This is a genomic window from Bdellovibrio bacteriovorus HD100 (genome assembly GCF_000196175.1).
GTDB lineage: Bacteria > Bdellovibrionota > Bdellovibrionia > Bdellovibrionales > Bdellovibrionaceae > Bdellovibrio > Bdellovibrio bacteriovorus.
Map to the genome: position 1 here is coordinate 3,392,508 of NC_005363.1, position 390,443 is coordinate 3,782,950.

403 protein-coding genes, 2 tRNA genes, 3 other RNA genes and 1 riboswitch (1 of these 409 only partly in view) are annotated in these 390,443 nt (G+C 50.1%); of the genes, 197 read left to right on the forward strand and 211 right to left on the reverse strand.

Translation table 11 applies throughout. The features are described from left to right. Both BD_RS15915 and BD_RS15920 read left to right on the forward strand, forming a co-directional pair. Positions 1-63: the 3' portion of a S1 family peptidase gene (locus tag BD_RS15915; RefSeq protein WP_226988067.1), read on the forward strand. The gene continues 762 nt to the left of window position 1, outside the view; the window shows 63 of its 825 coding nt (coding positions 763-825); its start codon lies beyond the left edge, outside the window; the stop codon is at positions 61-63. An 11-nt stretch (positions 64-74) separates the two neighbouring features. Beyond that, positions 75-914 (forward strand): S1 family peptidase, encoded by an 840-nt coding sequence (locus BD_RS15920; protein ID WP_011165812.1) that lies wholly within the window; start codon positions 75-77, stop codon positions 912-914. Here the strand turns inward: BD_RS15920 and BD_RS15925 are convergent. The 3 genes from BD_RS15925 to BD_RS15935 are packed head-to-tail and all read right to left on the reverse strand — an operon-like array spanning position 897 to position 4,041. After that, entirely contained in the window at positions 897-1,667 is a 771-nt protein-coding gene (locus BD_RS15925; protein ID WP_226988068.1) for an alpha/beta fold hydrolase, read from the reverse strand. The genes BD_RS15920 and BD_RS15925 overlap by 18 nt on opposite strands. Further along, positions 1,655-3,226: a 2-succinyl-5-enolpyruvyl-6-hydroxy-3-cyclohexene-1-carboxylic-acid synthase gene (gene menD, locus BD_RS15930; protein ID WP_226988069.1), complete on the reverse strand. Its 1,572-nt coding sequence runs from the start codon at positions 3,224-3,226 to the stop codon at positions 1,655-1,657. The genes BD_RS15925 and menD overlap by 13 nt, the downstream gene beginning before the upstream one ends. Positions 3,227-3,231: 5 nt before the next feature. Beyond that, positions 3,232-4,041, reverse strand: coding sequence for a chorismate-binding protein (locus BD_RS15935; protein ID WP_157865730.1), 810 nt, complete (start codon positions 4,039-4,041; stop codon positions 3,232-3,234). Between the two features lie 316 nt (positions 4,042-4,357). Between BD_RS15935 and aroF the strand changes: the two genes are divergently transcribed. From aroF to BD_RS15950, 3 genes are read left to right on the forward strand one after another with little or no spacing between them, the layout of a single operon-like run. After that, positions 4,358-5,230, forward strand: a complete 873-nt coding sequence (aroF, locus tag BD_RS15940) for a 3-deoxy-7-phosphoheptulonate synthase (protein WP_226988071.1) — start codon at positions 4,358-4,360, stop codon at positions 5,228-5,230. Next, positions 5,223-5,930 (forward strand): bifunctional demethylmenaquinone methyltransferase/2-methoxy-6-polyprenyl-1,4-benzoquinol methylase UbiE, encoded by a 708-nt coding sequence (gene ubiE / locus BD_RS15945; RefSeq protein ID WP_011165817.1) that lies wholly within the window; start codon positions 5,223-5,225, stop codon positions 5,928-5,930. The genes aroF and ubiE overlap by 8 nt, the downstream gene beginning before the upstream one ends. Before the next feature lie 3 nt (positions 5,931-5,933). Continuing rightward, positions 5,934-6,989, forward strand: a complete 1,056-nt coding sequence (locus BD_RS15950) for a trypsin-like serine peptidase (protein WP_011165818.1) — start codon at positions 5,934-5,936, stop codon at positions 6,987-6,989. On the opposite strand, the gene BD_RS15955 is transcribed toward BD_RS15950, so the two are convergent. Together BD_RS15955 and BD_RS15960 are read right to left on the reverse strand one after the other, a co-directional pair. Next, the gene (locus BD_RS15955) at positions 6,986-7,198 is read right to left on the reverse strand and encodes a hypothetical protein (protein WP_038448577.1); all 213 of its coding nucleotides are present in this window, start codon (positions 7,196-7,198) and stop codon (positions 6,986-6,988) included. The genes BD_RS15950 and BD_RS15955 overlap by 4 nt on opposite strands. Positions 7,199-7,350: 152 nt before the next feature. Beyond that, entirely contained in the window at positions 7,351-8,223 is an 873-nt protein-coding gene (locus BD_RS15960; RefSeq protein WP_041583636.1) for a hypothetical protein, read from the reverse strand. 165 nt (positions 8,224-8,388) lie between these two features. On the opposite strand from BD_RS15960, the gene BD_RS15965 reads away from it, so the two are divergent. Continuing rightward, complete coding sequence (locus BD_RS15965; protein ID WP_011165820.1) at positions 8,389-9,051, forward strand: response regulator transcription factor; 663 nt, start codon at positions 8,389-8,391, stop codon at positions 9,049-9,051. Next, positions 9,041-10,201 (forward strand): sensor histidine kinase, encoded by a 1,161-nt coding sequence (locus BD_RS15970; RefSeq protein WP_011165821.1) that lies wholly within the window; start codon positions 9,041-9,043, stop codon positions 10,199-10,201. Before BD_RS15965 ends, BD_RS15970 begins: the two co-directional genes overlap by 11 nt. On the opposite strand, the gene BD_RS15975 is transcribed toward BD_RS15970, so the two are convergent. The 9 genes from BD_RS15975 to ung form a co-directional block, all read right to left on the reverse strand. After that, positions 10,179-11,078: a 1,4-dihydroxy-2-naphthoyl-CoA synthase gene (locus BD_RS15975; RefSeq protein ID WP_011165822.1), complete on the reverse strand. Its 900-nt coding sequence runs from the start codon at positions 11,076-11,078 to the stop codon at positions 10,179-10,181. The two genes, BD_RS15970 and BD_RS15975, sit on opposite strands and share 23 nt — an antisense overlap. Before the next feature lie 18 nt (positions 11,079-11,096). Beyond that, positions 11,097-12,122 (reverse strand): chorismate synthase, encoded by a 1,026-nt coding sequence (gene aroC, locus BD_RS15980; protein WP_011165823.1) that lies wholly within the window; start codon positions 12,120-12,122, stop codon positions 11,097-11,099. Further along, complete coding sequence (locus BD_RS15985) at positions 12,119-13,945, reverse strand: shikimate kinase (protein ID WP_011165824.1); 1,827 nt, start codon at positions 13,943-13,945, stop codon at positions 12,119-12,121. The genes aroC and BD_RS15985 overlap by 4 nt, the downstream gene beginning before the upstream one ends. After that, positions 13,942-15,117 carry a 3-phosphoshikimate 1-carboxyvinyltransferase gene (locus BD_RS15990; RefSeq protein WP_144313799.1) on the reverse strand — a complete coding sequence of 392 codons (1,176 nt, stop codon included), beginning with the start codon at positions 15,115-15,117 and terminating at the stop codon, positions 13,942-13,944. The genes BD_RS15985 and BD_RS15990 overlap by 4 nt, the downstream gene beginning before the upstream one ends. Next, positions 15,110-15,622 (reverse strand): 3-dehydroquinate synthase family protein, encoded by a 513-nt coding sequence (locus BD_RS18440; protein WP_011165826.1) that lies wholly within the window; start codon positions 15,620-15,622, stop codon positions 15,110-15,112. Before BD_RS18440 ends, BD_RS15990 begins: the two co-directional genes overlap by 8 nt. Next, positions 15,592-16,161: a dehydroquinate synthase/iron-containing alcohol dehydrogenase family protein gene (locus BD_RS18445; RefSeq protein WP_011165827.1), complete on the reverse strand. Its 570-nt coding sequence runs from the start codon at positions 16,159-16,161 to the stop codon at positions 15,592-15,594. Before BD_RS18445 ends, BD_RS18440 begins: the two co-directional genes overlap by 31 nt. Next, complete coding sequence (locus BD_RS16005; protein ID WP_011165828.1) at positions 16,161-16,577, reverse strand: sll1863 family stress response protein; 417 nt, start codon at positions 16,575-16,577, stop codon at positions 16,161-16,163. The genes BD_RS18445 and BD_RS16005 overlap by 1 nt, the downstream gene beginning before the upstream one ends. Before the next feature lie 41 nt (positions 16,578-16,618). After that, positions 16,619-16,930 carry a hypothetical protein gene (locus BD_RS16010; RefSeq protein ID WP_011165829.1) on the reverse strand — a complete coding sequence of 104 codons (312 nt, stop codon included), beginning with the start codon at positions 16,928-16,930 and terminating at the stop codon, positions 16,619-16,621. 132 nt (positions 16,931-17,062) lie between these two features. Beyond that, positions 17,063-17,752, reverse strand: a complete 690-nt coding sequence (ung, locus tag BD_RS16015) for a uracil-DNA glycosylase (protein ID WP_041583779.1) — start codon at positions 17,750-17,752, stop codon at positions 17,063-17,065. Between the two features lie 148 nt (positions 17,753-17,900). On the opposite strand from ung, the gene BD_RS16020 reads away from it, so the two are divergent. The 4 genes from BD_RS16020 to BD_RS16035 all read left to right on the forward strand — a co-directional run bounded on the left by BD_RS16020 (position 17,901) and on the right by BD_RS16035 (position 20,623). Beyond that, the gene (locus BD_RS16020) at positions 17,901-18,302 is read left to right on the forward strand and encodes a hypothetical protein (protein ID WP_011165831.1); all 402 of its coding nucleotides are present in this window, start codon (positions 17,901-17,903) and stop codon (positions 18,300-18,302) included. A 29-nt stretch (positions 18,303-18,331) separates the two neighbouring features. After that, entirely contained in the window at positions 18,332-19,288 is a 957-nt protein-coding gene (locus tag BD_RS16025; RefSeq protein WP_011165832.1) for an aldo/keto reductase family protein, read from the forward strand. Between the two features lie 94 nt (positions 19,289-19,382). Next, positions 19,383-20,219 carry a metallophosphoesterase gene (locus BD_RS16030; RefSeq protein WP_011165833.1) on the forward strand — a complete coding sequence of 279 codons (837 nt, stop codon included), beginning with the start codon at positions 19,383-19,385 and terminating at the stop codon, positions 20,217-20,219. A gap of 38 nt (positions 20,220-20,257) precedes the next feature. Next, a complete protein-coding gene (locus tag BD_RS16035) occupies positions 20,258-20,623 on the forward strand; it encodes an AgmX/PglI C-terminal domain-containing protein (protein WP_157865731.1) in 366 nt (121 codons plus the stop codon). A 228-nt stretch (positions 20,624-20,851) separates the two neighbouring features. Here BD_RS16035 and BD_RS16040 read toward each other — a convergent pair whose 3' ends face one another. Next, a complete protein-coding gene (locus tag BD_RS16040; RefSeq protein ID WP_226988072.1) occupies positions 20,852-21,253 on the reverse strand; it encodes a hypothetical protein in 402 nt (133 codons plus the stop codon). Positions 21,254-21,432: 179 nt separating this feature from the next. Here BD_RS16040 and BD_RS16045 point away from each other — a divergent pair, with 179 nt between their 5' ends. Together BD_RS16045 and BD_RS16050 are read left to right on the forward strand one after the other, a co-directional pair. Beyond that, entirely contained in the window at positions 21,433-21,963 is a 531-nt protein-coding gene (locus BD_RS16045; RefSeq protein WP_011165836.1) for a hypothetical protein, read from the forward strand. A 134-nt stretch (positions 21,964-22,097) separates the two neighbouring features. Continuing rightward, positions 22,098-22,195: riboswitch (purine riboswitch) on the forward strand. Continuing rightward, positions 22,188-23,057 (forward strand): endonuclease I family protein, encoded by an 870-nt coding sequence (locus BD_RS16050; RefSeq protein WP_011165837.1) that lies wholly within the window; start codon positions 22,188-22,190, stop codon positions 23,055-23,057. It overlaps the preceding riboswitch by 8 nt. A gap of 12 nt (positions 23,058-23,069) precedes the next feature. Here the strand turns inward: BD_RS16050 and BD_RS16055 are convergent, their stop codons facing one another. Continuing rightward, the gene (locus tag BD_RS16055) at positions 23,070-23,960 is read right to left on the reverse strand and encodes a M14 family zinc carboxypeptidase (RefSeq protein WP_038448594.1); all 891 of its coding nucleotides are present in this window, start codon (positions 23,958-23,960) and stop codon (positions 23,070-23,072) included. 172 nt (positions 23,961-24,132) lie between these two features. On the opposite strand from BD_RS16055, the gene BD_RS16060 reads away from it, so the two are divergent. The 5 genes from BD_RS16060 (at position 24,133) to BD_RS16080 (ending at position 26,904) form a co-directional block, all read left to right on the forward strand. Then, positions 24,133-24,354 (forward strand): hypothetical protein, encoded by a 222-nt coding sequence (locus BD_RS16060; RefSeq protein WP_144313801.1) that lies wholly within the window; start codon positions 24,133-24,135, stop codon positions 24,352-24,354. Positions 24,355-24,457: 103 nt separating this feature from the next. After that, a complete protein-coding gene (locus BD_RS16065; protein WP_011165839.1) occupies positions 24,458-24,799 on the forward strand; it encodes a hypothetical protein in 342 nt (113 codons plus the stop codon). 57 nt (positions 24,800-24,856) lie between these two features. Then, positions 24,857-25,525 carry a type II secretion system protein D gene (locus BD_RS16070; protein WP_011165840.1) on the forward strand — a complete coding sequence of 223 codons (669 nt, stop codon included), beginning with the start codon at positions 24,857-24,859 and terminating at the stop codon, positions 25,523-25,525. Positions 25,526-25,647: 122 nt separating this feature from the next. Next, positions 25,648-26,364 (forward strand): transcriptional repressor LexA, encoded by a 717-nt coding sequence (gene lexA / locus BD_RS16075; protein WP_226988073.1) that lies wholly within the window; start codon positions 25,648-25,650, stop codon positions 26,362-26,364. 153 nt (positions 26,365-26,517) lie between these two features. Beyond that, positions 26,518-26,904, forward strand: coding sequence for a hypothetical protein (locus BD_RS16080; RefSeq protein WP_011165842.1), 387 nt, complete (start codon positions 26,518-26,520; stop codon positions 26,902-26,904). Positions 26,905-26,922: 18 nt separating this feature from the next. Here the strand turns inward: BD_RS16080 and BD_RS18215 are convergent, their stop codons facing one another. Then, on the reverse strand, positions 26,923-27,060 hold the full coding sequence (locus BD_RS18215; RefSeq protein ID WP_157865732.1) for a hypothetical protein: 138 nt from the start codon (positions 27,058-27,060) through the stop codon (positions 26,923-26,925). A 53-nt stretch (positions 27,061-27,113) separates the two neighbouring features. Beyond that, positions 27,114-27,812 carry a pirin family protein gene (locus BD_RS16085; RefSeq protein ID WP_011165844.1) on the reverse strand — a complete coding sequence of 233 codons (699 nt, stop codon included), beginning with the start codon at positions 27,810-27,812 and terminating at the stop codon, positions 27,114-27,116. Between the two features lie 124 nt (positions 27,813-27,936). On the opposite strand from BD_RS16085, the gene BD_RS16090 reads away from it, so the two are divergent. Both BD_RS16090 and BD_RS16095 read left to right on the forward strand, forming a co-directional pair. Beyond that, complete coding sequence (locus tag BD_RS16090; protein WP_011165845.1) at positions 27,937-28,821, forward strand: LysR family transcriptional regulator; 885 nt, start codon at positions 27,937-27,939, stop codon at positions 28,819-28,821. 2 nt (positions 28,822-28,823) lie between these two features. Next, positions 28,824-29,321, forward strand: coding sequence for a GAF domain-containing protein (locus tag BD_RS16095; protein ID WP_011165846.1), 498 nt, complete (start codon positions 28,824-28,826; stop codon positions 29,319-29,321). An 89-nt stretch (positions 29,322-29,410) separates the two neighbouring features. Here BD_RS16095 and BD_RS16100 read toward each other — a convergent pair whose 3' ends face one another. From BD_RS16100 to BD_RS16115, 4 genes are all read right to left on the reverse strand, one after another. Then, on the reverse strand, positions 29,411-29,854 hold the full coding sequence (locus BD_RS16100; protein ID WP_011165847.1) for a hypothetical protein: 444 nt from the start codon (positions 29,852-29,854) through the stop codon (positions 29,411-29,413). 312 nt (positions 29,855-30,166) lie between these two features. Then, positions 30,167-30,538: a TraR/DksA family transcriptional regulator gene (locus tag BD_RS16105; RefSeq protein ID WP_048349799.1), complete on the reverse strand. Its 372-nt coding sequence runs from the start codon at positions 30,536-30,538 to the stop codon at positions 30,167-30,169. A gap of 465 nt (positions 30,539-31,003) precedes the next feature. Then, positions 31,004-31,348 carry a hypothetical protein gene (locus tag BD_RS16110; RefSeq protein ID WP_011165849.1) on the reverse strand — a complete coding sequence of 115 codons (345 nt, stop codon included), beginning with the start codon at positions 31,346-31,348 and terminating at the stop codon, positions 31,004-31,006. Between the two features lie 89 nt (positions 31,349-31,437). Further along, on the reverse strand, positions 31,438-32,046 hold the full coding sequence (locus tag BD_RS16115; protein WP_011165850.1) for a TetR/AcrR family transcriptional regulator: 609 nt from the start codon (positions 32,044-32,046) through the stop codon (positions 31,438-31,440). Positions 32,047-32,182: 136 nt separating this feature from the next. Between BD_RS16115 and BD_RS16120 the strand changes: the two genes are divergently transcribed. Beyond that, the gene (locus tag BD_RS16120) at positions 32,183-33,475 is read left to right on the forward strand and encodes a penicillin-binding transpeptidase domain-containing protein (protein WP_038448607.1); all 1,293 of its coding nucleotides are present in this window, start codon (positions 32,183-32,185) and stop codon (positions 33,473-33,475) included. A gap of 469 nt (positions 33,476-33,944) precedes the next feature. Here the strand turns inward: BD_RS16120 and BD_RS16125 are convergent, their stop codons facing one another. After that, positions 33,945-34,526, reverse strand: a complete 582-nt coding sequence (locus tag BD_RS16125) for an FxsA family protein (protein ID WP_011165852.1) — start codon at positions 34,524-34,526, stop codon at positions 33,945-33,947. 16 nt (positions 34,527-34,542) lie between these two features. Beyond that, complete coding sequence (locus tag BD_RS16130) at positions 34,543-35,310, reverse strand: exodeoxyribonuclease III (protein ID WP_038451710.1); 768 nt, start codon at positions 35,308-35,310, stop codon at positions 34,543-34,545. A gap of 60 nt (positions 35,311-35,370) precedes the next feature. Between BD_RS16130 and BD_RS16135 the strand changes: the two genes are divergently transcribed. Continuing rightward, entirely contained in the window at positions 35,371-35,898 is a 528-nt protein-coding gene (locus BD_RS16135) for a peroxiredoxin (RefSeq protein ID WP_011165854.1), read from the forward strand. Positions 35,899-35,900: 2 nt separating this feature from the next. After that, complete coding sequence (locus tag BD_RS16140; protein ID WP_011165855.1) at positions 35,901-37,064, forward strand: hypothetical protein; 1,164 nt, start codon at positions 35,901-35,903, stop codon at positions 37,062-37,064. Here BD_RS16140 and BD_RS16145 read toward each other — a convergent pair. Together BD_RS16145 and BD_RS16150 are read right to left on the reverse strand one after the other, a co-directional pair. After that, positions 37,061-37,750, reverse strand: a complete 690-nt coding sequence (locus BD_RS16145; RefSeq protein ID WP_011165856.1) for a response regulator — start codon at positions 37,748-37,750, stop codon at positions 37,061-37,063. The two genes, BD_RS16140 and BD_RS16145, sit on opposite strands and share 4 nt — an antisense overlap. 1 nt (position 37,751) lies before the next feature. Further along, positions 37,752-40,268: an ATP-binding protein gene (locus BD_RS16150; RefSeq protein ID WP_011165857.1), complete on the reverse strand. Its 2,517-nt coding sequence runs from the start codon at positions 40,266-40,268 to the stop codon at positions 37,752-37,754. A gap of 135 nt (positions 40,269-40,403) precedes the next feature. On the opposite strand from BD_RS16150, the gene BD_RS16155 reads away from it, so the two are divergent. After that, positions 40,404-40,940: a putative glycolipid-binding domain-containing protein gene (locus BD_RS16155; RefSeq protein WP_011165858.1), complete on the forward strand. Its 537-nt coding sequence runs from the start codon at positions 40,404-40,406 to the stop codon at positions 40,938-40,940. A 22-nt stretch (positions 40,941-40,962) separates the two neighbouring features. Here BD_RS16155 and BD_RS16160 read toward each other — a convergent pair whose 3' ends face one another. Further along, positions 40,963-41,589 carry a hypothetical protein gene (locus tag BD_RS16160; protein ID WP_011165859.1) on the reverse strand — a complete coding sequence of 209 codons (627 nt, stop codon included), beginning with the start codon at positions 41,587-41,589 and terminating at the stop codon, positions 40,963-40,965. A 124-nt stretch (positions 41,590-41,713) separates the two neighbouring features. On the opposite strand from BD_RS16160, the gene BD_RS16165 reads away from it, so the two are divergent. After that, positions 41,714-43,570, forward strand: coding sequence for a protein adenylyltransferase SelO family protein (locus tag BD_RS16165; RefSeq protein WP_011165860.1), 1,857 nt, complete (start codon positions 41,714-41,716; stop codon positions 43,568-43,570). Positions 43,571-43,611: 41 nt separating this feature from the next. Here BD_RS16165 and BD_RS16170 read toward each other — a convergent pair whose 3' ends face one another. From BD_RS16170 to BD_RS16180, 3 genes are all read right to left on the reverse strand, one after another. Then, positions 43,612-44,022 carry a bacteriohemerythrin gene (locus BD_RS16170; protein WP_011165861.1) on the reverse strand — a complete coding sequence of 137 codons (411 nt, stop codon included), beginning with the start codon at positions 44,020-44,022 and terminating at the stop codon, positions 43,612-43,614. A gap of 120 nt (positions 44,023-44,142) precedes the next feature. Beyond that, entirely contained in the window at positions 44,143-44,787 is a 645-nt protein-coding gene (locus BD_RS16175) for an alpha/beta hydrolase (protein WP_011165862.1), read from the reverse strand. Then, entirely contained in the window at positions 44,784-46,304 is a 1,521-nt protein-coding gene (locus tag BD_RS16180; RefSeq protein ID WP_050792933.1) for a S41 family peptidase, read from the reverse strand. Before BD_RS16180 ends, BD_RS16175 begins: the two co-directional genes overlap by 4 nt. Before the next feature lie 212 nt (positions 46,305-46,516). Here BD_RS16180 and rfaD point away from each other — a divergent pair, with 212 nt between their 5' ends. The 4 genes from rfaD to BD_RS16200 all read left to right on the forward strand — a co-directional run bounded on the left by rfaD (position 46,517) and on the right by BD_RS16200 (position 51,419). Next, positions 46,517-47,485 carry an ADP-glyceromanno-heptose 6-epimerase gene (gene rfaD / locus BD_RS16185; protein ID WP_011165865.1) on the forward strand — a complete coding sequence of 323 codons (969 nt, stop codon included), beginning with the start codon at positions 46,517-46,519 and terminating at the stop codon, positions 47,483-47,485. A 14-nt stretch (positions 47,486-47,499) separates the two neighbouring features. After that, positions 47,500-49,242, forward strand: a complete 1,743-nt coding sequence (locus BD_RS16190) for an aromatic amino acid hydroxylase (protein ID WP_011165866.1) — start codon at positions 47,500-47,502, stop codon at positions 49,240-49,242. A gap of 1 nt (position 49,243) precedes the next feature. Beyond that, complete coding sequence (locus BD_RS16195) at positions 49,244-50,029, forward strand: RNA methyltransferase (RefSeq protein WP_011165867.1); 786 nt, start codon at positions 49,244-49,246, stop codon at positions 50,027-50,029. Positions 50,030-50,102: 73 nt separating this feature from the next. Beyond that, complete coding sequence (locus BD_RS16200) at positions 50,103-51,419, forward strand: alkaline phosphatase D family protein (protein WP_231839212.1); 1,317 nt, start codon at positions 50,103-50,105, stop codon at positions 51,417-51,419. Between the two features lie 9 nt (positions 51,420-51,428). On the opposite strand, the gene BD_RS16205 is transcribed toward BD_RS16200, so the two are convergent. The 7 genes from BD_RS16205 to pif1 form a co-directional block, all read right to left on the reverse strand. Next, complete coding sequence (locus BD_RS16205; protein ID WP_011165869.1) at positions 51,429-51,674, reverse strand: hypothetical protein; 246 nt, start codon at positions 51,672-51,674, stop codon at positions 51,429-51,431. Next, positions 51,674-52,093 (reverse strand): hypothetical protein, encoded by a 420-nt coding sequence (locus BD_RS16210; protein ID WP_011165870.1) that lies wholly within the window; start codon positions 52,091-52,093, stop codon positions 51,674-51,676. The genes BD_RS16205 and BD_RS16210 overlap by 1 nt, the downstream gene beginning before the upstream one ends. A 5-nt stretch (positions 52,094-52,098) precedes the next feature. Continuing rightward, positions 52,099-52,515, reverse strand: a complete 417-nt coding sequence (locus BD_RS18290) for a PspC domain-containing protein (RefSeq protein ID WP_038448630.1) — start codon at positions 52,513-52,515, stop codon at positions 52,099-52,101. Between the two features lie 74 nt (positions 52,516-52,589). Next, positions 52,590-53,774: a bifunctional diaminohydroxyphosphoribosylaminopyrimidine deaminase/5-amino-6-(5-phosphoribosylamino)uracil reductase RibD gene (gene ribD, locus BD_RS16220; RefSeq protein WP_011165871.1), complete on the reverse strand. Its 1,185-nt coding sequence runs from the start codon at positions 53,772-53,774 to the stop codon at positions 52,590-52,592. A gap of 8 nt (positions 53,775-53,782) precedes the next feature. Then, complete coding sequence (gene hppD / locus BD_RS16225; RefSeq protein ID WP_011165872.1) at positions 53,783-54,841, reverse strand: 4-hydroxyphenylpyruvate dioxygenase; 1,059 nt, start codon at positions 54,839-54,841, stop codon at positions 53,783-53,785. A 345-nt stretch (positions 54,842-55,186) separates the two neighbouring features. Next, positions 55,187-56,329: a hypothetical protein gene (locus BD_RS16230; protein WP_011165874.1), complete on the reverse strand. Its 1,143-nt coding sequence runs from the start codon at positions 56,327-56,329 to the stop codon at positions 55,187-55,189. Then, positions 56,329-57,648 (reverse strand): ATP-dependent DNA helicase Pif1, encoded by a 1,320-nt coding sequence (gene pif1 / locus BD_RS16235; protein WP_011165875.1) that lies wholly within the window; start codon positions 57,646-57,648, stop codon positions 56,329-56,331. The genes BD_RS16230 and pif1 overlap by 1 nt, the downstream gene beginning before the upstream one ends. An 18-nt stretch (positions 57,649-57,666) precedes the next feature. Here pif1 and BD_RS16240 point away from each other — a divergent pair, with 18 nt between their 5' ends. The 7 genes from BD_RS16240 to BD_RS16270 all read left to right on the forward strand — a co-directional run bounded on the left by BD_RS16240 (position 57,667) and on the right by BD_RS16270 (position 65,591). Then, the gene (locus tag BD_RS16240; RefSeq protein ID WP_011165876.1) at positions 57,667-59,655 is read left to right on the forward strand and encodes a M13 family metallopeptidase; all 1,989 of its coding nucleotides are present in this window, start codon (positions 57,667-57,669) and stop codon (positions 59,653-59,655) included. A 120-nt stretch (positions 59,656-59,775) separates the two neighbouring features. Beyond that, on the forward strand, positions 59,776-60,732 hold the full coding sequence (locus BD_RS16245) for a formylglycine-generating enzyme family protein (protein WP_041583781.1): 957 nt from the start codon (positions 59,776-59,778) through the stop codon (positions 60,730-60,732). An 84-nt stretch (positions 60,733-60,816) separates the two neighbouring features. Beyond that, positions 60,817-61,218: a rhodanese-like domain-containing protein gene (locus BD_RS16250; RefSeq protein ID WP_226988075.1), complete on the forward strand. Its 402-nt coding sequence runs from the start codon at positions 60,817-60,819 to the stop codon at positions 61,216-61,218. Between the two features lie 11 nt (positions 61,219-61,229). Next, complete coding sequence (locus tag BD_RS16255; RefSeq protein ID WP_011165879.1) at positions 61,230-62,603, forward strand: HAD-IG family 5'-nucleotidase; 1,374 nt, start codon at positions 61,230-61,232, stop codon at positions 62,601-62,603. 101 nt (positions 62,604-62,704) lie between these two features. Continuing rightward, positions 62,705-63,643 carry a hypothetical protein gene (locus BD_RS16260; RefSeq protein WP_011165881.1) on the forward strand — a complete coding sequence of 313 codons (939 nt, stop codon included), beginning with the start codon at positions 62,705-62,707 and terminating at the stop codon, positions 63,641-63,643. A 9-nt stretch (positions 63,644-63,652) separates the two neighbouring features. Beyond that, positions 63,653-64,738, forward strand: a complete 1,086-nt coding sequence (locus BD_RS16265) for a hypothetical protein (protein WP_011165882.1) — start codon at positions 63,653-63,655, stop codon at positions 64,736-64,738. Positions 64,739-64,820: 82 nt separating this feature from the next. Next, a complete protein-coding gene (locus BD_RS16270) occupies positions 64,821-65,591 on the forward strand; it encodes a transporter substrate-binding domain-containing protein (protein WP_011165883.1) in 771 nt (256 codons plus the stop codon). Here BD_RS16270 and BD_RS16275 read toward each other — a convergent pair whose 3' ends face one another. Genes BD_RS16275 through BD_RS16285 form a run of 3 tightly spaced genes read right to left on the reverse strand, consistent with a single transcriptional unit; the run spans position 65,592 to position 67,666 of the window. Continuing rightward, on the reverse strand, positions 65,592-66,302 hold the full coding sequence (locus BD_RS16275) for an SDR family NAD(P)-dependent oxidoreductase (RefSeq protein WP_011165884.1): 711 nt from the start codon (positions 66,300-66,302) through the stop codon (positions 65,592-65,594). A 12-nt stretch (positions 66,303-66,314) separates the two neighbouring features. Further along, positions 66,315-66,875 (reverse strand): hypothetical protein, encoded by a 561-nt coding sequence (locus tag BD_RS16280; RefSeq protein ID WP_011165885.1) that lies wholly within the window; start codon positions 66,873-66,875, stop codon positions 66,315-66,317. A gap of 56 nt (positions 66,876-66,931) precedes the next feature. Beyond that, entirely contained in the window at positions 66,932-67,666 is a 735-nt protein-coding gene (locus tag BD_RS16285; RefSeq protein WP_011165886.1) for a hypothetical protein, read from the reverse strand. Positions 67,667-67,814: 148 nt separating this feature from the next. Here BD_RS16285 and BD_RS16290 point away from each other — a divergent pair, with 148 nt between their 5' ends. The 8 genes from BD_RS16290 (at position 67,815) to BD_RS16325 (ending at position 75,254) form a co-directional block, all read left to right on the forward strand. Beyond that, positions 67,815-68,534 (forward strand): DUF2520 domain-containing protein, encoded by a 720-nt coding sequence (locus tag BD_RS16290; protein WP_041583638.1) that lies wholly within the window; start codon positions 67,815-67,817, stop codon positions 68,532-68,534. A gap of 7 nt (positions 68,535-68,541) precedes the next feature. Then, a complete protein-coding gene (gene panB / locus BD_RS16295) occupies positions 68,542-69,333 on the forward strand; it encodes a 3-methyl-2-oxobutanoate hydroxymethyltransferase (RefSeq protein ID WP_011165887.1) in 792 nt (263 codons plus the stop codon). After that, positions 69,330-70,085: a pantoate--beta-alanine ligase gene (gene panC / locus BD_RS16300; RefSeq protein ID WP_011165888.1), complete on the forward strand. Its 756-nt coding sequence runs from the start codon at positions 69,330-69,332 to the stop codon at positions 70,083-70,085. Before panB ends, panC begins: the two co-directional genes overlap by 4 nt. Before the next feature lie 10 nt (positions 70,086-70,095). Beyond that, positions 70,096-71,343 carry a bifunctional phosphopantothenoylcysteine decarboxylase/phosphopantothenate--cysteine ligase CoaBC gene (coaBC, locus tag BD_RS16305; protein ID WP_011165889.1) on the forward strand — a complete coding sequence of 416 codons (1,248 nt, stop codon included), beginning with the start codon at positions 70,096-70,098 and terminating at the stop codon, positions 71,341-71,343. After that, positions 71,340-72,110: a type III pantothenate kinase gene (locus BD_RS16310; protein ID WP_011165890.1), complete on the forward strand. Its 771-nt coding sequence runs from the start codon at positions 71,340-71,342 to the stop codon at positions 72,108-72,110. The genes coaBC and BD_RS16310 overlap by 4 nt, the downstream gene beginning before the upstream one ends. 10 nt (positions 72,111-72,120) lie before the next feature. Then, positions 72,121-72,495: an aspartate 1-decarboxylase gene (gene panD / locus BD_RS16315; RefSeq protein ID WP_011165891.1), complete on the forward strand. Its 375-nt coding sequence runs from the start codon at positions 72,121-72,123 to the stop codon at positions 72,493-72,495. A gap of 108 nt (positions 72,496-72,603) precedes the next feature. After that, positions 72,604-74,436 (forward strand): ABC-F family ATP-binding cassette domain-containing protein, encoded by a 1,833-nt coding sequence (locus BD_RS16320; RefSeq protein ID WP_041583640.1) that lies wholly within the window; start codon positions 72,604-72,606, stop codon positions 74,434-74,436. Continuing rightward, complete coding sequence (locus BD_RS16325; protein WP_011165893.1) at positions 74,436-75,254, forward strand: DUF2799 domain-containing protein; 819 nt, start codon at positions 74,436-74,438, stop codon at positions 75,252-75,254. Before BD_RS16320 ends, BD_RS16325 begins: the two co-directional genes overlap by 1 nt. On the opposite strand, the gene BD_RS16330 is transcribed toward BD_RS16325, so the two are convergent. Next, on the reverse strand, positions 75,251-76,735 hold the full coding sequence (locus BD_RS16330) for a hypothetical protein (protein WP_144313803.1): 1,485 nt from the start codon (positions 76,733-76,735) through the stop codon (positions 75,251-75,253). The two genes, BD_RS16325 and BD_RS16330, sit on opposite strands and share 4 nt — an antisense overlap. 115 nt (positions 76,736-76,850) lie before the next feature. Beyond that, positions 76,851-78,380, reverse strand: a complete 1,530-nt coding sequence (locus BD_RS16335) for an ATP-binding cassette domain-containing protein (protein ID WP_041583641.1) — start codon at positions 78,378-78,380, stop codon at positions 76,851-76,853. 188 nt (positions 78,381-78,568) lie between these two features. Between BD_RS16335 and BD_RS16340 the strand changes: the two genes are divergently transcribed. The 3 genes from BD_RS16340 (at position 78,569) to BD_RS16350 (ending at position 82,306) form a co-directional block, all read left to right on the forward strand. After that, positions 78,569-79,180, forward strand: coding sequence for an energy transducer TonB (locus BD_RS16340; protein ID WP_231839213.1), 612 nt, complete (start codon positions 78,569-78,571; stop codon positions 79,178-79,180). 28 nt (positions 79,181-79,208) lie between these two features. After that, the gene (locus tag BD_RS16345) at positions 79,209-81,041 is read left to right on the forward strand and encodes a TonB-dependent receptor plug domain-containing protein (protein ID WP_011165897.1); all 1,833 of its coding nucleotides are present in this window, start codon (positions 79,209-79,211) and stop codon (positions 81,039-81,041) included. Positions 81,042-81,160: 119 nt separating this feature from the next. Continuing rightward, positions 81,161-82,306, forward strand: a complete 1,146-nt coding sequence (locus BD_RS16350) for a hypothetical protein (protein ID WP_011165898.1) — start codon at positions 81,161-81,163, stop codon at positions 82,304-82,306. Position 82,307: 1 nt separating this feature from the next. On the opposite strand, the gene BD_RS16355 is transcribed toward BD_RS16350, so the two are convergent. Continuing rightward, complete coding sequence (locus BD_RS16355; protein WP_011165899.1) at positions 82,308-83,105, reverse strand: substrate-binding periplasmic protein; 798 nt, start codon at positions 83,103-83,105, stop codon at positions 82,308-82,310. Positions 83,106-83,260: 155 nt separating this feature from the next. On the opposite strand from BD_RS16355, the gene BD_RS16360 reads away from it, so the two are divergent. Further along, positions 83,261-84,853: a lytic transglycosylase domain-containing protein gene (locus BD_RS16360; protein ID WP_231839214.1), complete on the forward strand. Its 1,593-nt coding sequence runs from the start codon at positions 83,261-83,263 to the stop codon at positions 84,851-84,853. A 13-nt stretch (positions 84,854-84,866) separates the two neighbouring features. On the opposite strand, the gene BD_RS16365 is transcribed toward BD_RS16360, so the two are convergent. Genes BD_RS16365 through BD_RS16390 form a run of 6 tightly spaced genes read right to left on the reverse strand, consistent with a single transcriptional unit; the run spans position 84,867 to position 90,675 of the window. Further along, a complete protein-coding gene (locus BD_RS16365) occupies positions 84,867-85,802 on the reverse strand; it encodes a hydroxymethylglutaryl-CoA lyase (RefSeq protein WP_011165901.1) in 936 nt (311 codons plus the stop codon). 5 nt (positions 85,803-85,807) lie between these two features. After that, positions 85,808-86,188, reverse strand: coding sequence for an acetyl-CoA carboxylase biotin carboxyl carrier protein subunit (locus tag BD_RS16370; RefSeq protein ID WP_011165902.1), 381 nt, complete (start codon positions 86,186-86,188; stop codon positions 85,808-85,810). Continuing rightward, positions 86,188-87,666, reverse strand: a complete 1,479-nt coding sequence (locus BD_RS16375) for an acetyl-CoA carboxylase biotin carboxylase subunit (RefSeq protein ID WP_011165903.1) — start codon at positions 87,664-87,666, stop codon at positions 86,188-86,190. Before BD_RS16375 ends, BD_RS16370 begins: the two co-directional genes overlap by 1 nt. Beyond that, a complete protein-coding gene (locus BD_RS16380; RefSeq protein ID WP_011165904.1) occupies positions 87,666-88,445 on the reverse strand; it encodes an enoyl-CoA hydratase-related protein in 780 nt (259 codons plus the stop codon). Before BD_RS16380 ends, BD_RS16375 begins: the two co-directional genes overlap by 1 nt. 2 nt (positions 88,446-88,447) lie before the next feature. Continuing rightward, positions 88,448-90,055, reverse strand: a complete 1,608-nt coding sequence (locus BD_RS16385) for a carboxyl transferase domain-containing protein (RefSeq protein ID WP_011165905.1) — start codon at positions 90,053-90,055, stop codon at positions 88,448-88,450. Positions 90,056-90,066: 11 nt separating this feature from the next. Beyond that, positions 90,067-90,675 carry a YiiD C-terminal domain-containing protein gene (locus BD_RS16390; RefSeq protein ID WP_157866036.1) on the reverse strand — a complete coding sequence of 203 codons (609 nt, stop codon included), beginning with the start codon at positions 90,673-90,675 and terminating at the stop codon, positions 90,067-90,069. A 128-nt stretch (positions 90,676-90,803) separates the two neighbouring features. Between BD_RS16390 and BD_RS16395 the strand changes: the two genes are divergently transcribed. The 10 genes from BD_RS16395 (at position 90,804) to BD_RS16440 (ending at position 98,217) form a co-directional block, all read left to right on the forward strand. Next, complete coding sequence (locus tag BD_RS16395) at positions 90,804-91,304, forward strand: hypothetical protein (RefSeq protein ID WP_011165907.1); 501 nt, start codon at positions 90,804-90,806, stop codon at positions 91,302-91,304. Further along, positions 91,304-92,341, forward strand: a complete 1,038-nt coding sequence (locus BD_RS16400; RefSeq protein ID WP_011165908.1) for a class I SAM-dependent methyltransferase — start codon at positions 91,304-91,306, stop codon at positions 92,339-92,341. Before BD_RS16395 ends, BD_RS16400 begins: the two co-directional genes overlap by 1 nt. 87 nt (positions 92,342-92,428) lie before the next feature. Continuing rightward, entirely contained in the window at positions 92,429-92,953 is a 525-nt protein-coding gene (locus tag BD_RS16405; protein ID WP_011165909.1) for a GNAT family N-acetyltransferase, read from the forward strand. A 49-nt stretch (positions 92,954-93,002) separates the two neighbouring features. Next, entirely contained in the window at positions 93,003-93,809 is an 807-nt protein-coding gene (locus BD_RS16410) for an endonuclease/exonuclease/phosphatase family protein (RefSeq protein ID WP_011165910.1), read from the forward strand. Positions 93,810-93,936: 127 nt separating this feature from the next. Further along, positions 93,937-94,467 (forward strand): hypothetical protein, encoded by a 531-nt coding sequence (locus BD_RS16415; RefSeq protein WP_011165911.1) that lies wholly within the window; start codon positions 93,937-93,939, stop codon positions 94,465-94,467. A gap of 22 nt (positions 94,468-94,489) precedes the next feature. Continuing rightward, entirely contained in the window at positions 94,490-95,320 is an 831-nt protein-coding gene (locus BD_RS16420; protein ID WP_011165912.1) for an ABC transporter ATP-binding protein, read from the forward strand. Further along, positions 95,277-96,089: an ABC transporter permease gene (locus tag BD_RS16425; protein WP_011165913.1), complete on the forward strand. Its 813-nt coding sequence runs from the start codon at positions 95,277-95,279 to the stop codon at positions 96,087-96,089. Before BD_RS16420 ends, BD_RS16425 begins: the two co-directional genes overlap by 44 nt. After that, the gene (locus BD_RS16430) at positions 96,090-96,887 is read left to right on the forward strand and encodes an ABC transporter permease (protein ID WP_011165914.1); all 798 of its coding nucleotides are present in this window, start codon (positions 96,090-96,092) and stop codon (positions 96,885-96,887) included. 12 nt (positions 96,888-96,899) lie between these two features. Beyond that, the gene (locus tag BD_RS16435) at positions 96,900-97,526 is read left to right on the forward strand and encodes a glutathione S-transferase family protein (RefSeq protein WP_011165915.1); all 627 of its coding nucleotides are present in this window, start codon (positions 96,900-96,902) and stop codon (positions 97,524-97,526) included. Between the two features lie 124 nt (positions 97,527-97,650). Beyond that, complete coding sequence (locus BD_RS16440; RefSeq protein ID WP_041583642.1) at positions 97,651-98,217, forward strand: GNAT family N-acetyltransferase; 567 nt, start codon at positions 97,651-97,653, stop codon at positions 98,215-98,217. Positions 98,218-98,237: 20 nt separating this feature from the next. Here BD_RS16440 and BD_RS16445 read toward each other — a convergent pair whose 3' ends face one another. Further along, complete coding sequence (locus BD_RS16445; protein ID WP_038448693.1) at positions 98,238-98,927, reverse strand: hypothetical protein; 690 nt, start codon at positions 98,925-98,927, stop codon at positions 98,238-98,240. A 358-nt stretch (positions 98,928-99,285) separates the two neighbouring features. On the opposite strand from BD_RS16445, the gene BD_RS16450 reads away from it, so the two are divergent. Genes BD_RS16450 through BD_RS16465 form a run of 4 tightly spaced genes read left to right on the forward strand, consistent with a single transcriptional unit; the run spans position 99,286 to position 102,571 of the window. Continuing rightward, complete coding sequence (locus tag BD_RS16450) at positions 99,286-100,083, forward strand: outer membrane beta-barrel domain-containing protein (protein ID WP_157865733.1); 798 nt, start codon at positions 99,286-99,288, stop codon at positions 100,081-100,083. A gap of 41 nt (positions 100,084-100,124) precedes the next feature. Next, positions 100,125-101,621, forward strand: a complete 1,497-nt coding sequence (locus BD_RS16455; RefSeq protein ID WP_157865734.1) for a tetratricopeptide repeat protein — start codon at positions 100,125-100,127, stop codon at positions 101,619-101,621. Beyond that, complete coding sequence (locus tag BD_RS16460; RefSeq protein WP_038448700.1) at positions 101,608-101,871, forward strand: hypothetical protein; 264 nt, start codon at positions 101,608-101,610, stop codon at positions 101,869-101,871. Before BD_RS16455 ends, BD_RS16460 begins: the two co-directional genes overlap by 14 nt. Next, positions 101,852-102,571, forward strand: a complete 720-nt coding sequence (locus BD_RS16465) for an outer membrane beta-barrel domain-containing protein (RefSeq protein ID WP_011165922.1) — start codon at positions 101,852-101,854, stop codon at positions 102,569-102,571. Before BD_RS16460 ends, BD_RS16465 begins: the two co-directional genes overlap by 20 nt. A 14-nt stretch (positions 102,572-102,585) precedes the next feature. Here the strand turns inward: BD_RS16465 and BD_RS16470 are convergent, their stop codons facing one another. Genes BD_RS16470 through BD_RS16485 form a run of 4 tightly spaced genes read right to left on the reverse strand, consistent with a single transcriptional unit; the run spans position 102,586 to position 109,292 of the window. Further along, positions 102,586-104,379 carry a M3 family oligoendopeptidase gene (locus tag BD_RS16470; protein ID WP_041583643.1) on the reverse strand — a complete coding sequence of 598 codons (1,794 nt, stop codon included), beginning with the start codon at positions 104,377-104,379 and terminating at the stop codon, positions 102,586-102,588. A 60-nt stretch (positions 104,380-104,439) separates the two neighbouring features. Beyond that, on the reverse strand, positions 104,440-106,494 hold the full coding sequence (locus BD_RS16475) for a phospholipase D-like domain-containing protein (protein WP_011165924.1): 2,055 nt from the start codon (positions 106,492-106,494) through the stop codon (positions 104,440-104,442). Continuing rightward, a complete protein-coding gene (locus BD_RS16480) occupies positions 106,491-107,699 on the reverse strand; it encodes a hypothetical protein (protein ID WP_011165925.1) in 1,209 nt (402 codons plus the stop codon). The genes BD_RS16475 and BD_RS16480 overlap by 4 nt, the downstream gene beginning before the upstream one ends. 9 nt (positions 107,700-107,708) lie before the next feature. Beyond that, on the reverse strand, positions 107,709-109,292 hold the full coding sequence (locus tag BD_RS16485) for a YiiX/YebB-like N1pC/P60 family cysteine hydrolase (protein WP_011165926.1): 1,584 nt from the start codon (positions 109,290-109,292) through the stop codon (positions 107,709-107,711). Between the two features lie 178 nt (positions 109,293-109,470). Between BD_RS16485 and BD_RS16490 the strand changes: the two genes are divergently transcribed. Both BD_RS16490 and BD_RS16495 read left to right on the forward strand, forming a co-directional pair. Further along, complete coding sequence (locus BD_RS16490) at positions 109,471-110,649, forward strand: BamA/TamA family outer membrane protein (RefSeq protein ID WP_011165927.1); 1,179 nt, start codon at positions 109,471-109,473, stop codon at positions 110,647-110,649. 90 nt (positions 110,650-110,739) lie between these two features. Then, positions 110,740-111,537 (forward strand): hypothetical protein, encoded by a 798-nt coding sequence (locus tag BD_RS16495; RefSeq protein WP_011165928.1) that lies wholly within the window; start codon positions 110,740-110,742, stop codon positions 111,535-111,537. A gap of 78 nt (positions 111,538-111,615) precedes the next feature. Here the strand turns inward: BD_RS16495 and BD_RS16500 are convergent, their stop codons facing one another. From BD_RS16500 to rnpB, 3 genes are all read right to left on the reverse strand, one after another. Further along, positions 111,616-112,983, reverse strand: coding sequence for a DUF1214 domain-containing protein (locus BD_RS16500; protein WP_011165929.1), 1,368 nt, complete (start codon positions 112,981-112,983; stop codon positions 111,616-111,618). Positions 112,984-113,087: 104 nt separating this feature from the next. Further along, on the reverse strand, positions 113,088-114,422 hold the full coding sequence (locus BD_RS16505) for an alpha/beta fold hydrolase (protein ID WP_011165930.1): 1,335 nt from the start codon (positions 114,420-114,422) through the stop codon (positions 113,088-113,090). Positions 114,423-114,511: 89 nt separating this feature from the next. Continuing rightward, an RNA gene (rnpB, locus tag BD_RS18015) (RNase P RNA component class A) lies at positions 114,512-114,895 on the reverse strand. 97 nt (positions 114,896-114,992) lie between these two features. Between rnpB and BD_RS16510 the strand changes: the two genes are divergently transcribed. From BD_RS16510 to BD_RS16520, 3 genes are all read left to right on the forward strand, one after another. Then, on the forward strand, positions 114,993-115,469 hold the full coding sequence (locus tag BD_RS16510; protein ID WP_011165931.1) for a fibronectin type III domain-containing protein: 477 nt from the start codon (positions 114,993-114,995) through the stop codon (positions 115,467-115,469). Positions 115,470-115,616: 147 nt separating this feature from the next. Further along, positions 115,617-116,039, forward strand: coding sequence for a cysteine rich repeat-containing protein (locus BD_RS16515; RefSeq protein WP_011165932.1), 423 nt, complete (start codon positions 115,617-115,619; stop codon positions 116,037-116,039). A gap of 174 nt (positions 116,040-116,213) precedes the next feature. Then, a complete protein-coding gene (locus BD_RS16520; protein ID WP_011165933.1) occupies positions 116,214-117,803 on the forward strand; it encodes a PAS domain-containing hybrid sensor histidine kinase/response regulator in 1,590 nt (529 codons plus the stop codon). Here the strand turns inward: BD_RS16520 and BD_RS16525 are convergent. Beyond that, the gene (locus BD_RS16525; protein WP_231839215.1) at positions 117,793-118,560 is read right to left on the reverse strand and encodes a Bd3614 family nucleic acid deaminase; all 768 of its coding nucleotides are present in this window, start codon (positions 118,558-118,560) and stop codon (positions 117,793-117,795) included. The two genes, BD_RS16520 and BD_RS16525, sit on opposite strands and share 11 nt — an antisense overlap. Positions 118,561-118,666: 106 nt before the next feature. Between BD_RS16525 and BD_RS16530 the strand changes: the two genes are divergently transcribed. The 3 genes from BD_RS16530 to BD_RS16540 all read left to right on the forward strand — a co-directional run bounded on the left by BD_RS16530 (position 118,667) and on the right by BD_RS16540 (position 121,682). Then, a complete protein-coding gene (locus BD_RS16530) occupies positions 118,667-119,584 on the forward strand; it encodes a class I SAM-dependent methyltransferase (protein WP_011165935.1) in 918 nt (305 codons plus the stop codon). A gap of 125 nt (positions 119,585-119,709) precedes the next feature. After that, positions 119,710-120,996 carry a polyamine aminopropyltransferase gene (gene speE, locus BD_RS16535; RefSeq protein ID WP_011165936.1) on the forward strand — a complete coding sequence of 429 codons (1,287 nt, stop codon included), beginning with the start codon at positions 119,710-119,712 and terminating at the stop codon, positions 120,994-120,996. Positions 120,997-121,061: 65 nt separating this feature from the next. Continuing rightward, positions 121,062-121,682 (forward strand): superoxide dismutase, encoded by a 621-nt coding sequence (locus BD_RS16540; protein WP_011165937.1) that lies wholly within the window; start codon positions 121,062-121,064, stop codon positions 121,680-121,682. A gap of 157 nt (positions 121,683-121,839) precedes the next feature. Here BD_RS16540 and BD_RS16545 read toward each other — a convergent pair whose 3' ends face one another. The 4 genes from BD_RS16545 to BD_RS16560 all read right to left on the reverse strand — a co-directional run bounded on the left by BD_RS16545 (position 121,840) and on the right by BD_RS16560 (position 124,441). Beyond that, complete coding sequence (locus tag BD_RS16545) at positions 121,840-122,613, reverse strand: hypothetical protein (RefSeq protein ID WP_011165938.1); 774 nt, start codon at positions 122,611-122,613, stop codon at positions 121,840-121,842. A gap of 123 nt (positions 122,614-122,736) precedes the next feature. Then, positions 122,737-123,306, reverse strand: a complete 570-nt coding sequence (locus BD_RS16550; RefSeq protein ID WP_011165939.1) for a flavodoxin family protein — start codon at positions 123,304-123,306, stop codon at positions 122,737-122,739. 160 nt (positions 123,307-123,466) lie between these two features. Beyond that, the gene (locus tag BD_RS16555) at positions 123,467-124,024 is read right to left on the reverse strand and encodes a BON domain-containing protein (RefSeq protein ID WP_011165940.1); all 558 of its coding nucleotides are present in this window, start codon (positions 124,022-124,024) and stop codon (positions 123,467-123,469) included. A 39-nt stretch (positions 124,025-124,063) separates the two neighbouring features. Then, the gene (locus BD_RS16560; RefSeq protein WP_038448735.1) at positions 124,064-124,441 is read right to left on the reverse strand and encodes an HPF/RaiA family ribosome-associated protein; all 378 of its coding nucleotides are present in this window, start codon (positions 124,439-124,441) and stop codon (positions 124,064-124,066) included. A gap of 206 nt (positions 124,442-124,647) precedes the next feature. Here BD_RS16560 and BD_RS16565 point away from each other — a divergent pair, with 206 nt between their 5' ends. Next, a complete protein-coding gene (locus tag BD_RS16565; RefSeq protein ID WP_011165941.1) occupies positions 124,648-125,568 on the forward strand; it encodes a LysR family transcriptional regulator in 921 nt (306 codons plus the stop codon). Between the two features lie 51 nt (positions 125,569-125,619). Here BD_RS16565 and BD_RS16570 read toward each other — a convergent pair whose 3' ends face one another. Continuing rightward, positions 125,620-126,855 carry a M20/M25/M40 family metallo-hydrolase gene (locus BD_RS16570; RefSeq protein ID WP_041583646.1) on the reverse strand — a complete coding sequence of 412 codons (1,236 nt, stop codon included), beginning with the start codon at positions 126,853-126,855 and terminating at the stop codon, positions 125,620-125,622. A gap of 109 nt (positions 126,856-126,964) precedes the next feature. Here BD_RS16570 and BD_RS16575 point away from each other — a divergent pair, with 109 nt between their 5' ends. Continuing rightward, the gene (locus BD_RS16575) at positions 126,965-128,536 is read left to right on the forward strand and encodes a B12-binding domain-containing radical SAM protein (RefSeq protein WP_011165943.1); all 1,572 of its coding nucleotides are present in this window, start codon (positions 126,965-126,967) and stop codon (positions 128,534-128,536) included. Here the strand turns inward: BD_RS16575 and BD_RS16580 are convergent. Both BD_RS16580 and ubiG read right to left on the reverse strand, forming a co-directional pair. Next, positions 128,487-128,996, reverse strand: coding sequence for a DUF1772 domain-containing protein (locus BD_RS16580; protein WP_050792934.1), 510 nt, complete (start codon positions 128,994-128,996; stop codon positions 128,487-128,489). The genes BD_RS16575 and BD_RS16580 overlap by 50 nt on opposite strands. A 51-nt stretch (positions 128,997-129,047) precedes the next feature. Then, on the reverse strand, positions 129,048-129,815 hold the full coding sequence (gene ubiG, locus BD_RS16585) for a bifunctional 2-polyprenyl-6-hydroxyphenol methylase/3-demethylubiquinol 3-O-methyltransferase UbiG (protein ID WP_038451722.1): 768 nt from the start codon (positions 129,813-129,815) through the stop codon (positions 129,048-129,050). Positions 129,816-129,888: 73 nt separating this feature from the next. On the opposite strand from ubiG, the gene BD_RS16590 reads away from it, so the two are divergent. Together BD_RS16590 and BD_RS16595 are read left to right on the forward strand one after the other, a co-directional pair. Next, the gene (locus tag BD_RS16590; protein ID WP_011165946.1) at positions 129,889-130,326 is read left to right on the forward strand and encodes a hypothetical protein; all 438 of its coding nucleotides are present in this window, start codon (positions 129,889-129,891) and stop codon (positions 130,324-130,326) included. Positions 130,327-130,378: 52 nt separating this feature from the next. Continuing rightward, entirely contained in the window at positions 130,379-132,193 is a 1,815-nt protein-coding gene (locus tag BD_RS16595; RefSeq protein ID WP_011165947.1) for a glycosyltransferase family 39 protein, read from the forward strand. On the opposite strand, the gene BD_RS18095 is transcribed toward BD_RS16595, so the two are convergent. Then, positions 132,086-132,481, reverse strand: coding sequence for an NINE protein (locus BD_RS18095; protein WP_011165948.1), 396 nt, complete (start codon positions 132,479-132,481; stop codon positions 132,086-132,088). The two genes, BD_RS16595 and BD_RS18095, sit on opposite strands and share 108 nt — an antisense overlap. A gap of 22 nt (positions 132,482-132,503) precedes the next feature. After that, entirely contained in the window at positions 132,504-133,874 is a 1,371-nt protein-coding gene (locus BD_RS16605) for an NAD(P)H-binding protein (protein ID WP_157865736.1), read from the reverse strand. A 349-nt stretch (positions 133,875-134,223) separates the two neighbouring features. Between BD_RS16605 and BD_RS16610 the strand changes: the two genes are divergently transcribed. Together BD_RS16610 and BD_RS16615 are read left to right on the forward strand one after the other, a co-directional pair. After that, complete coding sequence (locus BD_RS16610) at positions 134,224-134,715, forward strand: Hsp20/alpha crystallin family protein (protein ID WP_011165950.1); 492 nt, start codon at positions 134,224-134,226, stop codon at positions 134,713-134,715. 118 nt (positions 134,716-134,833) lie between these two features. Beyond that, complete coding sequence (locus BD_RS16615; RefSeq protein WP_011165951.1) at positions 134,834-135,313, forward strand: GreA/GreB family elongation factor; 480 nt, start codon at positions 134,834-134,836, stop codon at positions 135,311-135,313. A 12-nt stretch (positions 135,314-135,325) separates the two neighbouring features. On the opposite strand, the gene BD_RS16620 is transcribed toward BD_RS16615, so the two are convergent. Next, positions 135,326-135,751, reverse strand: a complete 426-nt coding sequence (locus tag BD_RS16620; protein ID WP_038448752.1) for a VOC family protein — start codon at positions 135,749-135,751, stop codon at positions 135,326-135,328. A gap of 105 nt (positions 135,752-135,856) precedes the next feature. Between BD_RS16620 and BD_RS16625 the strand changes: the two genes are divergently transcribed. Continuing rightward, positions 135,857-136,375: an asparaginase domain-containing protein gene (locus BD_RS16625; protein ID WP_011165953.1), complete on the forward strand. Its 519-nt coding sequence runs from the start codon at positions 135,857-135,859 to the stop codon at positions 136,373-136,375. A 115-nt stretch (positions 136,376-136,490) separates the two neighbouring features. Continuing rightward, positions 136,491-138,245, forward strand: coding sequence for a hypothetical protein (locus tag BD_RS16630; protein WP_011165954.1), 1,755 nt, complete (start codon positions 136,491-136,493; stop codon positions 138,243-138,245). Here the strand turns inward: BD_RS16630 and BD_RS16635 are convergent. Together BD_RS16635 and BD_RS16640 are read right to left on the reverse strand one after the other, a co-directional pair. Beyond that, a complete protein-coding gene (locus BD_RS16635; protein WP_011165955.1) occupies positions 138,242-138,904 on the reverse strand; it encodes an SRPBCC domain-containing protein in 663 nt (220 codons plus the stop codon). The genes BD_RS16630 and BD_RS16635 overlap by 4 nt on opposite strands. A 6-nt stretch (positions 138,905-138,910) precedes the next feature. Then, on the reverse strand, positions 138,911-139,633 hold the full coding sequence (locus BD_RS16640) for a DUF4097 family beta strand repeat-containing protein (protein ID WP_144313804.1): 723 nt from the start codon (positions 139,631-139,633) through the stop codon (positions 138,911-138,913). A gap of 180 nt (positions 139,634-139,813) precedes the next feature. Here BD_RS16640 and BD_RS16645 point away from each other — a divergent pair, with 180 nt between their 5' ends. Then, positions 139,814-141,412 (forward strand): ABC-F family ATP-binding cassette domain-containing protein, encoded by a 1,599-nt coding sequence (locus BD_RS16645; protein WP_041583783.1) that lies wholly within the window; start codon positions 139,814-139,816, stop codon positions 141,410-141,412. Here BD_RS16645 and BD_RS16650 read toward each other — a convergent pair. After that, the gene (locus BD_RS16650) at positions 141,409-142,137 is read right to left on the reverse strand and encodes a tRNA-uridine aminocarboxypropyltransferase (RefSeq protein WP_011165958.1); all 729 of its coding nucleotides are present in this window, start codon (positions 142,135-142,137) and stop codon (positions 141,409-141,411) included. The two genes, BD_RS16645 and BD_RS16650, sit on opposite strands and share 4 nt — an antisense overlap. A gap of 237 nt (positions 142,138-142,374) precedes the next feature. Between BD_RS16650 and BD_RS16655 the strand changes: the two genes are divergently transcribed. Next, positions 142,375-143,022 (forward strand): L,D-transpeptidase, encoded by a 648-nt coding sequence (locus tag BD_RS16655; protein ID WP_011165959.1) that lies wholly within the window; start codon positions 142,375-142,377, stop codon positions 143,020-143,022. Between the two features lie 65 nt (positions 143,023-143,087). On the opposite strand, the gene BD_RS16660 is transcribed toward BD_RS16655, so the two are convergent. The 4 genes from BD_RS16660 to BD_RS16675 all read right to left on the reverse strand — a co-directional run bounded on the left by BD_RS16660 (position 143,088) and on the right by BD_RS16675 (position 145,364). After that, positions 143,088-143,567, reverse strand: a complete 480-nt coding sequence (locus BD_RS16660; protein WP_011165960.1) for a hypothetical protein — start codon at positions 143,565-143,567, stop codon at positions 143,088-143,090. Between the two features lie 41 nt (positions 143,568-143,608). Then, positions 143,609-144,043 (reverse strand): hypothetical protein, encoded by a 435-nt coding sequence (locus BD_RS16665; RefSeq protein WP_011165961.1) that lies wholly within the window; start codon positions 144,041-144,043, stop codon positions 143,609-143,611. Between the two features lie 3 nt (positions 144,044-144,046). After that, a complete protein-coding gene (locus tag BD_RS16670; protein ID WP_011165962.1) occupies positions 144,047-144,862 on the reverse strand; it encodes a hypothetical protein in 816 nt (271 codons plus the stop codon). Between the two features lie 142 nt (positions 144,863-145,004). Next, a complete protein-coding gene (locus BD_RS16675) occupies positions 145,005-145,364 on the reverse strand; it encodes an MGMT family protein (RefSeq protein ID WP_011165963.1) in 360 nt (119 codons plus the stop codon). Positions 145,365-145,443: 79 nt separating this feature from the next. Here BD_RS16675 and BD_RS16680 point away from each other — a divergent pair, with 79 nt between their 5' ends. Then, positions 145,444-146,988 carry an AbgT family transporter gene (locus tag BD_RS16680; protein WP_011165964.1) on the forward strand — a complete coding sequence of 515 codons (1,545 nt, stop codon included), beginning with the start codon at positions 145,444-145,446 and terminating at the stop codon, positions 146,986-146,988. 37 nt (positions 146,989-147,025) lie between these two features. Here BD_RS16680 and BD_RS16685 read toward each other — a convergent pair whose 3' ends face one another. Continuing rightward, positions 147,026-147,949 (reverse strand): hypothetical protein, encoded by a 924-nt coding sequence (locus BD_RS16685; RefSeq protein ID WP_011165965.1) that lies wholly within the window; start codon positions 147,947-147,949, stop codon positions 147,026-147,028. Positions 147,950-148,168: 219 nt separating this feature from the next. Between BD_RS16685 and BD_RS16690 the strand changes: the two genes are divergently transcribed. Genes BD_RS16690 through BD_RS16700 form a run of 3 tightly spaced genes read left to right on the forward strand, consistent with a single transcriptional unit; the run spans position 148,169 to position 151,829 of the window. Continuing rightward, positions 148,169-149,302, forward strand: a complete 1,134-nt coding sequence (locus BD_RS16690) for a sensor histidine kinase (protein WP_011165966.1) — start codon at positions 148,169-148,171, stop codon at positions 149,300-149,302. Next, positions 149,286-149,750 carry a response regulator gene (locus BD_RS16695; protein WP_038450189.1) on the forward strand — a complete coding sequence of 155 codons (465 nt, stop codon included), beginning with the start codon at positions 149,286-149,288 and terminating at the stop codon, positions 149,748-149,750. The genes BD_RS16690 and BD_RS16695 overlap by 17 nt, the downstream gene beginning before the upstream one ends. 12 nt (positions 149,751-149,762) lie before the next feature. Further along, positions 149,763-151,829, forward strand: coding sequence for a hybrid sensor histidine kinase/response regulator (locus tag BD_RS16700; protein ID WP_011165968.1), 2,067 nt, complete (start codon positions 149,763-149,765; stop codon positions 151,827-151,829). On the opposite strand, the gene BD_RS16705 is transcribed toward BD_RS16700, so the two are convergent. Genes BD_RS16705 through BD_RS16715 form a run of 3 tightly spaced genes read right to left on the reverse strand, consistent with a single transcriptional unit; the run spans position 151,805 to position 153,125 of the window. Beyond that, positions 151,805-152,194, reverse strand: coding sequence for a DoxX family membrane protein (locus BD_RS16705; RefSeq protein WP_011165969.1), 390 nt, complete (start codon positions 152,192-152,194; stop codon positions 151,805-151,807). The genes BD_RS16700 and BD_RS16705 overlap by 25 nt on opposite strands. 10 nt (positions 152,195-152,204) lie before the next feature. Continuing rightward, positions 152,205-152,750, reverse strand: a complete 546-nt coding sequence (locus BD_RS16710) for an SRPBCC family protein (RefSeq protein ID WP_011165970.1) — start codon at positions 152,748-152,750, stop codon at positions 152,205-152,207. Between the two features lie 15 nt (positions 152,751-152,765). Then, positions 152,766-153,125 (reverse strand): DUF1428 domain-containing protein, encoded by a 360-nt coding sequence (locus BD_RS16715; protein ID WP_011165971.1) that lies wholly within the window; start codon positions 153,123-153,125, stop codon positions 152,766-152,768. A gap of 108 nt (positions 153,126-153,233) precedes the next feature. On the opposite strand from BD_RS16715, the gene BD_RS16720 reads away from it, so the two are divergent. The 3 genes from BD_RS16720 (at position 153,234) to BD_RS16730 (ending at position 155,395) form a co-directional block, all read left to right on the forward strand. Beyond that, positions 153,234-153,638 carry a VOC family protein gene (locus BD_RS16720; protein WP_011165972.1) on the forward strand — a complete coding sequence of 135 codons (405 nt, stop codon included), beginning with the start codon at positions 153,234-153,236 and terminating at the stop codon, positions 153,636-153,638. Positions 153,639-153,646: 8 nt separating this feature from the next. Beyond that, complete coding sequence (locus BD_RS16725; protein ID WP_011165973.1) at positions 153,647-154,123, forward strand: SRPBCC family protein; 477 nt, start codon at positions 153,647-153,649, stop codon at positions 154,121-154,123. Between the two features lie 81 nt (positions 154,124-154,204). After that, a complete protein-coding gene (locus tag BD_RS16730; RefSeq protein ID WP_041583648.1) occupies positions 154,205-155,395 on the forward strand; it encodes an MFS transporter in 1,191 nt (396 codons plus the stop codon). On the opposite strand, the gene BD_RS16735 is transcribed toward BD_RS16730, so the two are convergent. Then, positions 155,392-155,664, reverse strand: a complete 273-nt coding sequence (locus BD_RS16735) for a TFIIB-type zinc ribbon-containing protein (protein ID WP_041583649.1) — start codon at positions 155,662-155,664, stop codon at positions 155,392-155,394. The two genes, BD_RS16730 and BD_RS16735, sit on opposite strands and share 4 nt — an antisense overlap. Positions 155,665-155,855: 191 nt before the next feature. Between BD_RS16735 and BD_RS16740 the strand changes: the two genes are divergently transcribed. After that, on the forward strand, positions 155,856-156,266 hold the full coding sequence (locus tag BD_RS16740; protein ID WP_011165976.1) for a CoA-binding protein: 411 nt from the start codon (positions 155,856-155,858) through the stop codon (positions 156,264-156,266). Between the two features lie 2 nt (positions 156,267-156,268). On the opposite strand, the gene BD_RS16745 is transcribed toward BD_RS16740, so the two are convergent. From BD_RS16745 to BD_RS16765, 5 genes are all read right to left on the reverse strand, one after another. Continuing rightward, complete coding sequence (locus BD_RS16745; protein WP_011165977.1) at positions 156,269-157,159, reverse strand: DUF6635 family protein; 891 nt, start codon at positions 157,157-157,159, stop codon at positions 156,269-156,271. A gap of 150 nt (positions 157,160-157,309) precedes the next feature. Next, the gene (locus BD_RS16750; protein ID WP_011165978.1) at positions 157,310-157,807 is read right to left on the reverse strand and encodes a hypothetical protein; all 498 of its coding nucleotides are present in this window, start codon (positions 157,805-157,807) and stop codon (positions 157,310-157,312) included. A gap of 20 nt (positions 157,808-157,827) precedes the next feature. Then, positions 157,828-158,640 carry a metallophosphoesterase family protein gene (locus BD_RS16755; protein ID WP_080559013.1) on the reverse strand — a complete coding sequence of 271 codons (813 nt, stop codon included), beginning with the start codon at positions 158,638-158,640 and terminating at the stop codon, positions 157,828-157,830. Continuing rightward, positions 158,637-159,572: a hypothetical protein gene (locus tag BD_RS16760; RefSeq protein WP_038450202.1), complete on the reverse strand. Its 936-nt coding sequence runs from the start codon at positions 159,570-159,572 to the stop codon at positions 158,637-158,639. Before BD_RS16760 ends, BD_RS16755 begins: the two co-directional genes overlap by 4 nt. 81 nt (positions 159,573-159,653) lie before the next feature. Further along, positions 159,654-161,009, reverse strand: coding sequence for an MBL fold metallo-hydrolase (locus BD_RS16765; RefSeq protein ID WP_011165981.1), 1,356 nt, complete (start codon positions 161,007-161,009; stop codon positions 159,654-159,656). Positions 161,010-161,158: 149 nt separating this feature from the next. On the opposite strand from BD_RS16765, the gene BD_RS16770 reads away from it, so the two are divergent. Beyond that, a complete protein-coding gene (locus tag BD_RS16770; RefSeq protein WP_011165982.1) occupies positions 161,159-161,524 on the forward strand; it encodes an ArsR/SmtB family transcription factor in 366 nt (121 codons plus the stop codon). Beyond that, on the forward strand, positions 161,508-162,461 hold the full coding sequence (locus tag BD_RS16775) for an SRPBCC family protein (RefSeq protein WP_011165983.1): 954 nt from the start codon (positions 161,508-161,510) through the stop codon (positions 162,459-162,461). The genes BD_RS16770 and BD_RS16775 overlap by 17 nt, the downstream gene beginning before the upstream one ends. 33 nt (positions 162,462-162,494) lie before the next feature. Here the strand turns inward: BD_RS16775 and BD_RS16780 are convergent, their stop codons facing one another. Continuing rightward, a complete protein-coding gene (locus BD_RS16780; RefSeq protein WP_011165984.1) occupies positions 162,495-163,493 on the reverse strand; it encodes a VOC family protein in 999 nt (332 codons plus the stop codon). Positions 163,494-163,600: 107 nt separating this feature from the next. On the opposite strand from BD_RS16780, the gene BD_RS16785 reads away from it, so the two are divergent. Then, complete coding sequence (locus BD_RS16785) at positions 163,601-164,374, forward strand: exodeoxyribonuclease III (protein ID WP_011165985.1); 774 nt, start codon at positions 163,601-163,603, stop codon at positions 164,372-164,374. A gap of 35 nt (positions 164,375-164,409) precedes the next feature. Here BD_RS16785 and BD_RS16790 read toward each other — a convergent pair whose 3' ends face one another. From BD_RS16790 to BD_RS16800, 3 genes are read right to left on the reverse strand one after another with little or no spacing between them, the layout of a single operon-like run. Further along, positions 164,410-164,892 (reverse strand): SRPBCC family protein, encoded by a 483-nt coding sequence (locus BD_RS16790; protein ID WP_011165986.1) that lies wholly within the window; start codon positions 164,890-164,892, stop codon positions 164,410-164,412. A 9-nt stretch (positions 164,893-164,901) separates the two neighbouring features. Beyond that, positions 164,902-165,315 carry a VOC family protein gene (locus tag BD_RS16795; RefSeq protein ID WP_011165987.1) on the reverse strand — a complete coding sequence of 138 codons (414 nt, stop codon included), beginning with the start codon at positions 165,313-165,315 and terminating at the stop codon, positions 164,902-164,904. A 10-nt stretch (positions 165,316-165,325) separates the two neighbouring features. Continuing rightward, entirely contained in the window at positions 165,326-165,856 is a 531-nt protein-coding gene (locus BD_RS16800) for an SRPBCC family protein (RefSeq protein WP_011165988.1), read from the reverse strand. Between the two features lie 78 nt (positions 165,857-165,934). On the opposite strand from BD_RS16800, the gene BD_RS16805 reads away from it, so the two are divergent. Continuing rightward, positions 165,935-166,570 (forward strand): TetR/AcrR family transcriptional regulator, encoded by a 636-nt coding sequence (locus BD_RS16805; RefSeq protein WP_011165989.1) that lies wholly within the window; start codon positions 165,935-165,937, stop codon positions 166,568-166,570. Here the strand turns inward: BD_RS16805 and BD_RS16810 are convergent. The 5 genes from BD_RS16810 to BD_RS16830 form a co-directional block, all read right to left on the reverse strand. Continuing rightward, complete coding sequence (locus BD_RS16810) at positions 166,567-167,067, reverse strand: FBP domain-containing protein (protein ID WP_011165990.1); 501 nt, start codon at positions 167,065-167,067, stop codon at positions 166,567-166,569. The genes BD_RS16805 and BD_RS16810 overlap by 4 nt on opposite strands. After that, entirely contained in the window at positions 167,060-167,707 is a 648-nt protein-coding gene (locus BD_RS16815) for an FMN-binding negative transcriptional regulator (RefSeq protein ID WP_011165991.1), read from the reverse strand. The genes BD_RS16810 and BD_RS16815 overlap by 8 nt, the downstream gene beginning before the upstream one ends. An 8-nt stretch (positions 167,708-167,715) precedes the next feature. Next, positions 167,716-168,318, reverse strand: coding sequence for a type 1 glutamine amidotransferase family protein (locus tag BD_RS16820; RefSeq protein ID WP_011165992.1), 603 nt, complete (start codon positions 168,316-168,318; stop codon positions 167,716-167,718). Between the two features lie 19 nt (positions 168,319-168,337). Beyond that, on the reverse strand, positions 168,338-169,318 hold the full coding sequence (locus tag BD_RS16825) for a PAS domain-containing protein (protein WP_011165993.1): 981 nt from the start codon (positions 169,316-169,318) through the stop codon (positions 168,338-168,340). A gap of 73 nt (positions 169,319-169,391) precedes the next feature. Then, complete coding sequence (locus BD_RS16830) at positions 169,392-169,586, reverse strand: hypothetical protein (protein WP_231839216.1); 195 nt, start codon at positions 169,584-169,586, stop codon at positions 169,392-169,394. Positions 169,587-169,697: 111 nt separating this feature from the next. On the opposite strand from BD_RS16830, the gene BD_RS16835 reads away from it, so the two are divergent. After that, positions 169,698-171,440, forward strand: a complete 1,743-nt coding sequence (locus tag BD_RS16835; RefSeq protein ID WP_011165995.1) for a DEAD/DEAH box helicase — start codon at positions 169,698-169,700, stop codon at positions 171,438-171,440. A gap of 43 nt (positions 171,441-171,483) precedes the next feature. Beyond that, positions 171,484-172,410 carry a JmjC domain-containing protein gene (locus tag BD_RS16840; protein ID WP_011165996.1) on the forward strand — a complete coding sequence of 309 codons (927 nt, stop codon included), beginning with the start codon at positions 171,484-171,486 and terminating at the stop codon, positions 172,408-172,410. On the opposite strand, the gene BD_RS16845 is transcribed toward BD_RS16840, so the two are convergent. Further along, positions 172,407-172,727 (reverse strand): winged helix-turn-helix transcriptional regulator, encoded by a 321-nt coding sequence (locus BD_RS16845; RefSeq protein ID WP_011165997.1) that lies wholly within the window; start codon positions 172,725-172,727, stop codon positions 172,407-172,409. The genes BD_RS16840 and BD_RS16845 overlap by 4 nt on opposite strands. 86 nt (positions 172,728-172,813) lie before the next feature. Between BD_RS16845 and BD_RS16850 the strand changes: the two genes are divergently transcribed. Then, the gene (locus BD_RS16850) at positions 172,814-173,503 is read left to right on the forward strand and encodes a pirin family protein (protein ID WP_011165998.1); all 690 of its coding nucleotides are present in this window, start codon (positions 172,814-172,816) and stop codon (positions 173,501-173,503) included. A 42-nt stretch (positions 173,504-173,545) separates the two neighbouring features. Here BD_RS16850 and BD_RS16855 read toward each other — a convergent pair whose 3' ends face one another. After that, positions 173,546-173,764, reverse strand: a complete 219-nt coding sequence (locus BD_RS16855) for a tautomerase family protein (RefSeq protein WP_269147471.1) — start codon at positions 173,762-173,764, stop codon at positions 173,546-173,548. Positions 173,765-173,860: 96 nt separating this feature from the next. On the opposite strand from BD_RS16855, the gene BD_RS16860 reads away from it, so the two are divergent. Continuing rightward, the gene (locus BD_RS16860) at positions 173,861-174,403 is read left to right on the forward strand and encodes a flavin reductase family protein (RefSeq protein ID WP_041583650.1); all 543 of its coding nucleotides are present in this window, start codon (positions 173,861-173,863) and stop codon (positions 174,401-174,403) included. A 29-nt stretch (positions 174,404-174,432) separates the two neighbouring features. Here BD_RS16860 and BD_RS16865 read toward each other — a convergent pair whose 3' ends face one another. After that, a complete protein-coding gene (locus BD_RS16865) occupies positions 174,433-175,047 on the reverse strand; it encodes a DUF938 domain-containing protein (RefSeq protein WP_011166001.1) in 615 nt (204 codons plus the stop codon). Between the two features lie 56 nt (positions 175,048-175,103). Continuing rightward, complete coding sequence (locus BD_RS16870; protein ID WP_011166002.1) at positions 175,104-176,006, reverse strand: LysR family transcriptional regulator; 903 nt, start codon at positions 176,004-176,006, stop codon at positions 175,104-175,106. 106 nt (positions 176,007-176,112) lie between these two features. On the opposite strand from BD_RS16870, the gene BD_RS16875 reads away from it, so the two are divergent. From BD_RS16875 to BD_RS16885, 3 genes are read left to right on the forward strand one after another with little or no spacing between them, the layout of a single operon-like run. Next, the gene (locus BD_RS16875) at positions 176,113-177,162 is read left to right on the forward strand and encodes an alpha/beta hydrolase (RefSeq protein WP_011166003.1); all 1,050 of its coding nucleotides are present in this window, start codon (positions 176,113-176,115) and stop codon (positions 177,160-177,162) included. A 9-nt stretch (positions 177,163-177,171) separates the two neighbouring features. Continuing rightward, a complete protein-coding gene (locus BD_RS16880) occupies positions 177,172-178,365 on the forward strand; it encodes an MFS transporter (protein WP_011166004.1) in 1,194 nt (397 codons plus the stop codon). Continuing rightward, positions 178,350-178,760: a cyclophilin-like fold protein gene (locus BD_RS16885; protein WP_050792935.1), complete on the forward strand. Its 411-nt coding sequence runs from the start codon at positions 178,350-178,352 to the stop codon at positions 178,758-178,760. The genes BD_RS16880 and BD_RS16885 overlap by 16 nt, the downstream gene beginning before the upstream one ends. On the opposite strand, the gene BD_RS18510 is transcribed toward BD_RS16885, so the two are convergent. The 12 genes from BD_RS18510 to BD_RS16935 all read right to left on the reverse strand — a co-directional run bounded on the left by BD_RS18510 (position 178,678) and on the right by BD_RS16935 (position 193,173). Continuing rightward, positions 178,678-178,923 carry a GIY-YIG nuclease family protein gene (locus tag BD_RS18510; protein WP_197534998.1) on the reverse strand — a complete coding sequence of 82 codons (246 nt, stop codon included), beginning with the start codon at positions 178,921-178,923 and terminating at the stop codon, positions 178,678-178,680. The two genes, BD_RS16885 and BD_RS18510, sit on opposite strands and share 83 nt — an antisense overlap. A 360-nt stretch (positions 178,924-179,283) precedes the next feature. Next, the gene (locus tag BD_RS16890; RefSeq protein WP_011166006.1) at positions 179,284-180,273 is read right to left on the reverse strand and encodes a hypothetical protein; all 990 of its coding nucleotides are present in this window, start codon (positions 180,271-180,273) and stop codon (positions 179,284-179,286) included. After that, entirely contained in the window at positions 180,248-180,955 is a 708-nt protein-coding gene (locus BD_RS18005; RefSeq protein WP_050792936.1) for a M48 family metallopeptidase, read from the reverse strand. Before BD_RS18005 ends, BD_RS16890 begins: the two co-directional genes overlap by 26 nt. Then, positions 180,955-184,182, reverse strand: a complete 3,228-nt coding sequence (locus tag BD_RS16900) for a type I restriction endonuclease subunit R (RefSeq protein ID WP_011166007.1) — start codon at positions 184,180-184,182, stop codon at positions 180,955-180,957. Before BD_RS16900 ends, BD_RS18005 begins: the two co-directional genes overlap by 1 nt. 14 nt (positions 184,183-184,196) lie before the next feature. Then, positions 184,197-185,450, reverse strand: coding sequence for a restriction endonuclease subunit S (locus tag BD_RS16905; protein WP_011166008.1), 1,254 nt, complete (start codon positions 185,448-185,450; stop codon positions 184,197-184,199). Further along, positions 185,443-187,200 carry a type I restriction-modification system subunit M gene (locus tag BD_RS16910; RefSeq protein WP_011166009.1) on the reverse strand — a complete coding sequence of 586 codons (1,758 nt, stop codon included), beginning with the start codon at positions 187,198-187,200 and terminating at the stop codon, positions 185,443-185,445. Before BD_RS16910 ends, BD_RS16905 begins: the two co-directional genes overlap by 8 nt. Next, positions 187,197-188,291, reverse strand: coding sequence for an SIR2 family NAD-dependent protein deacylase (locus BD_RS16915; protein WP_041583651.1), 1,095 nt, complete (start codon positions 188,289-188,291; stop codon positions 187,197-187,199). The genes BD_RS16910 and BD_RS16915 overlap by 4 nt, the downstream gene beginning before the upstream one ends. Beyond that, positions 188,284-188,466, reverse strand: coding sequence for a helix-turn-helix domain-containing protein (locus BD_RS16920; RefSeq protein WP_231839217.1), 183 nt, complete (start codon positions 188,464-188,466; stop codon positions 188,284-188,286). Before BD_RS16920 ends, BD_RS16915 begins: the two co-directional genes overlap by 8 nt. Positions 188,467-188,770: 304 nt before the next feature. Then, positions 188,771-189,116, reverse strand: a transfer-messenger RNA (tmRNA) gene (gene ssrA / locus BD_RS18105). Positions 189,117-189,449: 333 nt separating this feature from the next. Beyond that, positions 189,450-190,592: a DUF4423 domain-containing protein gene (locus BD_RS16925; RefSeq protein ID WP_041583653.1), complete on the reverse strand. Its 1,143-nt coding sequence runs from the start codon at positions 190,590-190,592 to the stop codon at positions 189,450-189,452. A gap of 158 nt (positions 190,593-190,750) precedes the next feature. Continuing rightward, a complete protein-coding gene (locus BD_RS16930) occupies positions 190,751-191,647 on the reverse strand; it encodes a hypothetical protein (protein ID WP_041583654.1) in 897 nt (298 codons plus the stop codon). Positions 191,648-191,814: 167 nt separating this feature from the next. Continuing rightward, the gene (locus BD_RS16935) at positions 191,815-193,173 is read right to left on the reverse strand and encodes a hypothetical protein (RefSeq protein ID WP_231839218.1); all 1,359 of its coding nucleotides are present in this window, start codon (positions 193,171-193,173) and stop codon (positions 191,815-191,817) included. Positions 193,174-193,311: 138 nt separating this feature from the next. Here BD_RS16935 and BD_RS16940 point away from each other — a divergent pair, with 138 nt between their 5' ends. Further along, a complete protein-coding gene (locus tag BD_RS16940; RefSeq protein WP_011166015.1) occupies positions 193,312-194,004 on the forward strand; it encodes a phosphatase PAP2 family protein in 693 nt (230 codons plus the stop codon). Here BD_RS16940 and BD_RS16945 read toward each other — a convergent pair whose 3' ends face one another. Beyond that, entirely contained in the window at positions 194,005-194,712 is a 708-nt protein-coding gene (locus tag BD_RS16945; RefSeq protein ID WP_041583789.1) for a YgjP family zinc-dependent metalloprotease, read from the reverse strand. Between the two features lie 90 nt (positions 194,713-194,802). Here BD_RS16945 and BD_RS16950 point away from each other — a divergent pair, with 90 nt between their 5' ends. Further along, positions 194,803-195,777, forward strand: coding sequence for a serine/threonine protein kinase (locus BD_RS16950; RefSeq protein WP_011166017.1), 975 nt, complete (start codon positions 194,803-194,805; stop codon positions 195,775-195,777). Positions 195,778-195,800: 23 nt separating this feature from the next. On the opposite strand, the gene BD_RS16955 is transcribed toward BD_RS16950, so the two are convergent. From BD_RS16955 to BD_RS16975, 5 genes are all read right to left on the reverse strand, one after another. Then, the gene (locus BD_RS16955) at positions 195,801-196,121 is read right to left on the reverse strand and encodes a hypothetical protein (RefSeq protein ID WP_041583655.1); all 321 of its coding nucleotides are present in this window, start codon (positions 196,119-196,121) and stop codon (positions 195,801-195,803) included. A gap of 139 nt (positions 196,122-196,260) precedes the next feature. Next, a complete protein-coding gene (locus BD_RS16960; RefSeq protein WP_011166019.1) occupies positions 196,261-197,049 on the reverse strand; it encodes a hypothetical protein in 789 nt (262 codons plus the stop codon). A gap of 135 nt (positions 197,050-197,184) precedes the next feature. After that, positions 197,185-197,703 (reverse strand): hypothetical protein, encoded by a 519-nt coding sequence (locus tag BD_RS16965; RefSeq protein WP_011166020.1) that lies wholly within the window; start codon positions 197,701-197,703, stop codon positions 197,185-197,187. 218 nt (positions 197,704-197,921) lie between these two features. Further along, entirely contained in the window at positions 197,922-198,737 is an 816-nt protein-coding gene (locus BD_RS16970) for an extracellular medium-chain-length polyhydroxyalkanoate depolymerase (protein WP_011166021.1), read from the reverse strand. Positions 198,738-198,908: 171 nt separating this feature from the next. Further along, entirely contained in the window at positions 198,909-199,403 is a 495-nt protein-coding gene (locus BD_RS16975) for a hypothetical protein (protein ID WP_011166022.1), read from the reverse strand. Positions 199,404-199,489: 86 nt separating this feature from the next. Here BD_RS16975 and BD_RS16980 point away from each other — a divergent pair, with 86 nt between their 5' ends. Next, positions 199,490-200,362: a LysR family transcriptional regulator gene (locus BD_RS16980; protein ID WP_011166023.1), complete on the forward strand. Its 873-nt coding sequence runs from the start codon at positions 199,490-199,492 to the stop codon at positions 200,360-200,362. Between the two features lie 424 nt (positions 200,363-200,786). Further along, positions 200,787-201,089, forward strand: a complete 303-nt coding sequence (locus BD_RS16985) for a hypothetical protein (protein ID WP_011166024.1) — start codon at positions 200,787-200,789, stop codon at positions 201,087-201,089. A gap of 15 nt (positions 201,090-201,104) precedes the next feature. Here the strand turns inward: BD_RS16985 and BD_RS16990 are convergent, their stop codons facing one another. Next, positions 201,105-201,683 (reverse strand): NAD(P)H-dependent oxidoreductase, encoded by a 579-nt coding sequence (locus tag BD_RS16990; protein WP_011166025.1) that lies wholly within the window; start codon positions 201,681-201,683, stop codon positions 201,105-201,107. Then, positions 201,680-202,126, reverse strand: a complete 447-nt coding sequence (locus tag BD_RS16995; RefSeq protein ID WP_011166026.1) for a DoxX family protein — start codon at positions 202,124-202,126, stop codon at positions 201,680-201,682. Before BD_RS16995 ends, BD_RS16990 begins: the two co-directional genes overlap by 4 nt. Before the next feature lie 64 nt (positions 202,127-202,190). Between BD_RS16995 and BD_RS17000 the strand changes: the two genes are divergently transcribed. After that, the gene (locus tag BD_RS17000) at positions 202,191-202,793 is read left to right on the forward strand and encodes a TetR/AcrR family transcriptional regulator (protein WP_038450251.1); all 603 of its coding nucleotides are present in this window, start codon (positions 202,191-202,193) and stop codon (positions 202,791-202,793) included. A 29-nt stretch (positions 202,794-202,822) separates the two neighbouring features. Here BD_RS17000 and BD_RS17005 read toward each other — a convergent pair whose 3' ends face one another. From BD_RS17005 to BD_RS17015, 3 genes are read right to left on the reverse strand one after another with little or no spacing between them, the layout of a single operon-like run. Then, on the reverse strand, positions 202,823-203,665 hold the full coding sequence (locus tag BD_RS17005; RefSeq protein ID WP_011166028.1) for a hypothetical protein: 843 nt from the start codon (positions 203,663-203,665) through the stop codon (positions 202,823-202,825). Positions 203,666-203,669: 4 nt separating this feature from the next. Next, positions 203,670-204,536 (reverse strand): DUF4423 domain-containing protein, encoded by an 867-nt coding sequence (locus BD_RS17010; protein ID WP_011166029.1) that lies wholly within the window; start codon positions 204,534-204,536, stop codon positions 203,670-203,672. A 17-nt stretch (positions 204,537-204,553) separates the two neighbouring features. Beyond that, positions 204,554-205,408 carry a DUF4382 domain-containing protein gene (locus BD_RS17015; RefSeq protein ID WP_011166030.1) on the reverse strand — a complete coding sequence of 285 codons (855 nt, stop codon included), beginning with the start codon at positions 205,406-205,408 and terminating at the stop codon, positions 204,554-204,556. 361 nt (positions 205,409-205,769) lie between these two features. Between BD_RS17015 and BD_RS17020 the strand changes: the two genes are divergently transcribed. Continuing rightward, a complete protein-coding gene (locus BD_RS17020; RefSeq protein WP_011166031.1) occupies positions 205,770-206,999 on the forward strand; it encodes an NADP-dependent isocitrate dehydrogenase in 1,230 nt (409 codons plus the stop codon). Positions 207,000-207,054: 55 nt separating this feature from the next. Here BD_RS17020 and BD_RS17025 read toward each other — a convergent pair whose 3' ends face one another. From BD_RS17025 to BD_RS17035, 3 genes are all read right to left on the reverse strand, one after another. Then, entirely contained in the window at positions 207,055-209,796 is a 2,742-nt protein-coding gene (locus BD_RS17025) for a hypothetical protein (protein ID WP_011166032.1), read from the reverse strand. Further along, the gene (locus tag BD_RS17030; protein ID WP_231839219.1) at positions 209,793-211,010 is read right to left on the reverse strand and encodes a hypothetical protein; all 1,218 of its coding nucleotides are present in this window, start codon (positions 211,008-211,010) and stop codon (positions 209,793-209,795) included. Before BD_RS17030 ends, BD_RS17025 begins: the two co-directional genes overlap by 4 nt. Positions 211,011-211,158: 148 nt before the next feature. Beyond that, a complete protein-coding gene (locus BD_RS17035) occupies positions 211,159-211,914 on the reverse strand; it encodes a hypothetical protein (protein WP_041583657.1) in 756 nt (251 codons plus the stop codon). A gap of 229 nt (positions 211,915-212,143) precedes the next feature. Here BD_RS17035 and BD_RS17040 point away from each other — a divergent pair, with 229 nt between their 5' ends. Next, complete coding sequence (locus BD_RS17040; protein ID WP_011166035.1) at positions 212,144-212,713, forward strand: lipocalin family protein; 570 nt, start codon at positions 212,144-212,146, stop codon at positions 212,711-212,713. Here BD_RS17040 and BD_RS17045 read toward each other — a convergent pair. Together BD_RS17045 and BD_RS17050 are read right to left on the reverse strand one after the other, a co-directional pair. Further along, a complete protein-coding gene (locus BD_RS17045; protein ID WP_041583658.1) occupies positions 212,682-213,617 on the reverse strand; it encodes a hypothetical protein in 936 nt (311 codons plus the stop codon). The two genes, BD_RS17040 and BD_RS17045, sit on opposite strands and share 32 nt — an antisense overlap. A gap of 56 nt (positions 213,618-213,673) precedes the next feature. Continuing rightward, positions 213,674-214,039 (reverse strand): hypothetical protein, encoded by a 366-nt coding sequence (locus BD_RS17050; protein ID WP_157865737.1) that lies wholly within the window; start codon positions 214,037-214,039, stop codon positions 213,674-213,676. 470 nt (positions 214,040-214,509) lie between these two features. Here BD_RS17050 and ffs point away from each other — a divergent pair. The 10 genes from ffs to BD_RS17095 all read left to right on the forward strand — a co-directional run bounded on the left by ffs (position 214,510) and on the right by BD_RS17095 (position 221,616). Further along, positions 214,510-214,608, forward strand: an RNA gene (ffs, locus tag BD_RS18110) — signal recognition particle sRNA small type. A 35-nt stretch (positions 214,609-214,643) separates the two neighbouring features. Beyond that, on the forward strand, positions 214,644-216,461 hold the full coding sequence (gene dnaX / locus BD_RS17055) for a DNA polymerase III subunit gamma/tau (RefSeq protein WP_038452018.1): 1,818 nt from the start codon (positions 214,644-214,646) through the stop codon (positions 216,459-216,461). A gap of 13 nt (positions 216,462-216,474) precedes the next feature. Continuing rightward, positions 216,475-216,798, forward strand: coding sequence for a YbaB/EbfC family nucleoid-associated protein (locus BD_RS17060; protein WP_011166039.1), 324 nt, complete (start codon positions 216,475-216,477; stop codon positions 216,796-216,798). Positions 216,799-216,856: 58 nt separating this feature from the next. Further along, entirely contained in the window at positions 216,857-217,471 is a 615-nt protein-coding gene (recR, locus tag BD_RS17065; RefSeq protein ID WP_011166040.1) for a recombination mediator RecR, read from the forward strand. Further along, a complete protein-coding gene (gene mglA, locus BD_RS17070) occupies positions 217,471-218,064 on the forward strand; it encodes a GTPase MglA (protein WP_011166041.1) in 594 nt (197 codons plus the stop codon). Before recR ends, mglA begins: the two co-directional genes overlap by 1 nt. Before the next feature lie 105 nt (positions 218,065-218,169). Then, on the forward strand, positions 218,170-219,135 hold the full coding sequence (nadA, locus tag BD_RS17075; RefSeq protein WP_011166042.1) for a quinolinate synthase NadA: 966 nt from the start codon (positions 218,170-218,172) through the stop codon (positions 219,133-219,135). Between the two features lie 7 nt (positions 219,136-219,142). Further along, on the forward strand, positions 219,143-219,679 hold the full coding sequence (locus tag BD_RS17080) for a 4'-phosphopantetheinyl transferase superfamily protein (RefSeq protein WP_011166043.1): 537 nt from the start codon (positions 219,143-219,145) through the stop codon (positions 219,677-219,679). Positions 219,680-219,749: 70 nt separating this feature from the next. Further along, a complete protein-coding gene (locus BD_RS17085) occupies positions 219,750-220,142 on the forward strand; it encodes a hypothetical protein (RefSeq protein WP_011166044.1) in 393 nt (130 codons plus the stop codon). A 118-nt stretch (positions 220,143-220,260) separates the two neighbouring features. Next, positions 220,261-221,010 (forward strand): M48 family metalloprotease, encoded by a 750-nt coding sequence (locus BD_RS17090; RefSeq protein ID WP_011166045.1) that lies wholly within the window; start codon positions 220,261-220,263, stop codon positions 221,008-221,010. Between the two features lie 117 nt (positions 221,011-221,127). Continuing rightward, complete coding sequence (locus BD_RS17095; protein WP_011166046.1) at positions 221,128-221,616, forward strand: hypothetical protein; 489 nt, start codon at positions 221,128-221,130, stop codon at positions 221,614-221,616. Between the two features lie 74 nt (positions 221,617-221,690). Here the strand turns inward: BD_RS17095 and BD_RS17100 are convergent, their stop codons facing one another. The 6 genes from BD_RS17100 to BD_RS17125 all read right to left on the reverse strand — a co-directional run bounded on the left by BD_RS17100 (position 221,691) and on the right by BD_RS17125 (position 225,713). Next, positions 221,691-222,326, reverse strand: coding sequence for a hypothetical protein (locus BD_RS17100; protein ID WP_038450270.1), 636 nt, complete (start codon positions 222,324-222,326; stop codon positions 221,691-221,693). A 119-nt stretch (positions 222,327-222,445) separates the two neighbouring features. Continuing rightward, positions 222,446-223,186, reverse strand: a complete 741-nt coding sequence (locus tag BD_RS17105) for a L,D-transpeptidase (RefSeq protein WP_226987844.1) — start codon at positions 223,184-223,186, stop codon at positions 222,446-222,448. A gap of 230 nt (positions 223,187-223,416) precedes the next feature. Continuing rightward, a tRNA-Val gene (locus BD_RS17110) sits at positions 223,417-223,492 on the reverse strand. Positions 223,493-223,559: 67 nt separating this feature from the next. Next, positions 223,560-224,129, reverse strand: a complete 570-nt coding sequence (locus tag BD_RS17115) for a hypothetical protein (RefSeq protein ID WP_011166049.1) — start codon at positions 224,127-224,129, stop codon at positions 223,560-223,562. 9 nt (positions 224,130-224,138) lie between these two features. Continuing rightward, positions 224,139-225,242 carry a winged helix-turn-helix domain-containing protein gene (locus BD_RS17120; RefSeq protein ID WP_011166050.1) on the reverse strand — a complete coding sequence of 368 codons (1,104 nt, stop codon included), beginning with the start codon at positions 225,240-225,242 and terminating at the stop codon, positions 224,139-224,141. 207 nt (positions 225,243-225,449) lie between these two features. Beyond that, complete coding sequence (locus BD_RS17125) at positions 225,450-225,713, reverse strand: YheU family protein (protein ID WP_011166051.1); 264 nt, start codon at positions 225,711-225,713, stop codon at positions 225,450-225,452. A 163-nt stretch (positions 225,714-225,876) separates the two neighbouring features. Between BD_RS17125 and BD_RS18220 the strand changes: the two genes are divergently transcribed. Both BD_RS18220 and BD_RS17140 read left to right on the forward strand, forming a co-directional pair. Beyond that, complete coding sequence (locus tag BD_RS18220) at positions 225,877-227,232, forward strand: SUMF1/EgtB/PvdO family nonheme iron enzyme (protein ID WP_011166052.1); 1,356 nt, start codon at positions 225,877-225,879, stop codon at positions 227,230-227,232. 143 nt (positions 227,233-227,375) lie between these two features. Beyond that, entirely contained in the window at positions 227,376-228,185 is an 810-nt protein-coding gene (locus BD_RS17140) for a hypothetical protein (protein WP_011166053.1), read from the forward strand. A 73-nt stretch (positions 228,186-228,258) separates the two neighbouring features. On the opposite strand, the gene lon (BD_RS17145) is transcribed toward BD_RS17140, so the two are convergent. Next, on the reverse strand, positions 228,259-230,754 hold the full coding sequence (gene lon, locus BD_RS17145; protein WP_011166054.1) for an endopeptidase La: 2,496 nt from the start codon (positions 230,752-230,754) through the stop codon (positions 228,259-228,261). A 457-nt stretch (positions 230,755-231,211) separates the two neighbouring features. Here lon (BD_RS17145) and BD_RS17150 point away from each other — a divergent pair, with 457 nt between their 5' ends. Continuing rightward, the gene (locus tag BD_RS17150) at positions 231,212-232,621 is read left to right on the forward strand and encodes a sensor histidine kinase (RefSeq protein WP_144313877.1); all 1,410 of its coding nucleotides are present in this window, start codon (positions 231,212-231,214) and stop codon (positions 232,619-232,621) included. Further along, positions 232,618-233,016: a response regulator gene (locus tag BD_RS17155; RefSeq protein ID WP_011166056.1), complete on the forward strand. Its 399-nt coding sequence runs from the start codon at positions 232,618-232,620 to the stop codon at positions 233,014-233,016. The genes BD_RS17150 and BD_RS17155 overlap by 4 nt, the downstream gene beginning before the upstream one ends. On the opposite strand, the gene BD_RS17160 is transcribed toward BD_RS17155, so the two are convergent. From BD_RS17160 to BD_RS17170, 3 genes are all read right to left on the reverse strand, one after another. Further along, positions 233,005-233,862, reverse strand: coding sequence for a hypothetical protein (locus BD_RS17160; protein WP_162145209.1), 858 nt, complete (start codon positions 233,860-233,862; stop codon positions 233,005-233,007). The genes BD_RS17155 and BD_RS17160 overlap by 12 nt on opposite strands. Positions 233,863-233,939: 77 nt before the next feature. Further along, positions 233,940-235,235: an ATP-dependent Clp protease ATP-binding subunit ClpX gene (gene clpX, locus BD_RS17165; protein WP_011166058.1), complete on the reverse strand. Its 1,296-nt coding sequence runs from the start codon at positions 235,233-235,235 to the stop codon at positions 233,940-233,942. Between the two features lie 6 nt (positions 235,236-235,241). Beyond that, the gene (locus BD_RS17170; protein WP_011166059.1) at positions 235,242-235,880 is read right to left on the reverse strand and encodes an ATP-dependent Clp protease proteolytic subunit; all 639 of its coding nucleotides are present in this window, start codon (positions 235,878-235,880) and stop codon (positions 235,242-235,244) included. Between the two features lie 117 nt (positions 235,881-235,997). Between BD_RS17170 and BD_RS17175 the strand changes: the two genes are divergently transcribed. Together BD_RS17175 and BD_RS17180 are read left to right on the forward strand one after the other, a co-directional pair. Further along, positions 235,998-237,500 (forward strand): leucyl aminopeptidase, encoded by a 1,503-nt coding sequence (locus BD_RS17175; RefSeq protein ID WP_011166060.1) that lies wholly within the window; start codon positions 235,998-236,000, stop codon positions 237,498-237,500. 229 nt (positions 237,501-237,729) lie between these two features. Beyond that, positions 237,730-238,365 carry a hypothetical protein gene (locus BD_RS17180; protein WP_011166061.1) on the forward strand — a complete coding sequence of 212 codons (636 nt, stop codon included), beginning with the start codon at positions 237,730-237,732 and terminating at the stop codon, positions 238,363-238,365. A gap of 27 nt (positions 238,366-238,392) precedes the next feature. Here the strand turns inward: BD_RS17180 and BD_RS17185 are convergent, their stop codons facing one another. Next, complete coding sequence (locus BD_RS17185) at positions 238,393-239,025, reverse strand: hypothetical protein (protein WP_226987845.1); 633 nt, start codon at positions 239,023-239,025, stop codon at positions 238,393-238,395. Positions 239,026-239,295: 270 nt separating this feature from the next. Here BD_RS17185 and BD_RS17190 point away from each other — a divergent pair, with 270 nt between their 5' ends. Together BD_RS17190 and BD_RS17195 are read left to right on the forward strand one after the other, a co-directional pair. Next, on the forward strand, positions 239,296-240,045 hold the full coding sequence (locus BD_RS17190; protein WP_011166063.1) for a TIGR02147 family protein: 750 nt from the start codon (positions 239,296-239,298) through the stop codon (positions 240,043-240,045). Beyond that, the gene (locus BD_RS17195; protein ID WP_011166064.1) at positions 240,042-241,289 is read left to right on the forward strand and encodes a hypothetical protein; all 1,248 of its coding nucleotides are present in this window, start codon (positions 240,042-240,044) and stop codon (positions 241,287-241,289) included. Before BD_RS17190 ends, BD_RS17195 begins: the two co-directional genes overlap by 4 nt. Before the next feature lie 59 nt (positions 241,290-241,348). Here BD_RS17195 and gshA read toward each other — a convergent pair whose 3' ends face one another. Genes gshA through BD_RS17215 form a run of 4 tightly spaced genes read right to left on the reverse strand, consistent with a single transcriptional unit; the run spans position 241,349 to position 245,736 of the window. Beyond that, positions 241,349-242,605, reverse strand: coding sequence for a glutamate--cysteine ligase (gene gshA / locus BD_RS17200; protein ID WP_011166065.1), 1,257 nt, complete (start codon positions 242,603-242,605; stop codon positions 241,349-241,351). 31 nt (positions 242,606-242,636) lie between these two features. After that, complete coding sequence (locus tag BD_RS17205; protein ID WP_011166066.1) at positions 242,637-243,749, reverse strand: tetratricopeptide repeat protein; 1,113 nt, start codon at positions 243,747-243,749, stop codon at positions 242,637-242,639. Then, positions 243,746-244,819, reverse strand: coding sequence for an ArsA family ATPase (locus BD_RS17210; protein ID WP_011166067.1), 1,074 nt, complete (start codon positions 244,817-244,819; stop codon positions 243,746-243,748). Before BD_RS17210 ends, BD_RS17205 begins: the two co-directional genes overlap by 4 nt. After that, positions 244,816-245,736: an ArsA family ATPase gene (locus BD_RS17215; protein ID WP_011166068.1), complete on the reverse strand. Its 921-nt coding sequence runs from the start codon at positions 245,734-245,736 to the stop codon at positions 244,816-244,818. Before BD_RS17215 ends, BD_RS17210 begins: the two co-directional genes overlap by 4 nt. 77 nt (positions 245,737-245,813) lie before the next feature. Between BD_RS17215 and tig the strand changes: the two genes are divergently transcribed. Beyond that, positions 245,814-247,127, forward strand: a complete 1,314-nt coding sequence (gene tig / locus BD_RS17220) for a trigger factor (RefSeq protein ID WP_011166069.1) — start codon at positions 245,814-245,816, stop codon at positions 247,125-247,127. Between the two features lie 130 nt (positions 247,128-247,257). After that, on the forward strand, positions 247,258-249,120 hold the full coding sequence (locus BD_RS17225) for a tetratricopeptide repeat-containing diguanylate cyclase (RefSeq protein ID WP_041583660.1): 1,863 nt from the start codon (positions 247,258-247,260) through the stop codon (positions 249,118-249,120). 136 nt (positions 249,121-249,256) lie between these two features. On the opposite strand, the gene BD_RS17230 is transcribed toward BD_RS17225, so the two are convergent. Then, a complete protein-coding gene (locus BD_RS17230; protein WP_041583661.1) occupies positions 249,257-249,559 on the reverse strand; it encodes a hypothetical protein in 303 nt (100 codons plus the stop codon). Positions 249,560-249,735: 176 nt separating this feature from the next. Between BD_RS17230 and BD_RS17235 the strand changes: the two genes are divergently transcribed. Continuing rightward, entirely contained in the window at positions 249,736-251,103 is a 1,368-nt protein-coding gene (locus tag BD_RS17235; RefSeq protein WP_050792937.1) for an energy transducer TonB, read from the forward strand. A gap of 137 nt (positions 251,104-251,240) precedes the next feature. Here the strand turns inward: BD_RS17235 and BD_RS18450 are convergent, their stop codons facing one another. Together BD_RS18450 and BD_RS17240 are read right to left on the reverse strand one after the other, a co-directional pair. Then, positions 251,241-251,369, reverse strand: a complete 129-nt coding sequence (locus BD_RS18450; RefSeq protein WP_011166074.1) for a hypothetical protein — start codon at positions 251,367-251,369, stop codon at positions 251,241-251,243. A gap of 36 nt (positions 251,370-251,405) precedes the next feature. Beyond that, the gene (locus BD_RS17240; RefSeq protein ID WP_231839221.1) at positions 251,406-252,170 is read right to left on the reverse strand and encodes a PorV/PorQ family protein; all 765 of its coding nucleotides are present in this window, start codon (positions 252,168-252,170) and stop codon (positions 251,406-251,408) included. 85 nt (positions 252,171-252,255) lie between these two features. Here BD_RS17240 and BD_RS17245 point away from each other — a divergent pair, with 85 nt between their 5' ends. Beyond that, a complete protein-coding gene (locus tag BD_RS17245) occupies positions 252,256-253,338 on the forward strand; it encodes a M23 family metallopeptidase (RefSeq protein ID WP_157866057.1) in 1,083 nt (360 codons plus the stop codon). On the opposite strand, the gene BD_RS17250 is transcribed toward BD_RS17245, so the two are convergent. Next, positions 253,335-254,588, reverse strand: coding sequence for a hypothetical protein (locus tag BD_RS17250; protein WP_041583662.1), 1,254 nt, complete (start codon positions 254,586-254,588; stop codon positions 253,335-253,337). The genes BD_RS17245 and BD_RS17250 overlap by 4 nt on opposite strands. 131 nt (positions 254,589-254,719) lie before the next feature. On the opposite strand from BD_RS17250, the gene galU reads away from it, so the two are divergent. From galU to BD_RS17275, 5 genes are all read left to right on the forward strand, one after another. Next, the gene (galU, locus tag BD_RS17255) at positions 254,720-255,604 is read left to right on the forward strand and encodes a UTP--glucose-1-phosphate uridylyltransferase GalU (RefSeq protein ID WP_011166078.1); all 885 of its coding nucleotides are present in this window, start codon (positions 254,720-254,722) and stop codon (positions 255,602-255,604) included. Between the two features lie 10 nt (positions 255,605-255,614). Continuing rightward, positions 255,615-256,472 carry a hypothetical protein gene (locus BD_RS17260; protein ID WP_011166079.1) on the forward strand — a complete coding sequence of 286 codons (858 nt, stop codon included), beginning with the start codon at positions 255,615-255,617 and terminating at the stop codon, positions 256,470-256,472. Next, positions 256,469-258,514, forward strand: coding sequence for a replication restart helicase PriA (gene priA, locus BD_RS17265; protein ID WP_011166080.1), 2,046 nt, complete (start codon positions 256,469-256,471; stop codon positions 258,512-258,514). Before BD_RS17260 ends, priA begins: the two co-directional genes overlap by 4 nt. A gap of 71 nt (positions 258,515-258,585) precedes the next feature. Further along, positions 258,586-259,395, forward strand: coding sequence for a CFI-box-CTERM domain-containing protein (locus tag BD_RS17270; protein ID WP_144313881.1), 810 nt, complete (start codon positions 258,586-258,588; stop codon positions 259,393-259,395). A gap of 52 nt (positions 259,396-259,447) precedes the next feature. Then, the gene (locus tag BD_RS17275) at positions 259,448-260,593 is read left to right on the forward strand and encodes an NAD(P)-binding protein (protein WP_011166082.1); all 1,146 of its coding nucleotides are present in this window, start codon (positions 259,448-259,450) and stop codon (positions 260,591-260,593) included. On the opposite strand, the gene BD_RS17280 is transcribed toward BD_RS17275, so the two are convergent. Beyond that, positions 260,590-261,939, reverse strand: a complete 1,350-nt coding sequence (locus tag BD_RS17280; RefSeq protein WP_011166083.1) for a sensor histidine kinase — start codon at positions 261,937-261,939, stop codon at positions 260,590-260,592. The two genes, BD_RS17275 and BD_RS17280, sit on opposite strands and share 4 nt — an antisense overlap. A gap of 308 nt (positions 261,940-262,247) precedes the next feature. Between BD_RS17280 and rpsB the strand changes: the two genes are divergently transcribed. The 14 genes from rpsB (at position 262,248) to trhA (ending at position 274,121) form a co-directional block, all read left to right on the forward strand. After that, the gene (gene rpsB / locus BD_RS17285) at positions 262,248-263,174 is read left to right on the forward strand and encodes a 30S ribosomal protein S2 (protein ID WP_269147472.1); all 927 of its coding nucleotides are present in this window, start codon (positions 262,248-262,250) and stop codon (positions 263,172-263,174) included. A 121-nt stretch (positions 263,175-263,295) separates the two neighbouring features. Then, entirely contained in the window at positions 263,296-264,222 is a 927-nt protein-coding gene (gene tsf / locus BD_RS17290) for a translation elongation factor Ts (protein WP_011166085.1), read from the forward strand. Position 264,223: 1 nt separating this feature from the next. Beyond that, the gene (gene pyrH / locus BD_RS17295; protein ID WP_011166086.1) at positions 264,224-264,937 is read left to right on the forward strand and encodes a UMP kinase; all 714 of its coding nucleotides are present in this window, start codon (positions 264,224-264,226) and stop codon (positions 264,935-264,937) included. A 13-nt stretch (positions 264,938-264,950) separates the two neighbouring features. After that, positions 264,951-265,511 carry a ribosome recycling factor gene (gene frr, locus BD_RS17300; RefSeq protein WP_011166087.1) on the forward strand — a complete coding sequence of 187 codons (561 nt, stop codon included), beginning with the start codon at positions 264,951-264,953 and terminating at the stop codon, positions 265,509-265,511. Between the two features lie 20 nt (positions 265,512-265,531). Continuing rightward, positions 265,532-266,266: an isoprenyl transferase gene (locus BD_RS17305; protein WP_011166088.1), complete on the forward strand. Its 735-nt coding sequence runs from the start codon at positions 265,532-265,534 to the stop codon at positions 266,264-266,266. Beyond that, a complete protein-coding gene (locus tag BD_RS17310) occupies positions 266,247-267,071 on the forward strand; it encodes a phosphatidate cytidylyltransferase (protein ID WP_157865739.1) in 825 nt (274 codons plus the stop codon). The genes BD_RS17305 and BD_RS17310 overlap by 20 nt, the downstream gene beginning before the upstream one ends. A gap of 76 nt (positions 267,072-267,147) precedes the next feature. Next, complete coding sequence (gene rseP / locus BD_RS17315) at positions 267,148-268,821, forward strand: RIP metalloprotease RseP (RefSeq protein WP_011166090.1); 1,674 nt, start codon at positions 267,148-267,150, stop codon at positions 268,819-268,821. Between the two features lie 11 nt (positions 268,822-268,832). Beyond that, positions 268,833-269,522: a tRNA (adenosine(37)-N6)-threonylcarbamoyltransferase complex dimerization subunit type 1 TsaB gene (gene tsaB, locus BD_RS17320; RefSeq protein WP_157866059.1), complete on the forward strand. Its 690-nt coding sequence runs from the start codon at positions 268,833-268,835 to the stop codon at positions 269,520-269,522. Between the two features lie 15 nt (positions 269,523-269,537). Then, positions 269,538-270,491: a P-loop NTPase gene (locus BD_RS17325; protein ID WP_011166092.1), complete on the forward strand. Its 954-nt coding sequence runs from the start codon at positions 269,538-269,540 to the stop codon at positions 270,489-270,491. 8 nt (positions 270,492-270,499) lie between these two features. Continuing rightward, positions 270,500-271,126, forward strand: a complete 627-nt coding sequence (locus BD_RS17330; protein WP_011166093.1) for a helix-turn-helix domain-containing protein — start codon at positions 270,500-270,502, stop codon at positions 271,124-271,126. Further along, positions 271,116-272,123: an RluA family pseudouridine synthase gene (locus BD_RS17335; protein WP_157865740.1), complete on the forward strand. Its 1,008-nt coding sequence runs from the start codon at positions 271,116-271,118 to the stop codon at positions 272,121-272,123. The genes BD_RS17330 and BD_RS17335 overlap by 11 nt, the downstream gene beginning before the upstream one ends. Then, positions 272,120-272,818: a peptidoglycan editing factor PgeF gene (gene pgeF / locus BD_RS17340; protein ID WP_011166095.1), complete on the forward strand. Its 699-nt coding sequence runs from the start codon at positions 272,120-272,122 to the stop codon at positions 272,816-272,818. The genes BD_RS17335 and pgeF overlap by 4 nt, the downstream gene beginning before the upstream one ends. Beyond that, complete coding sequence (locus BD_RS17345) at positions 272,815-273,393, forward strand: DNA-3-methyladenine glycosylase (RefSeq protein ID WP_011166096.1); 579 nt, start codon at positions 272,815-272,817, stop codon at positions 273,391-273,393. Before pgeF ends, BD_RS17345 begins: the two co-directional genes overlap by 4 nt. 101 nt (positions 273,394-273,494) lie before the next feature. Further along, positions 273,495-274,121: a PAQR family membrane homeostasis protein TrhA gene (trhA, locus tag BD_RS17350; protein WP_011166097.1), complete on the forward strand. Its 627-nt coding sequence runs from the start codon at positions 273,495-273,497 to the stop codon at positions 274,119-274,121. 80 nt (positions 274,122-274,201) lie between these two features. Here trhA and BD_RS17355 read toward each other — a convergent pair. From BD_RS17355 to BD_RS18225, 6 genes are all read right to left on the reverse strand, one after another. Then, a tRNA-Phe gene (locus BD_RS17355) sits at positions 274,202-274,277 on the reverse strand. A gap of 62 nt (positions 274,278-274,339) precedes the next feature. Further along, entirely contained in the window at positions 274,340-275,503 is a 1,164-nt protein-coding gene (locus tag BD_RS17360; RefSeq protein ID WP_011166098.1) for a cystathionine gamma-synthase, read from the reverse strand. Positions 275,504-275,511: 8 nt separating this feature from the next. After that, positions 275,512-276,558, reverse strand: a complete 1,047-nt coding sequence (locus tag BD_RS17365) for a PLP-dependent cysteine synthase family protein (protein ID WP_011166099.1) — start codon at positions 276,556-276,558, stop codon at positions 275,512-275,514. A gap of 4 nt (positions 276,559-276,562) precedes the next feature. Then, a complete protein-coding gene (locus BD_RS17370; RefSeq protein WP_011166100.1) occupies positions 276,563-276,772 on the reverse strand; it encodes a hypothetical protein in 210 nt (69 codons plus the stop codon). A gap of 27 nt (positions 276,773-276,799) precedes the next feature. Beyond that, the gene (locus BD_RS17375; protein WP_011166101.1) at positions 276,800-277,237 is read right to left on the reverse strand and encodes a hypothetical protein; all 438 of its coding nucleotides are present in this window, start codon (positions 277,235-277,237) and stop codon (positions 276,800-276,802) included. Beyond that, the gene (locus BD_RS18225; protein ID WP_157865741.1) at positions 277,225-277,962 is read right to left on the reverse strand and encodes a hypothetical protein; all 738 of its coding nucleotides are present in this window, start codon (positions 277,960-277,962) and stop codon (positions 277,225-277,227) included. The genes BD_RS17375 and BD_RS18225 overlap by 13 nt, the downstream gene beginning before the upstream one ends. Positions 277,963-278,109: 147 nt before the next feature. Here BD_RS18225 and BD_RS18455 point away from each other — a divergent pair, with 147 nt between their 5' ends. Then, positions 278,110-278,241 (forward strand): hypothetical protein, encoded by a 132-nt coding sequence (locus BD_RS18455; RefSeq protein ID WP_011166103.1) that lies wholly within the window; start codon positions 278,110-278,112, stop codon positions 278,239-278,241. A gap of 354 nt (positions 278,242-278,595) precedes the next feature. Here the strand turns inward: BD_RS18455 and BD_RS17395 are convergent, their stop codons facing one another. From BD_RS17395 to BD_RS17420, 6 genes are read right to left on the reverse strand one after another with little or no spacing between them, the layout of a single operon-like run. Further along, positions 278,596-279,246, reverse strand: a complete 651-nt coding sequence (locus BD_RS17395) for a hypothetical protein (RefSeq protein ID WP_011166105.1) — start codon at positions 279,244-279,246, stop codon at positions 278,596-278,598. Positions 279,247-279,274: 28 nt separating this feature from the next. Next, the gene (locus BD_RS17400; protein ID WP_011166106.1) at positions 279,275-280,051 is read right to left on the reverse strand and encodes an MlaD family protein; all 777 of its coding nucleotides are present in this window, start codon (positions 280,049-280,051) and stop codon (positions 279,275-279,277) included. Positions 280,052-280,059: 8 nt separating this feature from the next. Continuing rightward, a complete protein-coding gene (locus BD_RS17405) occupies positions 280,060-280,779 on the reverse strand; it encodes an MlaE family ABC transporter permease (RefSeq protein WP_011166107.1) in 720 nt (239 codons plus the stop codon). Then, entirely contained in the window at positions 280,776-281,549 is a 774-nt protein-coding gene (locus BD_RS17410) for an MlaE family ABC transporter permease (protein ID WP_226987851.1), read from the reverse strand. Before BD_RS17410 ends, BD_RS17405 begins: the two co-directional genes overlap by 4 nt. Positions 281,550-281,551: 2 nt before the next feature. Continuing rightward, positions 281,552-282,283 (reverse strand): ABC transporter ATP-binding protein, encoded by a 732-nt coding sequence (locus BD_RS17415; protein WP_011166109.1) that lies wholly within the window; start codon positions 282,281-282,283, stop codon positions 281,552-281,554. Positions 282,284-282,329: 46 nt separating this feature from the next. Then, positions 282,330-283,088: an ABC transporter ATP-binding protein gene (locus tag BD_RS17420; RefSeq protein WP_011166110.1), complete on the reverse strand. Its 759-nt coding sequence runs from the start codon at positions 283,086-283,088 to the stop codon at positions 282,330-282,332. A gap of 195 nt (positions 283,089-283,283) precedes the next feature. Here BD_RS17420 and sucC point away from each other — a divergent pair, with 195 nt between their 5' ends. The 10 genes from sucC (at position 283,284) to BD_RS17470 (ending at position 295,470) form a co-directional block, all read left to right on the forward strand. Further along, positions 283,284-284,447, forward strand: a complete 1,164-nt coding sequence (sucC, locus tag BD_RS17425; protein WP_011166111.1) for an ADP-forming succinate--CoA ligase subunit beta — start codon at positions 283,284-283,286, stop codon at positions 284,445-284,447. A 6-nt stretch (positions 284,448-284,453) separates the two neighbouring features. Continuing rightward, positions 284,454-285,326, forward strand: a complete 873-nt coding sequence (gene sucD, locus BD_RS17430) for a succinate--CoA ligase subunit alpha (protein WP_011166112.1) — start codon at positions 284,454-284,456, stop codon at positions 285,324-285,326. Between the two features lie 200 nt (positions 285,327-285,526). After that, entirely contained in the window at positions 285,527-287,296 is a 1,770-nt protein-coding gene (locus tag BD_RS17435; protein WP_011166113.1) for a beta-sandwich domain-containing protein, read from the forward strand. A 166-nt stretch (positions 287,297-287,462) separates the two neighbouring features. Continuing rightward, entirely contained in the window at positions 287,463-288,392 is a 930-nt protein-coding gene (locus tag BD_RS17440; protein ID WP_158332728.1) for a universal stress protein, read from the forward strand. Next, a complete protein-coding gene (locus BD_RS17445; protein WP_011166115.1) occupies positions 288,392-289,144 on the forward strand; it encodes an SDR family oxidoreductase in 753 nt (250 codons plus the stop codon). The genes BD_RS17440 and BD_RS17445 overlap by 1 nt, the downstream gene beginning before the upstream one ends. A gap of 28 nt (positions 289,145-289,172) precedes the next feature. Next, positions 289,173-290,498, forward strand: coding sequence for a phosphoribosyltransferase (locus BD_RS17450; RefSeq protein ID WP_011166116.1), 1,326 nt, complete (start codon positions 289,173-289,175; stop codon positions 290,496-290,498). Further along, positions 290,495-291,208, forward strand: a complete 714-nt coding sequence (locus BD_RS17455) for an ABC transporter ATP-binding protein (RefSeq protein WP_011166117.1) — start codon at positions 290,495-290,497, stop codon at positions 291,206-291,208. Before BD_RS17450 ends, BD_RS17455 begins: the two co-directional genes overlap by 4 nt. Continuing rightward, a complete protein-coding gene (locus BD_RS17460; protein ID WP_157865742.1) occupies positions 291,205-293,562 on the forward strand; it encodes an ABC transporter permease in 2,358 nt (785 codons plus the stop codon). The genes BD_RS17455 and BD_RS17460 overlap by 4 nt, the downstream gene beginning before the upstream one ends. Positions 293,563-293,566: 4 nt before the next feature. After that, positions 293,567-294,460, forward strand: a complete 894-nt coding sequence (locus tag BD_RS17465) for an efflux RND transporter periplasmic adaptor subunit (RefSeq protein ID WP_011166119.1) — start codon at positions 293,567-293,569, stop codon at positions 294,458-294,460. 83 nt (positions 294,461-294,543) lie between these two features. Next, positions 294,544-295,470: a universal stress protein gene (locus BD_RS17470; protein ID WP_011166120.1), complete on the forward strand. Its 927-nt coding sequence runs from the start codon at positions 294,544-294,546 to the stop codon at positions 295,468-295,470. Between the two features lie 19 nt (positions 295,471-295,489). Here BD_RS17470 and BD_RS17475 read toward each other — a convergent pair whose 3' ends face one another. Further along, positions 295,490-295,846 carry a KH domain-containing protein gene (locus BD_RS17475; protein WP_011166121.1) on the reverse strand — a complete coding sequence of 119 codons (357 nt, stop codon included), beginning with the start codon at positions 295,844-295,846 and terminating at the stop codon, positions 295,490-295,492. 204 nt (positions 295,847-296,050) lie between these two features. Here BD_RS17475 and BD_RS17480 point away from each other — a divergent pair, with 204 nt between their 5' ends. The 4 genes from BD_RS17480 (at position 296,051) to BD_RS17495 (ending at position 301,216) form a co-directional block, all read left to right on the forward strand. Beyond that, entirely contained in the window at positions 296,051-297,724 is a 1,674-nt protein-coding gene (locus tag BD_RS17480) for a c-type cytochrome (protein WP_011166122.1), read from the forward strand. Between the two features lie 211 nt (positions 297,725-297,935). Then, a complete protein-coding gene (locus BD_RS17485; RefSeq protein ID WP_011166123.1) occupies positions 297,936-298,274 on the forward strand; it encodes a DUF2388 domain-containing protein in 339 nt (112 codons plus the stop codon). Positions 298,275-298,456: 182 nt separating this feature from the next. Then, positions 298,457-300,391 carry a DUF7844 domain-containing protein gene (locus BD_RS17490; protein WP_011166124.1) on the forward strand — a complete coding sequence of 645 codons (1,935 nt, stop codon included), beginning with the start codon at positions 298,457-298,459 and terminating at the stop codon, positions 300,389-300,391. A gap of 24 nt (positions 300,392-300,415) precedes the next feature. Next, the gene (locus tag BD_RS17495) at positions 300,416-301,216 is read left to right on the forward strand and encodes a hypothetical protein (protein ID WP_231839222.1); all 801 of its coding nucleotides are present in this window, start codon (positions 300,416-300,418) and stop codon (positions 301,214-301,216) included. Here BD_RS17495 and BD_RS17500 read toward each other — a convergent pair. Continuing rightward, positions 301,213-302,094, reverse strand: coding sequence for a hypothetical protein (locus BD_RS17500; protein WP_011166126.1), 882 nt, complete (start codon positions 302,092-302,094; stop codon positions 301,213-301,215). The genes BD_RS17495 and BD_RS17500 overlap by 4 nt on opposite strands. A gap of 120 nt (positions 302,095-302,214) precedes the next feature. On the opposite strand from BD_RS17500, the gene BD_RS17505 reads away from it, so the two are divergent. From BD_RS17505 to BD_RS17535, 7 genes are read left to right on the forward strand one after another with little or no spacing between them, the layout of a single operon-like run. Beyond that, positions 302,215-302,514, forward strand: coding sequence for a hypothetical protein (locus BD_RS17505; RefSeq protein ID WP_011166127.1), 300 nt, complete (start codon positions 302,215-302,217; stop codon positions 302,512-302,514). Positions 302,515-302,530: 16 nt separating this feature from the next. Further along, positions 302,531-302,956 (forward strand): nucleoside-diphosphate kinase, encoded by a 426-nt coding sequence (gene ndk, locus BD_RS17510; protein ID WP_011166128.1) that lies wholly within the window; start codon positions 302,531-302,533, stop codon positions 302,954-302,956. 37 nt (positions 302,957-302,993) lie between these two features. Further along, on the forward strand, positions 302,994-304,175 hold the full coding sequence (locus BD_RS17515) for a class I SAM-dependent RNA methyltransferase (protein WP_011166129.1): 1,182 nt from the start codon (positions 302,994-302,996) through the stop codon (positions 304,173-304,175). Between the two features lie 23 nt (positions 304,176-304,198). Next, the gene (locus BD_RS17520; RefSeq protein ID WP_011166130.1) at positions 304,199-304,954 is read left to right on the forward strand and encodes a tetratricopeptide repeat protein; all 756 of its coding nucleotides are present in this window, start codon (positions 304,199-304,201) and stop codon (positions 304,952-304,954) included. Then, positions 304,954-306,078 carry a helix-turn-helix domain-containing protein gene (locus BD_RS17525; protein WP_011166131.1) on the forward strand — a complete coding sequence of 375 codons (1,125 nt, stop codon included), beginning with the start codon at positions 304,954-304,956 and terminating at the stop codon, positions 306,076-306,078. Before BD_RS17520 ends, BD_RS17525 begins: the two co-directional genes overlap by 1 nt. Before the next feature lie 2 nt (positions 306,079-306,080). Continuing rightward, on the forward strand, positions 306,081-307,397 hold the full coding sequence (locus BD_RS17530; protein WP_080559016.1) for an ArnT family glycosyltransferase: 1,317 nt from the start codon (positions 306,081-306,083) through the stop codon (positions 307,395-307,397). Beyond that, complete coding sequence (locus BD_RS17535; protein ID WP_011166133.1) at positions 307,394-308,605, forward strand: CehA/McbA family metallohydrolase domain-containing protein; 1,212 nt, start codon at positions 307,394-307,396, stop codon at positions 308,603-308,605. The genes BD_RS17530 and BD_RS17535 overlap by 4 nt, the downstream gene beginning before the upstream one ends. Here BD_RS17535 and BD_RS17540 read toward each other — a convergent pair. After that, a complete protein-coding gene (locus BD_RS17540) occupies positions 308,602-308,961 on the reverse strand; it encodes a 2Fe-2S iron-sulfur cluster-binding protein (RefSeq protein ID WP_226987855.1) in 360 nt (119 codons plus the stop codon). The two genes, BD_RS17535 and BD_RS17540, sit on opposite strands and share 4 nt — an antisense overlap. A 21-nt stretch (positions 308,962-308,982) precedes the next feature. Between BD_RS17540 and BD_RS17545 the strand changes: the two genes are divergently transcribed. Together BD_RS17545 and BD_RS17550 are read left to right on the forward strand one after the other, a co-directional pair. Then, the gene (locus tag BD_RS17545) at positions 308,983-309,600 is read left to right on the forward strand and encodes a 3'-5' exonuclease (protein ID WP_048349893.1); all 618 of its coding nucleotides are present in this window, start codon (positions 308,983-308,985) and stop codon (positions 309,598-309,600) included. 51 nt (positions 309,601-309,651) lie between these two features. Next, on the forward strand, positions 309,652-309,963 hold the full coding sequence (locus tag BD_RS17550; protein WP_011166136.1) for a hypothetical protein: 312 nt from the start codon (positions 309,652-309,654) through the stop codon (positions 309,961-309,963). Positions 309,964-309,994: 31 nt separating this feature from the next. On the opposite strand, the gene BD_RS17555 is transcribed toward BD_RS17550, so the two are convergent. The 3 genes from BD_RS17555 to BD_RS17565 all read right to left on the reverse strand — a co-directional run bounded on the left by BD_RS17555 (position 309,995) and on the right by BD_RS17565 (position 312,902). Then, positions 309,995-311,617, reverse strand: a complete 1,623-nt coding sequence (locus BD_RS17555; RefSeq protein WP_011166137.1) for an NAD+ synthase — start codon at positions 311,615-311,617, stop codon at positions 309,995-309,997. Then, the gene (locus tag BD_RS17560) at positions 311,614-311,967 is read right to left on the reverse strand and encodes a DUF2203 domain-containing protein (protein WP_226988197.1); all 354 of its coding nucleotides are present in this window, start codon (positions 311,965-311,967) and stop codon (positions 311,614-311,616) included. The genes BD_RS17555 and BD_RS17560 overlap by 4 nt, the downstream gene beginning before the upstream one ends. A gap of 131 nt (positions 311,968-312,098) precedes the next feature. Next, positions 312,099-312,902 carry a hypothetical protein gene (locus BD_RS17565; protein WP_231839223.1) on the reverse strand — a complete coding sequence of 268 codons (804 nt, stop codon included), beginning with the start codon at positions 312,900-312,902 and terminating at the stop codon, positions 312,099-312,101. Between the two features lie 100 nt (positions 312,903-313,002). On the opposite strand from BD_RS17565, the gene BD_RS17570 reads away from it, so the two are divergent. After that, the gene (locus BD_RS17570; protein WP_011166140.1) at positions 313,003-314,334 is read left to right on the forward strand and encodes a tetratricopeptide repeat protein; all 1,332 of its coding nucleotides are present in this window, start codon (positions 313,003-313,005) and stop codon (positions 314,332-314,334) included. Here the strand turns inward: BD_RS17570 and rimO are convergent. From rimO to BD_RS17585, 3 genes are read right to left on the reverse strand one after another with little or no spacing between them, the layout of a single operon-like run. Beyond that, complete coding sequence (rimO, locus tag BD_RS17575) at positions 314,331-315,704, reverse strand: 30S ribosomal protein S12 methylthiotransferase RimO (RefSeq protein ID WP_011166141.1); 1,374 nt, start codon at positions 315,702-315,704, stop codon at positions 314,331-314,333. The genes BD_RS17570 and rimO overlap by 4 nt on opposite strands. Continuing rightward, positions 315,701-316,351: a LolA family protein gene (locus tag BD_RS17580; protein WP_011166142.1), complete on the reverse strand. Its 651-nt coding sequence runs from the start codon at positions 316,349-316,351 to the stop codon at positions 315,701-315,703. The genes rimO and BD_RS17580 overlap by 4 nt, the downstream gene beginning before the upstream one ends. Then, on the reverse strand, positions 316,344-316,937 hold the full coding sequence (locus BD_RS17585; protein WP_144313885.1) for a ComF family protein: 594 nt from the start codon (positions 316,935-316,937) through the stop codon (positions 316,344-316,346). Before BD_RS17585 ends, BD_RS17580 begins: the two co-directional genes overlap by 8 nt. Before the next feature lie 151 nt (positions 316,938-317,088). Between BD_RS17585 and BD_RS17590 the strand changes: the two genes are divergently transcribed. Further along, entirely contained in the window at positions 317,089-317,847 is a 759-nt protein-coding gene (locus BD_RS17590) for a protein-glutamine glutaminase family protein (protein ID WP_011166144.1), read from the forward strand. Here the strand turns inward: BD_RS17590 and BD_RS17595 are convergent. From BD_RS17595 to BD_RS17625, 7 genes are all read right to left on the reverse strand, one after another. Beyond that, positions 317,844-318,314 carry a 23S rRNA (pseudouridine(1915)-N(3))-methyltransferase RlmH gene (locus BD_RS17595; RefSeq protein WP_011166145.1) on the reverse strand — a complete coding sequence of 157 codons (471 nt, stop codon included), beginning with the start codon at positions 318,312-318,314 and terminating at the stop codon, positions 317,844-317,846. The two genes, BD_RS17590 and BD_RS17595, sit on opposite strands and share 4 nt — an antisense overlap. Positions 318,315-318,316: 2 nt before the next feature. Then, positions 318,317-319,345 carry a nicotinate (nicotinamide) nucleotide adenylyltransferase gene (gene nadD / locus BD_RS17600; RefSeq protein ID WP_011166146.1) on the reverse strand — a complete coding sequence of 343 codons (1,029 nt, stop codon included), beginning with the start codon at positions 319,343-319,345 and terminating at the stop codon, positions 318,317-318,319. After that, positions 319,345-320,376, reverse strand: coding sequence for a GTPase ObgE (gene obgE / locus BD_RS17605; protein ID WP_011166147.1), 1,032 nt, complete (start codon positions 320,374-320,376; stop codon positions 319,345-319,347). The genes nadD and obgE overlap by 1 nt, the downstream gene beginning before the upstream one ends. 87 nt (positions 320,377-320,463) lie before the next feature. Beyond that, entirely contained in the window at positions 320,464-320,724 is a 261-nt protein-coding gene (rpmA, locus tag BD_RS17610) for a 50S ribosomal protein L27 (protein WP_011166148.1), read from the reverse strand. A gap of 29 nt (positions 320,725-320,753) precedes the next feature. Further along, complete coding sequence (rplU, locus tag BD_RS17615; RefSeq protein WP_038450368.1) at positions 320,754-321,317, reverse strand: 50S ribosomal protein L21; 564 nt, start codon at positions 321,315-321,317, stop codon at positions 320,754-320,756. 207 nt (positions 321,318-321,524) lie between these two features. Continuing rightward, entirely contained in the window at positions 321,525-323,126 is a 1,602-nt protein-coding gene (locus tag BD_RS17620) for a hypothetical protein (RefSeq protein WP_144313886.1), read from the reverse strand. A 77-nt stretch (positions 323,127-323,203) separates the two neighbouring features. Further along, a complete protein-coding gene (locus tag BD_RS17625) occupies positions 323,204-324,721 on the reverse strand; it encodes an Rne/Rng family ribonuclease (protein WP_011166151.1) in 1,518 nt (505 codons plus the stop codon). 147 nt (positions 324,722-324,868) lie between these two features. Between BD_RS17625 and BD_RS17630 the strand changes: the two genes are divergently transcribed. Further along, positions 324,869-325,972: a type IV pilus twitching motility protein PilT gene (locus BD_RS17630; RefSeq protein WP_011166152.1), complete on the forward strand. Its 1,104-nt coding sequence runs from the start codon at positions 324,869-324,871 to the stop codon at positions 325,970-325,972. Position 325,973: 1 nt separating this feature from the next. Here the strand turns inward: BD_RS17630 and BD_RS17635 are convergent, their stop codons facing one another. Then, positions 325,974-326,351, reverse strand: coding sequence for a hypothetical protein (locus tag BD_RS17635; RefSeq protein WP_226987857.1), 378 nt, complete (start codon positions 326,349-326,351; stop codon positions 325,974-325,976). A gap of 59 nt (positions 326,352-326,410) precedes the next feature. On the opposite strand from BD_RS17635, the gene deoC reads away from it, so the two are divergent. The 7 genes from deoC to BD_RS17670 all read left to right on the forward strand — a co-directional run bounded on the left by deoC (position 326,411) and on the right by BD_RS17670 (position 334,356). After that, positions 326,411-327,073, forward strand: coding sequence for a deoxyribose-phosphate aldolase (gene deoC, locus BD_RS17640; protein ID WP_011166154.1), 663 nt, complete (start codon positions 326,411-326,413; stop codon positions 327,071-327,073). Beyond that, on the forward strand, positions 327,073-328,392 hold the full coding sequence (locus BD_RS17645) for a thymidine phosphorylase (RefSeq protein ID WP_011166155.1): 1,320 nt from the start codon (positions 327,073-327,075) through the stop codon (positions 328,390-328,392). Before deoC ends, BD_RS17645 begins: the two co-directional genes overlap by 1 nt. Further along, a complete protein-coding gene (locus tag BD_RS17650) occupies positions 328,392-329,234 on the forward strand; it encodes a purine-nucleoside phosphorylase (protein WP_011166156.1) in 843 nt (280 codons plus the stop codon). The genes BD_RS17645 and BD_RS17650 overlap by 1 nt, the downstream gene beginning before the upstream one ends. 144 nt (positions 329,235-329,378) lie before the next feature. After that, complete coding sequence (locus BD_RS17655; RefSeq protein WP_011166157.1) at positions 329,379-330,608, forward strand: S8 family peptidase; 1,230 nt, start codon at positions 329,379-329,381, stop codon at positions 330,606-330,608. Positions 330,609-330,746: 138 nt separating this feature from the next. Next, complete coding sequence (locus BD_RS17660; RefSeq protein ID WP_011166158.1) at positions 330,747-332,315, forward strand: acyl-CoA carboxylase subunit beta; 1,569 nt, start codon at positions 330,747-330,749, stop codon at positions 332,313-332,315. Positions 332,316-332,329: 14 nt separating this feature from the next. Beyond that, positions 332,330-333,826, forward strand: coding sequence for an acetyl-CoA carboxylase biotin carboxylase subunit (gene accC, locus BD_RS17665; RefSeq protein ID WP_374028400.1), 1,497 nt, complete (start codon positions 332,330-332,332; stop codon positions 333,824-333,826). 2 nt (positions 333,827-333,828) lie between these two features. Next, complete coding sequence (locus tag BD_RS17670; protein WP_011166160.1) at positions 333,829-334,356, forward strand: acetyl-CoA carboxylase biotin carboxyl carrier protein subunit; 528 nt, start codon at positions 333,829-333,831, stop codon at positions 334,354-334,356. Between the two features lie 62 nt (positions 334,357-334,418). Here BD_RS17670 and BD_RS18230 read toward each other — a convergent pair whose 3' ends face one another. The 5 genes from BD_RS18230 to BD_RS17690 all read right to left on the reverse strand — a co-directional run bounded on the left by BD_RS18230 (position 334,419) and on the right by BD_RS17690 (position 337,318). Then, positions 334,419-334,580 carry a hypothetical protein gene (locus tag BD_RS18230; protein WP_011166161.1) on the reverse strand — a complete coding sequence of 54 codons (162 nt, stop codon included), beginning with the start codon at positions 334,578-334,580 and terminating at the stop codon, positions 334,419-334,421. Further along, positions 334,577-335,434, reverse strand: a complete 858-nt coding sequence (locus BD_RS17675; protein ID WP_157865746.1) for a hypothetical protein — start codon at positions 335,432-335,434, stop codon at positions 334,577-334,579. Before BD_RS17675 ends, BD_RS18230 begins: the two co-directional genes overlap by 4 nt. Positions 335,435-335,549: 115 nt before the next feature. After that, entirely contained in the window at positions 335,550-336,311 is a 762-nt protein-coding gene (gene tatC, locus BD_RS17680) for a twin-arginine translocase subunit TatC (RefSeq protein ID WP_011166163.1), read from the reverse strand. After that, positions 336,308-336,664: a Sec-independent protein translocase subunit TatA/TatB gene (locus tag BD_RS17685; protein WP_011166164.1), complete on the reverse strand. Its 357-nt coding sequence runs from the start codon at positions 336,662-336,664 to the stop codon at positions 336,308-336,310. The genes tatC and BD_RS17685 overlap by 4 nt, the downstream gene beginning before the upstream one ends. A gap of 18 nt (positions 336,665-336,682) precedes the next feature. Then, a complete protein-coding gene (locus BD_RS17690; RefSeq protein WP_011166165.1) occupies positions 336,683-337,318 on the reverse strand; it encodes a hypothetical protein in 636 nt (211 codons plus the stop codon). Positions 337,319-337,459: 141 nt separating this feature from the next. On the opposite strand from BD_RS17690, the gene BD_RS17695 reads away from it, so the two are divergent. Then, positions 337,460-338,518, forward strand: coding sequence for a hypothetical protein (locus BD_RS17695; protein WP_011166166.1), 1,059 nt, complete (start codon positions 337,460-337,462; stop codon positions 338,516-338,518). Here BD_RS17695 and BD_RS17700 read toward each other — a convergent pair. Then, complete coding sequence (locus tag BD_RS17700; RefSeq protein ID WP_011166167.1) at positions 338,515-341,121, reverse strand: M16 family metallopeptidase; 2,607 nt, start codon at positions 341,119-341,121, stop codon at positions 338,515-338,517. The two genes, BD_RS17695 and BD_RS17700, sit on opposite strands and share 4 nt — an antisense overlap. Before the next feature lie 16 nt (positions 341,122-341,137). On the opposite strand from BD_RS17700, the gene hemW reads away from it, so the two are divergent. From hemW to BD_RS17755, 11 genes are all read left to right on the forward strand, one after another. Next, positions 341,138-342,310: a radical SAM family heme chaperone HemW gene (gene hemW, locus BD_RS17705; protein ID WP_011166168.1), complete on the forward strand. Its 1,173-nt coding sequence runs from the start codon at positions 341,138-341,140 to the stop codon at positions 342,308-342,310. An 84-nt stretch (positions 342,311-342,394) separates the two neighbouring features. Further along, positions 342,395-342,913, forward strand: a complete 519-nt coding sequence (gene grpE, locus BD_RS17710; RefSeq protein ID WP_011166169.1) for a nucleotide exchange factor GrpE — start codon at positions 342,395-342,397, stop codon at positions 342,911-342,913. Positions 342,914-342,924: 11 nt separating this feature from the next. After that, the gene (locus BD_RS17715; protein WP_011166170.1) at positions 342,925-343,932 is read left to right on the forward strand and encodes a DnaJ C-terminal domain-containing protein; all 1,008 of its coding nucleotides are present in this window, start codon (positions 342,925-342,927) and stop codon (positions 343,930-343,932) included. After that, positions 343,929-345,599 carry a penicillin-binding protein activator gene (locus BD_RS17720; protein ID WP_011166171.1) on the forward strand — a complete coding sequence of 557 codons (1,671 nt, stop codon included), beginning with the start codon at positions 343,929-343,931 and terminating at the stop codon, positions 345,597-345,599. The genes BD_RS17715 and BD_RS17720 overlap by 4 nt, the downstream gene beginning before the upstream one ends. 107 nt (positions 345,600-345,706) lie before the next feature. Beyond that, positions 345,707-346,078 (forward strand): TraR/DksA family transcriptional regulator, encoded by a 372-nt coding sequence (locus tag BD_RS17725; protein WP_011166172.1) that lies wholly within the window; start codon positions 345,707-345,709, stop codon positions 346,076-346,078. 92 nt (positions 346,079-346,170) lie between these two features. Next, a complete protein-coding gene (locus BD_RS17730; RefSeq protein WP_011166173.1) occupies positions 346,171-346,551 on the forward strand; it encodes a TraR/DksA family transcriptional regulator in 381 nt (126 codons plus the stop codon). A gap of 153 nt (positions 346,552-346,704) precedes the next feature. After that, a complete protein-coding gene (gene lon / locus BD_RS17735; protein ID WP_011166174.1) occupies positions 346,705-349,110 on the forward strand; it encodes an endopeptidase La in 2,406 nt (801 codons plus the stop codon). A gap of 187 nt (positions 349,111-349,297) precedes the next feature. Then, positions 349,298-351,841 carry a hypothetical protein gene (locus BD_RS17740; RefSeq protein ID WP_011166175.1) on the forward strand — a complete coding sequence of 848 codons (2,544 nt, stop codon included), beginning with the start codon at positions 349,298-349,300 and terminating at the stop codon, positions 351,839-351,841. After that, positions 351,842-352,345 carry a type II secretion system protein gene (locus BD_RS17745; RefSeq protein ID WP_011166176.1) on the forward strand — a complete coding sequence of 168 codons (504 nt, stop codon included), beginning with the start codon at positions 351,842-351,844 and terminating at the stop codon, positions 352,343-352,345. It abuts the gene before it with no gap. After that, on the forward strand, positions 352,342-353,421 hold the full coding sequence (locus BD_RS17750) for a PulJ/GspJ family protein (protein WP_011166177.1): 1,080 nt from the start codon (positions 352,342-352,344) through the stop codon (positions 353,419-353,421). Before BD_RS17745 ends, BD_RS17750 begins: the two co-directional genes overlap by 4 nt. Before the next feature lie 115 nt (positions 353,422-353,536). Next, positions 353,537-354,910, forward strand: coding sequence for an HD domain-containing phosphohydrolase (locus BD_RS17755; RefSeq protein WP_011166178.1), 1,374 nt, complete (start codon positions 353,537-353,539; stop codon positions 354,908-354,910). Between the two features lie 32 nt (positions 354,911-354,942). On the opposite strand, the gene BD_RS17760 is transcribed toward BD_RS17755, so the two are convergent. Then, complete coding sequence (locus BD_RS17760) at positions 354,943-355,428, reverse strand: hypothetical protein (protein ID WP_011166179.1); 486 nt, start codon at positions 355,426-355,428, stop codon at positions 354,943-354,945. 294 nt (positions 355,429-355,722) lie between these two features. Between BD_RS17760 and BD_RS17765 the strand changes: the two genes are divergently transcribed. Further along, a complete protein-coding gene (locus BD_RS17765; RefSeq protein ID WP_011166180.1) occupies positions 355,723-356,922 on the forward strand; it encodes a patatin-like phospholipase family protein in 1,200 nt (399 codons plus the stop codon). Here BD_RS17765 and BD_RS17770 read toward each other — a convergent pair. The 10 genes from BD_RS17770 to BD_RS17815 all read right to left on the reverse strand — a co-directional run bounded on the left by BD_RS17770 (position 356,919) and on the right by BD_RS17815 (position 368,015). Then, the gene (locus BD_RS17770) at positions 356,919-358,853 is read right to left on the reverse strand and encodes a transglutaminase TgpA family protein (protein WP_011166181.1); all 1,935 of its coding nucleotides are present in this window, start codon (positions 358,851-358,853) and stop codon (positions 356,919-356,921) included. The two genes, BD_RS17765 and BD_RS17770, sit on opposite strands and share 4 nt — an antisense overlap. Beyond that, a complete protein-coding gene (locus BD_RS17775; protein WP_231839225.1) occupies positions 358,850-359,794 on the reverse strand; it encodes a DUF58 domain-containing protein in 945 nt (314 codons plus the stop codon). The genes BD_RS17770 and BD_RS17775 overlap by 4 nt, the downstream gene beginning before the upstream one ends. After that, positions 359,730-360,644 (reverse strand): AAA family ATPase, encoded by a 915-nt coding sequence (locus BD_RS17780; protein ID WP_041583667.1) that lies wholly within the window; start codon positions 360,642-360,644, stop codon positions 359,730-359,732. Before BD_RS17780 ends, BD_RS17775 begins: the two co-directional genes overlap by 65 nt. Before the next feature lie 128 nt (positions 360,645-360,772). Next, complete coding sequence (locus tag BD_RS17785; protein ID WP_011166184.1) at positions 360,773-362,233, reverse strand: NADH-quinone oxidoreductase subunit N; 1,461 nt, start codon at positions 362,231-362,233, stop codon at positions 360,773-360,775. Then, complete coding sequence (locus BD_RS17790; protein WP_011166185.1) at positions 362,233-363,786, reverse strand: complex I subunit 4 family protein; 1,554 nt, start codon at positions 363,784-363,786, stop codon at positions 362,233-362,235. The genes BD_RS17785 and BD_RS17790 overlap by 1 nt, the downstream gene beginning before the upstream one ends. 3 nt (positions 363,787-363,789) lie before the next feature. Then, entirely contained in the window at positions 363,790-365,703 is a 1,914-nt protein-coding gene (nuoL, locus tag BD_RS17795; RefSeq protein WP_041583668.1) for an NADH-quinone oxidoreductase subunit L, read from the reverse strand. A 28-nt stretch (positions 365,704-365,731) separates the two neighbouring features. Then, on the reverse strand, positions 365,732-366,055 hold the full coding sequence (nuoK, locus tag BD_RS17800; RefSeq protein ID WP_011166187.1) for an NADH-quinone oxidoreductase subunit NuoK: 324 nt from the start codon (positions 366,053-366,055) through the stop codon (positions 365,732-365,734). Continuing rightward, on the reverse strand, positions 366,045-366,581 hold the full coding sequence (locus tag BD_RS17805; RefSeq protein WP_011166188.1) for an NADH-quinone oxidoreductase subunit J: 537 nt from the start codon (positions 366,579-366,581) through the stop codon (positions 366,045-366,047). Before BD_RS17805 ends, nuoK begins: the two co-directional genes overlap by 11 nt. A gap of 9 nt (positions 366,582-366,590) precedes the next feature. After that, entirely contained in the window at positions 366,591-367,742 is a 1,152-nt protein-coding gene (locus BD_RS17810) for a complex I subunit 1/NuoH family protein (protein WP_226987860.1), read from the reverse strand. Positions 367,743-367,751: 9 nt separating this feature from the next. After that, the gene (locus tag BD_RS17815; protein ID WP_231839226.1) at positions 367,752-368,015 is read right to left on the reverse strand and encodes an NADH-quinone oxidoreductase subunit A; all 264 of its coding nucleotides are present in this window, start codon (positions 368,013-368,015) and stop codon (positions 367,752-367,754) included. Between the two features lie 228 nt (positions 368,016-368,243). On the opposite strand from BD_RS17815, the gene mfd reads away from it, so the two are divergent. After that, positions 368,244-371,762, forward strand: a complete 3,519-nt coding sequence (gene mfd / locus BD_RS17820; RefSeq protein ID WP_011166191.1) for a transcription-repair coupling factor — start codon at positions 368,244-368,246, stop codon at positions 371,760-371,762. Here the strand turns inward: mfd and BD_RS17825 are convergent. Next, positions 371,759-372,736 (reverse strand): hypothetical protein, encoded by a 978-nt coding sequence (locus tag BD_RS17825; protein WP_041583669.1) that lies wholly within the window; start codon positions 372,734-372,736, stop codon positions 371,759-371,761. The two genes, mfd and BD_RS17825, sit on opposite strands and share 4 nt — an antisense overlap. Before the next feature lie 189 nt (positions 372,737-372,925). On the opposite strand from BD_RS17825, the gene BD_RS17830 reads away from it, so the two are divergent. Then, a complete protein-coding gene (locus tag BD_RS17830; RefSeq protein WP_226987861.1) occupies positions 372,926-374,467 on the forward strand; it encodes a glycoside hydrolase family 3 protein in 1,542 nt (513 codons plus the stop codon). A 60-nt stretch (positions 374,468-374,527) separates the two neighbouring features. On the opposite strand, the gene atpC is transcribed toward BD_RS17830, so the two are convergent. From atpC to BD_RS17880, 10 genes are all read right to left on the reverse strand, one after another. Continuing rightward, positions 374,528-374,944 carry an ATP synthase F1 subunit epsilon gene (gene atpC, locus BD_RS17835; protein WP_226987862.1) on the reverse strand — a complete coding sequence of 139 codons (417 nt, stop codon included), beginning with the start codon at positions 374,942-374,944 and terminating at the stop codon, positions 374,528-374,530. A 26-nt stretch (positions 374,945-374,970) separates the two neighbouring features. After that, positions 374,971-376,377, reverse strand: a complete 1,407-nt coding sequence (atpD, locus tag BD_RS17840) for a F0F1 ATP synthase subunit beta (protein ID WP_011166195.1) — start codon at positions 376,375-376,377, stop codon at positions 374,971-374,973. Between the two features lie 11 nt (positions 376,378-376,388). After that, positions 376,389-377,276 carry an ATP synthase F1 subunit gamma gene (atpG, locus tag BD_RS17845; RefSeq protein WP_011166196.1) on the reverse strand — a complete coding sequence of 296 codons (888 nt, stop codon included), beginning with the start codon at positions 377,274-377,276 and terminating at the stop codon, positions 376,389-376,391. 12 nt (positions 377,277-377,288) lie between these two features. Then, a complete protein-coding gene (atpA, locus tag BD_RS17850) occupies positions 377,289-378,812 on the reverse strand; it encodes a F0F1 ATP synthase subunit alpha (protein ID WP_011166197.1) in 1,524 nt (507 codons plus the stop codon). 2 nt (positions 378,813-378,814) lie between these two features. Continuing rightward, positions 378,815-379,363 carry an ATP synthase F1 subunit delta gene (gene atpH / locus BD_RS17855; protein WP_011166198.1) on the reverse strand — a complete coding sequence of 183 codons (549 nt, stop codon included), beginning with the start codon at positions 379,361-379,363 and terminating at the stop codon, positions 378,815-378,817. Positions 379,364-379,367: 4 nt separating this feature from the next. Then, on the reverse strand, positions 379,368-379,922 hold the full coding sequence (locus BD_RS17860; protein ID WP_226987863.1) for an ATP synthase F0 subunit B: 555 nt from the start codon (positions 379,920-379,922) through the stop codon (positions 379,368-379,370). Positions 379,923-379,935: 13 nt separating this feature from the next. Continuing rightward, a complete protein-coding gene (locus BD_RS17865; RefSeq protein WP_011166200.1) occupies positions 379,936-380,370 on the reverse strand; it encodes an ATP synthase F0 subunit B in 435 nt (144 codons plus the stop codon). Positions 380,371-380,464: 94 nt separating this feature from the next. Further along, positions 380,465-380,779: a bactofilin family protein gene (locus BD_RS17870; protein ID WP_015092837.1), complete on the reverse strand. Its 315-nt coding sequence runs from the start codon at positions 380,777-380,779 to the stop codon at positions 380,465-380,467. A gap of 41 nt (positions 380,780-380,820) precedes the next feature. Further along, positions 380,821-381,834 (reverse strand): ParB/RepB/Spo0J family partition protein, encoded by a 1,014-nt coding sequence (locus BD_RS17875; RefSeq protein WP_011166202.1) that lies wholly within the window; start codon positions 381,832-381,834, stop codon positions 380,821-380,823. Positions 381,835-381,848: 14 nt separating this feature from the next. Then, the gene (locus BD_RS17880; protein ID WP_038450418.1) at positions 381,849-382,661 is read right to left on the reverse strand and encodes a ParA family protein; all 813 of its coding nucleotides are present in this window, start codon (positions 382,659-382,661) and stop codon (positions 381,849-381,851) included. A gap of 127 nt (positions 382,662-382,788) precedes the next feature. Between BD_RS17880 and BD_RS17885 the strand changes: the two genes are divergently transcribed. Beyond that, positions 382,789-383,280: a hypothetical protein gene (locus BD_RS17885; RefSeq protein WP_226987864.1), complete on the forward strand. Its 492-nt coding sequence runs from the start codon at positions 382,789-382,791 to the stop codon at positions 383,278-383,280. Positions 383,281-383,311: 31 nt separating this feature from the next. Here BD_RS17885 and rsmG read toward each other — a convergent pair whose 3' ends face one another. Genes rsmG through rpmH form a run of 8 tightly spaced genes read right to left on the reverse strand, consistent with a single transcriptional unit; the run spans position 383,312 to position 390,260 of the window. After that, positions 383,312-383,977: a 16S rRNA (guanine(527)-N(7))-methyltransferase RsmG gene (gene rsmG / locus BD_RS17890; RefSeq protein ID WP_011166205.1), complete on the reverse strand. Its 666-nt coding sequence runs from the start codon at positions 383,975-383,977 to the stop codon at positions 383,312-383,314. Further along, the gene (mnmG, locus tag BD_RS17895; RefSeq protein WP_011166206.1) at positions 383,928-385,856 is read right to left on the reverse strand and encodes a tRNA uridine-5-carboxymethylaminomethyl(34) synthesis enzyme MnmG; all 1,929 of its coding nucleotides are present in this window, start codon (positions 385,854-385,856) and stop codon (positions 383,928-383,930) included. The genes rsmG and mnmG overlap by 50 nt, the downstream gene beginning before the upstream one ends. 2 nt (positions 385,857-385,858) lie before the next feature. Beyond that, positions 385,859-387,289, reverse strand: a complete 1,431-nt coding sequence (gene mnmE, locus BD_RS17900; RefSeq protein WP_231839227.1) for a tRNA uridine-5-carboxymethylaminomethyl(34) synthesis GTPase MnmE — start codon at positions 387,287-387,289, stop codon at positions 385,859-385,861. Between the two features lie 19 nt (positions 387,290-387,308). Further along, the gene (locus BD_RS17905) at positions 387,309-387,869 is read right to left on the reverse strand and encodes a Jag family protein (protein ID WP_011166208.1); all 561 of its coding nucleotides are present in this window, start codon (positions 387,867-387,869) and stop codon (positions 387,309-387,311) included. 51 nt (positions 387,870-387,920) lie between these two features. Further along, entirely contained in the window at positions 387,921-389,540 is a 1,620-nt protein-coding gene (yidC, locus tag BD_RS17910) for a membrane protein insertase YidC (RefSeq protein WP_011166209.1), read from the reverse strand. Next, positions 389,524-389,820 (reverse strand): membrane protein insertion efficiency factor YidD, encoded by a 297-nt coding sequence (gene yidD, locus BD_RS18515; protein WP_080559017.1) that lies wholly within the window; start codon positions 389,818-389,820, stop codon positions 389,524-389,526. Before yidD ends, yidC begins: the two co-directional genes overlap by 17 nt. Then, entirely contained in the window at positions 389,762-390,121 is a 360-nt protein-coding gene (gene rnpA / locus BD_RS18010) for a ribonuclease P protein component (RefSeq protein ID WP_011166210.1), read from the reverse strand. Before rnpA ends, yidD begins: the two co-directional genes overlap by 59 nt. Beyond that, positions 390,111-390,260 (reverse strand): 50S ribosomal protein L34, encoded by a 150-nt coding sequence (gene rpmH / locus BD_RS18120; RefSeq protein ID WP_011166211.1) that lies wholly within the window; start codon positions 390,258-390,260, stop codon positions 390,111-390,113. Before rpmH ends, rnpA begins: the two co-directional genes overlap by 11 nt. Positions 390,261-390,443 lie beyond the last annotated feature (183 nt).

The window sequence follows — 390,443 nt, forward strand, 5'->3', positions numbered from 1 at the left end:
AACCGCATGGTGACCAGACTTTCCAGTTCTCTGGTTGACCCCAACCAATTGATGACAAAATAGTCCGAAGAATTATGAAAACGAAGTTGTACGTAAGCTCTTTGATCGTTTTGATTCTGTCCGCCTGCGGAGGCTATGAAGCCTCCTACTCCCCGGTTCCGGACGATACAGCCATTGTCGGCGGCACGGTGACGGCCAAGGACAATATCATTTCCCAATATGTGGTGCTGATCTATGACAACCCGACAAAAACCTACTGCACGGGTGCCTTGATTTCAAAGCGCCTGATTCTGACAGCCGCTCACTGTGTAGGTAAAGGCGCCGAGGGTCTGACTTTGGCTTTCGGCCTGAACCCGCTGGCCGGTCAATACGTCATGAAAAAGGCCCACAAGGTGGCCACTCACGACAAATACAAAAAGTTAAACTCTACAGAGCGCAATGACATCGCTTTGATCTCGATGAAAGAGGATGCGCCGGCATTCTATCGTCCATTGACCCTGCCGGATTCCAAATTCCCAATCAGCAAAGACCTGATCTTCACGGCGGCTGGTTACGGGCGCATCTCGGGCAAAAAAACTTCGGCGGATGACACACAAGGTTCCGGCAAACTGCGCCACGTGGATCTGACCATCAGTCATTTCAGCAGCGACGAAACTCAGTTTTATATCAATCAGGAAGACGGCAAAGGCATTTGCAATGGGGATTCCGGTGGTCCGGCCCTGATGCGCTATTCAGGCAAAGATTACGTCGTGGGTGTGGCATCGGCGATTTCCTGGACGGTGCCTGGCGAAGTCAAAGCCAGCCAGAAAAGCCAGTACATCGACAACAAAGACCTTTGCAAAGACAAATCCATCTACATGAATGTGATTAAATATCGCCAGTGGATTGATGATAATTCAAAGAAGCTTCTGTAAAAGCTGACGAATTCTTTCGCCCAGTTCTTTCGGGCTGTCGAACAAAACCCGGTGACTGGAAGAGGGCACTGTTTCAAAGTGGAACCCCGGAACCTCTTCCGTCAGACGACGGGACATCTCCAGGAACTTTTCATCACGCTCCCCGACCATCCAGATCAGCTTCTGGGTTTGTTTTTCCAGCAGACCACGCATGTTTTTCTGCTGCGCCAAAGACCACTGTGTCAGCGCCAGGCTCAACGTTTCGCGCGAGTATTCTTTTTCGGACCGCGATGGTTCAGCCTCGGCCCCGCCAAACACCGGCTGGGCGTTCCAGTTGCGCAAAACCATGTCCCACGGAGCCTTTAAAAATTCCTCAGCCCAATAGGAGTCATTCATCCAGCGCTGACGCCGTTCTTCAGAAATAGGATCAAAGGAATCGTGCATGTCGTTGAAGCCGGGATTGGTGGACACCAACATGACTTTGTAAAACAGAGCGGGCTTTTTTTCGAGCGCATGCAGCGCCAGACGACCACCCAAAGAATATCCGACCAAAACATTGCGGGCGGCACTGCCACCACCGTGAATTTCAACCCATCTGACAAAGTTTTCCGCCCAGGTCTCGAACGAATGTGTCGGCCCCAAGGAAAGCTCTTTGAAATAGTCTGGTGTAAAGATGCGCAGTCCTTCAGTTTGCGGAAGGTGCGCCTTTACAAGCGCCCAGTCCGTCGGTCTTCCGAGGAAGCCATGAAGGAAAAAGAGATTCACTCTTTCCACAATAAGTCGTACTCCTTCCAGAATTCCTGAGTGTGTTCCCAGTTAGGACTCAGCTCAATGATCTGATGGTCCGCCAGGTTCAACTCTTTGTTGTCTTCTGGAATAGTATGCCATTTGTCGTAGGACCAGTTCCACATCTTTGCCCACGATTCGAAAGAAATCTGGTGTTTGTTTATGAAAATCTCTTTCTTAAACATGCGGTGGAAAATCTGCCCTCCACCGTTGTTAATCACAACAACGCGGAATTTTTTCGCATCCAGTTGGGAAGTTACCCAAAGTGACGATAAATCATACAGTGCTGTTAAATCTCCAACAAGACACCAGTTTTCCAGCTCGGGGTGCGCCCAACCCAGGAATGTGGAGATTTGTCCGTCGATACCGTTGGCGCCACGATTGGCCGCCACACGCGCCGGAGGGAAGTCATGCGAAGAGCTGGAATCCCATTCACGGATCGGCAGCGAGTTTCCAAGATAAACCGACGAGCCCTTCATGCGTTTTGAAATCGCATAGATCATGCCCTGCTCAGAATCAGGGTATTTATCCAGCAGCTGGCGAATCTGCGTCGCACGGGCCGCGTCCTCGATGTTCACCTTCACGTTTTCGTGATGTGGGTACGAGAACTCCACCTGGCTGAGCAAATCCAAAGAATTGCAGTGCTGAACCGGACGGCTCAGACCTGTGAAGTGATTGAAGCTGACAGAGAAAACCGGAAGCTCTTTGTATTTGTCTTCCAGATCACGCCACACTCGTGCCGTCGGAATACCACCGATGCGCAAGATGGAATCACAAACGCCCATCTCCAAAACACGATGAATCATCTTTTCGCCGGATCTGATTTCAACATCCTTCAAATCAGGATGTCCACGCAGACTGGAAATACCTTCACAATAAACCGGCGCTTTGTACTGCTTCAGGAAATCCAAAACAGTGCCGTAAGCTTTTTCCGGCAGAATCCCCACCATCACCAAAGGTTTGTGGGTGTTGACGAAGGTTTCCATTTCTTTCAGCGTGCCCAGTGGAATTTGCACTGGCAGCTTCGTGCGCTCGGAAACGCTTGGAATATGAATTTGCGGAACCGGACCGTCGATCAGCGGTTCTTCAAAGCTGACGTTGACGTGAATGGGTTTTTTCCAGGACAGGGACTTGAATGACAGGTGCGAGTTTTCGCTGTCCAGATCCAAAGCCACTTCGTTGTAGTAAGAGAAAATACCAACCTGTTCAATCGTCTGCGGAGCCCCGGAACCACGATAGTGCTTCGGACGATCCGCCGTCACCATGATCAGAGGCAAAGAGGAATACGTGCCTTCAACGGCGGCTGGCAAAAGTTCCGCCACGGCAGTGCCAGACGTGGTGATCACCGCCACCGGGCGACGGGTGCTGGCAATACGACCCAGGGCAAAAAAGCCTGCGGCGCGCTCTTCAAAGAAAGAATACACTTTCAGATTCTTGCACTCATCCAGAATGTGAACCATCGGGCTGTTGCGGGCCCCGGCACAAAGAATAAATTCTCTGACCCCGGTGTGCACCAGTTCCTGAATGACTTTTGCTGCAAGTTCCATGTTTGTCATACTTCAAGCCCCAATATCTTTTTCACGGACAGGCGTTTTTGGAAAAGCTCCCGCCATTCCCTGTCCAGTTCACTGGCCGCGACCACGCCGCAACCGGAACCAATCATCGCAGAGTCTTGACTCCACTGCAAATTGCGAATGCCGACAAGACACAGAGCCTCCTCAGCTCCGATAAAAGCAAAAGGACCTCCGAACCAGCGTCGCCCCTGCTGCCCAGGCAGCGCCTTCATCCACGTGTACCCGGCGGAACGTGGCGCCACCCCCAGGGCCGGCGTCGGATGCAGGGCCTTGACCAGCTCCACAAAGTTCGGCTGGTTCTGGCAAACCACGCTGATGTCGGTTTTCAGATGATACAGGGTTGGAAGTTCCAAAATGTAAGGCGCAGACGCCTGCACGGTGCCCCACGCTGACAGGCGTTCTTTCAGATCCTCCACCACCAGGCGGTGCTCAAGCATTTCTTTTTCGTCACTCAAAAGCGACTCACGCTCGGTGCTTTCGCTTTTCGGGCAGGTGCCCGCCAAAGCCATGGTTTTCAAAACACCTTTGGAAAAATCAAAAAGTGTTTCCGGCGTGGCCCCCAGCACACCCTCACCGTCTTTCCAGAATCCATAAGCAAACAACGTCGCTGGAGCCTGGGATAATTTTAGCAGCATTTGCGCACGATCCTGCGCCGTCACCGTCTGATTGGTGCGGGCGAAAACCGCAGGAACGGCCTTCTGAATTTCATTTTTTTCAATGCGGGACTGGATCACGGAAAGGGCCTCGGCAAAGTCCTCCAGGCGCGGTTCTTCCCAGCGCGCGGTCATTAAGGGCTCCGCAGTACGGGGCTCTTGAGCCAAGTAGACCTCACAAATGCGACGCAATTCCTCTGTTGAGAGGGTATAGCGGGCCTTCCCGAACCAGCGGGCCGGGGCCGTCAGATCATAGAAATCGGGGCAAAATACTGAAATTTCGACACTATTTGGGGTCGGTTGTGCTGTGAATGGCCCCTCAATGAGAATCCATTGGCTTCCATGTCGCAAGAGGGCCCCTGCCTGCAAAAAGTTTGTAATGCCTTCGAGCGTTATGCTATTCTGCCGATCCACAAAAGGACCCTCTTTTTTCAACTTAATAGTTGTGAAAATGTTAAAACAAGGGCGAGAAGAAGTTCGTATTATGGAAACGCAAACTATGCAAACAAGTCCCTCAACCCAAATTGTCAATGTCGGCGGTTTTGATATCGGGGGACCTAATTTCACCGTGATCGCCGGCCCTTGTTCTATCGAAAGCCAGGCGCAGTTCATGGAAACCGCTTCCGGCGTAAAAGCCGCTGGCGCACACCTGCTTCGTGGTGGCATTTGGAAAATGCGCACCTCGCCGACCGCTTTCCAGGGTCTGGGCGCAAACTCTTTCGACATGGTTCGCACTGTTTGCAAAGAACTGAACATGAGCCTTGTGTCCGAAGTGACTGACGTTCGTCAAATCGAAGAAGTCTACGATATCGTGGAATGCTTCCAGGTCGGATCCCGCAGCATGCAAAACTATGAGCTGCTGAAAGAACTGGGCCGCCAGAAAAAGCCTGTTTTGTTGAAACGCGGTCTGGCTGCTTACATCGACGAATGGATCAAAGCCTCTGAATACGTCACCAAAATGGGCAACCAGAATGTGATCCTGTGTGAACGTGGTATCCGCACTTTCGAAACTGCGACCCGCAACACTTTGGATCTGAATGCCGTGGCTTACGCGAAAAAGAACACACACCTTCCGGTGATCGTGGATCCTTCTCACGCGGTGGGCATCCGTGCTTTGGTTCCGGATCTGGCTTACGCAGCAGCGGCTGTGGGCGCCGATGGTATCATCGTTGAAGTTCACCCTCGTCCGGCAGAAGCTCTGTCCGACGGTATGCAGGCACTGACCCTGAATGACTTCTCTGTGATGATGAAGAAGCTTGATAGAATCCTGACGGCTATCGACCGTCCACTGCACAAAGCGCACAAGGCGGAAGTTTATGTCTAATCACTCTCCAAATCCTGAAATCATCAGAAACATGTTCTCTAAAGTGGCGGCGAACTATGACAAGGGCAACAACGTCCTTTCCATGGGCATCCATCACCTGTGGAGAAAAAAACTGGTGAAGTACAGCGGCGCCAAAGCCGGTGATCAGGTTTTGGATTGTGCCACCGGCACAGGCGACCTGGCGATTGAGTTCAAAAAAACTGTCGGCACGGGTGCTGTGACTGGAACTGACTTCTGCGCAGAAATGCTGATCCCGGCTCCGGGTAAGGCCAAAGAGCGCGGTTTGGACATCACTTTCGAGCAAGCCGATGTGACCCAGCTTCAATACGCAGACAACAGCTTTGATGTTTGCAGCATCTCTTTCGGTATCCGCAACGTCGGTGACCCGGTGAAAGCGCTGAAAGAAATGGCGCGTGTCACTCGCCCAGGCGGCAAAGTGATGGTTCTTGAGTTTGGTCAGGTGAACATTCCGGTGTTCGGTGCTTTGTATAACTTCTATTCCCAGAACATCCTGCCTAAAATCGGCGGCATCGTAACGGGTCAGAAAGAAGCTTACGAATACCTGCAAAAATCATCTGCGGCGTTCCCTTGCCGTGAAGGTTTCCTGGATCTGATGAAAGAAAGCGGCGCTTATTCCAAAATGGAATACATCACCCTGACCGGTGGTATCGCTTACATCTATAAAGGCACCGTAAAATAATTTATGAAATTCCTGCTGGGCGTTTTTCTGATGGCAGTGGCTCTTCCCGCAACTGCCGCGGACACCGTATGGTCTGCGGTCTTTGATAAAGCGCGTCCCGCAGTCCCGGTGATCCGCTCTAAAGGCGGCGTTTGTTCCGGCGCCCTGATTTCCCCGACTGAGATTTTGACGGCCCGTCACTGTGTTTTTGATCTTCGTCCCATCACAGTTCAATGGCTTGAAAACGACAAGGTCGTGACCCAGCAAACCGCCACGATCAGCCGCTGGGATAAAGACAATGACATTGCAATTCTGACCCTGGATGCTCCGGCGAAAGCCACACCCCTTAAGTTTGCCAACCTTGCTTCCATTAAAGTGGGCCAGGAGTGCGCCACGATCGGACACCCTTTCGGCACCAAGCTTGATTTCGATACGAACCTGAACAGCGATATGCTGTTTAACTTCACCAAAGGCATGGTCACGAAAATCAATTCGGACAAAAACTTTCTGACCGACATGTCCGTGTCCCCGGGGAATTCCGGCGGTGCGGTTCTGAATGATCAGGGTGAAATCATCGGCGTCGTTTCGGCGAAGTACGTGCGTAAAGCGGCGGGCAGCATTGGGCGCATGATTCATCCGGCGAAACTGGCGATGCTGAAAGACCAGCCGTCGCGCACGTTCACCTCTCTGGATGCCAAAGCCAGCATTGACTTGAACGTGAAAGAAACCTTCGTCAGCCTTCACCACAACGGCAAAGAAATCAAAGACAATGCCCTGGCTTTGGATTTGAGCATCTGGATGCGTGATCGTTATCTGGTCAGTGTTGAACGTTCCGTATCTTCATCCAAAGAAGACATCGAATATCGTGGTTTGGCTGTGGCCTATCGCTGGTACTTTGAAACTGCCAACTTCCTGCCGTTCTATGCCGGTGTTGGCTACAAACGCCTGACGTTTAAAGAATACAACGAACGCCACTATGCCATGCTCTATCTTTCCGGCATGGGCTTTAACATTGAAGCCGGCATGAGCCCGCAGGATTCTTCCGAAACCTTCCTCTCTGTGGGAATCAGTATTTTCTAATTATTCATGGCCAGCATTCGCCGCTGGTCCTGACGAGGTCCCACCCAAGGGGCCTGCCCGTGTTGTCTTAATACTTCATCATAACGCATGGATTGAATCTGCACTTCAGGCTGTGGTGGAGTTGGATCAGGGATATACTTCCTCGTCGGGCATCCCCAGAATGCCAGTCCTACGAACGCCAGCAGTACGAAGAAGATAGCAGGTTTCATGACCCTATTGTCCCCCTGCCGCCCGAACAATTACAGCTGTATTCAGGCACTGGAACTAGATAGAGGTTTTCCCGCCTTTGGATGGGGCTGTTGCAGAGGAAACTCGCATCAGCTGCGCGGGGACGAGCCCCGCGACCGAAAAAAAGTGAAAGTTAAGGCGTCGGCGCGCTGTTAAAGCAGATATCTTTAGGCACTGCTGCTGACGCCGCCGTGCCATCGGCGTATTTCAAGGTGATTTCTCCACCCGTCACACATTGTGTGTTCAAGTTCATCGTGTATCCCGTGGAATGCACGGACACCGTCACCAAGCCCTTGCCTTCCGCATACACCTGAACATAACCAGTGATCGCAACATTGGACTCTTCATCCGCTTCAAAGTTCAGCCAGTACGCAACATAGCGATTTGGCAAAGGCGTTGCCGCGATTTTATCGTACCCGCCTTCCTTGAAAGACAAGGTCAGACCCTTGGACATATCCAGATTGGCCTTGAACGACTCGTACTCATAGATGTCCGTAGAGCCGTTCTTTTTCATAGAGTAGTCCTCTGAATATGAAAGAGAAGCATTCGCCCAGAACGTACTGTCATCGGAATCAGTGGAAGTGATGCTTTCGTTGTAAACCCCTTCGTGATCCGGCAGCTCTTCATCGGTGATTGCGCAGTTGGAGATTTTGAAATTCAAACTCGCAAAGAACATATCGTTATCCGCATCGGTCCAGTCGGCCGTCGGCTCTGAGCAATCATACCCACCACGCCCCTGGCGCACAGGTCCCCCGCCCAAAGAAATCATCGAGAAGCTGTTGATAAAGTTCACCACTTGCGCTTGAGTTCCCGCCGCATCTTCATCCAGAATGGTTCCCAACTCGGCAGCGGTTCCTTTTGCTGCGGTCGGTGGGGACGTAATGGTCGGGGTTGGATTGGCCACATCACCGTTGTTGGAGCCGCCGCCTCCACCTCCGCCACCCCCAGAGCAGGCCGCCAAAGCTAACAAAGACGTCGTCACCATTAATTTAGAAATCAGTTTCATCACTACTCCCCTTGGTTTTGTTAAGCATCACAACCATGCTAAGGGAAGAGTCCCAATTCAAAAATTCAAGAATATTTCAAACAAAGACTGGTCGGGGAAGAAATCCTATTTTTCACCTCCTATAGTCTTGCAATTGTTTATGGAGCTACATAACGTAATCAGGACATGCTCGACAATCTGAACGTACTCGCCATTGATGATGATTTAAATTATCTGCGCAGCCTGAAAACGGCTTTGAGTGGGCAATACAACGTGCTGACGGCAAACGGGCTTGCTTCGGCGCAAGACGTGTTAAACACTTCTCCGGTATTTGCGATCTTGCTGGACTTGGATTTGGGAACGGAAACGGGGACATCATTGCTGCGAGTCCTTAACGAAAATCCCTCGCGCGCTCCTGTGATTGTGATTTCCGGCCACGTCAATATCGCCAATGCCGTGGAACTTTTGAATCTGCAGATTTTTGGTTTTCTGGAAAAACCCGCTCGCCTGGCGGACATTCTGTCGATTCTTGAAAAGTGCCGCAAGCAACGCATCCAAAGCGAGGTGCTGCGTGAGCCTCAATTCACTTTGCACATCTCCAAGCGACTGGTTGAATACAACGACGAACAACTGACCCTGACTCAGACTCAGACCGACATCGTGTGCCTGTTTCTGAATAAAAAAGGCCTGCCTATCCAGCGCGAAGAGCTGATTAAGAGCATCTGGGGTGATCGTCACGTCAGTCGCAATGCCTTGGACACTCACTTGCTGAATATTAAAAACAAACTGCCGCCATTCCGCGATGGCTTGAAGCTGATTCACGGCATGGGTTATTGTTATGAAGGCTAGGTCCCATCTGTACCCTTCAGTGCCGATTCTTTTGTTGGCGCTTGTCTGTCTGTTGACCATCTATCCGGAAGTTTTAAGACTGCCAGAAGAACTGCAGCCGACCTATGTGGCTCTGAAAGTCGGATACGCCCTGCTGGCCGGCGCTTTTTCCTTCTATTTCCTCCGGATCCGAACACAGCCAGATGACTTCCCGACGCTGATCTTGTTCCTGCTCTGTGCATCCTATTGCCTGATCATGATTTGGTTTTTACCGCTGTATGAATTTGCCTACATCCAGTGTGCCTTGGGCTGTGCCTTCGTCAAAACCCGTCGTACTTGGATGTTTCCGACGACCTTTGGTCTGACAGCCTTGGGATACATCATCACCTACCAGATTCAGGATCAACTGCAGTGGCAGATTCCGCCCGCCACCCGCAAAGACTGGGTCCTGACGGTGTTAGTGTGTTTTGCACTTGCCTGGGTGATCCAGCGCTATGCTGTCAGCGCCAATCGCCGCGACAAGGAAAGACTTTTGCGTCTCAGTCGCATCGGACACGATAGTCACCGACTGCTCCACGATGTAAAGGGAATGATCTCATCTCCCCTGATGATTTTTGAGTCCTTAAGTTCGACTCATCAGCGGTGGACGGCCGAGGACTATAAGAAGCAAATCGGCCAGTTGGCAGAAGAAATGCGCCACGTCCGTGACGTCCTGAAATCCATCAATCAGATTTCCAGATCCTCCAAAGACCCAAGCCCCCTGTGCATTCGCGCGGCCTTTGCCAGCAACTATCAGATTCTGGAACGCCGTTTGCGCCGGGCCCGGGTTCAACTGCCTGAGGCCCGCACAGTGCTGTCGGACGAAGGCATTCTGCGCTCGGCCTTCTTTAATCTGTTGCTAAACACAGTGGAAGCTTTTGAAAGAAATCAGACACAGAACCCATACATCGACATTCAGTGGGATCAGGACACTTTGATTTATAAGGATAACGCCGGGGCCGCTGACACTGGCACCGATCAGAATGGAAATTCAGGATTGGGACTGGAAGTTTTGCGCGCAGACCTTGAAAGCCTGGGCATCGTTCACCGGATCAACATTAAAACCTCAGGGACCACTGTGACCCTGAGGTTTCCGGACTCTGCAGCGACTAGTAATGCCAAGGGAACTTAGAGAAGTCCTTCGGACGCTTTTCCACGAAGGAACCGCGGCCTTCAACAGCCTCTTCGGTTCCATAAGCCAGACGGGTCGCTTCACCCGCAAAGAGCTGCTGACCCACAAGACCGTCATCAATCATGTTGAAGCCGAACTTCAGCATGCGCATGGCTGTCGGGCTTTTTGAGTTCATTTCCTTGGCCCATTCCAAAGCCACCTTTTCAAGATCCTTGTGCGGAACCACGGCGTTGACCATGCCCATATCAAAGGCCTCTTGCGCTGAATAGTTGCGCCCCAGGAAGAAGATTTCCCGAGCCCGCTTCTGACCCACCATGCGAGCCAGGTACGCTGAACCGTAACCAGAATCGAAGCTGGCCACATCCGGATCCGTCTGCTTGAAGATCGCATGCTCTTGGCTTGCAATCGTCAAATCACACACCACGTGCAAAGAATGACCGCCGCCCACGGACCAGCCGGGAACAACTGCCATCACCACTTTGGGCATGAAACGAATCAAACGCTGAACTTCCAGAATGTGCAATCGGCCCAGACGAGCCAGATCCATTTTGCCCTGAGCTTCTTTTTCTTCGTACTTGTAGCCGTCTTTACCGCGAATGCGCTGATCACCACCAGAACAGAACGCCCAGCCACCGTCTTTCGGGGAAGGACCGTTGCCAGTGATCAAAACCACACCGACGTCTGCGGTGATGCGGGCGTGCTCCAAAGCTGTGTAAAGCTCATCCACCGTTTGTGGGCGGAAGGCATTGCGCACCTCAGGACGATTGAAAGCAATACGAACCGTGCCCTGATCTTTGGCGCGATGATAAGTAATATCCTTGAAATCAAAGCCAGGAACTTCTGTCCACCACTCCGGATTGAAAATATCAGAAACCATTTTTACTCCCAGTAAAGCCTATATTCTGTCAGTTTTAGACCACAAATAGTGATCTGCCAACACCAGCCATGTCATCGCCTCAAGAACCGGGATGGCCCGGGTCACAATGCACGGATCATGACGGCCCTTTTTTGCCACATCCAGAATGGAGCTTGTGGGCTTGAAAGAAACCCGCAGCAGAATACTTTCCCCGGTGGAAATCCCCCCACGGATGCCGCCATAAGCGTCCTGCGGCCCCTGATGGAATTGTGTGCCTTTGACTTCGGCGGCTTCAAACCCCAATCCCAATTCAAAGCCATTGGTGGCGCCCACACTTAAGAAGGCCATGGCCAGATCGGATTTCAATTTATGAAACACCGGTTGCCCCAGATGTGCTGGTGGATTCTGAATCAGAATCTCGGCAACGCCGCCGTGGCTTTCGCCGTTGTCCTGGGCTTTCTTTAAAAGGTCAGCCACTTCCTGATCGCGGCTGGAGGGAAATCTTGCCTGGAAGGAATCAATGTCCTTTTTGCTGACTTCCGCGCGTTCTGCGTCGGTCAAGGTCATCGGACCGATCTGCGAGGCATAACCAATCACCTTGGTTGGCGCACTGACGTGTTTCATCATCATCTGAGCCACGGAACCCGCCATCACGCGGGAAACCGTCTCACGACCGGAAGACCGACCACCCCCGCGATGATCGCTGTGACCGAATTTATTCCTCCACATGTCATCGGCATGACCCGCACGCGGGGAATTCTTGATAACAGAATAATCCTGAGATCTTGCATCCTGATTGCGCACGATGATCGCCATCGGCGTGCCCAGGGTTTTGCCATCGAAAACGCCGCTCAGAACTTCCGGAGCATCCGTTTCCTGACGGCCGGATACAATCTGACCCGAGCCATGATGACCGGGACGACGGCGCTCCAGTTCTTTTTTCAGAAGTCCTTCATCAAAATTCACTCCGGCTGGACAGCCGTCAATCACCACGCCCAAAGCGGTCCCATGACTTTCACCGAAAGTCGTGATCACAAAACGGGAACCGAACTGACTTGCACTCATGCGTTCTCCTCGGACTTGCGCCAGAACATTCTTTGTCCTTGCGCCTGGGCTGTGAACATCACAAGCCCGGACTGATAATTCGCGCCACAGCGCTGGGCATATTCACGGCCCATGGAATCTTCTTTGTAATTTAAATCAAACACCATCGCTGGATTCCAGTGCGCAGGTGGCATCTGGGTTTCCGGTCCGCGCGGTGCCGCCCAGATCACAATCTTGGGCAAAAGGGTTTCGGCATCTTCAGATCCTGCGCGGGGCTTCCCCGTGCGCGAAGAAATGAAGCTTGCGTGCGGCAGGGCTTTTTCAATCATCTCCAGTACGCCACCCCCGCCCCAGACAAAAATTTCTTTTTGCAGTGGCGCGATCATACCGACACCTTCGATCAGCTCCATAAAGCCCTGATCGTCGGTGGACGTCCCCTGCCATGATTTGGTCTTTTCATTCCAGAAAAGAGTGTTCACGGCCTTTAGATTTTCATGCTTGCAGACTTTGGCGGCGTTTTCTTTGTGAGGAGACGTGACCGCCGCATAACGAAGCCCCATGCCTTGCACCACCGGGAAGGCCTGATCCCATTCATCACGGGAAATAGCGACAGCAAAGACCGGCAGGCTTTTTTTATGGAAGAAATCAGAATGCTCTAGCGGAGTAAAGCTGTGACGAACAGGGTCGCCCAAAACGGCAGCGAAACCTTTCACCACTTCCGGGGTCATCATCCAGGCCCAGAGCGAAGGCTGATCCCCCGCTGTGCCATCCCCTTCGCGCCAGAAATTGATCAGTTGATGACCTTTTTGCAAACGGCGATACCATTCCCAGCGACCATCCGGGGACCGCGGCAGGAAACTGCGGCGAGAAGGTTCGCCTTGCTGCCATTCATGGCCCTTCTTCAGATCACTGAAGGTATCGACCATCGGCGCATATTTCAAATGTGCGGCTTGCTTTTCAAACTGCTGCCACAATTCTTTGCGGGACTCATCGTGCAAAGACAAAATCAATTTATCAGATGAAATCACCCGCAGAAGATCTTCGGGCGATCCCAGCTCCACCGGCCAGTCAATCCAGGCCACACGGCTTAAAACTGCAATCAAAGGCTCCTGCATAAGGGCCTCGGCGTTTTCAGGCTTTGTGCGGAAAGAATAAAGCAGACGCTCGCTGGCCATTTCCTGCACCACGCGCTGAATCTGCTCAAAAGTCAGCAGATCATCGCGCAGCTCAAACAAACCCACACCTCGGTTCAGGAAGCGGGCTTTGAAAAGCTCCCAGCGTTTCTCAGTCCCAAAGACTTCAGCTGGGATCGTCACCGCGCCACCGATGTCATGCAGATTGTGAGTCAGAAGAGCTTTTTCAACGGCCATGGCGTGATGGCGATTTTCAAAAAGACCTTCCGGCATCAGATAGACTTCATCGGCTCGTTCACGATAACGGGCTTCGCGCACAACGGCGCGCTTGTGGAATTCTTCCAGCGGGGACAATTCCGGGTTCAGGCGTGGGCGGTTTAAGAAGATTCTGCCATCAAGATCGGTGTTACGACGAACCCACAGCACGCGCACGTTTTCTGGGATCACAGACAGATCAAAGCCCGCCCCCAGCACCAGGAACATCTGCGTGTGGGGCTTTTGCAAAGTCTCAAGGAAAAGCTGGCGCTCCAACTCGCGGAAATAGGCCTCGCCGTGCTCTAAGAAAAGTTCGGGGATGGTTTTTCCGATTTTTTCTTCGATGGATTCATCCAGGTCAATGATCTCCGCGGATTCGTCTCGCAGGTATATCTGCAGACGCTTCATCATTTCAGTTTTTCCGGTTCCGCGGTGGCCAACGACGACTGTAATCATGCCTTGATACCTATCATGTCCCAGAACTCTGGAAAACTCTTATTGATGGCCTCGGGGTTTTCAATGGTGATGTCATGGCCTTTTAGCTTCATCAAAGTGGCCGCCATCACCATGCGGTGATCCTGATCGGAATCAAAAGTGATGCCTTTTTTAAGGCTTTGCTGGGGATTGCCATGAATGATCATGCCATCCGGCAAGACTTCATGGGAAATGCCCAGGCGTTCAAACAAATCAGCAATCTTGGCAATGCGATTGCTTTCTTTCGCCGCCAAATGAGGCGCATTGTAAAGCTTGGAGCTGCCGTTGGCCCAACTGCAAAGTACCGCCAGCACCGGGAACAGATCCGGGGACTGATAAAGATCCCAATTCACCGCACGCAAGCCTGCGCAAGGCTTCACACACAAAGCGCCTTCGACCATTTCTGTTTCGATGTTCATTTGTTTGAAGATCTCGACAAAGATACCGTCCGGCTGGGAGCTTTTCACCGGATAGTTCAAAAGTTTGGCTCCGCCCACCAAGGCGCCAGCAGACGCCATGGTGAAGGCCGAACTCAGATCGGATTCCACACGGTATTCAAGCTTGCTGATACGCTGGCCGGCCGGGATCAGGTACTTGTTGCCCTGAACCTGCATGCGCATGCCCAGCTCTTTCAGCATCTGCACGGTCAACTGGAAGTACGATTCAGAAACCTTGTCGCCGACCAGCTCAAATTCCAGATCAAAATCCAAAAGCCAGCAGTTCAGAATTAATGCCGAAGCATACTGACTGGATTCAGAGGTGTTTACTTTCAATGGAGTGCGCGGACGCTTCCACCCTTCAGACACCACGAACATTTCGCGATTCTTGATTTGGGTTTGCACACCCAACTGAGACAACAGATCCAGTAAACCTTTTTGCGGTCTTTGCAACAGACGAGGTGTGGCCTCTAAAGTATGGACCCCGCGCATGCGGGACGCCCGAAGCGCCATAAAGCGGAACGTGGTGCCGCCTTCGCCGCAATCAATGCGGCTGCGTTCGCGGATCTCTTTAAGACCTTCACGCATGTGAACGACGTCGTCACAATCGGAATGCCCTTGCAGATCCAACACGGGAAAATAGCTTTTTACGATCAAAGCGCGATTGAAAATGGATTTAGAACCAGGAATCTCGCCCTGAAATCGGAAATCAGCCATTGAGTTCATCTTCTTTCTGGCGGCAGACTTCCACCAGGATGTCATCCACACTGACTTCACGCACGACACACTGGCCGGGCTTTTTTAGGAAAACAAAGCGCAGAACTTCAGACGACGTCTTTTTCTTGTCACTCAGAAGCTGCTTTCTGAATTCACGCAGAACCGATTCTTTGGTCTGCAGCAATTCATCCCGCACCGGCGACAGCAGATAGCCCATCACAGGCGACAGCATCAGCTTTTCGTATTCAGCAGGTGTGATGATCTTTTTGTGCAAGCTGAAGCGCAAAGCAAACTCCAGCCCGTAATTGATCGCCACCCCGTGTGGCAGTTCGTACTGGGTTTCCAGCACATGGCCCAAGGTGTGACCCAAGTTCAAAATATGACGATGACCGGATTTTTCCTCCGGGTCTTTGGCGACAACCTTGTATTTGGCATCAATGGCACTGGAAAGGTATTTCCACAGCACCGCCACATTCACTTCGTATCTTTCGACAGATCCCGCCACAGCGGTCCCCCGGCAATCAAAGCGATCTTAAGAAGTTCGCCAAAACCTTCAAAGGCTCGGGCATTCGGCTGAGCCATCAGCAACGAACGAGACAAAACAATCTTGTCAGCGGGATAGAAAGTGCCAATCTGGTTTTTCGCTGATCCCACATTCAAAGCGGTCTTGCCACCATGAGCAGAATCAATCGCCGAAAGCCAGGTGCTGGGCATATGCACCAGACGAACGCCACGCTTCAGGATGCTGGCAACAAAGCCGCCAAAATCCCCGACACTGCCGCCCCCGGCGACCACCACCGTCAAACGCCGGCTGGAAGCGCCTTCACACAGCTTCACGATTTTGGTGATGTGTTCGGGAAAGTTCTGAACGGACTTAAGAGATTCCCCGGCCTTCACCGGATAACGCAGTGGAAACTGCGCCATCCATTTTTTGAAGGTCTTGGATTTACGAGGCAAGATCTCGTCGTGGATCAACAACAGCTCTTCCCCCAGGTCTGCGGGACGAGGCAATTCGGTGGTGAAGAGCAGTGAGCTTTTTTTCATTATTTTTCTTCTGACAGGTGGGCTTTGGCTTTACCGTAGGAATCAGAGATCGCATCCCACGCTTTGCTCATGCCATTTTTCATTTCGCCCCAGGCTTTGCCTGAGCTTTTCTTCATCTTCGCCAGATCTTTCTTCATTTCTTCCTGCTTTTTTTCCAAAGCTTTGATCTGATCGTTGTACTCAGTTTTTGCTTCGCCGGTTTTCTTGGAGGCAGCTTCTTTCATCTCGGCGATTTCTTTTTTCATTTTCGCCAGATTTTCTTCCATGTCTTTTTGGAACTGCTCTTTTTGTTCTTTGGTGTAATCAGCCGCAGCAGTGGCTGCTTCAGCGGTTTTGGTTTTCACTTCTTCAGCGGAAGTGGCAAAGGATTGGGAAGCCAGGGACAACACTACAAAAGCAGCAGCAATATGACGCATAAAAGGTCTCCTTACGACGGAGACCAGTTTACAACGGGGCCTTATTTTACTTCAACAATATTGAGCTGATGCTGCTCGGCCTTGACGCTGACAGGCTTCTGATTTTTCAGACTTTCTTCCAGCCTTCTGCGGTAGGTCTCAAAGTTGATGACATCACGATCCAGATAATAGGTTCCGGCTGTTTTCGTAAAGACCACCAGCAGCCCGTTGCCATCAGCACGGATGCTTTTAACGGTGTCTGCGGTGATGGTGGAGTGTTCACTTGCGACCAAACGGATCGACGGACCCGCCTGTGCCGGATTCAAGCCTGTAAAGACGGGTGCCACGAAAGCCACCATAACAAGCCATCTCATAAATCCTCCCGGTGAATAATTGAGACCTTCTTATATCTTAGCCAAGGTCCCCAGCGAAGACTAGAGCTTTTACCCTTGCAGGCTTGATATAAAACACCGGGATGGATCTATTTTGGACGCCCCCCGAAGGAGTTAAACCAGGTTCCAGTTGATTTCGCCAATACCCTTGGATTTCAGATAGGCATTGGTTTTGGAGAAGGGCTTGGTCCCAAAGAATCCGCGGTGAGCGGACAGCGGTGATGGATGCACGGCCTCAAGCACCAGGTGTTTTTTGCGATCCACGAAGGACGCTTTTTTCTGTGCGTAAGAACCCCACAGAATGAACACAAGATTTTCTTTTTCTTCGTTCAGCACGTGGATGATCTTATCGGTGAACTCTTCCCAGCCCTTGCCTTGATGGGCAGCGGCTTTTCCGTCCTCGACTGTCAGCACGGCATTTAGCAACAACACACCTTCTTGAGCCCACTTGGTCAAGGAGCCACTTTGTGGAATGGTCGCGCCCACGTCGTCGTGAAGCTCTTTAAAGATGTTTCTAAGAGACGGAGGAAAACGAACGCCGTCTTGCACAGAAAAACAAAGTCCGTGCGCCTGACCAGGGCCATGATAAGGATCCTGCCCGACGATCACCACTTTCACTTTGTCAAAAGGAGTCAGATTCATCGCCGCGAAGTAGTCATCGCCATGGGGATAAATTGTTTTACCCGCTTTGTATTCAGCAGATAAAAATTTATTCAGCTTCTGCATGCGCTCGGTTTCAAATTCGAGATGCAGATGCTGCTTCCAAGATGAGTCTAATTTGATTTCTGAGTTAATATTTTCCATCTCAATCTGACACAGGTCCATGGTCCAGGTTCGGGATTCTAATGCAAACCTATTCGATTTCAAATTATTTTTTCGGTGCCAGTCTTCTTGACCAGACAAAATTCGACCCCATTGTTACACTATAACTACGAGGAAAAGGAGGCCGCCTATGACGACCCTTCTCAACCCCACCATTGAGCTTATTGAGCAAAATCCTGAGGTTAAGTCCTTTATCTACCAGCAGATCGCAGAGTTTGAACACTTTGTGACTCCACAGACTGTGGTTGCGGTAGTAGCCCGGGATCCCCGAAAACTTGCGCTCCAGTATGAAACAGACGGGCGCGAATTCACCCGCGAGGGTCTGAAGAAACTGTATCGTATTGCCATCGTCTTAAACGAGGGCGGCGCGAAGGCAGAGGCTGAAGGCGTCCACGAGGATATCTTCGAAGCCATTAGGCTTGCTAAAGACAATCTGATGCAAAAGCTGGTGGCGATTCAGGATTCCGTGGTCAGTCAGCAAGACCGAATCATCGAAATCAATCATTACTTGCAACATCCGGTTCTTCATTAAGATAATGGGGCTTCTGCAAGGAGGCCCCGATGTTCAATCCCAATATGCCTTACCGCAGCGTTGGCCGTTGCGGTCTTAAAATCGGCACCTATTCTCTGGGTGGATGGACCACCTTTGGTGGCACCGTCAAAGACTTCACTTCCGTCCGCAGCATTCTGCGCCTGGCTTATGAAGCCGGAATCAATTTCTTCGACATCGCCGACATCTACGCCAAAGGCGAATCCGAACGCATCATGGGCGGCGCTTTAAAAGATTTCCCCCGCCACGAGCTGGTGATTTCATCAAAAGTCTTCTGGCCGATGAGTGAAGACATCAACGACAAGGGTCTTTCCCGCAAACACATTCTGGAATCCGTGAACAAGTCTTTGCAACGAATCGGCACGGACTATCTGGATATTTATTTCTGCCATCGTTATGACCCCGAAACCCCGGTGGAAGAAACCGTGCGCATCATGGATGACCTCATTCATCACGGAAAGATTCTGTACTGGGGAACCAGCGAATGGACCGCAGAACAGATTCAGGAAGCCATGGATATCTGTGACAAGGGTGGTTACTACAAACCGCAAGTCGAACAGCCCCAATACAACCTGCTTGTACGCGACAAGTTTGAAACCAATGTGCAACCCAAAGCCCAACAACACGGCATGGGCCTGGTCACTTGGTCTCCGTTAGCGTCTGGCATGCTGACCGGAAAATACGACAAAGGCGTCAGCGAAGGACGCCTGTCGCGCATCGACTGGCTGAAGGACACCTTCTATACCGAAAAGAACAGTCAGCGCGTGTGGGAACTTAAAGGCATCGCCGACAAACTAGAATGCAGCCGCACGCAGTTGGCACTGGCATGGACCGCCGCCCAACCGGGCGTCAGCAGCGTGATCCTTGGTGCCACCAGCATCGAACAACTGCAGGAAAATCTGGGCGCCCTGAAGGTTGAAATCACACCCGAGATCGACAAAGACATTAAAAAGATTTTCGCTTACTAATGAGACACACCGAAAGGCTGCTGCCCCCCCGCAGCCTTTTCCCTTCACTGCTATTTGACTGTACCCGCCGCACTCAATCTTTCAGAATAGATCAATGATCAAGCGACTTAAAGCATTCTTAATGTACATCTTGGTATTTGTAGGCGGAATCTTGGCAGCTTGGGCCTTTTGGTTAGAACCAAGCTCTCTCACCACCCAAAGATATAGCCTTACAATGGCTCACAAAAACAACTTCAGTCCTCTTCGGATTGGAATCGTTTCTGATATTCATATTGGAAGATTTTTTGGTGATGAGAAAAGACTCGAACGAATTGTAGGAACCTTAAATGACGAAAAACCAGATATAATCGTCTTTCTCGGTGACTTCGTTGCCCAAAGAAGCGCCGAAGCATTTGTTAAATCAGCTCATCAGCTAAAGAAACTTGAAGCACCATTGGGTGTCTACGCAGTCCTTGGGAATCACGACTGGTGGTCAGGCAAAACAGACGTAGTGCAAGCCTTAACTACAAACAATGTCCAACTAATAGACAATCAGCACATTGATCTTAAATGGAAAGGTGCGCAGCTTCGACTGATTGGCCTTGGCGACTACTGGGAGGATGAACATCTGTGGGACTATATAGCCGCACACAAAGCTTCTGAAATTCCGTCTATCGCAATTACACATAATCCCGACGTTTTCCCCCGCATTCCTTCTGATATTTCTTTAGTGCTTGCAGGCCATACTCATGGGGGACAGGTCAACTTTCCCATCATCAACTCACCGATTGTCCCTTCGCAGTTTCAAGATAGGTATCGCTACGGCCTAATTCATGAGGATGGCCACCACCTTCTAGTAACAAGTGGCACGGGTAACAGTATCTTACCTGTACGCTTCCGCGTCCCCCCAGAGGTAGTCATCGCTGAAGTCGCCTTTACGTCAGCCAATTAATGAAACAAGGTTATACACTCAATCTCAAGGAGTATCGATTGAAGGAAGTAACTCTCTTTGCCCTGATAACACTGATTCTTTCTTCTTGTTCGAATGTACCTACGCGCGAAGAACGATTGGACGCGACGGAAAAAGCGACCAATCGCACGCTCGATCAGAACCAGGATGCTTTCAAGTCCTGCATTCAAGATGCATTAAAGAGATCGCCTGGCCTGGATGGAAGGGCAACGCTTGTTTGGATTCAAAATGAAGATGGCTTTGTAAAGAATCCGCGCATTCGCGACATGAACTTCAAAGACCCAGCATTTGAAGACTGCATTATCTCCAAAATCAAGGTGATGAAGTTTCCACCTTCCGCCGAAGACTCCCGAGCCAAGGTCAGCTTAGAGCTGCTAGTCAAATAATCTAAGGCAGGAACAGGAGTTAAGACGAATCATGACGTCCAGAGATTTTATTTCATAAGGCTCGTTTACGAAATCGAGAGCTGGAAACACGAATAATGAAAAGAACGATAACTCTGATTGCAAAAATACTTGGTATACTTCTTATTGCTGCGCTACTTACTTCTCAGATATGGTCCTGCATGGATCGCAAGAATCCTTGGACGATCGCAAATTATTTGCAATAGAAAACTACCACCCCATCGCGGGAATCTTACGATACCCCGACGGAATCTCCGAGTTCTCGGTCTTGATAATGATCTCATCCCCTTCGGTCTCGAACTCATCCGGGCCGAGGGTCAGGCTTAGGCGGAAGTCGCCTTTGTATTCCAGATTCAGCGGCAGGAAACCTTTTGGTTTGTCGTCGATTTCCAGTTGCCCTTCAGACACGTAGCCCACAGGTGGCACGCGGTTCAGGCGGGGATTTTTGATGGTGATTTTAGTGGTGACACTGCTGTTGGCTCTTTCCAGAACGTCGGTGGTTTCATCCACCACACTCAGAATGCACTCCAGATCCAGCACCAGGCTGTTGTTGTCATGCACAGCCTTCATAAGCTGAGACTTTTCAATCTCCATCATCAAATACTTAACCAAGGAACCCCTCCAGAAACATCGGCAGTATTCCACATCGCTTTGACAGCGACAAGATTCACCGCGAAAGCCGTAGTCCCCTGTCTGAACCTTAAGCAGTTCGGAAAGTTTTTCAGGCGCACGGCCCGTGATCTGGAAGGCCCACAGGCTTTACGGTATAACCAGCGCTTTCAGGAGTACTCATGAACCGCCTGCTTGTACTTGCCATGCTTTTATTCCCTGCTCTGTCCTGGGCCCATAACTGCCAAGAGTTTCTGACATCCGACTGGCCCGCTGACGAAGGTTACGCCTGCGAAGTCACGAAGCCGGACCTGGCCAAACTTCAAATGCACAAGGTGGAAGTCTGCATCGGTTCGGTGCCTTACCGCGATGGTCAGCGCTATGCCAAGGCCGAGCTGAAACACATCCCGTTGTCACAGTATGAAAACATCTATAATCGGGCCGAGGGTCTTCACACGAAGTTCCTGAGCTCCACCTACATCCACGCCTGGGCCGGTGAAGAAATGCAGGAATCCCCGGAGTTCCTGAAAGTGAATGCCCTGGAAGAGGGCTCCACCCTGACCTACACTCCGGATATCTGGAATCAACTGCAGTTGGATAAAAAGTCCCTGCAAGCCCGCCTTGTGACTCAGTCCCGCGAAGCGGCTTTGATATTCCAGAATGAGTGGCAAAAAATCTGGGACCTGCGCCTGAAATGTCAGAGAGTTTTCTGAAAAAATCTTAAAAAGCAGGGCTAAAAACCGCCCTGTTTCCGATAATTTGTCGAATATGACACCTCCGCGCCGCGCAAATTTGTTTGTAAACGGTTGGTTTTCATTAAGTTGTTGCAACCACAGAATCTTTTGGAAATAACTTCATAGTGTTTCCCCGTATATGTTGCGAATAGGGCGCAGCGTTTCTACCAGGCACCTCAAATGCCTGACTATGGAGGTTCTTTGTGAAGTTGACCGCACTTTCTCTGCTGATGCTTGTGTCCACGCTATGTTGCACCTTGGTTCAAGCAGCTCCTTCTTCCGGCGATGTTCCTTATTATGGTGAAAAATTCCACCACGATCTGGCTTCTGGAATTTCCAACGACGATCTGAAAAAGAATATTCAATTTGTCCTTCGCAGCTTCCACCTTCGTGTGAACGGCAGCTACGATCAGATCGTAAACGGCTGCAGCGGCGACAACTGCTATCAGCATGTTTCTTTGGGCTACGACGGTGCTCGTACCTTCCTTCTGGGTTCTTTCTATTTGGTTGATGAAGGTCACGGCGACTATGCAGTGAAAGACGTTTACTGCGACTCTATCCGTGGCTCTGATGACTTCCGCGGCGGCAACGCGCCGGCTCCGGGCAGAATCCCGGATGGCAACATCGTGAACACCGAACACACCTGGCCACAAAGCCGTTTCTCGGGTCGTCACAACAAGAACATGCAGAAAGCGGACATGCATCACTTGTACCCGACCGACAACGAAATGAACTCTATCCGCGGCAACAACCCTTTCGGTGAAGTTGTTCAGGACAGAAAAATCCTGAAATGCAAAGTGTCCCGCTTCGGTCGCGCTTCCCAAGGTGGAGCTGATGTGTTCATGCCGCCGGCAAATCACCGCGGCAACGTGGCTCGCGCTTTGTTCTATTTCTCTGTCAGATATGACCTGCCAATTGATTCCCGTCAGGAAGCGACTTTGCGCAAGTGGGCCAAAGAAGATCCACTCGATGACGAAGAAATCAGCCGCAACGACGCGATCCACAAGATGCAAGGGAACAGAAACCCGTTCATCGACTTCCCGGGTCTTGAAGATTCTATCAGTGATTTCTAAAAAGCCCTGGAACTAGTGTTCCAAGGCGACAGGTAAAAAGCTTGTTGGAGAGGAGGCTGTGGAAGTCTCCTCTTTTTTTTGCTCTGCAGAGGTCTCGTACTTCACCAGCGTCCCGATGATATCCTGAAGCTGTTCAAACGGCGTCAGGTTCGGCGGCAGGTTGTCTTTCAGCTCCATCGTCAGCACCGGTGTTGAACGCTCCACCCACATGTAGCGCCCCAGGCTTCCCGGATAGTTCCCCAGAGATTTCCAAGGCAGATAATCAAACTTTGGCGGTGCTTTCACTTTCGGTCCGTCGTAATCCAAAACTTTGAGCGGCGTGTGGACAGACACGATAAAGTCCGGCTGGAAGTCACCAAGGTGCTTCATCGCGCACTTGGTTTCAGGCTCGCTGCCACCTTCTTTACCCGGAAAACGGCGCGGATTGGAGCCCGTAGAGCGTCTCCACGCAGTCAAAGCCCCCGCATCCCAATCTTTGGTTGGGAAATTGCGATTGATATCAATCTTGTTCGCGTTGTAGCGGGTTTTGTATTTCACACCATCCGGGTTCAGCACCGGAATCACACGCCAGGAATTGCGCGGGTCGATGCCTTCCAAACGCTCCATCCAGTAACGGCCCACGGTGCCTGCCGGCGTTTCATCCCCGTGAATCATACTGAACACCAGAACCTTTTTGGCTCCTGGTGTGGAAGAGATCTTTTCGTAGTGATAGATAGGACGACCTTCAGCGCTCACGCACTGAGTATCGATTTGCACTCTGGCACAGGCCTGTTGCAAAAGCTTGTCGTCCCAAGCTCCTGGAAATTTTTTGAGCTCATTGATACAGTCTTGCTGAAGATCAGGGAAGTTCGCCTTCGCCCCAACAACTGTCATAAGGATCGCGCTAAAAATTAATGCTTTCATAGTCCTCTTAACCACTCAGCAATCATTATCGCTGTGTCTGCGAATTCTCTCAAGATGAGAAAACGCCTTTTTTTGAATCAAGCTGAGAATCCTTACAAATTGACTAAAGTCTTGCAGGCTTTCGTCCGTAAAAGAAAGGGTGTGACCATTAGGACTCAGTGTGGAGGCAAGTATGTTGAATAGAGGTAGTTTTAGTTTCGTAGCGATGCTGGTAATCAATCCCGTCGTGATACTGTTTTATCAAAACTGCTCGATGGCGCCGGTAAGCCACGCCAAAAACTCCACACCAATCCCTGTGATCACCCGCCAAGTGGCTTCCGAGTCACAGCCGGTGGTTGCCGATATCAAACCGGTCTGCCACGACGAAAAGAAAGAATGCCCACGTAAGGAATAATATTCTTTACGTGCATATCTGAATTCTTTCTATACCTTTTACCTATGACGTCCTGCTTGTTAAAACTAGCTATTGAAGCATAGCTAGAAACAAGGAGGCTTCTATGAAAACTATCACTCTTACACTTGCCGCAATCATGGCTTTGGCAGCAACTCCTGCCCAGGCCTTTTTGTCGTCTCAGGACGAGACCACGCTGCTGGCGACCCTGAATCAGGAAAACATCACCCCGGGCGTTCATTACAACGACATCCGCTGTTCCGTGCGCAATAAAAAGTGCCTGGTTAAAATGGAAATCAAAACTCAGAAGGCCGGTTGCCTGATTGAGCATATGAACGACGTCAGTGACCTTTATACGGAATCCACCACCCGCGACAACCAAGTCCGCATGATTCTGTCCCCTTACGCTGAACAGGCTCTGGCAGCTTGCGTGGCGGGTCTGCTGTAAAGCTGGACTTGCCCGCCTTTGGAAGGTCTCCTAGCCTAAACAGCGCTAGGAGGATGCATGCTTAAGTACGTTATCTCAAGTTTGTTTGTTTCCGTTCTTTCCGTGTCTCAGGCGTCCGCTGCCGACAAAATCAAAATGTATTTCAATAATGAAGAACTGACCAAGGTGATCGAGATCTACTCGAAGGCCACGGGGCAGAAGTTCATTATTGATCCGGGCGTGCGCGGGAAAATCTCGATCTACAATCAAGAGGCTCTTGAGCCAACAGAAGCCTTCAATCACCTGTCGATTGCCCTTGCCACCAACGGCTTTGCTATCAGCAAACAAAACGACGTGATGGTAGTGAAATCCGCGCGCAATGTGCAGCGTGATTTGATCGAGGTCAGCTCGGAAGTGCCTGCGATTTCACCTCAGCGTATGTACACCTGGGTGGCGACACTGAAGCATGTTTCTGTTTTGGATCTGAATCGTGATCTGCGCATCCTGCCTTCCCGTGATGGCGAGATGAATGTGAATGCGGCGGCCAACCAGATCATCTTCACCGATTGGGCAACGAACCTGAACCGTATCGCTGAAATCCTGAAGGCCGTCGATAAACCGGTGGACCCTGCGACCAAAAAGCTGGTGGATGCTTCCCGCCGCCATCATGGCCCTTCCAACGGCCCAGCGCACAAAGGCCCGGCCCCGAAGCATGACGAGGCTGGAAAAGCCCCTGAGAAGCAATAAAACCCGCTTCCAGCGCGAAAAACAACGAAGGACTGGCCCAAAGGCTGGTCCTTTCTTTTTTTGAAAATAGGCTATTGACTTACACATAATTTACACTGTAAGTTCGTATGTAAGTTATGACGATGAAAACGCCCCTCCCACCACTGACACCGAAAGAAAAATCCGTCCTCGAGTTTATCGAGGCGCACATCTTAAGTTCAGGAGTTTCGCCGTCATATCAAGAAATTAAGGATCACTTCGGTCTGGCTTCGTTCAACTCGGTTCAGAATTATCTGAAGCAGCTGACGAACAAGGGATATATCTCAAATCCCCAGAACTTGAAGCGAGCCATTCAGGTGCTCCACTCCGCTTCGGCGGTTCAGGATCAACTGCAATCAAAAACGGTCTCGACGAAGACAGGGTCTCCTCGCACTCAGCTCCTCCAGGCTCGTGACGAGATCCTGTCACTTCCCCTTCTTGGGAAAGTGGCGGCAGGCCAACCTATTGAAGCCATCAAACACGACGAGTTCGTGGACGTCCCCCCTTCCATGGTCAGAAATCCTTCCAAATCCTTTGCGCTAAAGGTGCAGGGCGATTCCATGATCGAAGACGGGATCTTTGATGAAGACATCATTTTGATCCAGAAACAAAATTCCGCCAACAACGGCGATATCATTGTGGCAACGGTAGATAATGAAGCCACCGTGAAACGCTTCTATCTGCGCCCCCGCCCGGAAACTGGGGACGCAGATAAGATGGTGGAACTGCGCCCGTCCAATTCAACGATGAAATCCATGTGGTACACCCCTGATGAGGTTGAAATCCGTGGTATCGTTGTCGGCCTGATCCGTAAGTTCTAATTCCTATTAAATCCCCTTGGCACTGCCATTGCTTTTACGTCTCCGCGAGTCGTCCATATCGGATACCGCAGCGGGGACGGAAAAAACCCGCTGTTTTTCTAAAATTTAGTTCCAGCTTCTGAAAACTGGGACAGAAAACAAAGGGGATTTAAAATGAAAACCATCCAACTTCTAAGCACCGTTCTTGTTATGTCCATGCTAACGGCCTGTGCCGGCGGTGGTGGCAGTGATGAGGGCAATGCCAAAACAAATTCAGTGGATGCCAACGGCTACTGCACCCAAGAGTTCATCACCAACTACAACAATGTCCTTCTGGAGTTCAACCACCTGCAAATCCTTCTGGGTGGGATTCCGAACGAAGACAGAATCCTGGCGCAAATGAAAGCCGCCCACGGCGCCTGCAAAAGACTTTTTCCACAGCATGAAGGAGTGACATGCAAGGCTGAAGTTAAATACGAAGTCACAGACATTACCAGCGACACCTTCAAAGAAGGCTGCAAAAAGACCGAAGAGGGTTTGAAACAGTTGGGACAACTATAAAGTCGATTTAATATGATTCTATGAATGCCAGCGCCCCGTCGTAAACGTGGGCGCTTTTTCTTCCTCAGAAAGATCACCGCGGAAGGAGATCTCGCGACTGATTTGCGTTTCCGGCCCTTCAACTTCGATTTTCACTTTCACATCTGTCGATTCCAATTTGTAGACTTTACGATTTGCATAAAGCTGCACCGTCTCATATTCCTTTGCGATTAAGGCATGTCGAACAGAATGAATTCAGCCCCTTTGCCCCAGGAAAGCTTCAGTGCCTCAACGTCCGTGATCGCAGCCCCGTCACCCGCTGTCAGGGAATTGGAGTCCACCTGCACGTCGCCTTTGATCACCTGCACCCACAAATGTCTGTGCGGATAGGTCTTGTGATTTTTTTCACCGGCATCCTGGGCTTTCGCCACATACATGTCGACATCCTGATTCAACGTGATGGAACCACCACGGCCTTTGTGCGAAGCCACCAGAATCAAATCACTGCAACCGAAGCTGTCAGCAAAGTTTTTCTGTGCATAGCCAGGCTCCACACCGATCTTATCCGGCTTGATCCAGATTTGCAGGAAGTGAGTTTCTTTGCCCGGAATGTTGTTGTATTCAGAGTGACGAACCCCCGTGCCTGCACTCATGCGTTGCACTTCGCCCGGTTTGATCACGGCCACGTTACCCATAGAGTCTTTGTGGGCCAGTTCTCCGTCGATCACATAGGAAATGATTTCCATGTCACGGTGAGGATGGGTGTCGAAACCCGTGCCGCCCTGAATGCGGTCTTCGTTGATCACGCGAAGCGGGCCGTAGCCCATGAAGTTTTCGTCATAGTATTCAGCAAAAGAGAAAGTGTGTTTGGAGTTCAGCCATCCGTGTTGTGCCAGACCGCGTTCGTTGGATTTTCTTACCTGAATCATATGTTGCTCCCTTTTTTTAAAAGTCGTGTTTATCTTTCTCTATGGACTTTACGGCTTTCAGACGATAAATAAAATTTGAAAGATTTAATCATCTTGATAAGTAAATCGTATCATTAAGGGTCCTATGAACTTAGACCAGTTGGAATTCGTCAGAGCCGTTATCGAATGTGGAAGCTTCCGGGCTGCCGCCGACAAGGTGGGACGCTCCCAGCCGGCCTTGAGCGTCGCTATTAAGAATCTGGAAGACGAACTGAGCCTGACCATCTTTGACCGCTCCGAATACAAAGTAAAACTGACCCCGGAAGGCCAGGCGTTTTATGCCGTGGCCAAAGCCACTTTGGAATCCGCCCAATACACGGCCCGCGTGGGTATCGAACTGGGACGCCACAAGGCCGACACCGAACTGCACATTTCTGCCGACCCGCTGATCTCTACCGAGATTCTGGAGCTGATCGCCCTGGAATGCGCACGCCCCGTGCTGCCGGTGAATCTGATCATCAGCAAATCCATTCTTCAGGGCGGCTATCAGCGCCTTTTGGATGGCGAGATTGACCTGGCCATCGCTCCGACCCCCAAGAACAACGAAGACCTGGAAAGCATCTTCCTGGAAGACGTGATCCTGGTGACGGCCGTGTCCCGCCGCCTGCTGCAGGAAAAGCGCACACCGACCAAAGAGTTCCTCACAAAACATCCTCAGATTCTTGTCTATACCAGCCAAACAAATGAACGGCCCGATGCCACGATTCGCAAAACCGGCAAAGAGGCAGGTCACAAGATCTATGTTCCCGATCACCACACCAAAGTGAAAATGATCGAAGGTGGTGTCGGCTGGGGCCGCATCGCCAAAAGCGAATGCACCAAAGAAAAAAATCTGGTGCTGATTGATAAATCCATCGCTTCTGAGACCCATCTTGAGCTATGTTTGGTCCGTCCCAAAAACCGCCCTATCGGCGTCACGGCCCGTTCAGTTTGGAATGCCTTTCAGAAACGGTCCACTCAAGGGAGATAGATATGCAACAGCACACGTCCATCAACTATTCAGATAAAACCAAGTTCTATAAAGAGCTGCACTCCGAAGCCGAAGGCCTGGCCGAAAAAGAATGGTTCGTGAATCTTGCGAACTTTTCTGCCCTGCTGAAACAGCACCTGCCCGAGATCAACTGGGTGGGATTTTATTTGCTTCATAACAACGAACTGCTGCTCAGCTCTTTCCAGGGACTGCCTGCCTGCACGCGCATCGCGATCGGAAAAGGTGTGTGCGGAACCGCGGCGAAAACACTGCAAACTCAACTGGTGGCAGACGTGGATCAGTTCCCAGGGCACATCGTGTGTGATGCCGCCTCTAAATCTGAAATCGTGGTGCCGTTGATTCATAACGGAAAACTGCTGGGAGTTTTGGATGTCGATGCGCCGGTTTTAAATCGTTTCGACAGCGAAGATCAAAAGGGTCTTCAAGGCCTGGTGCAGATTCTGATCAGTAAAACTGTGTGGCCGGACAGGTTTGCTTAAAAGCCCACCGCGGGATCAACCCACCGAAAACAAAAAAGCCGGTTCGTTTTGCACAAACCGGCTTTTAATAAAACTCTTCAATAATCAAACTAGTAAAGATCGCGAGAGTCTTCTTCGATCGGAGAAGTCGTCGCACCTTCAACATAAAGAACAACGCTGTTGTTGTTCAAAGAAGGGTGTTGAACCTGAACTGTGCAAGAGCTCCAGTCCGCACCCGGAGTCCAGGACACTTTCAATTCATAATCCTGAGTATAAGTTTTGGAAGCGGAATCATAAGAGCTGTTCAGAAGGATCACGCGTTCAACATCACAAGTGAAACCATCTTGTTCAGAAGTCACAACACCTTTTGGATCAATCAAATTCAAAGCCTGGTTTTTAACAACCACGCGCAAAGAAACGATGCCATCCTGATTGGAAGCATCCACAGCTTTAACAGCCACAGTACGGCCATTTTGAACGTCTACGTATTTATTGCTCCAGGCTTGAGCGGAAGAAGCCACCAACAATGCAGCGACAGCGGAAAGAACTTTCATCTTTTAACTCCTTGGTTGTTTTGATGAGGGCGTTCTAGCACAGCCCCACCTCAAAACCAACGCAACGAGTTAAGTAGTGGTAAATTTACAGGTAATTACGGTCGGTCAAAAGGGCCTCAGCGCAAGGCGGAGGCCCTCGCCCACAGCGCAGGCGTGCTCCAAGCACGTCGAAGCGAGGACGTGGGCCGACAACGCAGTCGATGAGGTCCTTTTCACCGACCGTAGAAAAAACAAAGGGATGGTCGCAAGCGCACACCATCCCTTCAAATCCCCTCGAGATAATTCTAAATCAAATACGTTTGAGCTGACGGTTTAGCCGCGAGCGTAGCGTTTATTCATGGATTCGCGAATTTCAGCACCTTCGATGCTTAGGCGAGTCCAAGGAATAGCGCGAAGTCTTTCAGGCTCAATCGCCTCTTCAGTTTCTTCGCAGTAACCGAATGTGCCGCCCTCAATGCGAGCCAAGGCGCTTTCGATTTCCATCAGCTGCCCACGCATTCTTTCGTGCATGCTTAGGAATTCTTGCTCCGCTAGAACGCGAACCGTTTGGTCGCCTTCATCGCCGCCTTTTTCCTCATTCTGGTCCAAGTTCAAACGAGCTTCTTTCACTCTGTTGAGGATGTCTTGCTTCGATTGAAGAAGCTTTGCTCGACATTCCGTCACCAGCTTTTCAGAGATAGCCATATTGCCCCCTCGAGTTCCTTCCAGCGTAAGTGCCAATTTGGAACTGACCTATTAAGTTCTAGACCTGTAATTTTTGCAAGCAAAAAATCTTACATTAACTTAAAATTAAATAAAGCGTTGTAAACCCTGACGAATCCCTGACTGCGGCCATGGGAGCGCCACAGCGGCTGACCTCACAAACCCATCTCCCAGTCATCTTCTTACAATTATAATCCCAAACTTGATTAGATCGCCCGTCCAAATTCGCATCGCGTTAGAATTCTAGCCTTGGGTTTATAAAATGAAAATAGGAAGAGGCTTTTTCCCTCGAAGAATCTCAGTTTGAAGCGGATTTGCCGACTGACAGCGGTGGATCATTGGAATGAACAAGACCCGAAAATAAAGAAGGCGACCTACTAAGAGGTCGCCTTGCACGATTCAGGATCGCTTCTCCCCCGAGAAGCGTCCCACAGGCATATATAAAGACTAATTAAGACAAGAAGCCACACGCGCCAGCAAATCCCCGGTTGCGGCGTTAAGCTGTGTGGCCATCTTTTTCCCCTGAACTCCGCGCGTGCGGAAGGCTTGAGCGGATTGATCCATCTCTTTAGACACGGCTTTCACAGCCGACCCCTTGGCTGTTTGCACCGTGGTGGAGTATTCCTCCAAAGAAGAAGCGAAAGTTTCGTGGTTGTTCACCAGGCTGGCCATGATCTGGGCTTGAGCCTTCTGCATGGCCTGAAGTTCTTTTTTAAGCTCTGCACACTGAGAAGCCGCCATGGAATTGGAAGCAAACAGAATCACGGCGAAGAATGTGGCGATGGTTTTCATGTCAGAGCCTTTCGTTGATGACTCTGACCTAAAGCAATGAGTCTGCCAGCTGAGAACGGCTTATATTCGCTCTCAGGTGACATTTTAGGCTAGGACTTTAGAAATTTTTCAAACTCGTTCTTTGTTTCGCCAGAAGTGTACGGCAACAACAGGCGGGCCACATGGCGCTTACCACGCTCGATGCTGCGTTTGCCGGGCTGCTTTTCTGCGGATTCAAAGAACTGCAGGAAGGTCGTTGCCATCGCCAGCAGGGATTCGGCGATGTACTGCATTTCAGAGACTTCGGCGATTTTCACCATTTTGCCGTCCTTCACCCACTGGCGGTAAAGGATGACCATCAGTTTCATCATTTTTTGGATGTGGTTTCTCCACATTTTCGCCAGTTGCTGGTCACGGCGGCGAAGGGCGTACATTTCGCGATGGAAGAAGCGATAGCGCCAGTACAGCTCGAAGTTGTCGCTGATGAAGACCAGCGGAGTCGACTTCTTGGCGCGGCTGGGGCGCCAGACGTCGTAGGTCTCTTTCGCCATTCTCTTGAACAGCTCAATCAGAATCTCTTCCTTGTTGTCATAGTGGAAATACAGGTTGCCCGGGCTGATATCCATGGCTTTCGCGATATGATTTGTCGTGATAGCCACGACACCACTGCGATTGAAGAGTTCGATGGAGGTGACGAGAATACGTTCTTTAGTCTTCATGCTTATTAGTCTTTAGTCCAAGTCCCCTCGAGAGTCACGAGGAATAGGCCTGAAAAGCGCACCAGAATGGCATTTCCAGTGACTTCTTCTGAGAATGCCCTTGAAAGCGTTAAAAAATTGGTGCTACCATAAAATAATGTCATCTAAAAACAATTATAAGTTGCTAAAACTGCTCGTTTTTTCAGGAGCTTGCCTGGTAGGCCTTTATTCTCTGTTAGGTTTTACGTCCTCTGCGGACAGCCAAGAGGTTCAAGCTCACAAGAAAATCAAATCTCAACTTGAACAGCGCACTCAGCTTGCAAAAGCCATTGGTTCAAAAGTTCGCGCCAATGATCTGCCAGAGTCTCTTAAGATCCCATGGAATGGCGAAGAGCAGGCCGTGAAATTGAACTACACTATCGACGACACCCTTCAGCGCGAAGCCGACCGCCTGCTGAAGGCCTACAAACCTGACTATGGCGCGGTCTTCATGATCGACGCAATGACCGGAGAAGTTCTGGTAATGTCGAGCTTCCAGCGTGACGATGCCGATGCTCCGAACCTGAACCTGCAAGCGACCTTCCCGGCCGCTTCCGTCTTCAAGGTTGTCACGGCCACTGCGGCAGTTGATAAAGCCGGCGTCAGCCCCGAAAGCAAGATCCGCTACAACGGCGGCGCTTACACTCTGTACAAGAAAAACGTTCTTTCTGACAAAGTGACCCGTTGGACCAACGTGATCACCCTGAAAGACGCCTTCGCCCGCTCGATCAACACCGCTTTCGGTCGTCTGAGCATCGAAAACCTGCACCCGGAAGATTTGAACGAATACGCCAACCGCTTCATGTTCAATCAGGAAATCCCCGCAGACTTCCCGGTTGAGATGGGTGTCGCTTACGTTCCACCAGGCAAAGGCTTTGAAATGGCCGAAGTGGCTTCCGGTTACAACAAAACCAACCGCATGAGCCCGGTTCAAGGCGCGATGATCGCCGCCGCTGTCGCCAACGACGGTCAGGTTGTGATCCCCTACCTTGTGCGCAACGTGACTGATGAAAAAGGCGAATCCCTGTACGAGGGTTCAACTTTGAACAACGGCACCATCATGACCAAAGAATCCGCCGCCAAAGTGCGTGAGCTGATGGAAAGAACTGTTCTGGCAGGAACTTCCCGCCGTTCATTCCGCCCGATCACCAAAGACCGCAAATTCCGCGAAATCGAAATGGGCGGTAAAACCGGCCACCTGACTGGCGACAACCCACGTGGTCGCACGGACTGGTTCGTGGGCTACGCCCAAGACGGCGAACGCAAGATCGCCGTTGCGGCCATCACCGTGAACAAGAAATTCTGGACGGTAAAGTCCGCGCACCTGGGTCAGTCCATGTTCCGCAAATACTTCGGCCCAGTGGTTTCGAACCAACCTAAAAACGGGCGCGTGGTTTCTTCCACCAAGTAGCTCGCGAAGCGAGGCTGAGGCTTGGGAATAGCCTCTGCCGCTTCGGACAGTCCTCGCTCTACTTCTTCAACGCTGGCTTCCGCCGGCGTTTTTTGTTTTCGCTTGCGGAACTCGCGTCAGAGGCTATTCCCAAGCCGCATCCTCGAACGTGATTTTGTGCAAATAATATTTCAATTTCGATTGGTTCAGAAATGACGCGCGAGCGCGATGAGACTGCTTCGTTCGTTTGGGATTAAGTGCTTCTTCGTGCCGCTATACGCAGATGTCTTTGCTCTTGAATTAACTAGCGGGGCAAAGAGGGCAAGATAGATTCGAGGTTCGGAGGGGTTTGGCAGGGGGCTTTAGGCCCTTGACGCAAGTTCCGCAAGCGAACCCTAAATCCATGCGGTAGCCACAAAGACACCAACAAGAGCGAGGACTGTCCGAAGCGGCAAGGGCCTAAAGCCTCCTGTCAAACCCCGGCGCAAAACTAAGAGTCTTTCTTGTCCTCTTTGTCTTCGTGAGTGATTTCAAGAGGAGTGACATCAAGCACTTCGGCTTGGATTTCGCGTTCTTCTCTTACTTCTTCGAAGCCGCCGCCTTGATTTCTGAATTCGTAGTAGCGGAAGCCGTTGTTGGCTTGGCCGTTACCCATGCCGCCCATTCCGGCACCGAAGCCGAAAGGTCCGCCGCCGAAATTGAAGACTCTGGCAGAGCCTTGGGTCATTTTTTTGGCCATGTAGGTTTTGAATCTCCAGACGGCCAAATGGCGAAGGCCTGGAAGGAACAGAATCACTGCGATGACTCGGGCGAAGAAACTTGGAATCAGGAACAGCAAACCTGACAGGAACAAGGCACCGGAGTGAAGGATTTTATTTCCTGGCTGTTGCCCGCGCATCATGGAGGTTTGCAGACTCATCAAAGCCACGCGGCCCACGGTGGTCATGATCAGGAAGCCCAGCAGGCAGGGCAGCAAGTACAGGCCCAGCGTGTTCAGGAAACCCCACTCTTGCACGGCCAGGAAAAAGATCACCAGCTCGGCAACGATGAATGGAAATGGAATCATGATCATTTGTGGACCCCTTTTTCTAGATATCCAAAGTAGCTACGACCGGACAGTGGTCCGAGCCTTCGACTTGGTCGAGAATATCTGCTGAAGCCAGGTATTTCTCAAGGCCTTTTGAGACACAAATGTAGTCAATTCTCCAGCCGCGGTTTGAAATGCGCGCCATTTGGCGATAATCCCACCAGGAGTAACGCTTTGCTTCGGACGGCTTGAAATAACGGAAGGTGTCGATGAAACCAAGGTCCACGAATGAATCAAACCAGGCACGCTCTTCAGGGAAGAAGCCGCTGACTTTGGACAGACGGACAGGATCATGGACATCGATGGCCTCGTGAGCCACGTTGTAATCCCCGACCACAACCACCTGACGTCCTGTCGCCAGCTTTTCTTTCAGATGATGATTCAGATCTTTCAGAAATTGTTGCTTAAAGTTGTGACGGACATCGCCAGAGCCGCCGTTCGGAAAATAGATGTTGTACAGATCAAAAGGACCATGATCGGAAATGATGATGCGCCCCTCAGATTCGTATTCTGAGATGCCCCAGCCGTATTCGACACTTTTTGGCTCTTCATTCACAAATGTCGCAACTCCTGAATAGCCTTTTTTAACTGCTGAAGACCAGTAAGAATGATTCCAGGTGAGCTTCTTCAGTTCATTTTCCACCTGATCAATGTGAGCTTTTGTCTCCTGAATACAGAAAATATCCGGCTTTTCCCTGTTCACAAAATCGAGAAGACCTTTCTTGTGACAAGCCCTAATTCCATTCACATTCCAAGAGATGATTTTCACAGTTTCTCCTTGAGTTTCCACACCATCAAAGGCATCAATTAATAGCAAGGAGACACTTCTATGCCAATGATTAATCAACCCGCTCCGCACTTTGCAGCTCAGGCTGTATTTGACGGTGGCGAAGTTAAAGATATTTCACTGAACGACTTCAAAGGTAAATGGGTGGTTCTGTTCTTCTATCCACTGGATTTCACTTTCGTATGCCCGACGGAACTGACGCAGTTCCGTGAACATCTGAAAGAATTCCAGAATGCTGGTGCCACTGTTATCGGCTGCAGTGTGGATTCTGTTCATTCTCACAAACGCTGGTTGCGCGATGATCTGGGCAATCTGGGTTACCCGCTGATGGCCGATCTGACAAAACGTATTGCCCGTGATTACGGCGTGCTGTTTGAAGATCGTGGTATCGCAACTCGCGGCACTTTCATCATCGATCCGGATCAAAAAATCCAGTACATGGGCATCCACAATACATCTGTGGGTCGCGACGCCAAAGAAATCCTGCGTGTGCTTCAGGGATGCCAGACTGGCGAGCTTTGCCAGGCCGGCTGGAAAGCGGGCGATGAACACATCACCCCAATCAAGTAACCATGAATCAGAAGGCTGACTATATCCAGCAGCTTCGTTCTTCCTACAAGGGGCTTGAAAAAGAGCCCCTTGAGGACATCGTTTCTGAAAACCTGATTTCACCGTTCACCGTGGCCCTGTCCCCGGACGTGATTCAGAAGGCGCAAAAGATCATTTCTATTTTGTACAAGATGCGCCAGCAGCCGTCTTACCTGCAGCACTATCAGTCTTTGATTGCCGAAAAAGGTCTGAAAGACCCGGGCAACAAATCCATTATGATGAGCTATGATTTTCACCTGGACGAGCATCAGAACCTGAAGCTCATCGAAGTGAACACCAACGCCGCCTTTCTGATTCTGGGTTATGAAATGTACCGCATGAAGGGCCATGCCCTTCCGGTTCCTGATTTCAGTCCGGAAGAAATCCGCCGCTCTATCGAAACTGAAATGGAGCTTCAAGGCAAAAAGGCCGGCCCTGGTTTCAAAGTGGCGATCACCGACGATGCGCCCTCTCAACAAAGACTGTATGTCGAGTTTCTGGCTTACAACGAGCTGTTCAAATCCTTCGGCTGGGATTCCCGCATTGTCGATTATCGCGAGCTGTATAAAGACTTCCATCCGGACTTTATCTACAACCGTCACACGGACTTTTTCCTGACCGAACCTTCAAGTTCGGCCTTGCGTGAAAAGTTCCTGAACCGCGATGTGTGCCTGTCGCCGAATCCGTTTGAATATCTGATGCTGGCTGATAAGCAGCGCCTGATTGACTGGGGCACACCCGGTTTCCTGGAAGCCCAGGGGCTTACTGGGGATGATCTTGATTTGATCCGCATCGCCGTACCGGAATCCTATGACATCAGCACGGAACGCGCCGATGAAATATGGGCCAATCGCAAAAAGTACTTCTTTAAACCAAAGAACGCCTTTGGCTCCAAGCAGTCCTACCGGGGCGGAACCATCAGTCGCAGCACCTATGATAAGATTGTGGGTCAGGATATGATTGCCCAGGAATACATGCCGGCTCCAGAACAGACTTTTGAAACACCAGAGGGCCCACAGGCCTTCAAGTACGATCTGCGCTGTTACGCCTATCAGGGCCGTATGCAGTTGGTTCTGGCCAGATTGTATCAGGGACAGGTCACAAATCTTCGCACCACTTATGGTGGCTTTGCGACGGTGAAGCTCTAGAATGTCTTTTTAGAGCGAATCCACAGTCGAAGGGGCGTCAGCTCTTTTTCCGTCAACCCCACAAAATGAACCTGAATGCGGTAGAAAGTTTCCGTCGCGGTTTTGGCTTCCTCACAGGCTGTAATCCTTAAGGGCAATTTGCTGATACCAATATCGTCATAAAGACTGCTGGAAATTCGCGTCACCATTCCTAAAGGCATCGGGATATTGGACTTGATCGTCATACCCAGCTCGGACACGGCCATGATGTCGGTCTTCGTCTCCCACTCGGCTTTTACATGCACCGGTGCTTCGACAAAGTGAGCGGTGTCCTTTTCACTTTTCGCCAGCAGGTTTTGAATCTTGGCAGAAAGCAATTCCGGATCCACCGGTTTCACCACATAGTCATTGGCACCGGACTCAATGCCTCTTTCGATGTCAGCCTTTTCACGCTTCCCTGTCAGTAAAATCACCGGCAGCTGCGCCAGTTGCGGATTGCTGCGAACGGTGCGGATTAAAGCATAGCCCGTGGCCCCGCCGGGCATGATGGCGTCGGTGATCATCAGATCGAAATGTTCATTGGTCAGCTTATCCAACGCATCAATGGAATTGGTGCAGGCCGTGACCAGGTGGTTGTCCTTGATCAGCAGGGCCTCTAAAGTCAGCAACACACTTTTTTGATCATCCACGATCAGTATTTTAGCCATCTTATGCCGCCCTCACTCTGGAGGAGTATGTCTTTAACTCCGAAAGACTTTCAAAAAACTTGCGTTCAGTTTGCTTCAGCAAAAACTCTGCTTCGGTGAAATCCTGCAGATCTTCCAGCTTCTGACAAAGCTCGGACACCTGTTTGGCCCCCAAAGTCGCCGCGCTGGATTTCAGAGCGTGCGCGGATTCAGAAACTTTTTCCAAATTCCGGCTTTCGATGCCCTCGCGGATTTCATGCAACAACACAGGGCCGGATTGCTCCAGATCCTCGATCAGCACTTCCGTCAAACTGCGGTCGTGCGAAACTAGATCCTTCAGACTTTCCAAGGCTTTCAGATCCAGATTTTTCTCGGACGGTTTCAACCAGCGATGCAAAGTCTCAATCAGTTTATGAAGCTCCAAAGGCTTCGTCAAAAAGTCGTCCATGCCCGCTTCATAGCAGCTCTTTCGTTCACCACTGGTGCCCTCGGCCGTGAGCGCCACCACGGGGGTTTTGCGGCCCAGGGTGTTTTCCAACAGACGAAGCTGCTTTGTCGCTTCATAGCCATTTAAGACTGGCATCTGGCAGTCCATAAAGATCAGGTCATAAGATTTACTGCGGGCCTTTTCCAAAGCGATCTGACCATTGCCGGCGATTTCAACTTTCAAACCCAGCTTGGTCAGATAACTTTCGGCCACCCGCTGATTGACGATCTGATCTTCAGCGACCAGCACGTGGCCTGAGAAAATCCTGGCAAAACGAACCTCTGAACTTTGCGGCTGCACTTCCCCCGCGCATTCTTCAAGATTCACCATAAACCAGAAATTCGATCCCACACCCGGCACACTTTCAACACCGATGTCGCCACCCATCAGATCCACAAGCTGCTTGCAGATAGAAAGCCCCAGGCCGGTGCCGCCAAATTTCATTCCGGCTTTCGCTTGGAAGTATTTCTGGAACAACGAGCGTTTTTCATGCTCTTGCAATCCCTGCCCGGTGTCCTTCACTTCAAACAACAATGCCGTTTTGCCGTCTTTGTCGCCGCGACTGGAAACTTCCAGACGCACGAAACCTTTTTCGGTGAACTTCACCGCGTTCCCCATCAGATTCACCAGAATCTGGCGCAGACGTCCGGCATCGGCGCGGTAATGCCACAGGTTCTTGCCATCAAACCGGCACTCAAGGCCGATGTTCTTTTCCGCCACTGTGGGCTTGAACATTTCCAGCACGTCTTCCACCAGGAACTGTAAATCCAAAGGCTGGGGATCCAGACGGATCTTGCCTGCCTCGATTTTTGAATGATCCAAAAGATCATTGATCAGCATCAACAGGGATTCGGCCGAACGTTTGATATTTCCGACATAGTCGGTTTGTTCCGGATTCAGATGTGTGTCCGCCAAAAGCGTCGTCATTCCGATCACACCATTCATGGGCGTGCGAATTTCGTGGCTCATCGCCGCCAGGAAGTCAGACTTTTTCTGAGACGCCTCCAAAGCCGCCTCCCGGGCGCGGATCCATTCCTGTTCGACCATCTTGCGACGGCTGATATCCTTAAACACAATCAGGGCTCCGGATATGCCGCCATCAATGTCATTCAATGGACGGCTGGAAAGCGAGATATAAATGCCCTCGGGATGCTCGGAGTTTTGAACAAAGATTTCCAGATCATCCACGCGGTCCCCGCTGAGCGCACGGTACAGCGGCAGCTCTTTGCGTGTGAACGGACGGCCCTCAGCCTGATTAAAGAAACCCAACTGTTCTACACTGGAATCGGTTGAAATTTCCTTGATCTTGGAGCCGATGATTCTTTGCGCGGCTGCATTGTAGTGGGTGAACCAGCCATTCTGATCCACAACGATCAGGGCCTCGCTCATGCTGTTCAGGATCGTATCCAGCAGAATAGATTTTCCTTGCAGGGCTTCCACGGCTTTGCGGGTTTCGTGCTGTTCTTTTCTTTGCAGAACTCGGCTGGCAATGATCAACACAATCGCCGCACACAAACCCAGCAGGAAGTTCTGGCCTTCTTTGGTGGGTTTGAATTTGATCGCGGGCGCGGAAGCCGCCTGCATCTCGATGAGTTGATGACGAATCTGATAGCGAGTTTTATCCAGGGACTCTTCGGTCTGCGCCGGACGGCGCTGTGGAGTCATCACCTGGGTGTTGGCCGTTTCAATATGCGCCCGGATCAGATGCCCCAGCTTTACCGCCATGGCGTGCTCCCGGGGTTTGTTGCGCACCAGTTGCGACATTCTTGCCAGCTGCCCGTTCAAAGCGGTGATTTCGCTGTTATACGATTGCAGATCGGTGGGCTGACGGGACACCAGGAATCGGTCCTGTGCCGCTTCGGCACGCACCAGAATCTGCTCTGTTGTGCGAAGCACTTCGGTCATTTCATTGGAAGGTCTTTCGGAATACTGGCTCAGCTTTAAAAGCTCCGGACGCTGGAATGTGAGGAACCCCAGCCCGATTAATCCCATCAGACCGAATTCGACTCCAAAGCGAGTCAGCAGATTTTTAAGGAACGATGCTGAGCCCATATGTACTTATCGGCTTTTGGATCTCAGCATGAAGCGGAAATAAGAGCTGTCGAAACCTTTGGCAGTTTCACCAACATTTTCCCCGACCAAGAAAACTTCCCTGTGTTATCCTGTGAGCCGTACGAGGTGGTGGGTATGCAATTGCAGGACGTCGTTTGGGAGTCCCTCAAAGGGGTCGGATTCGAACATCTGGTGCTTAAGAAAGCCGGAGAAAACATCTTCGCGGATTCTCTGTTGGTTTATCCCGATTCTTCCGGAAAACTTCAGCGTATCAAGTACAGCATCACCATGGATGATTCCTACAGTGTTCAGAACTTTCACGTGCAATCCCTGACCCATCCCAATCAAAAAGTCGGCGTGTCTGACCTGATCGATTCGCTGTTCGTCGATATTTTCCCGTCGCCGTTCACCAACACTTTGCCGATTCAGTGGATGCGTTCGCAGTTTTTGCAGGTGTATGAGATTGAAGTGACCTGGGTCGATGCTTTGCAGTTTAAAACCAAAAAAGCCAGCCAGCGCTACACGGAGCTTAAAAACACCCCGGAACAAAGCGTTTACCGTTTTGAGTCCATCGACGCCAAAACAAAAGAGGTCCACTTCAGCGCGGACCTCACGGTCGATAAAGACTGTCTGGTGCTGGAATACCCCGGCTATTTCCGTCGCCGTCTGTAATCGCCCCACCAAAGCCCAGTGTTTATTTTAAATTCGGAACCGAGTCATAACGAACGGACAGATACTGGGTCACGTTGCCTTCGGTTTTGATCAGCATCAGTTCGTACTCGGTGTGAGTCTTCTGATAGATCTTATAATGTGCCCCGCTGCTTTTGATCCAGTCCTCCAGGCTTTCACCGCCACGAAGCCCTGCGGTTTTCAGATTCCAGAATGAAAAGCGCTGGGAATCCGTCAGCAACTGGAACTGCCACAAACTTTGTCCCACGCGGTTTTCCTTGTGTGTGTCGATCAAAGTGGGCGCCATCAATGAAAACCTCTGGCTAAGGTCCTGAGCGGTGCTGCCACAAAGGACCTTGGCAGGCGTTGCGGGAGCTTTCAAAAAGGACTGATACCCGTGCATGCGCAGATTTTCCGCGTCAGCCTTGCCTTCCACATAATATTCCACATCCCGGGCCACCAAAACCGTCTCTGGCAGGTGTTTCAGGGAACCCACGAACTCGCTACGGATCTCAGTCAGGAAGTCAGGGCGACTCTCGCAGGGTTGAGAAGCTGAAAACTGCGGTCGCAGCAGCTTTCCGGGCGGGTCGCGCTTCAGGGCAAACGAGGTTGTTGAGATCAGCACTAGAAGTAAAAAGCCAGATGTCTTCATGAAGTCCCCTTATTATGTCCAGTCTAGTATTCGGAAGAACTTTTTTAGGGCTTAATATTAAAGTGCAGGCCTAGCTTGCCGATATGAAGAGTGTCTCATTTTTCTACAAGGAGTGTGGAATCTCATGACGATGAAACATAGCGGCGCGAGAAAGTTACAACAAGTGACGAACTTTTATTCGTCCTTTGATCAGCTCAACGGCGTGCATCCTTGGATGGAAGCAGTAAAAGACGGTTTCGTATCTTATAAAGTGCGTGAACTGCAAACTGGCAAAGTCGCCTACTTCAACTTCATTCTCGCAAAAGAAATGGGACTGATCCCTGCGGATCATCCTCATCAAATGACGGATGACCTTCAGGAAAAACTGATCGAGACTTTCTCTCTGCAAATCATCAACGAATACGACGAACTCACACATCGTCGCATCGACCCTGAAACCATTAGGCCTCATGAATACATGGCCACTCGCTATCTGCAACTGCAGCACTCTAACAAACAGGGTAAAACCTCGGGCGACGGGCGTGGCATCTGGAATGGAACTGTTTACCATCGTGGCACAACCTGGGACGTTTCCAGTCGCGGCACGGGGGTGACGTGTTTGGCTCCAGGAGCGGTAGCAGCGCAGAAGCCCCTCAAAACCGGCGGCACTGAATTTGGTTATGGCTGCGGCCTGGCTGAGATCGACGAACTGCTGGGAGCTTCCATTCTGGCGGAAGTGATGCACCTTCAAGGGGTGCGCACAGAGCGCATGTTGTGTGTGATTGATCTGGGTAAAGGTTACGGCATTGGTGTGCGTGCGGCACAAAATCTGATCCGCCCGGCCCACTTATTCTTGTATCTGAAACAAGAGCGTCTGGATAACCTGAAATCTGCCACAGACTATCTGATCGACCGCCAGGTGATGAACAAAGCCTGGGACATCAAATCCAAAGGAAACACTAAGTACGATGAAATGCTGCATGAAGTGTCCAAAGCCTTCGGCGAATTCACCGCCCTTCTGGATACGGACTATATTTTTGCGTGGCTTGACTGGGACGGCGACAACGTTCTGGCCGACGCCGGCATCATCGATTATGGCAGTGTTCGTCAGTTTGGTATTCGCCATGACAAATACCGCTATGATGACGTGGAAAGATTCTCGACCAATCTGAACGAGCAAAAACAAAAAGCCCGTCTGATTGTGCAGGTCTTTGCCCAAATGGTGGATTACCTTAAAACCAAAAAGAAAAAACCTTTGCGTGAATTTGCCCACCACCCGGCGGTGCAAAACTTCAACAAGGTCTTTGACAACAAACGCGCCGAAAGACTTCTGTATCGCATGGGCTTTAACGAAACCCAACGCAGCCATATTCTGGCCAAAGAAGGTTTGTTTGCCCGCTTTGACAAAGAGTACTCTTTCTTTGAAAGGGCCAAAGTCAGCGGAAACACGGAAAAAGTCGCTGACGGTGTAAATCACCCGGCCCTTTACAACATGCGCACGATCATGAGGGACTATCCAAAGTTCCTTCAGGACAGTCCGCTGCCTTTTGAAAAACGCTGGATGACTGAAAACAACTTCTTTAAGACAGTGCTGTCGGGTTTTGCCAAGGCCCGCGACGCCCGCATGGGTGAAAAACAGCGCCGTCATATTGAAAACTTCCAGTCCCTGTACCGCGAACTGGTGCAGACGGCGGCTGGTAAAAACAAGCCCGAGCATATTCTCAAAGGCATTTCAGAACGCGCTGAAAAGCTGAACTCCGAAAAACGTATCACCGGCAACGCTCTGATCGAGATGGTTGAAGAAATCATCACCGAAAAGAAAAAGGGCCTGAGCATGGAGCAGATCCAGAAGATCATCGACAAGCTGGTCTTTGACCAGAACGGAATGCCGGAAATTCCAACCGGCCGCTTCTATCGGGAGTTGCAACAAACCCCGGCGGTCAAAATGGATCTTTACGCCCGGCTGCTCAGTCTGGTGGAAGAGCACAAGGAATCCATCTAAAACAAAAAGGCACCCACCCGGGTGCCTTTTTTGTTTGTCGATTAAGCGGACTTTTTCGCGGCGATTTCACCGTACTTGGTATCGATCCCCATGATGTGCGCCGTCAGCCAGGTTTTAAGGAACTGGAAGAACGCAGGCCCCAGGACTCCGGTTTTTTCAAACTCCGCCTGGTGTCCCTTCAAGCGTTCGATCAGATCCCGGTGGATCTTCTTGTGAACGGCGGCCTGTGAGTACGCCAGGGTGTCGAAGAACTTCTCTTCGTGTTCAAAGTGAGTCACGGTCCAGCTGGCCAGTTCACGCACGATGGACGTAAGTTCGGTCTTGGAAGCCTTGGCTTCGTTACGCTCATACAGGCGGTTCATGATTTGGATTAGTTTTTGATGTTCATGGTCCATGGCGTCCACATGTGTGGTCAGTCGCTCCTTGTCCCATTTAAAGAATGATTCAGCCATCTTTCACCTCGAAAAGTTGTTAGTTACATCCAACTTCGCCCTTAAGGTGGAGAAGCAGGATTGTTACCTCCAACTTCTCGGTGGGGTTGACCTACTTCTGCATGATGGCCGTCATGTTGTTCAATTTTTTCTTAAATCCGAAAGCTGGTCCCGGACCCAGCGTCTTATAATGGGATACTCTTCATCCTTCAGGGAATGGTCCTTGTCCATCTCGACCCACTCCACTTTAAGCCCAGCATCTTTCAGTTTGTCGACACCATACTTGGTCTCTTCCAGAGGCAGAATATCATCCTGGTGACCGTGCGTGAAAAGCCATGGGGTTTTCTTCGCATCCAACGAAAGATTGTTTCTCCAACGGGGATAGAAGTTGAAGTAGCCGCTGATCCCCACCACGCCGGCCAGTTTCTTGGGATAGTTCAGCCCCACGTCGGCACTGATCAAACAGCCTTGAGAAAAACCAAACAGGAATATTTTCTTGCTGTCCCAGCCCTGGTTTTCCAGATCGTTCAAAAGATCAAAAAGTTTTTCACGGATCTTCATCACGCCGTTGGCCTGATACGGAGGCTCGCCATACCAAGTATAGCCATCCAGAAACTTGCGGGGCGCATTCAGCAACAGATAATTCATTTCCGGCAGATTCAATTCTTCATCAAAGGAAAAGAACGGCTTGATGCTGTCCCCACGTCCGTGCAGCACGATCATCAGAAATTCGGATTTTCTTTTTGCTGGAATAAATTTGTGTTTAAAAAGTGTCGTCGTAATCATAGCCCCGCCCTCGCCACAGCCTTTGTACAGAAAAGAACCTGACGAGCTTTTGTCAGTTGTAAATCATCGGAAGGAGAACCGTCTTCCAAGTCCAGACATTCACTGCTGGACATGGATTGCGCCATCGCACGCACCTGACGTTCCGGTGCACGCAGAGGATTGATGAACTGCTCCGCCTCTCGCACGACGGAGATCTCTTCAAAGTTAACTGCCACATCCGGCTCCAGCCCCTTCATCTGTGGGGAACGTCCCGATGGCAGGTAATAGAAACCTTTGGTTTCAAACAGGGCGATTTTTTTGTTCTGGGACCAGTATTCACCCTCTTGGAAAGAGCCTTTTCCGAAAGTTCTTTCACCCACCAGCACGGCGCGATTCAGGTCACGCAAAGCACCCGCCACGATTTCTGAAGCGCTGGCGGAAGCCGCATTCACCAAGACGGCCATCGGCATGTCAAAGTGCTTCTCTTCACCGCCATAAAAGACCTCAGCCTTTTTGCTTGGATCCAGGTAACGAACTTCGAAGATCTTGTTTTCAGGACCCACGAACAGACTGGCGATACAAGCGGCTTCTTCCATCTGACCGCCGGGATTGTCACGCAGATCCAGCAACAGACCGCGCACGTGGGAACGCTTCACGATCTCAAGCGACTCTTTCACCTTTTCACAGGCACCACGGGCGAACTTGTTAATACCAATCACCGCGATCGGCTTGATGCCTTCAATCACTCGTGTGGAAACAGTCGCCACGGTGATTTCCTGACGGCGCAGGCGGAACTTCATGGCTTCACCATCACGCTCAACACGGATGCGAACCACATCGCCGACTTCACCTTTTAACAATTCAGAAACGCGCGGCTGCATCAGGCCTTTGACTGAAGTGTCGTTGATGGAAATCAGCACATCCCCTTTTTGTATGCCGGAAAGTTTCGCCGGACTGCCTTCGGTCAGCTTGCGCACAACGTACTGGCCTTTGTGGCTCCCCAGGGTAATTCCCAAAGTCACCGAACGGCTGTCGGCGCGGGAGATCACTTCCTGGAACTGATTTACTGGCATGAAGTATGTGTGCGGATCACGGAAGACCGAGATAAAACCATTCAACCCGAGGCCCACCATCATGGAGCTTTGTTTGGGTTTGATGTATTCAGACTTCAGTTGTTCCCATGCCTTCAAGAAAGAGATCTGCGTGGCTTTGGCAGTTTGTGAAGTGAAATATTCTTTCCACGGCTCCAGCTGTTTTTTCTCTGAGCTCATGTCGGCAGACAGGGCTTCGTGAACTGGGACCAGCTCCCCTTGCAGGTTCAGGCTCAGGTTGTAGCGATTGGCAACTGTCAGAATGGCATTGGCACACGCCAGGAAATAGCGTTCGGAACTGCCACAGGTCTGATCCTGAAGCAGGTCTTCCAGGGCTGCCGGACCCAGGCCCGTCTCAGCCCAATAGTCTTCACCGGACTTCACCTTGCTGACGTCTTTACCCGAAAGACGCACAAGATACAGGCTGGCCCCCAAGACCAAAACCATTAAAGAGATTATGAAAAAACGTGGTGAACTGAGCACTTCGGCCCTCCCGACCCGCTCCAAGAGAGCAACGGGCGTGCCCGCCCAGATCGAATTAATTGGCTCTAGGTGCCGATTTTCACCCCCGTTTTGGAAGAAATTTCCTGTTCGCACAGGCCCTGAACAACGCCCCCGGCCTTGAGCTTTTCGACCCCCTGTAATACCTTAAAATCACTATGATTATTGTAACAGGCGCAAACGGTTTTATTGGCAGTGTGATGGTGTGGGAACTGAACCAAAAAGGTCTTACCGATATCATCGCGGTGGACTCGGTAGGTCTTTCCGAACGCAATCTTCTTCGCAAACAAAAAATCACCAAGTTCCTTTTGAAGGATGATCTGTGGCCGTTCCTTGAAACCGAGGAAGCCAAGAAACAAGTCACTTGGATCATCCACATGGGCGCCTGCTCTTCCACGACAGAAACCAACAAAGAGTTCCTGTGGGAGAACAACACTTACTACACACAAAGAATCTTTGAATGGTGCGCAGAACATGGCAAGTCCATGATCTATGCTTCCAGCGCTGCAACTTACGGAGCTGGCGAACTGGGCTTTGACGACACCACCGATCCTGAAAAACTGCGCCCACTGAATCTGTACGGTGAATCCAAAGTCCTGTTTGACCGCTGGGCGGTGAAACAGACGAAAACGCCTCCACACTGGTACGGCCTTAAGTTCTTCAACGTCTTTGGTCCGAATGAATACCACAAAGGCGCGATGTCCAGCGTGGCATTCAAAGCTTACAATCAGATCAAGGACACCGGCGCTTTGGGGTTGTTCAAGTCCGCAGACCCGAACTACAAGGACGGCGAATTCATGCGTGACTTCGTTTACGTCAAGGATGTTACGGGCTGGATGGCCGAGTTGATGGAGAAAAAACCAACGAACGGCGTTTATAACATGGGCTTCGGCAAGCCGCGCACCTGGCTGGATCTTGCCGGTGGTGTTTTCAAAGCCATGGGTAAAGACATGAAAATCAACTGGCTGGAAATGCCTGAAAACATCCGTGGTCAGTATCAGTACTTCACCGAAGCTAAAACCGACAAGTGGCTGGCCGCAGGCATGAGCCCGGCAAAATGGCCTTTGGAAAAAGCCGTCGCTGATTATATTCAGAACTATTTGTCCAAAGACGACAAAGACCTGTAAGAGAGCAGACCACTATGGAGACGGACTTTTTACCGCCACACTTAAGAAAATACGTCGTAGAACAACACTACGAAAAATACACTCCGGTTGATCAGGCTGTGTGGCGCTATGTTTTGCGCCAACTGAAAGCCTTTTTATCCAAACACGCCCACGAATGTTACGTTGAGGGTTTGAATAAAACCGGCATCGACATCGAACGCATTCCACGCATTGAAGACGTCAGCAAAAAAATCCAGGAGTTCGGCTGGCGCGCATTGCCTGTCAGTGGCTTTATTCCACCAGCAGCCTTCATGGAGCTGCAATCCCTGGGAGTTCTTCCGATTGCCTCGGACATGCGCACTCTGGATCATTTGCTTTACACCCCGGCCCCGGACATTGTTCACGAAGCTGCGGGACATGCGCCGATTCTGATTCATCCTGAATTTTCCGATTACCTGCGCCAGTATGCTCAGGTCGCGAAGAAAGCCATCATCAGCAAAGAGGATCTGGATCTTTACGAAGCCATCCGTGATCTTTCTGATATCAAGGAAAACCCAGCCTCCACACCTGAACAGGTGAAGACGGCGGAAGAACATCTGGACAAGGTCGGCAAAAGCATCAGCCATATCTCGGAAGCGTCTGAGCTGTCGCGCATGAATTGGTGGACGGCGGAATACGGTTTGATTGGTGAGCTCGACAATCCAAAGATCTTTGGTGCGGGCTTGCTTTCCAGTGTTGGTGAATCCAAGTGGTGCCTAAGTCAGAAGGTGAAAAAGATCCCTCTGACTGTGGACTGCATTAAAACTTCCTATGACATTACTGAACCTCAGCCGCAATTGTTCGTGGCGAAGGATTTCAAAACTTTGGTGCGAGTGCTGGATGAAATGGCGGACCAGATGGCCTTCCGTATCGGTGGCCTGAAGGGCTTAAACAAAGCCATCGAAGCCCAGTCCGTGAACACGGCCGAGCTGAATTCCGGTCTGCAGATTTCCGGTCAGATCGTGGAAGCGATCACCGACAGCAACGGCACCCTGGCTTATTTGCGTTTGCAAGGGCCATCGCAGTTGTCCTATCAGGATCACGAACTTCCGGGACATGATCAGAAATATCATGCCCATGGATTCGGAACTCCGGTGGGCTTCCTGAAAGCTTATCCAAATCAGTGCCCTTCCACATTCACAGCCGACCAGTGGTCTGCACTGAATGTGGTTCCGGGCAAAGAAACGCGTCTTGAATTTGTTTCCGGCGTGGTTGTGACTGGCAAGGTTCAATCCGTTCTTGAAAAGGATGGAAAGACGCTGGTGCTGGCTTTGACGGATGCCAAAGCGGAACTCAACGGGCGCGTACTGTTTGCGCCTGAGTGGGGCACATTTGACATGGCCGTGGGATCCACGGTCCCGTCGGTGTTCGGCGGGCCTGCGGACCGCGAAGCTTATGGTGAAACCACGGACTTTGTTGCCAAACGTGTTCCGGCCCCGAAGTATTCTAACGAAGAACTGCAAAGACAAAACCTGTACGGTCAGGTTCGCAAAATTCGCGAAGATAAACTTCAGGGTGCTGCCTTAACTGACGCTTTGGAAAAAGTTCTGGCAGCTCACAAGACCCTGATGCCGACCGACTGGTTGTTGCTGATGGAATCTTTGGAGCTGGTTTTGTCCCGTCACCCTGAATCAAAACTAAAAAAACAGATCGAAGACGATCTGACGACTCTGTCCAAGAAGGATGAAAAAACCCACGGCCTGATTCAAGACGGCCTGGTATTGGCTGGAGCCCTGTAAAATGAAACGTCCTTTTGAGATTCGTATTGTTCTGGTTCGCACTATCTATGAAAGAAACATCGGCGCCACATCCCGTGCCATGTCCAATATGGGGATTGAAAAGCTGATCCTGATTGATCCCAAGTGCGAAATCACCTATGAAGCGCAGCAAGCCGCAGCGACCGGCCAGACCGGTCTGCAGAACCGCACGACTTATGCTTCCTGGGACGAATTCATGAAGCAAGAACCGGAAAGCATCAAGGTCGCCTTTACTGCCCGCGATGGCAAAGGCCGTCAAGTGCGTGATGTCGATGAAGTTCTTAAAGACATTGCCGACAAAGCCCCTCAGTTCCAGGTGGAAAGTGACGTGCCTTACGTCGTTCACTTGGTCTTCGGCCCCGAAGACTGGGGACTTGCCGGAGAAGACCTTGAGCACGCCAACTTCTGCGCCTGCATCCCGACATTCGGAGACAACTGGAGTTTGAATCTGGCGCAAGCCACGTTGCTTGGCATGTACAGTCTGCGCCGCACCTGGGGTGGACAGCGCACGAAACTGGATGGCGGAAAAGTGCGGCGGGCCCCTCAGGGCATCGACGGTATTGACCCCGAGGCCACGCTAAAAACCTGGCTTGAGGAGATGGGCTTTGATCTGACCCGCCAAAGAAAGATCAACGTCTTCACCGTTCTTCGCCGCATGCTTTTGCAGAACACCCCGACCAAAAAAGAACTGGTGATTCTGGAGACCGTTTTGCAGCAAAGCATTCGCAAGCTGCGTGAATGGAAAGAGTTCCAGAACCGCAATCGTTAGTAATAAGTCTGACTTCTCTGTTTTTTGAACAGAGACCTTACCAAGCAGGAACTCTTGCCGCGATGATAATGTGATGAGCACGTCACGCCGCGAGTTCCTGGAAAACGCCACGAAATCCATGCTGATATACACAAGCCTCCCCGCGGGGCTTGCGCTGGCGGGCAATGAATATCAGTCCGATCTTTACACTGGCAAAGTTCCCATCTGCCAGAACATGACCAATGAAATCTCGGCCCAGTTCACGATCTTGACGGAAGGAAAAAACCCTTACGCCTACCGAGTGAAAGATGCGCAAGGGCGCGACCTTCCCGTGCGCAAATGGGACGAAGAGCACCGCAAGCATTCGGGATATGGCATCGACAAGCTGATCGCGGAAAAACTGCAGGCCGACCAATTGTACCGCCTGCAGGTCATCGACAAGGACCGCGGCACTGTGTTGGATGAACGGATCTTTAAAAGTTTACCTTTAAATCGAAAAACAAATCTGCGCTTTGCGATGATCAGCTGTTCCTGTGATATCTATCACAGTCAGAACAGCAATATGTGGGACCGGATGTTTGCCGAACTTCCCGAACTGGTGTTTGTGCTGGGGGACTCGGTGTACTGCGACCTGGGCAGTGACGGGACGGAAAAAGACCTGTGGCGCCGCCACTGTGAAACGCGCATGACCTTGGCGCACTTCCGACAACCGCGGCTGATTCCAACCTTAGCCACCTGGGATGACCATGACTATGGCCGAAACAATGAAAATCGCCACTATGCTATGAAGCATGTCTCGCGACGGATCTTTGAATGCTTCTTTGGCTCCACACCTGTCGCTGGCTATCGCAAGGGTCATGGGGTCGGTTCGGTGCTAACCGGATTTGGACAAAGATTCTTTCTTATGGATGACCGGTTCTTTCGCGATGAACCCAGAACTGGCGGCATGATGTGGGGATCAGATCAGCAGGAATGGCTGCTTCAGACTTTAGGTGAAAACGAAAAGCCCGCATGGCTGATGAACGGCAGTCAGTATTTTTCTTCCTATATCGGCAACGATTCCTTTCAGAAAGAATACATGCGCAACCTTTCTGATCTGACCGGAAAACTTCGCCGGTTGGATGCCCCGGTGGTCTTTGCTTCGGGGGACGTGCACTTCAGTGAAGTTTTAAAAATTGAACCTCAGCTGCTGGGGTATCGAACCTTTGAATTCACCTCCAGCGCCATGCACAGTATTAATTATCCCACCGCCTGGTACATGCGAAACCCACGAAGACTGACACACACCTGGAAGCATAACTTCATGATTATGAAAACAGAGACCATCAAAAATGGAATTTCAACGGACCTGTACTGCCTCGGACGAACGGGGAAAATGTTGATCAGTCACGCCGGGACTGTGCAAAGATAGAAGATCAGACTACAGCTTGCAGGTGCGGATTTTAAACAGACGCGCATCGAAAGTGAAAAGCACCGGATCCTGCGACTTCATGGCCTTATGCAGACACAGATACTCGGGGCCCTTGTCGACTTCCAAAGGACTGTCGACACTTTCCATGCGAACCAGATAGTTGTTTTTCAGGGGATTCTTTTGCAGGCTCACGACTTTGCCCGTGAAGGCAAAGTCAGCCGAAGCGATAAAAGGAAGAAGCAACCACCATCCCATCAGGATGTCAGAAGCTCCTCATTCAGTTTGTCTTCCTGTTCACGGATACTGCGAAGCTGCTTGTCCAGTTTCTGCAGGGCTTGCGCCATGCTTTGACCCAAGTCATGCAGCTCATTGATACGGACCATGGTTTCATCCTCTTCACCACCGACCAGGCGCAGGCTTTCCAGCTTCGCCGAATTCAGGTCGATCTCTTTGGACAAGGATTCCAGTTTTTGATTGAGCTTTTTGCGGTCCTCGACCAGAGCCTTGGTCATCTCGCGGATCTGTTCCAGATCCAGAACTTCCAGTTGGCCCGTGGCAAAGGCGTCTTGCGACGGTTTGGTTTCATCAGCGTCTTCGCCCTGGAAAGCTTCCAAAAACAAAGACCATTCGTTTTTCAGGGATTTTACGATCGACCTACTACTGTCATCACCCATATATATTAAAATACTCCTGCGCTCTTTGAGCGACTTGCGGGTTCGTCAGCCTTGGGAATAAGAAAGTAACAAAGGCCGTAACCCAGGATCGCAGCACCGAAAGTGACCAGCATGAACAGAACAAATCCTGTTCTTACTACTCCCACTTCGATGTGGTACCGTTTAGCTATTCTAGCACACACGCCAAGAAGCTTTCTATCTAGAGCTTGGTCCAGTCTGTCGACACGGGGCAAGCAAACTGCCAGGATCAAATAAAACAGGATCCCACTGCCAAACCAGAGAACCGCAACCAGCCAAATGACGCGCAGTATCCAAGTTTCGATACCCAAAGCGTCGCCCAAACCCTTACATACGCCAGCTAAGGCGCCTTTATCGGATCGAACCCAACGATAGTCCAGTTTCTGTGTGTTTTGCTCGGTCACTTACGGCCTCCATCAATACAGCTTCAACAAAAGGGAGAGTTTTAGCACCCCTGCCTTCGAAAAGTAAGCTGTACCTATAAGGTCCCCGTGATCATGAAATCGTTACCGAAGGTCAGATAACGAGGGTTCTTCAGTTGGATCTTGTCCGTCATAGCGGAAATACGAACACTTTCCGTCCAAGAGCGGGAGCCTCCAGAGCCCATGATGATAGGGGCCTGGAACATATAAAGTCGATTTACAAGGTGGTAACTCACAAAGGAGCTGGCGGTGAACGCGCCCCCTTCAACCATCACGGAACGAAGCCCCTTTTGGTAAAGCTGCGCCAGCAGGTCTTCCAGATCCAAATCGCCACCGACACGGGTTTTTACGTAAACCACATCCGGGGATTTCACCAAAGTGCCGCGCAGTTTTTCAACCTTTTCACGCAATTCTTCCGCCACACACCAAATCACATCCTCGGAAGCGTGCACTTCTGAAAGCTTCAGCTTGGTGAAATTCGGAAGCAGCTCGGCTTCACCATCGACCACGATCACTTTGTTCTTTTTCGTGATCTGCGGGTGACGGATGTTCAAAGACGGATTGTCAAAATCAATGGTGCCCTTACCAACCAGAATTCCATCATGGCAGGCACGGATATAGTGAACGTATTCACGGGACTCAGGCCCCGTGATCCACTGGCTTTCACCCGAACGAAGAGCCACCTGCCCGTCAAGGCTGGAAGCCATCTTCAAAGACACGAAGACTTTCTTTTTGCGGAAGTTCCACAGGAACGCTTCGCAGACTTCTTCCAGTTCGGTTTTGATTTTTGCATCCAGAACCGGATTCGCGGAAGAAAACACCTCGGCCTCAATCCTCGCCTGGCGCAGGATTTCAGCCCCCTGACCGGCCACCAATGGATTGGGATCGATCAGACCGAAGGTTACTTTTTTCAGAGGAAGTTTTGCCATCATCTTGGCGCAGGACGGGGTTTTCCCTTCGTGCGCGCAAGGCTCAAGCGTGACAAAGGCATGGGCGCCTTTCAGCTGTTCCGGCGAAAGATTTTTCAGCGCATTCACTTCCGCATGGGGGCCGCCGTAAAATTCGTGATGACCGGCAGACAAAAATCCACCCTGAGCATCCAGAACCACCGCACCCACCAGCGGGTTGGGACTGACTCGCGCTGCTCCCTGATAGGCCTCGCTGATGGCAAGGCTCATGGCTTCTTCAGCCGTGAGCTTGGTTCCAATAGCAGGCAAAGACAAAGAGCGAATCAGTTCCATCAGATCACCTACGTCAAATAGCCGCGTTCGCGCTGATCGCGTTCGATCGCATCAAACAAAGCCTGGAAGTTTCCGTCGCCGAAACCATCGTGGCCTTTACGCTGAATCAATTCATAGAAGATCGGACCGAAAGTGTTTTTCGTGAAGATCTGCAGCAGGTATTTTCCTGTTTTGTCGCCATCCACAAGGATCGCATTCTTTTCAAGACGGCTGATGTCTTCAGTCACGCCCGGAACGCGCTCAGGAATCATCTCATAGTAAGAGTGCGGCGGCGGAGTCAGGAACTGAATCTCGCTGTTTTTCAAAGATTCCAGAGAATAGTTAATATCATGAGTCAGCAAAGCAATGTGCTGGATGCCGGAGCCTTTATATTCATCCAGATATTCCTGGATCTGGGATTTTTCCTCGGTCGGTTCATTGATCGGCACCGAGAATTTTCCGCAGGGAGATCTCATAGCGCGAGAAAGAAGACCTGTCTTGCTGCCGCGGATGTCGAAGTACTTCGCTTCATAGAAGCCGAAGATGTCTTCATAGAAGTGCTGCCACTTGTCCATTTCACCTTTAGGCACGTTGTTGGTGAAGTGATCCACCACGGTGAAGCCCACGCCCACGGGTGCTTTGTCTTCCGGTTTCACCTGGAAGATTTCATTGTAAAGTTTGTCCTGGTTCTTCTGATCCATGAAATAGATCAAAGAGTCGCCGATACCATAGATCGCCGGGAATGGAGTCGCACCTTTTTGGTGTTCGTTGCCTTCATAAGGGCGCGCACCACGAGCCACAGCCGTTTTAAAGGCCTGATCAGCATCGATCACGCGGAAGCCGGTCGCATTCACGCAAGGGCCGTGAAGTTTTGCAAAGTCAGTTGCGAAGGTATGAGGTTCACAGTTCAGGATAAAGTTGATGTCGCCTTGGCGGAAAAGTTTGATGTTTTTGCCGTGGACCTGGCCAACTTCTTTAAAGGCATAGCGTTTGAACACTTGTTCAAAAAAGTGGGCGTCAGGACCGGAGTATTCGATAAAATCAACTCCGTTAAGACCCACTGGATTTTTCTCGGTAACTTGAGCCATGGCTCCTCCTAAAACTTATATACGATGCGCTGACAGTAGCCCCAAATGGGGCATTATTCAAGCATGAATAAATTAAGGTATATCAGACACTTAGGGCGTTTTTATGGGCCCAACCTAGGGGCTGGATCAGACATACAGGCGATGTTCACAAAGGTATTACAGTGGTGAAATTTCAACCACATCCAGTTTATACATTCCGCACTAAACCCGATGAAGATTACCAAGAGGGCTGATGTCGAAAGCACCAACGAAAAAACAACCCACCTGGTTCTACATTGTGTTGGTACTGCAAACACTGGGAATCATCATTGCGATTGGAATGCTTCGCGATCTGATGTGGATTTTTTAATAAGCCACATTGCTTGAGAACATAAATCCGTAGCTCGAATACTCAAATGCATCATCACCCTTCGGCACCGACGCCATGTAATAGCCACCCAGAATCAGCTCACTTCGACCACGCACAATCGCAACTCCGGCACTGGTCAGATGATTTGTACTGTTATTGATTGAAGTATGACTGTAGCCCGCCATGGGCTGCCAGCTTTCAAAACTTTTGTTTCTCCAGCCAACAGAATAGACAACGAACGACTCTTCATTTTCGACAACACCATCTGCGTCCCTCAACGAGGATTCGGAGGTATAGGTCACATCAACAAACAGGTCATTCCCTGCAAGCAGATTAAAGCCATTGGCCAAACGCAGATAGTAGGGGGACTGCTTCACAGGTTCATAAGAAACCGCCTCTTCATTCACCGTGTTTGGCGTCGCCACATAGTGAACAGCGGTATATTCAACCGCTTTTGATTCCAGCATCACAGGCATGAACTGCGCAGAGAAACCCACCGTCCAGTTTGCCACAGGCTTTATCTGGATTCCCGGCAGAACAAAAAGGCCTTTGTTCTTGTTTTCTGTTTCAGTAAACATGGTGGCATAAAGATTTCCCCCCGTGCTGATCTTGTTATAACTGTGAGTTCTGGAATCACCCAACTGCAAGCCTGCAGAAATCCCCCAGGAAAGGCTGTCATTGACAGCCGCACCAAATGCCGCCCCGACCTTCAGAAGCTGACTGTCCAAGCTGGTCAGTGAGGACGTATTGTAGGAACCACCCTGCGTATTCATCAGGCCACCCAGGCTTAGCATCATCGGGCTTGCCACAAAAACAGCCCCCGTCCCCCACTCTGTGGGATAAATTCCAGAAGCCAGCAAGGGGCGCACAGAATAATCACTGGGACTCAAATCGCTGCTGTTATTTTTCATTTGGTGACTGGTGAGCGCGGTCCCACTGACCGAAAGTGACAACTTATTCGTGGAGCGAAACCCCAAGCCCGCAGGATTGTACAAAGCATTTCCCGGCGAAGACTCCATCGCACCACCGGCATTACCCATAAAGGATTCACGATGCCCCGCTGGTAACGGAAAATAAATTGCAAAAGCAGAGGACGCTACAGATAGAAGCCCGGTGAAAAGCACTACTTTCAAAAACATTAAAGACCTTCAAACTGCTTATAAAAATGCAAAACTTTTGGATCGACGATGATGGATCGCGGGTTCCACCCAATCAGATGCAATCCCTTGGCGCTTCTCAGACGGCTGAGAGCCACATATGCCTGTCCCGGTTCCCACAGCTGACTGAGATCACACCACAGGTCATCCAGGGTGGCGCCCTGGCTTTTGTGAATGGTGGTGGCGTAAGCCAGTGTCAGCGGGAACTGTTCCACCTGTGCCATGATGTTGCCTTCGGCATCCTGAATGGCAAAAGAGGATTTGCTGACCTGAACCTCGCGGCCGCGGTCCTTGCGCACGGTGATCTGGTCTGCCGTGATATCCACAACAGTTCCTCGGGTGCCATTCACCCAGCGGCGCTGAGGATCATTTTGCAGGAACATCACCTGACAGCCGATTTTTAAAATCAGCTTTTCCGCGATCGGCGAGGCCTTTTTCAGCGTTTCAATATGCCGTTCCGATCCGCTGTAAATGGATTCAATCACGACTTCGGTTTCATCAATTTCAGCAAGTTTTCGTTCGTTGAACTTTTCGGCGTTGATCTTGCGCGGGAACAGACGTGTGCCGGGATCGTCTTCATCGTGATCCTGAACGTGTTCATTCAGAAATTCCCGAACACGCTCGGTGACCTTGCCATGGCGAACGTCGCTTAGCACATCCAAAAACAGATTGTCCGAAACCCGCTGGTTGTGTGAAAGCATCACGGTCTGAAAACCGCTGACTTCCCAGACGCCATTCAGAAAACACCAGTCGCGCTGACCTGTGTGAGTCACCGGAGGCAGCTGGGCAAAATCCCCCACCGCGATCACACGCATGCCACCCCAGGGAAGTTTGGATTCCCGTGCTCGTTGTGACAAAGCTTCGGCGATCATCAGGGCCTGGCCGGGAATCATCGAAATTTCATCAATGATCACCCCTTCGACTTTGCGCAGACGGGACATCAGACGCTTGTCTTTGCTGGCCCGTTCATAGGTGGCGTCCGCGCCACCTTCCATAATTCCCAGACCAAAGAAGCTGTGGAAAGTCCGGCCGCCCAATAAAACGGCGGCAGCCCCTGTGCTGGCCAGAATCGGCATTTCTTTCGGATCCAACTCACGCATGAACTGGCGAATCAGAAAACTTTTTCCGCTGCCTGCCCCACCTGTCAAAAAAACATTCTCTCCGGATCTTAAAAGATCCAAAGCGGAGGCTTGTTCGGGAGAAAGTTCGATTTCGTGCACAGGCATAAGTCCTGCGATCATGCCACTTCCCAGTCTTGCGAAGCAAATATAAAAACGATAGCATTTGGACTCTGAATTCATAACAAAGGACTGTTGTTGATGCTGAAGCTTCTCTTACCCCTGCTGGTGACTCCTCTGATGGCGCAGGCCACAAAACCCGCCCCAAAATCCAGTTCTGAAATTCCGGCCAAACGTGAATTCCCCCTGAATTCTGAGATCAGCCCATGCCAGAACTTCCATCAGTATGTGTGCTCCAAAGCGGAAGGCGCCTTCAAACTGCGCGAGGACCGCAGCCGCCACCTGTTTGCTTTCAGTGATTCCCGTGAACGCCTGCTTGAAACCCAGATGAAATTCATGAAAGAGCTTCCGCACCAGAAAAATCTGGATGAGCGCACCGCCCAGGTTCGCGATTACTATCTGGCGTGCATGGATTCCACCGCCAAGGCCCGTGATGAAAAGGCGGAAGTCAAAAAGCTAAAAGCCGAGCTGGATCAGATCAAATCCCTGGAAGAGTTCATTCTTTACGCCCACGCCCAGATGCCGCGCGGATTGGGAGGTCTGATTCGCCTGTGGCCGACGAACAATCTGGATAATCCCAAAGAGATCGACGCCATGTTGTACTCAAGCCTGATGGAGCTTCCGGATCACAAGTACTATGAACAAAAAGACCTGATGGCGGATTATGAAAAACAACTGGTGCTGTTCTTCCAGTCGGTGGATCCTAAGATCAAAAAAGCCGACGCCGTAAAAAAAGCCCAGGCCCAAATCGCGCTGGAGCAGGATTTTATCAAAGTCTTCCCGGTGACAGCAGTTCGCCATCAACGCTGGAGCGAAAAGCGCGTTGCTTCCCAGAAGGATCTGGTTAAGAAGTATCCGAACCTGAAGCTGGATGTTTTGTTCAAATACGCGCCGGAAAAACTGGCCGTGAACACGCCGATTCCAGAATCGTTGGACTTCCTGAATGCCGAACTGCCAAAGCGTGATCTGCAAATCTGGAAAGATGCCTATTTGTACGGCGCCCTGAGCGGCGTGATGGATGACGGTTATCCGAAATTCTTTGCTTCGCAATTCGCCTTTGAAAAGAAGTTCTTCGGCGGCCCGGCCCAGCGCCCGGTTCGTCAGGAGCGCTGCACTTCGGAAGCCACCCGTTTGTTCTCGAAAGAAATCGATGCGGTTCTGATTGAAAAAGTGTTCCCGAATTTTGACGAAAGCAAAGTCAACGAAGTGGCGTCCCGCATTCGCACGAGCATCCTGCAAGGCTTGGAAAAGAACACCTGGCTTTCCAAAGATGGCAAAAAAGAAGCTCTGGCCAAAATCCGCACGGCACGCCTGCAATTGGTGAAACCCCACAACGACCGTGAATGGGACTTCCTGCCGGTGAAAAAGTATTCCATCAAACAGGCCATTCAGAATCTGCGCACTTACCGCGAAGCCCGCTGGGAAAAATCCATGCAGGAAATGCGCGAACCCGCCAACATGGATGCCTGGGGCATGAGCCCACTGACCGTGAATGCTTACTACAGTTCGAACGAAAACAAGTTCGTGCTGCCGATCGGGATCCTGCAGTTCCCGTTCTATGACAAGGATGGCTCTGTGATTGAAAATCTGGGTGCTGTCGGCGCTGTCGTCGGTCACGAGTTGGGTCACAGCATTGATGACAGTGGTTCCAAATATGATTCCCAAGGACGACTGCGCACCTGGATGACCACCAGGGACATCATGGAATTCAACCTGCGTGGCCAGAAAATGATTGAGCAGTTCAACAAAGCTGATCATGACGGAAAACTGACCTTGGGTGAAAACGTGGCGGACCTCGTCGGACTGACTTTTGCCTACAATGCCGCCTTCCCCGAAGGCAAGGGCAGCGAGAAAGACAAAAAAGATTTCTTCGTGGCCTATGGACGCCTGTGGTGTGAGGTGATCCGCCCGGACAACGCCAAACTGCTGCGCAAAACCGACCCGCACTCTTCCGGTCCGGCCCGCATCAACGAACAGGTGAAACAACAGCCCGCTTTCGCAGAAACCTTCCAGTGCAAAGCCGGAGATCCGATGACTCTTCAGGAAAAAGACCGGGTTCAAATCTGGTAGATCAAGCTTCCTTTCTGGATCGTTTCACTCTGAAACGATCCTTTTGGGATCTCGTGGAATATCACAACTTCCCGCCGGACAGCTCTTTACGATTCTTTGATGGAGTCCGAAGAGTCCACCATGACTGGAAGTAAGTTCGCGATCCCTGTTTTATGCCTGATTTCCCTGCTGCTTTCTGCGTGCACCCTGGATCTGAAAAAAGAAGACGGCAGCACGGACGAAGAGGCCATTATTGAGGAAACTCTTTATTCCTGCCCAGAGAACTATGTCTATGTACCTTCACCGGCGGGATCTCCCCCACCGGGTTTCTGTGTCGCAAAATACGAAATGAAAGATGTGGGATCTGTCGCGACTTCGCAGGCCGGCGGGGCTCCGTGGGGCGCGATTGACCGCGACGATGCGGCGGCGGCCTGTCAGGCGCTGGGTGCGGATTTTGATCTGATTTCCAATGCCCAGTGGAATCAAGTGGCACGGAATCTGGGGTCAGTTTCGACCAATTGGAATTCAGGCGCGGTGACTTCGGGGGCTTTGAATCGCGGCCACTTCAACGATGATTTCGGATACTTGCTGGCTGCAGGTGGCGATGATCATCCTTGTTATGGCTTGGATCTGGACCAGGACTCAAACCCTGACAGCCTGGCCTCTTTGGATGCTGTGTGCAGTCCGACGCTGTGGCATGAGAACCGCCGCACTCATCAGCTCTCCACGGGAAAGGTTCTGTGGGATTTTGCCGGGAACGCCTGGGAATGGACCAAGGATGACTATGCGGGGGGCGCGGCCGCTTCGAATGTTTATATTTCCGAGCTGATCACCTTGGCTGATTCCTTCACCACACTGTTTGCTCCGGCGGCCAGCGTGCTGTGCGCCGACCCGAACTTGAACGACTTTTGCGGGATGGGCTTTGCGTGGATCAACGGTCCGGGTGGAGCGGTTGCCCGCGGCGGCAGTCTTTACAATGGCACTCAGACGGGGATTTTCTCGATCGATCTGGACAACAGTGCGTCTTATACCGCCAATCATCTGGGTTTCCGCTGTGTCTCTGCGGCCACTCCCATCCTGCCATCTGCTTCCAATTGATTTACAGGTCCTAAAACAACTTAGGACCTAAATCTGCTACGCGCCGAGCCTGACTGGTTCTTGCTGTCTTTTCCGGCAGATGCTATGGTTAGAGTCTTGGCTCTGATGCCGGAGGAAGACGTCACAATGAAATTCGTCAACTTTACTTCAAAAACTGAAAATCCTCATTTTGAGGGAATCTACGATATTGGCCCTGCTGAGCTTCTGCAGAACAAGGCCAATGTGGTGATGATCGACGTGCGCCAGCCTGAAGAATACGTCGGCGAACTGGGTCACGTTGAAGGCTCCTCCCTGATGGTTCTGGACACTCTCCCTGAGCAACTGGGCACCCTGCCCAAAGACAAAACTGTGGTCTTTATCTGCCGCAGTGGCGGTCGCTCTGCCAAGGCCACAGCCTTTGCCAAGATGAACGGCTTTGAAGAAGTATACAACATGCAAGGGGGCATGCTTCTTTGGAATGATCTGCAGCTCCCTGTCACCAAGTAAGAAAAGAAAATATGCCTGGAAAAGTATTTGTTAACAGAACATTGAATCTGAAAAAAATCCGCTACATCGGCGTGGACATGGACCACACATTGGTTCGCTATAACAGCGAAAACTTTGAACGTCTGTCCCACACCACCATGATCGACAAACTGGTGAAACGCGGTTATCCCGAAACTTTGCGCAAGCTGGTGTTCGACTATAACTTCGCCATCCGTGGTCTGGTTATTGACCGCAAGATGGGAAATCTGCTGAAGCTGAACCGCTACACAGCCATCCGCGCCAGCTATCACGGTCTGAAGCCTCTGGACTTCAAAAGCCACCAGAAGCTTTACAAGTCCACTTACATCGACCTGTCCAATTCCGACTATCTGGCGGTGGACACGTCTTTCTCGATCTCTCTGGCGAATCTGATCGCTCAGATCGTGGAACTGAAGGATTCCGACACGGCCAACAAGTATCCGGAGTACGCGCAGATCGCTGACGACGTGTTGGATGCTTTGGATGAAGCGCACCGCGATGGCTCTTTGAAAGACGTCGTGAAACAGAATCTGGATCACTTCATCATCAAAGATCCAACCCTGGTGCACACGCTGGAAAAATTCCGTCGTCACGGGAAGAAGATCTTCGTTTTGACGAACTCGGATTTCCACTACACGAAATTGCTTCTGGACTATGCGATTCAGCCATTCCTGAAAGAGCACAAGTCCTGGGAAGATCTGTTTGAGTTCGTGATCACGTTTGCTTCCAAACCAAAGTTCTTCTATGAGAATCAGAAGTACCTGCGCGTGAATCCGGCTGACGGCACCATGACCAACATGGAAGGCAAACTGACTCCGGGGATCTATCAGGGCGGTAACGCGAAGAAATTCACGGCCGATCTGGATCTGGCGGGGGATGACATCCTTTACGTGGGTGACCATATCTACGGCGACATCCTGCGCTTGAAAAAAGACTGCAACTGGAGAACCGCGATGGTTATCGAGGAACTTGACGTTGAAGTTGAAAACAACAAGCAGGCCGAACCGATCAATCAGGAAATCGAAACCCTGATGAAGAAAAAAGAGCCCCTGGAAGACGAACTGACCGACATCATGACCCGCAAGATTGAAAAGTCTGTGGCGGCCAATGAACCTCAGATCGAAACTTTGCAGAAGACTATTTCTGAGATCGACTCCCAAATCAGCCAGCTGATCAAAAAGCAGCAGGCCATGTACAATTCCAACTGGGGTCAATTGATGAGAGCCGGCAACGAAGAAAGTTACTTTGCCTACCAACTGGACCGCTATGCCTGCGTTTACATGCAGAAGCTGAGCGACCTGCTGGATCTGTCACCAAGAACTTACTTCCGGGCGCCTCGCCGCCCGCTGGCCCACGAAATCTTCTAAAAGGTTCCTGGTTCTAATTCAGGTCCCTGCCGCGTCAAAGCCATCCCTTCGGGGATGGCTTTTTTATTTTCTTTGCCGAATCCCCCAAGTACCATTTCCAAATGAAGAAAAATTCCTCGCAGATTCTGATTGTCGTGGCTGTCGCTGCTGTCGCAGTTGTTTCGTTTTCTCTCGGGCGCTCCACCGCTCCGACTTCGACTGCCTCGGCGGTCATCGCCGAGCAGGTCAAATCAGAACTGATTTCGCTGACTCAGAAAGACTTTGAAGAATACCAGAATCTTAAAACTCTCGAAGAACGCTACAAAAAGGCCGACGAGATTCTGGGAAAGATCGTCACCGTCTTTTTGGCGGAGCTGGGAGTAAAGCTGGCGTTTAAATCCACAAACCCGGCAATGCTTGAAGGCTCATGCACTATTCCCGCAGCGCAGGCGCAAACTCCGGCCCCGACTGCTCCTGCAATGACTTCACACCCCGCTCCGACCGAAGGCGATCCGTCATCGCCACAAGCGCTGACAGCATCAAAGCCTGGAAATGAATGGATCAGCCACGAAAAAGCACTTCTTGAAGTCCGTGACGAAAACCTGGCACTGGAAGAACTGAAGAAAATGGAGATCAAAGATCTGTTCTCAACACTCACTTCGAGTTCAACGCTTTCTACAAAAAATTCAAGTGGCATCCAGGGTGTCTACAACGGAGAGATCAACTTCTTCGATCGCAAAACACACAAATCAGACTGGCTCATCACCTGGGATGTCCGCCTTAGACAGCCCAACAAGGAAGATGCCTACGCCCTGGTGATCCTTTCTAAAAAGGACAGTGGCGAAGTCATCAGCCGATCCCAGACATCCAGCGGGCCTTTGCAGGATTATATGACCGTTTCTGGCAGCGCCGCCCTGATCGTCAATATCCGCGCTGACAAAGCCTATATTCAAATCTATCCGTTGAATGGAAACACTCAAGTTTGGGTGGGCAACGTCTATGAACAGAAAAAACGTGGTGAATACATCATGACCGGGCAGGTCCGCCTGAACAAACAATAGAGAGATCCGATGAAGTCCATTTTTTGCTGTCTTACACTACTTCTGATTTCTTCAACAGCGCTGGCGCAAATACTGCCCATCGGACTTTACGAAGGCATGATGGCCAACACGGGCGTCGCAACCACTCATTCCAAGGCGGCATCCTATTATAATCCCAGTCTGCTTCGGCAAAGACAGGACAATGCCTTCAGCCTGAATGGAAACTCGATTGGTGCGATCAATTCAAAGAATGAAGGCCAGACATTTTCATCGTCTCTGGGGCTAGCACCTTCTTATCTGAGCAACCTGGTGGTCGGCGAAGACCTGATCCATGAGTTCTTTGTCGCCAACACTTTGCAGGGTTTGTTTTCATGGCAGTCCAACAAGAATGAGAGTTCCTTTGATGCCGAGGCCAACATCAACCGGATGGTGTCAGGCTACTCGATGGCCTTTAAAGCCATTCCCCTGGCCATACAGTTTTTGGCGCGCTATTCGGAAGTAAAAACCTTTGGGGTCGGCGAAAGCTCTTTCCCCGCGCAAGACATCTATGTCGTTTCCAAAACCAAGTCCGACTACAAGAATCTTAATGTCGCCCTGGGGCTTTCGACGCATTTCCAATTTGAACACTACACACTGGGCGTGAATTTCAACTCACGGGGCCTGTCCTTGTACAATCAGAACAAAGGCTCTTCCAAAGTATTCACCCACGGCTCCCCTCCCGGAGACTTCACCGTCAGCGAAAGTGATGACGCCAGAGCCAGTGTCACCAACGAAGAGGGCAAGCTGCTGATTGGTCATGGATTCAAAGTGGGGCATCACGAATTTCTGACTGATTCTTCTTTCGTCGAAGAATCGGGGAATCTGGATCGCTACGTGTTCTCACAAAGTTTTGGTTATCGCTATGGAGCCGCCGATGGACATCAACTTCTGTGCGGGATTTCTCACCGCTTTGGTACTGATGTCGACTATTTCGGCCAAAACTTCAATACATCCGTCGGATATTCATGGAAAACACGGGCCCTGCGATCCGCACTCGGCTTTTACTATGGCAAAGAAGACACGACGGTTGAAAGCTCTGCCATCGGCATTGTGTTTGGGAGCGAATATGAATACTAGACCCGCGGCGGCCTAAGGCCAGACTAGCCTTTTTCGCAGTTTCAGTTTGCCGGATCAGACCCATTTATTAACAATAGAGTTCATGATTCTTCTGAACATCCTTTTTTCGATGATGTTTGCGCACGCCAAAGATCCTTGCGAAAGACGTTTCGTACTGGGCTTCATGGACAATGCCCCCTCTTACTTCGTCGAAAATGGAACCAAAAAAGGTCACTCTTACGTCGTGATCAAAGACATCATCAGCCACTTGGAATGCCGGGAAACCGAAGTCCCGGGATCCTATGCCGCGAACAAAGAAAAGCTGATCAACAACCGCATCGACATCATGGGTCTGGCCTTACAGGATCCGGAAATGGACAAAGCGGCTGAATTCATCCCCGCCTATCGTGTGCCCCGCATGCTGATTGTTGAGAAAAAGATGTTCAATTCGAAGTACTCGGTTGAAGACTATGTGAAAAATTCCAAGGCCGTCTTTGCCACATTGATTGGCGCCGGCTTCTTCATGTCCGGGCAGGAACGCGAAATTCTGTTTAAACAAAAACGCCTGTTTGAAGTGCCCGGCCCCGCAGACGTTTTTGCAAGCCTGTTAAAAGGGCGCGCGCAGGCCAGCTTCTCAACACCTTTGTTCACGCATCATTATTTGTCGCGCCAGGGACTGGACGGAAACTTTGCCATCATCGCCGATGCGTCTCACACCCAGGAACTGGGAATTTATGTCTCAAAGGCGCGTGTGTCCGAACAGGATCGGATGAAGATCAAAGATATCATCAAAAAAATGAAAGCCGACGGATCACTGGCTCGTTCTGCCAAGGATTACGTGCGCGCTGAAGACCTGAAATTCTATAAGAACTGATTACCAGTTTATGGCTTCGCCATCCTGGAAGAAGCCGCCATTGGGACCGCCCTTGGGCAAGGTCGCCGCCCAAAGAAGACCTTTGATTCCCTGCTCGACCGAACGATCCGCGTGGGGACCACCCATATCGGTGCGCACCCAGCCCGGTGAAACCGAATTCACGCAGATGTCTTCACCGTCCACTTCCGAGGCGAAAAGATTCGTGACCATATTCAGACCCGTTTTGGAGATCCGATAAGACGCCGATGCCGTCTGTTTTTCAGAAAGCTGGGCCATGCCGCTGGAAACATTCACGATGCGTCCGTAGCCCTCTTGCTTCATCAATGGAAAGATCTTCTGGGTCAACAGGAACGGCCCCAGGGTGTTCGTGACAAAAGTCTTCTGCAGCGTAGAGGCTTTGGTTTTGAACAGTGAGGAATTCCCACCATCTTCACTGTCAATCAGGATGCCAGCGTTATTGATCAGCACATCGACAAAACCGTATTCGCGTTTGACCACCTCGACAAAGTCAGTGATGCTTTTTTCCTGGGACAGATCAAGCTTCATCGGTACGACATCCAGGCCCTTCATGGTCAGACCGTTCAGGGTCTTTTGCGCTTTGTCCGGATTTCTCATGGCCATCAGAACCTTGAAGCCCCGTTGCGCCAGGGCCTCGCTCAAAGCAAGCCCCAAACCCCGATTTGCACCAGTGACAACAGCGATTTTTTTCACGAAGAAATCCTTTTAGTTGGGACGAGGAACCGGGCGTTCGCCGGCCGGGAACAATTCATTGGTCACCCAGTTGCGCTGGTTGATCACACATTCAGAAGAAATCACTCTCCAGCGCTCTACAGGGTAGGAATAAACAGTCTCAACCCAGCCCCAGCCATTCCAGTCGATCACACGGCGATAGTGACGGCCGCCGTTTCCATCACGCACAGAGCGTGTTTCGCGGTGGAAGGTCAAAAGAGGATAGTGAACTTTCAAAGTGCCATCCATCGTCAGCTGAGCTTGCGCGTGTTCATCAAACACACAGCCATAATAACCATCCAAACTGCGCAGACGCCCCTGAAGCGTTTCTCCCGGGCGCACATCACGGCCTTCGGGCATCCAGAATTCGAAGAAGTAATCTGAAGGGGCGCCGTTGGAATAATAGCTGCGGGTGTTCAGCGTCAGTTTGCCGTTGAACTCAATAAAACGGATGATATTGCGACCATCAGCACTTTGCCAAGGTTGCTCAAGAACGCTGCGGGCTTCCGCCGTGAAACCTGCCAACAGAGACAAAACAAGTATCATCGTTTTCATCTATCTTCTCCTCTTTTATAACGCTCTATAGACCCTAAAAAGAACCAGGAACCTTTTTAGCGAGGGCTGGCGTTGCGGTTTAGTAGCACGATGTAGTCTTTGGCGCCGGTTTGTTCCATCATGCCTGAGTATTTGTTTTCTTCAAATTTCTTGCGATAGGTTTTTCTAGCCACTTCGCGCACCATACAGCCCAGATGTCCGGTGCCTGCCAGATCGCGGGTTTCATCCAGATCACACACCGGCTGGAAGGCTTCTTCCTGCTCGCGGGTCACTGGGAACTTCATGACCGAAAAACTTGTCACGTCCATTTTGTACTCTTCCTTCAAGCGATTGGCAGGGCCTTTTTTCACAAGTTGCGAAGAATAAATGTAAGGGACAATCACCACCACACGCAGACCCTGCGCGCGAGCATTATTCACACCTTCAACAAAACGGGACATTTCTTTTTGGACATCCAGGCGCATGGTGGAATTGAAAAGCTCCACGTAAGGCAGTTGCGGGTCCACGACAATGACGTCGTACTTTGAGCCTTGTTCTTGATTGGCTTCCATAAAGCCTCTCCACAGCTCCAAATCCTCGATTTGGCCCGGAGTCACACCCAGAAACACGATCGGCGCATTTTTGACTTCCATGCGCAGTCGTTCGTAGATGCCTTTTCCCAATGTTTCGGGAACTTCAACCTGAGAAAATTTGATCTTGGGAATCGAACGCTCCTGAATCTGAAAATTCATGGAGAAAAACACACCCAATGCAATCACAGCGACGGCGCTGACCCAATACAAGTATTTCATGAGCGGAACTTTACTTAGTTTAAGAGCTAAGTCCAGCGCCCACGGCCGCATTTACGCATATTGGCAAGAATCGTTGAAATCTGCTAGAATTGTGTTAGGTTGCGAACATTACAGAGGACTTGATCCCGCAAAGGACAGGTACCCACATATGAATGCGACAAAGACTGTACCTACATATCTTATTATTGGCTCTGGCCGTGTCGCACGACATGTTGCCCACTATTTCCACTTACTCAATTTAAAATATCAAACCTGGGACCGCAGCGAGGACATCTCTGCTTTGGCGGGCAAAGTTTCTGCGTGCTCGCACATTCTGCTGGCGATCAGCGACAGCTCTTTGGAGTCTTTCTATCAAGAGCATCTGGCAAAGCACGAAGATAAAACGCTCGTGCACTTCTCGGGTGCTTTGTATTTCAAAGGAATGATCGCGGCACACCCGCTGATGACCTTTGGTCCGGACCTTTACGATCTTTCGACCTACCAGCAGATTCATTTTGCTCTGACTGGATGTGATTCCCTGGATGAAGCCCTGCCGGGACTTTCCAATCCTTATTCCAACATCTTCGCCTTTGAAAAAGCCCGCTATCACGCCTTATGTGTGCTGGGTGGAAACTTCACCACTTTGTTGCTTGCCAAGATGCTTGAAGGCTTTGCCGAGATGAAAATACCGCAAAGTGCCGCCAAGCCTTATATTGAAAGAGTGATACAGAACACTTTGGCGAACCCTGGAGATGCCTTCACCGGCCCGTTGGCGCGCAAAGATGCTGCCACAGTCGAAAAGAATCTGCAGGCTCTGAAAGACGATCCTTATCAGGCCGTTTACAAAGCCTTTCTAGAAACCCTTTGGCCTGAGTATCCGCGAAAGTGAGGGCCCTGTGAAAACCATCCTCGATTTCCACGACAAGAAAAGCAAAAAGCAAAAGATCTCGATGATCACTTGCTATGACTATTCCTTCGCCCGCATTGTGGCCGACAGTGATATCGACTGCATTCTGGTCGGAGACTCTTTGGCGATGGTGATGCTGGGTCATTCCACCACGCTGGATGTTTCCGCCAGTGTCATGGCTCATCACACAGCCGCCGTTGTGCGCGGGGCGGGTGATAAGTTTGTGATCGCGGATCTGCCATTCATGAGTTACCGCAAAGGCCTGACCGCCAATATGACGGCTGTTGAAAAAGTGATGAAGGCCGGTGCTCACGCCGTGAAGCTGGAAGGCGCTGCCGGAAATTTGAAACTGGTCCGCCATCTGGTGGATTCAGGTGTGCCGGTGATGGGACATCTGGGCCTGACTCCGCAATCAGTCAATCAACTGGGTGGATTCAAGGTTCAGGGCCGTGATGAAAAAGCCCAAAAGAAAATTCTGGAAGCCGCTCTGCAACTGCAGGACGCCGGGGCTTTTTCCGTGGTTCTTGAATGTGTCCCTTCGAAACTGGCCAAAGAAATCACCGCAGCCCTGGAGATTCCAACTATCGGAATCGGTGCGGGCGTGGATTGCGACGGACAGGTGCTGGTACTGCAAGATATGCTCGGCATGAACCAAGGCTTCAAACCGAAGTTCGTGAAAACATACCTTGATGGCTTTAACACCATTAAAGGTGCCTTGAACCAGTATCATCAGGAAGTCAGCACCGAAATCTTCCCGTCCGAGAAAGAGAGCTATTCATGACCCAAGTCCTGCGCTCTCCTTCTGAATTTCAAGCCTGGCGCCGCAAGCAATCCGGCACGGTGGGTTTTGTTCCCACCATGGGGGCTTTGCACACGGGTCACGAGGAACTGATCAAACAAGCCCGCAAGAACAACGACCTTGTGGTGCTTTCCATTTTCGTGAACCCGACCCAGTTCAATGACCCAAAAGATTTGGAAAAATATCCACAGACCTGGGATCAGGATCTGGCGATGGCCGAAAGAAACAACGTCGATGCGATCTTTTTTCCGCGCTATCCTGACATGTACCCGGACAATTACCGCTATAAAGTTTCTGAAAACGAATATTCCACCCTGCTGGATGGCGCCCACCGCCCGGGTCACTTTGATGGAGTGCTGTCGGTGGTGATGAAACTTTTCAATGTGGTTCGCCCGACCAAGGCGTATTTCGGAGAAAAGGACTTCCAGCAATTGACCCTGATTCAAGGCATGGTGGAAAGCTTCTTTATGGACCTGGAAATCGTTCCGGTCCCGACCGTGCGTGAAGAAGACGGCCTGGCAAAAAGTTCGCGCAATCTGCGCCTAACTCCGGAAGAGCGAAAGAAAGCTCCGGCCATCTTTAAAGCCATTACGAATAGCAAAACCGCTGCGGAAGCTGCGGCTTCTTTGTCAGCTCAAGGATTTATCGTGGATTATGTGACGGATGTGGGAAACCGCCGCTTCGTCGCCGCCAAACTCGGTGAAGTGAGGTTGATCGACAATGTCCAAATCTAAAGTTCTCTTCATGATGACAGGCTCTATTGCCTGTTACAAAGCCTGTCATGTGGTTTCGCGTCTGGTGCAGAATAACTGTGACGTTCAGGTTGTGGCATCCCCGTCGGCCTTGAAGTTTGTCGGCAACGCCACCCTGGAAGGCCTGACGGGCAAACCCGTCATCAGCGATATGTATGCCATGGGGAACGTCATGGATCATATCCACCTGATGCGTTGGGCGGATGTGATTTTGGTGGCACCAGCCACCGCAAATTTCATCAACAAAGCCGCGCAAGGTGTGGGTGATGATTTGTTGCAGACTCTGTTCCTGGCACATGACTTTAAAAAACCATTCCTGGTGGCGCCAGCCATGAACACCAGCATGTACCTGCACCCGGTGACTCAAAAATCCCTGACCGCTCTTAAAGAAATGGGCGTGCAGATCCTGGACACCGCTTCCGGCATTCTAGCCTGTGGTGAAGAAGGCTGGGGCAAACTGCTGGAACCGGATCTGATTCTGAAAATGACTTTGGAAGCACTTCATAAACCAGCACAGGACACCGCAGTAGCTTCGGTCGCTCCGAAGTCTTCTGCTCTTTCCAAAGTGAAAATCCTGATCACCGCCGGGGGCACGCAAGAGCCCATCGACACGGTTCGTGTGATCAGCAATCTCAGTTCGGGCCGCACCGGCATTGCCCTGGCTGAATACATGACTCAGATGGGTTTTGATGTGACTTTGCTGCAAGCCCACGCTTCGCCCAAGACGGAACACGTCACCCGCCGCGATCAGTTTGTCAGTTTTGCAACTTTGGATGAAAAGATGAAACACTACCTTTCCACCGAGGATTTCACCCACGTGATCCATGCGGCGGCCGTAAGTGACTATTCTGTCGACCACATCGAAGTCGATGGCCAAAGCTTCCGTCCGTTTGAGGTGAAAAAAGTCAGCTCTGACGCAGACAAGATGAGCATTCACCTGAAGCGCAACCACAAGATTGTGGACCGCCTGAAGGACTATTCCAAAAACAAGGACCTGAAGGTGATTGCGTTTAAACTGACCAGTCACGCCACTCCAGAACAACGAACCCGCGCCGTGGAAAAGCTTTTTGCCAACTCCCACGCCGACTTCGTCGTTCACAATGATTTAAGCGAAATTGATATCGTCAACCGCACCCACAAGTTCACGCTGTTCAATCACGAAGGCTTTGTTGCCTGTGAAAATCTGGATCAACTGACCAGTGAACTGATTCGTGTGGTTCTGCCAAAGGATTCTTTATGATTTTGTGTCTTGATGTGGGTAACACCCAGATTTATGCCGGGCTTTTTGACAAGGACAAGATGGTTCTTTCTTTCCGTAAGAACTCCAAAAGCGGGGCTTCTTCCGATGAAACCGGCATTTTCCTGCGCACGGCCATCCGCGAAAATGGATTTGATCCGGCGAAGGTAAAACAAATCGCCATCTGCAGTGTCGTTCCGGAGGTGATCTATTCCCTGCGCGGCGCCTGCATGAAGTACTTCAATATCAATCCGTTCATCCTGCAGGCCGGGGTTAAAACCGGCCTGAAGATCAAGTACAGAAACCCACTGGAAGTCGGCGCCGATCGTATTGCCAACTCGATTGCGGCGACTCACCTGCACCCGGGTAAAAATCTGATCCTGGTGGACTTGGGCACGGCCACCACATTCTGTGCGGTTTCCAAGGACAAGGACTATCTGGGGGGATCCATCGTGGCGGGTTTGCGTCTTTGCATGGAGGCCCTGGAAAGCAAAACGGCCAAGCTTCCGTCCGTGGAAATCGTGGCGATGCACGAGGCCCTGGGGCGTGCGACAATCGAAAGCATCCAGTCCGGTCTGTACTATGGCCATCTGGGCACCATCAAAGAACTGACGGAGCGAATCACCAAAGAATGCTTCCAAGGGGAACGTCCGATGGTGATCGGCACCGGTGGTTTTTCGTATTTGTTTGAAAAAGAGAAAGTATTCGACGAAATCGTGCCGGACCTTGTTCTTAAAGGCATGCTGATCGCTCTGCAACACAACGCTTAAGGATTTATTTATGAATATCTCATTGCTTAGAACCAAAATTCACCGCGCCACCGTTACCGGAGCCGATCTGAACTATGAGGGCTCCGTCAGCATCTGTCCGGATCTGATCAAAGCCTCTGGTTTGCTGATGAATGAACGTGTGGATATTTACAACTGCAACAACGGCGCCCGCTTTTCCACGTACGTGATCAAGGGTAAAAAAGGTGAAATCTGCCTGAATGGGGCTGCTGCCCGTCACGTGCAAAAAGGCGATCTGGTGATCATCTGTTCTTACTGTGGTCTGAGCATGGATGAAGCCAAGAAACATGAGCCGACAGTGGTTTTTGTAAACGCAAAAAACAAAGTCACTGAAAAGCGCAAAGAAGACCGCAAGAACAACAAGTAGCCTTAAAAAACGGCGGGCAACCCGCCTAGGTTCCAAAAAGAACGGGAAGCCCGCCAAAGGGCCTTCCCGCTCTTGACCCCGCGACGAAATTCCTTCAGTTTAGGCCGTATGGCTATCACTCTTCTGCAACTGCAATCCGGCCACAAGGCCTTTGGCGCCAAAGTTCTCTTTGACGATGCCACTTTCGCGATCAACGAAGGTGAACACGTCGGCGTCATCGGTCCCAACGGCGCCGGCAAATCCACTCTGTTTAAAATTCTGGTCGATCAGGAACATCTTGATGAAGGGATCGTGACCAAATCCCAGCAGCTGCGTCTGGGCTATCTGGAACAGGAATCGGACTGGGACGTCGATCAAAAGGTCGAAGAGTATCTGGAAAAAAACTGCATCAAGCCCCTGTGGGAACTGAAACAGTTCGGCCTGAAGCTGGGTCTGACGGAAGGCCACTTCCAGTCTCATCTGAAACAGCTCAGCGGTGGCTACCGCATGCGCGTGAAACTTTTGTACCTGATCGGACAAGAGCCCAACCTGCTATTACTGGATGAGCCGACGAACTTTCTGGATCTGGAAACACTTTTGGTTCTGGAAAGCTTCCTGCAGGAATACAAGGGCGCGTTCCTGCTGATTTCGCACGACCGCGAATTTCTGCGTCGGGTGACGGATCATATTCTGGAAGTCGAATCCGGTGACATCGTAAAGTTCCCCGGAAGTCTTGATGACTATTTCGAACAAAAACAAATGCTGGCTGAAATCCTGCAAAAGCAGGTTCTAAGCCAACAAGCCAAAAAGAAATCCATCATGGACTTTGTGACCCGTTTCGGGGCCAAAGCCACCAAAGCCCGCCAGGCGCAAAGCCGCTTGAAGGCTTTGGAAAAAATGGAGGTCATCGAAGTCAAAGCCGCACCCACCCATTCACATATTTATATTCCACCAGCCTCCCCGACCGGGAAGATGATCCTGGAAGTGGAAAATGTCGAATGTGGTTATGGCGACAAGGTGATTCTGAAAGATGTGACCCTGCGCCTGGAGCGCGGCAACCATCTGGGCATCGTCGGACTGAACGGCGCCGGCAAGTCCACTTTGTTAAAATCCCTGGGCGAGCAGATCCCGCTGGTGCGTGGATCCATCAAATGGGGCCATCAGGTCAGTCTGTCTTACTTTGCCCAGCATACTCCGGAGTCTCTGAACCCCGAGCACACTGTTTTGGAGGCCATGGCTTCTGCCGCCCACAAAGAGGTGACCCAGCAGGATGTGCTGAACATCGCCGGAAGTTTGCTTTTCTCAGGCGAAAATGTTCACAAGAAGGTCAAAGTCCTTTCCGGTGGCGAAAAGTCCCGCGTGGCTTTGGGACAGATTCTGCTGCAGAAATCACCGTTGCTGTTGCTGGATGAACCGACGAATCACCTTGATTTTGACACGGTCGAGGCCTTGACCACCGCTTTGGAAAAATACGAAGGCACCATCATCACGGTCAGCCACGATCGCGGCTTTATCGGCCGCGTGGCCAACAAAATCTTGGAGGTGAACCACGGGAAGCTGACCTTGTATCCCGGCACCTATGATGAATACGTCTGGAGTCTGCAAAAAGGCTTCCTGGCAGAACGGGACCTGAACGAGGGCGCGGCAACGCAAAAAGTCAGTTCCGAAAAAGCCACTGAGGCTCCGAAGTTCAACTACAAGGAAGAACGAAAGAAGCTAGAGACCCAGATCAAAAAGGCCCAGAAACTGATTGAAGACTGTGACAAGAAGATTGCCGATCTCACTAAAAAGAGAGACGCTTTAAATGAAAATCTGATGACCGCGGCCGGAGACAAAGCCGCTGGCCTTGCCAAAGAACTGCATGAACTGAGCGGGGCCATTGAAGACCTGGAATCCTCCATGCTGCAAGCGATGGAAGACCAGCAGAAATTTGAGGACGAGCTGAAACAGCTTGTGGGGTAATGACGATGTTGCGCGTGATGGTACTGACTGTATTGGCATTTCAATTGGCGGGTTGTGCAAGTTACTTCAAGAAGAAAGACTGCGAATCCATCAACTGGTTTGAACACGGACAAAAAGTGGCGATGCGCGGTCAATGGCTGAATGCAGATCCGGTGCTGAATGAATGTCGCAAAGTCGAAGCCGACATTCAGGAATCCCAACTGGACAAAGGCTTCAAAAGTGGTGTTGAAAAGTACTGCACCAACACCAACGCTTACATCATCGGAAAAAGCGGTGATTTCTTTTCTCGCGACATCTGCGAAGGACCCCAGATCAATGTTCTAATCGGCGAACATCGCAAAGGCACCCTCGATTACTGCGCCAAATCCAACGGATTTACGGCCGGCACTTCCGGAAAAAAGTATCAGAATGTCTGCCCGAAAGAGCTTGAACCGGCATTCCTGAGCGAATACCGCAAAGGTCGCAAAAAATACGTTCAAAGCCTGATCGACAGCAAGTCTTCAGAAATCCGCAGTCTTGAGATGGATATTCTGCACAAGCGCAACAATTTAAGTTTTGCTCGCAGCAGTTTAAGTGCCATGGAGGCGGAAAAAAGCGGTCTGGAATCCAGCAAGTCCTCTGCAATGCTAAATCAGCAAGGCCATCTGGTGACGCACTTCAACTCTCAGATTTCGGTGCTTGATGGGAATATCAACAGCAAAAAATCCGAGGTGTTTTCGCTGCAAAGTGATTTGAATAGCCTGGAAAACACCCGAGAAAAACTGCAGAAGGACATTTCGACTTTCAAAGAAGAGTTGCCAAGCCTGGACAACCCTTAATTCGGCATCCGGAACCACTCAATGGCATCCACGAAGGCCTTTGGCTGATAAGCATTGGCCTGTTCACTCCAGTGAACCTCGCGCCAGCCCAGACTCTTGAAGGACGGGCTTTCCACATCGCGTTTCTGAATGAATTCAAAGACATTTGAAACCTGTTCAAGCTCGGCCTTTTTCATCAGCAAGGACGGCAGATGGAACTGCACAAACGCGGTCCCTTTGTTCTGAGCGCCAAAACCTTCAGCCCCCTCAGACAGATAACGGGAATACTGAATTTCTTTTTTGGCGTCACAATGATCAACCACCAGCAGTTTTTCAGTCTCTTCCGCATAGTCCATGACATAGCTGAAGTTGTAACCACCGCATTTTTCCACCACCGTACGAACTGATTTGATCTGACCAAAGGACTTCACCGGCACCGGATAACGGGATGGGAGCATCCACAGGTTGACGCCATCACGCACGGCCATTTGAAGCTTCGGCTGGGCTTTGGCAATTTTCATAAACTGCTGCAGCACCTTGGATTTTTCCGTCAGGGGCCCCTGCGAAACATAAAGAACATCAAACGAAGCTTCCGCAAAGGCATCATGGAAGCCGTTCATACGAAGCTCATTGGTAAAATTCGAAAGGAACAGACGATGAGTTTCTGAATCCTTGATCGCGTTGGTTTTAGAGACAAACAAGTTCACGTTCTTGATGGCTTCCGCCGCTTTCATCAGAGCGGTGTTGGACATCAGTGCCTCGGCACTGCCCACAATCGGCAGCGGCTCGGAATGCTCTGCGCGCAACAGCTGTGGCAGATTCTGGGTGAACTCAAAGCGCTCTTTCATCGTCAACTGGCGGTAAGCATTCACCCAGCTGGTGACCAGCAGCGGACGAAGACTCATCTCCACCACCTGCTGATTCAGTTCATGAGCCGCCTCGGCCTTGTCCTGACAAAGAGCGAAGTGCTCAGACTGCTTCCACGGGGAATCACAGTATGCCGCCACGGACTTCAGCACAAAAGGCCATTTCACTTTGCGCAGAGCTGTCTTAAGACGCGTGTCAGGATCACCAATATCCAGATCACCCAGATCCAAATACACCAGGAAGTCGGTGAAAACCTCTTCCATCAGATCCTGCTGCACAAACAGTGAATCATTTCGCTCGCGGTACCAGATTTTAGCCAGGGCTTTTTCCAGATGCCCCGGGGCCTCCAGCAGCTTCTGTCCAATAAAGATGTGCTGACCTTGCACACGGTACAAGTACGGACGATCCGGGAAGATCGTCAGCTGCACCTTCTTGCGGAATGGTTCAAAGCTCTCCAACAGGCGTTCGGTCTTTTGAATGCGATAAGTGAGGTCCCGGCTTTGTTCACCAAAATAGGTGCTGTAAGCCGTTTCTCGGTTCACAGCACAGCGATAGATGGTGTCCGTGGATTGAGGCCCCAGCCTGTCGATTCTTTCGACAACCTTGGATTCAATACAGAGCGGCCTTCTTGTCATCTGAACGACAAAAAGGCTAAGTAAGCCAAAACACACAAAAGAAAGAACAGTGAACCAACGAGCAAACATAGCGAAGCTTGCTCATTGCAAAGGGCGGGCCCTGTTTTTGGGGGCCCTAGCCGATCTCCAGCACGGCCTCCACCCCTATGTTCTGCAAGAAAACCTCATCGTGGGATACCACCAGCAACGCCCCGGCAAACTCCCCCAGAGCTGACTCCAGAACCCTCAGACTGGTCAGATCCAGATTGTTGGTGGGCTCATCCAGAATCAGCAATTGCGGTACGGGCTGGGACATCAGGATCTTTGCTAAAGAGGCCTTCAGCTTTTCGCCTCCGCTCAAGTCCCGGGTCTTGCGATGAACCATGTCACCAAAGAACTGAAACTGGGCCAGACGGTTGCGGGTCTCAATAAGATCAAACCTTGATTTTTCCATCACGTTTTCAAGCACTGAATGATCCGCACTCAGCAGAGAATACTGTTGATCCAGCACCTGCACCGGAACTTCACCCAAGCGACAGACGCCTGTGGTGCGCACGGCTTTTGAACGGCTGAGCAGGCAATCCAGCAACGAGGTTTTTCCGGCTCCATTCTTTCCATACAAGGCCCAGCGGCGCGGCCCGCGCATGGCACAAGTCAACGGCTCTTCCCAAAGAAAGGATCCTTCAGCAGAATAGCTTAAGTTGAACTGATCCAGTTCGAAAACCAGCTTCCCCTCCGGCAGGGCTGCGGCGTCCAAATCCAGTCCCAGACGGCTTTCCAGCTTCTGGGACTGAACCAGTTCGCGCAAGTTTTCCTGCGACTTTTCCACACGCTTTTCCTCATTCACGTTGATGCGTGCATGGGTTTCCTGCGCCCGGCGCTTGAGTCCGCCGACTATAATCCGGGGAATCCCGCCCTTGGCGGCTTTGGCGTCGCCTGCACGCATGCGTTTTTCCTGAGATTGCAGTTTGTCGTGATGTTCCCGCTCCAGTTTCTTTTTCTCGCGTCTTGCACGGTCGATTTTTTCTTCCAAGAGCTCTCTTTCGGCCCGCTTTTGTTCTTCGTAAAACGAATAGCTGCCGCCATAACTTGCCAGACCCTGACTGGAAAGTTCCCAGATGCCGTCGACTTCTTCCAGCAATTCACGGTCGTGACTGATCAGCAGCAAACAGCCCGGATATTCGCGCACGAAGCGATACACCAGTTCTCGCGCCTCGCGATCCAGATTGTTTGTGGGTTCATCCAGAATCAGCAATCCCCCACCGCGCCCCAGGGCTTCGGCAATCCGCACACGAGTCCACTGGCCACCACTCAGGGATTTCAGATTCTGCTCCAGAGGAATATCCTGCAGCAGCAAGCCCCACACCGCCGGGTCGGCCACCGGGCTTTCCCACAAGCTGTTCAGATACTCGCCGACCGTTTGATCCAACGGCTCACTGACCTGCTCAAGATAAACCACGCCCTGAGAACAGCGCAGTTCACCACATTGGGGCGCCAGAACTCCCGCAAGAATCTTCGCCAATGTGGTTTTTCCCACGCCATTGGGCCCCACCAAAGCACACCGGCGGAAGTTCCAAGTAAATGAAATGTCGTTAAGCAGCTTCGCCCCATGGGGAAGCTCATAGAACAGGGACCTTCCGGTCACCTGAAATAAATTGTTTTGCATAATAAATAATCCGTCCAAACCCGATCGGGCCGATGTGAGTTCTTAATAAAAGAATAAGATGACGGATTAATTTCTCATAGACGTCGGATTTAGAGCCCGACAAGAACCACTCTACACCATCTGAGACCTTCCCACAATAGCCCCCCCGGGCATTGACTTAAAATTGGATTGTGAGAAGGTCTAAGGGCTTGAAACTAAAATTTTGGATTCTATTATCAGTTGTATTGCATCTGCTGGCGGTCACGGCCCTGCAGTGGGGCGCTTCACCGGATTCTCCGGACTTGGGAACCGTGGTGGATCTGACTGTCACAAGCCCCGCAGGCATCTCAGGACCGCCGTCAGCAGCTCCGGCTTCTGTCGGTAAACCTGCGCCGACTGTTCCGTCGGAATCGGTAAAAAGTGAAGCCAATGAAGCAACACCCGTCGCCAGTGCAAACACTGACAGCACCGCTAGCGCCGCCAACGCAGACGCGGGTGCTGCCGGTGATGGCGGAGATTCCAACTCCCCGGTGGGCTTCAGCGAAATCACCCGTCTGCCTAAAGTAAAGCGTGAATTCAAAGCCCAGTATCCGGAAGAAGCCAAAAAAGCTGCTGTGGACGGGCCGGTCATTCTGGAAATCCTGATCGACCGGGAAGGCAAAGTCCGTCATGTGCAAGTTCTAAGCGGACCGGGTCACGGCTTGAATGAATCTGCCGTGGAAGCACTGAAAAAATTCGAATTTCAACCAGCTTTCAAAGGCGAAGAATCTGTTGCTGTTAAGATCCGTTACACCTATAGATTTAAGTTAGAAGTAAATTAAGTCTTGCACCGGTTCAAAGGATTTATCAGTGAAATATTCAGTTCTGCTTGCCAGCCTGTTCCTGGGTTTGGCCGTTCACGCTCAAGAAGCCGTTCCCAGTTTTGAAACCGTTGTTGAGGATGTTGTATTTAACACCTCCAACAAAGTTGTGATCGACGAAAAGACCATCAAGAATTCTCGTGCTCCGAGCATCACCAGCCTGCTTTCAAGCCAGGCCAACATCACGGTCGTCAGCACACCCTTTCAGCCCAATTCCATCTTCATCCGCGGCGGAGACTCTGGACACGTGATGATCATCGTCGACGGTGTCCCGTTCTATGACGCCTCCACGGTGCAAAGAACCTTTAATCTGAATTCTCTGGATATCAAATCAGTCCGTCGCATTGAAATCATCAAAGGCGGCCAGACGGTGCTTTACGGTGGCCAGGCCTTGTCCGGCGTAATCAAGATCGACACCATTCCTCAGGAAATCAAAAGCCAAAGCTCTCTGCAAGGACAGATCGGCACCCAGAACTTCCGTGACGTGACGGTTGCCCACACCGAACCTCTGAACGAAAGCAACGCCCTGGTTCTGCGTGGTCATGGCGCATGGAAAGACGCCGAATCCCCGGTGCTTGATTCCAGCGAGACCTATTCCCGCAACAACTGGAATGCCGAGGGGGCTTATGTGTGGAAAGGGGCTGTTGACGGAAATATGAAAGCCCTGTTCCTGCAGGACTTCAACAACTCGCCAACCACAGACCGCACCACCAACCAGGTGATGGACACCGAGGACCTGGAAATGTTCACCCGTCAGATCGGCGGCTCCACTTACATGAAGTTCAATGAACTGCCGCTGGAACCGCGCCTGGCTTTGAGCATGCAAAACTCCCTGCGCACTTATGACTGGCCGGTTGTTCCTGTGCAGAATCCGACGGGTACCGACCAGGACTATGGCGCGAACCTTCGTACGGCCCGCCTGGATCTGACTCCGTACAAATCTGAAAAGATCAGCGTGGCTGCGGGGCTCAGTTATCTGTATGAAGACTTCACTTACCGCGACAAGGGTGTGGAGTCCGTGAATACGTTCTCTGAGCAGCGTGGTGTATTCGCCAAGGCTGACTATGAATTTCATCCGGGCTTTTCTTTGGTCGTGGGTGGTCGCGTGGAAAACTGGGCCGATCAGGATGCGGTCAGCACTTATCAAGTGGGTCTGACTTTATTTGAGCACACCAAACTGGAAGTGGCTTCGGGCTATAAGATCCCCTCTCTGTTCCAGCTGTACTCCTCTTATGGCAATCCGGATCTGAAAGCAGAACGTGCGGTTCAGTACAGCCTGATGCAGGAATTTGAGATCTCTGACAGCCAAAGTGCTTCCATCACGTTCTTCCGATCTGATTTCACGGATCTGATCCAGATTTCCGGCTCATTCCCCAGCATCAAGTACGAAAACGTTTCCAAAACTGAAACCCGTGGCGTGGACATCAGCTACACTCTCCGCCCATGGACTGGTGGCACATTTGTCGCCACTTACGGTTACCAGGAACCCCGCAACGTGGATACCGGCACCTGGTTGCTGCGTCGCCCGCTTGTGAACGGCAGTCTGAAGTACATCCAAAACCACGACAAACACACCGCCGCCGTGGAACTGGTGGGGGCTGGCGAACGCATGGACAACGGGGCACCGATTTCCATGACCACTTATGCCACCACGGCAATCCCGGGCTATGTGACTGCTAATGCTGCTTATTCCTATCAATGGAATAACAACATCAATGTCTTCACCCGCCTGAACAATCTGGCGGACCACCGCTATGAAGAGACTTACAGCTTCTATTCAGAGGGCTTCTCTGGCTCTCTGGAAGCGGAATACCTGTTCTAAGCAGTCACTTTGCATCTGAGGGGTCCAGTGCCCCTCAGACTTTCCCGGAACAGGACCTTCCCCGCCATTTGACACAAACTGGCCTTAATTTCAGAGTCTTTTTCATTTAAATTAAGACTATGAGACCGTTCATTGTTGGCGCTTTTATATTTCTGTTACAAGCAGTCAGTTATGCATCCACCGAGGCGGTCATGCCTATCGGGGCCTTGCCGAAGAATTCTTCAGTCAAACTTCAGGCTGTCAAAGAAGGCACTCGCTTTATCACCCCTCAATACGAAGGTAACAGCGGTTTCCTCAAAGACGTTGATCAGAACTCTCTTTATCAGGTCACCGATATCAGCGGCACGGAAGACACCTCCGACAACGCCGATCTGCAAGCTCTGGCCAAATCCTCCAATCTGGTCGTGCAAAAATCTGATCTGGGCACGAACTCTGCCACCTGCTCCAGCGGCGATGGCACCACGAACTGTACTTTGACCAGCGATGTGCCGGCTTATAAAACAGGAAGCTTCAATCTGATTGACTGGTTCCTGAATCTTTTCGGCTTGGGATCCAAGCCAAAATCACTGGTCACCCCAAGCACCGGAACCGAGGTCGCAGAAGCCGATGCCATGGCTGCAGCGATGACCGAAAAAATCGACAGCACCAACCGCCTGCTTAATTCCCGCAGCACCACAGCCAATTGCGATGAAAAGAAGTTCCCGGAAGTCATTCAGAACAACAAGACTTTGAATTGCGGTTTAAAGCAGGCTCTGGAAGCTTTGAAAAAGAACAAAGACAAAGTCAATCAGGACAAATTCATTTTCAATGACTTCTCTGATGGCGGGGTCATGGGAAAAATGTGGATTCTGAATGCCGACGGCTCCCTTGCCAATGTCGTGGATAAAAATCCTCTGTGGGTTTCCCGTGGCGAAGGTGGCTTTGGTAACGGACGCGGTTCTTTGAAAACTCCGAACGGCGCAATCATGACCAAGGCCTACAGTCCTCCCCGCGGCGGCAATATTCGTGACGGGATTGAACTTTTGGGACTGGAGCCAGAAAACAAGGATATTCACAGTCGTGGGGTTTTATTGCATGGCTGGGATCCGTACACTCCAACACAGGGCTGCCTGGGAGTTGCCGGCTCTCTGGACACCGTTCGCCACGGCCGCAGCAAACTGGGAACTCCACCACCGTATTTGGATCAGCTGAAGCAAGGGTTCCTGAAAGAGGGCGGTACGATGATTTACAACTTCACTCCGTCCAAAGTGAAATCCTGTCAGTAGCCTATTCGTAGGACACTGATGACAACTGATCTATGGTAAGATACTTCGAAAGTATCTTTTCAATCGTTCCATCTTTCTTCATCTTGTGGACGATTTCTTCCAGCCTTTGCCGCTCTTGCGGCCCTACTCGCTTCCGGGAAACGTAAATACCCAATGACGTTGTGAAGTTCCGGTCCGCGACCGTTACCACGTCATTTTCAATTTTTAAGTCTTTGACCAGATAATTGTTTAAAAGAGGTGTTGCAATCACGGCATCTGTCCGGCCTTTTTGAATCAGGGCAAACACACCCGCCGCATCCGGGACCTGGATAAGACGCTTGTCTTTGATCAACAACTGATACTCGGACTCCGTCATCACTGCCCGCGACCCAATCAGATTGCCAAATATAACTTTCTTATTTGCAAACACATCAGCGACTGTCTGCCCTTTTTTATACTTGGACTTACGCACAACCAGTTCCCGCACGGAACGAAACAAGGGAATGTAATCCGCGCCAGCGTCGGAATAAATATTGTTTTCTGCCACCAGCAAGATCAGATCCAATTGATTCCGCTTCAAGGACTCAACGGCCACTGGCCTGGCCATTCCCCGGGAATTGTATCCACACTCCCGCCGCGCCATGATCGCCGAGATCAACTCCTCATCAACTCCTCCGGCCTGCCCGCCAGAGTTGCGAAAATACATCGGCTGATAATTATTGGTACCTACAATAAACTGCCTTGAGCAGATGTCCTTGGCAAAAGCCGCCTCAACAGCAAATCCCATCACAATGACTAAAAGCGCTTTCAAAATCTGCATACATTTAATCTTAACCAGGTCGTCTCATTCTGACACGTTTCAAAAGCATTTTTAAACGGCCCCCACCCGCCAGCTACTTAGCCTCCAAAGGGTACGATTAGTGCAGCTATACCTCTTTAAGAACTATGCAGAAAAACCGGTTTAAGACTTTATTAATGATTTCAAGCATCTTCGCCCTGACCCTGGCGGCGGCAGGTTGCTATTTCGATGCCGGTTTTGGGCAGCTGTTACAAAATGTACATGCCAGCCCCACCCCCGTTTCCCAGGAACATAAAGAAGCCGCCGAGCTCTTTATTCAACTGAATGAAAAGCACAACTTCTTTGCCGCCCGCTATAAGGGCTGCCATATCGAACGCAATGCGGTTCTTTGCAAAAGCTTCTATAAGGACAAATCTGCTGCCGAGAAAAACAAAGACAGTCGTTTAAAAGCCGCCCAGCTGACAAAGCTGATTCGTCAGCAAAAATGGACCGAGCTTACAAACACTTCGGAATCTGAAAGTGTGCGCGCTATTTCGGCCCTTTCAAATAAGGACCGTCAGAATCTGACAGCGCACATTCTGAGCGACAAAGCCTGTATTTCCCCACACCTGGCAACGGCCATGGCCTTCAAACTGGAAGAGAAACTTCCCGATGCAAAAGTGCTTTCCACAGTGCGTGCGCTGTATGCCCGCACCTTGGAATGCAGCACAGATAAAGAATTCAGCGACCTGGGCCTGTACCGTGGTGGTTTGTTTGAGATCTGGCAGGACAATCCAGAACAGGCCACAGACTTCCTGAAAAAACTTTCCAAGCTTTCCAAAGACATCGCACTGACTTCCCGGGCGCAGTTCTGGATAAATCATGCCGCACGCGAGCAGGGTAAATCCGTATCTGCCAACACCATGGAAGATCATTTCACGAACTTCCCGCTGAGCTATCACATTCTGACGGACTACGCGACGATGGAAGACGGCCCCTATCAGACAGTTTCTGATCTGCGTGAACAGCGCATTCAAACCCGCAGTTCATTTGAAGATCTGAATGGCGCCATCCAGCTGGTTGAACACTTCCTGGCTCAGCAAAAAGACTCGCTGGCCAAACGCACACTTGAATTTATTGATTACGCTGAACTGAGCGAGGCAGAGCCCGGCTTCCAGCTTTATGTGGCAACACTGTTGGCGAAATTCGACGACATGAACCACCAGCGTTTCATGGTGCTCAGCCGTTTGTTCCAGAATCACCCTCAGTTCAAGACGCTGAAGAATCTGAATATCTACTATCCTCTGGCGTTTGAAGACCTGGTGATCAAACATCACCGCGATCAGGACCCATTCCTGCTGCTGTCTTTGATCCGTCAGGAAAGCTCATTCAATCCGAACACGAAAAGCCCGGTGGGTGCGACGGGCTTGATGCAAATCATGCCTCGCACAGCAAAAGACTTAAAAAAACGCGTGGTCACCGACAAAGAACTATTGGATCCTTCCAGCAATATCCAATTGGGTGCACGTTACTTTGCAGCGTTGGTCAAAGAATTCAAGAATGATCACATGAAAGCCCTGGCGTCTTACAACGCCGGCAGCGGCAACGTGCGCAAATGGATGAAACGATATCCGGTGGACAATCCTTTGTTGTTTGTGGATCTGATTCCGTTTGATGAAACGCGTGAATACGTTGCAGGCATCCTGCGCAACCAATATTGGTATTCCAAGCTGTATCCAGAACTGCTTGTGACACCGCAAATGGCTTCACAAGTTTCTGCTCAGAAATAGTTCACACAAGACTTTACTTTTGAACTTTACCCAAAGGTTTCAGACGGCCGACTTTGCCGACCTTTGAAGGCAGTGGATGCTGGATTTTTTCCGCCATCCACGGATTGATTTCAATCAGCTTGTCCAGATTCAGACCCGTCTTCACACCCATGCCATGGAACATGTAAACCACGTCCTCAGTCGCAACGTTGCCAGTGGCCCCCGGAGCGTAAGGGCATCCGCCCAAACCACCCAGGCTGGTATCAAAGACATTGATACCCAGCTTGTACGCCGCAAGGATATTGGCCAAAGCCTGGCCGCGCGTATCGTGAAAATGCCCGGCAAGTTTTTTCACCGGAACAACTTTCTTTAGCTTTCTGAACAGGGATTCCACCTGCCCCACATCCGCCACACCGATGGTGTCGCCGATGGAAAGTTCGTACACGCCCAGTTTGTGCATGCGCTGAGCAAGCTTCACCACTTTGGCTTCAGACACTCTGCCTTCAAATGGACAACCAAAACACGTGGACAGGTATCCGCGCACTTTGATCTTGTGCTTCTTCGCCAAAGCCATCACCGGCTCAAAACGTTTGAAGCTTTCATCGATAGAACAGTTGATGTTTTTCAAAGAGAAGGATTCAGAACACGCCGCAAAGATCGCAACTTCCTTCACCCCGCTGGCGATGGCATCCATCATCCCGCGTTCGTTGGGAACCAGTACTGAAAATTCTGTCTTCTTGGGGATAGAACCGGACTTCACAAGAGCAAATGTCTTTTGCACCACTTCCGCAGTGCCCGCCATTTGCGGAACCCAGGTCGGGGAAACAAACGCCCCGATTTCAACACGCTTGGTTCCGGCCAGAATCAGTCGTCTTGCAAATTCCACACGAGTGTCAGCATCCAGAACCGTTTTTTCGTTCTGAAGGCCGTCTCTTAATCCCATTTCCACAATGACAACTGACTTTTTCATAGGTCCTATTTATCGGATGCTGGTTTGATTTTCACAAGGGCTTTACCCAAGGCCACTTGTTCGCCAACCGTACAGTTCACACTGTCGATAGTCCCGGCGATTTCTGCCTTTAAAGTGTACTCCATTTTCATGGCTTCCATCACCAAAACCGCCTGGCCTGCAGCCACAGCCGCCCCTGGCGCCAAAAGCAATTTGGTCACTTTGCCCGGCATAGGGGCCATGATCTGATCGGAAGAACCACCCGTACCGCCCTTTTTACGGGACTTTCGTCCTGTCGTTGCGTCCTGGGTGAAAACACGGCCGTTATAGTGAACCCACAAAGTCCCGGCAATCAGCTGGGCTTGGGCTTTATGATCAACACCGTCGATTCTTACTTTCACTTCCATTAGATACCTCTCCAGTAAGAAGCCCAAGGGGATGCGGAAGTTTTCGCCGTTTCACCAGCGCCTCCGCGAAGCTGCAACAATGCACCCGCCGCCACGGTTTTTTCAATTTCCGTCAAAGCTGGTTCTTTCAGTGATTCACTGAAGTAAGTTTCAATAAATCTTGTCGTCATCGTGCCCATGACGAACTCTTTGTGCGAAAGAATTTCGATCAGGTACGGGATGTTCGTGTGAACACCAAACACCACGGAATCCTTCAATACGCGGATCATTTTCTGAATCGCACGCGGACGGTTTTCATCCCACACGATCACTTTGGCAATCATCGGGTCATAGTACGGCGTAATGGTGTCGCCGGAATCAAAGCCGTATTCATAACGACGGCCCGGACCTTCCGGCCATTCCACATGACCCAAAAGACCTGTGGAAGGAACGCCACCCAGGAATGGATTTTCAGCATAGATACGGCATTCGATGGAATGGCCCTTCGGTGCGCGGATCTGTTTGTTGTCATGAACGAAATCACCCTGCGCAGTCAGGATCTGCATTTTCACCAGATCCACACCCAGAACTTCTTCCGTCACCGGGTGTTCGACCTGCAAACGAGTGTTCACTTCCAAAAGATAGAACTCCCCATCTTGCAGAAGGAATTCCACCGTGCCCGCCCCTTTGTATTTGCCCAAAGTCGCAATGGCACAAGCCGCCTCTCCCATACGGCGGCGCAGATCATCGGTCAAAGAAGGCGAAGTCGCCTCTTCGATGATTTTCTGGTGACGGCGCTGAACAGAGCATTCGCGGTCAAAGAAGTGCTGCACATTTCCGGTGCTGTCACCGAAGACCTGGAATTCAATGTGTTTTGCACGATCCAGATACTTTTCCAGGAAGACTTTCGGAGAACCAAAAGCCGACTGTGCTTCACGCTGGGCGGATTCAATCAGCTCGTGAGCTTCTGCGGAAGACTTCAAAAGTTTCATCCCGCGGCCACCACCACCGGCAGCGGCTTTCACGATCACCGGATAGCCGATCTTCTCAGCCTGCGTGATCAAGTGAGCCACATCCTGGTTTTCACCCTGATAACCCGGCACCAGCGGCAAACCCGCCTGCTTTGCCAGCTCTTTACAGTGAACCTTGTCACCCAAAGCACGGATCGCTTCCGGAGAAGGACCAATGAAGGTCAAACCGGCTTTATTCACAGCCTCCGCGAAATCGGCGTTTTCAGACAGGAAACCAAAACCCGGATGCACCGCTTGCGCACCACCGGCCAAAGCGCCGTTGATGTTGGCTGGAATGTTCAGATAACTTTCCGCCGTTGCCGCAGGACCCACGCAGATGGTTTTAGTCGCCATACGATAAGCGCGGGTGTTGATGTCGGCTTCTGAGTGCAGAAGAACGGTTTCAATACCCATTTCCTCGCAGGCTTTGATAATACGAACAGCCACTTCACCGCGATTGGCGATGGCAATACGTGTGAACTTTTTCATTAATTCAGTCTCCATGCGGGCTCACGCTTTTCAAGGAAGGATTTCAGGCCTTCCTGCCCTTCATTGCTGGCGCGACGTTCTGCGATCACCGTGGTTGTACGGCTGCGCTGATCGGCCCAGCTCAAGGTATCAAGATCATTCAATAGTTTTTTGGTTTCACGAACCGCATCCGGACCGCACTGCATGTAGCCGTGCAGAACCTTTTGCAAAGCCGTGTGGCCTTCACCCACAGGAACCACTTCTGTTACCAGACCGGCTTGCTGGGCGATGTGCGAGTTAAACACCACACCTGAAAGCATCAACGGACGAACTTTACCGGCAACTGCTTTTTTGTTCACAAAGGCACTGATCACCGCCGGCGCGATTCCCAGCTTCACTTCACTGAAACAGAACTGGGTGTTTTCTTCAGCAATGACTTCGTCACAAACCGCCACGAGTCCCAAAGCGCCGCCAAAAGCCGCGCCGTGAATCATGCCAATCACCGGCAGACTGCACTGGGCGATGGCTTCAAACATGCCGAAAAGCTTCAAAGAGTCTTCACGGTTTTGTTCGAAGGTGAAATTCACCATTTCTTTCATCCAGTTCAGGTCAGCTCCGGCGCAGAAGACTTTGCCTTCCCCTTGCAGAACCACGGCACGCAGATCTTTGCGCGCTTCCAGATCGGTAAAGATCTTGGTCAGCTCCGCGATCATCTCCGGGTTGAAAGAGTTACGCACTTCGGGCCTGTGAAGTTTCACATAGGCCACCTGATTCATTTCTGTAACTACAACAAAAGACATAATTACATCCTGAAGACGCCCTGAGTTTTTTCACCCCAGGACTTGTTAAGGCTTGCGGAGATCCCCAGTGCCAGCACACGGCGGGTGTCAGCCGGATCAATGATCCCGTCATCCCACAGGCGCGCTGAAGAATAATAACAAGCACTTTCTTTTTCGTATTTTTCCAAAGTCGGACGTTTAAACTCGGCCTGCTCTTCAGCAGACATCGTTTGTTTTTTCGCCGCCATCTGATCCATCTTCACAGTCAGAAGAACATTGGCCGCCTGCTCGCCCCCCATCACGCTGATTTTGGCGTTAGGCCACATCCACAACTGACGAGGCTGGAAGGCACGACCGCACATGCCATAGTTGCCGGCGCCGTAAGAGCCACCGATGACCACGGTGAATTTCGGCACATGGGCGTTGGAAACGGCCATCACCATCTTCGCCCCGTGTTTGGCGATACCTTCGTTTTCATATTTTTTACCGACCATGAAGCCGGTGATGTTTTGCAGGAAGATCAAAGGCACTTCGCGCTGTTCACACAGTTCGATAAAGTGCGCGGCTTTCAAAGAGCTTTCGCTGAACAAAACGCCGTTATTCGCAATGATACCCACAGGCATACCCCAGATGTGGGCAAAGCCGGTCACCAAAGTTTTACCATACAGCGGTTTGAATTCATGGAAACGGGAACCGTCCACGATACGCGCAATCACTTCACGCACATCAAATGGCACACGGCTGTCTTTCGGGATGATCCCGTAAAGCTCTTTCTGGTCGAACAGGGGTTCTTCCACCGGAAGGGTTTTCAACTGCACGGCACGCTTGTGGTTCAAGTGAGCCACGATCGAGCGCGTGATTTCAATGGCGTGTTCGTCGTCTTCCGCAAAGTGATCCGTCACACCGGAATTTTCACAGTGCACTTGCGCGCCGCCTAGTTCCTGCGCATCAACAACTTCTCCGGTTGCGGCTTTCACCAGTGGAGGACCACCCAGGAAGATGGTTCCGTTTTCTTTTACGATCACGGTTTCATCACTCATCGCCGGAACATACGCGCCACCCGCGGTGCAAGACCCCATCACCACCGCGATTTGCGGGATGTTGGCGGCCGACATGCGGGCCTGGTTGTAGAAGATTCTGCCGAAGTGATCACGATCCGGGAACACATCCGCCTGCATTGGCAGGAAGGCGCCGCCGGAATCGACAAGGTAAATACATGGCAGACCGTTTTCAAAAGCGATCTCTTGCGCGCGCAAGTGCTTTTTTACGGTCATTGGGAAGTACGTGCCGCCTTTGACTGTCGCATCGTTTGCCACGATCACACATTCAGTGCCGTGAATGACACCGATACCAGTGACCACACCCGCACCCGGAGCCTGGCCTTCGTACATGTCCCAAGCCGCCAGGGTTGAGAACTCTAGGAACGCGGTTCCGCCGTCCACCAAAGCCTCGATACGCTCGCGCGCCGTCAGCTTGCCACGGGATTTGTGTTTTTTAGTCGCGTCTTCGCCGCCACCTTGTTTCACAAGATTTACGCGTTCACGCCATTCGTTGACGATACCAAGCATGGCCTCGCGGTTGAGCTTGAAATCACTGGAACTGGAATCAATGTTTGTCTCTAAAATTTCCATAGAACCTTGTACTATCCCTCACTGCCAGGCAAAGCCGGAGTGTGTTTAAAACTCAAATGCAAACGGAACTCTGCCACGGCCTGATCGTTGCTGTCGAAAACCTTCAGCTCCACTTCAGCTTTGGCTTCGCGGCGATCACGGACTTCCGCCAGCACCACTTCGCGGACTGTTTCTGGAAGCTCCATGCGCACACGGCACTCTTCACTGGTGACTTTGAACAATTCAGACTCAAGACGGGTCACGTTGATTTCAAAAGAACCCATCGGGGCATGGCGCATCCACAGAAGTTTGGCCGCCTCAATCGCCGCCGTCACCAAAGCCCCCTCGTGCATGGTTTTGACTTCGTTCAGGTTGCGGGTGCGGGCCGAAACCACCATTTCGACTTGAGTGTCCGACAAACGAGAAATTCTCAGGCCCATGCCTGCCGAGAACGGGCGCACGATATCCAGGGCATAACTAAGCGCAGCATGAGACGCCTTCGGGGAAACCTCTTCCAGCAAGGCTGCCAGGTCCGCGGCACTCAGGCGAATACCCCGTTCTTCAAGCTGGGACTTCAGCCCGTCTTTGGCGTTTTGCAACTGCTGACGCAGGTTCTGCTCCAGCTCAATCCCCTTTGACATTAAGATTGTCAGCCATTGTTGGTTCATGAGATACCCTCTCTGTGCGAGTGTTGAAAAAAACTGAATATCATGCTCGGATAACGATGTCAGTTTTATCACACTGAGTAAATGGAGAGAGGACTCTAGAGATGAAGAAAATTGTAAGCCTGGTTATTTTCATTGCTGCCTTGGTTTGGACCTGGAATGTGATCCACACTTCCCAAGCCGTTGGATTTGAGACGCACTCCGGCATTCAGGTGAAACTGGCTGAACTTATCACTCAAACTTTGGCTGCTAAAAAGCCACACGCCAAAGACCTTTCCATCTCCCGTTTGTGGACCGAAACCCTGAGCGACAACAAGGTTCGCGCGGTGTTTGCTTACAAGTTCACCGATGTTTCTGAAGACGGCGAATCCATGGAACAAGTGATCGAAGGCGAAGCGGTTCTTTACCGCGACATCTCTGATCAGGAAAACGTGGATAAATGGGTTCTGCAATCCGTAAAAACCACCAATGATATCGTGGTTTTCACTGAAGGCTCCACTATCACTCCGGGCGCAGACGAAGTAACAACTGAGGCTACTCCAGAGGCAACTCCGGCAGCCACTGCGACTCCGACTCCTGCTCCAACCGCAACTCCTGGCCACTAATGGCTATTCCCACAAATTTCATCCAAATTGATGAAGAGGGTTTTGCTCTGAGCCGCGAGGTTCGCATCCAAGACCCGATTGTGGGACAGGAAATCCTGCAAAATCTGAAAATTCACGAGGGCGGAACCCTGCTTTCCACCTTCGGCGATGTCCCGGTGATCGTTGAAGCTTTCGACGAACCTTACGTAGCCGCTCAAGTAAATCTGAAAGAGGACAAAACCTGGGAAATCCTGCTTCCGTATGGCGTGCACTACGCCTTCGAACTGGAGTCTTTGTCTTTGGACGAGTGGGACCGCTTTCACGGTTATGCCGCCAACAAAATTCCGTTCGTGATGTCCCGCAAGGCCCAAGCCACGTTCTTCAACTTGCTTGAAGAATTCGGCGACGACTTCATCGAATTTGACGGCAAAACCTACGACATTCCGGCTTACTGGCCACCCCACAAAGACGTCGAAAAAGAAACCTACTGGAGCCAGATCTACCAGCAGGAAGAAAACCCGGGCTGGAATCTGGGTGAACCCGCCGAAGCTCTGAAAGACATGATTCCCCGCCTGAAAATCAGCCGCTCCCGCGTGTTGGTTTTGGGTTGTGGTGAAGGTCATGATGCGGCTTTGTTTGCGGCCGCCGGCCACTTTGTCACAGCTGTCGACATCTCCCCATTGGCTTTGGAACGTGCCAAAAAACTGTACGGCCATCTGCCCACTTTGACTTTCGTGGAAGCCGACCTTTTCAAGCTGCCGCAAGACTTTGACCAGTCCTTTGATGTCGTGTTTGAACACACCTGTTACTGCGCCATCAACCCGGAACGCCGCCAGGAACTTGTCAAAGTCTGGAACCGTGTGCTGGTACAAGGCGGCCATTTGATGGGCGTATTCTTCACCTTCGAAAAACGCCAGGGCCCACCCTACGGCGGCACCGAGTGGGAACTGCGCCAACGCCTGAAAAACCACTACCACCCGATCTTCTGGGGCCGCTGGCAAAAATCAATCCCCCGCCGCCAAGGCAAAGAGCTTTTCATCTACACCAAAAAGAAGTAACTAAAAGGTACCTGCTTACTTTTGCATAAGCATCGCGCTAGACGCACCGTTTATGCAAAAGTAAGCAGGTACCTTTTGGGAGAAGCTATGCATATTGAATTTACTCAGGCTGATTCTAGTCATGTTGAAGACCTTGTTGAACTGGTTAACTCCGCTTATCGCGGGGACAGCTCCAAACAAGGGTGGACGACTGAGGCTGACTTGTTGGATGGACAGCGTGTGGATGCTAAAGGCATTCAGGCTTTGATCGACAAAGAAGAGTCCGTGATTCTGGTCGCGGAAGATGACGACACCGGCGATCTTTTGGGGTGTGTTCACGTTGAAAAACAAGGTTCCAAAATGTATCTGGGCATGCTGACTGTGGCTCCGGAATTACAGTCAAAAGGCCTCGGAAAATTATTGTTGAACGAATCAGAGGCACTTGCACAATTCTGGGATTGTAATACCATTTTCATGACAGTGATTTCCGTTCGCACAGAGCTGATCAAGTGGTACGAAAAGCATGGCTTCCGCAACACCAAGGAAACCAAGCCGTTCCCTTACGGCGATGAACGCTTCGGGATTCCAAAAGTCGAAGGACTGCAGTTCACAGTTCTTGAAAAGAAAGTATAAATCCTAAGGCCCTTCACTGATGAGGGGCTTTTTTTGCAAGGAGCAAAAAATGATCAAGGGATTGATCCTGGCCCTGAGCCTTTCCGTATCCTCTTACGCCTTCGCGGAAGAGATTCAAAAAGAAATTCCCGCTGACAAAGACGTTCACACTCAGTTTGGCCAGTGCCAGCACGAGTTCCTGCCGTCCAACTTTGACCTGTTCGTCTGGAACATCAAAAAGGCCGAAGCCAAGGACCGCTGGGCCCGTGACTTTGAATACTTTGTTCCAAAGAATGACCTGATCCTGATTCAAGAAGGCATGATCGATTCCTATGTGCCCAATGTGATCCTGCGCCAGAAAAACTTCTGCTGGGATTTTGCCACCAGCTTCCTGGAAAAAGACGGCGATCAGACCGGAGTCATGAACGGCTCTTATGCCCGCCCCTCCATGGTTCACTTCCTGCGCAGTCCGGGTCGCGAACCGGTGATCAAAACCCCGAAAATGGTTCTGGTCAGCGAATACGCCATCGCCAACAGCCCGTTCACACTGTGGGTTGCGAACATCCATGGCTTGAATTTCGTAGCCAACAAACACAACCGCGAGCAGATCGAACAGGTCGCGGCTTTCCTGAAAAAGCACGAGGGCCCGCTTATTTTTGCCGGAGACTTCAATTCCTGGAATGGCGAACGCCTAGCCTATCTTGATGAAATCCTTGGAAAACTTAAGATGAAGAAACTGCCGTTTGCCAACGACAATCGCAGGTTCAAATTGGATCATATCTACGTCCGCGGGCTGGAAGCCACCTCCACGACCCTGCACAACGATATCGAAACATCCGATCACAAGCCGCTTTCAGCCTCGTTCCGCCTGAAATAGCCTCCTCGGGTCGGCTTCGTTATGCGCGGTCGGCCCCCGGTTGATTCATTTTTTGTATAATAAGTTCTTTTGTATGTATTAAAAGTTTCCTCGATTTCGGAGCATATTCACCTCACAGGAGGTTTCTATGTCTTTGAAAACTGCACTCACAGCACTTTTGGGGCTTTTGGTTTCCTCTGTGACCATGGCTGATCAGATGGGCCCGAACGGCGACAAATTCTATGAAGAAGCGGCTCACTACGAACACGCTTGCCAGACTCAGCCGTGCAAATCCAACTATTCCCACCAGATCGTTTACAGCCAGAAAACCCGCATGAACAAACTGAACGATCCCACCCGCGACAACTTGAAGGCCATCGCAGTTGAGCAAGCCCAGGTTTGGGGTGACACCATTTTGGAAGGCGACTACCACGCGGCCGGCCGCACTCGTCTGGATGAGGTTCTGGCTTTCTACAAAGGCGCGCGCCTGATCGGATACAAAATCAAGTATTCTGAAAAAGCCTGGTACGTGGGTGACTGCGACTATAACGGCCAACGCGAGTCTTTGAAAAACTGCAAAGCAGGCCGAATTATCGAAGGCAGCTACGTGTCTGCCGACCAGAAAACATTCTTCAGTGATGAAGAACGTTACGCTGAGTTTTCTTTTATCAACGAATAAGTTCTAGGTTATAGTCGCCGACATGGCGATCGTAATTGAAACCACCGACCTTTCCCGCGTCTATCAGACTTACCAGAAGCCCGAAGGATTCATCAATTCCCTGAAGGGCTTCGTCAATCGTAAGCATGTCTCCAAAGTTGCTTTGGACAAAACCACTTTGAAAATCGAATCCGGTCAGATTGTGGGATTGGTGGGCGCCAACGGTGCTGGCAAAACCACTTTGCTGAAAATGCTTTCCGGCCTTGTCACTCCGACCAGCGGTGATGCACGGGTTCTGGGCTTCAGACCGTGGGAGCGCAAGAACGAATTCCTGCGCCAGATCAGCATTCTGCTGGGGCAGAAGAATCAGCTGTGGTGGGATATTTCTCCAGCGGATTCTTATTCCCTGCTGGCGCGCATTTACGATCTGGATCCGGCCCAGGCCCGAAAACGGGTCGAGCACCTGGCCGAGATGCTTCAGTGCACCCATGTTCTGCACACACAACTTCGCCGCCTCAGTCTTGGTGAGCGCATGAAGATGGAGATCATCGGCGCCCTTTTGCATGAACCCAAAATACTGTTCCTGGATGAGCCGACCATCGGTCTGGACATCGTGGCTCAGGAGACCATCCGTGAGTTCCTGGATCAGTACGTGAAAGAAAAAGAACCGACCGTGATTCTGACCAGTCACTATATGGACGATATCGCCAAACTTGCTGACAAGCTGCTTCTGATCAGCAAAGGCCACATCGTCTATCAGGGCACGGTTCCTGAGTTTGTAACCAAATCCAACACTGAACTGGCTGAAAACGAAGAGGTCGATTTTGAAGATGTCATTCGCCGCTTTTTGGAAGCGGAATCTCGCGTTCGCTAAACTCGCGATTCTGTCCAATCTTGAATACCGGCTGAATTATTTCGTCGATGCGATTCTTCAGCCGACACTGACCACAGGGATTGAAGTCCTTTTGTGGTTTGCCGTCTTTAAAGGCGCTGGCGCCACAGAGATCGCCGGTTTTGGCCGTGAGTACTATCTGGCCTATGCCATGTGGGGCGCTTTCTTTGCACGCATCTGCACCAGCTGGATGTATGAATACCGCATGATTCAGGAGATCGACTCCGGAAGCATCAACAGTCTGCTGGTGCGACCGATGAGTTTCTATGAATACTATTTCTCGCAGTTGATGGGTTACAAGTTCATCACCACCCTGGTGTCGATGCTGATTCCCTTCTTCGCAATCTTCATCTTTGATCTGCCGACCAAATTTGAACGTCTGCCGCTGGCATTCGCCCTGGAATTCTATTATTTGATTTTAGTGCATTCGATCAGCTTTGTGATCGCGGCCTGCGCCTTTTATCTGAACAAGGTCTATGCCGTCACCGGGGCAAAAAATCTGGCCTTGTGGCTGATGACCGGGGAACTGTTCCCGCTGGATCTGATGCCGGAACCGGTGAAGTCCATCATGATCGCTTTGCCGTTCAGTGCCGGGGTTTATGTTCCCGTGGGTTACCTGACCGGGCGACTTGAAATCGGCACAGTCTGGCAGTCCTTTGCTTCGGTCACAGTCGGCATCGTCGTGGTGAATCTTATTGGCGCGTGGCTGTGGCGAAAAGGTGTCAACGTGTACACCGGAACGGGGGCTTAAATGTTTCAGACGCTGAAGAAGTACCTGTCTTTGTACGCCGCTCTTTTCCGCACCAGCTTTATCGCAGATCTGGAATACCGGGTGAACTTCGTTACCCGTATCGCCACTGATATATTTTGGTATTTGGCGCAGATCATGACCTTTGAAGTTTTGTTCCGCCATACACCGAAAATCGGCGACTGGAACCTGGAGCAAATGCGCGTGTTCCTGGGCGTGGTTTTTGTCGTCGACGGACTTTACATGATCATTCTTTCCGAGAACCTGGATCAGTTTTCGGAAAAAGTGCGCAAAGGCGATCTGGATCTGCTGCTGGCAAAGCCCATCAACTCGCAGTTCATGATTTCACTGCAAAAGGCGTCCACAGCGATGATCGGAAATCTGATCATTGCTTCCAGCTGGTTCATCTATAGCATCTTGCAGCTTTCAAACTTTGAATGGCTGCGCCTGTTCTGGCTGCTGCTGTTAATCCCATGTGGGCTGGTGGCCTTGTATGCCATGAGATTCTTCATGGCCTCCACCGCGGTGATCTTTGCGCGATCAGAGAATTTGCAATTCATCTGGTATCAGATTTACCGTCTGGGCATGCGCCCGGATTCAATCTATGTGCCGTGGTTCAAATGGGTGCTGCTGACCGCCCTGCCCGTGGGTGTGATCGCCAGTGTGCCGGCCCGCGCGCTTTTAGAACCACCCGATCTGGCATTGTTTGCATGGGTGGTGGTGCTTTCAGGTATTTTGATTTATCTAACAAACAAATTTTGGAAATTTGCCCTGCGGTTTTATTCCAGCGCAAGTTCCTAAGGAGAAATTCATATGATTAAAATCTACGGATCCCCGATGTCCAGCGCCGGCCGCTGCTACTGGATGCTTGAAGAACTGGGCCTGCCTTATGAGCAGATGCCAATGAATATGCGTGAAAAGCAGCATAAATCCCCGGACTATCTGAAAATCAACCCGAACGGAAAAATCCCGGCAATCATTGATGGCGAATACATCCTGTGGGAATCCATGGCTATCACCAACTATCTGGCCAAAAAACACAACAGCCCCCTGGCTCCGCAGAATCTGGAAGAAGAAGGCCACATCATGCAGTGGAGCTTCTGGGCCCTGGTGGATTTGCAAACTCCTGCGGTGAACTGGCTGATTCAGGCGCTGTTCGTCCCGGACGAGTTCAAGAATCCCAAAGTCATCGAAGACGCCAAAAAGGTTCTGCCGAACTATCTGAACACTCTGGAAGCGGGCCTTAAAGGCAAGACTTACCTTGTTGGAAACCGCTTCACCGTGGCGGATCTGAATGTAGCTTCTGTAGTGGGTTTGCTGTACGCCCTGAAGTTCGACATGTCCCCTTATCCGGAAATCAACAAGTGGATGGGACTTTGTACCAGCCGTCCAGCGGCCCAGAAGCTGGATAAAATGCGCGCGACCGCCCAGGCTCACTAGAAATCCCGAAGACAAAAACGGGACGCCTCTTTGAAATGCATTTTTCTTAGAGGCTCCATCAATTTAATTAATTTGTCTGGTGGCCTCTTTTCGCCGATCTTAAAGATCACCAAAGGAGGTCACTATGGCATTGCATGAAAACCGCACCGTACAAACTAAAAACGGCGATTCCATCATTTTGAGGCCTGCTTTGGTCACAGAGGCCGAAGATCTTCTGAATGCTTTCAAAGAGATCCTGCCGACCTCTCCCTATATACTGAGCACAGTTGAATCGGCGGCGACAAAGACCGTGGAAACCCAAGTGAAGTGGATCACCGCAGCCAATGAGGATCCCCGCAGCGCTTTGATCATCGCTGAACATCAAGGCCGCATCGTGGGCATTACCAACATGGCCGCCTTCAAGGACAGCAAACGTTCGCACCGTGCGGGACTTGGCATGTCTGTTCATCATGACTATCGGGGGCGGGGCTTGGGCGAAGCGCTTTTGCGCCGCCTGATTGAGGTTGCACAAACCCTTGAAGGTCTGCGCTTTCTGGAACTGAACGTGATGAGCGCCAACAAGGTGGCTCACCGTCTTTATCTTAAGTTGGGATTTAAACAGATCGGATATCAGGAACTGGCCTATCGCCAGCCCGATGGAACATTTACGGATGATATCTGTATGTGTCTGGATTTAACAGCTCGCCCTTAACCAGGGCGAGCTTCTCAAGGCTATTTCACTGAATAGGTTTTTACGCGGCTTTTTACACCCGTGTGGCTTTGCAGGCTGGCATTCACCAAAACCAAAGTGCTTTGCACCAGCTTGGCTTCCCGAACGCGGCCCCCTACCACAATCACTTTTCCCTGAACCGAATCAAGACCTTCGACTTCAGCAAAGCCGCACAGAACCACCAGGCCCTGAACATTGCGGGCTTCGACGATTTTGGAATCCGCCGATGCAGCTCTTAGTACAACTGTACTATGCACACCACTGAGCTTTGCCACCTGGTCGACACTATAGTCGGCTTTGCCATGCACCACTTTGATCTCTTGGTCTGAAACAAAGCCCTGGGTTTTACCCTCATTCGAGCACATCGCGACAGCTTTGGCGACTTCGTCGTCTTTGACGTCTTTACAGCCGCCATCGTCTTCGGCGTCAACGTCTGCCGTTTCGCCTCCGCCCTCTTTACCCGGCTCTTTCACAGGATCTTTCACCGGATCCTTTACAGGAGCGGCAGGCTCTTCCTCATCAGGCAGGTCCACCACGACATCGGGCTGATCGACAATCTCAACCTGATCCAGAGACAAAGAGTTTTCTTCAATAGCAATTCCATTTGTACCAATCTTAGAACAGTTTTGAAATGCCACCATCAAGACGGTCGCACCTGCAAGTATCCCCAGCTTCAACATCAGTGATTTCATTTCCCCTCCATCACCTGTTAAGAATGCATATGCAAGATCGGTGCATTCCTCGATTTTCTGAATACTGCAACCTGCGATGGCTGAAGCGTCTAAATTCTGATTTTGCATATAAGTTCAACGTCTTAATTACCCTGAATGAGGCATGGAAATTACTGACCTGTAATTTTCGGAGGTCGCCTCTTGTGTCCTCTGGGCAGAGCCTCGGGGTTAATTTTCAGAAGAGAAATTGCCGCACTTCAGACGAAGCCCCACTGTAAATCTTCTGAGCATCTTCACCTGCGAAAATGGTCTAACTTCACTGCCATAATGACATTAAAACTTGGCAGTGATTTCTTTGATTGTTGAAATGTCATTAAACATGAAATCAATTTTGCTCATCTTCACCGTTTTATTCGCAAGCACTTTCAGTCGTGCTCAATCTGAAATTTCCCCGGCCGATTCCGGCACCGAGCAAGGAGAAATCGACTTCGTCGAACGTCTTCTGGAAAATGACACCAATGTCTTCAAAGAGCCGCCAAAAAGTTTCGGGGGCTCCAGCGCCAAGCCACAGGCGGCGGAATATACAACCTTGAATTCACAATCAATTCATTCTGATCTGGCGGTCATTCAAAAAAACTACATGCCCAAAACAGGACGTGTGCAGCTGAGCGGCGGCTTCACGCTGCTGCCATCGGATGTCTTCTTCCGCACCTTTGGACTTAACACCAAAGCCAGCTACCACTTCAACGAAACCTGGGGTTTGGAAGCCTTTGCCTATGTCTTCACCTCCTCTTCGCGCAGTGAAGTTGATTCACTGAACCAGGAGCAGGGGCTTGAAGTCAAAAGCCTGCTGTCGATGCAGAATTTTTATGGAGTGAATCTTTACTTTAACAGCATCTACGGCAAGACCGCCTGGATGGATTCCAAGATCATCCCTTTTGAAATCTACCAGACCGTAGGAATAGGAAAAGTTCGTACCGATGGCGGAGAGGACGCCACCAGCTTTCAGGTCGGACTGGGCGATCTCTTTTCTCTGGATCGTTCCCACGCATTGCGGGTGGACCTCACCTGGGCCTTTTATTCAGCGAAGAACTATGAGGGTGACGACCAGAATTCAAACTCTCTCTTTTTAACCCTTAGCTATGGGCTGTTCTGGCCGGAACCGGACTACCGATGAAAAACACCTTTGCATTTCTTTTTCTCACCATGATGTTCCCCGTGACTGCGCTAGCCCAAAACGGCAACGCCATTTCAGCGGCCCAAAAAAGCTTTCGCGACGGGCAGTTTCGCAAATCGGCGGTTCAATTTTACAACCTGGCCTTTACCGAGAAAAATCTGAAGCCCCAGGAAAAGTCCGCCGCCCGGTACTATCTGGGTCTTTCTTTGATGAAACTGAAGATGAACCAGGCCGCTGCGTTCCCCCTGATCATCACCACCCGAGAGTCCAGCGGAACCTTGGCGCAAAAAGCCCTGCAGAATCTGGTGGTGGTTTCTGACCGCCTTAATGATACGGGTCTTCTGGACTACACCATCCGAAAAGTGGATCCAAACAATCTGGGTGAAGTGGCTCGTGATCTGTATCTGAATCGTCTGGCTCAGGCTCAGATGAACAAAGGTGAATTGGACCCGGCATTGGAGAATCTGGCTGCGGCTTTGCGTTTGCAACCGCACAACGAGGAATCCCTGTACCTCCAGGGATTGATCCATCTGAAAAAGAATCAAGCCGAGCCTGCAATCGCAAGTCTTTCGACTTTACTGGACAGATATCAGTCCCGTCCCGCAACAGATCCCAAGCGCGGCCTGGCATCCATCGCCCTGGCCCGGGCCCACTATCAAGGAAAGAACTTCAAAGAAGCCATCGATCTGTACCGGGAAATTCCCAAGGACCACCCGGCATACCGTGACTCGCAGATTGAACTGACCTGGTCCCTTTTCCGGTCAGCCCAGTTCCGCAGCGCCATGAGCACCATTCAGACACTGCACACACCATACTATGAAAACTTTTATGATCCCGAGTCCCTGATTCTTCGGGCCATCATTCTGCTTTTTGTGTGTCAGAACGATGAGGCCGACAAGTCCCTGCAAAACTTCACACGAAACTACACTCAGGCTTATTCGCAGATCGCCCAATACAACAAAGCCGCCCGCACCGCTGAGTCCAACTACAAACAGATCGATGCGGCCCGCAGACACCTCAATATCATAAAGAAAGGCGCTGCCGGAAACTACAGCGGAGAGATTCCCTTCTTTGTGGTTCGCACCCTGATGGATCGCGGGGCCCTGAAAAATAAAATCACCTATCTGAAGGAAATTGAGGAAGAAATCAAGCGGGCGGAATCCCTGCGCCAGCCCTCGGAAAAAGGCTTAAGAACTTACATCCAAAAAATTCTTCTGAAACGACAGGCCAATGCCCAGCGCGAGGCTGGACAGTTGTTGGCGAACAGCCTGCGCGCCACGGAAGAAGAGCTCTCGGTCCTTTCCGGAGATCTGAACCTGCTGCGCTATGAAGTTCTGAACGGCAAGAAGAAACAGGCCCGCAGTGAATACATCAAAAAGATCAACAACGGCGAAGCCCACAGCCGCATCGACCATGACAACAGCCGCAACTTTTACATCTCCAACGGAAATCGCTATTGGCCATTCGAAGGCGAATACTGGCGGGATGAAATCGGCAACTATCAGTACCTGGGAGTAAACACCTGTGAAACGGAATAAACTGCTCATCGCCCTGCTATGCCTTCTGGTGCAAACCGCTGAAGCCCAACAAAGCCAGGCAAAAAAAGGTCCCAAAAAGAAGGTCGTCAAGATGCAGTTTGATGACGAGCTGGTCAAGGGCGGCATCGCTTTGCCCGACATGTCCAGCATCAACTCAAAGAAGGACTTTAACTTCAAACGTCTGATCCGCGTGCGGGAAAACTTTGTGCCGGAAATGGAGAACGGAATCAATGACTTCAAAGGCAATTAAACTTCTAAGTCTGCTGTTCTGTTTGCTCTTGCTGGGCCGCTCTCTTGAAGCTGCAACCATCGAGTTCAGTGAAGAGGAACTTCCTTCCGAATCCGTGGTGCCGGTACTGGACAGCCCCTTGGCCGTTAAAAACAAACTGGTGAAACCCAAGGGACGCCTGGAACTCGGTGTGAATGCCGGCTACATCATTGATGAAATGTTTTTCAATAACGTCCTGTGGGGAACGTCGGTCTTTTACCACAGTTCAGACTACAAAGCCTGGGGGATCAAATACCTGGGGCGGATGACAGGCTTAAGCACTTATTCTGAACAGTTTGAGGGAACATCGCAGGGGCTTGATTTTAACAAAGCCCCCGCTCCGGGCGCCATGCTTCTGGGCAGCTACCGTTGGACTTTCCTGTACGGAAAATTGAGCTTTTCCAAGGATCTGGTTTTACCAACCCAATTCAGCCTGGAATTTGACCTGGGTGTGCAGCAATCCGGTCAGCAGAATCTGCCACTAACGGCAGCGGCGATCAGTCATCGCCTTTATATGAAAAGACAGTTTGCACTGGCAGCCACCTACCGGTTGTTGTTGTACCAGATGCTGGATCCGGTTTCCGCTGACATTGGCACAGGCACCACCCCGTCTGAATCTGACTTTTCTAAAAAGATTCAAATCAGTCAGGGCCTGGAGCTGGGCCTGTCCTATTTGTTCTAAGGCCTCTGCTCGCCCTAGCCCAGGGCGAGCTTTTCAAACTCTTCGATTTTACGGTTGATCACCGCAATGGATTTTCGCCAGAACTCGGGACGACGGATGTCTTCACCCAGGTGTTTTTGCACCAGATCTTCCGCAGTCATGCGGCCCGTGTCGCGCAGGATGTTGATGTAAGTCTGCATAAAGTCCTTACCCAGCTCTTCACGACGGGCATAAACACTGATGCTGAAAAGATATCCGAAGGTGTACGGATAGTTATAGAAACTGATTCCGGACATCGAAAAATGCAGCTTGGTTGCCCAATACATTTTATCATTTTCGCTCAAGGTACTGCCATACCACTTGCTCCAGGCGTCGTCGGTCAGCTTGCTCAGTTCATCGGCGCTGACCGTGCGTTTTTCGCGCATCTCATAGAAGCTTTTTTCAAAGTCATAACGAGCCGGAATGTTCAGCAGGAAGGCGGTGGCACGATCCATCTCACCCCAGGCAAATTCAATCTTTTCTTCACGGGTCTTTGCATTGGTCAAAAGCACGTCATGCAAAAGGGTTTCCGAGAAAATGCTGGCGGTTTCTGCCAAAGTCATTGGATAACCACACTCGGCAATGGGCATATCACGCATCACCCACGAATGATAAGCATGCCCCAGTTCGTGCGCTAAAGTGGATATGTCACTGTTAGAACCCATGTAGGTCATGAAAACACGCGGTTCACGTTTTTTGCGGAAGCCCGTGCAATAAGCACCGTTGCGCTTGTTCGGAAGAACACGCGCTTCAATCCAGTGTTTTTCCGCCATCATGTCCACGAACTGCGCCATTTCCGGCGAGGCCTGACCGAAGGCATCCTTGATCATCTTCAGGCCCTCTTCATAGCTGCGTTCGGCTTTTGAAGCTGAAATCGGGCTTTGTGCCAGCAAATCCCACGGGTCCAAGGCCTTTTTGCCCATCAGTTTTGCCATCGCCAGATTCGCACGGCGGGACATATCGACATTTTCATAACAAGCCGTCAGCATCGCATCCAGAGTTTCCTTGGTGATACGGCTGTAGAACAAGGACTGATCCAGATAGTGTGCAGGCTTCACCTGAGAGCGCTTTTTGATAACCTCATGGCGCCAGCCGGACAAAGCATTCAAGATCGCAGAAGCTGTTTCTTTGTGGGTGGTCCAAGCCTCTTGAATGGAAGTCCAAGCCACATGGCGGGTTTCTTCATCCTGACTGCGGATCAAAGCTGAAGCTTTCGCCAAGCCCACAGTTTCAGTGCGGTCTTTGAACTTCATTTCACAGCGCATGGTGCCGCTAAGGTTACTGTAAAGCTCACCCCATGCATGCAGGCCGGGCATGGAAAGGGCCTGCAATAAAGTTTCCTCGTCATCGGAAAGCATGAACGGTTTTTGTGTGCGTTCCTGGCTCCAGTCAAATTTTGCAGGGGTCAGTTCCGGGTGGGAAAGAATCTTGTTCAGAGTTTCCTCTGAACAACGTTTCATAAAGTTATCCACCGGGATCAGGATCTGCCACATGCGGGAACTTAAAGCCATCACTTCAGACTTCTTGGCCTGCGCCTCGCTGAGAGTGCTATCGACAGACAGATGGCAATTCAGGAAGGTCGACATGTTACCCACCAGAACTTGAGTGGCTTCCACGTCGATCCAGATCTTTTGGATCTTCTCCACATCGTTATCGAACGGAGTCTTCAGGGATTTGACGTCCTTTTCCAGCTGATCGACCTTGGATTTCACCAGGTCAAATTCAGAAAGAAATTCAGGAGAGTTGTAAGACGGATATTCAGATTCTAGATTCCAAGCCATTTTTTCCATGGGAAAGATCTTACCGTATGGACAGAAAAACAAAAAGGGCCTTTGGGGCCCTTTCTGGTTTTAACGCTTTTCGATGTCGTCTTTGGCTCGAAGCACCGTGGAGCCCAGATCGTTGATGATCTTGCTCAGCTCCGGCGAAAGGGTTTTACCCATCACCTGCAGTTGCAGGCGTTCACCTTCATAGAACGGCCCGACCAGTTTGTCGTCGTTCCACGCATCCAGGAACTCTTCTTCAAAGCCGCCGATGACCTTCTGGTCAAACAACTGCGCCCCGAACTCACGGAAACTGCCCTGCAAAGTGTCCGGATTCAAGTTGGAAGAACCCACCAGCATCACCTTACCGTCCACGGATGTGATTTTGCGGTGATTTTCCTGGTGATAGCCCTGCGTTGTTCCATTAGGGAACTTCGCTTCAATACCGAGGGTGCGACGAGCACGAACCTCGACTCCATGGCGCAGCAACTGATCCAGATAGAGTGTGTTAGGCAATCCACCCAATCCGAAGTTTCCGTTGTGATCGGCAAGAATGCGGATCTTCAATCCCGGCACCTGAGCTTTACGCTTCATCAGAGCATCATTGATGTACTTGTCGTAAATGAACAGGTGCTCCATATAGATATGGCTTTCTGCTTTCATGATCATATCCACCAGCATATTGCGGGTGTCTTTGATTTTTCCATCCACGTTGGCTTCCGCCAAACGCACGGACTGGTTGCCCACCGCCGGGAAAACAGAACGGTCCACACGGAACCACGCCAGAATTTGCTCGCGGTTTTTCAAATAGGCTTCGTTGCCGTAGCCTTCCTCTTTGTAGAAGAACCACTTCTTTTCATTCGGATCTGTCGTCAGGGCGGCATCCACGTCATCATAGTACGCCGCCTGAACCAAAGCCGCCGCCGGGCCCTTCACGTACAGGGCATTATCATAGTAATAACCACCGCTGTGATCGGACCAGTTCTTGGAACCGAAATACGCCTGAGGTGCCTCAGATTCCGGGTCCACCACGATCACCTTACTGTGATCGATCTTGGATTCGTAATACGTGTTGCGCTTTTCCAGGGCTTTGAAAGTCTCTTCCGTTTTAGGCACCAGATTGGTGATGCCAAATGGAATCCCCGGCGGATGGCGCTGAATATTGGCCTGAAGCAGATACACAGACCCCTTCAAGCCCGGATCGGTCGCCGCACGATCTTTGATGTACTTAAAGATCGGCATCATCTCGTCCTTCATGTTGTAATTTGTGGCATAGTCATGCAACAGAAGCACTTTGAAGTTCGGATTGGCTTTTTTCTTTTCCACCGTCTGATCCAGAAGGAACTTGCTCAAAGTTCCCCCCATGGTTCCACCAAACAGGAAGATATCAATGAACACGGATTCCTTCGCGGAAAGAATCATGTCACGGATCTTGGCAAACATCGGGTCTTTGAAAGACGGATGTCCTTCATCGTCCTTATGCAAAGGCATCTTCATATAAGGCTGATTAAAGTCCAAAACCCCACCAGCAAAGATCACGCGGTCGTTGAACCACTGGATTCTTTCCGGAGAGATTTCATTATGACTGACCAGCTCTACAATGTTGCCCGGTATAAAACCACCGGCCGACAATGAGTACGGATCCATCTGCGGGAAGCGTTTCTGCAGATTTTCGGTCAGTTCACGGCTGGTCAGATTCAAGTTGGAAGCCGCAGCCCAGGAAGTCATCAAAGAGCGCGCTTCGTTCTGAGCCGCCTTGTCTTTAACCAATGGGTTGTCAGCATAGTCACGCAGGGCCTGCAAGCGCATCTGCAGCCAGTACTGCATCACTTTGCCTTCGTTAGCCGCGTTCTTTTTCACAAACTTCCAATAAACCAAAGGAAGCAGTATTTTTTCCGGAACAACGGCCTCGTTGGCCTTTACAAAGGCACGAGCCTTGGTTTGTTCGGCCGCTGGGAGCTTTTTGATTTCCTGAAGCAACGTCTCGGGACGACGACAGGCTTCCGCCGCAAACATCAGATCATGATTTTTCTTATAATAGTCCATGGCGGCAATTCGCTCTTTCAGCGACACTTGCGCTGTCTGCGCCACAGCCGTGGAAGCCATCGCCACCGAGGTGAGAATTAATAAGGCCTTTTTCACAGGATACCTCCATTCACCAGAGCATCCAGATTCAGGAACTTCTCCATAGAAGACTCACATTTTTTCAGATATTGGATGCGTGCGGAATAAAGCGCCTGCGTGTCGTTCGCCATACTGTCGTTATCGCGGGAGGAATAGTACTCCACCAGCTTAACGCGGGAACGATCGCGATCCAGCTTCTTTTCCTTCAGGTCATAAACGATCTTTTCAAGGTTGAAGCTGATCTCTTCCTGAAAGGACTTTTTACTTTCCACCAGGAACTGACCTGTGGGAATGGACTTTCCGGTTCTGTCATATTTATCCGGCATCAGCTCGGATCGGCCCTCATTCGTAGAGGCCAGAAGACCCGGGAAGATCTCGATGGTTTCTTCCGTCGGAATTATATTTTTCAAAGTGAAGTTCTTGTACAAATCCACTGTGTAGAACAACGGCACTCCGGCCCCGGCGGGTTTTGCTGACAGAGTGAAACCTTCACAAGTTATAGATTTTTGCACTTCGCGATTCAGGCGATAGTAACGGCGATAGCGCACAAAACCCTTCACGCCGTTCTTTTTGATACTTGGCAGACCAAATTTCGGACGGGTGTCCAAAATCTCGGCGTACAACGTCATCGTGCCGCCAATATAGTCGGCTTTCCCCTGCTTCGCCGGGATATACACGGAATTATTGTATACTGTGCCGGTGTCCGTGGACTTTTCAAGCTGATCCCATTTAGAGCTCAACGCGCCGGTTTCATTAAAGCGGACCAGCTGATTGCTGTTCAACTCAGCCGCATAGTCATTCTTTTGATTGGGCTGAGGCAGGAACGTCAGGTCCACCTGCAAACCTGTGTTGATGATTTTATAAATACGCATGGTTTTTACAAAATTCTCAAGCAGAGCGTCTTTCAGATTTCCGGCAGCCAGCTTCGCCAGACCCTGCTCGGGATTTTCCACACCCAGAGTTTCAATGATCGCCTGATTCAGGGCCTTGCGGGCTGTTTCGGACAGATACTTCTGGTCTCCGTTTGTGTAAAACTGAATTTTCATGGGATGACGATACGGATTCAGCGGTGAATCCCCACCCATCAGGTCCCCCAAGGCTTGAACCTGACCGTCCGAAACGATCTTATTCAGGCTGGCTGGTTCACGAACTTCTTTGTGGGAGCAATGCACGGCCATCAGGGCGGCACAGGCAATCAAAGCGGATTTCATCGTCATCTTCATGATTACTTCCTAAAGATTCTGGAATTTTTTGAATTCAGCGTAGTGTTGATCGTCGGCTTTTAGAAGAAGGCCCAAAGAATAAGGCAGATCTTTGTAAACGCGTTTACCGTCGTAATACATGATCACCGGTTCGAAAGTTCTTTGGTTGCCAATTGCCAGTTGCGCCACGTTGTCCGGGCTGATGGTGTAACGGCGCAGAGTTTCTTCCAAAGGCCATTTCACATCACCAAAGACCACATACGCGATCTCGGAGCAAACAATGCGGGTGTGAGTGTGCACGTCGAAATTGAAGTCATACTCTTTCCCGATTTGGGCAATCGCCTGCAAAATGGCCTTGCGACGATATTCATCCGTAATGTTGGTACGAGTGTCGCGAACCACCAGGAAGTCGTCAATATTCAGGAAGTGCTCCAGCGTATTCAGCTCAACACCCGGGCGCAGAGCTTCCACGATGCGATGACCGGAGCGGATTTTGGCCTGAATGTTGGCTGGAATTTGATCCCACACTCGCAGGTCTTTCAACTGCTCTTCAGTTCCCAACCAGATCGCCACGTGACCGTAGTGCCCAGGAATCATCTTGTCAGTCAGACGGAACGGAGTTTTCTCCATTAAAATATCCAACGGCTTCATTTCGGCAACCAGATTGGCCTTTTCAGACTGGGACATGCTATAAAGATAGCCCTTGCGGCTTTCCACCAAACCGACCATGTTACCAAAGCCCATGCTGACACCGTAAGAAACCGCACGCACACCGCGTTTTCCACGCAGGGTCAGGCGATTCCACAGATTGGCAATGGCATCTTTAAAACCGGTACCGGTTTTGTCATTCTTAACCGCCAGGTACCAGATGCTGGACTGGGTGAGTGTGTAAAGCTGTGTTTCTTCCGGGCTGGTCTTGACCCCGTTGGCACGGCGCCAGGCCATCACAGAGTCGACAAATTTGATCGCATTTTCGATCTGGTCACGACGTTGCGTGGAGGAATAGGAATCCGCAATCGCCTGCAAGGCACGCTTTTGAGGAACGTCATAGTTCAGAACATAGCGCAAAGAAGAGTTCTCATTGAATGGCTGAATCGCCACCAGATAGTTGTCCATCAGAAGCAGAGCCGAAGCCAAGGCCATCTGCATGCGGAAGATCTGTTTTTCACCCTGAGCATCCTTCGGGTCCACATTCAGAACGTTGTAGGTCTCCCAAGTATCCTTACGAACGAAACGTTCTTTTTTGACCGTCTTGGTGCCCTTGTAAGGTTCCAGTTTGACTTGATTCTTGCCTGCGAAGTACTCGCCTTCAGCAATGGCAAGATCCATCAGCTTCTTGCGTGTTTCCAGATACTGGGCCCCCATGGCCCGAACCCATTCCCCTTCAGAACGGCTCAAGCTGATGTCACCGGTCTGTCCCAGTTTCTTTTCATCAGCAAAACGCAGTGCCTGGGCACGGAAGCTCAGGGCTTCGGACATCAAAACCTGCAGGTCATAGTATTGAGGATCTACATAATATGTGGCTGCCGGGGCTCTTTCTGTGGAAGATTTGAACGAAGAACAAGCGCCAACAAATGCTGTGAGTGCACACAACAGAACAATAGCGAAACGCATGGGAATTCCCTCCATACAAACAGATTATCCGAGGTGTCCTAACTTCTCGCTTTAAAGATGTTTCCCGACAGCAAATCTAGTCCAGAGGACCAGTGCGAAAAGACACCAAAAATCCGACAGCTGGACCTGGCAACTCGACATTGATAAACTTTCATCTATTCATCAGAGGAGATACACAATGAAGTCCAGGATCGAAGTCCTGCTTTTACTGGCTCTTTCTTTTTCGGCAAATGCCCAAAATTCTTCCTCTGAAGAAGGTCCCCGCATAATTTGGGAAGAATCATCGGACCTTCTGGATGATGATAAAGCCCTTCCTGTAAATCCTGCTCAACCGACCCCATTCAATGCCATACAGAAAAAAGACAAAAACGAATTTGTTATTGCGCCAATTCCCTTTTTGAATCCCAGTCAGGGTTGGGGAATCGCACTCATGGGTCAGTATATTTTCACTCTAAAAGAAGATGAAAGCCCGCCTTCCATTGTCGGCGGAGGCGCTTTCTACACCGAGAAACATTCTTATGGAGGAGGCCTCGCCTATTCTGGAAAACTGGCCAACGACCAGTGGCGCGTGGGCCTGGCCACAGGGAAGGCCACTGTTTTCTATGACTTTTATGGCATTGGCTATAATCAAAACAAACAGAACCTCTCCGTTCCCCTGAAACAGGAAGTAGACTTTGCCGGAATCCGGCTTATGAAACAGATCACCAACAAACTTTTTCTTGGGCTGGAGCTGATCGGCGCCGAAATCACCACCGGAATTGAGTCAGAAAATATTCCCGCCGGACTGACGGACAAACTGGTCGCCAAAACAAATTTCGTTGCTCCGAATCTGAAGGCCGAACGCGACACCCGCAATGACAGCTTTTATCCAACCGAAGGATCCCTGTTTGATCTGCAGGCCGAATTTCACAGTGAAGACCTGCACGACAACACCACCTACCAGACTTATAAGATTGCCTGGAATCAGTATATTCAACTGGCCCCGTTTTCTGTTTTTGCTTATCGCCTGATGGCCCGCTTCGCATATGGAGATGCGCCTTTTTACAGTCTGAGCATGTTTGGCCAGGGTGGCGACTTGCGCGGCTATGAAACCGGGAAATACCGGGACAAGATGATGTGGGCGGCTCAAGGCGAATATCGCTATCGTTTCTCCGATCGCTGGGGGGGCGTCGCTTTCGCTGGCGCAGGCCAACTGGCCCCCAAAGTTTCGGACTTTGAAGGCGCCGCCTTTTTGGGAAGCGGTGGACTGGGTGTGCGTTTTAAAATAGCACAAAAGAATCCAGTCGACTTCCGGTTTGACACAGCCTACGGCGATCAGAAAATCAGCTACTACTTCAGCGTCGGTCAGGCCTTCTGAGTCCTTTTTGTTTTTCTTCAAGTTTCTATCTGTAAGATATCCGAACCTGCTGGATCAGGGAATAATGACAGTTCCATATTGGAGGTCTGTATGAAATGGGGACTTAGCAGCACTTTGGTGACCCTGATAGTCGCATCATTGCCAATGACCGCTCTGGCAGACGCTTCTGCAGAAGACATGAATAAATCCAACAATCCACTGACACCAATGGTCGCCCTGAGTCTGCATGACTATATAACCTCTTCCATCTTCGGCACGGATGAAACATCAAACTCATTCAATCTGCGCGGAGCCATGCCGCATCTGCTGGGCGGCCTTCCGCAAATCGCCCGCATGACAATTCCCTATCAAACCGTACCAGGCCCCGACGGAGACCAAGTCTCGGGCCTCGGGGACATCAACGTGTTTGATATCTTTCTGTTGAAAGGCAACGAAGGCTTAGAGTTAGGCGTCGGTCCCTATTTTGTATTTCCCACCGCCAGCGAGGATGAAACCGGAGCGGGGAAATGGCAAGTCGGAGCCTCGGTCATGGCCATGAGCCCGCACCCCTGGGGACTTATCGGGGGCTTACTGACCTATCAACATGATGTTGCAGGCGATGAGGATCGTCCAACCCAGAACATCGCCACCTTGCAGCCTTTCGTTATCTATAATTTACCGTCAGCTGTCTATTTGCGCTCAACTGGCATCTGGTTCTTCAACTGGGAAACCGGCGACTATTACATTCCAATCGGGGTGGGGCTCGGCAAAATATGGAAGCTCGAAAGCGGAACCACCATGAATCTTTTCGCAGAACCCCAGTGGACCGTCGCCCATGAAGGCCTCGGCGTTCCGAACTATCAGACCTTTATTGGTTTGAACTTCCAGTTTCCTATAACAAGACATTAAAAACGAACGTGGATCTTTAGGAATGAAGATCCTGTGAGTTGAAAACCCGCCCTCAGAACGAAGGCGGGTTTTCTTTTTTTATTTCAGAATGGTTGAATTGCGATCGGCTTTGGCCAGGGAACCACCAACCTTCACCAGAGGTGGAGGGAAGTATCGGCCGCTTTCAAGCTCTTTTGCGGGGCCATAGAACCGCAAAGTCAGATGATAGTTCTTCCCAGCCGGAGTGGGCAGCCAGTTGGTCTGCGCATACCCTGAGGGCAGCTTGTTCGCAAATACCAGCGTCAGCGACCCGTCGGCATTGGTTCTTAAGCTTGAATGGTTGTTCAGATTGTAGCGATTCAAGGAATTCGGCACCACCTGGAACTTTTCGGCATCCACCACAATAACCGACCAGAAATACCGCACCAAAGACTGCGGCAACTGATCTTTCGGGAAAGTCATCGTATAGGCATTAGACCCGTTTAATTCTATACTTTGACCGTCGGTATGGGTCTTGTAATAGATTACTTCCTTGCTGTTGTTGGCCCAGATGCCACCAAAATTTACCACCGTGCGGGCGCGATAGTCAGAACCATAGTTCCCCACCACCTTGGGATAATGCCAGCCATTGCCTACAGTTCCAAATTTTGCAAACTGACTGACAAAATCAGGAATAGCCCGTTTGCGAATGACTTCATTCAGTCGGTTTCGCTCAGTCCCCTTTGCGGCATCTTGAATAGCGCGAACCTTCACCTGCAGTTCATCCATTCCCGGATTGATGTCGGCCTCACTGGCAAGCACAGCCGAGGCATTATCAAAGACAGCAATGCCAGGAAGATTTTTATTGGTAAATATCGGTGTCACCACCGTTTTTGGCAGGACCGGTGTGCCTGTCGCGTACAGCTTTATTTCCTTCTGCAATGCCACGGCCTGCGCGGGATCCGAACCCAGCTCCACGCGCGCCAGAATGCGCGACTTCGCACTTGGCAATACCACTTTCTGCACATCCGGGCCTAAGGCCACCGTGCTGTCAGGCAGACAATAAGCAAATTTTCCCGAGGCATGACGAGGGAAGGTTCGTTCATTGATGTTCGAGGTGGTTTCACCCCAGCCATTCAAAGTTTGAATGGTGTAATAGCGTCCCGTGATTTTTGGAATCTCCAGCATGGTGCAGGAGTTTTTATCCAGACCCACCCACGCTTCACTGTATGCCACATCCAGATTGGGATTGGCCCATTTCACTCCGCCGACGGAGCGATGGATGATTTTGTTCCAGCGTAAACCTTCATCGCGAAAATCAAGATGCTCCTGACGCAACACCAGCAGGCGTCCCAGATAGTAGGCGTAGGCATCCACCACATCCTTGTCACTGATACGATCGGTTTTATCCGCGGCGATGACTGCCGATCCCGCAAACAGGGACGCTGTCAGCACGAAAACAAAAACACACTTCGACCACTGCCACATAAAGACCTCCTTGTCTTTTAAGCAACGATCTCTATTTTAGCCCCGTGGGAACGTGAAAACAGATTCACTCAAAGGCCGGTGCCGACAAACAAGCAGCCCCGACTTCAGTTGGAAGTGTAAGCCCAGAAATGGCCGCTGGCTTTTTTCATTTCAGAATAAAGAGTCTTGGGAATTGGCAAACCCTTCATCGCATAATCAAAGATCTGCAATTGTTGTGGATTTTCGTACAGGATCAGTTCCAGATTCGGATTGTGCCCACCACGCACCAGAATCGCCAGCTGCTTAAATCCCACCGGAACATTCTTATAGTGACGAACACCTTCCGGTGCCGCCGTGGCGCCGTCGTCAGATCCCTGGAAATACGTGACCGGCACTTTCACCGGATAGTTTTCGGCCCGATAGATTTTGTCACCTTTGGCGCGAAGACGTGCGCATTGTTTCAACGACTCAGTATCGACCTTGCGAACCAACTGCCCTTTGATAAAGGAATCCTCGATACTGACTTCCGGATTCGCCATCCCCAATTCCTGACAGGAAATCATCATGTAAGCGATGTCATTGGAGGCAAACAGAATGTGCGGAGTGTATGTGATGGGTTCATAGCTTTTGCGAACCTCGGTCAGAAAATCTTTGAAGACCTTGTCGTCAGTTAAAAGCTCCAGGCGCTTTTTCAGTTTTTTCACGCCATCATTGTACATCAACTGTGTGCGCGCCTGACGTGACAGCCATGTGTCGGGAATGCCATGAACCGCAGAAACACTTTCCAGTCTTGCCATCAAAGACGGCGACAACGAATTCAGCATCCTCTGCAACAGCTTGCGACGATGAGGTGCATCCCAAAGCAGCAAGCCGCCGTCATAAACGACACCTTCCAAAATAGCCGCGCGAGTGTTTTGCGGGAACAGCGAAGCATACATCGTCGCCGGAACCGTCCCGTAAGAAATTCCATAGACGGTCCATTGATTGATCATCAGGTGCTGACGAACCACCTCGGCGTCGCGAGCGACATTTTCAGAGGAATAATAAGATGGATCCAGGAACATCGATCGCGTGTCCGGGCGCGAGCACCCCACCCCCCGGTGCTCCATGATCAGAACATTGTAAGGCACCGGATTGCGGAACAAACCCCAATGTGAGGTTTGCCCGGGACCGCCGGTGAAATAGATCAAAGTTTCTTTGCTGGGATCAAACCCGCGGTGGAAATAAGAATAAACCTCAGTCATGCCCCGCTCCGGGCGGGAATAGTCCACGGGGACTCGGACATAGAACCCTTTTTCATGGGCTATCAAAGACGCATAGGTTTTCTGGCAAAGGGATTTGCCTGATTCATAAGTCGATTCAGAAGGAATATTCAAAGAAACTTGGGCCTGAGCCTCAAGGCGCGAAGCCATGCTCGCACCCAGAATCAGGGCAAATACCACTGTGTTCATGATTTTCATGACGGCAAATTTAGCCCAAATAGGTATCCTAAGGGCACGAAAACTCTCAAGTTTTGGAAAACTTGCAGAGTTGTCTATAAAGAAGGCGGGATCTCGGTTTTGCTATAAGCCGGATTCTGTCCAAACTACCAGGTCCCATAATTTACCCGATAATCGTGGATGATCATTCCTCTGGGAGTGGCATTACTGACACCCTCAAGCGATCTTACCCGGTGACTACGGGCTGGCCGCCCTACTAGTGTCACCCTATTTGATCTTGCTCCGCGCAGAGTTTGGCTGTTTTCACTCCAGCAGCTCCCCAGACCCTCCCGTTCCCGGTGTCTGGCTCAATGCCCTGGACATTCTCTCTGTTCCACTGTTCCTTACATTACTGTAGAGGGGCGTTACCCCTTGCGCTGCCATATGGAGTCCGGACTTTCCTCTCTAATTTCAGGAATTTAGAGTATTATTAGAGCAATCATCCGCAAAACCGTGGGGATTTCTAACACCGTCCAGCATTTCGTGCAAGAAGGTTTTCTTAATCCCGGTTTTATTTTACTTTCTAAGCATCGTTTACAAAAGGATTAAATCATGAAGATCTTGGTATCTCTATTCGCGTTCGCTATGACTTTGACTCTTACTTCTGCTTCTTTGGCTGAAGAGGCTCATGGTGGTGGTGGTCACGGCGGCGGCCACGGTGGTTTGACTGAAAAGATGAACTCCCTGTTCCCACAGCCAAAAGCCGATCCTGCGAAAAACGAAGTTCCCGCAAAACCAGAACTTGTGAGTCCGGCTTATTACACTTCCGTTAAAGCTGATAAAACAACTTTGACTTGGAAATCAGTTGCTGGCGCGGACGAGTACCATGTTCAAGTGGCTACAGATCCTAACTTCAAATGGCTGGTGGCAAACGAGTACGCTGTTAAAGGCACGACGTTCGAAGCAACAGGCCTGGAAGCTGGCAAACACTACTTCTGGAGAGTCGCGGCTGTGAAATCCACAAACTGGAGCACCTTCCGCAAAAGCTACTTTGCAATGTCCATGTTCGAAACACCGGCTGCAAAGTAACACGTCCTTAGCTTTATCGTTCTAAGTTCCCCAAGAGCCCTCCTATACTTCTCTTCAGAGAGGGCTCTTCTAAAAAATCTCCCTCTTCAAAATACGAAAAACAAAATAGCTCTAACAGATCCCGCTTCCATAGCGGACGGAGTTGCCATGGATCATCGTGTTCTGGTTGGAATGCTCACGCTCCTTTTTACACTGATTTTCATATTCTCTATTGAAGCCCTGGCTCAGACAGAAAAGACGGCTCTGGACCCCTGCCGTGCAGACTTAAGCCGCTTTTGCCAGGATGTCGAACCCGGCGGCGGAAATTTTTTGAAGTGTTTGAACGATCACAAAGACAAGCTGACCACGGACTGCCGCCTGCGCAGCCAACGGCTGCACGAACTGATGATGGAACTTCGTCGCGCCTGCAACAACGATCTGCTGCAGTTCTGCGATATGCTCAAACCCGGAGAAGGGCGCATCCTGCGCTGCTTGAAAGACAACAGCCGTCAGCTTTCCAATTCATGCACAGTGGGAATTCGCAACGCCCTGGAGGCGCGCAAAGCACTGAAGGAAAATCAATGGCCATAAATTTTCGCCGCGCTTTTCACTTGTTAAGTTGCGGTGAAGACTCTACGTTCATTCAATACATTTTCGTGATTTGATTTTGTCGAAGCACAGGACTCAGAGCGTAATTACAAAACTTTAATCCCCACGGGCTTTTGTAATTTTATTAATAAACAAGACTGTAGATACACTTATGTCATGACTCATTCTGTTTATGAGGCTCTACTAAATTCAAATGCGGTGATCGAGTTCGACAACCAGGGATACATACTCTGGGCCAACCCGAACTTCCTGAATCTCATGGAGTATGAACTCGATGAGATCGAAGGACGTCATCACTCAATATTCCTGCCGGAGTTTCACCAACACGAGCTGGAATATCAAGAAATGTGGAACCAACTTGCTGAAGGACATGCACAAGCGGGAGAGTTCAAACGACTTACCAAGAAAAACCGCGAAGTCTGGATTCAAGGATCTTACACTCCGGTAAGAAATCTGCAGGGAGAGATTTCAAAGATTGTTAAAATGGCCGTCGATATCACGGAAAAGAAAAGTCTGGCTGACAATCTGGAAAAGAAAAACAAAGAGCTTCTGGGGGCCGCCACCAAGGCCAAAGCGGCCACGGATGCCAAGACGGTGTTTCTGGCAAACATGAGTCACGAGATCCGCACACCTTTAAATTCCATCATCGGCATCACCGACACTCTGGCCGAGACACCGTTGGACAATCAACAGGCCTCTTTCGTGGAGATCCTTCAGCGCGCCAACCATCAACTGATGACCATCATCAATGACATCTTGGATCTTTCCAAGGTGGAGGCCGGCGAAATGGAACTTCGCCCGCTGCCATTCAATCTGCAGCGCCTGCTGGATGAACTCGAGGCTGTCCTGGGCTTCCGGGCCAAAGAAAAAGGCCTGAAGCTTTCCCTGGCTATCGATCCCGATGTGGAAGAGTACTTCGTCGGCGATGCCGATCGCCTGCGCCAGGTGCTGATGAACCTGCTGAACAACTCACTCAAGTTCACCAACAACGGTGAAATCTCGTTGCAAGTTTCGGTCAATCGCACGGTTCACAAAGGAAATCTGCTGTTCTGTGTGACCGATACGGGCATCGGCATTTCCAAACAAAAATTCAAAGACATCTTTCAGCCCTTCACTCAAGCCGACACCACCACGACCCGCAAATATGGCGGCACGGGTCTGGGACTTTCCATCACCAAAAATATCGTGCAGATGATGAACGGCCACATCTGGTTTGAGTCCCAGCCGGGCCAGGGCACTTCATTCTTCTTCACAATTTCAGTGCCGTCCACAACGGAACGGAAAACAACCATGCACAATCCTTGGCAGGGCCGCTATCAACTTACGGACGTCAATCACAATATTTCCAGCAGCCGCCGGCGCATTCTGGTTGTTGATGATGTTGAGGACAACCGCCATCTGTTCGGCATCTATCTGCAAAAAACCGCTCATGCGGTCAGCTATGCCAGCGGCGGATTAGAAGCTGTCGAAATGGTCGCCAAAGAACACTACGACATCATCTTTATGGATGTGCAGATGCCGGGCATGGATGGTTATGAAGCCACTCGGCGCATCCGAGACATGGAAATCCAGATGAATCGCACTCCGGCAAAAATCTTTGCCTGCACAGCAAACGCCTTCCAGGAGGACGTCAGAAAAAGTCTTTCTGCCGGCTGTGATCTGCACCTTTCCAAACCCGTGCGCAAAGACACCATGCTAAAGGCAATCTCGTCCTGCTTTAACGACGCCCAGGAAGCTATTTACTGATGTGATGATTAAGACCGTGCTGATCCAGAACGGTCTGGCGTGAAAGCCCGCCTTTTTCCTCGACGGAATAATAGACCTTCAGTTGTGAAGGATCCTCGCACCAATGATAGATCATGCCTGCGCACATCTTGCACGGCTTGTGAGTGGAATACAGAACCGCTCCCGCCGGAATGGGCCGTCCGGTTTCACGGTGCAGACGCTGCACCAGATTCACTTCCGCATGCAGTGTTTTGTTTTTTGAATTTGAGTTCACCCCATAACTCAGCAACTGCCCCTGATCATTCAGCAAAAAGGCAGCAATGTCGCGGTCATAGTCATGCAGCACACTTCCGCGGGGAACCCATCGGGCCAGGCCGGACGCCAGCTCCAACTGTCGGGCGGGGATCACGGCGGCATGGGAACCCAGCCAGCCGGCAACTTCCTGGATGGACTTTTGATTTTCCTGACTCAGATACGCGACCGGCAAGAGAATCTGACTGGCATCGCCGATTTCCACAAATTGCAGCCCGGCCAATTCCCCGTGATCGCGGGGCCTGATGTTTTCTGTGATTCGTTTGGCGACGACCTTGACCATCCCCCGGCACATCTCTGTCAGACCGGCGGTGGTGTAAATACGCTGGCGCAGAATGAAAAAGCTGTGATCCACAAAGCGATCAAACAGCCCCTGCAGCAGCTTGACCACAGCCGATGACGGCGCCGCCACCCCGACAGGAAACCGGGCAAAATAAACGGTTCCCTTGTCTTCAACAAAGGCCACTTCCCCGCCCTCGGAAGCGAGTAAAAATGCTATATGTTCTGCCCTTTTTTCTGCCAACATCGAGGAATTGGTACCATATCCCGGCTAAATTGTCTAAAAAGCCCCCATGGACATGATCAAAAACCGCCTCGAGAAAAACTACAAAAAACTGAAAAACTGGGCTGAGCGCGCCCAGATCGAGGCGTACCGTCTGTATGACCGGGACATTCCCGAGTACCCGTATATCGTCGACATCTACAAGGATCACTTCCTGATCTACGACAAAAGCGACCTGCGTGATCTTGAAAAGAACCACCTGCCTCACGTGCAAGAGGCCTTAAAAGCCCTGTTCAAATGTGACGACAGCAAGATCGTGATTAAAAAACGTGAACGCCAGGAAGGCCTGAAGCAATACGAAAAGCTCGACGCTAAGGAAGAAACCTTTGTCGTGCGTGAATCCCAGGCGCTGCTAAAAGTGAACCTTTACGACTATCTGGACACCGGCCTGTTCCTGGATCACCGTCCGATGCGCCAGAAGGTGTTTAAATCCGTCAAAGACAAGAAGTTCCTGAATTTGTTCTGCTATACCGGCTCGGTCAGCGTGTTTGCCGCCTTGGGTGGCGCCATCACCACCAGCGTGGACATGTCTCAAACCTACCTGCGCTGGGCCCAGGAAAATTTCCAACTGAACAATCTGGATCCGGCCAAACACAACTTCATCAACGCCGACGTTCTGGAGTGGCTGCGAAACACAAAATCGCCGAACACTTTCGACGTGATCTTCCTGGATCCACCGACGTTCTCAAACTCGAAGAAAATGGACGACACCTTCGAGGTGGAAAGGGATCAGGAATTCCTGGTGGAAAGCTGCATGAACATGCTGCGACCAGAGGGAATACTCTATTTCTCCAACAACAAACGTAAATTTAAAATTTCTCCGGCCGTTCTGTCCAAATACAAGGTGAAGGAAATCACCGCCGAGAGCATCCCTCAGGACTTCCACGACAAAAAAATACACAACTGTTTCGAGATCAGAAGCAACTAGGGGCCAAACGGCCCCTTTTCCATTTTGGGGACAAAAATACCTTGCCCCACAGGTAAAAACGCCCTAGAACCCCCTAAATTTTACTTATTAAGGCCACTTTGCAGGGGCCGTTGGAGGACAGGGAATTGAAAGCTTTAGGTCGTCATATTTTGGTTGAGTTCAGTGGATGTAACGCAGAAGTTCTGAACGACGTTTCCATCATCGAAAGAAGCATGGTCGAAGCGGCGCAAATTGCTGGTGCGACAGTCATCAACTCCACTTTCCACCACTTCTCCCCATGGGGCGTAAGCGGTGTGGTTGTTATTCAGGAAAGCCATTTGGCTATTCACACGTGGCCTGAATATCGTTATGCGGCCGTGGATCTGTTCACCTGTGGTGATTCTGTGGATCCTTGGGTTTCTTTTGAACACCTGAAAAAAGCTTTCCAGGCGAACTATTCGGCTTTGGAGATGAACCGTGGTTCTTTGCACGTCATCCAGAAATCCGACTTCCAGCCTAAGATCATGCGCGAAAAACCTTCTTTCGACCTTTCCAAAGGCCACCAGATCGACCGCAATGTCTGGTTCACAGACAAAGACGAAAACCAGGCGCTTTCTTTGCGCTACACCGGCGATGTTTTGTTTGATGAAACAAATCCGTTCCAGCGCGTGCGCGTTTTGGATTCTTATTCTCATGGCAAATTCCTGGCGATCAACAACATGGTGATGTGCACCGAGCGTGACGAATACCACTACCACGAAATGATCACTCACCCGGTGATGCAGACTCATGGCAATGCGAAAAACGTCTTGGTGATCGGTGGCGGCGATGGCGGCACTATTCGCGAATTGTTCAAATATAACGTGGACAATGTGACCATGGTTGAAATCGACGAAGCGGTGGTTCGTGCTTCCAAAGAACACCTGCCAAAGATCGCTTGCGAATTCAACAACCCGAAATTGAATCTTATTATCGGTGACGGCATCCAGTTTGTGAAAGATGCACCTGCCAACTCTTACGATGTGATCATCGTGGATGGCTCTGACCCGGTGGGTCCGGCAAAAGGCCTGTTCACAGCGGAATTCTACAATAACTGCAAAAACGCATTGAAAGACGGCGGTTTGGTGATCACACAGGGTGAATCTCCAATGTTCCATGAAGGCACCTTCGTGGAATTGAACCACTGCCTGAAAGGCATCTTCGGCAAGCAAAGCGTCCACACAATGCTGTTCCACGCTACGACTTACCCGTCTGGCATGTGGAGCTTGCAAGTAGCCGTCAAAGGATCCAAACATCCGGCGAAGGACTTCAACAAAGACCAAGCGGCGAAGTTCGCTCAGGACAAAGGTCTTAAGTACTACAATGAAGACCTGCACACTGCGGCCTTCAGCCTTCCTACTTTCGTCAAAACGATGCTTGGCGATAACGCTTAATTGATAGACCGCCTCCTGTTTTCATTATAGTTTCATTTAGAAAACTAAACAAAACAGGAGGCGTAATGTTCAAACTTCCAAATCTTCCCTACGCAAAAACCGGTATTGCTCCATTGTTCAACGAAGAACAAATGACTTACCACTACGACAAGCACCACAAAGCTTACATCGACAATCTGAACAAATTCATGGAAACAGATGCATCCCTGAAAGGGAAATCCCTGGAAGAGATCACTCTGACTTCCACGGGTGGCATCTTCAATAACGCCGCTCAGGCATGGAACCACACCTTCTTCTGGTTTGGTATGAGCCCAGCGGGTCAGGGTGGCCAGCCATCTGCAGAACTTTCTGCTGCGATCACTCGTGATTTCGGTTCTATGGATGAGTTGAAAGCCAAGTTCGTGGACGGCGGCGTAAAAACCTTCGGTTCCGGCTGGATCTGGTTGTGCATGGATGCTGCTGGCAAATTGAGCCTGGTATCCACTTCCAACGCAGCGGTTCCGTTCACTAACAACGGTCCAACTCCATTGTTGGTTGCTGACGTTTGGGAGCACGCTTACTACGTTGATTACAGAAATCTTCGCGCAAAATATCTTGAGACTTTCTGGGCGCAAGTAAACTGGAACTTCGTTTCCGAAAACTTCGCTTCCAAAAAAGTTCGCGACCTGACCAAGTCCATGACGTAACCAAAAGGTACTCTGCGGCACCCTCCACAGGGGGGCCCACCGCAGTTTTGCATAAGCAGTGCGCCACAAAAACAAGAAAAGGAACTGCCTTCATCAGCAGTTCCTTTTTTTATGGCCAAAATGAAGCGACGCTTCGGAAAAAGTAAGCAGGTACCTTTTAGAGTTCGAAGAAGGTGGTGGAGAGCAGGAAGAGGGTGTCTTGGGTGTCGGGGGTATAGTAGACGCCGACTGAGGGGCGCGAGAACATTTCCTTCGGGCGAAGCTGGGACCAGGCCACACCGACTCCCGTGTTCATCTGCTCGTAAGGAGACATGCCCGCTTCACGCAGGTGTCCGTAAGCCAACGTGATCCATTCACGATCTTTAATCTGATACTGAATATCCAGGCCGTACTCGGCTTCACACTTCAGCGAATAAACAAAGACCAACCCGTTGGTGGAATCGATGTGCCCGCACACCTGAGTCATAAACGGCGACATCGTCACGTTTTCATTCCAGTCGGGACGATAGTTGAAACCCAGCTGGGTCGAACGCAAAACCAGGTCGGGTCTTTCGACAACCTTGCCCTCTTGTTTCACTTCGGATCTAAAGCGGGTTTCGGTGAATGAAGCCGCCCAGTCAAAGTTGTCGCCACGATAGAAATTTCCCTTCACGGTGTAATTGCGGCTGCCAGATGCGGTGGCATAGAACATCGGAACAGTCCCGATTTCCAGACGAGGAAAGATACCCATACTCAAAGCATTGGTCAGCATGTGGGAATTGACGTTGGCACCGCCAGCCCGCTGATAGCCGAACTGCCACTGCGGCAGGGTGCGGGCGGAGGTGCTGACCACGGGATTAAACACCACCCGTTTTTCAGGAACGACGTCGTCAAACCCCGCAAAGGATTGAACACTGAAGGCCAAAATGATGAATGAAATCAACGCGCGCATACCCGGACGCGATACAAGATAAGTGCCAAAACAAAGGGGCCGAAAAGCCCCTCAAGTCCCTCTGAGTGCCGCCATCCCCCGGAAACCGGGTAAATAGTTCACGGCGACTAAAAGCTGATCAGATTATTTAAGCCATTTGCGACGGGGGTCTTTTTTGTCGACAGGCCACGTGGTCCACGTCACCTGCAGATCGCAAGCTTTCAGGAAATTTTCCACAATCAGCTCGGCGTCCTCTTTTTGCCAGAAGTCCTTGGCGTGCGAGCTCGCGCTTTTCAGGGCGATATCAGAAACCAGTGAATAGACCATCCCACTCATCGGAGGAATCAAAAAGCCCATCGTCGACAGGGCCCCTTGCAGACGGGACAGCACCCCTTTGCCACCCACCGAATGCATCAACACAAAGACCGCGGCAGGCTTTCCCATAAAGGCGGCAGAACCTTCAAGTTCGGTCATGTCTTCCATCAACTTTTGCAGCGGGCTTCCCCAGGAATCCCAGTAAGTCCCCGTCACAAAAAACAGACCCGAAGCGGATTCGATTTTCTTTCTAAGAGCCGGTCCGTAAGAGGCTTTCGCCAGATGTACAACTTCCACTTCGGCTCTCTTTCCAAAGAGCTTCACTAATCCCTTGATCCACTGGGCGCAGTTGCCTTTGTCACCCGTGGGACTGCCATTTAAAATCAAAACTTTTTTCATGCCTTCATTTCCCCGCTGCTTTCCACATTATTGTCTGTTTCCACGGTTCAGGCCAAGGACATCCTGCCCAGCCCCGGAAAAAACGACAGGCGTCTGTAATCAGACGCCTGCACATGGAGGGATGGGAAAAGGACCGCACTTTAATTTGTATCAACTTTCATCAAGAGACCTCCTTTAGTTTGTCCTCGAGGATCTCTGTCCCCTTGTTCAAAGGGAACAGCATTTCAAATTCAAAACCTACAGTCATGCGAACCCGTCTTGGCGGCTCTTTGATTTCAATGGCATTGATGACGTCATGAACTCCGGAAAGCTCCCAGGCGGCACCCACGGCCATGGCTTTCAGACGTGGACGGAAAACCTCCCCTTCCAGTCGGACCACGGCGTCTTTGACGACCACCTCAATATGCTCTCCACCGATCTTGATCATTTCATCGACCTGAGCCTTTAGGATACTCTGAATCTCGTCATCGGAGCGGTAATAATCCGCTGGCACGATGATGCGGTCTTCGATTGTCCAGACACCTTCCGTTTCAGAGATCACCTCCAAAGCGGCATTTTTCTTATAAGAAGTGTCGACAAATCCACTGACCACCACCACGCCATCACGAATAACGATATCCAGATCAGCCAAGCTCACTCTTTTGTCCCATTTGATACGGTCGCGGATCTTTCGACTCAGCTCACCGTCATTTTGGTTCCTCAGAAGATGAGATTTCATAAAGCTGCTCCTTGTTTCTGACAGGTCCTTGTTCTTGGGTTATGCCACCCCTTCGAGTGGCATAGGCTGGAACTCCAGCATCGGGTCATTGCGACGGTGCTGGGATTTACGAGAGGAACGTTTACTAAGAACGCCCTTCAAAGCAGATACCGTCTTGGCTACACATCGTTTGAAGTTCTCGTCTCGTTTGACCACCTTGATCACAGTTTTCGAACGAGTCGGCTTCAAAATGACCTCACATAAATAGCTGGGCTTGCGGGTCTGCGATCGATGTCGATCGGTCTCCACTCGCACTGTGAGGTGAGCACCACTGTCATACTTGAAGAAATCTCCAACAGCCCCTTCGACTGTTTCCAACAAGTAAGCTTCGAGATTTTCAGTTTTAGTGATGTCTCTGTAGTAGATGTCTGTTTGCATATCTACCTCCCTTTCTTGAGTCTATTATCGTTCATATCAACAATTTCGTTAAATATATAATTTAGAAGACATAATTAGGTTAAAGTTATATATTAAAGGGGTCCAGACGGGAATTTCGCTGTAGAGATCATCACTTACAGAATTGCAGCGAAGGACCAGTTCCAAAAGGGCGCCAAAAAAGCCATGTTATTAGGAGGTCCAGTATCATGTTTAACTACAATCATCTGTACTATTTCTATGTAACCGCCCGGCTGGGTGGAGTCAGCAATGCTGCCAAATACCTGCATATCAGTCAGCCCTCCCTCAGCTCACAGATCAAAGTTCTTGAATCTTCCATCGATCAAAAGCTCTTTGAAAAGCGTGGCAGAAATCTGCATCTGACTCCGGAAGGCGAACGCACGTTTGCTTATTGTAAAAAGATGTTCGACGTTGCCGCCGACTTTGCTGAATCACTGAAAAGCCCGACGGAAAAGCAAAGTCAGCGCATCCGCATCGGCGTGAGCGATCAGGTGGAACGTCCTTTTATCGCCGACTTGCTGGCCCCGCTGATTCGCGAACAGCGCCGTGCTGTGGAAAAAACCTTCTTCGTCAGCTCGGCCCCTTCCGACGCCCTCCTCACCCAGCTGCGCAGTCGCGAAATTGATCTGCTTCTGACCAACAAGCCGATTTATGCCGATGACGTCACCGAACTTGCCACAGCCGAAATGCCGGTGAATCTGATGGTGTCCACCAAGAACCTGAAAGAACGCAAGATGCGCATTTCTCGAAACACCTCGGCCGTGGATTTTCTGGCTGCCGTTCCGTGGGGACTGATCATTCCGTCCTACAAGATGAAACTGCGCCATGAAACTGACCTGTTCTTCCAGGACATCCGCGCCCGCAAAAAAGTGGTCTTTGAAAGCGACATCATTTCGGTCGTGGGCCGCGCCATCGTCGACGGCGCCGGTGTGGGCTTTTTGCCTGTGCCCTATGTGATGGACGAAGTCAGCTCGGGCATCCTGACGCTGCTAGGACCCAAAGCCGGCTACTGGAAGCACACCTTGTACCTACTGGGAAGAAAAGACGAAAAAGAAGACGAAACAATTCAGGATCTGAAAAAGACCATCAAACGTCTGGAGAAGATTTAGAATAAAAAAAGGGAGCCGTCAGGCTCCCTTTCTGTTTTCATCACCCAAGGCTTAATAGGGCTGTCTTGCGGTGCTGTTGGCAAGATCCATCCCCATCACCAGGGCAATTTTTGTATAAGCCGCCGAGTGTTTGAAGTTGGACTCTGGAGAAATCACATCACGCGTGGTGTGGATGTTTTTGTTGCTCTTGCTGAAGGTGGCTTCAAACGGCATCAGTGCCGGATAACCTTGACGATTCCAGGACGCATGATCGCTGCAACCATAACCGCACTTGTCATCAACGATGCGCGCGTGGATATAGGTTTCGTTCGCCGCCTTCAGATAATCACGCAACCAGGAGCTTGTGAAATCCGTCATGCTGCCGATAACCAGTTCACCTGAACCGGGGAATAAGGTCATATCCAATTGCAGAACCGCGACCACGTCCTTTTTGTCAGCTTTGTATTGTTTGGCAATTTCGGCTGATCCCAAAAGACCGGATTCCTCACCCGCGTACCAGAAAAACTCCACCGTGCGTTTGGGCTGAGCTTTCGTCATCATGATCCGCAAAGCTTCAATCAGATTCGCAGAACCTGAAGCATTGTCATCAGCCCCCGGCGCAGTCTTGCCTCCGCCCCAGCTTTGGTTGATAGAATCCAGGTGCCCCCCCAGAACCACGATTTCGTTCGGACGCTCGCTGCCGACCAGACGGACTTTCAGGGTTCTTTGTTTTGTGGAGGTGTGGTTGATCTCGGAAATCTCGTAAGGAATGGTGGCTTCAGCCAGCATCGCCTCCAAACGGGTTTTCATTTCCACCACGTGGCGGTTTGGTTCCGCATCGCGGTTGCTGCGACTAGGGAACGAGGACAGCCAGGTCACATAGCTGCGCAGATTGTCTTCACTGACTTCTGTCATGGCCGCTTCGATGGTCCCATTTTTTTCCAACGACAAGGCGGCAAATGGGGCACGCTCATAAAGGGCGTTTTTTTCCTGGATAGCCGCAAGACTGTCCAAAATGCTGTTAAAGCCTGTGCCTTGAATATGCATATCCAAAGTCAGGTCTTCAAAGCCTCCGCATTTACCCACCTGATGGGCGCGCTCTTGAATTCTTTGCTGCATCACCGGAGTCACGATGGCGTAACCCACTTCGATGCGTTCATCTTTTGCCAATACCGGGATGTTCAGGGCGCGCAGGTCTTTAAGATCGGCCAGAATAGGTTTGGTTTCAAAACTTTCTAGCGCAGGCACATGCGCAGTTGCCGTCATAGCAACCAACGTCACAAAAGCCATCGTGGCAGTTTTCATCATTTTCAATCCTTTGAAAAAAGCATTACCGCAAAGTAATGGTAGCTAAATTGTCCTCATGTTGGCAAAGACAATTCGCTTATTTTTTCAACATGCATTAGGATAGCTGCCTATGACGACAGACATTTTGCTTGTGACCCTGAACTCCACCTACCAACACAGTTCATTTGGACTGCGATATCTGTACGCCAATCTTGAAGAGTTGCAAAACCGCGCCCAAATCATGGAGTTCACAATCGCCCGGGACCCCCGCGATATCGCAGAAATCCTGCTGCGTCAGAAACCAAAGATAATCGGTTTGGGTGTCTATATCTGGAATGCCCAGGAATCCCTGGAGCTGGTGTCCCTGCTAAAAAGAATCAGCCCCGAAACCTTGGTGGTCCTGGGAGGACCCGAGGTCAGCCACGAAGCCGAGACCAATCCGATTTGTCAGATCGCAGATTTCACAATCAAAGGCGAGGCGGACTTCTTATTCCGCGACTTCTGCAAAAACTTCCTCAATGACGGAACCCTGCCGGCTCAAAAGTTTGTCACAAACATTCTGCCCGACATCAAAACCATCAAAACCCCTTACGAGTTCTATTCCGACGAAGACATCCAGAACCGGGTTTTGTATGTCGAGGTGTCCCGCGGCTGCCCTTACCGCTGCGAGTACTGCCTGTCATCGTTGGACAAAGCCGTGCGCAACTTTGACGTCCCGGCTTTTTTGGCTGACATGCAAAAGCTGATGGACCGCGGAGCCCGCCAGTTCAAGTTCATCGACCGCACCTTCAACTTGAGTCCCTCCACCTGCACCCAGATCCTGGAATTCTTCCTGGAGCGTGTCCACTTGGGATTGTTCCTGCACTTTGAAATGGTGCCGGACCGCCTGCCGACAGAAATCCGCGAACTGATCAAAAAGTTCCCGGCCGGAGCCTTGCAATTTGAAATCGGTATCCAGACCTGGAACACCGATGTGGCTCGTTTGGTCAGCCGCCGTAACGATCTGGAAAAAGTAAAAGACAACTTCCGCTTCCTGGCTTCAGAAACCGGAGTGCACACTCACGCCGATCTGATCGTGGGTCTGCCGGGTGAGGACATCCACAGCTTTGCGCGCGGATTTGACACTTTGGCCGAGCTTCGTCCTGACGAAATTCAGGTGGGTATTTTGAAACGCCTGAAAGGCGCCCCTATCGCCCGTCACGACAAAGAATGGGAAATGGTTTATTCCAACCACCCTCCGTTCCAGATCCTGCGCACCAAATCCATGGATTTTGCGACCTTGCAGGTGATGAATCGCTTTGCAAAGTACTGGGACCTCTACGCCAACAGCGGCACTTTCAAAAAGTTTGTGGAAAGCCTGAAAGACAAGGCCCAGGAGCAGGAACACAAGTCCTTCTTCTGGCAGTTCTATGAATTTAACGATTTTATGTCCAAACGCCATGCCCAGTCCCACGGGATTTCGCAGCTGAATCTGTTTGAATCAGCCTTGGTGTATCTGATTGAAAATCAGAAGTGGCCTGAAGAAAAAGCCAAAGAGCTTCTGGCCGAAGACTATCTGGCCACGGGAAAAAAAGAGCTTCCTCGCTTCTTGAAAAAAGGCGAAGAAAAGAATCAGAAGCTGTCAGGGGAAAATTCCAACAAGATCAATCTGCCTAAGCGACAGCAAAGGCATCTTGTCGGGAAGCCGGAGACCGTTTCATAAAGAAGGTGGATGCCAGAAGCAGTGCAAATCCGGACACCAGCAAAGCACTGCGGATGTACATGAATCGCAGCCATTGGGAGCGAATCTCAACCCAATCCGGTGGCGGCGCAATCAGATCCCACTGGCTGATCACGTGATTCAAAGGCAGATTCCCGAAACGGGTCATCAGCAGTTCATCCACCACACAAAGAAGCGCAAACGCAATCAAAAGAAATTCCATCGATTTCCACGACTGGCGAAGCTGATAAAGACTGGCCACCAAAGTCGCGATGGCCAGCAAATAGATCAAGGGACTGAAGATATTGAACGGAGTTTCCATCGAGCGGTGGAATTCCATATAGGATGTGATCGACAGCTGTTCCATTGCCGGTCCCATACCCAGGACAAAGGCGAAGGAGCTGCCCGCCATCATGCCCACCAAGAGCAAGCCGCAATATCTAAGAAGAGTGGAAACGTTCATGTCGAAATCTATATTCCTTTGTTTACTACTCCTCAAGTTGCTTTTTGTTAATTAATTGAATCCCCGCGACTTCTTGGCAAACCCCGTGTACGCAATCAAGGGTGCGCGCGAAAATGTGAATTTAAAATCTTTGGGCACTTCACCGGTGCGAATCAGCTGCCACAGCGCCTTTTGCATGAACACCGGACGAATACCCCGGATTTCCTGGGTATCCAGGCTAAAATCCTCCAGCCACAGCTTCAGTTTTTTGGGTTCAATGAACAGCGAATACACGTGATAGTCATTGGGTGTGTTTTTTACGAACCACTCCATGCCCTTGATCACCACAAGCCACGCCAGCGGATTCTTGTTGAAGGTGTTAAAGAAGAACAGCCCGCCCGGACGCAGCACCCGCGAGGCTTCTGCGATCACCCTCTGCGGATCTGAAACATGCTCCAGCAAATCCATCGCGGCCACCACATCGAAACTTTCGTTGGGAAATGGCACCTGATAAACATCGCCCTGGCGATAGTGCACTGAATGGGTGAGATCACGAGATTCCGCCACTTTCAGGCTGGAAGTGGAAAGATCAATCCCCGTCACTTTGTGACCTGCGGCTGCAAGATCATTCGCCAGAAAGCCCGCCCCACAGCCCATATCCAGAATTTCGGCTTTGTAACCGATATTGCGGCGAATGGATTCCAGAATCCACGGCATTTCCACTTTGTGCTGATTGCGCAAAAGAGCGATGGGATCATCCTGAGCCTCATACCAACGGTCCGCGAGATGATCATAAGCTTCATTGTTCACGATCTCGCGATCCACTTTCGCCAATTCCATATCCACGTCGACCTCCCTGTCTTTCCCAAAGCTATCAAGGGGCTCCGGGCAATTGGAGGTTTGGCGAAGTCCAGTGGTAAGAATCATGCAAGAATCCCGCATTGATCTGACCTGGGCCTTCCGCTACACTGACCCCATGATTGAATACATCGAGATTGTCTGCCGGTGGATTTTTGGACTGCAAATGTTTTTCTGGGGCCTGAATGGCTTCTTCCACTGGGTGAAGATTCCACCCTCTGATCCCAAGATCGATGCCTTTGTGAATGCCTGCATGGAAACACGCTTTATCATGCCCACGGTTAAATTGATGGAAATCATCGGCGGCGCCGTTCTTTTGCTGAATTTTGCGGTGCCGGCAACGCTGGTGGTGTTTGCTCCCCTGATTTTTGTGATTTCGGGTCTGCACATCTTGCACAATCCGAAGCCCTGGGGGGTTTTAGTGACCACCACAGTGCCTTATCTGCTTTTGGTCTTCTTCCACAACACGTCACTATTACGACTTGTTCACTAAGGGTTTCGTAACTTGAAGGCAGGGACTTCTTTTAAGTAGAAAGTCCCCAGCCATGAAATACTCTTCGAAATCCAACCTATTCTTCAGCCTGGGCCTGGTCCTTTTCACACTGGCAATGAGCTGGCTGTTCCTGCTGACCCCCAGAGCCCACAACATTGAAATCATCAAGCCGGACTTAAACACCGTACAGGACTCTTTGGCGAGCTTTCAGTTTCAGGACATGAATCCGGAACGTGAAGGGCTTTACTGGGTGAAGTTCACCACCGCGCCGATGATTTACCCCTTAAAACATTTGAAACTTCGCACGATGAACTGCGTGCATGAAATGAGCACTCAGCATGGCGACTGGAATCTGCCCACGGATTTGAACGCCCGCTGTGACAATTCTGCAGGATTCAAGTTGAATAACACCGGCCCCAGTCTTGCCAAAGAAACCACCTGGCACTTCGCTGGCAGCACCAAAGGCGACAGCTACGGTGTCCTGCTTGAAAAGGATTGGAGCGATGTTCCGGTAGCGCTAGGTCTTTTGCTGGTTGCAGGCTCCCTTATGCTGATGCTGTTTGCGAAACTGCCGGCCATGACTTTGCCCGAGCGAGTCTTTGTCGTCGCCGTTCTGGGCGCCGCTTTTTTATTCCGCTTTTGGCTGGTGTTTCTCAAAGCCCCGCCGGAATTCAGTCTTTTTTCAGACATGGCCGGATACTTCCACCGTGGCGAAGAAATCATGCGGGGGGAATACACTTTAAGTCAGCTCTTCCAACCAGCGGGCTTCACTCTGTGGAGCCTGTGGCTGCGCCGGCTGGGTGGATTTGAGCTTTTCAACTGGTCCCAGGTGTTCCTGTCATGGGGAACGGTTGTCTTGATTTATCTGATGGTGCGGGAACGCTTTGGCGCATTGGCGGGTGCTTTTTCTGCACTCATTGCGGCCAGCTATATGCCGCTGGCGGGATTTGCCACTTTCCACATGGCTGAAAATGCTTATGCATTTTTGATCACGCTGTTCCTGTGGCTCATGATGAAAACATTAAAACACGAAAGACTGTCCGGCTATCTTTCGATGGGCGTCTTACTGGCCTTGGCGTTTTACTTCAAAGGCAATCATGCGTTCTTCATCCCGATCCTGGGATTGTGGCTGCTTTATCGCGAGCGCCAGCACCTGACCCGCGCGTTCGTGAAAGTGTCTGTGATGGCCGTGGGTTGCCTGCTGATCGTGGTTCCCCACATGGCCTGGACGTGGAAACACTATGGCAAGCCGCAACTGGGGCCCACAGCCGGAGCTTTGAACTTTATCGAAGGCAAATGCCCCTCGAAGGACAACGCCGATTCCTCTGGTGCACGCTGGATGTCGCCGCTTTTTCACTTTACCAATGAAAGAACCTTCAAACAGTGGGACCAACCGTTCACCAACCAAAGTTACTACTGGAAAGAGGGCCTGAAGTGCGTGGCGGAGAATCCTGCCGTGCTGGTTTCAAGTTTGCGATATATTTATTATCTGGCCTGGGGAAATCCCCTGTGGCCGATTATTTCAAACCCCACCCAAGAGCTCTATTATCCTTGGGAGAGTTTCTTCTATTATGCCATGCTGCCACTGACCCTGTTGGGCCTTTTGGTTCTGCGAAAGTCAGAAGAGCCCTTTAACAAGGCGACGATTCTTCTGATGCTTTCGCTGTTTTTGACGGTGTGGTTCTTTAAATCTGAAAACCGTTTCCGCGTCCCCTTTGATGCACTTTTGATCAGCTGGGGATCACTGGGGGCTGCGTGGTTAAGCCGCCTCGCGGTTCACGTCGGAAATCTGCTCATTCAAAGTCCAATAGTCATACAGATAACCGATCAGGAAAAGACCGCCGGTACAAAGCCAGATCAAACCTGACAACCACTTGCCCATATAGAATCTGTGCACACCAAAGATCCCCAGGAACGTCAGCAGAATCCAGCTGACGTTATAGTCCACCCGTCCACTGCGATAACTGCGCTGGGCGCTTCGACTCATGCTTGGAATAAGAAAGATATCAATCAACCAGCCAATACCGGCCAGACCGAAAGTGAAAAACCAGATGGTTCCGGTGATGGACTTGCCGAAATAAAAACGGTGCGCGCCCATAAAACCAAAGATCCAAAGAATATAACCTATAAAAGTGGAGTGATCTGATTTGGCCATGCGGGCCTCCTTGCACTTAAGATTACCGCGCAGACTTTGGCCGATTCAAGTAAAGTCCGAACTGACGCATAACCCAGATATGAAACAAAGCCTGGGTCCAGCGATATAAAAACCACGGCATCCGGGGTTTGAATTCGTGAATGGCCGCGATCACAGCCTTTCCACCCAGTGTTTCGCGAAACTCCAGACGCCCCCGCACTGTTTTTTGCGCCAACAGTCCGCCACGCACATAAAACAGCTGACGATGCGACCAGCTTCTTTCCGGCGAGTACTCCAGGATCAAAAGCCGCACATAGGGAAAGCTCCAACAAAAGTTCACCCACCGTCCACTGACTTCCACCTTCATAAGACCCGGGCGCATGCTGGGCAGAAATTCCATATACGCATGAGCCACCTCATCAGCCGTGACCCCTTCGGGAATCAACAAACGCTGCACTGAACGCACCTCATAGCTTCCCAAAGGGCTCTTTTGAAATGCCAGCGGTGTTTTCTTTTCGGTAAATTCAGAAAGAGCCTCTTCAAGAGCTTCGGCCACCGGCATGAATCGGTATCCCGGGATTTCCAGACGGCGTTTATCACTAACCAACAGAGTGGATCGCAAGCCCTCCACCAGAGGTGCGACCAGGGCTTTGGGGGCCCCGGTGACCAGACACACCCACAAGGTGGAAAGGTTGGGGCTTAAAAATGGAATCGGCAAAAGCTTGCGCTTTAATCCCTGCATACGAGCGATCATCTTCATCATGTCCAGATAGCTGATCACATCCGGGCCGCCAATATCGTAAATATGATTTTGGGTTTCTGCCGTCTCAATACAGTAACGCAGGCTACGCACCACATCCCTCAAGGCCACGGGCTGGCTTAGTGTGCTGGTCCACTTCGGACAGACCATCACGGGCAGTCGCTCCACCAAACGGGTCATGATATGAAAGGAAGACCCCTCAGGCCCCAGAATCACTGCCGCCCGCAGAATGGTTGCAAGGATGCGGCTGGTTTTAAAAATACCCTCCACCTCTAGTCGGCTGCGCAAATGACGGGACATCTCTTGAGAATTTTCAGGGCACATGCCACCCAGATAAAAGATGCGTTTGACTCCGCAGGTTTCTGCGGCCCGCACAAAGTTATCCGCGACAATCAGATCAAAGTCTTCAAAGGTTCCCTGGGTCAGTTGAGCCGAAGGGCGCATGGAATGCACCAGATAGACGGCAACGTCACAGCCCTGCAAAGCTTTCTCGGCATCCAACAAACTGAACAAATCACAGGATCGCCACTCAATACCGTCCCCTGAATCCTTTTTACTGGACCGGCTTAAAGCAACGACTTCATGATGTCCCTGCAGTTCTTTGATCAGCGCCTTGCCAACAAAACCGCTGGCTCCGGCAATTGCCACCTTCACTTCAAACCTCGCAAATAAAATGATCCTATCACATTCGTCCAGAGTCCTAAAATTATTGGCAAATAACAAGTACTTGCACGCGCCTTGACAATAAAAAGGACGGACACAGATTTAGGGCAACAGACTTGTTTTTTCGGTTCCTCTTTTTGACCCACGAAAGGAGGTTGTTGGTCATGAGACGAACGGATTCTTTTTCAATCAAACATCTTATTAAAGAACTTCTGATTGCACTTTATTTGACGGCGTTATTTTTGGTGGCCGCAAAAATTATTGGTCCGCCCAACTTGACAGTCGCACAAACAATCACATCGTTAGAGTGTAATAACGAAACCTGCAAAGGAGGTTTATAATGAGACTGATTACACCTTATTGGCCCACTCGCAGAATGACATCCAATATCTTCGACGAGATGGATCGTATGTTTGAGAACTTTGCAACGGTCCCTGCCGCCGAAAGTCAGGAGCGTCTTTTCAAAACCGCTTGTGAAGTGACTGAATCCGATGATCATTATTTACTGAGTGTGGATCTGCCAGGATTCAAAAAGGAAAACATCAATATAGAGATGAACGGAAATCTTCTGACCATCTCAGGCGAAAGAAAGCGCGACGAAAAGGTCATAGGCACCTTCAGCCGCAGCTTCACGGTTCCTGACACTGTGGATGGAGCTAAAATTGAAGCCCACCACGAAGACGGAGTGCTCAGTATTTATCTGCCCAAAGCTCCGTTGGCCAAAGCTCAAAGAATTGAAATTCAAACTCATAAAGGGGGTTTCTTCGACAGACTATTGGCAGCTAAAAACACTGCCATCGAAGGCAACAAGTCCGAATCTTCTTCCCACTAATCCTTCCCGCTAATCCTTCTCCCATCCCTCTGAGGGCTTGATTCCCCGTCAAGCCCTCTTCTATTTTATCGTTTGCCTGAATTCCCACAAACGACGATAATGGCAACAGAGGTGTCCCTTGGATAAAAAGAAACTGATCGAAGCCATTCGCACGCAACTTGTCGCGGACATGACGGCTCTTAAAGAAGCCGTCAAAGCCACCATTGATGCGGCCACGAACGAAGAAAGCAAAGCCGAAAACGAATACGACACCCGCGGCTTGGAAGCCTCTTATCTGGCGCGTGGTCAGGCCAAACGCATTGCGGATATCGAGGAAGTTTTACTTTTGCTGAAACACCTGAGTGTCAGGGATTTTGGTCCCAACGATGGAATTTCATCTTCCGCGGTGATTGAAGTTGAACACAACGGCAAAACCAGCTTCTTTTTCATTCTGGCCAAAGGCGGCGGCGTCAGTGTGCAGTTTGAAGGAAAGACCATCCAGGTGGTCACACCCAACAGCCCTTTGGGCGAAGCGCTTTTAGATCAGAAGGTCGGCGGAGTGGCCGTGGTGGAAAATGGCCCACAGGTTCGCGAATACGACATTATCAATATCTGGTAGGACAGCAGCGCCCTAAGGCAGCTGCATCTCGCCTTTTTCATTCAGTGGCGCCAGGGGATTCCACGCCACTTCCCACAAGAATCGATCCGGGTCTTCAAAGTACCCACTGTGACCTCCCCAAAAAACATCCTGAGCGGGTTTGATGATGCGGCCTCCGGCTTTTTCCGCCTGAGCCAGCACTTGGGCCACCTCTTCTTTGCTGTTCACATTGTGCGCGATGGTAAAGTCGCGAAAGCCACTGCCCTGCGGATCAACACCAGCATCTTTTGCCAGCTCTTCGGAAGGAAACAGCGCCAACACCACGCCTCCGGTGCGCAGAAAGACCACGTTGTCATTACTGGCTGGGGACACAGGCCACTTCAGTCCTTTTTCATAGAATTCCCGGGACACTGCCAGATTTTGAACGCCCAGCGTGATCATCGTCAGTCGTGCTTCCATACCCACCTCGTTTGCCACCAAATCCTACCACGGGGGCTTTTCCGCGAGCATCCGCTTTTTTGCTTTTCTTGCCAGCTTGCGAAAGTTGACATAGGATCTCGAACCATGGGCACAGCTATTCAAGACGTCATCATTATCACCACCGGTGGCACCATCGAAAAAACTTATAATGAGTTCGATGGATCTCTGGAAAACAGAGGCACCAGCATTAAAAACCGCATTCTTTCCAAGATGCGACTGCCGTACACCAATATCATGGTGTACCCACTGCTGAGCAAAGACTCCCTGTATATGACAGATGAAGACCGTGCCCTGATTTCTGCCACCGTCAAAGATCAAATGCAGCGGGGAAGCCCGATCGTTGTTTTGCACGGAACCGACACCATGCACGTTTCTGCCGAACACTGTTTTAAAGAAATCGGCACACCAAAAGTTCCCGTGGTGTTTACCGGCGCCATGATTCCAATGGGTTTCGATGACAGCGATGCTGCTCAGAACGTCACGGAAGCTTTGCTGTCAGCAAAACTTCTGCAACCGGGATTCTATATTTCCTTCCACAACCAGGTGTTCAACGTACCGCAAGTTCGCAAGAACCGTGAAAAGGGCACTTTCGAAAGCTTCTAATCGCGAATTCCTCTCTGAAAGTCCTGTGTTAATTTGAGATTCCCCATGGACGCCATTAAGCCCATGGGACCTTCTCCGAAAAGACACTATTGGATCTATTCTTGAGGAGTTACGTTTGTTTTTATCCCGCATTGTACTGGCAGCCGTTTTTGTACTTTCCGCCTGCACTCATCTGCCCAAATCGGTGTTGAAAGAAAGCCCGCACGTCACCGATCACGCCGCGCCTCTTCCGCCTAACAAACGCACTCCTGCCGCCGAAGAACTGGATTGGTGGGCGGCCAATGAACGGCAGGTGAAATCTGCTGTGTGCCGAATGCGACTGCCCGTCACCACCGCAGAGATTCAGCGCTATTACAAAAGTCTTCCCGTGGAAAATGGCTCTGAACCCGGAACGCACGAAGTTCTGGGTATTGTTCTGACCAATGAACGTCCTCATCTGGTTCTGGCCCTCAGCCGATTGCTGACGTTGGGGCGCGAAAGTGCGACGCCTGAAAAAGTCATCAAGGACTTCCAGAAAGAATTTAAAATAGGACCGGGCTGCGACAAGGCCCTGTGTGCTGCACAGAAAATCTTCGGAGCTGATGTCGGACCTCAGATGCTTTATCTGATGGACAAGTTTGATGTGAACACGTCACCTTATTCATTTACAAGCGCTTCTCTTTTCACTGCCGGCGAGATCGCCGATGTCATTCGCACTTTTGAACTGGTGAAGCCCGACCAGCTGCCGTTTGGATTCAACAAACAACTGATCAAATTCAAACGCGGCTACACCCGCGCCTCTTACGGTGACGACGGCGGAAAAGTTCTGGCCAATGCCTCGATTGAACTTTTTGACTCGTGGTCCGAGCAGTCTTCGATCATGCGCCAGTACACACTTTATCATGAAATTGCCCACAATCATTCGGACAATCAGTTTTCAGACTATGACCGCTCGGCGACCTGGCTGCAACTGAGCAACTGGAAAGAAGCCAAAGCCGGTGGTTTTGAAGTCGAAAAGAAAAAAGCCCTGCAAGGCCATCCTTTCGTGTCCCGCTATGGCCAATCCAATCCCTTTGAGGACTTTGCCGAAAGTGTGACGGCTTACCGCTTTAATCCAGATTTGCTTAAGAAAAAATCCGCCGAAAAGTACAACCTGATCAAGTACCTGGTGCACGACGGGCTGGAATACACCTCCAGCAAAAACTGCAATGACACGGGCGTTTCAAAGAAATTCCAAAATGAGATCGACCGCGACGACGGCCTGACCAACGCCGAAAAGGACCGCGTGCTGAAAGCCTGCCGTCAACCCTTCTATCAGACTTTGCTGGGGAATATGCCGGTGTCGTTCTTTGATTCCTGCGTGAATTATGAAGCGACTCAGCTCTGGGCAAAAACAAACGGGGAACGCTATCCGGATTTGCTGCCTCAGGCCCTGTTTGACCCGAAACTGCGGGTCAGCACCCTGAAGTTTGCCAAACTCCGAGCAGAACTGGCCAGCGCTTTGCAACCGGAAGTGACTGACTGGATTCTGAATTCAGTGCAGACCTTCGCCTACCAATTGCGCTCAGACATGAACAACTCCGAGTACTGTGAAGTGTGGGCGCAGCTCAATCGCAAGGTCTATCCCGACATTGATCGCGATAACAAATGGCGCTACAAGGGAATCTTCGTGTCCCACGACTATTCACCCAAAGCCGGTGCGGCTCGTGGCATCTGTCTGGAGCTGGCGACCGGATTCGTTCCGACTTCCAAGTCGACTCTTTCTACAGTGAAAAGCTGGATCAAAGAAACCGGCCACATCAGCACCCAGGGTCCCTTGAAAGAACGCGGCATCAGCCGAGAAACGCTGCTAAAATATATTATCGATCGCACGAACGTCAGTGTTCGTTAGGACTTTTTCCTTCGCACCGGGGCCGTCGGAGTCATCGCCGACAGGGCCTCGACGGCTTCATTCCAGCGATCACGAATGGCGGCTTTGGAACGGGTGTCTTTGATGCCGTCATGCATGAAGGCCAGCATAGATTTGTTCTCGTCCCGGCCCATCACATAGATTTGTACAATTGTGGGCTTGTGCCATTCAGGATCCTGCCAGCTCATGCGCAGGCGTTCGCCTTCCCTCATGGTGCGGATTTCGCCAAAGAATCCATCTTCGGTTTCAAAAACATTTTTGGGCTTAAACTTGAAACGAGACAAAGGCTTTAGCCAAGCGGCCTGACCTTCGGCGGACTCCAGAAGCTTCCAGAGTTTTTCTGCGCTGATATAGAAAGTGCGTGTCACCGTGGCGGAAAGCTCGCCTTTTTGATTGCGGCCTTCCTGGCGGCGACCGATATGAACTTCGTAACCGGAAGTCACAATCTGGCGCCACCATTCTTTCATCTTGAAAGCTTTCTTTCCCAGCAAAGCCACGATCTCTTTGTGGGAAAGGTTCTTCGCACCCTGGTCATTCAGAATTTTTATCCACTGATCCCAATTCTTGCCCGTGTGTTTTTCCACGGACACGGCAGTGACTTTATTTAGAACTTCAATGACAACAGGTGCTTTTTTGGCCATGCGAAACTAGAGCGCCTTCTTGATATGCAGGTTCGCGGAACCGGACTTCAGTTTCACTTTGAATCCCGCATTCGCAGTGTCACCCACTTCATTGGTCATTTTGCCGCCCACAGAAATGAAGCTCGTCTGGATTTTGGCATCTGCTGGCAAAGTCAGCTCGACATTGCCGCTGCCGGATTTGATCTCAAACTCTCCCGTGGCTGGCAACGCGGAATAAGCGGCTTTCACGGTGCCGGAACCCATTTTCAAATCGGATTTGCCAGTCAGGGATTTCACATTGACTTCCGCATTTCCGGCAGAGCCATCCAGTTCGTGCACGTCCGCGTCGATCGTCACCTGGCCATTGCCGATTTTAAAGTCGATGCCACCTTTGGTTCCGGTGATGGTGATGTTACCAGAGCCCAATTTCATATCCAGCTCCATCACTTTGGGCAAAAGCACAGTGAAATTGGTGGTACAGTCAGATTTTTTAAAGACACCTTTGCGGGTCACTTCCACTTCCAGGTCAGCGCCTTTTTGTTTGAACTCCAGGCGGCAGGATTTCGTGAAATCGGTCTTTTCTGCCGTGATCACGATCTTATCCTCATGACCCCCGTCAATTTTGATGTTTCCGTTCAGATTCTCGATTTCAAAACTGCGAATAGTTTTCGCATCAAACTCTTTCACTTCGGTCTCGGCGGCCAGGGCCACAGGACTGATAAACAGGGCCAACAATGCTGCAAACTTCATAAGTCCTCCTACAAACATAATTCATTTATTAAGCCGTCAAGCCCCCCTATTTTCAAGCCAAGAGCACACGGCCAGGCCTTTTCACCGGGAGTTTTTTCCAAGGCGCCCTTTCCGATGGGGAAAGGGTTGCGTTTCCCGCCTGAAACACGTAAAAAAACAGCTTTCCAAAGGACCCATCCGATGATCAGCACGAACAATGTAAGTCTGCGTTTTGGCGGCAAAAAACTCTTCGAAGACGTAAACGTAAAATTCACCCCGGGGAACTGCTATGGCCTGATTGGCGCCAACGGGGCTGGCAAGTCCACGTTCCTGAAAGTTCTTTCCAAAGAGATCGAACCCAACACCGGTGAAGTGATCATCGGTTCTGATCAGCGTCTTTCGATCCTGAAACAGGATCACTATGCCTATGACGAATTTCCGGTGCTGAAAACCGTTCTGATGGGGAACGACCGCCTTTACAAGGTGATGGAAGAAAAAGACGCTCTGTATGCGAAGCCGGACTTTTCTGAAGCTGACGGCGTTCGTGCTTCCGAGCTGGAAACCGAATTTGCGGAACTGAACGGCTGGGAAGCTGAATCCGAAGCCGCCGTGATGCTGGCTGGCCTGGCAATCCCGGAAGAACTGCACGGCAAACTGATGAAAGAGCTTAATGGCGGCGAAAAAGTAAAAGTCCTTCTGGCGCAGGCCCTTTTTGGCCGCCCGGACATTCTGCTGCTGGATGAGCCGACGAATCACTTGGACATCTATGCGATCCAGTGGCTGGAAGAATTCCTGCTTAATTTTGAGAACACCGTCATCGTGATTTCGCACGATCGTCACTTCCTGAACAAAGTCTGCACTCATATTGCTGACATCGACTTTGGCAAGGTGACCACCTACACCGGCAACTATGACTTCTGGAGACAGGCCAGCGAGCTGAATCAGCGCCTGCGCGAAGACCAGAACAAGAAAAGCTCGGACAAGGCCGAAGAACTGAAAGCCTTCATCGCCCGTTTCAGCGCCAATGCCTCCAAATCCCGTCAGGCCTCTTCCCGTCAGAAACAACTGGAAAAGCTGGAGTTCGTGGATCTTCCGGCCTCTTCCCGCAAAAAACCGTTCATCGGTTTTGATATCAAACGCGAACTGGGGAACGACGTTCTGGTCGTGGACAAGCTGACCAAAACATGGGAAGGCGAAACACTGCTGAAGAATCTAAGCTTCACCCTGAAGAAAGGCGACAAGGTCGCACTTCTGGGCCGCAATGACCTGGCAAAGACCCTGTTGATGGAAATCATCGCAGGCGAAATGCAGGCTGATTCCGGAACTTACAACTGGGGTATCACCACGTCGATCGGCTATTTCCCGACAGACAACTCCCGTTATTTCAATGGTGATGAAGAAACTTTGGTGGACTGGCTGCGCCCGTACTCCACCGAAAAAGATGAAACCTTCCTGCGCGGATTCCTGGGAAAAATGCTTTTCGGCGGCACTGATGCCCTGAAACAGCCTAAAGTTCTTTCCGGGGGCGAAAAAGTTCGCTGCATGTTCTCTAAGCTGATGCTGTCAGGGGCGAACATTCTGATTCTGGATGGTCCGACGAGCCACTTGGATCTGGAAAGCATCACAGCCGTGAATGAAGGCTTGAGCCGATTCAAGGGCACTGTGATCTTCACTTCCCATGACCACGAGCTGATTCAGACCGTGGCCAACAGAATTATCGAAATCGATCAAGGTGTGGTTTACGACAATCACATCACTTACGAAGAGTACCTGGCTTCCAAAGCCCTGGTGACTCACTAGCGACTGCCGCGGGCCTTAAGATCACGTGAATTGAAAGGCCCGTGAATCTCTTCCGCATGGCGCAGGTGAAGCAGCTGCCGCTCCACCATCAGCTCAAAGACCTCCAGCAGGTTGTCATGCGGGCGCGGCTTCAGGTCCAGCCCCAAATCACCACCCAACAATTCAATCGTCTGATGAACAGCCTCAATCGTGGAATAACAAAATTCTTTGGGCTGCTTGCGCACCCGAAAGCCTGAAGGCTTTTCCGGGGAAAAACAAATCTTCGGAAGCGCGTGCAGATTGCGGCTTTCACGCATCATTTTCTTGGCGGTGGCCCAGGTGCCATCAATCACAAACACCGTGAGCCTCTTTCCGTCTGGCACCAAACTGCGGCGGGCCAGGGGGTTCATCAAAGACAAGTCACTGGAATCCGGGCCCGGATAAAGAATCACACAGTGATTGCCGGGATCCTTAATCAGGGCATTGACCTGTGGATTTTCACTGAAGTTCTGACCCGAGATCAAATGGGAACTTTCCAGACACAGCGACGTCATGCGCCCGGTGGCAATGCGCCGGCGCACCTCGATGGGATGAATCAGGATCACAAAACTGATCTGAGGATCAAACTTTTCAATGGCGTGGCAATAACAGGCTTTTCCCGGCTGCAGGCAGGAAGGACACAAGGGCCGCCCCAAGTGATTGCTCTGCTGTTGTGCTTTTCGCTCTTGATACTGTTTTAGATCCAATTCCGCGCTCCCAATCCAGGTGATGAGTCTAACCGTTGTTTAACATTCTGTCCCCATCTTTCACACCAGACTTCTGTGTCGTTCCCTTTCCTAGCTTACATGAAGGTTCCCTTCGTCCGTCTGTCACTCTGAAAACTTCCCTGTCATCCGTCCAAGCTTGTACGGAAATTACCAATTTTTTGCCCCCACAAAGTACAATGAGGACAAATCCCAACTCTCTAACCAATGAGGTGTGGCATGAGAACTCTACAACAAATAACAGGAGCAATAGTCGCTCTGCTGTTTTTGACAGTGAATACTGCCCAGGCAGAGCCCACCGAAACAATGCAAAAACGCAGTCCCCATGTGATTGAAGAAATCAACCCCTTTGACCCGAACATCGAGCAAGTGCTGGAACAATTCGATAAAATTTACGAAGAAGAAACCGGTCAACCGGCCCATCTTCCCGAAACTTATCTGGATGAATTGGTAAACATCTTCGGCGGCTGTTATCGCAACAGCTGTGCGGTGTGGGCTCAGGTCGTGAAGTCTTCTCAACGCATGTATCTGTATGTGAACGGATCTTTGCGTGGATCATGGCTGGTCTCTACCGGCATGGCGGGATATGGCACTCCTAACTTTGACAAACATCCCAACGGCCGTATCTATGACCGCTACAGCTCCAAAAAATTCCCCGGTGGGGATTACAACGGACTAGGCAACATGCCTTATGCTGTCTTTATCAGTGGAGGATTTGCCCTGCATGGCACACCTCAAGGCAACTGGTCCAAACTGGGCACGCGTGCATCCCATGGTTGCATTCGCATGCACCCTGACAACGGATATGTTTTCAACCGGCTGGTGCGAAGCTACGGAAAATCAAATGTGTGGATTACAGTTCAATAGAGCACGTTGTGAAGGAGCGTTCCTGGCACAAGGGCCCCGTTCATAGGACGGGGCCGTGCATTCACCTAGCGGCGAGACGTATAGTTGGTGGGAATGGCGGTGCCACTCCAAAGATGGGTCTGATAAGCCCCGTTACGGACTTTCTTAGAGGTGATTTCCACATCGATGATCGCATTGAATTTCGCCTGCACCGCAAAAAATGCCAAACGCAACAGCGTCTCTTCACGATCTTCGCAATCCACTACCTTAAAAGCTTTTTCCGTACGTTTGAAGTTGCGAGTTTCTTTGCTTTGATCCTTGAAAAAGACCGCGATATTGCGGGCGGCCTCCAGATCCGCATCATAGGCTTCCACTTCAGGCATGACCTTGAAATCAAAACACGGCGTACAATAGGCACCGAAAGACAACAGTTCCGGAACCTTGGTCATAAAGGAAAAGCGGCCCTCTTCCAGAAACTGCGCACAGTTCTTACAGACCGCTTCTTTGCAACAGCCACACTGAAGCGTGGCTTTGGGCTTTTGGCATACACAACAAGTTGAACTCATGCCCCCAAGCTATCACAGCTTCAGGGCAGATTCGACTGGAACTATCGCAAACAATAACTTTCCACAGGGAATTTGAACTCGGCCGCTTCTTTTTTACATTGCGGCTGGATCTCGCCCAGAATCCCTGCCGGAGTCTGCTTGGAAAGACGGTTAAAATCATCGGCATCCGTTTCACGAATCAAAACCACGATGCTTTTGCCGTCTTGGGAAAGCTTGGCTGACTGGGGTTTCACATCACAGACGGACTCTTGATCCAGCACCGGAAGTTCGTGCCACGCCATGCGCCCCCCCTGGCAATTCACGCGTAGCTCCATGGTGTAGGGACGCCCCAGTTTGTCGCCCCCTTTGCGGGTGGTGATCAAAGCCTGGCCTCCGCCTTTTAAGTCCACGGTCTTTTCACCCACCACGTCGGTGGCTGCCGTCGCCGTCAAAGAAGTCCCCATCAAAATCATCCAAGTAAAAATAATTCTTTTCATAAGTTACCCCGCACAGAATGGAAATGAGAGATGAATATGGTCGTTGTGCAAACTGTTTCCGCCAAGCTCTGAACCCGGAATACCAATCGAGCCGCTGTATTCCCGCTGACCCGGACGGCATTTCGATGGCATCGTATCCTTCCAGCACTGGCGGAAGGCATTATAGAACTTGGCCGTCGTGCCCTTAAAGTCCCGCACATGGGTGCTGACCGAAGTCGCCTTGCCGGTCCGGTCATAAATAATGAACTTCACAATATCAATGGCCCGGGCGTAGGCATGCATGCTCAAGCTGGAGGAATTTCTTGCGTTACGGTTGACGTAAGTGCCCCAGTGACGGATGAACACCCGCTCGGGTTGCGAATACCCCGCCGCCAAGGATCCCTTTTCCACGCAGCCAAAAAAGTGCTTGTTCAAATGCTCTGCATACGCTGGCAGCACCGTACCATTACCGCACTTGGTGTCGCTGTCATAGCCCCCACGCACGATGGCCTCTTTGTCACAGCCATCCCAGGTTTTACCCAAGCCATAGGCCAGCGTCTGTGTTCCCGGTTTAAAAGAGAAAAACAGACCCGCCAAAGGTGGCGTTGTGGATTCCACTTCTTCCTCTTCCGGGACACTCGGCGTGTTGGGAACTTCAGGATCAGGCGTTACATCGCCTTGAGCGCTGTCAGGATTGCCGGAGGCCCACTCGCCATCTCCACTGGCACCAGCACATCCTACCACGAGGGACAGACCTGCCAAGACCAGCAAAAACCGAACTGAAAGTTTATTTTTATTCGAGGACTCGAAGACACTTTTTAAGTTTGTGTGATTTGCCATTGCCTGAGTCTTAGTTAACAGCGCTGTAACTGAAAAGACCCTTGGCCCAGTTTCCGGACCTAATTAAGACCAAAGAAGCGCAAATAAACAAACGTAAAACCCGCTACTGCTGCGGGTTTTACGAGGATACTCAGATCCCTTCTTAAGAAAACATGCGCGGCTTCTGCGAGGCGCGCTTTACCGGCATCACTTTTTTCTTCCATTGAAAAACGGACATATCAATCATGTCGCCGTCGCCGAACTCCACACCTTCAGACACCAAAAGCTTCTTCTGCTGACGGTACAGTTTCGTCCCCGCGGGAAAAGAGATCTTTCCCTTCGAATTCAGAACACGCTGCCAGGGAAGTTTGTGACTTTCAGAACAGGAATGCAGCAGCCACGCCACGGCACGGGACCCTTGCGGCTTTCCCGCCAAAGCGGCGATCTGACCATAGGTGGCCACTTTCCCTTCCGGGATCTTTTTGATCAGCTTAAGAACCTTCTCTGAAAAGACTTCGCTCATAACTCATCTTACTTTGTCTTTAATATGTGACAAGTACTTACAAATATTAAAAGATATTCTCTTGAGGGGGAATTTCCACATGTCGAGCACTGATAATTCTATAGAGTCCGGACCGTTGTATCGCTTTCTGCTAAAGGTGGAACGCGCGGGGAATGCCCTGCCGCAACCGGCTCTGATGTTTTTGTTGTTAACAGTTCTGGTGGTTTTGCTGTCTGCGGTCATCAGTGGTTTGGGTGTTGAAGCCGTTCATCCGGTCAAAAAAGAAACCATCACGGCAGTGAATCTGATGTCAGTGACGGGTCTGCACATGGTTTTGACCGACATGCTGAAAAACTTCACTGGCTTTGCTCCTCTGGGAACTGTGCTTGTAGCGATGCTGGGCTTCAGCCTGACGGAAAAAAGCGGACTGCTGGGCGCCCTGCTGCGATTGCTGGTGATTAAATCCCCGCGTCAGCTTCTGGTTCCTGCCGTGTTGTTGGCGGGAATCATGTCCCACACCGCGGGTGATATCGGCTATGTGCTGCTGATTCCGCTTTCGGCGATGGCCTTTCATAGTGCGGGGTTAAATCCACTGGCCGGCCTGGCCATCTGTTTTGCCGGTGTGTCCGGAGGTTTTGCCGCGAACTTCATGCTGAGTGTGGCCGATCCTGTGTTGTCCGGCCTCTCCCAAGAGGCGGCTCGCATTATCGATCCGGCATACACAGTCACTCCGGTGGTGAACTGGTATTTCATGTCGGTTTCATCCATTCTGATCATTGCCATCGGAACTTTGGTGGCAAAAAAGATCACTTTGCCTTTTTTGGGTGAATACAAAGGCGCCGCCGAGCGCACGGCCCCGGAGCCTTTGAATGCTTACGAAAGAAAAGGCCTGCTATGGGCGGGCGTTGTCTTTGCGATCTTCGTGCTGCTGGTTCTGTGGGGCACGGTTCCTGAAACCGGCTTCCTCAGAAATCCAGCCAATGGTTCCTTGCTGGATTCCCCGTTCTTGAAGGGCATCATCCCGATGGTGTTCTTCCTGGCAGCCTTCACAGGCGTGGCTTACGGCTTTGCCGCGAAGACCTTTAAATCCCAAAGCGACGTGACCAATGCCATGCAAGACGCGATGGTCACAATGGCCCCCTACCTGGTCATGGTCTTCTTTGCAGCTCAGTTTATTTCTTTGTTTAATTCCTCCAACGTCGGATTGATTCTGGCGGTGAAAGGATCTGAGCTTCTGAAAGACATGAATCTAAGCGCCATCCCACTGATGATTGGTTTCATCATTCTGACTTGTGTGGTGGATCTGTTCCTGGGAAGCGCTTCTGCAAAGTGGGCGCTGATGGCTCCGGTGTTTGTGCCGATGTTCATGCTGTTGGGAATTGCCCCGGAACTGACGCAAGCCTCTTACCGTGTGGCTGATTCCGTGGTGAATATTATTTCCCCGCTGATGCCGTACTTCCCGCTGATTCTGGCATTTGCAAACAAGTATGATCCAAAAGCGCGTCTGGGAACTTTGATCGCATTGATGCTGCCATACTCGATTGCCTTCACGATCTTCTGGTCGCTGTTGCTGTTTGCCTGGATCTGGCTGGGACTGCCTCTGGGCCCGGGAGCAAACTTGCTCTATGTGATGCCAGGACAATAAAGAAAAAGCCGGGTCTTAAAACCCGGCTTTTTTATTTCTACTGTTTCCAAGAGCGATACCAGATCGCATTGTCCGTGCCCTTCACAAACACCAGCGTTCGATTTCGCGCTGACGATGTGGCATCTGGGCCAGAGCTCAAGACCCCGCCCAAAGATTCCCACGCGGACCAACCGCCACTGTACCATTTGTGCCAAAGAGCATTGTCCGTGCCCCGCACATACACATCAAGACGGCCGTTCCCCCACGAGGACACTCCCGGAGACGAAGTCAAAACTCCTCCCAATGATTCCCAACCGGACCAGCCTCCCCAATACCAGATGTGCCAGAGGGCATTATCTGTGCCTCGCACAAACACATCAAGACGGCCGCTGGCCCAGGACACCGCTGCAGGATCGGAAGTCAGAACTCCGCCAAGGGATTCCCAGCCGGACCACGCGCCACCGGTGAACCACTTGTGCCAAAGAGCATTGTCGCCGCCACGAACAAACACATCAAGACGGCCGCCCGACCACGTGGCTGCAGCAGGGCCTGACGTCAGAAAGCCCCCGAGCGAAACCCAAGGCTGCCAGGAGCCGTTTCGGAACGTGCGCTGCCAAAGGGCGTTGTCCCCGCCACGCACGAAGACATCAATGCGGTTCGGCCCCCAACAAGCGGCTGCGGGTGATGAAGTAAGGAAGCCACCCAACGAAGTCCAAGAGCCCCAGCTGGTTCCGTTCCACTGACGATACCAAAGAGCATTGTCAGTTCCGCGCACGAAAAGAGACGTGCGGAAATTACTGCGGGAACAAGTCGCCGGATCCGAAGTGCCTACGCCACCAAGGCTTGACCAGGCGGACCAACCGGGCGGTTGTGGATCATCGTGCTCGGGACTGTACGGCGCGTCGGTCATCACGAAGCCTTTTGCTGTCAGTGATGTGACTGTGGCTAAAAACAAAGTCACTGCTAGTTTTGTAAAACGCATATCATCCTCCTTGAATCCTGCGTTGGTGAAAATTCTTTCACAGCCAGAAGGTAGCGAAATTATTTAAAAGAGAAAGTTGATTCGTTTGCTTTGCTAAAATGAACTATTAAGCGGTGCTAAAGAAAAACCGACTGTGAAAGCGCATCTGTGATCAAACATATTGCGCCGGCAAATTTGCGTAAACAAACTAAAATTGTGCTTAGGAATAAAGGGGGATTTGTGGAAACTGTGGCCTTCGAGCATGAGAACCGGTTCAAAACCATCATCGAGTCTTTGCCTACGGGAATCGTCATGGTGAACAAATCCGGCTTCGTGGTCCTGTGCAATGGCGAGATGGAAAAAATGTTTGGTTACAGTCCCGGCGAGCTGAAAGGATCTCCCATCGAAAGACTGGTGCCGATGGGAGCCCGGCAACACCATCCCCAACACCGGGAAGGCTTCATGCAAAGCCCGACAAAACGTCAGATGGGCGCAGGCCGCGACCTTTCCGGTCTGTGCAAAGACGGAAAAGAGATCCCGGTTGAAATCGGACTGAATCATATAGTTATCGACAACAACAGCTATGCCATCGCCTCCATCGTTGACATCACCGAAAGAAAAATCATCGAGACCCGCCTGAAGCATGCCTATGATGAGCTTCAGCAGAAAAATCAGGAAATGGAGCAGTTCGTTTACACAGTGTCGCACGACCTGAAATCCCCTCTGGTCACCAGCTCTTCATTTATTGAATTCATCAAGGAAGATATCAAAAGCGGCAACATGGAGGATGTTCATGATTCCATAGACCGCCTGGAAAAAGCACACAAACGCATGCAGGAGTTGATCAACGACCTTTTGCAGCTCAGCCGCGCGGGCCGCATGGAACTGAATCTCAGTGATGTCAGCATGAACGACATTATCAACGAAATCCTGGAAAACTTTTCCGATCGCCTGAAGGATCGCAATATCGAGGTTCAACTCCCGACGGACCTTCCCAAGGTCATCGGAGACCGGCGTCGGCTCTATCAGGTTCTGGAAAATCTGGTCACCAACGCCCTGAAGTACGGAACCAGCAGTCCTCACCCGCAGATCCAGATTCTGACGAAGGATGCCCCCACTGAAATGCTGGTGGGAGTGAAAGACAACGGCCCGGGGATCGCTCCGGCCTATCACCGCAAAATATTTGGGCTGTTCCAGCGCCTTGACAACTCTCAGGAAGGGACTGGCGTGGGCCTGGCCATTGTACAAAGAATCATGCAGCTTCACGGAGGTCGCACCTGGGTGGAATCCCGGGAAAACGAGGGCGCGACGTTCTGGCTGGCCTTCCCAAAATTCTTCACCGAACAAGGAGCCTTCGATGCCGCCAAATTATAATGGAGAGCATCCGCTCAAAATTCTTCTGGTTGAAGACAATGACGATCACGCTTTGATCGTTATGAGAAACCTCAAGAAAGAGTCCTTCGTTTCTAAGGTCGAGCGGGTCACCGACGGCGTGCAGGCCCTGCAGTATCTGCGCGGAATCGCACCCTATGAAAGCCGGGAAGAACCGGACATCATTCTGCTGGACCTGAAGCTCCCCCGGCTTGACGGCCACGAAGTCCTCTCTGAAGTGAAGGATGACGCCAAACTTCGCAAGATCCCCATCATCGTACTGACCACTTCTGACGCAGAAACCGACAAACTCAAAGCCTATGACCTGCACGCCAACAGCTATCTGGTAAAGCCGCTGCAGGCGGATGAATTAAAGAAAATGGTCGAAAGCATGGCCACCTACTGGGGCATCTGGAATCGCAACATCAAAAAACCGGATGTCGCCCCCTGAAAAGGAGCACCCATGTCACCGTTAAAGCCACTGAACATCCTGCTGGTGGAGGACAACGACGAGCATGCCTTTATTATTTCGCGCTATCTTCGCCGCGTGAAGGATGTTCCCGAGATCACCCTGGATCGGGCTGCCATGCTGAAGACAGCCCTGCAGCAGATTGATGGCAAAATATATGATCTGGTATTGCTGGATCTGCGCCTGCCGGACAGCGATCTTGATGAAACCCTGCCACGCATGCAGTCCATCCTGCCCGACGCCCCCATTATCATTCTTTCAGCCCTGGAGGACCGCGAGTTCGCCTTAAGGAAAGTCCACGAAGGGGCGCAGGACTATCTGTGCAAGTCCGAACTGTCCTCTGAAAATCTGGTCCGGGGAATTTATGCCGCCATCGAAAGAAAGTCTGCCGAAGTTCTGATGCGAAAGCAGTTTGAACAGATGCAGACGCTTTTTGACTTCTCCAATTTCGTCATGACCGAAGCCTATCCCGAGCAGATGATCGAGCATCTGCGACAAAGCGCTTTAAAGTGCCTGAAACTTTCCGCAGTGGAGCTGCTCCGCCGGGATTCTGTGAAAGTATCTGATGAATTCGCCCGCTCAGGTCTGTGGAACCTGCGCTCGCCGAAACTGCTGCTGGACGGCGACTTGGCGATGAAGCTTACCTCTTTTCGCGATCTGCGCGAAGAAGGCTTTAACACCTGCCTGATTGTGCCGGTAAAGGGGCTGGAAAAAAACCAGCTGTTTGGACTTTTACTATTGATGAACAAGGCCCTCCGTCACTTCTCTGCAGAAGAAGTCCGATTTGTTCAGTCTTTGGTGAACACCCTTTCTATCGCCATGAGCCGCAATGCCCTTCACAAAGAACTTGAAGAGCGCATCCAGCAACTTCACACTGCCCATCGCAAGAAAAACGACTTCCTGGCGACCTTGTCCCATGAACTGCGTACGCCATTGAACATCATCAAAGGAGGCCTGGATCTTCTAAAGGGCTCTGACCCCAAGTCCCGCGAATATCATGATGCTCTGGATGCCATTGAACGCAATTTGAACCATGAAATTCAACTGGTGTCCGACACCCTGGAGATCTCCCGCATCACAACGGGAAAAACCAAACTGAATCTTAAAAAGGTCGTCGTGCAGGAGCTGATTCAGTCGGTGATGGAGTCCCTGGAAAGTGCCGCACACGCCAAGAATATCTCCGCCCAGTTGACCTGCAGTGAAGCCGCCACCCAGGCCGTGGTGGATCCCGACCGCTTCCGTCAGATACTTTGGAATCTTCTGTCAAACTCCATCAAATTCACGCCTCCGGGCGGCCGCCTTCACGTCACTTGCGAAACGCACGAGTCTCAGTTCAGCGTTTCAGTTCAGGATACGGGCCAGGGCATTGAAAGCGAAAATCTTCCCTATGTCTTTGAGAAGTTCTGGCAAGAGGATTCCGGCATGAACCGCAAGCGCATGGGTTTGGGCCTGGGACTTTCCATCGCCAAACACATGACCGAACTTCACGGAGGCAGTATCGAGGTCCAAAGCCCCGGCAAAGATCAAGGCACCACCTTCAGGATTCAGCTGCCGCTGGTGTCGGTTGAAACCAGTCAGGGGCCCGCCATGACCTTAACCGGACAAACTGAACATCTTCAGTTTGTGGAAAACGAACCCAAAGGTTCTTTGTCCGGTTTGCATATATTCTTAGTGGATGATTCCGAAGACACCCTCGTGCTGATCAAACGCCTGCTGCAGAGGGAAGGGGCCTTGGTGACTGACACATCCCAGCCCAAAAAGGCGTTGGCCCTTTTGAAAGAGGGTCACTTTGATATTCTGATCTCAGACATCGGTATGCCCGAGATGGACGGCTATGAACTGATCCGCTCTTTGCGAGACTGGGAAGGCCCCCGAAACCGTCATCTGCCGGCAATGGCCCTTTCAGCCTATACCAGCACCGAAGATATCAGAAAAGCGCTGGAATCCGGATTCCAGCAACATCTGAGCAAACCCAGTCCAATTAAAAACATCGTCAAAGAGGTGCTGCGCCTGACGGGGAAGGCCCCGTCACGGCCTCAGCCTCTTTTGAACAACGGATGATACAACTTCCAGTAAGCGGTCGCTGCCAGCACATGCAGAGCAATCATCACCACCGGCATGATCACATTTTCCAGACCCGGGGTCATAAAGGAATGGAACAGGAAGATCTGCAAGGTGATCGGCGCCAAAATCACCAACGCCAGAGGCACCGCAAAACCGCTAAGCAACAAAGCCCCACAGATGACTTCCGTGCCTTTAAGCACCGGGAAGAAATAAGGCGCAGCCATCATTCCACCCATAAAAGCCATGGCCCCCTCGGGCATTGTTGGTGGGGCCGGGATGAACTGCAAAAAGCCATTCAAACCAAAAACAAAGTAAATCAAACCCAGTAAATAACGGGAACCTGTTGCCAATTTAGATCGCATAACTCTCTCCTTATTTCTGCTCAAGCTGTGTTTTCAAATTTATCAGGCTCTGATCCATATCCCGGATGATGTGGTCTTCGCCGCCAAAAATCTTATTAAACAGGAAACTCATCACGTTCATCGGGATGGCCAGTTCATCATGCATGCCCATTGTCACCCTGGTCTGAGCAGGATCCACAGATTCCGTGATCACATAGGAATCAAAGCTGGCTTCCATCGGGATCTTAAATCGGATCTCGGTGTCCACACGATTGTTGTCGACAAGATTTTTGATTTCCTGCTCGCCAACGCCCACTTCTTTGAGGCTGCTTTCCCAAGTCACAATAAACCCCACGGTCCCGTCTTCACCCTTGTAGTCCATTTTGACTTTGGGATCTTTCAAGAACCAGGAATTCCAAAGACTCTGGTGCTTCAACTGCTTCACATAAGCATAAACATCGGCCTGGGGTCTGTCGATGATGATGTCACGACGGACCTTAAAGTCCTTCGGTGCGATAAGCCCCAATACCAGAATCAAGGCGACCAGAGAACCAACTATAATTCCAAATGTTTTCATAGACCTTCCTGAGCTCTACTTGTCCACGATCGTTTTGAATCCACCGTAGGCCATGCGCTTCATATTGAATGGCATCTTGTCCGGACTCATTTCTTTCATTTTCGGATCGTTCATCATCGCTTTGTTGGCGCGATCCCGGGCAGCACGGGATTTGTAAGTGATCCAGGAAAACACAATCACTTCATCGGATTTCGCCTTGGTCAGCTTTGGAAACGGCAGCGCCCAATCGATATTCATGTCATCCCCGACACATTCCTTGTATTCCAGGGCTCCGTGCTTCAAAAATATTTTTGAGGCCTGCATCGCCATCTTGCGATACTGCGCCATGTTTTTTTTGGGAACAGTCAGTACAAATCCATCAACGTATTTTGCCATGGGATTCCTCCGTTCGGTGTTTCTATGTATTCCTTCATCGTCCCTTGAGACTTATTGCCACGTTATTAACAATATATGGAACAAGGCCTCTTCTGGAAGGAGAAATGCATGGTAAATCAAATCTACGTGAATCTTCCTGTCAAGAATCTGAAAAGATCCATGGAGTTCTTCAGCAAGCTGGGTTTTGAATACAACATGAAATTCACCAACGACAGCGCCGCCTGCATGGTGATGGGCAAAGATATCTTTGCCATGCTTCTGGATGAAAACTTCTTCCAGACTTTCACCGACAAAACCATCATCGATGCCCGCAAGAACATTGAGGTCATCACCTGTTTTTCAGTTGATTCAAAAGAGCAGGTCGAAACGCTGATCGACAAAGCCAAAAAGGCCGGAGGCCTGTCCCCACGCCCGCCCACGGACTATGGTTTTATGTACAGCCGCAGTTTTGAGGATCTGGACGGACATGTCTGGGAAGTTGTCAGCTATTCTGGTGAAGAGCAGCCCAAATAGGAGGACCCATGAGCAACGATTTGAAAGTCGTACCCGCGGGCGATCGCAATATTGTTGTCACCCGCACCTTCAAAGCTCCCAAAGAAAAAATCTTTGATGCCTATACCAAGCCAGAGCATTTAAAGCGCTGGCTGTTAGGCCCCCAGGGCTGGACACTGCCCGTCTGCACACTGGATCCAAAACCGGGTGGTGAATATCACTACCTGTGGCGCCACGAAGATGGGCGCGAAATGGGCATGCACGGAGTGGTGAAAGAGATCCATCGCCCCGATCATCTTTTAACCACCGAACTTTTTGATGAGCCCTGGTATCCGGGCGAGGGATTGAATGATCTGTCGCTGACCGAAGACGGCAAAACCACCCTGCACACGTTGGTGATGCGCTATGAATCCAAAGCCGCGCGTGACATGGTCTTACAGTCCGGGATGCAAAGAGGACTTAGTGAGAGCTACGACCGCTTAGAGGATCTTCTGCGGATAATGTAAAAGATATTCAGAATGCCGAGCACAACTCGGCTTTCATCACTTCACTTGCGCAAAGACATTGGCAGGCGTAGCTTCGGGAATATGAAAACGGACACTGCTCACCCGACTTTAACTCGCGGGTTGGTCCTGCTTCTGATGGCTGCCGTCGGAATCATCGTTGCCAACTTATATTATGCTCAACCTATCACCGCCATGATCAGTCAGGCATTGGGACTGGATCCCAGCGCTGCAGGTCTTGTCGTGACACTGACTCAGATCGGATATGGACTGGGAGTTTTGCTGATTGTTCCTTTGGGTGACATCATCGAAAATCGCCGTCTGGTTCTGACCATGATTGGTATCGCGGTCCTGGGTGTCCTGGGCCTGGCCTTTGCCTCCCAATTGACACCGTACTTTATCGCCGCCTTCGCCACCGGCCTGGGCGCTTCGACCGTGCAAATTCTTGTGCCCTACACGGCGCACTTTGCTCCGGAAGTAAAACGAGGCCAGGTCGTGGGCAGCCTGATGAGCGGATTGATGATCGGGATTATGCTGTCCCGTCCGGTCTCAAGCCTGTTGACGGATCTGTTTTCGTGGCATGCCGTGTTTGTTCTTTCGGCTGTGCTGATGGCGGTTCTTGCGGTGGTCCTTTATAAAGTCATGCCGGAACGTCATCCGGAAAACAAGAATCGGCACTATTTTGATTTACTGAAATCCATGGGCCGTCTGTTTATTGAAACACCGGTGGTGCGTCGTCGGGGCGCTTATCAGGCCTTCATGTTCGGGGCGTTCTGTCTGTTCTGGACGGCAAGTCCGTTGTTGCTGGCAGGTCCGAAATTCAACCTGTCACAATCCGCGATCGCCATCTTTGCCCTGGTCGGAGTTTCTGGCGCTGTGATTGCGCCGATTGCCGGGAAAGCCGCTGACAAAGGTCACAGCCGTATTGCGACGATGATGGCCATGATCATCTCGGCCTTTTCATTTTTGCTAAGTCATTTCTTTGAAGGCGGCTCCACAGCCGCTTTGGCGGCGCTGGTGATTTCAGCCATCTTGCTGGATGCAGGCATCACCGCGAATCTGGTGATGGGTCAACGTGCGATCTTTTCGCTGAAGGCGGAATACCGCAGTCGATTGAATGGACTCTTTATTGCGACGATCTTTGTGGGAGGAGCGATCGGTTCAACTTTGGGTGCGTGGGCTTACGCCCGTGGCGGCTGGGAGCTGACATCATGGGTGGGGTTTCTGATGCCAGCCCTCGCCTTTGCTTATTTCCTGACGGAAAAGAAGTCCTAGTCGAACAACTCTTCCAGGAATGTTTTTTTACGTTTGTACGGTTTCTGGTAAGGATAAGGATGCTGCTGCTGCTGATAATGAGGGGGCTGTTGAGTTTGAACAACCTCTTCGCGTTTCGGAGCAGCTTCATATTCTGCGGATCTTTCAATGATCTTATCCAGCTCGCCCCGATCCAGCCAGATGCCACGGCATTCAGGGCAATAGTCAATTTCGATACCTTTGCGTTCTGAGATCACCAGATTTGGTTCTTTGCAGTTTGGACATTTCATATTTTCTGCCTCCTGATAGATCCAATTTAGCTCAAGGAAGTTCATTTTAAAAATCGATAAACTTAATGAAGATGTTTGTTTAAAACAAACCTCTTCCGGGGAATCACAATGTCATTGCCCGAAATCCCCCCTGAAAGCTTGAACTTCAGCCTGGACTCGTTAAACATAGAAGAACAAACCGAGGTGCCCTTATGAATGTCAAAGACAGCGAGTTCAAAGCCCTGCTGGAAAAGTACAAAAAATTCTCCGTCTATGGTCTTAGTCCCGATGCCACCAAACCCAGTCACTATGTTCCCGCGTATATGCGTGACCACGGATGGGACATGGTGGGCCTCTATCCAAAAACACATGAATCCGGTGGATTCAAAATTTATAACACTCTGGCAGAAGTGCCTGCGGAATACCGAAAATTTGTGGATGTGTTTCGCAGTTCGGACCGTATAGATGAAGTCGTGGATGAGGCCTTGGCTGCCGGCGGAGTGGAAGTGTTGTGGCTGCAACTGGGAATTACCAACCCCGAGGCCGAAGCCCGCGCTGAAAAGGCCGGCATCAAAGTCGTCTCCAATCGCTGCCTGATCATCGAACACAAAAAGAATTTTTAGAATCAGCCCGCCTGTTTCATCGGGGCTGGCTGGCGAAGATGACTCTTCAGATCTTTCTTTAAAGCGATAAAGAGTCTTTCTTCCAGATTATCCACAAGAGAATGAAGCTTCTTATCGTGCATTCCAAACCGCTTGCGTGCCGGATCGATCATCACACTGACGAACAAACTGCACACGGTCAGCAGAGCCCCGACCGCCAAGGTTGCCATCACGATCTGCGTATTTGTCGGGGCTGGAGGAAACACCCCGTAAAAGACCGAACCCACCTTTTCACCCAGGAAAAAGTTCGAAGACGCCTTTTCCCGGGCCATCTTGCGGGCAAATCGGCTGCCCAACCCCATGACTCCCAGGGATTTGTCCCCGAAATAGATCCAACCGGCTGCCAAGGTCAATAGCGAGCTGCACACATCACTGATCATGGCCTGACTGGATGTGTACTTTTCAATCTCCTTAAGTACCTCTGTTCGGATTTTGCGCTGATCCAACTCAATAGCACCCGAGACCACCATTGGCCCCAGAACAGGGTCTTTCCGAATGTAGTCCATCAGGACATCTTCACTAACCAGCTCTGTGGCGATCAGCTTTTCGATGTCTTTCTGATAACCCGTTTTAAAACTTGCCGGAAGAACGTCCATGAGCGGATTCAAAACGGGCCAACCGATTTTGTCAGACGTTTCCACGGCCTTCTTGATCATCAAATAGGGTATCGACCAAAGGGCATTGACCGGACTCAGGATTAAATCCAGGGGCAGGTGTCTTTTCTGTATCTGAATGGTTTCCGAGACCGAGAAATGCCTTTCAATGAAAGGGGAAATGGTCTGCTTTCGGTCCGCGGTGAATTTTTCAATGCAGTCGTCAATAGCACACAGAACTGGTGCCGCTCTTTGATCCATGAGGAATCTCCTGCATCCATTCTGACAAATATTCCGCAGGAAGGGGATTAAATCTCCGGGTGTAAGCGGGCCCTTGCTTGATTCTCACTATAGAACAAACGAACTTACCGGCAAAGATCAGAATTGTGTCGAGCTTTCAGTCAGACGCTCTTAAAACAAGTACTGAAGTGAAAACCCCGAGGACATATAGTATTGCAGATTGCGGTTGGAGTTATTGAAGTTCGCAATCACCCCGTTATCAAAAATTCGGAGTCTGTAAGCCAGTCCGATCCGACTGGGCATAAAGGTGTAGGTCGTTCCGAACTCAAGGCCATAACGAAGGGCCGTCCAGTCATAGTACTCTGGATAAGGATACTTATCCGGGGATTTCATAAAGTACCTGTCGTTATCCAACGAATAGGCCATGAAGAAACCAAACTGCAAGGGCCGCCACATATCATCACCGACCGGACTGTTCCAGCGGGAATAGCGATAGACGAAGTTGGTCTGATAGAAAGTTTTGCTGTCGACCGGATAAGCTCCAAGGGAAAAATCCACCGCGTGTTCCGGTTGCCATTCGTAGCTAACCCCGGCCGCCACGGTTCCCATAAATCCGGCTCGTTCGACGACCGCACGCCAGTCCGCGGCCTGAGTAGATGCCGCCATCATCAGAATAAAGGTGAAGAGACCTATTTGATGTTTTCGCACGTGGTCGCTCCTGTATCCATACGCTTCACACAGAACTGCCCGCCTTGGACGGTGATCGTGAGCCAATGAGTTCCATCCTCCCCCGCGACCCGTCCACATTGCATCATGATCGTGTCGTTATCCTTGGACAAGTCATACACGTGATTGTGGCCATTGAAGATCACCTTCACCCGTGGGTGTTCGATCACATAGCCAAGAATCGTCGCATCGTCATTGAAGTAGCGCTCGTTATCACGCAGCTGTACATGGGAAAAAATCATGACGTTTTTACCGGTTTCATCCACGCGGTCTTTCAGCCACTGGGGATCAAATTCGGTGGGATTTTCCAGGTTGTTGGAATTGAAGAAAATAAAACGATAACTTGCCGACTCGAAATAGAAATTCGACTTCCCAAAAGCCTTGCGATAAAGCTGCGGACCGGCCCCGATAGAATCATGATTGCCAACCGCATTGATATTGATTTGATCCAGCCGACCGATGGCTTCGATGAACTCATCGTATTCAAGATTGTAGGATGAATTGGTGAAATCCCCCAGCCCGGCCACAAAATCAAGATCGGTGGCCTGATTCATTTGATAGGCCATCTTGTCGGTGGCCTTGTAATTCTGATGAGGATCTGAAAACACCCCGATACGGATGACCCCGTCAGCCTCGATATCGCCAAGGCGGTTGATGGCAAGCTCATTTAAGTTGCGCTCTGGCCGCAGCAAATTGTCCGAAAACGGTGAATCCACGAAGGGGGCGCACGAACTGGTCAAAGCAAAAACGGAAAGATAAAGAACCCACTTCGTCATAGTCTGAACTCCACGCCCAGACGGCCATAAAAGTCATTCTTGATCGTCGTCACTTTGGAGTTCGGCACGTAAATACGTTCGGACTCGTACAAACGGCGATCCACGGCGGCCCCCAGCGCAAAGGACACGCCCGTTTCTGGAGTGACGAACTTCTTCAGTGCCCCTTCGGCGAAGATCTCCTGATAATACAATCGATCCGCATCATCCTTGCGGGTGTCAAACATGTAAGAGCGCACTGTCAATGCGGTCTTCGCCTGGAAGACAAAGCCGTGATCCATCACTTTGCTGGTTCCCAAACGGACACCAAACGGAGTCAGGCTGAAGTTAGTCACCCATTCTTCAGCAGCCCCCCATTCCAGCATCAGGAAGGGCAGACCTACGCTGAAGCGAAAACCAGGCCAGATATCCTGAACCACACCGATAAACGGATAGGGCATTCCATTGTAGATCCCGCGATTGTCTGACTGGTTCACCGCAAAGATCCAATGAAAGTCACGGCCCGTGACCATGCGGTAGGATATGGTCCCATCGAAGTAGTCATTGCGTGGCGCCCCCCAAGGCACATCACTGGCGGTGGCGTAAGAGGCAAAAACACTCATCATGCTGCCACTGGCAAAGACCTTGCGCACCCCCAACCCCAGCCCCTGATTCTGCAGGGCGGTTCCGACGAAGACATGCTGCTCCCCCAGATGAAACTGGGCCCTGCCCAACTGAAGACTTTCATCAAAGATGCGCGCAGACGCGCTCCAGGTTTCACTCTTGTACAGTGGAACCAGAACATCGGTGCTCATGATCCGGACCGGAGAATCCTTATACGTATAAGGCGAGGTCCAAAGATCCGAACGGAAATCAAAGAGCAATCGCAGATTGTCTTCTTCAATCTTTGGAATGGTTCCCAAAGGCCCGCCCCAACATGGTTGCAGCGCCAGCATAAAAATAGAAAAGGTTATAAGAATTTTAAGCACATCTCAGTTTTAGAATTGCTGCAAACTTCAGTCAATGGATAGAACAGGTTAAAGCACTGCTCTCTGACAGCCTGTCAGGCGACGAAGCTGCGCCAGCTGGTAAGCCCCGAAGACTCCGTTGAACAGACAGCGAATCAGAGGATCTTCAACCACATCGACTTCGGACACGGCAAAACTTAGTTCGGCTACAAAATCAAAATCATTAATCCGCATGTACATGGAGGTTAACGTCTCCCCCGCCTGCAAGGCCGCATGCAGCTTGTACAGGGGCACCTCCGTGGTCCACGCGATATCGTCAACGGCCACAGTCAGTTTTTGAATAGCCGCCCCTTGCACCTGATAAAAGAACCTTTGCTCTTGGCCTTCATGATCAAAAACGGAAAGCCGCCACACACGGGGACTTTCAAAATAAACATCTTCAGGCGCCGGCATAGATCGGTATTTTTCTAAAAGCCCCGCCTGACAGTATTCAAACACGCTGCGGGATTGCTCCAGAGTCAGAGCCGGAAAGTGTTTAGCCACCTCCGAGGTTTTAGGCGGAACCAAATCAGGCTGATAGTCATAGTCGACATCCTGCGGTCCCACAGGAATCACCCAGGGTAAGGGCTCCGCGAATTTAATATCACCGTGATCCAGGACAATGCTGCAGGACGGATTCAAGCGCACCACCCGTGTTTGCGGTAACAGTGCTTTGATCTGATTTGTAAAGCCCGCATAGGACACCGGGAAAAAGGCGTGGTTGTACCAAGACCAGCTTTCCATCGAAAACTGGCAGGAACTTGGAATTACATAGCGCGGATTCAGGGCCTTCAACTGCTCGGCCCATTCTTCCGGGATCAAACCATCGGAAGGGACGGCACTTCTGGGCGCGATCACTTCAATTTCCCGCATTGTCTGGAACGGCCACAGCACCAGGTCCCACGGCGCTTGGTCACACAATAAATCCAAAGTGTCATAGTCGATCCAAGAATCGACAACGTTCAGGAGGTTGAACCCCTTGGCCTTGATCTGAAACAGCGAATCCACATCCGCATCCAGAGCCCGGCGCGTGGTGATTTCAAATTCACCCACTTTAACGGGCGTATTCAGCGCCAAAGAATTCACATTGGTGAATCCCAGCTGACGAATCCAATCAAAGATCTCGTCAAAAACACAGTACATATAAATCGGCGTACTTCGATCCAGCAGGTTCAAGCTGTCCAAGGAACAATGATCGTCATGGTAGTGGGAAATAAAGACGGCGGAAAATTTCTGATCGCGGATCTGTTCTTGGTCAAATTCCACGGTGGGAAAAGCATGGCAGTTACGACTGAAGGGATTTTCAAAGATCGTATCAAAGGCCACACGAGTGCCCTCGCACTCAAAGACATAGCCAGCATGAAGGATTCGGGAAACTTTCACCATTTCAGTGTTCTATTACAGACCCCGGCCTTTGCCACGCGTTTTTGTGATAATTATAACTTATTGAAATTGCTTAATTAAATCGCAAATTTGACAGGCTCTTCCAATGGGTCTATATTTAACTAGTTAGTTAATTAACCGATAGGTGTATTATGCAAGACCCTCTTAGCCTGACCTTTGCCGCCCTTGCCGACCCGACCCGCCGGGCGATGCTGGCACAGCTTTCAAAAGGCGAAGCCAATGTGTCGGATTTGGCTAAGCCGTTTCTAAAAGAAATGAGCCTGCCTGCTGTCACCAAACATCTGAAGGTGTTGGAAAAAGCGGGTCTGATTACGAAATCCAAAGAGGCCCAGTGGCGCCCGTGCAAACTGAACGGCGATGGTTTGAAAGATGTCGCCGACTGGATGGAGCAATACCGCGTCTTTTGGGAAGAAAGTCTTGATCGCTTAGATGCTTACTTAAAAACCGTCACTGTGAAAGAGAAACCGAAAGGGAAAAAACATGGCCGCAAAAAGTAAATCCAACGAAATTAAAATTACCAGAATTTACAATGCTCCGGTGAAGGCCGTGTGGGATGCCTGGACGGACCCAGATCAAGTCGCCAAGTGGTGGGGTCCGCGAGGATTCACCATCACCACTCACAGCAAGGACCTGCGCCCCGGCGGCCACTGGGCTTACACCATGCATGGACCTGATGGAACCAACTGGGAAAACAAAACCATTTATCATGAAGTCGTAGAACGCTGCCGACTGGTGTACGATCACGGAGGCAATGATGACCGACCTCCTCTGTTCCGGGTGACGGCGACATTCCAGGACGTCAAAGGCAAAACCAAACTTGAAATGACGATGGCCCTGCCAACCCCGGAAGCCGCGCAAGAAACCAAGAAATTCATCAAGGCAGCGGGTGGCAATTCCACTTGGGATCGCCTTGCCGAATATCTTGAAAAAGAATCCACGGGCCATGAAACCTTTGTTATCAATCGTTCGTTTGAAGCCCCTGTCGATGTGGTTTTTGAAATGTGGACGAACCCGGAGCATTTTTCAAAATGGATACCGCCGACAGGATTCACCATGAAGTTCCTGCGTGCGGATATCAAACCCGGTGGCAGCACGCTTTGCATGATGACCGACGGAAAAGGTGTCGAATTTTACAGTCGCGCCAACTATCTGGAAATTCACCGCCCGGATCGCATCGTGTACACGCAACAGTTCTGCGACAAGGATGAAAAGCCCTCCCGTCACCCGCTGGCGCCAACATGGCCAGAATCCATGAAAACCACGGTCCTTCTGACCGAGGAAGCTCCGGATGAAACCCGTGTCACAATCACGTGGGAAGCTCACGGCACTTGGACGAAAGAGGAGCTGGCAACCTTTGTTGAAGGCCGCGCCGGAATGACACAAGGATGGACTGGATCCTTCGACAAACTGGAAGACTTGCTGGCGAAAAAGTAAGAATGAAAAAGGCCGTGACACCCACGGCCTTCTTTATTTCAGAAGCTGCCGAAGCTCAGACTCGCAGAGCTTTTGTAATCGCAGAAGCTCAGCATAAGGATTTCCGGACAGCCCCAGAGCCTTGGCAAAAGCTGGCTCGGTCTTATCCCCGGCTTTACGCAAAGCCAGAATCTTTTCACCCAAAGATGATCCCCCCACATGCAACAGACGCTCTTCTGCCAGGAAGTGCAGATTGCCATTTTGTTTGGCCGAATCTTTGACCTGAGCAAAAACCTCGAAGGGCACACCTTGGAAGTCAAAAGAAGCCGTCACCGAAGCAGACTGCATGTGGCTTTCGATCGTGAAGTTCTCGAAGGTGGAAAAAAGCTTTTGCAGCAAATCCTCGGCCGTCATCAGATCTGGAACGTTGATCAGAACATCCACATCCGATCCTGAAACATTCATACCCAGCGGGTAGGTTCCCACCAACAGGGGCTGATGCTCCTTCAGGGATTTAAGAACCCCTGATTTTTTCACCGCCGCATAAACGGCTTCGTTCTTTTCAAGTCGGATGACGGACTCCAAAGACAGGGGATGAAACTTGATCGCCAATTCATCCAAAGAAATCTCAAGTTCGGGATTAAAATCCTTTTTTAAACCCGATTCGCTGAAGGCAGCTTGGGGATAGCGGTCCTTGATTTCGTCAAAGCCGACATCAGCCACCACTTCAAAATGCTCAAAACCTTCGATGGTGGTTTTCCCCGGCTTCGGCGCTGGAAGTTCAACCACTTGAATGGACCAATCTCTAAAACGAATCGGCTCTGCGAATTTGTAAGTGGCAATAGGACGCCCATTCACATCGCTTTCGATCAGAAGCTCGGCAAAGTCTGCAAACTGTGCCTTAAGGGTGTGATAACTCTCCAAAGAAGAGACGCGATAACAAAGATGATCAATGAACCAGTGCTTATCCAATTGGATATTCTGAGCATCCAGCTTGTTGAATACTCTCTGCAAAAAGTCCTGAGCTGCGATGTTAAATTCGTTCATATTCATCTTAAAACGCCCTCGATAGCTGAGCCTTTTATAGTATTAAATCCCGGGCGGCGGCAACCCTCGACCGGCCTTGACCTCCATCGGCAAAACCCCCTATTGTAGGGCTTATGAAAATGATCTCTTGGAATGTTAATGGGTTGCGTTCGGTCCACCGCAAGAATTTCCGCGAATGGTTCGAAAAAGAAAAGGCCGACATCGTCTGCCTGCAGGAAATTAAGATCACCGACGAAGCCATCAAAAAGGATGAAGAATTCTATCATCCGGCGAAATACCATTCTTCGTGGGCTTTTGCCGAAAAAGCCGGTTATTCCGGCCTGGCGCTTTATTCCAAGAAAGAGCCCGACGATGTGCGCATTGGCCTGGGCATTCCGAAGTTTGATATCGAAGGCCGCTGGCTGGAAGCAGATTTTGGCCCCATCACGGTTGTGAACAGCTACTGGCCCAACAGTCAGCGTGAACACACCCGTTTGCCATTCAAGCTTGAGTTCTGTGCCGCCGCCGAAAAGCGCCTTCAGGCACTGAGAAAGAAAGGCCGCGAGGTCATCATTTGTGGCGACTTCAACATTGCCCACAAAGAAATCGATCTGCGCAATCCCAAGACCAATATGAAAAACGCCGGTTTCCTTCCCGAAGAGCGCGCGTGGATGACACGATTCCTGGACAAACTTGAATGGGTCGACAGTTTCAGAAAGTTTGAACAGGGACCTGAACACTATACCTGGTGGAGCTACCGTCCCGGAGTTCGCGAAAAGAACATCGGATGGCGCTTGGACTATTTTCTGGTGAACAAAGAAGCGTCGGATCGCCTCAAAGCGGCGTCCCACTGCCCGGATGTGATGGGTTCTGATCACTGCCCGGTGCGCCTGACCTTAAAGAAATAAAAAAAAGCGGCTTTGTTACAAGCCGCTTTTTCTTTTTAAAGACTCTTCATCACTTTCACAAGCTGATCAGCACAGATGCCCCAGCCGTCATGGAAGCCCATGGCTTCATGTTTCTTAAGGTCCTCTTCACTGCGATGGCGAGCCACGGCCGTGTACTTGGTTTTCCCCTGATGCTCTTCCAGCAGAATGAAAGCAGTCATCGGGAAGCCTGCGCCAGACTCTACGGCCGGAACCGGACGGAATCCCGGAGCCAAAACATCAGTCCAGACAAGCTTTTTGTTTTTTTCAACTTCCAGGAAGCAGCCGACATTCGGGTACTTGTCACCTTCCGGAGATTGCATCACCGTACGGAACATCCCACCTGGTTTCAGATCCACTTCGGCTTCAATGGTTTTCCAAGGTTCCGGGCAGAACCACTTGGTCAGAATCTCTGGAGTCGTCCAGCCCTTCCATACCTGTTCAGGGGTCAAATCAAGAACTCTCTCAAGCACTAGATCAAGCTTTGGATCAATATTCATAACGGCCTCCTATTTCGGCATCTTGCTCATGTTCATAAATAAAATATTCCAGCGGTGGCCATCGGGATCGGCAAAACCACATCCGTACATCCAAGCGTCTTTGTCTCCGGGATCACCAAAGGATCTGGCCCCGGCTTTTTCGGCGCGACTGGCCCAATCGTCCACCTCTTCCACCGAGTCCGCACCCAATGAAAACAGCACTTCTCCGGATTCATGGCTTTCTGTCACGGCTGCGCCACCGATAAATTCTTTAAACATCACATCAGGGAAGATGTTCAGTACAACCTTCTTGCTTCCCAGGAACATTCCCACCATGTGGGGTGCCGCGTGGGCGGTATTCATCTCAAAACCCAGCTCAGTATAAAACTTGCGGGTCTTTTCAATGTCCTTGGAAGGAAGATTGATCCAAAATTCGCCTTTCATCCGCTGCTCCTTATTTTACTTCCACGATGGATTTAAGATTTTCAAAACCCTTGCGGAATTGATCCGTGATCATTTTTTCGCAATCGATAAAGAATGTAACAAGTTTTCCAACATAGCCACCGTCACCGGACATGGACCAGCTGAAACGAGTCCCTTGTCCTTCGGGTGTCAGGCGATATTCCACAATATTGTCAGCGGCCAAAGGTTCAGTCATCACCAGACGAAGCTGCACAAGTTCATTGGGAACAATCTTAAGAATTTCAATCGAGCCGGCACCCGCGTCTTTATTGCCGGCAAAGATCATTTTGCTGCCCACCTGATTGGGTTCGCCGATAAATTCTTTTTTCATATTTGGATCCACTTTTTCAAACGGAGACCACTCCCCACCCCGCTTCAGATCACTAATATAGGGGAAGATCTTTTCCGGGGGAGCCGCAATCACTTCGCTGACTTCATAACGGAACTCACCCTTGCGAGTGGCAATAAAGGCCAGGAACAATACCACGACAATCAGAATGCCAATGACTACTTTGATCAACACAACGACCTCCTATGTGAGAAACATTAACATACTATTTAGTATGTTGTAAAGATCGGTCTTTTTTGCTAGACTCTTTATATGGAAAAAGGAAAAAAAGCGGCAAAAGCCACTCCTAAAAAGACCCGAAACCTGGAAAAGTCCCGCAAAGAGATTTTGGATGCGGCTTTTTGGGAGGTCTTTACCCGCGGATTTCAAGGGGTTAGCATCGATGACATTGTCAAAAAGACGTCGATGACCAAAGGGGCCTTTTACCATCAATTCCCGACAAAGCTGGATCTGGGCTATGCCCTGGTGGATGAAGTCATCAAACCCATGACCTATGCCCGCTGGATTGATCCGCTGAAAACCTATGAAAACCCCCTTGAAGGGATTTTACTGCAGCTTAAAAACCTGATCGGCAAAGCGGACCCGCAAGAACTTCGCTATGGTTGTCCTTTGAACAATCTGGTGCAGGAAATGGCTCCAGTGGATGCTGGCTTTAAAGAGCGTCTGCAAGATGCCCTGAACTATTGGATCGATGGGATGGATCAGGAGTTAAAACGCGCGAAGAAAGCCGGCTATCTGCGTGAGGATATCAACACCCGCCAGGTGGCGCATTTCGTGGTGATGGCCCATGAGGGTTTTTACGGGATGTTAAAAGGCCTGGAAGATCCCAAGGCCTTTAATGCCCTTTACGATTCCTTGAAAAGATATTTTGAAATTCTAAAAGCTTAATCCGGGCGATAGTTGCTGATATTTTCAAAGAGCTTCGACATCTTATAGTAAAGCTCCGTGATGTTTTTCTCTGGATCTTTTCCCGCCAACATGGCCGCTTCTTCGATCTTTTCAATACAGCGCAGATCCTGACAAAGGAAGTACGAGTTACTTACATTGGCACTCATCGCCACTGACAGCAGGCCGATTTCTTCGGAGGACCCATAAGCATGGCACCAATTGCAAAGCCCGCCTGTCGGCTCGCCACTGGAGGCGGTTCTCTTAAAAGCCACACCTTTGGGAAGATCCCAGTTGGGCATTTTCATCACCAGATAAGTGTAAACGCCAGATGGCTCTTTCCAGGTGAAGTAGGATCGGATGTTCATTGGAAACTTCAGATTCCCGGGCACAACCAGCTTCTTCTGATCACGCAAGCGAAATGCCTGAACCAGTTCATCTTCAGAACTGATCGAAAAAGAATGTTCGGACTGAAAGTTATTGCTGTGAGACTTAATCATGACTCCCCTTCAGTTTTCCGTCAGCAGAATACATCTTTTCCATGGCGCCCAGCACCTGCTGACTGGCTTCATCCGGACGACCTGCCAGTCCTTTCAGAACCCCTGCACGGTCTTCGGGCCTGCGATTCTGACTGAGCTTCTTTTTATAACTGATATCAGTGATTTGTATCTTGAATCCAACGATGTGTCTTTCTAGGCTTTCACCCTGAAGGTCCTCGGGGATTGAAAACTGCCAACCACTGGGCCAATGGCGCTCGGACTGCGCGGAAAGATCTTTTAAACATTCGATCAGATCTTCACCGTATAGAAGTTCCACTTTGCCTTTTACATGAACCACAGAATAGTTCCAGGTCGGCACATCATCCTTCGCATACCAAACCGGAGTGATATAAGTGTGTGGCCCGTGAAAGATCGCGGTGACATCACAGTCAGTAAACTGCCTCCACTGAGGATTGGCCTTGGCCATATGGCCGATCAGCTCAATCCGGCCGTCGACTTTCTTTGGCGTCAAGGGAAGATGGGAAACAAAGGGCGCTCCATCAGCAACCGAAATGACGGTCGCAAACGGAAAATAGTCCATCAGCTCATAGGCTTCAATAAGATCAGCGGATTTGTACTTCTGTGGATTGTACAATTGCATCCTCAGGGCTACGACCAGAACTCTGCCGGTGGCGGAGTTCCGTGTTTGAACAGGTTATACCAGTGTTGACGCTTTTCTTCGGTGTAAACATCCAAAGCGCGCAAAAGCTCCAGAGTGAAATCCACCGGACCGGCACCAGAAGCCGTGATCAGATTTCCATCCGTGACGGCAAGCTGGTTCTGATAATTGGCGTCTTCAGTATAGGTTGGCACGAAGGCCTTTAGCATGTTCAGATCATTGCTGGTGTGTTTGCGGTCTTTCAGTAAACCTTCTTGCGCCAGCGCAAAGGTCGCCCCACAGATCGCCGCCAACACAGAGTTTTGCTTCAAAACCTGTGCTGCCAGTGCGCGCACGTCTTTATTGCGATCCATATTCGGCCAGTTTTCCCCGCCGATCAGAATCAAAGCTGACACCTGATCTGCGGTATAGTCTGAGACAGCCGCCTGAGGCTGCACTTTCAGGCTTCCGATGGAGGTGATGGTGTTCTTCGTTTCGGACACAACGGTAAAAGGAATCTTGTTCTGGGAAAGTTCGCTCATCAGGTAAGCGCCTTCCCAGTCCGCGTATTCATCCGGCAGATAGATCAAAATGTTTTTGTCGTTAGCAGCCATGGAAGCCTCCTTGCGGGAATTATAGAACCTTCACCGAAACTTTGCCTATGGAAATAATTTTTCCCGTCTGATCCAGAATAGGGAAAACAGTGGAAAGATACTTTTCTTCGGCGCCCTTGCTGGCAAAAACTTCATCAAAAGTCACCGGGATCCTGGATCTTAAAACTTCCTGCTCTTTTTCAGGCGGCGCAGAGTGAAGAGGTGAAGTCAAAAGTCTTACGTTCTTCCCCAGCAGGGATTCCCTTGTAAAACCAACCAATCCTGCAAAAGCGTCGTTGCAGTTGGTGATGACTCCTTCAGTGTCTTTCACAATCAGCAAAAAAGGAGCCGAGTCCAGGATCTGCTGCATGCGGGTTCTGAAATTGCGTTCATCCGTCACATCGCGAGCCGAGGCAAAGCGAACACCCAGCTCATCATCAGCAACGGCGCTCCAGCTAAGAGTGCGGTAAGAACCCTGCGCTGTCTGATACCGGTTCACAAAGTCAACTGAACGCAGCCCCAGACTGAGGGCCTTGATGTTTTCACGGGTGGAGGCGCGGTCCTCGGGATGGATAAAGTCAAAAAACGGGGTGCTAAGCAGGACTTCTTCACTGTAGCCCAGGGTGTTCACCAGGGACTTGCTGACCTTCTTAAGACGTCCGTCTTTTCCCGCAACGGCCATCAGGTCATTGGAAATGGAGAAGAACCGATCCAGAGTGATCTGGGAGTCCTCGGTTTCAGACAGGCGTTGGGCCATTTTATCGTAATCACGACGGGCTTTCTCCAACTCCAAGCTGGAGGAATGGCACGTGGCAATCCCGAAGCAAGCCAATGCGGGAATCAAAATAATAAATGCAATAATCTGAGCTGTAGAAATAGCCGGAAGGATGATAGCCGCCGCCACAAAAAGAGCTGACAGCAGCAAAATGGCAATAAGGGAAATCAGAGTGATCTTGTTCTGGACCTGCCAGGAACTAAAGTACTCAACTGTTTTTTTCTTGTCGTTCAGCGCCAAAACCACGTCCCTCTAGCAGTGCATGGGATCATATCCAACCGGATTGGATCATTCAAGTAATCTCCGAACGGGGCCAATTTTAGTGTTCGCCGTCCGCCGCACGCATTTTTCTTAAAACCATCATAATGGTCTCGCCGTCCACCCCGGCGCGTCTCATCAGGGCTCGGGCCCGGTCAAAGTCGTCGGAATCCAGGGCCTCAAAGAACTCGTCAATCTTATTGATCTCTGCAATTTTCTCAAGAACCAAGGTCCCCTCAAAATCACTTTCATCCATATAGACCCCCTGCAAAAATAGTTTAGTCACGGCGCTCTCAGCTGTAAATAAGCTTGTGTCCAGAGAAACTTAAGAAGTGAGATTTTCAGCCTAATCCTGTAAGGTGGGCCCATGTACAGGTTACGTGACTATCAACAGCAGGCGGTTACAAATACGATCCGGTATTTCCAGAAGAAACGGGAACCGGCTGTCATTGTGCTGCCAACAGGTGCGGGAAAAAGTTTGGTTATCGCCGAATTGGCCCGCATCGCCCGTGGCCGCATCCTGGTACTGGCACACGTCAAAGAACTGGTTGAACAAAACCATGACAAGTACAGAAGCTATGGCCTGGAAGCCGGCATCTTTTCTGCCAGCCTGGGAAAGAAAGACCACGATCAGAAGGCCATCTTTGGAAGCGTACAGTCCGTGGCCCGCGCCCCGGATGAATTCTTCAACAACTTCTCTTTACTGATCATCGATGAATGCCATCGTGTCGCCGAAGAGGGCGCAACACAATATCAAGAAGTCGTTAAAAAGCTGCAGGATCGCAACCCCACTTTGTGTGTCTTGGGCCTGACGGCCACGCCTTACCGCATGGGCTTAGGCTGGATTTATGAATACAATCAAGGTGGCGAGCTTAAAACCGAACAAAGCCGATTCTTCAAGCAGTGCGTGTACGAACTGCCACTGTCCTACATGATCCGCCACGGCTATCTGACCATCCCGGTAAAGGTGGATATTCCCGTCACATGTTACGACTTTTCAGACCTGCTGGGAAAAGACCGCGCCTTCACCACCGCCGAGGTTGAAGAAGTTCTTAAGAATCAAAAGCGCCTGACCCCTTTGATTATCAATAACATCATCGACATCACGGAAAAGTACGACCGTCAGGGTGTGATGATTTTTGCCAGCACCATTAAACATGCTGAAGAAATCATGACCTATCTGCCCACGGATCAGGCCCGCGTCGTCTTTGGTGACACGGATATCAAGGAGCGTGCGCAGATCATCCACGACTTTAAACAGAAGAAATTCAAGTACCTGGTGAACGTGTCCGTCCTGACCACCGGATTTGATGCGCCTCACGTCGATGTTATTGCGATCTTGCGCCCCACGGAATCCAACAGCTTGTATCAGCAGATTGTGGGTCGCGGACTTCGTTTATCTGAAGACAAAAAAGACTGTTACGTGCTGGATTACACCGGGGTCGGTCACGACATCTATGCCCCGGAGATCAGCGACAAGCGCCCGGCCAAGGACACCGTCCCGGTCAAAGTGGCCTGCCCCAAGTGTGCCTTTGAAAATGATTTCTGGGGTTATGCCGATGATGACGGCGTGGTCTTTGAACATTTCGGCAGAAAATGCAAAGGGGCCTCTCAAGACCCGAACACATTGGAAATCAAGCCCTGCGGATTCCGATTCAGATTTAAACTTTGCCACAACTGTTCCTGTGAAAACGACATCACGGCCAAGGCTTGTGAAAAGTGCGATGCCGTCTTAATTGATGCCGAAGCCAAACTGAAACAGGCGAAGCTTTCCAAAAACGCCCACGTGATGACTCCGGACCGGATTTCATTTGAAGAGCGTAAGGACAAGAACTCAAATCCTTACCTTGAAATCCGTTATTACGATCTGGAATCCAATTACCTCAGCGAAGTCCACTTCTTCAACAACACAACAGCTGTGAAGAAGTTCAATATCAACTTCTTAAGGTCCCACCTCAGACTGCCGGAACTGGCCGTGGATCTGACAAGTCCTCAGGAAGTCATCCGATTCCAGAAGCTTTTCCGCTCCCCGATCTTTGTCATCGCCAGAAAACAGGACAAGTTCTGGCGCGTGACTGAAAAAGTCTTTGCTGAAGAGCTGGCACCTTAAAGAATAGATAGCGCAGAGTGGATTCTCGGGGTTAAATCAAGACATGAAAAAACTTGGTCTTGCTGAGCTATTGGCTCCCGTCACGCTTCCTGAATTCTTTAACTCCCACTGGCCCGTGGAACCTTTGTTTATTCCGGCGACCCCGGGGAAACTGCAGGACATATTTGCCTTAGAGCAAATGCAAGATCTTAAAAATCTGATCTCTGCCCGCCAGCGCAAGGTTCGTGCCTGTCTGCCTGATTTTGACGACGAATACAGCTCGATCCATCTTGAACCTGGTGATGCACTTAAAGCCTATCGCAACAACATGACCCTGGTTTTTGATTCCATGCAAAGTCAGGATTCAACAATTGCCGACATGCTGGGGAACGTCCGCGCGGACTTGGGGTTGGTAACTGGTGGAGCTGAAAACGATCTGTGCAAAGCGCGCTCGATTGCCTATGCCACACCGGCTGGTTGCGGCACCCGTCTGCACTTTGATGCCAATGCAAACTTCATCATTCAGATCAAAGGCACCAAGACATGGAGACTTGCACCGAATGAGTCCGTGGAGTTCCCTACGGAACGCTTTACCACTGGCTCGGAAGAAATGCCGGCAGCTCTGGAAAAACAATGTCATGCTCACCTGATCGATGCTCTTGATGAAGACAGCATGAAAGTCGTGATGAAGCCGGGCTGTGTTTTGTTTGTTCCCCGCGGTTATTGGCATGAAACAACCACGGAGGAAGAATCCCTTTCACTGAACTTTACATTCAGCCAACCGACGTGGGCGGATGTGTTCACCAAGTCATTGCAAGAGGTCCTTTTAAGGTCACCGGAATGGCGTGAACTGGCCGACGGCCTTGAAGGCACTGATCAAGAACGAAAAGAAGCCGCGATCGCACGTTTTGAATTCTTGCTAAAAAGCCTGGCCACAGAGCTGCCAGAGATTTCCGGCCGACTGCTGCTTCAGGAAGGTGGCTTGATCTAACGAAGCCACTTGTCTCCGAATTTTGCCATGGAATCAAAAACCGCAGAAAGGCCTTTGCCTTTTTCAGTCAAAGAGTATTCCACCCGTGGCGGGACTTCGGCGTAGACTTTTCTTGAAACCAACCCCTGATCTTCAAGCTCCGTCAGGCGCTCGGTCAGGGTTTTGGGGCTGATGGAACCCAACGACCGACGAAGCTCATTGAATCGGACGACTTTATTAGCCAGTAAGTCTCTAAAGATGAGAATCGTCCACTTTCCGTCCAGAATCATCGCCGTCTTATAAACCGGGCAGGCTTCCAATGATTTACTTTTTGCCATTAGTTCACTCCAGGAAACTAGTTTCCAAAATACCCCTACTTTACTAAAGATACCACCTGCCTCAGAATACCATAAGGAGCGATTCTATGAATTCAAAACTATCCGAAATTCAAGTTAGGCCCTATTCCCAGTTGCCGGAAATGAACCTGGGCTGGCTGTCTTTGAAAGATCACTTTATCGCCACTGTCGGCCCGTATTCCGGTCGTGGCGAACAACTGAAAAATCTGCTGGTTTTGGCGGATGCGAAAATCCAACCCAAATCCCGCTTTCCCGATCATCCCCACAATGACATGGAAATCCTGACCTGGGTGGTTCATGGCAAGCTTCAACATTTGGATGACAAAGGAACGAATCAGGAAGTTCCGGCAGAGCATCTGCAACTGATGAGTGCGCGAGACGGGATCTTTCATGCGGAAGGGAATCTTAGCGACCAACCTTTGCGTCTGCTGCAGATCTGGATCCATCCGAATGCTAAATCAGGAACTCCCGTGGTGCAGCAAGCAGGCCTTACCCAAAAAGGCTTCAACCTGTTGGCGGGACCTAGTGCTGCTCCACTGAATATCCGACAGGATGTGTGGTTGTACGCTGCAAAGATTGAAGGGGAAGAACAGGTCTTTGAAATTCCTGAAGACAAGTTTGCCTATGCGGTTTCCATTGGAAATCTTAGCTGGAACGGCAGCGAGCTCCAAGATGGTGACGGCCTTCTTGCCCAAAGCGGAAAGCTAACCATCAAAGGCAAAGGACAAGCCATCGTCATTTTGCAGAACAGACAATGAAGATGCAGTGTCAGCTGACGACGGTATTTGGACTTAAAAAAGCTATTTCTGCTTTTTCTTCCATTCATCCGTCGGCAGACCTTCAAAACCCCAATCCTCGTCCGCAATTTCCTGGATAACGATATGAGTGTGTTCTGGCTTCTTACCCAGTACTTTTACAAGAGACTGAGTAATATCAGCGATAATTTGCGCTTTCTGCTCTTTTGTTGCGCCCTTTGTAATCTGAACGTTAACGTAAGGCATAGATCCCCCGTGGCCGATATCTGAATTTTTGTATCTAGAAAACTCTATTGCGCTTTGCTCAAAAACACCAGTTCAAATCTTGACGCTCCAGTTGCCAGGTCGTGTGATTTTGCTATGAAGAAAATGGATCTTCGCAAAGCATTCACTCTTATCGAGCCCGGCCCGGTGACGCTCGTGACCACAAGTGCCGGAGGCACCAATAATGTCATGACCATTTCATGGACGATGGCGGTAGATTTCACACCTAAACTTGCTATCACCACAGGTCCGTGGAACTTTTCCTATAAAGCGCTCACAAAGAGCCGCGAGTGTGTCATTGCCATACCGACTGTTGATTTGCTGGATAAAGTGGTTGGCGTGGGCACTTGTTCTGGAAAAGACACTGACAAGTTTGATACATTTCGACTCACGCCCATCAAAGGAAAGTATGTTGAAGCTCCCCTGATCAAAGAATGTGTTGCCAACATTGAATGCAAAGTCGTCGACATCATCAAGAAGCACGACATCGTCGTGCTTGAGGGAGTTGCCGCTTACTTCGACACCTCCCGAAAGGAAAAGCGCACCCTGCATGCCGTGGGTGACGGCACCTTTGTCGTCGATGGCAGGACACTTGATCGAAAGAAACAGATGCGCTCAAAGCTTCTTGGCATTTTCTGAAAATGACCATCGAGGCCTTAGAAAAAGGCTCACTTCTTTCTTACGAATTTAAGCCTACGGAAAAGAAGCATGCGATTGTTCGCTGGCATTTCGAAATCTTTCACGAACTCAAAACCATTCTTAAACATCGCCGCCAGCACATCTTCAAAATTGCGGATGCCACTTTGCGGATCTCGTTCACGCAGGGACTTGTCGAACTCTTCATTGCTAGGGGTCGTGAACTTGCCGTTATAGTTGAACGGCCCGTAGATCAAAACCTTCCCGCCTTCTTCCAAGCGGCCTGCGATCAATTTGATAAAAGTCTTACACTCTTTCCAGGACATGATGTGGAATGTATTGATCGTCAGAATCACGTCGAAAGTGCGAATCGGGAAATCATCCTCCCCGACAACCATACGGAAGGGGGTTTTGATATTCGGAATCCCGCTTTGTTGGATGCGCTCACGAAGCATCGGCAGGTTCTCTGCCACTTCGGTCGGAGTCCACTCCATCCTTGGGAAGAAGGGCGCCAGGTAAACAGCGTGTTGTCCCGTACCGGCACCAACCTCGAGCAGGTTGCGGTCTTCGGGACGAATCACTTTCTTAAGAACTTCCAGAATGGGTTCTTTATTACGATCGGCAGCAGCGGAGAATGGTAGTTCCATGGGATTTCCTTAGAAGAGATAAAGGATTATTGCAAGTACTATCCGGCAAAATGTTCCTAACGAACATTCAAGTGCTCTTTGATATGACCAATAAAAGCCCTGAGCTTTGGCTGAACTTGGGAGCGCTTCGGATAATATAGAAAGTACCCCGCACTAGACGGAGCAAACTGATTTAAGACCACCTCTAGCTTTCCGGACTTCAGATAGTCCTTGACGGTATCTTCAAGGACGTAGGTCAGCCCCATTCCCCCTACGGCCGCATCAACCAATAGCAATGGATCATTCATAATCACCGAACCTTTTACATGTACCTGAAAATCCCGGCCGTTGTGCTCGAATTCCCATCGGTCATAAACACTAGAGCTTCCGAAACGAAACTTTAAGCAGTTGTGTAACAGTAGATCCTTTGGTGTTTTGGGACGACCCATCTTATCCAGATACTTCTTTGAACCTACCACCACAAAACGAATGGGCCCGGATATCCTCACGGCCACCATATCCTGCGCCAGGATGTCGGAATGCCTGATCCCAGCATCAAAACCACTTTGCACAACGTCTTCGGTCTGATCAGAAAAATAGAGATCCACGGTAATATCCGGATACTTTTTCGCGAAGCTCGCCAGAAGAGGTTCGATATACGGTTGATATGTGGCCCTTGGAAGATTAATCCTCAGAACACCCGAGGGTTTATCCGCATATGATCCAACACTGGTAATTGCAGAAAGAATCTGCTCAAGACCCGGACCTGCTTGACCTAAAAACCTGATTCCGGCCTCGGTTAAACTGGTGCTTCTTGTTGTGCGGGTTAGCAATGCTACTCCCAAACGTTTCTCCAACTGTTTGATCATTTTACTGATCGCAGGTGGAGAAATTCCCAACTCTTCCGCGGCAGCTGTGAAGTTGCGCTTCTCTGCCACCAGTTTCAAGGCCAACAGTCCATCTAATTGATTCTTATCCATTATTAACCTCTAGTTAATACCACATAAACCATTATGCCATTTTTCATAATATTAAACCACCGTATCATGATGGAGTACAAAGAGCGCAAATTTAAAGGAGTCACTTATGAAAAATCTAAAAATGATCAGCTTGGTAACAGCCATTGCAGGGGCATTAACTGTGCATACCAATCTTTCCCATGCGCAGGACATGTCTAATGGTGCTGCCAATTTCTATAAGAGCGATAAAGTGACTGTTAAAAAAGTAACTTTTAACAGTCAGTACAACATCAAAGTTGCAGGAAACCTCTTTATCCCTAAGGAAGTCAGCAAAGACAGCAAGATCCCAGCAATCATCGTCGGGCACCCGATGGGAGCTGTTAAAGAACAAAGTTCAAACCTGTACGCGACAAAGCTGGCCGAACAAGGTTTTGTAACTCTTGCTATTGATTTGCCATTTTGGGGAGAAAGTGAAGGTAAGCCTCGCAACACGGTCGGACCGGACATTTATGCCGAAGCTTTCAGTGCCGCCGTGGATTATCTTGGAAGCCAAAACTTCGTAGATAAAAATCGAATCGGCGTCCTCGGCATTTGTGGTAGTGGCAGTTTTGCCATCAGTGCAGCAAAGATCGATCCACGAATGAAGGCAATTGCCACAGTGAGCATGTATGACATGGGCGCCGCAAGCCGAAACGGTCTGAAGAAAGGCTTGTCCTTGGAACAACGAAAGGAACTCATCAAAGCAGCTGTCGAACAACGGGAAATCGAATTTGCTGGCGGAAAAACAAAATACACCGGTGGAACTGTTCATAAAGTCTCAGAAAGCTCCACCGCCATTGAGCGTGAATTCTACGACTTCTATCGCACTCCTCGTGGCGAGTTTACACCGAAAAATTCCTCTCGAGATCTGACGACCCATCCAACACTCTCCAGCAACACGAAGTTCATGAACTTCTATCCTTTCAATGACATCGAAACCATTTCTCCTCGTCCCATGATGTTCGTCACTGGCAAAAACGCCCACTCCAGAGAGTTTAGCGAGGATGCTTACAAGCGTGCCGCAGAACCAAAGGAACTGGTGATTATCCCTGGGGCCGGACACGTGGATCTATACGACAGAGTCGGATTGATTCCGTTTGAAAAAATCGCACTGTTTTTCAAAACGAATCTAAAGTAAGAGGTAAAAATGAAAGCCGCTTCTTCATGGAGCGGCATCTGGGCCCTGACGCTTGGAGTGTCAGGGCTTATGATCGCCGAATTCCTTCCAGCAGGTCTTTTGACATCTTTGGCAAGCGACTTAAGAATTTCTGAAGGGGCCGCCGGACAAGCTGTCACCGCAACGTCGATCTTTGCCGTTATCGCAAGTTTATTGGTTGCCTACTTGACCCGCAAATACAATCGCCGAACCGTTCTGCTATGGCTATCGAGCTGCATGGCTATTTCCAGTCTGGTCGTGGCCGCCGCACCAAATCTGCCGGTACTTCTTGCCGGGAGAGCCTTTTTGGGAATCGCTCTAGGAGGATTCTGGTCTATGTCCACCGCCATCGCTATTCGACTTGTCCCTGCTGAGTCCGTTCCCAAAGCCCTTTCCATTATATTTGGCGGAGCCTCTTTTGCCGCCCTGCTTGCCGCGCCCCTAGGAAGCTTTCTTGGAGATTTCATCGGCTGGAGGAACGTTTTTACTTTAGCCGCCCTTATGGGGGCTGTCGCATTTATTTGGCAATACGTGGCTTTGCCATCCCTATCACCGACAGGCGAAGTCAAACTGCGCACCACTTGGGATGTTTTAAAAATCCCCAATATGCTTGTGGGTCTAGTTGCTATCAATCTTGCCTTCGGTGGCCGCTTTGCTTCACTGACTTACATGAAACCCTTCCTGGAACAAATCACCATGCTAAAGTCATCAGGGGTTTCTTTGTCGTTTCTGATCTTTGATTTGGCTTTCTTTTTAGGAACCCTTATCGCCGGTCGGCTTATTACAAGAAGCCTTCGCTATGGTCTGACTTTCGCGCCACTCGTTCTTGCAGCTTCATCGTTGGGGCTTATTGCATTCGGGTCCCAAGTCGTACCGACCGTTCTGCTTCTTATCATTTTCGGTGCCGCCTTCGCACCCATTCCTGTAGCATGGTCCACATGGACTGCTAACACCGCACCAGAAAGCACAGAAACTGCCGGTGGTCTTTATGTCGCATCTGTTCAGCTGTCAGCCGCGGTTGGCGCCATGCTTGGCGGTGTCGCATTTGACAGTATCGGATCCAAAGGAGTTTTTTGGATGAGCGGTCTTTCTTGGGGGCTATCTGCCTTGGTGGTTTTTCTTTTTATTGGTAGCGCCCTGGAGCAAATAAGAGGCGCAAAGGGGGAGCAATGGCAAGGTCATTGATTTTCGTTATCGTCGTTATTCTTACCGGAAGCATAGCAAAGGCAGAAAGTATGAAAAGAATCCGATTCACTATTGGAAAGAACAGTGCCATCGCAGTTCTTTATAACACTCAGGCTGCGAGGGAATTCGCAGCGCAGTTACCACTGACTTTGACATTTAAGGATTTCGCATCAAAAGAAAAGATCGCATATCCGCCGCGAAAGCTATCCGGCAAGAGCAAGCAGAACTCGGAAGGTGACTTTGCCTACTACGCCCCTTGGGGAAATATTGCCGTTTTCTATAAAGAAGAAGCTTCCGCAACTGCCGACTTGCTTATTCTAGGACAGTTTGAATCCGGAAAACAGTTCTTCCATGTGGGTGGATCTTTTGAAGTGAAGATAGAGGCTTTAGAATAAGAGGTTTCCAAAACCCACAATGTTGCTTCCAAGGTATAGGCGGGGATTTCCCGTTATTGTGGTCGGCGAGGCGTTGTTTTGGATCTGCGGTGATGCCGATATAGAACTTTGGATGATTTATGCTTTTAATTGAATAGACGTACATGCTCGCTGTCGCTTGCATGTTTTGTGCTTACGTCAGGTCCATTAAAATTTGGAGAGACGGTCCGCCTACGCTAAAGCTTCGGCGTGACATCCTTCGCGTGCGTTCCACGATTCTACACTGCTAACTTAAAAGCCATAGGCCCGCCAAGCCGTAGCCCGGAGGGCGAAGGATGGTGGAGGCGGTGAAGCTCATCTAACTTATTGATTTTACTTACACCGTCTCCGTGATTAACTACAAAGTACTACATTGTTCATTAAAAGGTAATCCTAAGTTAAGATGTTTTATGTGGTAATAAAATTCTTAACCGAGAGAGTCCTTGACTCAATTCTTCCACAGGAATGGTCTAGTCCTGTAAACGCTTTTCTAAACTAGTCCAGCTTAGCTCTCTTCATATATTTTCTTTTTAAAAATACCATTAAGTAATTGAAAGTATTTTTTGGCCTCCTTACCGAATTGCGAAGGCATTGACTGAAAATAATGATCGTAAAGTTCAAAGTCAGCTTTTGATAGCTTTTGGCCAGCCATCACTCTCAAAAAAACGTCTCGTCTCTGATCAAATGAAATGGCTTTGAAATCAATTGCTAGAGTTATTTTTTGAATTGATTTATCTAGATGCTCCCAGACATCTTGGAGTAATTCAGAGTTAGTTCCCTCGATAAACCAACCAAAAATATCCTGTGACTCTTTTTCGGTTTCATCCATACCTTCACTTAAATTTTGCATTTTTCTTTGTGGATTAAACAGGTTCATTACAATCACATTGCCTTTGTGGCTTTTTTTGATCTTGGGAGAGCAGTTATTCATCAATATTCGAAGTTGATCAAAATTACCGTGTACCAGTGCACTTCGAATTTCGGCAGTCACACCTAAATTTAAGTTGAAACACCTTTTTGTTTTCATTTGAAAATCATCAATTATTGGACCTAAATCTCGGTATACAGTCATTTTTGATCGCTTCTGCTTGCTGTTCCTACGACCAATTGGCTCCTTAATCTCGACATCATACCTTGCTGCCAAGAGCTTCACTTTAAGCTCCCAGACAGCTGCTAAACCAGCAATTACAGTATACGCCCACATTCTATCGCCAAAGATTGGCTCGATAACTTCACTTATTGTTCTTTCTTTTGGAATTTTTCCGAAAGCACGACATGCCACCTTATCAACAGCTGAACTTAGAAAAACTTCATCTTCTTTGCTTTTCACTCTTAAAATCTTTTTCAGCTCATCGGATAGGATAATCCGAAATTCATCTTCAGGGCTCAAAACAGCTGAGAGATCAATACTTTCATGATCTAGAATCAGGCGTATAGCTTTTAACTTACGCTTTGCAAGTTCAATTTTACTATTCAAATAAAACAGTATTTTCATCTAATTTCTTTTTAAGGAGCTTATAATTGGGACATAAGGCCTTTAATGTGTCCTGGAAATCTTCATTGTGATCGAAGTGGACAAGGTGTGTTAGCTCGTGAAGAATCACATACTCAATACATTCTATATTTGCGCTTATTAGTTTAGAATTTAGGGTGATCAATCCACTTGCGGTGCATGATCCCCATCTGTTCTTCATTGGGTGTATTCTATATTTTGGTTTAACTGTTGTGTCAGTTATAGCCACAAATCTCTCTAGACACTTAGTCCAAATACTTTGAATTGCCTTCTCTAGCTGCTGATCTAACCATTCAGCCATAAATTGTGCGGCATATTGCTCGTCTTTCACGGTCAAGACCACCCTATTGTGCGCGAGCACAATGCCTTCAGGATCTCCAAACTCTACTTTAAGAAAATATTGTCGACCAAAAATATATACAGACTCACCAGACACAAACTTTCGAGATGGCTGTATTAGAAAATTTGCTTTCTTTTCTGCGATCTTTTCTAATATCCATGTTTTCTTTCCTCGAATAACATCTTCGATCTTAGAAATGGGAATGTATTCTGGCGCTGTCACTATGAGTGAACCTGAATGGTCAATTTCCAGACCAAGTGTCTTTCGTTTGGAATTTTTCAATTGATAGATAATTTCCTTATTATCCAACTCAATTCTATTCATTATCTATAGTCCAATCTCTTAGCGATCAATAATACGTTATCCGTAACTTCTCGCATTTCTTCATCCGAAAATCGGACTGCAAAATTATCTTCTAGGTAGTAAAACACCTCTACCTCGATAGAGCCAATTATTTTCTTTTCAATATCTGTTCCAAGATGCCAGTCTTTAACTGCATGTTTCTTTACTATCTCATCTATCTTGAGAGCTAAATTCGTAATCTGGTCTGGCTCGAGCTTGGGAATCTTATTTTTTATTGTCTCTACAACTCGGTAATATGCCTTGGTAGTTTGTTGCCCAGACACTTCTGCAGGAACGTCTGAATCTAGATCTATTGTTAATCTTGAAGCAACGTCTTCCATCATTGACAAATAATCAGCCTCTGAAATTCTACGGTCGATATACTTGAGATAGGTCTCTTCAATTACTTGAGAAAGATTTTTATAAAAAATTGGATCTTCATCAAACCTTTCAGAAATGTGACTAGAAGCCATACCTTTAATGATATCAGCCCTTGCTCCTTTTGATTTAGCTTTGGTTTCTTCCTCAAATTTCTCTTTATTGAAAATATCAAATCTTTCGACGATAAGCTTCGGTGGATCAGCCTTCAAGTTAACATCAACCAGCCGTCTTATATCGGCAATGTAATCCTCATAATTAATGCCGTCTGGGTATCTCTCTTTTATGACTGTTCTAAGATTTGCATAGAATTTATATTTTCGAGCATACTCATTCTTCTTCTGTTCAGGGGTTTCGTAAGTCCACTTTGCATATCCAAGAGCAAGCTTATAAACATTATGGAAATGACGAAACTTTTCGTAGAAGTCTTTGCGACGATTTTCATCTGCTAAATATCGTCCTATCTCCTCGTCATCTGTCATATTAGAAATTGAAGAAAAATGCTCATTTAAAGATTTGATTGCGGGATCAAGCTTTTTAACTTCTTCAGATTTATCAAATAGAGTGTCCTTGATATCCTCTAGGTCAATGTCATTGCCTTCCATTTTTCTATAGAAATCTATGGCCTGGGTCATGTCGTCAAAGATGCCCCGATAATCAATTACTAGGCCTTCGGACTTTCTTGGATATAGTCGATTAACCCTTGCAATAGCCTGCAGTACATTGTGCTCTTTTAGTTTTTTATCGATATAAAGGACAGCATTTCTCGGGGCATCAAAGCCTGTAAGTAGTTTATCGACAACAATCAAAATTTCAGGCACATCGTCTTTCTTAAAATTATCGATAATGGTGTCTTGGTACTTCTTGGCACTACCATATCTTTTCATGCACTCATCCCAGAACTTTACAACCTCGGGCCTATCGTCATCTTCGATTGACTTAGAACCCTCCCTCATTTCAGGCGGTGAAATTACCAATGATGTTCTGATTCCAAATTCATCGAGATATCTCTTATAGGCTAGGGCTTCGCCTTTAGTATTGGTTGCAAGCTGACCTTTCATGAAGTCTTTCGTTGGCTCCCCCTCCTGACGAAAGTTCTCTCGGTAATGATTTTTAATATCAAGAGCAATCGCCCGTATTCGATCGTCGGCCTTTAGAATTTCCTCTTCCATGCTAAAGCGCTTCTTTAAAGCTGCTTTTTGCTCCTCATTTAGGTCCTTAGTCACTCTATCGAACCATCGGTCCAACTGATCTTTGTTACCATTAAGTTCCCCCATCCGCCCTTCATAAACAATTGGGCAAACCGCACCATCCTCGAGCGCATTCTCCATGGTGTATTTGTGTATAAACTCACCAAATTGTACCTCGGTAGACTTAGCTACTGCCTCGTCCTTTTTTACTTTCCGAATGGGGGTGCCAGTGAAGGCAATAAATGCTGCTTTTTTAAATGTATTTTTCATCAGAGCATGAGTCTCTCCAAATTGAGATCGATGCCCCTCATCAACAAGTACAAATACATTTTCTGATTCATCAGTAACTTTATGAGATTTTGCTACTGATTCAAACTTATCAATGATTGTAGTTAAAACACTATATCCTCTCGACTGGATTAACTCTGATAGATGTTCGCCAGACTTCGCCTGAACAGGAGCCTTTCCGCATTTCTCAAAAGTCTCTGTAATTTGTTCGTCAAGATCAACTCGATCTGTTACCACAATAATCTTTGCGTTCTTGCTTTTAAATTCAACTGCATCCGCCAAAGACTTCGCCAGCATTACCATGGTATACGACTTGCCCGAGCCCGTTGTATGCCATATTACACCACCATCTCTTGCCCCATCTTCTTTAATGGTCTGGACTCTTTTTAAACTCTCTTTAACTGCAAAATATTGCTGGTGTCTTGGAGCAATTTTTGTGTCGTTTTCAAAAATAATAAAGTTTTGAATAATGTCAAGAAGGCGATCAGGCCGAAAGACGAAGTGAATACATTGATCCTGTATTGTTACTTCGCGAGACCCGCTATCCCAAATGACCTCCATTGCCCTTCTATCTGAGTATGCTCTAAATTCAAAAATCTTATCTTTAACTTTACTATCAATCTCCTGATTCACTAATTTTTTTAAAAGACTTTCTTTTGAGTCGTATTTGGATTCTTTCCAAATGGCCCAGAACTCTTCAGACGTTCCAATAGTGCCATATTTGGCACCCGTGCTCCCAGCGACTGAGCCGAGAATTTGCTGAAACAAATAGAACTTTGTGATTCCAGTTCTGTTTTGATTTCTTAGTTGTTGTTCGATTCCTTTTTTTACCGCATCTGGCAACCCTGGCTTCTTACATTCGATTGCAGCCAGAGGTAGTCCATTTATGAGGATCACAATGTCGGGAATATAATGTTGTTTTCGTCCATTTCTTTGAACAGAAAACTCTTCGGTGACTTGTAAAATATTATTTTCGATATTTATGAAGTCAAAGAAATGCAAATGAGCACTCTTTTTGATCCCATTAAATAGAAAGCTCAAACCCTTTCCATTTAGAAGATGGTAGAAAAGATTTTTGTTATCAGTTCGCAGGTTAGTATTTGACCAATCAGTGAGTTCTTTAATTGCCTCATCGACTAGATTTTCAGGGATCGGAAGACGCTTACCCTCATGCTCGAATGAGTTAATCCGCAAAAGCGCTTTCTTTAGCGTCGTCTTTAATAGTACAGTATCAGTATCACCACGCTCTAAAATGCAATCATTAGGAGTAAGATATTCATACCCTGAGTTGATCAGTAGTTTTACAGCTGGTATTTGTGAAGCTATTCGTTCCTTGAATAGTACTGAATCCATTTCTTACTCCATGTTTATACTTTTACTCGAACTCTTCCAGTGAGAAGGTCTTGCATGAGGGCTTTTTTTAGACTCTGATATTTCGCCAATAAGACCTTTGTATTTTCTACTTTCAATTCCACTGAATCTAAAGCTTTAACTATAGACGACTGTTCAGCTAATGGTGGCACCTTGATAAGAAATTTTTCAACGTCATTCAAATTAAGCCCAGGCTGTGCAGAACCTTTGATATACTTTTGGATTTGCTTTAGGCCTGTGCCCTCTTGTAGGTAATAGTACAAGTACTTACCCAAAATCTTTTTTTCATCACAAGAAACCCTTGCAGTTGTCTGGGTAATATTTGCGCCGTTAAATCGCATTGGTACTACGTTCACTGCCCCAACTCCCGCACCTGCTATACAAATAACAACATCACCAACATTCAATCTTGCCCGTTCAAATTTTTTTTCAATTTCAACAGAAACCTTAAAAACTTCGCCTGCTTCTGCCCAACCGCTTATATAGTCCTGACCTCTGACAAGCAAAACACCTCTTTCATCGTATGAGCCTGGTTGTACAATTCCATAAGTAATTTTTCGACCCTTTAGAACTAAATCTGATAATACTTCGATCGACCACGATTTTGGAACTGGACCCACTGCGCTTTCAATAGTTGTTGAATGACCAATCCCTTTTGATAAAAGATCTTGCATCATCCCTTTTTTAAGATTTTGGAGTTTTTCGATTTCAATTTCGGTCAGCTCAATGACTTTATCTACTGATGTGAGAAATTCTGCAATTTTCTTTTGCTCATCAATCTTTGGTGTATAGACTTGAACCAGCTTCAAATCTTTCAAGTTTATAACTTGCTGAGCAGAACCTAAACTTCCACGCAAAATTTCTCCCTGCCCGAAATCAGACTCTAAAAAATATTTCACATATGTATTTAAATATTTTGGAGCAAGGCGGATCAGAGCGGTTTGTCTTGCAATGTTCGCTCCTCTTAATGACCTCGGAACGACTGCAACTGTCCCAGGGTAACCAACTAAAGCGACTAATAGCTCACCACCATTCAAAACTGTTCTCTTATAGGACTCGGAGATATCTTTAGATATGGTCCTTAATTTATTTTCTTCGATTTTTCCTTTTGGAAAATCTCCCCCTCTAATAAATTTAACGCCATTTGGTGCTTCATCCCCAGGTTGAACCACTCCATAGGTAATATTAAAATTATCTTCTAACAACTCATCTAAGATGTGTTTATCCCAATCAGCAGGAAAACTACTCATAATTCAATACCTTAAGAATGGAGTTTATTTCCTTCTCTGCTTCAGTGATTTGAGATTCAATACCTCGTAAAGTCGTTGAATACTTGTCCCACCACCTCTCAAATTGAAGGATAATGGACTGGTCGACATCTCCCATTAATTCTCGAATCTTCTCTTTTGAATCTATTTCCTTTTTAAATACGTAATAATCTCTATCTCTTTCATCAAATATAATTGAAATATCAAACCCATCGATGATGTCTTGGATATAACCATCTTCGATTTCACGCCTGGGTATTCCACCATGAAGTATTGCCTTCACATCAAATATTTCAGGCGGTGGAGATGTATCAGCATATCGACGGATATTGAGATTAAACTCATTGTCCTCAATATCCCGAACGTCAACTACACGGGAAAAATGCTTCTCTTCGTGTCGATATAAATTCTCTGTCTTAAATTCTTTGAAATTTTTAACTATGTGATCAATGTCACTAACTCTAAGCTTATTTTGATTCTTACCCTCTTGGAATTCAAGATCTGCATTTATAAATAGAACTTTTCCTTTCCGCTCTACGGGTTTGTTCTTATTTAAAACCATAATCGCAGCAGGAATACCTGTTCCAAAAAATAGGTTAGTAGGTAAACCAATTACAGCCTCCAAAAGATCACCCTTTAGTACATCAGTGCCTTTAATTATACCTTCTCTAATTTTTTGCTCAGATGAACCTCTGAAGAGTACGCCGTGTGGCAATACAACTGCGGCCTTACCATTTTCATTTAATGAAGCGATCATGTGTTGAACGAATGCAAGTTCACCGTAGCTTTGCGGTGGTATGCCATAAGAAAATCTATCATAAGGATCATTTTTAGCTTCTTCAATACCCCATTTTTCAAGACTAAATGGAGGATTTGCGACAACGATATCGAACTTCATTATTGTATCATCTTCAAGATGAAGCGGACTTCTAATAGTGTCGCCGTTTTCTATCACTGATCGGTCAAATCCATGGAGAAACATATTCATTTTTGCTAAGGCCCAGGTAGCTCCAGTAATTTCCTGGCCATAGATTTGAAAATCATTTTCACCTTTTTTGGTCAACTGCTCTGCGCATCTAATTAATAGTGAACCTGAGCCACAGGTCGGATCATAGATTCTATTTCCCTTCTGTGGCGCAACGAGCTTTGCTAAAAGCTGAGATACTTCTGATGGAGTATAGAATTCGCCAGCTTTTTTCCCAGCACCTGCCGCAAAGTTAGCAATCAAATACTCATAGGCATTACCAATCACATCAAGATCGCCAATATTTGACTTCCTCATGTTCAGCTTTTGATTGTTAAAGTCATCCAATAGATGCTTTAATCTTGCGTTTCTGTCTTTAGTTTTCCCAAGATTCGCTTCTGAATTAAAACTTACATTTCTAAATACATTCTCAAGTTTTTCTTTATTCGCTTTTTCTATCTTCTCTAATGCAATATCGATTATCTCACCAATGTTCTTTTCTTCCTTTTGCGCATAGATATCTTTGAAGTGACATCCAACTGGCAATACGAAGTTTTCTTTTTCCAAAGCTCGCTTTATTCGGGACTCATTTCCGCCAAATTGTTTCTCATACTCTTCATATTTTTCTTCATAAGTATCTGAGAGGTATTTAATGAAAAGCATTGTTAAGATATAGTTCTTATATTCACCCGCATCGACAACGCCTCTAAAAGTGTCACAGGCATCCCATAGGATTTTATTTATTTCGTCTTGTGTAACTTTGCTCATAAAATTCCTTCAAATTTCAATTTTATATAATTTAAAATTAGTTCAACTTGTTCGTATCTTTCAGCTTCAAACCAAATGGGGAAAATATTGGCCTCGACAAGCTCTTTTTCGCGTTGATTTCTTTTTGCTCTATCTTCTGGCTTCTGAAGAATAGCAAAATGTGTCGTAGTCATACCAAAATCTGAATTAATTTTTTTTAGTGTTTGAAAAGTACGGTCAGAAGTTAGGCTGCATCCCACAAACATCAAACTAAATGACTCAGTACAGGCTCTCAAAAATTTTGGCAAAACTCTTTCAAGATTTACAGAACCATTTTCGCCATATTTTGAGTCGTACTCATTCTTTGTGAGAACTCGATTAGCAGTCCCTTCAATTGTGCCATGGATCTTATAGATAAAATTGTTGCCTTTTTTAACATGAGTCATCCAGTCGTCAGTTATTGCATCCAACGGCCTTGATTTTAATGCGTAAGTTTTTTCCAACACTTCATCAAAATTTGTCGTTATTACTCCATTAGTGAATATTGTTGGTAAATATTTAATTGGACCAACCACAGACTGTCTCAGTGTGAAAGAATGTTTGTATCGTTCGTTAAAACGAGGTCCAGTCATCTGTTCTAGTAGCAAATCTGCACAGTTCTCATAGTGCCCTTTACTTATAAGACTTTTGAACATTTCTAGATCTAATTCATTTTCTGTTGCTTGATCATTTAGAAATGAAGTCCATGTCGGCATTCCACAACTAACAGTCAAACCAGCTCCGACGAAGGGGACAACTCGTTTATTTTTTACTAATTGTATTAGGTCGTTTATTCGATCTTCGTTAGTTTCCAATGATAGTATTTCATTGAACCTTTCTTCTAACGACATCTTCATCTGTTGTTTGTATTCGTCATTATAGAAGTAGAAAAGGATCTGACTCGGCTTAACTTTATTCCCAGCAATGTTAATTTCGCCATATTCAGTAATATAAGTTTCATCAAACTGCGAATTAAAATCTGCGTGGCGATCATACAGATGTGATTTAAGTTGAGTTGCTAAATGCTCAAATTTTTCTAGTGCTATCTGTTCATTAAATTCATCGCTACTCACTAGCCCCTCCATTTTTGACCCAGGCATCCACTTCGCTAACTTTAAACTTCCACTGCTTCCCAACTTTATGAGCAGGGATTTTTCCTCTCTCAAGCCAGCGATAAACTGTCTCTTTTGAAATACCTAAATGGGCAGCAATTTCGACCACTGAAAGCCATTTTTCAGGTTGTTCCACTAAACCTCTCCAAATTTAAATTGTGTTTAATTATGACCTTAAGTTGTAGCCCATGACAAACAATGACTATAAAATACCAAGACTTATATCGGTAAGTTTAAATCTAATTTAGAATCAAAATAGAAATGTAGTTACTGAGAAACTTGTAGTTCATATAAAACTACAAATGCATGCAATTCGAGAAATTTCGGGTAATTTCCGCTAATGTCTATCAAATACCTAGATCAAGCTTCTTCTTCGTATGTATCTGTTTATATTAAAAAAATAGAAAAAGCCCACAAGGGGCAGTTCTATATTCGAAATTTGGTGGAGGCGGGGGGAATTGAACCCCCGTCCGCAAATGATCCACGATAAGGCGCTACATACTTAGTCAGTGTTTTAGATTGGTCCTCGGGCTTCCACAGACAAAATCCCTAAGACCTCTCCCCCAGTAAATTTAAGCATGTCTGCTGGAGAAAACCCAACACGCCGAGGTCCCTAAATGACGATCAATCCAAGTGCGGAACCACCACAAGGTTGATCGTGCTGCTTAATTAAGCTGCAAGTGCGTAATCGTTGCCAATTACAAAGTGGACGTTTTTAACGAGGTCCTCATCCGCCCCGGTATGCTCCTTATGCTTCAGCACCCACGTCGAAGCCAGTACGCCCCCATAGTGTGTGAACACATCGTCTTCATTGTCCCTTAGTTTCGGGCAAATGAAAACCGGTTATCCTTCCCATTTGCACCCCTGTTTTCAACGATTAAATTTTTCGTGACGCAGGACTTTTGTCTTGCTTGGGTGGTGTCATCCTAACCAGATCCTAACGTTAGCAAGGGACAATTTACGCCAAACGGTTGAGATATCCACCATTTATGGGGCTATTCCACAGAGTTATCCACATTGTTGGCTGAAAAATGGGGCAAAACTGACACCAAAATTTAAGAATCTTAAATTTATCCGAGGGGCTGTCACGTTCAATGACAGCCCTTAGATTGTGCAGAATTAACGGAAAAGGTCGGCAGCGGACGCTGCAGTTGCGGCAAGAGAGCTCACATTGGAGCGTTCATTCTTCTGTTCTTTAGCGCTGACAGGGGCAGCCGGAGCCGCTGCTTGAGGAACCACCGGGGCTGCCTCAGCCATCATCACCGGAGCCTCCACAGGGGTCGTCTCCACGATCGGAGTTTCAACCTGGATGTCCAAAGCCGACTTCATCGCTGGTGCTTTCACTGCAGATTCCACCGCGTTGGTCACCGGGAACAGTTGGATGTTCAACTGGTAAACTCTTTCGCCCTTGTCCTTCATGCGTGCGATTGAGTTGTCCTTGTGCAGGGCTTTTCTCATCTGGCGCAGTTTGAATTTGATCTCTTCAAATTCGGACTTGGTCAAAGAAAGAGTCAACGTACCGAACTCACGCTCGGTCGGCTGATCCTGGTACAGGGATTCAAGGCCCAGGTACATCAGTTGGGATTGCAGCTTGCGAACCAAAGCCACCGGGATTTCTTCCGGGGATTCAGTCAGGCTGCGGGCTTTTTTCAGTTCACCGGTCACTTCGTCACGACGAAGATCGCCGGAAGTGATCAAAGTGGTCAGCGCATTGTCGATTTCATCTTCAGAAGCCTTGCCACGCAGAAGCTTTTTCAGCGTCGCTGTATCGAAAGACACACCGTCTTGATCGATCATGGCGTAAATGATCCACGCCACCCAGTTCGGAACTTTTTCCCAGGTCTTGCGATCGATTTCGCCGGATTTCAGTTTCCCCGCCACACGGTGTTCGCTCAATTTCTTGAGGTACATGTTGCGTTCAGCCGGATCCATCGCTTGCGTGAATTGAACCAACAAACGGAATTCTTCCGTCTGATCTTTCATAAAGCCCAGGGCTTTACCGAACTTGCCGATCATGTCGTCGGAAAGATTTCTTTTTCCTTCGATGATCATTTTCAAGTAATTCGGGGATTTGATATTCGCAGCGGCAGAAAACACGGCATACGTGTATGCACGCAAAGAGCCTTTGGAAGCCTTACGTTTAAACAGATAGAAGTCCGCCAAGAACTGGCGATAGTTCATGTAATCAGATAATACGGGCGGAACTAGCGAACCCATTGAAATTTCTTTGCCTTTGCTAAACTCTGGCTGGCGGTTTTGCATAGAAATGGTTCTCCTTTGCACTCAAACTAGTTCACCTGATTTGAATCCTCAAAACAAGCGGATTTGGCGCAAAGATCCTTAACTTATTGCAAGGCATAAAAAAAGGGACCCCTGATGGAGCCCCAATGCTAGAGTCTAAGTTTTAAAACGTTCAGTGATTAGCGACGGGACAACTTCAAAGTCACCCCGCGAACATCCAAGTCCCCGCGAGTGTAAAGCACGATGCTGGAAGCGCTCTGACCGATCACAGCATTTTGCGGGTACACAGTCTGGCGACGACCGTAACGATCCACTTGGATGGTTTGACCCTGGTTGAAGCCGTTGATCAAAAGATCCATCAGCGCCACATTATAGACAGCATTCGCATCGATTTCGATCGCCTGGATTCTGTAACCACGGTAGCGGTTCATATCCAGGTACATGCCCAGATCCAAACGGTCATTCCCGTACAAACGACGGTTCACATACAACGGCACGTCGATTGTGCGCTCAGGACGACCTGGAGGATTGTATGAATCCTGCTCACGCAAGTTTACAGTGACGGATTCAAGCTGGGCATTGCCACGGATTTCTAGTTGTAAAGTGCGGATGTCTTCACCCAAAACCGCACGATACTGCGGGCGAAGCAAAACAGAACCTTGAGGAGAATAAACACTTTCCTCGCGACGGCCATCGGTCAGCAAAATGACTTCCGTGTTGTAACCGCTGCTGCGGAATTCCGCTTCCACGGACTCAACAACATAACCACGATAGTTTTCACCGATCCCCGCCAACTGGCGAAGGTGCAAGGTTTCGTTGTTCACACGACGGTTCAAATAGATGACTTTACGTTCCTGACGGCCATAACCACCGCCATTACCGAAGTCATCCCCCGGATAACCCGGAGCTGGTCCAAAATCACCGCCCGGTCCGAAATCACCTGGGAAGCCAGGGCCGACATCTGGAATGGGAGCTGGGCCCGGACGAGAACCACCCGGCACGATATAGGCTTCAGCAGCAGCGGCGAATAAAGTAATAGCGGCAAACGAAATTAAAAGGCTGTTTTTTAGAGTCATTATGTCCCCCAAGTGGTTAGAAAGTTCCCCCACCGACCCTTAAAGCAACCTGCGTACCAACCCTTTGGAGGCCAAAATGACCCTGAAAAACGAAAAAAGGGCCACTGACCTTGGAGTATCAGTGACCCTCAACACATTAACCACCCTCGAAAGGGTTCTTTTAGGGACTATTTCAAGTTGTCATCAGTAAGATCAACGATAGGTTTGATCTTACGCATGAACGTGATCGCGAACTGATCTTGAGCATAAGTGGCGCGTTTTCTCATTTTCAAAGCCAAACGAACCTGACCCAAACCGTTGTTGGCGACAAGGCGAGCCTCACCGATCCAGTTAGCATAAGTCAGTTTGGTGTTGTTCAAAGAGATCAAATCCAAAGTGTCTTCCTGATCTTTCGCGATACGGGAAAGAGGAATGTTCACACCCGTACCCGCCTCAGGAGCCAGCAACGGACCGGCGAAAGCCAACAACTCGCTGTTGCCACCTTTCATCATAACTGTGAAACCGGAACGGCCGTTTACAACTTCGAAAGAGGACATTTTCACAGACTTCACTTTATCTTGAGTGTTTTCATTCAAGTAAGTGTTTCTCATGAACTCACGCAGAACCAGATACTCTGGGTTGTCAGAGTAGTTGCCTGGAAGTTTGAAGAACAAGTCAGCAGAAGAATTTCTGAACACGATATTGATGATCGCAGAAGTGGGGCTGGAGCCGATTTTCAAGCGAGCAAAAGTCGTTTCGCAACCGCCATCCAGGTCCACACATTTCACAGTGCCTTCCAAAGCGCGAGCGCCTGTGGAACGTTCGCCGTTACCAGCGCGCACCGATCTTACAGGTGTTGCTGCACCTTCGCCGGAAGAACCTGCGACGTTGTATACCTTAACGTCATTGCCCTCTTTGATTTTCAAAGTGATGATCACATCACCAGACAAACCATCCACAGACATTTTCGCAGACTGAACAGAAGCCGCCGCTTCGTTGTTCAAACGACGAGTTTCATAGCCCACTTTTTCGTTACGAGCTCTTAGATAGTTCAAAAGCTCATCGGTGGAAGAAGAAGTATAAACCAGACCGTCCTCAGTCACGCCACCAGTCATACGTTTTGTCAGGTTGTCACGATTAAGACTGTTGGGATCTTTCTCGTTATAGTCACCAGGAATCACATTCGTGCCTGGAGCCGGAGCGGGACGAGTGCCCACCACTGGCGGCGGAGTCGTTGGAACCGGAGCCGGCGGAGGTGTCGGATTGGAAGTCTGAGGCGCCTCGGGAGTTTTTGGTGGAGGAGGAGGCGTCGGAGTTGTCGGCTGTTTACCAGGAAGTGGTTGAGGTTTGCCGGCATTAGGATCTGCAGGATCAGGAAGACCGCCACCCAATTTATCGTTGGTGTCGCTTGTCTTATTAGAGTCAGTTTGAGTCGCCTCTTTTTTAGGCTCACTGAATACGTCTTTTTTCTTACCACACGCAGTAAGAGACAAAGAAGCCAGCAAAGCGGCCGTAATGATTGTATGCTTGTGAAGCATTGGTAACATGAGAAACCTCCAAGTATTCTTTCTATAAACCAATTCAGAAAGGACCTTTAGCAAGGCTCGGGCCAGATTTCGTCACCCCTCATCAGGCCTTGTATTTCAATACAGATAGGTTTTAGACTGGCTTTTAGAAGGAATTACATGCCTGTACAACAATTCGGCGAGCTTCTGAGCGACCCTAAAAAACTGATTCGACATATTCTTAAAGTCACCTTGATCGCCCTGGCCCTGGCTGGTTTGGCCTTGGTCTTCGTGGATCAACAAGCTTCTTTGTATTTTGCTGAACAAGAAGTCAAAGGCCTGATCCGCGCCCCGGCCCGCATCCTGACGGACATCGCTTTGTCCGAGTACTATTTCGTGGGTTCTTTGCTGGTGTGGATCTTCTGCAAATGGATCGGCCCGCGTCTCAGCTTCCTGCAAACACATCTGGACCGCGTGGACTACTATCGCCGCTGGGCTCTGAATTTCTTTGTGGCTTTGCTCGTGGCTGGCGTGATCACGCACATTATTAAGTTCACAGTGGGCCGTCAGCGTCCACACAAGACACCGGATTTCGATCCCTACGTCTTTGATCATTTTACGACTCACTGGCACTGGCATTCGTTTTCTTCCGGCCATTCGCAGGTGATCTTCACGGTGGCAACCATGCTGAGTGTGGCGTTTCCGCGCTTTAAATGGTTCTGGATTCCGTTTGCGATGCTGATTTGTCTGACCCGTGTGGTGGTGCATGACCACTTTGTCAGCGATATTATCTTTGGTGCCTGTGTGGGTTATGTCGGCACTTTGCTGGCCCTGCAACTGATGCGCAAAAAAACCAGCAACGGCATTTACTAGCTAAGTCTCGGAAAGGAATTCCACCAGATACTGGGATTCCTTCATCGTTTTGACGATGTCCTTATAGTTTTCAACGTACTTTTCGACCAAGCCCCAGAAGTGACTGGAATGGTTCATGTGCTGCAAATGGGCCAGCTCATGCACGATCACATAGTCGATGATTTCCTGGGTAAACACAATCAGACGCCAATTCAAGTTGATCACCTTACGCGAAGAGCAACTGCCCCAGCGGGTCTTTTGTTCGCGGAATTTGACTTGTGACGGATGCAGGTTCATTTCTCCGGCCCAGAACTTCACGCGTTCACTTAAGAAATCCACGGCTTCGCGTTTATAGAAGTGGCGGATTTCTTTGAGGGCGGTCGGATGCTCTTCAATCAGGGAACTGGCACTCCAGTCGTTTCTTGGAATGTGAAGCAGCAGGTGTTCGTCCGTCACCGACACAAAGGTCTTTTTGTGAAGGGTGATGACCACTTTCAGTTTTCGTTCTTTGCCTTTGAAAGGGAAGTTTTCATAGGCTTTGATCTTTTTATCCGGAAACTTTTCGGCGATTTCCTGGAACTTTTCAAAGTTCTTTTCAATCCAGTCTTTTTTCGTCATCAGAAAATCAACGATGACCTTCTGAGGCGTGCTTTTCGCCGCAACCACTTTGATGGGTTTATTAGGATAAAGATAAATGGAAACCGAGCGACGAAAGTTCCGTCGATGCACCTCTACAGGCCATTTTGCGAAGAGAAAAGTTTCTTTGCCGCTCATCAGTCAGAGAATGACTTAAGCCTTAAAAACTGGCAAGATCTGATAATGGATAAAAGCTCTTCTTTTTACAGTCTGGACCCCGAAAAAGTGCTGCTGGCAGCCGAACACGCGGGCTTTTATCCTACCGGCGAATTCACGCAGCTGAATTCCTATGAAAACCGCGTTTTTGATATCAAGCTGGAACAGCCTTGTACGCCGGACGCTCAAAGCAACAACGTCATCGCCAAGTTCTATCGCCCCCAGCGCTGGAGCAAAGAAGCCATCCTGGAAGAGCATGAATTTCTTCTTTCATTGAAAGCTGAAGGCATCCCCGCAGTAGCGCCCCTTTTACAAGGTCATGATTCGACTTTGCAGGAAGTCGACGGCATGTACGTCGCCTTTTTCCCGAAAGTTCTGGGCCGTATGCCGCAAGAATTTTTATCCGGAGAACTGCATAAGGTCGGCCGCCTGATGGCGCAGGTTCATAACGTCGGCGCCAGAAAGCCTGCTCCGCACCGTCCGGTGCTGGATACAAGCTACTATGGCGGCTGGGAAACTTTGGACCATTTGCAGGACTGGATCACCCCGGAACTGCGCGATCGCTACAACATCGCGGCGGAAGATATTCTGTATGCGATCGATGACAGCTTCGACACGTCTGAATTTATTCGCATCCACGGCGACTGCCACAAGGGGAATCTGCTGAACAACGGCAAAGAGTTCTTCCTGGTGGATTTCGATGATTTCGTCAACGGCCCGGTCATTCAGGATTTCTGGATGCTGCTATCCGGGGACGAAGACAGTCTGGATGACGAGCGCATGCAGATCATTCAAGGCTATGAAGAACTGCGCGAATTCCCGGATCATCAGTGGTCATGGATTCCGATGCTGCGAGGGCTTCGCATCATCATGTACGCTGGCTGGATCGCCAAACGCTGGACCGATCCAAGCTTCCCAAGACTGTTCCCCGAGTACAATAAATACACTTATTGGGCCGAGGAAGTTGAAGCCTTGGAAAAGATCGCCTGGAAAATCGGATAAGCTACTGCCTCAGCGTCGACTTCCTAATCGCCAACGTTGAAGTTCATATTCATTTGCGGGCCGGAATTTTGTGATTTCGAATTGTCGGCCTTGCTATTATTTAAGGATTTTAACTTCACATCACTCAGACAGGTTTCATATCCGGCTTCACCTTCCTTGATGGTGCGCCCGGTGATGTCTATACAACTGGAAGAAAAAGTAACCTTGGATTTGGCTTTTTTTGATAGCTCAGCAGGCATCCCTTCCATTTCCATGGTTCCAAAACCTTCGGGCACGGGAACCTTGGTGGTCGTTTCTTCAGAATAGCCTGAACAACTAAACGCCAACATAAAGATAATGACCATGAAATTCCTCATAACTAACCCCCACTTTGCGGGTATTCCAACCAAGAATTCCTCTGAAATCAATAGGAATTCCATCTCATAAAAAAAGCCCTATCTTATTCAGGATAGGGCCTCTTTCATTTGCTCATTGCGCCGACAATCAACGACGGCGCAAAGCTGGATTGATGGAATTTGAAGGCAGGATTTCGCTGGCCTGACGACCATGCAGGGCCTGACCGCCTTTTTTCAGGCTCTTTCTTGGCAGACGCATTTTCGGCTGCTGAGTCATGGCTCTTGAGAACTGCTCCTCTGATTTGGGTGCAAAGCTCAACTCATCTATAGTGGCCTCGCGACGTTGTTTGCCGTTTGTTGATGCCGGTCTTTTTCTAACGCCACTGGCTTTGATGATTTTGGATGTTCCCGCTTTTTTCATGCGGATTGATGGTTTGGACTTCATCTTCGCACTCATCGTGCGTTTGGCTTTCGCTGAACGAGTTAGTGAAGAAGACTTGGCTTTTTTGGCTGAAGCCGATTTAGGGGCACTGATTCGTTTACTTGCCGTCTTTCTGGTTGGTTTAGCGGAAACAGCTTTTCTGACGGGTTTTGCAGAAATGGCGGCTTTAGCTGACTTGCCACGACCTGCGGCGGATTTTTTGGATCTTTTCAGTTGCGAGCGGAATTTTCTAAGACAGGCATTCAGCTCATTCATGCGATAACGAATCAATCGCGCACTGCCGATCTTTTCGTCCGGTCCTCTCCACGCGTGCTGAAGGCTTTCTTTATCGCTCAGGCGCACGCGATAGCTTTGAATCAGCTTTTGGCAGCGTTCGATGTGTTCATTTAATCTTGTCGGCGAAAGATGATGAAGGGTTTCCGGGAAACTGTCTTTCACAAGTTGGTATTCTGCCCGTGGAAAATTGCGGCGAGCAGTCTGTAGTTCGTCTCTCATAACTGGCTCCTCGGTTAGAGTGATGTTGCTGACTCTAGTTTAGAGAACTCTTCCCGGGTGGCCTTTAAAATCATGTCCTTGCTGTTATAAAACAAGAGCCGCACAAAGCGGCTCTTGAAATTGAAAGTCAGGCTCTTACTGGCCCAAAGTAACGGTATTCAACTCGATCGTTTTTGTTCCTTTGTCCCCTGTGTGCATGACTTTCACCACGCCAAATGGAACATCCCCCATCCACATTGTCATGGTTCCATCATCGTCATCATCATGCTTGCCAAGGCCTACAAAGTCCTCGTCAGACTTCGTAAACTTACAAGTGCTGAAGGTGCCCGCTGGAACGGTCACGTCCTCAAGCATTCCTCCCCTTGCCACGCAATTTGTCTGGACAGTGGTCCACTTTTCCGGAGTCCACATTTTTTTAGCGTACTTCGTTTCCATTTTTTCCCACTTGCCCATTTTGTACCAGGATTTCACCAGCCACTTCATTGTGGTTGGATCCTGCTCAAGAACTTCTTTAGAACCCAACACCTCTGTAGAAGTGCCATCAGTACCAACTACCGTGCCCTTCCATTCCACTTTATCCCCCACCATCGGATACGCCACCGCGTAGTTCGCCGCCAGGAATACTAAGCCCGCAATAATATTTTTTACTTTCATAAAGACCTCCTCGTCTTGGTTTGGTTTGAATTTGGAAGCCTAGGTTGAACTGAAGAAAAAGTTCGGTCGTCCTTTTTCTGGGATAGCTGCAACCTTACACCCACCAAGACCCACAAGGCACAAGATGAAGACAATCTGCTTGTGATTGATCAGTAAAAAAACGACAAAAGCCAGGTTGTGACGCCTGGCTTTTGTTAATTGAATGATATCTATTTCAACTATTTATGGTTGATGAACCAGTTGGTGATCAGCTCGGGAGCTTCTTCCAGCCATTCGTGACGAGCCCAAGGGCTGACGAACATTTCGGTTTCAACACCCTGATTTTTCAGAGTCTCGTGATACGGATACATCGTGCGCACTGGAACCACCGGATCCAATCGGCCGTGCAGGAAGATTGTTGGTGGATGATTTTCCGGCACCTGCGCCGGAACAAAACACATCGGTCCACCGCAATCAGCATAAGATGCCGAGTGAACGGCCAAGGCTTTAAACACCCCCGGGAAGGCCACCGCCATACGGCTGGAATGATATCCACCGCTGGAGATCCCTGTGGCATACAGACGATCCATGTTCAACTTCCCGAATTCCCCATTCCCCATGGCTACTAATAGCTCTTCCACGAAATAGAAGTCTTCAGAAGTGTCATAATCAATGCCCACGATATTCGTCATCCATGCCACACCTTCAATCGCCGGCGGAGCAATCACCGCAAAGCCGGAATCAAGCAGTGTCTGGATCAGACGGATTTCGTTATAACCCCCAGCAATCATCAGACTGCTGCGGGAAAACTCCACCGGGAAAAGACTGCCCTGATACAGAATGACCGTGGGCCATCCCGCTTTCGGCGTTTTTCCCTTGGGCAGGGAGTATTTCACATGACGAGTCAGGTGCGGACCGGACACCAGCTTTTCCAAGTAAGGGCAGGTCATACGATCCACAAGTCCCGTGACTTCACAGTTCGACGCCTTCTTAGCCGCTTGAGCCGACAGACTCATCGCCACAACACCAAAGACACCTGCTAAAAGTTTTTTCATCCGGGACTCCTTTGTCCAAACTAAAACCCGAGGCCACTATAAAGGCATCGGCCTTAGTTTGTCCCCTGAATCAGTTGACGGTTTTCCAAGTCTTTTGTCAAAAAGACCCTTTAAACCGCGACTCGGAAGCCCCGAAATACCACTTTGTCGTGGGATAATCCGGTCAGCAAACTAGTGGCACGACCACTTTGTGCCTTTTCCGGCCAGTTCTGCGCCTTGAACCTGCAAAGTCTTCAAAGTCATTGGGAAAAAGGACTGCAAAGCCTGTGGCGTTTTTTGTTCCAAGATCATCAGGAACTCAAGGCCATTGCTGTTGGCAACATTCAAAACCAGCTGTTGATTGTTGTAGTTGTTCACGCTGCCGGTCTTTCCTGGCTCGTCGCTGGAACCTTCCTTCGTGTATTGAACCTCGCTGCCACAATTACGGCTTGGGCATTTCCCGGCAATCCACGTTGAAAGATCGTAAGCCACTTTTCCTTGATCATCGAAAGTTACAAACAACTGCTGCAGGTTGCTGCCAGTGGCCGGGTCCGCTTCTTTCGTGCAGGTGATCTGCTTCGGGAAGTAACACTGATAGCTGCTGGCGCGATCCAGGAAACAATCTGCCTGCGCCGCTGTCGTGGAAAGAATCAAACCTGAAAGAACCATCAAAGACTTTAATTTCATGACAACCTCCTACGTTGTTGGAGGCGAAATTATTTTCAAACAAAGTATTTGTATAATTCATATATTTCATTTTACTATGATTTTAAATGAGTTTACTGAGCCCTTCCCTTGAAGCTTTCTGGGCCGTCGTCCAAAAGGGCACGGTCCTGGAAGCTGCTAAAATGGTAAATCTCACCCAGACAGGGGTGACCCAACGAATCCGGAGCTTGGAAAAGCAACTGGGTGTGACGCTGTTCACCCGCTCCCGTAAAGGCATGCGTCTGACCCAGGAAGGGGAATCCCTTCTGCGCTATGTCCAGGTGGCCCGCGATCTCGAAGGGGACACCCTGTCTAAAATTTCCGGCAAAAAAGAATCCAGCTTCTTTGAAGTCTGTATCAGTGGAACTTCCACGCTGATGCGTTCGCGGATCATCCCTAAAGCCAGCTTGGTGATGAAAAAGAATCCGAAGCTGCGTGTGCGCTTTGATATCACCGACACCGACAGTGTTTTAGGAAAACTAAAAACCGGCTTTGCCCAGATTGGGGCTTTGCCCGCAAATCAAGTGGGGCTGGAACTGGATTCCAAAACGCTCGCGCCGGAACGATATGTTCTGGTGGGAACTTCGGCGTGGAAGAAAAGAACGCTCGATGATATTTTAGCCAACGAGCCCATCATTGATTTTGATCCTCAAGATACGGTGACACTGGATCTGTTAAAGAAGTACAAACTTGCCGGAAAAGCGCAGAAATTGCGTAACTATGCCAACAACATCGATGCGCTGACCTACATGCTGCAACAGGGACTGGGGTATTCCACTCTGACCGAAGAATTCGCGCGGCCTTATATAAAAGATGGCAGTCTTTGTCTTCTTGCGAGTGATTTGCATCTGGATTATTCCGTGGCGCTTGCATGGTATCCACGCACAGAAATGCCGCCGTATTTCAAACAACTTGTCGAATCTCTGACAAAGAAAACGTAATTCCGCATTTAAGTTCCAACTTGGAACTGACTCTGCTCAATGATTTCAAAAAATTTAGTTTACTTTTTCAGCATCTTCGCGGATATTTGAAATCACTCTATTGAAAGGAGGCCATCAATGAAATTGATGAACATTAATAAATCCAATCACCACGGATCCGCAGTCATCGGGATGGCCTCTGATATCCAATCATAGGTACTCAGATTCAATCCCACGACAATTGAACTGCCATTCTAAGAATTAAAACGCTTTGCTGCGTCTGATTCTCAGATCTTAACCCAAAACAATTTTTTTCAGTCCTACAGGCGCCTTCGCATGGGGCGATTCGTCTGATGGTCTGAAATTTCAACTCTTGCATCCGCACGGTCAAAACGGCCTTTTGCCACCGCGCTTTGCAAGCATCATTAATCCTGAGGAGGAAGCTATGAACGCTCTAATGCGTAAAAAGAAAGAATGGGAATTCCAAAACGAACGATACTTTATGAGTCTCGTCGAAACCTCAGCTGATGTTTCTGTTGAAAGCGTGAAAAAGGCCGGTCAAGTAACAAGCTTCCTTCTGTACCTCGCGTACAAATCCACAAGGATGATGCTTGCATTGGCGTCTTGGACGATCAATGGACCGAAACTAGTGCGCTATTCAAATCCTGAAAAGTCTTTCGAGACTTTGGAGACAGAAATCATGCTGTTGGAAACCCGCTTACAAAACCCTTTCAGTCTGCAAAGGTAATCGGTGGAAGGGGGCTTAAATCCCCTTCTTTCCCAATTCGTAAGTTTTTTGCAGGAAGGCCTCAATCTGTGGGGCCTTTCTGTTTTTCACTTCATCAAACTGTGTGACCTTCACCGGTTTCACGCCACAGAATTCCAAAACAGTGGTTTTCATCATATGAATCGCCGGATTCCAGTTCACAAATTTGTTCCACCACCACGGTGCATCCGTCGTGATGATCAGCCTGCCGGTGCGGCCTTTTAATAGACGATCCCAGAACGGATTGTTCTTGTGGTATTTAAAAGCAAAACCCGGCAGTAGCACCCGATCCAGAAAGCCTTTTAACAAAGCCGGCACTGTTCCCCACCAGATGGGATAAACGATCGCGATGTGCTCAGACCACAGGATGTCTTTTTGAATTTGCACAAGATCTGGCTCTAGCTCCTGAATCTGCAAATAGCCCTTATGCAGGATCGGATCAAACTGCAAACGCGACAGATGCACAAGCTTCACGTCAAAGCCTGATTCCTTTGCGCCATCAAAATATTTCTGTGCTAAAGATCCACAAAGGGCAGCCTCATTGGGGTGGCCATTCAGGATCAAAATCTTTTTCATGCAACACCTCCGATATACAAAGCCACAATGAATGCGATCTGAACCAACCCTCGCTGCAAAACCGACAAAGGCTTGGCTCCCCGGAAACGGATGTCATGCTTGGCGGCGTAATAGTTGGCCGGGAACACCAGAATCAGAAATACGATCAGAGCTTTGGCAGCAAAACGGCGTGTGACAGGATCTGCCAGATCAATAGCCCCCAGAATTTCCAGCGCTCCGGTCACATAGACCAAAAGCATTTTTGCCGGAAACACGGCCGGAATCATTTTCACAAACTCATGGCGAAGCGGCGTAAAGTGGCTAACCCCGGCAAAGAAAAAGACCTGAATCATGATCCACAATGGGACCTCATTCCAGGTGGCCAGCAGCCCGCCGGCTTTGGCCGCCAGTGCTAACAGGGAAAAAACGACCAACATTCGATAAAAGGCATTGAGCTTCTTCATGTTTACAATGTTAACATTAATGTGACCATTGTAAACATAGAAAGTGCGTGCTAGTCTTTATTTCATGGCTAAGACATATCATCATGGTGACCTTAAAACGGCCGCCATTAAAAAGACCGTTGAAATCATTCAAAAAAAAGGCGAAGCCGATTTTACCTTGCGTGAGATCGCCCAAAGCCTCAAAGTGAGCCACACCGCTGTTTACCGCCATTTTAAATCCAAGCAGGATCTGCTGTCCCATATCGCCGAAGAAGGTTTTCATAATCTGAATCAGGCCTTCAGCACTGAAATCGCCAAAGCGCGCAGTCCCCGTCAGAAGCTTTCCGCCTTGGGGCGCGCTTACATTGAGTTTGCCCTTTCCCATAGCGGCCACTATCGCAGCATGTTTCACCAGGAACTTCGCTGCGCCAAAGATCAGCGTCCCGAGCTGGAAGAAGTCGGCCTGCGTTCGTTCTCTATTTTGGTGGAATGCCTGCAAGAGGGAATGAAATCCCAGGTCTTCAGAAAGACCGACGCCCTGATCGCCGCTCGCTCCGTCTGGTCTGGCATTCATGGGTTTTCTGTATTGATGATCGATGGGCAGTTTCAAAGCCTGCAAAGCAGAACCTCGGTGGCCGAGGCGATCGAACAGCACCTGGCATTCCTGGAGCGTTCACTGCTAAAATAGAAAAAGGGTCTTTCGACCCTTTTATCAGACTATTTTACCGTGTCGTCACTGTCACCCAAGTCATCATCCCCGTCATCGTCCCGCCCCACATTGGACTCGGACTCAAGACCCTTGGTAAAGCAGGTGTAAATATCCGAAGCTGAGGCATCAATCAGCGGGCATGGATTAACAGCAGCAAAACGATTCTGCTCATCAATCACTGTGTCACTGGAAATGCCGGACAAATCGATTTTCTTAAACAGATTCGCAATCTGAATGCTCATCAGAATACTGGAGTTCTCGGACAACGAGACACCGTTGGAGCCACCCAGCTCATACTCATAACCCTCGCGACTGGAGATCGAGAAGGCATGTCCATTGACCGTACCATTCCAGTAGATACTTTTATTGAGCATCTGCGCCGGAGCCGCCGCTGGAAGCGTGTCCGTATTATGAAGCTGCATTTTTATCCGACGCAGAGTTGAGGTGCCAATTCGAGCCTGCCCAAAGGATTCTGGCTGCGAAGTCAAAAGATCGACAACGAAAGGTCCTTCGAAACTGATCTCGTCCCCGTCCACTTCATCCTGACCGGCGACCTCTGTGGCTTTAAATTCCACTTCCTTCACGGCAATCCACGCGTGGCTGAGTGTGACCACAAGCCCCCCGGAATCCTGAAGAGCCGGTGGAGGCAAGGCCATCGCCGGCTTCAGCAAAAACTCCAGCCAAGGTAGACGGAATCGTGACGACTGCGCTGTCAGCGTCGCTGGCGCGGAAGACGCCGTCAGCTTAAAGCTGACCAAAGGATTCCCCGTACTGGTGCCACCCTTGCTGCTTTGCTGACAGGAGGTCAGCATAAGGGCGGCGCCTGTGATGGCAGTTAAAACTAATTTCATATCTTTATTCTCCCACACTTCCGTCTTTTACAGAGGAATTTTGCGTCAACGGGAAGGCCGTCAACTCAATGTGATATACTTCCATACCCTTTTGAACTGTGGAATTTTCCACACGCTCCAGGTCATTCAAGGCCTTTTTTAGAATTCCCTGCACCAGTTCGAACTGATCACGGGTGATCGCCGTCGTGTGCCCCAAAAGAAGTCGGTCCGCCCGGGGGACCTCTTCGATAGACACCTTGGCCCAGTCGAGCATCTGGCGATGAAACTCCCCTAACGAGATCTTAAAGACCCCTTCGTGACAGTCCAGCTGCTTTTGCACGACGAGATATTTTCCATCGGCATTCTTTTCAATAAATTTGAACTGGACCAGGAAAGCCAAGGCCTCCTCAATTTCCTTCTGGGAAATCCGGCCCCGCAGTCTGTCCTGAATCCAGGCCGGGTCTTCTTTAAAATCCGCTGTGTTCACCAGCTCTCTGATCGCGACATAGTACCAGCGACTCAAATACTGATGCACTTCCAGTTCCAACTGATGTGATTCCCGATAGTCTTTCAGCCTTTGCAGCTCGGTCAGAGCCTTCACACGGTCCTTTGGATCTTCAGATTCTGCAATCACCTGAAGAAGCTCCAGGTATCTGGCCTCTTTGGGTGTCAACATCAGATGGGGCAGCAGCTTTACAAAGGATCTCTTGCTGAGCTTTCTCTTGCGGGAAAAACACATAGGCAGGTAGCCGGAGGCCATCCCGGCCTCCTTTGCCACCTGACGAAGACTGAATCCTTTTTCTCGAACCTTGAGATAGTCTATCCAGTCTATCAAAAATTCCAGGTAGTCATGATATTCCTGTATCAAAGGTTTCTTAACTACCGTCGCCATAACAATTCCTTGCTGAATTAGTCTTCCACTTCATCTTCATGCTCTTCGATCTCGCAGTCACCATCATCGTCTTTTCCGAGCTTGCCGGCGGCTTCAAGACCTTTGCGGAAGCATGTGTACAAATCCTGCGCTGAAGAGTCGATGAGCGGACAAAGATTCACACCCGCGACTCTGTTGCTCGAAGTGATATTCACGTTGGAGGTCACCCCCGACAGATCTATCATTTTGAACAAATCAGCCAGCTTGATCGCCATCAGAACATTCGACGATTCGCCAAGATTGATACCACCCGCACCGCTGATCTTAAATTCGGTGCCGTCATCCGCCGAATAAGTCAGCTGGTTGCCCGCCACAGTCGCTTCAAAATAGATGCTGTTTCCGGCCAGCCCCATGGGTGCCTCTGCCGGCAGAACGGCGTCTTTCTCTAACTTCATTTTGATGCGGCGATAGACTCCCGCCGGAACCTCTGCAACCCCAAACGATGTCGGTGCGGCAGAAAGAAGATCCACAACAAAAGGCCCGCTGAACTCGATGCTGTCTTCAGCCCCGTCGTCCTCAGCGGAACTGACTTGTTCTGTCATCTCGAGCTCCACCTCTTTCACCACCACCCAGGCCTTGGACAGGGTCACATTCGCTCCTGACGCATCCGTCATCGCTGGAGCTGGTAACGCCATGGCCGCTGGCATAAACAGATTAAGCCATGGATGCTCAATCTTGTACTTGGCAATGGTCGATGCCTGCGAAGACCCTGTCATGGTCAGAGCCGTGGAAACCGTCCCGGACGAAGCCGTCTGCTGGGAACAGCCCACCATACTCAATGCGGCAAATCCTGCTATCACTGTCTTTACTGTCTTTACTGTCTTGCTATTCATAGTCCCTCCCTGTTAAAGAATCCGACATCCTGTCTGTGATGAATCTTCGGGTTGAATCGGTATCGAACTGCAATCTGAAATCAGGATACTTTACTTATCGCCATTCTCCACAAAAAGTTCACAAGTGTGATCATTTTAATTTTCGTGTTCAGTATTTATCTAGTTAAATTGTATACTTATGATCAATAAAATAGCGTCTCATCGCGGGATCAATTGATTTTGTGATCATCTCACCCCGAGACCCGAGGCCCTCAACCAGCCCCGACTTTGCCTTTTGATGCCCTGTTTTTCTTTGTCATCGCGGCAGGGGCATTCTATATTTTCAGGGCTTCTATAATCCAATCACAAAGGACACCGACTTATGAAAAAAATCAAAGTTGCCAATCCCGTCGTTGAACTCGACGGCGATGAAATGACAAGAATCATCTGGAAATTCATCAAACAACAATTGATCCTTCCATACCTTGATATCGACATTAAGTACTATGACCTGGGCATGGAGCATCGTGATGCTACCAACGACCAAGTAACTGTTGACGCTGCGGAAGCGATCAAAAAGTACAACGTGGGTATCAAATGCGCGACGATCACTCCTGACGAAGCTCGCGTAAAAGAATTCAACCTGAAACAAATGTGGAAGTCCCCGAACGGCACTATCCGTAACATTTTGGATGGTACTGTATTCCGTGAACCCATCATCTGCAAAAACGTTCCACGTCTGGTTCCTAACTGGACAGCTCCCATCTGCATCGGTCGTCACGCTTTCGGCGACCAGTACCGTGCAACTGATTTCGTAACCAAAGGCAAAGGCAAGCTGACTGTGACTTTCCAGCCTGAGAACGGTGGAGAAACGATCACTCACGAAGTTTACAACTTCAAAGGCGATGGCGTTGCTTTGACTATGTACAACACTGACGAATCCATCACCGGTTTCGCACGTTCTTGCTTCAACCAGGCGTTGACCAAGAAATGGCCGTTGTACCTTTCCACTAAAAATACCATCCTGAAAAAATACGATGGTCGCTTCAAAGACATCTTCGAAGAGATCTATCAAAAAGAATTCAAAGCGAAGTTCGATGCTGCTGGCATCACTTACGAGCACCGCCTGATCGACGACATGGTTGCTTCCGCTTTGAAATGGAATGGTAACTTCGTATGGGCATGTAAGAACTACGACGGCGACGTTCAGTCCGATACAGTAGCTCAAGGCTTCGGTTCTTTGGGTCTGATGACTTCCGTATTGGTCACTCCAGACGGTAAGACTATGGAATCTGAAGCAGCTCACGGCACAGTGACTCGTCACTACCGTCAGCACCAGCAAGGCAAACCAACTTCCACGAACCCAATCGCTTCCATCTTTGCATGGACTCGCGGTCTTGAGCACCGTGGTAACCTGGATAACAACCAGGAGCTTGTGAAGTTCGCTCAGACTTTGGAAAAAGTCTGCGTTGAGACTGTTGAAGCTGGCTTCATGACCAAAGACCTTGCCGTTTGCATCTATGGCGACAAAGTTCCAGCTGACAAGTACATGAACACGGAGCCGTTCCTGGCGAAGTTGGATGAGAACTTGAAAAAAGCTCTTTCCATGTAATTGATTTGTCCTAAATGACAAAATGAAAGAGGAGCCCCGCAAGGCTCCTCTTTTTTTATTTCTGCAGCGTCAGTCGGCGCACTTGTTTTTGCACGCTTTCATCCACTGCCATCGGAGTCACCTCAAGATAGGCCTCTACGACTTTATCCTGAAGAACCATCAGGCGTTTCATGTTGCCGGTGTATTCAATTTCCCCGGCCGTGACTTCTTCGGCTGAAGGCATGCGGGTTTCATAAACGCCGTTTTTATCCTGCCAGGACAGAATCACATATTGCTCTTTCACGTTGCCAGCAGCGTCCTTCACATCCTTCACCTGCAGTTTTCCGTGGAAATCCAGACCCAGAGTGAATTCCAGCGCCTTGATATTCTTTGCGGCCAGAGCTGTCGCATAGTGAGTGCGAAGGCCTTCAACTGGAATGCGCTGGCGGATCACGAACTTCAACAGGTTTTTGCTGAACATGCTGTTGCGGCGAATCGCACACAGAAGTCCTTGTGTCGGATCATCGTGCTTGCTGCAATCCGTTTTCCCCGTGAGCTTCCCCCACCTGTCTGCAAGGCCTGGCAACAGAGGCTCCCCGACCATCAAAGCTTCCTGGGCGATGGCGGAATTCACCAGCGCCAGTGCGTTTTTCAGCCAGTATTGAGAGCGATTCCAGCTGATGTTATAGCGTTCTTTCAGAACTGATGGATCTCCTTTTAAGGCCAACCAATCAGCCTTGTCATAGGAAAGAATCGGATGCAGAACCAGCAGACTTTCCACGTAGCGCTCAAGGCCTTCGGTGGAAATCAGATTCTTCAGATCATAATTGCCGGCATCAAATGCCGGCCTCTCGGAGCGATTGGCATAACCCACCTTGCGCACCAAAGCTTCAACATTCGCCGCCGGCAGATGCAGACCCGTGGAATAAACCGGATATCTGATGATGTCCTGATCTTTCAACGCCTCCCACAGCGGGGCATACATATCCTCATAGAAGTTCGCAAGTTCATCCGCTTTCTGATTGGCCACCAGCTGAATTGGATTTTCCAAAGCTTCTGCTCTTCCAAAGGCGCGGGTCATGCTTTTCTGGCAGGTTTCAAAGGTGGATTCACCCGCGGAACGAACGAACTCCACCAGCGAGCCTTTGTTCTTCAGTGCATTTTTTAGAAGCTCTTTGGTGACATCACCCGTGGCAACACTTCCCAGACGATAGGACTTTGTCGTGTCACCATTGAGGCTGACGCCGAACTGAACCATCTTTTCACAGGCAGCGATTTCGGTATGCAGAAGAATTCTTTGCGATTCAATTTGCTGAACAACCAGGGACTTGATCGAACGCAGTTCTGCCATCTGCTGAACGTGGTAGGACTCGACCATCACCGCAAGATCGCGGATCATGACCATGGTTTCCATCTGCATTTCAAGCATCTGCTTTTGCATGCGCTTGATTTCAGCCAAATCACGTTTAATCTCTTTCATGTCCGCGGCCATTTGCGCGTCAAGGCCACCACCGCCCAAAGCTGCGCCCAACAAGGCCGGACCGGGACCGCCAGCCATCATACTCATGGCACTGATCAATCCGCCGGAAGAATAAGCCTTCATCACCGCCTGTCCAATGTTGATTGCCGATGTCACCGTGCGAGCTGTGTCGATGGCTTTTCGAATGCCCGGATCCAGATTAACCCCCAGAGTGACTGCGATCTTTTCAGTCGCATTCAAAATATTATCCAGGCGTCCCGCCGCAGAAGCGGCACTGCTGACGAAGATCTCTACATTTTTATTGATGGATTGCGGCTCACTCAAAGGCCCATTCCCAGAACCTGTTTGCAGGTTTCCGGTCAAAGCATCATTCATCAGACGCAGGGTTTCGACCCGGGTTGCCGGACGGAACTCAAGATCCCAACGGCCTTTTTTAATGTCATTACCAAGACCCTCCAGCGCCCCACGCGCGGCCTGCAAGTCTTGGTTCATTTGTTTGCGGTTGTCGTGAATGACCTGGACCAAAGAAGCCGCTTCACGCACTTTCGCGGCGACTTCGATCACCTCGCGCGCTTTGCGGATGAAATCCTGCACGCTTGGGTTTTTGACCAACTGATCCACAACGGCACCGGCAACCAACCCGATCACCACTAATTTGGTGTTGTCATCATCGTGAAAGTTATAAGCCGACAGGATCTTGTCGTAGTTCTTCAGAATCTCAACAGTCTTTTCGATGGCTTCCGCCCGAGGGGATCTTGCCGCTTGTGCCAGCTTCTTCTGATCTTCAGGACTGAGCTGCTGAATGTAGTGCGGCGCCAGTTCCTGCGCCACTTTCTGGGCACGGTCAGAGTAAGTCTTTAACAAGCTTTGCATCGCTTCGTTCTGGCGCTGAATCTGCAAAGTCAGATTAAAATCATCATGAATACCCTTGGCACTGAAAGACATCTGATTGTAACGATAGTTCACTGTGTAGCTCAGAACCGCCGGATCATTTTTGAAGCCCAGAGTCTGCAGCATGTAAATGCTCTTGGCCATCTGGCGGTCTTTTTCAAAAGCCGTAAGAACATTTGAGTCTGCAGGATAAGAGCGCAGATAAGATTCGCGCTGGGCTGAATTTAGATAAGGCACCAACAAACGCGCCAGCGCCGGGTTGGGCTGGGCTCCGGCCGCCATCTGCTCCCAGAATGGGAAAAACGCCGCCGAACTTTCCGACTTGCCTTTCTCGTCTTGATTGTCACCCTGAGTACGGATGATCTCCCGCACGGTTTCTTTCTGTGGCGCACAGGCTGATAGAATCATCATCGCACTTACCGTTGTGGAAATTAGTTTTCTATTCATTGCACACCTCCGACATTTTGTTCGCGAGTCACACAGGAAGTTCCGCTGTCCAACAAGGTCACACACAACTCACCCAAAGCGCCCACTGCGCCGGGCTTGCCTTGAGCACCCACGGGGCCTTCTTGACCATTGGCACCAGCTTTTGCCTTTTTGCACATACGAGCGGGAGCTCCGGCATCACCACCGGCTCCGCCTGGCTGACCTTTGCCTCCAGGGCCACCAACTCCAGGCAATCCAGGAAAGAACAAAGCTTGATATCTGAAGAGTTTGGCTTTCTTCACGGTTAGATAAAGCGAGCCGGAGGAACCTCCCGGGAAGCCATCAAAGCCAGTGCCGCCCTGAACACCGTTCGTACCCGTCGCACCATCCGTCGGCTGGGAGATACAGATCGGACGATCGCCCCCTTCACGGCGGGGACCGACAGCAATAAAGTCAAATTCACCTGGGCGACCCGCAGCCGCTTTCGCTGGAGGAACCTGAGTTGCATCCACGCCTTTTTCACCCTGAGCTCCGGGATGACCGTGCATTTGAAACACAAAAGTGCCGTTTGCAAATCCGGCATTCACAATCAGTCGACCGCCCCCTTTGCCAGGAGCCTTGTAAGTCACAGAGTGTTCAAGTTCTTGTTCATCAAAAGTCTTGATACGCGCCACAAGGTCGCTGTGAATTTCTTCGGCATCAATTTGCAGATCACGCCCTTCAGTTATTAAAGAACCTTCAGATCCGAAGGACAGCTTGCCCAACATCAGTCGGTTTGAATCAAACTGATAGTCTGAGATTCTGACTTGTTCCTTGATTTCAAGATCTTTCAGCAAGCGCACTTCATGCACCAGCTGCCCGCGATTTGTTTGAATAACGTATTTATAATGCCAAGGACGAAGATTTGATTTCTGATTCGTCGGGCGATCGATCACATCCGCCCCCTGAACAGGAACATCCACTGAATAACCCGTATGCATATCCAGTCTTTTAACGGAATCAATACCAAAGCTGCTGTTGTCTTTGACGATCTTCACCAGCAATGCTGTCCCGCCAGTTTCACGCTCTGCCGTCACCGAAACACTGACGTCAGGATCCGCATCCGACTTTGGATCCGGTATCTGCGGAGTTTCACCCTGAACTGTGCCTTGGGGGGCTTTTTGAGAGTCCGACCCTGGCTGGCAGCCCGCCAGAAACAGAACCATGGGAACGATCAAGAAATAATGTGGCTTCATGAATATCTCCTTTTCTTCGCAAAAGGGAGATATCAAGTCCCGGGCCAGCCTCGAAAACCCGTCAGATCAAATTAAAACGCCGAAGACTTGCCTCGGCGTCCGGTCCGTCCCTGAATTTGGACGGACAATCTGGAATGCAGGATTCAAATTAGTTGCAGCTTTTGCCCCAGGTGTTGGCGGTTCTGTCACCCACACCGATATGCAAAGAGGCGCTGCCATAGTGACCAATCGCACGCAGGCGCTTGGCTTTGCGCATTTTACAAAGTTCACGGAAGGCACGGTCGGCTTCACTGTTGCTGGAAAAACGAACGTCGATGGAAGTTCCATACGGGTGACGGCCGGCAGCCCCGCCCACGTTTTTGTTGTAGGGTTCAGGTCTCCACCAGTTGTAGATCTGGCTGATCTTGATCCCTTTGGCGGAAAGATCCTGAAGGATGCGAACGCCCTCGATAGGGTACTTCCAGGTGCCTTCAACCGGGTGAATCAGATTGTGCGCCTGAGATGAACCATAGGTGCACTTGAAAGTGTTGGAGCTGCGCGGGTTCGGACGAACAAGCTCATCACACCAGGAGGATCCGTTTGTTTCTTTGGAGCACTTCTGCAGAAACTCTTCTTTTTTGGACAGACCCAGGTTCACTTGTTTCTTTTGTGATGTTGAAGCTTTCACACAACCCAGCGCCTGAATATCTTCACTGATGGCTTCACTAATGTCGTTGTGAATGTGATCGGCAATATCGTGACTGTCTTCGGCCGTGGTGTCTGTTGGGTCGGTGATATTCTGGGAATCATTTTGTTCTGAAGAAGTGCTGGAATAGTTCTGGAAGTCTTCCGATCCCCCCTGGCATCCGATAAGAGGCAAGCCCAGAGCGACGATCATGGCGATAGCGTGATTCTTAATTTTCATCTGATCTCCTTCATTGCGTTTTCGCAAGGAAGTGTCAGCCTACAATGCTTACATATTTTTCATAGACAGGACCCCCACCTTCTGGAGGAAGGGGCAGTAAAAAGCGAGGGAGTTTTAGGTCACGAATGCGGATTCAGAGAATACTCTAAAAGCAGATTTGTCTTTTAGCACTGGACCCACCATTCCAAGACCAAAAGAAGTATAAATGATCAAACACCAAGGAGTTTTCATGAAGCACCTGCTGCTGTCCGTTTTGCTATTCTCTTCTACGAGCTTCGCCTTTGCGCAGGATCTGCCTGTTGTAGACCAGGTGGACATCCCCCGCTATATGGGAAAGTGGCACGAGATCGCCTCGATCCCCCAGTCTTTTCAAAAACAGTGTGTCAGCAACACCACGGCCGAATATGAATTACTGACCGACACCAACGAAGTGAAAGTTTTGAATTCATGTCAGACTGAAAAAGGTGATCGCAGCCAGTCCGAGGGCCGCGCGAAAGTGACCGACCCCACGACGAACGCAAAACTGAAAGTCACCTTCGTGAAAATTGGAGATCGCTGGATTTATATTTTCGGAGGGAAGTACTGGATCATTCGTCTGGATGAAAACTATCAATTCGCTATCGTGGGCCACCCTAGCCGCGACTATGGCTGGATTTTGTCCCGCACTCCGGATCTGCCGGCGGCGACTTTGAAGGACCTGACAAGCTTCCTTCAGGAAAAAGGCTATGATCCGTGCAAGTTCCTAACAACCCCGCAGGACGGCGGCCTTACCGAGAAAAAGCCTCTGTGCCAACTGTAGGCAGCACACTTTCAAGCTCGCGAATCAGGTTCTGATTGGCGAGCTCCCACTCGGGTTCTTCTTCCGACTCCAGATCCTGCGCCAACACTCTTAAGATGCAGAATAAAATCCAGTCAGACATTTCCTGGGATTGATCAGCATTTTGCGGCCACAGGTGCTTCCCCACGAACGCTCTGGCCGGAGAAAGTTTCACGTGGTCCTCGGACAACAGATGTTCCCACTTGGGATCCGGCTGCGAAGAGAAATCCCGCAGACGGATGTAGTTGTACTGAAAGTCATCCAGCCCGTCGTGATACAAAGCCTTCACCATCGCCTGGCGATCCTGAAAATGATAAACCGCCAGCACATCGGCAAAGAATTCGGCATAAGCAGCCATGCGGGAACTGATCAAGCGAAACTGCGGTGAATACACCAGATTCGTCGAATCCCCAACAAACGAAACGTCGCTGGCACCCTTTAAGATCGCAAGCTTTCGCGCCGAAAGCTGATCCAGCTTGGAAAAAAGATCAGCAAACTCAGGACCGGCGGTCGTTCGCAGGTGTTCATGAAAAATCGCATGCCCGTATTCGTGAGCCGCGCTGGTGTACAAGTTTGAAAGATGAGTCTCATACTTGCGCCCGTACTTGCCATAAAACACCATACGATAGGGCACCTGCACAATGTGACCGTTGTCAAAACTGGCATTGTCGGAAGGACCGCCAATCACAAGATTCACAGCCGCAGAGGAATTAAAGGTCACCGCCATTTGATTGAAGATGTCTGACAGAGATTTCGCCAGCGCGCAGTCTTCGTGTTCAAGAAACACCACTTCACGCACAACCCCGGTGACACCGTCACAGGATACCGAAGTGACGGCCTGAGCCGGCAAAGAGGATAAAAGCAGAGAAATAAAAAAGCCCAACATGCCCCGAAATATAGACACGTTGAGCTTGATTCGAAATAGGTGTGGAAAGAATTACCCTATTTTACCTTAACTTTAATCTTGGCGTTGGTTTTGGAGCGGCAAGTGGATTCCATCGCAACGGTGGAGCACTCCATTTTTCCGCAGCTCAGGGTCAAGACACGGTTTTCTTTATTCAGATCTTTGATTTCGGCTTTCCAGTCGGCGCAGGCTTTTTTCCAGTTCACACGGGCTTCTTTCAGAAGTGGAGCTGCATCGCCTTCGACTTCGTCTTCGCTTTGGATGACTTCGTATTCGTTTTGGGTTTTAGAGCCTTTTTTGATTTCGATGGTGGTGTCACCATCAGCCGGGATGTCTTTCACGCCGACGGATTGAGCAAAAGCAAAGGAGCTGATCAGGGACAGGGAAAGGATCAATTTCATCATAGGTTTCACCTCGGTAAGTTGAATAATCCTCGCGCAAGGATTGAGGAACAGCAAGCAACGACCCACCCCAACAATTCCCAGTTAACCCTCCCCTCACTCCCACCCCTCTCCCGGGGGCAAGGGGCAAAGCCCCAAAAGGGGGGAAAGGGGCCAAGCCCCAAAAAAGCGGCGCCGAAGGCCAGCCAGAAAAACCGCGGCGCCCGCAGGGCCAGCCAACAATCCCCCAAAGCACCACCGCCCAGTTACCCCATTCCCCCGTATTTTCGCTAACTTCGGGTATTTCAGTTAGTTTGGGAGGGGAACCCCCGAAGGAGGGCCTCTGGCGGGGCCACGATGGCCCGAACCGGGGCCCCGCCCCGGCGCCAGCAGAGCCCGGACGGCGTGCCCGATTAACGGGGTTCCCAAACTAACTGAAATGCGCGGCGAGTTATCGAATGTAATCCCCCCACCAATGGGATACATCCAGCGGTGGCCGGGTCCCATACAATAGCTCTCTTGACGAATCCCGCTAGGTCCGGAAGGAAGCAACGGCACTCGAGGGACTATGTGATATGGGGTGCTCGGCCACTTTTTTTTCCTGTTTCATGATCTTGAGGGGTGGATTTTGTCTTATCAGGTGATTGCACGCAAATGGCGTCCCCAATCATTTACCGACGTTGTCGGGCAAAATCATATTACCCAAACACTTTCCAATGCTCTTAAAAACGGTCGCTTGCCTCACGCCCTGCTTTTCACAGGTCCGCGTGGTACAGGAAAAACTTCTTCTGCCCGTATCCTTGCCAAAGCTCTTCGCTGTCCGAATGCCCAGAACTTTGTTCCGTGCAATGACTGCTATTCGTGCAACGAGATCGCGGGCGGTTCCAGCATTGACGTGATCGAGATCGATGGAGCTTCCAACAACGGTGTGGATGCGATCCGTGAACTTCGCGACACTGTGGCTTTCATGCCTTCCAGTGGAAAATACAAAATCTATATCATCGACGAAGTGCACATGCTTTCCACCAGCGCCTTCAACGCCCTGTTGAAGACATTGGAAGAGCCGCCGGCTCACGTGGTGTTCATCATGGCCACCACCGAAGTGCACAAGATCCCGCAGACGATTCTGTCCCGCTGTCAGCGTTTTGATTTCCGCCGTATCTCCACCCGCTCTATCACCGAACGCCTGAAACTGATCTGTGATCGCGAAGGCGTGACGGCGGATGATGAGGCTTTGTGGGTGGTGGCTCGTCAAGGTGACGGATCCATGCGTGACTCGCAAAGTTTGCTGGATCAGGTGATCACTTTTGCCAACGGTCCTTTAACCCGCGCCAGTGTGGTTGAAATCCTGGGTCTGACGGACCGGGCTTTGCTTTTTGAAACTTTGAACGCCCTGATTGATCGCAACTCTCAGGCGGTTTTGAAAGTGATTGAGAAAATCGCTGCGGCCGGTTTTGAGCCGCACTTGTATTCTCAGGATCTTTTGGAAATGATCCGCAACCTGCTTCTGATCAAAGTATCTGAAGCCCAAGCCAGTCAGATTCTGGAAATGCCGGACTCTGAACTGCAGGCTTTGAGCGAAATGGCTCAGCGTCTGCCGGAAGAAGACATTCACATGCTCTTCGACATGGCTTTGAAGGGGGGCTCGGACATTCCGCGCGCCCAGGACCCTCGCATTGTACTTGAAGTGACTTTGCTGCGCATGGCTTCTGCTCCCAAACTTGTGGATCTGAAGACTTTGTTGCAAGGCGGAGCTATCCCCTCTCACAGCGCAGGTGGGGCCAGGCCCTACGTTCCGCCGGTAAGCCTTCCCGTAAAAGGACATGATCGCATCGAAGAATCCCAGAAGGTTCTGGATGGACCGACCGGTCTTGAGGCGATGAAGGCAGCACTGAACAAAGCTTCTTCCGCGGCCTCTTCCCTGAAATCAAATCCCGCACCAGCGGCAAAGCCTGCGGCGACCGCACCGGCCGCTCCGGTTCCGGCAGCTCAACCAACTCCGGTTGTTGAAAGCAAACCGAAAATTGCCTCTGGTTCCACCTCTAAAGAGCGCTGGGTGAACTTTGTTGAACTGCTTCGTCAGGACGACGCTTTGTTTGCAGCGAAAGTGGAAAATTTACTGTTTGTTAAGGAAGAGGGAAAGCTGATCAGCCTTGGCGTTCCTGTGAAATTGGCCTTTCTGAAAGACCAAATGGCTGACGCCCAAGTGCGCAAAAAACTACAGGGATTTATTGATTCGTACTGGGGTGCTGGGTATTCTTTTGAAGTATTGATGAGTCGTGATCAGGTCGGCGAATCCGCCCAAGCCATCCAGCAGAAAAAAGTGCAGATGGCCGAAGAGGATCTGCGCAACAAGATCATTGAAAACCCGATGGTTAAAGCCGCTCAAACCGTGTTCAAGGGACAGATCAAGTCCATCGTTGAACTGAACAAGCGCGGCCACTAAAAAAGGAGATTTTATGAAGGGTATGCCCGGCGGAATGGCCCAGCTGATGAAGCAAGCCAACCAAATGCAGATGAAAATGAAGAAAGCCCAGGAAGAACTTGCAAAAGTTGAGTACGAAGCAACTTCCGGTGGCGGCGCTGTAAAAGTAAAAGTGAACGGCGACCACTTGATCACGGCATTGACCATCGACCCTGAAGTTTTGAAAGCTGGCGATGTTGAGATGCTTCAGGACATGATCCTGTCTGCAACCAACGAAGCAGTTAAAACAGCCCGTGATACTTCCGCTAAAGAAATGGAAAAAATCACTGGCGGCCTAAATATCCCAGGAATGTTCTAAGGCTGGCCTGCGGCCACAGTGCTGAGGGCGCCACGGGCGTCCGAAGCTGGAGTAGTAAGTGTTACATATTTCTGCCCTTGAAAAATTAGTCCACGAGTTGAGCCGTCTGCCTGGTATCGGGCCGAAGACTGCTCAGCGTCTGGCTTATTACATTCTGCGCACCGGGAACGAATACCCGGAGCGTTTGAGTGAGGCGCTTTTGCGCGTCAAGGCTGAAGTTCACGACTGCCCAACCTGCTTCAACTACACCGACACGGATATCTGCCGCTATTGTGAGGATTCTCACCGTTCGGATGAATCCATCTGTGTGGTTGAAGAACCCTCCGACATCATGAGAATTGAATCTTCGGGCGCATTCCGTGGCCGCTACCATGTTTTGCATGGGGCGATTTCCCCACTGGAAGGCATCGGTCCCAAAGAATTGAAAATCAAAGAGCTGATCGACCGTGTTGAAGACGGTTTGAGCGGCACAGGTCCTGCGATCAAGGAAATCATCCTTGCATTGGATGCAGACCTTGAGGGCGACACCACCATTTTGTACCTGGCAAAGCAGCTGCAGGGCAAAGGCTTGAAACTTTCTCGCATTGCCCATGGAGTTCCTATTGGCAGCGACATCGATTTCGTAGATGATAGAACGATGGGTCGCGCCCTGCAAAACCGCGTGGAGCTGTAATGTCCTTTATTAACTACAATGCCAAAGAAATTCACTGCAAAGTCGTGTACTACGGCCCCTCCCTGGGCGGTAAAACCACGAACATCCAGTGGGTTTACCAAAAAACAGCGGAGGACCAAAAATCCAAGCTGGTGGCATTGAATACGGACATCGAGCGCACCCTGTTCTTTGACTTCCTGCCATTGAACGTCGGCGACATCCGTGGTTTTAAAACCCGCTTCCACCTGTACACCGTTCCAGGTCAGGTTGTTTACGATGCTTCCCGCAAGCTGATCCTGAAAGGATTGGATGGTGTGATATTCGTGGCGGACTCCCAAATTGAACGTATGGATGAAAACTTAGAGTCCCTGCGCAATCTGGAAAGAAATCTGGAACAACAAGGCTACGACATCCGGGAAATCCCGCTGATCATGCAGTACAACAAGCGTGATTTGCCGAACGTGGCGTCCCTGGCAGAGCTTAGAAGTGCTCTGAACCCTTATAACGCCCCTGAAATCGAGGGCTGCGCTTCTGAAGGCCGTGGCGTCTTTGAATCGCTTAAAACCGTTTCCAAATCCATTATCAACGTTCTAAAAGGCGGAACGACTCTGTAAAACTTGGCCGTCATGGCTGGGCTTTTGTGGGGTTGCATTTCGTTCTCTTCGTGCTATATGAGGCCCATCTGTATTCATTTGGGTTACAATAGGCCCGAGGTAGATATGTCTTATGATATTGCTGCTGATATTCAGCGCCTGAAAAAAGAAAAAAACGCCGTCATTCTGGCTCACTATTATGAAGATGGTGATATCCAGGATATCGCCGACTATGTCGGTGACAGCTTCTATCTGGCGAAGATGGGCCAACAGGTACAGCAAGACACCATCCTGCTGGCCGGTGTTGTGTTCATGGCTGAAAGCGTGAAGATCCTAAATCCCACCAAAACAGTTTTGGTTCCGGACATGGAAGCCAGCTGTTCTCTTGTCAAAGGCGCGCCTTACGATCAGTACCTGGCGTGGCGCCGCCAGCACCCGGACGGGATTGCGGTGACCTACATTAATTCCAGCGCGGAAGTGAAATCCATTTCTGATGTGATCATCACTTCTTCCAATGCTCAGCAGATCGTTGAATCCATTCCGAAAGACCGCAAGATCTTGTTCGGACCGGATCAGCACCTGGGTCGCTGGTTGATGAAAAAACTAAATCGTGAATTTGTCCTGTGGCCAGGGGCGTGCGAAGTGCACGTGCTGTTCAATGCCCGCAAACTTCACGAACTGATCGCCCAACACCCGGATGCGGTGGTGATTGCGCACCCTGAGTGCGATGAATCCGTGTTGCAGTATGCTTCTGTGGCAGGCTCCACTTCCCGTTTGCTGGAAGAGGTTCAGAAAAACCCGGCGAAGAAATTCATCGTGGCCACTGAAACTGGTATTTTCCACCAGATGCAAAAACTTCGTCCGGACGTGACGCTGATTCAAGCGCCGGTTCTGGATGCCGGTTGTTCTTGCAACAACTGCCCGTACATGAAGATGAACAACATGGAAAAGATCAAACACGCTTTGGAAACATTCCAGCCGCAAGTGGGCCTGGATGAGGCATTGCGCCTGAAAGCCAAGGTGTCTTTGGATCGCATGATGGACATCACCAGCGGCAAACCTGTCAGCTGGCCTGCGGAATTCACGGTTTAATTCTTTTATGGACTCTTTGGTTGTATCTGAAAAACTGACAGAGTCCGCGCGAAAGCTTCTTCAGTCTCCGGGTTTGCAAATTCATGCCCGCCCGGAATGGGGAAGCCACAATCCCGCACATCGCGACCTGATCCGTGCGGAAATTCAAAAACTGCTTCCTGAAAACTGGCACTCTTCCACTTCCCACACGGAAGGCTTGGGTGTCATCATTCTTTCGGCTTCGCCAATTGGTGTGGATGTCGAAGTCACCGAGCGTGTGACTGACAAAACCGTGGCCCGCGTGTCGTCACAAGAAGAACTGGCGGCGGCCCCGAGTGCGGCGGCCTTGTGGTGTGCGAAAGAGGCGTGTTTTAAGGCGCTTCGTTCGTATGATCAGCCGTCGGTGATCTCTAAAATTTCTATAGGGGCGTGGGAAAATATAGATTCTCATACTGAGACATTCTGTCTTTTAAACCCTGAAGCGTTTAATTCCTCCTCTGAAAACAGGGGTGTCGTGATGAAAATTTCCACCTGGAGTTTGGCCTTTTTTATTTTTCCCTCTTAACTTTGGTCGAGTCCTGCCGAAGAGTTTATTAACCGACGCTAATGCAGTTTGTTTTTAAGGTAGGTGAAAAATGGGAAGTTCAAAATACAACCGCAGAGTGGCTCCAAGGACCGAAGTCTCTCCCATTCATATTTCGTATCTCACTTCACTGGATGACTTTGCAAAAATCGCAAAGAACAGTGAGATTGTCGAAGCCTCTTCCACCGGACTTTTGCTTCTGGTGAAGCGCGAGGATCTGATTCCATCAGCCCTGCGCAAGACGCTGACGCTGGATTGCCTGATTGGCGACCGGGTGTTCATGCATCTGGAAGAAATGAATCTTGAAATCTCTGGCGTGATTACACGCACGCAGCTTCTGGGCAAGAAAGGCTTCTATGTGGCTGTGGACTACAGCGACGAGGCTCCGGAATACTGGCGTGAGTGCCTGATGGATCTCTTGCCCCGTCCGGGCGAGCTTGATTAAAACACCACGAAAACCACCAGTCGCGGGGTCGAAAGATCCCGCGACTCTTTTTTGCAATCTTTTCAGCCAAATGCCATTTGATTGGCCGGTCCCTTAAACGCCCTTTAAGATCCCGCCCATGAAACTTTGGCTGTTCACCCTGACATTCCTGGCAGTGCTGGTTCCGTCCCACGTGGCGGTTCAGCGCGTGTTGTGCCCGGCTCTTTTGCCGGTCAATGCCAGCGCCTCTGTCATCGAAGGACTTTCCGAAGATCAGCTGAACCAGCTGCTGGCGCTTTTCCAAAAGTCTTATCCCGATATCGATTTTCAATCCAGTTGGTACAACGACACCATCAATGCCCAGGCTTTGCGTTTTGACGAGTCAAAACTGATCATCGTCTATGGCGGTTTGGTGCGTGAATCCACCACCACGCCTGACAGCTTGGCGTTGATGATCTGCCATGAGGTCGGTCACCACAAAGGGGGTGCGCCTTATTTCAGAGATGCCGATGGCCGGGACACCTGGGCTTCGGCTGAAGGCGCTGCGGATTATTATTCCATTCGTGGCTGCTTCACGCGCATTGCTTCGATGATGAAGACCCCGGCAGCGCGCCTGTCGGAACGCGATGAAGCCTTGCTGGAACAAACCTGTGCTAATTCCGCAAAGCCCACCGTGTGCCGTCGCGCCTTGCAGTCCGGCGCCCTGATGGCGAAATTGCAGTGGAATGTCTTTCCCAACAATCAGCCCGTTCCCGCTCTGGATGCCGAAGACAGCAATGTTCCGGCGACCACCTTGCTGGGATATCCAAGCCCGCAATGCCGCTTGGATACTTTCCGCGCCAGCGCTTTGCTGCAAGAACGCCCGTCTTGCTGGTACCGCCCTCTTTAAGGCATCAGGTGTCTTATATTTTGACAGCTCCGTTTCTTCAGATCGAAGCAGGATTATTTTAAACAGGTACAGGCCTTGCTTTAGAGAAGAACTCGAATCAACCAAGGAGTCTGTTCCATGAAGATCGCCGCCACGTCCCTGCTGTTTTGCTCTTTGCTTCTAAGTGCCCTTTCCGCCTCGGCGGGCATGACCAGCGGGACCATCGGGGTGAGTCTGACCATCGTGGAGGCCGGCCGTCTTTCCTCAGACGTCACCAGCGAACCTTCCCAGCTTCGTGATATCAAAGCCCTCAGCATTCTGACGGAAGCCAAAGATGGCGCGGTGGTGGATGTGTACATCAATCGCCAACTGATCACTTCCGTGCGCTCACAAAAAGGTGTCGTGAACTTTGAGCTGAATTGGACATCCGAAGACAAAATGAATCTGGAACTGAGATCCGGCGGCAAGGTGCTTGAGCCGTTGCAGACTGCCTATATCACTCCAAGCACGACGATGATTCCGAAGATGTCGTCCCAAGCGTATCAGCGCCAGGTGCAGGTCACCAATGACGATGGAACTCAAAGCACCAAGACGATTGAAGTGAAGACCGTGGTGGTTGAATACTAAGTGGTTATTGGAAATTAGAAATTGGATTTAGGAATGAAATAAAAAACCCCGCTATGTTGGCGGGGTTTTTCTTTTTATAGATCTGAGAATGGTGGCAATCCGATTTCTGAAACCAGCACTACTGAATAGTGTGGAGGCAGGAACCAGCTCAGGGCTTCGGCGATGCCCTGGTGCTCTTTGGTTGGGGGATTACCCAACGCTTCCAAAGAGAAAGCCAGATCGTAGTGTTTGCGGTCCTGGCTCATCACCAGAATGCGTGGGCGCAGAACACCCTGATCGCGGAAGAATTCTTTCAGAATATTGCGAACGTACTGAGGCAGATAGTGTGGTGCCGGTGGACCTGCGTGCAGACCCTGACCTTTTTCCATTTCCACGGTGCCTACCGGAGACTGAGCAGCCTCTTGATAGAAACGGCCGGTTTCTTTGAAGCTCCAAAGCATGCCGTAAGTGAAAACATAGTCAGGATAAGACTTCATCGGATTCACAACCAAGCCCACACCTTTGGTGGCGGCCCATTGCATGATTTTGTTTGCGGGCTCTGTTGCTTCCGCACCGGTCTCCACCAGCAGATAAGGCCAGCCGTCCGGTCCTTGTTGAGGGACTTCGTGGATCAGCTTGACGTTGCCTTGAGTGACCGCCATGAAAAAGTCGATCTCCCACTGATGGTCACGTTGTTCATCGGGGGTGTTTACGATTTCAATCAGGTTCATAGTCACTCCTAAAATACAAAAAGGCCGGGGAAACCCAGCCTTTTTATGCCCCTTTCGGGGCGAGGTCAACAAGCCACCAGAGCGTGTCGTGAGAGATCGGGCTTATTAAAGCCCCGCTCTTAATATTCCTCTACGATAACGATTGTTTTGTAACCCTTTTCGTAACGAACTTTGCCGTTCTGGTCGTACTTAGGCTGACCAGTGCGAGTATCCAGCACTGGAACAATGCCACGGTCCGCTGCAGTCACAGCACGATGGATGGTTTGAATCTGGTTTTTATGAACGCGAACACAACCAGAGGAAGCGCGTTTACCCAGCATCGCTTCGCCCGCCGCTTCACCACCGGAAAGATCCGGTGGCACCTGGTGAACTGCCAAACCGCGGGTTTCATTGAAGAACATCGCAAATGGCATGTGGAACTTGGATTCGCCAGAACGGTAGTTGTAACCGTGAACACGTTTGATGGTGTAGAAACCACGAGTCGTGTGTCTCCAGTGAGAGGACGTCGCCCCTTTGAAGATCTTGTTTACAACGCCACGAACTGCGCTGATGTATTCAAGGTCTTCACGGCCCGTGGAAACATATGTGGAAAGCATCAACTGACGGTTCGTGTACAGGCGCAAAGTCTGAGCCTGGGAACCGGAAGCCGCTTTATTGATCACAATCACGTTTGTGTACTGGTTCAGGTAAGTTTCGCCGCGCAGGTAAGCCTGCTCATTGAACAGACGACCACGAGGAGCTTCGTAAGAGTCCTCTACCATCATACGGCGCTCAAGTTCAGAGCGGGATTGAGCAAATACATTAAAGGATGCCAAAGTCGCAACCAGCAAAACACCAAAGACAGTCAGCAGACGATTCATGATCACTCCTCTTAGAAAATAATTCCGCCCCACGGACAAAATTCGTCGTTTCAAGATGGAGAGCTATCTAGCAGAAAGATTACACAGCCCGTACAAAAATTGTGCATTGTGTAACAATTGTGTATTCAAGAATTTTGTTCAAGCAAAGGAGTGCTAAATAAATGACGGCAGATTTTGGGCATAAAAAAACCACCTTGGCGGTGGTTGATTTAAACTTCTTGGAAGAAGTTTGGTAGGGAGTACAGGATTCGAACCTGCGACATCCACCTTGTAAGGGTGGCGCTCTACCAACTGAGCTAACTCCCTATTGGTATCGAGAGGACCATTTCTAGCAACGGTCCGTCCCTTAATCAATATCTTTTTTTAATAATCCCTATTTTTTTAGGGTCTTCAAGTCGTCCATGCAGGTTTTCTGGGTCAAAGTCGCTGAAATCTTCATAATTTGCATATGAATCAGCTCCTCAGTCCCACGCTGCTCCAGCGCCCCGAAGGAAAGAAGCATCACAGCCTCCGTCGGCAGGTTTCCGCGCAACGGTGGAAGTGGAGAATCTTTCTGATCAAAGGCTGTCAGCTGAACACGGAAGGTCGTTCCGGCCTTGCTGGTCATCTGAGAAAGAACCTTTTTGTTTCTTTCAATACCCACACCCGTCGCAATCACACGGCAGGTTTCACCATCAAACTGCTTCACCTGAAGCTGACGTGTCCCAGTGGATTTCTGACGAACCACTTTCAGTGCGAAGTAGGAAGTGAAGTCACCCTGTTGGGCTTTCCAAAGACCCTGGATATCCTGCCATGGGAATGGCTGCGCCAGGTGCATTGGCCATGGGACCCAGCGGTCATCGCTGGCTGGCATAATGTGCTCTTCATCCTTTGCAAACGCGGTTGCAGAGAACGTCAGTCCCGATAGAGTCACCAAAGTTGCGATCAAAATTTTGCTCAACATGAATCCCCCTTAGTGCTCGAAATGAACTCGAGCCGCTTTATTCATGTAATATCCGTTTTTGGCTCTAAAGATATATTTAGGTTTTTCGTAATCCGGTTCAATCAGTTTACGCAGACGTTTGATGGTCACGTAAATCTTATTGTCGTGGATGGCAGGATCATAAGGCTGCTTCCAAACATTCTCAACCAGGAATTCTTTGGAATAAATCTGACCCTGGTTCTGAACGAACAGACGCAGAAGATCCAATAATATGAACTGGTTTTTAAAATCAATGCGACCCAGCTTCTTTTCGATCACAGAGTGGTTTGCCTCATCAAAGATAAGGTCGAAGTTGCTCTGGGTTTCGCCACCGATTTTTTCCGCCAGGTTTTTCACCATGCGCGCCAGACGTTTGTGGTTTTCAGTGTCCACAGATCTTTGCGCCAAAGTGATGTAAGTGCGGGCCATGTCCTTGTCGCCGATTTCAAAGTAAGTGTCCGCCAGAGCGCCCATCAGATAGTTGGACATAACCACGTTGCGGGTTTCACGAACGATATCATAGGCCTTCCACAGAACCTCGATCGCTTCGTCGTACTTTTTCATCTGTTTCAGGATGTCGGCGTTCAGGAACAGAGAGGACGCCTGCAGATCCGGCATCTGATAAACCTGGAAGAAGACCTGAAGATTGTAGATCTCTTTCAAAGCATCAGAATAGCGAGCGGAAGACGGATGCGAGTACACCATCGCAAGACCGAAGATGGCGTGACAGATGTCTTCCTTGTTGTCAGAAGCAAGTGCGATAGCCAGAGCCTTTTGGAGATAGTCCATGGCTGTGTCGATTTGACCTTTGTAAGACGCACACACCGCGAGCGTGTAGTACGTTTTGGAATTCAGTTCGAAGCCCTCTTTCAGAACCAAATCCTGGAGTTTTTCTTTTGTCAGATTTACTTCTTCAAATTGCTCACGCTCTGCAAAGATACGCAGAAGCAAATTGATGCACTTCAAGTATTGAGAGAAATTCTTCTCGGCAAAGAAAGCTTTGGTCGCTTCCTGAAGATTGTCCACGGCAGGCGTGAACTCTCCCCGGTCGTAATAAAGCTTGCCGAGCTCGAAAGCACGATCAGTAGGGCTCATAAGGTCTTAAAACTCCAAAACAAAAAACAAATTACTCGCGAGGGACAGGTTTTTACAGATTGTCAGGAATACGTCAATGTAAGACGCGGACAGTTGCTCATTATTTGAGCATAGTGAGAATTGATTTCAGGAATGTAATGCGCCCGTAATAAAGCAGGCTGAATTATCGCGGTGTGCGAGACAAAGAAATCGCTAGGAGAGCGCTTTTCAGCGCTTCTGGAACTTCTTCCACTCCTGTTCGGGCATCAGACTGACACTTTCAGTATTCGGATCAAAAACAATGCGCACGTGACCTTTATCGATCTGCTTTTGCACCTGCTGCATCTTCGTTTCGTAAGAGATTTCACTGACGCCGTAGTCGGTGCCCTCGCGCTGAATGAAGTTGTCGATCACTCCCCTTAGGGCCTGCTCAGACAAGACTTCCTTGGGGATTTCAATAGGGGCGGCGTTTTCCGGGTTGTTCTCGTTCATAACACTTCCTTTATCACAGCCCGCCCAAAGACGGGCAACGAAAATGAGTAGCCCTTTCAGGCGAAAGGCTTAAGGCGAGTTTTGACTGCTAACATAAGGAATTTTCCGAAGTTCGTCAAAAATCAGTGAAAATAACCAAAGCCCCCCAAACGAAGGATTCTGAATGAAGAACCTGCCACGGATTATTTTGTGTTTGAGTCTGACGACTGCTCTTTCTGCGTGTTCAGGGGGCTTTAGCGGAAAGAAGTCAGGACAGGATGATCAGGCTTCAGAAAACCCTCCACAGTCAAGCCCGACGCAGCCGCCAAGTCAGTCTCCAGGTCAGGGACAAACGCCAACACCAAGCCCAGAGCCGGTTCCAGCACCTGCGCCGGAAGAACCGGCTCCGACTCCAGAACCATCGCCAGCTCCAACTCCGGAAGAGCCTACTCCTGCGCCCGCGCCAGCACCGGAACCTGCGCCTGCACCAGCGCCGCAGCCAGCCCCAGAACCCGCTCCTGTTCCGGCTCCTACGCCGGATCCAACGCCTGCTCCAGTTCCAACTCCAACTCCGGAGCCTTCGCCAGCCCCTGCGCCGGAACCAAGCCCTGCGCCCGCTCCGCAACCGACTCCGGATCCTGCTCCTGCGCCGACCCCGGCTCCAGAACCAGCACCAGAGCCAACTCCAGCTCCGACTCCGACTCCGGTGCCTGTGCCAGAACCTGCGCCCGTTCCTGAACCTGTGCCGACGCCAGTCAGTGGTTGTCCAGAGAACTATGAACTTGTCGCGGCTAACAGCACAGTGAAAACCGAGGCGTTCTGTATTGCGAAATTTGAAATGAAAAAAGTGGGCGGAAAAGCTGTTTCGACGGCCGCGAACAAACCTTGGCTAGCGACGAAAGCCGCGGCCATCGACGCGTGTGCCGCTCTGGGGGCGGGTTACCGCCTGCCAACAAATTCCGAATGGAATGCGGCAGCCCTGGAAATTTACTACAACCAGGAAAACTGGATCGACAAAAACAAGAAGGACACTTTGTACACCGGATACTATTCCGGCTGGAGTGAGCCCGTGGAAGTCAAAGACCCCACCAACCCTTACGACAGCACCGGCAAAACCAGCGGCAGCGAGCGCCGAACCTTCGTTCTTGCCAGTGGCAAAGTGATCTGGGACTTTGGCGGTAACGCCTGGGAATGGGTTAGCGACACCATCTATGGCAATTCGTACAACCCGGATCTTTCAAGTTTCTATGGACGCCAGTATCACAACAATAATTGGGATGTGAAACCGGGCTCCAAAGCGCTGTTTGATTTCACCGGCCTTGCAGACGCCGGCAAGAAAGACACCTCCATGGGGAACCTGTTCGGAGGCAGCTCTGGCAAAGTGATCCGTGGGGGCGCGCTTTGCATGCACTCCAAAGGCACGACGGGAATTTTCACAGCCAATATCGGGGACATCACCGCCGATGAAATGCAGGCCCCAGCCTCGTGGAATCTGAAGATCAACAACATCGGCTTTAGATGTGTGACGAAGCCCCAGTAAGAGGGCGTCTAAGGGATAGACACCTGTTGGCCCGGTGACGGCCTCAGCAGTTCGTGGAAACTCAGGGAGGGAGACAGAGACATCTGACTCCCTTTTATTTTGGCACCCACCTTGCCCTAGGTAATAGGGATAAGGAGTTCGCCATGAGATGGAAAGCTTTTACCGCCTTTGCTGCCACCAGTTTAATTACAGCCTGGGCCCACGCCAAGGCCCCCACCACCAAAGCTGAATTCTGCGAAATGGCCCACAAGCCGGCCACGATGCGAGCCCTTCTGGCTGATACCGACAACCAACTTTCTTTCACCAATCGTGGTGGCCTGGGTGATGCCGGCGTGTGCTGGTGGCATTCCATGTTCACCCGTAACGCCAACTATCTGGCCATCTATCGCCCCGATGAACCGCGCCCCAATCGCAATGAAGCCCGCCAGATCATCATGGATATTGCCGCCAACCGCGGCGTGGTCGAAATTCCGGGCTTTAAAAATCTGTCCGAGTTTTCATACGCCCATAGCAGCGAAATCCAGCAGTCCCTGGAAGGGGGGCAGATCGTCGATGGCGGATTGCTGTTTGGCTGGGTTCGTGGAGTGACGGGAAATCATGAGATTCCCGCAGATGAATTAAAAACCCGCATGGACCAACTGTATATGGAAGTCAGCAAAGGGATCATCCCTTACCAGATGCTGCAGATTGAAGGCATCACAGCCCACGCCTGGCTGGTGGTAAACATGAAAAAAACCGCGAACGGCTACATCCTGACGGTCCACGACAGCAATTACAGAGGCACCTACAATGTTGTGTACACTGACGGCATGACTCAGCTTTCAGATTATCAGGCCGTCCCCTACACCAGCCGCAACATGATGGACTATGCTTCCTATGAAACAGCACTCAAGAACTTCTGCAAACGCGGCTTCACCGCCAAAGACCTGCGCGAATCCCGCAGCAAGAGATAAAAACAAAAAGGCCGGTATTTCTACCGGCCTTTCCAATTCGACCTAAATCAAATTTTTAATCTCTACTTCACTCTTAGTGGTGGTGTACCGACTGACCCGTGTACTGAGCTTTGATTCCGAACTCGCGCTCCTTTTGAATCTTGAACAATTCTTTTGGAGACTTAATGTCCAGAGCATTGATCAGAACCTGATCCACATGGTCCACCAGGATCACTTTCAGATCTTTCATTACATCCTTAGGGATGTCCTTAAGATCCTTTTCGTTCTCCTTAGGGCAGATGATCAGCTTGATGCCACCGCGGTGAGCAGCAAGGATCTTCTCTTTCAGACCACCGATGGCCATCACACGTCCACGCAATGAAACTTCACCCGTCATCGCCACTGTGCGCTTCACAGGGACTTTCATGATCGCTGACACGATGGAAGTCGTCAGTGCGATACCTGCAGAAGGACCGTCCTTAGGAACTGCCCCCTCTGGCAAGTGGATGTGCACATCTATATTCGAGAAATATTCTTTGTCCAAACCGAACAAAGGACCTCTGGATCGAACATAGCTCATCGCCGCCGCACAGGATTCTTTCATCACATCACCCAGCTGACCGGTCACAGTGAACTTGCCTTTACCAGGCACCACGCTCACCTCGACAGCCAGAAGGTCACCGCCCACTTCCGTCCAAGCCATACCGTTCGTCAGACCGATTTCGTTTTCAGTCTCGATCATACCGAACTTGTACTTGTGCGGACCCAGAAGCTCGACCAGTTTCTGCGGAGTAACCACATAACCTTCGTTCTTCTTCGTGGAGGTCTTCGCTGTTTTCGCGCCTTTTTTGGCAGCCACAGCTTTTTTATCTGTTTTAGCTTCGGCTTTGAAGTTTTCCAAAGTTTCGTTCATCACGATATCTTTAGCGACCTTACGAGCCACGTTTGCAAACTGTCTTTCCAGGTTACGAACGCCCGCTTCACGAGTGTAATAGCGGATCACATCGCGGATGGTGTCATCCTTGATGGTGACTTTGTAGTCTTTCAAGCCGTGGTTTTCCAACTGCTTAGGAACCAGGTAGTTCTTCGCAATGTGGAACTTCTCCTGCTCGATATAACCTTCAAGGTTGATGATCTCCATACGATCCAAAAGAGGTCTTGGAATCGTGTGCAAGGAGTTCGCTGTCGCGATAAACATCACTTTGGACAGGTCATATTCAAGCTCCAGGTAGTGATCCTGGAAGTTGTTGTTCTGCTCAGGGTCCAAAACCTCAAGCATCGCAGCCGCCGGGTCACCTCTGAAGTCATTGGCCATTTTGTCGATTTCATCCAGAAGAACCAGTGGATTACCTTTGTCCACTTTACGAAGCGCCTGCAGGATTTTACCTGGCATCGCACCAACGTAGGTTTTTCTGTGACCGCGAATTTCTGCTTCGTCACGCACGCCACCCAAAGAGATACGTGCAAATGGACGATTCAAAGATTCCGCGATGGATCTTGCCAGGGAAGTTTTACCCACCCCCGGAGGACCCGCCAGACACAAGATAGGCCCTTTCATATCTTTGGAGATGGACAAGACTGCCAGGTACTCCAGGATACGGTCTTTGACTTTTTCCAGACCCCAGTGATCGTCATCAAGAATGCGCTGGGCATTTTTGATGTCATGTTTTTCTTCTGTGTAGTCAGCCCAAGGCAAAGACAGAACCCAGTCGATATAGTTGCGAACAACTGTCGCTTCCGCAGACATAGGTGACATCATTTTGAGCTTTTTAATCTCTTTCATGACCTTGTCTTTAGCTTCCTGGCTCATTTTTTTGTTCTTGGTCTTGATCTCAAGATCCTGAAGCTCTGCCTGGTAGTCGTCTTTTTCACCAAGCTCCTTCTGGATGGCCTGCATCTGTTCATTCAGATAGTACTCTTTCTGAGAGCGCTCCATCTGCTTTTTCACGCGCGTGCGGATCTTCTTTTCCACTTCAAGGATTTCGATCTCGCCCGTCATCAGGTTCAGAAGGTGTTCCAGACGCTTGGAAGGATCGATGATCTCCAAAACGGTCTGTTTGTCTTCCAGCTTCAGATTCAGCTGAGCCACGATGATATCTGCAAGCTCCCCTGGGTTTTCGATGGTGGATACACGCATCAAAATCTCTGGTGGAATGCGCTTGTTCAGCTTCACGTAGGTCTCGAACGTTCCTTTTACGGAGCGAACCAAAGCCTGAGCTTCAACGATGTTGGTAGGATCTTCATCCAGGGCTTCAACCGCCACCGTGAAGAAATTATCGTTGTTTACGAAATTCTTAATCTTTACACGGCGTTTACCTTCCACCAGAACTTTAACAGTTCCATCCGGCAGGCGAAGCAATTGGATGATCGTTCCAACTGTTCCGATTGCAAAGATATCTTTGGGTTCGGGATTGTTGGTTTTGGCGTCCTTTTGAGCGGCCAAAACGATGTCGGTTTGTTTGCTCATCGCCTCTTCAAGAGCGTTGATGCTCTTTTCACGACCGACAAACAAAGGCATCATCATATGCGGAAAAATGATGAGGTCTCTTAGGGGCAAAAGTGGTAGTTGTTGTACTTTTCCCTCGCTCATAATCCTATCCCTCCCTGTGGGTTAACGAGCAGGCTCGTTCCTAATTAGAACCGAACCAAATCTGCTTAGGTTAAAAAATCCATCTCAACCATGAGCAAATTCTTATACTCAGTCTAACTATGTGTATGATTGCTGGGAAGTAAATATATTGCAGGGAAAAAGACTTCTGGTCCTAGAAGCGAGTCCAATTTGCCCTAATTTTAGGCATCATAATCAGCCCTAATGCTAACCGAAAATAATTCTAATAAACGTCGGAAATTGAGAATCTTTCCTAATTGTAATTCCAGGTCCTAACATTTTTATGCCCTTTTAGCCCATTTTGTTCGATAAGTGCTATGTGACACCCAGAGACAGCAAAAGATGGTTCCGCACCAACTCGCTATCACTCAAGCTGCTTATAGCGACTTGGGCTGTTAGCTCGTTTGCGACACTGATTCTTACCGCATTCCAACTCATCATGGACTATCAAAGAGATTTTGATAAGTTGCAGAACAACTTTACCATCATCAAGAACTCTTACCTTGATTCCATGGCCGAACATCTGTGGTCATATGACACTCGACTTCTTGAGATTCAGCTCGATGGTCTGGGCCGTTTGCAGGGTGTCAGCTATTTGCGCCTGGTCGCTGACAACAAGACCATCTACGAAACCGGAAAATCTGATCCCACCGAAGAAAGCCACAAACGCTTCGATATCTATCACAAAAACACCAATGAGATTCTGGGTGCACTGGATGTCGAACTCGACATCAAAAGCCTGCGCGAAAAGTACTTCCAGGAAGCGATTTGGATCTTTATTCGCCAGGCGGCCAAAACCGCGGTCGTGGTGTTCTTCCTTTACTTCATCTTCAACCGCATTCTGGTGGTTCATATCCAGCACATCGCCCGGTATCTGGCGGAAAACCGGGGCCGCGATGCCAAGGATCTTGAACTGAAGCGCCGGGCCCACAAGGGCCAGGATGAACTGGATGTTCTGGTGGAATCCATCAATCAGTTCCGTTCAGAATTGCTGGAAGCCAACCAAAAGCTGGAAAGCCTGAATCAGGCCCTGGAACAAAAGGTCGCCGAACGCACGCGCCAGTTGACCACCAAAAACGAAAGCCTGGAAAAGGCAATGATGCAGATCAAACGCATGCAGGCGACCCTGGTGGCCCAGGAACGTCTGGCCTCTTTGGGAAGCCTGACTGCCAGCGTGGCGCATGAAATCCGCAATCCACTGAACTTCGTTCTGAATTTCAGTGAGCTTTTGACGGACTCTGAGAATCTGGAAGAGATCAAAGAGATCAGTCGAGTGATTCTGAAACACAGTCAGCGCATCGATCAGATCGTGCGTTCCATGCAGATCCTTTCGGGTTACGACAGCGACGTGCTGGAAGTCGCTGACATCAATGAAATTGTGAAAAAGTCCTATCAGGACACGGTTTCAACCCGTTCTTTGGGTTCAAGCTACGTGCCGCCGAAAGTGACCTACCGTCTGGGCGAATCGGTCAAAGCACCGGTTTACACCACATCCCTGCTGCGAGCCCTATCCAACATCGTGGACAATGCGATCCATGCTTTGGAAAAGAAAGTGCGAGCAAATAAGAACTTTGAACCAGAACTTATTTTGTCCACAGCAGTGCGCGGGGACATGGTGGAGATCACCATCCGCGACAATGGTGTGGGCATCCCGACGATTCTGGGAGAGAAAATCTTTGATCCGTTCCTGACGACAAAATCTGCGGGTGAAGGAGCTGGACTCGGCCTGACTGTTGCTTTTAATATTGCCCAGAAACACGGTGGCACATTAAAATACAACAGCGAGTTCGGGCAATGGACAGAGTTTTCGATGTCCCTGCCCCTTACACACGAAAGACCGAATTCATGATCCACATTGTGATAGTCGATGATGAAGCAGACACGCATCTGCTTTATAAATTGAAGTTCAAAAAGCTGTTTGCGCACTGGGGAGATCTTAATCTGACCTCTTTCCTGAATGCGACGGACTGCCTGGACTTTCTAAACACCCCGGAAGGGGCCCAGGTCGACCTGATTCTTTCAGATATCAACATGCCCGGCATGGACGGGTTTGAACTGCTTCAAGCGGTAAAGGGCCTGCATATCAAGGTGCCCTTCTATATGGTCAGCGCCTATGAATCCTCGGAATTCCGCAACAAGGCCGAATCCCTGGGGGCCACCCGTTTCTTAAGCAAACCTGTGGATTTCAGCCGCCTGGGCGATGCTGTCCGTGAAGACCTGAAACTTTCAGACTCAGCGGTTTAAAAGCATCCAATCCTTCACATCATCCTGAAAAAAGCCCGATTCGCGGTAGGCGCGGTGAAGAATCCCCTCCTGATCCAGGAAATGACGTCCCTTTTCAAGGGCCTGATGCAACTCGATACCTCCAGGATATTTTTTGGAAGTCATCCAGTGGCGCGTGCCCTTCAGGTTCACCTTGTAGTTTCGGACCGGCACATAAATCTCTTTCCCCACTGTGAAGGTCTTGTCGGGGGTGTTTCTAAATGGTGCCAGAGTAAAATCCACCCGTCCTGAAGAAACCATCTTCGTCATCATCTCCCAGTGGCCGACTTCAAAAACCTTTCCCACGTTCAGGTTGTGAAGTGCTTTTACGTCCGGCCCCCAGTCGGGATTGGTGACAGCGGAAAAATTCGGGAAATGTTCAGGGAATTTGGCATTCAGAAGCTTCTGATGCCCGGGACGGGTGTAAATCCCCACCACGAATTCTCCATCACGAATCAGTGGTTCGGTCTTCAGCACTTCGGAATCAGGCACACTTTCCGCCCAGGCTGAATTTGCCAGGGCCGCCACCTTGCCCTTTCGCAGCTGCTCAAGAAGGCGCCCCGTGGAGGGAAGCCCCACCAGTTGCACCTGCCCCGCAAACTTTCCATGTCGCAAAGCCTGCATGAATAAAACAACTTCAACGACATCACGCCGTGAATGCTTGCCATCAAATTTAGTGATTTTCACCGGATCACGTTCCTGCAGGAATAATTTGTAATCCCGCAGCACATCTTCAATCAGACCCACCCGCACAACCTCAGCCGCACTCGCAGGCTGAGCCACCAAGAAAGCGTGCAGGAATAAAAAAAGAAACGATCCGAGTGCCATCAGTTGATTAGACAATGAGGCCTTCGGATCGTCAAAACAGTTACTTAATCTTGTGTATTTCTTGAAAAGCTCCCCGACTAGGCGGAGCTTTTCTTTTTCGCTTCTTCTTCCTCAGCACGAATTTCTTCGTCCGTTTTGTACACGAGCATCGGTTGTGCGCCTTCGTTGATCACGTTTTCATCGATCACAACTTCCTTCACATTGTTTTTGGAAGGAATGTCGTACATCACATCCAGCATCGCTGTTTCCAGAACTCCACGCAAGCCGCGGGCACCGGTTTTACGTTTCAAAGCCATCTGGGCCACAGCACGCAGGGCTTTTTCCGTAAACTTCAGTTCCACACCCTCAAAGCTGAAGAGCTTCTGGTACTGCTTCGTGATCGCATTCTTCGGACGAACCAGGATGTCGAGCAAAGCTTCTTCATCCAATGGCGCCAGAACCGCAATCGCCGGCAAACGACCGATGAACTCTGGGATCAGACCGAATTTGGAAAGATCGTCCGGCTCCACTTTGGAAAGCAGATTCGCGCTCTTTTCAACTTCCTCGGAAGTGCGGATGTCCGCAGCGATACCCATGGTTTTGTTCGTCGTTCTTTGTTCGATGATCTTATCCAGACCCACGAACGCACCACCCACGATGAAGAGGATGTTCGTCGTATCAACCTGGATGAATTCCTGCTGAGGATGTTTACGACCGCCCTTCGGAGGCAGGTTCGCCACAGTACCCTCAAGGATTTTCAACAATGCCTGCTGCACACCCTCACCGCTCACGTCACGCGTGATGGACGGGTTTTCAGACTTACGGGAGATCTTGTCGATCTCATCCACGTAGATCACGCCTTTTTGCGCTTTTTCCACGTCATAGTCTGAAGCCTGAAGCAGGTTCAATACAACGTTCTCAACGTCTTCACCGACATAACCGGCTTCCGTCAAAGTCGTCGCATCGGCCATCGCAAATGGCACATTCAGAACCTTGGCAATTGTCTGAGCCAACAAAGTCTTACCGGAACCTGTCGGACCGATCAAAAGGATGTTGGATTTTTGCATTTCAACGTCAGCGGATTTTTTACCGCCGGACATCGCATTCACACGCTTGTAGTGATTGTGGACCGCAACTGCCAAAGTTTTCTTGGCTTGCGTCTGACCGATCACATAGTCATCAAGGTAAGTTTTGATGTCGGAAGGCTTGGGAACTTTGAACGTGCCCTTGACTGCCGTCTCGCGCTCTTTTTCCTCGTCAATGATGTCATTGCAAAGATCGATACACTCATCGCAGATGTACACGCCAGGGCCGGCGATCAATTTTTTGACCTCTTTTTGGCCCTTGCCACAGAAACTGCATCTCAAAGCACCGTTGGTATCTTTAGTTGTCATCGGCTCTTATCCTTTTTTTGCCTTACGGGATTCAACCACATGATCAAGCAAACCGAACTCTTTCGCCTGATAAGGATCCATGAAGTTATCGCGTTCCATGGCCGCTCTCAAGGTGTCATAGTCTCTGCCAGTGTGTGTCTCGTAGATGCGAGTCAATTTCTCTTTTGTTTTCACAAGTTCTTTGGCGTGGATTTCAATGTCCGTCACCTGACCGGATAGACCCCCGCCGGACAAAAGCGGCTGGTGAATCATGATACGGGTGTTCGGCAGGCTGTAACGCATGCCCTTCGTACCCGCGGTCAGCAGCAACGAACCCATGCTCGCAGCCATACCCATGCAATAGGTCGCCACGTCGCACTTTACGAACTGCATAAAGTCGTAGATCGCCAGGCCTGCAGACACGCTGCCCCCTGGGGAGTTGATGTACAAATGAATCGGCTTTTCAGGATTGTCCACTTCAAGGAACAACATCTGGGCAATAATAGAGTTCGCCACCTCATCAGTAACGGCAGTACCAAGAATGATAATGCGGTCTTTTAGTAGTCGGGAGTAAATATCGTAAGATCTTTCACCCTTTGAGGTCTGCTCGATGACGTAAGGTATGAGGGCCACTGCTGTCTCCTGTGGTTGTGATTGAGGTGTCATACTGTGCTACCTATCGGAATACTATGGCAGGACTTTATCAAAAAGCCTTTGACCCCTAAAACTGCTGTGCTACATCTATTAACGCACAACAAAACCGAATAATATTAAGGGGTTTTTATGGCTTTCAACTTACTTAACAAAGACATCGACACATTGACCTGCCCGGCTTTGGTCGTGTTTTCCAAGTCTTCTTCTCAAAAAGACAAGCTCGCAAAAGTGACTCATTCTGAAATTCACAAAGCTTTGCTGCCATCTTTGGAAGAAAAAACAATCTCCGGCAAACATCAAGAGACTGTTGTTTTCCGTGAATTCAGCTTCAAAGGTTTCCGCCATGTCATCGTGGTGGGTCTTGGTAAAGAAAACGAAATCACTCACGAATCTGTTCGTCAGTCCATGGCTTCCGCTTACGAGGCGATCAAAGCTTTGAACGTGACTGAAGCCGCTGTTCACTTCGACGGCATCACGGCTGGTAAAAAAGACGCTGCGGATTTCGCAAAAGCGACCGCAGAAGGTCTGATTCTGACTTCATACGTTTTCAACGAATTGATGTCTGGCAAAAAAGAAACCAAAGAGATCAACGTTCACGTTGTTTCCAAAATGGGTAACGACAAAGCTGTGAAAGCTGCTTTCAACGAAGGCGCGATCCTGGGTTCTGTTGTGAACTTCTCCCGCCGTCTGGGCGATTTGCCAGGCAACCTGATGACTCCAACCATCCTTGCAGACTCTGCAGTTGAAGGTGCCAAAGGCATCGCCAACCTGAAAGTGACTGTTTGGGATAAAGCGCGCATCAAAAAAGAAAAAATGGGCGGCCTTCTGGGCGTTTCCAACGGTTCTGATCAAGAGCCTCGTTTCATCATCATGGAATACAAAGGCGCAGCCGCTTCCAAAAAGCCAGTGTGCTTCGTGGGTAAAGGTCTGACTTTTGACTGCGGTGGTATCTCCATTAAGCCAGGCGCTGGCATGGAAGAGATGAAATACGACATGTGCGGTGGCGCGAACGTTATCGGCACCCTGCTGGCGATCGCAAAATTGAAATTGAAAGTGAACGCCGTGGGCCTTGTGGCTTCCACTGAAAATCTGATCAATGGTTCTGCGACAAAACCAGGTGATGTTCACACAGCTCGCAATGGTAAAACATTCGAAGTGAACAACACAGATGCTGAAGGTCGTTTGATCCTGGCGGACGCTCTTTCTTACGCAACTGAATTGCAACCACAAATGATCGTGGATGCAGCGACTTTGACAGGTGCGATGGTTATCGCTTTGGGTAACACTCACACGGGTTACTTCACTCGCAACTCTGCTTTGAAAACGAAAGTTGAAAAAGCCGCTGCTGAATCCGGCGAATGGGTTTGGAACATGCCTTTGACAGACTTCCACGTGAAAGACATGAAGGGCACTTACGCGGACCTTTCCAACATCTCTTCCGGCAAGGGCGCAGGTTCTGCAACAGCAGCCGCCTTCCTGGAGCAGTTCGTGGGCGAAGGCATCCCTTGGGCGCACTTCGATATCGCGGGTACCGGCTGGGCTGTAGGCAACCGTTTGCCTTATTGCCCTAAAAAAGGTGCTTCCGGCGCAATGATCCGTACCTTCGTTGAAATCGCGAAGCAGTACACATAGTTTTTCAGTCACAATCTGAGAGCTTTCATCCCCTCCAGCCCTGGCTGCGAGGGGATTTTTTTTGTCACCACTGACTGATCCGGCGACATCCCCTCCCCTTGGCAAATTCCTGAAACTTGCCCCAGATCCCCTAAAATGGGCTCCTGTGGCCCCGTACCCGGCTTTTTTGGTAATGCCTGACTGGCAAGGGCTTTGCTCTTTAGGGGCTATCAACCAAAAAGGATAGATTATGAAAAAACCGGTACTTTCCCTGATGGCTCTTTTGGCGTTTTCTTCGACCTCTGTGGCCGATGTGAACTCTTACCTGCGCGAGCTGCAGGAAACTGAAAAAATGATCAAAACCACGGTGGCGATTCAGTACACCTGCGATAAAAACTTTGGCTTTGTGACCTTTGCCAAAGACAAGTTCACCATGAACTTTGGCAATATGATCCATATGAAAAAAGGGTCCTATTCCGGCAAGCTGATTTCGTCAGGCCGCACTGACAAACAGACCTTCACAAAACAAGAGATGAACGCCCTGGAGTTCATGCCGGAATACCTGAAAGGGGTCCGCTCCAATTCCAACGACGGCCTGGAAGATGTGATCATCACCATGGAAAAAGAAATTTCTTCTGCTGTGGATCGCAGTAATGCCGTGATCGCCAGCAAGGAACTGACAGAAGAAGTGAAAATGAAAGGTCGTCTGACCCATATCGATCACCGCACCGGCACAGTGGAAGCCGAAGACTGCGATCTGGTGATTCATAAATGTGAAGGTGTGATGTGCGCAACCCGCGTGGTTCTGGTGCACTATAACAAAGCCAAAGCGTTCAAACCCATCACGATGGATGGAATTGAACACTCGGCTGTTTCAGGAAAATAAATCTGAACTCCGAGTCCGTCGGAGTACTTACCAGCTAAAGACGACCGGGTGGCCCAGAGTTTTGGCCACCTCGTCGCTTTCCACGACCAGCGCCTCTGAAGCGCTTTCATTGACAAGTTTCACAGATTTCAAAAGCCACGTGCGTGGCCATTCTTCAGGAAGATTTGCAAAACGCACGGTCACTTTAGGGCCTTCATTGAACTGGAATTCTCCATCGCCCGGATGCTCGCCCAGAATCTTTTGCACTGGAACATACAAGGCATTGATACGGGACATGTCTGAAGAGACATCACAACGCCCCTCCACTTCCATCTGAGGTTTGTCGCCCCCGACAGAAACACCTTCCGCTTCAAAACTCAAAAAGACCTTTTGGAATTCCTGACAGGCCAGCTTCTTGCTGCCGCCCTCATCAACGAAGACAAAGTGCCCCAGCCCGATTCCGGCGCCTTGGGTGTTCTTTCTGATTTCCAAACCTGCCAGCAGTCGGTGACGGACAGCCTCTTGCAGCTGTTCTCCGCGCAAATGAGAGAAGTCGAAATTGTTTCTGACCGCTGCGGGATCGCGGGTGATTTGATATTCATCTGTGTTGGATTTTAAGAAAGCAAAGCCTGCCACAAAACACACTGTGAACAGACCGACCACTCCGTAGAATTTTCTCATATTTGCGATCCCTCTTTTGTTTAGAATAACACGGGACTTTTTCGACATATCCTACTTTGTGGTGTGCTGGCCGTAAGTCGCAGAACTTTGCCTACCTAGGTCGAGGTGAAATTCCCGTAATACTGCCTGAAATATTTTCCATTGTTCCGGCGCCGGAACGCCCGCCATCCCCCTAAAAAGCGGTAATTACCAAACTGATATTACCTCAACTTTATTGAGGTTTTTTTCCCCTTTTAGTCTCTGAGAAAGCATGCAATAAACCCAATCCTTATGAATAAGACGTCCGAATTTCTATTAAACGAGTATCAAAGACGACGCTCTTCAGCGCCTCAATTGACCAATGCCCAATTTGCGAAAATCCTGGGTATTCCGTCCAGCCGCCTCAGCGACTACATCAATGGCCGCCGGATCATGACCATGTCCGTGGGAAAACAGGTTATCAAAGGCCTGGGCATGGGCGAGAACGACTTCATTCATCTGAAGAACCTGATCGAATTCGACAAACGCAAAGTCAAAACTCTGCTGCCAGAAGTACAGCTCAAAGAAGACGAATTCGGCGTCATCTGCGACTGGTACCACTTTGCGATTCTGGCTCTGGTGCCGGTCAAAACATTCCAGCCCAACGCCAACTGGATTGCCGACCGCCTGAACATCCCGGTGGAAGTCGCCCAGGCAGCCATCGAGCGCCTGTGCCGCCTTGGTCTTTTGCAGATCGAGGACGGAAAATTCATCGTCACACACAAACAACTGGAGACCAGCCACAACATTCCGTCTGAATCCCTGCGCCGCTCTCACAAGCAGTCTCTGGTACAGGTTCTGGACAACATGGATCGCGTTCCTCTGGATCTGCGTGATGTGACTTCCATCACATTCCCAATGAACCGCAAGAAAATCCCCGAAGCAAAACGTCTGATCAGAAACTTCCGTCGCAAAATGGCCACCCTGATGACCCAGGGACCTAAAACGGACGTTTACAATCTGAACGTGCAATTGTTCCCGGTAACGAAGGTGCAAAAATGAGATTCTGCCAACTTGTCATCACCTCCCTGCTTTCTCTGATTGCGGTGTCCGCTCACGCCAACAACTGGTATGACCGCGGTAACGCCGGCTTTGCCCTGTTCTGCGCTGGCCAAGCACCGATCGTTCTGGATCTTTACGAAGTCTCCACGCGTGAACTGGGCGTCGTGAAGTTCTCAAAGGCTGACACTGCTGTGGATAAAGCCGTGGATCTTGCCTCTCGTCTGAATTCTGTGGATCCTGCCCGCGCCCGTCAGTACAAAGACAGCGCCTTGGACTTCATGGCTTCTGCGCAGTTTGTGACGGATCTGGGTATTCGCAAGACTCCGGATCTGGGACTTGTGACTGTGCCGGCGGAATGCACCCTTGAGCAGGTTGTCTTCCAAAGAAACCCGTCCATTCTGAATAAAGCCCGCTATGTGGTGAATGCCAACCTGTGGAACCAGCTGGATGCCGACAACCAGGCGGCCTTGATTCTTCATGAAGCCATCTATCGCGAAGTCATCAACAGCACTGCCAATGAGCTGTTCTCTGAACGTGTGCGCATCTTCAACGGCATTATTCATTCACATCAAGTGCTGAGCCTGCTGAAAACAGACTATTTGAAACTGCTGCAGGAACTGCACCTGACCACTTACGAGGAAAATGGCCTGAAGATCTCTTTGGGTTACACCACGCCGGAAGGTTTCTGGGTGGACTCTGAAGTGTTCATGGATGGCATGGGCCGCATTCTTTCGGCCTCTCTGGCAGCCAACCAGTACTTCGGTTACGGCGGCATGGAGTACGCCTGCATCGGCAGCACGGTGGCTGAAATGGGTCGTGTGACTCTTGATGACGGCAACATCCGCACACTGCGCGTGAACCCTGACTTTGCCCGCGACGGCGCCTGCAACCTGCCAATGCTGATCGTACCGGATAGCAATGGTTTTGCGATCTTTGGCAACATGTGGTTCTTTGGTCGCGAGCAGAATTTGATCCGTGTGGATGGAACGCTGAACAAGAAAGCTCAGCTGGCCTACAAAGGCATGACGTACGAACTTGTGCCGGATCTTTTCAAAACGGGCGTGTACAACACCACCTTCACATTTGACTCAAAAATGAATCTGATCGAAGTCGGCTTGGGTGGAACCCCTTGCCTGAATGAGACTGAAGACAAGGTTCAGTTTGTCCAAAACCTGGCAAACGGCGAAGGCACCGTGGCTCTCTCGGATACAGGAAAGCCGGAGCAGATTCCGGTTTGCCGCTAAGACAAAAGAAAAAGGCCCGCTCTTTTCAGAGGGGCCTTTTTTGTTTTTAGAATATTTAATTACTGCTTACCGCAACCCACCGGCGTATAGCCCTTAAAGACCGCACCCATCTCCTGAGCCTCCATGGCAATCGCCAACAGACCCAATTTGGCAGTCCAGCCGTAAACGTTTTCCTGTGGGCAGCCCGGCGTATTGATCGCCAGATCCGACACACACAAACGCTTATAAACCGCTCCCGGACTGTTCAAACTTTCAGTGGAGCTTTTCTCGGCATGCGTGCGCAGGAAGCCCCCGACAAGCTCGCAGCCCACCATATAAATCACCGGCTCGGCGCTGGCACCGTCGGCTTCCACGATGGAAGGAATGCCTTCCTGGATGATGACTTCTTCCACATCACGGCCCCCTTTGGCCGCTTTCATTTTCTTGCGGGATTTGTAGGACCAGGCTTTCACTTCCTCACCGGATCCCACACGGATCACTGCCAAACCATAAGTGCCGGCGTTGTTTTTCACAAACACGAACGGCTCCTGGCTGATACCGCGTTTTTTATACTCTTCTCTCAGGCGCGCCAGCATCTGGTCGACTTTTTCAGCCAAAGCATTTCGGCTGTTTTCATCCCCGATATCGAAGTGCTCAAACAGCTCGGTTTCAACTCTAAGCAGGAAAGGGTCAATCTGGGCCACTTCCGCAAATTCGCTGGCCAGTTGGTTGTAGTACTTGAAGTATGTGCTTTTCTTGCGCTGATACCAGCCAAGCTCTCGGGGCGGGTTCATTGGGAAATCAATCATGGTCGGGGCCCATTCTTCATAGGCTTCCGAAAAGTCATTGTTGCTGATGATCAGATCCGGAGTGAAGCTTTTCAGAAGCTCCCCCCCTTTCAAAGCAGAATGCACAACCACTTCATTGCCCGCAGAGCTGGTCAGATTCAAAGGCTCTGGCAATTCACGGGGGATCGCCACTTTCACCACGCGGCCCGTGGCTTCGATCAGCTTGCGGATGGTGTGAACGTTCTCCCAATAGAAGGCGTTGTTGGTGTGCTCTTCGGTCACCAGCATGATGTTCTTGATGTTGGCGCCATAATGCTTGGTGATGTACTTGTCCACCAAGGCCGGCGCGGATTCCTTGTCCGTCGGGCAGATATTGTTAAAGCCTGCCGGAAAAATGTTGGCATCGACGTTGGAAATCTTATAACCCGAATCACGAATGTCATAGCTGGAATAAATCGGATAAGACATGTTTGCGGTCTTGGAGGCAAACCAAGCGCAGATCTCGTTCATGTTGGCGAGAGTTTGTTTGTGCAGAATCAGTTTCGCCATAGTATCTCCTTAAGGCCAAAAACAACAGAAATTACAGATTAGGATCTTCCGAGGGAACCACTTTGGGAGGAAGAGGTATAGTGGCTTTCTCTTCATCAGGCAAGAGCGAGTCGGCTTTGACTCGACCGGACCTGCGCAGGCTGTTCAGTCGCTGGGATTCCTCGGTCAGCCCCATGACTTCGTCGTTCGTATATACAATATTCTCGGTTTTCTTTCTCACGTCAGCCAGGAAGGCGAAGAATTCTGTTTCGTGAGAATTCATTTTCTGCCCGCCAAGGGGTTTGTATAATTCGGCCTGATCCATCAAACCCAAAAGTTCGGCACCCAAAGCAGACTGCAAACGGCGCTGTTCACGCTGGGAATCCACCACGGTGAACAGATCCCGATAAGTTTCCTGCAAGCGGGTTTTTGCACGCGTGGACCAGTTGGCGTCATTCAGCCGCACGGCTCTGAAAAGGTAAATCTGCACCAGCTTCTGCCCGCGCACGAAGGCCTGAAAGTTCTGCACGCCCAGTTGATTGGTCGAAACTCCACCCATTTGCACATAGGTTTTTGCCAGCCACTCTTTGGGAAGTTCCGGCCCTTTTTCAGCTTGAACCTTTTCAATTCCGCGTTCTGCTTCATTCAAATAAGCGACAGCTTCGTCTTCGCGATCCTGACGGCCATAGACGATGGCCAAGCGTGCGGGAATCTCGGCTGCTGCGGTTTCAAGGGGCAAATACTGACCCAGCTTTTTTGCATCCAATAAAGATGAAACTGTGCGCAGGTCATCACCTTGCGCCTCGTAGGCAAATGACATGCGATACAGGGCCTGGGCGGCAATCTGGGGTTGATAGTTGCGGGTCTTGACAGCGACATCACGGTAAAGCTCCAAGGCCTCTTGCCAGCGCTCAAGGCCGGCCAAAGACTGTGCCTCCCCCAGACGGGCTGCCTGCACGAAAGTGGACTGCGGGTGCAGACCCTGGAATTCTTTATAAAGAATCAAAGACTGCTCGAAGCTTCCACTGTTTAAAACTTTTTCTGCATTGGAGATCTGAGAAATCTCGGTGGCGCGCACCGCTTGATTTTCATCTGGCTGACTTCTTTGCCCCAGCAATGAACAACCTGAAAGCAAAACCAGGGCGGCCGACAGAATCAGTCTCATGCTTTCTTTTCTCCTTCGACAATCAGGGCGCTGAGTTCTTCAAGTCCTCCCAAATCGGAAATATCTTTCACCAGATCGGGGATGCGGAAGACCCGGGCCTGACTCTTCATGCCCGACTCAAACTGCTGATACAGTTGATCCCTCTGATTGTAGTAGGACCTCATCTGAGAATACAACTTCACAAGGTCTTCATGGCCTTTTCCAAGGTCCTGAGCCGAACGGAGGTCCAGCCAGTACGGGAAGACACGGTTTAAAACCACCGTGCCCAGATGATAACCGCCTTTTTTAATCTCACGGGAGAAGTATTCAGCCTCTTTCAGTTTGGCCTGATCAAAAGCCGTCACCAGACAAAATTGTGTCGTCGGTGACACCAGCATACGATGCACATCAATGGTGCGGGCCTGCAGCTTCCCCTGCCACTGCTCGATGTTGACAAAGAAATCACCCAGTTCCCGAATAAAATTCGAGCCGGTCAGGGATTCCAGAATTTTTAACACCTGACGGGTTCCGGTCTGCAACAAGTGACCGAAGAAGCCGCCTTTTTTTCCCTCAGGATCACGGAACCACTTCGCCACGCCCTCATTGAAAAGGGCGGAAAGCTTTTGCGGGGCATTCAGGAAATCAATCGCATGCTTCGTCGGCGGAGTGTCCAGAACGATCAGATCAAACTGGCCGGATTCGTAACAGGAATAGAGTTTTTCCAGCGCCGTGAATTCCTGCGAGCCACTGAGGTTTGTGGAAAGCTGCTTGTACAGACTGTTGTTGAAGATCTTCTGGGCTGACTCCGTTTTCTTCGCCGCACGGGCCACAAAATCATCAAAGGTTTTTTTGTGATCAATCACAGAAGCATAAAGTTCACCCTTGAAATTCTGTCCTGGCACTTTTGTGATGTCCTTGGTGCCTTCAATTCCCAGAGTTTGTGCCAGGCGTTTCGCCGGATCGATGGTCAGCACCAACACGCGTTTGCCTTCCTTGGCCGCCAGCACGGCCAACGAAGCCGCAATCGTGGTTTTACCCACGCCGCCACTTCCGACACAGACCAGAACTTTGGTGTCCTTAAACAGGCTCATTTCAACACCTCCGTCGTTTTTTCCACCAGAGCCCAGGCACTGGATTCGAAATACAAAGGCACGCGGATGACCTGCGGGCTCAGCTCCTGGGCCTGCGCCCACATCTGATTCTGTCGCCGGATGTGGCCGTCCAGATACTCGGCAAATTTCGACAGATCCGAATTTTCAGCCTGCACTTCCTGCAAAGTTTTTTCCGACACCGGGGCCTCAATCATCTTGTTCATGATAAGCTCGGCGGTGACACCGAATTCATTTTTCAGTCGCGCGACCAGCTCAGAGGCTTCTTTCAGCGGAAGTTCTTCCGGCAAAGTGACCACATGGTATTTACAGATTTCAGGATTACGAATGTGGGCGTCGATGCTGCGGCTTTGTTCACCCATTGGCCCGAACTGCACAGCCTCGGCCATGCCCTTTGGGGCTTCAAGCAAAGCAATGAAGTGACCCGTGGCGAAGGCATCCACCACGATGCAATCAAACGGCAGAGGTGGGCCGTGCTTGCGGGGACCACTGGTGACCTTTCCCAGGATCGCAAGTTCCGGCAGTGCCGGGGCCACGTTGATAAAGGCTTTCATCACTGCATTTTCAAAGAAGAGCTTCGCCAGGCTCTCCACTTTGATGAAATGGCGGGCGTATTCCTGCAAACAGGCCTCGCCGGTCCAAAGAGCAACAGAAAGCAGAGGCCTGATTGTAACTGGTTGGAACCCAACTTGGGGTAAACCAAAGAAATCCTTAAAGAAACTCTGATCTCCAAGCTCTACAAGGAGGGTGTTTTTACCCTCTTGGCTCTTTTTAAGCGCTAGGGCCGCGGCTAAAACCGACTTTCCCACGCCCCCTTTTCCGGTCACAAAGTGAATCTCTTGCTTCATAGGTTCTAAGAGTGTGGCTGACCTCTGATTTATAGGCATTACGCATAGCATTACGGTTGCCTAAAGTCGGCCCGTCTTTTAGTATCCACCAGTTTATAACGCGTTGGCGTAATCTAGGAGAAATAGACATGAAATCGAATGTAGAAAAGGTCTCTAACCTTTCCAGAAAATTGAACATCGAAGTTCCTGCAGCGGCTGTTCAAACGGCTTTCCAAAAAATCTTCAATGGCATCCAAAAAGAAGTGACCATCAAAGGCTTCCGTAAAGGGAAAGCTCCTTTGGCGACAGTAAAAAGCCTTTACGGTGACCGTGTAAAACAAGACGTGGTTCAGGATCTGATCCAGAAGCACTACGCTGAAGCACTGAACGAGCACAAACTTGAGCCGATCAGCTATCCAGAATTCGAATTCGCTGATCCAACAGAGAACAAAGACTTCTCTTTCTCTGCAGCATTCGATGTTCGTCCAGAGATCACTCTGAAAAAATACGAAGGCCTGGAAGTTGAAAAAGAAAAAGCTGAATTCGACCCTAAGAAGATCGACCAGGTTCTTGAAAACATCCGCGCTTCCCGCGCAACTTTCGAAGTTGTTGCTGAAGACCGCGCTGTAAAAATGGGCGATATCGCTGTTATCAACTTTGAAGGCTTCATGGGCGGCGCGCCTCTTGAAAACGGTTCCGGCACAGATCACCACCTTGAACTGGGCGCGAAACAATTCATCGAAGGTTTCGAAGACGGTATCGTAGGAATGAAAAAAGGCGAGACTAAAACTCTTTCTTTGAAATTCCCGGATCCATACCACTCTGCAGAGCTTGCTGGTAAACCAGTAGAGTTCAAAGTGACTCTGAACCAGATCAAAGCCAAAGTTTTGCCTGAATTGACAAACGAATTCCTGGCGACTCTGGGCGGTCCTTCTGATCTTGAGACTTTGAAAAAATCCATCCAGGAAGACCTTGAGCAAACTGAAACCAAACGCATCGAAGACGCTTTCAAAAACCGTCTTTTGAAAACTTTGGTTAAAGAAAACCCGGTTGAAGTTCCTCCATCTTTGATGAAAGAACAAAAAGCGTCTTTGGTTGAAGACTTCAAAAAACGCATGTCTGAACAAGGCATGGGTCCAGATGACTTCGCGTCTTACGTTGAAAAATGGGATGGCGACTTCGAAAAGACGGCTGCTGAAATGATTCAGTCTTCTTTCCTGGTTGATGCTATTGCCAAAAAACATGACTTGTTCTGCAAAAAAGAAGACCTGGATGCGAAATTTGCTGAGTACGCTCAACAAACTGGCATCGAAGAATCCCGCATCAAGGAATTCTACGGTCGTCCAGAGCAGGCTTCCCGCCTGACTTACATGCTGACTGAAGAGAAAGTGATCGCTTTCCTGAACAAGTCCGTGAAAGTAAAAGAAGTTCCAGCGGGTTCTTTGAAAGAAGAAAACCACTAGTCTTCTGAATTTCCGTTCCGAAGTTTTAATCTTCCAAAGCCCGTCAGGCTGATGCTTGACGGGCTTTTTTTATGCCCGAAGGTGGCAAACACTTTAGTCCAGCCCGGCTTTGTCCGATGAATCTGGAAGTATGCACGTACTGGCAGCTGGCTGTATCATTCTGGGACTGCTCTTCAGTTCCTCCGTTTTTGCAACTTCGACGACATCTTTGATCGACGAAGCCAAATCCCTTGCGGGGACTGATCCTCGCAAAGCCCTGCATTTGCTTTCACTGATTGAAAACTCGGCTGCGAAAAACGAACCCCTGCTGCTGGCCGAAAAGGATCTGCTGAAATGCGAGATCCTGGTCGACAATGACGATCCCAAAGAAGCATTAAAATCCACCAGCCCTTATCTGGGTCACGCTTCTTTGCCACCTGATGTGCTGATGAATCTGGAGCTTTGTCATTTTTCGGCGCTGGAGGCCTCGGGCCAGGCGACCAAGGCGATGGAAGGCCTGACCTATCTGCTGGAAAAAAGCCGCCAGCTGCACCTGCCCGCCCAACAAGGCAAGGCACACCTGAACATGGGTCAGCTGCTGTCTTATCAGAATCAGTTTTCGGAAAGCCTGAAGCATCTGTTGCAGGCCAAAGAGATCTTCAAAAAGCTGCAGGACTCAAACGAAGAGCGTATCACTTTGAACTCGATCGCCGTGCTTTACGGGCGCATGGGGGAACACGAGCGCGCTCTGGAATACTTTGGCGAAGTTCTGCAGAAAAACCGCGACCTGAAGAAAACCCGCAACGTCGCCGTCGTTCTTTACAACATGGGCCGCCGCTATGAAGACCTGAACCAGTTTGAAAAATCACGCGAGCATTTCGCAGAATCCCTGAAGATTCACCGCGAACTTGGCAACACCAAGTCCATCGCCGTTGTCGAGCGCGCTCTGGGAGGCCTTTACAACAGCATGAACCAGCCGCTGAAGGCGCTGGAGCATCTGAAGACTGCCGTGACCACTTTGGAAGGCATGAACCTGCCTAAATCTCTGGGGCAGTTGTATTTTGAGCTGGGTCGAACCTACGCTAAGCTGGGCGACAACAAGCAGGCTTTGTTGAATTTAAAAAAAGCCCATGGCCTGAACAGCAATCCAAACTCAGTGCAGTTGGCGGCGGATATTTTCTCGGAAGAAAGCCGCATCTATCAAGGCTCGGGTCAGTGGAAGCAGGCCTATACGGCCTTAGAAGGTTTTAAGAAGTATTCAGACCAGATGCACCTGATTCGCGCCGATGAACAATTGCGCCAGTTGAATTTCAAGTTTGATCTGAGCAAAAAAGAAGAGGCCAACAGGATTTTGAAGGCCCAAAACCAGTCCCAGGAAAGACAGCTGAAGGATGCTCATCGCATCCAACGTCTGCAACTGATGTCTCTTAGTCTGGTGGTGCTGCTGCTCAGTGTGACGGCGATCTTCACAATCCGTCAGGTGCGCACCGCCCGTCGCATGCGCGAACTGGCGATGACGGACGAGCTGACCCGCATCCCGAATCGTCGTCATGTGCTGGAATACGCCCAGCAAAGCATTAGCACCTGCCAGCGTCAGGGCAAGTCGATGTCCGTGGTTATCTTTGATATTGATCACTTTAAACGCATCAACGACACCTTTGGACATGCTGTGGGTGATGAGGTGATCAAACGTGTTGCGGAGATTGGCAAAATGGCCTTGCGCAAAGGCGATATGATTGGTCGAATTGGCGGAGAAGAATTCCTGCTGATCCTGCCCTTCACTGAACCACTGCCAGCAAAGGAAGTGGCTGAACGCCTCCGCCGCGAGATCTCGCTTTATGACTTCACCGATTTAGCTCCGAACTTAACTGTGACCGTCAGTGCGGGCGTATCCTGCTACACCGCCACCGACAAACAAGGCCACATCGACAGCCTGATTCAGCAGGCCGATGAAGCTCTGTATTCCGTCAAGCAGAACGGCCGCAATGGCGTAAGCTTGCGGTTGGTGTCGTAAACACACTAGTCCTACTCATCTTCAGACACCGCTCTCCATCTACGATATCCGTGCCACCCCGAAAGAGATTGCCGCAGTTGATTTGTACTTTGACTATTTAAGGGCCTGCAGCCTGACCATTCCGGCCTATTAACATCTATTCGCAGCGATTCACACGGATCAGTCGTTCAACGCCCTCATCGCTGACAAAAACCAGAATGCGATTGGCATTAGTAACTTGAATTTCCAAATAACGCAGACTGGAGTCTTCAGCAACTTCTTTTCCAAACAACTGCGCGGCCTTATCAGCATCTCCAATGAAGCACACTGAGTCTGAAACAAATAGATCATAAGCAGTGGGGCAAGCGTGTTTTTCTCCGTCCCAATGGCATTGAATCTCAGCCGCCATTGCAGAACTTGAAGCAAACACCATCGCAGCAATAATCAAAGCGCTTTTCATAAAATCCCTTTCCCGGAAGTCGTTTGCAGGTCCTTTACCACAACCTCCTAAAAGCTGACAAAGGCCCGGACAGCCCTGAAATAAGTACAGGCCCACCACCCCCGAGCTGCAACCCAGCCCTAGCAGGGGTGGCCCGGGAATTGATAGTGCACTCTTGGATAGCTACAGGAGTGCCTATGGGTTTTAACCTCGATAACGACAAGTCAAAGTCTGAAAATCAGATGAGTCTTTTTGACTATCAGCTGCCGAACGCTGACTTTGCCCCAGCAAAGAAGTCTGGTGCCGATAACACGGCCCTGGATTTTGATGCCTTCCTACTGGCGCACCGTGAACCCGAACAAAGCAAAACCTCTCGATTCCTGACGATCTCTGCGACTATTCACGCGGCGGCAATCCTGATTGTAGCAATGATCACCGTGCCCTTGGTGGAACAGGTTAAGACCGAAACCATCACGATCGAGATCGAAGACGTGCCCCAGCGCCTGATCACTCCGCGCGGAGCGAAAGTGCCACCAACTCAAGGAGGCACACCGGTGGCGGCGGATACTCCTGTCGTGGAAAAACTGGAAGACGCTGGCAGCCCGGGTGATGTGGTTGTCGCCAAACCCAAAGCGGAAGCCAAAGCCAAAAATGTAGACAAAGCTCCGAAAGCTTTGCCTGTGAAAGCCACCAAGTCTGCTGCAAAACCTTCCGTGGCAGCCGCCAAGGGCGGTCGCAGCGTGGCCCCGAAAACAGCTTTCAAAGCTGTTCCTATGACGATTGATGATATTGAAGCTCCGGAACTGGATGAAGGCCAACTGGCAAAACACGCCGTCGCTTCGAGCATGAACGAGGACTTCAACGAAGACTTTGAAAACGTGGACCGCGCCCAAGGTGCGGCTTTGGAAAACGAAAAGAAGTCGATGGAGGCTCTGGCGGCCGCATTGGCTTCTGAACAAGACGAAACCCTGGCTGCTTTGGATGAAGAAAACAAAGCTGAAGCTGACCAGCTGGCAGCCCAGCAAGCAGACCTGCGCCAAAGAAACTCCAAGGCGATTGCTTCTGCACTGGCCAATGAACGTGCTGCCGCGATGGCGGCGGCCGCTCGTGAAGCGGCCGAGCGTGAAGCTCGCAGCAAAAAAGCCGGCCTTGGTGGCGAAGGCAATGGCCGAGGCATGGGTAAAGGTGCCGGCGCCGGAAACAGTGGTTCTCCAGGTCAGGGCACACAATTGGCTGGAACTCCCACCGGCGTTCGCAGCCTGGATCAGCTTCGTCAAATGCCAGGCAACCCGCGCCCGCAGTATTCTCGCGAAGAACGTCGTCGCGGTGATCAAGGGGCTGTCGCCTTTTACGCCTACATCACTAAAGAGGGTTACCCTCAACAGTTTAAAATGATGAAGTCGACTGGCTTCCGTAATCTGGATGCGAAAACCCTGGCCGCGCTGAAAAAATGGCGCTTCTATCCAGGTCAGGAAGGCTGGGTGGAGCTGCCATTCCGCTGGGACCTTAAAGGCGGGGCCGTGGAAGATGGCGGGATGTTGCGACGCAGCGTGGGCCGAAGATAAGAACAGACCAAAAAACAAAAGGGCTCCACACGGGGCCCTTTTTTCGTTTCAGCCCCTTTTCGGAGCGTTTTAGGCATAAAAAAAGCCCTTGGACGTCTCCAGGGGCTTTGAGCTAAGTGCTTTAATTCAAAAGACAATTAGTCTTTGAAAAGAGTCTTTGCAGACTTTGTAGTGCCCTTAGTGCGGTTTGCAGCTTTACGCTTTTTGCCGCTAGTCGCTTTTTTTCTTTCGCGAATATATTCAGTCTTTTTTGTTTTTGAAGCCATTTTATCCCCTAGGTTTTTAACGGAATGAGTTAGTTATCAAAACGGAATCCCCAAGTCAACTGAATGCCTGTAGTCCCCAGACTCCTTGGGATTTCCTTCATAGGCATAGTTCAAAGCGAATCTAGGGCCATTAAAGCCCAATCCAGCCGTCAGAAGCTCCCTATTGTCGTTGGTGTCGTTATAGTACCCCAGGCGGCTGACCAAAAATTTATTCACATAGGTTTCCAGCCCCCCCATGACTTCGGATTCGGTGGTGGCATCCACACGAACTCGAACCATTCGGTTGTGGATAAAATTGAATCCCGCCCCAGCCGAGGTTTTGCGACGAAGGTCTTCCGGGGCGTCTGTGTTCTCTCCGAACAGATTGTAACCGACCAGTGCCAACCCGATGTGCGGACGAGGTGTGTAGATAAATCCGATATCCGCATTGGTCTGCCGATACGAGGTGGTCGGCAGCTTTTGCTCACGATAGTGACCGGTGATACCCATCGCCCACTTTTCTGTCGCGAACTCTGCCAGCGTCAAAGTCATATCACTTTCTTCAAGCTTCCCCAAAGAAAGCTCCGACGTCTTTTTCACAAACGCAAAAGCCGCCGGCATCGCACTGTCCTTTGTGTTATCGCTCAAACTGACGGCGAACTGATTTTCTGCGAATGAAGAAAAGAAATGACGGCCTTTTAAGTGCACCATAGTACCCGGATTCATGAAGGACACATCGCCAGGCTCCACCGTCGCACGTCCAGTTCGGCCCGTGGCTGCGGAAGCAGAGGAATTATAAACTTGGGCATGAGCCGCGTTCACGCTAAGATAAAAGCAGAAAAAGACAGAAAGTTTTTTTAACAAGCTCAAAGGATGGGGCATCATGAATCTTCACCTCGTAACACTAGTGAGTGCATTTCTTCTGGCATTCACATCCTATCAATCGGCCCAGGCCGGAGCCAGCACATTTACCGCAAAACCAGTTCGCCTTGGCGACAATCTGATTTCAATTCTGCGCCAGCATGGCTTTTCTCAGAGTGAACGTGAAACAGTTGTAGGCTCAAACAGCAAGCTTCGCAACCTCTTCCTCACTCTCGACACACGCTATCTGGTTCGCCAATTGAAGGGTGAAACTGAGCTTCGCATGTTTGACTCACAAACCTCGGACGCCTTCCGCATCATCAAAAAAGCCGGCAAGGTGCAGGCGTTTGCTTATGATCCGCAATACAAAATCAGCCACACCCGCGTGGAAGGCAAAGTGTATGGATCCCTGCTGGGTAGCATTCTGGCTAAAATCAACAGCAACTGGGTGGCGACTCGTTTTATGGATGCCTATGCCTTTGATATCGCTCCCCGCGCGGTCAGCCGTGGCGCTGATTTCTGGCTGGTGGTGGAAAGAAAGTTCGAACAAGGTCAGTTCGTAAAATACGGAGAGGTTCTGCAGACTTCACTGGATATCAGCGGCAGACCAGTTCAGAAGAAGTTTGTCCGTAACAACAAAGGCGGAGGTGTGTTCTTTGCCGCCGGCGACCTGCTTGAAAACAAACCGTTCTATGCGCCCGTGGACTATCTGAAAATCGCCAGCCGTTTTAAACCCAACCGCGTTCACCCGATCACCAAACGCCTGCAACCGCACCTGGGGATCGACTTTGAGCTTCCGGTGGGTGAGCCGGTTTATGCTCCCCGCAAGGGCACGGTGGTTCGCTATGGGCGCAATCACGCGGCTGGAAATTACATCATCCTGCTGCACTCCAATGGGATGGAGACTGCTTACAATCACCTTCATCGCATTGATAAAAGAATCCGCCAGGGCTTGAGAGTTTCTGCCGGGGAAAGAATCGGTGAAGTGGGTTGCACAGGTTACTGCACCCGACCGCATCTGCATTTCGCGGTAAAGAAAAAGGGCCGAATGGTCGACCCTATCAAGTACATCAAATCTTATCCATCACACATGGAAGCGATGCTGGAAGCGCGCGTAGCTGCAAACTAGTCACGCGTGCAAACGGTCACCCAATGCATACAACGGCTGTTGGGAACCGTGGTTGAATAGCTTCCGTTTTCGCGGAAGCATTCTTTCGTCAGGTCATATTCGGTCACCGGAGCACCGTTAATGGATTCTTCCTTGTAACAGGAAACCCCGCCCTTCGGAACCACACACTTCAAGGCCACATTCACGTCCCACTGATCCGCACGCAGATGACGGCGCATCACTGCCAATTCAGAACGGTAAGTGGCGTTGCCCGAGATGTCGCTGTAAGACTGTGCCGGACAAAGCGAAGAGGCATCCTGGGTTCTGATCACCGCATAACGACGACCACAGTTCCAGCTCTTCACAGAGCCATTTGCTGACTGGAGGTCATACTCGGAAATACTGGAAAGAATATTATTCGGATTGTTCACCGCCGCGCCACTCACTGGAGCTGGCGTAAACACCAAGGAATACCCTTTACCATACGCCGTCTTCACAGGCGTTGTGGCTGCCGGAGAACGAACCTCATACAGCTCGCCATTGTTTGGCATGAAGGTCAGACTCAAAATAGCCGCCGTCATGAAAGTGCTGCGGTATTCATTTGCCAGTGATTCACTGGAATTGAAGTTCATCTGAGCTTCCATCACACGGGACTCAGGCGAAAACGGGAAATAGTTCGCCGTCGTGTTTTTCTGAGCGAAAGAATCCATCACCAGGGAGTCCGTCAAAGGCGCCACCAGAGGGATCACGTCCGTCCACAAAGTCAGTTTGTTCGTGGCCGTGTAAACATCCGTCAGACTGTTCTTCACACGAATGGCCATCGTCGCCACGGCACCGTTGTTGGCCGGAGAGTCAGCAAGATATTCCTTGTACTGATTTTCAGTCAGCTCGGTTGCTGGATAGACGGGATTGAAGTTCGTGTCGGCATAATCAAAGAATTCATTCGTCAGTTTGATACCACCGGTACTGTAGGCACCGGCCTTGATAGAGAAGAAAGCGGGATTGTTGCGCAGATGAGTGTCCGCGCAAGAGTTGTAGGTGATCGTGTCAAACCCTGCATCGAAGGCAAATGGAATGGCGGACACCTTGGCTCCGGTTGTGGAACCGTATTTCGCCGAAAGTTCAGCATCTGTCAGGCCGGCATCCAGAGTGCTGTCCAGGTCAGAATCAAATCCGGCCTTTCCGCAGTTCTGGAACGACACAATCAGCACGAAGGAGGCAAAGATGCCGCCCACTGCACGCCAGGTCGCCTTTTTAAAACGCACTTTCATGGAATACTCCCCTGTACCTAGACTAACATATCTCTTTTCGGCATATTGGCGAAAAACAGCAGTCTTTTTCATATTGAGACAGGCCTCGTTAAGGCTTGTCTTAGAATGAAACGTTTGAGATTTTATAGGCTATGCCAAGAGTTAAAAAAGCCATTATCCCCGCTGCCGGCCTCGGAACCCGTTTCCTGCCTGCCACCAAGACTGTCCCGAAAGAAATGCTGACCATCGTGGACGCTCCAATCATTCTGTATGTGGTGGAAGAAGCCGTGAAAGCCGGGATCGAGGACATCATCCTGATCGCCGGACGTGGCAAACATGCCATCGAGGACTTCTTTGACACTTCTTACGAGTTAGAAGACAAACTGGCCAAAGACGGCAAAGAAAAACTGCTGGAGCGTGTGACCCGCATCCGTGATTCCGCGAACATCATCAGCATCCGCCAAAAACAAGCCATGGGCTTGGGCCACGCTGTGCTGTGCGGGCTTCCGATTGTGGGTAAAGAGCCGTTTGCGGTTCTTCTGGGGGATGAAATCACCATGGGCTTCCACGGGGAACCGAACGTGACTTCCCAGCTGGTCAGCTCTTTTGAGGAAACCGGGACTTCCACCATTTCGGTGATGAAGGTCGAAGACAAAGACGTCTCCAAGTACGGCATTGCCGAAATCGAGGAAAAATCCACGGGCTTCTTCAAAGTGACTTCTTTGGTGGAAAAACCCAAAGCCAGTGAAACCAACAGCCGCTGGGCTCTTCCGGGTCGTTATGTTTTTGACAATGCGATCATGGATATTCTGCAAAATGCAAAACCAACCCTGAATGGTGAAATCCAACTGACTGACAGCATGAAGGTGCTTTGTGCCCAGCACGGTCTGAACGCCATGACATTCACCGCTCAACGTTTTGATGCCGGCGACAAGCTGGGTTACCTGCAGGCCAATATCGAGCTGGCCCTGCAAAGTCCGGAGCTGAATCAGGAATTGAAGTCCTACATCCTCAGCCTGGCCGAAAAACTGAAGTAAGGAGTTCCCGATGAAGAAAATAATTTTCTCCGCCGCCCTTTCCACTTTGCTGCTGCCCGCTTTGGCGACGGCGTACATTCTTCCGACTCGCACGATCCTGCAGAAAACCAGCGAGAACGCTGGCTCTGGCATCTACGCCATTGAACAGGAAGTGCAGTTTTCCAATGGCGAAGAAACAACCCTGGTAAAAGAAACCTGGCTGGTCGACAGCGACCGCACCCTGCGCCTCACGGTGACTGGCGGCAAGGACCTGCAAAGCTCTTTCCGTCTGCAGTTTGTCTATAACGGCGGACAAAAATGGAGCATGACCGGCGGCAACCGCAAAAGCGAAAAGCTGCCGGAAGAGTTTTTGGAAAAATTCCTGAACATGCGCAATCCAGAGATCTTCGCCAACACCCTGGCGCATTTCAAAATTGTTCCTGCAGGTGCTTTTAATAAAAAACCACTTCCAAAAAACGCCGCTGATATCAAACACGACCCGGAAAGCTGGGTGCGATTTTCCCGCACCGGTGGGGTCGTAAACTACGCTTTGGGTGTGGCAACTCCGGTGGATCAGGAGGCAGGCTCTGCCGGCATCTGGATCCAGCAGGATGAATTCGTGGTGCGCAAGCTGCGCCTGCCAAGTCAGGTCGAGATGAGCGCGAACAACTATAACAACTTCGCCCGAAACCTTTCTTATCCGCGCTCCCGCACCATTCGCTGGGGCAACAACACTGTGACCATCCGTCTGATCAGCGCTTCAGCTCGCCCACAAACAGCCGTGGCCCTGTTCCAACCTTCTTCTTTGGATACGAACCTGAAATGGGATGGCATCAACTCTTTGGCAACGAAAGACGTTATCACGGAGTTCTACACGAGGTTTAGATGAGTTCGACGCAACTTTGGAAAGTTGCGGCCGACGCTCCTCTTCCTGAGGCATTAACTTACAGTTCAGACCTGCCCCTGCAAAGAGGCCAGCTGGTCACTGTGCCCTTGGGCCGCGGTGGACGAAAAGTCCATGGTCTGATTCTGGGGCCGACCCAGGAAGTTCCCGACTTTGAAGTCAAGGCTGTGGATAGCATTGTGGAAGAATACGCCCCCCTGCCAGAGCCCTATGTGAAATGGCTGGAATGGCTGGCGCAGTATTATCTGCATCCCGTGGGTCAGGTTGTGCAATCGGCTTTTCCGCCACTGCGAAAAACAGAAAAGCAGCGCGCTTCCAAAAGGCCGCCGGTCATTCCACAACTGGAAGCAGACTCGGCTCTAAACCTAACAGACGAACAGCAAACGTGCTTTGAAAGCATTGCGAAGTTTTCCAGCTTTTCGACCCACTTGCTGTTTGGCGTGACGGGCTCTGGTAAAACTGAAGTGTACCTGCGTCTTTTGGACAAGGTTCTTTCCGAAGGCAAACGCGGCATCGTGCTGGTGCCCGAAATTTCCCTGACACCCCAGTTGATTCAGCGTTTTGCGCGTCGATTCGGCGACAAGATCGCGGCTTTGCATTCGCAACTGACAGATCGCGAACGCACCAACCAATGGTGGGACATTGTCGAGGGACGAAAATCCATTCTGATTGGCGCTCGTTCCGCCTTGTTCTGTCCGATCGACAATCTGGGTCTGATCATCGTCGACGAAGAGCACGAGCCCAGCTTCAAGCAGGATGAAAAATTAAAATACAACGGCCGCGATGCCGCCGTCATGCTGGGTAAACAGATGAACTGCCCAGTGGTGCTGGGATCCGCAACACCAAGCCTTGAAACCTGGAAAAATGCGGTCGAAGGAAAGTATCACCTGCACCGCCTAACCCGCCGCGTGGCCAATCGTGCTTTGCCGGATATTGAAGTCATTGATTTAAGAAAATTGAAATCCGATGACGAGGAAAAACAAAAGGCCATCACCAAGTACTCACATTTGCCTTTTTGGCTAAGCCCTGACCTGTACGAACGCATGCATCAGGTGTTGGACCGTGGGGATCAGGCGGCACTATTCCTGAATCGTCGTGGGATCGCCCAGATGGTGGTGTGTCCCGCCTGTGGTCACACCCGTGAATGTCCGAACTGTGATATTTCACTGACCCTGCATGCGCACTCGCATCTGATTTGTCATTACTGCGACTATCACGAAAATTTCAAAACCAAATGTCCGGACTGCAAAGAGGGACAACTGGAAGCCATCGGTCTTGGCACCGAACTTTTGGAAACGGATTTGACCCGCCTGTTCCCGGGCAAAAAGATCGCCCGCGCAGACCGCGATGAAATTCAGAGCCGGGCCGATCTGGAAGACCTGATCGCCAATATGGAATCCGGGGATATCGACATTCTGGTCGGCACCCAGATGATCGCCAAAGGTTTGGATTTCCCGAAGCTGAAACTGGTGGGATTGGTGCTGGCGGATGTGGGCTTCAATCTGCCTGATTTCCGCGCCACCGAAAGAAGTTTCCAACTGATCACACAGATGAGCGGCCGCAGCGGCCGGCACGTCAAAGACGGCGAAAGCCCGGGGCTTGTGATCATTCAAACCTTCAACACGGAACATGACAGCATCACGTTTGCAAAGAACCATGACTTTGAAGGCTTTGCCACGCATGAACTGGAAATCCGCTCCGCACTGAATTACCCACCCATGGGCCGTCTGGTCAGCTTCCGCATTCAAGGAACTAAACTGGGACAGGTTGAGGAAACCGCGAGACTATTGGCCAGAAGAGCGCAGGCGTTGAAAACTCAATTCCCGCAATATGGCTCGATTGAAGTCTTGGGCCCGGCCGAGGCTCCGCTGTCGAAACTGCGAGGCCAATTCCGATATCATCTTCTAATTAAAACTACGCAGCCTGCAGCTGCCAATCCCTTTTCAAGACAGCTCTTGGGCGACCAGGATTGGGTTCCTTCAGGGGTTAAAATATTAATCGATATTGATCCAATGAGTTTGCTTTAGTCGCAGGCCTTACCTAAAATAAAAGGTTAAGGACCAATGAAATGATTCAATGCCCGCGATGTGGAATACAAGTGACCGAATTGCACCCGGTGGATCCGGAGCTTATCAGTAAGCTTCAGGCCGCTGGTGAAGGCAATTTGCCTCCACAGGTTTGTGCAGGATGCATTTCGGATCTGAAGCGCACGGTCGCCACCAGCAGTGGTGGCGTGTTGATGCAACAAGAACGCGCGCGCGAGCAGCACCGTCTGCAACTTTGGAAAAGCCGCGTGATGCTGATCAAAAAAGCGCGCATGTGCATGAGTCAGAAGCTTTATTCTGAAGCCGCCATTTCCTACGAAAAATATCTGAAGATTCTGGACATCGTCTTTGACATCAAAAAAGGTGAAAAGCTGAAACCCGAAGCTTTCAAAGAAAGTGCACGCACCACCGAGCTGACCGTCGTGGCTTCGGTGTACTGGGATCTGCTGCGCATCTACGACACCCATGAAAAGTATCAGGATCGCATGATGAATGCTGCCAAACAGCTTTCCATGTTCATTCAGTTCACACCGATTTATCCGGACATCATCCGCAAGGCTGAATCCTTCCAGAAAACCGCGAAGAACCCGCAAATCGTAAAACAGTTCCTGAAGATGTCCGACAAAGAACGCCCTCGCTGCTTTATCGCAACTTCGGCCTTTGAAAACCCGGCCGCCTTTGAGGTGATGCAGCTTCGCGCCTTCCGCGACACTCAACTGCGAACACACATCTGGGGCAGAAAGTTTATCGCTGTTTACTACAGGTACTCCCCTCACATTGCATGCTTACTCGATAAGCACTCCTGGCTGAAACCCTCAGTCAGAGCCGCTCTCCGCGTTTTGATTAAATGCGTTAGCAGATAATTCGTCCGTTTGAGGCTTGCAAAGCGGCTTCCTTATGAGGGAAGGTATTTGCATGGCTCATATCTACGATTACGCAATTATTGGCAGCGGACTTACCGGACTTAGCATCGCAGCGGCACTTAGCCGCGAAACAAAAAACATCGCCCTGATCGAAGCGGCGGATCTTCCTTTTGGTTCCAACAAAAAGGTCAACTTCCCGACCGGCCCGATGAACAACGGTCTGCGCTTTGTTCCGGACTCTGTGCTTTCTGAAAAAGCCCTGCGCTTTTTGGGAAGCCTGATTGGCGTGAATGTGGCGCCGGAAGCTTCGGAAGAAGCTCCCGTGACCTACGAAAGCGGAAACTTCAAGACCTTCCTGGGTTTTGGTGAAAACCCGCCGGCGTTCTATGAAGAGTTCAGCTACTTCACTTCCAGTAAACGCCTGGATCTGGCGGTAGAGCCTTATCAGTGGACCCAGATGCTGTTTGAAAAATTCACCGGCACTTTCATGCCGCGTTCTTATGTGACCAAGTTCCACCAGGAAGGCGAGCGCGTGACTCACGTCACAGTGAACGGCTCCAAAACTGTGCACGCTCAGAACTTCATCTTTGCCGGCTCTGTGAAAGATCTGGCTTTGCTTCTTCCGGAAGACGCGATTTCCGTTCGCGCCCGCACGAAGCTTGCTAAAAACACTTACTGGACTTCTTTGTGTCTGGATATCTGCCACGCCAAACCGGTGACGGACTCTACGGCGATGCACGTTTTGAACGGCACCACTCAGGATGAAATCGGTCCATGCGTGGGCAAGTTCCACGCACCGGTTGAAGTCGAAGGGGTCCCATTGCAGGCATCCCAGTGGATGACTTTCATCGAGCAGGAAGTGACCGAAGACAGCGAAGTTGTGGGTACGGCTTTGAAGAAAATCAAACGCCAGATCAAACGCGCTTATCCGGAAGCTTTGGACAACGTGAAGCTGGAAAGAATCTTCGTGACTCCGATCATCGCGGGCAATGGCGACATCAAACTGAGCGCCAATCTGACCATGCCGGAACTTGAAAATCTGTGGATTGCTTCCGCAACAGTGCACGAGCAGAAGAATCTGGTCGGCGCACTTTTGCAGGCTGAAATGGTTGTGGCTTCTTTGGGCTTCAAAGTTGAAGCGGCCGAGACGTCTGCTGTTTCCGATGAATCTGAATCCATGACAGAGGCTGCTCTTTAAGCCTCTTCCAACGGCAGGGTGAAGTGGAACGTGGTTCCCTCACCCAGCTTGCTTTCCACCTTGATATCCCCGCCCATCATCTCGACCAGGTTTTTACAAATCATCAGACCCAAACCAGAGCCGCCATATGTGCGGGAAATCGAGACGTCCTCTTGTGAGAAGCTGCGGAATAGTTTAGACATATTTTCCAGACGAATGCCCCTGCCGGTGTCTGACACTTTCCACACATAGTGGCCCGAACCAGGTTGTCTTTGCAGACTAATACAGACGCGGCCCTTGTCCGTGAACTTTACCGCATTGCCAACAAGGTTCATCAGAATCTGGCGCAGGCGGTGAGAATCCCCCAGCGCAAACGCGGGAATGGATTCATCGATGTCAACCTCCAGCTGCAGATTCTTTTCCTGGCACTTGGCCTCGAAGATCTTAAAGATGTCCGTGTGCAGCTCTTTGACATCAAACTTGTGGCGATCAATCTGCAAAAGGCCGTTTTCTATTTTTGAAATATCCAGAACATCATTGATGATATGCAAAAGCGAATCCGAGCAGCGCTGAATCGTCTGGACATAGTCCGTCTGGTCCTTATCCAGCCTGGTGTCGCGAAGAATATCGGAAAAGCCGATGATGCTGTTTAAGGGAGTGCGGATTTCATGGCTCATGTTGCTCAGGAATGTGGATTTGATTGAGGATAACTGCAAAGCCTCTTCGCGGGCCTGCACCAGTTGATATTTGGAGTAGGCCATTTCATGCAGTTCCCCGCGAATGCGCTCAATACCAATGATAAGGATGATGTCTTCAATTAAGATCCAGGCTGCGTGCTCCAGCCACCGCCACTGGTTGCTTTCGGCCACCCCATAAAGCGAGATCGGCAGCAGACACCCCCGCAGAATGTGATCTGTGATCACGATAAAGGACGCCACCCCCAAAAGCCCGACATCCTTATAGAAAGCCAGGGCCGCCAGTGAAACAAAGACATGGAAGTGCGTTTCGATCCGTCCCCCCGACAAATGGATGAACAGGATCGAGAAACACATCTGCGAGACGGCCACCACATAGCGGGTCCACTTTTCGCCTGGAAAAACATAGACACAATAGACCGCAGGCAGACTGAAAAGCCCCCCGAAAATCAGCCCCACAAAGGCGTTTTCCACCGCCCCGGAAAAGCTTCCCAGCCACGTCGTGGGGGTCAGCAAAATGCCCATGACGATAGCCGCAACCCATTGAATTAAAAGAAGTATTGAGAAACCGCGATCCACGCGAATGTGGATGTCCCTGGATTGCTCCAGGAATATTCGCTGCACCTGTCGTTGTGCTTCCGGATCGTTCCGACCGCCCCTTGATTGGTTCATTTCCCACCGCTTACGTTCTAGATTTATTGGGAGACTACCCCTTCATTATCGCAATTTACCCGGGGCGTCTAAACAACTTTTAATAAACTCGGCGTTTTGTAACGAAAGCGTCTCAGAAAAGAGCTCCAAAGACTGCTTGCGGTCAATGGCGCCCTGTGATATCCCGAGAGTCCAACAATAAGCACTCACAGGCATCAACTGGTCCCCCAAGTACTGAAAAAGGGGGTCTTCCGGCGAAACAAAAAAAGCTGGCTCTACCTGCGAGGACGATTAACCAGAAAGGAAGTACTACCATGGCACAAGTGACCATGAAAGAAATGCTAGACGCTGGAGTCCACTTCGGACATCAAACACAGCGTTGGAACCCAAAGATGAAACCTTATGTATACACAGCTCGCGGCGGTATTCACATTATCGACCTGCAAAAGACTGTTGTACGCGCAAACAAAGCTGCTGAGTTCGTAAAAGAAATCGCTGCTAACGGTGGTCGTTTGATCTTCGTTGGTACTAAAAAACAAGCGATCGAACCAATCCAAGAAGCTGCAGCAAAATGCGGTCAGTACTATGTTACTAAGCGTTGGTTGGGTGGCATGATGACGAACTTCGAAACGATCAAATCTTCTATCGATCGTCTTCGCAAAATCGACACCATGAAAGAAAAAGGTGAATTCAACTACCTGACTAAGAAAGAGCGCGCGAAGCTTGAAAAAGAATACCTTCGCCTGACTGATTTCCTTGCTGGTATCCGCGACATGAAGGAAATGCCTTCCGCAATGTTCGTAGTTGATTTGCCAAAAGAGCACATCGCAGTTGCTGAAGCAAAACGCTTGGGCATCCCGGTTGTAGCTATCGCTGATACAAACTCTGACCCAGAGTCTGTTGATTTCGCGATCCCAGGCAATGACGATGCTATCCGCTCCATCAAGTTGTTCTCCAACTTGGTAGCTGATGCTTACCTTGAAGGCGCTAAAGAGTGGGAAGGCAAACTTCGCACTATGACTGACAAGCAATCTGACGTTGCTAAAGAAGCAAAAGCAGATGGCAAGGAAGAAGCTCCTAAAAGACGTGGTGCTGGCGCGAAAGCTGGAGCTAAAGAAGCTCCTAAGAAATCCGCTGGTCCTGCAGTTGTTAAAGCCACTAAATCTCGCAAACTTGTTGCTGCTGGTACAGCAGAAGAAGTTGAGATCCAAGCTGAGCTTGAACAAGGTCAGTCTACTGACGAATCCGCAGAGTAATCTGCAGGTCGTTCAAAAAAGGGTGGCCTAGCCACCCTTTTCTTTGTCCTGAATCTAAAAACTTAATTTATATTGTCATCGGCGGCCCGCCCGCGATGCAAAAAACTAAGGAGTCTTCCTAATGTCTATTTCCGCTACTCTTGTTAAAGAGCTAAGAGAAAAAACTAACGCAGGTATGATGGATTGCAAAAAGGCGCTTGAGGCGACTTCTGGCGATTTCAATGCTGCTGTTGAATGGTTGCGCGTAAAAGGTCTTGGCGCTGCCGCTAAGAAAGCTGACCGTATTGCTGCTGAAGGCGCTGTCTTCGCAGAACTTCACGGCAACACTGGCGTTGTTATTGAAATCAACTCTGAGACTGACTTCGTTGCTCGTAACGATGGTTTCAAAGCTTTGGCTGCAAACGTGGTTTCCCACTTGGCTAAAACAAACCTTGAAGGTGATGTATTGGCTCAGGCATACGCTGCTGATTCTTCCAAAAAACTGGGTGATTTGTTCACTGAAGCAACTGCTACTATCGGTGAAAAAATCGTTCTTCGTCGCCAGGAAAAATACACTGCAACTGCAACTTCCCTTGTGCACACTTACCTGCACGGTGAAGGCAAAATCGGTGTTATGATCGAAGTTGGCGCTTCCAAGCCAGAAGCTGTTTCCAACCCTGCATTGAAAACTTTCGCTCAAGACGTTGCATTGCACATCGCTGCGATGAACCCAATGGCGATCTCTTCTGAACAGATCCCTGCGGATGTTGTTTCTAAAGAGAAAGAAATCCTGACTGCAAAAAATCTTGAGTCCGGCAAAAAACCAGAAATGATCGAAAAAATCGTTGAAGGTCAAATCCGCAAGTTCCTTGCTGAAAACTGCCTTCTTGATCAACCATTCGTTAAGAACCCGGACATGAAAGTGTCTGACCTGGCGAAATCTGTTGGTAAAGAAATCGGTGCAGACGTAACTGTTAAACGTTTCGTTCGCTTCGAACTGGGCGCTGGTATCGAAAAGAAAACCAACGACTTCGCAGCTGAAGTTGCTGCTCAGATGAAAGGACACTAGTTTGAAAGAGCCTGTTTATAAGCGTATATTGCTGAAACTAAGTGGTGAAGCCCTGGCTGGAAAGCAAGGGACTGGTATCAACACTGCAACGATCACTCAGATCGCGCAGGACGTGGCAGCGGCTTACAAGGCGGGCGTTCAAATTGGCCTGGTAATCGGTGGTGGCAATATCTATCGTGGTGTTGCCGCCTCTGCTGAGGGCATGGATCGCGCAAGTGCTGACTATATGGGAATGCTTGCGACCTGTATCAATGCCCTGGCTCTTCAGGACGCTTTGGAAAAACAAGGCGTTCCTACCCGTGTTCAGACCGCCATCGAAATGGCTGAAATTGCTGAACCGTACATCCGTCGCAGAGCGATTCGTCACCTTGAAAAGAATCGTCTGGTGATTTTCGGTGCTGGCACCGGAAATCCTTTCTTCACTACAGACACTGCTGCTTCCCTTCGTGCCATGGAGATCAACGCCCAGGTGATCATGAAGGCAACCAAAGTGGACGGTATCTACGACAAAGACCCTGCTAAACACGCTGACGCGAAGAAATTCGACAAGATCAGCTACATCGACGTGCTCAACCGCGGACTTCAGGTGATGGATTCCACGGCGATCAGCATGTGCATGGACAATAAACTTCCTATTATCACCTTTGACCTCACTGTACCGGGCAACATCCTGAAAGCCGTTCAGGGTGAGACCATCGGAACGCTGGTACATTAATAAGGAGACAGCTATGGCTATCGCAGACGTTAAAAAGAATGCACAAGCAAAAATGGAAAAGACTCTGAACTCTTTGTCTGAAGAACTTAAAAAAGTTCGTACAGGCCGTGCTCAGGTTTCCATGCTGGACGGTATCCGTGTGAACTACTACGGAACTCCATCCCCGCTATCCCAGGTGGCTTCTATCTCCACTCCGGATGCAAAATCCTTCCTGATTGCACCTTGGGAAGTCGCTATCCTTAAAGACATCGAACAAGCCATCATCAAGTCTGAACTGGGCATGGCCCCAATGAATGACGGTAAAGTGATCCGCTTGAAAGTTCCTGACCTGACTGAAGAGCGCCGTAAAGACCTGGCGAAACAAGTTAAGAAAATCGCTGAAGAAGCACGCGTAGCTGTTCGTATGGCTCGTCGTGATGCCAACGATGAAGTCAAAAAACTTCAAAAAGACAAAGCTGTCAGCGAAGACGAAGGCAAAAAAGCCGAAGCGGACATCCAGAAAGTAACTGACGATTTCATCAAGAAAGTTGATCAGGTTGCTGAAGAAAAAGAAAAAGCGATCCTGACCATCTAATCAGGGACTTTCAAAAGATCATGGGAATGCCAAAACATATTGCCATCATTATGGACGGGAACGGTCGTTGGGCTCAGCTCAAACGCCGTCCTCGCACGTTCGGGCATATCAAAGGCACCCGTGTCGCAAAAAAGATCATCACGGCGTGTTCACGCCGTGGGATCAAAAACCTGACCCTGTACGCTTTCAGCACGGAAAACTGGTTCCGCCCTCAAGAGGAAGTAAGCCTTTTGATGCTGATCCTGAGCCGTTACCTGAAACGCGAAACCGAAAATCTGGTCAAAGAAAACATCCGCTTCTCGGTGATCGGCGATCTGTCCCGCCTTCCTCTAGATGTTGCCAATGCCATCGAAAAATCCATCGAAGCCACATCTCAATGCACAGGCCTGAATCTGGTCTTTGCCTTGAGCTATGGTTCTCGCCAGGAAATCACCCAGGCCGTGCGTGATATCGCGGAAAAAGTCGCCGCCGGGGAAATCTCCCCTGCGGAAATCGACGAATCCGTGATCAACTCCGCCCTGAGCACTTTCCCGACGCCGGATCCGGATCTGATCATCCGCACCAGCGGCGAGCAGCGACTTTCGAACTTCCTTCTGTGGCAGGCTGCGTACTCTGAATTCTATTTTACAGAAGTACTGTGGCCCAACTTCACCGAGTCTCACCTCGACGAAGCCCTTCAGGCTTTTGCGATGAGACAACGCCGTTATGGCAAGGTCTCATCCAATGACAACAACCATGAAAAGCTTCCTAACTAGAGCGGTTTCGGCCCTTATTGCCCTTGCGATCATCATCGGACTTTATGTCTCGTTGGGGGTTCTGGGACTGAAAATCGCCGTGGGTCTGATTGTTGTCATCGGCAACTGGGAACTGATCGGCATTTTGTTCCACAATGAAAAATCCAAAGTCATAAAAACTCTTTTCCGACTGATGACCTATGCCGTGTTCGCAGCGTCGATCACTTCTTTGAGCATGGGTTCCATCATCTATGCTTTGGCGACCATCGTGATGATCATCACAGTTCTTTTGTCTTCTCACAAAGAAGGCAATCTGGAATACATGGCCTCAGCTCAGGCAAAATCTGCGCTGGGTCTGTTCTATATGGGTCTTTTGCCTTCCTTTGCTTTCCGTTTATTGGATCAGGCGTATGGACTTTACTGGTTCATCTTCCTGCTGGCGGTAGTATTTGCTGGCGACACTCTGGCGTATGTTTTTGGCGTCTTGTTTGGCAAAAACAAAGTCATGCCTTCTGTATCCCCTAAAAAATCCTGGCAGGGTTCTATCGGGGGCATCATCGGCTCTGTGGCGGCAGGTCTGATCTGCTGGTTGTTCCTGTTTCCGGAAAACAGCGTGGGTGTCTTCCTGCTTCTGGGTGGCATCTCTGGGTTTGTGGGCCAGTTCGGAGACTTCTTCGAATCTTTGCTAAAACGTGTGGCGGATGTGAAGGATTCGGGCAAAATCATGCCAGGTCATGGTGGTGTCTTGGATCGAGTCGATGGGGTCCTATTCGCAAGTCCTGTTGTTTTGGGCGGAGTTTTGATTCTATCTCATCTTTTGTCCTAAGAGAAACGTCGAGCCCCCCAGGAAAAATCCCTTAATTTTCTACCCCTTAATCCTTGGCTCACTCTAGAATGGACCAATGGATATTTTCTCATTCTTACAATCTGGTTTGTCTGCAATTGTTCCATTTGTCATCCTGCTGGGGATCCTGATCTTCGTTCATGAGCTGGGACACTTCCTTGTCGCCCGCTGGTGCGGAGTGCGTGTTGAAGTCTTCAGTCTGGGCTTTGGAAAAAAGCTGCTGACCTATAAAAAAGGTGACACCACTTATGCGCTTTCATTGATCCCGCTGGGTGGATACGTGAAAATGTTCGGCGAACAAAACGGCGAAGGCATTTCGGAAGAGGACAAGAAAGTCTCTTTCACCCATAAAAACGTATGGCAGCGTATCGCCATCGTTCTGGCCGGTCCGTTGATGAACTTCTTCTTTGCGATCCTGGTGTTCTTCACCGTGGCCCTGATTGGTGAAGATGCCAAGATCCCGGTTCTGGGTGATGTGGCGAAAGACTCCCCGGCTTACACGGCGGGCTTCCGCTCGGGGGATCAGATTGTTTCCATCAACCAAAAGCCGATCACCACCTGGGAAGATGTCCAGCGCACCCTTTCCTTAAAAGAAAGTCATGACCTGCACATCGATGTCGATGTGAAACGTGAAGGCACGGGTGAATCCCTGACGGTTTCCACCACCGCCAAGCCGGAACCAAATCCAAATGTTCTTTCCAGCTATGAATACATGGCCAATGTGGAAGGGATCTCTCCTTATTCTGCGGGCACAACGATCGGGGTTTTGGAAAAATCTCCGCTGCATGCTTTGGGTCTGCGCACCGGTGACACCATCACCAGTATCAATGGCGTAAAGGTTTCTTACTGGAGATCCTTGGAAGACACTTTGGCAAAATTCAGCGCCAAAGAGCCTTTGACGTTGGAAGTGATGGGCATGCGCGAAGGCGACAAGGCCGACAAAACCATCACCGTGACTATGGCGCCGATTGAATCCATCAAGGCGTTTTCACTGGCTTCTTTGGGTCTTGAAAGTTCCGAATTGTATCTGTCCCGCGTGATTGAAGGCTCCCCGGCTCAGGCCGCAGGTCTTCGTGCCGGGGACCGTCTGGTGACTATCAACAAGATCACTTTGTCCAAGTGGGAAGATGTCCTGAACAACATCAAGTCCTTCGATGGCAAAAATCCGGTGGCGTTGTCGGTTCTGCGTGAAGGCAAAACGATCGAACTTGAAATCACTCCGAAGATGACCACACAGATGACCGCTTCCGGTGCCGAGGAAAAACGTTATACCATCGGTATTTCGCCAATTCCGAACATCGCTATGCCGGAACTGATGACCCTTCGTTCTTCCAACCCGGTGGATGCTTTGATCCGCGGCACAGAAAAAACGTGGGAAGTCTCGGTCATGACAGTCATGAGCTTTGTTCGTTTGTTCCAGGCCAAGATCTCTCCGAAAAACATCGGTGGTGTGATCTCTATCGGTCAGGCGGCCAGCGAAACATTCAAGATCGGTATCACTCAGTTCCTGCAGATGATGGCTATTATCTCTGTGAATCTGTTCATCCTGAATTTGCTGCCGGTGCCGGTCCTTGACGGTGGTCACCTGGTGTTCTATGTGATTGAGCTGGTCAAAGGTGCTCCACTGAGCATGAAGAAAATGGAAATCGCCCAGCAAGTGGGTCTGGCGATTTTGATGAGTCTTATGATCTTTGCCCTGTTTAATGACTTCACCCGCTTGTTTGGTCTATGAAAATACTAGCTATGGAAACCAGCACCGCCGTCGGCGGTGTTGCCATCATCGTGGATGGGAAAATTGTCGCCGAGGAAACCACTTTGCGACAAAAAACCCATAGCGAAATCATCTCTCCTTTCACTGAACACTGCCTGCAAAAAGCCGGATTAAAACTTGAAGACATCGACGTCTTTGCCGTGGGCCAGGGCCCGGGCAGTTTCACCGGCATCCGTGTGGCCGCCAATGCGGGAAAGACTTTTTCCTACAGCTTCAACAAACCTCTAGTCACAATTGATTCTTTGGTTCTGTTGGCTGAACGCGCGCGCGGATCTGACAAACCGGTTCTGGCCATCATCAATGCCTATAAAAACATGGTGTACACCGGTCTTTTTGATATGTCCGGTGAGGAACCGAAGTATCTGAAAGGCCCGGCGGCCATTCCCGTTCGGGAACTTTCCCAGCACATCAGTCAGGACGTCCTGGTCGTTGGTGACGGGTGGGAGGCTTATCATGAGTACTTCCCCGAAGAACTTTCCAAGAAAATGCATCGCGATTCCACCCTGCCGGACTATCCGCTGGCGACCACTTTGGGTCTGATGGCGGAAGCCCGTGCAAAAAAAGGTCAAACTTTGGACTGGAAATCGTTTGTTCCTCTTTATATTCGCGCCTCTGAAGCCGAAGAGACAAAAAAAGGGATTCTTATCTCACCATTGAAATAGCAAGAGGATGCAACCATGGATAAGGCTGTATTGGAATTCAAACCGACCCACGCAAATAAAGACCATGACACCAAACTATGGGTTGTCGCTTCCGGTAAAGGTGGTGTGGGTAAAACGTTTGTATCCTCTTCCCTGGGCATGACTCTTTCCAAATTGGGCCACTCCGTCGTGATCGTGGATCTGGATCTTTCCGGTTCCAACATCCACACTGTTCTGGGTTTGAATCCTTCCCACATGAATATCCGTCACTACTTTGAAGGTGCTAAAACCCTGCAAGAGCTGGTGATCCCGACTCCGTATCCGCATCTTTCTTACGTTCAGGGCTTCTGGGATTCCTGGACACCGACTGATTTTTCCCACAACCAGATTCAAAGCCTGATCCCGCAGCTGAAAAATCTGCGTGCTGATTATGTGATCGTGGACCTGGGGGCTGGGGCTTTGGAAGCTCACCTGGAGCTGTTCAAAGTCGCTGATGAAAAGTTCCTGATCACGACTCCGGAACCAACCAGCATCGAAAAGACTTATCGTTTTATTGAATCCTTCATGTGCTATTCCCTGCGTGAAAATTCCACGCCGGATGCTTACGGCAACATGATTTCCACTTTGCGAAATCACCGCCAAAGAACTTTGAGCAAACCGTTTTCTTTCCGCTCTTATCTGAAAGAAGAAACCGGCATTCACTATGACTTCTTTGAAGCTCTTTCCTCAACACCAGTTCGTTTGTTGGTGAATACGTCCCGCAATCAGGCCAACGATGACTTGGGTCACTCGATGAAAAGTGTCTGTAACAAGTACTACGACCTTGGTATTGATTATATCGGTGCGATTGATTATGACAATGCGGTGTGGCAGTCCGTGCGTGTGAGAGAACACGTCCTTGTCGCACAACCCTTCACTCCCCTTGCAGGACAATTTTTGGCAACCTGCAAACAACTTATTGCTCCAGAGGAGCTTCGCGCCGTAGTATAATAGCTACGATGCAAGCGACGTCTAGATACAACTATTACGAAGTCCTGGAACTCACAGCCAACGCCCCTCAACATGAGGTGACGACGGCCTATGAGCGCGCTCGCTCGACTTATTCCGGGGACAATCCGGCGATCTACACTATTTTCTCTGAACAGGAAGCCCGTGAGCTTCTGGTTGTGATCGAAGAGGCCTATCAGGTTCTTGGTAACAAAATCCTTCGCAATATCTATGATCAAAGACTTTTGTCCGGCCGTTCTTCTTTGAACGATCTGACATATGAGTCCATCCTGGAAGCCAGCAAGCAGGTTTTCCCTGAAACCAAAGTTGAAAAACCAGCAGCGGCTTATCAGAAGGATGAATCCTTTGAAAAAGAAATCGCCGCCCGCACTGACTGGGATGGCGCTTTCCTTAAAAAGGTTCGTGAGTACAAAAAGATCACCACTCAACGCATGAGTGAGATCACCAAAATCAATTCCTACTATGTCACAGCCATTGAAAACATGGATCCGGGCAATCTGCCGGTTGTGGTTTTCGTTCGTGGTTATGTGGTGCAAATTGCCAAAGCTTTGGGTCTGGACGAAAAAAAGGTCGCCGACTCTTACATGACACACTTTAAAAACAAACTTGGAAAATAAGAACAACACGACTATTTCGGTCACTGCCACAGCAGAGATGAGTGGACTTCGCCTTGATAAAGCGATGGCGCTTATTCCTGAAATCGGCACCCGTTCTCGCGCAAGCCACCTGCTTGAAAGCAACTCGGTTCTGCTAAACGGGAAGCCCGCCAAAGCCTCTGTCGCCATCAAAGAAAACGACCTGATTGAAATTCAACTGCCAGAACCTGAACCGACCGAACTTCAGCCCTTTGATCTGAAGCTGGATGTGCTGTTTGAAGATGAAGATCTGATCGTCATCAACAAACCCGCCGGCCTTGTTGTTCACCCGGCGGCGGGACATGCGCATGACACTTTGGTGAATGCATTGATCCATCATACGGATGATCTTTCCATGAAATTTGGCGAAGAACGTCCCGGCATCGTGCACCGCCTGGATAAAGAAACCAGCGGCATCATCGTCATTGCCAAAAACGACAAAGCCCATGAATCTCTGACTTCACAGTTCAAAGAGCGCAGCACGCATAGAATTTACTATGCTGTGTGCCTGGGCACCGCCCGCACTCTGTCCGGCAGTGTTCGCAGTTTCCTGGCCCGCCACCCGGTGGATCGCAAACGTTATGCTTCTGTACTGGGGGATGACCGCAAGCCCCTGACTGATCCGAACGACGATCCGGGTCTGGGCAAATGGGCTGTGACTCACTTTGAAGTGCTGCAAAGAAAAAGCGGCATGAGCTATCTGAAACTAAAACTTGAAACCGGACGGACACACCAAATTCGTGTGCACATGTCTGAAAGCGGCCTGCCGATTGCCGGTGACACTTTGTATGGAGCCGATCGCAAGATCAAATCCATCGAAGCCCGCGCGACCCAGGAAGACCTTCGCACTTTACCAAGATTCCTGCTGCACGCAGCAGAACTGGGTTTCACCCATCCCCGCACCAAAGAGCGCATGTTCTTCACAAAGGACTGGCCTGAAGATGTTCTGGTGCTGATTAAAAAATGGGGTTTACTGTGAACCTGGAAAAAACCCCGCTTGGATATGAACTCAAAACCCCGCATATCACGGCTTTCTTCGGTGGGGCTGCGGCTCCGCTGGCGGACTTAAAATCCGCGTATCCTCAGTTTGATTTTGTCCGTCTAAAACAAATTCACAGCGATGCCGTCATTGAAAGCAAGGACAGTTCTTTGGACTATCAGGTGCTAGGGGACGCGCATTTTTCCCGCACCAAAAATCTGGCCCTGTGTGTGATCACCGCTGACTGTGTGCCGGTGCTTTTCTATCATCATGGCACTGGCTTAGTTTCCGGTGTTCACGCCGGCTGGCGCGGAGTTGCCAACAGAATTATCCCCAAGACCGTACAGAAACTTATTTCTGAAGGCGCTGTGGCTTCAGAGCTGGACGTGATCATCGGCCCACACATCCAGAAAAACAGTTTCGAAGTCGGAAACGACGTGCGCGATCAGATTCTTTCCAGCCTGGGACCTTTAAGCCCGGCGGAACGCGCTCAGTACTTCCAGAATCTGGAAGACGGAAAGTCTTTGATGGATTTGAATCTTGTCGTGCGCACCCAGCTTGAACAAGAGGGGATCGTCCTAGAGCGCTTGTTTGACCTGCATATTGATACGGTCACCAACAATGAATTTCATTCTTACCGCCGGGACAAAGAAAAGTCCGGGCGCCAGATCAGTTTCATCTGCCGAACCTCATGATACTGCCACAAGAATTTTACTTTGAAGACACGACCCTGGTGGCTCAGTCTCTTCTGGGAAAAGTTCTGAATATCCGCACTGACAGTGGAATCCAAAAAGCCCGCATCATCGAAACCGAAGCCTATCTAGGCATTGAAGACCCCGCCTGTCATACATTTGAAGACCGTCGCACCGAACGCACCAAATCCATGTATCTGGATGGCGGGCATTCTTATGTGTATATGATTTATGGAATGTATTTTTGCCTGAATTTTGTGACCCGCACCCATCAACACCCGGAAGCGGTTTTGATCCGTGCGGTGGAACCTTTGCCAGCACAGGAAAATCTGCGCAAGAAAGATTTAAAAACCAACGGTCCGGGCAAGCTTTGCAAGTACTACGGCATCACCCGAAAGCATGACGGTCTGAAGCTGTGGAAGAAAAGTTCTGATCTGTATGTGACGGACGAGGACTTCAAAGTTTCCAAAAAACAAATCATCCCCACGGCGCGTGTGGGTGTTGATTATGCCGGTGAAGCGGCAAAATGGCCTCTGCGTTTCTATCTGCGCGATCATCTGTTCGTTTCTAAAAAGTGATCAATTTACTGGACCGCTAAAATTTTTTGTTCATTCTGGACACACCAATGATGATAAGCTGGACTTATACGGAACAGGTTTAATTCAGCAGGTTTTAGGGAATGATTCAGAAGATCGAACATGGAGAAAGACTCAACGTCGTCACCCACGCCATCGGAGCGTTGCTGGCGCTGGTCGGGTGTGCTCTGCTTCTTGGGCTTGCAGCCACAAAACATGACACCTGGAAAATCTTCAGCTTCGGTGTGTATGCGGTTTGTACTGTCGGTCTTTACTGCATTTCAACCATCTATCATGGCACCCGTGGTGAAAGAAAAAAACTATATCGCCGCTTAGACTATATCGGCATCTATCTGAAAATCGCCGGCGGTTACACGCCGTATGCGCTGCTGGCTTTGCGCGGAACTTTGGGTTGGGTGATTCTGGGAATCGTCTGGTCTTTAGCGGTGGTGGGGATTTTCTGGGAACTTCTAAATCCGAAAAACCGTCTGCCTTCACTGCTTTTGTATTCCACCATGGCCGTGACGATCTTCCCGTTTATCAAATACCTGATGGATGCGATTCCGCCGATGGGTTTTGCGATGATCATCGCGGGCTTCATCAGCTATGGCATCGGCATGATCTTTTTCCTGAATGACGAACGCATCAAACACGGCCACGGCGTGTGGCACGTCTGCGTGATGGGCGGAACCGCCCTGCAATACCTTTGTCTTCTGATTTATTTCACTTAATCGCCTGGAATATCAGGCCCCTGAAACGAAAAAACCCGCTGATTCAGCGGGTTTAGTTGCTTTGAACTTTTGAAGAAAAATGGTGGCTTGAGACGGAATTGAACCGCCGACACAAGGATTTTCAGTCCTCTGCTCTACCAACTGAGCTACCAAGCCACTGGAACTTATGCGTTCAAAGAGACCAAAGGTTTATCCATTGGCCCCCTGCATGTCAACAGTTAAGCCTTATCAAAAGCAGTTTTAAGGTCGGCAATCAGGTCGTTCAGATCCTCTACACCTACAGAAAGGCGGATCAGGGTGTCGTCGATCCCCAAAGCCTTGCGGTTTTCAGGTGGAACGGAGGCGTGCGTCATAATCGCCGGATGCTCGATCAGGGACTCAACCCCTCCCAAACTCTCGGCCAATGAAAAGACATTCACGTTTTCCAGGAACTTACGAGCCGAATCCAGGCCCCCTTTGATGTAGAAAGTGATCATCCCACCGAAACCATGCATTTGTTCTTTCGCCAAAGCATGCTGAGGATGGCTTTCCAGACCCGGATAGATGACTTTGTCCACTTTTGGATGAGATTCCAAAAACTTCGCAATCGCCATGGCGTTTTCCTGATGGGCCTTCATACGAAGTGGCAAAGTTTTCAAACTTCTCAGGAACATGAAGGAATCAAACGCCCCTTGAGTCGCCCCGATACCGTTGCTCAGGAACGCCATTCTTTCTGCCAGATCCGCGCGGGATACAACGACCATACCGCCGACCGTATCACTGTGGCCGCCGATGTATTTTGTCGCAGAATGAACCACGATATCCGCACCCAGCTCCAAAGGTCTTTGGAAGTAGGGGCTCATGAACGTGTTATCAACCGCTACCAGAATGCCTTTGGCTTTGGCAATGGCTGCGATTTTTTTGATATCAACCAGTTTCAAAGTCGGATTGGTCGGAGTTTCCAACCATACCAGCTTGGTGTTTGGTTTTACGGCTTTTTCAAAGTTTTCAACCTTCGTCAGATCAACGAAAGAAAACTCCATGCCGTCGTGCTTAAGGATTTTGTCAAACAGACGGAAGGTGCCGCCGTACATGTCATCCATGGCAATCACATGATCGCCACCTTTTAGAAGATGCAATACAGTTGTCGTTGCCGCGCAACCGGAAGAAAACGCAAAACCATGTTTGCCACCCTCCAAACTTGCCATGCAGCTTTCGTAAGCGTGACGAGTGGGATTGTGCGTGCGGGAATATTCCCAGCCTTTGTGAACACCAGGAGATTCTTGTACGTAAGTCGAGGTCAGATAAACCGGCGTCATGATGGCGCCCGTGGAAGGATCCGGAGCTTGGCCGGCATGAATCGCACGAGTGGAAAAACCAAGGTTGTCGTTCATTTTTTTCATTTCATCACCTACTTATTCAGTTCTGCCAGAAAATCGGCGGCATTCACCACGCGATTAAAGACATTTTTCGCTTCTTCCGGTTTCAGAAGAGCATTTTCAATCATCCATGTATCATTGAAGGCCTTGCTCAGATACGCTCGTCCGCTGTCCGGGAAAACCACCACAATATTTGATGGCTTTTCGATCTTTTCCGCAGCTTTCATCGCACCCACCAGGGCCAAAGCACTGGAAGGCCCCACAAGAAGACCTTCTTCCGCCACCAGGCGACGGGTCATCGTAAAAGCTTCCGGGTCAGACACTCGTTCAAAGCCATCATAAATATTCAAGTGAACGTTGTCCGGCAGCATATCTTCGCCGACACCTTCCACTTTGTAAGAGCCCGGTGGATCCACGATCTTCTTATGATAATAAAGATCATACAGAATGCTTCCAATTGGATCTGCACAGATTGCTTTGATGTTTGGATTCATTTCTTTCAGGTATTTAGCAACCCCGGAAAGTGTGCCTCCAGTGCCAGCCCCGCCGACCACAACATCCACTTTTCCATCCATCTGCTTCCAGATTTCTGGACCCGTGGTTTGATAGTGACGCTGAGGGTTGTCAGGATTGTGATACTGGTTCGTTAGAAATGCTCCGGGAGTTTCTTTTGCAATTTTCTGAGACACTGAATAGTGACTCAGCGGATGCTCAGGGTCGACCATCGGAGTGATGACAACTTTGGCGCCATAGGCACGCAAAATAGCTCTTTTTTCTTCACTCATCTTTTCTGGCATCACGAAAATGCACTTATAACCCTTAACCGCCGCCGCCAAAGCCAGGCCGACACCGGTATTGCCGGAAGTGGCTTCGACAATAGTGCCACCCGCCTTCAGATCGCCGCGTTTTTCCGCCTCTTCAATCATCGCCACAGCGACGCGATCTTTGATGCTGCCACCTGGATTGAAATACTCGATTTTCGCAAAGAACTGGTGTTTTGAACCCTTGGTAACGTTTTTAAGGCGGACAATCGGTGTGTTTCCGATGGTCTCCAGAATGGAGTCGTAAATATGTGACATGAGGCTAACCTTCTAGATCTTTTCTTCTGTTGGAACGAAGATAGACCGTATTCATGGATTGAAGAACCGTATTGATTTGAGTCATAGGGTCCAAAGAATAAGGCATTCCCAGCTCGTTGGTCAGCTGCTTAACAAGCTGACGACTGGGTTGATCTTTCATCAACTCGTCCACCAGTTTTTCAAGTGCCACCTGCTTTTTATCAGCCTGAGCCATAGGAATCCTCCAACAGATGGCACTCTATCACCCCCCTCCCAAAGAGTGAAAAAAATTTTGAAGAAGAGGACCAAAAAGGAGCAGCAGAAACGCCGGAAACTGAAACAAAAGAAGCGGGATCAGCAATATAAACGGCAACCGCGCTATCTTTTCTGAAATTTCCTCCTGACAGGCCTGCACCAGTTCCGCTTCCAGCTGCACCAGCACATTAAAAACGGCCTCGCCCCGCAAACCGCGCTCCAGAACCTGCAGAAGGCTGCGGCGATACAGGGAGGGCACTACCTTCAACGCCTCTTTTGGATCCTGCCCTTGCTGCAATAGCGCCAACCACTGGGTCACAACGGGGACAAAGTCATCGTGCGAGGTCTTTACATAAGATAAAACACCCTGACGCACCGACTGCCCGCGCTCCACCGCACGTTTAACCTCCAATAAAAGCTTTAACGGAGGTGCTACACCGTCCATTTCATCCTCCGACCCACATAAAAAATGAAAACAAGGCCCGCGATGAACACCAAACCGGAGCCAAAAAGCAGATTTCGGTGCTTCTCAAATCCAAATTGCATAATTACAAAGACAAAAAGCGCGAGATAAAGAGCGGTGACAATTATCGCCTGCATCTTGATCTGCTGACTTGCTTGTCCGGACCTACGTCGAAAATCTTCGAGCATTTTGTAGTGCCGGCGAAGGGCCTTCACCTGCTCCACACAGCGGGTTTGCGACTGATCAATCGTGCGCATCTCTGACAGGAAATCCGCCAGCAGAGCGGATTTCACGGCGATGCCCGATTCCGTAAACTGCAGCGAATGTAACACTTCAAACATCTGCACACGCACCCAACCACTTTGTGATTCAACGGCCGAAAGGAACGAAGCACGGAAGGATTTTCCGGTTTGCAAACCCAGAATCATGCAATCAAGAAGCGGAATCAGCGCACTTCGCAGTCTCCGAATTAAGAAAAAACGCAAAATTGCCGGAAAAAACTTTAAAGTTATTAAAAGAATGCCGATGAAAAGCCAGAGCAAGGTGGGTGTCGAGGCTGCGACGGTGAGAAAGCAGATCACAACCAGGTTCATGATCGAAAAAGATCGAACCCAGTGTTGAGAGAATGCAAAATCCCGCGCCACCGATGAAAAGATTCGGTGAACGAGCGCATGTCCGAACAGCGAAATCGAAAAAACGATGAGCAAAGGGCACCTCCTTGAACCCGGTTGCTCGCAAAAAATATGCAAGGTAAATTTTTTGTTGACGTCGGTGGTCGAATTAGGAAAAACTTAAGTAAGTAAAGTTTTGTAAGTTAAGAAACAACAACAACGTTTGCATCCTAGGAGGAGCACATGGCAAAGAAAGCAGCTAAAAAAGCTACAAAAAAAGCAGTTAAAAAAACTACTAAAAAAGTAGCAAAAAAAGCTACAAAAAAAGTAGCTAAGAAAGCTACTAAAAAAGCTACTAAGAAAGCTGCGAAGTAGTCTTTCTTAGGAACTAGTTTTTAGTTCTTGAACCCCAGAGGCAACTCTGGGGTTTTTTTATGCCCAAAACCCGCCACCAGAGCGGTTTTCAAGCCGATCCAAATTTTCCAATTTCACACAAAATTCCAGATTAAAAATAGATCCAAAAAAACGCTCTTGCGAAAGCAAGGCGCCCCGCGATTCGCGAAGCGAGAGCCAGTATAAAAAAAAGACCAACCCAAAAAGCTTGAGGTTGGTCAAAAGGGTTCAGCCGCGAGGCGGAGGGTTTTTTACGAAACGGAGGCGTGCTCCAAGCACGTCGAAGAGAAGTAAAAGGCCCGACAACGAAGTGGATGGGCCCTTTTCACCAACCGATCAGAAGTAGTAGAGGGCGCCTACGGTACCCGTCGGAACTAGCATGCCGCGTTTAATTTCGGTCATGGCCATCAGTTCTGCATAAACTGAGACACCTCGGAAGTCGCCGGAAAGCTGATTATATTGCAGGCCAAACGATGCATTCACAAAATCTGTGCCAAATCGGCCGGTTTTTTTCTCTTCCGTGGTCAAAACACGGTCCAGAATTCCGGAATGATTAGCAGCCGACGTGCTGCCGCTGGAATTATACCAGCGGGAATAACCGGCCGTGAAATAAGGAGCCAGATAATCTCCCTCGAAAGCATGTTTCCACGCCAGTTGGAAAGAGTTGTAACCATGGCCCGTGCCGAATCCGGCAATGGCACCGTCGGCATCTTCCACGTTCAATTCCAAATTAAAACCCATGGCACCCAGGGCTCCGCCCACGGACATGCCGGCGCCAACTTTCAACTGCTGGCGCATGCTCAGTGTGGAGGAATAAGTGTTCATCAGTCGCTCATCGCGCATGCCTTGGGCATATTCAGTTTCGATAGAGCGTGCTTTGGTGTTGATGGTGTTGGAGTCGGCACCCAGAATCACCGTGGCTTGGGCTTGCAGGGCTGCAAAAAACACCACGGTGGACACCGCATGACGGATAGAAAGTTTCAACATAGAGGACCTCCCTGTGCTCGAGGAGATCTTAGAAAACGCGGGCTTTCACACCCTCTTGCTGGAAGAATTTCTTCAAAGCCGGACCATCCAGCGGTTCGAGCCTGAAAAGAAGCTTATGAACCAGTTCATAAGTCTCTTCCGCTTTCTTCGATCTCATTTTGTCTGTCAAATATGCCATGTCATCGCTGATTTTGACCGCATTATCAAGCAGTCTGGCCATTTCTTTATTCTTCGTGGTTTTATCCAGCAGAACCAGCGTTTTATTGAAGTTTGTCGTCAAAGAGTTCAGCTGTTGGATCATATTGGTGACCGAACCTTCATTTTTTTCCACAAGTTCGATGATTTTGCCGGCCAAACCGTAACCTTGAGAGATCAACTGATCCACACGCGGAGGATCTTCACCACGAACATAGTCGCCGGATGAAAATTCACCGGAATCCACAGACCCTGGAGAGATTTCCAGAAACTTTTCCCCAATCACGCCGGCAAGGTTGATGAAGAATTTGGAATCTTTCCGGACACTGGTCCAGGCTTTTTTGTCGACCGTGATCGTCAGACGAAGTTTTACTTCTTCACCGGAAGGCGCTTTGTATCCGGGATCAAAAGTGATCGCCTTTACTTTGCCCACTTTGATACCCATCACCCGCACCGGGGAGCCTTCTTCGATCCCGCCGGCATAGTTGTACATGACATTCAATTCTTTGGAATTGGAGAACGGGGAAATGAATCCCATGAAGTAGGCAAAGACCACAATCAGAACTACCGAGACCAGAGCCAACAGGCCCACTTTGGTTTCAACCTTCATACGTTCCCCTAGTAAAGATAACTAAAAGTATAGGACAAAATAAAATCAATCACAATAATTGCGATCGAAGACACGACCACCGTGTTTGTTGTCGCTCGACCCACGCCCTCGGCACCTTGCTGACAACGAAATCCAAAGTAACAAGCCACAAGAGGAATCACTCCCCCGAAGCATGCGCCTTTGATCATTGCAAAGATCAGGTCTTTAAAATCCACAAACCGCTGCATGGAGGTCAGGAACATCCCTGGCGTGTAACCCAAATAGAACTGACTGACCGCCATCGCAGAGAATATACAAGCCATATTGGCAACAACCGTGATCATCATGGCACCCAGAACGCAGGCCAAAAAACGCGGAACCACCAGATAATTAACCGGATCAATTCCCAGCATTTTCAGCGCATCGACTTGTTCAGTGATCTGCATGGAACCGACTTCCGAGGCATATCCCGCACCCACGCGCGAGCTCAAAAGCAACGCTGTGACGATCGCCCCCAGTTCCCGCAGAATCAAAACAGCGGCAAAACCCGGGACCATCGAGTCATTCTGAATGACCATCTTCATATGGAAAGAGGACTCTAGGATCGTGACAATCGCGGCAAAACACACACAAAAAACCACGATAAAAAGGCTTTTATTGCCCACAAAATGCAGCTGCTGGAAGAATTCCTTGCGACGAAAAGGCGGAGTGAACACCCCGGTCAGGGTTTCAGCGATCAATGTGATCATGGCCTAAACCCCCGCACCATCGTCAGAATAATGTCCCCGATAAAACTGGTCATCCAGTCCATCACCACAATACAAATCATGGTCGTCACGGCGGTGGCCACCACCGCGCGGCCCACACCTTTGGCTCCGCCGGTTGTGGCATAACCCTGATAAGTGCAGATTGTCGCCAGCACCACCGCAAAAGTCCCGCATTTCACAAGGCCGCTCAAGATTGATACCGGACTGACAATCAGCGGAACATGGCGCAGGTATTCTTCATAGTTCACACCGGCAAACAGTTCGCCCAACAGCATTCCACCAAAGACGGACATCATCAAACCCGCCGCCAGCAGGAAGAAACTTGAAACGATGATGCCCACAAATCGTGGAACGATGATTTCCTGAATCGGATCTGCCCCCAGGCAGCGGACGGCATCGATTTGTTCGGTGACCTTCATGGTCCCCAGTTCTGCGGAAGTGAACGCCCCGACTTTTCCGCTCAGCATGAAGGCGATCAAAAGCGGGCCTACTTCTCTGAAGGTCGCACTGGTGGCCAAAGCCCCCAGGTATCCCAAAGCACCGAATTCTTTTACCTGCATCGCAAACTGCACAGTCATGATCGCGCCCACAAAGAAACCCGCCATCGCGGTGGTCGGGAAACTGTCGACAGTGACCTTCCAGATCTGCTCAAAAATCTCATGAGTTTTGAGTTTCTTGAATATCATCGTGCGCAGGATTCTTTGCAGGAATAAAAGGGTGGCCCCCATCTGATCTAGGAGTGATGTGATCATGGTCATGCCTCTAAAACCTCCGCCAGGAAGTCTTTTACTAACGGCTGATCAGATTTTTTCAATTCATCAGGGGTGCCCAAAGCCACGATATTTCCCTTGTCCAGTACGACAATGCGATCGGCAATGGAAAGCGCGCAGTTCATATCGTGGCTGACGACCAAAGACGTCGTTTTCAATTCGCGGGAAAGATCCAATATCAACTGGTTCACCGCCGTGGTGGTGACAGGATCCAAACCTGTGGTGGGTTCATCAAACAGCAAAATGCGCGGCTCTAAAGCCACAGTTCTGGCCAGGCTCACGCGCTTTTGCATGCCGTACGAAATCTGTCCGGGACGTTTTTGTTCCACCCCGTGCAAGTTCACCAGGCGCAGAGCTTTTGAAACCTTCGCCTGAATGACTTCTTCAGACAGTTGATAGTGACGGCGCAGCCCGAAGGCTACATTTTCGTAAATTGTCAGGGAATCAAAAAGGGCTGGATGCTGAAAGACCATGCCGCATTTTTTGCGAATCGGAAGATATTGTTCTTCGGAAAATTTAGAGACCTCTTCTTCGTCAATCCAGATTTCTCCTTCATCCGGAGTCAGAAGACCTACGATGTTTTTCAGAAGAACGGATTTTCCTGTCCCGGATGTCCCCAGAATAAAGATGATCTCGCCCTCGCGGATTTTTAGATTTAATCCGTTGAGTACTGTCCTTGTACCGAATCTTTTCACGAGGTTTTTGAACTCAATCACTGACTCATGGTAGAGGCGTGTTCACATACGGTCAATGCGAATAAAACTAGACGTTAGCTGTGGTGAGTGGACCCGCAAGCAATCCGCGAATGAATTGATGCACGCGTGGATCTGTGTGATTTTTGGTTTCATCAGGTGTTCCGGTGATCAACAGTTCCTGATCAACCACCATGCCGATTCGATCCGCCATTTGGAACGCACGATTCATGTCGTTGGTGATCGCCACAACGGTGGAGCCTTTTTCTTTTTTCAACGTCATGATCAGATCAATGATCTTGCGCGAAGTGATCGGATCAAGACCCGCCGTTGGGTCATCATAGAAAATGATCTCGGGATCCAGAGCTAATGCTCGAGCGATTCCCAGGCGTTTTTGCATCCCACCGCTGATTTCATCCGGATATAAATCACGGGCATGAGGGATGCCGACCGCATCCAAGAAATACTCTGCTTTTTTTGTTATTTCCCAGTCCGAAAGAGCCGTGGTTTCACGCAACGGAAAGCTGATATTTTGAACACAGGTCAGGGAATCAAAAAGCGCGTTTTTCTGAAACAGAATTCCGACTTTTTTAAGCAGCGGCAGGCGCTCTTTGCTGCTTAGCGTTGACCAGTCCTTTTGTTCAACAAATACTTTGCCATTACGAGGACTTACCAAGCCTGACATGGTCTTTAGCAAGGTCGTTTTACCCTGCCCGCTGGGACCGACAATCACGAATGATTCGCCCGCCTGAATTTCCAGATTGATGGACTTCAGCACAACAAGATCTTCAAAGGCCACGGTCACGTCTTTCAGACTGATGATGCTCATGCGGTCCAGATTCTCTCTCTGCAGGCTTCTGCGCCCAGCGGTAATTGTTGTCTCTAAATACGATTTGATATTGAATGGGTCATCGAACGCAAGTTTTTATTTTTTCTGCTTATTTTGAAAGTTTGCATGGGTACGACCGCGGGTCTTTAGCTCTGCAAACTGTGATGCCTTAGGTGGGAATTTAGGAGTAATTAAATGAATATTCATGAGTATCAGGCTAAAGAAGTCTTGAGAAAGTTCGGAGTGGCTACGCTGAAAGGCAAACTTGCTCACTCTCCTGAAGAAGCTGTTGCTGCGGCAAAAGAAATCGGCGGAAGCGTTTGGGTTGTAAAAGCCCAGATCCACGCTGGTGGTCGCGGTAAAGGTGGCGGTGTTAAAGTTGCCAAGTCTCTGGACGAGGTTTCTGAATTCACCAAGAAAATGATCGGCATGACTTTGGTGACTCACCAAACAGGCCCTGAAGGCAAAGTTGTTCAAAAAGTCTTCATCGAACAAGGCTGCAACATCGCAAAAGAATACTATGTTGCCTGCTTGATCGACCGTGCGACAGGCCGTGCGGCTATGATGGCATCTTCCGAAGGTGGTATGGACATCGAGGAAGTTGCTGAACACAATCCAGACGCGATCAAAAAAGTCGACATCGACCCAACTGTGGGCTTGATGCCGTTCCAGGCTCGCGAACTGGCTTTCCAAATTGGTATGGAACCAGCGATCGTGAACAAAGCGGTGAAATTCTTCGCCGGTCTTTACAACGCATTCGTTGCTACGGACTGCTCTATCGCGGAAATCAACCCATTGGTTGTGACTAAAGAAGGCGACGTTCTTTGCTTGGATGCGAAAATGAACTTCGACTCCAACTCTTTGTTCCGTCATCCAGACATCGTAGAGATGCGCGACCTGAACGAAGAAGAACCGTCTGAAATCGAAGCTTCCAAATTCGACCTGGCGTTCATCAAGCTTGATGGTAACATCGGCTGCCTTGTGAACGGTGCGGGTCTGGCGATGGCGACTTTGGACATCATCAAATTGCACGGTGCTGAGCCTGCAAACTTCCTGGATGTTGGCGGCGGCGCTAACAAAGAGAAAGTGACTGAAGCGTTCAAAATCATCCTGAAAGACAAAAACGTAAAAGGGATCCTGGTTAACATCTTCGGTGGTATCATGAAATGTGACATCATCGCGGAAGGTGTGATCGCGGCGTCCAAAGAATTGGGCCTGAAAGTTCCATTGGTTGTTCGCCTTGAAGGTACAAACGTGGAATTGGGTAAAAAGATGTTGAAAGAATCTGGTTTGAACATCACTCCAGCCGACAACCTGACTGATGCAGCTAAAAAGATCGTTGCTGCGATTAAAGGATAAGCGAACATGGCAATTCTTATTAACAAAAACACAAAAGTAATCTGCCAAGGTTTCACTGGTGCTCAAGGGACTTTCCACTCTGAGCAGGCATTGGCATACGGAACTAAAATGGTTGGTGGTGTGACTCCGGGTAAAGGGGGCACAACTCACATCGGTCTTCCGGTGTTCAACACTGTGAAAGAAGCCAAAGCAGCCACGGGTTGCAACGCTTCCGTGATCTTCGTTCCACCTCCATTCGCAGCGGATTCCATCATGGAAGCCGTTGATGCGGATCTGGATCTTGTAATCTGTATCACTGAAGGCATTCCAGTTTTGGACATGGTGAAAGTGAAAGAATACATGAAGGGTAAACGCACTCGCTTGGTAGGTCCTAACTGCCCGGGCGTTATCACTCCAGGTGAATGCAAAATCGGGATCATGCCTGGCCACATTCATAAACCAGGCCGTATCGGCGTTCTTTCCCGTTCCGGCACATTGACTTACGAAGCTGTGGGTCAGTTGACAGCACTGGGTATCGGCCAATCCACTTGTGTGGGTATCGGCGGTGACCCGGTGAATGGCACAAACTTCATCGACGTTTTGAAATTGTTCAATGAAGATCCAGACACTGACGGCGTTATCATGATCGGTGAAATCGGTGGTACAGCTGAAGAAGAAGCTGCTGAATACATCAAAGCTCACTTCAAAAAACCTGTGACTGCGTTCATCGCGGGTGCTGCGGCTCCTGCTGGTAAACGCATGGGTCACGCGGGTGCGATCATCAGTGGTGGCAAAGGCACAGCTGAAGCGAAGTTCAAAGCGCTTGAAGCTGCTGGTTGCAAAATCTCCCGTTCCCCAGCGGACATGGGTACGACTATGCAATCCATGCTGAAAAAGTAGTTCTAAGTTTTTAGACTCAACTTTGAAAAACCCACGGCAAAAATGTCGTGGGTTTTTTATTTCCAAAACTGACCATTTCCGATCCCTGTCAATTTTTAAGACAGTCCCCCGTCGTCAACAGCCACTGAATGGCTTCAGACCCCTGTTTTGCTGGAACGCCTCTTGTAACAAGCTATGCGTTGATCAATTTAGGAGAGTTTATGAAACGTTCTGGTTTGGCTGCTTTTATGGCCTTATTGTCGCTAACTCACAATGCGGCTCGCGCTGACATCATCGTCGATTTGCCATTCCCGGGCGAATTCGAAGGTGACGTTGTCACGGCACCGGCAACTCCTCCGGCCCCGCCGGCGGAAGACACGACTCAGACTCAACCCACAACAACGCCTGCAGCTCCCACAGCGCCCGTACAAACCGAATACAAGGGTGAACTTACCATCACCTCGATGTCGCGCAAATCCGGCGGCGCCACTTACAAGATCAAACTGCAGCGTTCAACCATCCTGAACCGTCTTGAGATGGTGATTGAAGCCCACAAACTGAAGATTCACTCTGCCTCCCTGATCACCGAAAGTGGCCAGGAAGTTTCCGTGCGCGAATTCAAGGACAGCCGTGTGCTTTCCACTTGGGAGTCACTGACGTCAGAAAATCTGAATCTGTCCGACCGTGTGGTTTCCATCGAACTGGTCGCTGAATCTTATGGTGGGGCGGCGAACGTCCGCCTGCGTGCCATCGGCGCCACCGAGGTTCCTCGTCTGACATTGCAACAGGTGATTGAACCCGTTGCTGCCACTCCGGCGACTCCTCCGGCTCCGACCAACCCGGCCCCGGTTCAAGCTCTGCCGTCTGTTCCAAACAGCCGTCCTGAGGCCATCGCCAAAGGCACAAAGATTGTGTATTCCGGCTCTTACGTCGGCACCATCACGCAGGTTTTGGGCGGCGGTAAAGTTCGCGCCACACTGGATGGTTACAGTGGAACCCACGATCTTGATATTCGGGACATCGGCACCCAAACAGCGTGTCTGGATGGCCTGTGCGGCGGATACAACATTTTGTATTCCGATAGCTATAGTGGCGTAATCAAAGAGGTATTCTCGAACAGGAAAGCACGCGTGGTGCTGGATGGTTATTCCGGTTTGCACATCGTGAGCTTGAGTGAAATTGCCAAATCCGTCGACTGCCATCAGAACTTCTGCATCAACCGTCAGGCGATCTATAGCAATTCCTACGATGCTACCATCAAAAAGCTCTTCACCAACGGCAAAGCTCAGGTCACCTTGGCCGGGTATTCCGGAATGCACATCGTAAGCCTGTCCGAACTTGCCAGTTCGATTCAGTGTTCGCGTGAACTTTGTGTCGGCGATTCTGTGATGTACAACAACACCACCAAGGCCAAGCTTCTAAAGGTATATTCCAACGGCAAGGTGCAGGTGACCATCGAAGGTTATTCCGGCACTCATATGATCAGTATCTCAGAGATTTCCCGCCCAACACGTTGTCTTGAAGGCGTCTGTGCCGGTGACTCCCTGATGTACGACCGCACGATGGAAGCCAAGGTCATTGAAGTCTATAACAACAGACAGGCCCTGGTCACAATTGAAGGCTATAACGGAACTCACACCGTCGCGATCAGTTCACTAAGCAAGAAAATCACCTGCGCCAGCGGCATCTGCGCGGGCGATCAAATGATGTATGATTTCACCATGAAGGCCAAGGTCATTAAGGTTTATAGCAATGGCCAGGCAATGGTGCGCATCGAAGGTTATAGCAGCACTCACACGGTCTCTTTAACCAGCCTGACAAAAGCTGTTTCCTGCTCCAAGGGTATTTGCGCCGGAGACCGAATTGTCTATGATCGCACCTACACGGGCAAAGTGATTTCCGTGTTTGGCAACGGCACCGCCCAAGTCACCTTGAACGGCTACTCAGGCACTCACAACGTCAGCGTGAACAGCCTGGTGAAAGTAAAATAAAATATTTCAAAAAGCCCACAGCAAAAAACACTGTGGGCTTTTTGTTTCCGGATCTTGGTAGGGTCTGCCTTTATTTCATCCATTTAAAACAGCATATGGACGATTCGTAACTCCCCAAAAATAGCGCCTCTTTGGAAACTGGGTTCAGTCACAAGGAGGAATGCCCGTGGCAGAAGATCTTCTTTTCATTGCCGATGACTTGGCAGAAAGATCCGCCAAAGGGCGCCTGCGCTCCAGACTTCTGCGCGACAATTCCGTTGAAATTGCAAGAAAATGGGGTCTGAAGATCGAGTATCTTTACGTTGTCGACCTCAAGATTCCGTTGTTTAAGAAACAACAGTTCAAAATTCTCAAAGAGAACTTCGATGCGATCAAAGGTTCAGTCGAAGAAAAGTACCGAAAAGAGAAAATCCCGGCAGAGATCAACATCCTTTATGGAATCCCCGCGGAAGAAATATTAAAAAGTGTGCGCCTGGCCAACGAAGCAAGACTCCTGCTGATCGGCACTCAAGGCAGAAAAGGCATAAAAAAGCTGCTCATGGGAAGTGTCGCGGAAGAAGTCCTGCGCAACACCTCCACCCCCGTTCTTGTGCTGGGCCCCAAGGCCCAGGAAAAGCGTAAGGTCCTGCAAATCAGTGAAAAAATGAAAGTGCTGTTTCTGACAGATTTCAGTGACAGCAGCGATGCCGCTGAGAGCTTTCTGATAAGTTTCTGCAGCAAATTCAAATGTCCCGTGCTGATTGCTCATAGTGTGGGGGAGCAAATTTCACGAATACGCCAAAGCCTTCTGGCTGCCGGTGACGTCCCGCTGGATATCGAAAGAATGTTCAATCAAATGACTGAGGATGCACAAAGGGATCTGCAGCGCAAAACACGGGACTTTCAAAAAAAAGGTCTGAAGGCCACATCCCACCTTTTTGTTAAAGAAGAGCGTCTGGAAGCTTCGCTTAAAAGTCTTTTGGCCAAGATGGATTTAGTTGTCATGGGGACGCGGGGGCGCAACAAAGTCCTGAGCTCTTTCGTCGGCAGCACAGCAAGGGATTTGATTCTTAATTCACCGGTTCCGGTGGTTGCCATCCGCAACGAGGAGGACTAATGAAAACAGGAGCTGCATTTATCACCGGCGCTGGATCCGGCATCGGACGCGCCACCGCGATGGCCTATGCCCAGGCGGGAATTCCCGTGGCCGTCGTCGACTTTTCAGAACAAGGCGCCAATGAAACGATAGCGCTGATTCGCAAAAATTCGGATGTCCCCGCTGATGCCTATGTCTGCGATGTTTCTATCGACGGCGATGTGAGCAGAACCTTCTTTGCCGCCGTCGAACGATTTGGTCACATCCGTTACGCCTTCAACAATGCCGGTGTGGAGGGGGACTCCAGTCTTTTGCAGGATGTGACTGATGAAAATTGGGACGGAGTTCTTAACGTCAATCTTCGCGGAGTTTGGCTATGCATGAAGTATCAGCTTTATCACATGGCCAAAGCCGGGGGTGGATCCATTGTAAACTGCTCCTCAATTGCCGGCCTTGTGGGCTTTGAGAATCTTGCCCCTTATGTCGCCAGCAAACACGGTGTGATAGGACTCACCAAGGCGGCCGCCCTGGAGTACGCCAAAAAGAACATCCGGGTGAATGCGGTCTGCCCGGGAGTTATCAAAACCCCGATGTTAGATCGTGCCATGAAACACCTTCATCAGGATCCGGAACAGTTTGCCAAGGCAGCACCTATTGGCAGAATGGGCACTCCGCAGGAAATCGCCGAAACCGTTCTGTGGCTGAACTCAGACAAAGCCTCCTTCGTTACCGGCCACTCTCTGATTGCTGATGGAGGATGGACAGCCCAATAGAATTCTCACTTTGAATGTCGGAGGAACAATGGAACGATACAGAGACCGAGACCATGCCAGCCATGTTCTGGCCCAGAATCTTTCACAATACAAAGACAGCAACCCCGTTGTGCTGGCGATTCCCCGCGGAGGCGTGCCCGTGGCCTTCGGAGTGGCCAGGGCCCTGCACTGTCCTTTGGATCTTATCATGGTTAAAAAAATCGGGGCTCCCCGCCAGCCGGAGCTGGCCGTCGGCGCCGTCAGTGAAGATGGAAAGCCCCTCTTCGATGAAGGGCTGATCAAAGCCCTCAGCCTGAGTTCGAGCTACTTGAAACAAGCCGCCAGTCAGAAGATCCGCGAGATCCACGAGCAGCTTCATAAATTTCGCGGCTCCAAACAAGCAGAGCCCATCCAAAACCGCACTGTCATTCTGGTCGATGACGGCATCGCCACCGGCTCGACACTGACGGCCGCCATTCAGTTTTTGCGCCTAAAAAACCCGCGCGAAATTGTTGTCGCCGCCCCCGTCGGAGCCTTGGAAACCGTTCAGCGAATTAAAGAGATCGCCGATGCGGTGATCTGCCCTCTCACCCCCACAGACTTTATGGCCGTGGGCATGTGGTATGAACAGTTCGAGCAGGTGCCTGACGAAGAGGTGATCCGCCTGATTGGAGAGGCCCGGTTTTCCAGCCAGAGTACCGCAGAACAAATCACCATTGTCGACGGCCCCAAAAAACTCACCGGAGATCTGACCAGAGTTAAAAACAGCAAGGGCCTGATTTTGTTCGCTCATGGCAGCGGCAGCAGTCGCCTTAGTCCCCGCAATAGGAAAGTGGCCACGGAACTGAACAAACGGGGTTTCAGCACCTTGCTTTTTGATCTTCTGACTGACAGTGAGGCCGAGGACCGTCGCAATGTTTTCAACATCGCACTGCTCGCTCGCCGTCTGTTGTGCGCCACGGACACCGTTGTTGAAGTCTATCAGGGAAAAACTCCCCCCTTGGGATATTTCGGCGCCAGCACCGGAGCCGGAGCCGCATTGACCGCCGCCGCTCAGTCGACACACCCAATTTCTGCCGTGGTCAGCCGCGGAGGCCGACCCGATCTGGCGGATGAGTTCCTTTCACAAGTGCTTGCGCCAACACTGCTCATTGTCGGCGGCAATGACACGCAGGTGATCGAACTCAATGCAATGGCAGAAAGAAAGATTGGTAAAGTCAAAATGGCAGTCGTCCCCGGCGCCACCCACTTGTTTGAAGAGCCCGGCGCCATGGAAAAAGTCATCGAGCTGGCCGCCAACTGGTTCAGCCAAAACCTTTCCGCTGCAAAAGCCCCACACCCTCAGGAGCCCCCAGTCCGGCCCGGAGGTTTATGAAAAGTCAGACACCTGTCATCTTCTGCAGGAATCTGAAGAAAGAATACCGGATGGGAGAAGTGACAATCGAGGCTCTGCGCGGAGTCGATCTGGAACTTTTCGCAGGTCATTTCGTCGTTTTGCTTGGCCCCTCTGGCAGCGGCAAGTCGACACTTCTGAATCTGCTGGGTGGGTTGGACAGGCCTTCTTCTGGCGAAATTCATTTCAGAGACCACACTTTATCAGAGGCCAGCCAGAAGGAACTCACCACCTACAGGCGGGATCACGTCGGCTTCGTGTTTCAGTTCTATAATCTGATCCCGAATCTTTCGGCCCGGGAAAATATTGATCTGGTCACCGATATATCAACGAATCCCATGAGCAGCGACGAAGCCCTGGATCTGGTGGGACTTTCAGCCCGAAAAGACTTTTTTCCCTCGCAACTTTCCGGCGGAGAACAACAGCGCGTCGCCATCGCCCGGGCCATAGCCAAAAGGCCGGAAGTCCTTCTGTGCGACGAACCCACCGGGGCGCTTGATTTGCAAACCGGAAAGCTGGTTCTGGAAGCCATCGCCAAAGTCCACCGCGAACTGGGCACTCTGGTTGTGGTCATCACCCACAACTCCACCATTGCCGGGATTGCTGATTGTGTCCTGCATTTAGGGGACGGAAAAATCCTGCGACAGGACTGGAACACTCACAAGGTGTCCATCAACGAGGTGACGTGGTGAAGTCTCTTTCGCGAAAGCTGCTTCGTGACATCAGTACTCTGCGCCTGCAGATCCTTTCGATGGCGCTGCTGGTTTCCTGTGGGGTGGCCATATTGGTGGCCTCGTGGAGTTCATATCTTTCCTTGGCACGGGCCCAGCAGGAATACTATCAGGATCATCAGTTTGCCGATGTCTTTACAGAATTGGTGCGCGCGCCACGGCACCTGGCAGATCAGATTCGCGATATTCCCGGTGTTCAGGTTGCAGAGGCCCGGGTGATCGAAGATGTGCTGATTGATCTGGCCCATCAGAATGAACCGGCCCTGGGGCACGTTGTTTCGTATTCACCCACACAGACCCTGAACAGGATCTATCTGCGCCAGGGAAGATTTCCCGAGCCCGGGGACCGGCTTGAAGTGCTGGTGCACGAAAGCTTCGCCAAGGCCCATGAACTGAAACCCGGTGATTCCTTCAGCCTCGTGATCAGGGGGCAGAAAAAAACCGTTCAGGTTTCCGGAATTGGACTGTCACCCGAGTTTGTCTATGCACTCAGTCCGATTTCCATGTTTCCCGATGATTTGCACTATGGAGTTTTATGGCTGCCTGAAAGGGACCTTGCACGCCTGAACAACATGACGGGGGCCTTCAACAGCCTGATTGTCAAAACAGCACCCCACGTTCCCATTGAAAGCATCAAACGCCGCATCGACTTTATTCTGTCGCCCTATGGCAGCCTGGGATCTTATGATCGCAGCCGCCAACTCAGCCATCTTTTCGTCGAAGACGAGATTCGCCAGCAAAAATCCATGTCCGCCATCATCCCCGCGATTTTCATTTCGGTGGCCGTTTTCATCCTTCATACCATCATCAGCCGTTTGATCGGCCTGCAAAGAATTCAGATTGCGACCCTGAAGTCTCTGGGTTACGGCTCAGGAGTCCTGGCTTTTCATTACTGGAAGCTTGTTTCCGTCATTCTTGTTCTGGGCCTTCTGCCGGCAATTGCTTTCGCCTACGGCATCGGCCAGTGGTATGCAGTTCTTTATGAGCGTTACTTTCGCTTTCCTCACATCGACTTTTCCCTGTCACAAGAGGCGCTGTTCTGGGGGCTTTTGGCGGCCCTGTTGCCGGGCTGGCTGGCCACTGCGAGTTCCCTGTCCAGAATATTCAAGCTGGATCCGGCCGAGGCCATGCGTCCTCCGGCCCCCGCCTCCTACAACAGAACCTTCATGGAAAAGTGGAAAATTGCCAGAACCATGCACATACAAACTAAAATGCTGGTCCGAAACATCCTTGCCCGCCCCTGGAGGTCGACCCTTTCCATCCTGAGCCTTTCCGCAGCGACAGCGATTCTTATCAACGGCAGCTTCTGGTCAGACATTATCGAGTTCGTGATTCAGCGCCAGTTTATTGAAATCAGCCGCGAGGATCTTGAAATTCGTTTTCTGCATCCACGCCGAATGGAGGTGCTGTCTGAAATTTCCAGGATTCCCGGAGTCTACATTGTCGAAGGCGCCCGCACCGTACCGGTCCGGCTGCACTTCAGGCAGCTCGACAAAAACACCGCCGTTCTGGCCTATGACGGCATCTCGACGTTGCGAAGAATACTGAACCGGGAAGGTGTCGTGATACAGCCCAGGGAAAATCAGGTGCTGCTCAGCCAGTACTACGCAAAGAAGTACGGACTGAAAACCGGCGACCGGCTGTTCCTGGAGGTCGCCGACAAAACCCGTCCGGGCTTTACTGTCACCGTCGGCGGTTTCGTCGAGGACATTGTCGGTTCCTCTATCTATGCGCGCCGGGAGGATCTTTCCCGCTGGCTTTCCGAGTTCCCCAGTATAAATACAGCTTATGTCAAAATTGATCCGGCTTTTGCAGAACAAATTTACATAAAACTAAAGCAGTTTCCCGAGGTCATCACCGTGGGTGTTAAACGCCTTGTCTTTGAAAGCTTCACGGCCACTTTGTCAGGAATGATCATGACCTTTACAGCCATCCTTTTGTTGTTCGCCGTCACGATCTCCGGAGCCGTTTTGTTCAACATGGTGCGAATCGATGTTTCGGAAAAATCCTGGGAGCTGGCCAGCCTTCGAATTCTGGGCTTTGAAATTTCTGCGGTCTTTCAGGTTCTCTTCTTTCAGATGGGCCTGCAGGTGCTGGTGTCGATATTTCCGGGCCTGCTACTGGGTTATGGCTTGTCATATCTAAGCACTAAGTGGATTCACACGGATGCCTTCATCTTCCCCTTGGTAGTTGACACAAGAACTTACGCTCTGGCGGTGGCTATTATGGTTTTATGCTATCTTATGACAGGATTATTTCTGTACTCCAAAGTCAAATCGCTCAACATGACGGAGGCCCTGAAAGCCCGGGAGTAACCGCATGAAAAAGAAAACTCAATACGTTGGAAAGTTCATCTACGTAACACTGGCCATTCTGACGGCGGTGGCACTGGGACTTCTTTTGCGCCCCTCTGCTGTGCCTGTGGAAATCGCCGTCGTGGAACAAGGGCCCTTCACCGAGCAGCTGAGGGTTGATGGCACCGTCCGGTCCCGGCACATCACCACCGTCACCGCCTTTGCCACCGGGGATCTGGAACGCCTGGAAATGAAGGCCGGAGAATCCGTTAAAAAAGGCCAGACACTGACCCATCTCAAATGGGACTTCAGAAAACCCGTGACCAGCCCGGTTGCCGGTGTCGTTGCCAAAGTTTATCGCGAATCCGCCGGGCCGATCCAGCGGGGTGAGCCCATCGTGGATATCATCGATCCCCGCGATATTGAAGTTGTCGCAAAAGTTCTCACCACAGATGCCGTCAAAGTGCAGCCCCAGTCTGTTGTGAAAATCTTCGGGCTGGGTGACGACTCAGAGCTTGAAGGCCGAGTCCTCCGCGTCAGTCAGGCGGGCTTCGTTGAAATCTCCGCCTTGGGAATAGAAGAGGAAAAGACCGAGATCTTCATCGAATTTCAGAAACCCCCGCCGGTGCAAATCGGACACAACTTTCATGTCGAGCTGCTGATTGAAGTTTCCCACACAGATCAGGCCCTGCAGGTTCCTCTTGGTGCCCTTTTAAAGAACAGAAACAACTGGGCGGTTTACACAGTTCAGGATCAGCGCGCGCATCTTCAGTCCGTGGAAATAGCCAAAAGAAACGACTCTCACGCCGTAGTTAGCAGCGGTCTTAAGGCGGGAGAGCAAGTGATTCTCTTCCCCGGGGACCAGGTTTTTGACAACAGCAAAGTGAAGATCAGAAGGAACTCGCACCCGGATCCTTAAGAATTTCTCTGCGATTAAGCACGGGCTATGGAAAATAGTCTCGTCCTCACTTAAATTCAGTACTGGATTTCACAGGAGATTTTATGGCCTCTGTTTCCATTCTTGTGGCTGATGACATCATGGCTCAGTCAAAAAAAGCCCGAAAGAGATCCGACGATCTTCGCAGCATCGCCACCCACTTTGCACGGCTGTTGAAGGCCGACCTTCACTTTCTCTACGTTGAAGATATTCCTGAGCGCCTGAGAAAAGGGGACAAGATCAAGAGCCTTGATCAGCGCAACCCCCAGATGACCGCCAAACTCAGAGCCGAGTTAGAGGCCCTCAATCCCGGCAGTGAACTGCATCTGGACCGGGGCAACCCGATTTTAAAAGCACTGGAATGGGAAAAAAAGCTGAATCCCGATTTGATCGTATTGGGAACCCGCGGTCACAAAGGTCTTTCGAAATTCTTTCTGGGAAGCGTGGCCGAAGAGCTTCTTCGTCGTTCACGCCGGCCCGTTCTGGTTTTGGGCCCCCATTATTCTTCGGCTGAATTTCCGGCAAATCCTCGTGCGGGATTGCGCATTCTGCTTTTGTCGGATCTGACCTCCGCCAGCAGCCGTGCGGAAGCCTACACCCGCAAGCTAGCACAAAAAACCAAGGCCCGCGTGACGCTGATGCATTCCGTGGGGGACCCGATCATGCGACTGCGCCAGATTTATGCCCAAAGCCGCATTCCCATGTACTCGCTGGAAAAAGAGGTTCAAGAGATCAAAGACTTTGCCCGGATCCAAATGAAAAAGAAAATGGAGCGCTTCAAAGAGGACGGACTGACCGTGCAGGCAAAGCTGATAGAGCATGACAGGGATCTTGCTGACGACATCCAGGATGAACTGACCGAAGGCTATGACCTGGTTGTCATGGGCACTCATGCTCACAATCGGCTGCTGACCGTGTTCCTGGGAAGCACCTCCAGAAAAACCTGTCTGCTGTCCTCTGTTCCCGTGATCATCCTGCCTTCTTCATCGTGAAGACTGATACGCCAGAAACCTATTTGTCGGCGGGGTAGTAAGGAATTTCGATCACGGCACGGGACCCGGCCGCCCCCATGATGGCTCCCACCACCTGGCGCAAAGACATGATCGTTGCGCCTTTTTGGCCGATCACACGACCAATGGCCTCTTTCGGGCAACGGACCACATACTGGGTGGTCTTTTCACCAATCACCACATCCACGCCAATTCCCGGCGTCTCAGGAGCCAGCATCTGCAGAGCAGACAGCAGAAACTCACGCGCCTTTTCCCGAATCTCCGTAATATTGTCGGCCAATGGCGCCGCCCCGGATTCAGCTTTGGCGGCTGGTGAGGAACGCACTACTTTAATCACTTTAACGGACTCGGAAGCCATAAAACTCCTGTTAACAGTTTCATGTTAACTTAGATTTTTGCTTTCACCAGATCCTGGACGCAGATAGTGCTCCCCTTCTAATAAAAGGAACACACCATTACAATTTTTCATTAGGCCCCCATTAAAAGCTTTGGAGGCCAGCTCTGCCCGTCAAACGACAGAATATTATTGTCTAGTAATCTTACGACAATGTAAGCATCGGGAATGACGAAGTTCTTTTTCCTTCTGACCCTGATCTCCGCGACTGCTTTTGCCCAATCCGAACCCGACTGGACAGCCGGAGTCCCGGTCCCCCCGGGAGGGAGATCCAACATTTATTCGTGGAACGATTTTGATTTCCAGGCCACTTTGAATAAGGGAAAAATCCACGCCCAAGTCTATCCCGTGACCGTCACCGGAATGCTGCCACCCTACGAACCCGTGCGCCGCCTGATTGAAGAAAAGAACAGCAATCCTTTGCGCAAATGGATTCAAAGCCTGATGAAAGGCCTCAGTGGCTTCCGAAGTTTTGAGGACGTTTTAAAAAATCTGGGCCTGCACAAGTACCCGCTTGAAAACGAACGCGGGGTTTATGCCGTTCCCTATCCGAATGAAATCCGCCCCGACACCCTGATGGGTTTTGGTTTGATTGAACGAAACGGCGCTGAAGGTTTCACGTTCAGCTGCGCGGCCTGCCATTCATCCAACCTGTTTGGCAAAACAGTCCTGGGCATGACCAACCGATTCCCGCGCGCGAATGAATTTTTCATCAAAGCCAAGAAAGTCATGCCCCTGATGGATCCGCACATCTTTCAGGCATACACGCGCGCCACCGATGCGGAAACCGCCTTGTTGGTGGAGTCCAAAGAACGTCTGAAATCCGTGGCACTGAAACAACCCATCGCCCTGGGCCTGGATACATCTTTGGCGCAGGTCAGTCTTTCCCTGAATCGCAGAGCCAAAGACGGATACGCCAACTACAGCGACAAAGCCGCAAGATCACCGCGGGCAGATGCCTATCTGGATAACAAGCCCGCCGATTCCAAACCCGCCGTGTGGTGGAACGTGAAATACAAAAACCGCTGGCTGTCGGACGGAAGCGTTCTGAGTGGCAACCCGATCTTCACCAATCTAATCTGGAATGAAATCGGGCGCGGAGCGGATTTGCACGAGTTAGAGCAGTGGCTGGCTGACAACGATCATATCATCAAAGAGCTGACCACGGCCGTCTTTGCGTCTGAAGCTCCGCACATCACCGATTTCTACCCGGCGGAAAAAATCGATCTGGGACGCGCCAAAGCCGGCGAGCAGATCTTTAAAAACACCTGCGCCAAGTGCCACGGCCACTATGAAAAAGCCTGGAACCTGCCGCAGGCCTTGGTGCTGTCCGCAGCCGAGCGCCTGAAAACCGTCGAAGTGCGCTACAAAGAAAAAACCCCGGTAGTGAATGTCGGCACCGACCCGTTCCGCCGTCAGGGCATGAAGTCTTTGGAGCAGCTGAATGATCTGGAGATCTCTAAAAAGAACGGGATCGTGATCAAAGCGCAGGAAGGTTATGTGCCGCCACCATTGGTGGGCATCTGGGCCAGATGGCCGTACATGCACAACAACTCGATCCCGAATCTGTGTGTGCTGCTGACTCCGGCAAAGAAGCGTCCGTCGATCTATTACTCCGGTGAAGCGTTGAACAAAGACACGGACTATGACTTTAGCTGCGGTGGCTACCCTATCGGTGACAAGACACCGAAGGCGTGGAAGACGCGCGAGCATCTTTACGACACCCGCAATCCGGGCATGGGCAACATGGGTCACGACGAAGGAATCTTCATCAAAGACGGAAAAGAAATTCTGTCTGCCGAAGACAAATACAATCTGATCCAATTCCTGCAGACACTTTAAAATTTTTTTCGTTGCGAGTGTTCCATCGCAACCATCAAACGCGGGCGCTTATTGGCGTCCGCTGTTCAATCCCTAAACACAAGCCAGCATCGTATTTACCATGAATTTCCGGCAAGTCCGTGAATTCCCGTCCTGAGACACCTTGGCACTGTTGCTGCAATACTCCCCAGCCAGTAACCAAAAACACATTAAACCCCTTTTAGGAGTATCCATGAAAAAGTCCGTTGTCGTTGCTTTGTTGTTGTCTGCCACTATGGCTCAAGCCACTGAGATCTCTCAGGTTTACTCTGCATCTGTGACCTCCACAGTGGACTCCATCCTGGCGATCCCTTTGATGACTACAGGTGGTGTTGTGGCGACGTCCGCTTCTATCTCTGGTCAGACTTTGAAACTTGTTGTTGAAGCTAAAGAAGATGCTGCAACGATGGTTGCTTCTGATGGCGCGATCCGTGGTGTGGCTTTGCAAAAAGCGTTGGAAGCGATCCGCGCTGAAAACCCAAAACTTCAGGCTTCTGATCTTGAACTTGCTGAAGGCATCCTGAAAATGTAATTCGCGCTTCATCTCCTCCTCTTCTCTGGAAAAGGGCTGCCGCGAGGTGGCCCTTTTTTATTTTCATATCAATCACTTAGGTCCCCATAGTCTGGCACTGAATTTGTATTAACTTTCAGAGCAGGGCTTGGATTTTCCAAAGTCCGGGCAGGTTTGTCTCATTTTGAAACAAGGAGAGACCGATGAATAAAGCAGGATTGATTGTCGCCGCGATGCTAATGGCTTCCAGCGCTCATGCTTCATTCAGTTACTCTCTGACCGAAGGACCCGCAGACAAACAATTCAGACAAAACGCTCAGATTCTGCTGAAACAGGCCGAACAACTGCTGCCGGTTTCCATTAAATCCAAATTCAAAAAACCTCTGGAAGTCCGCTTTGAGAGCCTCAAAGAAAACGGCGATCACGCTTTGGGAAAACTGTCCTGGGGCAAAGTGCGCATCGACCTTAAAGCCATTCCAGAAATTCGCCGCGGTGAAAGCAATGCCACGCGCACCAACCGCACTCACAAAACCTTCTATCGCGAGATTCTGGCAACCGTCGTGCATGAGACCATTCATGCTTATGACAAACTGAACGATCACGATGCGGATGAGGCCCGCATGATCCGTGTGTGCAAAGAGGAAAAAGAGGACCGCCAAAACACCCGCACCAGCCCCGAGTGCAAGCCTTACGAAAACATGTATCGCAGCTATTCACAAAATCCGTATTTCACAATGATTGCAGGGTTTGTTGACAGCGACGAGTCCTGGATGAAACACCGCAGTCCTGACATTTATGAGCTGACCAGCGCCTTTGAATCTTTCGCGGTGAATATGGAATATTTCCTGATGGACCCGGACTATGCATGCCGTCGTCCATCACTGTACCACCTGTTCCGCACCAAATTCAAACACACCCCTTTCCCGAACAGCGGCTGCCAGGTGCCACTCAACTATGTGATCCCGGACTTCAAGGGTAAAGACAGCCCGCTCCGCAGTATTGATCCGAGCCGCATCTATCAGGTGCACTATCTGCTGGCCGCAGAAGGTGAAGCAATGATGAGCGGATGGGGTCATTCCATGTTCCGTCTGGTGATGTGTGCTCCGGAAAGAAAAGTTGTCGGTCCCGACTGCCTGAAGGATCTGGATCAGCATATCGTGCTTTCTTACCGCGCTTTTGTGAACAGCATTCAGATCAACACCCTTAAAGGTCTGACCGGGGACTATCCTTCGCGTCTATTCCTGGTGCCCATGCATCAGGTGATTGATGAATACACCAAGACGGAGCTGCGTGATCTAAGAAGTGTCCCTATGAATTTGTCTCGCGATGAAATCCGCCAGTTCGTGACCCGCACGATTGAAACCCACTGGTCTTATGACGGCCGCTACTATTTCACCTCCAACAACTGCGCGGTGGAATCGTTGAACCTGATGAAGGGGTCTTTGTTCCGCCCGGAACTGATCTATCTGGAAACCAAAACCCCGATCGGTCTTGAAAAGGATCTGCTGCGCCTGAAGATCGCTGACAATCGCGTTTTTGCAAACCGCACCCAGGCCATCAACACAGGCTACCTGTTTGATTCCTACCGGGACCGCTATGAGATGAGCTTTAAAGTTCTGAAAGACACTATTGGTGTTAATCAAAAAGACTTCCGTGAACTGCTCAGCCTGACGGCCTCCCAGCGTGGCAGTCTGTATTCGCGCATCAACAAGCTGGAAGGCAAAACCCGTCGTAAAGCGGCGGCTGCGATTGTGCTGCTTGAAAACGGTGCCCACCGCTTCCTGACGGCCGCGATCAAAGCAGATCTGACCCAGCATGTGATCAAGGAAGAAAAACAGGCCGCCAAACGTGGCGAAACCACCCGTCAAAAAGAGATCGTGACCGCATTGACTGAAATCAGCGACATGTTCTCGCAGCCGGCTTCGTTCCTGAAAGGTGCGGAAGGTTACGGTCTGCCGACGGAGCAGGACTGGGAGCAGGTTCAGCGTCTTTCCTCGCACAAACAAAACCAGGGATCTGACATCTACGATGAAGTGCAGAAGAATGTGGAAAGCCTGATCAATTCGGCCCAAATGAAGGAAATTGAAGCCATTAAAAAGAACGTGGAATTTGCGCTTAGCTTTATGCGCTCCATTTAACATTTGCGACGGACAGATTTGACGATGAAGAACGCCAAGCTGATATTTACATTTGCAATGATGCTGACGTCCCTGGGGGCGCAGGCCAACACATTCAACGAAGAACGTGAAACCCACGCTCGTGGAATCATGGTGGCCGTCGACACGCGCGACCACCGGCAATGCCAGACCACGAAACGCAGTCTGGAAGACCTGGTCCCTCTGGAAGAGGATCTGTGTGCCGCTGATGAGCTCAATCCCCTCAGCGTCGTGGTCATCACCATACCCATAGACGAATGGGACTTTATGGCCGAGATCGACAACTCCCGCAATGCCGAAAAAAGCATCCGCGACACCAACGCCGGATTCGTTCGCGCCAGTCGCACCAATTTGCTTTTCATTCTGCCCAGTGCCAGAACCTCGAACAACATGATCCGCGTGGCCGTGCGCCGCCACCAAGCCACCGTGGCCCAGGTGCGTGTGTCGGACCTGTCCATGCTGCATGAAATGAATTTTGGCTCAGCCATCGTGCATTTTACCTTAAAAAATATCCCCCACCAGCTGACCGAAAAGGACCGCGAATCCGCTGAACGCATCGTCCGCCGCGTGCGCGTGCGCTCGAACGCCATTGCCGGTGCAGAACGCGAAAAAACAATTTTGGATTCATTGAACGTGGTCTCTACCATCAATTCATCACTCAACGAAGCGGCAAACACTCCGAATCGATTTGAGATGAACTTGTTCCTGCCGGATGCCTATTGCCGAAGGGAAAACAAATGCTCCAAGGGCGATGACGACCGCCTGATTCCGCTGGGACTGGGGTTTTCATTTAAAATCAGATTCTAAAGCAGATACGCCGGATCTTTGCGATAATGGGCGAAGGGATCATACTCGCCCACGTCCAGGCGTTTTTTCTTGTTATACTTTTGCCATCTTTCCACCATGGCAAAAGCATCATAGTCGATACCGCCGTTTAAAAGATGATCCTGCAGATTTGTCGCCACCGGCTTTTCTTTGGTGGCCCGGGTGAAGTTCAGCACCGGTTTGCCAAACTCGCGCTGCTTGCGAAAATTCAATGATGGTGAATCACTCAAGAATTCAAACTTTGCCTGGAAGATGGTGTTTTCTGAACTCCACTTGAGCTCCTGGAACTTTTCCGTCAAAGCCTTTCTAACGGCGCGCACGGCATGCACTTTCAAAATTGGATCCTCGGAAGACGCACGCAGTGATTTTTCCAGCAGATAGCCCTTTTCATCGACTTCAAACTGCAGCATCACGGTGCCGAAGTGATTGTACTGAGCAAGAATCGAATCAAACATCAGCTCGCTGTCAATGCGCCTAAAAACCTCGCGGTGATAATCCCAGTTGTCAGTGTCGGCAAAGACGTTGGCACTTTCCAGTGCATAGGTGGCGCGATCCCGAAAGTCTCTCGCAGGCCCGTCAGAGTTTTCAGTGACATCTTCACTGTCATTGAAGTCATAGGTTTTAAACAGGGACTTTGTTATCGTCCCGGGCTTCGCACCCATGGCTTGCGACGCCCCGGAAGGGATCCCTCTTTTCGGACCCGCGGAAGGCGCGTGGGATTTTTCGACAACTGCAAACTCCACCGGGATCGGGTCCGGACTGTGGGGCACTTCAATAACCGCAGGTTTTCCCAGCCACAGGGCTGACAAAGCAAGGGCATGAATCGTGACAGAAGTGAGGATCCATCTTGAGGAATGCATGGAAAAAACGCTATCCCAGGATTCAGTTCGAATATAGAAGAGCCTATAACCCCATGCGGCAATTTTCCATTGACAGCGCCTCTTCCGGCCTCTATTTAAGGGCCACTCAGGAGATCTAAGATGAAGAAATTATTGGTTTTTGCCTTGCTGGCCGCCAGTCCCGCATTCGCCGGCCGTGTTGATGAAATCCAGATCATGACCACCGAAGATGTCGAGTTCACCCTGAATCTTTGGCAGAACCGCGCAAGCTATCAGATCACCTACCAGAACTTCACCACCCCGTCCGAAGGCCACGATCTGGCTGTTCAGACAAAACTGGTTGTGAACATGCCGAACCAAGGAAACCAAGAGTGGACATGTGTCACTCAATTCGTTAAAACTCCTAGGTTCTTTGAGATTACTAAAACAGTTTGTCATTAATAAACAAGGAGACACCATGTCTATCGAACAAACATTCTCTATCATCAAACCAAATGCCATGAAGAAAAACGCTATCGGCGATATCGTGAGCATGTTTGAAGCTAACGGCCTGAAAATCGCTGCTGCGAAAATCACCGTTCTTACAACTGCAAAAGCTGAAGAGTTCTACGCTGAACACAAAGCACGCCCATTCTTCGGTGAGCTTGTGTCCTTCATGACTTCCGGTCCGGTTATGTTGATGTGTCTTCAGGGTGAAGGCGCAGTTTTGAAAAACCGCGAAATCATGGGTGCTACGGACCCTAAAAAAGCAAACCCAGGCACAGTTCGCGCGAAATTCGGCGACAACGTGGGTGAAAACGCAGTTCACGGTTCTGACTCTCCAGAGTCTGCAGCTCGTGAATTGGCTTTGTTCTTCGAAAAACACGAAATCTGCAACGTTTAATCGTTCACAGATTCAAATTTGAAATTAGCGATATAAAATGTCTGCGAAATCAAACCAAAGGGGAGCGAAAGCTCCCCTTCTTGGTTCCAAGATCAAACTGAATATTGAAAAACTCGCCATTGGCGGTGCTGGAGTCGCTCGACACGAGGGCATGGTTGTCTTCGTTCCTCAAGCAGCGCCCAATGAAGAAATCCTGGCGGAAATCACTCTGGTAAAAAAGAACTTCATGGAAGCCCGCGTGGTCGAAATTCTGACGGCCAGCCCCCATCGTCGTGAACCACCCTGCCCGGTGGCGCACACTTGCGGCGGCTGCAACTGGCAGCACATCACCGAGGAAGAACAGCGCCGTCAAAAACACACGCTGGTTCTGGAAACGATCAAAAAGTTCAACCGGGATCTGGAATTCAACTATCTTCCCATCCAACCAAGTCCGCGTGTGCTGCGCTATCGCAACCGCATTCAGCCGAAATTCAAAAACGGCCGCTTCGGTTTCTTTGCGCGCAATTCCCACCAGATCGTGGAAACGATGGACTGCCTGATCACGGAAGAAACTCTGACCGATAAATTTGCCGAGGTGAAGGCCTGGGCCGAAAAGAAAAATGCGAAAGATCTTCAGCGTCTTGAGATGTACATCGCCGAAGAAGGTGATGTGCGCTATGGCCTGATCACTGACGAAGATGACGGCATCGGTTTTTCTCAAGTGAATCGCTTTCAGAACGAGGACCTGCTGCGCACGGCTTTGGACTGGGCGGGCGACGGTCCGTACAAAAAAGTTTATGACCTGTATGCCGGTGCCGGGAACTTCACCTTCCCTCTGGCGGCAAAATACGCCGGCTCGGAAATCATTGGTGTGGAACTCAACCCGAAGCTCGTGGAGCGGGCTCGTTCCAAAATCACCGACAAGCGCATGACCTACTTCATGTCGGATGTGGAAACCTACATGCGCCGGGCCAGCATTGGAAAAGACGATCTGGTGGTCCTGGATCCTCCTCGGGCCGGAGCCAGCGAATACACCATGCAGACCCTCGCCGCCGCCCAGCCACGCAAGATCATCTACATCAGCTGCCACCCAGTGTCTTTGGCGCGGGATCTTAACTGGTTCTTTGCTCAGACGCAGAAACTAGGCATCAAGTACAAGCTCGACCGGGTGCAGACTTTCGAGATGTTCCCGCAGACGGATCATGTGGAAACTATTGCGGAACTCAGGGTTGACTCTTAGTCCTCTAATGATACCTTTTTAGCATGCGTAAATGGATTCTCGCTCTGTGCGCCCTGACGATGCTGGGTTGTGCCAGCCGGTCGGCACAGGAAAAACAAAAAGCCGAACTTCATCTTCGATTGGGTGTTGCCCATATCGAGACTGGTGCTTATCCCTATGCCTTGCAGGAGCTGCTGAAGGCGCAGGAACTGGATCCCAAAAATCCCGTCATTCAAAACAATCTGGGTCAGGTCTATTTCTTCCGCGATCGTCTGGATCTGGCCGAAAAACATCTGCGCCAGGCTTTGAGTCTTGAACCCCGCTATTCTGATGCACGCAACAACCTGGGCCGCGTGCTGATTGAAGCCGGTCGTTATGCCGATGCTGAAAAAGAAATCCAGCTGGTGCTGAATGATCTGACTTATGGAAATCCGGAAAAAGCCTACATCAATCTGGGCCTGGTTAAGTTCAATCAGAAAGAATATGCAGCCGCCCGCACCTCTTTTGGCAAGGTCATGGACTCTCAAACGGATGACTGCATCGCCAACACCTACTATGGCCGTACGTTCTTTGAAGAAAAGGACTATGGTCGGGCTGCCGAAGCCCTGGATCGCGCTATCGGATTCTGCCAGAAGAATCTGTATGATGAGCCTCACTACTACAGCGCGCTTTCCTACTATCGTCTGGGCGAGAAATCAAAATCCGTCGCCCGCTTTGAAGAGTTGATAAAATACTATCCCACCGGTAAGTATCGCGACAAAGCCAAGGGAATGCTCAGTTTGATTCGAAAGGGACATTAATGAAAAAGACCGGAGAACTTCTAAAAAAAGCCCGCGAGGAAAAAGGCCTCTCCCTGCACGAAATTGGTCTTTCTTTGAAAATCAGCAGCAAGGTTCTTAAAGCCATCGAAGAGGGTGATGAAACCCAATTGCCGGCAAAGACCTTTCTGCGCGGCTTTGTACAGAGCTATGCCAACTTCCTGCACCTGAACTCAGATCAGGTTCTTGAAGTCTTCTACGAGGAAATGGGTTCAACAAAACCCAAACCTTACATCCGCCAGACAGAAGAACCCAAAGCAGCGGGAACAACAACCGAATCAGAAACAAAACCGGCAGGTGCGGCAACTGAAGGCACTGCGGAAGCAGCAGCTCCGGCTCCGGAAGCCACTGTCACGCCGATTCGCAAAACCCCGCCGCCAACCAGTTCCAACCACGGCATGCAGTCCCTGAAAGAAAATAAGAACACCAAAACCTACATCATTCTGGGTCTGGGTGTTATTCTGGTGGGCCTGATTTTGTTCACGAAAAAAATGATCGACAAATATTCCAAGGAAGCCGAGGTTCCAAGTGCGGAAGTCGCGCAGACCATGGAAGGGGCCACTCCGGTTGTGGTCGACACCACCATTGATGGCGGCACTTTGACTGAAGTGGATCCCAATGCCACTCCGGGCCCGCTGGGCAACCTGACGACCGCTCCAACACCAGCAGCGACCGTGTCCTCCACTGCAACTCCCGCAGCGTCTCCGACTTCGGCAGTTTCAACGCCGGTGACTGCAGCAACTCCTGCGGCGTCTCCGACTGCAACTCCGAAACCGACGGCGACTCCCAGTCCTGCTCCGACCGCAACTCCGTCCCCGACACCAGTGGCGTCACCAAGTCCGACGCCCACTCCGACTCCAAAACCTGAGTCCGGCAAACCCGTGGAGCTGATCGTGGAGGCTTTGGATTCAGTCGAAATTGAATACTCCGCTCCGAACGGAAAACCGCAAAAGATCCGTCTGTCTGCTGAGCAGGTTCACACCTTCAAAAGCAAAAGCGGTCTGAAGATCAATTTCTCCAACGGTGGCGCTGTGAATCTGATTTTGAACGGAAAAGAAGTCGGCATTCCGGGTGACCTTGGCAAACCCATCCGCTTGAGCTACTAGTCTTGAAAGATCTATTCCGCATCTGGTGGATCAGCCTTCTGGTAAAACTTGTTCTGTCAGCACTCATCCCCTTGAGTGCTGATGAGGCCTACTACTGGGTGTGGGCCCAGCGCCCCCAGCTGAGCTACTTCGACCATCCCCCTCTGGTTTCCTGGCTTTTTTATCTTGGACACTTTCTTGAACCTTTCATGAACGCCGTGCGCTGGCCGGCGGTGATTCTGGGTCACGGGCTTTTGGCTGTGTGGTTCTATATCCTGAAGGACAAGATCGATTTTGATAAAATCAAAGTTTGGACCTATCTGGTGCTGTTCTCCCCGCTTCTGGGGTTTGGCTCTTTGATCGTAACTCCGGATCTGCCGGTGATGTTCTTTTGGTCATTGGCGATTTTACTGGCTCTGCAGGCTCTCGACAAAAAAGCTCTTTCCAGCTACATCTGGCTGGGAGTGGCGTTAGGCCTGGGGTTCTGTTCCAAGTATCACATCGTTCTTTTCGTGCCGTGTCTGCTGGTGTATCTGACGGCAGAGAAGCGCTGGAAGGATGTGCGCTGGAATGGGGTTTTGCTGACTCTTGTGTCCGGTCTGATCTTCTGCACACCGGTTCTGTTGTGGAATTATCAGAATGACTTTGCTTCGTTTGAATTCCAAATCAAACACGGCTTGGAAAAAAGCTCTTACAACCCGGAATGGACCCTTTCCTACATCCTTGGGCAAATCCTGATCGTGTTCCCCCTGATCTTCTGGGCTGCTTTGCGGGCAAAAGTTCCCAAGGACCTGCGCTGGTTGTTCTATTTCGGCTGGGGTCCATTGCTGTTCTTCCTGTTCACTTCCTTCCGCGCTTTGGTGGAAGCCAACTGGCCGATCATCGCTTATCCGGCGATCCTGGCATTGGCGCTATTCCATCCGAAGGTGCAAAAGTGGACAAAAGTTTACGTGATCTTCTGGGGCGCGATTGTCGCCGTGGTGCTGGCAACCTTGTTCACACCGTCCTTGCGCAAGCTCAGTGACAAAGTCGAAGAGCCTTATGTCTTCCAAGAACTGAGCAGCGTGGCCAAAGAAGTGAGTCCACTTTACGCCAGCAGCTATCAAATGGCGGCCTCACTTTGGTATTTCAGCAAAGTTCCGGTGTTTAAGCTCAAGGGAATCAGCCGTTATGACTTCTTTGACACACTCCCGGAAGCCGAGCCGCAGGGCAAAGTTTTTTATTTAGTGAAGCGCGAGAGAAATGGTTTACCAAAGTGGATTTCCGAACAACAATGGCAGATGAAAGAGATTCGAAAAATCTCTCCTGACTTTGTCCTGTTGGAATTCACAAGACCATGAAAGTAATTGCAACTCTTTCTTTTTTGCTGGTGACCTTCTTCTTGTACGGATTTTATCTGAATCAGTACGAACTGGCTGTGGTACCACCACAAATCACCTCACAACACTCCTCAAGAAATCTGTATGACTACAAAGGTGTGCTGAATGTGCACACCGATCTGTCCAGCGGTTCGGCGACTTCCAGCTTTGTCATCACTTCAGCAAAACTGGCCAATCTGGATTTTATCTTCTTCACCGATTACAACGTTTTTAATATCCCGACGACGTTTGAATCCTACCACGGAAATCTGCTGGTCTTTAACGCCGGCAAGTACAGCTATCTGGATTCCCGTTTGATTTACTATTCGCTGAATCAAGAAAGCATCGGGGCCAACCTGGGTGATGCCCAGGTGAAACTGTCGGATCTGTTGTCGCAGAAAACCGGCGCCAGCAAAGACACACTGACGATTTTGGCCCACCCTTACAAGGCGGGTTACTCCTGGTCTGGAGAGATTCCTTCAGGCCTTGATGGGTTTGAGCTGCTGAACATGAAAAGTCTGATCAACCGCGCCTGGGCTGAGTCCAAGATCTCCACCATCTGGAGCCTTTTGATTTACCCTTTCAATCCGCGCCTGGCCTTCGTTCGGCTTTACACTGAACCCACGGATGAAATCGCACTGTTAAACAAACTCAGCCAGCAGCGCAAAGTGGTTGTCTATGCCGGAACAGAAGCCTCGGCCCGCGCGATTCCTCTGGCAAATTACTTCATTCGCTTCCCCAGTTATAAACGCAGCTTTGAATTCATGAGCAATCACGTGCTGCTAAAGTCCGAATTGACCGGAAGCTTCAACAGTGACCGCACCAAGATCTTCAATGCCATTAAAAACGGAAGCTTCTATATCGCGCTGGATACTTTAGGGGATCCAAAAGGCTTCTCAGCCACTATCGAAGATGGCAATCACAGCCACATGATGGGCTCCGAGGTGAAGTTCAGTAAAAACATGAGCCTGAAAGTGATTCTTCCGGCAAAGCCCCAGGACTTTTTTGAAATCATGATCATCAAAGACGGTGAAGTGGTCGCAAGAAAGAACGATCCAGAGCCGGTCTTTGAAATCAAAGAGCCGGGAACTTATCGAGTGCAGGTGCGGGTCAGTCCGATGCTGCCCATCCCGGACGCGAAAAAATGGATCACGTGGATTTACACCAATCCATTCTATGTCCGCCCTTAATCATCTGAAAGTGGAATCTCGACGGTGAGCCCGTCCACTGGCTCGATCTGACAGGCCAGACGCTCAAATGGCTGAAACCCCCGGTCTTCGGCCATCTCCTGCTCCAGCTCGTTGCGCGGAGGCAGCTTCTCAAGGCCCTTCACCACCAAAACCCGGCACGTCCCACAGGTCGCATTTCCGCCACAGGTGTGATTCAGCGGCACCTTCGCCCGGATGGCCACAGCCAAAACAGAATGATCCTTTTGACTCACTGAGACATCAATATTTTCGGGCAAAAAGCTTATAATTTTTCCAGACTTGGATGACACAGTCAGGAACTCCTTCACGGGGACACTCTTTAGTTGAAACAGCCCCATCCATTTTGTATCAATGTTTTCATGAGATTCATAGCTTTTGACTTAGAGACCACTGGTACAGTTCCTGGAGTAGATCAAATCGTAGAAATCGGGGCCGTTCGTTTTATCGATGGCCAGCCCGAGGCGATCTTTGCCACTTTGATTGACCCACTTCGCCCTATCCCACCGGGAGCTTCGGCGGTGAACGGTATCTCTGATGATATGGTTAAAGGCAAACCCCTGATCGACACCATCCTGCCGGCCTTTGCAGAGTTCTGCGGTGAGGATGTGCTGGTGGCGCACAATGCGCCTTTTGACTCCCAGTTCCTGATTGCTGACATTAAAAAGCATGAAACCACAGCTCCTCGTGGAGTGATTCTGGACAGCTTGCCAATCGCGCGTAAGGTCTTCCCAGGTCTTCCGAACTACAAACTGGGAACTTTGGTTCAGCATTTGAAAATCCCGACTTCCAACTTCCACCGCGCTGAAGAAGATGCAACTTATCTGGGCCACATGTTCAGCCAGATGATGAAAAGAATCTCTATCGGCGGCCAGGCACCTCAGGTCGGAAATCTGATCGCCCTGACCGGCAAACCAGAACTGCGTTTCCCGCAGATCGTGCGCCAGCCAAAACAAATGGACTTCTTCGGAGGTCTTTAAAATCAGGCCCTTCGGGGCCTTTTTTGTTTCCTTAACCTTTAGGAGTCATACATGAATAAACTTATGATGCTGTCAGCGGCTTTGATGCTGACCTTGGCCTCCACCGGACAAGCGGCAACAAACTTTCCCGATCTTAAAACCTGCGAAGAGGCTGTTTTTTATGTGAAAAGCCTTGGTGACTGCAAAATCACAGAAGCTGAAAAGAACAAGTACACTCTGCCGGATCTTCCTGACAGCAAAATGCCCGAAGGCCTTGAGCAGGTTCTAAAAATGCTGGCCCTGGCGGAATGCGAAGGCGCCACTGCCGGAGCCCAGCGCGAATGCATCCAGCTTTGCAAAGATGTCTCTGTCTGTGCGAAATAGAAAAAGCCCCTGCAAAGGGGCTTTTTAGTTTCTAGATTTCCCGCGCCCGGTGAGCCACCGGATATCTTCGGCCACGACCGAACGAGTGCTGCGACACTTTCAGTATCGGCGGCGCCTGCCAGCGCTTGAATTCCGTGCGCATCAAAACAGGCAACAGCCATTTTTCGGTCGCTGATTTCGCCGGACCTGATTTTTCCACCAAATAAGTCACAGCCTTGTCCAAATCATCGTACTCAGGCAAAGAGTCCTGATCTTTTTGGTTCGGACGAAGTTCCGCCGATGGTGGACGATCAATGATCTCTTGAGGGATCACTTCACCTTGTTTGTTATAGTATCTGGCCAGAGCATAAACTTGCGCTTTGGTCAGATCACCCAATGGCGCCAAACCACCGCACATGTCCCCGTACAACGTGGAATAGCCCGAGGCATATTCACTCTTGTTCCCGGTCGTCAGCAGCATGCTGTTTTCCTTGTTGGACCAGGCCATCAAAGTCAGACCACGCAAACGCGCCTGCAGATTTTCATTCACGATACTGAAACCCTCCAGCCCCAGGCCCTTGTTCAAAGCCTTCAGCACAGATTCATACATCGGACCGATTTCGACAGTTTTGAAATCCACACCCATATTGGAAGCCAGATCTTTTGCCAAAGTCAGACTTTGTGGAGCATTGAACGGACCCGGCAACCCCACACCCACAACATTCGCAGGCCCCAGGGCATCCACCGCCAAAACGGCCACGACCGCAGAATCAATCCCGCCGCTTAAGCCCAGATGAACTTTCTTGATGCCGGTCTTTTCACAGAAATCACGGATTCCCAAAACCAGCGCCCGGCGAAGTTCTTCGATGGCTTCAAGTTTGGGATTCTTGTTCCAGACTTCCAGGGTGTTAAGGTCAATCACGTTGATGTCTTCACTGAACTGCTGGCAGGTCAGAAGTTTTTTGCCTTTTTTATCCAGCACGAAGCTGCCGCCATCAAAGATGATTTCATCCTGCGCACCCACCAGATTCACGTACATGATCGGAGCGTTGAAATACGCCGCCGTTTTTTGTGTGACGTATTCACGCTGCTTCATCTTACCCACAAAGTAAGGCGAAGCGCTCAGATTGATGACCATGTCGATTTTTTGTTTTTTCACTTTGGCCAGAGGGTTTTCCCGGTAAGGGGAATTTCCCTTGGCATCCGGCCAGGCCCAGATGTCTTCACAGATGGTCAGGAAGAACTTCTTCCCTTTCCATTTGAAATAGTTTTTTGAAACGTCCCCGGATTCAATGAAGCGCGCTTCATCAAACACGTCGCCGGTCGGCAGAAGCTGTTTGTGGAAGAAGCGCGGTTTCTCACCCTTGGCAATCAAAGCGGCACTGTTGAAATAAGGACGCCCTTTTTTGGCCGGGTTTCTGGTGATCAGGCCCATGATCACGCCGATATTTTTTGGAAGTTTTTTGATCAGGTCTTTGAATTCAGCTTCTTGTTTGGCGACGAGCTTTTCACGCTCCAGAAGATCAAACGGGTGATAACCAAACAGGGTGCATTCAGGGAAGACAACCAGATCACATTTTCTTTGAACGGCCTGGTTGACGAAATCGAGGATTTTTTCTTTGTTAAACTGAAAGTCAGCAAGAACTGGATTTATTTGGGCGACGGCGATTCTCATTCAATCGTTATACGCCCAGAAAAGCCATCTTGGTAGCCGTGCCAGTGATTAATTTCAACTTCTGGATACTTCCAGCAATAGTAACCATCCCCATTGTCAAAATCAGCCATCCACAGGCCCTTGGGCTCGCCGCCCAGCTTTTCGATTTTAACCTGCCAGCGGTCAATAACAGAGTTGATCTGTGTTTCAATAACCGCCACTGACGGGTGGCTTTTGTCGGAATAGGCATCGATGCGGTTCAGGTGCTGTTTCACCTCACGGCAGGCCTCTTCCGTCATACGATAAATGACGGGAAGCAAGCGGCGCGCTTCATCCAAGCTGAACGTTTTACTGCGATTGATCTCAATCACATTTTCCAAAGGAACTCCCCCATCACTGAACAGATAGGCTGTATCCTTTAAAGCATGTACTGTTTCAAGAAATTAACGACATGACAGACAACTTAAGAATTTCTATGAAGAATTTCTAAACGCGACGCAGACTATTTTTCAAAACTCTTCGACATTTGCAATGCCTGACCACCCAGGAACACAACCAGGGCCAGAATGATGGCGACGATGAACAGAATTCTTATAAAATTTCCAATGGTGAACGGTTCTTCCTCTTTTTCAAAGGTTTTGACCGGCGGCTTTTTCACCGCAAGCTTTTTCACCGGCGGAGTCAGGGATTCCCCGGTTACAATCGATGCTTTTCCTTCACCGTTTGCCTTTTTTTCCAGTTTTTTTCGTTCCATTTCGGTCAGTCCCGAAATCGCCACAGATCTGGTTTTGCCGGGACGAAGGCCATAGCTGCCGCCACTGCTGCCGCGGAAGAATCCGCCGCTGCCGCCGCCCTCCAAAGCGATTTCAACGACCTTTCCTTGCGCGCCCCCTCCGGATTCCACGCCCGAAGACGGACGACGCCCACGATTCATAAAACGACTGCCCCCGCGGGACTGGGATCCGGCATAGGTTCCTCCACTGGAGCCGCCACCACCACTGCCGCTGCTGCCATCACTGCCCGAGCCGCTGCCCGATCCGTCTTTGTTGGACCCCGAACCACTGCCGCTGGAACCCCCACTGCCACTTCCATTGGGCGGACGGCCGTTCGCCCACGTTCCAGCCTGGAATCGGGCATTACAACCTTCATCTTCCACGGCGGTGTCTTCGCTTCCGATCGAAGGAAGTTCACCCATTTCCAGCAAACATTGCACGTAAGAGCCCATGTAGTTTTTGATGAAGGCGTCCATGGGTTTGATAATTTGAGACGTCAGCCCGATCAGTAATGCGACAATGATCACGAGCATAAGGACATACTCGAGCGCGGCCTGACCTCGCTCGCTGGGTAGTCCAGATGTAAGTTGAGATTTCTTCACTCGTAAGAGCATTTAGGTCATAATACAGCATATGCCCAATGGACTGAATTTCAATCGACTCATATTTACTGTGTTCTTGGCTTTTGTCTCATTTCTGGACATCGTTCCTCCTCAAGCCTTAGCGGCAGAGCAGACCAAAGACGAGTTCTCTCTCTTTGAAGACGAGATGAAACCGGCAGCGACTCCGCCTGCTCCGGTCGTAAAACCCACCGCTCCCACCATCAGCAAGCCGACTGTGAATAAACCCACGGTGACGGCACCGAAAGTGGAAACTCCGAAAGTCGAAGCTCCTGCAGTCCCGGCCACTCCGGCCGCTCCGGAAAAGACCGCCGTGACGGTGCCGAAACCTGAAGCCGTTGCGGCCCCCGTGACAGCAGCTCCGGCTGAAGAAACCCCGGACCAAAAAATCGAACGCCTGAAGAAAGAAATCCGCGCCAGCCCCAAAAACGCACGCCTGATTGTGGATCTGGCGGAAGAACTTTACAAAAAAGAAGAGTACGAAAAGATCACCCTGCTTTTGTGGAAACACGTCGACAAAATCGACCGCCGCGGACTTTTGATCCTGGCCAGATCCCATGAAAAGCGCAAAGAGCCAACGGAAATGATCCGTTCGCTGAACGTGCTTCTGGGTAAGGACGAAAAAGACTTTGAGGCTTACAACCTGATGGGGAACGCCCACACCCTTCAGCGCAAAACCAAAGATGCGATGGAAGCCTACAAAAAGTCCATCGAACTCAATGCCAAGTATGAGCCGGCGTACGACGGACTGATCTCGCTTTACGAAAAGCGTGACACTCCGAACCTCTATGAACTGCGTATTCTGTTGCAGGACATGGTGCAAAACATCGGTCCACGCCCGCAGTACTTAAGAAAGCTTTGCGAGATCAACACCCGCGACGGCACTTACGAGCCCGCGGTGCAGTCCTGCAAGGAGGCCATTCAGAAAGACCCTAAAATCGCCGACGCTTACGTTTACCTGGGACTTTCCTACAAGGCCCTGGGGGAAGATGCCATCGCGGTAAAAACCCTTAAAAAGGCCGCTGGCGACTTCCCTAAATCAGAACTGGCGCAATACCATTATGGCGCCCTGCTAGAAGAGCAGAAAAACTATATCGAGGCGATGAAGGTGTTTAAATCCGGCACAGAGGCCGATGCCCAGGCGGGACGCTCGTGGCTGGGGCTTGCCACCACGTCGTTTGAGCTCCGCAAGTACGAAATTTCGCTGATGGCATACAAGAACGCCTGCAAATTTGACAAAAAAAATGCCGTGGCCTTTAGAAGAGCCACGACAGTTTTAAGAAACGCAAAAAATAACAAATGGACCGACCAGTTTGAACAGGCCTCGGAAAACTGTACGTTCTAGTTTTCAACCACGATCTCACCGATGAGATCGTATTCCATGTTGTCGGTGATATGAACTTTCACCATGTCGCCGACCTGAGCCTGACCGTCATTGATCAGAACCACACCGTCGATATCCGGAGCCTGACCCCAGAAACGGCCCTGCAACAGCAGGTCGGTTTCCTCTGAGAAGCCTTCCACGATCACCTGCAAAGTTTTACCGACAAAGTCGCTGTGCTTTTCACGGGAGATGTTCTGCTGAACTTCCATCAAAGCATCGTGACGGTATTGTTTTGTTTCCTCGTCGATCTGGTTTTCCATGCGACCGCCCGGAGTGTTTTCTTCCGGAGAGTATTTGAAGCAACCCACGCGGTCGAACTGCTGTTCAGCCACGAAATTCAGAAGCTCTTCGAACTGCTCCTGGGTTTCACCCGGGAAGCCCACGATGAACTGCGTGCGGATCACTGCTTCCGGCAGATGTTCACGGATGTTCATCAGTGCCGTTTCGATTTCGTCACGGGTCATTTTGCGGTTCATGGATTTCAGAACCTGATCGTTCACGTGCTGCAAAGGCATGTCGAAGTACTTCACGATCTTGGTGCTGTTTTTGATAACCTGAACCATCTCTTGTGTGATGCCATCTGGATACAGATACATCAAACGGATCCACTGCAGGCCTTCCACCTGATCCAGAGCTTTCAACAGCTCCACCGGGCTTTCTTTGCGAGTTGGATCTTTACGACGGATATCAAAACCATAATCTGTGAAATCGTGGCTGATGATGATCAGCTCTTTCACGCCGCCAGCAACCAGCAATTTTGCTTCGGCCACGATCGCATCGATGGAGCGGGACTGCAGGTTGCCACGGATCAAAGGGATCGCGCAGAACGCACAACGCTTCATGCAGCCTTCAGAGATTTTCAAATACGCACGGTGACCCGGCTGGGAGTTCACTCGCGGAGTCGCTTCTTCCTGCAGATAAGTTGGCAGGTTGAAGAAGGTCTTCTGTTTTTCACCTTCATCAGAGTTTTTCAGGATTTTCGCAATGTTCTGGAACTCACCAGAGCCCACGAATAAATCCGCTTCCGGCAAACCTTCCACCAGGTCGTCTTTATAACGCTGGGTCAGGCAACCCGCGACAACAACCTTTTTGATTTTGCCTTCCTGCTTCAGGTCACTCATGTCCAGAATGCGCTGAATGGATTCTTTTTTGGAGTCCTCGATGAAACCACAGGTGTTCACGATGACCGTGTCGGCCTGATCCGCCTCACCCACAACCTCATAGCCGTCTTTCATCAAAGTGCCGGCCATGATTTCGCTGTCGACAAGATTCTTCGGGCAACCCAGAGAGATAAAGTGAACTTTTTTGTTTTGAGCAGTCTCTTGTTTCATAGGTCGGTTACCTGTGCATCTTTTGGCGGTTGATATTTGAACAGTTTCTTATTTTCTTTTTTCAGGAACTTCACATCGGAAAACTTCATGGTGGTCAGGTTTCCGATATCATCCAAGTAGGAAATCGTCTGCAGCGTGTTGTCCTTGGGCTTCACTGTCAGCTTCAGGGACTTCACGGTCAGGCCGCCATTGAGCGGCTGCACTTCGATGTTGACCAGCTCCCCGTCTTTTTCCTCTTTCAGGATCTTGAAGTTTTTGTTCAGATCCTCACCCAGCAAAGAAGAAATCAGAATGTGGGACTTGGTCTTTTTGTCGACGACACCTTTTGCCACCTGCACGGCCCCGCCAAATTCTTTTGGTGGCACCTGCACGCTCCAGATGGTTTTACCATCGAACACCAGCAGCGTTTCTTCCGGCTTGGTGTTTTCCCAGCGGAACTTTCCGTTGGCCAGATAGATTTTGCCGTCGTACTTGGTTTCTTTGCCAAGCAGTTCAGACTTCACAGTCTTTTCCACATTCATTTCCACAAGCTTTGTGGTGCGGTATTTTTTCGCGACTTTCTGAAGAGCGCCGTTGCCTGTGACGGCCGCCATAGCACTCAGAGAAAACAGGAATGTCAGGACCAGGGAAAGAGTCGATCTAAGCATGCGGGTTTTGTAGCATATCCGTGGACGCTCCGCAAGAGAGGCCCCTCTCAGCCAAGACCCAAACTTCAAAGTGAGGGGGACTCCCGAGCGCCAGCCGGGCGGCGCGCGCTGTAGAGCCCGTTGTAAGGACGTCGTCGACAAAGATCCAGAGGATGTCTGTCGAGTTTTTGGACAGCTCTGTATTTTTTTCAACCAGTTCCATCGCGATCAAGGCCCGCTCCCCGCGGTCGGCCCGGCGCTGCTTCCCTGAAGTGGCTTTGCGCAAACAGGGAAAGTAGACTCCCCCCATGTGAGCTGCCAGCGCTCTGGCAAAAAGCGAGGCATGATCTTCAGCACCGGACTTCGACGGTGCGGGAACAAAGTGCAGTCTTCGTCCGGCGGGCAGGTCCGGCACATGCTGCTGCACCATCATCTGCGCAAAGTGCTGCCAGCCCTGTTTGTTGTGCCGGCCCTTTAAACTCAGGACCAGCGCTGACAGCAGATCACTTTCCCCGGGATTCCACGAATACAGCGCCCGCAGCCACTCCTGCCTGCGGCGGCGTTGATGGGGATAGTGGTTCAACACTTCATGACAGGGAACACACATCCCCGCCCTCTCCACCTCCAATGATCCGCAGTGCAGACAGGCGGACAGTCGCTCTTTAAGCATTTTCAACAAGGAATTCATTCTTTCGCGTCACTGCAAATTCTTTGACAGTCCCTGACAGCAGGCCTAGAACCGAAAGAGTGAGGGGTTTATGAGGGCACTTTTCGTTTCATTGATGATTCTGTCTGCTTCCGCCACGGCCGTGGCCGGTCTTTCTTCCATCCGCCATTCCGGTGAATCTTTTGAGGCGGCTCGCCAGCGCAGCACTCCGGTGTGGGAACTCTTTGGTCGCGGCAGCTATCCTGATCGCATGAAAAAACCCATGAAAGAGCTGAACATTCAGGACATCCCGGATGTGGGTTCTTACGCGGATCTGGAACGGGAATTCAAATACGTGCGTGACACCCGCTTTATTGCCGATGCCGAACCTTTTGCCCGCCGCCTGACCTGGATGTATCCGGACGATGGCTGTTATGCCCGTGCGGAACTGGCCGCTACCGAGCTGGTGGAACACCAGTTCACCACACCTAAAAAGATTTTTGTTTTCGGGAACCTGTACGCTCCGACCCAGAACGCCCCGGGTGGCTCTGTTTCCTGGTGGTATCACGTGGCCGTAACCTACCGAGTAGGTAACGAAGTTTACGTCTTTGACCCGGCTATCAATCCGGAAAAACCGGTGACTTTGGTTGAATGGAACAAGGCCGTGGGTGGCGAAAAAAGCCAGGTGCAGTACACCATCTGCTCTCACAAAACATTTGATCCGGGCTCAGACTGCCTGAATCCACGCGCTCTGTCTGAACAAGAAGCCATCTCGGAACAAAAGAATTTCCTGAGCCTTGAATGGAACCGTCTGTTGGATCTGGATCGCGATCCGGAGAAAGAACTGGGTAACGAGCCACCTTGGCTCTAGATATTGTGATACGGGATTTTTTTGATGATCGTAAAGGCCCGGTAGATTTGCTCTAAGCTCATTGCCTGGGCCATCAGATGATTCATCACCATCGGCGACAAAGCCACCTTCAGGTCCGCACGCTTGCGGACCTCTTCATTGACTCCGAAAGCACCGCCAATAATGAAAATCGCGCGCTTCTTGGAGCTTCCCAGAATGTTTTCCACTTTTTTTGAAAATTGAATCGAATCCAGCACCGAACCGCGCTCGTCAAAGAGCACGACATAGTCATCACTGTTGATATTTTTGAGGATCAATTCGGATTCTTCGTTGCGCTTGAAGTCCGCATCTTCACGCGCGGACTTTTTCGCTTTTAAGGATTGGATATCAAAGGGAATGAAGAAGGAGATCTTCTTCTTGTACAACTCGCTGACCTCGTCCGCCCAGGGCTCTTTGGCCGTCGCGAGGTTGTACAAAATGAACTTCATGATTACTGATCACCCTTGCCAACATAAGGATCTTTCAATCCCATGTCTTTGCCTTCTCTCCACAGGTTTTCCAGATTGTATTCCTGGCGAACGAAGTCGTAGAAGACGTGGATGATCAAAGAACCGTAGTCGACCAGAACCCAGCGGCCCTCGTCCACACCCTCGATGCTTTGCGGGTGCACGTTGTATTCCTCTTTCACGGCCATCACGATGTTTTCTGCCATCGCCGCCGCATGACGGGTGGAAGTACCGGAAGCGATCAGAGTGTATTCACTGGGTGCCGACATCTGAGTCAGGTCGAAACCACGAACGTTGATGCCTTTTTTCGCAAACAGAACATTGGCGCAGAATTCAGTGAACTTGGTATAGTCACCGATACGGTCGCCCAGATTGCGGTAAAGTTTGTTTTCCTTGATATAGGATTCAACAGACAACGGCAGGTATTTTTCCACCGGTTTGCCGGAACGAAGCCATTTACGAACTTCGCTGGAGGAAACTTCCACATCACGCAAAGTGATGAACTGGATGTTGCGGCCGGTGTTCAGCTCAATAAAGTTGAAATCAAATTCCGCCACCAAAGGCTTCAGGAATCCCGGCATCTCTTCCAAGGATTCCGGCATGTCGTAACCCGGGCGGGTTGTGACAATCAGATTCGCCTCAGTCAGGATCTTTTGATAGTCCTTCCACTGAGCCAGCTCCTCAAACTTGTCAGCACCCACGACCAGATACAGGTCGTTGGCATCGTAGGATTTGCGCAGATTCATCACGGTATCAATCGTGTAGCTCATGCCACCGCGTTTGATTTCCTGATCGTCCACGAAGTAAGTTTCACCGTACTGGGCAAATGCCAGACGAGTCAGCTCCACACGCTGTTCAGGCGTTGGACCTTCCACCGGGGTTTTCAGAGGATTCTGAGCCGCAGGAATGATGTGAACTTTGCCCAAGCCGGCTTTTTTCGCCACGGTTTGAATGGCGTTGATGTGACCCATGTGTGGAGGGTTGAAACTGCCTCCGAAAATACCTATTTTCATTATTCTTCTTCCTCTTTCAAGATCTGACGAGCCAGTTCCTGAACAAATTCTTTGATGTTTTTGCCAGTCACCGCAGAAATCGCAAACGGCTCACTGCCGCTGGCTTCTTTGAACTGCTTTTTCAGCTTCGTCAGCTGAGATTCACTCAAGGTGTCGATTTTGTTCAAAACAACCAACTGCGGACGCGTGGATAGAGGGAAGAAACCCTCTTTGTCCTGGTTGTTTTCATCGTACATCTTAAGTTCGTTATTAATATCCGTATAATCCTCTAAAGGATCACGACCTGACATTCCGGATGCATCAACCAGATGGATGAACAGACGTGTCCGCTCAATGTGTTTCAAGAACTGAATGCCCAGACCCACACCCGCGTGTGCGCCTTTCACCAGTCCCGGAATATCCGCAACCACGAACGAGGAATAATCCCCGGCCTTCACAACTCCCAGATTCGGAGTCAGGGTTGTAAACGGATAATCCGCAATTTTTGGTCGTGCTGCAGAGATGCGCGAGATCAAAGTGGACTTACCCGCGTTCGGGAATCCAACGATACCCACATCCGCAATCAGTTTTAGTTCCAGACGAACTTCAATTTCCTGACCTTCTTCGCCGGGTTGCGCGTGCTCAGGAGCCTGATTCACACTGTTTTTGAAAAATTCATTTCCTTTTCCGCCACGACCGCCTTTAAGCAGGGTGTGTTCGGAAATTCCGGTCATATCGATGATGATTTCACCATCCATGTTACGGAATACAGTGCCCTGAGGAACAATAAGGATCAGGTCTTCGCCATCCATGCCGGACTTCTGACGACCCTCACCCATCCTTCCGGATTGAGCGGCGTATCTTTTATTTTGTCTAATATCTACAAGAGAATTGATATGACGTGAGGTGCGGATGATAACATCACCGCCCTTACCACCGTTGCCCCCGTCTGGGCCGCCACGGGCTTGCATAGACTCGCGGCGAAAACTGACACAACCCGGGCCGCCACGTCCCGAAGCTAAAGAGATACTGACTTCATCGATGAATTTCATAACTGACTGTCTATACAACAAAAAAGGAGCCATGGGATGGCTCCTTTTCCATTTGTGAAAAAATGTATCGGTTTATCTTAAGACTGATTAAACAGCTTTAGGATAAACGCTAACTTTGAAACGCTCTTTGGAGAAACGCTCAAATTTAACAAGACCTTCAACTACAGAATAGATAGTGTAGTCGCGACCCATTTTTACGTTGTTACCCAAGTGGAACTTAGTGCCACGTTGACGAACGATGATAGTTCCTGGAAGAACTTTCTCGCCACCAAATCTTTTTACACCCAGTCGTTTACTCTGTGAATCACGACCGTTCTTTGTACTACCACCGGCCTTCTTACTTGCCATGACGAACCTCTCTTACGAAATAAAATTAATTAAGCTTTCTTAGAAGTTTTTTTAGCTGCTTTTTTCTTCGCGCCAGTTTTAGTCGCTTTTTTCACAGTCTTTTTAACTGCTTTTTTCGCAACTTTTTTCTTCGCTACTTTTTTAGCTGCTTTTTTAACAACTTCTGCAGGACCTTTGTTCGCTGCGCGCTCTTTACGAGCTGCCACGCGAGCTTGTGCTTTTTCAGCACGAACTGCTTTCACGTCAACAACAGTTGCTGCTTCATCAGATTTAGCAGTTTTTCCATCGAAGGAAATTGCTTTCACAAATAGTTCGGTGAACTCTTGTTTGTGAGTTGCGAACTTTCTGTAACCTTGACGACGCTTCTTTTTGAAGACGATCTCTTTTCTTGTCTTAGCTTGTTTAGTAACAACAACAGTTACTTTCGCACCTTTAACAAGAGGTTGACCAACAGCAGTGGACTCACCACCAACCATCAAAACTTCGTTGATTTCAAACTCTGCACCAAGTGCTTGTTCAAGTTTATCAACCTGAACTACGTCACCAGCTTGAACTTTATATTGTTTCCCGCCAGTACGAATAATCGCGTACATGTAATACCTCCAGCTACCCGAATTAAGCCAATGGTAAATGCCACTTTGCACTAGGCTTTGTCAACCTAATACATGCTATTTTTTTCAGCTTTTTACGAGAGAAAGAGAGGTTAGCTTTAACCCCCCTCAAATGCAAATATTTTTGGAAAAAGTTAGCGAGGTCTAGGTGCCAAATAAAAGCCCATATTTTCAGCACCTTAGCTTAACTCAGGGCTTCAGAAGTTCCCGTTTCCAGGCATCCCCAAGCTGCAGGTTCTTACTATTCACCACCGCTTCAATCAGCTTTTTATGATCTTGATAATTTTTCTGGGCGGACTTGCTGGCAGGATTTCGGGCAGCAATAACGCGCAACTCATCTTTTTCGCGGTTGAGGGCATCAAAGATGTTCTGGGCTTTGACGTCCGACCGGCTGGTGGCCTGCTCTGTTTTGATGAAGTATTCCGCAGCCTTATCGTATCTTTCGGCGGAGGCATTCATCTTCGCCCCCACCCAATAATCCCGCGAAGATTTGGCCGCTTTTGCATCATTCATAAAGACTTCATAAGAGTCAGACGCCTTGCGGTAACTATTTGTAGATTCAGAGATATTGCCAGACACACGAAGCTTGTCAGCTTCCAAGCGGGCCTTGTTGGCAAAGTCCCGGGCCGCTTTGGTATCTGACAGGCTTCCGGCCAATCCCTGACGCATTAATAGATCACGCTCTTCAGCTTTGAAACCGGCGTTCTTCAATATATTAGCTTTGTCGCTGAGATCCGTCTTCGAATAGGTTCCGTAACCCCGGCCGGTCCCCTTGCCCACTTCATGGGCCGAGATCAGCGCCTTTTTTTCTGCTTCACTTAAAGATCGACCCAGGGATTTTTCCGCCGCGGTCACGCGCTCTATATTAGACAGCTTGGCGGCCTTTTCCAATTCCGCCGCCGAAGCCACAGTTCGGGAGGCGGTGGACGCCTTCCCGGCATCGGCTCCCACGCCGGCCAGTTTCATGATGTTCTTGGCTTTGGCCGCTTTGAGCGCCACCCCCGCAGGTCCGCCGGCCAACGTCGCAACCTCGGCCACAGCTTCACAGACAATCGCAGCGGCTTGCTGGGAGTTGTAACACTCAATCTGCACGCCCATCTCTTTAAGTTTGGCTTTAGCCATCCCCACCAAATCAATATTTGATGGCGTCACTTGCTTCTGACTCCACTGAACATATTCCCGTTCATCAGCGGAAAGGTTTTTATCACCCTTCATCATGACAAGGCGAAGGGTTGCATTGCCCTTGTCCATACCCTGCATTTTAATGATGCGTTTTACGGTCGCACAGTTGGCGCGCTTTAAAACCGAGGCTTCAGGCATCTGCACCTGCAAAAGTTTCGGCACCGTGCTGTTGTATTGTTTGAAAAGATTTTCTTTACCCTTGGGGTCGGCTTCACAGGCTTTATTGGCAGCCGCCTCGGCTTCCATATCCAGAGCGACTTTCGCCGCTCCTTCACCGATCGCCGTCCCGATGGCAACAAAAGAGTCCTTCACAAAGTTCCAGCCACCCACCGCACAACCCGAGGTGTAACCCCAGGTGCTTTCCGCCGCGCGCGAGAGCGAACTTTGATCATGGCACTTCAGCGCTTTTTCCTCTGGTTTTTCCCCATTGGCGCGCATCTTCGCAAAAAGATCCTGACACTCTTTGGATTTCAAAGTCTCCAGGCAAGTGTTGCGGGAAACATCCGCCAGGGCTTTCACCTTATAAGGATTGCCACCACAGAAAAGCGGCTCCGCTTGAGCGACAAAAGAAAATAGAATGCCAAAAAGAAAAATCAAAAGATGTTTCATGCAGAATCTATCGGAACACCAGACCCCCGGCTCAACAGCCCAAGGTCCAGCAATCCCAAAATGATTCCACAATTCATCTATACGAAGAAGATTTCGTACTGCTCGAGATGGTAATTTGGTTCGATTTTAAACGCGACAGAACGGCCCAGTTTCTTTTCGATGCCTTCCAGGCTTTCACCTTCGACTTCGTAGATCCAGTCGACCACTTCACTGTGGCAGTGAATGACCACGTTGGTTTTTTTATTGATCAGCATGTCGGCATCACGCTCAAGTTCACGGAAGATTTCATTGGCCACCGTGGATTTGCGTTTGATGTAGCCTTTGCCCTCACAGTAAGAGCACGGTTCACACAACGTCTTGATCAGACTTGGACGGATGCGTTTACGGGTCATTTCCACCAAGCCCAGCTGGGACATGGAAACGATGTTGGTGCGGGCACGGTCGCGCGCCAGCTCTTCAGCCAAGGCCTCCAGAACCTTTTCACGATGGGATTCTTTTTCCATATCGATAAAGTCGATGATGATGATCCCGCCGCAATTACGCACCCGCAGCTGGTGCGCAGTCTCGCGAACCGCTTCCAGATTGGTTTTTAAGATCGTGTCTTCCAGATCTTTTTTACCGACAAACTTCCCGGTGTTCACGTCAATGACCACCAGGGCTTCGGCTTCATCAATCACGATGTAACCACCGGATTTCAGCCAGATCTTACGCTCCATCGAGCGGGAAATTTCAATATCGATGTCATACAGGTCAAACAGGGGCTTTTTCTCTTCATAAAGCACGATGTTTTGTTTGTACTTCGGCATGAACTGGGACACGAATTTCACGACTTTTTTGTGAATCTCGACGTCATCCACCCATACGCTGGTGACATCCTCACTCATCAAGTCACGAAGGGCCCGAAGTTCAACATCCAGCTCCGTGTGCAAGGTGCCTGGAGTTTTTTTCTTTTCGTAGTTTTTAAAGATCTCTTTGCTCAAACGATCCAGATACTCGATGTCGGCTTTCAACATCTCTTCCGAAGCACCGTCCCCGGCAGTTCGGACAATCACACCACCGGAAGGATTGATTTTTTGAACCAGCTTTCTTAAGCGCTCACGCTCCCCTTCGTCTTCGATACGACGGGAAATTCCCAGGTGGCGCACGGTGGGCAGGAACACCACGAAACGGCCTGGCAATGACAAGTGCGTCGTCAGACGCGCGCCCTTGGTGCCCAGCGGATCTTTGGAAACCTGAACCAGAATGCTCTGGCCTTCTTTCACCAGATCCTGAATCGGTGTTTTACTGGCGTGGGACAGAGGTTTGTCGTCATCCCCTTCATCCAGCGGCTCTTCGCGATCCACGGCTGAAAGGAAGTTGTCATCGACGTCTTCACGGATATCACCAACATACAGGAACGCCGCTTTTTCCAGACCAATATCCACAAACGCCGCTTGCATTCCAGGAAGCACACGAATCACCGTGCCGCGATGAATGGACCCGACCAAAGTGGGGGACGTTTTTCGTTCAATTTTCAAATCAGTCAGGATCCCGCCGTCAACATAGGCTACACGTGTCTCTTGAGGTCGAACGTTAATCAGAATTTCTGCGGACACAGGCGACTCCTTGGCGAATATAACCCCTCTTGAACGGGGCTGGTCTTAGTTCAATAGTCCAGAAACAAGACCGATAGCAATTAATATTTAATATTGAAACATATCTGACCGAAAAGATCACTGAATTAGAGACCTTAGGAGACGACGATGGCAACAATTGATGAATTGTTCAAACTCATGGTGGAACAAGGTGCCTCCGACTTGCATATCACAAGCGGAGCCGCCCCTTATTTGCGCCTGCATGGAAACATGGTTCCATTGAACTATCGCGAGCTCACAAATCAGGACGTGCAGGGACTGCTTTTTGAAATTCTCTCTGAAAAGCAGAAGAAAGCTTTCGTTGAAAAGTGGGAACTGGATTTCGCCTACACTTTGTCAGGTGTCGGACGTTTCCGTTGCAATATCTTTATGCAGCGTAAAGGCCTTGGCGCCGTTATGCGTATCATCCCGGAAAAAATCAAAACAGCACAGGAACTGGGACTGCCTCCGGCAGTGATGGACATGATCGATTGTGATCGTGGTCTGATTCTGGTTACCGGTCCGACGGGTTCTGGTAAATCCACAACTCTGGCGGCGATGATTCACCAAATTAACATGACCCGCGAAGCCCATATCATCACGGTGGAAGACCCGATCGAGTTCGTTCACCCGAACTTGAAGTCTCTGGTCAATCAGCGTGAAGTGGGAAGCCACACCAAAAGTTTTGCCAACGCCCTGAAAGCGGCCTTGCGTGAAGACCCGGATATTTTGCTGGTGGGTGAGCTTCGTGACTTGGAAACGATTTCTTTGGCCCTGACTGCCGCAGAAACAGGTCATATCGTTTTCGGAACCCTGCACACCAACAGTGCGGCGAAAACCATCGATCGTATCATTGACGTATTCCCTGCCGGTCAACAGCAGCAGATCCGAACGATGCTGGCTGAATCCCTGCGCGGAGTTGTCGCCCAGACGCTGTTCTCCCGCGCGGACGGACAAGGTCGTGTGGCGGCTTACGAGATCATGAGAAACACCAAAGCCATCTCGAACTTGGTTCGTGAAGGTAAGGTCCACCAGATCCCATCTGCCATGCAGACCGGTGCCACTCAAGGGATGGTTCTGTTTGAAAAGTACATTGAAGATCTGGTTCGTAAGGGTAAAGTTTCCGCAGCCGACGCCAAGACCTTCCTGGGTCAGGCCGGTGGTGGTGACACCAGCGTGCAGACCGGAATGGGTGGCGCACCTGCTGGCGGTCCGCGCACCAAAGTGGGCTAAACTAGAAAGTAAACGAATACTGAATCATGGGAGGGGCCTTGGCGACGAAAGTTTCCGAGGCCCTTCGGTTTTTAAAGTCCATTCCCAAATTCTGGGAATACTCATACTGGGGCGCCGCTGGGTGCGAAGAGTCATAAATAACATACCCCACCCCGCCTAGCAGTCCCACCAGCGCACCCGTTGTGATATTGCCCGTGTGCTCTTGAGGTTCACCGTAAAAAGACAGTGTGCTTAATCCCAGAATCGCCCCGCCCAGAGTGGAAAACAGGACGGCGGCGACATTGCGTTTCACACTGCGGTTGGCCTGGGCCATCGAGGTGGAGGACATGAAAAGGAACAAAGATATGAGTAAAACTGAGGTCCACTTCTGTGGTGTCATGATTGCCTCCTGCAATGATCTGAGATAACTTTTTAATTTAAACATTCTTGAGGTGCCCCGTGCAACTAAGTCGTTACATTGACCATACTCTTTTAAAGCCTGAAGCCCAAACCGCCCAGATTGAAAAGCTGTGCGCGGAAGCCAAAGAGCACAACTTCTTCTCTGTCTGCGTGAACACGTCCTATGTAAAGACCTGCGCGGAACTTTTAAAAGACTCTTCCGTGAAAGTCTGCTGCGTGGTGGGTTTCCCGCTGGGCGCCATGGACACCACCAGCAAAGCCTTTGAAACCAAAACCGCCATCGCCAACGGGGCGCAGGAAATCGACATGGTCATTCAGATTGGTGCACTGAAAGACCGTCGTCTGGACTATGTTCGCGACGATATCAAAGCCGTGGTTCAGGCAGCCAACGGTCACACCGTCAAAGTCATCATCGAAACTTCTTTGCTGAATCAGGAAGACAAAACCCTGGCGTGCAAAGCGGCTTTGGAAGCCGGTGCGCATTTCGTAAAAACCTCCACCGGCTTTGGTGGCGGCGGCGCCACGGTGGATGATGTGAAACTGATGAAGTCCGTTGTGGGCTCATCCATGGAAGTCAAAGCTTCCGGCGGCATCAAAGATGCCCAACAAGCAAAATCAATGATCGACGCTGGAGCCACCCGTCTTGGCACAAGCTCAGGGATCACAATTATTCAAGGCGGCTCTGTACAAGGTGGTTACTAATGGCTTTTCTTCCTGCTGAAATTATTAAAATCAAACGCAATGGCGGCGAACTAAAATACGAAGAAATCAGCGAATTCATCCTGGGCTATGCGCGCGGGCAGATTCCTGATTACCAGATGTCGGCATTGCTGATGGCGATCTTCTTCCGTGGCATGAACACCGAAGAAACTCTGTCTTTGACCAAAGCCATGCTTCACTCCGGCGAAGTTGTGGATTTTTCTTCCGTGAAGGAATTCAAAGTGGATAAACACTCCACCGGTGGTGTGGGTGATAAAACCAGCCTGATTCTGGGTCCGATCGTGGCCGCTGCAGGTATTCCCGTGCCGATGATTTCAGGCCGTGGCCTGGGCCACACTGGTGGGACTCTGGACAAACTGGAATCCATTCCAGGATTCAACACGCAGAAGTCCTTGCCTGAATTTATCGAGCTGGTTCACAAACACAAAATCTGCTTCATCGGCCAGACCAAAGAAATCTGTCCGGCTGATAAAAAGATCTATGCCCTTCGTGATGTGACAGCGACGGTGGAAAGCCTGCCGCTGATCTGCGCTTCAATCATGTCCAAAAAAATGGCGGAAGGGATCGATGGCCTGGTGCTGGATGTGAAGTTCGGATCCGGTGCCTTCATGAAAACCCCGGTGCTGGCGGAAGAACTGGCGGTGAACCTGATGGCGATTGCCAAAGGTTACGGCAAGAAAGTCACAGCATTGCTGACGAATATGGATCAGCCGCTGGGTCGTTATGCCGGGAACTCGGTGGAAGTCGAAGAATGCGTGGCCATCATGAAGAATGAAAAGTTCATGGGCCCTGCGGGGTACGATCTTTACGAAGACACACGCGAGCTGAGCCTGCGTCTTTCTGCACACATGCTGCTTTTGGCGGGTGTGGGGAAAAACGAAGAGGAATCCTACAAAATTGCTGAAGACATTCTTGTTTCTGGCAAGGCGATGGCCAAGTTTGAAGAACTTTGCTCCATCCACGGTGGGAACTTGAAGGCCCTGCCAAAACCGAAGCATTCCATCGAGGTGAAATCTGACAAAGCCGGCTGGGTGGGTGGTTTCCACACCGAAAGCATTGGTGTTGCGGGCATCTTGATCAAGGCCGGTCGTGCACAAACCACAGACATCATTGCCCCTACTGCGGGCATCGAATTCCATGTGAAAGTGGGCGATGAAGTGAATGTCGGCGACACGGTCTTTACATTGCATGGCGACGACAAAGATCTGTTGCAATCTGCTCTGCCGATGCTTCGTTCAGCAATGACAATTTCCTTGCAAAAGACATCAAAGCCTAGTTTGATACTCAAAACTTTGAGCTAATGCTCGAGAAATTAAGGGAGAGTAAATTGGTACTCAATAAGCTACAAGAATCCATGACCTACATCCGCACCAAGACTTCGGCAAAACCGAAAATCGGTGTTGTATTGGGATCGGGCCTTGGCGCTTTTGTGAAAGAAGTGGAAGTTGAAACGACCATTCCTTACAAAGACATTCCTCACTTCTCCCCTCCGACTGTCGAAGGACATTCCGGAAATCTGATCTTCGGTAAAATCAACGGCCAATCCATCGCGATCCTTCAGGGTCGCAACCACTACTACGAAGGCCACAGCATGGAAAGTGTTGTGTTCCCGACTCGTACTTTGGCGATGCTGGGTGTGGAAACTTTGATTCTGACCAACTCTGCCGGTGGTTTCGGTGAAAACATGCAGGCCGGTGACTTCATGGTCATCGAAGATCACATCAACCTGATGGGCACGAATCCTTTGATGGGTCCGAACATCAAGGAACTGGGTCCTCGTTTCCCGGACATGACGGAAGCTTACGACAAGCGCCTGATCCAGATCATGGAAGATGTCTTGATGAAACAAGGTACACGCTATCACAAAGGTGTGTACTGCGGTGTGAGCGGTCCTACTTATGAAACTCCGTCTGAAGTTCGTTACTTGAAACTGATTGGCGGTAAAGCGGTCGGCATGAGCACGGTTCCTGAAACCATCGCAGCCAACCACCTGGGTCTGCGTGTTGCGGCTCTTTCTTGCATCACCAATTTGGCGGCAGGGATTTCCTCTCAGAAGCTTTCCCACAACGAAGTGACAGAGACAGCCAAGCAGGTAGAGATGCAATTCTCCTCGTTTTTGCGCGAGTTTATCGCTCATATCTAATGGGTTGGACCTGACAAAAGGGTCCAGTCCAGTTTCTGAAATTTAGCCTCAAAATAAGACATATAATAGCCGAAGAGCTAACCGGTCGGGCCTTTGTAGTGCGTCCCATTGATGGGACCCGTTGGGCTCGCACAGGGAGTGAACATGGATGTTCAAAAAATTCTCTCGGCGGTCGCTTGCGTCTTTGTATTTGCAGCTTGTAGCCAGAAATCCGCTGAAACAGTCTTTCCAGAAAATGGCGCGCTTGATTCCAGCGCCTGTCGTGGTCAGGCTCTTGAAAACAAATTCATCGTGCAATGGGAAGACGGCAGTTTCACAACTGAAACCGCGGCCAATGCCGAAGAATTCAAAGAAAAATTCATCAAACCTCAATTGGAGAATATCAAACACGTTGATTACGATCGCGTGATCCAACTGCAAAGATCCAGCGAAGTGTCGGCGACAGCCTTCACCGACAGCTGGGGCCAGCAGCGCATTGGCGCCCCGGCGGTGTGGAGCCAGGGTGTTTACGGTCAGGGCGTGAAAGTCGCCGTGGTGGATGCTTACGTGGATGTGTCCCATCCCCAGCTGCTTCCGCGCATTGCCGTGAACACGGGTGAAATCCCAAACAACGGAATTGATGACGATAAAAATGGCATTGTGGATGACTATTATGGTGCCGCCTTTGTTTCCCAACCAGGCAACAATCAGACTCCAAGCTCGCACGGATCACACGTGGCGGGGGTCATTGCTGCCGACTCACGCTATGGCTCAATTGAAGGTGTGGCACCTCAGGCGCAGATCATTCCCGCGCAGTTCATTGCCAATGATGGCGGTGGATCTTTGGGGGATGCCGTTCTTGCCATGCAGTACTCTGCCAGTCGTGGTGCCAAGATCATCAACGCCAGCTGGGGTGGAGCTCCGTGTGTGGCCTCTTTGCGAAACGCTTTTGTAGAGCTTGAGAAAAAGGGCATTCTGGTTGTCGTCGCTGCCGGTAATGATGGGCGCGATGTGGATGTATATCCGGAATTCCCCGCGTCCTTCAATATGGCCAATCAGATCACAGTGGCGGCTGCTTCGGTTTCTGACTTCATGACCTCTTGGTCCAACAGTGGTTTTTCTCTGGTGCACGTGGCGGCTCCGGGGGAAAGAATTCTTTCCACCGTGCCGGGCGGATCCACCGCTTACATGGAAGGAACCAGCATGGCAGCACCGTTCGTCAGTGGTGCCGCAGCCCTGGTTTGGAGTGCCAAACCGACGGCCACGGCAGTGCAAGTTAAAGAGGCAATTTTGAAGTCTGTGGACGTGTCTTCCGGACACGAGTTTAAAGTAAATACTCGAGGGCGCATCAATGTCGAAAAGGCGCTTCAGTACATTCAGCAGTTAGTTCCGTAATTTCAAACACATAGATCAATTCACGCGGGGCATAAAAAGTATGCTCTGCGTCTCTAGTTTTAAGATGATTCTTTGAACTGAAGTGCTAGATTGGTTCCTTGTTTTTTGAGGATGGTTCCTCACAAGAAAAGGAATTTTATGAGCACAGAAGTTTCATCTGGCATTCAAGCACGATTGGCAGATCTTGAGAAAAGAAACGAAGCCGCAATGGCCGGTGGTGGCGCAGCTCGTTTGGCGAAACACAAACAAGGTGGTCGTCTGACTGCACGCGAGCGCGTGGATGTTTTGCTGGATCCAGGCAGCTTTGTTGAAATGGATCGTTTTGTTTCTCACCGTTGCACAAACTTCGGCATGGATAAAAACGTGGTTCCTGGTGATGGTGTCATCACGGGTTACGGTCGTATCAACGGCAAACTGGTTTATTTGTCTTCCCAGGATTTCACCGTGATCGGTGGATCCATGTCCCGCACTCAAGCCAACAAGATCTGCAAAGTGATGGATCTGGCGATGAAAAACGGGGCTCCCTTCATCTCTATCAATGACTCTGGTGGCGCGCGTATCCAGGAAGGTATCGAATCCCTGGGTGGTTACGCGGACATCTTCACTCGCAACACCATGGCTTCTGGCTTGATCCCGCAGATCACCGCTATCATGGGCCCGTGCGCGGGTGGTGCGGTTTACTCCCCGTCTATCACTGACTTTGTCTTCATGGTGAAAAACACCTCTTACATGTTCGTGACCGGTCCTGATGTTATCAAGACTGTGACTCACGAAGATGTGACCAAGGAAGAACTGGGTGGAGCGACCACTCACTCTGCAAAATCCGGCGTGGCTCACTTTGCTGCTGAAGATGACAAGCACTGCTTGCTTCTGATCCGCGAGATGATGAACTTCCTTCCGTCCAACAATCTTGACGATGCTCCGGTTCTTCCAACCAACGACCGTCCGGACCGCCTGACAGAAGCCCTGAACAATCTGATTCCGGAAAATCCAAAGAAACCTTACGACATGATCTCTGTTATCACAGAGTGCGTGGATGAGGGTTACTTCCTGGAAGTGCACAAACACTTCGCTCAGAATCTGATCGTGGGCTTTGCACGCTTCAACGGCCGTCCTGTGGGTATCGTGGCGAATCAGCCCAACATCCTTGCTGGCTGCTTGAACATCGAAGCGTCCCGCAAAGGTGCTCGTTTCATCCGCTTCTGTGACGCTTTCAACATCCCGGTTGTTTCCTTCGTGGACGTACCAGGCTTCCTGCCGGGTAAAGACCAGGAATGGAACGGCATCATCACTCACGGTGCGAAGCTTCTTTATGCCTATGCTGAGGCAACGGTGCCTAAAATCACAGTGATCACCCGTAAAGCTTACGGCGGTGCTTACATCGTTATGGGCTCGAAACTTCTTCGCTCTGACGTGAACCTGGCTTACCCGTCTGCAGAAATCGCGGTTATGGGTGCTGACGGTGCAGTAAGCATCATCTTCCGTGAAGAGATCAACAAAGCCAAAGACCCTGTAGCCGAGCGTGCGCGCCTGACGGCAGAGTACGAAGCCAAGTTCAGCAATCCTTACGTGTCTGCAGAACTGGGCTACACGGATGAGGTTATTGAACCTGCGATGACTCGTAAACGCATCATCGACTCTTTGGAAATGCTGAAACATAAACGTGATATCACTCCGGCTAAAAAGCACGGAAACATCCCTCTGTAGGAGCGAACATGGCATTGTTTAAAAAAATCCTGATCGCCAACCGCGGGGAAATCGCCATCCGTATCACTCGCGCCTGCCGCGAGCTGGGTATCGGCTCTGTGGCGGTGTTTTCCGATGCGGACCGCGACAGCTTGCACGTATTCCTGGCGGATGAGGCTTACCACATTGGCCCGTCCCCATCGCGAGAAAGTTACCTGAACTATAACAAGATCATCGAAGTCTGCAAAAAAGCCGGCGTGGACGCTGTTCACCCGGGTTACGGCTTCCTGTCTGAAAACACCACTTTTGCGCAAGCTTTGAAAGATGCAGGCATCACCTTCATCGGTCCAACGGTTGCGAATATTGAAGCCATGGGGGATAAACTTTCCGCCAAGGCTTTGATGAAAAAAGCCGGTGTTCCGACGGTTCCAGGCTCTGACGGCGGGGTTGAATCCGTTGAAGAAGCCCAGAAGATCGCAGAACAAATCGGTCTGCCTATCATCATCAAGGCTTCTGCCGGCGGTGGTGGTAAAGGGATGCGTGTAGTTCGTCAGATGGACGAACTGGAAAGCGCTTTCCGTGCGTGCCGTTCTGAAGGCCAGAACTATTTCGCGGATCCGACTGTTTACATCGAAAAATTCATCAACGATCCGAAACACATCGAGATCCAGGTGTTTGGCGACACTCATAACAACCACGTTCACCTGTTTGAACGTGAGTGCTCTGTGCAGCGCCGTCACCAGAAGATCATCGAGGAATGTCCGTCCCCTTCTGTGCCTCACGAAGTGCGCCTGCGCATGGGTGAAGCCGCTGTTCGCGCAGCAAAACAGATCAACTATGTGGGCGCGGGAACGATTGAGTTCATCTTTGATAACGCCACCAAGGAATTCTACTTCATGGAGATGAACACTCGTCTTCAGGTGGAACATCCGATCACGGAAATCGTGACTGGTTATGACCTGGTGAAAGAGCAGATCTATGTGGCTGCGGGCAAACCTTTGAGCTTCAAACAAGAAGACATCAAACAAAAAGGCCACGCCATCGAAGCCCGTATCTGTGCGGAAGACCCGATCACGTATAAACCGCACCCTGGTGTGATCCGCGCCTGCCGTCACCCGCAAGGTCCGTTTATGCGTGTGGATTCCTACGCTTACCCGGGCTACGAAGTGCCTATCTTCTACGATCCAATGATCGCCAAAGTGATCACTTGGGGTGAGACGCGCGAAGAGGCCATCGACAGAATGCAACGTGCCCTGAGTGAGTTCGTGCTGACCGGTATTAAAACCAATATCGTTCTGCATAAAACCATCCTGGATCACCCGAAATTCCGTGATGGCTCTTACACGACTCAGTTTATTGAAAAGAACTTCGAAGTTATCGAACCAAATCTTTTCAAAGAAGTTGAAGACCCAGTATTCCTGATCGCGGCGGCAATCACTGCTTACAACGATCGTAAATCCAAAGACGTTCGCCAGCTGAACCTGACTTCCAACTGGAAGCGTATCAGCCGCAAACTTCAATTGAGGACGTAACCATGTACTTTGAGGCAGAACTTAAAGGTAAAAAATTTAAAGTGGATGTGACCGAGCACCGCACGACCTGGAAGGTTTCCTTGCAGGAAGAGGGCAAAGACTGGATCCACTATGACATCTCCAAAAACGACTACAAACAGGCCGAGCAGTACATCAGCTTCCTGTTTGGCGGTAAGTCCTATCTGATCGACGTGATCGGACAGGACACCGAGTACACGGTCTTTACGCGTAACTCTTTCCGCACCATCAAAGTCTTCAATGATGAAATGCTTCTGCATGAATCCCTGAAGAAAGGGGGCGGTTTCGGTGGCGATCAGGAACTGAAATCCGGTATGCCTGGTAAAATCATCGAAATCTTCGCCAAAGAAGGTGAGATCGTGAAGGCCAACAAGCCATTGCTGATCATGGAAGCGATGAAGATGGAAAACGAAATGCGTGCATCCCGCGATGTAAAAATCAAAGAGATCCGCGTGAAACAGGGCGATTCAGTGGAATCCGGCGCTGTTTTGATCAAGTTCGAAGAACCGTAGTCTTCACGCGACATCTAGGAAAAACTAAAAGGGGCTCTTTGGAGCCCCTTTTTTATTTTGTCTTACTTGGTGCCTTTGGCGTCTTTCTGGTTCGATTTGGCTTTCGCCGGAGCGTTCCCGATTATGCCGCCTGTGCCCATGATACCACCAGTGCCACCCATCATACCGCCGGAATAGGCGCCCATTATGCCCCCCATACCCATGCCGTAGTAGCCGCCCATCATGCCCATGCCACATCAGCCATAGAGGCACACATGGCGATCGCACCACCGATATTGAAGGCGCTGCTTTGAGCTGCTTGTTTGGTTTTAGCATTAGAAGGAGTCACCCCACCGTAAGAATCCGCGTACATGCCGAAAGCACCGGCGACCATGGATTTACCCTCTTTGGCCAGTTCAGCGTTGCGCTGATCAAACGCGCTTTGAGCCATGCCAATCAGGTTTCCACACTGGGCCGCGTTCTGCGAACCCATTTTTGAAATCATCGGCTTCATACGATCACAGAAAGCTTTGTCATAAGTAACTTTGCCTTCAACCTTGGAATTTTCATCCTGCATCTGCATATAAACACTTTGTGCGACATCACAGGAATCCCCGTCGTAAGTGAACGTGGACTCAGTTCCTTTGATTAACGGATAGTTGCCTTTGGCGTGTTTGCCCCATTCTGATTTCAGATAGGCATCACGGTTTTGAATCTGAGTTTTCAGATTCATATCCTTATTCACCGCCACCACGCGACCTTGAGCATCGCGACGAATCGCCACTGTTTTTCGGTCCGTTTCAAAAACCGGCTTGCCATCTTTGAAGCCCGTCATCACTTTCGCTTTATAAACGATCGTTTCAACTCCGTCTTTGGTTTCGCGGGAAACGACTTTTCCGGAATCCAAAACATTGGTTTTACCATCGGTGCCGATAGTGAATGCAGCACCATCCGGCTCCGTGCCGAAACCCAGATCCATCGTTGCCATGTTGATTTGATTGATACACGCAAATTGTTTGGAAGCTTTTTCATAGTCCGCCATATTGGCGGCTGCAGACAAAGAAAGACCCATCAGGGGCAAGAAGATCAAAGACTTCACAGTTCCTCCATGAACGTAAGAATGCTTTTGCACACTTATTAAGCGTACTCATAAGATTCTCACCTTTCACATTAAATGCCGCAAACCCCGACTGTGGTCGGGAAGCAAACTGTGGCTACTCGCGCTCGTTCACAGCGTAAGCGTCTTCTCGTTTCTTTTCAAAGATGCCGACGATCAGGACTGCGGCCTCAAATAGAACCCACATCGGCGCCAACATCATCACCATGCTCAGCAGGTCCGGCGGAGTGATGATCGCCGCAATTGTTGCAATTGTCATAATCGCATAGCGGCGGTTCTTGCGCAGGAAGGACTGGGACACAATGCCCATCATTCCCAGAACCACGATCACCAACGGCAATTCAAAGGCCACACCAAACATCAGACACATCTGGGTGAAGAAACCCATGTACTGGTCGATGGAAATCATGGGTTTATCGACCTCACCACCATAGGTCATCAAAAACTGGAAGGCCATCGGAAGCGCGATCCAGTAAGAAAATGCCGCCCCCAACACAAACAAACCCGTGCCCGAGAAAATAAAACCCATGGTGTATTTGCGCTCTTTGGCGTAAAGGCCCGGAGCAATGAACTTCCACACCTGATAAAGCCAGAAAGGGCAAGACAGCAAGATCCCACATACGAAAGAAAGCTTCAGATGGGCAATGAATTTATCCAACGGGCCGGTATAGATCAGACCGCCACCAGGAAGGTACGGGCGGATCGGCTCACGCACGAAATCGAAAATCTTTTCACTGAAGCCGTAGCAGATGCCCGTTGCGATCAGCAGAATCCAAACACAATTGATCAGACATTTACGAAGATCTGACAGGTGCTCATACAAAGATTGGGCTTTGGAATCGAGTTCTTCGCGTCTCATGAAGGCTTCTGTTCTTCTGATTTTTCGTCAGTGGTGGCTTGCGGGAACTCCAGCTGCTCTTCAACGATCGGCGCGGCCTCAGTGGAAGCAGCCAGCGGCGCTTGCTCTGCTTCGTTCTGATGGGCTTGTTGTTGAGGATTGCGGATGGTGTCCATGTTCAACCTGTCGAGCTTGTCTAATTTATCCAGGCGCATCTGTTGCTTGAGTTCATCACCCATGGAATCGGTGCTTCTTTTCAACTCGTTGAGAAAGCGCCCCAGAGTCCTTGCCAGTTCCGGAAGTTCTTTGGGCCCGATCACAATCAGGGCAAGAACCGCAAGGAAGATAATTTCAGACATACCTAAGCCAAACATGGCGCCAGAATAGAGGAATCAGCTCTGCTTGCCAAGCTTTACTTGATCCTGAGGAAGGGTCAAAACTCCCATTTCCTCAAGCTTTTCACGAGCCAACTCAGATCCCGTTCTCATATAGCGCTCATACAGTCTCAGAATGCTTTCATCGCTTTTGATAAATGAATGGTGGCTGATGTACGTCAGCACATCCACAAACTCCAGGAAGCGGTCCGAGAACACCGTGTACACTCGAGCCATGGTGTCTTCCCGGGTGCAATGGGCCAGGGAGGCATAGGCCGCTCCGCCAATCTCCGCATAGTAATCCACATCGATAATTTTGCGTGACAGTGAGTCCCCAAAAAAGCCGCTGATATACAGAGTCCGGTCGCCGAGCTTTCTCAGCATTTCTGCTTTCACAAAGCTTTCGGCGTTCTGGGCTGTCAGATACATTTCGGCCAGTGTCTGGGGATTTCGGGCGCCGCTTTCGCTGGCGTAGGCTGGATCGTGCAGATTCCGCGCATCCAGATAGTGCTGTAATAAGTTCACAAGATAGGCCTCAACCATCGGAAAGGTCTGAACCTTTCGCTGGGACAGACCTTTCTGAACCAGCTCCTGGAAGTAGCCCTCTGGGCTCACAAAAAGCTCAACTGTCGGTGTCGAATGCTTTTCCCGCATACTGCTAGTTTAACAAATCCTGAATGGTTTTCGGTTAGTAGTTTTTTGCAAAGCTGGTCAAAAGTCTCACAATGAGACATCCCGCCGGTGTCCTCTTTGCATTTCAACCTGGCAAGCCCGTTTGAAGGAGCTATAAGCAGAATGAAACTAAGATGGATGACTATCACTTTGGCAGTGCTCAGCGCTTTTGCGCCAGGGTCCCTGTGGGCCTTTGGGGAAAAGTGTGGGCCGGTCTTTGCCTCGGAGTATGCAAAGCTAGGTCAGATTGAAGTCAAACCTTCCGGGCAAAAGGGGCCTCCGGCAAATGACTATGCCCGCACGGTGGATAAAATCCATAGCCTGATGGGAGATCTTGCGATTCCGCACGAAGTGCAGATCCAGATCGACAGCGCCTTTATCTTTTCAACTTTCAATGCCGAAAGCTACCAGATCAGTGTGGGTGTGCGCCCGGACAAGATGGGCAAAAAGCATCCGGCCATCAATCAAAACACCCTGATGCACGAATACGCGCATGCGGTTTTTGAAAAAAACATGACCCTGAGATCCCCCGGTTACAAGACATTGCGTGAAGAACAGATCTCCCTGCACACCCGGGAGGACAGCCTGCATGCCACAAACGATGCTTTGATGGCCGAACAGGCAAAGGCCACCGATCCGGCAGTCCGACAGGAACTGGACAAAAAAATCTATGAGATCATCAAAGAGATCGACGCCGTTGCTGAACGCCGCAAGGAGCTTTCGGCCCACTGGAGTCTGCGCAGCGCCGTGCATGAGCTGTTTGCTGATTCCCTGTCCATGGTGGTCACGAAAGACCCGAAATCCATGTCTTCAGTTTTAAAAAGTGCCGGTGAAAACTATCGCCCCCACTCTTCCACCGTTTTGCAGTTTCGCGACTTTACTGAGGGCCGTCACCACCTGTCGCGCCAGCGCTGGAAGAAAGAATATCCGTTCTATTCCCAGTTCGGTGGGGATCTGTACTATGCCTTCTTACCCGCACGCTGGGAGCTGTGGCAGATTGTGAAAACCCGCATCGGCGGTGACAACTACCAACGCACAGTGATTCCAAAGGTGTTTGCGATTTTAGAAAAACATTTAAGCTTAGAACTGAACAAGGGACCTGAAGAACTCAAGCCCCGCGGGTTTAAGGATCTGGAAGCCCTCAATCAAAGAATCATTGAGGACTTCCGTCGCGAACTTTAGGATTTCACATCCGTCGGACCCACCAGACTGACGATGGCCGGCTGGGCAAAGATTTTTTGCGCCAGCTTCTGCACATCTTCCGGGCTCACTGCAAAGTACTTGTCGGCCACATCCAGGCTTTCTCGGTAATCCAGGCCGTAGATATCATCGAACAAGATCGCATTGCCAATAGTGCTTTTTCTTTGCAGCTCGATATCGTGTCGGCCGATCAGATATCTCTGCGCGCGCACCAGTTCTTCCGGTGAAATTTTAGTGCTCGCCAGTTTGTTGAATTCCGCTTTCAGCATCTGAATGGCCTTTTCGGACTTTTCTGGCGAACAACCAATATATCCACCGAAATATCCACGCTCAATCCCTTCCATGTGCATCGGCGACACGGAATAAGCCAAAGAGTTTTTGTCGCGAAGCTCGATGAACAGTCTTCCACCCTGGCCACTCAGAATGGACTGAATGATCTCCATCGTGTAGCGCTCAGGGCTTGAAAGTGTCAGCCCCTGATAGCCCACGATGATGTGGCTTTGTTCTTTTTTAAGTTCGCGGAACAGGTGTTTGGATTCGGTGATTTTAGGTGCGGCGAAATGATTTTTCACGCGCTCCCCTTTGGGAAGCTCTTTGGTGATTTCATTCAGCGTCTTCACCCATTTCTTGGTGTCCACATCGCCCACCACCGAGAATGTCACGTTCTTCGCCATGGCGATCTTTTTATAATAACCAAGCAAGTCTGCGGACGTGATGGCATTGACCGTGGTTTCACTGCCCACCAGATCGCGTGCATACGGGTGACCTTTAAAGATCTCCTGCATGAAGGCCAAAATACAAAGCTGGGCTGGATTGTCATTGCGGGCCTTGATCTGATTTTTCAGAACAACCTTTTCGCGCTCCAGAATGATTTCCGGGAACTGGGGCTCCAGCAGGGAATCGGCATAGATCTCCAGCATCTTGTCTTCAAACGGCGACAGATAGTCCATCGAAAGACCCGCCGAGTTTCTGCCGCCAAAGGCACCAATCCCCGCTGCCAGCTCATCCACACGCAGATTGATGTCATCTTCAGTAAAGTTTTTCGATCCCGACATCCAGTTTCTGGCAAAAAGTTCCGTCAGACCGTTTTGGCCCTCTGGTTCGACACGCGCCCCGCCCAGGAACGCGGCTTTCATCGCCACATACGGCGTATCGCTTTGTTCCCGGATCAACAGGGTCGCGCCGGAATCAAGAACAATGCGCTCCGTGGTTGGAACACCCTTGGCTGCGCCGGCATTGATATTGAACTTCTTGGCAGCAAAGCGCGGTGCTTTTTGTTTTACGGCTTTTGCTTCACGCAGGGCTTTCCTTAAGTCTTTGGCAAAGGCTTTCAGGATACGGTCCGCGTTTTTCTTATCCATGTTTGTCATCATGGACAGACCAAAGCTGTCTGCCTTCAGATATTTTTTGGCGATCTTCTGAATGTCTTCCGGTTTCAGCGCATAGACCTGCTTCATGTACTTTTTGTAGTAGTCATGATCGCCGTAATAGAATTCATTGCTTCCGGCTTTTCTCGCAATGTTATCCACAGTCTCCATGGAATACACTTCGTGGCTGGCAAAATTGGTGATCGCTTTTTGCATTTCCGCCACCGTGGGAGGTTCGGTCACAATCCGAACCAGTTCCGGTATCAGTGCACTGAGCGCTTTGGTCAGATTTTCCTTTTCAAGGCCCAAGGACACGGCAAACAGACCGTCATCCTGCATGGAATACGCAAAAGACCCCACCGAGTTTGTCAGTGGCTCCTTGATACGCAAGGTCTGCATCAGGCGGCAGGAATCCCCCTGACCCAGAATGGCTGACATCACCTCCAGGGCCGCGATGTCCTTGTGTTTCACGCTGGGGATTCTCCAGGTCAGATAAGCGGTGGTCTGCTCAAACTTCGCCTGCTCCACCTTGATGCGGATGGTTTTTTGCGCCGGCTCTTTTTTGCGCGCCACTTTACGCAGTTTGTACGGAGCAAAGCCGCCAAACATCTGCTGCACGCGGTTCTTCATTTCTTTCGAATCAAAGTCGCCGGACACCACCAAGAACATATTTGATGGCACATAACGCGACTGATAGAACTCACGGATTTTTTTGGCAGAAACCTTTTTAACGACCTTGTCATAACCAATCACCGGAATGCCGTAAGGGCTCTTTTGGAAGACGTTGGTGAAAAGCAGCTGACTGGCACGGCGGCCCGGGCTGTCCTGCCCGCGTTTGATCTCTTCCAGAACGACTTCGCGTTCATTGTCGATTTCCTGTGGATCAAAAGTGGGATAGCCCATCATTTCACTGATCACATCCAGGGCGACATCCGAGAATTGTTTGGAAATGGTCACATAAAACACGGTTTGGTCAAAAGAGGTGTAGGCATTCAGCTCCCCGCCGGAGCCTTCCACGGTGGCCGCGATCTCGCCCACCTTGTACTTGCGGGTCCCTTTAAACACCAAATGCTCGATAAAGTGAGAGATCCCCTCTTCGGTCTTTTTTTCATCTGCCGAGCCTGTTTTCACCCACATTTGCACTGAGACCACCGGAGACTTGTGGCTTTCCAGTAAAAGGACTTTCAGACCGTTTTTTAGTTGAAATTTCTTAGACATACTCTACATAACTCCCATGGCATTTGGCGTCTATATCCACATTCCCTACTGTATCCAGCGCTGCACTTACTGCGATTTTGCCACCTATGAGCAAAGCAAGATTCTGCCGCCGGATCAGTACGTCGAACTCCTGTTTAAGGAAATTCGCCAGAAGCACCGCTATTACACTCCCCAAAGTCTGGACACCATTTACTTTGGTGGAGGCACACCGAGCCTCATCCCTGCAAATCTCATTGTAGCGATTATCAAAGAGCTGGGTAGATATGGATTTACAACTAGACCTGACACGGAAATCACGATTGAGATCAATCCGGCGACTGTCAGCAAAGAAAAATTGAAGACCTATCTGGATAACGGCATCAACCGTTTCAGTGTGGGCGCTCAAACCTTTGATGACCGCCTGTTGAAAATGGTTCATCGCGAACATTCAGCAAAACAAACCCTGGAAACTCTCGACCTTCTTCGGGCCCACGGAGTGAATTTCAGCTTTGATATTCTGTTTGCACTGCCTTCGCAAACCGTGGAAGGCCTGCGCCGGGATGTGGAAATCGCCGTTGAACAGGGGGCCAAACATATCAGCCCTTATTGTCTGACAGTTCCTGATGGCCATCCTTTGTCAAAAGGCCGCCCGATTGACGACGAACAAGTCGAGATGTTTGACATCATCGCCGATGAGCTGACCCGCAAAGGCTTTCAACAGTACGAAGTATCGAACTTTGCCCTGCCGGGCTTTGAGTCCCGTCATAACATGCTTTATTGGGTCGACGAACCTTATTGGAGCCTGGGCCTCAGCTCGCATTCCTATTCCAAAGAATCCGCCTGGGGCACACGTTACTGGAATATTAACTCCATCAATGAATACCAGAAACAGATTCTGGCATTTGACGGGCAGGAATTTGATTCCCCGGTGCGCCATCTGCCATCGAATCAGGTGGAAGTTCTGCAAATGCATCAGGCTCTTACAGACTTTTGTCATACTTCGATGCGTCTGATGCGCGGACTCAATGTCGAGCAGCTGCAAGCCAAATTCCCGCAGAATGTCAGTGAAAAGGTCCTGCAAATCATGAAAAATCTGGAGCAAAAATCCTGGATTCGCTTTGACAACGGGCATTGGTCACTGACGCGTGAGGGCCTTGTGCTGAGCAACCGTGTTTTCCAGGAACTGACTTTCCTTCAAGAAGATCTCTAAGGGGCTAGGAGTTTTTCTTCCGCCCCCCTGACATTGACATTGCTTCGTGAATACACAATCTTAAGTATTGCGAAAGGAAGTCTCATGTCAGAAGAAAACAACTCTCAAAACTCCAATCCTCCCAATCCAGAAAATGGCGAAATCGCTTCTGAGATCCAGAAACTTCAGGAACAAGCTGAAAAGTTCAAAAACGACTATCTTTACTTGCGCGCTGAGTTTGAAAACTACAAACGCAACGCGATCAAGGAGCGTTCCGAGTTGATGAAGTACGGCGGCGAGCGCCTGGTGCGTGATCTGCTGGAAGTGGTGGATAATTTCGACCGCGCCTTGAGCGTGAACGTGAGTGCTGAGAACTTCAACACCTTCAAACAAGGTGTGGATATGACCGCTCAGGAGCTCAAATCCCTGCTTCAGCGTCACAATGTCATCGAGATCCCGGCGCACGGGGCTCCGTTTGACCCGTCCGTGCACGAAGCGCTGAGCAGCGAGGCCACCGACCAGATGGCTCCGGGCCATATCGTGCGTGTGTTTAAAAAGCCTTACAAACTTCATGATAAAGTGATCAGACCTGGCCAAGTGGTTGTAGCCAAGAAGCCAGAGTAAGGAAGCCCTGCTTGTCTAAAAAAGATTTTTACTCCCTTTTGAATGTTTCCCGCTCTGCCACTGCTGATGAGATCAAAAAATCTTATCGCAAGCTGGCTATGCAGTATCACCCGGATAAAAATCCTGGCGATAAAAAGGCCGAGGAAAAATTCAAGGAAATCACCGAGGCCTACGAAGTCTTGAGTGATACCAAAAAACGCGAGATGTATGACCAGTTCGGTCACGCCGGAGCCCAGGGCTTTGGCGGAGCTGGCGGCCCGTTCGGCGGTGCTGGTGGATTCGGTGGCTTTGGGGGCGCCGGAGCTGGCGGTGCTGGAGCCGGAGCCGGTGGTGATCCGTTCCAGGACATCTTCGGTGATGTCTTTGGTGAGATCTTTGGCAATGCCCGTGGCGGCCCGGGGGCTGGTGGAGCGCGCGCGCGCCGTCCTTCCAAAGGCACGGACCTGCGCTATACGCTGAATATCTCTTTTGAAGAATCCGCCTTGGGCAGCGAAAAAGTCATCAGCTTCATGCGCCAGCGCGGCGGCCGTGAAGAGCCTGCAAAACTGTCTGTGAATGTTCCTGCCGGCGTGAAAGAAGGCCAGCGCCTGAAACTGGCGGGCGAAGGGGATGCTTCCGGGGGCGCTGCCGCCGGAGACCTGTATGTGATTATCAACATTCAGGAGCACCCGCTGTTCAAACGAAACGAAAACGATGTGACATTGGATCTTCCGATTGTCTACACCGACGCGATTTTGGGAACCAACATCGAGGTTCCGACCCTGACCGGAAAAGCCATGATCCGTATTCCTCCGGGAACACACTCAGGTCAGACGTTCCGACTGAAGGGCAAAGGCTTCCCGAAACTGGGTGGCTTCGGATCCGGCGACATGCTTGTGCGCGTTCTGGTGGACACGCCGAGCAGTCTTAGCAACAAACAAAAAGAACTGGTGGAAGAGCTCGCCAAATCCACGGACACAAGTCCTCTGGTAAAGGCCTTCCAGGATAAAGTCGCACAATTGATGAGGACGCGTAAATGAAACCCTACTTTTCACTCTTGCTGACGGCCGGTCTTCTGGCTTCCTGTACGACAGTGGCCACAAAGCGCGCTCCGATGAAGCCTGCGGCCACCACCGCCACCACCGGAAAAAAACCAAAAGCCGTGGGCGGTCTGACCACCGGCAAACCTCCTGAGCAGATTGAAAGCGAAACCTTGAGTGTTCCCGCCGCACCGTCAGCGGATGTATTGGGACAGCTAAAATCCCTGGTGAATCAGGCTGTGCAAGCGCCCAGCAAGGCCGATCAGGAATCTTACCGTCTGAAGGCCATCGACATTGTTGAAAACAAACTGAACGAAGATCAGCTGGAAGACGTTGCCGATGAATCAGATTTCGGTTTCCTGCGCGGACATGCGATGTTCCGTCTGGGTGAAATCTCTTTGGACAAAAAAGACACGTCCGATGCGAAGATGTATTTTAATTCAGTGACTGAATTTGTTCCAGGCAGCGATCTGGCCTTGAGAGCCCAGGAGATCATCCTGCAGCTGGATTCCGCCAAAAACGTGAAGTCCCAGACAGTAGGCGTGGTGCTGCCACTGAGTGGCCGTAACGCCCCTGTGGGCCAGCGTGCGCTGCGCGGCCTTGAAATGGGCTTGGGCCTTCATATCCCCGGCTCGGGCTTTCAGCTGGCGGTGATGGACAGTGAAGGCAATCCTGATTCCGCCCGCCGCGGAGTCGAGCGTCTGGTGAAAGAAGACAACGTTATCGCCATTGTGGGAAGCTTGCTTTCCAAGACCGCTCCGGCTGTGGCTGCGAAATCAGATGAACTGGGTGTGCCGACCATCGCCCTGTCCCAGCGCTCCGGTTTGACCGAAGTGGGCCCGACGGTGTTCAGAAACTCTCTGACCAGCGGTATGCAGGTGCGCGCTTTGGTTCGCACGGCGATGGAAGACATGGGCATGAAAAAGTTCGCGGTGCTTTACCCGAACGATCCTTACGGCATTGAATTCACCAATATCTTCTGGGATGAAGTGCTGGCCCGCGGTGGTGAGATCACAGCGGTTCAGACCTATTCTGTGAAAGAGACCGACTTCCGTCTGGTGGTGCAGCGTCTGGTGGGAACTTACTTCGGCGAGGCCCGTCAGGATGAATTCAATCTGCGTTTGAAAGAGCTTCAGTCTTCTGGAAAAAAACACTCTGTTCGCCAGAGCAATCTTGAAAACGTGCTGCCGCCGATCACGGACTTTGATGCGATCTTCATCCCCGACTCGGCCCGTGCGATGGGACAGATCTCTGCGATGCTGTCTTATAATGATGTGCGCGGCGTGAAGCTTTTGGGCACCAATCTTTGGAACACCAAAGACATCGCCAAACGCGCCGGGAATTTTGCGCAGAATCTGATCTTCGTCGACAGCATGACTCCAGCGAATCAGGATCGTTCGCGTTTTGTGAACGAATACCGCAGCCTGTACAATGAACCGCCGTCTTTGATTGAAATCCAAGCTTATGATGCTGGTCTGATCCTGCGTCAGCTGATTGCCGCCGGAGCCAGCTCCCGCGAGGAATTGGTGCAGAAACTGGGGCAGCTAAATAAGTTCCCAGGATCGCTAGGAAACCTCAGTATTAATGCTGAGCGCGAAATCGAGCGCCCGGTGACCGCTCTAACTATTGAAAAAGGCGAAGTAATTCCCCTTAAAGTCCGCAAATAGCATCTATAAGTTAATTTAATGACGATTTTTTAACCCCCTTCTTGCGGTGCCCTGTCTTAGGAACACCAGCGACCAAGAGAGTCGCAAATCTTTAGAAGGGGGTTGTTATGACAAGTCGTATTTCTGAAAACTTAGTGATGGAGTGCAGAAGAAAACTTCTTACCGCGAAACAGGATGTTTTGAATCGTTTCAGAACAGCCCAGCGCGAACTGGTCCATGCGGAGCGTGGCGGTGACGAAGCAGATCAATCTGTCGCCCACATCGAGGAACATTCTTTTTTGATATCCCAGGCCCGCATGAGAAATCAACTGGTCGAGATCGAGATGGCCCTGGCCCGCATCGAGCAAGGTACCTTCGGTATCTGCGAAGAGACCGAGGAAGTTATCGAATCTGAAAGGTTGCTGGCCATCCCTTGGACACGTCTGTCCATCGAAGGTGCCGAGATGCGAGAAGCGGTAAGTCGTAAGTTTGCGCGATAAATAATCACGCTGTGCATTTTTAGTGACAGATAATCATTCCCCCGTAATATGCGATCAATTTTCGGCCAAGGATCATCATATCGGGGGGTGAGATGAACGCAACCGAACTCACAGAGTTGACAGAAACTGAACTGCAAAATCTAAAAGAATCTTTGCTCTTCCAAAAGAGCACGATCCTCAATAAATCACATGAATTTAAAGAGGAGCAATCCAGCATGGCTGCGGTTGCAGATGAGGCGGAAGCCGCTTCTCAGGATATCTCTAACAATATCTCCATTCATTTGCACGAACGTGATCGTACTGCTTTGTACGCGATCGAAAGAGCATTGGGGAAGATCGCTGACGGGACCTACGGCCAGTGCGAATCCTGCTCTGAAATTATCAATGCCCGCCGTCTGCAAGTACGACCTTTCACAGCCCTTTGTATTGACTGCATGGAAGAACAAGAAAGCCAGACGGGCCTGTTCCAATAACATTCCTATTTAAACTCATTGGATGAGGTCCGCTGACATGGATGTCAGTCCAATTTTTTAAATTAATCAACGATTGCGGTTTAGAAAAAACTGTCTCACACCGAGAAGTCTCATACCAGAAACATAAATTCCCGCATCACGCGGAGGAGCGGTATGAGTTTTGACGATAAAGTCCTAGAAATCCCACAGACCCTTCCCATGCTACCTGTGAGAGACATCGTAGTATTCCCCTACATGATCATTCCTTTGTTCGTAGGCAGAGACGCTTCGATCCGCTCAGTTGAAGAAGCTTTGGCAAAAAATCGCCTGATCTTCCTGGCTTCCCAGAAAGACATCACTGAAGAAAATCCATCTCCGGACAACATCTACACTGTTGGTACAGTGGCGATGATCATGAGAATGAGAAAACTTTCCGACGGTCGTGTGAAAATCCTTATCCAAGGTGTCGCAAAAGGCCGCGTGAAAAATTTCACCAAAACCTCCCCTTCCTTTGAAGTGGCTGTTGAAAAGATCGAAGAAACACCGGTTCAAAAAACCGTTGTTGAAAACGAAGCTTTGATCAGAACCGCGAAAGAACACATCGAGCGCATCATCGCCCTGGGTCGCCCTCTTTCTCCGGACATCCTGCTGGTATTGGATGATGTTTCTGATCCAGGTCGCATTGCTGACCTTATCGCTTCCAACCTGGGCATCAAAGTTCAGGACGCACAGAAGGTTCTGGAAACTTCTGATGCGACAGAAAGACTGAAACTGGTTAACGAGATTCTGGCTGCAGAACTTGAAGTGATGCAGACTCAATCCAAAAATCGCACTGGCGCCAAGGACGACATGTCCAAGTCCCAGCGTGAATACTTCCTGCGTGAGCAGATGAAGGCTATAAAGAATGAGCTTGGAGAAGGCGACTCCAAATCAGAAGAAATGGATGAGTTGCGTGAAAAGCTGGTGAACGCCGGCATGCCGACTCATGTGGAAGCAGAAGCCCTGAAACAACTGGGCCGTCTGGAGCGTATGCACCCGGATGCATCTGAAGCCACAATGGTTCGTACATACCTTGACTGGATGGCGGATCTTCCTTGGAGCAAAAAATCTGAAGATCATATTGACCTTAAACGTTCCAAAGAAATTCTGGATGAAGATCACTATGAACTGGAAAAAGCCAAAGACCGTATCATGGAATTCCTGGCGGTTCGCAAGCTGAAACCAAACCTGAAAGGACCAATCCTGTGCTTCGGCGGTCCTCCAGGCGTGGGTAAAACGTCCTTGGGTAAATCCATCGCTCGTGCGATGGGCCGTGAATACTTCCGTATCGCTCTGGGCGGCGTGAAGGATGAAGCGGAAATCCGTGGTCACCGCCGCACTTATGTGGGCGCGATGCCGGGTAAAATCATCCAGGCTCTTCGTCAGGCAAAAACAAGCAATCCAGTGATCGTACTGGATGAAATTGACAAGCTGGGTTCTGACTTCCGTGGTGACCCTTCTGCAGCGATGCTGGAAGTGCTGGATCCGGAACAAAACGCCACTTTCCGTGACAACTATCTGAATGTCGACTTCGACCTTTCAAATGTGTTGTTCATCGCAACAGCCAACGTGTTGGAAAATATCCCACCAGCTTTGCGTGACCGTATGGAAATCCTGAACATTCCGGGTTACACCGAGAATGACAAACTGTTGATCACGAAAAAGCATCTGATCAAGAGACAGATCGAAGCCAACGGTATTACAGAAGAGAATATCAAGTTCACCGATGAAGGTATCAAATACCTGATCGCAGGCTACACTCGCGAAGCGGGTCTTCGTAACCTGGAGCGTGAAGTCGGTTCCGTCTGCCGTAAAGTGGCTAAGATGGTGGTCATGGAAGAGACAAACTTTGTGGAAGTAAATGCCACAACAGTTCCGGAGCTTCTGGGTCCTCCAAGATTCCAGCGCGACGACAAAATCGCCGACTCTCAAGTGGGCGTGGTTCAAGGTCTTGCCTGGACACAAGCTGGTGGTGAAGTTCTCACTATCGAAGCTTTGAAAATGAAAGGTAAAGGACATCTAGCATTGACGGGCCAGCTTGGCGACGTGATGAAAGAGTCCGCTCACGCAGCAATGTCTTACGCTCGTGCTCACCAGGAAGAACTGGGCATCCCAGAAGACTTCTTTGAAAAGTACGATGTGCATGTGCACTTGCCAGCCGGTGCGATCCCGAAAGACGGTCCATCTGCAGGTATCACTCTCACGACCGCTCTTGTGAGTTTGATGACAGGCACTCCGGTTCGTCACGATATCGCCATGACTGGTGAAGTGACCTTGCAAGGACGAGTACTGCCAGTCGGTGGTATCCGTGAAAAGTGTCTTGCCGCTTTGAACCTGGGTATTACAAACATCATCATCCCGATGGCTTGCCAAAAGGATCTTGCTGATATCCCTAAGGTGTTCAAGGACAAGATCAACTTCATCCTTGCAGAGAATCTGGATGAGGTCTTCGCAGTCGCCTTCGACAAGTCGGCTAAAGGTCAGGAAAAAAAGCCTGCCGCGAAGAAAGATCCGAAAAAGACCAAATCGCTTGCGGCCTAATCCGCAAGCTACACATCGCCCCTCCCAAAATGTGATGTTACAACAGAAGGCCGGTAAACCCGGCCTTCTGTCTATTCAGAATTCCTATCGTGTATGCGTCTCACTAAAAAACACTTTTTCTCACTCCAAGACCAGAAACACCTGCAGTAACTTGTGCTAAACAACCAACAGACTTAACCTGTTATTAATGATATTCAACCGCCTGGGTCAAAGCACCCTCCTGTTCGTGACTGTATTGTGTGCTATTGGGACCATCTTCGTCCTGAACTCTGCTGATATCCACAAGCGCAATTACGACTTTAAAACCAAAGATTACGATCAGGTGCTTTTAAACGAAGTCACAACGTCGGCGTTTGCAGTGATGGAAGCCGCGCTGCAAAGACGGATGTGGGAACCCCCTCCAGACAACGCCTGTCTGAAATCTGAAGATTTCAATGTTGAGGGTGAACTTGCGGGCGGAATGACATGGAAAGTTTCGGCGAAGTACAATTTCACGACCAAAAACTATGAACTGATCTCGGAAGGTCAGTACCGTGATCTGAAGGCGTTCTACATAAAACGCATCAAGATTCTGGACGTGTCGGATTATCTGCTGTTCTCAAACTCTCCGAACACCATGACTTTGCGCCGTCTTTACAATGAAAAATTCCCGACGGCCTTGATTGCGCGCGATCGCCGCATTTACATCAAAGGACCCCTGCAGTTCGGCGGTAACATCCACCGTCCCAACAGTCATATGAACTGGAGTGGTTCACCCGCCGGCTGGCCGGGCGAATGGGGCACGATCATTCAAGGGGACCGCATTCAGTTTGGCGGTGGCATGCACTACATCCAGTACAGCATCCCCAAACCAAATCCGGCCGGCAATAATATCGAATCCCTGCTGGCCCCGTATTCAAGTGATCTGGGCACACCGAGCACTCACCACTCTCAGTTTGGGGCCGCTCAGACGGTGGTCACCCGCGACTACAACAAAGCCCAGACTTTGAAACAACAGGTGATGGACGCCACCGCGGGGCCGCTCAGCAAAGCCTCTGTGGCCAGCGAAGTTTACCCGATTGCTCTGTTTGGCGGCACACCTCCCCTGCAGTCCTGGTCAGCGACTGATTCCGGGGCTTATTTTAACAACCCCGATCGCTACAGCATCTTTAACTATACCTGGGGTGGCGCCAATGGCTTTGGCATTCGCATCGATGCCACCTGCATCTCGCGCTCTGACTCTGGCACGACAAAAAAAATCTGCTCCCACTCTGAACACTTCCCTCGTGGATTTGCAAAGTGGCGCCAGGATGCGGGCCTTGAAGGAACCCTTTTCACCGCGGATGCCGAAGAAATTCCGGCCCCCAGTTTAAACTGGGACAATATGGAAGCTTTGGAAGAGGACGCGCGGTCCTGTGGTGCGGTGATCAGTGCACCCACCAGTCCTTACCAGGATTGTGAAATCTGGGACCTCGAGTTCCAGAAAAAGTATGCCGCCAACAACGGATCCAACGTTTGCGGACAGGTTTCCACCATCGACATGAACTCTTTGACACTGAATAATTTCAATCCCGGTCAGCTGACTGATGCCTCCCTGAAAGAGCGTCTGCTTCGTCGGGTTGTCTATACAAAAGTTCCCACTGAAATTCGCCAGACATCAGCACAGGGACTGATGCTGGGATCCCTTTCTGCAAATGCCGCCCGGAAAAACTTCTCTTTGTGGGTGGTCTCTGAAGACACCCTGGCTTTGCGAGGCTATCAACTGGACAACACCTCCCCACTGGACTCCGACCCGGGCAGACTTCGCGAGGTCGTTTTTAATGCGGATGCCAGCAATGCCGGGAAGGAACCACTTCCCATGGTTTTGCTGTCGCCGGAACGAGTGCACCTGCTCAGTCCCCATTATGTTCCCGCCACTTACAGCTATCTTCAGGGATACTGGCCGGTCGTCAGCGGACAGATCCGCCCGGTATTGCACAACTATACGGACTATGTTCGCCAGGAAAACGACGGCTTCCGCTATGGCTATCGCACCTTCCGCATGGAAAACATCAGTCTGATCACCAACGCCAACATCGACACCTCCAATCCCTTTGTCATGCGTGGTCTTTGGAGCGGACCTGATTCCACCGACAGTCAGTTCCCGTCAAACATGTGCATGGTCTCTATGGCGGGCCATACCCTGACCCCTTACGGCGGGAACAATCTGCTTACGACAGCAAATGTGCCACCCTATCATTCAGCTCCGAACTCACCGATTCCGCCTTTAAGTTCACGCTACTATAACGGTGTGACAGATCATTTCCCAAGATCGTATTATCCCGCCGTGTTCTGGGTTCAGCGCGCCGCTGGCATGTCCGCCCGTGAAGAATCTGATTTAATTTACACAGGCATTCGCATGTACACTTCGTTTGATGACTTCGTGCCGACGGGCAAACGAAATCTGAATGTACCCTTGCACACTTTGACTGACACTCGTTACAACCAGGGCACACAATTTTCCCTGCAGCACAAGAACCTGCAGTGGACCAGCCCTTCTTACTACAACAGCATTCCGGCGGGGACACCTTGTGTCTTAAACAGCCTCACTCACCGGGAAGCGGCTTACTCCAGCCAGCCGGACTACCATGCAACCCAACCGTCCGTGAACAACGGACGCTATATCTTTGTTCACGCCGATCCACCTGTGGATTATCGCAACCTGGGCTCTATCATCGGGATTGACCAGCCTATTCTGGAGACCCGACAATAGATGAACATGAAACTTCTGAACAACTCCGGTATGACTCTTGTTGAAGTGCTTGTGGCCATCGGCATATCTTTGATCAGCTTGACTGTGCTGCTGCAGCTGACTCTTTCCAATCGCACGCATAAATCCGAAGTGGACCGCTCCATCATCCTCAAAGAGATCCTGACCAACAACGCCATCGAACTTAAAGGCCGTGCGGTGACTGACATCCCACTGCCTGGCAACTGCATCGTGCGCACTTACAGCTATCAGACAGAATTTCAAAGTGAAGTGACTCAAGCTGGCAATCCGCCTCTGTGTGGATTGGCCGATCCGTCCCGTGAAACCATCCAGGTCGTGTGGGAGGTGGAGCCCGCCACCAGCATTGATGCGGATTTCAGCTCACCGTCTTTGAAGCTTCCTAAATATTCCAATACGCTAAAAAAGGTGACCCTGCATGTGCGCGGGTATTCCAGCGGAGCCGGAGCGCGCCTGATTCACAATCAGGTGACTCTGTTCAAACGATGAAGAAAAACTCGGGCTTCTCTGTCATGGAACTTCTGCTGGCCGTGAGTATTTCCACGATCGTGATCGGAATTGTGACGTATCTGATTCACAATTTCTTTTCTGAACAGCGCAATCTGGAAGTATGGTCCGGCGGGCAACTTGAAATGTCGATGGCTTTAAAGAATGCCGAAGGCGACATCCGTAACGTCATTCGTTTTGACCCGGTTGAAAATCTGACTTCGGCTTCCAGTGTTGCCTATTTCGGACTGACGTCCCTGACGGCGGGGCTTGAGCCGTCCGTGTGCCTGAACGACGCCACGGGTTCTGTCATTCGCTACACCACCCTGGACCGAAAGCAGCGCTCCGAACGCGTTCTGCGCGCCTGGTCTGAACTGGCTGATGTTAATAAAACCGGCTCGTCCCATGAACTGCGCCTGACAGCGGACTCCACCGACAGCTCCATGTTCGGCAGTTCAAAGTCTCCCCGCGAAATTGTCCTGGTGGATGCGGATCGCCGCTACATCCGCAGATACAAAGTGGCCTCCCACACCATGCGCTTAAATGCCACACTGGATCCCTATGACGACCAACCCCGCGTCGACTCCTTCGGAAACCCCATTAAGTTCAACTATGTCAGCGTGATTCTGAAATCCCCGCCGACCGCGAATGGCAGCACCATCACTCCGAAAACATCGGTTTTTATCACGGGAACAGAAGTGTATTCCTCCAACACCTACTATCTGTGTTTGCGAAAAAGTGATCGCAGCCTGATCAAGTTTGATGAAAACAGCCGCCAGGAAACGGTGCTGCTACAGAATCCCCATGCGGATTTCACCATCAATTCTTTCAAAATCGGTTACCTGGCAACCAAGTCGGGACTGCGTGTGGAGCCCGCCAACTTTATTCCTGATATGCTCAATGCCTCCAACAACGTGTGCTTTAATACTGTGCTCTTTGATCTGAAGCTCGACGCCTCCGACAGCTATTTGAAGCGGAATCAAACCCAGACCGTCGGGGATATTAAGTCCACCATCAGTCGACAACGCACTGTCTTTTCTCAGAACCTAAATTTGAAGCGTCCTTTGAGTTGCCAATAGACACAGTCGCAAGTTTGTTTAATTGAATTAAGTCCTGGAAACCTTCACGGGATCTAGGACCAAGCAGTCTGTTTATTCAGTCCACCTAAGCGCATGATCTCTTTAGAGGTTAATTATGCGCACACTCGATCTGGCCATAGTGTCTCCCCATCAGAAGTTTTGTGGACGGGCGATGGATATCGCGGCTTCTTTTCAGTTTGAATCCCACGTCTTTCGAAGTGATGAAGATTTTTTTACAGAAGCTGAGAGCTTCAAGGGTATCACCTCAGTTTTGTTAGACTGCAGCTTTCTTGAAAAGCCCAACGAGGTCGCCGGTCTTGTGCAAGTGGCGCGGCAGGGCGCGCCGGACAGCTATATTCTTGTGGTCATCAGTTCAAAACTTCCGCCGGAAGATGCACGCATCGCCAAGTCCTCCGGGGCCTCTTTGGTGATGATGGAGACCGAGTACTTCTCTTCCTGTAAAACCGAGTTTGCTTTAAGCCAGGTGATTCGCTCCGCATTCATTCCCATTAAAACTCTGGATCTGATTGAGGGCACCCAGCTGCCATTTGCTCTTTTTCACCTGCTCCCGATGAACCGCCGCTTTCTGAAGGTTCTCAAACCCGAAGCCAGACTCAGCAAAGACTTCCTTGAAAAGTATGCGGCAGCCGGGGATTTGTTTATTCCCCGCAAGGATCTCAGTGCATGGCTGGAATATTCCAACAGCTACCGCGCCGATGACGAAGCCGGGTTGCTGCGCCAATGCCGGGCGAAGTTTCTGCAGCTTAATCAGAGCTTTCTGGATCTGACTCTTCTTATCAGCGATCAAAGTTCGGGGGCCTCTTTTGCCGCCGGCAGAGAAGTCTATGAGTTGTGCCGCAAGTTCGCCTATGAACTGCACGGCTCTTTGATTAACACCCCGGACCCCTGGAAGGTTGTTGCCAGCTCCGCCGTCGGGGACTTTGGCTCGGTGGAAAGATCACCCGCCATCGCCGCCTATGCCGGCATACTCAGTTCCCAAAACCAGATCGGTCTGGCCGAAGAGGTCATGATCGGCGCCCTTTTGGCGGACATCGGGTATCTTGAGTTCAGCCCCTCAACAGCCCGCAAAGTTCGCAACAACGCCATGGGTGAACTCGACGCCGAAGAACAGATGGAATACCAGAAACATCCCATCTACAGCCTGAACAACTGTCTGTCCCGCCGGCTTCCCTTAACCGAAGCCATCAAGGACATGATTTTAATGAGCCACGAAAGGTCTGACCAAAAAGGTTTTCCACACCGACCCCGCGCCGACAAACTGACCGAGGAATCCATGTTGGTGCGACTGTGCTGGGACCTGGACTGCCGAACCCAGGTGCGCATGGGCGAAAAAAGGCCTGATATTGATGAAATTAAAAAGTCCCTGGGATCAGCACTTTCGGCAGACAGCGGGAATTTTTCCGTGGGCTTTGCCTGCAAAATTGCCAAGATTCTGAACTCCCCCGCTCCGGGGAGTCTGACGGCTTAAAACAAAAAGGGCTGATTTCTCAGCCCTTCTTACTATTGTTTAAAACCTTTTAGACGGTCATTTTCGGATTCAAGAACACGAACAAGAGTTTTCAGGTCCGTCACTTCTTCCTTCAGGTGGAGGATTTGCTCCTCTTTTTCATGAAGGATCTGGGTGTAGGCCTTCTTGAGCTCATTGAGCAGCTTGTTGGCCGCTGTCAGGATGGGCTCATCGTTTTTCACCTTTACCACTTTGTCGGCAAGGTCTGCGGTCTTTGTTTCGTCCTTTGAAGTGGCCATTTCATAACCTTTCATCATTCCTTGATGAGCACCCACCAAAGCCAGGTCGCTTTCTTGGGAGGGGCGATGTACTCTTTGATGGGTACCCATCGGTTCGTCCATGATGAAGTACTTGCCGTCTTCAAAGCGGAACTTAATGTCGTCGGCTTTGATTCGTCGGCGGAGGGTACTCACACTAATTTTGTACTTAGTAGAGTAGTCCGTTAGCGGTAACCAAGAACCGTAGCTCTCAACGTTCATTAAATCCTCTTATACTTTCTGCCTCGGTGGCGCCGAAGCTTCAGTAGCTAGCCTTTTAGGAAGGTGGTATCCCTACTCAGCTTGCGTAGTCAACATTATCACAGGACTTCAGTCTGTCAAATTTTGTGTGAACACTTACTCAAATTCAACTAAATTCAGGACCTTGATCTGGTTAATCATTGCCTATTCACTAGACCAAAGTCTGACTACGCAACCCTAAGTCATGGATTTCTGGTGGAATAAAAGAATTCTTTGCGCCTTTTGACCAAAGACCCGATAATTTAAATTAGCTATATGCGTATCAGAGATAAAAAGAAAGTGGCCCTGGTTTTAAGTGGTGGAGGCATCAAAGCCGCCGCCTTCCACATCGGGGTTTGCTTGGCCCTTCAAGAAAAGGGATTCAAATTTGCCGGCGGCACCAAAGAGATGGTGCGTCAGAACTTCGGGTCCGATGACCCGATGACGATCCGTCTTTATGTCGGATCCAGCGCCGGGGCGTTTGTCGCTTCGGTTCTTGCCGCTGGTTATCCAGTGGAATCTTTGATCAACGCTTTCCAGGTTGGTTCGGGGTCAGACCCCACCTTTGATAAATCCGACCTTCGTTATCTGAAGCCGATTTCTTATCGCAGCCTGTTTAACTTAAACTCTTCCGGCCTGATGAAATTCATCCCACGTTCGATCATGGAAAAAGCCCTGGTCACCGGGGGCCTCGAATCCATTTTGAAAAACGGTTTGAAACTAAACGGTCTGTTTTCAACCAAAGGGATCGAGAACTATCTGCGCAAAGAAGTTCTGGTCGACAACGACTTTGCCCGTTTGGGGGTTGAGCTCTTCATTATCGGAACTCAGCTGAACCACACCCGTAAGGCCATCTTCGGGAATTTCCCGGAATCATTCAAAACCGACACCACCAAGTACATCAACTATGCGACCATCAGTGATGCGGTGGCTTGTTCGACGGCTTTGCCTCCGGTGTTTTCTCCGTACGGAATCAAACGCCCGGACGGTAAAGAGATCTTCTATTATGATGGCGAGATTCGCGACACGCTTTCCACCCACGTGGCGGCGGACTATGGAGCTGATCTGGTGATTTCCTCATATTCCATTCAGCCTTATCACTACACCAAAGAGATGGGCTCACTTCATGACTATGGTATTCCCCTGATCGCCAATCAGGCGCTTTACCAGGTGGTGCAGCAGAAGATCACCCGTCATATCCAGTATAAAAACGACATCCGCGGTATCTACAATGCGGTCGATGGTTATTTCAAGCAGCAGAACTTGCCGGGCGAACACCGGGACAAGATCCTTGAAATCATTAGGAATCGTGTGAACTATCGTCCGGAAGTGGATTACATCTATGTGGCTCCGCGCCCGCAGAACTATGAGATGTTCTTTGTTGATCACTTCAGTTTGAATCCGGAAATCCTGGCGCGCATCGTGCGCATCGGTTTCAAATCCGGGATCAATGCCCTTCGCCAGCACGACATTTAGTTCCGGCTGGCCTCTTTCCATTCCGCCAAGATCTTGGATCCTTCTCCGGAAAGGTCCTTTTTTGCGTAAGCCTTCTGGTCATAGTAGTCACTGACCTTGCTTAAGATGGCTTTTTTGGAGGGATGCTCTTTCCCCAAACGCTCCAGATACTGCAATGGTGTTTCAGCCTCTTCCGGAAGGATTTCCTGTTTTTTGCCCCAGTTTAAAACCGCGTGATACAGAACTTGTTCTTCGTTCAGTAAACCTTTGTTTCTGAAAAGACTGCGGAAAATCAAAACACACAGTATCCCCACGAAGATTAAACCCACCACCAGCTGCAACTTCAGATCGACCAAACTTTGCCAGAAGTTTTTCTGAGACGTGCGATCGAAGTCCACCAGGAAGTAGGTCCATCGATAGTTCAGATCATCCATCAAAAAGCCCGCACGGTCCCACAACGTGATTCCATCACCCGCCTTCGGGCGCCATTGGATATCCCGGGCGAACACCTTCTGATCTTCTTCCGACAGATTGAAGAACTCTTCGGCTCCGATGACCAAACGTAAAGGTGCCACCCATTGGGTTGGATCCACCCGCTGCCAGCGGCCATCGTTGAAAATTTCAACCCAGGCATGGGCATCGCGCTGACTGACCCGCCAGAATTCCCCCATCGGATTGTATCTGCCCCCCTGATACCCCACGATCACCCGGGCCGGAATCCCCAAAGCCCTGGCCAGGGTCGCGTAACTGCCGGCGAAGTGTTCACAAAAGCCGCGTTTTCGATAGAACAAAAACGATTCCAGTTCGTTCGCTCCACCATAAGCACCAGGATTCAAAGTATAGGTAAAGTCATTTCCCTGATAGAAAGCCTGCAAAGCTTCAATCCTTGCCGCCGGTGTGGGGTGCTTTTCTTTGGTGGTGTTCACCCAGTCGGCCACCTGCCCGCGCAGTTCCGGAATTTTCAGATACTCTTCATCCGGGGTCTGACGATCAAGGAAGCTTTCATTCCAGCGCCCGCGATACACGGTCGTGGTCATCAAAGGCCGGGCACTGCGAAACACCGAGGCGTTAAGTGAAAACGAATTTCCGATCTCCAACTGCACCTGTTCGGTGCCCTCAAGCACGAACAAGAAGGTGTTCGCATGGGGTTCCAGGGCGACTTCATAGTGTTTGTCGGTGGGTTTATCAACTTCGGCTTCGCTTCGTGGTTTGATCCCGAGCATTCCCGGTCGCCAGCTTAAGCCCCGGGAATTCATCAGCACCGATCCACGCCAGTAAAGTTCCTGACTGGATTTTATCGGCAGATCAGAAAGCTTCGCACGAAACACCATATTGGCCACGCCGGCAAGTTCCGCCACGCGCCCGGGATTTAATTCTTCACTAAAACCAATCTGCCCGGTGGCTTCCCCACGCGACATCGCCCACGGAAGCACGAATCTGGGAAACGCAAAGAACAACACCACCGCACCCGGAACCGAAAGCGCAAAGACCTTTAATAGAATCTTTCCACGCTGAGGAAGTTCTGGTGACAACAATGAATACCACAAACCCGCAAACGCCAGACCCGAAGGAACGATCCAATAGATATCCAGACTGAACAAAGCTTTGATGGAAATCAGAACAAAACCCAAAAGCACCAGGAAACGATGATCCCGTTCGTTTTCATAATCCATCACGCGCAAGGCGGAAAGACCCAGCAAAAATGTATACGAAGGATCCTGACCAATCAGGGTCCGGTACTGCACCAGAATCTGCGCTAGCAACAAAACACTTAATCCCCCCGTCACTTTGCGCGAAAGATTTATCCAGTGAAGTTTTTCAACTCCCCACTTCCAGATCAAAAGACCCAGTGAAAACAACGCCACCCACGGGGACACTTCCAGCCCCACCATCACCATCGCGGTGATAAATGAAAATGCCAGGGAGGTTTGTGTGAAGAACTGCCTTTTCATGACAAGACCTCGGTCTGCGCGAGCGCCAGCAATGTCAGACACTCTTCACGGTGATGCGGGCCTTTGTTTTTTTTGATCTCTTGCGCACCGACGCTCAATGAATACTGAAAACCCTGTCGTTCAGCTTCATCCACCCACAGACACAGCTGACTGATGCGGGATTCTTTGTCAGAAAGATTCTCGGTCTGTTCCCAGTTGAAATGCAAAGCGGGTTTTTCAGGCTCTTCATAGTTTTTCACCAGCAGATCCTGCCTTCGGGCACTGGCGCGCCAGTCGATACGACTGAGTGAATCCGCACTTTGAAAATTGCGATGATCCCGAAACAGTCCCGTGGCCTGCTGCCCTTCACCAGCCATGGCGTCCGTCGGAAATTGTTTTTCCCCTGATCTTGCCGGATACACCAACACCGAATCTTGAGAGGTCATGTATTTCCACGCCCGCAAAAGTCCAAACGGGAAAGTGCTTTGCAAAGTGATGCGCGGAAGTTTCACCCAGCCCCTAGTGGCAGGACGATAAGGAATCTGCAAGTCCCCATGAGACAAGGGTTTGATGGACGTTTTGCGGATCGTGTTTTTGTCTTTCCCCAGAATGGCTTCCACATCCCAAGCCGGAGTCACGGAAGGGTTTTCCAAAGAAATCCGCAGCAGTCCTTCTTCACCGGAAAACAGCTCTTCGTTTTCAAGTCCCTCAACCTGAACGACGTCCATGTTCTTGTTGGTCAGAAGAATCCCGGTGAATGCGACCGAGATCAGAAAGAACACGAAAATATAAATCAGATTGTTCGCATATCCCACAGCCAGAAAAAACAACGTCAGGGCCATGACCCCAAACGCCAATCCGAATCGGGATGGCATAATGTAAGTTCTTTTCTTTTTCTTAAACAGGGACTGGAGTCGCTTTTTGAAGGGCATGGGCCCACTCACGACCTCGTTTGATGCCATGATTTCCTCCCAGTCGGTGTCCTAGCACGGGGACCAGAACCTGTTGAACATCATCGGGACGAACATAGTCACGTCCCTCCAAGAACGCCCACGCTTTCGCAGCCCGCACCAAAGCCATGCCGGCACGAGTGGAAAGGGGTGCTCCTTCAAAGCCTGCCCGGCGGGAACGCTCCAAAATTTCAGCAATGTATCCAGCCACCACTGGCGACACGGTCACGGATTGCACAACGCTAAGTGCATTTTCAATTTCACCGTAGGTGAAGAGGGCCGAAATCTTCTGCAGTCGTCCGCGCGGATCCTCCCCTTGCAGCAGACGCACCTCGGTTTCTTTCGATGCGTGATGAAGTTCCAAACTCATCAAGAAACGATCCAGCTGACTTTCTGGCAGCGGGAAGGTTCCGGTCTGTTGATGGGGATTTTGGGTCGCGATCACATAGAAAGGTTTTGGCAAGGGCCATGTGGTTCCATCCACAGACACTTCGCCTTCCTCCATCGCCTGCAGCAGTGCACTTTGTGTGCGCGGGCTGGCGCGATTTAATTCATCGGCCATCACCATCTGGGAAAACAAAGGACCTGGGTGAAATACAAATTTCTGTTCTTGCGGATGAAACACCTGACCGCCGATGGCATCGGCAGGCAGCAGATCAATGGTGAATTGAATGCGACGAGTTTTTAAGCCGGTCAGTTTTCCCAGCACTTGCACCAGAGTGGTTTTACCCACACCCGGAAGATCTTCGATCAGCAGATGTCCACCGGCCAGCAGGCATGTCATGGCCAGACGGATTTCCACATTCTTATCCAGGACAACTTTCGAGGCTTCAGAAATCAGATCGTGAAACTTGGTGTTCATAGACTGATAGGATAAGGTCCGCCGCTTCAGTGACCAACCCTTTTTTGGAAAATAAAAAAGCCCCGGGTTCACCGAGGCTTTAGTTATGTCTTATTCTCAGATCCAGCCCTGTTCACAAGGCGAAAGTCCTACAACAGACTTTTTTCGACAGCAGAGAAGATGGGACCAGATACAAAGCCCATCAAAACAATGGCAAGAGCCATAACCACTGCCGTCACTGTGGTTGCATTCAAAGAATGACCCGCGATTTCCGCGTTTCCTTCTTTCATGTACATCACAACGATTGGGCGCAGGTAGTAGTAAACACCGATCACAGAGTTCAACATACCCCAGATAGCCAGCCACAGAAGACCTTCACCGATAGCCGCGTTGAACATGTAGAACTTACCGAAGAAGCCCAGTGTTGGTGGGATACCCGCCAAAGAAAGCAGGAACACCGTCAAACACAGCGCCAGCATCGGACGTTGTTTCGCAAAACCAGCCAGATCATCGATGTTCACGATGTGGTTTTCAGATTTTTCCAGCATCGCCGCAATCGCGAACGCACCGATTGTCATCAAACCGTAAGCCAGCAGATAGAAGATCACACCCGAAGCACCAAACGCACCGTTGTCGCTGACACCCGCCGTGATCAAACCCACCATCAGGTAACCGGAGTGAGCCACAGAAGAATAAGCGATCATGCGTTTGAAGTTGTTCTGCATGATAGCTGCGGCATTACCCACGATCATGGTGATAACAGCCATCCACTGAAGGATATCAAACAGCTGATCAGAACCCGTCAAAGACTTGGTTGCGATGATTCTCAAGAACGCCGCAAAGGACACTGTTTTCACCGCAGTGGCCATGAAGGCTGTGTGCGGAGTCGGAGCCCCCTGGTAAACGTCCGGAGTCCAAGCGTGGAATGGAGCAATCGAAACCTTGAAGCAGAAGCCCAGGATTACGAAAGTCACACCAAACAGGAACAAACGGCTGGTCTGAACAAGTTCAGCAGCGTTGTCCATGAAGCTCAGGATGTTGGTGCCACCGGTAGAACCGAAGATGAAAGCCACACCGTACAGGAAGATGGCTGACGCAAAAGAACCCAGGATGAAGTATTTCAAAGCCGCTTCTTTGGAAAGTTTTTCCTCGTGGCTCATTGCGATCATCAGGTACAGCGCCAAAGACATCATTTCCAGACCGATGAAGACCATCAACAGATCCACCGCGGAAACCAGGATCAACATCCCCACAGCACTGCTCATCGCCAGGAAGATCAGTTCAGAGAACTGCTTGCCGGTTGTCGAAGGATTTTCGTACATCATGACCATCGCGGCACCCGCACCAGCCAGGGCAATGATACCCATCCACTGGGTCACACCGTCGAAGATCAGACCGTTGTTGAACGCAGTTTTGTCAGAGCCACCAAAGACCACCAGCAAAACAACCGCTGCCACGATACCCATCAAAGCCTGACCCAAAGTGATCAGAGCGTGTTGTTCGCGGTTGCCACGAAGAACTTTCATCGTGATTGGCAAAAGACTTGCCAGGAACAACGCGATCATCGGAGAGATCAAAAGCACGTCGCTAAGACCAATATTGATATTCATTAGTTACCTCCTTGCGCGTGCATAACTTCAGAGGCGCCCGGCTGAACAATCGTCAGATTATAATTGCTTCTGTTGTTCACCAAATGATCGATGCTGGCTTTAGAGAAGTTCAGGAAATGATTCGGGAACAGACCCATCCAGAACACCATGATCACCAATGGAACCAGAACTGTGATTTCACGCGCATTCAGGTCATGCAGCGGATGATGCTCGTCTTTAACCAGCTCACCCTGCTCGCCGAAGAACACACGTTTAAACATCCACAACATGTACACCGCACCCAGAACCACACCGGACACTGCGAAGTAAGCAAAGACCGGATGAGCCTGGTAGGTGCCCAGAAGGATGAAGAACTCGCCCACAAAACCGTTGGTCATTGGAACCGCGATCGAGGACAAAGTAATGATAAAGAAGAAGATCGTGAAGATTGGCAACACACCCGCCAAGCCGCCGTATTTGGAGATTTCACGAGAATGCGTTCTTTCGTAGATCATACCAATCAGGATGAACAGCGCCCCGGTTGAGATACCGTGATTCAGCATCTGATACAGACCACCACCCATGCCATAAGCGTTGAACGCAAACAGACCCAGAAGGATATAACCCATGTGGGATACGGAAGAGTACGCCACTAGTTTCTTTACATCTGGCTGAACCATCGCCACCAAAGCACCATAGATGATGCCCACAGTACCGATTAGCATGAACAACCAAGCCCAGTATTCAGAAGCCTCTGGGAACAAAGGAATCACCCAGCGCATGAAACCGTAAGTACCCATTTTCAGCATCACACCCGCCAGGATCACAGAACCTGGAGTCGGAGCTTCAACGTGGGCATCCGGCAACCAAGTATGAACCGGGAATGCCGGAACCTTGATCGCAAAAGCCAATGCAAAGGCAAAGAAAAGAAGTGTTTGCAAACTGAAGAACGTGCCGCCCACAAACGGAATCTGCAACTGATAGAAATCAAGCAAGCTTGCGCTCATCTGCCCAGTCGCTTCCTGAGTCAGGTACATCATATAGATGATCGCCACCAGCATCAGTACAGAACCCGCCATCGTGTAGATGAAGAATTTCACTGTTGCGTAGATACGGCGAGCGCCACCCCAGATACCGACCATGAAGTACATCGGAACCAGAGAAAGCTCCCAGAACACATAGAAGAAGACTGCATCCATTGCCAGGAAAGTGCCCAGCATTGCCGTTTGCAGGATGAACATACAAACGTGGAAGCCTTTGACTCGCTCAGTGATGGATGTCCAGCTTGCCAGGATAATGATCGGGGTCAGGAACGTGGTCAGCAGAACCAGCCACAAAGAGATCCCGTCGATACCCATGAAGTACTGGATGCCGAAGCGTTCAATCCACATGAACTTTTCCACCATCTGCAAGCCCGTCGCGGAAGCGTCGAAGTTTTTAAACAGGGAAAGACTCACGATGAATTCAATCACGGAAAGACCCAAAGCCAGATGGCGAACGGTGTTCGCCTTAGGCCAGATCGCAACTAACAGCGCGAATAGAAGAGGTAGGAAAACAATGCTACTCAGGATCATACATTACCTCATGATCACAAATGAAAGGGCCACAACCACACCGATGCCGATGTACATCGCGTATTGTTGCATATTTCCGGTCTGAATCGAGCGGGCGAAGGAACCCATGCCGCGCACAAGATCTCCAGCCCAGAAAGTCATCTTGTCGATGAAATTCACGTCGATGTAGTACCAGGTGTTTTTACTCAAAGTAACCAGCGGATTGATGATGAAACCAAAGTAGGCTTCGTCCACGAAGTACTTGTTGTAAACCATGTTGTAAACCGGCTTGATGCTTTCAGCGATCTTCTTCGGAGTCTCTGGAGACTTCACATAGAACTGATAAGCCACGATTGCAGATACAGTCGCCAGACCCACAGAACAGCCCATCAGAACCCATTCCGTTGTGTGATCAATCGCTGTCCAGCCCGGGATCGGAGAAATCAACGGGTGCAACCAGTGCTCCCAGAAGTTCGGCATGTGACCCAGGTGCTCACCGATAACATGAGGAACACCAATCCAGCCCGCGATCACAGAAAGGATCGCCAGGATGATCAGTGGAATTGTCATGATCGCAGAAGATTCGTGCGGATGAACATCAGCAGAAACTCGGCTCTTGCCCCAGAAGGTCAGCGCCATCAAACGAGTCATATAGAACGCCGTCAAAGTCGCACCCAACACACCCGCCGCCCAAAGGATCGGAGAACCCATTGGAGAGTGGAATGCGTAAGCCAGGATTTCATCCTTAGAGAAGAAACCGGAGAACAGCGGAGTTCCGATGATCGCCAGCCAGCCCATCAGGAAAGTGATGTGTGTGATTGGCATGTACTTTTTAAGACCACCCATTTTGCGGATGTCTTGTTCTTCGTGCATTCCGTGAATCACAGAACCAGAACCCAGGAACATCAGGGCTTTGAAGAACGCGTGAGTCATCAAGTGGAACATCGCTGCCCCGAACGCACCCACACCGGCTGCCAGGAACATGTAGCCCAACTGAGACACCGTAGAGTAAGCCAGAACTTTTTTGATGTCGTTTTGAGTGATACCGATAGTCGCTGCAAACACCGCGGTCGCCGCACCGATGATCGCAATAACCATCATCGTGTTAGGAGCCATAATAAACAGTGGATTCAGACGAACGATCATGTACACACCGGCAGTCACCATTGTCGCCGCGTGGATCAGGGCGGAAACCGGTGTTGGACCGGCCATCGCGTCTGGAAGCCAAACGTACAAAGGAATCTGTGCGGATTTACCAGTCGCCCCGATGAACAGGAACATCGTACCCAGAGTCAAAGCCCCCAACCAGGAGGATTCAGCCACAGTCGGTGCCAATGCATTCAGTTCAGAGAAGTTCAAAGTGCCGAAGGTGATGAACAAAACGAACATACCCAGCAAGAAGGCCGCGTCACCAATACGGTTGGTGATGAAGGCTTTCATACCTGCCGCCGCTTTTTCTTTGTCCGTGAACCAGAAACCGATCAGCAAGTAAGAGCAAAGGCCCACGCCTTCCCAACCCACGAACATCACCAGCAAGCTGTCACCCAGAACCAACAACAACATGTTGAAGATGAACAGATTCAGGTAAGCGAAGTATTTCGCCACACCTTTATCGTGGTGCATGTAACCGATAGAGAACAAGTGGATCAAAGTACCAACACCGGTGATCACCAGGATCATGATGGCGCTGATTTGATCGACGACGAAACCGGCGTTGACCTTGAACTTATCAATCGCCATCCACTCAAAGAAGCTCACCGCAATACGGCGGGCTTCAGCCGGCATGGAAACCAGGTCCACAACCAGAAGGATTGCGGAAATAAAGGAGATCGCCACCGCAACCGTTGCGATGGAGCCAGCCACATTTCCAGAGTGTTTTTTATATCTGGCACCGTTGATCAGGAAACCAATGAATGGAGCCAGAATCAGGATTGCCATTAATAGAGAATGATTCACAGCTTATCCCCTATCCTTTCAAGTGCTCAAAGAAGCGAATATTCACTTCGTTGAATCGTTTAAAGATGGATACTGCCAGCGCCAGACCCACTGCCGCTTCCGCAGCCGCGATAGTCATAACGAAGAACACCATGATGTGACCATCCAACAGGCCCAGGTATTTACTGAAAGCCACGAAAGTCAGATTCACAGAGTTCAGCATCAACTCGATGGACATCAAAAGAACGATCACGTTACGGCGAAGAAGAACGCCCGCCATACCCATAACAAACAAAAGTGCAGCCAGAACCAAGTAATGAGTCAGGCCGATATTATTGATGAACTCAGTGTTCATGTGTTCCACCTTTACTGCGTGCCAAAGCAACGGCACCCACTGCAATTACCAGAAGAAGAACGCCCAAAGCCTCAAATCCGAAGATGTATTTGGTGAACAAGATCTGTCCCAAAGCTTTGGTTGATTCCATGCCTGTACCCACCAGCACCGGATTATCAGTGGTTTTTTCACCCATCAGATTCACCGACATGGCGATGGCACCCACTACCAAGCCTGCAAACAGGCCGACAGAGGCGATCTTAACCACACCCGTGAACTTGCCACGAGTGAAGGCCTGAACGTCTTTTTTCAAGTCGAAGAGCATGATCACCATCGTGAACAAAACCATGACCGCACCGGCGTAGACAATCAGCTGAACGCCCGCGATGAAGTAGGCATTCAGAGTCACGAACAATGCGGAGATTCCCACCATGGTCATCGCCAGGCACAAAGCGGAGTAGATCGGATTGGACATCAAAATGACACTAAGGCCGGAGGCCAGAGTGACAAACGCTAAAAACCAGAAAAGAAATGCATCTGCTGTCATTTTAACTCCTTACAAAGATGCGATGTAGATCACAAAGGCTGTGATAATGGTGTTTGCCAAAGCCCAAGGAAGCATCGTCTTCCAACCCAGATCCATCAGCTGATCGTAACGGAAACGAGGCAAAGTCCAACGTACCCAGATGAAGACCCACATGAAGAAACCAAACTTGATGTTGAACACCAGGAAATGGATCAACGCCACCAGGGCACTTGCCTTGCCGGCTGTGGAAGCAACACCCGCCGCCCATTCATTCAGCTCAGCCACAGACACGTAAGGGATCGTGTAACCGCCGAAGAAGAACAGCACCATCAGACCGGAAGCGATCATCATGTGACCGTATTCCCCGATGAAGAACATGTTGAATTTGAAACCGCCGTACTCAGTGTGGAAACCACCTACCAGCTCGGACTCACCTTCCGCCAAGTCAAATGGCAGACGGTTGGATTCCGCAAACGCGGCCGAGAAGAACAACAAAGCGCCCACTGGTTGATAGAAAATACCCCAGTTAGGAAGCCAGTTTGCGGTGATCGTGTGACCCAGGAAAGAGAACGCCAAAGGACCCTGCTGAGCCAGTGTCATTTCCGTCAGGTTGAACGTGCCATAAAGCATGATCACACCCACGATGGAAAGACCCAAAGCCAGTTCGTAAGAGATCGTTTGAGCGGAAGCACGAAGCGCACCCATCAAGGTGTACTTGTTGCCGGAACCCCAGCCCGCCATCAGCAATGTGTAAGCAGCCAATGAGCTGACGCCCAGGATGAACACAATGCCCACGCCGATATCATAACCCTGAACCAGGAAAGTGTAAGGACCCCAAGTGGAGCCGAACATTTCAAAGGTGCCTACCTGAATCGGAGAAGAAAGCGGAATCGCAGAGAAAGCCACTGCCCCCGGAATCAACGCGAAAATCGGAGCCGCATAGTACAGGAACGGCTTCGCAGTTTGCGGCATGAAGTTTTCCTTGTTCAGGAACTTCACCGCATCGGCAAGAAGCTGCACCAGACCCAGAGGACCCACGCGGTTCGGACCCAGACGATCCTGAATGAATGCGGAGCCACGGCGCTCAAGCCAAACCAAAATAGGCACTGCTTGAACCATCATCAGGAAGATGACGACCAGTTTTAAACCGTTGACGGTTATCTCGAAAATATCTTTACCCATTCCCATCGCTTAGTCCCATTCCAAAGCTTTAGATTTAACTTCCCAGAACAGCCCGAAGATGAAGATCGCGATGAAGATCATCATGGAAACGAAGACAAATGTGCCTTCGCCTGTCGCGATGAACTCACGGAATGAAATCGCCCAAGGGTACATGAAGATAATCTCGATATCGAAAAGGATGAACAGGATCGCTGTTAGATAGTACTTAACAGAAATCTTTGTTTCCTTTTTCTCAATACCAGGAATACCGCACTCGTAAGGCTCGTACTTCACAGGGTTGTATACCGGTTTTGTCCCAGTAATGTTGGCAGCAAGCCAAACTAAAAAGGCTCCAAAAAGAGCAATGAAAATGACGATGAATATGACTCCACCGAGTGGCACTAGTCCCTCCAAAGTTGTCGTTATTATTTGGATTTCAATTAGTTATATATGTGTCGTCAGTGAAAACCAAGAAATATGAATGGAAACAAGGCGATAAGCGTGGCAAGATGAGCCCACCAAATGAAAGCCGAAAGCACTCACACAAGACTCGAATCCATCCTGGAGAGAGCCTTTGAAACAACTCGCGGAAAGATTCAAGTCACCGGGGCGGCGTCTCCGCTGGCGCTTGCTTACTTTTTGTCGCAGACTTACTCTAAAAAAATCAACGGCTTGCCGCATCTTGTTGTGGTTGGTAGTCATCGCGAAGCAGTGACTTTGCAAGCCTTGCTGGAGTTCTTCGACCCGAGTCGTCAAAGCCATATTCTGCCTGCTTTCGATGTTTCACCTTACTCGGGTCTTTATCCCAACACCCAAGTCGTCGCCGACCGGGTTCGTTTCCTGGCAAAAGCTCAGTCGGCCAAAGCCGGAGAAATCTTCATATCCTCAGTTGACGCACTGATGCAGAAAACCCTTCCGGTGAAAATCCTGAAGGATCACTCCAAAACAGTTCGCGCCGGGGATGAGCTTCCCGAGAACCTTTCGGACTATTTCTCGTCCTTGGGTTACACCGCGGCTCCGATGGTTGAAGACAAGGGTCAGTTCGCGGTTCGTGGTGGTATCGTGGACATCTATCCACCAACCGAAAATCAGCCCGTGCGCATGGATCTGTTCGGGGATCAGGTGGAAAGCCTTCGTCATTTCAGTGTGGCGGACCAAAGAAGCTCGGACGAGATCCAATCCTTTGTTCTGACTCCGGCCCGCGAAGTTCTTTATCGCGATGAAACGCACGAGCGCCTTTTGCAACGGGTGCGCGCTTCGCTTGAGGGCCGCAAGGTGGATAAGGCGGAGGCCGAAGAAACCCTGCGATCCTTGGTGTTAAAAAATGCCTTTCCGGGCATTGAATTCCTGCTTCCCTATTTCTACGGCGAACTGGCCACGCCAGCCGATCATTTCCCGGGCGCTTTAAATCTGTGGTTCCTGGATCCGGTGGAGATCTCTCGCTGTGCTGATGAAATGTGGGCGGAACTCAAAGCCGATCACCGCACCAGCGACGCTCACGTGATTCGTCCGGAGCTTGAAGACATCTACGTGAACTTTGAAGCTTTGGCCTATCCGCTCAACTCTCGCCAGGTGTATTTCTCTTCCTTGGAATACTTTGACGAAGAAAACTCGGATGATTCCCGCGTTGAATATCGTACGGCAATGACTCAGGATTTTACAAACCTGGCTTTAGCCAACGCGGTCGGCACCGAGCAGTGGTTGCAGGCCGCAACCAACAAACTTCATCGCTGGCGTGATGAGGGTTATCGCATCTTTGTCAGCACCAAGAATCAGTCTCATATCGACCGCTTGTCTTTGGTGTTTGAAAAACTGGAACTTAAAGCCGTTCGCACGAGCAGCGATGAATACCGCTGGGATTCGTGGCTGCAGGAACAGGATCGTGAACAAAACATCGTTCACATCGTGCCGAGATACCTTGCCGAAAGCCTGCGTCTGGAGGAAGAAAAGATCATCTTCCTGCGCGACGAGGACTTTTACGGCAAAAAACAGCGGGCTAAAGAATCCAGCGGCGCGCAGGATTTCCAAAAGCAGGCCAAGCGTCTGTCTTTCGGTGATTTGAAGCCCGGGGATCTGGTGGTTCACACCAAACACGGGATCGGCCAGTATGAAGGCCTGAAAATCATGAATATCAGCGGCGTCGAATCTGAATACATTCAGGTCGGCTACAAGGATAAAGACAAACTTTATCTGCCCGTGTACCGCGTGGGTCAGCTGCAAAAGTTCTCCGGCGCCGGAACCAGCATCCTGGATAAATTGGGCGGTACTGCCTGGGAGAAAACCAAAGCCAAGGTGAAGTCCCATGTGCGCGACATCGCCGCGGATCTGCTGACTTTATATGCCAAACGCGCAGAAATGCACCGCCCGGCTTTTGTGATCAAAGAAGACGAAGTGCTGATGTTTGAAAACGGTTTTCCGTATGAGGAAACCGACGATCAACTTCGCGCCATCAATGACATCCGCAAAGATCTTAAGTCCACGAAGCCCATGGATCGGCTTGTGTGCGGCGATGTGGGCTTCGGTAAAACGGAAGTTGCCATGCGCGCGGCGTTCTTTGCCATTCAAGCCCGCAAACAAGTGGCGGTGCTGGCACCGACCACTGTTTTGACCTTCCAGCACTTTGAAACCTTCAAAAAACGTTTCGAAGGCTGGCCGGTGGATATTCGCGTGCTGAATCGTTTTGTGACTCCGGCTGAAGTGAAAAAGACTTTGCAGGATTTGAAAGACGGCAAAGTCGATCTGATCGTGGGCACGCACAAACTGCTGGGTTCCTCGATTGCTTATAAGGACCTGGGACTTTTGATTATCGACGAAGAACAAAAATTCGGCGTCACTCATAAAGAGAAAATCAAAAAGATCAAAACCAGCGTCGACACCCTGACGTTGTCAGCGACACCGATTCCGCGCACGCTGAATATGGCTTTGGTGGGCATTCGCGATCTGAGTTTGATCAACACGGCTCCCGTGGATCGTCTGCCCACTCGAACGTTTGTAACGAAGTTTGATCCGGAAACCATTCGCAAAGCCATCACTGCGGAAATTTCTCGCGGTGGTCAGGTGTACTTCATCCACAACCGCATTGAATCCATCTATGGCCTGGTCGATGAAATTCGTCAGATTGTGCCGGAAGCAAGGATTCGTGTGGCCCACGGACAGATGGAAGAGCACGAACTTGAAAAAGCAATGCTGGCCTTCTTCCATCACGAAATTGACGTGCTGGTGTGTACGGCGATTGTGGAATCCGGAATGGACGTGCCACGTGCGAACACCATGTTTATTGATACGGCGCACTTGTTTGGCCTGTCCCAGCTTTATCAACTGCGCGGACGCGTGGGCCGGTCCAAAACACGGGCTTACTGTTATTTGATGATGCCAAGAAATCACAAGCTCGATAAAGAGCAGCAAGAGCGTCTGAAAATCATTCAGGAAAACACCGCCCTTGGCAGCGGCATCAAGATTGCCCAGTACGATCTGGAACTTCGTGGTTCCGGAAATATTTTGGGCGAGGAACAATCCGGTCACGTCAACTCGGTTGGATATGAAATGTACATGGATCTTCTGAATGAGGCTTTGGCGGAAGCCAAGGGTGAGTCCGTTGAAGACATGGATCTGGATCCGGAACTGAATTTGAAAATTCCGGCGCTCATTCCGGATGCTTACATCAAAGACATCCGCATTCGTCTGGGTTACTACAAAGCCTTGGCGGATATCACGTCCAACGAGGATCTGGATCGCATCGAAGAAGAACTGCGTGACCAGTTCGGACCGATCCCGGAACAAACCGTGAATTTGATGGGCCTTATGCTGATTCGTCGCCAGTGCAAAGAACTGGGTGTTCGTGATATCAGTGCCGGACTCAAATCCATCTCTTTGATCTTCACCGAAAAGACCAAACTGAGCCCAGAAAAGGTGATTCAGCTGGCAATCCGTGAAAGCAAAAAGTATTCACTGACCCCGGACAACCGCTTGAACATCAAAATGAGCACCATCACCTGGTCCGCGGTTCACGAAGAAATCGATGCTCTGTTAAGACTTATCTAGAATTCCAAACGAAGACCGCCGCCAAACAGGAAGTCTGTGGTGGTGTCTGGATCATCGGGGGCTTCGGTTTTGGCGTACTGGGTCGCATAGACATCAATAAAGGTATTCTCAAGTCCCCAGCTGAATGTGCTCTGCTTCGCCGTTTCGTAATCGATCCAATCCAGTTGAATCAACAATCCCACGGTGTAGTTATAACCCATTTGGGTTGTGGCCGAGAATGAATCCGTCGCACTTTTTTCGGAGAAACCCATCTGCCAGACATTGATGCCCACATAAGGTGCCATGTAGGGTTCATTCATCAGCATGTCGGCTGTGAATTTGAAACCTATGCCGTACTTGGTGATTTCAAGACTGCGATCATTATTGCCGTCGACTTTCCCGACGCCATAGAAAGCACCCGCCGCCCAAGAGCCCAGCATGAAGTTGTATTTGTAGTCCACGCCCAGCTGAATCAGGTTCACCGTATCAGAACCAAAAACAGCCTTATAAGACTGTCCGTCCAAAGTGGAAATGAAGTTTTTAAACTCTATCGCCTCGTAGTCAAAAGATACATACGTGCCGTGATTTTCACGTCGGACTTTGTAGTCAGCCAGATTGTCCTGACGAATCTGCACTTCCACCAGAGGAAGGTTTTCCAAGGCCGGGCTTGGCGTCGGCTCGGCATATCTTTGAACCGGAGCCTCAATCACAGCGGGCTCCTCAGGAGCTGGCGCAACCTCTTCCGTTTCTGCGGTGGAGGTTTCTTCAGATGTTGTTGTGGATTCTTCCGCGAAGGGGTCAGACTCTTCGTCCATGTCGGTGGTTTCTACAGGTGTTAGATCGTCAAAGTCAGCCGGGGCTTGTTGCTGCTGTTGAATCTCAACATCGTCGGCGGCTTCGACCTCTTGCTCGATATCTTGAGCATAGGCCGAAAAGCCCACCATCAAGGTCAGCAGAATACATACTTTTGATTTAAGACTTTGGTGCAATTTCATGCTGTCTCTCAAATCTCGTCTGGCCTCGTATTGGCCAAGTGATAGTCTGATCTTATGAACAAGTATATCAGGGGAATCCTTAGGAATTTTAGTTTTTGTCTGCTGATTCTTGTTTTTCCCAACCTTGTACTAGCTTCTGGTCCTTCGGCTAATAAGCTGTCAAAAGTCATCGATTCCAAAATCAAACAAATGAGCCCCGAAGAGAAAGTCGGACAACTTTTCATCGTTGGCTTTCCCCATAAAGACGTCGCTCCGGATCTGGAATCCTTTATCGCGAAATACAAACCCGGATCCTTCCTGCTCTTTAAGCGCAACATGATTTCAGCCCCGCAGATTCGTGAACTGAATCTGGCTCTTTATAAATCCAGCTACAAACATTCCAAACTTCCACCACTGATTGCCATCGATCAGGAAGGGGGATCGGTTTCCCGCTTACCGATCACGCCAGCGCCGCCGAATGCTTTGGCTTTGGGGCAAACCCAGTCCCCGCTTTTGGCGGAGGAAATGGGTTATCAGACAGGACTGTTCCTGCGCGAAGTGGGCTTTAACATGAATCTGGCGCCCGTGCTGGATGTGGTGGATCCCTATTCAACTAGCTTCATTGGTGTTAGATCCTTTGGTTCTGATCCGGAACTGGTGCGCGACATTGGGGTCGCGTATTCGAAAGGGCTTCTGAAAGCGCGGGTCATTCCCACGGCGAAACATTTTCCCGGCACCGGCAGTCTGAACCAGGATCCGCATCTGACGATCGTGAAAAACAGTGCGTCCTTGGAAGAAATGAAAAAGCGCGATCTGATTCCATTTACAGGTTATTCGAAGATCGGCGCCAATATCGCGGTGATGATGTCCCATCTGATTTACCCGGGTCTTGATGAAGATCTGGAACCCGCCAGTTTCTCCACCAAGATTTCCAAAACTCTTTTGCGTGACGAACTGAAGTATCAGGGCCTTGTTATGACCGATGATCTGCAGATGCAAGGATCCAAGCAAGTGCTGCGCCCTGAGGCCGCGGCCCTGCGCGCCCTGCAATCCGGGTCAGACATTGTGATGCTGACATGGTCTTTTGCGGATCAAGGGAAGGCTTTTGACTATGTCTTAGCGGCGCTGAAATCCGGGGAGCTTCCTTCGGCCCATGTGGATGAAAAACTGCGCCGGATTTTGCGCGTAAAGGCCTTTGCGAATGTCTATCGCCGCGACCCCAAGCTTCCGTCCATGTTGAGTGGCAACAGCCTCACCTCTCCTCAATATGCCGAGGTGGAAGATGAAGTCCTGTCCCAGAATTTAAAAACCAGCCTGATCCCACGACAGCTACCATCAGTAAGATCCGCCCGCAAGCCGGCGTCGGTTGAAACCGTCTGTGCGGCCTCACCGTCTCAGGATTTCCTGCTGTCCTTCGTGGGTGCTGAAAAGAAAAAGATTCCGGTTCTGAAGCTTGAAAACAGCTCCCAGGGTAAGGATCTGTCAGCTTTGCTGAAGAAAAAACAGTGCACCGCTTTGTTTGTGGGAGTCACCGGTCCCCGCACGGCCCGTCAGGTGCGCGGTCTTTCCCCACAGGAACGTCAAAAGCTGATTGTTGTGAACTTGGGGGCTCCTCGCCTGTTTCCGAAATCGCGCGGCTACCGCCAGGTGATTCAGCTTTACTTCAATCACAAGGATGCAGGAAGAAAGATCGCCCAGTACCGGGATGAGATCTTAAAAAGTTCTCAAGGCTCGTTTGCTCTGAAAGATTAGAACTGCAGAAATGATATTCTGAAAAAAGAAACGGAGGCTTGTGGCCTCCGTTTTAGCTTCTTACTTCTTAGCTGGCTGTTGTTCAGCCGCTTCGATTTTCGCTCTCGCATGAGCCCAGTCGCGCTGGAACTCTGCCCAGTCTTCGTCTGTGATCAATTCGTTCATGATCTTCTTTTCAGAAAGAGCCAAGAACTCTTTTGTCGCCTGAAGATCAATCTCTTCAGGAAGGTCAGCGATATTGGCAAGAATATTCACGCCCTCAGGAGAAACCTGGCAGTAACCCCAGCTGATAACAGCCAAGTCCTGCTTTTCTTTCCCTTTGAGTTTCCATTTCATCACGCCTGTTTCCAGAGTGGTGATCAATGGAGCGTGACCAGGAAGAATGTTCAACTCTCCCTTGAATGCTGGAACAGTCACCTCGTCGACCTCTTGGCCAACAAGAATGCGCTTTTCCGGTGTCACGATTGTTAGTTTCATATTCACCCCTTAGGAAGAGGCAGGCACTAGGCCTGCAGCTTCTTAGCTTTCTCGATAGCGTCTTCGATAGTACCAACAAGGTAGAACGCCTGCTCTGGAAGAGCATCGTGTTTACCATCAAGGATCTCGCGGAAACCTTTAACAGTGTCTTTGATATCCACGTACTTACCTGGCAAGCCAGTGAACTGCTCAGCAACGAAGAACGGCTGAGACAAGAAACGCTGGATCTTACGAGAACGGGAAACAACCAATTTATCAGATTCAGACAACTCGTCCATACCTAGGATCGCGATGATGTCTTGAAGCTCACGGTTACGCTGCAACAACGCCTGAACGTCACGAGCGCACTTGTAGTGTTCTTCGCCGATAACAGTTGGATCCAAAAGACGTGAAGTGGACGTCAATGGGTGAACCGCAGGGAAGATCGCCATAGCCGCGATATCACGATCCAAGTTTGTCGTAGCATCCAAGTGAGTGAACGTGGTTGCTGGAGCTGGATCCGTGTAGTCATCCGCTGGTACGTAAACCGCTTGAACGGAAGTGATGGAACCTTTTTTAGTGGAAGTGATACGCTCTTGAAGAGTACCCATCTCAGTCGCAAGAGTTGGCTGGTAACCAACCGCAGAAGGGATACGACCCAACAATGCAGAAACTTCGGCACCCGCTTGAGTGAAGCGGAAGATGTTGTCGACGAAGAACAATACGTCTTGGTTTTCAACGTCACGGAAGTACTCAGCAACAGTCAAACCAGTCAAAGCAACACGCGCACGAGCTCCAGGAGGTTCGTTCATCTGACCGAACACCAGGGAAGTCTTGGCCAAAACGCCAGACTGCTTCATCTCTTGCCACAAGTCATTACCTTCACGAGTACGCTCACCAACGCCCGCGAATACGGAGAAACCACCGTGCTCTGTAGCGATGTTACGGATAAGTTCCTGGATAAGTACTGTTTTACCTACGCCGGCACCACCGAACAGACCGATCTTACCACCCTTAGCGTATGGAGCCAGCAAGTCTACGACTTTGATACCAGTCATCAACATTGCAGCAGCAGTTGCTTGGTCTTCGAATTTAGGAGCCGTTCTGTGGATGCCCCATTGTTCTTTTGCGTTTACTGGACCCATTTCGTCGATTGGTTCACCAACTACGTTGATGATACGGCCCAAAGCTTCACGGCCTACTGGCGCTGTGATTTGAGTGCCCAACGCTTTAACTTTTTCACCACGAACCAAACCTTCAGTTTGGTCCATAGAGATAGTTCTTACAACACCGTCACCCAAGTGCTGAGCAACTTCAAGAACAAGGTTGAATTCAACGTCAGAGATAAATTTATTTGATACACGCAGAGCGGAGTTGATCGCAGGAAGTTCCCCGCCTTCAAATTCCACGTCTACTACGGGACCCATTACCTGTTTTACTTTACCGAATGCCATTATTCAGCTCCCTATCCTTTAAGCGCTTCAGCGCCAGATACGATTTCAATCAATTCTGTAGTAATTTTTTCTTGTCTCAATTTGTTGTATGTCAGAGTGAGCTTGTTGATCATCTCTTTGGCGTTGTTTGTCGCGTTTTCCATCGCGCTCATACGAGCACCATGTTCACCCGCAACAGACTCGGACATACATCTGTAAACTTGAAGTTCGAAGTGTTTCTCAAGCAATTCTTTGATGATTTGCTCAGGAGCCGGTTCGAAGATCATGTCGACAGCAAAGTTGGATGCTGTGTCAGCTTCTTTTTTGAAAGTCGTCATTCCAAGATCAATTGGAAGAAGAGTTTCAGCAGTCACCACCTGAGAGATTGCAGACTTGAACTCATTGTGAACGATACGAACTTCGTCGTATGAACCTTCGAGGTAGTCATTCATCACACGGTTAGCAACTTTGGAAGCCAGCTCATAGGAGATGTCTTTATCAAGCTTGGTGATGTAATCCACCGCTTTGATACCACGTCTTGCGAAGTAGTCATGACCACGACGACCCACGAACAGGAAGTCGATTTTCTCCAGGGAGGCCTTGTTACTGTTGTAATAAGCTTCAGCGAATTTGTTGATATTGCTGTTGAAAGCGCCGCAAAGACCGCGATCAGAAGTGATAACAACAAGCAAAACATTCTTTACTTGTTCTTTCTTCTCCATCAACGGATGCGACACTTTGTTGGTCACAGCGATATCCGCAATCACCTGACGCAAAGCCAGAGCATAAGGACGCATATTAACGATGTTATTCTGCGCCTTTCTCAACTTTGCAGCAGACACGAGCTTCATCGCTTTCGTGATCTGCTGGGTGTTTTTAGTGGACTCAATCTGAGCCCGGATATCCTTCAAGCTTGCCATTTAAGCACCAAATTACTTGTTAGAAGGTTGGAAGATTGCTTTGAACTCTTCAAGAGCCGCCAACAATGCTTTTTTAGTATCGTCAGCAATCGCTTTCTTCTCAGAGATCGTTTTGATGATGTCAGAGTGCTTGTTTTTCAAGAACTCAATCATCTCTTTTTCGTATCTCTTAACGTCTGTCTCTGGGTATTGGTCAACGAACGCGTTACCAGCAGCGAAGATCATGATGATTTGCTCTTCAACTTTTACCGGAGAGTATTGAGGCTGTTTCAACACTTCGATCAGACGACGACCACGAGCAAGCTGTTGCTGAGACGCTTTATCCAGGTCGGATGCAAACGCAGCAAATGCTTCCATGGAACGGAACTGAGCAAGCTCAAGTTTCAGGGAACCTGCAACTTGTTTCATCGCCTTAATCTGAGCCGCACCACCCACGCGAGAAACGGATTTACCTACAGAGATCGCTGGACGCACACCTTTGTAGAATAGATCGGATTCAAGGAAGATCTGACCATCAGTGATGGAGATCACGTTGGTAGGGATGTAAGCAGAGATATCGCCCGCTTGAGTCTCGATGATTGGCAATGCAGTCAAAGAACCGCCGCCTTTATCAGCAGACAATTTGGAAGCACGTTCCAACAAACGGCTGTGGCAATAGAATACGTCACCTGGGTAAGCTTCACGGCCCGGAGGACGACGAAGAAGCAAAGACAACTGACGGTAAGCTTGAGCTTGTTTCGTCAAGTCATCGTAAACGATAAGAGCATGTCTGCCAGTATCGCGGAAGTATTCAGCCATAGCTGTACCGGAGTAAGCAGCCAGGTATTGAAGTGGAGCTGGGTCAGAAGCGTTGGCCGCGATTACAGTCGTGTACTCAAGAGCACCCGCTGCACGCAGTTTTTCAACTACCAAGGCAACTGTGGATTGTTTTTGACCGATAGCTACGTAGAAGCACTGAACATTCAGACCTTTTTGGTTGATGATAGTGTCAACTGCGATAGTTGTTTTACCAGTTTGACGGTCACCGATGATCAACTCACGCTGACCACGGCCGATTGGTACAAGGGCGTCGATCGCCTTGATACCAGTTTGAAGAGGCTCTTCAACCGGGTGACGGTAAACGATACCAGGAGCTTTGGTTTCAACGATACGGGAGTGAGGCGTGTTGATAGCGCCACGACCGTCGATCGGGTTACCAAGGGCGTCTACAACGCGACCAAGAAGAGCTTCACCTACAGGTACGGAAACGATTTTTTTCGTTCTTTTAACTACGTCGCCTTCTTTAATGTGACGGTCTTCACCGAACAATACGGCACCAACGTAACCTTCTTCAAGGTTCAGAACCATTCCGAATACTTCACCTGGGAACTCTACCAGCTCACCAGCCATTGCGTTTTCAAGACCATAGATACGAGCAACCCCGTCCCCTACGGAAAGAACGCTACCTGTTTCACTTACTTCAATCTTTTTGTTGTATTGATTGATTTGCTCTTTGAGAACGCGACTGATCTCGTCAGCACGGATTTGTGTTTCCATTGTTAGTTGGCTCTCCTGTTTAGTTCTTCATTTAATTTTTTAAGATGAGTGTCGATGCTGTCATCGAATGTCCAGCCGCCTACAGTGGCAACGATGCCACCAAGCAGTTTAGGATCCTGTTCGTACGTCAGAACGATTTTCTTATTCAAAACTTTAGTGATTTTTTGCTCGATGTCTTTTTGAGCATCTGCCGCGAGAGGCTGGGCAGAACGAACCACTCCGCGAGTCACGCCCTCTTCCAAATCAAGAAGATCGCGGTATGCGAAGGAAATTTGCTCAAGAACACCGAAACGGTTTTTTTCAGCCAGCAGAACAAGTGTGTTCACCACTTCTTCAGACACACCTTTGCCGGACAAAGATGCTTTTACAGCTGCGATCTTCTGATCAGAACCGATCATTGGATTTTCGAAATAGTTTTTTACAGAGACATCGCCCGCGAAGGATTTCACCAATGCCTGCAGTTCTGCGTGCACTTGAGTGTGGATGCCTTTTTGTTTTGCGACAGCCAGAAGGGCTTTTGCGTATCTTTTGGAAATCTCGCTGACTCTCATCGGCTTACACTCCAACGTTGTTGATGAAATCTTTTTGCAATTTTTGTTGATCGGAAGAACCAAGATCCTTCGTCAAAACGATGCGAGCGGCTTCAACAGAATCCTGCAGAAGCTGGGTGCGAAGCTCTTTTTGAGCGCGCTGAACTTCAAGACGTGCTGTCAGTTCGGCATCATTTTTAATACGCTTGGTAACGTCATTGGCCTCTTCAAGGATTTGTTTCTTAAGATCTTCTGCGTGAGTCTGTGCTTTGCGCAGGTTCTCTTCTCGAGTCTGATCCAGATTGGCCAGTTTGTTTTTGATATCAACGAATTCTTTTTCAGCTTGCTCGCGCGCGAACGCGGATTTCTGAGCTGCTTCCAGATAAGCCGCTTTACGACCTGCAAAGAAGGATACGATTGCATCTTTAGTGAAATAGATGATCGCCGCAAACAGGATCGTCAGGTTGATCGCCTGGAACATGATTGTGGAAGTTGGGATGTGTCCGTCGCCGTGACCGCCGCCTGCTGCGAATACTGCTGCCGGAGCCAGAAGTACCAATAGATTCAAAATCAATTTCATATGCACTACTCTCTTATTTACCAAGAAGCTTGCTGGTGATTGCCATTGCTACAGAGTTTGTCTGGGACTTCAACTCGCCCGCCGCAGTCGCAACCGCTCTGGTGATTTGTGTTCTGTTGTCCTGAACAAGTTTGTCAGCCTCTGTGCGTGCTTTGGATACTGCAGATTCGTAATCTTTGGTCGCCTGAGATTTGGCCGCATCGATGATGGACTTCATCTGACTGTTCAGATCACGGGTTTTAACCTCGTACTCTGTCTGCAACTCTACGGATTTATTTTGATATTCAAGAGCAAGATCTTCACCGCCCTTGGTTCTTCTTTCTCTTTCTTCCAATGCATGAGCATAAGGACCGAAAACGACTTTGCTTAAAAAGATCAAAGCGATTGCGAAGAACACAAACTGAATGCCGGCCGTGGTATTGATACCTAGTTGTGCAAAAATGTCCATTTTGTTGAAATCCCTACTGATTTTTTGACCTTCGGAATTAGCATTGGCGGCCTGAACAGGTCAAGGCGTATTTCTAGATGATAATGTTCGCTGCCTAAGACTTAGGCATGTAGGACGCACCCTCGAAAACGACCCCTTCGTCGATACGCAGACTTGGGGATGTTACGGTGCCTTTGAAGATGGCCGGAGGGTGCATTATAACCCTGCGACGGGCAAAGAGATTTCCCTCAACCCGGCCGGAAATAACGATAGTATCGGCTTCGATCTGGGCCGTGACAGAGGCCCCTTCGTTGATAACGATGGTGTCCTTAGTAAAGATTTCCCCCTTAAAGTCGCCACCAATCTGAACCGTCCCCTCGAAGCTGAGCTTTCCTTCGAAATGGGTCCCCTGGTCAAGGATTGCCGTCACATGACCAGTCAAAAGATCTTCTTGGAGTGCGGGGGAAAGGTTTACTGCCATCCTTCTTTAAGCCTATCTACCATATTGGTCAGTTCATCATCGGAATAGAAGTGAATGGTGATTTTACCTTTTGAATTGGCGTAATCAATGTTCACTTTCGTACCCAGCATTTTCTGAAGCTCATCGCTCAAACCAGAAATCAAACGCTGGGTTACATTAGAATCAAAAGTTGGCGCCTCTTCAACTTCCTCGTGACCTTTCACGACGGCTTGCACCATTTTTTCAAGCTTACGAACCGCGATTTTTTCGTTCACCACTTTTTTCGCAAATTCGATCTGTTTCTTCGGATCCTGCAAAGACAGAAGAACTTTTGCGTGACCCACGGAAAGTTCATTTCCAGAGATCATCTCTTTCACAGAGTCAGGCAAAGACAACAAACGAACGGCGTTGGCCACCGTCGCACGATCACGGCCGACTTTTTCAGCCACCTGCTGCTGGGACAATTTGAACTCAGAAATCAGACGGGAATAACCTTCAGCTTCCTCGATCGGATTCAGATCTTCACGCTGAATGTTCTCAACAATCGCCAGTTCCAGCGCTTGTTTGTCGTCGTAATTCTTAAGGATAACTGGAACTTCATGCAATCCCGCCAGTTGGGATGCACGCCAGCGGCGTTCACCGGCCACGATTTCCAGTTTCCCGGAAGCCGTACGACGAGCCACGATGGGCTGAAGAATACCGTTCTCTTTAATAGACTGAGCAAGTTCCTGAAGCGGCTCTTTCTCAAATGTTCTACGAGGCTGGTATTGACCAGGTGAAAGCTTGTCAATTCCCACTTTCCAGATTTTGCTCTCAGGATCTACGGGAGGGGCGACGGGTGTCGCTACTTGAGGAGCAGCCGCTGGAGCGGGAGTTGAAGCTACAGTATTATTAATAGATGGGGCAGCAGCAGCAGCCTTGGGAGCCGCCGGAGTTTGCTCCGGAGCCGGGCCACCGAGCAGGGAGCCCAGGCCGCGGCCCAGACCTTTTTTCTTGTTTGAGGATTCTACAGCAATATCAGACATTTAAATTCCCCTTCTTATGCCATTTGTTCTGTCTGTGGAGCCATTTCCGGCGTCACTTTCACTTCAGAGCGTGCTATCACTTCGCGTGCAAGCTCCAGGTATCTGACGGCGCCGATGGATTTGCTGTCGTACTCGAAGATGGATTGTCCATGGCTTGGTGCCTCACTGAGGCGTACATTTCTTGGTATGATGGCGTTGAATACTTTTTCGCCAAAGTGGTTCTTAATCTCGGTCACAACTTGGTGACTCAGATTATTCCGGATATCAAACATCGTCAGAACGATGCCTTCGATATGCAGTTGAGGATTCAAGTTCTTTTTGATTAGTCCCGCGGTATTCAACAGCTGACTAAGCCCTTCAAGTGCATAGTACTCACACTGAAGAGGAACCAGGAAACTGTCCGCCGCATTCAAGGAGTTCAAAGTCAAAAGACCCAATGATGGAGGGCAATCGATGATCACGAAGTCATACTGGTCAGCGACTGTCGCAATGGCTTGTTTCAGGCGGTATTCACGCTGCGGCATATCAACCAATTCAATCTCCGCGCCCACCAGATCAGGATTAGCCGTGGATACTTGAAGGTTTGGGTTGGATGTCTTTTGAGTAGCCTCGGTCAGAGTTTTTTCGCCGATAAGCACATGGTAGCTATTCGCATCCTGGCTTTCGTATCTTTTGATACCCAAACCACTGGAGGCATTACCTTGAGGGTCCATGTCGATCAAAAGAACTCTTTTTCCAAGAGACGCCAAGGCGGAAGAGAGGTTCACAGACGTCGTTGTCTTACCAACACCACCCTTTTGATTCGCTATGCAGATTGTTTTTGCCATTTTTCCTCCTTGAGGTAAAAAAGTCCTCCTTTTTGCGTGAACATTCAAGAATAAAGACTAGTTTTTCGCGCCACACCTTATGTTTTTCGCTGTTTTTGCCGATGTTCCACGTGGAACAAGTGTTTTTATGAGATTAATCACCCTGTGCATCCTCAGTTTATGCCTCTTAGCCTGTAATAAGCCCGATCCAAACCCGGAGCTGAAGGATCCTATATTCACCGACTATCAGTCACAACTTGGCGCCACGGCCGCCGCCCTTGAGTCGGAAAAAAAAGGACTCGAGGGTTTCGAGAAAGAACTGGCCGAAGTTGTTCCGCAAACAGGTCAAATCAAGTACGCCCAAAAGCGTGTGCGAGAATCAAAAGAAAAGATCATCCGCCTGGAGCAGGAAAAGCAGTACCTCGAACTTAAAATCGAGGCCCGTCGGAAAGAATCCAAGCGCTCATACAACAAAGCTTTTAAAAAGGGTGAGCCTTGGCCCGACCCACAGGAGTGGGCGTCCTATCAGACCCAGCAGCGCTTCAGAAACGCAAAGAAAAGCTGGGATGTGAAAGAAAGAATGAAAGAAGTCGGCCTTGGGGAAGAAAAAACCCCCGAACCAGCGGCCGGGGGTCATTAATTCGATTATTGTTGATGTTCCACGTGGAACATCACGCGATTTTGTCTGTTTTCACCACAGAAAACTTAATAGCCCCGATAGGAAGCTTGTATTCTCCCACAAGTGACGGCGCCCATACGGAACAAAGCTGAGTTGGGATGTCTCCCACCTCAATCCCCCACTCTTCACTTTTCAGGTGATAAAAAACCCCACCTTTAGGGACTACTTTACGGGTCATCATAATAGACTTGGAAATATTCGCCAGCCCTCGGGCCATCACATACTTCATAGACCCATCCGGGAAAGACTCGATGGTTCTGTTCTCAACGGTGACATTCGAAAGTTTTAGAACACCCGCGACGTGGTTCAAGAATTCACACTTCTTCTGATCAAACTCAACCAGCACCACTTGCACTTTCGGATACAGCAGGGCAAAGATCATCCCTGGGAAGCCGTTGCCAGACCCCAGGTCATAGATTTTATCCAGGCTTGGATTGGATTTCATGATGGCCTGAGAGGCCATGATAGAATCAGCAAAATGCAAAGCATCGGCCACAAAAACTGTTTTGGCCGAAATAAGATTCAGTGTGCGATTAAACTTTAAAAGCTCTTCGTGATAGGTCTTAAGTCGAGTTCTAAGATCTGGACTTAGATCAGGGAACCACTCATCAATGCGCCAGTATACTATCGGTGCTGCCTGCTCCTGATTGTCCTTCAAGCCCCATCTCCTTGATCTTTTTATGACCTTTTAGATGGATCATTATAGCCTGAATAGCGGATGGATTGACACCACTTATGCGTTGAGCTTGACCTAAGGTACGGGGCTTGACGCGCAGCAGCTTATCCTTCTCTTCATTGGAAAGACCGCGGATTTCAGCATACGCCAAGTCGTCTGGAAGGAGCATTTCTTCCAGTCTTTTTGACTGAACAATGAGGTCCATCTGACGTTTCACGTAACCTGAGTACTTCACTTCAATTTCCACCGGCTCAACCACATTTGGATCCGGATCCAGCTCAAAATTCAGCAGTTCCAGGTGTGAACTCGTAAGTTCAGGACGACGCAGCAACTCCTCGAAAGTTAAAGACTTCGACATAGCTGGAGTCGGAATTGTCGCCAGAATCGCTTGAATGTCTTTGGTCGGATAAAGCACGGTGTTCTTCAATCGATCGTGCAAAACCTGACGACGCTCCCGCAGATTCGTCAAAAGCTCGAAAGACTCTGCAGAAACAAGACCCAGTTTGCGACCCAGGTCACTCAACCTGTCAATAGTATTATCTTCTCGCAAAACCAAACGGTGTTCTGCGCGCGAGGTGAACATGCGATACGGTTCGCGCGTGCCCTTCGTCACAAGATCGTCGATCATCACACCCATATAGGCTTGATCGCGGCCCAAAATGAACTCCTCACGACCCAAAATACTGTGAGCCGCATTGATTCCGGCAATCAGACCTTGAGCGGCTGCTTCTTCATAACCGGAAGTTCCGTTGATCTGTCCGGCCAGGAACAACTGACGAATGGTTCTGGTTTCCAGGCGATGCCAGATCTGAGTCGGCTCAATATAGTCGTACTCAACGGCATAGCCGTAGCGTGCAACTTTCACATTCTCAAGACCCGGGATGGTTTTTAAGAAACGATCCTGAACGTCTTCCGGAAGGCTGGTGGAAATACCCTGCAGATAAATCAAATCCGTGGAAAGACCTTCCGGTTCCAGGAATGTCTGGTGGCTGGTTCTTTCCGCAAAGCGGGTGATCTTGTCTTCAATCGACGGGCAATAACGAGGGCCCACACCTTCAATAATCCCGCAGTACATAGGGGATTTATCCAGATTCCCACGGATGATGTCGTGAGTTTCTTCGGTGGTGCGGGTCAGGTAACAAAGCACCTGGGGAAGTTTCAACTTATCCGAGGATCTGAAACTGAAAGGATAAACCTTTTCATCCCCGGCTTGCGGGATGGTTTTAGACCAGTCGATAGAGTCTTTCAGCAAACGCGCCGGAGTTCCGGTTTTTAGGCGTTTCACCTCAAAACCGAATTGCGCCAACTGATCAGACAAACCGATGGAAGGCTGATCCCCCACCCGGCCGCCGGCCTCCTGGCGAAGACCGATATGCATAACCCCGTTCATGAATGTGCCGGTGGTGATGATGGTCGCTTTTCCGAAAATCTCGGAGCCGTCTTGCAACACCACACCCACACACAGATCCTTTTCCAGGATCAGGCGTTTTACTTCGCCTTGAAGAACCTCAAGGTTTGGCTGGTTGTATAAAGCCTCTTTCTGGAATTGAGAATACAAGTGCTTGTCGTTCTGAACACGGGTGCCGCGAACCGCGGGACCTTTAGAGGCGTTCAAGCGTTTGTACTGGATGCAGGTTTCATCAGCTGCAACACCCATCTGACCGCCCAACACATCGATCTCTCGAACCATGTGTCCCTTGGCAAGTCCCCCGATGGACGGGTTGCAACTCATGTAACCGATACGATCCGTGTTGGTAGTCACCATCAAGGTGTTCAGACCCAAACGTGCGGAAGACAGACACGCCTCAATACCCGCGTGGCCGGCACCGACAACAATCACATCATACTTTTTGTTAGCCATAATTATTTCCCGATACAAAACTCTTTAAAGACGCGGTCCATGATCTGATCATCAAACCGTTTCCCCAAAGTTTCGTGAATCGCAATGAGAGCTTCTTTAAACTCAAGAGCCAAAAACTCAGCCCCCAACCCTTGCGCCACGACTGATTGTGAACGTTGGGTGTTTTCAAGGGCGCGGGTCAGATTCTCGAAATGACGGGCGTTGGAAATCAGCACTGTGTTTTCCACCTGCAAATCGGCGAACTCTTTCACCAGGTCCTTAAGCACCTCGGAACGCACCTTTTTATCAAGAGCGCTGACAAAGAACACCCTTCTTGTGAAGAAAGCCGCGGGGTCGGCGAGTTTTTGGAAAAATTTACTGTTTTTCAGTGTTTTTTCGACAGTTTCCAGGGGTTTAGACCCCCCTATTTTGTCGGTTTTATTGGCCAGAATATAGGTTTTTGCCGGATCCAAAGACTCCAAAATCTGCAGCTCTTCAGCCCCCAGGCCCTTTTCGATGTCGTAAACAAAGAACACCACATCGGATTCATTCTGGGCTTCATAACTTTTCTGGATACCAATTCTCTCCACCAAATCCGTGGCTTCATCACGAAGACCGGCGGTGTCGACGAAAGTGAACTTCACGCCTTCAAAAGTCGTATCCCCGTGAATCACATCACGGGTGGTCCCCGGGATGTCGGTCACGATGGCCCGTTCATCTTCCAGGAACAAGTTCAACAAACTTGATTTACCCACATTCGGAAGGCCCGTCAGAACAATGCGGAAACCATCTTTCAGCAGACGGCCCACTTTGAAAGTGGCCACCAGCTCTTTCAGACCCGCTTCGATTTTTTTCAGACGGACCTGAATGACGTTTTCTTCGATGACTTCAATGCCCTCAGTGGAAAAATCAATGCTGGCTTCGGCGTGCGCCAAAATCCAGGTCATATCATCTTCAATCTCTTCAAGCTTGTGGGAAAGGGTCCCTTTAAGCTGGCGCAAAGCCAGTTTCGCGGCCTGCTGACTTTGGGACTCAATCAAAGAAAGAACGGATTCCGCCTGAACCAGATCCAGCTTCCCGTTCATGAACGCACGGAAAGTGAATTCCCCACGATCGGCCGGACGAGCCCCCAGATTGACTAATTGATTTAGAATAGTTTGGCAGATCAGCGGACTTCCGTGGCAGGAGATTTCAATAACCTCTTCACCCGTAAAAGAGCGGCCTTCTTTAAAGTAGGTTGCCAGAACCTCATCAATCTCATCACCCGTCTGGGAATTTTTCAGATTCCCAAAATAGACTTTATGAGACTCAGGATGTGCCGGCAAAAACTGGCAGATTTTGGAGACGATATTCAAAGTCTGGGGCCCACTGACTCTGATAACAGAGATACCGCCCACTCCATGAGGAGTGGAGATCGCACAGATTGTATCTTTATCACGATCTCCGCGGATCATAGGCCCCACTTAAAGCTCACTAGTCGTGAGCAGCTTCTTCCGCACCAGCAGCATTGTTAGAGCCGCCTTTAGCCGGATAGATTTTGATTTTTTTGTACAGACCATCACCCAAAGAACGGCTTTTTACGCGCGGATCTTTTGCCAGGTACTGGTGAACAACTTTGCGATCTTTCGGCGGCAGAGCTCTGTAATAAACAGATTTCCCCTGCTCGATGCAGATTGCTTTCAGGTTTTCCGCACGCTCGATCAGAGCATTTGCGGATTCATCACGGTATCCACCGCAGTCCACTGTGATATTTGTTTTATCTTCAGGGAAGTTGTGCTGGATCACGCGTTTTAAGAACAACTGGAATGCATCCAGCATTTGTCCTTTTTTGTCTTTCAGAATCTCTTCATCAGCGCCAGAGAACTGAACTGCCAATGTTACGGAGCCGTCTTCTTCTTTTTCAGTCACGATCTCGAAAGACAGTTCAAACTGAGCTTTCTCGATGATCCCTTCCAAAGTTTTTTCAACAAGGGCTTCCACTTCATTGTTAGCACCTTTGCTTTTCCCCCCGAAAAGCTTACTAAAAAAACCCATTATGCCTCCTATTTATAAATATAAAATAAATCTAAAATCATCACCCAAAGACTAAGCGGTGACCGCTTTGGTCTTTGGCTCTCTCATGATCAGCCATTGCTGGATGATACCAAACAGCGTACTGACAACCATATAAAGAGTCAGACCGGCCGGAAGTTGCAACATGAAGAGCGAGAACACCACTGGCAGGAACGCCATGATCTTCGCCTGAGTTGGATCCATCGTGCTTGGAGTGATCTTCTGCTGAATGTACATGAAGACCGCCATGGAAACCGGCAACACATAGAACTTGTCATGAGAGCTCAGGTCCGTGATCCACAGGATGAACGGAGAATTGTAAAGCTCGATGGAAGAACCAATCACGCGGTACAAAGCGAAGAACACCGGGATCTGAAGCAGCATCGGCAGACAGCCGCCCAGGGGATTGGCGCCGTTTTGTTTCATCACGGCCATCATTTCCTGGTTCAAACGCATTGGATCTTCTTTGTACTTCTCACGCAGACCCTGGATGATCGGCTGAACCTTTTGCATCGCCTTCATGGATTTGAAGGACATGATATTGAACGGCAATACGCACAAACGAACCAGCAAAGTCAGAATGATGATCGCAAAACCCCAGTTGCCAACAACAGAGTGAGCCGCTTTCATCACATAAAGAAGTGGACGGGCGATAAAGCCGAAGAAACCAAAATCAATCAGGCTTGCCATTTCTGGATCCACCGCTTTCAAAGCATCGATGGATTTAGGACCGGCATAGAACACCTCGGAGAAAGTCATTTCAGGCTTCACAGAGGCTGGCTTGTAAACCAGTTCAGCCATCGCGGTTTTAGCGTTGATCTGAGCATTCAGTTTCACTTCCGGCATAATCTCGGACTTGTCCAAAATAGCCGCTGCAAAGTACTGGGAACTTACTGACACAAGAGACGTCGCAGGGAAGTCCTTCACCACATCTTCGGTAGCGCCGCTGAAATTCACAGTGTCGTGTTTGCCACCGTTGTGAGTGACAAAGAAATCCTGATGTTCATAGGAAGGGAACAGGAAGGACGTGGAAGCGTGCGTGTGGATGGATTCCGGAATCAACAAAGAGAAGCCTTTTTTAAAGTCTTCTGTCGGGTTGGTTACGGAAATCGTGTTAGTGAAAGAGGACGTCTCAGAGTTGAACTTCAATTCACGTTTAATGACCGTTTCGCCAACTTGAGCGGTCCCCACGTAATGTCCAGGAGCCTGTTCCGCCACATCAAATGTCAGAGGTTTAGAGTCCCCTGCCCAGCGCATTTCAAACAGACCATCCGTATTGGAAACACCCAGCTTGATGTTGTTCTTTTCTTTATCCTGGTAGTTGTTGATGGTGTAACCCTTCAAACCCATACCGAAGCTGGTCATAACAAAGGAAACTTTGTCGTTTTCGAAATGGAATTCTTTCGCCGTTGTTGGCGTTTCCATGATTTCAGATTTTGTATCGACGGTGTTTGCTGTGGCAGCAGGAGTTTCAGAAGTGGTCGCAGCGGTCGCTGGTTTGCTGGATTGCTCGGTCTGAGTTTTTGGCTTGTTATAGTCAGGATATTTTTTACCGAGGTAAGTGTTCCACCCGTAGTAAACAATAGCTACGGCAGCCACGGCGATAAGTGTTTTGGGATCAAAGAATGACGGGTTGTTATTCTTTTGTTGCATTGATTACTCCCTTTGCAAGAGGAACCGGATCATAACCATAAGGTCCTCCCGGTCGGCACTTGCAAACCCTTTTGGTGATTAACCAAATGGCTTTGTGTGTATGATGAGTCTTAATGGCTTCGAGTGCATAGGCAGAACAACTTGGTTCGAATCGACAGGATCCACCTAAGTGAGTCGTCCCGATGGTTCGGTAAGCCCCAATGAAAACCCATAAGATGTACTTAAAGGTGTTTTCGTAGAGTTTCCAAACCACGGTCCATAGCTTTGACAAATTCCTCATGACTGAGACCTTTGTAAAAGTTTGCTTCCATAGGTTTAAAGATAAGATTGATGTCGGCTTCAAGGGTTTGTCCCGCCACAAGGAAGCTGCGGAAGTATTCTCTGGTCCAACGCTTGAGTTTATTGCGTACGACGGCCGATCCAGTCTTGCGACTAGCGGTCACGCCAAAACGCAACTGACCTACCTGGTTTTTCTGATAATTCAGAAGCAACCACTTTGTAGGCCAGTGTCTTTTACCCGATTGTTTTAGAGAGAGAAATTCAGAGCTTCTCTTAATTACTTGTGCGGAATTATTTTCCACCAGTAGAAACCGTCAGACGCTTTCTACCTTTAGCGCGACGACGATTTAGAACTTCTTGACCGGCTTTAGTAGCCATACGAGCGCGGAAACCGTGTGTGGTTTTACGACGTTTATTGGATGGTTGGTATGTACGTTTCATAACTATCTCCCCAGGGTTTTTTTACGACGCTAAATGACGTCAAAGACACCTATATATGTATTCCACAAAGTTGGTTCCAACTAGATACGTGGGGCATTAATAAAGCACATTGCGACATGAAGGTCAACTGTTGAAAACTTCAGCTCCCCTTGTTAAGAGGTCCCAGCGCTTGAGGGGAATCAC

What these genes read in the sequence shown, in the direction of transcription:
- BD_RS17450 (WP_011166116.1), top strand. Translation starts at nt 289,173, where the DNA reads ATGGAACGATACAGAGACCGAGACCATGCCAGCCATGTTCTGGCCCAG.
- BD_RS17725 (WP_011166172.1), top strand. Translation starts at nt 345,707, where the DNA reads ATGACAAGTCGTATTTCTGAAAACTTAGTGATGGAGTGCAGAAGAAAA.
- BD_RS17045 (WP_041583658.1), bottom strand. Translation starts at nt 213,617, where the DNA reads ATGTTGGGCTTTTTTATTTCTCTGCTTTTATCCTCTTTGCCGGCTCAG.
- BD_RS16335 (WP_041583641.1), bottom strand. Translation starts at nt 78,380, where the DNA reads ATGCAAAACAATTTATTTCAGGTGACCGGAAGGTCCCTGTTCTATGAG.
- BD_RS16790 (WP_011165986.1), bottom strand. Translation starts at nt 164,892, where the DNA reads ATGAATATTGATCCAAAGCTTGATCTAGTGCTTGAGAGAGTTCTTGAT.
- BD_RS16980 (WP_011166023.1), top strand. Translation starts at nt 199,490, where the DNA reads ATGAGTTTACTGAGCCCTTCCCTTGAAGCTTTCTGGGCCGTCGTCCAA.
- BD_RS15970 (WP_011165821.1), top strand. Translation starts at nt 9,041, where the DNA reads ATGAAGGCTAGGTCCCATCTGTACCCTTCAGTGCCGATTCTTTTGTTG.
- BD_RS17345 (WP_011166096.1), top strand. Translation starts at nt 272,815, where the DNA reads ATGATACTGCCACAAGAATTTTACTTTGAAGACACGACCCTGGTGGCT.
- BD_RS17700 (WP_011166167.1), bottom strand. Translation starts at nt 341,121, where the DNA reads ATGTCTAAGAAATTTCAACTAAAAAACGGTCTGAAAGTCCTTTTACTG.
- BD_RS17475 (WP_011166121.1), bottom strand. Translation starts at nt 295,846, where the DNA reads ATGGCTTCCGAGTCCGTTAAAGTGATTAAAGTAGTGCGTTCCTCACCA.
- BD_RS16420 (WP_011165912.1), top strand. Translation starts at nt 94,490, where the DNA reads ATGGCGATCGTAATTGAAACCACCGACCTTTCCCGCGTCTATCAGACT.
- ubiG (WP_038451722.1), bottom strand. Translation starts at nt 129,815, where the DNA reads ATGGAATTGGCGAAAGTGGATCGCGAGATCGTGAACAATGAAGCTTAT.
- BD_RS16485 (WP_011165926.1), bottom strand. Translation starts at nt 109,292, where the DNA reads ATGCGTTTCGCTATTGTTCTGTTGTGTGCACTCACAGCATTTGTTGGC.
- BD_RS16135 (WP_011165854.1), top strand. Translation starts at nt 35,371, where the DNA reads ATGCCAATGATTAATCAACCCGCTCCGCACTTTGCAGCTCAGGCTGTA.
- BD_RS16125 (WP_011165852.1), bottom strand. Translation starts at nt 34,526, where the DNA reads ATGATCATGATTCCATTTCCATTCATCGTTGCCGAGCTGGTGATCTTT.
- BD_RS17765 (WP_011166180.1), top strand. Translation starts at nt 355,723, where the DNA reads ATGCGTATCAGAGATAAAAAGAAAGTGGCCCTGGTTTTAAGTGGTGGA.
- BD_RS16060 (WP_144313801.1), top strand. Translation starts at nt 24,133, where the DNA reads ATGTTGAATAGAGGTAGTTTTAGTTTCGTAGCGATGCTGGTAATCAAT.
- BD_RS17095 (WP_011166046.1), top strand. Translation starts at nt 221,128, where the DNA reads ATGAAGATCGCCGCCACGTCCCTGCTGTTTTGCTCTTTGCTTCTAAGT.
- BD_RS16705 (WP_011165969.1), bottom strand. Translation starts at nt 152,194, where the DNA reads ATGCGATCTAAATTGGCAACAGGTTCCCGTTATTTACTGGGTTTGATT.
- BD_RS17310 (WP_157865739.1), top strand. Translation starts at nt 266,247, where the DNA reads ATGAAAAGCTTCCTAACTAGAGCGGTTTCGGCCCTTATTGCCCTTGCG.
- BD_RS17595 (WP_011166145.1), bottom strand. Translation starts at nt 318,314, where the DNA reads ATGAAGTTCATTTTGTACAACCTCGCGACGGCCAAAGAGCCCTGGGCG.
- BD_RS16550 (WP_011165939.1), bottom strand. Translation starts at nt 123,306, where the DNA reads ATGAAAAAAGTTTTGATTTTAAATGGCAGTCCCACGGGTGACAAAGGC.
- BD_RS17275 (WP_011166082.1), top strand. Translation starts at nt 259,448, where the DNA reads ATGGCTCATATCTACGATTACGCAATTATTGGCAGCGGACTTACCGGA.
- clpX (WP_011166058.1), bottom strand. Translation starts at nt 235,235, where the DNA reads ATGACAACTAAAGATACCAACGGTGCTTTGAGATGCAGTTTCTGTGGC.
- BD_RS17540 (WP_226987855.1), bottom strand. Translation starts at nt 308,961, where the DNA reads ATGGGGCTGTTTCAACTAAAGAGTGTCCCCGTGAAGGAGTTCCTGACT.
- BD_RS16265 (WP_011165882.1), top strand. Translation starts at nt 63,653, where the DNA reads ATGAAGTCCATTTTTTGCTGTCTTACACTACTTCTGATTTCTTCAACA.
- BD_RS16495 (WP_011165928.1), top strand. Translation starts at nt 110,740, where the DNA reads ATGAAATGGGGACTTAGCAGCACTTTGGTGACCCTGATAGTCGCATCA.
- BD_RS17635 (WP_226987857.1), bottom strand. Translation starts at nt 326,351, where the DNA reads ATGACACCACAGAAGTGGACCTCAGTTTTACTCATATCTTTGTTCCTT.
- coaBC (WP_011165889.1), top strand. Translation starts at nt 70,096, where the DNA reads ATGATGACAGGCTCTATTGCCTGTTACAAAGCCTGTCATGTGGTTTCG.
- BD_RS16165 (WP_011165860.1), top strand. Translation starts at nt 41,714, where the DNA reads ATGACGATGAAACATAGCGGCGCGAGAAAGTTACAACAAGTGACGAAC.
- BD_RS16925 (WP_041583653.1), bottom strand. Translation starts at nt 190,592, where the DNA reads ATGCAAAACCGCCAGCCAGAGTTTAGCAAAGGCAAAGAAATTTCAATG.
- BD_RS15990 (WP_144313799.1), bottom strand. Translation starts at nt 15,117, where the DNA reads ATGGCTGATTTCCGATTTCAGGGCGAGATTCCTGGTTCTAAATCCATT.
- atpG (WP_011166196.1), bottom strand. Translation starts at nt 377,276, where the DNA reads ATGGCAAGCTTGAAGGATATCCGGGCTCAGATTGAGTCCACTAAAAAC.
- BD_RS16785 (WP_011165985.1), top strand. Translation starts at nt 163,601, where the DNA reads ATGAAAATGATCTCTTGGAATGTTAATGGGTTGCGTTCGGTCCACCGC.
- BD_RS17395 (WP_011166105.1), bottom strand. Translation starts at nt 279,246, where the DNA reads ATGTTGAAACTTTCTATCCGTCATGCGGTGTCCACCGTGGTGTTTTTT.
- BD_RS17880 (WP_038450418.1), bottom strand. Translation starts at nt 382,661, where the DNA reads ATGGCAAAAACAATCTGCATAGCGAATCAAAAGGGTGGTGTTGGTAAG.
- BD_RS17775 (WP_231839225.1), bottom strand. Translation starts at nt 359,794, where the DNA reads ATGGCATCAAACGAGGTCGTGAGTGGGCCCATGCCCTTCAAAAAGCGA.
- BD_RS16170 (WP_011165861.1), bottom strand. Translation starts at nt 44,022, where the DNA reads ATGGCTGAATCATTCTTTAAATGGGACAAGGAGCGACTGACCACACAT.
- BD_RS16930 (WP_041583654.1), bottom strand. Translation starts at nt 191,647, where the DNA reads ATGACTCTAAAAAACAGCCTTTTAATTTCGTTTGCCGCTATTACTTTA.
- BD_RS16150 (WP_011165857.1), bottom strand. Translation starts at nt 40,268, where the DNA reads ATGGGCTCAGCATCGTTCCTTAAAAATCTGCTGACTCGCTTTGGAGTC.
- BD_RS17740 (WP_011166175.1), top strand. Translation starts at nt 349,298, where the DNA reads ATGATATTCAACCGCCTGGGTCAAAGCACCCTCCTGTTCGTGACTGTA.
- BD_RS16365 (WP_011165901.1), bottom strand. Translation starts at nt 85,802, where the DNA reads ATGAAAAAGTCAGTTGTCATTGTGGAAATGGGATTAAGAGACGGCCTT.
- BD_RS17085 (WP_011166044.1), top strand. Translation starts at nt 219,750, where the DNA reads ATGGGAAGTTCAAAATACAACCGCAGAGTGGCTCCAAGGACCGAAGTC.
- BD_RS15955 (WP_038448577.1), bottom strand. Translation starts at nt 7,198, where the DNA reads ATGAAACCTGCTATCTTCTTCGTACTGCTGGCGTTCGTAGGACTGGCA.
- BD_RS16965 (WP_011166020.1), bottom strand. Translation starts at nt 197,703, where the DNA reads ATGAAAGTAAAAAATATTATTGCGGGCTTAGTATTCCTGGCGGCGAAC.
- BD_RS17030 (WP_231839219.1), bottom strand. Translation starts at nt 211,010, where the DNA reads ATGAAGCCACATTATTTCTTGATCGTTCCCATGGTTCTGTTTCTGGCG.
- BD_RS16160 (WP_011165859.1), bottom strand. Translation starts at nt 41,589, where the DNA reads ATGAAGACATCTGGCTTTTTACTTCTAGTGCTGATCTCAACAACCTCG.
- tsf (WP_011166085.1), top strand. Translation starts at nt 263,296, where the DNA reads ATGTCTATTTCCGCTACTCTTGTTAAAGAGCTAAGAGAAAAAACTAAC.
- BD_RS17535 (WP_011166133.1), top strand. Translation starts at nt 307,394, where the DNA reads ATGAAAGTAATTGCAACTCTTTCTTTTTTGCTGGTGACCTTCTTCTTG.
- BD_RS18095 (WP_011165948.1), bottom strand. Translation starts at nt 132,481, where the DNA reads ATGGCCAAATCAGATCACTCCACTTTTATAGGTTATATTCTTTGGATC.
- BD_RS17185 (WP_226987845.1), bottom strand. Translation starts at nt 239,025, where the DNA reads ATGAGAAAATTCTACGGAGTGGTCGGTCTGTTCACAGTGTGTTTTGTG.
- obgE (WP_011166147.1), bottom strand. Translation starts at nt 320,376, where the DNA reads ATGAAATTCATCGATGAAGTCAGTATCTCTTTAGCTTCGGGACGTGGC.
- panC (WP_011165888.1), top strand. Translation starts at nt 69,330, where the DNA reads ATGACCCAAGTCCTGCGCTCTCCTTCTGAATTTCAAGCCTGGCGCCGC.
- BD_RS17590 (WP_011166144.1), top strand. Translation starts at nt 317,089, where the DNA reads ATGAGGGCACTTTTCGTTTCATTGATGATTCTGTCTGCTTCCGCCACG.
- BD_RS16885 (WP_050792935.1), top strand. Translation starts at nt 178,350, where the DNA reads ATGGCAAGGTCATTGATTTTCGTTATCGTCGTTATTCTTACCGGAAGC.
- BD_RS17825 (WP_041583669.1), bottom strand. Translation starts at nt 372,736, where the DNA reads ATGAAATTGCACCAAAGTCTTAAATCAAAAGTATGTATTCTGCTGACC.
- BD_RS16570 (WP_041583646.1), bottom strand. Translation starts at nt 126,855, where the DNA reads ATGATGAAAACTGCCACGATGGCTTTTGTGACGTTGGTTGCTATGACG.
- BD_RS17170 (WP_011166059.1), bottom strand. Translation starts at nt 235,880, where the DNA reads ATGACACCTCAATCACAACCACAGGAGACAGCAGTGGCCCTCATACCT.
- BD_RS17750 (WP_011166177.1), top strand. Translation starts at nt 352,342, where the DNA reads ATGAAGAAAAACTCGGGCTTCTCTGTCATGGAACTTCTGCTGGCCGTG.
- BD_RS16330 (WP_144313803.1), bottom strand. Translation starts at nt 76,735, where the DNA reads ATGACAAGAAGGCCGCTCTGTATTGAATCCAAGGTTGTCGAAAGAATC.
- BD_RS16710 (WP_011165970.1), bottom strand. Translation starts at nt 152,750, where the DNA reads ATGAAAACATTTGGAATTATAGTTGGTTCTCTGGTCGCCTTGATTCTG.
- BD_RS17190 (WP_011166063.1), top strand. Translation starts at nt 239,296, where the DNA reads ATGAATAAGACGTCCGAATTTCTATTAAACGAGTATCAAAGACGACGC.
- mnmE (WP_231839227.1), bottom strand. Translation starts at nt 387,289, where the DNA reads ATGATCCGCGGAGATCGTGATAAAGATACAATCTGTGCGATCTCCACT.
- BD_RS16905 (WP_011166008.1), bottom strand. Translation starts at nt 185,450, where the DNA reads ATGAGTAGTTTTCCTGCTGATTGGGATAAACACATCTTAGATGAGTTG.
- BD_RS16530 (WP_011165935.1), top strand. Translation starts at nt 118,667, where the DNA reads ATGGACATGATCAAAAACCGCCTCGAGAAAAACTACAAAAAACTGAAA.
- BD_RS17785 (WP_011166184.1), bottom strand. Translation starts at nt 362,233, where the DNA reads ATGAATATCAATATTGGTCTTAGCGACGTGCTTTTGATCTCTCCGATG.
- BD_RS17280 (WP_011166083.1), bottom strand. Translation starts at nt 261,939, where the DNA reads ATGAACCAATCAAGGGGCGGTCGGAACGATCCGGAAGCACAACGACAG.
- BD_RS17720 (WP_011166171.1), top strand. Translation starts at nt 343,929, where the DNA reads ATGAAACCCTACTTTTCACTCTTGCTGACGGCCGGTCTTCTGGCTTCC.
- rplU (WP_038450368.1), bottom strand. Translation starts at nt 321,317, where the DNA reads ATGTACGCGATTATTCGTACTGGCGGGAAACAATATAAAGTTCAAGCT.
- BD_RS16115 (WP_011165850.1), bottom strand. Translation starts at nt 32,046, where the DNA reads ATGAAGACTAAAGAACGTATTCTCGTCACCTCCATCGAACTCTTCAAT.
- BD_RS16610 (WP_011165950.1), top strand. Translation starts at nt 134,224, where the DNA reads ATGAGACTGATTACACCTTATTGGCCCACTCGCAGAATGACATCCAAT.
- trhA (WP_011166097.1), top strand. Translation starts at nt 273,495, where the DNA reads ATGATTCAGAAGATCGAACATGGAGAAAGACTCAACGTCGTCACCCAC.
- BD_RS17875 (WP_011166202.1), bottom strand. Translation starts at nt 381,834, where the DNA reads ATGTCTGATATTGCTGTAGAATCCTCAAACAAGAAAAAAGGTCTGGGC.
- BD_RS16770 (WP_011165982.1), top strand. Translation starts at nt 161,159, where the DNA reads ATGCAAGACCCTCTTAGCCTGACCTTTGCCGCCCTTGCCGACCCGACC.
- BD_RS16270 (WP_011165883.1), top strand. Translation starts at nt 64,821, where the DNA reads ATGATTCTTCTGAACATCCTTTTTTCGATGATGTTTGCGCACGCCAAA.
- BD_RS16175 (WP_011165862.1), bottom strand. Translation starts at nt 44,787, where the DNA reads ATGATTACGACGACACTTTTTAAACACAAATTTATTCCAGCAAAAAGA.
- BD_RS17770 (WP_011166181.1), bottom strand. Translation starts at nt 358,853, where the DNA reads ATGAAAAGGCAGTTCTTCACACAAACCTCCCTGGCATTTTCATTTATC.
- BD_RS16390 (WP_157866036.1), bottom strand. Translation starts at nt 90,675, where the DNA reads ATGTCAAAGGGGATTGAGCTGGAGCAGAACCTGCGTCAGCAGTTGCAA.
- BD_RS16155 (WP_011165858.1), top strand. Translation starts at nt 40,404, where the DNA reads ATGCAATTGCAGGACGTCGTTTGGGAGTCCCTCAAAGGGGTCGGATTC.
- galU (WP_011166078.1), top strand. Translation starts at nt 254,720, where the DNA reads ATGCCAAGAGTTAAAAAAGCCATTATCCCCGCTGCCGGCCTCGGAACC.
- BD_RS17500 (WP_011166126.1), bottom strand. Translation starts at nt 302,094, where the DNA reads ATGCATTCCTCAAGATGGATCCTCACTTCTGTCACGATTCATGCCCTT.
- BD_RS17690 (WP_011166165.1), bottom strand. Translation starts at nt 337,318, where the DNA reads ATGCGGGAAAAGCATTCGACACCGACAGTTGAGCTTTTTGTGAGCCCA.
- BD_RS17330 (WP_011166093.1), top strand. Translation starts at nt 270,500, where the DNA reads ATGCAAGCGACGTCTAGATACAACTATTACGAAGTCCTGGAACTCACA.
- menD (WP_226988069.1), bottom strand. Translation starts at nt 3,226, where the DNA reads ATGGAACTTGCAGCAAAAGTCATTCAGGAACTGGTGCACACCGGGGTC.
- BD_RS16190 (WP_011165866.1), top strand. Translation starts at nt 47,500, where the DNA reads ATGGAGACGGACTTTTTACCGCCACACTTAAGAAAATACGTCGTAGAA.
- rpmH (WP_011166211.1), bottom strand. Translation starts at nt 390,260, where the DNA reads ATGAAACGTACATACCAACCATCCAATAAACGTCGTAAAACCACACAC.
- BD_RS16080 (WP_011165842.1), top strand. Translation starts at nt 26,518, where the DNA reads ATGAAAACCATCCAACTTCTAAGCACCGTTCTTGTTATGTCCATGCTA.
- BD_RS16795 (WP_011165987.1), bottom strand. Translation starts at nt 165,315, where the DNA reads ATGAAAGGCGAATTTTGGATCAATCTTCCTTCCAAGGACATTGAAAAG.
- BD_RS17150 (WP_144313877.1), top strand. Translation starts at nt 231,212, where the DNA reads ATGGACTATCAAAGAGATTTTGATAAGTTGCAGAACAACTTTACCATC.
- BD_RS16635 (WP_011165955.1), bottom strand. Translation starts at nt 138,904, where the DNA reads ATGGCCAAAAAAGCACCTGTTGTCATTGAAGTTCTAAATAAAGTCACT.
- BD_RS17405 (WP_011166107.1), bottom strand. Translation starts at nt 280,779, where the DNA reads ATGATCACATTGATCGCTGAAACCCTGACCGGGGTGTTCACTCCGCCT.
- ubiE (WP_011165817.1), top strand. Translation starts at nt 5,223, where the DNA reads ATGTCTAATCACTCTCCAAATCCTGAAATCATCAGAAACATGTTCTCT.
- BD_RS17105 (WP_226987844.1), bottom strand. Translation starts at nt 223,186, where the DNA reads ATGAATCGTCTGCTGACTGTCTTTGGTGTTTTGCTGGTTGCGACTTTG.
- rimO (WP_011166141.1), bottom strand. Translation starts at nt 315,704, where the DNA reads ATGAAACAAGAGACTGCTCAAAACAAAAAAGTTCACTTTATCTCTCTG.
- hemW (WP_011166168.1), top strand. Translation starts at nt 341,138, where the DNA reads ATGGCATTTGGCGTCTATATCCACATTCCCTACTGTATCCAGCGCTGC.
- BD_RS16685 (WP_011165965.1), bottom strand. Translation starts at nt 147,949, where the DNA reads ATGCGTTTTACAAAACTAGCAGTGACTTTGTTTTTAGCCACAGTCACA.
- BD_RS16695 (WP_038450189.1), top strand. Translation starts at nt 149,286, where the DNA reads ATGCCGCCAAATTATAATGGAGAGCATCCGCTCAAAATTCTTCTGGTT.
- BD_RS16425 (WP_011165913.1), top strand. Translation starts at nt 95,277, where the DNA reads ATGTCATTCGCCGCTTTTTGGAAGCGGAATCTCGCGTTCGCTAAACTC.
- BD_RS16095 (WP_011165846.1), top strand. Translation starts at nt 28,824, where the DNA reads ATGCAACAGCACACGTCCATCAACTATTCAGATAAAACCAAGTTCTAT.
- BD_RS17585 (WP_144313885.1), bottom strand. Translation starts at nt 316,937, where the DNA reads ATGTGTGTTCCCTGTCATGAAGTGTTGAACCACTATCCCCATCAACGC.
- ndk (WP_011166128.1), top strand. Translation starts at nt 302,531, where the DNA reads ATGTCTATCGAACAAACATTCTCTATCATCAAACCAAATGCCATGAAG.
- BD_RS17215 (WP_011166068.1), bottom strand. Translation starts at nt 245,736, where the DNA reads ATGCTATGCGTAATGCCTATAAATCAGAGGTCAGCCACACTCTTAGAA.
- BD_RS17250 (WP_041583662.1), bottom strand. Translation starts at nt 254,588, where the DNA reads ATGAAAGTGCGTTTTAAAAAGGCGACCTGGCGTGCAGTGGGCGGCATC.
- BD_RS16020 (WP_011165831.1), top strand. Translation starts at nt 17,901, where the DNA reads ATGACGACCCTTCTCAACCCCACCATTGAGCTTATTGAGCAAAATCCT.
- BD_RS17645 (WP_011166155.1), top strand. Translation starts at nt 327,073, where the DNA reads ATGGCTTTTCTTCCTGCTGAAATTATTAAAATCAAACGCAATGGCGGC.
- BD_RS18510 (WP_197534998.1), bottom strand. Translation starts at nt 178,923, where the DNA reads ATGCAAGCGACAGCGAGCATGTACGTCTATTCAATTAAAAGCATAAAT.
- BD_RS16545 (WP_011165938.1), bottom strand. Translation starts at nt 122,613, where the DNA reads ATGCGCGCGTTGATTTCATTCATCATTTTGGCCTTCAGTGTTCAATCC.
- BD_RS17260 (WP_011166079.1), top strand. Translation starts at nt 255,615, where the DNA reads ATGAAGAAAATAATTTTCTCCGCCGCCCTTTCCACTTTGCTGCTGCCC.
- BD_RS16140 (WP_011165855.1), top strand. Translation starts at nt 35,901, where the DNA reads ATGAATCAGAAGGCTGACTATATCCAGCAGCTTCGTTCTTCCTACAAG.
- BD_RS17905 (WP_011166208.1), bottom strand. Translation starts at nt 387,869, where the DNA reads ATGGGTTTTTTTAGTAAGCTTTTCGGGGGGAAAAGCAAAGGTGCTAAC.
- BD_RS17090 (WP_011166045.1), top strand. Translation starts at nt 220,261, where the DNA reads ATGAAACTTTGGCTGTTCACCCTGACATTCCTGGCAGTGCTGGTTCCG.
- BD_RS16405 (WP_011165909.1), top strand. Translation starts at nt 92,429, where the DNA reads ATGCATATTGAATTTACTCAGGCTGATTCTAGTCATGTTGAAGACCTT.
- BD_RS16395 (WP_011165907.1), top strand. Translation starts at nt 90,804, where the DNA reads ATGAAGAAAATTGTAAGCCTGGTTATTTTCATTGCTGCCTTGGTTTGG.
- mfd (WP_011166191.1), top strand. Translation starts at nt 368,244, where the DNA reads ATGAAAGCCGAAAGCACTCACACAAGACTCGAATCCATCCTGGAGAGA.
- aroC (WP_011165823.1), bottom strand. Translation starts at nt 12,122, where the DNA reads ATGAGTGCAAGTCAGTTCGGTTCCCGTTTTGTGATCACGACTTTCGGT.
- yidD (WP_080559017.1), bottom strand. Translation starts at nt 389,820, where the DNA reads ATGAGGAATTTGTCAAAGCTATGGACCGTGGTTTGGAAACTCTACGAA.
- BD_RS17365 (WP_011166099.1), bottom strand. Translation starts at nt 276,558, where the DNA reads ATGTCACATATTTACGACTCCATTCTGGAGACCATCGGAAACACACCG.
- BD_RS16285 (WP_011165886.1), bottom strand. Translation starts at nt 67,666, where the DNA reads ATGAAATACTTGTATTGGGTCAGCGCCGTCGCTGTGATTGCATTGGGT.
- BD_RS17125 (WP_011166051.1), bottom strand. Translation starts at nt 225,713, where the DNA reads ATGAACGAGAACAACCCGGAAAACGCCGCCCCTATTGAAATCCCCAAG.
- BD_RS17830 (WP_226987861.1), top strand. Translation starts at nt 372,926, where the DNA reads ATGAGCCCCGAAGAGAAAGTCGGACAACTTTTCATCGTTGGCTTTCCC.
- BD_RS17060 (WP_011166039.1), top strand. Translation starts at nt 216,475, where the DNA reads ATGAAGGGTATGCCCGGCGGAATGGCCCAGCTGATGAAGCAAGCCAAC.
- BD_RS17225 (WP_041583660.1), top strand. Translation starts at nt 247,258, where the DNA reads ATGCACGTACTGGCAGCTGGCTGTATCATTCTGGGACTGCTCTTCAGT.
- BD_RS16840 (WP_011165996.1), top strand. Translation starts at nt 171,484, where the DNA reads ATGAAAAAACTTGGTCTTGCTGAGCTATTGGCTCCCGTCACGCTTCCT.
- BD_RS16360 (WP_231839214.1), top strand. Translation starts at nt 83,261, where the DNA reads ATGATTTCAAGCATCTTCGCCCTGACCCTGGCGGCGGCAGGTTGCTAT.
- lon (WP_011166054.1), bottom strand. Translation starts at nt 230,754, where the DNA reads ATGAGCGAGGGAAAAGTACAACAACTACCACTTTTGCCCCTAAGAGAC.
- BD_RS17655 (WP_011166157.1), top strand. Translation starts at nt 329,379, where the DNA reads ATGGATGTTCAAAAAATTCTCTCGGCGGTCGCTTGCGTCTTTGTATTT.
- BD_RS17375 (WP_011166101.1), bottom strand. Translation starts at nt 277,237, where the DNA reads ATGGACGGTGTAGCACCTCCGTTAAAGCTTTTATTGGAGGTTAAACGT.
- BD_RS16805 (WP_011165989.1), top strand. Translation starts at nt 165,935, where the DNA reads ATGGAAAAAGGAAAAAAAGCGGCAAAAGCCACTCCTAAAAAGACCCGA.
- BD_RS17505 (WP_011166127.1), top strand. Translation starts at nt 302,215, where the DNA reads ATGAAGAAATTATTGGTTTTTGCCTTGCTGGCCGCCAGTCCCGCATTC.
- BD_RS17885 (WP_226987864.1), top strand. Translation starts at nt 382,789, where the DNA reads ATGAGATTAATCACCCTGTGCATCCTCAGTTTATGCCTCTTAGCCTGT.
- frr (WP_011166087.1), top strand. Translation starts at nt 264,951, where the DNA reads ATGGCTATCGCAGACGTTAAAAAGAATGCACAAGCAAAAATGGAAAAG.
- BD_RS16465 (WP_011165922.1), top strand. Translation starts at nt 101,852, where the DNA reads ATGACTTCAAAGGCAATTAAACTTCTAAGTCTGCTGTTCTGTTTGCTC.
- BD_RS16810 (WP_011165990.1), bottom strand. Translation starts at nt 167,067, where the DNA reads ATGATTAAGTCTCACAGCAATAACTTTCAGTCCGAACATTCTTTTTCG.
- BD_RS16640 (WP_144313804.1), bottom strand. Translation starts at nt 139,633, where the DNA reads ATGAAGTTTGCAGCATTGTTGGCCCTGTTTATCAGTCCTGTGGCCCTG.
- BD_RS16005 (WP_011165828.1), bottom strand. Translation starts at nt 16,577, where the DNA reads ATGCGTCATATTGCTGCTGCTTTTGTAGTGTTGTCCCTGGCTTCCCAA.
- BD_RS17420 (WP_011166110.1), bottom strand. Translation starts at nt 283,088, where the DNA reads ATGAGCATCATCAGTCTGAAAGACGTGACCGTGGCCTTTGAAGATCTT.
- BD_RS16010 (WP_011165829.1), bottom strand. Translation starts at nt 16,930, where the DNA reads ATGAGATGGCTTGTTATGGTGGCTTTCGTGGCACCCGTCTTTACAGGC.
- BD_RS17620 (WP_144313886.1), bottom strand. Translation starts at nt 323,126, where the DNA reads ATGAAACATCTTTTGATTTTTCTTTTTGGCATTCTATTTTCTTTTGTC.
- BD_RS17695 (WP_011166166.1), top strand. Translation starts at nt 337,460, where the DNA reads ATGAAACTAAGATGGATGACTATCACTTTGGCAGTGCTCAGCGCTTTT.
- BD_RS17370 (WP_011166100.1), bottom strand. Translation starts at nt 276,772, where the DNA reads ATGGCTCAGGCTGATAAAAAGCAGGTGGCACTTGAAAAACTGGTGGAC.
- BD_RS16725 (WP_011165973.1), top strand. Translation starts at nt 153,647, where the DNA reads ATGAGCAACGATTTGAAAGTCGTACCCGCGGGCGATCGCAATATTGTT.
- BD_RS16910 (WP_011166009.1), bottom strand. Translation starts at nt 187,200, where the DNA reads ATGAGCAAAGTTACACAAGACGAAATAAATAAAATCCTATGGGATGCC.
- BD_RS17550 (WP_011166136.1), top strand. Translation starts at nt 309,652, where the DNA reads ATGAATAAACTTATGATGCTGTCAGCGGCTTTGATGCTGACCTTGGCC.
- BD_RS17000 (WP_038450251.1), top strand. Translation starts at nt 202,191, where the DNA reads ATGGCTAAGACATATCATCATGGTGACCTTAAAACGGCCGCCATTAAA.
- BD_RS16440 (WP_041583642.1), top strand. Translation starts at nt 97,651, where the DNA reads ATGGCATTGCATGAAAACCGCACCGTACAAACTAAAAACGGCGATTCC.
- BD_RS15960 (WP_041583636.1), bottom strand. Translation starts at nt 8,223, where the DNA reads ATGAAACTGATTTCTAAATTAATGGTGACGACGTCTTTGTTAGCTTTG.
- BD_RS17010 (WP_011166029.1), bottom strand. Translation starts at nt 204,536, where the DNA reads ATGGCGACGGTAGTTAAGAAACCTTTGATACAGGAATATCATGACTAC.
- BD_RS16765 (WP_011165981.1), bottom strand. Translation starts at nt 161,009, where the DNA reads ATGGTGAAAGTTTCCCGAATCCTTCATGCTGGCTATGTCTTTGAGTGC.
- BD_RS16415 (WP_011165911.1), top strand. Translation starts at nt 93,937, where the DNA reads ATGTCTTTGAAAACTGCACTCACAGCACTTTTGGGGCTTTTGGTTTCC.
- BD_RS17485 (WP_011166123.1), top strand. Translation starts at nt 297,936, where the DNA reads ATGAAAAAGTCCGTTGTCGTTGCTTTGTTGTTGTCTGCCACTATGGCT.
- grpE (WP_011166169.1), top strand. Translation starts at nt 342,395, where the DNA reads ATGTCAGAAGAAAACAACTCTCAAAACTCCAATCCTCCCAATCCAGAA.
- BD_RS16850 (WP_011165998.1), top strand. Translation starts at nt 172,814, where the DNA reads ATGAATTCAAAACTATCCGAAATTCAAGTTAGGCCCTATTCCCAGTTG.
- BD_RS16085 (WP_011165844.1), bottom strand. Translation starts at nt 27,812, where the DNA reads ATGATTCAGGTAAGAAAATCCAACGAACGCGGTCTGGCACAACACGGA.
- BD_RS16985 (WP_011166024.1), top strand. Translation starts at nt 200,787, where the DNA reads ATGAACGCTCTAATGCGTAAAAAGAAAGAATGGGAATTCCAAAACGAA.
- BD_RS16055 (WP_038448594.1), bottom strand. Translation starts at nt 23,960, where the DNA reads ATGAAAGCATTAATTTTTAGCGCGATCCTTATGACAGTTGTTGGGGCG.
- BD_RS16090 (WP_011165845.1), top strand. Translation starts at nt 27,937, where the DNA reads ATGAACTTAGACCAGTTGGAATTCGTCAGAGCCGTTATCGAATGTGGA.
- BD_RS16860 (WP_041583650.1), top strand. Translation starts at nt 173,861, where the DNA reads ATGAAGAAAATGGATCTTCGCAAAGCATTCACTCTTATCGAGCCCGGC.
- BD_RS16470 (WP_041583643.1), bottom strand. Translation starts at nt 104,379, where the DNA reads ATGGAAAAAATGGCTTGGAATCTAGAATCTGAATATCCGTCTTACAAC.
- nuoK (WP_011166187.1), bottom strand. Translation starts at nt 366,055, where the DNA reads ATGAACACTGAGTTCATCAATAATATCGGCCTGACTCATTACTTGGTT.
- BD_RS15965 (WP_011165820.1), top strand. Translation starts at nt 8,389, where the DNA reads ATGCTCGACAATCTGAACGTACTCGCCATTGATGATGATTTAAATTAT.
- BD_RS17400 (WP_011166106.1), bottom strand. Translation starts at nt 280,051, where the DNA reads ATGAAGGTTGAAACCAAAGTGGGCCTGTTGGCTCTGGTCTCGGTAGTT.
- BD_RS16430 (WP_011165914.1), top strand. Translation starts at nt 96,090, where the DNA reads ATGTTTCAGACGCTGAAGAAGTACCTGTCTTTGTACGCCGCTCTTTTC.
- BD_RS16645 (WP_041583783.1), top strand. Translation starts at nt 139,814, where the DNA reads ATGATCAGCACGAACAATGTAAGTCTGCGTTTTGGCGGCAAAAAACTC.
- BD_RS17790 (WP_011166185.1), bottom strand. Translation starts at nt 363,786, where the DNA reads ATGATCCTGAGTAGCATTGTTTTCCTACCTCTTCTATTCGCGCTGTTA.
- BD_RS16255 (WP_011165879.1), top strand. Translation starts at nt 61,230, where the DNA reads ATGCCTGGAAAAGTATTTGTTAACAGAACATTGAATCTGAAAAAAATC.
- BD_RS16245 (WP_041583781.1), top strand. Translation starts at nt 59,776, where the DNA reads ATGACTGGAAGTAAGTTCGCGATCCCTGTTTTATGCCTGATTTCCCTG.
- BD_RS18450 (WP_011166074.1), bottom strand. Translation starts at nt 251,369, where the DNA reads ATGGCTTCAAAAACAAAAAAGACTGAATATATTCGCGAAAGAAAAAAA.
- BD_RS16960 (WP_011166019.1), bottom strand. Translation starts at nt 197,049, where the DNA reads ATGAGAGACGAACTACAGACTGCTCGCCGCAATTTTCCACGGGCAGAA.
- BD_RS17525 (WP_011166131.1), top strand. Translation starts at nt 304,954, where the DNA reads ATGAAAAAGACCGGAGAACTTCTAAAAAAAGCCCGCGAGGAAAAAGGC.
- BD_RS16875 (WP_011166003.1), top strand. Translation starts at nt 176,113, where the DNA reads ATGAAAAATCTAAAAATGATCAGCTTGGTAACAGCCATTGCAGGGGCA.
- nuoL (WP_041583668.1), bottom strand. Translation starts at nt 365,703, where the DNA reads ATGGCAATCCTGATTCTGGCTCCATTCATTGGTTTCCTGATCAACGGT.
- BD_RS16200 (WP_231839212.1), top strand. Translation starts at nt 50,103, where the DNA reads ATGAGCACGTCACGCCGCGAGTTCCTGGAAAACGCCACGAAATCCATG.
- BD_RS16180 (WP_050792933.1), bottom strand. Translation starts at nt 46,304, where the DNA reads ATGGTTTTGGTCTTGGGGGCCAGCCTGTATCTTGTGCGTCTTTCGGGT.
- BD_RS17495 (WP_231839222.1), top strand. Translation starts at nt 300,416, where the DNA reads ATGAAGAACGCCAAGCTGATATTTACATTTGCAATGATGCTGACGTCC.
- nadD (WP_011166146.1), bottom strand. Translation starts at nt 319,345, where the DNA reads ATGAAAATAGGTATTTTCGGAGGCAGTTTCAACCCTCCACACATGGGT.
- BD_RS16940 (WP_011166015.1), top strand. Translation starts at nt 193,312, where the DNA reads ATGCCTGTACAACAATTCGGCGAGCTTCTGAGCGACCCTAAAAAACTG.
- BD_RS17195 (WP_011166064.1), top strand. Translation starts at nt 240,042, where the DNA reads ATGAGATTCTGCCAACTTGTCATCACCTCCCTGCTTTCTCTGATTGCG.
- BD_RS16505 (WP_011165930.1), bottom strand. Translation starts at nt 114,422, where the DNA reads ATGAAAATCATGAACACAGTGGTATTTGCCCTGATTCTGGGTGCGAGC.
- BD_RS16290 (WP_041583638.1), top strand. Translation starts at nt 67,815, where the DNA reads ATGAATGCGACAAAGACTGTACCTACATATCTTATTATTGGCTCTGGC.
- BD_RS16205 (WP_011165869.1), bottom strand. Translation starts at nt 51,674, where the DNA reads ATGGGATGGTGGTTGCTTCTTCCTTTTATCGCTTCGGCTGACTTTGCC.
- BD_RS16380 (WP_011165904.1), bottom strand. Translation starts at nt 88,445, where the DNA reads ATGTCTTTTGTTGTAGTTACAGAAATGAATCAGGTGGCCTATGTGAAA.
- BD_RS17805 (WP_011166188.1), bottom strand. Translation starts at nt 366,581, where the DNA reads ATGACAGCAGATGCATTTCTTTTCTGGTTTTTAGCGTTTGTCACTCTG.
- BD_RS17730 (WP_011166173.1), top strand. Translation starts at nt 346,171, where the DNA reads ATGAACGCAACCGAACTCACAGAGTTGACAGAAACTGAACTGCAAAAT.
- tatC (WP_011166163.1), bottom strand. Translation starts at nt 336,311, where the DNA reads ATGAGACGCGAAGAACTCGATTCCAAAGCCCAATCTTTGTATGAGCAC.
- BD_RS17630 (WP_011166152.1), top strand. Translation starts at nt 324,869, where the DNA reads ATGGCAACAATTGATGAATTGTTCAAACTCATGGTGGAACAAGGTGCC.
- BD_RS17760 (WP_011166179.1), bottom strand. Translation starts at nt 355,428, where the DNA reads ATGAACGTTGAGAGCTACGGTTCTTGGTTACCGCTAACGGACTACTCT.
- BD_RS16900 (WP_011166007.1), bottom strand. Translation starts at nt 184,182, where the DNA reads ATGGATTCAGTACTATTCAAGGAACGAATAGCTTCACAAATACCAGCT.
- BD_RS16620 (WP_038448752.1), bottom strand. Translation starts at nt 135,751, where the DNA reads ATGGAAGCACGACTGACGATGATCACGCTGGGCGTTCAAAATCTGGCA.
- BD_RS17140 (WP_011166053.1), top strand. Translation starts at nt 227,376, where the DNA reads ATGAGATGGAAAGCTTTTACCGCCTTTGCTGCCACCAGTTTAATTACA.
- BD_RS16100 (WP_011165847.1), bottom strand. Translation starts at nt 29,854, where the DNA reads ATGAAAGTTCTTTCCGCTGTCGCTGCATTGTTGGTGGCTTCTTCCGCT.
- BD_RS17650 (WP_011166156.1), top strand. Translation starts at nt 328,392, where the DNA reads ATGCTCGAGAAATTAAGGGAGAGTAAATTGGTACTCAATAAGCTACAA.
- tsaB (WP_157866059.1), top strand. Translation starts at nt 268,833, where the DNA reads ATGGAAACCAGCACCGCCGTCGGCGGTGTTGCCATCATCGTGGATGGG.
- mglA (WP_011166041.1), top strand. Translation starts at nt 217,471, where the DNA reads ATGTCCTTTATTAACTACAATGCCAAAGAAATTCACTGCAAAGTCGTG.
- BD_RS16580 (WP_050792934.1), bottom strand. Translation starts at nt 128,996, where the DNA reads ATGAACGTTTCCACTCTTCTTAGATATTGCGGCTTGCTCTTGGTGGGC.
- BD_RS16540 (WP_011165937.1), top strand. Translation starts at nt 121,062, where the DNA reads ATGTTCAAACTTCCAAATCTTCCCTACGCAAAAACCGGTATTGCTCCA.
- BD_RS16500 (WP_011165929.1), bottom strand. Translation starts at nt 112,983, where the DNA reads ATGTGGCAGTGGTCGAAGTGTGTTTTTGTTTTCGTGCTGACAGCGTCC.
- sucC (WP_011166111.1), top strand. Translation starts at nt 283,284, where the DNA reads ATGAATATTCATGAGTATCAGGCTAAAGAAGTCTTGAGAAAGTTCGGA.
- BD_RS16240 (WP_011165876.1), top strand. Translation starts at nt 57,667, where the DNA reads ATGCTGAAGCTTCTCTTACCCCTGCTGGTGACTCCTCTGATGGCGCAG.
- BD_RS17080 (WP_011166043.1), top strand. Translation starts at nt 219,143, where the DNA reads ATGGACTCTTTGGTTGTATCTGAAAAACTGACAGAGTCCGCGCGAAAG.
- BD_RS16730 (WP_041583648.1), top strand. Translation starts at nt 154,205, where the DNA reads ATGAAAACGGACACTGCTCACCCGACTTTAACTCGCGGGTTGGTCCTG.
- BD_RS17230 (WP_041583661.1), bottom strand. Translation starts at nt 249,559, where the DNA reads ATGAAAAGCGCTTTGATTATTGCTGCGATGGTGTTTGCTTCAAGTTCT.
- tig (WP_011166069.1), top strand. Translation starts at nt 245,814, where the DNA reads ATGAAATCGAATGTAGAAAAGGTCTCTAACCTTTCCAGAAAATTGAAC.
- BD_RS17515 (WP_011166129.1), top strand. Translation starts at nt 302,994, where the DNA reads ATGTCTGCGAAATCAAACCAAAGGGGAGCGAAAGCTCCCCTTCTTGGT.
- BD_RS17160 (WP_162145209.1), bottom strand. Translation starts at nt 233,862, where the DNA reads ATGGCACTCGGATCGTTTCTTTTTTTATTCCTGCACGCTTTCTTGGTG.
- BD_RS16990 (WP_011166025.1), bottom strand. Translation starts at nt 201,683, where the DNA reads ATGAAAAAGATTTTGATCCTGAATGGCCACCCCAATGAGGCTGCCCTT.
- BD_RS17780 (WP_041583667.1), bottom strand. Translation starts at nt 360,644, where the DNA reads ATGAACACCAAGTTTCACGATCTGATTTCTGAAGCCTCGAAAGTTGTC.
- BD_RS16350 (WP_011165898.1), top strand. Translation starts at nt 81,161, where the DNA reads ATGAGACCGTTCATTGTTGGCGCTTTTATATTTCTGTTACAAGCAGTC.
- BD_RS16070 (WP_011165840.1), top strand. Translation starts at nt 24,857, where the DNA reads ATGCTTAAGTACGTTATCTCAAGTTTGTTTGTTTCCGTTCTTTCCGTG.
- BD_RS16975 (WP_011166022.1), bottom strand. Translation starts at nt 199,403, where the DNA reads ATGAAATTAAAGTCTTTGATGGTTCTTTCAGGTTTGATTCTTTCCACG.
- BD_RS17555 (WP_011166137.1), bottom strand. Translation starts at nt 311,617, where the DNA reads ATGAGAATCGCCGTCGCCCAAATAAATCCAGTTCTTGCTGACTTTCAG.
- BD_RS18445 (WP_011165827.1), bottom strand. Translation starts at nt 16,161, where the DNA reads ATGAAAAAAAGCTCACTGCTCTTCACCACCGAATTGCCTCGTCCCGCA.
- BD_RS16720 (WP_011165972.1), top strand. Translation starts at nt 153,234, where the DNA reads ATGGTAAATCAAATCTACGTGAATCTTCCTGTCAAGAATCTGAAAAGA.
- BD_RS16755 (WP_080559013.1), bottom strand. Translation starts at nt 158,640, where the DNA reads ATGACGAAGTGGGTTCTTTATCTTTCCGTTTTTGCTTTGACCAGTTCG.
- BD_RS17050 (WP_157865737.1), bottom strand. Translation starts at nt 214,039, where the DNA reads ATGATGAAATTGATCCTTTCCCTGTCCCTGATCAGCTCCTTTGCTTTT.
- rseP (WP_011166090.1), top strand. Translation starts at nt 267,148, where the DNA reads ATGGATATTTTCTCATTCTTACAATCTGGTTTGTCTGCAATTGTTCCA.
- BD_RS17210 (WP_011166067.1), bottom strand. Translation starts at nt 244,819, where the DNA reads ATGAGCCTGTTTAAGGACACCAAAGTTCTGGTCTGTGTCGGAAGTGGC.
- BD_RS16680 (WP_011165964.1), top strand. Translation starts at nt 145,444, where the DNA reads ATGTCGAGCACTGATAATTCTATAGAGTCCGGACCGTTGTATCGCTTT.
- BD_RS17235 (WP_050792937.1), top strand. Translation starts at nt 249,736, where the DNA reads ATGGGTTTTAACCTCGATAACGACAAGTCAAAGTCTGAAAATCAGATG.
- BD_RS16820 (WP_011165992.1), bottom strand. Translation starts at nt 168,318, where the DNA reads ATGGCTGCTAACGACAAAAACATTTTGATCTATCTGCCGGATGAATAC.
- BD_RS17670 (WP_011166160.1), top strand. Translation starts at nt 333,829, where the DNA reads ATGTACTTTGAGGCAGAACTTAAAGGTAAAAAATTTAAAGTGGATGTG.
- BD_RS16780 (WP_011165984.1), bottom strand. Translation starts at nt 163,493, where the DNA reads ATGAATATGAACGAATTTAACATCGCAGCTCAGGACTTTTTGCAGAGA.
- ung (WP_041583779.1), bottom strand. Translation starts at nt 17,752, where the DNA reads ATGGAAAATATTAACTCAGAAATCAAATTAGACTCATCTTGGAAGCAG.
- BD_RS16250 (WP_226988075.1), top strand. Translation starts at nt 60,817, where the DNA reads ATGGTTAGAGTCTTGGCTCTGATGCCGGAGGAAGACGTCACAATGAAA.
- BD_RS16355 (WP_011165899.1), bottom strand. Translation starts at nt 83,105, where the DNA reads ATGCAGATTTTGAAAGCGCTTTTAGTCATTGTGATGGGATTTGCTGTT.
- BD_RS16660 (WP_011165960.1), bottom strand. Translation starts at nt 143,567, where the DNA reads ATGAGTTCAACTTGTTGTGTATGCCAAAAGCCCAAAGCCACGCTTCAG.
- BD_RS16105 (WP_048349799.1), bottom strand. Translation starts at nt 30,538, where the DNA reads ATGGCTATCTCTGAAAAGCTGGTGACGGAATGTCGAGCAAAGCTTCTT.
- pif1 (WP_011165875.1), bottom strand. Translation starts at nt 57,648, where the DNA reads ATGAATTCAGAGTCCAAATGCTATCGTTTTTATATTTGCTTCGCAAGA.
- BD_RS18230 (WP_011166161.1), bottom strand. Translation starts at nt 334,580, where the DNA reads ATGATGGGCGGCTACTACGGCATGGGTATGGGGGGCATAATGGGCGCC.
- BD_RS17865 (WP_011166200.1), bottom strand. Translation starts at nt 380,370, where the DNA reads ATGGACATTTTTGCACAACTAGGTATCAATACCACGGCCGGCATTCAG.
- BD_RS16745 (WP_011165977.1), bottom strand. Translation starts at nt 157,159, where the DNA reads ATGGATCAAAGAGCGGCACCAGTTCTGTGTGCTATTGACGACTGCATT.
- BD_RS16675 (WP_011165963.1), bottom strand. Translation starts at nt 145,364, where the DNA reads ATGAGCGAAGTCTTTTCAGAGAAGGTTCTTAAGCTGATCAAAAAGATC.
- BD_RS17005 (WP_011166028.1), bottom strand. Translation starts at nt 203,665, where the DNA reads ATGAAATTAGTTTTAACTGCCATCACAGGCGCCGCCCTTATGCTGACC.
- BD_RS16560 (WP_038448735.1), bottom strand. Translation starts at nt 124,441, where the DNA reads ATGCAAACAGACATCTACTACAGAGACATCACTAAAACTGAAAATCTC.
- BD_RS15975 (WP_011165822.1), bottom strand. Translation starts at nt 11,078, where the DNA reads ATGGTTTCTGATATTTTCAATCCGGAGTGGTGGACAGAAGTTCCTGGC.
- BD_RS18005 (WP_050792936.1), bottom strand. Translation starts at nt 180,955, where the DNA reads ATGAATAGAATTGAGTTGGATAATAAGGAAATTATCTATCAATTGAAA.
- rfaD (WP_011165865.1), top strand. Translation starts at nt 46,517, where the DNA reads ATGATTATTGTAACAGGCGCAAACGGTTTTATTGGCAGTGTGATGGTG.
- BD_RS16775 (WP_011165983.1), top strand. Translation starts at nt 161,508, where the DNA reads ATGGCCGCAAAAAGTAAATCCAACGAAATTAAAATTACCAGAATTTAC.
- atpD (WP_011166195.1), bottom strand. Translation starts at nt 376,377, where the DNA reads ATGGCATTCGGTAAAGTAAAACAGGTAATGGGTCCCGTAGTAGACGTG.
- mnmG (WP_011166206.1), bottom strand. Translation starts at nt 385,856, where the DNA reads ATGGCTAACAAAAAGTATGATGTGATTGTTGTCGGTGCCGGCCACGCG.
- BD_RS17360 (WP_011166098.1), bottom strand. Translation starts at nt 275,503, where the DNA reads ATGAAAAAAATGAACGACAACCTTGGTTTTTCCACTCGTGCGATTCAT.
- BD_RS16815 (WP_011165991.1), bottom strand. Translation starts at nt 167,707, where the DNA reads ATGCAATTGTACAATCCACAGAAGTACAAATCCGCTGATCTTATTGAA.
- BD_RS16845 (WP_011165997.1), bottom strand. Translation starts at nt 172,727, where the DNA reads ATGGCAAAAAGTAAATCATTGGAAGCCTGCCCGGTTTATAAGACGGCG.
- BD_RS17465 (WP_011166119.1), top strand. Translation starts at nt 293,567, where the DNA reads ATGAAAAAGAAAACTCAATACGTTGGAAAGTTCATCTACGTAACACTG.
- BD_RS16280 (WP_011165885.1), bottom strand. Translation starts at nt 66,875, where the DNA reads ATGAAAACGATGATACTTGTTTTGTCTCTGTTGGCAGGTTTCACGGCG.
- BD_RS17015 (WP_011166030.1), bottom strand. Translation starts at nt 205,408, where the DNA reads ATGAATAGCAAGACAGTAAAGACAGTAAAGACAGTGATAGCAGGATTT.
- BD_RS16515 (WP_011165932.1), top strand. Translation starts at nt 115,617, where the DNA reads ATGGATCATCGTGTTCTGGTTGGAATGCTCACGCTCCTTTTTACACTG.
- BD_RS15985 (WP_011165824.1), bottom strand. Translation starts at nt 13,945, where the DNA reads ATGATTACAGTCGTCGTTGGCCACCGCGGAACCGGAAAAACTGAAATG.
- BD_RS16410 (WP_011165910.1), top strand. Translation starts at nt 93,003, where the DNA reads ATGATCAAGGGATTGATCCTGGCCCTGAGCCTTTCCGTATCCTCTTAC.
- BD_RS16260 (WP_011165881.1), top strand. Translation starts at nt 62,705, where the DNA reads ATGAAGAAAAATTCCTCGCAGATTCTGATTGTCGTGGCTGTCGCTGCT.
- BD_RS17685 (WP_011166164.1), bottom strand. Translation starts at nt 336,664, where the DNA reads ATGTTTGGCTTAGGTATGTCTGAAATTATCTTCCTTGCGGTTCTTGCC.
- BD_RS15950 (WP_011165818.1), top strand. Translation starts at nt 5,934, where the DNA reads ATGAAATTCCTGCTGGGCGTTTTTCTGATGGCAGTGGCTCTTCCCGCA.
- BD_RS16145 (WP_011165856.1), bottom strand. Translation starts at nt 37,750, where the DNA reads ATGGCTAAAATACTGATCGTGGATGATCAAAAAAGTGTGTTGCTGACT.
- lexA (WP_226988073.1), top strand. Translation starts at nt 25,648, where the DNA reads ATGAAAACGCCCCTCCCACCACTGACACCGAAAGAAAAATCCGTCCTC.
- BD_RS16880 (WP_011166004.1), top strand. Translation starts at nt 177,172, where the DNA reads ATGAAAGCCGCTTCTTCATGGAGCGGCATCTGGGCCCTGACGCTTGGA.
- BD_RS17580 (WP_011166142.1), bottom strand. Translation starts at nt 316,351, where the DNA reads ATGCTTAGATCGACTCTTTCCCTGGTCCTGACATTCCTGTTTTCTCTG.
- lon (WP_011166174.1), top strand. Translation starts at nt 346,705, where the DNA reads ATGAGTTTTGACGATAAAGTCCTAGAAATCCCACAGACCCTTCCCATG.
- BD_RS17180 (WP_011166061.1), top strand. Translation starts at nt 237,730, where the DNA reads ATGAAAAAACCGGTACTTTCCCTGATGGCTCTTTTGGCGTTTTCTTCG.
- BD_RS16480 (WP_011165925.1), bottom strand. Translation starts at nt 107,699, where the DNA reads ATGAAGATGACGATGAAATCCGCTTTGATTGCCTGTGCCGCCCTGATG.
- BD_RS16310 (WP_011165890.1), top strand. Translation starts at nt 71,340, where the DNA reads ATGATTTTGTGTCTTGATGTGGGTAACACCCAGATTTATGCCGGGCTT.
- BD_RS17570 (WP_011166140.1), top strand. Translation starts at nt 313,003, where the DNA reads ATGCCCAATGGACTGAATTTCAATCGACTCATATTTACTGTGTTCTTG.
- BD_RS17480 (WP_011166122.1), top strand. Translation starts at nt 296,051, where the DNA reads ATGACGAAGTTCTTTTTCCTTCTGACCCTGATCTCCGCGACTGCTTTT.
- BD_RS16715 (WP_011165971.1), bottom strand. Translation starts at nt 153,125, where the DNA reads ATGGCAAAATACGTTGATGGATTTGTACTGACTGTTCCCAAAAAAAAC.
- BD_RS16995 (WP_011166026.1), bottom strand. Translation starts at nt 202,126, where the DNA reads ATGAAGAAGCTCAATGCCTTTTATCGAATGTTGGTCGTTTTTTCCCTG.
- BD_RS16045 (WP_011165836.1), top strand. Translation starts at nt 21,433, where the DNA reads ATGAACCGCCTGCTTGTACTTGCCATGCTTTTATTCCCTGCTCTGTCC.
- BD_RS18220 (WP_011166052.1), top strand. Translation starts at nt 225,877, where the DNA reads ATGAAGAACCTGCCACGGATTATTTTGTGTTTGAGTCTGACGACTGCT.
- BD_RS16865 (WP_011166001.1), bottom strand. Translation starts at nt 175,047, where the DNA reads ATGGAACTACCATTCTCCGCTGCTGCCGATCGTAATAAAGAACCCATT.
- BD_RS16400 (WP_011165908.1), top strand. Translation starts at nt 91,304, where the DNA reads ATGGCTATTCCCACAAATTTCATCCAAATTGATGAAGAGGGTTTTGCT.
- sucD (WP_011166112.1), top strand. Translation starts at nt 284,454, where the DNA reads ATGGCAATTCTTATTAACAAAAACACAAAAGTAATCTGCCAAGGTTTC.
- BD_RS16655 (WP_011165959.1), top strand. Translation starts at nt 142,375, where the DNA reads ATGAGAACTCTACAACAAATAACAGGAGCAATAGTCGCTCTGCTGTTT.
- yidC (WP_011166209.1), bottom strand. Translation starts at nt 389,540, where the DNA reads ATGCAACAAAAGAATAACAACCCGTCATTCTTTGATCCCAAAACACTT.
- BD_RS17435 (WP_011166113.1), top strand. Translation starts at nt 285,527, where the DNA reads ATGAAACGTTCTGGTTTGGCTGCTTTTATGGCCTTATTGTCGCTAACT.
- BD_RS16870 (WP_011166002.1), bottom strand. Translation starts at nt 176,006, where the DNA reads ATGGATAAGAATCAATTAGATGGACTGTTGGCCTTGAAACTGGTGGCA.
- BD_RS16595 (WP_011165947.1), top strand. Translation starts at nt 130,379, where the DNA reads ATGAAATACTCTTCGAAATCCAACCTATTCTTCAGCCTGGGCCTGGTC.
- BD_RS16890 (WP_011166006.1), bottom strand. Translation starts at nt 180,273, where the DNA reads ATGAAAATACTGTTTTATTTGAATAGTAAAATTGAACTTGCAAAGCGT.
- BD_RS16935 (WP_231839218.1), bottom strand. Translation starts at nt 193,173, where the DNA reads ATGTTACCAATGCTTCACAAGCATACAATCATTACGGCCGCTTTGCTG.
- BD_RS18455 (WP_011166103.1), top strand. Translation starts at nt 278,110, where the DNA reads ATGGCAAAGAAAGCAGCTAAAAAAGCTACAAAAAAAGCAGTTAAAAAA.
- BD_RS17860 (WP_226987863.1), bottom strand. Translation starts at nt 379,922, where the DNA reads ATGAAATTGATTTTGAATCTATTGGTACTTCTGGCTCCGGCAGCAGTA.
- BD_RS16110 (WP_011165849.1), bottom strand. Translation starts at nt 31,348, where the DNA reads ATGAAAACCATCGCCACATTCTTCGCCGTGATTCTGTTTGCTTCCAAT.
- BD_RS16625 (WP_011165953.1), top strand. Translation starts at nt 135,857, where the DNA reads ATGGGCACAGCTATTCAAGACGTCATCATTATCACCACCGGTGGCACC.
- BD_RS17445 (WP_011166115.1), top strand. Translation starts at nt 288,392, where the DNA reads ATGAAAACAGGAGCTGCATTTATCACCGGCGCTGGATCCGGCATCGGA.
- nadA (WP_011166042.1), top strand. Translation starts at nt 218,170, where the DNA reads ATGTCTTATGATATTGCTGCTGATATTCAGCGCCTGAAAAAAGAAAAA.
- hppD (WP_011165872.1), bottom strand. Translation starts at nt 54,841, where the DNA reads ATGGCTCAAGTTACCGAGAAAAATCCAGTGGGTCTTAACGGAGTTGAT.
- BD_RS16325 (WP_011165893.1), top strand. Translation starts at nt 74,436, where the DNA reads ATGACGATGTTGCGCGTGATGGTACTGACTGTATTGGCATTTCAATTG.
- BD_RS17520 (WP_011166130.1), top strand. Translation starts at nt 304,199, where the DNA reads ATGCGTAAATGGATTCTCGCTCTGTGCGCCCTGACGATGCTGGGTTGT.
- BD_RS16830 (WP_231839216.1), bottom strand. Translation starts at nt 169,586, where the DNA reads ATGGATGAAAGTGATTTTGAGGGGACCTTGGTTCTTGAGAAAATTGCA.
- BD_RS16230 (WP_011165874.1), bottom strand. Translation starts at nt 56,329, where the DNA reads ATGTTTTTGAAAGTAGTGCTTTTCACCGGGCTTCTATCTGTAGCGTCC.
- rpmA (WP_011166148.1), bottom strand. Translation starts at nt 320,724, where the DNA reads ATGGCAAGTAAGAAGGCCGGTGGTAGTACAAAGAACGGTCGTGATTCA.
- BD_RS17565 (WP_231839223.1), bottom strand. Translation starts at nt 312,902, where the DNA reads ATGCTCGTGATCATTGTCGCATTACTGATCGGGCTGACGTCTCAAATT.
- BD_RS16030 (WP_011165833.1), top strand. Translation starts at nt 19,383, where the DNA reads ATGATCAAGCGACTTAAAGCATTCTTAATGTACATCTTGGTATTTGTA.
- BD_RS17455 (WP_011166117.1), top strand. Translation starts at nt 290,495, where the DNA reads ATGAAAAGTCAGACACCTGTCATCTTCTGCAGGAATCTGAAGAAAGAA.
- BD_RS17305 (WP_011166088.1), top strand. Translation starts at nt 265,532, where the DNA reads ATGGGAATGCCAAAACATATTGCCATCATTATGGACGGGAACGGTCGT.
- BD_RS16385 (WP_011165905.1), bottom strand. Translation starts at nt 90,055, where the DNA reads ATGGAAATTTTAGAGACAAACATTGATTCCAGTTCCAGTGATTTCAAG.
- BD_RS17745 (WP_011166176.1), top strand. Translation starts at nt 351,842, where the DNA reads ATGAACATGAAACTTCTGAACAACTCCGGTATGACTCTTGTTGAAGTG.
- BD_RS16950 (WP_011166017.1), top strand. Translation starts at nt 194,803, where the DNA reads ATGGATAAAAGCTCTTCTTTTTACAGTCTGGACCCCGAAAAAGTGCTG.
- BD_RS16025 (WP_011165832.1), top strand. Translation starts at nt 18,332, where the DNA reads ATGTTCAATCCCAATATGCCTTACCGCAGCGTTGGCCGTTGCGGTCTT.
- BD_RS17040 (WP_011166035.1), top strand. Translation starts at nt 212,144, where the DNA reads ATGAAGCACCTGCTGCTGTCCGTTTTGCTATTCTCTTCTACGAGCTTC.
- BD_RS16445 (WP_038448693.1), bottom strand. Translation starts at nt 98,927, where the DNA reads ATGAAATCACTGATGTTGAAGCTGGGGATACTTGCAGGTGCGACCGTC.
- atpC (WP_226987862.1), bottom strand. Translation starts at nt 374,944, where the DNA reads ATGAAACTAACAATCGTGACACCGGAAAAGCGCATTCTTGTTGGCCAA.
- BD_RS16740 (WP_011165976.1), top strand. Translation starts at nt 155,856, where the DNA reads ATGAATGTCAAAGACAGCGAGTTCAAAGCCCTGCTGGAAAAGTACAAA.
- BD_RS16210 (WP_011165870.1), bottom strand. Translation starts at nt 52,093, where the DNA reads ATGGGTGATGACAGTAGTAGGTCGATCGTAAAATCCCTGAAAAACGAA.
- BD_RS16435 (WP_011165915.1), top strand. Translation starts at nt 96,900, where the DNA reads ATGATTAAAATCTACGGATCCCCGATGTCCAGCGCCGGCCGCTGCTAC.
- BD_RS16320 (WP_041583640.1), top strand. Translation starts at nt 72,604, where the DNA reads ATGGCTATCACTCTTCTGCAACTGCAATCCGGCCACAAGGCCTTTGGC.
- BD_RS17410 (WP_226987851.1), bottom strand. Translation starts at nt 281,549, where the DNA reads ATGATCACATCACTCCTAGATCAGATGGGGGCCACCCTTTTATTCCTG.
- BD_RS17035 (WP_041583657.1), bottom strand. Translation starts at nt 211,914, where the DNA reads ATGAAAATTAAGAATCACGCTATCGCCATGATCGTCGCTCTGGGCTTG.
- BD_RS16700 (WP_011165968.1), top strand. Translation starts at nt 149,763, where the DNA reads ATGTCACCGTTAAAGCCACTGAACATCCTGCTGGTGGAGGACAACGAC.
- BD_RS16750 (WP_011165978.1), bottom strand. Translation starts at nt 157,807, where the DNA reads ATGATGGCGGCATCTACTCAGGCCGCGGACTGGCGTGCGGTCGTCGAA.
- atpA (WP_011166197.1), bottom strand. Translation starts at nt 378,812, where the DNA reads ATGGAAACACAAATCCGTGCTGACGAGATCAGTCGCGTTCTCAAAGAG.
- BD_RS17175 (WP_011166060.1), top strand. Translation starts at nt 235,998, where the DNA reads ATGGCTTTCAACTTACTTAACAAAGACATCGACACATTGACCTGCCCG.
- BD_RS16510 (WP_011165931.1), top strand. Translation starts at nt 114,993, where the DNA reads ATGAAGATCTTGGTATCTCTATTCGCGTTCGCTATGACTTTGACTCTT.
- BD_RS17660 (WP_011166158.1), top strand. Translation starts at nt 330,747, where the DNA reads ATGAGCACAGAAGTTTCATCTGGCATTCAAGCACGATTGGCAGATCTT.
- BD_RS16520 (WP_011165933.1), top strand. Translation starts at nt 116,214, where the DNA reads ATGACTCATTCTGTTTATGAGGCTCTACTAAATTCAAATGCGGTGATC.
- BD_RS16195 (WP_011165867.1), top strand. Translation starts at nt 49,244, where the DNA reads ATGAAACGTCCTTTTGAGATTCGTATTGTTCTGGTTCGCACTATCTAT.
- atpH (WP_011166198.1), bottom strand. Translation starts at nt 379,363, where the DNA reads ATGAGAGTCAGCGAGATTTCCAAAAGATACGCAAAAGCCCTTCTGGCT.
- BD_RS17325 (WP_011166092.1), top strand. Translation starts at nt 269,538, where the DNA reads ATGGATAAGGCTGTATTGGAATTCAAACCGACCCACGCAAATAAAGAC.
- BD_RS17115 (WP_011166049.1), bottom strand. Translation starts at nt 224,129, where the DNA reads ATGTTGAGCAAAATTTTGATCGCAACTTTGGTGACTCTATCGGGACTG.
- BD_RS16370 (WP_011165902.1), bottom strand. Translation starts at nt 86,188, where the DNA reads ATGGAAGTGAAAGTAAGAATCGACGGTGTTGATCATAAAGCCCAAGCC.
- BD_RS16565 (WP_011165941.1), top strand. Translation starts at nt 124,648, where the DNA reads ATGTTTAACTACAATCATCTGTACTATTTCTATGTAACCGCCCGGCTG.
- BD_RS16955 (WP_041583655.1), bottom strand. Translation starts at nt 196,121, where the DNA reads ATGGTCATTATCTTTATGTTGGCGTTTAGTTGTTCAGGCTATTCTGAA.
- BD_RS16835 (WP_011165995.1), top strand. Translation starts at nt 169,698, where the DNA reads ATGTACAGGTTACGTGACTATCAACAGCAGGCGGTTACAAATACGATC.
- BD_RS17100 (WP_038450270.1), bottom strand. Translation starts at nt 222,326, where the DNA reads ATGAACCTGATTGAAATCGTAAACACCCCCGATGAACAACGTGACCAT.
- BD_RS17205 (WP_011166066.1), bottom strand. Translation starts at nt 243,749, where the DNA reads ATGAGACTGATTCTGTCGGCCGCCCTGGTTTTGCTTTCAGGTTGTTCA.
- ribD (WP_011165871.1), bottom strand. Translation starts at nt 53,774, where the DNA reads ATGGAACTGATTCGCTCTTTGTCTTTGCCTGCTATTGGAACCAAGCTC.
- panD (WP_011165891.1), top strand. Translation starts at nt 72,121, where the DNA reads ATGAATATCTCATTGCTTAGAACCAAAATTCACCGCGCCACCGTTACC.
- BD_RS16665 (WP_011165961.1), bottom strand. Translation starts at nt 144,043, where the DNA reads ATGAAAAGAATTATTTTTACTTGGATGATTTTGATGGGGACTTCTTTG.
- BD_RS17755 (WP_011166178.1), top strand. Translation starts at nt 353,537, where the DNA reads ATGCGCACACTCGATCTGGCCATAGTGTCTCCCCATCAGAAGTTTTGT.
- priA (WP_011166080.1), top strand. Translation starts at nt 256,469, where the DNA reads ATGAGTTCGACGCAACTTTGGAAAGTTGCGGCCGACGCTCCTCTTCCT.
- BD_RS17470 (WP_011166120.1), top strand. Translation starts at nt 294,544, where the DNA reads ATGGCCTCTGTTTCCATTCTTGTGGCTGATGACATCATGGCTCAGTCA.
- BD_RS17490 (WP_011166124.1), top strand. Translation starts at nt 298,457, where the DNA reads ATGAATAAAGCAGGATTGATTGTCGCCGCGATGCTAATGGCTTCCAGC.
- gshA (WP_011166065.1), bottom strand. Translation starts at nt 242,605, where the DNA reads ATGGCGAAACTGATTCTGCACAAACAAACTCTCGCCAACATGAACGAG.
- BD_RS17155 (WP_011166056.1), top strand. Translation starts at nt 232,618, where the DNA reads ATGATCCACATTGTGATAGTCGATGATGAAGCAGACACGCATCTGCTT.
- aroF (WP_226988071.1), top strand. Translation starts at nt 4,358, where the DNA reads ATGTTAAAACAAGGGCGAGAAGAAGTTCGTATTATGGAAACGCAAACT.
- BD_RS16555 (WP_011165940.1), bottom strand. Translation starts at nt 124,024, where the DNA reads ATGAAATCTCATCTTCTGAGGAACCAAAATGACGGTGAGCTGAGTCGA.
- BD_RS16065 (WP_011165839.1), top strand. Translation starts at nt 24,458, where the DNA reads ATGAAAACTATCACTCTTACACTTGCCGCAATCATGGCTTTGGCAGCA.
- BD_RS16120 (WP_038448607.1), top strand. Translation starts at nt 32,183, where the DNA reads ATGTCATCTAAAAACAATTATAAGTTGCTAAAACTGCTCGTTTTTTCA.
- BD_RS15935 (WP_157865730.1), bottom strand. Translation starts at nt 4,041, where the DNA reads ATGACCGCGCGCTGGGAAGAACCGCGCCTGGAGGACTTTGCCGAGGCC.
- BD_RS16760 (WP_038450202.1), bottom strand. Translation starts at nt 159,572, where the DNA reads ATGCTGGCGCTGCAACCATGTTGGGGCGGGCCTTTGGGAACCATTCCA.
- BD_RS16575 (WP_011165943.1), top strand. Translation starts at nt 126,965, where the DNA reads ATGACGACAGACATTTTGCTTGTGACCCTGAACTCCACCTACCAACAC.
- BD_RS16970 (WP_011166021.1), bottom strand. Translation starts at nt 198,737, where the DNA reads ATGAAAAAACTTTTAGCAGGTGTCTTTGGTGTTGTGGCGATGAGTCTG.
- BD_RS16490 (WP_011165927.1), top strand. Translation starts at nt 109,471, where the DNA reads ATGAAGTCCAGGATCGAAGTCCTGCTTTTACTGGCTCTTTCTTTTTCG.
- BD_RS17020 (WP_011166031.1), top strand. Translation starts at nt 205,770, where the DNA reads ATGAAAAAAATCAAAGTTGCCAATCCCGTCGTTGAACTCGACGGCGAT.
- rpsB (WP_269147472.1), top strand. Translation starts at nt 262,248, where the DNA reads ATGAAAGAAATGCTAGACGCTGGAGTCCACTTCGGACATCAAACACAG.
- BD_RS15920 (WP_011165812.1), top strand. Translation starts at nt 75, where the DNA reads ATGAAAACGAAGTTGTACGTAAGCTCTTTGATCGTTTTGATTCTGTCC.
- BD_RS16450 (WP_157865733.1), top strand. Translation starts at nt 99,286, where the DNA reads ATGAAATCAATTTTGCTCATCTTCACCGTTTTATTCGCAAGCACTTTC.
- BD_RS17810 (WP_226987860.1), bottom strand. Translation starts at nt 367,742, where the DNA reads ATGGGTAAAGATATTTTCGAGATAACCGTCAACGGTTTAAAACTGGTC.
- BD_RS16735 (WP_041583649.1), bottom strand. Translation starts at nt 155,664, where the DNA reads ATGAAATGTCCAAACTGCAAAGAACCAAATCTGGTGATCTCAGAACGC.
- BD_RS16670 (WP_011165962.1), bottom strand. Translation starts at nt 144,862, where the DNA reads ATGGCAAATCACACAAACTTAAAAAGTGTCTTCGAGTCCTCGAATAAA.
- BD_RS17025 (WP_011166032.1), bottom strand. Translation starts at nt 209,796, where the DNA reads ATGAATAGAAAACTAATTTCCACAACGGTAAGTGCGATGATGATTCTA.
- BD_RS16375 (WP_011165903.1), bottom strand. Translation starts at nt 87,666, where the DNA reads ATGAAAAAGTTCACACGTATTGCCATCGCCAATCGCGGTGAAGTGGCT.
- BD_RS17120 (WP_011166050.1), bottom strand. Translation starts at nt 225,242, where the DNA reads ATGAGCCCTACTGATCGTGCTTTCGAGCTCGGCAAGCTTTATTACGAC.
- BD_RS17545 (WP_048349893.1), top strand. Translation starts at nt 308,983, where the DNA reads ATGAGATTCATAGCTTTTGACTTAGAGACCACTGGTACAGTTCCTGGA.